This window comes from Streptomyces sp. NPDC048671, from assembly GCF_055587045.1.
Window position 1 is genome coordinate 106921 of the sequence record NZ_JBVJHB010000007.1, and the last position, 331390, is coordinate 438310.

At 71.2% G+C, this 331390-nt stretch carries 233 protein-coding genes, 1 tRNA gene, 2 pseudogenes and 1 riboswitch; of the genes and pseudogenes, 148 read left to right on the top strand and 88 right to left on the bottom strand.

All coding sequences use genetic code 11. From position 1 onward, the window contains the following. The 20 genes from ACZ6S6_RS15795 to ACZ6S6_RS15890 form a co-directional block, all read left to right on the top strand. On the top strand, positions 1 to 2766 hold a 2766-nt coding region (locus ACZ6S6_RS15795), incomplete at its 5' end, for an SDR family NAD(P)-dependent oxidoreductase (RefSeq protein ID WP_469705990.1). 110 nt (positions 2767 to 2876) lie between these two features. Further along, positions 2877 to 10379, top strand: coding sequence for a beta-ketoacyl synthase N-terminal-like domain-containing protein (locus ACZ6S6_RS15800; RefSeq protein ID WP_469705991.1), 7503 nt, complete (start codon positions 2877 to 2879; stop codon positions 10377 to 10379). Between the two features lie 269 nt (positions 10380 to 10648). Then, positions 10649 to 12271, top strand: a complete 1623-nt coding sequence (locus ACZ6S6_RS15805) for a PfaD family polyunsaturated fatty acid/polyketide biosynthesis protein (RefSeq protein WP_469705992.1) — start codon at positions 10649 to 10651, stop codon at positions 12269 to 12271. Further along, the gene (locus ACZ6S6_RS15810) at positions 12268 to 14166 is read left to right on the top strand and encodes an acyl-CoA dehydrogenase family protein (RefSeq protein ID WP_469705993.1); all 1899 of its coding nucleotides are present in this window, start codon (positions 12268 to 12270) and stop codon (positions 14164 to 14166) included. Before ACZ6S6_RS15805 ends, ACZ6S6_RS15810 begins: the two co-directional genes overlap by 4 nt. After that, positions 14163 to 15920, top strand: a complete 1758-nt coding sequence (locus ACZ6S6_RS15815) for an acyl-CoA dehydrogenase (RefSeq protein WP_469705994.1) — start codon at positions 14163 to 14165, stop codon at positions 15918 to 15920. The genes ACZ6S6_RS15810 and ACZ6S6_RS15815 overlap by 4 nt, the downstream gene beginning before the upstream one ends. A 22-nt stretch (positions 15921 to 15942) precedes the next feature. After that, positions 15943 to 16713 carry a 4'-phosphopantetheinyl transferase family protein gene (locus tag ACZ6S6_RS15820; protein ID WP_362960775.1) on the top strand — a complete coding sequence of 257 codons (771 nt, stop codon included), beginning with the start codon at positions 15943 to 15945 and terminating at the stop codon, positions 16711 to 16713. 162 nt (positions 16714 to 16875) lie between these two features. After that, a complete protein-coding gene (locus ACZ6S6_RS15825) occupies positions 16876 to 17556 on the top strand; it encodes an RNA polymerase sigma factor (protein WP_362960772.1) in 681 nt (226 codons plus the stop codon). A 5-nt stretch (positions 17557 to 17561) separates the two neighbouring features. After that, entirely contained in the window at positions 17562 to 17972 is a 411-nt protein-coding gene (locus tag ACZ6S6_RS15830; protein WP_362960769.1) for a phosphopantetheine-binding protein, read from the top strand. Then, the gene (locus ACZ6S6_RS15835) at positions 17965 to 18393 is read left to right on the top strand and encodes a hypothetical protein (protein WP_362960766.1); all 429 of its coding nucleotides are present in this window, start codon (positions 17965 to 17967) and stop codon (positions 18391 to 18393) included. The genes ACZ6S6_RS15830 and ACZ6S6_RS15835 overlap by 8 nt, the downstream gene beginning before the upstream one ends. Beyond that, the gene (locus ACZ6S6_RS15840) at positions 18390 to 19802 is read left to right on the top strand and encodes an aldehyde dehydrogenase family protein (RefSeq protein WP_469705995.1); all 1413 of its coding nucleotides are present in this window, start codon (positions 18390 to 18392) and stop codon (positions 19800 to 19802) included. Before ACZ6S6_RS15835 ends, ACZ6S6_RS15840 begins: the two co-directional genes overlap by 4 nt. Before the next feature lie 14 nt (positions 19803 to 19816). After that, on the top strand, positions 19817 to 20281 hold the full coding sequence (locus ACZ6S6_RS15845) for a DUF4188 domain-containing protein (RefSeq protein WP_362960760.1): 465 nt from the start codon (positions 19817 to 19819) through the stop codon (positions 20279 to 20281). A gap of 16 nt (positions 20282 to 20297) precedes the next feature. Continuing rightward, positions 20298 to 22004 (top strand): acetyl-CoA carboxylase carboxyltransferase subunit alpha, encoded by a 1707-nt coding sequence (locus ACZ6S6_RS15850; protein ID WP_363067548.1) that lies wholly within the window; start codon positions 20298 to 20300, stop codon positions 22002 to 22004. Next, complete coding sequence (locus ACZ6S6_RS15855) at positions 21994 to 22497, top strand: acetyl-CoA carboxylase biotin carboxyl carrier protein (RefSeq protein ID WP_362960755.1); 504 nt, start codon at positions 21994 to 21996, stop codon at positions 22495 to 22497. Before ACZ6S6_RS15850 ends, ACZ6S6_RS15855 begins: the two co-directional genes overlap by 11 nt. 40 nt (positions 22498 to 22537) lie before the next feature. Then, positions 22538 to 23902 carry an acetyl-CoA carboxylase biotin carboxylase subunit gene (accC, locus tag ACZ6S6_RS15860; RefSeq protein WP_362960752.1) on the top strand — a complete coding sequence of 455 codons (1365 nt, stop codon included), beginning with the start codon at positions 22538 to 22540 and terminating at the stop codon, positions 23900 to 23902. Between the two features lie 26 nt (positions 23903 to 23928). Further along, entirely contained in the window at positions 23929 to 24918 is a 990-nt protein-coding gene (locus ACZ6S6_RS15865; protein ID WP_362960749.1) for a LuxR C-terminal-related transcriptional regulator, read from the top strand. Between the two features lie 111 nt (positions 24919 to 25029). Then, complete coding sequence (locus ACZ6S6_RS15870; RefSeq protein WP_362960746.1) at positions 25030 to 25203, top strand: hypothetical protein; 174 nt, start codon at positions 25030 to 25032, stop codon at positions 25201 to 25203. Further along, entirely contained in the window at positions 25200 to 26132 is a 933-nt protein-coding gene (locus ACZ6S6_RS15875) for a transporter substrate-binding domain-containing protein (RefSeq protein ID WP_469705996.1), read from the top strand. The genes ACZ6S6_RS15870 and ACZ6S6_RS15875 overlap by 4 nt, the downstream gene beginning before the upstream one ends. A 255-nt stretch (positions 26133 to 26387) precedes the next feature. Further along, positions 26388 to 27446, top strand: a complete 1059-nt coding sequence (locus ACZ6S6_RS15880) for an aspartate-semialdehyde dehydrogenase (protein ID WP_362960740.1) — start codon at positions 26388 to 26390, stop codon at positions 27444 to 27446. After that, positions 27443 to 28567, top strand: a complete 1125-nt coding sequence (locus ACZ6S6_RS15885; protein WP_362960737.1) for an amino acid kinase family protein — start codon at positions 27443 to 27445, stop codon at positions 28565 to 28567. The genes ACZ6S6_RS15880 and ACZ6S6_RS15885 overlap by 4 nt, the downstream gene beginning before the upstream one ends. Positions 28568 to 28571: 4 nt before the next feature. Further along, positions 28572 to 29603: a Fe(II)-2OG oxygenase family protein gene (locus ACZ6S6_RS15890; RefSeq protein WP_469705997.1), complete on the top strand. Its 1032-nt coding sequence runs from the start codon at positions 28572 to 28574 to the stop codon at positions 29601 to 29603. A 136-nt stretch (positions 29604 to 29739) separates the two neighbouring features. On the opposite strand, the gene ACZ6S6_RS15895 is transcribed toward ACZ6S6_RS15890, so the two are convergent. After that, positions 29740 to 29934: a hypothetical protein gene (locus tag ACZ6S6_RS15895; protein WP_469705998.1), complete on the bottom strand. Its 195-nt coding sequence runs from the start codon at positions 29932 to 29934 to the stop codon at positions 29740 to 29742. A 187-nt stretch (positions 29935 to 30121) separates the two neighbouring features. Here ACZ6S6_RS15895 and ACZ6S6_RS15900 point away from each other — a divergent pair, with 187 nt between their 5' ends. Together ACZ6S6_RS15900 and ACZ6S6_RS15905 are read left to right on the top strand one after the other, a co-directional pair. Continuing rightward, entirely contained in the window at positions 30122 to 31135 is a 1014-nt protein-coding gene (locus tag ACZ6S6_RS15900) for a helix-turn-helix transcriptional regulator (RefSeq protein ID WP_469705999.1), read from the top strand. 109 nt (positions 31136 to 31244) lie between these two features. Next, positions 31245 to 32150: a LysR family transcriptional regulator gene (locus ACZ6S6_RS15905; protein ID WP_362960726.1), complete on the top strand. Its 906-nt coding sequence runs from the start codon at positions 31245 to 31247 to the stop codon at positions 32148 to 32150. Between the two features lie 13 nt (positions 32151 to 32163). Here ACZ6S6_RS15905 and ACZ6S6_RS15910 read toward each other — a convergent pair whose 3' ends face one another. Genes ACZ6S6_RS15910 through ACZ6S6_RS15925 form a run of 4 tightly spaced genes read right to left on the bottom strand, consistent with a single transcriptional unit; the run spans position 32164 to position 33907 of the window. Further along, on the bottom strand, positions 32164 to 32784 hold the full coding sequence (locus ACZ6S6_RS15910) for a dihydrofolate reductase family protein (RefSeq protein WP_469706000.1): 621 nt from the start codon (positions 32782 to 32784) through the stop codon (positions 32164 to 32166). Beyond that, on the bottom strand, positions 32784 to 33290 hold the full coding sequence (locus ACZ6S6_RS15915; RefSeq protein WP_469706001.1) for an SRPBCC family protein: 507 nt from the start codon (positions 33288 to 33290) through the stop codon (positions 32784 to 32786). Before ACZ6S6_RS15915 ends, ACZ6S6_RS15910 begins: the two co-directional genes overlap by 1 nt. Positions 33291 to 33293: 3 nt before the next feature. Continuing rightward, positions 33294 to 33635 carry an ArsR/SmtB family transcription factor gene (locus ACZ6S6_RS15920; RefSeq protein WP_363067520.1) on the bottom strand — a complete coding sequence of 114 codons (342 nt, stop codon included), beginning with the start codon at positions 33633 to 33635 and terminating at the stop codon, positions 33294 to 33296. A gap of 8 nt (positions 33636 to 33643) precedes the next feature. Beyond that, positions 33644 to 33907, bottom strand: coding sequence for a hypothetical protein (locus ACZ6S6_RS15925; protein WP_469706002.1), 264 nt, complete (start codon positions 33905 to 33907; stop codon positions 33644 to 33646). Positions 33908 to 33984: 77 nt separating this feature from the next. Between ACZ6S6_RS15925 and ACZ6S6_RS15930 the strand changes: the two genes are divergently transcribed. Next, on the top strand, positions 33985 to 34719 hold the full coding sequence (locus ACZ6S6_RS15930; protein ID WP_469706003.1) for a hypothetical protein: 735 nt from the start codon (positions 33985 to 33987) through the stop codon (positions 34717 to 34719). A 74-nt stretch (positions 34720 to 34793) separates the two neighbouring features. On the opposite strand, the gene ACZ6S6_RS15935 is transcribed toward ACZ6S6_RS15930, so the two are convergent. After that, positions 34794 to 35207 carry a hypothetical protein gene (locus ACZ6S6_RS15935; protein ID WP_469706004.1) on the bottom strand — a complete coding sequence of 138 codons (414 nt, stop codon included), beginning with the start codon at positions 35205 to 35207 and terminating at the stop codon, positions 34794 to 34796. Positions 35208 to 35223: 16 nt separating this feature from the next. Continuing rightward, on the bottom strand, positions 35224 to 42633 hold the full coding sequence (locus ACZ6S6_RS15940) for a polymorphic toxin type 27 domain-containing protein (protein ID WP_469706005.1): 7410 nt from the start codon (positions 42631 to 42633) through the stop codon (positions 35224 to 35226). Positions 42634 to 43125: 492 nt separating this feature from the next. Here ACZ6S6_RS15940 and ACZ6S6_RS15945 point away from each other — a divergent pair, with 492 nt between their 5' ends. After that, positions 43126 to 43980: an SDR family oxidoreductase gene (locus ACZ6S6_RS15945; protein ID WP_469706006.1), complete on the top strand. Its 855-nt coding sequence runs from the start codon at positions 43126 to 43128 to the stop codon at positions 43978 to 43980. A 69-nt stretch (positions 43981 to 44049) separates the two neighbouring features. Here the strand turns inward: ACZ6S6_RS15945 and ACZ6S6_RS15950 are convergent, their stop codons facing one another. The 6 genes from ACZ6S6_RS15950 to ACZ6S6_RS15975 all read right to left on the bottom strand — a co-directional run bounded on the left by ACZ6S6_RS15950 (position 44050) and on the right by ACZ6S6_RS15975 (position 47408). Beyond that, on the bottom strand, positions 44050 to 44274 hold the full coding sequence (locus tag ACZ6S6_RS15950; RefSeq protein ID WP_362963106.1) for a DUF397 domain-containing protein: 225 nt from the start codon (positions 44272 to 44274) through the stop codon (positions 44050 to 44052). Positions 44275 to 44307: 33 nt separating this feature from the next. Then, a complete protein-coding gene (locus tag ACZ6S6_RS15955; RefSeq protein ID WP_469706007.1) occupies positions 44308 to 44436 on the bottom strand; it encodes a DUF397 domain-containing protein in 129 nt (42 codons plus the stop codon). Positions 44437 to 44636: 200 nt separating this feature from the next. Continuing rightward, positions 44637 to 45776, bottom strand: a complete 1140-nt coding sequence (locus ACZ6S6_RS15960) for a serine hydrolase domain-containing protein (RefSeq protein ID WP_469706008.1) — start codon at positions 45774 to 45776, stop codon at positions 44637 to 44639. Positions 45777 to 45860: 84 nt separating this feature from the next. Continuing rightward, positions 45861 to 46802: an HAAS signaling domain-containing protein gene (locus ACZ6S6_RS15965; protein ID WP_469706093.1), complete on the bottom strand. Its 942-nt coding sequence runs from the start codon at positions 46800 to 46802 to the stop codon at positions 45861 to 45863. 2 nt (positions 46803 to 46804) lie between these two features. Further along, positions 46805 to 47143 (bottom strand): PadR family transcriptional regulator, encoded by a 339-nt coding sequence (locus ACZ6S6_RS15970; RefSeq protein ID WP_469706009.1) that lies wholly within the window; start codon positions 47141 to 47143, stop codon positions 46805 to 46807. A gap of 193 nt (positions 47144 to 47336) precedes the next feature. Beyond that, a tRNA-Arg gene (locus tag ACZ6S6_RS15975) sits at positions 47337 to 47408 on the bottom strand. A 228-nt stretch (positions 47409 to 47636) separates the two neighbouring features. Here ACZ6S6_RS15975 and ACZ6S6_RS15980 point away from each other — a divergent pair. The 25 genes from ACZ6S6_RS15980 to ACZ6S6_RS16100 all read left to right on the top strand — a co-directional run bounded on the left by ACZ6S6_RS15980 (position 47637) and on the right by ACZ6S6_RS16100 (position 73803). Beyond that, the gene (locus ACZ6S6_RS15980; RefSeq protein WP_362963116.1) at positions 47637 to 48050 is read left to right on the top strand and encodes a response regulator; all 414 of its coding nucleotides are present in this window, start codon (positions 47637 to 47639) and stop codon (positions 48048 to 48050) included. Positions 48051 to 48105: 55 nt separating this feature from the next. Continuing rightward, positions 48106 to 49200: an ArgS-related anticodon-binding protein NrtL gene (nrtL, locus tag ACZ6S6_RS15985; protein WP_469706010.1), complete on the top strand. Its 1095-nt coding sequence runs from the start codon at positions 48106 to 48108 to the stop codon at positions 49198 to 49200. Between the two features lie 26 nt (positions 49201 to 49226). Next, on the top strand, positions 49227 to 50618 hold the full coding sequence (gene lysA, locus ACZ6S6_RS15990) for a diaminopimelate decarboxylase (protein WP_362963120.1): 1392 nt from the start codon (positions 49227 to 49229) through the stop codon (positions 50616 to 50618). A 125-nt stretch (positions 50619 to 50743) separates the two neighbouring features. Next, positions 50744 to 52099 carry a homoserine dehydrogenase gene (locus ACZ6S6_RS15995; RefSeq protein ID WP_362963122.1) on the top strand — a complete coding sequence of 452 codons (1356 nt, stop codon included), beginning with the start codon at positions 50744 to 50746 and terminating at the stop codon, positions 52097 to 52099. Positions 52100 to 52105: 6 nt separating this feature from the next. Continuing rightward, positions 52106 to 53176 carry a threonine synthase gene (thrC, locus tag ACZ6S6_RS16000; protein WP_362963124.1) on the top strand — a complete coding sequence of 357 codons (1071 nt, stop codon included), beginning with the start codon at positions 52106 to 52108 and terminating at the stop codon, positions 53174 to 53176. Between the two features lie 401 nt (positions 53177 to 53577). Then, positions 53578 to 54495, top strand: coding sequence for a homoserine kinase (gene thrB, locus ACZ6S6_RS16005; RefSeq protein WP_469706011.1), 918 nt, complete (start codon positions 53578 to 53580; stop codon positions 54493 to 54495). Positions 54496 to 54885: 390 nt separating this feature from the next. Further along, the gene (gene rho, locus ACZ6S6_RS16010; RefSeq protein ID WP_469706012.1) at positions 54886 to 56970 is read left to right on the top strand and encodes a transcription termination factor Rho; all 2085 of its coding nucleotides are present in this window, start codon (positions 54886 to 54888) and stop codon (positions 56968 to 56970) included. Positions 56971 to 57339: 369 nt separating this feature from the next. Continuing rightward, positions 57340 to 58440 carry an LCP family protein gene (locus tag ACZ6S6_RS16015; protein WP_469706013.1) on the top strand — a complete coding sequence of 367 codons (1101 nt, stop codon included), beginning with the start codon at positions 57340 to 57342 and terminating at the stop codon, positions 58438 to 58440. 143 nt (positions 58441 to 58583) lie between these two features. Then, entirely contained in the window at positions 58584 to 58808 is a 225-nt protein-coding gene (gene rpmE / locus ACZ6S6_RS16020; RefSeq protein ID WP_362963132.1) for a 50S ribosomal protein L31, read from the top strand. A 156-nt stretch (positions 58809 to 58964) separates the two neighbouring features. Next, entirely contained in the window at positions 58965 to 60041 is a 1077-nt protein-coding gene (gene prfA, locus ACZ6S6_RS16025) for a peptide chain release factor 1 (RefSeq protein WP_362963134.1), read from the top strand. 43 nt (positions 60042 to 60084) lie between these two features. Beyond that, entirely contained in the window at positions 60085 to 60930 is an 846-nt protein-coding gene (prmC, locus tag ACZ6S6_RS16030; protein ID WP_073736887.1) for a peptide chain release factor N(5)-glutamine methyltransferase, read from the top strand. 79 nt (positions 60931 to 61009) lie between these two features. After that, positions 61010 to 61657, top strand: coding sequence for an L-threonylcarbamoyladenylate synthase (locus ACZ6S6_RS16035; protein WP_123461670.1), 648 nt, complete (start codon positions 61010 to 61012; stop codon positions 61655 to 61657). Then, complete coding sequence (locus ACZ6S6_RS16040) at positions 61654 to 62295, top strand: arsenate reductase/protein-tyrosine-phosphatase family protein (RefSeq protein WP_073736886.1); 642 nt, start codon at positions 61654 to 61656, stop codon at positions 62293 to 62295. The genes ACZ6S6_RS16035 and ACZ6S6_RS16040 overlap by 4 nt, the downstream gene beginning before the upstream one ends. A 113-nt stretch (positions 62296 to 62408) precedes the next feature. Beyond that, positions 62409 to 63662, top strand: coding sequence for a serine hydroxymethyltransferase (locus ACZ6S6_RS16045; protein ID WP_469706014.1), 1254 nt, complete (start codon positions 62409 to 62411; stop codon positions 63660 to 63662). A gap of 145 nt (positions 63663 to 63807) precedes the next feature. After that, positions 63808 to 65196, top strand: a complete 1389-nt coding sequence (locus ACZ6S6_RS16050) for an MraY family glycosyltransferase (protein WP_469706015.1) — start codon at positions 63808 to 63810, stop codon at positions 65194 to 65196. Between the two features lie 261 nt (positions 65197 to 65457). Then, a complete protein-coding gene (locus ACZ6S6_RS16055; protein WP_469706016.1) occupies positions 65458 to 65895 on the top strand; it encodes a hypothetical protein in 438 nt (145 codons plus the stop codon). Between the two features lie 225 nt (positions 65896 to 66120). After that, positions 66121 to 66942: a F0F1 ATP synthase subunit A gene (gene atpB, locus ACZ6S6_RS16060; protein WP_469706017.1), complete on the top strand. Its 822-nt coding sequence runs from the start codon at positions 66121 to 66123 to the stop codon at positions 66940 to 66942. 68 nt (positions 66943 to 67010) lie between these two features. Further along, on the top strand, positions 67011 to 67262 hold the full coding sequence (atpE, locus tag ACZ6S6_RS16065) for an ATP synthase F0 subunit C (RefSeq protein ID WP_469706018.1): 252 nt from the start codon (positions 67011 to 67013) through the stop codon (positions 67260 to 67262). 37 nt (positions 67263 to 67299) lie between these two features. Then, positions 67300 to 67845, top strand: a complete 546-nt coding sequence (locus tag ACZ6S6_RS16070; protein WP_469706019.1) for a F0F1 ATP synthase subunit B — start codon at positions 67300 to 67302, stop codon at positions 67843 to 67845. Further along, positions 67842 to 68657, top strand: a complete 816-nt coding sequence (locus tag ACZ6S6_RS16075) for a F0F1 ATP synthase subunit delta (protein WP_362963150.1) — start codon at positions 67842 to 67844, stop codon at positions 68655 to 68657. The genes ACZ6S6_RS16070 and ACZ6S6_RS16075 overlap by 4 nt, the downstream gene beginning before the upstream one ends. A gap of 140 nt (positions 68658 to 68797) precedes the next feature. Next, positions 68798 to 70369 carry a F0F1 ATP synthase subunit alpha gene (gene atpA, locus ACZ6S6_RS16080; protein ID WP_362963152.1) on the top strand — a complete coding sequence of 524 codons (1572 nt, stop codon included), beginning with the start codon at positions 68798 to 68800 and terminating at the stop codon, positions 70367 to 70369. 3 nt (positions 70370 to 70372) lie between these two features. After that, positions 70373 to 71290, top strand: a complete 918-nt coding sequence (locus ACZ6S6_RS16085) for a F0F1 ATP synthase subunit gamma (RefSeq protein WP_362963154.1) — start codon at positions 70373 to 70375, stop codon at positions 71288 to 71290. Further along, positions 71290 to 72732: a F0F1 ATP synthase subunit beta gene (gene atpD, locus ACZ6S6_RS16090; protein WP_362963156.1), complete on the top strand. Its 1443-nt coding sequence runs from the start codon at positions 71290 to 71292 to the stop codon at positions 72730 to 72732. The genes ACZ6S6_RS16085 and atpD overlap by 1 nt, the downstream gene beginning before the upstream one ends. Before the next feature lie 109 nt (positions 72733 to 72841). Then, a complete protein-coding gene (locus ACZ6S6_RS16095; RefSeq protein ID WP_123461680.1) occupies positions 72842 to 73216 on the top strand; it encodes a F0F1 ATP synthase subunit epsilon in 375 nt (124 codons plus the stop codon). Positions 73217 to 73350: 134 nt separating this feature from the next. Beyond that, positions 73351 to 73803 (top strand): DUF2550 domain-containing protein, encoded by a 453-nt coding sequence (locus ACZ6S6_RS16100; RefSeq protein WP_362963158.1) that lies wholly within the window; start codon positions 73351 to 73353, stop codon positions 73801 to 73803. Between the two features lie 159 nt (positions 73804 to 73962). Here the strand turns inward: ACZ6S6_RS16100 and ACZ6S6_RS16105 are convergent, their stop codons facing one another. The 3 genes from ACZ6S6_RS16105 to ACZ6S6_RS16115 all read right to left on the bottom strand — a co-directional run bounded on the left by ACZ6S6_RS16105 (position 73963) and on the right by ACZ6S6_RS16115 (position 77868). Next, the gene (locus ACZ6S6_RS16105) at positions 73963 to 75849 is read right to left on the bottom strand and encodes a glycosyl hydrolase family 18 protein (protein WP_469706020.1); all 1887 of its coding nucleotides are present in this window, start codon (positions 75847 to 75849) and stop codon (positions 73963 to 73965) included. A gap of 178 nt (positions 75850 to 76027) precedes the next feature. Next, on the bottom strand, positions 76028 to 76675 hold the full coding sequence (locus tag ACZ6S6_RS16110; protein WP_362963162.1) for a response regulator transcription factor: 648 nt from the start codon (positions 76673 to 76675) through the stop codon (positions 76028 to 76030). Then, positions 76672 to 77868 carry a sensor histidine kinase gene (locus ACZ6S6_RS16115; protein ID WP_469706021.1) on the bottom strand — a complete coding sequence of 399 codons (1197 nt, stop codon included), beginning with the start codon at positions 77866 to 77868 and terminating at the stop codon, positions 76672 to 76674. Before ACZ6S6_RS16115 ends, ACZ6S6_RS16110 begins: the two co-directional genes overlap by 4 nt. Before the next feature lie 152 nt (positions 77869 to 78020). Here ACZ6S6_RS16115 and ACZ6S6_RS16120 point away from each other — a divergent pair, with 152 nt between their 5' ends. Beyond that, positions 78021 to 78569, top strand: a complete 549-nt coding sequence (locus ACZ6S6_RS16120; protein WP_362963166.1) for a hypothetical protein — start codon at positions 78021 to 78023, stop codon at positions 78567 to 78569. Between the two features lie 112 nt (positions 78570 to 78681). Here the strand turns inward: ACZ6S6_RS16120 and ACZ6S6_RS16125 are convergent, their stop codons facing one another. Next, positions 78682 to 79254, bottom strand: a complete 573-nt coding sequence (locus tag ACZ6S6_RS16125) for a cob(I)yrinic acid a,c-diamide adenosyltransferase (protein ID WP_362963169.1) — start codon at positions 79252 to 79254, stop codon at positions 78682 to 78684. A 13-nt stretch (positions 79255 to 79267) separates the two neighbouring features. Further along, positions 79268 to 79498: pseudogene (locus ACZ6S6_RS16130) on the bottom strand (ABC transporter permease); the annotation flags it as partial. Positions 79499 to 79521: 23 nt separating this feature from the next. Here ACZ6S6_RS16130 and ACZ6S6_RS16135 point away from each other — a divergent pair. From ACZ6S6_RS16135 to ACZ6S6_RS16150, 4 genes are all read left to right on the top strand, one after another. Next, entirely contained in the window at positions 79522 to 80127 is a 606-nt protein-coding gene (locus ACZ6S6_RS16135; protein ID WP_362963228.1) for a TetR/AcrR family transcriptional regulator, read from the top strand. A gap of 129 nt (positions 80128 to 80256) precedes the next feature. Next, a complete protein-coding gene (locus tag ACZ6S6_RS16140) occupies positions 80257 to 81105 on the top strand; it encodes a 3-hydroxyacyl-CoA dehydrogenase family protein (protein ID WP_362963230.1) in 849 nt (282 codons plus the stop codon). A gap of 237 nt (positions 81106 to 81342) precedes the next feature. Then, positions 81343 to 81666: an STAS domain-containing protein gene (locus tag ACZ6S6_RS16145; protein ID WP_362963171.1), complete on the top strand. Its 324-nt coding sequence runs from the start codon at positions 81343 to 81345 to the stop codon at positions 81664 to 81666. Between the two features lie 241 nt (positions 81667 to 81907). Next, on the top strand, positions 81908 to 84382 hold the full coding sequence (locus tag ACZ6S6_RS16150; protein WP_469706022.1) for an ATP-binding protein: 2475 nt from the start codon (positions 81908 to 81910) through the stop codon (positions 84380 to 84382). Between the two features lie 137 nt (positions 84383 to 84519). On the opposite strand, the gene nucS is transcribed toward ACZ6S6_RS16150, so the two are convergent. Next, on the bottom strand, positions 84520 to 85191 hold the full coding sequence (nucS, locus tag ACZ6S6_RS16155) for an endonuclease NucS (protein ID WP_219574249.1): 672 nt from the start codon (positions 85189 to 85191) through the stop codon (positions 84520 to 84522). A 263-nt stretch (positions 85192 to 85454) separates the two neighbouring features. Between nucS and ACZ6S6_RS16160 the strand changes: the two genes are divergently transcribed. Beyond that, positions 85455 to 85847: an SCO5389 family protein gene (locus ACZ6S6_RS16160; RefSeq protein ID WP_123461692.1), complete on the top strand. Its 393-nt coding sequence runs from the start codon at positions 85455 to 85457 to the stop codon at positions 85845 to 85847. A gap of 90 nt (positions 85848 to 85937) precedes the next feature. On the opposite strand, the gene ACZ6S6_RS16165 is transcribed toward ACZ6S6_RS16160, so the two are convergent. Further along, positions 85938 to 86981, bottom strand: coding sequence for an LLM class flavin-dependent oxidoreductase (locus tag ACZ6S6_RS16165; RefSeq protein WP_362963175.1), 1044 nt, complete (start codon positions 86979 to 86981; stop codon positions 85938 to 85940). 211 nt (positions 86982 to 87192) lie between these two features. Here ACZ6S6_RS16165 and ACZ6S6_RS16170 point away from each other — a divergent pair, with 211 nt between their 5' ends. Further along, positions 87193 to 87522 (top strand): ATP/GTP-binding protein, encoded by a 330-nt coding sequence (locus ACZ6S6_RS16170; protein ID WP_362963177.1) that lies wholly within the window; start codon positions 87193 to 87195, stop codon positions 87520 to 87522. Between the two features lie 34 nt (positions 87523 to 87556). On the opposite strand, the gene ACZ6S6_RS16175 is transcribed toward ACZ6S6_RS16170, so the two are convergent. From ACZ6S6_RS16175 to mce, 7 genes are all read right to left on the bottom strand, one after another. Then, positions 87557 to 88432: an ABC transporter permease gene (locus tag ACZ6S6_RS16175; protein WP_362963179.1), complete on the bottom strand. Its 876-nt coding sequence runs from the start codon at positions 88430 to 88432 to the stop codon at positions 87557 to 87559. Continuing rightward, positions 88429 to 89661 carry an ATP-binding cassette domain-containing protein gene (locus tag ACZ6S6_RS16180; RefSeq protein ID WP_362963181.1) on the bottom strand — a complete coding sequence of 411 codons (1233 nt, stop codon included), beginning with the start codon at positions 89659 to 89661 and terminating at the stop codon, positions 88429 to 88431. The genes ACZ6S6_RS16175 and ACZ6S6_RS16180 overlap by 4 nt, the downstream gene beginning before the upstream one ends. A gap of 205 nt (positions 89662 to 89866) precedes the next feature. After that, a complete protein-coding gene (locus ACZ6S6_RS16185) occupies positions 89867 to 90646 on the bottom strand; it encodes an ABC transporter permease (RefSeq protein WP_362963183.1) in 780 nt (259 codons plus the stop codon). Between the two features lie 4 nt (positions 90647 to 90650). Beyond that, positions 90651 to 91700 carry an ABC transporter ATP-binding protein gene (locus ACZ6S6_RS16190; protein ID WP_469706023.1) on the bottom strand — a complete coding sequence of 350 codons (1050 nt, stop codon included), beginning with the start codon at positions 91698 to 91700 and terminating at the stop codon, positions 90651 to 90653. Between the two features lie 120 nt (positions 91701 to 91820). Next, entirely contained in the window at positions 91821 to 92759 is a 939-nt protein-coding gene (locus ACZ6S6_RS16195) for a coiled-coil domain-containing protein (RefSeq protein WP_362963186.1), read from the bottom strand. A gap of 189 nt (positions 92760 to 92948) precedes the next feature. After that, positions 92949 to 96731 (bottom strand): polarized growth protein Scy, encoded by a 3783-nt coding sequence (gene scy, locus ACZ6S6_RS16200; protein WP_362963188.1) that lies wholly within the window; start codon positions 96729 to 96731, stop codon positions 92949 to 92951. Between the two features lie 205 nt (positions 96732 to 96936). Beyond that, positions 96937 to 97365: a methylmalonyl-CoA epimerase gene (gene mce / locus ACZ6S6_RS16205; protein WP_362963190.1), complete on the bottom strand. Its 429-nt coding sequence runs from the start codon at positions 97363 to 97365 to the stop codon at positions 96937 to 96939. 134 nt (positions 97366 to 97499) lie between these two features. Here mce and ACZ6S6_RS16210 point away from each other — a divergent pair, with 134 nt between their 5' ends. Together ACZ6S6_RS16210 and meaB are read left to right on the top strand one after the other, a co-directional pair. After that, a complete protein-coding gene (locus ACZ6S6_RS16210) occupies positions 97500 to 98702 on the top strand; it encodes an acetyl-CoA C-acetyltransferase (protein WP_362963192.1) in 1203 nt (400 codons plus the stop codon). A 65-nt stretch (positions 98703 to 98767) separates the two neighbouring features. Continuing rightward, positions 98768 to 99727, top strand: coding sequence for a methylmalonyl Co-A mutase-associated GTPase MeaB (gene meaB, locus ACZ6S6_RS16215; RefSeq protein WP_123461703.1), 960 nt, complete (start codon positions 98768 to 98770; stop codon positions 99725 to 99727). 57 nt (positions 99728 to 99784) lie between these two features. Here the strand turns inward: meaB and ACZ6S6_RS16220 are convergent, their stop codons facing one another. Then, on the bottom strand, positions 99785 to 100390 hold the full coding sequence (locus tag ACZ6S6_RS16220) for a PepSY domain-containing protein (protein WP_469706024.1): 606 nt from the start codon (positions 100388 to 100390) through the stop codon (positions 99785 to 99787). 119 nt (positions 100391 to 100509) lie between these two features. Between ACZ6S6_RS16220 and ACZ6S6_RS16225 the strand changes: the two genes are divergently transcribed. Together ACZ6S6_RS16225 and ACZ6S6_RS16230 are read left to right on the top strand one after the other, a co-directional pair. After that, complete coding sequence (locus tag ACZ6S6_RS16225) at positions 100510 to 101169, top strand: response regulator transcription factor (RefSeq protein ID WP_469706025.1); 660 nt, start codon at positions 100510 to 100512, stop codon at positions 101167 to 101169. Beyond that, positions 101166 to 102611: a sensor histidine kinase gene (locus ACZ6S6_RS16230; protein ID WP_362963200.1), complete on the top strand. Its 1446-nt coding sequence runs from the start codon at positions 101166 to 101168 to the stop codon at positions 102609 to 102611. The genes ACZ6S6_RS16225 and ACZ6S6_RS16230 overlap by 4 nt, the downstream gene beginning before the upstream one ends. Positions 102612 to 102639: 28 nt before the next feature. Here ACZ6S6_RS16230 and ACZ6S6_RS16235 read toward each other — a convergent pair whose 3' ends face one another. The 4 genes from ACZ6S6_RS16235 to ACZ6S6_RS16250 all read right to left on the bottom strand — a co-directional run bounded on the left by ACZ6S6_RS16235 (position 102640) and on the right by ACZ6S6_RS16250 (position 105267). Beyond that, complete coding sequence (locus tag ACZ6S6_RS16235; RefSeq protein WP_362963202.1) at positions 102640 to 103110, bottom strand: MarR family winged helix-turn-helix transcriptional regulator; 471 nt, start codon at positions 103108 to 103110, stop codon at positions 102640 to 102642. 113 nt (positions 103111 to 103223) lie between these two features. Then, on the bottom strand, positions 103224 to 103988 hold the full coding sequence (locus ACZ6S6_RS16240; RefSeq protein ID WP_362963204.1) for an AIM24 family protein: 765 nt from the start codon (positions 103986 to 103988) through the stop codon (positions 103224 to 103226). Beyond that, on the bottom strand, positions 103985 to 104635 hold the full coding sequence (locus ACZ6S6_RS16245) for an AIM24 family protein (RefSeq protein ID WP_362963206.1): 651 nt from the start codon (positions 104633 to 104635) through the stop codon (positions 103985 to 103987). The genes ACZ6S6_RS16240 and ACZ6S6_RS16245 overlap by 4 nt, the downstream gene beginning before the upstream one ends. Beyond that, positions 104635 to 105267 (bottom strand): AIM24 family protein, encoded by a 633-nt coding sequence (locus tag ACZ6S6_RS16250; RefSeq protein WP_362963232.1) that lies wholly within the window; start codon positions 105265 to 105267, stop codon positions 104635 to 104637. Before ACZ6S6_RS16250 ends, ACZ6S6_RS16245 begins: the two co-directional genes overlap by 1 nt. Positions 105268 to 105445: 178 nt before the next feature. Here ACZ6S6_RS16250 and ACZ6S6_RS16255 point away from each other — a divergent pair, with 178 nt between their 5' ends. Then, on the top strand, positions 105446 to 105796 hold the full coding sequence (locus ACZ6S6_RS16255) for a DUF3817 domain-containing protein (RefSeq protein WP_362963208.1): 351 nt from the start codon (positions 105446 to 105448) through the stop codon (positions 105794 to 105796). Further along, the gene (locus tag ACZ6S6_RS16260) at positions 105793 to 106086 is read left to right on the top strand and encodes an MTH1187 family thiamine-binding protein (protein WP_362963210.1); all 294 of its coding nucleotides are present in this window, start codon (positions 105793 to 105795) and stop codon (positions 106084 to 106086) included. Before ACZ6S6_RS16255 ends, ACZ6S6_RS16260 begins: the two co-directional genes overlap by 4 nt. A gap of 82 nt (positions 106087 to 106168) precedes the next feature. Here ACZ6S6_RS16260 and ACZ6S6_RS16265 read toward each other — a convergent pair whose 3' ends face one another. After that, a complete protein-coding gene (locus ACZ6S6_RS16265; protein ID WP_362963212.1) occupies positions 106169 to 107167 on the bottom strand; it encodes an ArsR/SmtB family transcription factor in 999 nt (332 codons plus the stop codon). Between the two features lie 73 nt (positions 107168 to 107240). Between ACZ6S6_RS16265 and ACZ6S6_RS16270 the strand changes: the two genes are divergently transcribed. The 5 genes from ACZ6S6_RS16270 to ACZ6S6_RS16290 all read left to right on the top strand — a co-directional run bounded on the left by ACZ6S6_RS16270 (position 107241) and on the right by ACZ6S6_RS16290 (position 112642). Beyond that, positions 107241 to 108776: an MFS transporter gene (locus tag ACZ6S6_RS16270; RefSeq protein ID WP_469706026.1), complete on the top strand. Its 1536-nt coding sequence runs from the start codon at positions 107241 to 107243 to the stop codon at positions 108774 to 108776. Between the two features lie 10 nt (positions 108777 to 108786). Next, entirely contained in the window at positions 108787 to 109296 is a 510-nt protein-coding gene (locus ACZ6S6_RS16275) for a MarR family winged helix-turn-helix transcriptional regulator (protein ID WP_362963216.1), read from the top strand. 65 nt (positions 109297 to 109361) lie between these two features. After that, the gene (locus tag ACZ6S6_RS16280; protein ID WP_469706027.1) at positions 109362 to 109694 is read left to right on the top strand and encodes a DUF3817 domain-containing protein; all 333 of its coding nucleotides are present in this window, start codon (positions 109362 to 109364) and stop codon (positions 109692 to 109694) included. A gap of 86 nt (positions 109695 to 109780) precedes the next feature. Beyond that, on the top strand, positions 109781 to 111481 hold the full coding sequence (locus tag ACZ6S6_RS16285) for an acyl-CoA mutase large subunit family protein (protein WP_362963220.1): 1701 nt from the start codon (positions 109781 to 109783) through the stop codon (positions 111479 to 111481). Positions 111482 to 111583: 102 nt separating this feature from the next. Continuing rightward, positions 111584 to 112642 (top strand): alpha/beta fold hydrolase, encoded by a 1059-nt coding sequence (locus ACZ6S6_RS16290; protein WP_469706028.1) that lies wholly within the window; start codon positions 111584 to 111586, stop codon positions 112640 to 112642. Between the two features lie 8 nt (positions 112643 to 112650). Here the strand turns inward: ACZ6S6_RS16290 and ACZ6S6_RS16295 are convergent, their stop codons facing one another. Continuing rightward, positions 112651 to 113283, bottom strand: a complete 633-nt coding sequence (locus tag ACZ6S6_RS16295) for a TetR/AcrR family transcriptional regulator (RefSeq protein ID WP_362963224.1) — start codon at positions 113281 to 113283, stop codon at positions 112651 to 112653. 317 nt (positions 113284 to 113600) lie between these two features. Between ACZ6S6_RS16295 and ACZ6S6_RS16300 the strand changes: the two genes are divergently transcribed. The 4 genes from ACZ6S6_RS16300 to ACZ6S6_RS16315 all read left to right on the top strand — a co-directional run bounded on the left by ACZ6S6_RS16300 (position 113601) and on the right by ACZ6S6_RS16315 (position 117833). Continuing rightward, a complete protein-coding gene (locus ACZ6S6_RS16300) occupies positions 113601 to 114581 on the top strand; it encodes a tetratricopeptide repeat protein (RefSeq protein ID WP_469706029.1) in 981 nt (326 codons plus the stop codon). 600 nt (positions 114582 to 115181) lie between these two features. After that, the gene (locus ACZ6S6_RS16305) at positions 115182 to 115838 is read left to right on the top strand and encodes a DUF6230 family protein (RefSeq protein ID WP_362964768.1); all 657 of its coding nucleotides are present in this window, start codon (positions 115182 to 115184) and stop codon (positions 115836 to 115838) included. Positions 115839 to 115930: 92 nt separating this feature from the next. Then, positions 115931 to 116521, top strand: coding sequence for a DUF6114 domain-containing protein (locus ACZ6S6_RS16310; protein WP_362964770.1), 591 nt, complete (start codon positions 115931 to 115933; stop codon positions 116519 to 116521). Next, entirely contained in the window at positions 116511 to 117833 is a 1323-nt protein-coding gene (locus ACZ6S6_RS16315) for a hypothetical protein (protein ID WP_469706030.1), read from the top strand. The genes ACZ6S6_RS16310 and ACZ6S6_RS16315 overlap by 11 nt, the downstream gene beginning before the upstream one ends. A gap of 111 nt (positions 117834 to 117944) precedes the next feature. Here ACZ6S6_RS16315 and pyk read toward each other — a convergent pair whose 3' ends face one another. The 3 genes from pyk to pta all read right to left on the bottom strand — a co-directional run bounded on the left by pyk (position 117945) and on the right by pta (position 122769). Further along, positions 117945 to 119375, bottom strand: coding sequence for a pyruvate kinase (pyk, locus tag ACZ6S6_RS16320; protein ID WP_362964774.1), 1431 nt, complete (start codon positions 119373 to 119375; stop codon positions 117945 to 117947). A gap of 74 nt (positions 119376 to 119449) precedes the next feature. After that, positions 119450 to 120691, bottom strand: a complete 1242-nt coding sequence (locus ACZ6S6_RS16325; RefSeq protein ID WP_469706031.1) for an acetate kinase — start codon at positions 120689 to 120691, stop codon at positions 119450 to 119452. Beyond that, entirely contained in the window at positions 120688 to 122769 is a 2082-nt protein-coding gene (pta, locus tag ACZ6S6_RS16330) for a phosphate acetyltransferase (protein WP_362964778.1), read from the bottom strand. The genes ACZ6S6_RS16325 and pta overlap by 4 nt, the downstream gene beginning before the upstream one ends. Before the next feature lie 259 nt (positions 122770 to 123028). Between pta and ACZ6S6_RS16335 the strand changes: the two genes are divergently transcribed. After that, on the top strand, positions 123029 to 124054 hold the full coding sequence (locus ACZ6S6_RS16335) for an ATP-dependent 6-phosphofructokinase (RefSeq protein ID WP_362964780.1): 1026 nt from the start codon (positions 123029 to 123031) through the stop codon (positions 124052 to 124054). A gap of 145 nt (positions 124055 to 124199) precedes the next feature. Here the strand turns inward: ACZ6S6_RS16335 and ACZ6S6_RS16340 are convergent, their stop codons facing one another. From ACZ6S6_RS16340 to ACZ6S6_RS16350, 3 genes are all read right to left on the bottom strand, one after another. After that, the gene (locus ACZ6S6_RS16340; protein WP_469706094.1) at positions 124200 to 124823 is read right to left on the bottom strand and encodes a helix-turn-helix domain-containing protein; all 624 of its coding nucleotides are present in this window, start codon (positions 124821 to 124823) and stop codon (positions 124200 to 124202) included. 196 nt (positions 124824 to 125019) lie between these two features. Then, complete coding sequence (locus ACZ6S6_RS16345; protein ID WP_362964833.1) at positions 125020 to 125694, bottom strand: response regulator; 675 nt, start codon at positions 125692 to 125694, stop codon at positions 125020 to 125022. Between the two features lie 5 nt (positions 125695 to 125699). Further along, entirely contained in the window at positions 125700 to 127430 is a 1731-nt protein-coding gene (locus tag ACZ6S6_RS16350; protein ID WP_362964782.1) for a sensor histidine kinase, read from the bottom strand. Positions 127431 to 127594: 164 nt separating this feature from the next. Here ACZ6S6_RS16350 and ACZ6S6_RS16355 point away from each other — a divergent pair, with 164 nt between their 5' ends. From ACZ6S6_RS16355 to ACZ6S6_RS16370, 4 genes are all read left to right on the top strand, one after another. Next, the gene (locus ACZ6S6_RS16355) at positions 127595 to 128959 is read left to right on the top strand and encodes a cation:dicarboxylate symporter family transporter (protein WP_362964784.1); all 1365 of its coding nucleotides are present in this window, start codon (positions 127595 to 127597) and stop codon (positions 128957 to 128959) included. A gap of 122 nt (positions 128960 to 129081) precedes the next feature. Beyond that, complete coding sequence (locus tag ACZ6S6_RS16360) at positions 129082 to 129498, top strand: MerR family transcriptional regulator (protein WP_362964786.1); 417 nt, start codon at positions 129082 to 129084, stop codon at positions 129496 to 129498. Next, positions 129495 to 129839: a thioredoxin gene (gene trxA, locus ACZ6S6_RS16365; protein WP_362964788.1), complete on the top strand. Its 345-nt coding sequence runs from the start codon at positions 129495 to 129497 to the stop codon at positions 129837 to 129839. Before ACZ6S6_RS16360 ends, trxA begins: the two co-directional genes overlap by 4 nt. Before the next feature lie 142 nt (positions 129840 to 129981). Next, the gene (locus tag ACZ6S6_RS16370) at positions 129982 to 131271 is read left to right on the top strand and encodes an HAD family hydrolase (protein WP_469706032.1); all 1290 of its coding nucleotides are present in this window, start codon (positions 129982 to 129984) and stop codon (positions 131269 to 131271) included. Between the two features lie 76 nt (positions 131272 to 131347). Here ACZ6S6_RS16370 and glgB read toward each other — a convergent pair whose 3' ends face one another. From glgB to ACZ6S6_RS16390, 4 genes are all read right to left on the bottom strand, one after another. Beyond that, on the bottom strand, positions 131348 to 133705 hold the full coding sequence (glgB, locus tag ACZ6S6_RS16375; RefSeq protein ID WP_469706095.1) for a 1,4-alpha-glucan branching enzyme: 2358 nt from the start codon (positions 133703 to 133705) through the stop codon (positions 131348 to 131350). A 253-nt stretch (positions 133706 to 133958) separates the two neighbouring features. Beyond that, the gene (locus ACZ6S6_RS16380; RefSeq protein ID WP_469706033.1) at positions 133959 to 135362 is read right to left on the bottom strand and encodes a maltokinase N-terminal cap-like domain-containing protein; all 1404 of its coding nucleotides are present in this window, start codon (positions 135360 to 135362) and stop codon (positions 133959 to 133961) included. A 252-nt stretch (positions 135363 to 135614) separates the two neighbouring features. Further along, positions 135615 to 137321 carry a maltose alpha-D-glucosyltransferase gene (treS, locus tag ACZ6S6_RS16385; protein ID WP_362964796.1) on the bottom strand — a complete coding sequence of 569 codons (1707 nt, stop codon included), beginning with the start codon at positions 137319 to 137321 and terminating at the stop codon, positions 135615 to 135617. Continuing rightward, positions 137318 to 139360 carry an alpha-1,4-glucan--maltose-1-phosphate maltosyltransferase gene (locus tag ACZ6S6_RS16390; protein WP_469706034.1) on the bottom strand — a complete coding sequence of 681 codons (2043 nt, stop codon included), beginning with the start codon at positions 139358 to 139360 and terminating at the stop codon, positions 137318 to 137320. The genes treS and ACZ6S6_RS16390 overlap by 4 nt, the downstream gene beginning before the upstream one ends. A gap of 783 nt (positions 139361 to 140143) precedes the next feature. On the opposite strand from ACZ6S6_RS16390, the gene glgP reads away from it, so the two are divergent. After that, complete coding sequence (gene glgP, locus ACZ6S6_RS16395) at positions 140144 to 142747, top strand: alpha-glucan family phosphorylase (RefSeq protein WP_469706035.1); 2604 nt, start codon at positions 140144 to 140146, stop codon at positions 142745 to 142747. Between the two features lie 379 nt (positions 142748 to 143126). Continuing rightward, positions 143127 to 144344, top strand: a complete 1218-nt coding sequence (locus ACZ6S6_RS16400) for an alginate lyase family protein (protein WP_469706036.1) — start codon at positions 143127 to 143129, stop codon at positions 144342 to 144344. Between the two features lie 81 nt (positions 144345 to 144425). Here ACZ6S6_RS16400 and ACZ6S6_RS16405 read toward each other — a convergent pair whose 3' ends face one another. Together ACZ6S6_RS16405 and ACZ6S6_RS16410 are read right to left on the bottom strand one after the other, a co-directional pair. After that, on the bottom strand, positions 144426 to 146471 hold the full coding sequence (locus tag ACZ6S6_RS16405) for a M4 family metallopeptidase (RefSeq protein ID WP_469706037.1): 2046 nt from the start codon (positions 146469 to 146471) through the stop codon (positions 144426 to 144428). Between the two features lie 163 nt (positions 146472 to 146634). Next, positions 146635 to 147429 carry a TetR/AcrR family transcriptional regulator C-terminal domain-containing protein gene (locus ACZ6S6_RS16410; protein WP_362964805.1) on the bottom strand — a complete coding sequence of 265 codons (795 nt, stop codon included), beginning with the start codon at positions 147427 to 147429 and terminating at the stop codon, positions 146635 to 146637. Positions 147430 to 147681: 252 nt separating this feature from the next. Here ACZ6S6_RS16410 and ACZ6S6_RS16415 point away from each other — a divergent pair. Together ACZ6S6_RS16415 and ACZ6S6_RS16420 are read left to right on the top strand one after the other, a co-directional pair. Continuing rightward, positions 147682 to 147867: pseudogene (locus tag ACZ6S6_RS16415) on the top strand (transcriptional regulator); the annotation flags it as partial. A 4-nt stretch (positions 147868 to 147871) separates the two neighbouring features. Beyond that, positions 147872 to 148342, top strand: coding sequence for an NUDIX domain-containing protein (locus tag ACZ6S6_RS16420; protein WP_469706038.1), 471 nt, complete (start codon positions 147872 to 147874; stop codon positions 148340 to 148342). Between the two features lie 332 nt (positions 148343 to 148674). Here the strand turns inward: ACZ6S6_RS16420 and ACZ6S6_RS16425 are convergent, their stop codons facing one another. From ACZ6S6_RS16425 to ACZ6S6_RS16440, 4 genes are all read right to left on the bottom strand, one after another. Continuing rightward, positions 148675 to 151248: a caspase family protein gene (locus ACZ6S6_RS16425; protein WP_469706039.1), complete on the bottom strand. Its 2574-nt coding sequence runs from the start codon at positions 151246 to 151248 to the stop codon at positions 148675 to 148677. Between the two features lie 8 nt (positions 151249 to 151256). After that, a complete protein-coding gene (locus ACZ6S6_RS16430) occupies positions 151257 to 151637 on the bottom strand; it encodes an effector-associated constant component EACC1 (RefSeq protein ID WP_362964811.1) in 381 nt (126 codons plus the stop codon). Between the two features lie 401 nt (positions 151638 to 152038). Then, complete coding sequence (locus tag ACZ6S6_RS16435) at positions 152039 to 153946, bottom strand: ABC transporter ATP-binding protein (protein WP_469706040.1); 1908 nt, start codon at positions 153944 to 153946, stop codon at positions 152039 to 152041. Beyond that, on the bottom strand, positions 153943 to 155829 hold the full coding sequence (locus ACZ6S6_RS16440; RefSeq protein ID WP_469706041.1) for an ABC transporter ATP-binding protein: 1887 nt from the start codon (positions 155827 to 155829) through the stop codon (positions 153943 to 153945). Before ACZ6S6_RS16440 ends, ACZ6S6_RS16435 begins: the two co-directional genes overlap by 4 nt. Positions 155830 to 156013: 184 nt before the next feature. Here ACZ6S6_RS16440 and ACZ6S6_RS16445 point away from each other — a divergent pair, with 184 nt between their 5' ends. The 4 genes from ACZ6S6_RS16445 (at position 156014) to ACZ6S6_RS16460 (ending at position 159887) form a co-directional block, all read left to right on the top strand. Beyond that, entirely contained in the window at positions 156014 to 157015 is a 1002-nt protein-coding gene (locus tag ACZ6S6_RS16445) for an ABC transporter ATP-binding protein (RefSeq protein WP_362964817.1), read from the top strand. Between the two features lies 1 nt (position 157016). After that, complete coding sequence (locus ACZ6S6_RS16450) at positions 157017 to 157805, top strand: ABC transporter permease (RefSeq protein WP_469706042.1); 789 nt, start codon at positions 157017 to 157019, stop codon at positions 157803 to 157805. 98 nt (positions 157806 to 157903) lie between these two features. Next, complete coding sequence (locus tag ACZ6S6_RS16455; RefSeq protein WP_469706043.1) at positions 157904 to 159193, top strand: sensor histidine kinase; 1290 nt, start codon at positions 157904 to 157906, stop codon at positions 159191 to 159193. A gap of 43 nt (positions 159194 to 159236) precedes the next feature. Further along, the gene (locus ACZ6S6_RS16460; protein ID WP_362964823.1) at positions 159237 to 159887 is read left to right on the top strand and encodes a response regulator transcription factor; all 651 of its coding nucleotides are present in this window, start codon (positions 159237 to 159239) and stop codon (positions 159885 to 159887) included. A gap of 10 nt (positions 159888 to 159897) precedes the next feature. Here ACZ6S6_RS16460 and glgX read toward each other — a convergent pair whose 3' ends face one another. Continuing rightward, complete coding sequence (glgX, locus tag ACZ6S6_RS16465) at positions 159898 to 162174, bottom strand: glycogen debranching protein GlgX (RefSeq protein ID WP_469706044.1); 2277 nt, start codon at positions 162172 to 162174, stop codon at positions 159898 to 159900. Positions 162175 to 162327: 153 nt separating this feature from the next. Between glgX and ACZ6S6_RS16470 the strand changes: the two genes are divergently transcribed. Both ACZ6S6_RS16470 and ACZ6S6_RS16475 read left to right on the top strand, forming a co-directional pair. Next, positions 162328 to 163560, top strand: a complete 1233-nt coding sequence (locus tag ACZ6S6_RS16470; RefSeq protein ID WP_362964827.1) for a L,D-transpeptidase — start codon at positions 162328 to 162330, stop codon at positions 163558 to 163560. A gap of 287 nt (positions 163561 to 163847) precedes the next feature. Next, on the top strand, positions 163848 to 165101 hold the full coding sequence (locus ACZ6S6_RS16475; protein ID WP_469706045.1) for a L,D-transpeptidase: 1254 nt from the start codon (positions 163848 to 163850) through the stop codon (positions 165099 to 165101). 164 nt (positions 165102 to 165265) lie between these two features. On the opposite strand, the gene ACZ6S6_RS16480 is transcribed toward ACZ6S6_RS16475, so the two are convergent. The 4 genes from ACZ6S6_RS16480 to ACZ6S6_RS16495 all read right to left on the bottom strand — a co-directional run bounded on the left by ACZ6S6_RS16480 (position 165266) and on the right by ACZ6S6_RS16495 (position 171115). After that, on the bottom strand, positions 165266 to 166408 hold the full coding sequence (locus ACZ6S6_RS16480) for a hypothetical protein (protein WP_469706046.1): 1143 nt from the start codon (positions 166406 to 166408) through the stop codon (positions 165266 to 165268). A 429-nt stretch (positions 166409 to 166837) separates the two neighbouring features. Next, on the bottom strand, positions 166838 to 167500 hold the full coding sequence (locus tag ACZ6S6_RS16485) for a 4'-phosphopantetheinyl transferase family protein (RefSeq protein ID WP_362966155.1): 663 nt from the start codon (positions 167498 to 167500) through the stop codon (positions 166838 to 166840). After that, positions 167497 to 168345: a metallophosphoesterase family protein gene (locus tag ACZ6S6_RS16490; protein ID WP_469706047.1), complete on the bottom strand. Its 849-nt coding sequence runs from the start codon at positions 168343 to 168345 to the stop codon at positions 167497 to 167499. The genes ACZ6S6_RS16485 and ACZ6S6_RS16490 overlap by 4 nt, the downstream gene beginning before the upstream one ends. Positions 168346 to 168406: 61 nt before the next feature. After that, complete coding sequence (locus ACZ6S6_RS16495) at positions 168407 to 171115, bottom strand: helix-turn-helix transcriptional regulator (RefSeq protein WP_469706048.1); 2709 nt, start codon at positions 171113 to 171115, stop codon at positions 168407 to 168409. Between the two features lie 267 nt (positions 171116 to 171382). Here ACZ6S6_RS16495 and ACZ6S6_RS16500 point away from each other — a divergent pair, with 267 nt between their 5' ends. Continuing rightward, positions 171383 to 172030 (top strand): TetR/AcrR family transcriptional regulator, encoded by a 648-nt coding sequence (locus ACZ6S6_RS16500; RefSeq protein WP_469706049.1) that lies wholly within the window; start codon positions 171383 to 171385, stop codon positions 172028 to 172030. A gap of 95 nt (positions 172031 to 172125) precedes the next feature. Here the strand turns inward: ACZ6S6_RS16500 and ACZ6S6_RS16505 are convergent, their stop codons facing one another. The 4 genes from ACZ6S6_RS16505 to ACZ6S6_RS16520 form a co-directional block, all read right to left on the bottom strand. Continuing rightward, entirely contained in the window at positions 172126 to 172395 is a 270-nt protein-coding gene (locus ACZ6S6_RS16505) for a PqqD family protein (protein ID WP_362966147.1), read from the bottom strand. 387 nt (positions 172396 to 172782) lie between these two features. Then, entirely contained in the window at positions 172783 to 173547 is a 765-nt protein-coding gene (locus tag ACZ6S6_RS16510) for a thioesterase II family protein (protein WP_469706050.1), read from the bottom strand. A gap of 19 nt (positions 173548 to 173566) precedes the next feature. Next, positions 173567 to 173800 carry an acyl-CoA carboxylase epsilon subunit gene (locus ACZ6S6_RS16515; protein WP_362966143.1) on the bottom strand — a complete coding sequence of 78 codons (234 nt, stop codon included), beginning with the start codon at positions 173798 to 173800 and terminating at the stop codon, positions 173567 to 173569. A gap of 100 nt (positions 173801 to 173900) precedes the next feature. After that, a complete protein-coding gene (locus ACZ6S6_RS16520) occupies positions 173901 to 175511 on the bottom strand; it encodes an acyl-CoA carboxylase subunit beta (RefSeq protein ID WP_469706051.1) in 1611 nt (536 codons plus the stop codon). Between the two features lie 503 nt (positions 175512 to 176014). On the opposite strand from ACZ6S6_RS16520, the gene ACZ6S6_RS16525 reads away from it, so the two are divergent. The 12 genes from ACZ6S6_RS16525 (at position 176015) to ACZ6S6_RS16580 (ending at position 208210) form a co-directional block, all read left to right on the top strand. Next, positions 176015 to 176881, top strand: a complete 867-nt coding sequence (locus tag ACZ6S6_RS16525; protein ID WP_469706096.1) for an ACP S-malonyltransferase — start codon at positions 176015 to 176017, stop codon at positions 176879 to 176881. Between the two features lie 116 nt (positions 176882 to 176997). Continuing rightward, entirely contained in the window at positions 176998 to 177861 is an 864-nt protein-coding gene (locus tag ACZ6S6_RS16530; RefSeq protein ID WP_469706052.1) for a sugar phosphate isomerase/epimerase family protein, read from the top strand. Positions 177862 to 177916: 55 nt separating this feature from the next. Continuing rightward, positions 177917 to 179146 (top strand): cytochrome P450, encoded by a 1230-nt coding sequence (locus ACZ6S6_RS16535; RefSeq protein ID WP_362966137.1) that lies wholly within the window; start codon positions 177917 to 177919, stop codon positions 179144 to 179146. Between the two features lie 11 nt (positions 179147 to 179157). Continuing rightward, positions 179158 to 179352 carry a ferredoxin gene (locus ACZ6S6_RS16540; protein ID WP_362966135.1) on the top strand — a complete coding sequence of 65 codons (195 nt, stop codon included), beginning with the start codon at positions 179158 to 179160 and terminating at the stop codon, positions 179350 to 179352. Between the two features lie 167 nt (positions 179353 to 179519). Next, the gene (locus ACZ6S6_RS16545) at positions 179520 to 181055 is read left to right on the top strand and encodes an AMP-binding protein (RefSeq protein ID WP_469706053.1); all 1536 of its coding nucleotides are present in this window, start codon (positions 179520 to 179522) and stop codon (positions 181053 to 181055) included. Next, on the top strand, positions 181052 to 182314 hold the full coding sequence (locus ACZ6S6_RS16550; protein ID WP_469706054.1) for a type III PLP-dependent enzyme domain-containing protein: 1263 nt from the start codon (positions 181052 to 181054) through the stop codon (positions 182312 to 182314). The genes ACZ6S6_RS16545 and ACZ6S6_RS16550 overlap by 4 nt, the downstream gene beginning before the upstream one ends. Then, entirely contained in the window at positions 182311 to 182811 is a 501-nt protein-coding gene (locus ACZ6S6_RS16555; RefSeq protein WP_362966129.1) for a cobalamin B12-binding domain-containing protein, read from the top strand. Before ACZ6S6_RS16550 ends, ACZ6S6_RS16555 begins: the two co-directional genes overlap by 4 nt. Further along, on the top strand, positions 182808 to 184178 hold the full coding sequence (locus ACZ6S6_RS16560) for a methylaspartate mutase (protein ID WP_362966128.1): 1371 nt from the start codon (positions 182808 to 182810) through the stop codon (positions 184176 to 184178). The genes ACZ6S6_RS16555 and ACZ6S6_RS16560 overlap by 4 nt, the downstream gene beginning before the upstream one ends. Positions 184179 to 184310: 132 nt before the next feature. Next, positions 184311 to 200699 (top strand): SDR family NAD(P)-dependent oxidoreductase, encoded by a 16389-nt coding sequence (locus ACZ6S6_RS16565; protein ID WP_469706055.1) that lies wholly within the window; start codon positions 184311 to 184313, stop codon positions 200697 to 200699. A gap of 4 nt (positions 200700 to 200703) precedes the next feature. Further along, a complete protein-coding gene (locus ACZ6S6_RS16570; RefSeq protein WP_469706097.1) occupies positions 200704 to 205959 on the top strand; it encodes a beta-ketoacyl synthase N-terminal-like domain-containing protein in 5256 nt (1751 codons plus the stop codon). Positions 205960 to 206034: 75 nt separating this feature from the next. Then, entirely contained in the window at positions 206035 to 207258 is a 1224-nt protein-coding gene (locus tag ACZ6S6_RS16575; RefSeq protein WP_362967504.1) for an NAD(P)/FAD-dependent oxidoreductase, read from the top strand. A 190-nt stretch (positions 207259 to 207448) separates the two neighbouring features. Then, complete coding sequence (locus ACZ6S6_RS16580; RefSeq protein WP_362967502.1) at positions 207449 to 208210, top strand: TetR/AcrR family transcriptional regulator; 762 nt, start codon at positions 207449 to 207451, stop codon at positions 208208 to 208210. Positions 208211 to 208353: 143 nt separating this feature from the next. On the opposite strand, the gene ACZ6S6_RS16585 is transcribed toward ACZ6S6_RS16580, so the two are convergent. From ACZ6S6_RS16585 to ACZ6S6_RS16600, 4 genes are all read right to left on the bottom strand, one after another. Next, positions 208354 to 209949: an MFS transporter gene (locus tag ACZ6S6_RS16585; protein WP_362967461.1), complete on the bottom strand. Its 1596-nt coding sequence runs from the start codon at positions 209947 to 209949 to the stop codon at positions 208354 to 208356. Positions 209950 to 210079: 130 nt separating this feature from the next. After that, on the bottom strand, positions 210080 to 211648 hold the full coding sequence (locus ACZ6S6_RS16590) for an AMP-binding protein (protein ID WP_469706056.1): 1569 nt from the start codon (positions 211646 to 211648) through the stop codon (positions 210080 to 210082). Further along, positions 211617 to 212570 (bottom strand): helix-turn-helix domain-containing protein, encoded by a 954-nt coding sequence (locus ACZ6S6_RS16595; RefSeq protein ID WP_362967465.1) that lies wholly within the window; start codon positions 212568 to 212570, stop codon positions 211617 to 211619. Before ACZ6S6_RS16595 ends, ACZ6S6_RS16590 begins: the two co-directional genes overlap by 32 nt. Before the next feature lie 27 nt (positions 212571 to 212597). After that, positions 212598 to 212834, bottom strand: coding sequence for an acyl carrier protein (locus ACZ6S6_RS16600; RefSeq protein WP_362967467.1), 237 nt, complete (start codon positions 212832 to 212834; stop codon positions 212598 to 212600). A 609-nt stretch (positions 212835 to 213443) separates the two neighbouring features. Here ACZ6S6_RS16600 and ACZ6S6_RS16605 point away from each other — a divergent pair. From ACZ6S6_RS16605 to ACZ6S6_RS16650, 10 genes are all read left to right on the top strand, one after another. Then, complete coding sequence (locus ACZ6S6_RS16605; protein WP_469706057.1) at positions 213444 to 224105, top strand: SDR family NAD(P)-dependent oxidoreductase; 10662 nt, start codon at positions 213444 to 213446, stop codon at positions 224103 to 224105. A gap of 103 nt (positions 224106 to 224208) precedes the next feature. Further along, positions 224209 to 229119: a type I polyketide synthase gene (locus ACZ6S6_RS16610; RefSeq protein WP_469706058.1), complete on the top strand. Its 4911-nt coding sequence runs from the start codon at positions 224209 to 224211 to the stop codon at positions 229117 to 229119. Positions 229120 to 229167: 48 nt separating this feature from the next. Then, positions 229168 to 240060, top strand: a complete 10893-nt coding sequence (locus ACZ6S6_RS16615) for a type I polyketide synthase (RefSeq protein ID WP_469706059.1) — start codon at positions 229168 to 229170, stop codon at positions 240058 to 240060. Further along, positions 240057 to 251411, top strand: coding sequence for a type I polyketide synthase (locus tag ACZ6S6_RS16620; protein ID WP_469706060.1), 11355 nt, complete (start codon positions 240057 to 240059; stop codon positions 251409 to 251411). Before ACZ6S6_RS16615 ends, ACZ6S6_RS16620 begins: the two co-directional genes overlap by 4 nt. 81 nt (positions 251412 to 251492) lie before the next feature. Next, positions 251493 to 252398, top strand: coding sequence for a proline iminopeptidase-family hydrolase (locus tag ACZ6S6_RS16625; protein WP_469706061.1), 906 nt, complete (start codon positions 251493 to 251495; stop codon positions 252396 to 252398). A 218-nt stretch (positions 252399 to 252616) separates the two neighbouring features. Further along, the gene (locus tag ACZ6S6_RS16630) at positions 252617 to 253066 is read left to right on the top strand and encodes a cold-shock protein (RefSeq protein ID WP_362962956.1); all 450 of its coding nucleotides are present in this window, start codon (positions 252617 to 252619) and stop codon (positions 253064 to 253066) included. 183 nt (positions 253067 to 253249) lie between these two features. After that, positions 253250 to 254017, top strand: coding sequence for an enoyl-CoA hydratase/isomerase family protein (locus ACZ6S6_RS16635; RefSeq protein ID WP_362962954.1), 768 nt, complete (start codon positions 253250 to 253252; stop codon positions 254015 to 254017). A 251-nt stretch (positions 254018 to 254268) separates the two neighbouring features. Further along, entirely contained in the window at positions 254269 to 254784 is a 516-nt protein-coding gene (locus tag ACZ6S6_RS16640) for an ATP-binding protein (protein ID WP_362962952.1), read from the top strand. Positions 254785 to 255195: 411 nt separating this feature from the next. After that, positions 255196 to 256002, top strand: coding sequence for a polysaccharide deacetylase family protein (locus tag ACZ6S6_RS16645; RefSeq protein WP_469706062.1), 807 nt, complete (start codon positions 255196 to 255198; stop codon positions 256000 to 256002). Continuing rightward, on the top strand, positions 256002 to 257192 hold the full coding sequence (locus tag ACZ6S6_RS16650) for a YncE family protein (protein ID WP_362962948.1): 1191 nt from the start codon (positions 256002 to 256004) through the stop codon (positions 257190 to 257192). Before ACZ6S6_RS16645 ends, ACZ6S6_RS16650 begins: the two co-directional genes overlap by 1 nt. An 82-nt stretch (positions 257193 to 257274) precedes the next feature. On the opposite strand, the gene ACZ6S6_RS16655 is transcribed toward ACZ6S6_RS16650, so the two are convergent. Next, positions 257275 to 257913, bottom strand: a complete 639-nt coding sequence (locus ACZ6S6_RS16655; RefSeq protein WP_469706063.1) for a GNAT family N-acetyltransferase — start codon at positions 257911 to 257913, stop codon at positions 257275 to 257277. A gap of 143 nt (positions 257914 to 258056) precedes the next feature. Between ACZ6S6_RS16655 and ACZ6S6_RS16660 the strand changes: the two genes are divergently transcribed. Next, positions 258057 to 258272, top strand: a complete 216-nt coding sequence (locus ACZ6S6_RS16660; protein WP_362962944.1) for an EF-hand domain-containing protein — start codon at positions 258057 to 258059, stop codon at positions 258270 to 258272. A 50-nt stretch (positions 258273 to 258322) separates the two neighbouring features. Here the strand turns inward: ACZ6S6_RS16660 and ACZ6S6_RS16665 are convergent, their stop codons facing one another. After that, on the bottom strand, positions 258323 to 258805 hold the full coding sequence (locus ACZ6S6_RS16665; RefSeq protein ID WP_469706064.1) for an STAS domain-containing protein: 483 nt from the start codon (positions 258803 to 258805) through the stop codon (positions 258323 to 258325). Positions 258806 to 259022: 217 nt separating this feature from the next. On the opposite strand from ACZ6S6_RS16665, the gene ACZ6S6_RS16670 reads away from it, so the two are divergent. Next, a complete protein-coding gene (locus tag ACZ6S6_RS16670; protein ID WP_469706065.1) occupies positions 259023 to 259988 on the top strand; it encodes a CopD family protein in 966 nt (321 codons plus the stop codon). A 64-nt stretch (positions 259989 to 260052) separates the two neighbouring features. Here ACZ6S6_RS16670 and ACZ6S6_RS16675 read toward each other — a convergent pair whose 3' ends face one another. The 9 genes from ACZ6S6_RS16675 to gcvT all read right to left on the bottom strand — a co-directional run bounded on the left by ACZ6S6_RS16675 (position 260053) and on the right by gcvT (position 271190). Beyond that, the gene (locus ACZ6S6_RS16675) at positions 260053 to 261552 is read right to left on the bottom strand and encodes a carboxylesterase/lipase family protein (RefSeq protein WP_362962938.1); all 1500 of its coding nucleotides are present in this window, start codon (positions 261550 to 261552) and stop codon (positions 260053 to 260055) included. A gap of 377 nt (positions 261553 to 261929) precedes the next feature. Continuing rightward, positions 261930 to 262940, bottom strand: coding sequence for a terpene synthase family protein (locus tag ACZ6S6_RS16680; protein ID WP_469706066.1), 1011 nt, complete (start codon positions 262938 to 262940; stop codon positions 261930 to 261932). 624 nt (positions 262941 to 263564) lie between these two features. Next, positions 263565 to 264551: an alpha/beta fold hydrolase gene (locus tag ACZ6S6_RS16685; RefSeq protein ID WP_469706067.1), complete on the bottom strand. Its 987-nt coding sequence runs from the start codon at positions 264549 to 264551 to the stop codon at positions 263565 to 263567. A 105-nt stretch (positions 264552 to 264656) separates the two neighbouring features. After that, a complete protein-coding gene (locus ACZ6S6_RS16690; RefSeq protein ID WP_362962933.1) occupies positions 264657 to 265001 on the bottom strand; it encodes a hypothetical protein in 345 nt (114 codons plus the stop codon). Between the two features lie 127 nt (positions 265002 to 265128). Further along, the gene (locus ACZ6S6_RS16695; protein WP_362962930.1) at positions 265129 to 266142 is read right to left on the bottom strand and encodes an NAD-dependent epimerase/dehydratase family protein; all 1014 of its coding nucleotides are present in this window, start codon (positions 266140 to 266142) and stop codon (positions 265129 to 265131) included. A gap of 602 nt (positions 266143 to 266744) precedes the next feature. Next, complete coding sequence (locus tag ACZ6S6_RS16700) at positions 266745 to 268127, bottom strand: L-serine ammonia-lyase (RefSeq protein ID WP_363076333.1); 1383 nt, start codon at positions 268125 to 268127, stop codon at positions 266745 to 266747. Between the two features lie 182 nt (positions 268128 to 268309). Further along, positions 268310 to 269566: a serine hydroxymethyltransferase gene (gene glyA, locus ACZ6S6_RS16705; RefSeq protein ID WP_469706068.1), complete on the bottom strand. Its 1257-nt coding sequence runs from the start codon at positions 269564 to 269566 to the stop codon at positions 268310 to 268312. A 19-nt stretch (positions 269567 to 269585) separates the two neighbouring features. Next, on the bottom strand, positions 269586 to 269963 hold the full coding sequence (gcvH, locus tag ACZ6S6_RS16710) for a glycine cleavage system protein GcvH (protein WP_362962924.1): 378 nt from the start codon (positions 269961 to 269963) through the stop codon (positions 269586 to 269588). A 111-nt stretch (positions 269964 to 270074) separates the two neighbouring features. Beyond that, positions 270075 to 271190: a glycine cleavage system aminomethyltransferase GcvT gene (gene gcvT, locus ACZ6S6_RS16715; RefSeq protein ID WP_362962922.1), complete on the bottom strand. Its 1116-nt coding sequence runs from the start codon at positions 271188 to 271190 to the stop codon at positions 270075 to 270077. A gap of 141 nt (positions 271191 to 271331) precedes the next feature. Beyond that, a riboswitch (glycine riboswitch) is annotated at positions 271332 to 271425 on the bottom strand. Between the two features lie 155 nt (positions 271426 to 271580). Here gcvT and ACZ6S6_RS16720 point away from each other — a divergent pair. From ACZ6S6_RS16720 to ACZ6S6_RS16770, 11 genes are all read left to right on the top strand, one after another. Continuing rightward, the gene (locus tag ACZ6S6_RS16720) at positions 271581 to 272270 is read left to right on the top strand and encodes an AAA family ATPase (protein WP_362962920.1); all 690 of its coding nucleotides are present in this window, start codon (positions 271581 to 271583) and stop codon (positions 272268 to 272270) included. Positions 272271 to 272359: 89 nt separating this feature from the next. Beyond that, a complete protein-coding gene (locus ACZ6S6_RS16725) occupies positions 272360 to 273130 on the top strand; it encodes an enhanced serine sensitivity protein SseB (protein WP_362962918.1) in 771 nt (256 codons plus the stop codon). A 167-nt stretch (positions 273131 to 273297) separates the two neighbouring features. Further along, complete coding sequence (locus tag ACZ6S6_RS16730; protein WP_362962916.1) at positions 273298 to 274104, top strand: enhanced serine sensitivity protein SseB C-terminal domain-containing protein; 807 nt, start codon at positions 273298 to 273300, stop codon at positions 274102 to 274104. A 435-nt stretch (positions 274105 to 274539) separates the two neighbouring features. After that, positions 274540 to 275538, top strand: coding sequence for an ABC transporter permease (locus ACZ6S6_RS16735; protein WP_362962914.1), 999 nt, complete (start codon positions 274540 to 274542; stop codon positions 275536 to 275538). 69 nt (positions 275539 to 275607) lie between these two features. After that, a complete protein-coding gene (locus tag ACZ6S6_RS16740; protein WP_469706069.1) occupies positions 275608 to 277371 on the top strand; it encodes an ABC transporter substrate-binding protein in 1764 nt (587 codons plus the stop codon). Positions 277372 to 277511: 140 nt separating this feature from the next. Then, a complete protein-coding gene (locus tag ACZ6S6_RS16745) occupies positions 277512 to 278525 on the top strand; it encodes an ABC transporter permease (RefSeq protein ID WP_362962910.1) in 1014 nt (337 codons plus the stop codon). Then, positions 278522 to 279610, top strand: a complete 1089-nt coding sequence (locus tag ACZ6S6_RS16750; RefSeq protein ID WP_469706070.1) for an ABC transporter ATP-binding protein — start codon at positions 278522 to 278524, stop codon at positions 279608 to 279610. The genes ACZ6S6_RS16745 and ACZ6S6_RS16750 overlap by 4 nt, the downstream gene beginning before the upstream one ends. A gap of 47 nt (positions 279611 to 279657) precedes the next feature. Further along, a complete protein-coding gene (locus tag ACZ6S6_RS16755; RefSeq protein ID WP_469706098.1) occupies positions 279658 to 280806 on the top strand; it encodes an ABC transporter ATP-binding protein in 1149 nt (382 codons plus the stop codon). 18 nt (positions 280807 to 280824) lie between these two features. Beyond that, positions 280825 to 281484 carry a trimeric intracellular cation channel family protein gene (locus ACZ6S6_RS16760; protein WP_469706071.1) on the top strand — a complete coding sequence of 220 codons (660 nt, stop codon included), beginning with the start codon at positions 280825 to 280827 and terminating at the stop codon, positions 281482 to 281484. A gap of 111 nt (positions 281485 to 281595) precedes the next feature. Continuing rightward, complete coding sequence (locus ACZ6S6_RS16765) at positions 281596 to 282462, top strand: thioesterase family protein (RefSeq protein WP_362962904.1); 867 nt, start codon at positions 281596 to 281598, stop codon at positions 282460 to 282462. 35 nt (positions 282463 to 282497) lie between these two features. Next, on the top strand, positions 282498 to 283490 hold the full coding sequence (locus ACZ6S6_RS16770; protein ID WP_469706072.1) for a helix-turn-helix transcriptional regulator: 993 nt from the start codon (positions 282498 to 282500) through the stop codon (positions 283488 to 283490). Here the strand turns inward: ACZ6S6_RS16770 and ACZ6S6_RS16775 are convergent. Further along, positions 283438 to 284301, bottom strand: a complete 864-nt coding sequence (locus ACZ6S6_RS16775; protein WP_362962900.1) for an alpha/beta fold hydrolase — start codon at positions 284299 to 284301, stop codon at positions 283438 to 283440. The genes ACZ6S6_RS16770 and ACZ6S6_RS16775 overlap by 53 nt on opposite strands. A gap of 211 nt (positions 284302 to 284512) precedes the next feature. Continuing rightward, positions 284513 to 285139, bottom strand: a complete 627-nt coding sequence (locus tag ACZ6S6_RS16780) for a TetR family transcriptional regulator (RefSeq protein WP_362962898.1) — start codon at positions 285137 to 285139, stop codon at positions 284513 to 284515. 116 nt (positions 285140 to 285255) lie between these two features. Between ACZ6S6_RS16780 and ACZ6S6_RS16785 the strand changes: the two genes are divergently transcribed. From ACZ6S6_RS16785 to ACZ6S6_RS16795, 3 genes are all read left to right on the top strand, one after another. Beyond that, a complete protein-coding gene (locus ACZ6S6_RS16785) occupies positions 285256 to 285417 on the top strand; it encodes a hypothetical protein (RefSeq protein WP_362962896.1) in 162 nt (53 codons plus the stop codon). Positions 285418 to 285479: 62 nt separating this feature from the next. Next, on the top strand, positions 285480 to 285803 hold the full coding sequence (locus ACZ6S6_RS16790) for a DUF4190 domain-containing protein (RefSeq protein ID WP_362962894.1): 324 nt from the start codon (positions 285480 to 285482) through the stop codon (positions 285801 to 285803). 142 nt (positions 285804 to 285945) lie between these two features. Next, positions 285946 to 287115, top strand: a complete 1170-nt coding sequence (locus ACZ6S6_RS16795; RefSeq protein WP_469706073.1) for a cysteine desulfurase family protein — start codon at positions 285946 to 285948, stop codon at positions 287113 to 287115. On the opposite strand, the gene ACZ6S6_RS16800 is transcribed toward ACZ6S6_RS16795, so the two are convergent. The 6 genes from ACZ6S6_RS16800 to lanL all read right to left on the bottom strand — a co-directional run bounded on the left by ACZ6S6_RS16800 (position 287108) and on the right by lanL (position 295894). Further along, the gene (locus tag ACZ6S6_RS16800) at positions 287108 to 288958 is read right to left on the bottom strand and encodes an ABC transporter ATP-binding protein (RefSeq protein ID WP_469706074.1); all 1851 of its coding nucleotides are present in this window, start codon (positions 288956 to 288958) and stop codon (positions 287108 to 287110) included. The genes ACZ6S6_RS16795 and ACZ6S6_RS16800 overlap by 8 nt on opposite strands. Next, the gene (locus tag ACZ6S6_RS16805) at positions 288955 to 290664 is read right to left on the bottom strand and encodes an ABC transporter ATP-binding protein (protein WP_469706075.1); all 1710 of its coding nucleotides are present in this window, start codon (positions 290662 to 290664) and stop codon (positions 288955 to 288957) included. The genes ACZ6S6_RS16800 and ACZ6S6_RS16805 overlap by 4 nt, the downstream gene beginning before the upstream one ends. Before the next feature lie 181 nt (positions 290665 to 290845). Then, positions 290846 to 290962 (bottom strand): ALQxL family class IV lanthipeptide, encoded by a 117-nt coding sequence (locus ACZ6S6_RS16810; RefSeq protein ID WP_362962886.1) that lies wholly within the window; start codon positions 290960 to 290962, stop codon positions 290846 to 290848. 75 nt (positions 290963 to 291037) lie between these two features. Next, positions 291038 to 291154, bottom strand: a complete 117-nt coding sequence (locus tag ACZ6S6_RS16815; protein ID WP_362962886.1) for an ALQxL family class IV lanthipeptide — start codon at positions 291152 to 291154, stop codon at positions 291038 to 291040. A gap of 55 nt (positions 291155 to 291209) precedes the next feature. After that, entirely contained in the window at positions 291210 to 293051 is a 1842-nt protein-coding gene (locus tag ACZ6S6_RS16820) for an alpha/beta hydrolase family protein (protein WP_469706076.1), read from the bottom strand. Next, positions 293048 to 295894 carry a class IV lanthionine synthetase LanL gene (gene lanL, locus ACZ6S6_RS16825; protein WP_469706077.1) on the bottom strand — a complete coding sequence of 949 codons (2847 nt, stop codon included), beginning with the start codon at positions 295892 to 295894 and terminating at the stop codon, positions 293048 to 293050. Before lanL ends, ACZ6S6_RS16820 begins: the two co-directional genes overlap by 4 nt. Positions 295895 to 296307: 413 nt before the next feature. On the opposite strand from lanL, the gene ACZ6S6_RS16830 reads away from it, so the two are divergent. Both ACZ6S6_RS16830 and ACZ6S6_RS16835 read left to right on the top strand, forming a co-directional pair. Continuing rightward, positions 296308 to 297417, top strand: coding sequence for a sensor histidine kinase (locus tag ACZ6S6_RS16830; RefSeq protein WP_469706078.1), 1110 nt, complete (start codon positions 296308 to 296310; stop codon positions 297415 to 297417). Beyond that, positions 297405 to 298067, top strand: a complete 663-nt coding sequence (locus tag ACZ6S6_RS16835) for a response regulator transcription factor (RefSeq protein ID WP_362962878.1) — start codon at positions 297405 to 297407, stop codon at positions 298065 to 298067. The genes ACZ6S6_RS16830 and ACZ6S6_RS16835 overlap by 13 nt, the downstream gene beginning before the upstream one ends. 60 nt (positions 298068 to 298127) lie before the next feature. Here ACZ6S6_RS16835 and ACZ6S6_RS16840 read toward each other — a convergent pair whose 3' ends face one another. Next, the gene (locus tag ACZ6S6_RS16840) at positions 298128 to 298796 is read right to left on the bottom strand and encodes an N-acetylmuramoyl-L-alanine amidase (RefSeq protein WP_469706079.1); all 669 of its coding nucleotides are present in this window, start codon (positions 298794 to 298796) and stop codon (positions 298128 to 298130) included. A gap of 61 nt (positions 298797 to 298857) precedes the next feature. On the opposite strand from ACZ6S6_RS16840, the gene mnmA reads away from it, so the two are divergent. Then, on the top strand, positions 298858 to 299988 hold the full coding sequence (gene mnmA / locus ACZ6S6_RS16845; protein ID WP_469706080.1) for a tRNA 2-thiouridine(34) synthase MnmA: 1131 nt from the start codon (positions 298858 to 298860) through the stop codon (positions 299986 to 299988). Positions 299989 to 300069: 81 nt separating this feature from the next. Here the strand turns inward: mnmA and ACZ6S6_RS16850 are convergent, their stop codons facing one another. Beyond that, the gene (locus ACZ6S6_RS16850; protein WP_469706081.1) at positions 300070 to 300870 is read right to left on the bottom strand and encodes an alpha/beta fold hydrolase; all 801 of its coding nucleotides are present in this window, start codon (positions 300868 to 300870) and stop codon (positions 300070 to 300072) included. A gap of 120 nt (positions 300871 to 300990) precedes the next feature. Then, on the bottom strand, positions 300991 to 301326 hold the full coding sequence (locus ACZ6S6_RS16855) for a DUF427 domain-containing protein (protein ID WP_362962870.1): 336 nt from the start codon (positions 301324 to 301326) through the stop codon (positions 300991 to 300993). Positions 301327 to 301403: 77 nt separating this feature from the next. Here ACZ6S6_RS16855 and ACZ6S6_RS16860 point away from each other — a divergent pair, with 77 nt between their 5' ends. The 15 genes from ACZ6S6_RS16860 to ACZ6S6_RS16930 all read left to right on the top strand — a co-directional run bounded on the left by ACZ6S6_RS16860 (position 301404) and on the right by ACZ6S6_RS16930 (position 321172). Beyond that, a complete protein-coding gene (locus ACZ6S6_RS16860; RefSeq protein WP_362962868.1) occupies positions 301404 to 301943 on the top strand; it encodes an LOG family protein in 540 nt (179 codons plus the stop codon). A 39-nt stretch (positions 301944 to 301982) separates the two neighbouring features. Continuing rightward, positions 301983 to 302672: an SDR family oxidoreductase gene (locus tag ACZ6S6_RS16865; protein ID WP_362962866.1), complete on the top strand. Its 690-nt coding sequence runs from the start codon at positions 301983 to 301985 to the stop codon at positions 302670 to 302672. Positions 302673 to 302706: 34 nt separating this feature from the next. After that, entirely contained in the window at positions 302707 to 303732 is a 1026-nt protein-coding gene (locus tag ACZ6S6_RS16870; protein WP_362962864.1) for a methionine synthase, read from the top strand. A gap of 30 nt (positions 303733 to 303762) precedes the next feature. Continuing rightward, the gene (gene ligA, locus ACZ6S6_RS16875; RefSeq protein ID WP_469706082.1) at positions 303763 to 306024 is read left to right on the top strand and encodes an NAD-dependent DNA ligase LigA; all 2262 of its coding nucleotides are present in this window, start codon (positions 303763 to 303765) and stop codon (positions 306022 to 306024) included. 247 nt (positions 306025 to 306271) lie between these two features. Further along, the gene (locus ACZ6S6_RS16880; RefSeq protein ID WP_469706083.1) at positions 306272 to 308440 is read left to right on the top strand and encodes a putative bifunctional diguanylate cyclase/phosphodiesterase; all 2169 of its coding nucleotides are present in this window, start codon (positions 306272 to 306274) and stop codon (positions 308438 to 308440) included. Positions 308441 to 308763: 323 nt separating this feature from the next. Next, a complete protein-coding gene (gatC, locus tag ACZ6S6_RS16885) occupies positions 308764 to 309060 on the top strand; it encodes an Asp-tRNA(Asn)/Glu-tRNA(Gln) amidotransferase subunit GatC (RefSeq protein ID WP_024492941.1) in 297 nt (98 codons plus the stop codon). 6 nt (positions 309061 to 309066) lie between these two features. Then, a complete protein-coding gene (gatA, locus tag ACZ6S6_RS16890) occupies positions 309067 to 310569 on the top strand; it encodes an Asp-tRNA(Asn)/Glu-tRNA(Gln) amidotransferase subunit GatA (protein ID WP_362962858.1) in 1503 nt (500 codons plus the stop codon). Further along, positions 310566 to 310808: a hypothetical protein gene (locus ACZ6S6_RS16895; RefSeq protein ID WP_079193645.1), complete on the top strand. Its 243-nt coding sequence runs from the start codon at positions 310566 to 310568 to the stop codon at positions 310806 to 310808. The genes gatA and ACZ6S6_RS16895 overlap by 4 nt, the downstream gene beginning before the upstream one ends. A 17-nt stretch (positions 310809 to 310825) precedes the next feature. Further along, a complete protein-coding gene (gene gatB / locus ACZ6S6_RS16900; protein ID WP_362962856.1) occupies positions 310826 to 312337 on the top strand; it encodes an Asp-tRNA(Asn)/Glu-tRNA(Gln) amidotransferase subunit GatB in 1512 nt (503 codons plus the stop codon). Positions 312338 to 312419: 82 nt separating this feature from the next. Continuing rightward, positions 312420 to 313679 (top strand): SLC13 family permease, encoded by a 1260-nt coding sequence (locus ACZ6S6_RS16905; protein ID WP_469706099.1) that lies wholly within the window; start codon positions 312420 to 312422, stop codon positions 313677 to 313679. Positions 313680 to 313918: 239 nt separating this feature from the next. After that, complete coding sequence (locus tag ACZ6S6_RS16910; RefSeq protein WP_469706084.1) at positions 313919 to 316144, top strand: MMPL family transporter; 2226 nt, start codon at positions 313919 to 313921, stop codon at positions 316142 to 316144. 43 nt (positions 316145 to 316187) lie between these two features. Further along, entirely contained in the window at positions 316188 to 316742 is a 555-nt protein-coding gene (locus tag ACZ6S6_RS16915; protein WP_469706085.1) for a GNAT family N-acetyltransferase, read from the top strand. Positions 316743 to 316813: 71 nt separating this feature from the next. After that, positions 316814 to 317494, top strand: coding sequence for a hypothetical protein (locus tag ACZ6S6_RS16920; protein WP_362962850.1), 681 nt, complete (start codon positions 316814 to 316816; stop codon positions 317492 to 317494). A gap of 272 nt (positions 317495 to 317766) precedes the next feature. Continuing rightward, positions 317767 to 317946 carry a hypothetical protein gene (locus ACZ6S6_RS16925; RefSeq protein WP_362962848.1) on the top strand — a complete coding sequence of 60 codons (180 nt, stop codon included), beginning with the start codon at positions 317767 to 317769 and terminating at the stop codon, positions 317944 to 317946. A gap of 58 nt (positions 317947 to 318004) precedes the next feature. Next, a complete protein-coding gene (locus ACZ6S6_RS16930) occupies positions 318005 to 321172 on the top strand; it encodes a helix-turn-helix transcriptional regulator (protein ID WP_469706100.1) in 3168 nt (1055 codons plus the stop codon). On the opposite strand, the gene ACZ6S6_RS16935 is transcribed toward ACZ6S6_RS16930, so the two are convergent. The 3 genes from ACZ6S6_RS16935 to ACZ6S6_RS16945 all read right to left on the bottom strand — a co-directional run bounded on the left by ACZ6S6_RS16935 (position 321169) and on the right by ACZ6S6_RS16945 (position 323899). Then, positions 321169 to 321435: a DUF6191 domain-containing protein gene (locus tag ACZ6S6_RS16935; protein WP_469706086.1), complete on the bottom strand. Its 267-nt coding sequence runs from the start codon at positions 321433 to 321435 to the stop codon at positions 321169 to 321171. The two genes, ACZ6S6_RS16930 and ACZ6S6_RS16935, sit on opposite strands and share 4 nt — an antisense overlap. A 31-nt stretch (positions 321436 to 321466) precedes the next feature. Continuing rightward, the gene (locus ACZ6S6_RS16940; RefSeq protein WP_469706101.1) at positions 321467 to 322645 is read right to left on the bottom strand and encodes a PQQ-dependent sugar dehydrogenase; all 1179 of its coding nucleotides are present in this window, start codon (positions 322643 to 322645) and stop codon (positions 321467 to 321469) included. A gap of 297 nt (positions 322646 to 322942) precedes the next feature. Beyond that, complete coding sequence (locus ACZ6S6_RS16945) at positions 322943 to 323899, bottom strand: aldo/keto reductase (protein WP_362962962.1); 957 nt, start codon at positions 323897 to 323899, stop codon at positions 322943 to 322945. Between the two features lie 132 nt (positions 323900 to 324031). Between ACZ6S6_RS16945 and ACZ6S6_RS16950 the strand changes: the two genes are divergently transcribed. From ACZ6S6_RS16950 to ilvC, 5 genes are all read left to right on the top strand, one after another. Further along, positions 324032 to 324994: a 2-hydroxyacid dehydrogenase gene (locus ACZ6S6_RS16950; RefSeq protein WP_469706087.1), complete on the top strand. Its 963-nt coding sequence runs from the start codon at positions 324032 to 324034 to the stop codon at positions 324992 to 324994. A 284-nt stretch (positions 324995 to 325278) separates the two neighbouring features. After that, positions 325279 to 328116, top strand: a complete 2838-nt coding sequence (locus tag ACZ6S6_RS16955) for an EAL domain-containing protein (RefSeq protein WP_362962842.1) — start codon at positions 325279 to 325281, stop codon at positions 328114 to 328116. Positions 328117 to 328333: 217 nt separating this feature from the next. Further along, positions 328334 to 330190: an acetolactate synthase large subunit gene (locus tag ACZ6S6_RS16960; RefSeq protein WP_469706088.1), complete on the top strand. Its 1857-nt coding sequence runs from the start codon at positions 328334 to 328336 to the stop codon at positions 330188 to 330190. 23 nt (positions 330191 to 330213) lie between these two features. After that, entirely contained in the window at positions 330214 to 330741 is a 528-nt protein-coding gene (ilvN, locus tag ACZ6S6_RS16965) for an acetolactate synthase small subunit (RefSeq protein WP_073738667.1), read from the top strand. Between the two features lie 98 nt (positions 330742 to 330839). Next, a partial coding sequence (gene ilvC / locus ACZ6S6_RS16970) for a ketol-acid reductoisomerase (RefSeq protein WP_469706089.1) occupies positions 330840 to 331390 on the top strand: 551 nt, incomplete at its 3' end.

The following is a 331390-nucleotide window of genomic DNA, read 5'->3' on the forward strand; positions in this document are numbered from 1 at the left end:
GTACTGGAAGCGCTCCTGGGTGTCGTGGCGGAGAAGACGGGATATCCGGCGGAGATGCTGGAGCCCGGCATGGACCTTGAGGCGGACCTTGGGATCGACTCGATCAAGCGGGTCCAGATCCTCGGTGCGTTGCAGGAGCGGTTCCCGGTGTCGGGTGATGTCGACCCGGAGCGGCTCGGTGAACTGCGCACGCTCGACGACGTCGCCGGCTTCCTGAGCGCTGCCGCCGCCCCCGTACCCGCCCCCGCTGCCTCCGCCGTGAGCGCACCCGTTCCCGCCGCTTCCCAGGCGCCCCTGGTGGTGGACTACCCGAGTGCTCCCGGTGTCGGGCGGACCTTCGCCTCCGTGCAGGAACTGCCCGCGCCGTACCGGGTCGTGGAGGCCTACGCGGACCACCGGACCGCGCTCGTCGTGGACGACGGGTCGGCGCTGGCCAGGCCGGTGATCGGCGCGCTGCGTGCCGACGGCTGGCGGGTCGAGGTCGTGGGGCTGCCCGGTGAGGTGGCGACCACGGAGGCCGCCGACTCGGTGCAGCAGCTGCGGACATGGGACACGGCCGAGCTGGCCCGTGCGGTGACCACCACGCGCATCGACCTGGTCGTGCAGCTGGTGGCCGCCACCGGACAGGAGTGGGCCGACGCGGCACAGCGGCTGGCGCACACCGTACTCGTGGCGAAGCAGACACAGCCCGCGCTGAAGGCGGCCGCCGCGGCCGGCAACCGAGCCGGCTTCGTGGCCCTGACCCAGCTCGACGGGGCCAACGGATACCGGGGGAGCGAGTCCGGGTCGGCGCTGCTGGGCGGGGTCTCCGGACTGGTGAAGACCCTGGGCATCGAGGTGCCGGAACTCTTCACCCGCACCGTCGACTTCGCACCGGGTCTGGACGACCGGACGGTCGCCGACCGCTTCCTGGGCGAGATCGGCGACCTGGCCACGGACCTCGCGGACGTCGCCCACGACGCCCGCGGGCGCCGCACGGTCGTCCCCTCGGCCGAGGCCCCCGCCGGGCACCTGGCCGTCGTACCCGAGATCGATGCCAGTGACCTGCTCGTGGTCACCGGCGGGGCCCGCGGCATCACGGCGGACTGCCTCCAGGCGCTGGTCGACGCACGGCCGGCGGGGCTGCTGCTCCTGGGCCGCAGCGAGGTGGCGCCGGAGCCCGAGTGGGCGGCCGGACTGGAAGGCGCCGGGCTCAAGGGCGCGATCGCCAAGCGGATCGCCGCCACCGGCGAGAAGCCCACCCCGCGCGGGGTCGAGGCGGTCTACCGGGAGGTGGCCGGCAGCCGGGAGATCACCGAGAACCTGCGGCGGCTGCGGGCGAGCGGCGCCACCGTCGAGTACGTGGTCGTCGACATCACCGACGCCGCCGCCGTACGGACCGCGCTGGCACCGTACGCGGGCCGGGTCACCGGAGTGGTGCACGGTGCCGGTGTGCTGGCCGACCGGCTGATCGTGGAGAAGACCGCGGAGGAGGTGCACCGCGTCCTGGGGACGAAGATCCTCGGCCTCGGCCATGTGCTGGACGCGCTGCGCGGCACCGCGAACCTGCGGCACCTGGTGTTCTTCTCGTCCGTCGCCGGCTTCTTCGGCAACCGGGGCCAGTCGGACTACGCGGTCGCCAACGAGGCGCTCAACCGGCTCGCCGTCCGGCTGAAGCACGAACTGCCCTCGGCACGGGTGACCTCGGTCAACTGGGGTGCCTGGGACGGCGGGATGGTCACCGACGACCTGCGCAGGATGTTCGCCTCGCGCGGTGTGGAGCTCGTCCCGGTACGGACCGGGGCCGGCATCTTCGCCGAGCAGTTCACCGCGGCGCGCGGCCACGACACGGTCATCGTCGCCGGTCCGCTGAAGCCGCTGTCCGCCCCGCCCGCCGCAGGACCGGGCACCCCGGTCTCGCTGCTCGCGGACCGCGATCTGGCGGAGCTGGCGGCGGACGCCCTGCTGAGCGACCACACGATCGACGGCAAGAAGGTGCTGCCCGCCACCGCCGCGCTCGGCGCCCTGATCGGTGCGGCCGAGACGGCGAGGGGGAAGACGGTCACCGAGGTGAGCGGCTTCCGGGTCTTCAAGGGAGTCGTCCTGGACGGAGAGGGCGAGGCCCCCTCGCGGCTGCGGCTGTTCCTGGAGCCGGGCCGGGACTCCCGGCCGGACACGGTGGACGTCCTGGCGTCCGCCGTGGACGGTGCCGGACAGAGCCGGCCCGCGTACGGCGCCAACCTGGTCACGAGCGACGCCGGAGCCGGCCTCGCGGACCGTACGGACCTGGCCGGGACCGCACGCGGGACGAGCGGCACGGACGCGGGACCGCTGTACCGCAACGGCACGCTCTTCCACGGACCGAGCCTGCGCGGCATCCGCCGCGTCCTGTCCTCGGACGCGCGGGGCCTGCTGCTGAGCGCCCGGCTCACCGACGGACGGCCGGCACGCGGCGCGTACCACGGAACGCTCCACAGCCCGGTGCTGGCCGATCTGCTGCTCCAGGCCGCGCTGGTCTGGGTCCGGCAGCACCGGAGCCGGGCGTGCCTGCCGATGGAGATCGCCCGGACCCGCTTCTTCGCCGAGATCCCCGACGACCAGGAGTTCCTGATCGCCGTGGAGAACATCGAGGAGGTCAGTACCGGCATCACCTGCTCGGTCACCGCACTCGACCGGGAGGGCCGTGTGCTCCAGGTCATGGACGGGGTGTCGGTGGTGGAGGACCCGCAGCTGGAGGGCAAGTTCGGGCAGCCCGTGCACGTCGCTGCCGGCACCGTCTCGGTCTGACACACCGGCCGGTGCTCCCTCTCCCCCCGCCCCTCACCGGGCGCCCGGCCGGGACGCCCCTCACCGGGCTCCCGACCGGCCCCATTCGGACAATCGGAGGCTGACCCCTCATGGGCAAGTACGCGATCGTCGGCCTGGCCTGCCTCTTCCCGGGCGCCGGGACCCCCGACGACTACTGGCGGAACCTGATCGGCGGCGTGGACTCACGCACCGACGGAGGCAGCCGGATCTTCGGGCACTCCCCACAGGCCAGGGAGACCGACCCCGAGGACAGGCACCGCATCTACTGCCTGCGGGGCGGATTCCTCGACGCGCACGACGCGCACGACGCGAGCTCCGCGTCCGCGGGTTCTCCGTCCGCGGAGACCGGCGGACCGTCCGCGGGGACCGCCGGGAGCGGCGGCCCAGGGGCCCTCCGTGAACCGAATGAATACCTTCTCCCGCCCGACTACCTGGCCGGTCTCGACCGCTCGTTCCACTGGGCGCTCGCAGTGGCCAGGGACGCTCTGGCCGACGCGGGCCAACCCCCCGCGGCCGCGGACGGCCGGAGCGGGCGGAGGACCGGGGTGGTGTTCGGGAACTATCCGTTCCCCACCCCGGCCTCCGGCCGGCTCGTGGGAGAACTGTGGGACACGGCGGTCGCCGAGGGGCTCGTGGACGCGGGCTTCCCGGACCGTGCCCGTACCGACGCGGGCTTCCCGGAAGGCGCAGGCCCCACCCCGCCGGCCGGCGGCGACAGCGCCGCCGGTCAGGGGGACGGCTCACCCGACGGCACGGCCGCCGCCCACAACCTGTGGGCGGGCGGCATGCCCGCCCAGGTGGTGGCCGCGGCGCTCGGTCTGGAGGGGCCGCGGCTCACCCTGGACGCGGCCTGCTCGTCCGCGCTGTACGCGCTCAAGCTGGCCTGCCTCCACCTGGAGACCGGCCGCGCCGACGTGATGCTCGCCGGAGGCGTCTGCGCCCCCGACCCCACCGTCGTCCACCTGTCCTTCTCCGATCTGCGGGCCTACCCGCAGGACGGGTTCAGCCAGCCCTTCGACGCCCGCTCCCGGGGCATCGTCACCGGCCAGGGCGCCGCCATGATCGCGGTGAAGCGGCTGGCCGACGCCGAGCGCGACGGCGACCGGGTGTACGCGGTCATCGACGCGGTCGCCCTGACCAACGACGGCCCCGGCAAGCACATGCTGGCGCCGAACGCCGCCGGCCAGCAGGCCGCGTACGAGCTGGCCTACCGCGACGCGGGCGTCGACCCGTCCGCGATCCAGTACCTGGAGTGCCACGCCACCGGCACCCCGCTCGGCGACAGCACCGAACTCGGCAGTGTGGAGGAGTTCTTCGGGCGCGGTCCGCTGCTGGGGTCGGTGAAGGCCAACCTAGGGCACCTGCTGACGGTGGCCGGCATGAGCAGCCTCATCAAGGTGGTCCTGTCGCTCGCGCACGGCACCATCCCTCCCACCATCGGCGTCGAGGAACCGCTGCCCGGCACGGTCGCCGACCGGGTCGTACGGGAACTGCGGCCCTGGCCCGAACCGGCAGCCGGAAACCCGCGCCGCGCCGGCGTATCGGCCTTCGGCTTCGGCGGTACGAACGCACACGTGGTGCTCTCGGCACCGGACGGCGCGCACTTCGGCACCACGGACGACAGCGCGAAGCCGCAGCCCCCGGCCGACCCCCCGCCCCCCACCGACCCGCCCGCGCTCGCCGTCATCGGCATGGGCGCCCACTTCGGCTCCTTCACCACCCTGGACGCCTTCGAACGCGCCGGATACGAAGGGCTCGACGCCGTACGCGAGCTGCCCGAGCAGCGGTGGCGCGGCTTCGAGACCGTCACCGGCGGGCCGCTCGACCGGGCCGGGCTCGCCAGGGACGGGGTGCCCCGGGCCGCGTACATCGAGGAGTTCGAGGTCGACGCGACCTCGTACCGCATTCCGCCCAAGGAACTGGACCACTTCAACCAGCAGCACCTGCTGATGATGCGGGTCGCCGAGGAGGCACTCCTCGACGCCGGGTACGCACGGCCCCGCCCCGGCCGCGGAGCCGGCGGGAGCCCGCGCCGGGTCGGCGTGGTCCTCGGCATGGAGATGGAACCCAGCGCGCACGGCCACGGCTCCCGGTACGAACTGGGCCGCAAGCTCACCGAGTGGTGCGCGAGCGCCGGTGTGCGGCCCTCGCCCGAGCAACTGGCCGCGCTCACCCGCGCCGCCCGCAACGGCATCCACGACTCCATCGAACCCAACGAGGTCCTCAGCTACATCGGCAACATCATGGCCAGCCGGGTCTCCTCGCTGTGGAACCTCAACGGCCCCTCCTTCACCCTCTCCTCCGACAGCGCGGTCGGCGTCGACGCCCTCGACGTCGCCCGGCTCCTGCTGATGGACCCCACGGTCGAGGCGGTCCTCGTCGGAGCCGTCGACCTGGCCGCCGGACCGGAGAGCACCCTCGCCCGCGAACTGCTGGAACCCGGCACCGTCACCGGCGGACTCCGCGTCCTCGGCGAGGGCGCCGGAGCGGTCGTCGTGACCCGCCCCGAATCGGTGCCGGCGGAACGGACCCTGTACGCCACGGTGTCGGCCCTCGCCGTCCGCCACTCGGCGGGCGTCGCCCCCGGTGTGGACGCGGAGCTGGTCACCGCCGCCGCCGAGGACGCGCTCACCGCCGCCGGGCTCACCCCCGGCGAGGTCGAACTCGTCGAGACGGGGGCGGCGGACCCCGCCACCCTCGAAGGACTCGCCCGCACCTGGACCGCCGACCGGTCCGGCGGGGAGCTGCGGACCGCCGTGTCCGGTGTCCACGGCTCCATCGGTGACAGCGGCTGCGCCTCGGCGCTCGCCTCCGTCATCCGGGCCGCCCTCTGCCTGCACCACGGCTACTTCCCGGCGGCGCCGGCGGGCGTCGACACCGAACGGCTCGGCGGCTCCGCGTTCTTCCTCGCCGCCGACTCCCGGCCCTGGCTGCGGGCCCGCCGCGACGGACGGCGGGCAGCATCCGTCAGCGTCACCGGTACGTCAGGCAGCCACGCGCACGTCGTCCTCACCGGCGGCCAGGTGCGCGGCGAGGTCGCCGAGACCGACTGGGCCAGGTCCGGCGGCGGACTCGTCGTCCCCGTCGGTGCGGACGACATCGCCGGGCTGCTGCGCCGGCTCGGTGAGCTGCGCACGGCCCTGGACGGCGACTGGGCGGTCCTCGCCGAGGACCGGCCCGCCCCCCTCAAGGCGGTGCTCGTCGCGGAGGACACCGAGGGCCTTGCCCGGCAGATCGACCAGGCGCTCAAGGACCTGCCCGGTGTGTGGGAGTCCGGCGGCGAGTGGCTCTCCCCGTCCGGCAGCTACTTCACCGCCCGGCCGCTGGGCGCCAAGGGGAAGGTGGCCCTGGTCTTCCCGGGGGCGTTCAACTCGTACCTGGGGCTCGGGCATTCGCTCTTCCGCTCGTTCCCCGGCCTGCTGCCGCGCTTCGAGGCCCAGGCCGAACTCCCCGCCGAACTGCTGCGCAGCGCCTCCCTGTACCCGCGCTCGCTCGCCCCGATGGGGCGCCGCGACCTGATGCGGCGGGAGGCCGAACTCGTCGAGGACATCCCGCTGATGCTGGCGGCCGGCACGAGTTACGCGCTGCTCTCGACGGACCTGGTGCGCGAGGTGCTCGGCATCGCGGTGGACGGCGCGTTCGGCTACAGCCTCGGTGAGAGCAGCATGCTCTTCGCCACCGGCGGCTGGATCAAGAGCGCGCGCGGCGACGAGAAGATCAGCGCCTCGCCGCTCTTCGACGACATGCTGCGCGGCCCCAAGCGGACCGTGCGCGAACTGTGGGGACTCGGCGACGAGGTGCCCGACAACGAGGTCTGGTCCACCCATGTGCTCCTCGCCCCGGCGGCGGACGTACGGGCTGTCGTCCAGCGCTTCGAACGGGTCTTCATCACGCACGTCAACACCCCGCTGGAGGTGGTCGTCGCCGGTGACCCGGTCCAGTGCAAGGAGGTCATCGCCGAACTGGCCTGCCGCAGCGCCCGCTCCCCGGCCAACCACGTCATGCACTGCTCCGTGGTCGACGGGGTGCTGACCGACCTCGCCGACCTCAACCGCTATCCGACGGGCGACGTCGGGGACCTGGTGCTCTACAGCAGCCGGCACTACGCACCGGTGACCGACTTCGACGCGGACACCGTCGCCGGGAACATCGCCGTGACACTGCGCGAGACGGTGGACTTCCCGAGGCTGGTGCGACGCGCCTACGAGGACGGCTTCCGCTGCTTCATCGAGGTCGGTCCGAGCAGTACGTGTGCGCGCTGGATCCACGAGACGCTCGGGGACGAGCCCCATCTCGCGGTCTCCGTCGACCGGCGGGGCGCCCGCGGCGCGACGGACATCGCCCGCCTTGTGGCCCGGCTCGCCTCCCACGGCGTCCCGGTCGACCTCGCCCCGTTCGCACCGCCCGCCGCGCCCTCGGGCACCCGGGGCACCCTGGGGCTGCGCACCTTCACCGTCGGCGGGGCCCCCGTCCCGCCGCTGGTCGCCAAGGGCGCGGCGGCCACGATCGCCGGACTGCCCGAAGCACCGGCCGACCCCGTCGCTGCCGTCACCGTGACGCCCGTCGCGACCGCGTCCGTCACCGCGACGCCCCTCGCGACCGAGACCGTCACCGCCACCGTGGCCGACCCCGTCACCGCCACCGCGACGGCCACCGTCACCACCACCGAGGTGCCCGTCGCCGCACTCGGCGCCTCCTTCGCCGCGGGCGCGTCGACCGCAGCCGCTCCCGCCGGATCCGGGCTGCCCCTGGCTCCCGCCACTCCCGCCCCCGCAACTGCAGGGGGCGCCGAAACCGCCACGGAATGGGACTCCGCGATGTCGATCCGCCCCGCCGCCCCACCGTCCGCATCAGCAATCGAGCTGGAGCGGGAGCCCATCACGATGGTCCCGGCCACCGCCGCGACCGCGCCGCCGGCCGCACCGTCGCAGGAGCCACCGCGCCCGGCCATCTTCGGAACGCCACTGCCCGCCCGCCCCGCCCGGACCGCCGAGGAGACGACCCTCACCCTGGTACGCGGACTCCGCAGCGAGATGCTGGAGGCCCACCAGGAGGTGCTGAACGCCCAGCAGGCCCTGCGCGAACAGCTCGCGGCGCTGCTGGCCGTCTCGACCCCGGCCGCGCCCGCCACGCCCGTCGCCGCCGCGCCGGCCACCCTCCCCGCCCCCGCCGCGCCCCGGCCCCCCAAGCCCGAAGGGGTCATCTGGGACGAGCACGACCTGCTGGAGTTCGCCACCGGAAAGATCGGCAACGTCTTCGGGGAGCGGTACGCCGAGATCGACGCCTTCCGCCGCCGGGTGCGGCTCCCCGCGCCCCCGTACCACTTCGCGACACGGGTCACCGCGCTGGAGGCCGAACCCGGGGAGTTCAGGCCCTCGTTCATCCGTACCGAGTACGACGTGCCGGTCGACGCCTGGTACGCCGTGGACGGACAGGTCCCGCCCGCCGTCACCATCGAGGCCGGACAGTGCGACCTGCTCCTGATCAGCTACCTCGGAGCGGACTTCACCAACCGCGGCGACCGCGTGTACCGCCTCCTCGACAGCAGCCTCAGCTTCGTCGGCGACCTTCCCCAGGTCGGCCAGACCCTGCGCTACGACATCTGGATCGACCAGTTCGTGCGGCAGGGCGACACGATGCTGTTCTTCTTCCACTACGACTGCTACGCCGACGGCGAGCTGATCCTCAAGCTGAACAACGCCTGCGCCGGGTTCTTCACCGACGAGGAGCTGGAGAGCTCCCTCGGCATCATCCAGGGCAAGGCCGTACCGCCCGCCAAGAACGCCGCCTTCTCCGGGTCCAGCTCATTCAAGCCGCTGGCGCCCACCGCCCGTACCTCACTCACCTCCCAGGACCTGGCGCTGCTCGCCGAGGGACGGCTCGACGAGGTCTTCGGCCCCGGCCACCGCAAGCCCGAGGGGACCAACAGCTCGCTCCGGCTGCCCACCGAACAACTGCGCATGGCCGACGAGGTGACCCTGCTCGACCGCAAGGGCGGTGCGCACGGCCTCGGACGGATCGAGGCGGTCAAGCACCTCGTGCCGGACGGCTGGTACTTCACCTCCCACTTCCCGGACGACCCGGTCCTGGCCGGCTCGCTGGTCGCGGAGGGCGCCGTACAGCTGCTGGAGACGTACGCGTTCTCCCTGGGCCTGCACCTGTCCCTGCCCGACGCCCGGTTCCAGCCCGTCCCCGGGCTGAAGACCGAGGTGAAGGTGCGCGGCCAGATCACTCCGGACACCGAGCGCATCGAATACCGGATCGACGTCACCGACCTGACCCTGCTGCCCCGTCCCGCGATCACCGCTGACGTGATCGTGCTGCGCGACGGCAAGCCGTCGATCAGCGTCACCGGACTCGGCATCCGGCTGGTGGAGAAGGCGGGCACGCCCTACCGCCCGGAGGCCGGCGGCAAGGTGCCGCACTTCCTGGGTCGGCTGAGCCCCGCCACCGGTGAGCGGGCCCTGCTCAGCGAGTTCCACATGGCGCACGCGGCCAAGGGCGACCTGGCCACCGCGATGGGACCGGAGTTCGAGGTCTACGCCGACAGCCGGGCCCCGTACATCCCCAACGGCGACTTCCTCTTCGTCGACCGGGTGATGGCGCTCGAAGGCACCCGCGGGGTGCTCAAGCGCGGGGCCGTCATGGTCACCGAGTACGACTCCCCGCAGGACGCCTGGTACTACGGCGACAACGGCTCGCCCTCCATGCCCAACTGCGTCTACATGGAGTCCAGCCTCCAGGCGGCCATCCTGCTCGGCTACTACCTGGGCGCCACGCTGCCCTTCCCCGAGGAGCAGTTCAGCATCCGCAACCTCGACGGCCGCGCCACCCTCGTCAAGGACATCGACCTGCGGGGCAAGACCATCCAGCACCGCTCGACGCTGCTCTCCAGCGACCAGATGCCCGGGTCGATCCTGCAGAACTACCGCTACGAACTCTCCGCCGACGGCGAGGTGTTCTACACCGGGGAATCGCTCTTCGGCTACTTCAACGCCAAGGCCCTGGAGAACCAGGTCGGCCTGGACAAGGGCAAGCACGTCCTGCCGTGGCTCGACCAGCAGCCGGCCAGGCCCGCCGGAATCCGCCGGGTCGAACTCGCCGCCCACCGGGCCGCCGAGGACGCACGCGGCGGACCCCGGCTGGCCGGCGGCCACCTCGACCTCGCCGAGTGGGTCGACATCCTGCCCGGCGGCGGCAAGCACGGCCAGGGCTATCTGCGGGGCCACCGCTCCATCGAGCCCGACGAGTGGTACTTCTCCTGCCACTTCCACCGCGACCCGGTGATGCCCGGCTCCCTGGGCGTCGAGGCCCTGCTCCAGGGGCTCCAGGTGTACGCGGTGGAGACGGGGCTCACCGACGGGCTCGTCAACCCCCGCTTCGCGATGCTCTCCGGCACCGAGACGACCTGGTCCTACCGCGGCCAGATCCTGCGCGAGGACCCCGACATGGAGTTCGACGTGCACGTCAAGGAGGTGCGCCGCACCCCGGGCCGGATCGTGCTGCTCGGCGACGCGAGCGTCTGGAAGTCCACCCTGCGGATCTACCAGCTGGGCGGCATCGGCATCGAGATCCACCACGACGGGCCCTGAGCCCGCCGGGTGGCCGCCGGCCTAGGGACTTTCGTTTGGATCAGGCTGGATCAGGGAGCGGGGTCCGGTGCCGTGCATCGCAAGGCGGAGGAGGGAGTCATGGCGACCGACGACAACGCCGCGAGGTGCGGTGCCGGACCCCGCGAGCCCAGCATGATCCAAACGAGAGGCCCTGGCGGCCACCCGACAGCCTCCGGTCCCCCGCCCGAGGAATCGAGATCCACCACGACCGGGCCCGAGGCCTCGTCCGACCCGACAGGAGACCCAGCATGACCAGCGACCACCAACGGCCCAGGTGGACCGGGACCGCGGCGCCCGCGGTCGGTGACACCGGGGTGCACGAAGCCCTGATGCGGCTCGGGGAACCCGTCTACATCGTGCGCGGGCCCTACGGGCTGGGCGCGGTGACCGGCGGCGCGGTCGTGGCCGGCGGCGAGCACGAGATCGTCGCCACCGCGCCCCCGCTCGGGCCCGAACGGCTCGGCAGCGCCGCGTTCCTGGCCGCGCACGGCCTGCGCCAGGCCTATATGAGCGGGGCCATGGCCAACGGCATCGCCTCCGCCGACATGGTCATCGCGATGGCGCGGGCCGGGCTGCTCGGCTCGTACGGCGCGGCCGGGCTCCTCCCGGAGGCCATCGAGAAGGCGCTGATCCGCTTCCGGGACGAGATCCCCGGACTTCCGTACGCCTGCAACCTCATCCACAGCCCCAGCGAGGAACGGCTGGAGCGCACGGCCGTCGACCTCTTCCTGAAGTACCGGGTGCCCTGTGTGGAGGCGTCCGCCTTCCTCACGCTCACCCCGCACATCGTGCGCTACCGGCTCGCCGGTCTCCGCGCCGGCGGCCCGCACGGTGTCGTCGCCGAGAACAAGGTCATCGCCAAGGTGTCCCGGCCCGAGCTGGCCGAGCTCTTCATGCGGCCGGCGCCCGAGGCGATGGTGCGTGCCCTGGTCGAGGAGGGCGCCGTCACCGAGGAGCAGGCCCGGCTCTCCAAGCTCGTCCCGGTCGCCGGCGACATCACCGTCGAGGCCGACTCCGGCGGGCACACCGACCGCCGTCCGCTGCCCGCGCTGCTGCCCGTCATCATGCGCCAGCGCGACGCGATCATGCAGGAGCACGGCTACCCGGAGCGCGTCCGGGTCGGCGCCGCGGGCGGTATCGGCTCGCCCGAGGCGGCGGCCGGCGCCTTCGCGATGGGCGCGGACTACATCGTCACCGGATCGGTCAACCAGTCCTGCCTGGAGGCGGGTACCTCGCCGCGGGTCAAGCAGATGCTCGCGCAGGCGGGCATCGCCGACTTCGAGATGGCGCCCGCCGCCGACATGTTCGAGATGGGCGTCGAGCTCCAGGTGCTCAAGCACGGCACGTTCTTCCCGATGCGGGCCAAGCAGCTGTACGAGCTCTACCGCGCCCACGACGGCATCGAGGAGATTCCGGCGGCCGTGCGCGAACGCGTCGAGAAGCAGATCTTCCGCCGCCCCCTGGACAGCGTCTGGGAGGAGACCGTCGAGTACTTCACGCGCCGCGACCCCGACCAGCTCGCCCGCGCCGCCGACCACCCCAAGCGGCGGGCCGCGCTGATCTTCCGCTGGTACCTCGGGATGGCGTCGCGCTGGGCGAAGACCGGCGAGGCGGACCGGGCCGTCGACTACCAGATCTGGTGCGGCCCCGCGATGGGCAGCTTCAACGCCTGGGTCCGCGGCACGTACCTGGCGGCGCCCGAGCACCGCCGGGTCGCGGACGTGGCACGGCAGATCATGACGGGCGCCGCCTTCCACCAGCGGCTCTCCGTGCTGCGCGGTGCGGGCGTCACCTTCCCGACGGGCCTCGGCACCCGTCCGTCCCCCGAGGACGCGGCGGCTGTCGGCCCGGTGGCGGGGGCACGCCCATGACCACCTCGCCACCGGCCGCCGGAGAAGGGCCGGCCCCCTCGCGCGCCGCCGCCGCCACGCACCGGCTGCGGGTGCTGCCCGGTGGCGGCGAGGGCGCGGTCCCCTACCCCCGTGCCGAACGGCTGGACGCCGCGCTGGGCGACCCGTGGCTGACGGACAACCCGCACGGGTTCGCCGCCGGCGTCGCACGGGACGCCGCCGATGAGTACCCGGCCGAGTCCGAGGCCCGGCTGCGCGCGGCCGGCCTCCACCTCGGCTACCTGCCCAGAGCGCTGGGCGGGACGCTCCACTCGCTGGAGGACACCCAGATCCTGGTCCGGGTCGCCGCCCGCCGCGACGTCAACGTCATGCCGGCCACGATGTTCAGCATCTCCGCCGTCATGACGGTGCTGGCCGCGGGCACGCCCGAACAGCACCGGACCATCGCCGGCTGGGTGCGCGACGGGCGCACCGTCGCGTTCGGGCTCTCGGAGGAGCAGGCAGGCAGCGACGTACTGGCCAACACCTGCCGCCTGGACGACGACCGCAGGCTCACCGGCACCAAGTGGCTGGTGGGCCGCGGCTCCAGCGCCGAGGCGGCGGTCGTCGTGGCCCGCACGGCGGAACGTGGGCCCGCGGCCTTCACCGCCGTGCTGCTCGGCCCCGAGGAGCTGGCGCACAGCGGTGTGCGGCGGCTGCCGCCGAGGCGGACGACCGGCATGCACGGCATGGACTTCGCGGACCTGGAGTTCACCGGCGTCCCGGTGCCCCCGAGCGCAGTCATCGGCACGGTCGGCAGCGGCCTCGCCGGGGCGATGCGGGCCCAGCAGGTGGTCCGGCTGATGAGCACCGCGGGCTGCCTGGCCACCGCCGACACGGCGCTGCGCACCGCCCTGCGCTTCGCCCGTACCCACCTCACCGGCGGGGTGCCGGTCGCGGACACCCCGTACGGCTCCCGCGAACTTTCCCTGGCGGCAACGGAGTTGTGCACCGCCGACCTCACCGCTCTCGTCGCCGCCCGCGCCATCCATGTGGCGCCCGGCGCGTTCGCGCTGGCCTCCTCCGTCGTCAAGCACGTCGCCACCCGGCTCACCGCCGCCTCCGCCGCCCGCTGCCGCGCCATGGCGGGGGCGCGGGCCGTCCTGCGTGAGGGCCCCGGAGCCGTTCTGGACAAGGCGGTCCGGGACAACGGGATGGTCGAGGTCATCGACACCAGCCTGCTCGGGAACCTCCGCGCCATCGCGATGCACCTGCCGTCCTACGCGGCCGCGTACGGCGACGGCACGCCCCCGGAGCCCGGCGGCCGCGAGTCCGCGGAACGCCGGCGCCGGCTCGACGCGGTCCTCGCCCTCGGTGACGACTCCTGCCTGCCACCGCTCGACCCGGCCGCGCTCGACCTCGGCGTACGGGCCAAGGACGACATCCTGCTGGGCTTCGCGGAGTACGCCGGGGAGATCGCCGCCGAGCTCGGCCGGCGGGGCGACCCGGCCGCCGCCGCCTCGGTGGCCGGGCTGCGGGCGGACCTGGCGGCCACCCTCGGCACCGCGGTGGAGGCGCAGCGGGACCGGGCACGCTCTGCGAAGGCGGCCCCCGACACCCTCGATCTCGCCGACCGCCTCTGCCTGCTGTACGCGGCCGGCACGGCGGCTCTGACCTGGTGGTTCCACCGCGACCTGCCCGGCCTCTACGGCGACCAGGACCGGGGCGGCACCGCCTGGCTCAACCCCGTGCTCACGCTGGCCCGTTCGCTGGCCGCCGGGCGCGACCCCCGCCGGGCGGGCCCGGACCTCGCACCCCTGGGCCGTCTGGTCACCGCGCTCGACACCGAGCGGCGGCTCTTCACCGCACTGCCGGTCCGGCTGTGCGACAGCTCCCCGAACGGGGAACCACGGCTTCCGGAGGATGACAGGACATGACTGATCTCCATGCGCTGATGGCCGATCTGGAACGCCACCTCGGTGATCCACACGACCCCGCCGGGCCCATGCCGTTCTCCCGTGTCCTCGAACTCGACGAACGCCAGGAGTACCCGCACGAGTTCGTCAACACGGTCGCCTGCTGGGGCCTGTACGACTGGATGGTGCCCGCCGCCCACGGCGGGAAGGCGGTCAACGTCGAGGACGGCTTCAACCTCTACCGGCTCGTCGCCCGGCGCGATCCGACCTCGGCCACCGCGATGGTCCTGGCCAGCATCAGCTACATGCCGGTGTGGATCGGCGGCACCCCGCGCCAGCGGCAGCACTTCGCGGATGTGATCAGGGGCGGCGGAAAGCTCGCCTGGGGCCTCTCCGAGCGGAACCACGGCAGCGACATCCTCGCCAACGAGACCACCGCCCGGCGCACCGAGGGCGGCTGGCTGCTCAACGGCGAGAAGTGGACCATCGGCAACGCCACCGTCGCGGACGCGGTGATGGTCTTCGCCCGCACCTCGGAGAAGGGCGGGCCCGGCGGCTACTCCATCTTCGCGGTGGAGAAGGCGGGCCTCCCGGCCGGACAGCTGGAGCACCTCCCGGACGAGCCGCTGCACGGTCTGCGGGGCCTGGACATGAGCGGTGTCAGGCTGCGCGACTGCTTCGTACCGGACTCCGCCCTCATCGGCGGCCGCGGCAAGGGCCTCGAAGTGTCCCTGAAGAGCGGTCAGCTGGTGCGGATCGCGATCTCCGGAATCGCGATGAGCTGTGTCGACACCGCCCTGCGCACCACACTGGACTTCGCCGTGGAGCGGAAGATCTTCGGCGGGCCGGTCTCCGAGATCCCGTACTCGCAGCGCCAGCTCGTGGAGAGCTACGCGGACCTGCTGATCGCCGACGCGCTGACCCTCGGTGCGGTACGGAGCCTCCAGCTGAGTCCGGACCAGGCCAGCGTCTGGTCGTCCGTGGTGAAGTACTTCATCCCCACCTTCCTCTCCCAGTCGATCGGCCGGCTCGCCGTCGTCCTGGGGGCCCGCCACTATCTGCGGTCCCACCCCCGGCACGGGATCTTCCAGAAGGTCATGCGGGACTTCGTGATCTCCGACTTCGCCGACGGCAACACCGTGGTGAACCTGAAGAACATCGCCCTGCAACTGGAACGGCTGCTCGCCAACGCCGTCGAGCAGGTCCCCGAGGTGGTGGCCGGCGCCACCGCCCGGACCGCGCCCCTCTTCGACCCGGCCCACCCCATGGAGCCGTACCGGCCGTCCGAGCAGCAGCTGTTCAGCCGGGGCGTGGACGACCCGGTGGTCGCGCTGCGCCCGGCGGTCGGTGAACTGCGCCTGGCGGCGGCCGCCGCCTCCGGGCCCGACGCGGCCCGGCTGGCCGGGGCGGCCGACGCGGCCGGGCTGATCGTCGGTGAACTGGACCGGCTCGCCGAGGAGCACCGCAAGCTCAGCGCCGAACTCGGCAAGGCCGTCGCCCAGTCGGCCGAGCTCTTCGACCTGGCCAAGCAGTACACGACGGTGTCCGCCGCGGCGGCTGTCGTCCACCTCTACCTCAACGGGCGGGACAGCATCGCCCCGGAACTGCGCTCCCCGGCCGTACTCCTGGTCTGCCTGGAGCGGCTGCTCAAGCAGTTCCGGCCCACCGAGCGGGCCGCGGGCCCCGCGGAGATCGCCGAGGTCGCGGACGCGATGCTGCACGCGCACCGCGAGGGCCGGCTCTTCTCCTTCCGCGCCTTCCCCGTGAACGGGTGAACCCACGATGGAGACAGCACCCATGGCCCCCGGGGGGCAGCATCCCGATCCGCTCGCGGACAGCGCCGAGGTATGGCTGCTCGCGGAGGAGGACGTGGAGCGGTTCGCCGCCGCGACGGGCGGCGCCGAACTCCTCACCGACGAAGAACGCGCCCGGCACGACCGGCTGCTGTTCCCGGCCGCCCGGCTCCGCTTCCTGGGCGCCAGGCTGCTGTCCCGCCAGGTCCTGTCGCTCTACACGGACGCGCCGCCCGGCTCCTGGCGGTTCCGCACCGGCAAGTACGGCCGGCCGCAGGTCGAGGGCGCCAGCTGGGGACTCGACTTCAACATCACCCACACCAACGGGCTGATCGCCGCCATCGTCGTACGCGGCCGGATCGCCGGAGTGGACGCGGAGGCCACCCCGGCCCGGCCCGAGGCGATGCAGTTCGCCCCCAAGGTCTTCACCCCGCTGGAGAACGAGGTGCTGAGCCGCAACCGGGAGGACCAGCGCGGCCACGCCTTCGCGGACTCCTGGGTGGCGAAGGAGGCCTACACCAAGGCCACCGGCATGGGCATGTGCCGCGGCTTCGACGCCTTCTCCGTGCACCGGCTGCGCGACGGCGGGCTCGCCGTCGTCGACGACGAGATCCCCGAACCCGAACGCCCGCTCTGGCAGGTCCATGTGCTCCAGGTGTGGGACCGGTTCGCACTCGGCGTGGCCATCCGCGGCAGCGAGGACGACGCCGGGCCACTGCCGGTACGGCTGCGCTCGGCCATGGCCGAACTCCTGCCGCCGGGGACACCGGCATGACCCCGCGCGCCCGGACCGGAGCCGGGTACGCGGGCGGTGGTGTCCACCTCCGGCCAGTCCGCTATCTGACACCCGGAGAACTTGCCCCCGGCAGTCGGGGAAGGGTTGCATGGAATGCACATCCGTCGAAAGACAGATCAATTCCACACGGAGGACTCCCAAATGGCCCTTAGAGGGAATGCGGAGATTCTGGCGGGGTGTGAACGCGGCGAACAGGCCGCCTGGGACGAGATGATCGACCGGTTCGGCAGGCTCATCTGGTCCGTTATTCGCGGATACCGGATGAACGAAGTGGATGCCGAGGACGTGCGGCAGCTCACCTGGTTCCGGCTCGTCCAGAACGTAAGCCGTATTCGTGATCCGGAAAGGGTCGGCGACTGGCTCGCGACCGTCGCCCGACGCGAGTCGATCAAGGTGGTCAGCCGCGGCAGGCGACTGGTGATGGTCGGGGACAGCGAGACCCTCGAAGGGCTGTCCGGACACCACGAGAGCCCCGAGCAGATCACCTTGCGGGCACACCGCAAGGAGGAGGTCCTGCGGGCCATCTCCACGCTGTCCGAGCAGTGCCGCGGCGTCCTGCTGCTGGCCCTGGAGGACCCGCCGGCCTCCTACGAGGAGATCTCCTCCTCGCTGTCCATGACCGTCGGCTCGGTCGGCCCGATCCGGACCCGCTGCCTGCGCAGGCTGCGCCGCGCGCTGGCCGCGGCCGAGGACGGCGAGTGGCTGCCGCCGACCGCCTGCGTCCGCTGCCCGGCGGAGCGCACGGGTGCGGAGGTGTCCGTTCCGCCGCGGCCCGCGGATCTGGTTGGCGAAGGCCACGAAGCCGCGGCCGGACAGGAGTGACGCACATGTCTGAATACGACGTCGAAGGAGTGGTGCGGTCCGTCATCGTGGAGGCGATGGGACTCGCCCCGGAGAAATACACCGAGGATCTCTCGTTCTCCGCCGATCTCGGCCTGGATTCGCTGGACCTGCTGGATGTCTTCTTCCGTATCGAATGCTGTGTACCACTCATCATCACGGTCGAGCGGTGCGGCCGCTATCTGCAGGGGGAGGTGCCCGACGCGGAATTCTGCGACGAGAACGGCGTCATCAGCCGGCGCGGTCTGGAAAGGCTGCACACCGTCATGCCGCAGCTCGACCCGGACATCTGGGCGGGCCGGCTCACCCTCCACCGGATGCTCGACCGGCTGACCGTCGGGAATCTGGTCGCGATGGTCGAGCACATGCTCGGCGAGGGGCGACCGGTCCATGCCTGACGGGGAGCGGACCGTGGTGCGGGTGGGCAGCTACGAGATGCGCGTCGAATCCTTCGAGCGGCTGGTGGCCTGGCACGGCACCGAGGCGCTGCGGCTGCCCGCCGGACGCGCCTCGGCCGTCGGCTGGACGCTGCGCCAGGCGGCGCTGCGGGCGCTGGCCGCACCGCCCGGGGTCGGCTGCCACTGGGGCGACATCGATGTACGGGGGCCGGACGACGGGCCCTACACGCTGCTCTTCAGGGGCGAGGTGGCCCGCTTCGCCGGGACGGTGCTGCACGGCGACGTCCAGGTGTCCGTCACCACCGGCCGGGGCCGGATCACCGCACACGCCGTACTGACCCGGGACGCGGCCCCCACCGCCCCGGCCGACCGCACCGAATCCGCCGCCGACGGCGCCGACGAAACAGAGGTACGCAGGTGAGCACAGCCACCGAAACCGCGCTGCTGACCAGCCGTGAGATCACCACGGGCGAGGAGCTGGGCACGGTCCCGCTCTCCGGCGCCGGCGCGGTCGCGGCCGCCGCCCGCCGTGCGGCCGCCGCCGCGACCGGCTGGGCCCGGCTGCCCGCGGCCGACCGGGCGGCGGTCCTCACCCGGGCCGCCGACCTGATGCGGGAACGCGCGCCGGAGATCCAGGAGCTGCTGGTCCGCGAGGGCGGCTCCATCCCCGGCAAGGCCTTCTTCGAAGTGGGCGCGGGCATCGCCGAACTGCGGCACGGCGCCGAGCTCGCCACCGACCCCGGGACCCCGCACGGCCCCGGCTCCGACCCCGGCCGCCAGGACGAGGTACGGCGGGTGCCGCTCGGTCTCGTCGGGGTCATCGTCCCCTGGAACTTCCCGCTGCTGCTCGCCATGCGTTCGGTCGCCCCGGCGCTGGGCCTCGGCAACGCGGTGCTGCTCAAGCCCGATCCGCACACCCCGCTCTCCGGCGGCCGGGTCATCGCGGAGGTGCTGGCCGCCGCCGGCCTCCCGCCGGGCGTACTGGAGGTGGTGTACGGGGACGCGGAGGCCGGACGGGCCCTCGTCGAGGCGCCCGACGTGGCGATGGTGTCGTTCACCGGCTCCACCGAGGTGGGCCGGGAGATCGGCGCACTGGCCGGGCGGCTGCTCAAGCGCGTCGTCCTCGAACTCGGCGGGCAGAACGCCTTCGTGGTGCTGCCCGACGCCGATGTCGAGCAGGCCGCGTCCGCCGGCTCCTGGGGCTCCTTCCTCCACCAGGGCCAGATCTGCATGGCGGCCCGCCGCCACCTCGTCCACCGGGACCGGGCCGAGGAGTACACCGAGACCCTCGCCCGGCACGCCGCCGCGCTGCGGATCGGTGACCCGTTCCGCGAGGACGCCCAGATCGGGCCGGTCATCAACCGCTCGCAGCTCGTCAGGATCGCCGCCGCGGTGGAGGGCGCCGTCGCCCAGGGCGCCCGGCTGGTCACCGGCGGACGGGCCGACGGCACGTACTTCCCGCCGACCGTACTGGCGGGCGTCACACCGCGGATGGACATCTTCCGCCGTGAGGTATTCGGCCCCGTCGCGACCGTCACCGAGTTCGCCGACGACGCCGAGGCCGTCGCGCTCGCCAACGCCTCCGACCACGGGCTGACCGCCGCCGTCTACACCTCCGACGCCGACCGCGGCCGGCACGTCGCCGGGCAACTGCGCTGCGGGGTCGTCCACGTCGGTGACCAGCCCGTCAACCACGACCCCAGGCTGCCCTTCGGCGGTGTCGGCGCCTCCGGCAACGGCTCCGGATTCGGCGGCCGTGCCGCACTGGACGCCTTCACCCGCTGGCACACCCTCACCGTCAGCAGCCCCGCCCGCAGCTACCCGTTCTGAGAGAGGAGAGCCCCGTGGCCAACAAGGTCGAGACCGTACCGCAGGTGGCGGATCCGCCGGAGGGAGCGGTGGTGTTCCTCATAGGCATGAGGATCAACAGCTTCTGGAAGGTGCACCGCTGGCTGCCCTCCTTCATCGCCATGTTCCCGATGCTCATGGAGCTCAACAAGAACAAGGAGCACGGATTCCTGGGCTCCCGCACCTGGATCAACCGCACCGTGATCGTGCTCCAGTACTGGCGCAGCATGGACGAGCTGATGACGTACTCCCGCACCATGGACGCGTCCCACCGCCCCGCCTGGGCCCGCTTCAACCGCCGCATAGGCAACAACGGAGCCGTCGGCATATACCACGAGGCGTACGTCGTCGACCCCGGCCGGATGCACACCGTCTACCGCAACATGCCGCCGTTCGGCATGGCCAAGGCCACCGCCGGCCGGCCGCAGCGGACGGCCACGCCCGTGGCGGACCACGAATAAGAGGGGAGAGGGACCCATGGCGCAACAACAAGGACCGGTGCGGGCCGGACAGGACGTCCAGTGGCGCAAGTGCGGGGCGTGCGGAGCCTTCGTCTACGGCAAACGGCTCGACCGCAACCGAAAAGTCTGCCCGGAATGTCAGTTCCACTTCCGGATACCCGCGCAGGTGCGCATCGACCAGCTCGCGGATCCCGGCAGCTTCGAGCCGCTGCCCGACGCGTACCGGCCGCGCGACCTGCTCTCCTTCACCGACAGCAAGCCCTACCCGGACCGGCTCCGCGACGCCCAGGCCAGGACCGGGCGCAACGACGCGCTCCTCTGCGGCCGGATGACGATCGAGGGCTGCCCCCTCGTGGTCGCCGTCCTCGACTTCACCTTCATGGGCGGCTCCATGGGCTCGGTCGTCGGTGAGGGCATCGCCGCCTCGGCCCGCCACGCGCTCGCCGAACGGCTCCCGCTGCTGCTGATCGCCGCCTCCGGTGGCGCCCGCATGCAGGAGGGCGCCCTGTCCCTGATGCAGATGGCCAAGACCTCGCAGTGGATCGCCGCCCTGCGCGAGGCGGCGCTGCCGGTGATCAACCTCAACACCGACCCCACCTTCGGCGGTGCCAGCGCGTCCTTCGCGATGCTGGGCGACGTCATCCTGGCCGAGCCCGGCAGCCTGATCGGCTTCGCCGGCCCCCAGGTCATCCGCAACACCATCCGGGAGGAGCTGCCGGCCGGCTTCCAGAGCGCCGAGTTCCTGCTGGAGCACGGCATGATCGACGCCGTCGTGCCCCGCGAGAACCAGCGCGAGTACCTGGCCCGGCTGCTGACCCTGCTCGGCCCCTCCGTGCCCGAACTGCCCGAGGGCACCGGGTCCGCCCCGCTCACCGAGCCGTTCCCGGCGGTCCGCACCACCCGCGAGACCGTGGCGCTGGCCCGTAATATCCAACGGCCCACCGTCCAGGAGTACATCGGCTTCGTCTTCGACGACTTCGTCAGCCTGCACGGCGACCGGGCCTTCGCCGACGACCGCGCGCTGACCGGCGGCATCGCCAGGATCGGCGGCCAGAGCGTCGTGGTCCTCGGCCACCAGAAGGGCCACGACACCACCGAGCTCGTCCGCAGCAACTTCGGCATGCCGAACCCCGAGGGCTACCGCAAGGCGCTGCGCCTGATGCGGCTGGCGGACCGGTTCGGCCTGCCCATCGTCGCGTTCATCGACACCCCCGGCGCCTTCCCCGGCATCGGCGCGGAGGAACGCGGCCAGAGCCTGGCCATCGCCGAGTGCATCCTCGAACTCTCCAGGGTGCGGGTGCCGGTGGTCTCCATCGTGACGGGCGAGGGCGGCAGCGGCGGGGCGCTCGCGCTCGGCGTCGCCAACTCGGTGCTGATGCTCCAGAACGCCTACTACTCGGTGATCAGTCCGGAGGGCTGCTCGACCATCCTCTTCGGCACCGCCGAACAGGCCGGCCGGGCCGCCGACGCCCTCCGGCTGACCGCGTCCGACCTGCTGCGCCTGGGTGTGGTGGACGCGATCGTGCCGGAGCCCGTGGACGGCGCGCACACCGCCCCGTACCCCACGGCGCTCAATGTCAGAACAGCCCTCGTACAGACCATGGCCCCGCTGCTCGAACTGGCGGGCGATCGGCTCGTCGAGATCCGCCGGGACAGGTTCGACCGCTTCGGAGACCCCGAACGGCAGCCGACAGTCGACTGGGAGAAGAGTGATGAGTACTGAGACCAGGCCCGCCACGGAGCCCATGTCCGTGGAGGAGCTGCGGGCACAGACCCGGCTGCTCGCGGACGAACTGCCCGGCACCCTGCGGCGGATCACGCTGCGGGCCGGCGGGATCAGCGTGGACGTCGAGTGGGAGAACGCCCCGGCCGCCCCCGTCGCCGCCCTGCCCGTCGCGGCCCTGCCCGTCGCCGCCCCGCCCGCCGCCCCGGCCACGCCCGACGCTCCGGCCGAGGACGCGCCGCCCGCCGGTCTGGTGACGGTCACCGCACCCCTGGTCGGCACCTTCTACCAGGCGTCCTCGCCCGGCTCGGAGCCGTTCGTGAAGGTCGGGGACATCGTCGAGTCCGGAGCCCAGCTGGCCATCATCGAGGCCATGAAGCTGCTCAACTCCATCACCGCCGAGGTCAGGGGACGGGTCCACGCGATCCACCCCCAGGACGGTGAGGTCGTCGAGTACGCCCAGCCGCTCTTCGATCTCGTTCCCGTCGACTGAGAGCGTGCGAGACACCGGACCCACACAGGAGGACCGAGACGTGTTCGACAAGGTACTCATCGCCAACCGCGGCGAGATCGCGCTGCGGATCATCCGGACCTGCCGCGACCTGGGAGTGCGTACGGTCGCGGTGTACTCCACCCCCGACGCGGACGCCCAGTTCGTCAAGGCGGCGGACGAGGCCGTGCACATCGGCCCCGGCGCACCCGCCCGGAGCTATCTGCACATCCCCAACATCATCGGCGCGGCCGTCAGGACCGGCGCCCAGGCCATCCACCCGGGCTACGGATTCCTCTCCGAGGACCCGTACTTCGCGGAGATCTGCGCCGACGACGGCATCACCTTCATCGGCCCGCCGCCGGACGTGATGGAGAACGTCGGAGACAAGGCCACCGCCCGCCGGCTGATGACGGAGGCCGGCCTGCCGCTGCTGCCCGGCACCGTCGAACCGGTCGACTCCGTGGAGGCGGCCGAGGCCGTCGCCGCCGAGATCGGCTACCCGGTGATCATCAAGGCCGCGGCGGGCGGGGGAGGCCGCGGCATCACCGTCGTACGCCGTCCGCAGGACCTGCGCGACGCCTACGTCTCCACCCGGGCGAGCGCCCAGGCCGTCTTCCGCAACAGCGCCGTCTACATGGAGCGCTATCTGGAGAAGACCCGGCACATCGAGATCCAGGTGGTCTGCGACGACTTCGGCGGCGCCGTCCACCTGGGCGAGCGCGACTGCTCCGTACAGCGGCGCCACCAGAAGCTCATCGAGGAGTCGCCCTCCGCCGCCGTCTCGCCCGAGCTGCGCGCCCGGCTCGGCGAAGCGGCACTGGCCGGAGCGCGCGCGGTGGGCTACCGGGGCGCGGGAACCGTGGAGTTCCTCCTGGAGACCGGCCCCGACGCGGCCGAGGACACGTTCTGGTTCATGGAGATGAACGCCCGCATCCAGGTGGAGCACCCGGTCACCGAACTCGTCACCGGGGTCGACCTGGTGAGCGAGCAGCTGCGGGTCGCCTCCGGCAGCCCGCTCTCCGTCAAACAGGAGGACATCGACATCCGCGGGCACGCCATCGAGTGCCGCATCAACGCCGAGGACCCGGCCCGCGGCTTCGCCCCCACCCCCGGAACGCTGGAGACCTACCGGGTCCCCGGCGGCCCCTGGGTCCGCGTCGACACCGACTACGTGCCCGGCGCCCGGGTCAGCCCCTACTACGACTCGATGATCGGCAAGCTCATCGTCTGGGGGCCGGACCGCGGCAGCTGCATCGAGCGTACCCAGCGGGCCCTGTCCGAGTTCGAGGTCTCCGGACCGGGCATGCACACCACGATTCCGATGCACCAGGAGATCCTCGGGCACCCCGAATTCATCAAGGGGGACGTGTCGACCGACTTCCTGGAGCGCTGCTTCGCGCTGTGAGCCGCGCACGACCACGAGGACCCGACGTGTCGGAAGACGAACTCAGACCCGAGGACATCGATGTGTACCGCCGGCTGCTGGAGGCGCCGGTCGCCGCCGACGAGGCGACCGGCGGGCCCGGACCGGGAACAGAGCTGTCCGCCGAGTCCGTCGACCGGCTGCTGGCGCACCGCCTGCTCCAGGAGGACGGCCCCCACCGGTACGAGGCGGTCTCGCCGAGCCTGGCCGCGGCCGAGCTCACCGCCTCCCTCCAGGTGCAGGTGCACCGGCTGATGCGGCGCATCGACACCGCCCGGCGCGACCTGCGCCCGCTCGGCCCGCTGTACGAGGAGCACCAGCGACGGCGGCTCGCCGACACCACCACGGAGCTGCTCACCGACGGCGAAGCCGTACGCGAGCGGCTCGCCGGCCTGTCGCTGCGCGTCCAGCACAGCGTGCTCACCGCACACCCGACCCTGGGCAGCGGGCCGACCCTGCGGGCCGCGATCGACCTGGACCGCGATCTGCTCGACCGCGGTGTCGTCTACCGGACCGTCGTGCCGCACACCGCGCGCCGCCAGCGGGAGGCACTCGCGCACGTGCGGCACCTGGGCGATATGGGCGCCCAGGTGCGTACCGCCGTGGTCATACCGGGGCGGATGATCCTGCTCGACAGCGCCTACGCGCTCGTGCCCGCCGGACAGGACGGCGGCGGCGCGCTGTTCCGCGACCCGGCCGTGGTGGGCTTCCTGGAATTGATATTCGAGCACATCTGGGACCACGCCAAGCCGGTCGACGGGGCGGGCTACGCCGCCGATGTGTTCGAGGACATCGAGCTGACCATCCTGCGCCACCTGGAGCGCGGCCGGTCCGACGAATTCATGTCCAGGCGGCTGGGCATCTCCACCCGCACGCTCCGCCGCTACCTCGCCGGCATCTGCGAGAAGCTCGACGTCGAGACCCGTTTCCAGCTGGGCATGGCGGCCGCCCGGCTGGACCTGTTCGGGGACGGCGACGATCCGGACAGTACGGGATAGACAATCCCGATTGCCGCGTTCGGCTATCTCCAACCGTTCACCCTGGACCACTCGGTGACGCGACACGGATGATTTCTACTGCCCCACACCACATTTCTACCGAGGAAATCCATGAATGGAATCGCCGCCGCCGGGAGGCGCGTCACCGTCTCCGGCGTACCCTCCGACGCGCACCCGTGGAACCTCGTCTCCCACCAGCTGCTCCTGGCGGGCCCCGGCCACCGGGTGCGGAACCCGGGCGGCCCGGCGCCCGGAACGGTGATCACGCCGGCCGGTGTCTCATGACCGCCGCGGCCCGCCCCACCCTGTCAGCCGTACGGTCCCGGGGGGCCGTACGCGCCGCCGTCTCCCAGGGCATCCGGGGGCTCTCCCTGCGCACCGCCGACGGCCGCTGGACCGGAATGGACGCCGACATCGCCCGCGCGGTGGCCGCCGCCGTGCTCCACGATCCCGAGGCGGTGGACTGGTGCCCGGTGCCCGCCACCGAACGCCTCGCCGTACTGGCCTCGGACGAGGCCGACCTGACGGTGTGCAACCTGAGCTGGACCATGGGCCGGGAGGCCGCCCACCCCGTGCTCTTCGCCGGAATCACCTGCTACGACGGCGAGGGCTTCCTCGTCCGCACCGCCGACCGCGTCGAGGACCCGGCGGATCTGGCGGGGCGGCGCCTGGCCGTCCACACCGGCAGCACCACCCCGGCCAACCTGGCGGCCTGGTACGGCGCCCGCGGCCTGGCCGTCGAACCGGCCGGCTTCGCGGACCCGGCCGAGGCCGTGGCCGCGTACACCGCCGGGGACTGCGCCGCGTACGTGCTGGACCGCACCGCGCTCGCCGGTATCCGGGCGGGACTGCCGGACCCGGAGGCACACCGCATCCTGCCGGCCTCGATCTCCCGCGAGCCCATGGCGGCCGCCGTCCGGGACTCCGATCCGCACTGGTTCCGGCTGGTGCGCTGGGTGCTCCAACTGCTGCTCGCCGCGGAACACCTGGAGGCGTCGGGATCGGACCGGCGGTCCGCGGCGGAACTGGCGGGGCCGCACGGCCCGTCCGCCGGGGTGGACGAGGGCTGGGCGGCCAGGGTGCTGGCAGCCGTCGGCACCTACGCGGACGTCTACGCACGCAATCTGGGCGCCGCCTCCGGCCTCGATGTGCCGCGCGGCCCCAACGAACTCTGGACCCGTGGCGGGCTCCACTACGCCGTCCCCCTGAACTGACCCGACACCGACAGAGGAAGGAGCCGCGAGGCACATGAGCACCGATGCCGTATCCACCACCCGCGGCCCCGGCCCCGGTCCGACGGGACGTGCGCCGATGACGCCGCCGCGCCCCGGCCGGCACCCGCCGGCCCGTCGGTGGAGACCGCCCCGCGTACCCGGCGGCGGACATGTCCGTCGCGTCCTGCCGAGGAACCGCCCGGCAGGACCGGTTCACGCACCCGCAACCGTGCCCCTCCGGATCGGAGAACCCTGATGACGCTCGTCACCGACCCCACCGCCCCACGCATCGCAGTCGTCGGTGCGACAGGAGCGGTGGGCAGCACCCTCATCGAACTGATCGAGGAGCGGGCGCTGGCCTACCGCGAGATCCACCTCGTCGCCTCGACCCGCAGCGCGGGCCGGCGGCTCGCGGTCGACGGCCGCTCGTACGCGGTCCAGGCCCTGGAGGAGTTCGACTTCGGCCGGGCCGACATCGCCTTCTTCTCGGCCGGCACCTCGGTCAGCCGGGAGTGGGCGGGAACGGCGGCCGCCCAGGGCGCCCTGGTGATCGACAACACCAACGCCTTCCGGATGGATCCCAAGACACCGCTCGTCGTACCGCAGGTCAACGGGCAGGTCCTGGAGGCCCGTCCGGTCGGCGGTCTGATCGCCAACCCCAACTGCTCGACCATTCCGCTGGTGCGGCTGCTCCAGACGGTCGAGCGCCGGTGGGGCATCCGGCAGGTGGTCACCAGCACCTACCAGTCCGCCTCCGGCAAGGGGCACCGCGGCATCGAGGAACTCCTCGAAGGCAGCGAGGTCGCGCTGCGCGACCCGGACGCCGAACTCCCGGAGGAAAGCTTCCGGCCCGCCCTCGCCTTCAACGTCGTCCCCTTCATCGACGAACTCCTGGACAGCGGATTCACCCTGGAGGAGCAGAAGATGCTCCAGGAGTCCCGCAAGATCCTCGGAATTCCGCATCTGGACCTGACCGCCACCTGTGTGCGCGTCCCGGTCGTCAACTGTCACGCCGAGTCCGTCTGGGTCGAGGCGGGTTCGCCGGTGGCCCGCGAGGAACTGATCACGCTGCTGAGCGCACTGCCCGAGGTCACCGTGCACGACGCGGAGGACCGGGCGGCCTTCCCCACCCCGCTCACCGCGGGCAACCCCGACCATGTGCACGTCGGCCGGGTCCGGGTGGCCCCGCACAATCCACGCGGCTTCTGGCTGTGGCTGGTCTCGGACAACCTCCGGGTGGGCGCCGCCCTGAACGCCGTCCAGATCGCCGAGTACGTCCTGCGGCAGGGCTTCATGTCAGGAGGCACCCGATGAAATCCCGGACGAGCGCGAACGCCCCGGTCGCCGTGCTGAAGTTCGGCGGCTCCACGTTCCGTTCCCCCGCCGCGTACGGGGACCTGGCGGCCGGCCTCGACGCCCGGATCCGGGCCGAGGGCCGCTCGCTGGTCGTCGTGGTCAGCGCGATGCAGGGGGAGACGGAGGGGCTGCGCGAGCGGCTGCACGCGGTCAATCCGCACCCCGAGGACCCCACCACGGCCGGCCTGCTCACCACCGCGGACCTGCTCAGCGCCCATCTGCTGGCCACCGCCCTGCACCGCACGGGCCGCAGCGCGACGGTGCTCGCGGGCCACCAGGTCGGACTGACCACCAACTCCTCCTTCCTCTGGGCCCGGGTCACCGGCACGGACCCCGCCCCGCTGCTCAAGGCCCTGGAGAGCCACGAGATCGTCGTGGTGCCCGGCGGCCAGGCGGCGGACGCCCAGGGGCGGCCGACCTGGCTGGGCAAGAACAGCTCGGACCTGTCCGCGCTCGCGGTCGCCGCCGCGGTCCGCAGCGACACCTGCGAGATCCACTCGGACGTCGACGGCATCTACACCTCCGATCCGCACCTGGTCACCGGGGCACGGCTGCTGCCGCACGTCTCGTACAACATGGCGGCCCTGATGTCCCTGCACGGTGCGCGGGTACTGCACCGCCGGGCCGTACAACTCGCCCTGCGCCACCGCATCGAGATCGTGCTGCGCTACAACAGGGCCCCGTACACGGTGGGCACCAGGATCGGCACCGGCGGCGACCAGATGTCCGCGGTGGTCTTCAACCAGCGCTCCGCGGTGCTGGGTTACGCCGATGACGCCCTGGCCGACGCCGCGCACCACGCCTTTCACCTGGCGGGGATCGGCACGGTGCGCCAGAACGGCGGGCCACGGGTCGCGGTGGTCGGCGGCTATGTGGACCTGGAGGCCGTCCAGCGCGCGTACGGCGTCGAGCCGGGCCGCTACCTGGGGGTGCCGGTCGCCGAGGTGCGGGGCAGCAAGGTCACCGCACACCTCGCGGAGAGCGGCGAGGACGCGCTGCACCTGGCGCAACGGCTCCATGACTGGATGGACTTCCCGACCGCCGCCCGCGGACCCGAGCCCCGACTCGTAGGAGTGTGACCCAGTGACCACCGAAATCCTGCGGGCCGTGGACCGGGACGCGGCGCCGACCTTCGCGGAGCTGGTACTGCCCGACATGGTGCGCGACGCGATCGGCGCCGCACTGTCGGTGCTGCCGGACCCGGCCGCCGATATCGACCGGTCCATGACCCGGTACCACCGGATCTTCGCGGGACTGCCCCTCGAACCGCTCCAGCGGATACTGGACTTCGGCCGGCACATCGACACCCCGGGGGCCACCCTCGTGCGCAATCTCCCGGTCGAGGGGAACCTGCCGCTCACTCCGGTGGACGGCGGGCCCGCCCGTGACAAGCGGGGATTCGTCGCCGAGGGCGTTCTGCTGGGTCTGGCCGGGCTGCTGGGTGAGCCCATCGGCGTCCTCACCGAGAAGGACGGCCGGCTCGTCCACGACGTCGTCCCGGTGCCCGGCGGCGAGCGGACCCAGACCAACCAGGGATCAGCGGTCTTCCTCAACTTCCACAGCGACATCACCTACGACTCCACCGGGCGCTACGACCTCGCCAACCCGGACTTCCTGGTGCTCAACTGCCTGCGTGGCGACCGCTCGGGAGCGGCCGCCACGCATTACGCGGATGCCCGCGACATCTGCGGGCAGCTGACGGACGGCGCGCTGGAGACGCTGCGCAGTCCGCTCTTCCGGCTCAACGCGCCGGGAAGCTATACCCGTAGTGCCGCGGGCGCAGGACAGGTGCTGTCCGATCCCGTGCCGGTCATCAGTGGTGCGGCGGATTACCCGGAGATCGCGATTTCGGCCAACGGCGTACACCCGCTCACACGGGGGGCCGCGACGGCGTTCGGGGAGCTACAGGACGTGTGCCGGGCGACGGCGCACACCGTGTGCCTCGAACCCGGCCAGGCGCTCCTGATCAACAACCGCAAAGGGGTGCACGCACGCTCGGAGTTCGTGGCCCGGCACGACGGCCGGGATCGCTGGCTGCAACGCGCCTACGTGCGCAGGAGCCTGTGGAACATACGCTACCGGGTGACCCCCGGAGACCGCCGTGTCCACTACTGAAGCGGAGAGCGGAGACAGTGATTCCGCTCTTTTCACGGCCAGTGCAGGGTGTCGGAAACCGCGTTCTGAGCACCGGTCAGGACCGCGGGACGATTTGATGTCATGATGTGCCCTTCTGGGGTATACGCGAATGAGATCAAGAGATTTCTCTGTTGAACGATGAACCGGGGTGGGCCGGCACGGTGTCCCATTTGTCATCGGCCACCGTGTTTATCTGTACGGTTTCGTGGCCGGAACCGACCGCCGCCAAGGCCATGGCGGAGGACAGAACTCCGAAGGCCAGAGTGGTTGCCGCGATGTTCCGGACAAGTGAATGACGGGTGTTCATCATTGCGTATCCCCCTGCGCTGCTTGGCTGATGTATTTTCTGGCCGCAAGAGAACCGTGCCATTTATGGAGATCCACTTCGAGTGCCCGGAACTGTCCTAGGATGGACCGGCAGCTAGTGGACAGGCGGACGGACCGAATGCGGCGGGGGAGGGTCAGTGGGGGAGCGGTTACTGCTGGACGGAGTGGCCGTGGACGCCTACGCGTGGGCGCTGCGCGTGGGGGTCTTCGACGACAAGGAGATCGCGGCCGGTCTGGAGATCGATGCCGAGCTGGTCGCGCAGGCCCGTGAAACCCTGCAAGAGCTGCGACTTCTCGGCCCGACGGGGTCCGGGACCACGATGGTGCCGCTCAATCCCGACGTGGCCGAGGCCGAGCTCGTCACGCCGCTGGAGGTGTCGATCGCCCAGCGAAGACAGCGGATCGCCGGTATCCACCGGCAGTTGAGGGTCCTGGCGGAGGTCTACCGCACCCACGAGAGGGCGGCCACGGACGATCTGCCGCCGATCCGGGTGCTGGACGACTTCGAAGAGGTACGCCGCGAGATCGACCTCGCACGCCGCCGCTGCACCGAGGAGCGGATCAGCCTCCAGCCGGGCGGCGGCCGCAGCGCCGAAATGCTGGAACAGGACCTGATGCAGACGCTGGAGATGCGCCGGCGCGGCATCCGTATCCGCACGCTCTACCAGCACACCGCCCGGTCCAGCCTGGCCACGCGCACCTATGTGCGGCAGATCTGCCAGGAGGGCGCGGAGGTCCGCACCGCCGAGGAACTCGCCGAGCGCCTCATCATCTACGACCGCAAACTGGCGTTCATACCCAAGGAGCGGACGGGAAAAGAACCCCCCGGTGCGGCCATTGTCTCCGACCCCACGCTCGTCGCGTACCTGTGCCGCTCATTCGAGTCCGTATGGCAGGGAAGTCAGCCCTTCGACGTGGGGCGGACCATTGAATACCAACAGGTCGCCGAGGATCTTCGGATGTCAATTCTCCGCCTCATGGCCATCGGGGTGAAGGACGAAGTGATCGCCCGGCGCCTGGGTATGGCCACACGAACCTGCCGCCGTCATATTTCCGCAATCATGGAAGAAATTGGCGCGACCAGTCGTTTCCAGGCCGGTCTCCTGATCGGCCGTCAGGGATTGATCCCCGACGATCAGGCGGATCTTCCCGCATTCGCCGGCATCGACGTGTCCGAATCATGACGACCGCTGTCCTGGATCAGACACCCCCATGTCCTGGCCTCTGTCTGCCCGGCTTGATTTCCTGGGAAAGCAGTATTGAGTACGGCGTCAGCCGAACCCAGGAGGGGCTATGGACATCCGACAGTTGGTCACGTTCCACAAGGTGGCGACGCTGCTCAGCTTCACTAGGGCCGCATCCGAACTGAAGTACGCGCAGTCCAGCGTCACCGCTCAGATCAAGTCCCTGGAGCTGTCGCTCGGAGTGGATCTCTTCGACCGCCTCGGAGGCCGTATACAGCTCACCGAGGCCGGCCAGCGACTCCTGCCGTACGCCGAGCAGATGGTCACCCTGGCCGGGGAGGCACGCGGCGCGACGCGGGCGTCGGAGGAGCCCTCCGGCGTCCTCACGGTCGGCTCGATGGAGAGCATCACCTCCTACCGGATGCCCCCGCTGCTGGAGTTCTTCCACCACCGCTACCCCTCCCTCCAGATCGTCCTGCGCCCCAGCCTGTGCGCCGAGACCTGCCACGCACTGCGCCAGGGCATGTTCGACATGGGCTTCCTGATGGAGGCCGAGACCCAGCACCCCGGCGTCCAGACGGAGGTGCTCGGCTCGGAACCCCTCACCGTGGTCGCCGCCCCGGACCACCCCCTGACCCGGGCCGAGAAGATCACCACCGACGTCCTGCGCCAGACCCAGGTCATCTCCGCCGAGGCGGGCTGCGCCTACCGGGAACTGTTCGAGGCCGAGCTCAACGACGGCACGGGGGAGCCGCTGCCCTTCCTGGAGTTCGGCACGACCGAGTCCATCAAGCGTGGCGTCGCCGCGGGCCTGGGCGTCAGCCTGCTCCCGGCAGCCACCGTGGCGGACGCCCTGGAGGCGGGCACACTGGTCAGCCTCCCCTGGAGCATCCCGTTCGAGGTGCACACCCAGATCGCGTGGCGGCGCGGCAAGAACCTCTCACGCGAGATGCGGGTCTTCGTCGACCAGACGATCCGCTTCCTCGCGGAGGAGTACGCGGGCGCGGCCGCCTGAGACAGCCGCCGGCCTACCGAGGGCGCACGGTGTAACTGAGATGCGTCGTCCTAGGCGAAGGCTCCGCACGGACCAGGTCAAGCGCCACGCGGCTCGCGTCGACGCCCTCGAACAGGCGGACTCCGGAGCCGAACAGCACGGGCGAGAGCGCGATCGTGAACTCGTCGATCAGGCCGGCGTTCACGTACTGCAGGATCGTCGCGCCGCCGCCCGCGACGCGGACGTCCCGGTCGCCGGCGGCCTCGCGGGCCTGATCGAGCGCGGACTCGATGCCGTCGTTGACGAAGCGGAAGGTGGTCCCGCCCTGCCGCACCCAGGGGTCACGCTTCTCGTGCGTCACGACGAACACCGGCGCGTGGAACGGTGGATCCTCGGGCCACGCGTGCTCGCCGGCCTCGAACATGCGCTTGCCCATCACGCTTGCGCCGGTGCGCTCGAACGTCTCCCGCACGATGTCGTTGTCGCGCCCTTCCTCGCCACCCTCCCCGAGCTTCAGGTTCTCCCGGAAGAACCGCTGCGGGAACACCCACTGCTGCAGTTCCATCCACTGCCGCCCCATCAGTTCTTCGGGGGACGCGGGCGCGATGAACCCGTCGAGCGACATCGACACACTGAAGAACACCTTGCCGGCCATCAGTCCTCAACTCCCTTCCGGGCGATCTCCGCGACGTAGGCAGCCAGGTTGCCGAGGGTCTGCTGACCGCCCTCGATCGCGCCGTGCTTCTTGATCGCCTCATCGCGCAGCTCCTTGGTGGGGAACACCGTGAGCATCTCGATCCGGGTCGTCTCCCCGTCGGGCGCGAACGTGAGGACCGACTCGAACGCGTTCGGGTCGCCGCGGTACTCGCCATGGAGCATCGCGATCCGCTCCGGCGGGACGATCTCGGTCCAGGTGATCCACTCGCTGTAGTCGGTGCCGTCCGGCCCGTGCATCACGAACTCCCACACCCCGCCCGCGCGGAACTCGAAGGCCCGCGTGGTGGTGGTGAACCCCTCCGGCCCCCACCAGCGCGACAGGTGCCGCACCTCGGTGAACGCCTTGAACACCAGTTCTCGTGGGGCGTCGATGTCCCGGGAGATCACGATCTCGCGGTCGGCCGTCGCGGACCGCGCCGGCGCTTCTCGTCCAGTCGGATTCATCAGCTACTCCTGTTGCCCGTCCTGCTTGAGTTCCTGCACGTACGCGTCCAGCCGGTCGAAGCTCTCGTTCCAGAACTGTTCGAACCCGCCGGTCCACTCATGAACCGCTCGCAGCCCGCGTGCGTCCAGGTCGTACAGGCGCTGCTTGCCCGCCTTGCGGTCCCGCACCAGCCCTACTTCGCGGAGCACCCGCAGGTGCTTGGACGCACCGGGCTGCGTCATTCCCAGCTCCTCGGCGACCTCCGTCACCGGCCGTTCGCCTGCCCGCAGCAGCGCCAGTATGTTCCGGCGCTGCGGCTCGGCTATGGCGTTGAAGACGTCTGACGTCGTCGCTGCTCGTGCCATGGCAGCAATCATATGCCCATATCGGAATGTGTTTCAAGGGCCGCCCGCGAGCAGGGATCGCCGGTGCGTGCGCCTTCGCTCTCGCGACCCAGTCCGACGGTGCCCAGCACCAGCCCGGTGCTGCGCCTCAGTCCCGGTGACGCGCGCAGCGGCCCCGGTTCGGCCGGCCTGTCGGCCAGGTAGGCGTCGAACGCCTCCGCGACCTGATCGTCGATCTCGTCCCGCGTCCGGGCATCCAGAGCGCCGCGTGAACGCCGCCGCGGTGTAGTCAAAACGTGACAGGAAGACGGCTTTTCCCTCGGTAAGATCTTTTCTCCGATACTTACTCCGTGGAAATGTCAGGAATAAAATGAGATTGCGAAGGATCCTGCCGGCCGTCGCCGTACTTCCGGCCCTCCTGGTGATATCCGCGTGCAGCAGCGATGCGGACGGGTCCGACGCCAAGAAGGCCGCGCCCAGCGCGAAGGGATCGCAGAGCGCTGAGGAGAAGGAATCCGCAGAGGCGGAGCGGGTCGGCGCCCTCGACACCAAGCACCTCGAAAAGGTGGCCCTCACGGGAACGGTCAAAGGGATCAACGCCAAGAAGGTGGCCAAGGCGGAGGTCGAGGCCGGACGCGGGATGAAGGCGGACAACAAGGCCTGTCAGCCCCTCGCCAGCCTCATCGGCGGCTTTACGCACATCCCTGCCGTGAGCGAGGTGCACCGGTCCCTCCAGCCGGTCAAGGCGACCAACGCGACCGTGGGTTCGATGTGGCTCGCCTCGCACTCCGAGAAGAACGCCACCCAGGTGATGAAGGACCTCCGCGCCGCGGTTACCGCGTGCCCCAAGGGATTCAATACGCTGGGCCTCAAGTACGGAAAGGTCGAGAAGCTTCCCGCGACCAAGCTCGGTGACGAGAGCGTCGATTACCGGATCACCAGTGACATCGGTAAGCAGAAGGTGCCGATGGCGTACACGGTCGTGCGTAGCGATGGTGTTGTCGCCGTGTTCTACGGCGTGAATATGCTCGATATGAAGAAGGCGTCGATTTCGACGAGCTTTATCCAGGCGCAGCTCGACCGGATCGCCGGACAGACGGACTGACGCAGCCGGCCCGCGCGGACGGGGAATTCATCCCCGTCCGCGCGGGCCGTGGCCAGGAGCCGCTGACGAGACGGTCAGCCGATCTGCCCCCATTCCGCCGGGAAGTCCGGCGGCCAGGGCTGACGCGGGTCGTACAACGACTGCCGCTCACCCATCGCCTCGTACTCCGCCTCCCGCCAGGACGGCTTGCCGCTGACGACGAAGCTGCCGCCGTCCCGCTCCAGCATCCAGGTGTAGTAGGCGTCCTCCGCCGGAATGCCGTGCCGTTCGCTGAGTACGCCGAACTCGGACGCGGTCGCCCGCCGGATGTGGAGCCCGTTCTCGTAGTGGGGCTTGAGGAACATCAGTTCCACATGCCCGAAATAGACCTCGATCACCGTCGTGCTCCGGTTCACCAGTGTGGCCTCACTGGTCAGAAAGAGCTGCCGGTGCGAGGGGACGAACCCGCTGACTCTGAAGAGCCGCCCCTCCCGGACGAAATCCGTCATGACCGCCATCTCCTCATCACTCGGGCACCGGCTCTCCGTTGGGGTACTTGAAGCGCTGCGGGGTGACGCGCACGACCTTGCCCTCATCGTTGGTCATGTGCCACTCGATGGACGACCAGGTGCGTTGCTCCAGCCGGACAGCCGTACGGAGTTTGATCATCTCCCACGCGGTTCCGTAGCCGGATGACCGGATGACCGCCCAGTCGTTGGCCGCGATCGTCTCCCCTCGTTCGAGAAGCAGAGCCAGCGCCTCGTCGGCGTTCTTGGCGCCACTGACACCGTCCAGGGACACCGAGATCTTCACCTTGGGGTTGGACACCGCTCTCTCCACGCCCACCGTCCACAAGGGACGGATCCCCATCCCCAGGCCTCCCGACAGCTCGTCGGCGTATGCCTTGCCGTTGAACGTGTGCCCGCCGATCAGCTTGACCAGTTCGTCCGAGCCGGGGTTGACCCCGAGGACGACGTGATCGCCGTCCTTCACCAGGTCGCGGAGGAAGTTCTCGGCACAGTCGTTGACGCCGCCGGAGCCGGCCGCCGCGACGGAGAGCGCCGCGACCTTGAATGTCGCGGTGCCCAGCTTCTCGCACGCCTCGGAGAGCTTCCGGACGATACGGCTGATGATGCCCTGGGCGGCGGCCTCGGTCAGGCCGATGGAACGGAGCGCCAGCCAGGCGTCGGTGAACCCGATGCCTGTCTTGAGCGCGGCGTCCATCGCCGTCAGCGCGGTTTTGGCGGTCTTGAAGATCGCGCCCGCGACGAACCAGCTGGCCGCCCAGGCACAGTCGCCCCAGCTGCCGCCCGACACACCCGGAGTGATCAGCTTGGCGCAGCCGATGAAGTCGCCGAGCAGGACGTCGATGGGATCGATGCCCGAGTTGAACTCGACCATGGACAGCGTGTACGACATCCGCTTGGTCTGGGCCTTCGAGACCTCGGGACCGAGATAGACCGTGTCCGCGTCCGGGCAACTGCCCGAGTAGGACTCCGGCGAGGCCAGACACATGAACAGGTCGACGTGCGACTTGTACGTGACGTCGGCCGTGATCGTGCAATCCCCGATATGGATGATCGGGTTGCAGTTGTCCTTGACGACGTTCTTGGGTTCGCCGATGTACTCGATGTGGTCGAGGACCGCCCACACCCCGCCGATCCCGGTGGTGACACCCTGCGTGATCTGCTCGCTGTTGCCGCCCTTCTCCGTGCGGTCCGCGGCCTCCTGGGCCTCGTTCGCCGCGTCCCACGCGCCTTCGGCGGCCTTCTCCGCCGCCGTCGCGTCGGTCTCCGCCCGGGTGGCGGTGTCGCGGGCACTGGCCGCGTCGTCCTCGGCCTTGGTGGCCGCGGTACGGGCCGAAGCGGCGTCGTGCTCCGCCTCGGTGGCCGCGTTGTCCGCCGCGGCCGCGTCCACCTGAGCGTCGTTCGACGCCGTCCAGGCCTTCCCCACGTCCGCGCCCGCCGACTGCGCGTAGCCGTCGGCGCGGTTCGCCGAGGCCTCGGCGAGCTTCGCGTCGGCCGCGGCCTGGGTGGCCGAGGCCTGGGCCCGCTGGTACGCCTTGGCGGCGCGGGCCGCGTCGGACGCCGCTGCCGCGGACGCCTGCGCCGCGAGCTTCATGTCCGCCGCGGCCTGGGCGGCGAGGGCCTTCGCCTCCGCGGAGAACCCCTCGGCCAGGTCGGCCGTAGCGGTGGCCGCGGCCGCCTGCTGCTGCGCGACCGTCAGGGACTGCTGGCCGAGGAGCGTCGCGAACGCGGCCGAGCTGTCGGTCTCCTGGTACGGGCCGCCGAGCGTGATCGCCTCGTTCGCCGGCTTGTTCACCGCTGCCGCGGAGTCCCGCGCCGCGAGTGACGACTGCACGGCCGCGAACGCCTTGCCGGCGGTGGTCGCCGCCCAGGTCGCTGTCTGGAGCGCCTCACCGCGAGCGGCGGTCGCCTCCTCCTTCGCTGTCTTGGCCGCGGCGGAAGCCTTCTCCGACTCCTCCCTGGCGCCCTTGGCGTCGAGCGCCGCCGCCTCGGAGGCGTCGATGGCCTCGGCCGCTGCGGCGTGGGCCGCCGCGGCGGAACCGGCCGCCACCAGGTAGGACGCCCAGGTGGCGTCGGACGCCGCCTTGGCGCGCGATGCCGCGCCCTGTGCCTTGGTGGCGGCCTCGCGGGCGCTGGTGGCAGCGGCCGTGGCCGCGTTCGCCGACGTGCGTGCGTTGGTGGCCGCCGTCGTCGCGGTGTTGGCGGCGCTACGGGCGTCGGTCGCGGCGGCACGGGCCGCCTCCGCGGCGTCCGTACCGTCCACAGCGGCGGCGTGGGCCTCCAGTGCCGCCGCCTTCGCCTTCAGCGAGTCCCGCCGCTGCTCGGCCTCAAGGGCCCTGTCACGGGCGGCGACCGCATCGCGCTCCGCCTGTTCGGCGTCACCCCTGCGGTCCGAAGCCGTGACTCCGGACGCCTCCGCCGACGCACGGGCGTCGGCGGCGATCCGGCCCTGCGCGACCGCGTCCGCCTCATGACCGGCAGCCTTGTCCCGCTCGCTCTCCGCGGTGGCCCGGTAGGCCGCTGCGTTGGCGCGCTCCAGTTCGGCCACGGCACGCGTCCGCTGGGCTTCGGCCGCGGCCTTGCGGGCGTCCTCCTCCTCCGCCAGAGCGGTTTCCTTGGCCTTCTTGGCCGTGGCGGCGTTCGTCGCGGCCGAGGCCGCGTAGGCGTCGGCGCTGTCCGCCGCGGCCTTCGCCTGGGAGGCGGCCTCCTGCGCGGCGATGCGGCGGAACTCGGTGTTCACCGCGTGCGCCTCGGTCTGCGCCAGGGCGAGCAGCGCCTCGGACGTCGACACGGTCGCGTTCGCCGCGTTCAGAGCCGTCTCCGTCGCCTTCGCTGCGGCCGTGGCGGCCGCGCCGGAGGCGCGGGCGACCTGGACCGACTGCTGGGCGTAGAGCAGCCCGCGGCCGCGCGGCACCTCGGCGGCGTCCGCGATCGTCCAGGCCTGCTGCTGGGCGGTCACCGCGCGCTGTGCGGCGGTCTTGGCGGCGGTGGCCTGCTGCTGGGAGGTGGTGACGAGCGCCTGAACCTTGCCCCGGGCCTTCGCGAGGTCCGTCTTCGCCTGGTCGAAGAGGGCCTGCTTCGGCTTGAGGATGTCGTCCGGGTCGTTCTCCAGCTGGTCGTGCCAGTACTTCTGCCAGCGTAGGATCTGGTCGGCGAACCACGCCTGGCCGATGGCCTCGACCATGTTGTCCGCGGCGGACCGGGTCGCGGCGGCGGCGTCGGCCTCCGCCTGCATGATGACCGCGCGCGGGGCCGCCTGGCCGGCGTACTCCGCGTCCCACTCGGCCGAGGCCTGCGAGACGACCTCGCTCAGGGAGTTGCGCGGGTCGACCGGGTCCTGGTGGTTGCACGAGGCCCAGGCCTGCTTGAGGTTCTCGACCTCGATGCGGTACTCGACGGAGCCTTCGGTGACCTTCTTCTCGAGGAAGCCGCCGTGCCGCAGGTAGGTGGCGATGTCGGCGGAGGTCGTACCGCCGGAGAACCGGGTGTCGCTGACGTTGGAAGACCGCAGCATGACGTCGGCCTCGGCGTCGTACCAGCTGTCCTTGCCCCGGTTCTGCTCGGTGATCTCCCGGGCCTTCGCCACCGCCTCGTCGCCGGCGTTGGTGTGGTCGTCCCAGCCCAGACGGTGGGACAGCTCGGCCTGGGAGGCCAGGGTGAACCCGAGGATGTCCGCGCCGAACTCCGGCGCGTGCAGGGTGATCCCGTCGTCGAACGAGCTCATCGCGTACGGCCGGTTGGCGTCCTCCAGGAGGGCCTCGCGGGCGGCCATGGCGTCCCTGAAGGCGTAGCCGGCCTGCTCGTCCTGGTCCCGGGCCTGCCCCAGGGGCATGAACCCGATCCAGCCGACGTCACCGATGACTGCGCCCAGCTGCTCGTTCGTGCCGGTCAGGCCCTCGATGGCCTTGGCCTTCATCTTGGCGCCGCCCGCGTGCAGGGCGACTCCGGCGAGGCACTGGTTGAGGCGCGGGGTGGAGCGGACGTCACTGATGACGGCGGTGAGCTCGGTGAGCCGGCGCAGGGCGTTGTCGGCGTCGACGAAGATCTTCCGGACACCTTCGGAGACCTTCTCGACCGCCTGGGCGAGCGCGGGCACCAGGCCCACGATCGCGGCGGAGGAGGCGATGTCGACGAGGTCCCAGAGGCAGTCCTCGACGTTGTAGTCGGCCAGACACTCCTTCACCTCGGCCGCGTCGAGCTGTTCGAAGAGGATCTGTCCGCCGTTGGCCGTGGCCCAGGCCACGAGGTCCACCGAGACGGCCTTCAGGCCATCGCGGTAGTCGTCGACACAGGTCTGGCCGCACGCGTCGAGAAGGATCTTCTCCTCGCGCTCGCCCAGGGCCGGCCAGTTGGAGGCGCCCCCCTTGATCGGCGTGACGCCCTCGGCGAGCGCGTCCTGGTGCGCGGCCTCGTTCTTCTCGCGCTGTTCCTGCTCGGCCTGCTTCGCCGCGTTCTCGGCGGCGGTGCTGTCGCCCTGTGCGTCGGACGCCCTGTCCTCGGCGTCCTTGGCGTCCTTCTCCGCCTGAGTCGCCTTGTCCTGGGCCCCCTTGGCGGCTTCCCCGGCCCGGCCGGCCTTCTCGTTCGCCTCGGCGACGTGCCGCTCGGCGTCGGTCGCCTCGCGGTCCGCCTCGGCGGCGGTGTCGCTCGCGTCGTTCGCGAGGAGAAGGGCACTGGCCGCGTCGGTACCCGCCTGCTCGGAGTAACCGGCCGCGTCGGTGGAAGCGCTCTCGGCACCCTTGCGGGCGGCTGCCGCTTCGGCGGCGGACGCCTGGGCGCGGGTCACGGCCCCGACGGCACGCACCGAATCGCTCGCGGCGCGTGCGGCGGCCTCGGCGGCGAGCTTGGCGTCGCCCGTGGCCTGCGTGGCAGCCTGCTGCGCGGACTCGGACGCCGCTGCCGCCTCGGTGGCCTTGGCCTCGGCCGCCGCCGCCTGCTGCTCGGCGATCGTCTTCGACGACTGCCCGACGAGTACGGCGAACGCGGCCGAACTGTCCGTCACCCGGTAGGGGGTTCCCACCGCGACGGCCTCATTGGAGGCGGCGATCGCCTCCTTCGCGCTGTCGCGCGCGGCGAGCGCCGCCTGCCCGGCCGCGTAGGCGCGGCCGACCGCGGTAGCGGCCGACTTCACCGCCGCGGTCGCGCCGGCCCCGGCGGCCACGGACTCCTGCTCGGCCTTCTTGGCCAGTTTCGTGGCGTTCCCCGACGCCGTGGCGGCGTTGTCCGCGCGCAGCGCCGCGTCCTGCGACGCGTCCAGCGCCACGGCGGCGGCGGCGTACGCCGAAGAGGCCGCGTCGAGGGATGTGCGGTAGGCCGACCACGCCTTGACCGCGTTGGCCTCGGCACGCTTGGCGGCGCCCTCCGCCGTGGTCGCGGCGGTCCGCGCGCCGACGGCGGCGGTGGTCGCCTCGTCCGCCGCGGTCTGCGCGACGGTGGCGGCCTGGGCCGCCTGGCTCGCCGCCGTACGGGCGGCGGTGGCCGCGGCCCGGGTTTCGGCGGAGGCCGCGGTGCCCTCGGCGGCGGTGGCCGCGGCTTCGAGTGCGGCGGCGCGGGCCGCGACGGCCTGCTTCGCCTGTAGCGCGGCGACGGCCTTCTCGCGCGCGGTCTGCGCGGCCTTCGCCTTCTCGGTGGCGAGCTTGCGCTTCGCCGTCGCGTCGGTGGTCGCGGTCTCGGCTGCCGTATCGGCGCTACTGGCAGTGGTCTGCTGGGTCGCCGCCCGCTGCTCGGCCTCCTGCGCCTTGGCCCGTTCGGTGGCGGCGCTCGCGCGGGAGGCGGCCGCGTTGGCCTTCTCCGCCTGCGCCTTGGCCCGCTCGGAAGCGGCGGTGGCAGCGGCGGTCTCGGCCTTGTCGCGCTTCTGCTCCGCAGTCGTGCGGGCGTCCTTCGCCGTCTTCGCGTCGTCGGCGGCGGCCCCGGCGTTGGACTCGGCGCTGTCGGCGGCGGCCTTCGCCTGGGCGGCGGCCTCCTCGGCGGCGACGCGGCGGAACTCGGTGCTGATGGCGTGCGAGTCGGTCTGTGCCTTGGCGAGCAGGGCATCAGCGTCGGCGATCGTCGCGTTGGCGGCGGAGAGTGCGGTCTCGGTCGCCTTCGCGGCGGCCGTGGCGGCGGCCGCCGAGGCGCGGGCCACCTGGACCGACTGCTGGGCGTACATCAGGCCACGGCCGCGCGGCAGGTGGGCGGTGTCCGCGACGGCCCAGGCCTCCTGCTGCGCGGTCGCGGCCTTCTGCGCGGCCGTAGCGCCCTTGCCGGCCTGCTCCTTGGCCGAGACGACCAGGGAGGCCACCTTGGTACGGGCAGCGTTCAGGTCGGCCGTGGCCTTGTCGTAGAACGCCTGGTCGGGCTTGTCGAAGATCGTGTCGGGATCGTTGGCGAGCTCGTCCTGCCAGTACTTGCGCCAGCTCAGGATCTGCTCGACGATCCAGGCCTGGCGGATGGCCTCGACCATGTCATTGGTCGCGGCCTGGGTCGCCGCGGCGGCGTCGGCCTCCGCCTGGATGATCGTGGCGCGCTGGGGGGCCTGCCCCGCGTACTCCGACTCCCACTCGACCATCGCGGTCATGACCGGGGCGTTGAGCACGCGCCGGGGGTCGAGAGGGTTCTGGTAGTCGCAGGCCGCCCAGGCCTGGTTGAGGTCCTCGACCTCGACGCGGTACTCGGCCGAGTCCTCGGCCGGTGACTCGGTCGCGTATCCGCCACGCTGCAGGTAGGAGGCGATGTCGCTGGAGGTGGTACCGCCCGAATACTTGTATCCGACGTCCCGCAGCATCACGTCCGCCGCGGCGTCGTGCCAGCTGTCCTTGCCCCGGTTCTCTTCGGTGATCACGCGGGCGCGGGCGATCGCCTCGTCGCTGGCCTCGCTGTGGCCGTCCCACCCGAGCGGGGAGACGAGCTGGACCTGGTTGATCGCGGTGAAGTAGTTCACGTCCGCGCCGAAGGCCGGCGCGTGCCACTCCATGTCATCGCTGGCCCAGGCGGATTCGACGTAGGGCTTGTTGGCCTCGTCGAGCTCTTCGGTACGCCGGTCACTGGCGTCCCGGTAGGCGTTGCCGTCGTCCTGGTCGGCGATTCCGGCCATGCCCAGGGGGCCGTAGCCGATCCAGCCGATGTCGCCGATGGCCTCGCTGAGCTGCTCGTTGGTGCCGGTCAGGGCCTCGATGGCCTTGGCCTTCATCTGAGGTCCGCCGACGTGCAGCGCCACACCGGCGAGACAGCGGTCGCGACGGGGGTCCTCACCGATGCTGTTGCGGATGAGCCCGGTGTCCTCGTCGGGTGCCGGGGCGGCCAGTGCCGGAGGAGCCTGGAACAGGCCGGCGAGCACGGCCGCGGCGGTGACGAGCGCCGTCGCACTGGTGGCTCTGGCCAGTGTGGAGCGTATGCGACGCCGGCGTCTGCCGACGTCTCTGAGCATTGACATGTCTGCCTTGCAATCTCTCGACCGTTCGGCAGCACCTCAGCATGAGCATGACAGGCGACCCGCTGTCCGGGTCGGACTCCCCGCGGCGCGACAACTGCCGGCGTGCCCGCCTGTCCCCACACGTCGACGCTGCCGCTTGCTCCGTGAGCGTGCCATGGACGGGCCTTTACGTGAAGGTTGAATGATCTTCACTAACCGGGCACAGGATTCAGTAGTGGGCAAAGTGATCCACTTGTTGATCATCTTGTTACCCGGCGCAACCGGCCCGTCTCCCACTGCGGACAGAATTGCCCCGTCTGCCCTGAGATGCGCAAGTGCTCCCCGGCGTCGCGTATATGACGAGACGTCACGCTGCCCTCGCGTCCGGTGGCCGGATGCCGCAGGCGTTCATCATCCGTGGTCCTCGGTAAGCGAGGAGTTGAAGCAGCTCTACCTCACGAACACCGGGGTGACCGTCTTCGCCGTGGGGTCCACGGGGCTACGTTTACGGACATGACGATTCTGGTCGTTGGCGGTTCCGGCTTCCTGGGCTCCGAGCTGGTCCGGCAGGCGAGAGCGGCGGGGCACACGACCGTCGCGACGTATGCGACCAAGCCGGGCACCGCCTCCCCGAGCGCGTGGTGCCCCCTCGATCTGCGGGACGCGGGAAGTCTGGACGCCACGCTGGCCGAGGTGAACCCGCGCGTCGTCATCAACGCATCGAGCGGCCGTGCCGACTGGGCGGTTACGGCAGAGGGCCCGCTCCAGCTCGCGACAGTCGCCGCGAAGCGCGGGATCCGCATGGTTCACGTGTCCACCGACGCGGTGTTTTCCGGTACCGGCCGGATCCACTACGACGAGTCCTGTCTCCCGGACCCCGTCACCCCGTACGGCGCAGCCAAGGCCGCGGCCGAGACCGGGGTCCTTGCGGTACATCCGAAGGCCGTCGTCGCCCGCACATCGCTGATCATCGGTCACGGCCGCTCCGTGCACGAGCGCCTGGTGCACCGGCTCGCCGCCGGTACCGTCGCCGGCGCCTTGTTCACCGACGACATCCGCTGCCCGGTCCATGTCTCGGACCTGGCGGCCGCGCTGTTGGAACTGGCGTCGAGTGGCGCAGCAGGCGTCCACCATCTCGCAGGACCTCATGCCCTGAGCCGCCACGAACTCGGCGTCCTCATCGCCGAGCGCGACGGTCTCGACGCGTCCCGTCTGCCTGCGGCCCTGCGAGCCGACAGCGCCGTTCCCGGACCCCTCGACGTCCGCCTCGACAGCGAGGTGACCCAGCGGCGACTGCGCACCACACTGCGCGGTGCTCGACAGTTCCTGAAGCCCGCCGATCAGGCGCCTTCGGCCGCGCCGGTCTGACTCCTGAGAGGTTTGGCGTGCTTTGGCGCCCGCTGTTCGTGCTGGCGCCGTTGGCGAGAGTTCCCGTGCCTAGAGGTTGTCGAAGTCTCCGGCGGTCATGCCCGACTTGAAGGCGCGCCACTCGCCGGGGGTGAAGCACAGGTGCGGGCCGGAAGGGTTCTTCGAGTCGCGGACGGCCACGCCACCGCCGGGGAGGGAGGCCGGCTCGAAGCACTCGCCGTTGTTTGCGGTGAAGCTGCTCTTCTGCCAGGGGAGTGTGGACGGGTCGATCGAGTAGAGGTCTGCCTTCTCCATGACCTCAGTCTTCCTGGTTTCGGATGCCGGTAATCAGTCCAAGTGGCCGATGAACTCGTGCCAGGCGTCAGGGCTGAAGGTAATTACGGGGCCGGCGGGACGCTCGCTGTCGCGGGCGGGGGCGAGGTGGGGGATGCCGTCGGCGACTTCGAGACGCGGCACTTCAGCGGTGCCGTTGCTTCCAGCGGACAGTGCCGTTGCCGCAGGCCGAGGGAATGGCACTGGCCACCCGGAACCGCTGGATTCCGCGGTACGACGTGCGGGTCATACCGGCCCGACCTGCCCGACCCGCACGCCCGCAGAACCGCACGACCGCCCACCGCTCGCTCGGCTGCCCGCTGCCGCTCACCTCGACCGGGTACTCAGCCGCTCGCGATGCCGAGCGCCGCGCGGATCTCCCCTGCCAGCCGCCCGTCCAGACCGTGCACGGTCATCCGGTTCTTGACCAGCGCGAAGGAGAACCGGTGCGCGGGGTCGGCGAAGGCCGTGCTGCCGCCCGAGCCGCTGTGGCCGAAGCCGCCCGCCGGGCGTATCGGCTTCGCTCCGCTGTCCCCGATCACGAAGCCCGCGCCCATCGCGGAGGTGGTGCCCATCATCCTGTCCACCCCGCTGATCCGCTCCGTGGTCGCCTCCTTCAATGTCGCCGCCGACAGCAGCCGTACGCCCTCCAGCTCACCGCCGCAGGCCAGCACCGCGTACAGGAGGGCGGCCCCGCGCGCGGTCATGATCCCGTTGGCCGGCAGAGCCGTACGCCGGAAGTCCGCACGGTTGCCCAACTCGGCCACCGGCAGCACCCCGTGGGGAACGCAGTCGAAGAACGGGGCGCCGGGAGGCATCCGCTCCAGCCGTGCCGCCCAGCCGCCGTCGTAACAGGTGGCCACCCGGGACGCCGCGTGCTCAGGGACGTGGAACAGCAGCTCGTCACCTATCCCGAGCGGACCGGCCAGCTCTTCGCGCAGTAGCTGGTCGCAGGTCCGGCCGGTGGCGCGGTGCAGGATCTCGGCCAGCAGCACCCCGTAGGTCCAGGCGTGGTAGCCGAACGCGCTGCCGGGCTCCCACTGCGGCCGCTGCCCGGCCGTCCAGTCGGCCATGGCCGGCAGGTCGAGCAGCCGCTCCGGGGTCAGGTCCGCCGGCAGCCGGGCCAGGCCGGCCATGTGGCCGAGGACCTGCCCCAGGGTGATCCGCTCCTTCCCCGCCGCGCCGAACCGCGGCCAGTAGCGCGCCACGGGGGCGTCGTACGCCAGTACCCCCTGGTCCACCAGGACCGCGACCAGGGCCGCCGCCACGCCCTTGCCGGTCGACCAGGCCGGCACCAGGGTGTCCGGCCCCATCGGCCGCCCCTCGGCGACATCGGCCGCCCCCGCCCACGCGTCGACCACCAACTCGCCGTCGTGCCAGGCCGCCACCTGCACCCCGGTCTCGACGCCCGATCCCGTCAACTCCGCCAGGACCTCTTCGACGCGCCGCTGCGCCGGATTGTCCGGCACCGTGCTGGTGTGCACAGTCCCTCCCCTTCCGCCCCGGGGGCCGCGAGCAGGCCGCCCGTCGGCTTCAACGCGGTTCCGGCCGGAACCGTTCCGGAGGAACTACGCCTCGCGGAGCCGCCTCACCACCTCGCGCACGCCGCCCGCCAGGACCACCAGGACCACCACGGTGTAGAAGGCGTCCGGGGCCTGCCAGCCGCCGTTGACGTCGGACAGGAAGGCCGGGTTGAAGAACTCCCGCCGGTACAGGATCCAGGCCATCGGCAGTGTGAACGCCGCCTGGGCGGCGATGTTCCAGAGCGCGAGCGAGCGCGTCGGCGCTCGCAGGGCCCGGATCGCGTCGAGTGTCACGAGTGCGGCGAGGCCGGCCAGGATCGGCCAGATCCAGCCCGACCACAGGCCCGGTTCGAGCACGTCCAGGTGTATGCCGCCGTCCGTCCGGTACGGCTGCGCGGTGTGCTGCCAGACGATCAGGGCGATCAGCAGCCCGTGCCACGCCATCCCGGCACCGGCCGTGACGCCGCGCTTCTTCTGTGCGCGGCGGTCGGGCAGGTCGTCGGGCGTCCACGCCCCGCCGGCCGCGGCGGACCGCTTGCCGGGCCGCTCGACCAGGACGAACACCACGGTGAGCCAGGCGGCCATCGGGACGCCGATGGAGAACACCGCCCCGGCGGCCCCGCCGATCACCTCCGCGGCCCCCCGGCCGTCCAGGACGTCGAGCGCCGCGCTGACGGCGACGACCACGGGCAGCACGGAAAGCAGCAGGGCCGCGAGGAGCCGTATGTACGTCGGGTAGAACCCGGGCCCGATCAGTGCGAGCGGCCGGCCCGCGTACTGGGCGGCGAGCCGGACCGGGTCGCCCATCTCGGTGAGCACCTCGCGCTCGGCGGCCCCTGAGCCGGCAGGACCGCGGGCCTCGACGGTGTCAGCGATCGTCGCGCGCAACTCGTCGGCCACGTCGCCGCGCCGGTCGGCCGGGATGTGCCGGACGACCTCCGCCACGTATCGGTCGGTCAGCGTGCCGGTGTCGGACGCTTGGAACATACTCAACGTTCCCCCTTCGTCAGTCGTGATATCGCGGCGTCCAGGGTCTGCCACTCGCGCAGCAGCCCGGTGCGGACCCGGGCGCCCTCGGGGCTGATCCGATAGAACTTGCGCGGCCTGGACTGGCCGGTGTTCCACTCGCTGATGAGCAGCCCCTGCTTCTCCAGGCGGCGCAGCAGCGGGTAGAGGGTGTTGCCGTCGACGGCGATGCCGGCGTCGCCGAGCGTCTCCAGGAGTGCGTAGCCGTACTGCGGCTCCTCCAGCAGCGCCAGACAGGCCAGGACGACCGTGCCGCGGCGTAGCTCCTGGGCCTGGCTGAGGATCAGTTCTTCGGTGCCCACGCGTGGCACGGTACTGTGCGTCGCACACTAATGTCGGTCATCGGGGAAACCCGGCTGCCGGCGGGGACGGCCCGCGTCACTGCGGAACGTGAAGTGCGACGGACCCTGCCGCATAGCCCCAAGCGGGCATGAAAAAGACCCTCTGTTCAACGTTTCCGCTGATCAGAGGGTCTATTCGGCACCTTCTGCAAGGTGCCCCCGGCAGGATTCGAACCTGCGCTCCCGGCTCCGGAGGCCGATGCTCTATCCCCTGAGCTACGGGGGCGTATCGCTGTGCTGCTCTGCGACGGGTGAAACACTACCAGCTTCCGCCCGGTGCCCGTGAACAGGTATTTTCGCGCCCCCGTCGAGCGCCCCCCGGCCCTGCCGGGCAGGTCGCACACACATCCGGCCAACCTTCGCCGCCATCCGTCCGGGGACGGAAGTGGGCAAAACCCGGACGCAGCCCCTCCGCCCCGCCTACTCTCGAAGGGTGTCAGGGGCTTGCGGCCGCGTGCTTGTTGTCGACGACAACAAGGTCATCCGGCAGTTGATCAGGGTCAATCTCGAGCTGGAGGGCTTCGAGGTCGTGACCGCGGCCGATGGTGTCGAGTGTCTGGATCTGGTGCATCGGGTCAGTCCCGATGTGATCACGCTCGATGTCGTCATGCCCCGGCTGGACGGTCTGCAGACGGCCACCAGACTGCGCTCCGATCCGAGGACCCGGCATCTGCCCGTGGCGATCGTCAGCGCCTGCACGCCGTACGAGGTGGACAACGGGGTCGCGGCGGGAGTCGACGCCTTCCTCGCCAAGCCCTTCGAGCCGAGCGAGCTGGTGCGGGTCGTACGGCAGTTGATGGAGCGCGGCCGGCCGCCGGTACTCGACGGCAGACAGGGTGCCGGGCGGGCGGAGAGCGCCGCCGGTTGACCGGATGGCGAAACCGGTTCGCGAAAGGCCCCCCTCCCTCCCATACGCTTGTGCCGTGACCCCCGCCGATCTCTCCACGACCGTGCTGCGCGCCGTGCGCCGCGCGGTCGACGAGGACGCCTTGCGCGCGCCCGTGCCCGCGCGCGTGCGAGTGGAGAGGACCCGGCCGGGCGGACGCGGTGACTACGCCAGCGCCGTCGCCCTCCAGCTCGCCGGACCCGCCGCGCGGCCCGCGCGCGAGGTGGCCGAGATCCTGCGGGAGCGAATGGCCGGTGCGCCCGGGATCGGGCGGGTCGAGATCACCGGACCCGGCTTCCTGAACTTCACGCTCGACGCCTCCGCCGACGCCGACGCGCACCGCGCGCTCCTGCGCCGCGTGCGGGAGCAGGGGCTGCGCTACGGACACGGCGACGCGCTCGCCGGGGCACCGCTGCAATTCAGCCACGCCCGCGAGGTCCGGGCCGCGGTCACCGCCGACGCGGTGCGCCGGCTCGTACGCGCGCAGGGCGCGCCCGTACGCATCAGCTGCGACGGGGCAGACGAGGCATCCGACCCGGACTGGGCACGGCTGGGCATCACCGCCGACGCCCACGGACGGCCCCCCACGCCGCTGACGGCGATACGGCCGGTCCCGGCGGGCGCCACCGCCCGCGAACTGCTCGGCCGGCTCGGGCCCGACGCCACCCGCTGGGGACTGCTCCGGCCCGCAGGTCACGACCGCGCCCGGCTCGGCGACGACCTCCTCGTCCAGGGCGAGGGCAACCCCCTGTTCCTGGTGCGCTACGCCCACTCCCGCACCCACGCGCTCAGCCGCGGCGCGGAGCGGCTCGGATTCACCGCCGCGCGGGACGAGGTTTCGGCGGAGGCCTTCGAGGAGCCCGCGGCGTCCGCGCTGCTCGCCGTCATCGCCGACCACCCCGCGGTCCTCGCCGCCGCCGCGCACCACCGCGCACCCGACCGGCTCGCCCGCCACCTCGAAGCGGTCGCGCACGCGTTCCTCGACTTCCACGACGCCGCGTCGCCGCTCCCCGCCGGGGACGAGAAACCCTCGGCCGCCCACCGCACCCGGCTCGCCCTTGCCGAAGCCGCCGGGACGGTGCTGGCAGGCGGCCTGTCCCTGCTCGGCATCAGCGCGCCCCCTTACCTCTGAGAGACCCGAGAGAGCAGAGCAACACGATGAGCCGATCCGCACACCCCGCCGGCCCCCGGCACGCCGACGTCATGACCGAGGGCCACTACTCCGCCCCGGCCGAGGACCTCAACGTCCTCGACGAGAAGGTCTGGTCCCGCACCGTCACCCGGGACGAACACGGCGCACTGACCGTCGGCGGGATCGAAGTCGCCCGGCTGGCCGAGGAATTCGGCACCCCGGCCTACTTCCTCGACGAAGCCGACTTCCGGGCCCGCTGCCGCGCCTGGTCCGACGCCTTCGGCCCCGGCGCCGACGTCTTCTACGCCGGCAAGGCCTTTCTCTCCCGCGCGATCGTGCGCTGGCTCCAGGAGGAGGGGCTCAACCTCGACGTCTGCTCCGGCGGCGAGCTGACCACCGCACTGGACGCCGGGATGCCCGCCGAGCGCATCGCCTTCCACGGCAACAACAAGACGGTCGACGAGATCGAGCGGGCCGTCACGGCGGGCGTCGGGCGGATCGTGCTCGACTCCTTCCAGGAGATCGTCCGGGTCGCGCACATCGCGCAGCGGCTCGGCCGGCGCCAGCCCGTGCAGATCCGGGTGACCGTGGGCGTCGAGGCGCACACCCACGAGTTCATCGCCACCGCGCACGAGGACCAGAAGTTCGGCATCGCGCTGGCCGGCGGACAGGCCGCCGAGGCCGTCCGGCGGGCGCTGACCCTCGACGGGCTCGAACTGATCGGCATCCACTCGCACATCGGCTCGCAGATCTTCGACATGGCCGGCTTCGAGGTCTCCGCCCGGCGCGTGGTGCAGCTCCTGGCCGAGGTGCGCGACGAGCACGGCGTCGAGCTGCCCGAGATCGACCTCGGCGGCGGCCTCGGCATCGCGTACACCTCCGAGGACGACCCGCGCGAGCCGTACGAGATCGCCAAGGCGCTCGGCGACATCGTGACTCGTGAGTGCGAGTCCGCCGGGCTCGCCACCCCGCGCATCTCCGTGGAGCCGGGCCGCGCCATCGTCGGACCGACCGCCTTCACCCTGTACGAGGTCGGCACCATCAAGCCCCTGGAGGGGCTGCGCACCTACGTCAGCGTCGACGGCGGCATGTCGGACAACATCCGCACCGCGCTGTACGACGCCGAGTACAGCGTCGCGCTCGTCTCGCGCGCCTCCGACGCCGAGCCGATGCTCGTCCGGGTCGTCGGAAAGCACTGCGAGAGCGGCGACATCGTGGTCAAGGACGCCTTCCTGCCCTCCGACCTGGCCCCCGGCGACCTGATCGCGGTCCCCGCCACCGGCGCGTACTGCCGTTCCATGGCGAGCAACTACAACCACGCCCTGCGCCCGCCCGTCGTCGCGGTGCGCGACGGGCGGGCGCGGGTCATCGTCCGGCGCGAGACGGAGGAAGATCTCCTGCGTCTCGATGTCGGCTGATGCCGTATTTCCCGGGGTACACCCCCGGTCCCCCGTAAACATCTCAGGATCCGGACGGGTGGCAGGAACGCCCGTCCGGTGAGTGAGACTGGTCCATACATCAGATGTAAAGGAAACGAGGTCGGATGATGCGTACGCGTCCGCTGAAGGTGGCGCTGCTGGGCTGTGGAGTGGTCGGCTCAGAGGTGGCCCGCATCATGACGACGCACGCCGACGACCTCGCCGCGCGCATCGGCGCGCCGGTGGAGCTCGCCGGTGTCGCCGTGCGCCGGCCCTCCAAGGTGCGTGAGGGCATCGACCCCGCACTGATCACCACCGACGCGACCGCCCTGGTCAAGCGGGGTGACATCGACGTCGTCATCGAGGTCATCGGTGGCATCGAGCCCGCCCGCACGCTCATCACCACCGCCTTCGAGCACGGCGCGAGCGTCGTCTCCGCCAACAAGGCGCTGCTCGCCGAGGACGGCGCAGCCCTGCACGCCGCCGCCGAGCAGCACGGCCGGGACCTCTACTACGAGGCCGCCGTGGCCGGCGCCATCCCGCTCGTCCGCCCGCTGCGCGAGTCCCTCGCCGGCGACAAGGTCAACCGGGTCCTGGGCATCGTCAACGGCACCACGAACTTCATCCTCGACAAGATGGACACGAGTGGCGCCGGGTACTCCGAGGCGCTCGACGAGGCCACCGCCCTCGGCTACGCCGAGGCCGACCCGACCGCCGACGTCGAGGGATTCGACGCCGCCGCCAAGGCCGCGATCCTCGCCGGAATCGCCTTCCACACCCGGGTGCGCATCGGTGACGTGCACCGCGAGGGCATCACCGAGGTCACCGCCGCCGACATCGCCTCCGCCCGCCGCATGGGCTGCACCGTCAAGCTCCTCGCCATCTGCGAGCGCGCCGCCGACGGGCGGTCCGTCACGGCCCGCGTGCATCCCGCGATGATCCCGCTCAGCCACCCGCTGGCCTCGGTCCGCGAGGCGTACAACGCGGTGTTCGTCGAGGCCGAGGCCGCCGGGCAGCTGATGTTCTACGGCCCCGGCGCCGGTGGCGCGCCGACCGCGTCCGCGGTCCTCGGCGACCTCGTCGCGGTCTGCCGCAACAAGCTCAACGAGGCCCCCGGCCCCGGCGAGTCCGCGTACACGCGCCTGCCGGTCAGCCCGATGGGCGACGTCGTCACGCGGTACCACATCAGTCTCGACGTGGCCGACAAGCCTGGCGTTCTCGCCCAGGTCGCGACGGTCTTCGCCGAACAGGGCGTATCCATCGACACGGTCCGCCAGAAAGGCCGAAATTCAGGCAGCGTCGACGAAGTCGGTATCGAGCAGGGTGGCGGCGGGCGACGGGTGGGCAAGAGCGGCGAGGCTTCGCTCGTCGTCGTCACCCACCGCGCGCCCGACGCCGCCCTCTCCGGGACCGTCGAGGCGCTGCGCAAGCTCGACACCGTACGCGGTGTCGCCAGCATCATGCGTGTTGAAGGGGAGTAAGGACCCATGACCACCAAGGGCACCCACCAGTGGCGCGGCATCATCGAGGAGTACCGGGACCGTCTCCCGGTCACGAGCACGACTCAGGTCGTCACGCTCCGTGAGGGCGGCACGCCGCTCGTCCCCGCTCAGGTCCTCTCCGAGCGCACGGGCTGCGAGGTGCACCTCAAGGTCGAGGGCGCCAACCCCACCGGGTCCTTCAAGGACCGCGGAATGACCATGGCGATCACCCGGGCCAAGGAGGAGGGTGCGCAGGCCGTCATCTGCGCCTCCACCGGCAACACCTCCGCCTCCGCCGCCGCCTACGCGGTCCGCGCCGGAATGGTCTGCGCCGTCCTCGTGCCGCAGGGCAAGATCGCGCTCGGCAAGATGGGCCAGGCGCTCGTGCACGGCGCCAAGATCCTCCAGGTCGACGGCAACTTCGACGACTGCCTGACGCTGGCCCGCTCGCTCTCGGACAACTACCCGGTGGCGCTGGTCAATTCGGTCAACCCGGTCCGTATCGAGGGCCAGAAGACCGCGGCCTTCGAGATCGTCGACGCGCTCGGCGACGCCCCGGACATCCACGTCCTCCCGGTCGGCAACGCGGGCAACATCACCGCGTACTGGAAGGGCTACACGGAGTACGCCTTGGACGGCCTGGCCACGCACAAGCCGCGGATGTGGGGCTTCCAGGCCTCCGGCTCCGCGCCCATCGTGCGCGGCGAGATCGTCAAGGACCCGTCGACCATCGCCACCGCCATCCGGATCGGCAACCCGGCCTCCTGGCAGTTCGCGCTCGACGCGCGGGACGAGTCGGGCGGCTTCATCGACGAGGTGACGGACCGGCAGATCCTTTCCGCCTACCGGCTGTTGGCCTCCCAGGAGGGCGTCTTCGTGGAGCCCGCCTCGGCCGCGTCGGTCGCCGGCCTGCTCAAGGCCGCCGAAGAGGGCAGGGTCGACCGGGGCCAGCGGATCGTCTGCACGGTCACCGGCAACGGCCTGAAGGACCCGGACTGGGCCGTCGCCGGCGCCCCCCAGCCGGTCACGGTCCCGGTCGACGCGGTCGCCGCCGCCGAGAAGCTGGGCCTCGCGTAGTACCCGCCGCCGCGCCGCACGGCGGCGCGGCGGCGGCGGATTCGTCGGGAAAGACGGCTCAACGGCCCTTTTCGGGACGGAGAGCGCACCGGCAGCCTGCGACACGCATCGTGCGCCTCCTGTGCGCCCTATGTCGCCACAGAACCTTCCTTCGATAAGCTGTACCCAAACCCACCCCGCCGCATATGCCCGGGGTGCGCAGGCCGTTGCGGCCGTCGGTCCCATCCCGGACTGACGTAATACCCGCCGCCGCAATCGCCCTGACGAATCCCCGAAAACCCCGCAGACCCCGAAGAAGTCCGGAAGAAGCCCAGAAGAACCCGAAGAGCCGCATAGAGACCCCAAATATCTCGCGGTACTTCGAAATTCCCCGCCGCCTCACAAGGAGAGTCGTCAGAGCGATGGCCGGTCCCGCCTTCCGAGCCGCCGCCGTACGGGTGCGCGTCCCCGCAACCAGCGCCAACCTCGGTCCGGGCTTCGACGCCCTCGGCCTGTCGCTGGGGCTGTACGACGACGTCGTCGTCCGCGTCGCCGACGCCGGACTGCACATCGACATCGCCGGTGAGGGTGCGGACACGCTGCCCCGCGACGAGAACCACCTGCTCGTACGGTCCCTGCGCACCGCCTTCGACCTGCTCGGCGGACAGCCCCGCGGCCTGGAGATCGTCTGCGCCAACCGCATCCCGCACGGACGCGGCCTCGGCTCGTCCTCCGCCGCCATCTGCGCGGGCATCGTCGCCGCCCGTGCCGTGACGACCGGCGGTGACGGCCGGCTCGACGACGCGGCCCTGCTGGAGCTCGCCACCGAGATCGAGGGGCACCCGGACAACGTCGCGGCCTGTCTCCTCGGCGGGTTCACGCTCGCCTGGATGGACGGCGGATCGGCCCGCGCCATCAGGATGGACCCCGCGGATTCCATCGTTCCGGTGGTTTTCGTCCCCAGCAACCCGGTGCTCACCGAGACCGCCCGCGGACTGCTGCCGCGTTCCGTCCCGCATGTCGACGCCGCCTTCAACGCGGGCCGTGCCGCCCTCCTCGTCGAGGCCCTGACCAGGCGCCCCGAGCTGCTGCTCACCGCCACCGAGGACCGGCTGCACCAGGAATACCGCTCCCCGGCGATGCCGCAGAGCGTGGAACTCGTGAACCGACTGCGCGCGGACGGCGTCCCCGCGGTCATCTCCGGTGCCGGGCCGACCGTGCTGGCACTGGCCGAGGACGGTGCGGCCGACAAGGTCGCACAGCTGGCGGGCGAGGGTTGGGCGGCCAACCGGCTGACTCTCGACGCCCAGGGTGCGAGTGTGCTGCCGCTCGCCCCGTAGCCGAGAAGTGATTGCCGGTGCGTGAGAGGGGGAATGTAGTTGGAGCCGGTAGTGTTAACCTCAAGTCTGCAATCGACGTCTATGAGGCGCGTTGCTTCGTGTCCCTTTCCGGGACCACCATTTCTTCCGGGAGCCTCCCCAACTGCCTGAGCAGCCTGCCTGAGCAGTTTCGAGCACGCTCCGGAACCGGCACGACACCCTCTCGCTCGTCCAGGAGTGGGCCGAGCAGGGGGATGCTCGCGCCGGGCCCATGCACACGTTCATCTCTCCGCCGTACCTACCCGGCGGACCACCGCCCCGGCACGGTCCGCACAACCAAAGACCGCAGTCGGACAGCACAACCGGTCGCCGAGCCAGAAGGCCGACGTCCGCTCCAGGGAAGGACCCTTCGTGAGCGACACCACCGATCTGATGGGCGAGACTGCCGACAAGAGCGTCGACAGCGCCGCGCCCGCCGAAGGTGCTGCCACTGGCACCACCGCACGGCGCCGCCGCTCCGGCACCGGCCTTGACGGCATGGTCCTGGCCGAGCTGCAGCAGGTCGCGTCCGGCCTCGGCATCAAGGGCACTGCGCGGATGCGCAAGAGCCAGCTGATCGAGGTCATCAAGGAGGCCCAGGCCGGCGGCTCCTCCGCGCCCAAGGCCAAGGCCGCCGCCGCGGCCCCCGCCGAAGAGGCCGAGACCAAGCCGAAGCGCCGGGCCACCTCCAAGGCGCGCACCGGCGCAGGGGACGAGACCCCGGCCGCCGCTCCCGCCGACAAGGCCGCGGACCAGCAGCAGATCGACATCCCCGGCCAGCCGGCCAGCGACGAGCAGCCCGCGGGCGAACGCCGCCGCCGCCGCGCGACCGCTCAGGCGGGCAGCCCGGAGACCAAGACGGAGCCCAAGACGGAGACCAAGGCGCAGGCCAAGGACCGCACGCAGGACGAGCCGAAGCGCGAGGCGCCCGTCGAGGACCGCTCCGAGCCCAAGGCCGAGGCCGCCGCGGACAACGCCGAGGGCCGCCGGGGCGACCGCCAGGACCGTGGCCAGCGCGGCGAGCGTGGTGACCGTGGTGACCGCGGTGACCGTCGTGAGCGCCAGCGCGACCGCCGGGGCAAGGGCGGCGACGAGCAGGGCGGTGGCCAGGGCGGCCAGCGTCAGCAGCGCCAGAGCCAGGGCCAGGGGCAGAACCAGGGCCAGGGCCAGGGTCAGAACCAGGGTCAGCAGGGCGGCGGCGGACCGCAGGACGACTTCGACGACGAGAGCGGCCGGCGCGGCCGGCGCGGCCGTTACCGCGACCGCCGTGGCCGCCGTGGCCGCGACGACTTCGCGAGTGACGCACCGCCGGTCACCGACGACGACGTCCTGATCCCCGTCGCGGGCATCCTGGACATCCTCGACAACTACGCGTTCATCCGGACCTCCGGCTACCTGCCGGGCCCGAACGACGTGTACGTGTCGCTCGCCCAGGTCCGCAAGAGCGGCCTGCGCAAGGGTGACCACGTCACCGGTGCGGTGCGCCAGCCCAAGGACGGCGAGCGCCGTGAGAAGTTCAACGCGCTGGTCCGCCTCGACACGGTCAACGGCATGGAGTCCGGCCGCGGCCGGCCCGAGTTCCAGAAGCTGACGCCGCTGTACCCGCAGGACCGGCTCCGTCTGGAGACCGACTCCAACATCCTGACCACCCGGATCATCGACATGGTCGCCCCCATCGGCAAGGGCCAGCGAGGCCTGATCGTGGCCCCGCCGAAGACCGGTAAGACCATGATCCTCCAGGCGATCGCCAACGCGATCACGGTCAACAGCCCCGAGTGCCACCTGATGGTCGTCCTGGTCGACGAGCGTCCGGAAGAGGTCACCGACATGCAGCGGTCGGTGAAGGGCGAGGTCATCTCCTCGACCTTCGACCGTCCCGCCGAGGACCACACCACCGTCGCCGAGCTGGCCATCGAGCGCGCCAAGCGTCTCGTCGAGCTGGGTCACGACGTGGTCGTCCTGCTGGACTCGATCACCCGCCTGGGCCGCGCGTACAACCTCGCGGCCCCCGCCTCCGGACGCATCCTGTCCGGTGGTGTCGACTCGACCGCGCTGTACCCGCCGAAGCGCTTCTTCGGTGCCGCGCGGAACATCGAGGACGGCGGCTCGCTGACCATCCTGGCCACCGCGCTGGTCGAGACCGGCTCGCGCATGGACGAGGTGATCTTCGAGGAGTTCAAGGGCACCGGCAACATGGAGCTCAAGCTCGACCGCAAGCTCTCCGACAAGCGCATCTTCCCGGCGGTGGACGTCGACGCGTCCAGCACCCGTAAGGAAGAAATCCTGCTCGGCAGCGACGAGTTGGCGATTGTCTGGAAGCTGCGCCGGGTGCTCCACGCGCTGGACCAGCAGCAGGCGATCGAGCTCCTCCTGGACCGGATGAAGAAGACCCAGTCCAACGCGGAGTTCCTGCTCCAGATCCAGAAGACGACGCCGGCTCCGGGCAATAACGACTAGTCGCAGCCGCTCGGCAGCCGTACCCAGGGCCGCCCCCGCCACTTCGGTGCCGGGGGCGGCCCTGTGCCGTACGCCGGTGCGGGACAGGGCCGCCCCCGGCCTTCGCCGTCCGAGACCTTCGCCACACGGCCACCGGGCGTCGCGCTTGCCCCGCATTGCCTGTATCGGGCAAGAAACCGCAGGTGAGCGCCGGGTCACCGGCTGTTCCCGCACTCCGCGAGGCCGCTCTGCGCTTACCCGGAGGCCACAGTGCCCTGTGCAACCCTTCTTGTCGCCGTGGCGTCGTACCCAAGAGCGACAAAGCGGCACACGGAGACCCGCACACCGAGCAGGGGGTAGCCGGGCGCAGCCGAGGGAACGAGGAGACGGATGACCGGGCGGAGCGGGAGCGACAGCCGAATACGGGCCACCGGCAAACGCCGGAGGAAGCCGTCCCGCCGCCGCAGGGCGACCGTCATAGCCGCGTGGAGCCTGGCCGGCCTGGTCGTCGTGGGCGCAGGAGGGCTCGGGTACGCCTACTTCCAGCTCGACGGCAACCTCAAGGCCGTCGACATCAACAACGCCCTCGGCAAGAACCGCCCCCAGAACGTCGACAACGGCTCCGAGGACATCCTCGTCCTGGGTTCCGACTCCCGCTCCGGTGCGAACCAGCAGTACGGCGCCGACGAGGGCGGCGCCCGTTCGGACACCGCGATGGTCGTCCACGTCAACAAGGGCCACAAGACGGCGAGCGTCGTCTCCATCCCCCGCGACACCCTCGTGACCCGGCCCGACTGCGAGAGCGACGAGGGCGGCGCGGACGTCCCGGGCCAACAGCGCGCGATGTTCAACACCGCGTACGAGGTCGGGGGACCGGCCTGCGCGGTCAAGACCGTCGAGTCGATGTCCGGGATCCGGATGGACCACTACGTCGAAGTCGACTTCACCGGCTTCAAGAAGCTGATCGACAAGCTCGGCGGGGTCGAGATCACCACCAAGCAGGCGATCAACGACTCCAAGAGCCATCTGAACCTGGAGCCGGGCACCCACACCCTGAACGGTGAGCAGTCGCTCGGCCTGGTCCGCACCCGCAAGAGCGTCGGTGACGGCAGCGACCTGGGCCGCATCCAGCTCCAGCAGGCCTTCATCAAGGCGCTGATGGTGCAGGCGAAGAGCGTCGGCGTCCTCGACGGAACCAAGCTGTACGGCCTCGCGGACACGGCGACCAAGGCCATCACGACCGACTCCGACCTGGGCTCGGTCAAGAAGCTCGCGGGCTTCGCCAACGGCCTCAAGGGGCTGGGCGCCGACGACGTCCACATGGTGACCCTGCCCGTCGAGTACGACCCGGCCGACCCGAACCGCGTCATACCGCAGGAGAAGGCCGGACAGCAGGTCTGGACGGCGCTCCTGCACGACCGGCCGATCCCCGCCTCGGCCACCGAGAAGTCGGCGGGCGACAAGGGTGACGCGGGCGACATCGTGCAGTGACCGGGAGTGCCCGGGAATAGTTCCGGGCCGACCCCGGTTTTGGGAGATACGGCCGGTCCTGGCAGACTGGTACGTCGGCCCCGGTTCACGCACGCGCAATCCGCGCGTACGACCCGGCGCCCTCCCGAAACTAGGAGTCACCCTTGAAGCGCGAGATCCACCCCGAGTACGTCGAGACCCAGGTCAGCTGCACCTGTGGCGCGTCGTTCACCACCCGGTCCACCCTGGACAGCGGCGCCATCCGTGCGGACGTCTGCTCCGAGTGCCACCCGTTCTACACGGGCAAGCAGAAGATCCTCGACACCGGTGGCCGTGTGGCCCGCTTCGAGGCCCGCTTCGGCAAGGCCGCCGGCTCCGCCAGCAAGTAGCGAGCCAACAGCGCCGGTTCTCGGCGCCCTCTTCCCGGGGGCGCCGAGACCGGCGTTTTTTCCGGCCGGGACACGGCATCCCCGCATCCCGCCCGGCAGGCACCCCGCCGGCCGGCAGTACGCAGTACGTCGAGCGAAGAAACCAGGAGCCCGAAGATGTTCGAGGCGGTCGAGGAACTGATCGGCGAACAGTCCGATCTTGAGAAGAAGCTCGCGGACCCGTCGGTCCACGCCGACCAGGCCAACGCGCGCAAGCTCAACAAGCGCTACGCCGAGCTGACCCCGATCGTCGCCACGTACCGCTCCTGGAAGCAGACCGGCGACGACATCGAGACGGCCCGCGAGTTCGCCGCCTCCGACCCCGACTTCGCCGCCGAGGTCAAGGACCTGGAGAAGGAGCGCGAGGAGCTCACCGAGAAGCTCCGCCTCCTGCTCGTACCCCGTGACCCCAGTGACGACAAGGACGTGCTCCTTGAGATCAAGGCGGGCGCGGGCGGCGACGAGTCCGCCCTGTTCGCCGGGGACCTGCTGCGCATGTACCTGCGCTACGCCGAGCGGGTCGGCTGGAAGACCGAGATCATCGACTCCACCGAGTCCGAGCTCGGCGGCTACAAGGACGTCCAGGTCGCCGTGAAGACCAAGGGCGGCAACGGGGCCACCGAACCCGGCCAGGGCGTCTGGGCCCGGATGAAGTACGAGGGCGGCGTGCACCGTGTGCAGCGGGTGCCCTCCACCGAGTCCCAGGGTCGCATCCACACCTCCGCCGCCGGTGTGCTGGTCACGCCCGAGGCGGAGGAGGTCGACGTCGAGATCCACGCCAACGACCTGCGGGTCGACGTCTACCGCTCGTCAGGACCCGGCGGCCAGTCCGTCAACACCACGGACTCCGCCGTCCGCATCACGCACCTGCCCACCGGCGTCGTGGCCTCCTGCCAGAACGAGAAGAGCCAGCTCCAGAACAAGGAGCAGGCCATGCGCATCCTGCGCTCCAGGCTCCTCGCCGCCGCCCAGGAGGCCGCCGAGCAGGAAGCCTCGGACGTACGGCGAAGCCAGGTGCGTACGGTCGACCGTTCCGAGAAGATCCGTACCTACAACTTCCCGGAAAACCGCATCTCGGACCACCGCGTCGGCTTCAAGGCGTACAACTTGGACCAGGTGCTCGACGGTGAACTGGGCGCCGTGATCCAGGCATGTGTCGACGCCGACTCCGCCGCCAAGCTCGCCGCCGCGTAAGCTCCCCACCCGCACCGCTCGTGAACCTGTACGGAGAACCGCGATGAACCTGCTGCTCGCCGAGGTGGCCCAGGCCACCCAGCGGCTGGCCGACGCCGGTGTGCCTTCGCCGAGATTCGACGCGGAGGAACTCGCCGCGTTCGTGCACGGCGTCAAGCGGGGCGAGCTGCACAACGTGCCGGACACCGACTTCGACGCCCGCTACTGGGAGACCATCGCCCGGCGCGAGGCCCGCGAACCGCTCCAGCACATCACCGGACGCGCCTTCTTCCGCTATCTGGAGCTCCAGGTGGGACCCGGTGTCTTCGTGCCCCGCCCGGAGACCGAATCGGTCGTCGGCTGGGCGATAGACGCCGTCCGCGCGATGGACGTGGTCGAGCCGCTGATCGTCGACCTGTGCACGGGATCGGGCGCCATCGCCCTCGCCATGGCCCAAGAGGTGCCGCGCTCGCGCGTGCACGCCGTGGAGCTGTCCGAGGACGCCCTCAAATGGACCAGGAAGAACGCCGAGGACTCCAGGGTCACCGTGCACCGCGGAGACGCCCTGACGGCCCTTCCCGAGCTCGACGGACAGGTCGACCTGGTCATCTCCAACCCGCCGTACATCCCGCTCACCGAATGGGAGTACGTGGCTCCGGAGGCCCGCGACCACGATCCCCAGATGGCGCTCTTCTCCGGTGAGGACGGCCTCGACACCATCCGCGGCATCGAGCGCACCGCGCACCGCCTGCTGCGCCCCGGCGGCCTCGTCGTCATCGAGCACGCCGACACCCAGGGCGGCCAGGTGCCGTGGATCTTCACCGAGGAGCGGGGCTGGGCCGACGCGGCCGACCACCCCGACCTGAACAACCGCCCCCGGTTCGCCACGGCCCGCAAGGCGATGCCGTGACCGGCGGCCACCACCGGCCCGACCCGTACCAGCCCTACCCGTACCAGCCCTACCCGAACATGCTTGAGGAGGCCGGCTGATGGCACGGCGATACGACTGCAACGACGCGACGGACCGCACGACGGGTCTGCGCGAGGCCGCGTCCGCCGTCCGCCGCGGCGAACTGGTCGTGCTGCCCACCGACACGGTGTACGGGATCGGTGCGGACGCCTTCAGTTCCGAGGGCGTCGCCGACCTGCTGGACGCCAAGGGCCGCGGTCGCAACATGCCGACGCCCGTCCTGATCGGTTCCCCGAACACCCTGCACGGCCTGGTCACCGACTTCTCCGAGCAGGCGTGGGAGCTCGTCGACGCCTTCTGGCCCGGCGCACTCACGCTCGTCGCCAAGCACCAGCCGTCCCTCCAGTGGGACCTCGGTGACACCCGCGGCACCGTCGCCATCCGGATGCCGCTGCACCCGGTCGCCATCGAACTGCTCACGGAGGTCGGCCCGATGGCCGTCTCCAGCGCCAACCTCACCGGGCACCCCTCGCCCGAGGACTGCGACGCCGCCCAGGAGATGCTCGGTGACTCCGTCTCCGTCTACCTCGACGGCGGTCCGACGCCGGGCATCGTCCCGTCCTCGATCGTCGACGTCACCGGCAAGGTGCCGGTCCTGCTGCGCGCCGGCGCGCTCTCCGCGGAGGAGCTGCGCAAGGTGGTACCCGACCTCGAGGTGGCCAATTGACCGCCCCTGAGGGGCGTGGCATAGCGGGGCAGACCGACACTTTCCGCATCCTCCACGTCAGCACCGGCAATGTCTGCCGCTCACCGATCACCGAGCGGCTGACCCGCCATGCCCTCGTGGACCGCCTCGGTGACCCGCTCCAGGGCGGCCTGATCGTGGAGAGCGCCGGCACCTGGGGGCACGAGGGCGCCCCGATGGAGGCCAACGCCGAGGTGGTCCTCGCCGACTTCGGGGCCGACGCCACCGGGTTCGTCGGCCGTGAGCTGCTGGACGAGCACGTGATCCGCGCCGACCTGGTGCTCACCGCCACCCGCGACCACCGGGCCCAGGTGATCTCGATGGGTCACTCGGCCGGTCTGCGGACCTTCACGCTCAAAGAGTTCACCCGGCTGGTCCGGGCGATAGACCACGCGACGCTGCCCGACGCGAAGGACGAGGGAGTCGTCGAGCGCGCCCGCGCGCTGGTGCGCGCCGCCGCCGCGCTGCGCGGCTGGCTGCTGGCCCCGACCGCCGAGGCCGACGAGGTGTACGACCCGTACGGCGCCCCGATCACGTTCTTCCGGTCCATCGGCGACGAGATCAACCAGGCCCTGGAGCCGGTCGTCACCGCGCTGACCGGCGTATCGACTCCGCGCTGAGCGGCGCGGGGTCCGGACGGGTGCACCGCGGGCCGTGACAGCGGGCAGCGGGCCCGCCGCGGGCCTACATTGGAGCTGACGCCAGCGCACTCCTCTCAGGCCCGGAGCCCCCGATGCCGGTCACCGCCTCCGCCGCACCCCCGGCCACTCTGCCGCAGGACTTCGGCGCCCTGCTCCGGGAGGACCCGGAGATCGCCGATGTGCTGCTGGGGGAGGTGCGCCGGCAGTCCGGCACACTCCAGCTGACCGCCGCCGAGAACTTCACCTCGCCCGCGGTCCTGGCCGCCCTCGGCTCGCCGCTCGCCAACAAGTACGCCGAGGGCTACCCCGGCAAGCGGCACCACGGCGGCTGCGAACAGGCGGACGCCGCCGAACGCATCGCCGTCCGCCGGGCCACCGCGCTCTTCGGCGCCGAGCACGCCAACGTCCAGCCGCACTCCGGCTCCTCGGCCGTCCTCGCGGCGTACGCGGCCCTGCTGAAGCCCGGTGACACGGTCCTCGCGATGGGCCTCCCGTACGGCGGACACCTCACCCATGGCTCACCCGCCAACTTCTCCGGCCGCTGGTTCGACTTCGTCGGCTACGGGGTGGACTCCGAGAGCGGACTGATCGACTACCACCAGGTCCGCGCCCTGGCCCGCACCCACCGCCCCAAGGCGATCGTCAGCGGCTCCATCTCCTACCCGCGCCACCCGGACCACGAGCGCTTCCGCGAGATCGCCGACGAGGTGGGCGCGTACCTCATCGCCGACGCCGCGCACCCGATGGGACTGATCGCCGGGGGAGCGGCGCCGAGCCCCGTTCCGTACGCGGACGTCGTCTGCGCCACCACGCACAAGGTGCTGCGCGGGCCGCGCGGCGGGATGATCCTGTGCGGCGCGGAGCTGGCGGAGCGGATCGACCGCGCGGTCTTCCCCTTCACCCAGGGCGGCGCCCAGATGCACACGGTGGCCGCGAAGGCCGTCGCGTTCCACGAGGCGGCGACCCCGGCCTTCGCCGCGTACGCCCACCGTGTGGTGTCCCACGCCCGGGTGCTGGCCGCCGGCCTGGAGGCCGAGGGCTTCGACGTCACCACCGGCGGCACGGACACCCACCTGATCGTCGCGGACCCGGCCCCGCTCGGCGTGGACGGCCACACCGCCCGCGCCCGGCTGGCGGCCGCCGGCCTGGTGCTGGACACCTGCGCGCTTCCGTACGGGGACGCCCGCGGCGTCAGGCTGGGCACCGCGGCCGTCACCACCCAGGGCATGGGGGACGCCGCCATGGCACGGATCGCGGCGCTGTTCGGTGCGGCGGTGCGCGAGGAGGGCGACGTCCTGGCGGAGGTGCGGGAACTGGCGGCGAAATTTCCGCCGTACCCCGGGTGACACGGGTCCTATGTCCTGAATGAGGGTGGCCCGTGCAACCATCACGGGTACCTCCGTGTCCTCAACCCCGAGGCCGGCGTAGTCGGCCCGACCGGCGCGTGTTCCGGTCGGGCTAAGGTGTGGGCTGAGATGGCCGGCGATATTTGTGGGGCAGCCCGTGCGTGATTACCTGCTGACGCTCTGTGTCACGGCGGCGGTGACGTATCTGCTCACCGGCCCGGTGCGGAAGTTCGCCATCGCGGTCGGGGCGATGCCCGCGATCCGTGCGCGTGACGTCCACCGGGAACCGACACCGAGGCTCGGCGGCATCGCCATGTTCGGCGGGCTGTGCGCCGGTCTGATCGTCGCCGATCACCTGGCCAACCTCGACGGCGTCTTCGACCTCTCCAGCGAACCGCGGGCGCTGCTCTCCGGGGCCGCGCTGATCTGGCTGATCGGCGTCCTGGACGACAAGTTCGAGATCGACGCCCTGATCAAGCTGGGCGGTCAGATGATCGCCGCGGCGGTCATGGTCCTCCAGGGCCTGACGATCCTGTGGCTGCCGATCCCGGGCGTCGGCACCGTCGCCCTCACTCAGTGGCAGGGCACGCTGCTCACGGTCGCCCTGGTCGTCATCACGATCAACGCGGTGAACTTCGTCGACGGCCTGGACGGCCTGGCGGCCGGCATGGTCCTCATCGCGTCGGCCGCGTTCTTCCTCTACACCTACCGGCTCTGGTACGGACACACGATCGAGGCGGCCGCCCCCGCGACGCTCTTCACGGTGATCCTGATGGGCATGTGCCTCGGCTTCCTGCCGCACAACATGCACCCGGCCCGGATCTTCATGGGGGACTCCGGCTCGATGCTGATCGGCCTCGTCCTGGCCGCCGGCGCGATCTCGGTGACCGGCCAGGTCGACCCGGACACCATGAAGATCTTCGAGGGCAGTGAGCGCCAGGCGACCCACGCGATGCTGCCGGTCTTCATCCCGCTGCTGCTGCCGCTCACCATCATCGCGATCCCGGCGGCCGACCTGGTGCTGGCGATCGTGCGGCGCACCTGGAACGGCCAGTCGCCGTTCGCCGCCGACCGCGGCCACCTGCACCACCGGCTGCTGGAGATCGGCCACTCGCACAGCCGGTCGGTGCTGATCATGTACTTCTGGTCGGCCCTGATCGCCTTCGGCGCGGTCGGCTACTCCGTGCACTCGGCCTCGATGTGGATCGTCCTGGTGATCGTGGGCCTGAGCGCGCTCGGCCTGATCCTGCTCCTGATGCCCCGCTTCACTCCGCGTGCCCCGCTGTGGGCGCAGCGCATCGTGCCGCCCCGCTACCGCCGGCGGCGGCGCCACGAAGAGGGGCCCGGGGCGGCGTCCGCGGAGGGGCTGGAGGGCGAACAGGGGGCGCTGGACGCCCAGATGGGGCCGGAGGGGCAGGAGCCCGCTGAGCGGGCCCCGGTCGCCGCAGGAGTCTCGGGCGTCAACGGGGCGACCGCCATCGGCCCCCGTTCGCGATTTTCGGACCGGCGCGAGGCCGATTCGACCCGTCACTGATTCGGGCATCAAGGGGCAATACCAGACAAGATGTTGGCCTGCCTTGCTCACGCGCGTCAAGTAACTCTCACGTGTGACGGCGACCACACTTTCTTGGTAAAGACCTCATCAAATAGTTTGTGATACCGTTCACGAACCCGGTGACAGAGCCGAAGGACCTGAGTAGCACGGTCCCTTGGCCTCGAGGCATCGACTCGGACCGGGCCTACGCTCGTCCATGACGACACACTGCCGAACCCCCCAGCAAGCGGAGCTGCCGCCATGCCGTCCAACGACGTCCGGACTCTCCTCCAGACCGCCGTCCCCACCGCTGTCGCCGGCGCAGTCGCCGCCGCGATCAGCGGTGGCGTCGCCGGTGGCAAGGGAGCCCTGGGCGCGATCGTTGCGACGATCGTGGTCATCCTCTTCATGGGGATCGGGCTGATGGTCCTGGAACGGACCGCCCGGTCCATGCCTCATCTGTTCCAGGCGATGGGTCTCGCCCTGTACACGGCGCAGCTGCTGCTGCTGTTCATCTTCGTAGCCGTGTTCAAGAACACCTCGCTGTTCAACCCGAAGGCCTTCGCGATCACCTTGGTCGTGACGACACTCGTGTGGATCGGCGCACAGGCGCGTGCGCACATGAAGGCCAAGATCCTTTACGTGGAACCCGAGTCCGGCAAGGGTGACAAGCCCGAGAAGCCGGGGTCCTCGACGTGAAGGGTAGGGGCGGAATAAGCGCGGGTTCAGGACCCTGCTATCGTCCGGTTCCAACTGCGGCACTGCGGGCGCGGGCATGTGAGCTGACGCCTGCACGATCGCGAGGCTCATTGCCTGACTGCCGCTCACACATCCGAAACACCAGTCCAGTGCCGAACCGCGGCTGCGCGCCGCGCCGACACATCGAGGTTGCCGTACCTATGCGCCACGCTGAAGGAGCCCGCGGTGAGTGCTGACCCGACACAGGTGCTCGCCTTCGAGTCCGATTGCCACATCTTCGACGGTTGTGGTTTTCCGGCACCCGGCCTGCACTCGTTCCTGTTCGAACCCCTCTGGGGTGACGCGGACAGCAACTTGTACTTCAACAAGACGATGCTGCTGGCCCTGCTCGGCTCGGTCATCATCGTTGGCTTCTTCTGGGCCGCCTTCCGCAAGCCGAAGTTGGTGCCCGGCAAGCTTCAGATGGTGGCCGAGGCCGGATACGACTTCATCCGCCGCGGCATCGTCTACGAGACGATCGGCAAGCGCGACGGCGAGAAGTACGTCCCGCTGATGGTCTCCCTGTTCTTCGTCATCTGGATGATGAACCTCTGGTCCATCATTCCGGTTGCCCAGTTCCCCGTGACGGCGATCATCTCGTATCCGGCGGCTCTCGCCGGGATCGTCTACGTCCTGTGGGTCGGCCTGACCTTCAAGAAGCACGGCTTCGTCGGAGCCTTCAAGAACTTCTCCGGCTACGACAAGAGCCTCGGCGGGGTCCTCCCGCTCTCGATGACCATCGAGTTCTTCTCGAACCTGCTGGTCCGGCCGTTCACCCACGCGGTCCGACTGTTCGCCAACATGTTCGCGGGCCACACGCTCCTGCTGCTCTTCACGATCGCCAGCTGGTACCTGCTCAACGGCATCGGATTCGCCTACGCAGGTGTGTCGTTCGTGATGGTCATCGTGATGACCGCCTTCGAACTCTTCATCCAGGCTGTCCAGGCCTACGTGTTCGTGCTGCTGGCCTGCAGCTACATCCAGGGCGCTCTCGCCAAGGGGCACTGAGCACCTCACCTCCTGAAGCACCCGGTGGCCAACCCCCACCGGACATTGAAAGAGAAGGAAGAACCGGCATGTCCGCTCTCCAGACCCTCGCCGCCGGCGTCGAAATCAAGGGCAACCTCGGCTCGATCGGTTACGGCCTCGCCGCGATCGGCCCCGGCGTCGGCATCGGCATCATCTTCGGTAACGGCACCCAGGCGCTCGCCCGTCAGCCCGAGGCTGCCGGTCTCATCCGCGCCAACCAGATTCTCGGCTTCGCCTTCTGTGAGGCGCTCGCCCTGATCGGTCTGGTCATGCCGTTCGTCTACCCGACCTCCTCCTGACCGGTCGCGAACAGCCCATTCGACGGAAGGCACTGACGTGAACCCCCTGGTTCAGCTCGCGGCGGAGGATGCGGAAAACCCGCTCATCCCGCCGATCCCTGAGCTCGTCATTGGCCTCATCGCTTTCGTCATCGTTTTCGGCTTCCTCGCCAAGAAGCTCCTCCCGAACATCAACAAGGTTCTGGTAGAGCGTCGCGAGGCCATCGAAGGCGGTATCGAAAAGGCCGATGCGGCCCAGACCGAGGCCCAGAGCGTTCTTGAGCAGTACAAGGCTCAGCTCGCCGAGGCCCGCCACGAAGCCGCTCGTATGCGCCAGGAGGCGCAGGAGCAGGGCGCCGTGATCCTGCAGGAAATGCGGGCGGAAGGCCAGCGGCAGCGCGAGGAGATCGTCGCTGCCGGCCACGCCCAGATCGAGGCCGACCGCAAGGCCGCGGCGTCCGCGCTGCGCCAGGACGTGGGCAAGCTCGCCACCGACCTGGCCGGCAAGCTCGTCGGCGAGTCCCTTGAGGACCACGCCCGGCAGAGCGGCACCGTCGACCGTTTCCTCGACGAGCTCGAGGCGAAGGCCGAGGCCGTCCGATGAACGGCGCGAGCCGCGAGGCACTGGCTGCCGCACGCGAGCGTCTCGACGCACTGACCGACAGCACGTCGGTCGATGCGGCGAAGCTCGCCGAGGACCTGGCCGGAGTCACGGCGCTGCTGCACCGCGAGGTGTCGCTGCGCCGGGTCCTGACCGACCCGGCCCAGGCCGGCGAGGCCAGGGCCGAGCTGGCCGGACGACTGCTGCGCGGCCAGGTGGGCGGCGAAGCCGTCGATCTGGTCTCCGGCATGGTCCGCTCGCGCTGGTCGCGGTCGCGTGACCTGGTCGACTCGATCGAGGAACTGGCGAACACCGCGGACCTCACCGCCGCCCAGCGCGGCGGAGACCTCGACGACGTCGAGGACGAGATGTTCCGGTTCGGCCGGATCGTCGCCTCCGACCCGGAGCTGCGCGCCGCGCTCACCAGCCGGACCGCGCCCCCCGCCGCCAAGGGCGAGCTGCTGCGCAGCCTGCTCGGCGGAAAGGCGCGGCCCGTCACCGAGCGCCTCATCGTGCGGCTTGTCACCCAGCCCCGGGGACGTAGCCTGGAAGAGGGACTGGACTCCCTGTCCAAGCTCGCCGCGGAGCGCCGTGACCGCATGGTCGCGATCGTCACCTCGGCAGTGCCGCTGAGCGATCGGCAGAAGCAGCGCCTCGGCGCCGCCCTGGCGAAGATCTACGGCCGGCAGATGCACCTGAACCTCGACGTGGACCCCGAGGTCCTCGGCGGAGTCACGGTGCGGGTCGGTGACGAGATCGTCAACGGCACCATCGCGGAGCGCCTCGACGAGGCGACCCGGCGGATGGCCGGCTGACCCAGCCAGGCGCAGTAACAGAGACAGAGCAAGACCAGCGGCCCGGTTGGGCCGTGCAGAAATTGCAGAAGATTCCTGGGGGTCGGCCCCCAGACCCCCTTAAGAAACTTCGGGCCCAACAAGGAGAGCAGGGAACCCAGATGGCGGAGCTCACGATCCGGCCGGAGGAGATCCGGGATGCGCTGGAGAACTTTGTCCAGTCGTACAAGCCGGACGCGGCCTCGCGCGAGGAGGTCGGTACGGTCAGCGTTGCCGGCGACGGCATCGCGAAGGTGGAGGGCCTGCCCTCCGCCATGGCGAACGAGCTGCTGAAGTTCGAGGACGGCACCCTCGGTCTCGCCCTCAACCTCGAGGAGCGCGAGATCGGTGCGATCGTCCTCGGCGAGTTCAGCGGAATCGAGGAGGGCCAGCCGGTGCAGCGCACCGGTGAGGTGCTCTCCGTCGGCGTCGGCGAGGGCTACCTCGGCCGCGTCGTCGACCCGCTCGGCACCCCGATCGACGGTCTCGGCGAGATCGCGACCGACGGCCGGCGCGCCCTCGAGCTGCAGGCCCCTGGCGTCATGGTCCGCAAGTCGGTGCACGAGCCGATGCAGACCGGCTACAAGGCCGTCGACGCCATGGTGCCGATCGGCCGCGGCCAGCGTCAGCTGATCATCGGTGACCGTCAGACGGGTAAGACCGCGCTGGCTGTCGACACGATCATCAACCAGCGTGACAACTGGCGCTCGGGCGACGTGAACAAGCAGGTGCGCTGCATCTACGTCGCCATCGGTCAGAAGGGCTCCACCATCGCCTCCGTGCGCGGTGCCCTCGAAGAGGCCGGCGCGCTTGAGTACACGACCATCGTCGCCGCCCCGGCGTCCGACCCGGCCGGCTTCAAGTACCTGGCGCCGTACACCGGTTCGGCCATCGGCCAGCACTGGATGTACCAGGGCAAGCACGTCCTGATCATCTTCGACGACCTTTCGAAGCAGGCCGACGCGTACCGCGCCGTATCGCTTCTGCTGCGCCGTCCGCCGGGCCGCGAGGCCTACCCGGGCGACGTCTTCTACCTCCACTCGCGTCTGCTGGAGCGCTGCGCCAAGCTCTCCGACGAGATGGGTGCCGGTTCGATGACGGGCCTCCCGATCGTCGAGACCAAGGCGAACGACGTGTCGGCGTTCATCCCGACCAACGTCATCTCCATCACCGACGGCCAGTGCTTCCTGGAGTCCGACCTGTTCAACGCCGGCCAGCGTCCGGCTCTGAACGTCGGTATCTCGGTCTCGCGAGTCGGTGGCTCCGCCCAGCACAAGGCCATGCGGCAGGTCTCCGGCCGGCTCCGCGTGGACCTCGCCCAGTACCGCGAGCTGGAGGCGTTCGCCGCCTTCGGTTCCGACCTGGACGCGGCCTCGAAGGCCTCGCTGGAGCGCGGTAAGCGCATGGTCGAGCTGCTGAAGCAGCCGCAGTACGCCCCGTTCCCGGTCGAGGAGCAGGTCGTCTCGGTCTGGGCCGGCACCACGGGCAGGATGGACGACGTCCCGGTCGAGGACATCCGCCGCTTCGAGGGCGAGCTGCTGGAGTACCTGCGCCGTGAGCGCAAGGACCTCCTGACCAGCATCGCCGAGGGCGCCAAGATGTCCGACGACACGCTGCAGTCGATCGCCGACGCGATCGCCGCCTTCAAGCAGCAGTTCGAGACCTCGGACGGCAAGCTTCTGGGCGAGGGCTGATCGATGGGCGCTCAGCTTCGCGTTTACAAGCGCCGCATCCAAGCCGTCACCGCGACCAAGAAGATCACCAAGGCGATGGAGATGATCGCCGCCTCGCGCATCGTCAAGGCGCAGCGCAAGGTGTCGGCGTCGATGCCGTACGCGACCGAGCTCACCCGTGCGGTGACCGCGGTCGCGACCGGCTCCACCACCAAGCACCCGCTCACCACCGAGGCCGAGGCCCCGGCCCGGACCGCGGTTCTGCTCATCACGAGCGACCGCGGTCTGGCCGGCGGCTACTCCTCCAACGCCCTCAAGGCGGGGGAGCGGCTCCGGGAGCGGCTCGCGGCGGAGGGCAAGGAGGTCGACGTGTACATCGTCGGCCGTAAGGGTGTCGCTTACTACGGCTTCCGCGAGCGCAAGGTCGCGGAGTCCTGGACGGGCTTCACCGACAGCCCGGAGTACTCGGATGCCAAGAGGGTCGCCGCGCCGCTGATCGAGGCCATCCAGAAGGACACGGCCGAGGGCGGCGTCGACGAGCTGCACATCGTCTTCACCGAGTTCGTGTCGATGATGACGCAGAACGCGGTCGACGACCGGATGCTGCCGCTCTCGCTCGACAAGGCCGCGCAGGAGAGCACGGAGAAGGGCGAGATCCTTCCGCTGTTCGACTTCGAGCCGTCGGCGGAGGACGTCCTCGACGCCCTCCTGCCGCGCTACGTCGAGAGTCGTATCTACAACGCACTGCTGCAGGCAGCCGCTTCCGAGCACGCTGCCCGCCGCCGCGCGATGAAGTCGGCGACCGACAACGCCGGGGATCTCATCAAGAGCCTCTCCCGGCTTGCCAACGCGGCCCGCCAGGCCGAAATCACCCAGGAAATCAGCGAGATCGTCGGCGGTGCAGGTGCTCTGTCCGACGCGTCCGCGGGGAGTGACAAGTAATGACGACGACAGTTGAGACGGCCGCTGCCACGGGCCGCGTCGCCCGGGTCATCGGCCCGGTCGTCGACGTGGAGTTCCCCGTCGACGCCATGCCGGAGATCTACAACGCCCTGCATGTGGAGGTGGCGGACCCGGCCGAGGACGGTGCCCGCAAGACACTGACCCTCGAAGTCGCCCAGCACCTGGGTGACGGCGTGGTCCGTGCGATCTCGATGCAGCCCACCGACGGTCTGGTCCGCCAGGCCAAGGTGACCGACACCGGCGCGGGCATCCTGGTGCCGGTCGGCGACATCACCAAGGGCAAGGTGTTCAACACCCTTGGTCAGATCCTGAACGACCCGGACGCCGAGGCTCAGATCACCGAGCGCTGGCCGATCCACCGCAAGGCCCCGGCCTTCGACCAGCTCGAGTCCAAGACCGAGATGTTCGAGACCGGCCTGAAGGTCGTCGACCTGCTGACCCCGTACGTCAAGGGCGGCAAGATCGGTCTGTTCGGTGGTGCGGGCGTCGGCAAGACGGTCCTCATCCAGGAAATGATCATGCGTGTGGCGAAGCTGCACGACGGTGTGTCGGTGTTCGCCGGTGTCGGCGAGCGCACCCGTGAGGGCAACGACCTCATCGACGAGATGACCGAGTCGGGCGTCCTGGAGAAGACCGCGCTGGTCTTCGGCCAGATGGACGAGCCGCCGGGCACCCGTCTGCGGGTCGCACTGTCCGCCCTGACCATGGCGGAGTACTTCCGCGATGTGCAGAAGCAGGACGTGCTGCTCTTCATCGACAACATCTTCCGCTTCACGCAGGCCGGCTCCGAGGTCTCCACGCTGCTCGGCCGTATGCCGTCCGCGGTGGGTTACCAGCCGACGCTGGCCGACGAGATGGGTGTGCTCCAGGAGCGCATCACCTCGACGCGTGGTCACTCGATCACCTCGATGCAGGCGATCTACGTCCCCGCGGACGACCTGACCGACCCGGCCCCGGCCACCACGTTCGCCCACCTCGACGCGACGACGGTTCTCTCCCGTCCGATCTCCGAGAAGGGCATCTACCCGGCCGTGGACCCGCTGGACTCCACGTCCCGCATCCTGGACCCGCGCTACATCGCGCAGGACCACTACGACACGGCCAGCCGTGTCAAGGGGATCCTGCAGAAGTACAAGGACCTCCAGGACATCATCGCGATCCTCGGTATCGACGAGCTGGGCGAGGAGGACAAGCTCGTTGTCCACCGTGCCCGTCGCGTCGAGCGCTTCCTGTCGCAGAACACCCACGCCGCCAAGCAGTTCACCGGCCTGGACGGTTCCGACGTGCCGCTCGACGAGTCGATCGCCGCGTTCAACTCGATCTGCGACGGTGAGTACGACCACTTCCCCGAGCAGGCGTTCTTCATGTGCGGTGGCATCGAGGACCTCAAGGCCAACGCCAAGGAGCTCGGCGTCTCCTGAGCCTCCGGCTCACCGAGGGGGGCGGGTGCGTCCCGTCCCCCTCCCCACGCCCCGTAGAATTGACCCAACACCCGGCATGACCGCCGGGTGGTGACCCGAGGAGCCACCCTTGGCTGCTGAGCTGCACGTCGAGCTGGTCGCGGCGGACCGTAGTGTCTGGTCCGGCGAGGCCACCCTGGTCGTCGCGCGCACCACGTCCGGCGACATCGGCGTCATGCCCGGTCACCAGCCGCTTCTGGGTGTGCTGGAATCGGGCCCGGTGACGATCCGTACGAGCGATGGCTCCACTGTCATCGCCGCGGTGCACGGCGGTTTCATCTCGTTCGCCGACGACAAGCTCTCGCTGCTGGCGGAGATTGCCGAGCTGGCGGACGAGATCGATGTCCAGCGCGCCGAGCGTGCGCTGGAACGTGCGAAGTCGGACACGGACGGCGCCGCCGAGCGTCGCGCCGATGTGCGACTGCGTGCGGTGGCGGTGCACTAGCCACCCCGCGAAACGTCTTTACCCTCAGCCGCGGCCCGAGCTGGAGACCTCTCCAGACCGTGTCGCGGCTGAGGCGATGCAGGTGCAGGTGAAGTTCGGGCGGTATCCGTTTACTCGATGACGCGAGGAGGTCGGTGGAGGTGTTCCTCGCGCTGTGGGTGGGCGGGCTGGTCGTCGCACTGGTCCTGGTTGGTCTCTTCGTCTTCGGTCTGCGCCGGCGGCTGATTCAGCGCTCCGGCGGGACCTTCGACTGCAGCCTGCGCTGGAATGTGCCGGTGGAGCCCGATCTCTCGGGCAAGGGCTGGGTGTACGGGGTCGCCCGTTACCACGGGGATAAGGTCGACTGGTTCCGGGTCTTCAGCTACTCCCCGCGCCCGCGCCGGGTGCTGGAGCGGTCCTCGATCGAGGTGGTCGCCCGTCGGCTGCCCGAGGGCGAGGAGGAGCTCGCACTGCTCTCCGACGCCGTCGTGCTCGGCTGTCTCCACCGGGAGACCCGCCTGGAGCTGGCGATGAGCGAGGACGCCCTGACCGGGTTCCTCGCCTGGCTGGAGGCGGCACCGCCCGGCCAGCGAGTCAATGTGGCTTAAACAGGGGCCTCGCTGGAAGGGGGCACCTCCCGGACGAAGTCCGGGGGAGGGTGAACGTGGCCTGAGGCCCCGCACCACACAGACGAAAACCGGGGAGACAGGGGGCGGACCTGTCTCCCCGGTGCTTTCGGGGTTACGCGGGATGCGGTGCGGCGGTGACTACTTGAGGCCGCTGTTCATCGCGCTCACGAGTTCACCGTTGCTGGTGTCCCCGCTGAACTCCCAGAAGAACGCGCCTCCCAGGCCCTGGTTCTTCGCCCAGGCCATCTTGGACGAGATGGTGGCCGGGGTGTCGTAGCTCCACCAGTTGGTGCCGCAGTGCGCGTAGGCGGTGCCGGCGATGGTGCCGGTGGTGGGGCAGCTGTTCTTGAGGACCTTGTAGTCCTCGATGCCCGCCTCGTACGTGCCCGGGGCGGCGCCGGTGGCGGTGCCGCCGGGCGCGTCCTGGGTGACGCCGGTCCAGCCGCGGCCGTAGAAGCCGATGCCGAGCAGCAGCTTCGACGCGGGGACGCCCTGGGCCTTCAGCTTGGCGATGGCCTCGGAGGAGCTGAAGCCGGCCTTCGGGATGCCGGTGTACGGGGTGAGCGGGGAGTGCGGAGCCGTCGGGCCCTTCGCGTCCCAGGCGCCGAAGAAGTCGTACGTCATCACGTTGTACCAGTCCAGCGACTGCGCGGCGCCCGCGTAGTCGGCGACGTCGATCTTGCCGCCGTCGGAGCCGTCGGCCGTGATGGCGGCGGTCACCAGGTTGTTGCTGCCGAACTTGGTGCGCAGCGCGGACGTGATGGACTTCAGCGCGGCCGGGCCGCTGGTGTCACAGGTCAGACCGCAGGCGTTGGGGTACTCCCAGTCGACGTCGATGCCGTCGAAGACATCGGCCCAGCGGGGGTCCTCCACCAGGTCGTAGCAGGACTGGGCGAACGCGGCCGGGTTCTGCGCCGCCTGGCCGAAGCCGCCGGACCAGGTCCAGCCGCCGAAGGACCAGAGGACCTTGATGTTCGGGTACTTCGCCTTGAGCTTGCGCAGCTGGTTGAAGCTGCCGCGCAGGGGCTGGTCCCAGGTGTCGGCGACGCCGTCGACCGACTGGTCGGCGGTGTACGCCTTGTCGTAGTCGGCGTAGGAGTCACCGATGGTGCACTTGCCGCCGGTCACGTTGCCGAAGGCGTAGTTGATGTGGGTGATCTTCGCGGCCGAACCGGAGGTGTCCAGGTTCTTGACGTGGTAGTTCCGGCCGTAGACGCCCCACTCGGCGAAGTAGCCGAGGTTGACCTTGTCGCCGGTACCCGGGCCGCCGGGATCGGTGCCCCCGCCGCCGGTGGTGTGCACCTTGACCGCGCCGCTGGCCGGACCGGTCTGGTCGGCGGTGTCGCGGGCCTGCACGGTGTACGAGTAGTCGGTGCCGGCGGTGAGGCCGGTGTTGGTGTACGTGGTGCCGGTGACCGTGGCGACGACCGCGCCGTCCCGCAGGACGTCGTAGTTCTTGATGCCGTGGTCGTCGGTGGCCGCGCTCCAGCTCAGCTTCGCCGAGGTGTCGGTGATGGCGCTCGCGGTGGGGGTTCCGGGCGCGGAGGGGGCGTTGTCACCGGGGACGCTGCCGCCGTCGCAGGAGGCGCCGTTCAGCTTGCAGCCGGTGGCGGCCCCGGAGCCGGAGCCGGTGCCGTTGAAGCCGAAGGAGACGCTGGCGCCCGGTGCGACCGAGCCGTTCCAGCTGAGGTTCTTGGCGGTCCAGTGGTTCCCGGAGCTGGTGACGGCGGCGTCCCAGGCGGAACCGACGCCGGTACCGGAGGGGAAGTCCCACTCGATGGTCCAGGAGCTGAGGGCGGTGGTGCCGGTGTTCTTCACCGTCCACTGGCCCTCGAAGCCGCTGCCCCAGTCGGACTTCTTGAGGTACGTGGCGGTTGCCGAGGTCGCTGCTTCGGCCGGGGACGCCATGCCGACCATCGCGGCGAGCGGAAGGAGCAGTGCGGTGAGGCCCGCGACGGCTCTTGATCTGGTGGCTTTCCCGGCCCCGAATCTGAATCGGGTCCGGCGGGGGGTCTCAGTGCTCAACGGTGCTCCTCGGGTGAGGTCCGGACAAACGGGGGTGGTCCGTGAACTGCAACCCTGCGCCGCCCCGAGCCCGTCTTGTCATGGCGGGCTCACCGCAGTGTGTTCGGTGAGATTAGGAAGGTCTGGACCAATCGTCAAGAGGTCCAGACCAAAGATCGGAGCGCGATCTCCCCAAACCTCAGACGCCCAACTCCTGTGCCAGCACCGCCGCCTGTACCCGGCTGCGCAGACCGAGCTTCCCCAGCAGCCTGCTGACGTGCGTCTTCACCGTCGCCTCCGCCATCGACAGCCGCACCGCGACCTCGGCGTTCGACAGGCCCTCGCCCAGGCAGCCCAGCACTTCGCGTTCGCGCCGGGTGAGGGAGTCCAGCACCGCTCTGTCCGGAGCGTCCGGCGGTACGGGGACGGACCCGGCGAACTCCGCGATCAGCCGGCGCGTCACCGCCGGGGCGATCAGGCCCTCGCCGCGCGCCACCGTGCGCACCGCTTCGAGCAGGCCGTGCGCCTCGGTGTCCTTCAGCAGAAAGCCCGACGCCCCGGCCCGCAGCGCGCCGAAGACGTACTCGTCCAGGTCGAACGTCGTCAGCACCAGCACATCCGCCAGCCGCTCCGCGACCACCTGCTTCGTCGCCGACACCCCGTCAAGCCTGGGCATCTGCACATCCATCAGCACCAGGTCGGGGCGCAGCTCGCGGGCCAGCCGCACCGCCGCCTCCCCGTCGCCGGCCTCCCCGACGACCTCGATGTCCGGTGCGCTGCCCAGGATGAGCACCAGCCCCGCACGCACCGCCGACTGGTCCTCGGCCACCAGAACCCGGATGGTCATGCCCTCACGCTCCCGTCCCCGACGGGCAGTTCAGCCCGTACACGCCAGATCTTTCTCCCGCTCCCGGTGGACACCGGTCCCGCCTCGATCTCCCCGCCGAGCAGCGCCACCCGCTCCCGCATCCCGATCAGTCCGGCCCCCGAACCGGGCGCACGCGGTCCCGGCCGGTCCCCGAGGACGCTGGTGACCTCCACCGTCAGCCGCCGCCCCGACTGCCCCAGCCGGACCGTGACCGGGCCGGGCCCGGCATGCTTGAGCGCGTTCGTGAGGGACTCCTGGACGATGCGGTACGCGGCCAGCTCGACCGGCGCCGGCAGCGGACCGGGCTCGCCGCGGGAGTCCTCCAGCACGCACGTCAGCCCGCTGGACGCGGCGTTCGTGCGGTGCTGCTCGACCAGGGCGTCCAGCGAGCCGAGAGTCGGGGAGCTGCTGGGGCCGGGATCCGGTCCGTTCGTGCGTAACAGTCCGATCAGACGGCGCATTTCGGCCAGACCGTCGACGCTGTTCTCCCGGATGACTCCCAGGGCGTTCCGGGACGTCTCCGGGTTGTCGATGGAGAGCGCCGCGGTGGAGTGGATGGCGATCGCGGAGAGATGGTTGGCCACCATGTCGTGCAGCTCGCGCGCCATCCGGGCCCGTTCGACGGCCACCGCCTGCGCCCGGTCCATCTCGGCCAGCAGAGCCGTCTGATCGGCGCGCAGCCGCTCGGTCTCGGCGGCGTCGCGGTGGTTGCGCACACTGACCCCGGTGAGGGCGGGCACGAACGAGACCAGTCCGGTGATGATGCCGATGAGCAGCGCCTCGGCACTGCGGAACCAGGCCAGGAAGCCGATGGTGACCGTGACCGTGATCAGGAAGGTGGTCACCGGGATCCGCCGGGCGGCCGCCGGGGTGCCGTACAGCACGGCGGCGTACATGACGTCGGTGTACAGCAGTACGGTCGCCAGGTTCCCGGCCGTGAACTGGTCCATGATCAGCGCGAGGGTGCCGATGATCAGGGCGGTCTGCGGCGCGCTTCTGCGCAGCAGCGCCAGCACCGACATCACGGCGAGCGGGACCAGCTCGATCCCGGGGGCGTCGAGTGGCCGGCCGTTCTGCATGTGCAGACCGAGCAGCCACAGCACCAATCCGCCGAGCAGTCCGCTGACCGCGATGAGGACGTCGTCCCGGTGGGGGCGGGGATGAGAGAACACCCTCCCATCCAACACGGCGGGCCGTCGCCGGACGTCCGTACCGGGGGTGAGCCGCGACTACATCGAAGGATGCAGCGCCGGTTCGTCACTCCGGTCGACGATCGGGCGCGCCCCGGCGGGGACGCTGGAGGGGAGAGACAAGGAGCAGGACCGTGATCGTCACACTGATCGTTCTCTGCGAGATCGCCTTCTGGGTGCTGCTGGCCGGGGGACTCACGCTGCGGTACGTGGCGAAGAAGCCGCGGCTCGGTGGCGCGCTGCTGCTGTGCGAGCCGCTGCTGGAGGTGATCCTGCTGGTGGTGACGGCCGTGGACCTGAAGAACGGTGCCGCTCCGGACTGGAAGCACGGCCTCGCCGCCGTGTACATCGGCTTCACGGTGGGCCTGGGTCACTCCACGATCCGCTGGGTCGACGCCCGCGTCGCCCACCGCTTCGCCGGCGGCCCGCCACCGGTGAGGCCGCCGAAGTACGGGATGGCGCGGGCGGTGCACGAGTGGCGGGTGGCCGGGCGGTGGACGCTGGCCGCGGCGACGGCGCTGGCGCTGCTCCAGGGGGCGGTCTGGTACGTGGGGGGCGACGGGGACGTGGCGTCGCTGCGGTCCTGGCAGCAGACGATGCTGTTCGTGATCGGGATCAACCTGGTGATCGCGGCGAGCTACACGGTGTTCCCGAAGCGGGATCCGAAGCGGGACTCGGAGTAGGCGCGGGGCCCGCCCGGCTGAGATCTTGTCCTCAATCGCCGGACGGGCTGGGGGCGCCGGGCAGACTGGGGGGTGCCGGACGGGCTGGGGGGTGCCGGGCGGGCCTGTCCTTCTACCGCTCGCCGCCCGGTACCCACAGCACGTCGCCGAGTTTCTTGTTCGCCACCCGCGCGAGGATGAACAGCAGGTCGGAGAGCCGGTTGAGATACGTCGCCGTGGTGGCGTTCATCACCTCGCCGTGCACCTCGAACGCCGCCCAGGTGGACCGCTCCGCGCGCCGGACCACCGTGCACGCCTGGTGCAGCAGTGCCGCGCCCGGTGTGCCGCCCGGCAGGATGAAGCTGCGGAGCTTCTCCGTCTGCTCCAGGAAGTGGTCGCAGTCCGCCTCCAGCTTGTCGACGTAGGACTGCTCGACCCGCAGCGGCGGGTACTTCGGTTCCTCGACGACCGGCGTCGAGAGGTCCGCGCCCACGTCGAACAGGTCGTTCTGCACCCGGACGAGGACCTTCACGATGTCGTCGGTGAGCTGCCCGAGCGCGATCGCCGTCCCGATGACCGCGTTGGCCTCGTTGGTGTCGGCGTACGCGGAGATCCGCAGATCGGTCTTGGCGGTCCGGCTCATGTCGCCGAGGGCGGTGGTGCCCTGGTCGCCGGTGCGGGTGTAGATACGTGTCAGATTGACCATGCGGTCAGCCTAGTTACGCGCCCGCTCTGCGGAAGACACGTGTGCCCACTGTCACGGCGAGTGCCGCGAAGCCGAGGGCGACCAGCACGCCGTACAGCACGGAGGCGGTGGCATAGCGGCCGGTGTACCCGTCCCGGATCGCGTCCACCAGATAGCGGAGCGGCATGAAGTGGGAGAGGACGTTCAGCCAGCCCGGTGCGAGGGCCATCGGCAGCATCAGGCCCGACAGCAGCATCGACGGCATGGGTGGAACCTGGAGCGCACGGTCTGGCGGGCGTAGCGCCCGAAGATCAGCGCGGTGTCCTGCAGAAGCGCGGTTTCGACGAGGTGACGATCGCCGAGGTCGCCGAGGCGGCCGATGTCTCCGTCAACACGGTCTACAACTACTTCCAGGCCAAGGAGGATCTCTTCCTCGACCGGGCCAAGGGCAGCGTCGCGCGGCTGTCGCGTTTCGTGCGTGCCCGCGACCGGGGTGAGTCCGCCGCCGCGGCGGTGCTGCGCGAGCTGCGGGCGGAGGTGGAGGCGGTGTCGGCCCAGGTGGGCCTCATGGCCGGCTACGACCGCTTCATGAAGGTTGTGGAGAGCGCGGCCGGGCTCCGGGCCCGGCTGTGGCACATGCAGCAGCAGAGCCTGGTGCTCCTTGAGGAGACCCTGCGCGAGGAGACCGGAGCGCGCCCCGAGGACCTGACGCCGTCGCTCATGGCCGGGCAGATCAGCTGGGTGCACACCACGCTGCTGGCTCTCATCGGGCGCGAGATGGTGGCCGGCCGTTCGCCGGCCGAGGTCTCCCGTGAAGCCCTGTGCCTGCTCGACGACATGGAGGACCTGCTGAGCGAAAAGGTCCTCAACTACGCCCGGCGCGCCCCCGAATGACGCTCTCCGGTGTGATGTCCGTCATTTGAGACGTGACGCGCATCTCTTAGCGACCCCAGCGCCCCTCACGGGTACTAACCTCCGCCGGAGAGCATGGACGAGAACCGTATGGAAAGCAGGGGTGCCAACGTGGCCAGGAAGCTCGCCGTCATCGGAGCCGGACTCATGGGGTCCGGCATCGCGCAGGTGTCCGCCCAGGCGGGCTGGGACGTCGTGCTGCGCGATGTCACCGACGAGGCCCTGACCCGTGGCCGTGACGGCATCAAGGCTTCCTTCGACAGGTTCGTCGCCAAGGGCAAGCTCGCGGCGTCCGACGCCGAGTCCGCGCTCGCCCGCATCACCACGACCACCGATCTCGACGCGGTCGCCGACGCGGATGTCGTCGTCGAGGCGGTCTTCGAGAAGCTGGAGGTGAAGCACGAGATCTTCCGGGCCCTCGACAGGATCGTCCGGGACGACGCCGTGCTCGCCTCCAACACCTCCGCGATCCCGATCACCAAGATCGCGGCCGTGACGGAGCGCCCGGAGCGCGTCGTCGGTGTGCACTTCTTCTCGCCGGTCCCGATGATGCAGCTCTGCGAGCTCGTACGCGGCTACAAGACGAGCGACGAAACCCTCGCCACCGCGCGGGAGTTCGCCGAGTCGGTCGGCAAGACCTGCATCGTGGTCAACCGGGACGTGGCCGGCTTCGTCACCACCCGGCTGATCTCGGCGCTGGTCGTCGAGGCCGCCAAGCTGTACGAATCGGGCGTCGCCTCGGCCGAGGACATCGATATCGCGTGCAAGCTGGGATTCGGCCACGCCATGGGCCCGCTCGCGACCGCGGACCTGACCGGCGTCGACATCCTGCTGCACGCCACCGGCAACATCTACACCGAGTCCCAGGACGAGAAGTTCGCCGCTCCGGAGCTGATGCGCCGGATGGTCGATGCAGGTGACATCGGCCGCAAGAGCGGGCAGGGCTTTTACACCTACTGATCGTTCTTGGTCCTTCGTTGCCTGATCTGCCGTCAATCAGGCTCGGGGGCACCGGGGGTCGCCTCCCGGGACCATGGATCCGCACCGGATCCATGGCGGGCCTCAGTCACTCCACGGAGTGAATTCGGTATCGGTTCGCTTACAGACGGCAACTTCCCTGTCGCTGCCGCAGTCAGTTGGGGCAGAGGCAGTTTCAGACAGACGGACCTTGCCACGGAGCATTCCAGGGGAGCGCATATGCACATCAGGGGCGACCACGCCGAGCTGGTCGTCGGGGGCCGCCTCGACGTCCGAAGCGCGGCGGACGCCCGTACGGTCCTGCACTCGGCCCTCGACGACGGAGTCGGCGATCTGGTGCTGGACCTGACCGAGCTGGATTCATGGGATGCCACCGGACTCGGTGTCATCATGGGCGCGCACAGACGGGCCGGACGGGCCGGACGGCGGCTGGTGCTCCGCAGTGTGCCGCCGCAGATGCAACGCCTTCTGGTGGCTACCAGACTGCACCGCATCCTGGCCATCGAGGGCGGGATCGCGGCAGAATCGCTGCCGCGTGTCTGAGGCCCAGGGCGGCGGCGGACCCCCGTCCGCACCCCGCGGCCGAAGCCGCACAATCCTCACGAGACCGTGATCTGTCGGGCGGCACGGCACCCCGGATGTTCGTAGATACTGTGCGGAGGTTTAGGGTTCGGCCGTCTGCCGATTGACGGACCCACCTGGCTGACACCGGACCGGAAGCGACAGCTGGACGTGCGAGGCCGGGAGGGGCAACCGTGCTCGACGCGTCTTGGGGGCTTTGGCGATGGACCCGACACACCGGGGGCCGGATGAGTTCGGCCACGACAATAACGGCTCCGCGCAGGACGCCGGCCGACGGCGTCCCTCCCGCGATCCACTGACCCCTGATTTCGGTCAGCAAACACCGCAACAGGCACGTGTCGTCCCGCTGATATCGGGCGACCTCCTGCTCACGATCAACCCGGTCGACGGCAGCGAGGTCGAACCGTGCCGGCCGGGCGAGCGGCCCGCCGAACCGGTCCGGCGCACCCCCGCCGAGCGCGCCGACCGCGAACGGTCCGCCGCGCCCCCCGTGCCGCCCGGCCCGCCCGTCCTCCAGCTGCCCCTCCTGGAGCGCGACGACGAACGCGAGCGGCTGGTACGCCTGCTGGCCCGCGGACGCTCGGTACGGCTCACCGGACCGGCCGGATCCGGCCGAACCGCGCTCCTCGACGCCGTCGCCGCCGACTGCGCTCAGCTCGCACCGGACGGAGTCGTAAGGCTCAGCGGCCACAAGCGGACCGTCACCGACCTGCTGCACGGACTCTTCGACGCCGTCCACGACGCACCGCTGCACCGCCCGGACCGGGCACTGCTGCTGGCGAAGCTACGCGCCACCGGTGCCGTCGTCGTCCTGGACGACCTGGAGTTCGGCGGCGCCGCGCTGGACGAACTGCTCGACGCGACGCCCGAATGCGCCTTCCTGCTCGCCGCGACACCCGATGTCACCGCGCCCGGCCCCGACTCCCACCTCGAAGAGGTCTTCCTCGCCGGGCTGGACGGCGAGGCCTCGGTCGCACTGATGGAGCGGGTGGTCGAACGGCCGCTCACCGAGGAGGAGAACAACTGGGCGGGCGACCTCTGGTTCGAGTCCGAGGGCCTTCCGCTGCGCTTCGTCCAGGCGGGCGCCCTGCTGCGCCAGCGCGACCTGCTGCGGGCCGACCCCACGGCGTACGACGAGTACGGCTACCTCGACAGCCGGCCCGCCGAGGCGCCGCTGCCGGCCGAGGCACTCGAACTGCCGCTGCCCAGCCTCGGCGAGGGCGCGGCGCCCGCCGCACTGCTCGCCTCACGGCTCAGCGAGGCCGCGCGCGACACCCTGCGCTTCGCGGTCGCGCTGGGCGGCGAGGTGCCGCACCAGGCGCATCTGCCGGCGCTCGTGGGGGACACCCACGCCGATGCCGCGCTCGGTGAACTGGCGGCCTGCGGGCTGCTCTCCCCGGCCGGGCCCCGCTACCGGCTGGCCGCCGGTGTTCTCGCCCAGCTGGAGGCCGCCGGCTACGGGGACGACGCCACGGGCCGGGCCCGTACGGCGGCCCAGCACTACGCCTGGTGGGCCGGCCACCCCTCCGTCACCCCCGCACGGGCGGTCGCCGAGGCCGACGCGATCCTCGCGGCGATGACGCAGCTGGTGCCGGGGGACGGCGCCGGGCAGACCAGCGTCGCCGTGCTGCTGGCCCGCAGCGCCTCGCCCGCCTTCGCGGCCGGGCTGCACTGGAGCGCCTGGGAGAAGTCCCTGCGGATCGGCCAGGAGGCGGCCCGGATCGCCGGCGAGGTCGCCGAAGAGGCTTACTTCCACCACGAGTTGGGCGTACTCGCGCTCTGCACCGGCAATCCGGACCGGGCCAGGGCCGAGCTGGAGACCTCCATCAGCATGCGCGGGGCGCTGGCCGACAAGCCGGGTGCGGTGGCGGGGCGCCGGGCGCTCGCCCTGGTCGAGGACCTCTCCGGCGCGCAGACGGCGGGCGGCGTGCCCCTGAACGACGAGATACCGGCCGGCCGCTTCGAGGCGTCCTCGCCCGGCGGCCCGACGGCCGGCATACCGGTCACGATGCCGCGGTCGTACGCGGACGAGACCGCAGTCCTGCCCCGGCAGACCGCTGCGAAGGGCGCCGGGAGCGGCGCGGACGGCCGCTTCTCGGTACTGGGCGGTGCGCGGCGCAACCTGGTCGCCGCGGGTGCGGGCGTGCTGCTGGCGGGTGTGCTCGGCACGGTGGTGACGCTCGGCCTGACGTCGAACAGCGACGCGCAGGACGACCCCGCCGCCCCGACCGAGCAGTCGGTGAGCGAGGACGACGGCAGCGAGAACGAGCCGCCGGCCGACGAGACGACCGACGACGCGGTTCCGCCCGCTCCGGCGCCGAGCTCCACGTCGTCGACGCCCGGACCGACGGGGAGCACGGCCGCGCCGACCGGGAGCGGGAGCCCGTCCCCGGACACGAGCGCCCCGCAGGACACCCCGTCCCCTTCGGGGAAGCCGTCGAGCGAGGAGCCGAGTCCGTCGCACTCCACGTCCAAGTCGCCGAAGCCGACGAAGTCGGATCCGCCGCCGACGACCCCCTCGACGAGCCCTCCGCCGGCGAGTGAGACCCCGCCGCCCACGGAGAGCGAGACGGACGGGCCGGGGCTGCCCGACTCGTCGGACTCCGCGAGTGGGCCGTCGGGGGTGACGAGCGCGGACGCGTCCGCGGTGCCGTCGGAAAGCGCGTCGGTGGCCTGAGCGGGGGCGCGCCCCCCGCTTGGCGCCTTGTCCTCAATCGCCGGACGGGCTTGAAGTGCGCGCCCGTCCGGCGGGGTCCCGGAATCCGGGACGAGGGTTCCGTCCTCAATCGCCGGACGGGCTTGAGGTGGCCGGGGTCAGAACAGCCTGAGTTTGTCGTCCTCGATGCCGCGCATCGCGTTGTAGTCGAGGACCACGCAGCCGATCCCGCGGTCCGTCGCCAGCACGCGGGCCTGGGGCTTGATCTCCTGGGCGGCGAAGATGCCCTTCACCGGCGCGAGGTGCGGATCGCGGTTGAGCAGCTCCAGGTAGCGGGTCAGCTGTTCCACGCCGTCGATGTCGCCGCGTCGCTTGAGCTCGACGGCCACGGTCTGACCGTCGGCGTCGCGGCACAGGATGTCGACCGGGCCGATGGCGGTGAAGTACTCGCGGCGGATCAGGGTGTAGCCCTCGCCGAGGGTCTCGATCCGGTCAGCGAGCAGTTCCTGGAGGTGTGCCTCCACGCCGTCCTTGATCAGGCCGGGATCGACGCCCAGCTCGTGGGACGAGTCATGGAGGATCTCCTCCATCGTGATGATCAGTTTTTCGCCCGCCTTGTTCACCACGGTCCAGACGCCCGCGGTGTCGTCGGCGCCCTCCTTCAGGGTGCAGGGCGGCGACATCCAGTTGAGCGGTTTGTACGCCCGGTCGTCGGCGTGAATCGACACGCTCCCGTCCGCCTTCACCAGGATCAGACGGGGAGCGGAGGGCAGGTGGGCCGTGAGCCGGCCCGCGTAGTCCACGGAGCAGCGGGCGATGACGAGACGCATGGTGGGCCACGCTACTCGACGACGGGCGGTCGACGCGATTCACCCACCCGTCACTCCATCCCCGCCCCGACCTGACCGAATCTGTCTTGTCCGCCTTTGAACCCCTTCGTTATTGGCCGGTTGTGTTCCCAATCTCCTGGTGCGGCCCGGACTGCACCCTTACCGTGGATGCAGGAGGTCGCCGTCTGTGCACGCTGCGTCGCCGTCCTCCTTCCCTGCCCGTAAGGCCCCGGCCCTCCGTCGGGGTCGCGAGAGGAGAACCCATGTCGCTCGACGTCTCACCGGCGCTGTTGGAACAGGCCGAGCGAGGCGAGGTCGACGAAGCCGACTTCGTCGACTGCGTCCGGACCTCCCTGCCCTTCGCGTGGGAGATGATCAGCTCGCTGGTGGCTCAGCTGAAGGTCGACGGCGGCGAGTTCGCCGACAACCAGACGCCGCCGCCGGACGAGCAGGCACGTGGCCAGCTGCTGCGTGCGCTCGCGAGTGATGCCATCCGCGGCGCGCTGCAGCGGCACTTCGGGGTGCGTCTGGCATTCCAGAACTGCCACCGTGTCGCGGTGTTCCCGCTGGACGCCTCGGTCGACGACCGGCTGGCCCGCTTCACCTCGGTGAGGGGCCAGTTGCTCAACCAGTCGCCCGAACTACGGGACTGCTGAACACCTTTGCTGTCGCTCCGGGCCGCGGGAGGTGCCACTGGTCCGGGGCGGCAGCTCCCGTTCGTACGGCGGAACAGCGGTTCCGGCGCATCATTTCAGGAGCGGCAGCACCTCGGTGCCCAGGCGCGCTACGTTCTCCTCCGTGGCCACGAGATCTCCTGAGCCCTCGACCAGGAGCGCGAAGCGGGTGATACCCGTGCGCTCCGCCGTGGCCGCGAGCCGGTCCGCCGCGAGCCGGGGCGGGCCCACCGGGTGAATACCGCTCAGCATCTCCGTATAGCCGACCGGGTCGCGCATCACCCGGTGCCGGCCGTCGACCGTCACATGGGCGTCCAGCCCCTGCCGCAGCCAGCCGGGCATCGCCTTCACGAGCGTCTCGGTGGCATCCTCGGCGCGGTCCGCGATCTGGGCCACTCCCGCCGACACGTGCCCGGCCTGCCGCACACTCTCCGGCGAACGGCCGGCGGCCAGCGCGGCGGTCCGCCAGAGGCCGACCATCTCGGCCTTCTCCTCGTCCCCGCAGTGCATGCCGAGCAGCATCGGCAGGCCGTTCTCGGCCGCGAGCCGCACACTCTTCGGCGAGGTGCACGCGACGACCACCTCGGGACCGCCGGGGCTCTCGCCGCTCTCCCCGTCGAACAGCTCGTCGGCCCGGGGCACCACCGCCACCTCGGGGAAGTCGTAACGCTCCCCGCGGCCCGCCACGCGCGGTTCGCGCAGCCAGTCGAGCAACAGCCCCAGGGACTCCGGGAAGCCCCTCTCGTACGCCTCCAGGCCGCCGCCGAACACCTCCAGGTCGATCCAGGGGCCGCCCCGGCCGACGCCGAGGCTGAACCGGCCGCCGCTGGTGAGGTGGAGCAGCGCCGCCTGCTCGCCGAGCGCGACCGGATGCTGCGTCGGCAGCACGCTCACCGCCGTGCCCACCCGGATTCTGCGGGTGCGGCCGAGCAGCAGGGCGGCCAGCGTCACGGCGGACGGGCAGACCCCGTACGGCACGAAGTGGTGTTCAGCCAGCCAGACCGAGTCGAGGCCGGACTCCTCCGCGACCTCGGCGGACCGGATCGCGCGATGCAGCGCTTCCCCCGGCCCCTGCCCCGGAAACTGGGCTGCCAGTACAAACGTTCCCACACGCATCGCCTATTGCCTCCTTGCGGCCGACGCGGCTTTCCCCTAGTGGCAACAACGTCTGACACGTGCCAAAGGCACGGTCGGGGGTGAAGTTGTTGCGATTTTCCGGTAACCCGTCCCGCCCTGGGCCCGGTGGTGCGCGGTGCGGGACATCTGCCCCGGCCGAATGGCCCTACGCTGGTCGGGAACTGCCCAGCCCTGCCCCGTGAGGTGTCACGTGTCCCCGCGCCGCAACCGCCCCCGAGGCGGCGAGAGTCCCACCGAAAGCGCCGGCGCGGTGGGGGACCGGTACGGGGGTGGCGGCCGCGCGGAGGAGTGGCAGGGCGAGGACTGGTCCGTCCGCCCGGTGAGCGGCGCGAGCGCGGCGGGCAAGCGCTACCGGTGCCCCGGCTGCGACCAGGAGATCCCGTCCGGCGTCCCGCACCTGGTGGCCTGGCCCCAGTACGGCGGGATCGACGACCGCAGGCACTGGCACAAGGCGTGCTGGAACGCGAGGGACCGCCGCACCACACGGGTGCAGCGGTCCAGGAACGCGCCTCGGTACTGAACGCCCCCCCCGGCGGCGCCGGGGCGGCGGCCGGTCAGACGTCCCGGCGGCTCATCGCGAGATAGGCGCCGCCCATGGCCACGGCGGTCACCCCGAGCATGATCCACAGCGGTTCCCAGCCGGACGGCCCCGACTCGGTGACCGAGGCGTCGTAGAAGTTGCTGAGCTGGTTGGGGATCGAGTACTCCAGGAGCCACTCCTGGAGCTTCGCGAGCGACTCGGCGAACATGAAGATCGCCAGCACGAGCGGCAGCAGCACCACACCGATCATGACGGTGATCGCACCGGCCGAGTGCCGGATCAGCGCGCCGATCGCCAGCGAGAGCAGCCCCAGCGTCGCGATGTAGAGGCCGACGCCGACCGTGCTGCGCAGCCAGTCCGCGCCGCTGGGCGTATCGGCGTCCAGGATGGCCGCCTGGAGTACCGCGACGACCGAGGTCATCACCGTCGTCAGGACGAAGGTGAGGAGGAAGAAGACGATGGCCTTCGCGCCGAGCACCCGGCCGGGGCTGGGGCAGGCCGTCATCGTCGTACGGATCATCCCGGTGCCGTACTCCGAGGCGATCGTCATCACGCCGAGCGTGATCACACAGATCGAGCCGAGCAGTACGCCGAAGAAGCCGAGGCTGAGCACCGGGGTGGAGCCCAGGTCGGTGTCGGACGCGTCGACCGCGATCGCCGAGAGCAGACCGATGACGAGCAGCAGCACGACCAGGACGCCGAGCGTCCACATCGTGGAGCGCACCGAACGGATCTTGGTCCACTCGGAGGCGATCGCGTCGCCGAGGGTGGCCCGGCGCACCGGGATCGGCGAGGTGTAGAAGCCGGCCTGCGCGTTCCCCCGCGGTGCGGGCGGCTGCTGGTACGCCTGCGGCTGGTACGGCGTCGGCGGCGTGGACGGCGTTGTCATCGGGGGTCCTCGCTGGTGTCGCGCGCGGTCGGGTCCGCGGCAGTCGCGGCGGGCGCTGCCGGGGCGGGAGCGGTGGGGGCGGGAGCCGGGGGAGTGGCGGGGGCCGGGGCGGCGGGAGGCGCTACCGGGGCCGCGGCCGCCTGCCCGCCCGGTCCGGGGGCTGTCGCGTACGGGTTGTCCCCGGGCGGCGGCGGGGCGTACCAGCCCTGCTGCGGCACCTCCGGGACGGCCAGCGGGGGCGGCGCGTACCCGGGGTGCTGCTGCCCGTATCCGCCGTCCGGGAAGGGCTGCTGCAGTCCGGCCTTCTGGTCCGCCGTCGAGCGGTAGTCCACGGCGCCCTGCGTCATCCGCATGTACGCCTCCTCAAGCGAGGCCTGGTGCGGCGAGAGCTCCCACAGCCGTACGTCGCAGTCATGGGCCAGATCGCTGATCCGGGGCAGCTTCAGCCCGGTGATCCGCAGGGCGCCGTCCGGCTCCGACATGACCTGGCCGCCCGCCTCGATGAGGGTGGCGGTGAGCTTCTCCCGCTGCTCGGACCCGTTGTCCTGGACCCGGACCCGGGCGAAGTCGGCCGAGTTGGCCGAGATGAAGTCCGTGATGCTCATATCGGCCATCAGCTGGCCGCGGCCGATCACGATCAGATGGTCGGCGGTGAGTGCCATCTCACTCATCAGGTGGCTGGAGACGAAGACCGTGCGGCCCTCGGACGCCAGCATCTTCATCAGGTTGCGGACCCAGAGGATGCCCTCCGGGTCGAGCCCGTTGACCGGCTCGTCGAAGAGCAGCACCTGCGGGTCGCCCAGCAGCGCGGCCGCGATGCCCAGCCGCTGCCCCATGCCGAGCGAGAAGCCCCTGGACCGCTTCCGGGCGACGTCCTGGAGGCCGACGACACCGAGCACCTCATCGACCCGGGCGGCGGGGATGCCGGCGAGCTGGGCCAGCGAGAGCAGGTGGTTGCGGGCGCTGCGGCCGCCGTGCACCGCCTTGGCGTCCAGCAGCGCGCCCACCTGGCGCGGGGCGTTCGGCAGGCTGCGGTAGGCGTGGCCGCCGATCGTCACATGGCCGGCGGTCGGCCGGTCCAGGCCGAGCATCATCCGCATGGTCGTCGACTTGCCCGACCCGTTGGGACCGAGGAACCCGGTGACGGTGCCCGGCCGCACCTGGAAGGAAAGATTGTGCACGGCCGTCTTCGCGCCATAGCGCTTGGTCAGGCCGACTGCCTCGATCATGCTCCAGCCCCATCGACTTATCTGCTCTCGGGGCCCAGGCCGTCCGGCCGCACGCCCCCGTAAGAGTTAGGAGGATAACCAGGCCTTTACGGTTCCGGCCAAGTCGTTGCGGCGGCGCGCCCCCGGGTGAAGGCCGTGGACCGGGGTCCACGGCCCCCGGACGGCCCCCGGACGGCCCCCGGACGGCCCCCGGACGGGCCCCGGTTCAGGCGTCCCGCTTCTTGAGTACGAGGAAGCCGCCGATCACCGCGGCCGCCACCCAGGCGACCATGATCAGCAGCCCGGCCCACGGCCCGTAGGGAGCCGGACTGCTGTTCATCGCGTCGGGCACCACCTGCATGATCTTGGACCCGGCCTGGTCGGGGAAGTACCGGGCGACGCTCTTGGCGCCCGGTACGGCCGACAGGATCTGGGAGACCAGGAAGAAGAACGGCATCAGGATGCCGAGCGACAGCATCGAGCTGCGCAGCATCGCCGCCACCGCCATGGAGAAGACCGCGATGAGCCCCATGTAGATGCCGCCGCCGAAGACCGCCCGCAGCACGTTGTCCGCGCCGATGCCGGTGCTGTGGTCACCGAGCAGGGCCTGGCCGAGGAAGAAGGTGACGAAGCTGGTGGCGAGGCCGACCACCAGGGCCAGCACACCGGCCACCAGCATCTTGCTGAAGAGGAACGTGGCGCGCTGCGGCACGGCCGCCAGCGAGGTGCGGATCATGCCGGAGCTGTACTCCGTACCGACCACCAGCACACCGAAGACCACCATCGCCAGCTGACCGAGGATCATCCCGGAGAAGCTGACGTAGGTGGGGTCGAACGTGGCCCGCTCCGCGTCGGAGAGGCTGTTGAACTGGGAGTTCATCACGGCGCAGAGCGCTGCGCCCATCGCGACGGTGACGACGAACGCGGAGATCAGCGTCCAGGTGGTCGAGGAGACCGTACGGATCTTGGTCCATTCGGAGGTCAGGACCGCGGGTACCGATGCCATCGCGTCACGCCCCCTTGCCGGTGCCGGACCCGCCGGGGGCCCCGGGAGTGCCGTCGGGAGTGCCGTCGGGAGGGCCGGGATCGGCGCCGGGCGGCTGCCCCCACTGGTCGCCCCAGTGCGGTCCCACCGGCGGCGGCTCGGGTCCCCGCTCGGAGTGCGCGTGGTACTCCACGGAGTCCGCCGTCATCTGCATGAAGGCGTCCTCCAGCGAGGCCCGCTGGGAACTCAGCTCGTGCAGCACGATGGTGTGCCGGGCGGCGAGCTCGCCCAGGTCCTCGGTGGTGGCGCCGTCGATCTCCAGCGTGCCGTTGCCCGACTCGACCGCGATGATGCCCTCCGCGTGCAGTACGTCGCGCAGCCGCTCCTGCTGCGGCGAGCGCAGCCGTACGTAACTGCGGGAGTTCTGGTGGATGAAGTCGGCCATCGAGGTGTCGGCCAGCAGCCTGCCCTGGCCGATCACGATCAAGTGATCCGCGGTGAGCGCCATTTCGCTCATCAGGTGCGAGGAGACGAAGATCGTCCGGCCCTCCGATGCGAGCGCCTTCATCAGATTCCGGATCCAGTGGATTCCCTCGGGGTCCAGACCGTTGACGGGTTCGTCGAACATCAGGATCTCGGGATCACCGAGCAGTGCCGAGGCGATGCCCAGCCGTTGCCCCATGCCGAGGGAGAAACCCTTGGACTTCTTGTTCGCCACCGCGGTCAGACCGACGGTGTCCAGGACCTCCGCCACCCGGCTCCGCGGGATCCGGTTGCTCTGCGCGAGACAGAGCAGGTTGTTGTACGCGCTGCGACCGCCGTGCATCGACTTGGCGTCGAGCAGCGCGCCGATGTACTTCAGCGGTTCTTCCAGCTCGTGGTAGTGCTTGCCGTCGATGCGTACCGATCCGCTGGTGGGGTTGTCGAGATCGAGCATCATCCGCATCGTGGTGGACTTGCCCGCCCCGTTGGGTCCCAGAAAACCCGTCACCATCCCCGGCCTGATCCGGCACGACAACTGGTCGACGGCAACCTTGCTGCCGAAACGCTTGGTGAGGCCATCGAGCTCGATCATGCGTTCACGCTAGAACGGCCGCGCGCCCGGCGCCACCACAAGGGCGGAACCGGGCGCGTCGGTGTCGGACCGGCCGGTGCGTCGGGGGACCACCGGTCGTTACCGTGTTGTTCCCTGGCGTCAGCGGGTCTGCTGGGCCGGGACGCCGCGGGAGGCGGGCTCCTCGTCGGCGGGGGTGCCGGCGGCGGCCACGGCGGCGCCGGTCAGCGTCGCCAGCATCTCGCGGACGTTGGTCAGCTGCGCGTTGATCGAGTCGCGGCGGTTGGTGAGTGCCGCGAGCTCGCGCTCAGACTCGCTGCGGATCCGGTCGGCCTTCGCGTTGGCGTCCGCCACGATGTCCTCGGACTGGCGCTGCGCGGTCTCCACCGTCTGACGGGCCCGGCGCTCGGCGTCCGTACGGAGCTTCTCGGCCTCCAGGCGGAGCTGCTCGGCGCGGTGCTCGATCTCGGCCAGACGCTTCTCGGCCTTGGCCTGACGGGACGCGAGGTCGCGCTCCGACTGGTCGCGGCGCTTGGCGAGGTTCGTCTCGAAGTCCGCGGCGGCCTGGGCGGCCTTGGCGCGGGTCTCCTCGAAGAGGGCGTCGGCCTCCTCGCGCTTCTGGGCGGCGTCCTTCTGGGCGTCCGTGCGAAGCGTGGTGGCCTCGCCCTTGGCCTTGTCGACGATGCGGACGCCGTCTTCCTCGGCCTTGGACTTGCGCTCGGCGGCGAACGCCTCGGCGTCGTTGCGCACCTGCTGGGCTGCGGACTCGGCCAGCTCGCGGTGCTGCTCGGCGGCGCGACGGGCCTCTTCTCGCAGGTCCTTCGCCTCCTCCTCGGCGAGGCGGAGAATCTTCTCCACACGCGCGCCGAGACCGGCGTACGACGGCTCCGCGTCGCTCACCTGGGCCTGGGCGTTCTGCGTTTCGAGGTGCAGTTCCTCGATGCGCTTTTCCAGAGACGTGATGCGGGCGAGAGCACTATCACGGTCGGCGACGAGCTTGGTAATGCGGTCATCCACCTGACCGCGGTCGTAACCACGCCGCACGAGCTCGAAGCCGAAGGGGGAGGAAGGGTCACTCATGGGTTTCCTGTCGAAGTAAGACCGGTGAGGTGATAGGGGGAATCCTAGGGGCCCGGACGGCGTGTCATCGAGCAGATGCCCGTTTGATCTGGAGAATGACACCCCTTTTGAGTGGCTAACCCCCGCAACCCTTGCCACTCGGGGGGCTGAATGTCGTTGCGGGACCGCGGGAGCCCCCGCGGACGGGACCTACCCATCGGACGGCTTGCCACTCGAACGAGTACCTGCCGCGGCCCCGGCCTTGACGCTTTCGGCGCCCTTACCGCCCGCCGCGGGGGTCTCGAACGACTCCAACGCCTCCAGTACGTCCTGGACTCGGGAGATCTCCGTGTTGATGTCCGCCCGCCGGCGCACCAGGACATCGAGTTCCCGCCGGCCCTCGTCCACCGTCCGCTTGGCCTCGGACTCGGCGTCGGAGCGCAGCTTCTCGGCCTCGCGCACCAGGCTGGCCTTCTTCTGCTCGGCCTCCTTCAGCAGCGACTCGGCCCGCTTCACGGCGGCGATCCGGACCTTGCTCGCCTCCGAACCGGCGTCGGACAGAAGCTCCTTGGCCTTCGCCGCGGCCTCCTCGCGCTGCTCGGTCGCCGCCCTCATCAGGTTGTCGACGCGCTCGCCGGCCGTCTTCATCTGCTCGGAGGTCTCGCGCCGGGCACGGTCGTGCAGCTCCTCGATCTCGCCCTCCAGGCGGGTCCTGAGCTCCTCGGCCCGCTCCCGGATGGCGGTGGCGTCCCGCCGCGCGCCGACCAGCAGTTCGTCCGCGTCAGTCCGGGCCCGCTCGACCAGGGAGTTGCCCTCGACCGTCGCGTCGGAGGTGATCCGGACGGCCTCGTTCCGGGCCGCCCCGACCATCGTGTCGGCCTGCTCCTCGGCCTCGGTGGCGGCGCGCAGCGCCTCCTCCTGAGCCTTGTTGATCAGCTGGTCGGCCTGCTCCGCGGCGTCGGCCCGGCGCTTCGAGGCCGATTCGCGCGCCTCGTCGAGCAGCCGGTCCGCCTCCTGGCGGGCCTCGGCACGCATCTGTTCGGCCGCGGCCTCGGCATCGCTCCGCAGCCGCTCCGACTCCTCGCGGGTCCGGGCCGCGTGCTCCTGCGCGGAACCGACGGTCGCCGCCGCCTCCGCCCGCAGCCGCTCCGCCTCGCCCGCCGCCTCGTCACCGGTCCGCGCCGCCTGCTGCGCGGCCTCCGTCACGAGGCGTTCGCTTTCGGCGGTCGCCTCGGACATCAGACGGTCGGCCTGGACCGCCGCCTCCGACCGCATCCGGTTGGCGTCCTCGCGGGCCTCGGCACGGCTGCGCGAGGCGTCCTGCTCGGCGGAGGCCAGGGCGTCGGACGCGTCGGTACGCATCCGCTGGCTGTACTCCGCGGTGTCGGCCCGCAGCTTCTCCGACTCCGCGATCGCGTCGGAGACCGTCCGCTCGGCCATCGCCTTCGCGGCCTCGGTCTCCTCCTTCGCGACGGAGCGGATCCGGGCCGCGTCCTCGCCGGCCCGCTCCCGCTCGGCGTAGGCGTCGGCGCGGACCCGGTCCGCCTCGCCCTGCGCCTCGGACTTCGTCCGCTCCGCGACATGCTCGGCGGTGGAGCGCAGCCCGGCGATCTCCGCCTCGGCCTGCTCCTGAAGCCCGCTGACCGCGTCCCGTACCTGCTGGGCGGTCTGCTCGGCCGCGGAGACCATCTCGGTCGCCCGGCTGTCCGCCTCCTCGACCAGACGCTGCGCCTCGGCCTGCGCCTCCTCGACCCGCTTGCGGGCGGAGGCGAGGAGCTCCTCGCTCTGCTCGCGGGCCCGCTCGCGCTCCTGGTCCGCCTCGGCACGTGCCGCGTCGAGGGTCTCCTGCGCCTCGCGGCGGCGCCGGTTCGCCTCCTCCTGGGCGGCGGCCAGCGCCTCGGCGGCCTCCGTGCCCACCCGCTCGGCGGCGGCCGCGGCCTCCGACCGCACCCGGTCGGCGCTCTCCTGCGCCTCGGTCTTCAGCCGCTCCGCCTCGGCGGCCGCCTCGGAGCGCAGCCGTACGGCGACGCTCTCGCCCTCCGCACGGGACTGCGAGGCATCGGCCGCCGCCTCGTCGCGCAGCCGCTGGGCCTCGGCCTCGGCCTGCTCCTGGAGGGTGCGCAGCCGCTCGGCGGCCTCGGTGCGCAGCCGCTCGGACTCCTCGTTCGTCTCGCGCCGGACGCGCTCCGCGTCGGTGCGCGCCTCGCCGAGCGTCTGCTCGGCCGCGGTGACCCTGGTCTCGGCCTCGGTGTGCAGCCGGGTCAGCTCGTCGGCCGCCTCGGCCTGCCGCGCCGCTACCGCGCGCTCGGTCTCCTCGCGCAGCTCCGCCGCCGCCTGCTCGGCCGCCGACGTCGTCGACTCCGCCTGCTCCTCGGACTCGGTGCGCAGCGTCTCGGCCTCGGCGCGGGCCCGCTCCAGGGCCTCTTCGGCCTGCTTGCGCAGCGTGCCGGCCCGCTCGGTGGCCTCGGTGCGGACCCGTTCGCTCTCGGTGCCCGCGGCGCCGCGCAGCTCCTCCGCGTCGGCCTTCGCCTTGGACAGCAGCTCCTCGGCGGTCTTCGCGCCCTCCTCGATCTGCTGGACGGCCTCCCGGCGGGCCTCGCCGCGGATCCGCTCGCCCTCGGCGACCGCCTCGGAGCGCAGCTGCTCGGCCTCGCCGCGCAGCCTGCGGGCCTCCTCCTGGAGCTCGACCGTCTTGGCCCGGTACTCCTTGGTGTCGTCCTTGGCCGCGCCCTTGAGCTGGTCGGCCTGCTCGGCGGCCTCGCCGCGCAGCCGGTCCGCCTCGGCCTCCGCCTCGTGGCGGATCCGGTCGGCCTCCTCGCCCGCTGCCCGGGTGGTCGACTTCGCGTCGTCCGACGCCTTGGTCAGCACCTCCTCGGCGGCACGGGCCGCCTTGGCGAGCTGGGCCGCGGCGTCCTCGGCGGCGGCGGTGCGCGCGGCGTCGGCCGCCTCGGAACGGAGCCGGTCCGCCTCGGCGCGGGCGTCGGCGAGCGACTGCTCGGCCTCCGCCTTCAGCGATTCGGCGTCCTTGGTGGCCTCGCCGACCAGCCGGGCGATCTCCGACTTGGCGGTACGGGTGCGCTGCTCGTTCTGCGACTCGGCGCCGGCCAGCCGCTTGACCGCGGCCTCCTTCGCCTCGGACAGGACCTTCTCGGCCTCCACGCGGGCCTCGCGCAGCTGCGTCTCGGCCTCCTGCATGCGCTGCTCGGCGGTCCGGTTCAGCTCGGCGGTCTGCTGCCTGGTCTGCTCGGTCTCGGCCGTCGTCGAGGTACGCAGCTGCTCGGCGTGAGCGGTGGCCTCCTGCGCCTGGCTGGACGCGGCGTTCAGCATCCGCTCGGCGTCCTTGCGGGCCCGCAGCAGCATCGACTCGGCCTCGGACCGGGCGGACTCCGCCTCGGAACCGAGCCGCTGGCGCGTCTCGTCCGCCAGCCGGCCGGCCTCGGCGCGTGCGGCGGTCAGCGCCTGCTCGGCCTCGGCCCGTGACTCCTCCAGCAGCCGGCGGGCCTGGGACTCGGTCCTGGCCCGCAACTGCTCGGCCCACGCGACGTTCTCGTTGACATGGGACTCGACGGTCTGGCGGCGCTCCGCCAGCTCCTGGTCGAGCCGCTGGCGCCGCTGCACGGCCTCGTTGTGCAGCTCGGCCTGGAGCCGGGCCTGATGCTCCGCGTGCTCCTGAAGGATCCGCTGCGTCTGCGCACGGGCGTCGCGCAGTTCGCGTTCGGCGTCGTTGCGCAGCTGCTCGGCCTGGACCTGGGCGTTACGGAGCAACTGCTCCGCCTGGTAGCCGATGTCCGCGCTGTCGTAGGCGGGACGGGTCGCCAGACTGCGGCGGGCCTCGTGCAGCTTGGCACGCAAGACCTCGACCTGGTAACCGAGGTCCTCGGCGTGCTGGACGGCCTTCTCCCGGTCGGTCTTCAGCCGGTCCATCTCGGCTTCGAACCGCGAGAGATGGTCGTCTTCAGCTCGGTGGCTCTCCTGGCGTTCGTAGCCCCGCACTGCGCGGTCCCATCCTTCCCCGAGCTCTCAACGTGGTTCGAACAGGGGAGACCCCAACCCTGGTCGCAAACTCCGAACGAGTACCGTTCGCCGGCGAACGGTCCCCCCGGGGAATGGTGACAGATCAACGGCTGAGGACGCGGCGCGGCCCCGACCCGGCCCCGGCCCGGAACAGCCCACTCTACCGGGCCGGGTATGCCTCAGGTCAGTGCTCCGTCCGGGACGTGACGAGTTCGGTGAGGACGCCGTGGCAGTCCTTGGGGTGCAGGAAGGTGATCCGCGACCCCATCGAACCCGTCCTGGGCTCCTCGTACAGCACCCTGACACCCTTCTCCCGGATGTCCGCGGCGTCCGCGTCCACGTCTGCCGTACCGAAGGCGATGTGGTGCACGCCCTCCCCGTTCTTGGCCAGCCACTTCCCGACGGCGGAGTCCTCACGGGTCGGTTCCAGCAGCTGGAGGTAGGAGGCGCCGCCGTCCGACGTCTCGTTGATCTTGAGCATGGCCTCGCGTACGCCCTGCTCCTCGTTGATCTCGGAGTGGAAGACCTCGAACCCGTAGGTCGAGCGGTAGAACTCGACGGTGGCGTCGAGGTCGAAACAGGCGATCCCGATGTGGTCGATTCGCGTCAGCATGGGAACAGTGCAGCGCTCCGCGGTTGGTTACGCAACGTGCGCGCGATCACACCCGCTGCCGGATGACGGGCTGGGTACCGCTCAGTACATTCAAGTAAACCCTCGTTCACTTCTAATCCAAGGGGCTGCGCCTCATGTCAGGAACGACCGGTACGACTTCTGTGATCGTCGCGGGCGCCCGTACGCCCATGGGCCGCCTCCTCGGCTCGCTGAAGAGCTTCTCCGGGGCCGACCTCGGAGGCTTCGCCATCAAGGCGGCGCTGGAGCGGGCCGGCATCGGCGGCGACCAGGTCGAGTACGTGATCATGGGCCAGGTGCTGCAGGCCGGGGCAGGGCAGATCCCGGCACGGCAGGCCGCGGTCAAGGCGGGCATCCCGATGAACGTCCCGGCGCTCACCGTCAACAAGGTGTGCCTCTCCGGGCTCGACGCCATCGCGCTGGCCGACCAGCTGATCCGTGCGGGTGAGTTCGAGATCGTCGTGGCCGGCGGCCAGGAGTCCATGACGAACGCCCCGCACCTGCTCCCGAAGTCGCGCGAGGGCCACAAGTACGGCGCGATCGAGATGCTCGACTCCATGGCGTACGACGGCCTGACCGACGCCTACGAGAACATCCCGATGGGTGAGTCGACCGAGAAGCACAACACCCGCCTCGGCCTGGACCGCGCCGCCCAGGACGAGATCGGCGCCCAGTCCCACCAGCGGGCCGCCGCCGCCCAGAAGAACGGGCTCTTCGAGGCCGAGATCACCCCGGTCGAGATCCCGCAGCGCAAGGGCGACCCGGTCCTCTTCTCCAAGGACGAGGGCATCCGCCCCGAGACGACCGCCGAGTCGCTCGGCAGGCTGCGCCCCGCCTTCGCCAAGGACGGCACGATCACCGCGGGCACCTCCTCGCAGATCTCCGACGGCGCCGCCGCGGTCGTCGTCATGAGCAAGGCCAGGGCCGAGGCGCTGGGCCTGGACTGGATCGCCGAGATCGGCGCCCACGGCAATGTGGCCGGCCCGGACAACTCGCTCCAGTCCCAGCCGTCCAACGCGATCCGGCACGCCCTCAAGAAGGAGGGCATCGGCGTCGGGGACCTCGACCTCATCGAGATCAACGAGGCGTTCGCGGCCGTCGCCGTCCAGTCGATGAAGGACCTCGGCGTGACCTCTGACAAGGTCAACGTCAACGGCGGCGCCATCGCGCTCGGCCACCCCATCGGGATGTCCGGCGCCCGGGTGGTGCTCCACCTGGCGCTGGAGCTGAAGCGGCGCGGCGGCGGCACCGGAGCGGCGGCGCTGTGCGGCGGCGGCGGTCAGGGCGACGCGCTGATCCTCCGCGTTCCGGGCAAGTAGCAGGTAGCACGTAGCAAGTAGCACGTAGTACGCGGAACAGGCAGCGAGCGAGGAGACGAGCGGTGATGGTGGACGTCCCCACCCTGGTGGAGCAGGCCCGCGAGGGCAGGCCGCGGGCCGTGGCCCGGCTCATCTCCCTGGTGGAGGGGGCGTCGCCGCAGCTGCGCGAGGTGATGGCGGCCCTGGCGCCGCTGGCCGGCAACGCCTACGTCGTCGGCCTGACCGGGTCGCCCGGTGTCGGCAAGTCGACATCGACATCGGCGCTCGTCTCCGCGTACCGGAGGCAGGGCAAGCGGGTCGCCGTGCTCGCCGTCGACCCGTCGTCGCCGTTCTCCGGCGGCGCGCTCCTCGGTGACCGGGTCCGGATGTCGGACCACGCGTCCGACCCGGGCGTCTACATCCGCTCCATGGCCACCCGCGGACATCTGGGCGGCCTCGCCTGGTCGGCCCCGCAGGCGATCCGGGTGCTGGACGCGGCGGGCTGCGACGTGATCCTGGTGGAGACCGTGGGCGTCGGCCAGTCGGAGGTGGAGATCGCCTCCCAGGCCGACACCTCCGTCGTCCTCCTCGCCCCCGGCATGGGCGACGGCATCCAGGCGGCCAAGGCCGGAATCCTGGAGATCGGTGACGTGTACGTGGTCAACAAGGCCGACCGGGACGGTGCGGACGCCACCGCCCGCGAGCTCAACCACATGCTGGGCCTCGGGGCGTCCCGTGGCCCCGGCGACTGGCGGCCGCCGATCGTGAAGACGGTCGCGGCCCGTGGCGAGGGCATCGACGAGGTCGTCGAGGCGCTGGAGAAGCACCGGGCGTGGATGGAGGAGCACGGGGTGCTCGCCGAGCGGCGCGCGTCCCGCGCCGCCCACGAGGTCGAGACGATCGCGGTCACCCGCCTGCGTGAACGCATCGGCGACCTGCACGGCGACCGCCGCCTCGGCGCTCTCGCGGAGCGCATCGTGGCGGGCCGGCTCGACCCGTACACGGCGGCCGACGAACTGGTGGCGGGGCTGACCGGGGAGGCCTGAGCGGCTCTCCCCCGCCCGCCCGGCGACCTCCGAGGAGTGACCCCGGCGGCGGCTTCCTCAGTCGTCGTCGCCGTCGTCCCCGTCGTCGTCCCCGTGGCCGTCGTCCGACCGGTCCACCGTGACCTTCGCCGTCTTCGCGTCCACGTCGAGCTCGTGCTTCTTGCCGTCCTTGCCCCGGACGTCGACCTCCCAGTGCACCGCCCGGCCGCTGCGGCCGTCGTGGTCCTCCAGCTCGATGGAGGTCACCGTGCCCGGCGCCGAGCGGAGCGCGGCGCCGACCGCCTCGTCGAGCGTGACGGCGGTCTTGCGGGGCGCGTGCCGGTCGCCGTCGTCGTCGTTGTCGACATGCTCGCCGAGCACCTTGCCGTTGCCCGGGTCCACCGTCACGTCGTGCCAGGACTTGTCGGAGCCGTACACGTCCAGCTCCCAGACGAGCCGGCCGTCCTCGTTGTCGAGCTCGGCCTCGGTCACCGTGCCCGGAACGGCCCCGTCGGCGGCCCTGACCGCGTCGCCGACCGCGATGCGGGCCGAGCCGTTGCTCGCGGTGCTGCTGCTGCCCGCCGGGCCGTGGCTGTCGCCGCCCGCGAGGGCGACGGCCGTGGCGGTCCCGCCACCGACGAGTACGGCCGCGGTGACGGTTGCGATGACGATCTTTCGCTTCATGAGGGGTCCTCCCCGATCGGATGGTCCGTTGCGACGCGGCCCACACTGCCGGGGTGATGCTGAACGCAGCCTGAAGCCACCTGAAGCCGTCTTCAGCTTCGGTTTGGGAGGCTGAGCACATGCGCCTGTTGATCGTGGAGGACGAGAAGCGGCTGGCGATCTCCCTGGCCAGGGGGCTCACCGCCGAGGGATTCGCCGTGGATGTCGTGCACGACGGGCTCGAAGGACTGCACCGGGCCTCCGAGGGCGCGTACGACCTCGTGGTCCTCGACATCATGCTGCCGGGGATGAACGGCTACCGGGTCTGCGCCGCGCTGCGCGCCGCCGGCCACGAGGTGCCCATCCTGATGCTGACGGCGAAGGACGGGGAGTACGACGAGGCGGAGGGCCTCGACACCGGCGCGGACGACTATCTGACCAAGCCGTTCAGCTACGTGGTGCTGGTGGCCCGGGTCCGCGCGCTGCTGCGCCGGCGCGGCGGTTCCGCCTCGCCGGTGGTCACCGTCGGCTCCCTGCGGATGGACACCGCCGCCCGCCGGGTGCATCTCGGTGAGGACGAGATCGTCCTCACCACCAAGGAGTTCGCCGTGCTCGAACAGCTCGCGCTGCGCGCCGGGCAGGTGGTCAGCAAGGCGGAGATCCTGGAGCACGTCTGGGACTTCGCCTACGACGGCGACCCGAACATCGTCGAGGTGTACGTGAGCACGCTGCGCCGCAAGCTCGGCGCGGCCGCCATCCGTACGGTGCGCGGCGCCGGCTACCGGCTGGAGACGCCGTGAGATCGGTACGGGCCAGGGCGGCGCTCGGTGCCACGGTGGTGGTCGCCCTCGCGGTCGTCGCCGCCGGGCTCGGCGTCCTGCTGGTCCTGCGCGCCAACCTCACCGACCAGGCGGGCCTCCAGGCCGAGGTGGCGGCCCGCGAGACCGCCGGGCAGCTGGCCCTCGACGTTCCGTACACCAAGCTGGAGATGGGCGACGAGGAGGAACATCCGGTCCAGGTGACCGACGAGGACGGGCGGGTGGTCGCCGTCTCCGAGGACCTGGACGCGATCTCCGGCACCGGCACGGACCGGGTCACCCCGCAGCCCTCGCCCACCGCCCCGGAGAAGGGCGACGACGACGGGGACCGCGACGACGACGATGACGACGGCGCGAGCGCCGACCCCGGACGCGGCGAGGTCTCCACCGACGAACCGCACTTCAGCAACGGCACCGCCACCGTCGACGGCGACCGCGCCGAATACCGGTTCGCCTCCGTCGAGGCGACGAACTCCGCCGGACTGACCCTGACCGTCCACGCCGGTGCCCCGCTCGCCGCGGAGCAGCGGGCCGTCGCGAGTGTGCGCGGTGCGATGCTGGCCGGGCTGCCCGTCGTGCTGCTCGTCGTCGCCGGGGTGACCTGGCTGGTGACCCGGCGGGCGCTCCGTCCGGTCGAGGGCATCCGGCGCGAGATGGCGGCGATCACCGCGTCCGAGGATCTGAGCAGGCGGGTGCCGGAGCCCGCTTCGCGCGACGAGATCGCCCGGCTGGCCCGTACCACCAACGAGACGCTGACCGCCCTGGAGGCCTCCGTCGACCGTCAGCGGCGGTTCGTCGCGGACGCCTCGCACGAACTGCGCTCCCCGATCGCCTCGCTCCGCACCCAGTTGGAGGTGGGCGCCGCGCACCCGGAGCTGCTGGACGTGGCGGGCGCGGTCGCCGACACCGTACGGCTCCAGACGCTGGCCGCCGATCTGCTGCTGCTGGCCCGGCTGGACGCGGGGGAGCGGCACGGGAACACGCGGCTGGACCTCGGCGCACTGGTGCGGGAGGAAGTCTCGCAGCGCATCGGCGACCGGATCCCGGTGACGGTGTCCGTGCCGGAACCCGGCGGGCTGGAAGTGACCGGTTCACGTGGGCAGCTGGCCCGGGTGATCGGCAATCTGCTGGACAACGCCGAGCGGCACGCGGAGAGTTCGGTGGCCGTCGAGGTGCGCGCGGAACGCGGCGGGGTGGCCGTGGCGGTCACGGACGACGGGGCCGGGGTGCCGGCGGCGGAGCGCGAGCGGATCTTCGAGCGCTTCGTGCGCCTGGACGACGCCCGCGCCCGCGACGACGGCGGGGCCGGTCTGGGCCTCGCCATCGCCCGTGATGTGGCCGGCCGGCACGGGGGCCGGCTGACCGTGGCCGGTGCGGGGGAGCGCGGCGCCCGGTTCGAGCTGTGGCTGCCCGGCTCTCGCTGAGCGCCGCCCCCGGTGGTCCGGATCCCTGTCAGACGCGGCGTGCGCGCAGATGGTCGGCGACCGGGGCGAGGGCCGCGTGCAACTGCTCCAGCGCCTCCGGGGTCAGCAGATCCATGAAGTGCTTGCGCACCGATGCCACATGGTGCGGTGCCACCTTCCGCATCATCTCCGCGCCGGCCTCGGTGAGGACCGCGTACAGCCCGCGCCGGTCGGACTCGCAGTTCTCCCGGCGGACCAGGCCCGCGCCCTCCATGCGGGTGATCTGGTGCGAGAGCCTGCTCTTGGACTGCAGAGTGGCGGTGGCGAGGTCACTCATCCGCAGGCGCTGCTCCTCGGCCTCCGAGAGGTTGACGAGAATCTCGTAGTCGTTATTGGTCAGGCCGAACGGCTGGAGATCTTTCTCCAGCTGGTGCATCAGCAGCCTGCTGACGTCCAGATGGGTGCGCCAGGCGCACTGCTCCGCGTTGCTCAGCCAGCGAGTGGCCGTCTCGGTCTCCATATATGGATTCTACCTAAGAAGTTGAAATCCGGACGAAGTCAGTTGATGTGACGCCCGGCACGCGCTTACGAGCCGGGTGCGGACGTTCGGCGTCACACTGCGCAGAGTACCGTTCACAACCCGAAGTGCCGCTGGAGGTCCCCCTGGCGGCCGGGGGTGCGGGGGGTGGACCCAGGTTGACCGCCACCGCCCGGAACCCCCGCCTGCCGCGGTGTCGCCCCCGTCGGCTGCTCGGCCATCAGCACCTCGGTGGACTGGAGCAGCACCGTACCCGCGCCCACGAACTCGAACTGGTGCTCCTCGCCCGAGGCGCCCCCGATCCCGGTGAACGCGCGCAGCCCGCCCAGTACGCCCGTCATGTAGCCGTGGTCGTAGTGGTGGCACGGCGAGGGGCAGTCCGCCCAGCCCACCAGCGCCTGCGGGTCGACCCGCAGCGGCGGCTCCATGAAGACCACCGGACCGTTGGAAGCCGCGACGAACTTCCCGGTGCCGATCAGCGTCAGGAACCCCGGCACGATCGACTGCTTCAGCGCCAGGGTCGGCTGGTAGGCAAGCAGATTGCCGGAGCGGATCGTGAGGTTCCCGTCCTCCAGGTCGTAGGAGTTCACATCGAAGGCCCGGTCCGCGAGCAGCATCTTCCCGCTGCCCTCGGCCACCACCCAGTCGCTCGCGTGCAGCGGCGAGTGGAAGCTCGTACGCACCAGCCGCTCGAAGCGGCCGTGCCCGATGCCGTTGAACTCGATCCGCCCGTAGTAGGCGATCATCTTGCCCTTCTGCAGGAACCACTGGCTCCCCTTGAGCTCCACGCAGAAGGTGTACGAGTTGACGTTGTCGTCCGACGGCAGCGTCATCGGATCGAAGACCACGGGCGTGCTCACAGCTTCTCCTCCGACGCCTGGACGTACACCGCACCACTGCCGCTGAGCTCCAGCTGGAACGCCTCGCCGGAGCCGCGCCCCACCATCTCGCGCCAGCCGAGCGCGGTGGAGAGCTTGTTGCGCACGTCGCCGTGGTGGGCGACGTACGCCTGCGGATCCACATGCACCTCGCGGCCCGGCGTGATCGGCAGCTCGATCACCCCGCCGTGCGCCATCACCGCCACCGCGCCGTGCCCCTTGAGCGTCGTGGTGAACAGGCCCTGCCCGCTCACCTGGCCGCGCACCATGCCCATCACACCGCCCTGCGAGCCCATGAACATCGTGCCCTGCTGGAGCGCGCCGTCGAAGGCGAGCAGCCGGTCGGCCTCCACGTAGAGGGTGTCCCCGGCGAGGTTGATCACCTGGATGTGGTGGCCGCCGTGACCGAACATCACCGTGCCGCTTCCCTCGACGGTCATCAGCGGGGTCGCCTCGTTCGCCATCCGGCGGCCGATCATCGACATCACCCCGCCCTGGCCGCCCTGGATGTTCGGGGTGAACGACACCTCGCCGCGGTAGGCCAGCATCGCGCCGCGCTGGCTGAACATCTTCTGGCCGGGCAGCACCGTCGCCTCGACCATCTTCGAGTTGATCTCACGGAACGGCATCAGACATCGCCCCCGATCGTGTTCCGCTCGCTGGGCTGGACGTAGACGAGCCCCTCGCCCTCGAAGCGGATCTGGAAGGACTCGCCCGATCCCTCGCCGATCAGCGTCCGGAAGTTCACCCCGGACTGGAGGTGCTGCTGGAGGTTGCCCTGGTGAGCGATGTAGGCCCCAGGGTCGACGAAGAGCGGGTACTGGGCGGAGACCCGCAGCACCACGGCCGAGCCGTCCGACATGATCGCCGCCTGGCCGCTCCCCTCCACGGTGGTGGTGAACAGGCCGTTGCCCGACGCGCCGCCGCGCAGCCCGGTGAAGGTGGTGCCGGTGCGCAGAGCGGCGTCGGTGCAGAGCAGATTGCTCGCCTCGACGTACAGCTTCTCGCCGCGCAGCGAGACGAGGCTGATCTCGCTCGCCCGGTCGGCGAAGAAGCAGGTGCCCTCCCCCTTCACCTCCATCACGGCCATCTGCTCGCCGGTCAGCCGGCGGGTCACCATGCCGCGCAGGCCCTCACCGCCGCCGGTCATCTTCTTGAACGCCATCCGGCCGTCGTACGCGACCATCGAACCGTTCTTCGCCTTGACGGCGTCGCCGGTCAGGTCGACGGCGAGCGTCTTGCTGCCTTGGAGTCGGAACATTGCCACGGTGCGACGGTAGCCGCCGGAAAAGGAGCCCGTCCGGCGATTGGAGGACAAGAAGTGCCTGAAAGGCGCGAAACGCCCCCCGCCACTCCGTCCGGCCGGGACCGGTGCCACAATGGTGGCGCTTGTGCCTGCGTTCACAAGCCCTCGCCGTCCTCCCACCGAAGGTGCCCACGTGGACATCAAGACCGCTACCGCCCTGCACCGGCTGCGCCTCATCTCGATTCCCGAGGCGCTCTCGTTCCCGGCGCTGATCCTCTTCGGCTCGGTGCTGAGCCGGATCTCGGACATCGACTTCCTGATGATGCCGCTCGGCATGCTGCACGGCGTGCTCTTCGTGATCTACGTCGTGGCGCTGCTGGATGTCTGGTCCAAGACCAAGTGGCCGTTCAAGCGCGTCGCGTTCTTCTTCCTGCTCTGCGTGCTGCCGTTCGGCGGGCTGTACGGCGACAAGGTGCTGAAGCGCTACGAGGCCGACGGCCTCATCGCCGCCCGCGCCCGCCGGGAAGGCACGGTCAGCGCATGATCGTCGCCTTCTCCGTCAGCCCGCTGGGTGTCGGCGAGGACGTCGGCGAGTACGTCGCCGACGCCGTACGGGTCGTCCGCGAGTCCGGGCTGCCCAACCGCACGGACGCCATGTTCACCTCCGTCGAGGGGGAGTGGGACGAGGTCATGGACGTCGTCAAGCGCGCCGTCGAAGCCGTCGAGGCGCGGGCCGGACGGGTCTCCCTCGTCCTGAAGGCCGACATCCGCCCCGGTGTGACCGACGGTCTCACCTCCAAGGTCGAGACGGTCGAGCGCTACCTGGCCGGCTGACGCCGGGCACTCCTGGGCGAGCGGCGGGTTGGGTAACCTGCCGCCGCTCCGGGCCCGGTCCCGTGACCCCTGGCCGCTCCCGTCATCGGGCCGGCTGGTCCTGGGGCACCGCCAGGGCGATCCCGAGCGGCGTCCGCTCGTACAGCACCTGGTGGCCGTATCTGCGCGACGTCAGCAGCCCCGCGGCCCGCAGCACCGACAGATGCTCCGACACGGAGGACGGCGCGAGGCCGAGCCGGTGGGCGAGCGCGCCCGTGCCCGCCGGCTCGTCCAGCGCGCACAGCACGTCGGCGCGGGCCCGGCCGAGCAGCCGCGCGAGCACCTGCGGAGTGCTGTCACCCGGCTCCGTCCAGAGTCCGCCGATGCCGCGTGCCGGATAGATGACCGCGGGCAGCCAGGGCGCCTCGAACCCGCCGACCACGTTCGGCCAGGCGAAGACGCTGGGCATCAGCACGAGGCCCTGCCCGCCGAGCACGCGGGAGTGCCGGCCGGCCGTGCGCGAGATGGTGAGCGTCGACTCCGACCAGCTCAGCTGCCCGCTCAGCTCACCCAGCAGCCGCTCGAAGCCGACCGCGGCGAGCCGCCGCGAGTGATACGCCACATCCGCCTCCAGCAGGGCCCGCAGCCGCGGCCAGTGCGGCTCGATCAGCACCCGCCAGGCCTGCTCCAGCAGATCGGCCAGCTCCCGCACGGTCCGCGCGGGATCGGCCAGCAGCGCCTGACCGGCGGGGGAGTCCAGCGCTCCGGGCCGGTCGGACAGCGCCCAGGCCATGTCCTCCCGGGCCAGCTGGGGATCGACCGCCCGCACCCCCGCGATCTCCTCCTCGAACGAGGCGAGCGGCCCCAGCGGCGGCGGGCAGAAGAAGTCCGGGCTGTGACCGCGCTCGTTCATCAGCAGCCACAGCGGCCCGAGATCGAGCCCGGCGGCCGCGTGCCGGATCCGGCGCAGCCACGGCAGGTGGTAGCCCTGCCGCTCCGGCGCGGCCAGCACCCGCACGGCGGCCTGGGTCTCCCCGAGCGGGGAGAGCGCGAACCGGCAGCGGAGCAGATCGCTCTCCTCGAAATGCAGATGGAACGGCATACGCGGGCCTCGGAAGATTCGGTGTGGACCGAAAGTCTACGGAGCGGGTACCGCTCTCCCGCAGGCTGCGCCCATGCCGAGAGACAACGATCCCCTGGCGGGCGGACCCCGCGACGCGCCGGACACACCCCGCGAACGGCCGCTCCCGCACCGGGCCCGGCCGCCCGTCCCGCGCCCCGCGAGCCCCACCCGCACCGGAGCGGCCCCTCTCCCGGCACCGCACCCGGAGCGCGCCGGTCCCCCTGACCCGAGCGGACCGCCCGCGCTCCGGGCCACCGCCCCCACGGCCGCCGCGCCCCCGCCCGCGGCCACCGCCCCGCCGGCTCCCGCACCCCCGTCCCCGCCCGCCGGGGAACCGTCCCGCGGCTACCGTGCCGTCTTCGCCGTCCGTGAGTTCCGGGCCGTCTTCGCCGCGCATCTGCTCTCGCTGCTCGGCGTCGTGGTCAGCGAGCTGGCGCTCACCGTCCTCGTGTACGACCTCACCGGCTCGCCGCTGCTCAGCGCCCTCACCTTCGCGCTCGGCATGCTGCCGTACCTCGTCGGCGGCACCCTCTTCAGCGGGATCGCCGACCGCTACCCCGCCCGCCGGGTCCTGGTCACCTGCGACCTGATCTGCGCGGGCTGCGTCGCCGTGATGGTGCTGCCGGGCACCCCCGTCGCGGGACTGCTCGTGCTGCGCTGCCTGGTGGCCGCGGTGTCGCCGGTCTTCACCGGCACGAGGATGGCCGCGCTCGCCGACATCCTCGGCGAGGACGACCTGTACGTACTGGGCCGCTCGCTCCTGCGGATCGTCTCGCAGAGCGCGCTGCTCGCGGGCTTCGGCGTGGGCGGGCTGCTGCTGGCGGTGGTCTCGCCGCGCGGCGCGATCACGATCACCGTCGTCACCTTCCTGTGCTCGGCCGCCCTCCTGCGCCTCGGCACCCGGGACCGGCCCGCCCGGACCGGCGGCGGTCAGGGCGGCACGCTGCTCGGGGAGTCGCTCTCCGGGGCCCGCCTCGTCCTCGGCGACCGCCGGATCCGCGCGCTGCTGCTGCTCTTCTGGCTGCCCCCGGTGTTCGTCGTCGCCCCGGAGGCGCTGGCCGCCCCGTACGCCGAGGAGATCGGCGCGGGCACCGTCGCGCTCGGGCTGCTGATGTGCGCGATGCCGGCCGGCCAGATCGCCGCCGAGCTGTACGTGGGCGCGGTGCTGAGCCCGCGCGTCCGCTCCCGGCTCGTGCTGCCGGTCGCGGCGGTGGGGCTGCTGCCCTTCCTGCTGTACGGGGTCAGCCCCGGCATCGTGCCGATCGCCGCCGCCCTGGTGCTGGCCGGTGCGGGCTCGGCGTACATCATCGGGCTCGACCAGTGGTTCGTCGAAGCGGTCCCGGACGAGCTGCGCGGCCGGGCGATGACCCTGCTCACCGCCGGACTGATGACGCTCCAGGGCGTGGGCATGGCCCTCGCGGGCCTGGCCGCCGAGTTCTTCCCGGTGCACCAGGTGGTCGCCGGGTCCGGAGTCCTGGGCACCCTGTGCCTGCTGCTGCTCGTGGCGGAGGTCCGCAGAACCGCACCCACTCACCGTATTCGGACCGAAGTTCGAGACGGGGAGGACCAGCATGTGACCAATGGGTAAGGTCGATGCCGTGCCCAAGCCGCTCAGTCTCCCCTTCGATCCCATCGCCCGCGCCGACGAACTCTGGCAGCAGCGCTGGGGTCCGGTGCCCTCCATGGGTGCGATCACCTCGATCATGCGTGCGCAGCAGATCCTGCTCGCGGAGGTCGACGCGGTGGTCAAACCGTACGGGCTGACCTTCGCCCGCTACGAGGCGCTGGTCCTGCTCACCTTCTCCAAGGCCGGTGAGCTGCCGATGTCCAAGATCGGCGAGCGGCTGATGGTCCACCCCACCTCCGTCACGAACACCGTGGACCGGCTGGTGCGCTCCGGCCTGGTCGACAAGCGCCCCAACCCGAACGACGGCCGCGGCACGCTCGCCTCCATCACGGACAAGGGCCGTGAGGTCGTCGAGGCGGCCACCGGGGACCTGGTCGCGATGGAGTTCGGGCTCGGGACGTACGACGCCGAGGAGTGCGGCGAGATCTTCGCGCTGCTGCGGCCGCTGCGCATCGCGGCCCAGGACTTCGAGGAGATCTGAGAGACGGGGTTCCGGGCCCCGGCCCGCTGCAAGATCGCCCCGGGTGTCCGGCTAGGCTCGACGGCATGAAACGCAGCGTGCTGACCCGGTACCGGGTGATGGCTTACGTCACCGCCGTCATGTTGCTGGTGCTCTGCACCTGCATGATCTTCAAGTACGGCTTCGACACCGGCGAGGGCCTGACGCTCGTCGTCTCGCAGATCCACGGCGTGCTCTACATCATCTACCTGATCTTCGCCTTCGACCTCGGCTCCAAGGCGAAGTGGCCGATGGGCAAGCTGCTCTGGGTGCTGATCGCCGGCACGATCCCGACGGCCGCGTTCTTCGTCGAGCGCAAGGTCGTCCGCGAGGTCGAGCCGCTGCTCACGGACGCCGTCCCGGTCCCCGCGAAGGCCTGAGCGAAGTCCGGTCCGGACCGCCCCGTGCAAAGCACCGGGCGGTTTGCCATCGACATTTACTAGGACGTCCTAGTAAATTTGTACGTATGAACGCTGATGCGATCGAGGAAGGCCGCCAACGCTGGCAGGCTCGTTACGACAAGGCCCGCAAGCGTGACGCGGACTTCACCACGCTCTCCGGAGACCCGGTCGAGCCCGCGTACGGCCCCCGCCCCGGGGACGCGTACGAGGGCTTCGAGCGGATCGGCTGGCCCGGCGAGTACCCCTTCACGCGCGGGCTCCACCCGACCGGCTACCGCGGCCGCACCTGGACGATCCGCCAGTTCGCCGGCTTCGGCAACGCCGAGCAGACCAACGAGCGCTACAAGATGATCCTGGCCGCGGGCGGCGGCGGGCTGAGCGTCGCCTTCGACATGCCGACCCTGATGGGGCGCGACTCGGACGACCCCCGCGCGCTCGGTGAGGTCGGCCACTGCGGTGTGGCCATCGACTCCGCCGCCGACATGGAGGTCCTCTTCGGGGACATCCCGCTCGGTGACGTCACGACGTCGATGACGATCAGCGGCCCCGCCGTGCCCGTCTTCTGCATGTACCTGGTCGCCGCCGAGCGCCAGGGCGTCGACCCGGCCGTACTCAACGGCACGCTCCAGACGGACATCTTCAAGGAGTACATCGCGCAGAAGGAGTGGCTCTTCCAGCCCGAGCCCCATCTGCGTCTCATCGGCGACCTGATGGAGCACTGCGCCCGCGACATCCCCGCCTACAAGCCGATCTCCGTCTCCGGCTACCACATCCGCGAGGCCGGAGCGACGGCCGCGCAGGAGCTGGCGTACACCCTCGCCGACGGCTTCGGCTACGTGGAGCTCGGCCTCTCCCGCGGGATGGACGTCGACACCTTCGCGCCCGGCCTCTCCTTCTTCTTCGACGCGCACCTCGACTTCTTCGAGGAGATCGCCAAGTTCCGCGCGGCCCGGCGGATCTGGGCCCGCTGGATGAAGGAGACGTACGGCGCGAAGACCGACAAGGCGCAGTGGCTCCGCTTCCACACCCAGACCGCCGGTGTCTCGCTCACCGCGCAGCAGCCGTACAACAACGTCGTACGGACCGCGGTCGAGGCCCTGTCCGCCGTCCTCGGCGGCACCAACTCCCTGCACACCAACGCCCTCGACGAGACCCTCGCGCTCCCCTCCGAGCAGGCCGCCGAGATCGCCCTGCGCACCCAGCAGGTGCTGATGGAGGAGACCGGCGTCGCCAATGTGGCCGACCCGCTGGGCGGTTCCTGGTACGTGGAGCAGCTCACCGACCGGATCGAGGCGGACGCCGAGAAGATCTTCGAGCAGATCAGGGAGCGCGGCACCCGGGCCCACCCGGACGGGCAGCACCCGATCGGCCCGATGACCTCCGGCATCCTGCGTGGCATCGAGGACGGCTGGTTCACCGGCGAGATCGCCGAATCCGCCTTCCGCTACCAGCAGTCGCTGGAGAAGGGCGACAAGCGGGTCGTCGGCGTCAACGTCCACCACGGCTCGGTGACCGGGGACCTGGAGATCCTGCGGGTCAGCCACGAGGTCGAGCGCGACCAGGTCAGCGAGCTCGCCGGCCGCAAGGGCGCCCGCGACGACGCCCGGGTGGGTGCCGCGCTGGACGCGATGCTGGCCGCCGCCCGCGACGGCTCCAACATGATCGCCCCGATGCTCGACGCCGTACGGGCCGAGGCGACCCTCGGTGAGATCTGCGGGGTACTGCGCGAGGAATGGGGCACCTACACGGAGCCGCCCGGCTTCTGACAGACAGTTGGTAGTTACAGGTGTCACCTCCAGGGGTCCGGGTAGGCGCAGCCGCGATACTCGTAACGCCTCTGGAGGAACACAGTGAGACTGTCCGGGAGAATGACAGCGGCCGCGGGCGCCGCACTCGCCGTACTCGGAACGCTGCTGGTCAGCGGTTCGACGGCGGTCAGCGCCGCACCGGCACCGAAGCCGAGGGTGCAGGACACCTTCGACTCGCTCGGCCCGGACGTGAAGGCCGCGAAGCTGTCCACCGGCCGGACCGCGCACTACATCGACGAGGGGCGCCGCGGCGGTACCCCGGTCCTCTACATCGGCGGCACCGGAACCAGCGCGCGCGCCGCGCACATGACGGACTTCTTCCGCTCCACCCGGGAGTCCTTCGGCCTCCGGCTGATCTCCGTGGAGCGCAACGGCTTCGGAGACACGGAGTACGACCCCTCCCTCGGCAAGGCCGACTTCGCGAAGGACGCCCTGGAGGTCCTGGACCGGCTCGGCGTCAAGAAGGTCTCGGTGATCGCGATCTCCGGCGGCGGACCGTACGCCGCCGAGCTGGCCGCCCGCGCCCCCGGCCGGGTCAAGGCCCTCCATCTGGCCGCCGCGCTCCCGCCGTACGGCGAGAAGGCCGCGTACTGCGGCCTGAGCGACGACGCCCTGGCCGACGCGGTCAAGGACTCGATCGCCGACCCGCGCTCCTGGTGGGCGTTCCCCGACGACAGTGCCGTCAAGTCCATCCCGGGCTTCGCCGACACCGCGTACGAGGAGGGCGCCCGCACGTACAACCAGCGCGGCCAGAAGTCCGATCCGGCCCCGCAGGTGCACGAGCAGCGGCTCTACTGCGAGCGCCCCGGCCCCGACCTGTCGAAGCTGAAGGCACCCGTCTACCTGTACGGCGGCGACAAGGACACCACCGTGCCGCCGGCCAGCCTCGCCACCTGGCGCAAGGTGCTGCCGGTCACCCCGGTGGTCCGTACGTACGCCGACTCCGGCCATGACGTCCAGTACCGCCACTGGGACCAGATCCTGGTGGACCTGGCCGGACAGGGCGACCGCACCGTCGTCTGCCACAACGACCGCACCAAGCTGATGGCGCCGAAGCGGGCGGACCGGCTGGTCTCCGCGGACAAGGCCACGCTGGGCAGCTGCGCCTGGCAGAAGTAGCCCGAGGGCTACTGTTCCGCGGCGGCCGCGCCCAGCCCCGCCAGGAGCAGCAGGGTGAAGCGCCGGGCCCAGTCGGCATCGACGGGCTCGGCGCTCACCAGCACCCGGTGCACCACCGCGCCGGCGATCACGTCGAAGACCAGATCCGCCGTCAGGGCCGCCGTGACCTCGTCCTGCTCCTCCGGCAACTCGCCCCGGTCCTGCGCCCGTTGACGTCCCCGCAGCACCAGCCGCTTCTGCCGGTCCACGATCGAGTCGCGGATCCGGGTCCGCAGCGCCTCGTCGCGGGTCGACTCCGCGACCACCGCCATCAGCGCGGTCTGGGTCTCCGGCCGCTCCAGCAGCGCGGCGAACTGGAGCACCACCGCCTGCACATCGGCGGACAGGCTGCCCAGATCCGGCAGCTCCAGCTCGTCGAAGAGAACCGCGACCGCGTCCACGACCAGCTCGTTCTTGCCCGCCCAGCGCCGGTACAGCGTCGTCTTGGCGACCCCGGCCCGCGTCGCCACATCGCCCATCGTCAGCTTCGACCAGCCGAGATCGACCAGCGATGCTCTGGTCGCCTCAAGGATCGCCTCATCGGCCGCGGCATTGCGCGGACGTCCCCTTCGTGAGGGTTTGGGGTGGCTGTGGCTCAGCATGACGCGACCATACCCGTCAGTAGCTAGTACCGACCGGTCCCGTTCGCCGTGAGACAGATCACCGGGCAGTCCTGTTCAGCAAGGGTGGTGGCCAGTTACGCTACGGGTCGTAGCGTAAGAACAACGGTCCGGCCGTTGTGGCGCCACGGGCGAACGACAGCCACAGGCACCGGGTGGGGACCGGGTGCCGAACCGGGTCTTTCAGGGGCCCTCGGACCGTGTCTGTCCGTACACCTCGCACACCGGCGGGGGGCGCGGACGGGCGCGGTTCACACATTGCTTTCCGGATCGGTGCGCCAAGGGGGGAGGATGTACGTATGCAGCCTAGGAACATGTCCATGAGCGGCGTCGTCGACCTCGCCGCGGTGAAGGCGGCCGGTGAGGCCAAGGTGAAGGCGGAGCAGGCCCGTGCCGAGTCCGCCCGTCAGGGTGGCCCCGCCGCCGTACCCGTTTCCTCCCTCGTGTTCGACGTCGATGAGGCGGGCTTCGAGAGCGACGTCCTGCAGCGCTCGGCCGAAGTCCCCGTCGTCATCGACTTCTGGGCCGAGTGGTGCGAGCCATGCAAGCAGTTGGGGCCGCTCCTGGAGCGGCTGGCCCATGAGTACAGCGGCCGCTTCGTGCTGGCCAAGGTCGATGTCGACGCCAACCAGATGCTGATGCAGCAGTTCGGGATCCAGGGCATCCCTGCGGTCTTCGCGGTCGTCGCCGGCCAGGCGCTCCCGCTCTTCCAGGGCGCGGCCCCCGAATCCCAGATCCGCCAGACCCTGGATCAGCTGATCCAGGTCGGCGAGGAGCGGTTCGGACTCACCGGCATCGTGGTCGACCAGGACGCGGCGGCTCCCGACGCGGCCGCGCAGGAGCCCGCACCGGTGCCCGCCGGCCCGTACGACGCCCTGCTGGAGGCGGCCGCGCAGGCGCTGGACGCCAGTGACTTCGCGGGCGCCGTCCAGGCGTACAAGAACGTCCTCTCGGACGAGCCCGCCAACAGCGAGGCCAAGCTCGGCCTGGCCCAGGCGGAACTCCTGGCCCGGGTCCAGAAGACGGACCCGCAGCAGGTCCGCCAGGACGCCGCCGAGAACCCGGCCGATGTGCCGGCCCAGCTCGCCGCGGCAGACTTGGATCTGGTGGGCGGTCATGTTGAGGACGCGTTCGGGCGCCTCGTCGAGACGGTCCGCCGGACGTTCGGTGACGACCGCGACCGGGTACGGGTGCGGCTGCTGGAGCTGTTCGAGGTGATCGGCCCCGATGATCCCCGCGTGGGCGCCGCGCGTACCGCCCTCGCGCGCGTCTTGTTCTGATCTGACAATACGGCCGCGACTCCTTCCGGGAGTCGCGGCCGTTTTCGCGTCGGGACGATAAGAGAAGCCCGCGCTTTACCAAATCTTGATAAAAGCACGGGCTGTTACTCCGAGTAAATCACCCACTGGGATCTGTCCGATTTCGCGCGCCAATGCCGTGGTTCGTCTGCGGGTCCTGGGCAACCCTGTGTGGCCGGTCGGTGCCGCCCGGTCGTAGGCGGGTTATCGCGCCGTTACCAGTGAGTAACGAGCCCCCTTGTGTCACGGCCGCGAATGGACCACGATCGGCCACGCTCGGTCCAATAACGCCAGTCCGGCTGCCAGTCGGTGCGGCGGCTCCGTTGGGTCCCCACCGGGTGGGCCGGCGGCAAGTGGTGCCGGCTCCGGACAGGGGGGTTCCTGCTGATTCGCAGGGCCTGTCCGAAGAGGTTGCGCGAACGCGTGGCCAGTGGTTGTCGCTCGGGGGTGATCGCCGGTGATTCGGGCACGGTTCACGTCCCCGTTCGCGGGCGCTCTCCTTTCCGAGGACGTAGCACTTCTCCCATCCCAGGTCGGGCAGGATGCCAGACCGGAGATGTACGTCCGAGAAGGAGGAAAAGTATGAGTTCCCAGGTTCGCGGTGGCACGAGATGGAAGCGTTTCGCTGTCGTCATGGTGCCGAGCGTCATAGCCACCGCCGCGGTGGGTGTGGGTCTGGCACAGGGCGCGCTCGCCGCGTCGTTCAGCGTGTCCGGGCAGGAGTTCAAGGTCAGCGCGAAGAAGCTCGAAGGCTCCGACTTCGTGCAGTACGGCAACGTGGCCACCGAAGCCGGCGCCGACCCCAAGGTCGAGGGCAAGGGACACGCCGTGGCCGTGTCGGGCTTCAGCGAGGCCTACATCACGAACATGTGCCAGTCCGTCGCCACGCCCAACCTGCCGTTCGGCCTCGGCACCATCACCATGAGGCTGGAGGCGGGTGGCGGGGGCAAGCGTGTCTACGCCAAGGACCTCTACCTCGATGTGTCGGAGCTTGACGCCGACGCCAAGTTCAAGAACATCGACATCGGTGTGGCCGCGGGTTCGCTGCCACGCACGGACAAGGGCACGGGCATCCAGCCTGGCACCAAGGCCGACCCCAACGGGTTCTCCCAGCGCGCCGAGAAGGCCGTGCTGACCGACGTCAAGCAGAAGGCGTGGGCCACGACGGCCGGCACCTTCAACCTCAGCGGTCTGAAGCTGCGCCTGCACAAGGGCACCGACATGGAGTGCTACCACTAGGCACCCGCCAGGGTGGCCGGGGGACGCACCGCCTTCCGGCCACCCACCCTTCTCTTTCTCACGGCAGTACCGGTTCCAGGGAGCTGTTTTCCATGAGCCCCGAATCCCAAGGGCAGAACGAGCACTACCTCAGCGTCTTCCGGCGGATGTTCCGCACCTGGCGGGGTAACCGGCCGTTCTGGGCGGGTCTGTTCACCATGTTGGGCGGAGTACCCATCGCGTACTTCCCGTACGCGAACATGCACCTCGGCAACGTGACGCTGGCCATGTCCACCACCGCGGGCGCCGGGTCGCTCATCATCGGAGTCCTGCTCATCACGCTGGGCCTGACGATGTGGTTCCACAGCATCGTCAGGGTGTTCGCGGGCGTCGCGGCGATCCTCCTCGCGCTGATCTCGATCCCCGTCGCCAACATCGGCGGCTTCCTGATCGGCTTCCTGCTCGCCATGCTCGGTGGCGCGCTCTCCCTCTCCTGGGCTCCTGGTGAGCCGGGGACGGAAGAGGCCGCGCCCGCGGCGGGAGTTCCCGCCGAAGCGGCACCGGAGGGCCTCTCGTTCACGAAGGACGAGCAGACCCCCGCACCTTCCGGGGGCGAGCTCTACGGGAGCGCCGTTCCCCAGCAGGAGGCGGCGCAGTACGACACGACAGTCGAGGTCGACGGCGGGAGCCATCGTGCGGGGTGACGACAATCAGGCGGACGCCGCGGGCGAGAGCGGGCCCCAGGAGCGAAGAGGGCCCCGCCACGCCGCCCCCAGGAAGTCCCTGCTGACGAAGCTCCACATGCCCGCGGGCAAGAAGGCGTTCGCGCTCGCCGCGATGCCGACCGCGGTGTTCGTCGGCATGGGGCTCACCCCGAAGCTGGCGATGGCCGACGACAGTGCGGACATCCCCTTCGCGCCGGGCCCCTGCGTGACCCGTTCCGACGAGCCGAGCGAGTCGCCGTCGCCCTCCGCGTCGGAGACGAAGTCGCCGTCCCCGTCCGCCACCGCGAGCGGCAAGGCCACGCCGGACAAGAGCGACGGGGCCACCCCGAAGCCCTCGGCCACCCCGTCGGCGAGCGCTTCGGGCGACAAGGCGGCCGGCACAGCGGGCGACAACGCGGCCGACTCGGCGAAGAAGAGCACCGACGCCCCGGCCGCGAAGCCGAGCGCGACCCCTTCGCCCACCAAGTCGAAGAACCCGCTCGACCCGCTGGGACTGGGCGACGCCCTCAAGGACCTCTTCGACGGACCGGACAAGGAGACGGCCAGTCCGTCCCCGAGCGCCACCACCGCGTCCCCGAAGCCGTCCGCGAGCGCCGGCGACAAGGCGACGACGGGCAAGACCGACAAGCCCGTCGACAAGGCCACGGACGCGGCGAAGGACACGGTCGACAAGACCGCCGACGCCATCCGCGAGGCGGCCGGCAAGGCGGGCAAGCCGGTCGAGGAGCTGGACAAGGACGTCAAGGGACTCGACCCCAAGAAGGACGAGGACATCCCGGACGGCGCCAAGCCCTCCTTCCCGTGCCCGACCGCCGACCCGGAGGCACTGGCCGCGGCCGGTCTGGAGCAGGGCATTCCCCGGGTCCCGAACGACCCGTGGATCCTGGAGAGTTCGCTGCTCACCCTGAGCGGGCTCGACTACAAGGGCATCGTGGAGGTGGAGAAGGGCGACGGCAGCACGAAGAAGGTGCTGAAGTTCACCGCCTCCTCCGTCGACATCAAGGACCTCCACCAGCTGACGGTCGGCCCGCAGTCGGACGTCACCGGTCATGTGAAGGCGCGGAAGGGTTCGACCTCCACCATCCGCGACGGCACGGTGACGATGTACACGGAGGAGCTGAAGGGCAACCTCTTCGGCCTCATCCCGATCACGTTCAGCCCGCAGACCCCGCCCCCGCTGAACGTGCCGTTCGCCTTCTTCACCAAGGTGAAGGTGACGCAGGCAGGTCAGTTCGGCGGCACGCTGACGGTGCCGGGACTGCAGAACTACTTCACGGGCAGCGACAGCTAGGGTCTTTCGTTATGCGTGCGGCGTGAGGCCCGCCCAACCGCCGAGGGCGGTGCCCCGGTTCAATTCGAACCGGGGCACCGCCCTCGTGTCGTGTACGGGACCGCCGTGCGGTCAGTCGCGGCCCTGGCCGCCCACGTGGTGCACGCGCACCATGTTGGTCGTGCCGGGGACGCCGGGGGGCGAGCCGGCCGTGATGACCATCGTGTCGCCGGCGTTGTAGCCGCTCAGCTTCAGCAGCTCCGCGTCGACCAGGTCCACCATCGCGTCCGTGTTGTCCACGTGCGGGACCACATGGGCCTCGACGCCCCAGCTGAGGGCCAGCTGGTTGCGGGTGGACTCGTCCGTGGTGAAGGCCAGGATCGGCTGGGCCGCGCGGTAGCGGGAGAGACGGCGGGCGGTGTCGCCGGACTGGGTGAACGCGACCAGGGCCGCACCGTCCAGGAAGTCCGCGATCTCGCAGGCCGCGCGGGCCACCGAACCACCCTGGGTGCGGGGCTTCTTGCCCGGCACCAGCGGCTGGAGGCCCTTGGAGAGCAGCTCCTCCTCGGCGGCGACGACGATCTTCGACATCGTCTTGACCGTCTCGATCGGGTACGCGCCCACGGAGGACTCCGCGGAGAGCATGACCGCGTCCGCGCCGTCCAGGATCGCGTTGGCGACGTCGGACGCCTCGGCGCGGGTCGGACGGGAGTTGGTGATCATCGACTCCATCATCTGGGTCGCCACGATCACCGGCTTGGCGTTCCGGCGGCAGAGCTCCACCAGGCGCTTCTGCACCATCGGGACCTTCTCCAGCGGATACTCGACGGCGAGGTCGCCACGGGCGACCATCACACCGTCGAACGCCATGACGACGCCCTCCATGTTCTCGACGGCCTGCGGCTTCTCGACCTTGGCGATGACGGGGACCCGGCGGCCCTCCTCGTCCATGATCTTGTGGACGTCCTTGACGTCACCGGCGTCCCGGACGAAGGAGAGCGCGACCAGGTCGCAGCCCATCTTCAGGGCGAAGCGGAGGTCGTCGATGTCCTTCTCGGACAGGGCGGGGACGTTGACCGCCGCACCCGGCAGGTTGATCCCCTTGTGGTCGGAGATCACCCCGCCCTCGATGACGATGGTGTGGACCCGGGGGCCGTCCACGGAGACGACCTTCAGCTCGACGTTGCCGTCGTTGATCAGGATCGGGTCGCCCTTGGCGACGTCTCCGGGCAGGCCCTTGTAGGTGGTGCCGCAGATCGACTTGTCCCCGGGGACGTCCTCGGAGGTGATGACGAACTCGTCCCCCCGGACCAGTTCGACAGGGCCCTCGGCGAACTTCGCCAGGCGGATCTTCGGGCCCTGGAGGTCGGCGAGTACGCCGACCGCCCGGCCGGTCTCGGCGGCGGCCTCGCGGACCCGGTCGTAACGACCCTGGTGCTCCGCGTGGGAACCGTGACTGAAGTTGAATCGGGCCACGCTCATGCCGGCCTCGATCAGAGCGACGAGCTGCTCATGGGAGTCGACGGCGGGACCGAGGGTGCAGACGATTTTGGAACGGCGCATGAGGCGGATCCTATCGGTTTGTTTAGCTGCGGAATATTCCGGCTGGTGGAAGATACAAAGGGGCGCGGGGGTGCTCAGTTGTCGACCAGCGCGAAGGTCTGGTCCGCGATCTCCAGCTCCTCGTCCGTCGGCACCACGGCGACCGCGACCCGTGCGTAATCCGGCGAGATCAGCCGCGGTGCGCCGGACCGTACGGCGTTGAGATCCGCGTCCACCACCAGGCCGAGCTCCTCCAGACCGGCGATCGCAGCCTCCCGTACCGGTGCCGAGTTCTCGCCGACCCCCGCCGTGAACACCACGGCGTCCACCCGCCCGAGGACCGCCGAATAGGCGCCGATGTACTTCTTCAGCCGGTGGACGTAGATGTCGAAGGCGAGTGCGGCACGTTCGTCGCCCTCGTCGATCCGGCGCCGGATCTCCCGCATGTCGTTGTCGCCGCAGAGGCCGACCAGACCACTTTTCTTGTTGAGCAGTTCGTCGATCTCGTCCGCCGACATCCCCGCCACCCGCTTGAGGTGGAAGGTGACGGCCGGATCGATGTCTCCCGAGCGTGTACCCATGACCAGCCCCTCCAAGGGGGTCAGTCCCATCGACGTCTCCACGCACCGGCCGGCCGCCACCGCGGAGGCCGAGGCGCCGTTGCCCAGGTGGAGCACGATGACGTTGACGTCCTCGGGGGCGTGGCCCAGCAGCTCGGCCGTCTTGCGCGAGACGTACGCGTGCGAGGTGCCGTGGAATCCGTAGCGCCTGATCCGGTGCGCGTCGGCGGTCTCCACGTCGATCGCGTACCGGGCCGCGTACTCCGGCATCGTCGTGTGGAACGCGGTGTCGAAGACCGCCACCTGCGGCAGGTCGGGGCGCAGCGCCTGGGCGGTGCGGATGCCGGTGATGTTCGCCGGGTTGTGCAGCGGCGCCACCGGGACCAGGCGCTCGATCTCCGTCAGCACCTCGTCGGTGATCACGGTCGGCTCGGTGAACCGCAGCCCGCCGTGCACCACCCGGTGGCCGATCGCCGCCAGCTCGGGGGAGTCCAGGCCGAGCCCGTCGGCGGCCAGCTCCTCGGCGGCCGCCCTGAGCGCCGCGTCGTGGTCGGCGATCCGGCCCGCGCGCTCCCGGCTCTCGCCACCGCCGCCGGTCAGCGGGGTGTGGGCGAGCCGGGAGGTCTCCTCGCCGATCCGCTCGACCAGACCGGACGCGAGCCGGGAGTGGTCGCGCATGTCCAGGAGCTGGTACTTCAGGGAGGAGGAGCCGGAGTTGAGGACGAGCACCCGGCTCGCCCCCTCGGCTGTCTCGGCACCTTCGGTCGGGGTGGTCATGCGGGTCGCTCCTCGCCCTGTGCCTGGATCGCCGTGATCGCCACGGTGTTGACGATGTCCTGCACCAGCGCGCCCCGGGACAGGTCGTTGACGGGCTTGCGCAGCCCCTGGAGAACCGGGCCGACGGCCACCGCTCCCGCCGAGCGCTGCACGGCCTTGTACGTGTTGTTGCCGGTGTTCAGGTCCGGGAAGATCAGGACCGTCGCCTGGCCCGCCACCTCGGAGCCGGGCAGCTTCGTCGCCGCGACGCTCGGCTCCACCGCCGCGTCGTACTGGATCGGGCCCTCGATCATCAGGTCCGGGTGGCTCGCGCGCACCCGGTCCGTCGCCTCGCGGACCTTGTCGACATCGGCTCCCGTGCCCGAGGTCCCCGTCGAGTACGAGAGCATCGCGATCCGGGGCTCCACGCCGAAGCGGGCGGCGGTCACCGCGGACTGCACGGCGATGTCCGCGAGCTGCTCCGCGTCCGGGTCCGGGTTGACCGCGCAGTCCCCGTACACCAGGACCTTGTCCGCGAGGCACATGAAGAAGACCGAGGAGACGATCGAGGCGTCGGGTTTGGTCTTGATGATCTCGAACGCGGGGCGGATCGTCGCCGCCGTGGAGTGCACGGCCCCGGAGACCATGCCGTCCGCGAACCCCTCCTGGACCATCAGGGTGCCGAAGTAGTTGACGTCCGAGACGACGTCGTACGCGAGCTCGACCGTCACCCCTCGGTGGGCGCGCAACTGCGCGTACCGCTCCGCGAAGGTCTGGCGCAGCTCGGAGGTCTGCGGGTCGATGAGCTGGGTGCCGGCCAGATCGATGCCGAGGTCGGCGGCCTTCTTACGGATGATGTCGGGGTCGCCGAGCAGCGTGAGGTCGCAGACGTCGCGGCGCAGCAGTACGTCGGCCGCGCGCAGCACCCGTTCCTCGGTGCCCTCCGGCAGTACCACCCGGCGCCGGTCCGCGCGGGCCTGCTCCAGCAGTTCGTGCTCGAACATCATCGGCGTGACCCGGCCGCTGCGGGCGACCGAGATCCGGTCGAGGAGCGCGCCCGTGTCGACATGGCGCTCGAAGAGTCCCAGCGCGGTCTCGGCCTTGCGCGGCGTCGCCGCGTTCAGCTTGCCCTCCAGGGCGAAGAGTTTCCCGGCGGTGGGGAAGGAACCGTCGACCACCGCGACGACCGGGGTGCCCGGTGCGAGCCGTGCGGCCAGCTTGAGTATCTCCTCGCCGGGCCGCTCGTTCAGCGTCAGCAGCAGGCCCGCGATGGGCGGGGTGCCCGCGCTGTGCGCGGCGAGCGAGCCGACGACCAGGTCCGAGCGGTCCCCGGGGGTCACCACCATGCAGCCCGGCGTCAGCGCCTTCAGCAGGTTCGGCAGCATCGCGCCGCCGAACACGAAGTCCAGCACGTCCCTGGCGAGACCCGCGTCGTCGCCGAGCAGCACCGTCCCGTCCAGCGCCGCGGTGATCTGGGCGACCGTCGGCGCCGAGAGGGCCGGATCGTCGGGCAGCACCGAGCAGGGGACGGGCAGCGTGGCCGAGAGCCGGTCCGCGATGGCCTCGCGGTCCGCGGAGGCCACCCGGTTCACCACCATCGCGACGACATCGCAGCCCAGACCGGCGTACGCGCGGTAGGCGTTGCGCGTCTCGGCCCGCACGGACTCCGCGTTCTGGTCCTGGCCGCCGACCACCGCGATCACCGAGGCGCCGAACTCGTTGGCGAGGCGGGCGTTGAGGGCCAGCTCGTCGGGGAGCTGGGTGGCGGCGAAGTCGGTGCCGAGCACGAGGACCACCTCGTACTTCTGGGCCACCCGGTGGAAGCGGTCGACGAGCCGGGAGACCAGTTCGTCGGTCCCCTGCTCCGCCTGGATCGCGGAGGCCTCGTGGTAGTCGAGGCCGTAGACCGTCCCCGGGTCCTGGGAGAGCCGGTAGCGGGCCCGCAGCAGCTCGAACAGCCGGTCGGGGTCGTCGTGGACCAGCGGGCGGAACACCCCGACCCGGTCCACCTGACGCGTCAGGAGCTCCATGACTCCCAGATCGACGACCTGGCGGCCGTCTCCCCGGTCGATCCCCGTCACGTACACGCTGCGCGTCACGCGTGCTCTCCCGTCCTTGCCTGGCAGATTTGGGTGGTATCGCCTGTTTGACGATACCTGCGGGGGCCGAGGGGCCGCCCGCCGGGCGAAAGCCCCTCTCCGAGGCCGCCGGCGCCGCCGCCGCGAGCGGCCGGCGGCCCCCGGAGCAGGCCGAGAGCGCGAGGTACGTACCAGGCATGGGACAATCACCGTGGCTCACGGTACGGGGGATTCTGTAGTTACCGGCGGACAGGCCCTAGCGAGCAGGAGATAAAGCACGATGCGCATCGGAGTTCTCACCGCAGGCGGCGACTGCCCAGGCCTGAACGCAGTGATCCGCTCGGTCGTGCACCGTGCCGTGGTGGGGCACGGCGACGAGGTCATCGGGTTCGAGGACGGGTTCAAGGGCCTCCTCGACGGTCACTTCCGCCCCCTCGACCTCAACGCGGTCAGCGGCATCCTCGCCCGCGGCGGAACGATCCTCGGCTCCGCCCGGCTGGAGCGTGACCGGCTGCGCGAGGCGGCCGAGAACTGCGCCGAGCTGAGCCGCCGTTACGGCATGGACGCGCTGATCCCGATCGGCGGCGAGGGCACCCTCACCGCCGCCCGGATGCTCTCGGACGCCGGGATGCCCGTGGTCGGCGTACCGAAGACCATCGACAACGACATCTCGGCCACCGACCGCACCTTCGGCTTCGACACGGCGGTCGGCGTCGCCACCGAGGCGATAGACCGGCTGAAGACCACCGCCGAGTCCCACCAGCGCGTCATGGTCGTCGAGGTGATGGGCCGCCACGCGGGCTGGATCGCGCTGGAGTCCGGAATGGCCGGCGGGGCCCACGGCATCTGCCTGCCCGAGCGGAAGTTCCAGGTCGAGGACCTGGTCAAGATGGTCGAGGAACGCTTCGCACGCGGCAAGAAGTTCGCGGTCATCTGCGTCGCCGAGGGCGCGCACCCGGCCGAGGGCTCGATGCCGTACGCCAAGGGCGCGATCGACCAGTTCGGCCACGAGCGCTTCCAGGGCATCGGCAACCGCCTGGCCGTCGAGCTGGAGACCAGGCTCGGCAAGGAGGCCCGGCCGGTCATCCTCGGCCATGTGCAGCGCGGCGGCACGCCGACCGCGTACGACCGGGTGCTCGCCACCCGCTTCGGCTGGCACGCGGTGGAGGCGGCGCACCGGGGTGACTTCGGGCGGATGACGGCCCTGCGCGGCAACGACATCGAGATGGTGCCGCTCGCCGACGCGGTGACCCAGCTCAAGCGCGTCCCGCTGGACCGGATGCACGAGGCCGAGTCGGTCTTCTGACCGGGCCGGCCGGCCCCGGCGAGCTTCATTGAGCAACGGCAGCAACGGCAGCAACGGCGAGCGGGGCCGTGACCGTCCACCCTGGACGGTCACGGCCCCGCTCATCGTCGTGCGGCGGACCCTGCGGCGGACCCTGCGGCGGGTCTCACTCCTCGGCGGTCTGCCAGAACCGGTCCACGATCCCCGCCAGGAACGCCCGGCCCGCGTCGCCCGTCGCACTCTCCCGCTCGCCACCGGTGCTGCCCCAGCTCAGCGTGGACACCATCACCGCCTGGTACTCGGAGTGCAGCTGTTCCAGTACGCCCTGGAGCACCTTCCGGTCCACCGGCACCACCTTCGAGACCGGCCGCACATACGCCTGCCAGCGCGTCGTCACGGCGCTGCGCAGCAGCTCGGCCAGCTCCTCGTCCCGTCCGGCCGCCGTCACGAAGCCGGCGGCCGTCAGCCCCAGCGCCTCGGTGAGCGCCGCGGACTGGCGCTCGTTGCCCCGCCACCGTCCGGACTCCTCCATGCGCAGATACGCGGACGTGGCCATCCCCAGCAGCCCCGCCAGCTCGTCCGGCGCGAGGTCCCGGGCGACCCGGTGCTCGCGCAGGGTCCGGGCGGCGGTCAGGAGTTCACCGGGGGCGCACCACAGCACCCCCGCGAGCGCCGTGAGTTCGTACTCGGTCGGCAGAGCGAGTCCACGCTCCCAAGCGGCTACGGTCTCGGCGCTGATCCGGAGTCCGTACTGGGCGCCGAGGCCGTAGGCGACATGACCGGGAGCCATTCCCAGGGCCTCGCGCAGTCTGCGCGCGGCGGGGGCATTGAAAGGCGGGGTGGGGTGCACGGCCCTACCGTAGGAGGTCAGAGGCGGTATGACTACGGTGTGTTCTGCCGAGGCCACGGCTCGTAGGAAGCTCCTAGGGCGAAATCCGGGCGGTCGGGCACCCCTGCGGGGGCCCAGGGACGGCCCGGGAGCCCGCTCAGCGGGCCTCGGCCACCCACCGGTAATGCAGTTCCGGGCGTCCTATCTGTCCGTACTGTGGACTGCGCACAGTCCGCCCCGTGGTCACCAGATGTTCCAGGTAGCGGCGCGCGGTGATGCGGGAGATCCCCAGCTCCACGCCCGTGGCGGCCGCCGTCACCCCGTCCGGGGCCGAGCGCAGCACCCGGGTCACCGCCTCCAGCGTCGGACCGCTCAGGCCCTTGGGCAGCCGGGCGGGCTGCGGGGAGCGCAGGGTGGCGAGCGCGCGGTCGACCTCGTCCTGTCCGCTGGCCTCGCCGGCCGCCGCCCGGAACTCCGCGTAGCGGACCAGCCGGTCGCGCAGGGTGGCGAAGGTGAACGGCTTCAGCACGTACTGGACGACGCCGAGCGACACCCCTTCCCGGACCACGGCCAGATCGCGCGCCGAGGTCACGGCGATCACATCGGCGGCATGACCGGCCGCCCGCAGCGAGCGCAGCAGGTGCAGACCGTGCCCGTCCGGCAGGTACAGGTCCAGGAGCAGCAGATCGACCGGCGTGCGCTCCAGCGCCCGCACCGCCTCGGCGCGCGAGTGCGCGACCGCGGCCACCTCGAATCCCGCGACCCGGTCCACGTAGAGCCGGTGGGCGGCGGCGGCGACCGGATCGTCCTCGACGACCAGCACCCTGATCACCGGGTTCATGTGGCCCTGCCCTTCCGTGCGCCGCTGCCCTCGGGCAGCGGCAGCCGTACGGTGAACTCCGCGCCGCCGTCCGGCCCCCGCTCCAGCGTGACCACGCCGCCGTTGCGGTGCGCGGCCTGCTGTACGAGCGCCAGGCCGATCCCGCGGCCGGCGCCGTGCGTCGACCAGCCGCGCCGGAACACCTCCGCGGCATCGGCCGGGTCGACGCCGGTCCCGTTGTCGGCGACCCGCAGCAGGAGTTCGCCGTCCCCGGCGAGTGCGGTGACGGTGACCCGGGCGCGTGCGGGGCGGTGCGGCGACGGGCCGCGCTGGGCGGGGACGGAGCCGTCCCCCGAGCCGTCCACCGGGGCGTCTCCCGGACCGTCCACCGAGTCGTCCACGGCACCGGGCGGGCCCGCCACCGCCTCCGACGCCGCGTCCACCGCGTTGTCGATCAGATTGCCGAGGACGGTGACCAGATCGCGCTGCGGCAGCGACGCGGGCAGGACCCCGTCGTCGATCAGGCTGTCGTCCGCCAGCACCAGCTCCACCCCCCGCTCGTTCGCCTGCGCCGCCTTGCCCAGCAGCAGGGCCGCCAGCACCGGTTCGGCGACCGCGCCGACGACGCGGTCGGTCAGGGCCTGCGCCAGTTCCAGCTCCGCCGTGGCGAAGCCGACGGCCTCCTCGGCCCGGTCCAGCTCGATCAGCGACACCACCGTGTGCAGCCGGTTCGCCGCCTCGTGGGCCTGCGAGCGCAGCGCCTGCGTGAAGCCGCGCTCCGAGTCCAGTTCGCCGGACAGCGCCTGGAGTTCCGTGTGATCGCGCAAGGTGACGACCGTGCCGCGCCGCTCGCCGCCCACCACCGGGCGGGTGTTGACCACGATCACCCGGTCCGCCGTCAGATGCACCTCGTCGACCCGCTCCTCGGAGGCGAGCAGCGCCCCGGTCAGGGGCGCCGGCAGATCGAGTTCGGCGACCAGGCGCCCGACCGTACCCGGCGCAAGGCCCAGCAGCTCCCGGCCCGCGTCGTTGATCAGGGCGATCCTGCGCTGCCCGTCGAGCATCAGGAGCCCCTCGCGTACCGCGTGCAGCGCGGCCTCGTGGTAGTCGTGCAGCCGGCTCAGCTCTGCGGCGTTCATCCCGTGGGTGTGCCGCCGCAGCCGGGCGTTGATCACATAGGTGCCGATGCCGCCGAGCGCCAGTGCACCCCCCGCCGCGAGCCCGAGCGCGCCCAGTTGCGCCCGCACCTGGGAGGAGACCCGCTCGACCGTGATGCCCGCACTGACCAGGCCGACGATCCGGCCGCCGTCCCGGACCGGCGTGACGACCCGGATCGAGGGGCCGAGCGTGCCGGTGTACGTCTCCGAGAACGTCTCGCCGCGCAGGGCCTGCGCCGTGTGCCCGAGGAAGGTCTCGCCGATCCGGTCGGTGTCCGGGTGCGTCCAGCGGACCCGGTGCGGGTCCATGATCGTGACGAAGGCGATCCCGGTGTCCCGGCGGGCCGCATCCGCGTACGGCTGGAGGACGGCCGACGGGTCCGGGGTGCGGATCGCCTCCCGTACCGACGGTGAATCGGCCACCGACAGGGCCACCGCCCTGGCCTGCCGGGTCGCCGTCTCCCGGGCCTGTGCGCTGCCGGACGCGTACGAGAAGAAGGCGCACCCCGCCACGACGGCCGCCACCAGCACCACCTGCATGGCGAAGAGCTGTCCGGCGAGACTGCGCGGACGGGGGCGGAGAAAGCGCATAGCCACAGTCTGCCTGGCCGAAAACCCAAGAGGGGCCGGCCACTGGGGGCCGGCCCCTCTTGTGAACGAAATGCACGTAACGGTGACCGGGGTCACAGGGACCGGAATAGTCGCCGGGGCCCCCAGGGACGGGGGAGGGACAAGGACGAGCCGAGGAGACCCCCGTGGGAGTGGCCGCCGCCAAGCGGGACCGTACGAAGTATCTGTATATCGCCGTGATCGTGGCGGTGGGGCTCGGCATCCTCGTGGGCCTCGTGGCCCCGGATGCCGCCGTTGAGCTCAAGCCGATCGGAACCGGCTTCGTCAATCTCATCAAGATGATGATCTCGCCGATCATCTTCTGCACGATCGTGCTGGGGGTCGGCTCCGTACGAAAGGCCGCCAAGGTCGGCGCCGTCGGCGGTCTGGCCCTCGGCTATTTCCTGGTGATGTCGACCGTCGCCCTGGCCATCGGCCTGGTCGTCGGCAACATCCTGGAGCCCGGCTCCAGCCTCCACATCACCGAGGCGACCCGCGCCGCGGGTGCGGCGCAGGCGGGGGACAGCGAGTCCACCGCGGACTTCCTGCTCGGCATCATCCCCGACACCATGGTGTCGTCCTTCACCTCGGGCCAGGTCCTCCAGACCCTGCTCATCGCCCTGCTCTCGGGCTTCGCGCTCCAGGCCCTGGGGTCGGCCGGCGAGCCGGTCCTGCGCGGCATCGGCCACATCCAGCGCCTCGTCTTCCGTGTCCTCGCCATGATCATGTGGCTGGCCCCGGTCGGTGCGTTCGGCGCCATGGCCGCGGTGGTCGGCGAGACCGGCGTGGACGCGCTGAAGTCCCTCGCGGTCATCATGGTCGGCTTCTACATCACCTGCGGGCTCTTCGTGTTCCTGATCCTGGGCACGATCCTGCGCCTGGTGGCCGGGCTCAACATCCTCTCCCTGCTGAAGTATCTCGCCCGGGAGTTCCTGCTCATCCTCTCCACCTCCTCGTCCGAGTCGGCCCTGCCGCGGCTGATCGCGAAGATGGAGCACCTGGGTGTCAGCAAGCCCGTCGTCGGCATCACCGTGCCGACCGGCTACTCGTTCAACCTGGACGGCACCGCGATCTACCTCACGATGTCGTCGCTCTTCATCGCCAACGCGACGGGTGACCCGCTGAGCATCAGCGAGCAGATCTCGCTGCTGGTCTTCATGGTGATCGCCTCCAAGGGCGCGGCGGGCGTCACCGGCGCCGGACTGGCCACTCTCGCGGGAGGCCTCCAGTCGCACCGCCCCGAGCTGGTGGACGGTGTCGGTCTGATCGTCGGCATCGACCGCTTCATGAGCGAGGCCCGCGCCCTGACGAACTTCGCGGGCAACGCCGTCGCCACGGTGCTCGTCGGCACCTGGACCAAGGAGATCGACCGGGAGCGGGTGGACCAGGTCCTCTCCGGAGCGCTGCCGTTCGACGAGGCGATGCTCGCGGACGAGGGCCCCGCCGATGAGCCGCACGTCCCCGAGGCCAGGGACGGCGGCGAGGAGCAGCCCTCGCTCGCGAAGGTGTAAACACCCCCATGCACGCCGGGCCGGTACGGAGCTTCCGTACCGGCCCGGCGTGTGTCCGCGCACTCGCCCCCGAGCCCCGTCACCCTTGCCTTGACGTCGGCGTCAAGGCTTACGGTCGTTCCATGCGAATCGGGGAGCTGGCCGAGCGGGCCGGAACGACGACGCGGACGCTGCGCTACTACGAGTCGCGCGGGCTGCTGCCGACGCGGCGGGCGGAGAACGGGTACCGCACGTACGACGAGGCTGATCTGCGGCTGCTCCAGCAGATCCGGACCCTCCAGGACTTCGGGTTCGACCTGGAGGAGACCCGGCCCTTCGTCGAGTGTCTGCGGGCCGGCCATCCGGCCGGTGACTCCTGCCCGGCCTCGCTGGCCGTCTACCGGCGCAAGCTCGGCGAGCTGGACGCGCTCATCGGCCAGCTCCAGTCGGTCCGCACGGAGGTGGGCGCCCAGCTGGCCCGCGCCGAACTGGAGGCTTCCGCCGAGCTGCCCGGCGGCCCCGAACCACGATGTGAACTGAACTGGGAGGACGACACATGATCCAGGTGGAAGGCGTGGCCGAGGTCACCGACGAGACCTTCGACGCGGAGGTACTGGGGGCGGGGCTCCCCGTCCTCGTCGAGTTCACCGCCGACTGGTGCGGACCGTGCCGCCAGCTCGCCCCCGTGCTGGGAGCGATCGCGGCCGAGGAGAGCGAGCGCGTCAAGATCGTCCAGATCGATGTCGACCGGAACCCCGGGATCACCTCCCGGTACGCGGTGCTGTCGATGCCGACCCTAATGGTGTTCCGGTCGGGCGAGCCGGTGAAGTCGATGGTCGGCGCCCGGCCGAAGCGCCGGCTGCTCCAGGAGCTGGAGGACGTGCTGCCGGCAGCACACTGAGGTGCGCGAAGCCGATGGCGGCGGACGCGGGCGGGCGGCCGAACACCGCGAAGGGCAGGGGAGGAACGCCCCTCGGCCCGCGTCCACGCAGTGGAGCGCGCCCCCTCAACATCGCGGAAACATTGATGTACGGTCCACTCGCATGCGCACCCGACTTGTACTCGCGTGGACCTCAGCCGTGACCGCCGCATTAGCGGTCGCGGCCGCAGCCGGCCCCGTGGCCGCCGCCCCGGCCGATCGCATGTCCGTGACGCCGACGGCCCGCTGCCCCCAACTCTCCGGCCAACTCACCTGGTACGGCCACAACCGCGCCCAGCTGCAGCGCGTGATCGACGAGCGCGGCACCTGCCACGGCAGGGGCGGACCACGCCCGGTCGCGGCGTTCGACTGGGACAACACCATCACCAAGAACGACGTCACCGACGCCACCATCAGCTGGTCCCTGCGGCACGACAAGATCCTCCGGCCCGCCCGCTGGAAGGACACCAGCAAATGGCTGACGGACACCGCGGACAAGGCACTCACCAAGGCCTGCGGCACCGACGTCAGGGTGGGAGCGCCCCTGCCCACCTCCACCCGTGCCCGCTGCGCCGACGAGATCCTCCAGATCCGTGAGGACGGCACCACGATGAGCGGCGAGGCCGCCTTCGCGGGGGAGTGGAACCACCGGCGTACCGTTCCGCAGTACGCGTGGGTGCCCCAGCTGTTCGCCGGACACACCGTCCCCGAACTGCGCGCGTACACGGAGGCCGCCCGCACGGAGGCCCTCGCCGCGCCCGTCGGTGCGACCCGCACCGTCGGCACCCACGTCCTTCCGGCCTACGTCCGGTACTACGAACAGCAACGCGACCTCGTCCGTACGCTCCAGAAGGCCGGGTTCGACGTCTGGATCGTCTCGGCGGGTTCCGAGCCGGTCACCGAGGTCTGGTCGCGCGGCATCGGAATCGACCGCGCGCACACCGTCGCCATCCGCTCCGTACTCGACCACAAGGGCCGCATCACGACCAGGAACGAGGGCTGCGGCGGGGTGGGCGTCACTGAGGGCGAGGCCATCCCGTACATCGACGGCAAGCGTTGCTGGATCAACCAGGAGATCTACGGGATCAAGGGCCGGGCCGCCTGGAGCCGGCAGGCCCCGGACCGGCGGATCACGCTCGGCGGCGGTGACGCCGACACCGATGTGACGTTCGTCGGTGATGCCACGGGCGCGCACCTCGTGCTCAACCGCAACAAGAACGAGGTGATGTGCCGCGCCTACGACAACGCCGACGGCCGCTGGGTCGTGAACCCCATGTTCATCGAGCCGCTGCCCCGCAGGACCACGCCCTACCCCTGCGCGACCGCCGCCTACACCGAGCCCGAGGGCGGCTTCGGCCCCGTGCTGCGTGGCGACGGCAGCGTCGTACCCGACCAGCAGGACACGGTGTACTGACGCGAGGACCGGCACGGGAAGACGCCGCGGCGGCCCCGGGAAACGACCCGGGGCCGCCGGCGGCGTCGACGCCCCGTCAGGCGGGCCGCAGCCACACCGTCGCGAGCGGCGGGAGCGTCAGCGTCATACTCGTCTCCCGGCCGTGCGCCGCCACCGCCTCCGGCTTCAGGGGCTCCTCGTTGCGCACGTCGCCGCCCCCGTACCGCGCCGCGTCCGTGTTCAGGACCTCCGTCCAGGCCGCCGGGCCGTCCGGCACCCCGACGCGGTATTCGTGCCGGACCACCGGCGAGAAGTTGCAGACGGACAGCAGCGGTGAGCCGTCCGCGTCGAAGCGCAGGAAGGCGAAGACGTTGTCCTCGGCCGCGTCACCCGCGACCCATTCGAACCCCTCCGGGACCGTGTCGCGCTGCCAGAGCGCCGGCGTCGCCCCGTACACCGCGTTCAGATCGCTCACCAGGGTCCGTACGCCCCGGTGGTCGCTCTCCGCCGCGTACGACGGATCGAGCAGCCACCAGTCCGGGCCGTGGCCCTCCGACCACTCCGCCCCCTGAGCGAACTCCTGCCCCATGAAGAGGAGTTGCTTGCCCGGGTGGGACCACATGAAGCCGAGGTAGGCGCGGTGGTTGGCGCGCTGCTGCCACCAGTCGCCGGGCATCTTGCTGACCAGCGACCGCTTGCCGTGCACGACCTCGTCGTGCGAGATCGGCAGCACGTAGTTCTCGCTGTACGCGTACACCATCGAGAAGGTCATCTCGTTGTGGTGGTACTTGCGGTGCACCGGCTCCTTGGACACGTACTCCAGCGAGTCGTGCATCCAGCCCATGTTCCACTTCAGCCCGAAGCCGAGCCCGCCGAAACCGCCGGGGCCGACATGGTGGGTGGCGCGGGTGACGCCGTCCCAGGCAGTGGACTCCTCGGCGATGGTGACGACGCCGGGGTTGCGCCGGTAGACGGTGGCGTTCATCTCCTGGAGGAAGGCGACGGCGTCCGGGTTCTCCCGGCCGCCGTGCTCGTTCGGGGACCAGTCGCCCTCCTCGCGCGAGTAGTCGAGGTAGAGCATCGAGGCGACGGCGTCCACCCTCAGCCCGTCGATGTGGAACTCCTCGCACCAGTAAGTGGCGTTGGCGACCAGGAAGTTGCGCACCTCGGTGCGGCCGAAGTCGAATTCGAGGGTGCCCCAGTCCGGATGCGCCGCCCGCTGCGGGTCCGAGGGTTCGTACAGCGGCCGGCCGTCGAACTCGGCGAGCGCCCACTCGTCGCGCGGGAAGTGCGCGGGCACCCAGTCGACGATGACGCCGATCCCGGCCCGGTGCAGCGCGTCGACCAGGAAGCGGAAGTCGTCCGGTGTGCCCATCCGGGAGGTCGGGGCGTAGAAACCGGTGACCTGGTAGCCCCAGGAGCCGCCGAAGGGGTGCTCGGAGACCGGCATCAGCTCCACATGCGTGAACCCCAGATCGCGTACGTACGCGGGGAGTTGCTCGGAGAGCTGACGGTAGGTGAGGCCGGGCCGCCAGGACGGCAGGTGCACCTCGTACACGGACAGCGGCGCCTCGTGCACCGGGACGTCCCCGCGACGGGCCATCCACTCCTGGTCCTGCCAGACGTGGTGCGCGGCCGTCACGACCGAGGCGTTGGAGGGCGGGACCTCGGCATGGCGGGCCATCGGGTCGGCGCGCAGCGTGTGCGTGCCGTCCGGGCGGCAGATGTCGAACTTGTAGAGCGCGCCCTCCCCGATCGCGGGCAGGAACAGCTCCCACACCCCGGTGGAACCGAGCGAACGCATCGGGAAGCCGGTGCCGTCCCAGTAGTTGAAGTCACCCGAGACGCGTACCCCGCGGGCGTTGGGGGCCCAGACGGTGAACCGGGTGCCGGTGACGCCCTGGTGCTCCATCGGCTGGGCACCCAGCGCGGTCCACAGCTCCTCGTGCCGGCCCTCGCCGATCAGATGCAGATCGAGATCGCCGAGCGCGGGCAGGAAGCGGTACGGGTCCTGGACCTCGATCTCGTTGTCCTCGTAGGCCACCAGGAGCTGGTACTCGGGGACCGCCCGCATCGGCAGGAGCCCGGAGAAGAAGCCGTCGCCGTCCTCGTGCAGCTGGGCCCGGAGCCCCTTGGCCAGCACGGTCACGGACCGGGCGAAGGGGCGCAGCACCCGGAACGTCACCCCGCCGCGGATCTGGTGCGCGCCGAGCAGGCCGTGCGGGGCGTGGTGCTCACCGGCCAGCAGCCGGGCCCGGTCCCCGTCGTCCAGGGCGCGGGCCGGGCGGACCCCCTGACCGCCGCCGGCGCGGCGGGGACGCGGCGGTGCCGCCGCCCGCTTCGCCCGCTTGACGGGAGCGGGTGCGGGAGCGGAGGCGGCTGCGGGCGTGGGGGCGAGTGCGGTGACCGGGGTCGCGTCCGGCGTCGGCGTCGGCGTAGGCATCGGCATCGGCATCGGCGTGGTGACCGGCTCGGGGAGCGGGGCGCTCGCCTCCACCGGTGCGAGGGTCCCGGTCGCCGGGCCTGCGGCGGTGGCGTCCGCGTGCTCGGCGGACAGCGGGGCCTCGGGGGTGGTCGGAGCGGGATCGGGCGCTTTGCGGGACGGCTTGCGGGCGGTCACAGGGACAGCCTCCTCGGGGGTGTGGGTGGGGGCGGGAGGGGTGGGGCGCCGGGGACCGCGCGCGGTACGGGGTGCGCGGCGGCGGGTGTCAGCCGGTGGCGGCGGCCAGGCGGTGGATGGCGGCCATCGGGACCGGAAGCCAGTCGGGCCGGTGCCGTGCCTCGTACAGCACCTCGTACACCGCCTTGTCGGTCTCGTGGGCCCGCAGCAGCTCCGGTTCGCCGCGGGGGTCGATGCCCGCGGCCTCGGCGTAGCCGTCGCAGTAGGCGGACCGGCAGCGCGCCGCCCAGTCGGCGTTCCAGGGCCGGTGGGAGCGGGCCGCGTAGTCGAAGGAGCGGAGCATCCCGGCGACGTCGCGCACCGGTGGCTGCGGGCCGCGGCGCTCCGTGAGCGGGCGGGCCGGTTCGCCCTCGAAGTCGATCAGCGACCAGAAGCCGTCGGCCCCGCGCAGGGTCTGGCCGAGATGGAGATCGCCGTGCACCCGCTGGGCGGCCCGGCTCCGCCCCCGGTGGCCCAGCGCCGTCACGGCGTCGAAGGCGGCGCGCAGCCCGGGGACGTACGGCACCAGTTCCGGCACCGCGTGGGCGGCCGCCTCCAGCCGCCGCACCATGCCGGCGGCCTGCTCGTCCGTCTCGCCGAGGGGCGGCACGGGGGTGGGCAGCGCCGCGGCGAGCGCGGTGTGCACCTCGGCGGTGGCCCGTCCCAGCGCGCGGGCCTCGGGTCCGAAGTCGTGGCCCGCCGCGAGTGCCCGCAGCGCGAGCTGCCAGCCGTCCTGCGCATCGTGCAGGAACGGCTGGAGCACCCCGAGCGTGAGGTGCTCCGGCACGGTGGACTCGAACCAGGCGACGGGGGCCGGCACGCGCCCGCACCCCTCGCGGGCGAGCGCGAGAGGCAGTTCCAGATCGGGGTTGGTGCCCGGGAACACCCGGCGGAAGATCTTGAGGATGTAGGCGTTGCCGTAGACGAGGGAGGAGTTGGACTGCTCGGTGTCCAGCACCCGGGGCGCGAGCCCGGCGGGGACGGTGGCCGCGCCCCGGCCGAACCGCAGGACGCCGAGTCCGCCGGGGGTGCGCAGCCGCTCCAGCAGCAGGGCGGTGAGGCGCGGGTCGTGCAGTGCGTCGTAGACGGTCAGGCCGGCCAGCGGACCGTCCTTCACATGGCCGATGAGGGCGGGTGCCAGCCGGGTCGGCAGCGTGGGCCGTACGCCGAGCAGCAACTGGTAGCAGTCGATGGGGGGCTGGGCGGGCATGGTGGGCTGGTGGACCCGGACCAGCAGGTGCAGGAGTCCGGGGCCGGCGCCGGCGGCGGTGCCGCCGGACCTCTCCACCGGCAGCATCTCGGTCGCCGACACGAGCGAGAAGGCCGTGACCGGCCGTCCCTTGCCCGCGAACCACCGCTGCCGGGGCAGCCATTCATGGAGCAGCGGTCCGAGAGACGGGAGCAGGGCTGTGCTGTTCGCCAGGGTGACCTGAGCGGATGCAGCCTCCGACATGGCATCGCGTCCTTTCCCCGGGCACACCACAGGATGCGAAGAGTGTCCCGGATTGCGGCTTTGGCTGTCCGGCTGTGCGGGACGTGTCGGGTCAGGATGGTCCGTACGGACTCGACTCGAAGGGAACGAAACGCCAGGAGGATCCATGAAGGGTCCTGAAGCGTTCGATATGGGGGGAGAGTGCCCCGTGCGGAGCGGCGGAAACCGCCCCGCACGAGAGCCTCTCCAGCGGCCTGTGCAACCGGTCCCCGGTCAGCTCGGCGGTGCGTCCTTGCGGAGGCGGAACCAGTAGAAGCCGTGTCCCGCGAGCGTCAGCAGGTAGGGCCACTGACCGATGGCGGGGAAGCGCACCCCGCCGATCAGCTCCACCGGATGACGCCCGTTGAAGGACCGCAGATCGAGCTCCGTGGGCTGCGCGAACCGGGAGAAGTTGTGCACGCACAGCACGAGGTCGTCCCCGTGCTCACGGGTGAAGGCGAGCACCGCGGGGTTGGACGAGGGCAGTTCGGTGTACGAGCCGAGGCCGAACGCCGGGTTCTGCTTGCGGATCTCGATCATCCGGCGCGTCCAGTGCAGCAGCGAGGACGGCGACGCCATCGCCGCCTCGACGTTGGTGACCTGGTAGCCGTAGACGGGGTCCATGATCGTGGGGAGGAAGAGCCGTCCCGGATCGCTGGAGGAGAATCCCGCGTTCCGGTCGGGCGTCCACTGCATCGGGGTGCGTACGGCGTCCCGGTCGCCCAGCCAGATGTTGTCGCCCATCCCGATCTCGTCCCCGTAGTAGAGGATCGGGGAGCCGGGCAGCGACAGCAGCAGGGCGGTGAACAGTTCGATCTGGTTGCGGTCGTTGTCCAGCAGGGGGGCCAGGCGCCGCCTGATCCCGATGTTGGCCCGCATCCGCGGATCCTTGGCGTACTCCGCGTACATGTAGTCGCGCTCTTCGTCCGTGACCATTTCGAGTGTCAGCTCGTCGTGGTTGCGCAGGAAGATGCCCCACTGGCAGCCGGACGGGATCGCCGGTGTCTTGGCCAGGATTTCGGAGACCGGGTAGCGGCTCTCGCGGCGTACGGCCATGAAGATCCGCGGCATCACGGGGAAGTGGAACGCCATGTGGCACTCGTCGCCGCCCGCCTGGTAGTCGCCGAAGTAGTCGACGACGTCCTCGGGCCACTGGTTGGCCTCGGCGAGCAGCACGGTGTCCGGGTAGTTGGCGTCGATCTCCTTGCGGACCCGCTTGAGGAAGCCGTGGGTCTCCGGGAGGTTCTCGCAGTTGGTGCCCTCGCGCTGGTAGAGGTACGGCACGGCGTCGACCCGGAAGCCGTCGATGCCGAGGTCCAGCCAGAAGCGCAGGGCGGAGACGATCTCCTCCTGCACCGCCGGGTTCTCGTAGTTGAGGTCGGGCTGGTGCGAGAAGAACCGGTGCCAGTAGTACTGCTTGCGCACCGGGTCGAAGGTCCAGTTGGACGTCTCGGTGTCGACGAAGATGATCCGGGCGTCCTGGAACTGCTTGTCGTCGTCGGCCCAGACGTAGTAGTCGCCGTACGGCCCCTCGGGGTCGGTGCGGGACTGCTGGAACCAGTCGTGCTGGTCGCTGGTGTGATTCATGACGAAGTCGATGATCACGCGCATCCCGCGCTGGTGCGCGGCGTCGACGAACTCGACGAAGTCGGCGAGGTCGCCGAACTCGGGCAGCACGGCGGTGTAGTCGGAGACGTCGTAACCACCGTCGCGCAGCGGCGACTTGAAGAACGGCGGCAGCCAGAGGCAGTCGACGCCCAGCCACTGGAGGTAGTCCAGTTTGGCGGTGATCCCCTTGAGATCTCCGATGCCGTCGCCGTTGGAGTCCTGGAAGGAACGGACGAGGACCTCGTAGAAGACGGCACGCTTGAACCAGTCGGGATCGCGGTCCTTGGCCGGGGTGTCCTCGAACGTGTCGTGGACGGGCTCATTGACGATCATGGTGTGGGTGACCCTCCGGTCGGCGGGGACGGTCGCAGGACGGCGATGTGCGCGGGCGTCACGCCCGGCTCAAGGCGCACATAGAAGGTCCTGCCCCAGTGATAGGAAGTGCCGGTGAGCTCGTCGCGCACCGGCACGCTCTCGTGCCGGTCGAGGCCGAGTCGCGGCATGTCCAACGAGACGGTCGCCTCCTGGGTGTGGTGCGGGTCGAGGTTGACGACCATCAGAACGATGTTCGAACCGGAGCGCTTGCTGTACACGATCAGGGCGTCGTTGTCGGACGAGTGGAAGTGCACGTCACGCAGCTGTTGCAGCGCCGGGTGGCGGCGCCTGATCCGGTTGAGCGTGGTGATGAGCGGGGCCAGCGACCGGCCCTCGCGCTCGGCGGCTTCCCAGTCCCTGGGCCGGATCTCGTACTTCTCCGAGTCGAGGTACTCCTCACTGCCGCTGCGGATCGGGGTGTTCTCGCAGAGCTCGTACCCCGCGTACACCCCCCAGGTGGGGGAGAGCGTCGCCGCGAGCACCGCCCGTGCCTCGAAGGCGGGCCTGCCGCCGTCCTGGAGATGTCCGGGGAGGATGTCGGGGGTGTTCACGAAGAAATTCGGCCTCATGCAGGAGGCCGTCTCACCGGACAGTTCGCTCACGTACTCGGTGATTTCCCGCCGGCTGTTGCGCCAGGTGAAGTAGGTGTACGACTGCTGGAATCCGATGGTGGCGAGTGCGTGCATCATCGCGGGACGGGTGAATGCCTCGGCCAGGAAGATCACATCGGGATCGGTGCCGTTGATGTCGGCGATGACCTTCTCCCAGAAGATCACCGGCTTGGTGTGCGGATTGTCGACGCGGAAGATCCGTACCCCGTGATCCATCCAGAACCGGAGAATGCGCACGGTCTCCGTGACGATTCCGCCCAGATCCTTGTCGAAAGCGATCGGGTAGATGTCCTGGTATTTCTTGGGAGGATTCTCCGCGTAGGCGATACTGCCGTCCGCCCGGTGGTGGAACCACTCGGGGTGTTCCGTGACCCACGGGTGATCGGGGGAGCACTGGAGGGCGAAATCCAGTGCGATCTCCATGCGCAGATTTCGCGCGGTCCCGACGAAATGGTCGAAGTCGTCGAGGGTGCCGAGATCGGGGTGGACGGCATCGTGGCCGCCCTCGGCCGAGCCGATCGCCCACGGCACCCCCACATCGTGCGCGGCGGGGGAGAGCGAGTTGTTCGGGCCCTTGCGGTGGGTGGTCCCGATGGGGTGGACGGGTGGCAGGTAGACCACGTCGAAGCCCATCGCCGCGACCGCCGGCAGCCGCTCGGCCGCCGTGCGGAAGGTGCCGCTGACGATCCGGGGCGGCTGCGCGGCGGCCGCCCGCGCCTTGGCCGAGCGGCCCTTGCGCGGCGCCTTCACCGGTTCGGTCCTGGCGCCCTCGGACCGGGGGAACAGCTCGTACCAGGAACCGAACAGGGCACGCCGGCGCTCGACGACGAGCGGGAGCGGGCGCGAGGCGGTGACCAGCTCACGCAGGGGATGCCCGGCCAGCGCCTCCTCCGCCTCGGGGGTGAGCGCGGCGGCCAGCCGGGCGGCGGCCGGGCGGGACGCGTCGCGCAGGGCGTCGACCGCGGACAGCACCGCCTCGCGGCCGTCCCGCTTGGGCACGCCCTCGGCGGCCCGCTCGTACAGCTGCGCGCCCTCCGCGAGGACGAGTGCGGTGTCGATCCCCGCCGGGATCTTGATCCGGGCGGTGTGCCGCCAGGTGGCCACCGGATCGCTCCAGCCCTCGACCGCGTACGTCCAGCTCCCCTCCGCGTCCGGCGTCACATCGGCGCCCCAGCGGTCGGTGCCCGGAGCGAGCTCGCGCATCGGAGTCCAGGGGCCGGGGCGCCCGCTCGGGTCGAGCAGGACGACGTTGGCCGCGACCGCGTCATGGCCCTCGCGGAAGACGGTCGCGGTGATCTGGAAGGTCTCACCGGAAACCGCCTTGGCGGGCCTTCTTCCGCAATCGACGAGGGGGCGGACGTCGAGGACGGGAATGCGACCGATCATGAAATCACCTGGGGACTGGAGCTCGGACTCAACAGGGCGCGCTGCGGCTGCGGAGGGCTGAACACGCGCGCCGCGATGGTGGGGTTCCGTCCTTTCTAGCTGCTCCGTTGACGACTGGTGGGGTGTGGGCATGGCCGCTCCTGTCCGCGTTCACTCGAATGGCACTCGAATGGGTGGGGTGAGGGTGTGGTGCACGGGTGTGGACCGAATGCGCGCGGGCCGTACCGATCGCATACGAACCGCGGGCGGATCGCCGCCGAACGGCGGATTAACCGGCTGCTGGTCCGGGACGGATTGCCTTGAACTTTCATCCGAACGCATTCGTTCCGGGTACCGGAGAAGCCTTCCCACGGATGCCGGTAGGCCAATCCGGTGGTTTGTTAACTACTCGGGCGTATCTGTGACGGTCCGAATACGCCGGGCTCCGCCGCGCGTGCGCGGGGTTGCGGAAAGCCGGCGCACGCGGGGACGGCGGACGCCACTGGGAAGCCTTCCCTGTGGGGCGAAGGCCCACAAGGCCGTACGAGGGGAGGGAATCGGCCATAACGCCTGTGACGGATGCGCCTGGAGCCGCGTCCAGTGCCCGGCGGTGCTCAGGAGCGCGGAGCGGAACCGGGAGCGCGGGGCGGAAGGGGCGGTCGGCCCGCCCGGGGTCGCACGCCGCCGGACGGCCGTGCGCCGTGGTTGCCGAGTGCCGCGCACGGCTAACGTCGAGGGTGACGGAGCGGCGCACACCGTGGTGCGTCCCCTCGGATCCGGACGTCCCCTGTAAAGGTGGAATACGTGAAGGCCATTCGTCGATTCACCGTGCGTCCCGTCCTCCCCGATCCCCTTCAACCCCTCAGCGATCTCGCCCGCAACCTGCGCTGGTCCTGGCACACCGAGACCCGTGAGCTCTTCCGGTCCGTCGACCCGGTGGCCGGCCCGGCGGCGGACGGCGATCCCGTGCGCCTGCTCGGTGCCGTCTCCGCCGGGCGGCTCGCCGAGCTCGCCCATGACGAAGCGTTCCTGCACCGGCTGACCGAGGTGTCCGCCGGCCTCCGGGACTACCTTCAGGGCCCCAGGTGGTACCAGGAACAAGTGGCGCAGGGCGTCGAGCTGCCCACCGCCATCGCCTACTTCTCGCCCGAGTTCGGGGTGACCGCGGCCCTGCCCCAGTACTCCGGCGGGCTCGGCATCCTCGCCGGGGACCATCTCAAGGCCGCCAGCGACCTGGGCGTCCCCCTGGTCGGAGTCGGCCTGCTCTACCGCCACGGCTACTTCCGCCAGAGCCTCTCCAGGGACGGCTGGCAGCAGGAGCACTATCCCGTCCTCGACCCCAACGAACTGCCGCTCACCCTGCTGCGGGAAGCCGACGGGACCCCGAGCGAGGTGGTTCTCGCGCTCCCCGGCGGCCGCTCGCTGCACGCCCACATCTGGCAGGCCCAGGTGGGCCGGGTGCCGCTCCTCATGCTCGACTCCGACGTCGAGGGCAACGCCCCCGGCGAACGCGAGGTCACCGACCGGCTGTACGGCGGCGGCAGCGAGCACCGGCTGCTCCAGGAAATACTGCTGGGCATCGGCGGCGTGCGCGCCGTGCGGACCTACTGCCGGCTCACCGGCCACCCGGCACCCGAGGTGTTCCACACCAACGAGGGCCACGCCGGATTCCTGGGCCTCGAACGCATCCGGGAGCTCTCCGGCAGCGGCCTGGACTTCGGCGCCGCGGTGGAGTCCGTACGGGCCGGCACCGTCTTCACCACCCACACCCCGGTGCCGGCGGGGATCGACCGGTTCGACCGCGAACTCGTCGCCCGTCACTTCGGTGACGACGGAGAACTGCCGGGGGTCTCCGCCGAACGCATCCTGCACCTGGGCACCGAGACGTACGACGGCGGCGATCCCGGCGTCTTCAACATGGCCGTGATGGGCCTGCGGCTCGCCCAGCGGGCCAACGGGGTCTCCACCCTGCACGGGGCGGTCAGCCGGGAGATGTTCGCCGGGCTCTGGCCGGGCTTCGACGCCCCGGAGGTGCCGATCACCTCCGTGACCAACGGGGTCCACGCGCCCACCTGGGTCGCCCCCGAGATCTACCGGCTGCGCACCGAGTCCGGGGGCACCCCCGGACGGTGGGACTCCGCCGCCGCCATCCCCGACCGGCAGCTCTGGGACCTGCGGCGGACGCTGCGCGAACAACTGGTGACCGAGGTGCGGCAGCGGCTGCACGCCTCCTGGCGCACCCGCGGCGCGGAGCCCGCCGAACTCGGCTGGATCGACGGCGTCCTGGACCCCGACGTACTGACGATCGGCTTCGCCCGCCGCGTCCCCTCGTACAAGCGGCTCACGCTGATGCTGCGCGACCGCGACCGGCTGCGGAGGCTGCTCCTCCACCCGGAGCGCCCGATCCAGATCGTCGTGGCGGGCAAGGCGCATCCGGCCGACGACAGCGGGAAACGGCTGGTCCAGGAGCTGGTCCGGTTCGCCGACGACCCCCGGGTGCGCCACCGCATCGTCTTCCTGCCCGACTACGGGATGGCGATGGCCCAGAAGCTCTACCCGGGCTGCGATGTCTGGCTGAACAACCCGCTGCGCCCGCTGGAGGCGTGCGGTACGAGCGGGATGAAGGCCGCCCTCAACGGCTGCCTCAACCTCTCCGTTCTCGACGGCTGGTGGGACGAGTGGTTCGAGCCGGACTTCGGCTGGGCGATCCCGACGGCCGACGGCTCCGCCATGGACGAGGACCGGCGTGACGATCTGGAGGCCAACGCCCTCTACGAGCTGATCGAGGACCGGGTCGCGCCCCGCTTCTACGACCACGGGGGCGAGGGGTTCCCGGAGCGCTGGATCGAGATGGTCCGCCGCACGCTGGGCACCCTCGGCCCCAAGGTCCTCGCGGGGCGCATGGTCCGTGAGTACGTGGAGCGGCTGTACGCCCCCGCGGCACTCGCCCAGCGCTCCTTGGACGCCACCGCGGCGCGGGAGCTCGCCGGCTGGAAGGCCAGGGTCCGGGCGGCCTGGCCACGGGTGGCGGTCGACCATGTCGAGGCGGTGACGCCCACCGAGGCGGGCAGCTCGGCGGAGCTGGGCTCGACGCTGGCGCTGCGGGTCCGGATCAGCCTCGGGGTACTGGAGCCGGACGATGTGGAGGTGCAGGCGGTGGCCGGCCGGGTGGACGCCGCCGACGCCATCACGGACGCCCAGGTCTTCCCGCTGAAGCCGGCCGGGGGTCAGGACCTGGAGGGCCGCTGGCTGTACGACGGCCCGCTGGCCCTCGACCGGACGGGCCCCTACGGGTACACCGTGCGGGTGCTGCCGGCCCATCCGCTGCTGGCCGGCGGAGCCGAACTCGGCCTGGTGGCACAGCCGACGGAGGGAACGGGCGAGGGTGCGGGCCTGCTGATGCGCTGACGTCCCGTTCTCCCGCTCCCGCTCGGGGCCCGGCACCGTTCCACCGGTGCCGGGTCCTTCGTCTTCTGAACGCATGCGCTTGACGTGTCCATGCGATGCATTTAAGTTCCTCACTCATCGCAGGGTTCACAACCCGGCCCATCGTTCACGTGAGTGAACTCCGTTGGTTTCGGGTCTAGGGCCTGTATTGGGTTGTCACGTGGAGGAAGGAGCGGGGCTGGGTGCGTGCGATCGCAAGGCGCCGGAGCGCCCTTGTAGCGGAGCTACCAGGGCGTTTCGGCAACGCTGCGAGCGTGCGTGCCCAGCCCCGCGACGCCGCGGGACAACCCAATACAGGCCCTAGTTACCGGACCTCCTCCGCACCGGAAGGCACCCCCACATGCGCACCGGAACCATCGGGCGCGGCCTCGGCCTCGCCACCGCCCTCGCGGCACTGATCACCGGCTTCTCCATGGCCCCGGCCTCGGCCGGCCGGGGCGCCCCGGACCCGGCCCCGGCGGTGGCCGCCGCCCCCGCCGCCTTCACCCACCCCGGCGTTCTCGTCAGCCGCCCCCAACTGGACTTCGTACGCACCAAGGTGCAGGCCGGCGCCCAGCCCTGGAAGGGCGCGTACGACCAGATGATGGCGAGCAAGTACGCCTCGCTCACCCGGACCGCCAAACCCCGGGCCGTCGTGGAGTGCGGCTCGTACTCCGACCCCAACAACGGCTGCACCGACGAGCGCGAGGACGCGATAGCCGCCTACACGCTCTCGCTGGCCTGGTACATCACCCAGGACAGCCGCTACGCCGCCAAGGCCGTCGAGATCATGGACGCATGGTCGGCCGTCATCAAGGACCACACCAACAGCAACGCCCCGCTCCAGACCGGCTGGGCCGGCTCCTCCTGGCCGCGCGCCGCCGAGATCATCAAGTACACCTACAGCGGCTGGCCGAACGCCGGCCGGTTCGCCACCATGCTGCGCGACGTCTACCTGCCCAAGGTCATCAACGGCTCGAACAGCAACGGGAACTGGGAGCTGAGCATGACCGAGGCCGCGATCGGCATCTCGGTCTTCCTGGAGGACCGCACCTCCTACGACAAGGCGGTCACCAAGTTCCGCGGACGGGTGCCCGCGTACATCTATCTGACCTCGGACGGCGCGCTGCCGAAGACGGCGCCCGGCAGCGGGCTCGACACCCGCGACAAGATCGTCAAGTACTGGCAGGGCCAGTCGACCTTCATGGACGGGCTCTCGCAGGAGACCTGCCGCGACCTCACCCACACCGGCTACGGCCTCTCCGCCATCTCGCACATCGCCGAGACCAGCCGGATCCAGGGGCAGGACCTCTACCCGGAGATCGCCGACCGGCTGCGCCACGCGCTGGGGCTGCACGCCAAGTACCAGCTGGGGGAGGCCGTTCCGTCGTCGCTCTGCGGCGGATCGCTCAAGGACAACCTCGGCCCGGTCACCGAGGTCGGGTTCAACGCGCTGCACAACCGGATGGGCATCGCGATGACCAACACCCAGACCCTCACCGAGCGGCGCAGGCCCGCCGGGACCGACAACCTGTTCGTCGCCTGGGAGACGCTGACCCACGCGGACAACCCCGCCTGAGCGCGGAACCGCCCGGGAGGAGTGGGTACTCCTCCCGGGCGGGATACCGCGTCAGCCGCGGTGCGTGCCGTGCGGCCGGGTTCAGAAGGTGAGCTTGAAGCTGTTGATCTTTCCGGTGTCGCCCGAGTAGACGTCCTGGACCTTCAGCTTCCAGGTACCGTTCGCCGCCACCGAGGAGGCGTTGACGGTGTACGTCGTCCTGACGTCGTCCGCGTAGTCACTGCTGGAGGAGTTCTTCAGCCGGTAGGTGGTGCCGTTCGGGGCGACCAGGTCGATGACCAGGTCACCGCGGTAGGTGTGGGTGATGTCCACGCCGACCTTGAGGGCACTGGGGGCGTTGCCGGTACGGCCGGTGACGTTGACCGAGCTGGTGACTGCCGAGCCGTGGTCCGGGATGGCCGTGGCGGTGGCGTTCTCGAAGACCGTGCCGCCGGGGTCGGTGCCGCCGCCGGGGCGCGAGCCGACGTTGATGCCGGCCCAGGCGTTGGCCACGGCCGTGTACTCGGCGCTGGTCGTGCCGTACAGCTCACCGGCCGCGGCGAGCGTGCCCGTGCGGGCGCCCGCGTAGTTCGTGGTGGAGTTGAACTTGGTGGTGAGCGCCTTGAACCAGATCAGCTCGGCCTTGGCGCGGCCGATGCCGGTCACCGGCAGGCCGTCGGAGGTCGGGGAGTCGTACGAGACGCCGTTGATGGTCTTGGCGCCGCTGCCCTCCGAGAGCAGGTAGAAGAAGTGGTTGGCCGGGCCCGACGAGTAGTGGACGTCGATGTTCCCGAGGCCCGAGTACCAGGCGTCCTTGGAGATGCCGTCCCTGCTCGGCTTGTCCTGGTAGCGCAGCGGGGTGCCGTCGCCGTTGATGTCGATCTTCTCGCCGATGAGGTAGTCGCCCTTGTCGGTGGCGTTGTTGGCGTAGAACTCGACGGCGGTCGCGAAGATGTCGCTGGTCGCCTCGTTGAGGCCGCCGGACTCACCGCTGTAGTTCAGGCCCGCGGTGTTCGAGGTGACGCCGTGCGTCATCTCGTGCGCGGCCACGTCCAGCGCGGTCAGCGGGGACGCGTTGCCGCTGCCGTCGCCGTACGTCATGCAGAAGCAGCTGTCGTCCCAGAAGGCGTTGACGTAGCTGTTGCCGTAGTGGACGCGTGAGTACGCCCCGACGCCGTCACCCCGGATGCCCGTGCGGCCGTGGACGTTCTTGTAGTAGTCCCACGTCTCGGCCGCACCGTAGTGCGCGTCGGCCGCCGCGGTCTCGGCGTTCTGGGGGGTGCCGTCACCCCAGACGTCGTCCGAGCCGGAGAACAGGGTGCCCGTGCCGGACGAACCGTGGTTCAGGTTGTACGTCTTGTGGTTGCCGCGGCCGGTGTCGGTCAGCGTGTACGAGGGGGCGGTGCCGAGGGTCACCTGCCCGCTGTACTCGGTGTTGCCGGTGCCCTTCTCGATGGCCTGCCACTCGTAGAGCTTCGCACCGGTGGTCGCGTCCGTGACGACGTGCAGCGCGTTCGGGGTGCCGTCCTCCTGGAGCCCGCCGACCACGGTCTCGTAGGCGAGCTGCGGTGTGCCGCTCGCCATCCAGACGACCTTGCGGGGCGCCTTCTCGGCGACGGTCTTGTCCGAGCCGTCGGCCTTGGCCGCACCGAGCGCCTGCTTCTCGGCCGCAGCCGGGGCTACCGCCGCGGCCGTGTCCACGGCCTTCAGCTGGGCGGTGGTGGCCTTGGAGGCCTTGGTGACGCTCTTGGTCGCGCCGGCCTTCGACTGCTGGACGACCAGGTCGCCGCCGAGGACCGGGAGTCCGCTGAAGGTGCGCTCGTAACGCGTGTGCGTGGTGCCGTCGTTGTCCTGGATGACGTCCCGGACGACGAGCTTCTCCTGCGAGCCGAGACCGAGGTCCTTGGCGGTGGCCGCCTTGCTCGCGTTCGCGTCGCGGATCAGCTCCGCACGCTGGGAGGGGGAGAGCTGCCTGGGCAGCGCACCGTGATCGGCACCTGCGGATGCAGCGGCGGTGGCGGCGGCGGCGCTGGACGCGCCGGCCGGTGTCGCGGTGGCCGTGCCGGTCTGGACTCCGGCGGCCAGAAGGGCTGCTGCGGCTATCAGAGCGCCGGTCGCGGTGGCACGACGGCTGGGCGTGGATCTCACGCGGACTCCTTCTGCAAGGGGGGTACCGGCGGCTGGGTGAGCCGTCCGGGCAGAGCAGGCAGTGCGCAGAACGGGATGAACAGTGCCAGCAGAAGGGTGTTGCTGTCAGGGTCGCGTCAAGAAGATGGCCGGAATTCGTCCGTTGCCGTAATAGTCGTGTTCGTTAAGCGGACGTTTCGCCGATCATCACCGCGATGCCGTCCAGCGTCCTCCCCAGCCCGAAATCGAAGAGGACGTCGAGGTCGAGCTCGAAGTCGTCGTGTTCGAAAAGAGCGCGCAGAACCTGGAAGTGACCACCTGTCGAGACGGCTTCGAACTGTGGCTCGTTCCGCGCCATCCACTCCTCGTCGGACAGCCCGGTGTCCTGCCGCGCCTGCGCCTCCAGATCGGCGGCCTGGGCCAGTCCCTGCACATAGGCGAAGAGGGTGAGGTGGGTGTGGAGCATGGCGTGCGGGGACAGCCCGGTGCCCTTCAGGGCGCGCAGCACCCACTCCGTGTACCGCATCGCGTGCGGGGACGCCGTGGGCCGGGTGAAGGAGGCCATCGCCTGTGCCATCCATGGGTGACGCCCGTACACCGCGCGCAGCCAGCGGGCGGCGGGCTCAAGACCGGTTCGCCAGTGCTGCGGCACGGGACCCGGCGGACGTTCCCCGAGCGCCTCCTCCGACATCAGCCGCACCAATTCGGCCTTGCCCGGGACATGGCGGTACAGCGCCGTGGTGGACGTGGCCAGGATGGTCGCGACCCGGCGCATCGACACGGCGGGCAGGCCCTCGGCGTCGGCCAGTTCGACCGCGGTACGCACGATCCGCTCGCGGCTCAGCGCCGGCCCGTCCCCGGTGACCGCGAGGCGCCCGGTGCGGTCCGCGACCACGGTGCCGACGCCCGGCACGGCCCGCACCAGCCCCTCCGAGCGCAGCACGGACAGCGCCTTCGTGGGGTGTCGCCATGGCGACACCCCACTCCCGGACGACGGCGCGGGTGGACGGCACCCGCTCACCCGGGGCGAGTTCACGTGAGTCGATTCGCCGGCGCAGCGGACGCACCCGACGCGGCCCGGGAGACCCTGGGCGGCGCGGTGGCCGTGGCCCGGCAACTCCCGCCGCACGACCGGGACGCCTTGCTCTCCGACGCGTTCAGTGCCTTCACGCACGGCCTGGACGCGGCCGTGTCGGGGGTGGCCGCGACGATGGCGGTGGCGGCGCTGGTCTCGGTCCACAACAGCTTGTACCGGGCTGATGATCAGGTGTTGGCCAATAATGCCCACCTCTGGGGTGTGAACGCGTACGGTCCGCCCGTGTGGCACCTTCGCCGCCACGACTCCGGCGGCCTGTTCGACACCTACGCGGACAGTTTCGACGCGGTGTGGGAGACAGCGCGCCCCCTGGAGGCATGACCCGATGGCCCGGACCGAGTACTACGACGATCCTCACGCGCCCGCGTCGAACAGCCTGGTGGTGGCCGCATCGGCGGTGGTCACCGACAGCGCGGGCCGCATCCTGTTGCAACGGCGCACCGACAACGGCCTGTGGGCGCTGCCCGGCGGAGGGATGGGCCTGGGCGACTCGCTGCCCGGCACGGCCGTCCGCGAGGTCAAGGAGGAGACCGGCCTCGACGTGGAGATCACGGGACTGGTCGGCACGTACACGGACCCCCGGCATGTCATCGAGTACAGCGACGGCGAGGTCAGACGACAGTTCAACGTCTGCTTCACGGCCCGCATCACGGGCGGGGAGCTCTGCTTGTCCGACGAGAGCACGGAACTGCGGTTCGTGGCACCGGCGGACCTCGACGCGCTGTCCATGCACCACACCCAACGCCTGCGCCTCCAGCACTTCTTGGAGCACCGCTCCGCGCCTTATCCCGGCTGACCACGCATATGGACAGCCTCCTCCCCGGGTGCCGCGCATCCGGGGCACCGGCGGGTGTCCCGGGAGTCAAGAGCGGCCCGCCTCCTGGGCAAGGCCGTGCACCTGATGGAGCGGGACGCGAGGCGCGGGGTGATGTCCGGATCGGAGGGCCGGTCCGGCGTGCAGGGAGCGCGACTTCGTGAGCACTGCTCCTTACGGAAGCATCGATTCCGCGTCTGATGAGCAGCGCTCATAAGCGGGGTGGCATGCCGCATTTCTGCCGGCCGACAGCTGCCACCGTGTGTCCTGCGGGCGTCATCGCCCGCCGTGCAAGGCCCAACTCCCGGCCGACGTCAGGGACGGTCCTCCGAGGGCTCGTGGCGCACCTCTGTGTTGTCACCCGATGAGATCGATGGCGCTTGCTGTCGGCTCCGGAATCGATTTTGGGCGAACCTACGCAGGGCGGCATCGACACGCTCCGTTGAAGCAGACAGGACGCTCGCCTTAGTGCCCAGCGACATTACCCGTAGCTCTGCACCTGAACGTCCCACCCAAAACTTCCATGTGGCGCGATGGCGAGGTACGGCGTCTTCAAGGAGCCACACTACCAACTCGGGATCGCTCGCCCGTTTAGCATCCGATCTACCGATCGCATGGACATCATGCCAGGGAATCACCAGCTCGCGCTTGCTGATCCGCAGGGTGAGAGCATGCGGATCGACGATTAGTGAAAAGCGGTCCCGAACCAAGGAAGCAATAAGAGCGACGCTGATGTAAAAGGTGTAGGCGCCTATGTAGGACAGTGCACCTTTCGTAGCCGTCGGGAGAGGATCCATTACAAGGCCGAATAGGAAGTTGATCGCTATGAGTGTTGCTGATACGGCCAATATGGTGCGCAGGCCCGGAATGCTTCCCTGGAAGTGCGCACATTCACTGTCGTCCTGTACAACGCCGTGCTCAGGACGTATACCAGGGTCCCATGAGTCGCCGCCGAAGCGCAGCAGGGCTGCTTCCACAGCGGGGCGCCGGGCGCCAAGAGAGATCAAGTCGCATACAAGGATGCCGCCGAGGCGGGAAGCGGCCCAAGGTGGCATTCCTGGCATACGAGGATGGGAGCCCAAAAGATCCGGCTCATTGAGCGGCCGAATAAACAGCGCACCGTTCGCGGCCTTGCCGCGCCGCCACGAAGCGACGCCTATCCGCTCGATCTGTGACCACTCCCACCGTCGGGTCAGCCCCTTGCGGGTGTGCGTGACTCCTTTGGCGTCGATGGTCAGGGTGCTCGGGTAGCGGAGGTGCGCTGCTGGTACGAGGTTGGGCAGCAGCAAGAGCGCCGTCCACAGGGCCAAAGGGAGGAAACGCAGACCGTAGTGCCACGGAGAAATCTTTAGGAGCACCGTCGTGAGTGGGGTTAAGGCTAGTGCAGTCAAAGCAACGCAGAGTAGTGTCAGTCGCCACCGTTTCGTGCTGAGGTGCAGCCCGGTGAATCTCTCTGGGGCCAGCACAGGGGCTGCGTAACCGGGGCGTATGGCGTCAGGCGATTTGGACCAGGCAGGTCCGCCGAACCGCTTGATCGCCTGGTCCACGTGTGCTGGTACGCAGTCCAGACGGCCAAGGTCGGCGACAAACCGTTCACCCCCGGGGCGGGAGCGCCACGTATGCCGGGAGAACCGGGGGATCCGCTCCGGAGTCTCAGAGCGCAGTTGAAGCGCGAGGAGGAAGCGGCCTCGTCTGCTGAAGGGCATGGGTACCCATGCCACGCGGGAGTCAATGATCCGGTGCCACGGATAGTGGGCGGACGGCCCAGGGGCGTCGCGCAACCCTTTCGGCCCTCGAATCACGGTGATCTGGTCCGGGGAGATGCGCAGTTCATACGGTGCGACTAGGCGCCGGTAGCCCACCCAGACAATCGCCCCGGCCGCCAGAAGTGTCCAAGACGCCACGGTCTCGGGGACCCGGGCCATCGCGAGATCAATTTGGGGTTGATCTTCTTGCCAGAAGGCCCTGAACAGCATGCCGGGGTCGCCGACAACGCACCCCCAGAGCAGTGGGAGGGCCAGGATGAGAGCCACTACTAGGAGAGACATGGCGCAACCCCCAGAGCGCTTCGTGAAGACAACGGGATCGCCTATCGATCCGTCTTCCGGCGGCTGCGGCTCGGGTGCTAACAGCTCATCCTGACTCTCCAACGCCTCATCGGCGGGGCGGTATTGCGCGTTGCGAATCAAGGAGAGTGATCCGGCGTCGTTCAGCTCGCTCTTCTGCGGCTCCGGTTGCCTTTGTGCCACTAGGTTGTTATGGGCCTGGCGGTAGACGGCGTTCACGTTCAGCAGCTCGGGACCACCCGCTACGCCCTGCCGCATGACTCGCAGCAACTCGCCGGTGAAGACCGTGTTGCGTGCGCCCGGAGCGAATCGTGCTCTCCGGTTGGGTTGCGCTGCGGCCATCAGAAAGGCGCCATCGATAGCGGCGTCTTCAGCCAGTTCGCTACCGCTGCTCAGCGTGGCAAGGCCCGCGTAGCAGCAGTCGAGCACCACGATCTTGCGGAGGGCGTCTGCGTCCCGCACAGCTCTGCGGAGGTGCTCGAACTCCAGCCCGGTGTACGCATGCCCTTCCTGGGTCATTGGGAGCGCCAGGTACAGATCACCGGACGCTTCGTCCCGCAACCCGTGCCCGGAGAAGTACACCAGCAAAGTGTCCTTTGCATGGGCGGCGGCTTCCCGAACAGCATCTATGACCTGGACGTGACTTGCAGGTTCGGGGAGCACAATGCAGTGTTCCTCGGGCAGGTTCCACGAGGAATGACTGGTAAGAACCGCCTTCAGGTCGGTCAGATTGCCCGTGACAGAAGCAATGGGAGCGAGTACGTCGTAGCGACTGACCCCGATGAGGATGGCACGGCTAGTGGCAGGCTTGGGCAGAGTCACCGCGTCAACTAGATGCTGTGGTCTTCGGTCGACCCGGAACCAGGCTCGGGAGTCGGCTGATCGGTAAACAGGGCAACAATCCGTCGCACCTCCTCTTGGTTGCAGTCTGTCAATGTGATCTCCATCGCACCGCGCTGCACCGTGACTCGAGGCGGGCGCGAACGAGACTGCTTCCAGGCGGCAACAGATACGGCGAACGACGCCGCAGACCAAGCGTTGCCTGTGACCAGCTGCACGATGTCCAGCACGGTCCCCATGTCCCCGGGTTCAGCGTCTGGACCAGCCAGCGAAATCTCTGCCGTACGCCGCAACTCCGGCTCGTCGCGCAGCCAGCGGTACAGCGAACGCAACTCGGCGTCAGAGCCGTCTACATGAATGTCAACACGCATGGGTCCCCCTAGAGCACGTACCGCTCATCGTGGCACTCTCCGGATCCCGGGGCGGGTAAACGCCCGAACCATTTGCCGCTGGCTGGCGCGTCTGCAGGTTGGCGCCGTCGACCCTGGGCTGAGCAAGGTGTTCAGGTGCGGTTCGCGCCCGAGGTCGCTCTGCGTTGGTCCGCTCCGATCCACCCTCACCGGGAACTGGAATCTGCGGCAGGAGGTGAAGCAGTCGCTGGGCTCATCGATCAGTTGCTCTGCGGTGGCCGTGGTCCAGGGCGCCCTGCGACGGCACCAATGCCGACTGACGACTACGGAACGTAATTGCTGTTCATGATTCCGCGGGAATGCTCGATCGGTGTTCATGGTCACGCGGAATCACGAAACTGCGGAACCTGCACCGCGGCAGCTCAGACCAGGCTCTCCCGCCAGACGCGGTGCAGGCCCGCGAACCGGCCCGTGCCGCCGATGAGTTCGGCCGGGGCGCCGTCCTCCACGATGCGGCCGTGCTCCATCACCAGGACCCGGTCCGCGATCTCCACGGTCGACAGCCGGTGGGCGATCACCACCGCGGTGCGGCCGTGCAGCACGGTGTCCATCGCGCGCTGGACCGCCCGCTCGCCCGGGATGTCGAGGGAGCTGGTCGCCTCGTCGAGGATCAGCACCGCCGGGTTCGCCAGCAGGGCGCGGGCGAAGGCGACCAGCTGGCGCTGGCCGGCCGAGATCCGGCCGCCCCTCTTGCGTACGTCGGTGTCGTAGCCGTCGGGCAGACCGCTGATGAAATCGTGGGCGCCGATCGCCTTCGCGGCCCGCTCGATCTCCTCGCGGCTCGCGTCCGGGCTGCCGATCGCGATGTTCTCGGCGACGGTCCCCGAGAACAGGAAGGCCTCCTGGGTCACCATCACCACCCCGCGCCGCAGTTCGGGGACGGCGAGATCCCGCAGATCGGTGCCGTCCAGCAGCACCCGGCCGTCGGTCGGGTCGTAGAAGCGGGCCAGCAGCTTGGCGAGCGTCGACTTGCCGGCGCCCGTCGAACCGACCACGGCCATCGTCTGGCCGGCCGGAACGGTCAGATCGAAGCGGGGCAGCACCTCACCACCCGTGCGGTAGGCGAAGCTCACCGCGTCGAAGACCACCTCGCGGCCCGGCAGCTCGCCCGTGAGCGGCGGCAGCTCCCGCGGCTCCAGGGCCTCCGGGACCGTCGGGGTCTGGGCCAGCAGACCCGCGATCTTCTCCAGCGACGCCGCCGCCGACTGATAGGAGTTGAGGAACATGCTGAGCCGGTCGATCGGGTCGTAGAGCCGCCGCAGATACAGCACCACCGCGGCCAGCACCCCGAGGGCGAGGGTGTCCGAGGCGACGCGGTAGGCGCCCCACAGCACGATTGCGGCCACCGCGGTGTTGGCGATCAGCCGGGACCCGGCGACGTAACGCGCGTTCTCGATCATCGCGTCGCCGTTCGTGCGCCGGTGCTCGTGGTTCAGCTTCCGGAAGGCCGCGTCGTTGACCGCCTCCCGGCGGAACGCCTGGACGGGGCGGATGCCGTTCATCGTCTCCGCGAACTTCACGATGACCGCGGCGATCGCCGTCGACCGGGCGGCGAAGATGGCTCCGGCCCGGCGCTGGTACTGCCGTACCAGCAGATACAGCGGGGCGAAGGAGAGCACGGCGACGGCGCCCGTCGCGAAGTCCAGCCAGAGCAGCACCAGGGAGATGGAGACGAAGGAGAGGACGACCCCGATCAGCTCCTGCAACCCCTCGCTGAGCAGCTCCCGCAGCGACTCCACATCGGTGGTGGAGCGGGAGATCAGCCGGCCCGAGGTGTACCGCTCGTGGAAGTCCACGCTCAGGGCCTGGGCATGACGGAAGATCCGGCCGCGCAGATCGAGCAGGGCGTCCTGGTTGACCCCCGCCGAGGCCCGGATGAAGGCGTACTGCATGGCTCCCGCGCCGACGGAGCACAGGGCGTAGCCGACGCCCACGGCGATCAGCGGCCCGTAGTCCTTGTCCCGGAACGCGGGCACCCCGCTGTCGATGGCGTACGCGACGAGCAGCGGACCTGCCTGCACCGCTATCTGCTGGACCAGCAGGAACAGCGCGGCCACCACGACCCGGCCGCGGTGCGGGCGCAGCAGCGAGACGAGCAGATCGCGCGTCGCGCGACGGGGAGTGGGCAGGTCGTCGCGGTCGAAGGAGTCCCGGGGTGCAGGGGTGTGCGCCGGGTCCTGGGGGCCGGGGCCCGGCGCGGTCTTCTCGTCGCCGCCGTCCCCGCCGTCGCCGCCCGGTTCCGTGGGTCGCCCCGTCGTGGTGCTGGTCATCGGCTGCTGCCCTCCTCGGCAGGGGCGTTCGCGCCCAGGGTGTCGTCGGTCGGTCCGGGGCCTTCGGGGTATGCGTCCTCGCCGGCCGGGCTTTCCGCGCCGGACATCAGCCAGGCGTACTCGGCGTTGCCGCGCAGCAGTTCCTGGTGGGTGCCGACCGCGCTGATCCGGCCCTCCGACAGGAGCGCCACCCGGTCCGCGAGCATCACGGTGGACGGCCGGTGGGCCACCACCACCGCCGTGGTGTCCCGCAGCACGCTGCGCAGCGCGGCCTCGACCAGCGTCTCGGTGTGCACGTCCAGCGCGGAGAGCGGGTCGTCGAGCACCAGGAAGCGCGGCCGGCCGACGACGGCGCGGGCCAGCGCGAGACGCTGCCGCTGACCGCCGGAGAGGCTCAGCCCCTGTTCGCCGACCTGGGTGTCGATCCCGTGCGGCAGGTCGTGGACGAAGTCGGCCTGCGCGACCGAGAGGGCGCGCCGCAACTCGTCCTCGTCGGCGCCCTCGGCGCCCATCAGCACGTTCTCCCCGACGCTCGCGGAGAAGAGCGTCGGCTCCTCGAACGCCACGGACACCAGCTCCCGCAGCCGCTCGCGCGGCATCGCGGTGATGTCCTCGCCGTCCAGGGTGATCCGCCCCGAAGTGGCCTCGTGCAGCCGGGGAACGAGCGCGGTGAGCGTGGTCTTGCCACAGCCCGTGGCCCCGACCAGGGCCATCGTCTCGCCGGGACGGATCCGCAGATCGATCCGGGCCAGCACGGGAGCGGAGCCCTCCGCCGCGTCCGGGTAGCGGAACCGGACCCCCTCGAAGACCATGCCGCCTGTCCCGGAGGCGGCCTCGGCGGATCCACCGGACGGGCTCCCGGCCGCCGGCCGGTCCGTCGCCGTCTCCTCCTCCTCGGCCACGTCCATCACCTCGAAGAACCGCTCGGTCGCCGTCGCCGACTCCTGGCTGATCGCCAGCAGGAAGCCGATCGACTCGACCGGCCAGCGCAGCGCCAGCGCCGTGGAGAGGAAGGCGACCAGGGTGCCCGCGGACAGTCCGCCGTCCGCGACCTCGATCGTGCCGAGCACCAGCGCCGCCCCGATGGCGAGTTCGGGGATCGTCGTGATGAGGGCCCAGATGCCCGCGAGCAGCCGCGCCTTGTCCAGCTCCGTGGTCCGCAGCCGCTGCGCGAGGGCGCGGAACGCGAGGGCCTGGCTGCGGTGCCGGCCGAAGCCCTTGACGATTCGGATGCCGAGCACGCTCTCCTCGACCACCGTCGTCAGATCGCCGACCTGGTCCTGGGCCCTGCGTGCCACCAGCGAGTACTTCGCCTCGAAGACCGAGCAGAGGATCATCAGCGGCACGACGGGGACGAGGAGCACCAGGCCGAGCGTCCACTCCTGGCCGAGCAGGATCACGAAACCGACCACGATCGTGGTGGAGTTGACCACCAGATAGGTCAGCGGGAAGGCCAGGAACATCCGCACCAGCATCAGGTCGGTCGTGCCCCGCGACAGCAACTGGCCCGACGGCCAGCGGTCGTGGAAGGCGACCGGCAGGCGTTGCAGATGCCGGTAGAGGGCGGCCCGCATCGATGCCTCGACGGCGGCCAGCGGGCGCGCCACCATCCAGCGCCGGAGGCCGAAGAGAAACGCCTCCGCTATCCCCAGCAGCAGCAGATACAGCGCCCCGAGCCAGACGCCGCCGGGGTCCCGGCCGGCCACCGGGCCGTCGACCATCCACTTCAGCACCAGCGGGATCATCAGGCCGAGGCACGAGGCGACGACCGCGATCACGACCGCGCCGGACAGCCGCGCCCGTACCGGCTTCACGTACGGCCACAGCCGCATCAGGGAGCGTGCGACGGACCGGTCCTTGGGCTCTGCATGTTCTTCGGGCATCAGGGGCGAGCCTACGGTTCACCACTGACATCGCTCATCTGCTTTTCCCGTCCGGAACCGGCCTGGCGCGCCGGTACCCGACGGGGCGTACGGCGGTCGCAGCCGGCATCAGCCGATCGGCTGATGCCGGTTCGAGCGCGATGGCGGATACCGCGTGCGGGCCGGGGCCTGGATGCTCGTGGACATGGCAATCATCGAAGTGGACGGGGTGCACAAGGCCTACGCCGGACGCCCCGCGGTCGACGGGGTGAGCTTCTCCGTCGACGAGGGGGAGATCTTCGGGATTCTCGGTCCCAACGGTGCGGGCAAGACCACCACCGTCGAATGCGTCGAGGGACTGCGGGTCCCCGACTCCGGTACGGTGCGGGTCGCCGGGCTCGACCCCGTAGCCGACCACGACCGGGTGACGCTGCTGCTCGGCGCCCAGCTCCAGGAGAGCGAACTCCAGCCCAAGATCACGGTGGGCGAGGCGCTCGACCTGTACAGCGCGTTCTACCCGGACCCCGCCGACTGGCGGCCGCTCGCCGAACGCCTGGGCCTGCACACCAAGCTCACCACCCGGTTCGGCCGGCTCTCCGGCGGTCAGAAGCAGCGGCTGTCCATCGCGCTCGCGCTCGTCGGCAACCCCCGGGTCGTGGTCCTGGACGAGCTGACCACCGGGCTCGACCCGCGCGCCCGGCGCGACACCTGGCAACTGATCGAGGAGATACGGGCGAGCGGCGTCACGGTCCTGCTCGTCACGCACTTCATGGAGGAGGCCCAACGGCTCTGCGACCGGATCGCGGTGATCGACAAGGGCAGGGTCGTCGCCCTCGACACCCCGTCCGGGCTGATCGCCGAGGCCGGCAGCTCCACGGTCATCTCCTTCACGCCCTCGCGGCCGCTCGACGACGCCGAACTGGCGCGGCTGCCCGGTGCGGCCTCGTGCGAGAGCCGCAACGGCCGCATCGTCATCAACGGCACCGACGAGACCGTCAACGCCGTGATCTCGCTGCTGGCCAGGCTCCGGATCACCGCGCACCGGCTGCGCGTCGCCGAGGCCACCCTGGACGACGCGTTCCTCGACCTCACCGAACACCGGGGAGACCTCACCGAACACCCCGGAGACCTAGCCGAACACCCGGAAGACCTCACCGAGCACCCCGGACCCGCCGAGCGGCACGGACTCACAGAACGGGCAGTCTGAGATGGCCACAGCGAACACCGGCACCGGCCACGTGCCGCGCACCGCCCCGACAGGCGCCTCCCTCGCGGTCCTCAGGTCAGAGACCAGGCTCTTCCTGCGCGAACCCGGCAGCCTGTTCTGGATCCTCGTCTTCCCGACCGTGCTGACGACGATCCTGGGACTGATCCCGTCCTTCCGGGAGCACGACGACGGACTCGGCGGCCGGCGCGTCATCGACCTGTACGTCCCCGTGGCGGTGCTGCTCGCCATGATCATGGCCGGGCTCCAGGCCATGCCGCCCGTACTGACCGGCTACCGCGAGCGCGGCATCCTGCGCCGCATGTCCACAACCCCCGTGCGGCCCTCCGCCCTCCTCGGTGCGCAGATCGTCCTGCACGGCGCCGCGGCACTCGGCTCCGCCCTGCTGGTGATGGCGGTGGGCCGGATCGCCTTCGGGGTGCGGCTGCCCGGACAGCCCTTCGGCTATCTGCTGGCGCTGCTGCTCGCCGTGGCCTGTGTGCTGGCGCTGGGCGCGCTGGTCTGCGCGGTCTCCCGCACCACCAGGATCTCGTCCGCCCTCGGCTCGGTCGTCTTCTTCGTGATGATGTTCACCGCGGGCGTCTGGGTGCCGGTGCAGGCCATGCCCGGCACCGTCCGCCGTATCGTCCAGGCCACCCCGTTCGGCGCGGCCTCCCAGGCGCTGGACCGGGCGGCCTCCGGAGACTGGCCGAGCTGGGCGTACCTCGGTGTGGTCGCGCTGTGGACGGTACTGGCGGCGGGGGTCGCGATCCGCAACTTCCGGTGGGAGTAGGCGATCCGGGGGAGAGAGACTTCGGGCATGAGTGCGGGGGAGCGCTCGGCCATGGGAACGGGGGGACTTCCGCCACGCGTGCGGGGGACACTTCAGTCATGAGCGCGGGGGAGCGAGCGGCCGTGATCCGGGTGGCGACGGCCGAGCAGTGGTGGGAGCGGTTCTTCCGGTACGGACCGTACGGACTGCTCGGCCTGGCCACCGCGGTCTCGGCCGTGACCGGCGAGCTCATCATGTCCCGGGCGGACATGTACACGGTCGCGGTCCTCGTTCCGGTGGCGCTCGTCCTCCAGCTCTGGCGGGGCCGCGACCCCTCCGGGCCGGGGTCACGGGCGGCGCTGTTCTACTTCGTCGCCCGCACGCTTCTCGCCTCCGCGCTGACCTGGTGCAACCCGTTCTTCTCCATGTTCGCCGTGCTCGGCTACTTCGACGCGGGCCGGCTGCTTCCGCGACGGGCCATGCGGGCCGGGATGCTGGCCACCGCCGTCATCATGGCGGGTTCGCAGTCCGGCAGCGGCCTGCCGCCGGTCAGCCTCATGAACTGGATCACCTTCGCCATCCTCCTCACCCTGCACGGCACCCTCACCATGGTCTTCGCGCAGATCAGCAACCGGGAGGCCGATCAGGCCCGTACCCAGGTCGACACCATCACCGAACTGGAGTCCGCCAACGCCCGGCTCGAACAGGCCATGGCGGAGAACGCCGGACTGCACGCCCAACTCCTCGTCCAGGCCCGCGAGGCCGGCGTGGCCGACGAGCGCAGGCGGATGGCCGCCGAGATCCACGACACCATCGCCCAGGGGCTGACCGGCATCATCGCCCAGCTCCAGGCCGTGACGTCCGCGGCCGCCACCGATCCGGAGCTGGCCGGGGAACACCTGGTCCGGGCCACCGCCCTCGCCCGGCACAGCCTGGGCGAGGCACGCCGCTCGGTGCACAATCTGCTGCCGGCCGCGCTGGAGCACGACGACCTCCCTGGCGCACTCAAGAAGACGGTCACCACCTGGTCGGAACGGACCGGCGTCCGCGCCGAGTTCACCGTCACCGGCACGGCCGAGCCGCTGCACGACGAGGTCGGCGCCACCCTCCTCCGGATCGCCGAGGAGGCGCTCGCCAACGCCGGCCGCCATGCCGCCGCGTCCCGGGCCGGCGTCACCCTGTCCTACATGGGCGACGAGATCACCCTCGACGTGCGGGACGACGGCCGCGGCTTCGACCCCGCCGCGCTGCCGCCGTACCGGGGCGCCGGCGGATTCGGGCTCGGCGGCATGCGGGCCCGCGCCGAACGCATCGCGGGCACGGTCGAGGTGGAGACAGGGCCCGGCCTCGGCACCGCGGTCTGCGCCCGGGTCCCGCTGGTGCGCCAGGACCGAGAGGCTGTCGGGTGACCTCCGGGACGGCGCCGCCGCGGGCACAGTACGGTGGGCCGCTATGGCTGAGGAACCCGCACGCGTCATCACGCTGATCGTCGTCGACGACCACCCCGTCGTACGGAACGGGCTGCGGGGGATGTTCGACTCGGCGGCGGAGTTCCGGGTGCTCGGCGAGGCGGCGGACGGTGTCGAGGGCGTCGAGATGGCCTTCCGGCTCGATCCCGACGTCGTCCTGATGGACCTCCGGATGCCCGGCGGCGGCGGAGTCGCGGCGATCACCGAACTGACCCGGCGCGGCGCCCGTTCCAGGGTCCTGGTCCTCACCACGTACGACACCGACTCCGACACCCTGCCCGCGATCGAGGCCGGTGCGACCGGATACCTGCTCAAGGACGCCCCGCGCGAGGACCTGTTCACCGCGGTGCGCGCCGCCGCCGACGGCCGGACCGTACTGTCGCCCGCCATCGCCTCCCGCCTCGTCTCACGGGTGCGCGCACCCGCCAGGACCGGCGGCGAGACGCTCTCCGCGCGTGAGCGCGAAGTGCTCGCACTCGTCGCCAAGGGGAACTCGAACCGGGAGATCGCCGCCGTGCTGTTCATCAGCGAGGCCACGGTGAAGACCCATCTCGCCCATGCCTTCGCCAAGCTGGGTGCCAAGGACCGCGCGGCCGCCGTCGCCGTGGCCTACGACCGCGGCATCCTGGGCTGAGCGGCCGGGCTCACTCCCGTACCCGCAGCAGCAGCACCGATCTCGCGGGCACCGTGAGGCCCGTGCCGCCCCGGTGGACCGTGCCCGGTGCGGTGGACTGGTCCTCCCGTGCGGTGTCCAGGACCAGTTCGTACGCCTGCGCCCACGGAGGTCCCGGCAGCCGGAAGTCCGCCGGGCGGTCACCGGCGTGCAGCACGGCCAGGAAGCTCTCGTCGGTCACCGGCTCGCCCCGGGCGTCCCGGCCCGGGATATCGCGGCCGGAGAGGTAGAGCCCGACCGTCGCGGCCGGCGCGTACCAGTCCTCCTCCGTCATCTCGGCCCCCTGCCGGGTGAACCACGCCAGGTCCCGCAGCCCGTCCGGGGCCTGCGCCCGGCCGGAGAAGAACGCCCGGCGGCGCAGCACCGGATGGGTGTGGCGCAGGGTCAGCACCCGGGCCGTCAGCTCGGTCAGCTCCCGCCACCGCGGCTGTTCGAGGAGTGACCAGTCCAGCCAGCCGACCTCGTTGTCCTGGCAGTACGCGTTGTTGTTGCCGCCCTGGGTGCGGCCCATCTCGTCGCCCGCGACGAGCATCGGCACCCCGGTCGACAGCAGCAGGGTGGTGAGCAGGTTGCGCAGCTGGCGGCGGCGCAGCGCGTTGACGCCGGCGTCGTCGGTCTCGCCCTCGGCGCCGCAGTTCCAGGACCGGTTGTCGCCGGTGCCGTCGCGGTTGCCCTCGCCGTTGGCCTCGTTGTGCTTCTGCTCGTAGCTCACCAGGTCGCGCAGGGTGAAGCCGTCGTGCGCGGTGATGAAGTTGACCGAGGCGTACGGGCGGCGGCCGCCCCACGCGTACAGATCGCTCGATCCGGTCAGCCGGTAGCCGAGATCGCGTACGTCGGGCAGCGCGCCGCGCCAGAAGTCCCGTACGGCGTCCCGGTAGCGGTCGTTCCACTCCGTCCACAGGGGCGGGAAGGCGCCGACCTGGTAGCCGCCGCTGCCGACGTCCCACGGCTCCGCGATCAGTTTCACCCGGCGCAGTACCGGGTCCTGGGCGATCACCGCGAGGAACGGGGAGAGCATGTCGACGTCGTGCATCGAGCGGGCGAGCGCCGCGGCCAGGTCGAAGCGGAAGCCGTCGACGCCCATCTCGGTGACCCAGTACCGCAGGGAGTCGGTGATCAGCCGCAGGACGTTCGGCTGCACCACGTGCAGGGTGTTTCCGCACCCGGTGTAGTCCGCGTATCTGCGGGCGTCCGACTGGAGCCGGTAGTAGCCGCGGTTGTCGATGCCGCGCAGGGACAGCGTCGGGCCGAGCTCGCCCGCCTCCGCCGTGTGGTTGTAGACCACGTCGAGGATCACCTCGATCCCGGCGTCGTGCATCGCGCGGACCATCCGCTTGAACTCGCCGACCTGCTGGCCCGCGGTGCCGCTCGCCGAGTAGCCGGCGTGCGGGGCGAAGTAGCCGATCGAGTTGTAGCCCCAGTAGTTGTGCAGCCCGCGCCGGAGCAGATGGTCCTCGTGGGCGAACTGATGCACCGGCAGCAGCTCCACGGCCGTCACCCCGAGGCGCTTGAGATGGCCGATGGCCGCGGGGTGCGCGAGTCCGGCGTAGGTGCCCCGCAGCTCCTCGGGGATGCCCGGGTGGAGCTTGGTGAAGCCGCGGACGTGCAGTTCGTAGATGACGGAGTCGGCCCAGGGGGTCTTGGGCCGCCGGTCCTCGGCCCAGTCGTCGTCATCATGGACCACCACGCCCTTGGGGACGTACGGGGCCGAGTCCCGGTCGTCGCGCACGGTGTCGGCGATCTGCTGCTGGGGCCAGTCCCTCACATGGCCGTACACCTCGGCCGGAAGGGTGAAGGAACCGTCCACCGCACGGGCGTACGGGTCGAGGAGCAGCTTCGCCGCGTTCCAGCGGGCGCCCGTCCACGGGTCCCAGCGGCCGTGCACCCGGTAGCCGTAGCGCTGACCGGCCCCCGCGCCGGGCACGAAACCGTGCCAGATCTCGTGGGTCAGCTCGGTGAGCGGCAGCCGGGTCTCGGTGCCGTCCGCCTCGAAGAGGCACAGCTCCACGGCCTCGGCCCCGCCCGCCCAGAGCGCGAAGTTGGTGCCCGCGACCCCGTCGGGCCCCACCCGGAAGCGGGCTCCGAGCGGCATCGGCGTACCGGGCCACACGGCGGGCGGCCGCTGTCCGGGCCCGACGGCGGAGACCTGTCCGGGGCCGGCCGGAGCGGTGGCCGGCCGTTCCCCCGCCTGTCCGGACGGTCCCGGAAACGTCCTCGGCACTGCCTCCTGCTCGGCTGCGCTCGACACCTGCTCGCCTCCCGCGGCTCGTGGGGGACCCGCACCGAAAGGGAGCGCGCGGCGTCCCGGCCGCGGCTCCCCGAGTGTGGTCTCCCCTCTGTTCTGCCCACGAGTGGGCCCGCGCTCACGTTTCCCCCGAGCGGCCCCGGTCGTTGGGGGGACGTGAACCACGTAGCGAAGAAGGCATGCGCGAGCCAGGTCACCGTGCTGACACGGCCGGGACTGCTCGCCGTACTGGCCCTACTGGCCGTTCTGACCGGCTGTTCGGGCGCGGGCTCGATCATCGGCGGGAAGTCCCGGTCGCCGCAGGAGGCGATCCGGATCACCCCGCAGGACAGGGCCGAAGGTGTGAAACCTGACAGCAAGGTCGAGGTGAAGGTCCCGGACGGGCGGCTGGAGAGCGTCAAGGTGACCCGGATCGAGGACGCGCGGGAGCAGGAGGTGAGGGGCCTGATCGCGAAGGACGGCCTCTCGTGGACGCCGCAGGGAGCGGCGGGCCGGCTCGGGCTCGCCGCCAAGTACAGCGTCGACGCGGTGGCCCTGGACGGCGCGGGGCACCGCTCGGCCCGCCACACCACCTTCACCACGGTGGTGCCCGAACACCGCTTCATCGGCTACTTCAAACCGGAGAACCGGTCGACGGTCGGCACCGGCATGATCGTCTCCTTCGAGTTCAACCGTCCGATCACCCACCGGGCGGCCGTGCAGCGGGCCATCCGGGTGACCAGTGATCCGCCGGCCGAGGTGGCCGGGCACTGGTTCGGCGCCGACCGGCTGGACTTCCGCCCGGCCGCCTACTGGGAGCCGGGCACCGAGGTCACCGTCGAGGTGGCGCTGCGCGATGTGGAGGGGGCGCCGCAGGTGTACGGCACCCAGCACAAGACCGTCAGGTTCACGGTGGGCCGGGAGCAGGTCTCCCGGGTGGACTCGGCCGCGCACACCATGGAGGTGCGCCGGGACGGGCAGCTCGTCTCCACGGTCCCGATCACGGCGGGCTCCCCGACGACGACCACGTACAACGGCAAGATGGTGGTCAGCGAGATGCACGAGGTGACCCGGATGGACGGGCGGACCGTCGGCTTCGGCGGCGAGTACGACATCAAGGACGTACCGCACGCCATCCGGCTCACCGAGTCCGGCACCTTCCTGCACGGCAACTACTGGTCCGACGACGACATCTTCGGCTCGACCAACGTCAGCCACGGCTGCATCGGGCTCCGCGACGAGCAGGGCGGCAGCGGGTCCACCCCGGCGGGCTGGTTCTTCGACCGGACGCTCATCGGGGACGTCGTCGAGGTCGTCAACTCCAAGGACAAGAAGGTCGCCCCGGACAACGGGCTGAGCGGCTGGAATCTGAACTGGACCCAGTGGAAGGCGGGTTCCGCCGTGCGCTGACCCGCCTCGGCTCTCCCCCGCACATCTCGGCTCCGCCCCGGAGCCGTCCGGACGGCGCGGCCGGTGCGGCCGCGCCGTCCGTCGCGTCCGCCCACAGCGCCGGTACCGCCCGCGACCAGGCGAATGCCTGAACGAGTTGGGACGGAACGGTGACACTCCGGGGGAGATCTGTCCGCAGCCGGTGTGATTATCTTTCGCTGAGCGCGCATATGCAGCGCGCGGGGGCGGGAGCCCACGAGCTCCCAGGGCCTTGGCGGGGCCAGGCCGTGCGAGGGGAGACGACCACATTGAACGGGCAGCCGATATCGGGAACATCGGCCGGAGCGAACAGCGGGCGGCGTGGACGTGGGGCCACCGGGCTGCTGGCTCTGGTGCTGGGCGCACTGTTGCTGCTGGTGACGGCGTGCGGCGGTGAGGACACCGCGGGCGGGAGCAAGGGCGGCGGCAAGGGCGGGGCGAAGACCGACGACACCAGCGCCTCCCAGGCGGTGGTGAAGGTCGCCCCGAAGGACGGTGCCGACTCCGTCGCCACCAGCGGGGCGCTGAAGATCTCGGCCGAACAGGGCAAGCTCTCCACCGTCAAGGTCTCCGACGCCAAGGGCGCCGAGGTCGAGGGGAAGATCGCGGCGGACGGCGCGAGCTGGGAGCCGGAACGGCATCTGGCCTCCGCGACCAAGTACAAGGTCCACGCGGTGGCGAAGGACGCGAAGGGCCGTGAGTCGGCGAAGGACACCACCTTCACCACGCTGGTCCCGCAGAACACCTTCATCGGGCAGTACACCCCGGAGGACGGTTCCACGGTCGGCGTCGGCATGCCCGTCTCGATCCAGTTCACCCGTGGCATCACCGACCCGGAGGCCGTCGAGAAGGCCGTGAAGGTGACGGCCGAGCCGGCCGTCGAGATCGAGGGCCACTGGTTCGGCAACGACCGCCTGGACTTCCGGCCGGAGGACTACTGGGCCGCGGGCACCAAGGTGACCGTGAAGCTCGACCTCGACGGTGTCGAGGGACGCCCGGGGGTCTACGGCAAGCAGACCAAGACGGTGTCGTTCACCATCGGCCGCCGGCAGATCAGCACCGTGGACGCGAACTCGCACCGGATGAAGGTCGTCCGCGACGGCAAGCAGGTCAAGGACATCGCGATCTCCGCGGGCGCCCCGGCCACCACCACGTACAACGGCCGGATGGTCATCAGCGAGAAGCTCCGGGTGACCCGGATGAACGGTGACACCGTCGGCTTCGGCGGTGAGTACGACATCAAGGACGTGCCGCACGCGATGCGGCTGTCCACGTCGGGCACCTTCATCCACGGCAACTACTGGGGCGGTTCGGGTGTCTTCGGCTCCTCCAACACCAGCCACGGCTGCGTCGGCATGATGGACGCCCGCGGCGGCGGTGACCCGGGCACCCCGGCGGCCTGGTTCTTCAACAACTCGCTCATCGGCGACGTCGTGGTCGTGAAGAACTCCCACGACAAGACGATCCAGCCGGACAACGGCCTCAACGGCTGGAACATGGACTGGTCGGAGTGGATCAAGTAGCCCTGAGCGCCGTCAAGCAGCGCTGACCGCCGCCTGAGTGACGTCGGCTCCCGGGACCACACGGTGGTCCCGGGAGCCGACGTCGTCGTGGGCGAGTGGTGCGGGGCGGTGTGGAACGGTACTTTTTCCGCACGTATTCGGTACGTACGTAACGGTCCGGTTCGTTACATGGGTGATGTTCCGGGCGGGTATGTCGAATGCGGGGGCCCTTCCGCGGCCTCGGGATTACCCGGCCGGCCGGGCTTTTTCCCCGGCGCGGCTGTCGGGTTCGGCGGAAAGGGTTCGTCGACCAGGCCCGCCCGGGTCAGATGAACACCCGCCTGAAAGCGGCTGAGAGCTCCCTGTTCATCCATTATTTCCGCGATATGGCGACGGCATGTGCGGACCGATATGCCGAGCCGGCGTGCCACCATTTCGTCCTTGTGGCCCATTGCCAGAAGGCGCACTATCGATTTCTTGAGGTCATCGATTGTGTGTGTGGTGCTCTTCGTGTCGGGAATGAGCGGGCTTGCCGTGTTCCAGAGGTTCTCGAAAGCGGCGCAGGCGAACGCGACCACGGCCGGGTCCCGCACCGCGGCCGCCGATGTCACGCCGGCCCCCCGGGGGGAGCCCGGGGAGTGGGGCAGGACGACCGTCTCGCGGTCGAAGGCGACGAGCGGATCGATCAGTTCGGCGCTGGTCCTGACCTCGGCCCCGTGCTGGGTGAGCTCCCGCACCAGGGACCGGGTGACCAGGTCGCCGCGGATGGCGTGCTGGTAGATCAGCCGGGCCCGGACCCCGCGGGCCAGCAGGTCCAGGGTGATGTTCCGGGCGGCCGGGAAGGCCTGGCAGGGGCGGGCGCCACTGGGCAGGACGAGGAGGAGTTCCTCCCGGCAGCGGGCGCTCATCTCGTCGATCAGCGCGTGGAAGGCCGCGGCGTCGGCGGGGTCGCACGTCGGGGGAGGGGCGGCGGAGGGCGGAGCCTCCTGGTCCGGCCGGTTCTCCGCGCCGTCACGGGCGCCGTCCGTGTGACGTTCATGCAGCTGACGCTCGCGCAGTTGCGCTCCGAGCGCCCGTGCCAGCATCGCCCCCGCCTCCTCCGCGTCCACCGGGGCGATGAGTTCGCCCGCGGCGGCAGCCGACCGGATCAGGCCCAGGAGGCGCAGTACCCGCTCCGCGCCGATCGACTGCTCAGGACTCAGGCTCAGACCCGCGGCGACGTCCTCGCGCTCGAACCGGCCCTCGTCCTCGGTGAACCGGTGCGTCGACGCGCCGCGGTCCTGCGGTGTGAACTCCCCGAGCGAGTGGGGCCCTCTGGCTGCCGGCATTCGCTGCTCCCCCCTTGTGCCCGCAGGTCGGTGGGCTTCAACTCTAGGGTATCTGGATTTCGTGAAGGCAAATGGAGTGTGAATTCATTCACGAATGATCCAAAGGTATAACCGTGCAGTGGAGAGGGGAGACGCGGGAAGTTCCGGAAAGTTGTTGGGAAACAAAACAACGGCGTTCGGGGAGCTGACCCGGTGGTGCCGGGTCAGGATGGATTCCCCTCACGCCGAATTGTCTGCAAGGACAATCGGAGCGAGCCTGTTCGATCATGAGCGTAACCGAGGGGGTTGCACATTCAACAGTATTTACTCAATCAATGCATTTCGTTTACTGTCCCTTTACTTGTGTTCAAGTTGTGGCCACGTTTGGGTTCACCGTATGGGGGAAGGGGTTAGTTGAATGTTTTCTCTTTTTCTGTCGTGCGGTTCATCTCACGCGGGCAGCGCGATCGCGGTCACGACGAAACCGCGCCCCACCGTCCAGCGCCCGGAGAACGTGCCGTGCCGCCGCCCGGCCACCTCGGGCCCCGGCACCAGCAGCCGCGCCGAGAAGGTACCCGCCGGGTCGAAGTCGAGCTCCGCCTCCGTGAAGTCGAGCTCGCGCCGGGTCAGCGGGTACCAGGTCTTGAACACCGACTCCTTGGCGCTGAACAGCAACCGGTCCCCGTGCACCTCCGGGCGCTGCCGGGAGAGTTCGGCGAGCCCGGCTCGCTCGCGGGGCAGGGAGACGACCTCCAGCACACCGTCGGGCAGCGGCCCGTTCGGTTCCGCGTCGATGCCCAGTGACACGGTGGCCTCGGTACGGGCGACCGCCGCCGCGCGGAAACCGGCGCAGTGGGTCATGCTGCCGGTCACCCCGTCCGGCCAGCTGACCGCGCCCCGCTTTCCGGGCAGCAGGGGGGCCGGTGGCAGCCCGAGCTGCTCCATGGCGCGCCGCGCGCACAGCCGTACGGTGGTGAACTCGGCGCGGCGGCGCGCCACCGCGCGAGCGATCGCCGCCGTCTCCGCCGGGAAGAGCGCGCAGCCCTCCCGGGGTGACAGGTCACCGAACACGCTCACGGCGGCCACGTCCGGCGGGAGTATGGCGCCGATCATGCCGTGGGCCCCGACGCGGGCTGGGGCAGGATCTGGCGCAGCGGGGAACGGGGCGGCCGGGACCGCCACTCCCGTGGGTACCCGATCGACACCTCCTCGAAGCGGACCCCGTCGTACCAGGTGACCCGGGGGATGTGGAGGTGGCCGTAGACGGCGGCGACCGCCCGGAAGCGCCGGTGCCAGTCGGCGGTCAGCTCGGTGCCGCACCACTGGGCGAACTCGGGGAAGCGCAGGACCCGCGTCGGCTCCCGTACCAGCGGATAGTGGTTGACCAGGACCGTGCCGTACCGGGGGTCGACGGCCGCGAGCCGCTCCTCCGTGAGGGTGACCCGGGCCCGGCACCAGGCGTCCCGCGACGGGTACGGGTCGGGGTGGAGCATGAACTCGTCGGTGCACACCACCCCCGATTCGTGGGCCACGCGCAGGGATTCCTCCTTGGTACGGGTCCCGGGGGCGCGGAAGGAGTAGTCGTACAGGACGAACAGGGGGGCGATCGTGACGGGTGCCTCACCGCCGTACCAGACGGGGTACGGGTCCTCGGGGGTCAGCACGCCGAGGCCCCGGCACAGTTCGACCAGCGCGTCGTAGCGGGCGGTGCCCCGCAGGGTGACGGAGTCGGCGGGGTGGGTCCACAACTCGTGGTTGCCGGGGGCCCAGATGACCTGGGCGAAGCGCTCCGCGAGGAGTTTCAGCGCCCAGGCGATGTCCTCGAACTTCTCGCCGACGTCCCCCGCGACGAGCAGCCAGTCGTCCTCGGACTCCGGCCGGAGGGATTCCGTGATGCGCCGGTTCTCCTCATGGGCGACGTGCTGGTCGCTGAGTGCGAGCAGCTTTCCGTGGGTCACCGGGACCAGTCCTTCCAAGCCGTGCTGATGTCGCGGTCCACAGCGAACCCGGCAGGTCTGATCAGACGGCTTCGGCGGTGGAGACCGCGAGATGGAGGTCCACCGGCAGATCCTGCCGGCGGGTGATGTTGAGTTTGCGGTAGACGCGGGTGAGGTGCTGTTCGACGGTGCTGACGGTGATGTGCAGTTTCAGGGAGATCTCGCGGTTGGTGTAGCCGCTCGCCGCGAGGGTGGCCACCCGGCGCTCGGAGTCGCTCAACTTGGTGTCGAGATCGGAACGGTACTCCTCCGGGGCGCCGCGTCGGTGCATTGCGTCCTGCGGACCGAGTTCCGGGCAGATCTCCTCGCACAGCGACTCGGCACCGCACTCCCTGGCCAGGTTCCAGGCCCGGCGGATCACCGCGTCCGCCCGTGCGGGCTCGGCGACCGCCCGCAGGGAACGGCCCAGCGCGGCGAGCGAACGGGCCAGTTCCACCCGGTCGCCGGAGCGGCTCAGCTCGTCGACCGACTGGTTCAGCAGGGCGAGTTGCTGGCGAGGATCCGAGGTCACCGCGCGTAGACGAAGACTGATACCGCGTACCCACGGCCTGCGCGCGTCCGGATCGGCGAACTGCTGCTCCACGAGCGCCTTGGCCCGCTGCGTCTCACCGAGCCGGAACAGCGCGTCGGCCGCGTCGGTGCGCCAGGGCAGCATCGCCGGCCGGTCCACGCCCCAGCTCTTGGCGAGCCGGCCCGCTTCCAGGAAGTCGCCGAGCGCGGCATGGAGTTGATGCGTCGCCATGAGGTAGAGACCGCGGGCCCGCAGGTAGGAGAGGCCGTGGGTGCTCTTGAACAGGGTGTCCGCGACGGGCTGGTGGAGCTGCCGGGCGACCGCCGCATGGTCCCCCATCAGCGTGCGCGCCCGGATCAGGGTGGCCGTCGGGCTGCCGATGAACGCGCTGCTGCTCTGCTCGGGCAGGCAGTCCAGCGCCCGGCGCGCGTACTCCTCGGCGGCGTGCAGATCGCTCAGGCGCAGCAGTACCGCCGCGAGCACGGAGGAGAACAGGGCCTGCCAGGCGGGGGCCTTCTGCCGCTCGGCCTCGGCGATCAGCTCGCGGCAGCAGACGGCGGCCCGTTCGGGCTGACCGAAGTATGCGAGGGAGCGCAGCGCGCGCATGACCGGTTCCAGCGTCTCGTCGGTGAGGACGGTCGTGCGCAGGAAGCGTTCGGCGGCCGTGGTCTCGGCGCTGTTCTCGGCGTCGGCCGCGGGTCTTCCCCCGCCGGGTTCTCTCGGGTCCTCGATCCGGACGCCGGAAGTGCCCGGCCCCTCGGCCGGACGGGGGCCGTATCCGTTCCCCGTGCGGGCCCCGGCGCCGCTCGCCGCGGTATCGCTGAGAATCATGGACATCACCTCGGCCGCCTCGGCGATCCGGCCCTGGGAGGTGAGGAGTTCCGCCAGCGGCGCCAGACGCTCCGCGGCCAGCCGGCCGGACCGGAGCACCGCGAGCGGGGCGGACAGGTGCTTCTCCGCCCGTCCCGGATTGACCCGCCAGGTGACGGCCGCGAGCCGGGTTTTGATGTCGGCCCGCTGCTGCTCGTCGCGGCTCAGTTCGTGGGCGAGTTCGAGCGCCTTGGTGGCACGGGCGGGGTCGCCGTGGGCCAGCAGGTCCTCGGTGGCCTCCCGCAGCACGTCCACGGCCCAGGTGACGGCGGTGAGCGATCCGCCCAGCTGGGCGGCGGCGAGCAGATGACCGGCGACCCGGGTGACGGATTCGCTCTCCAGGTGCAGGAGTTCGGCGGTACGCAGGTGCAGGCCCGCCAGCACGTCGGCCGGCACCTGGTCCAGGATCGCGGTCTCGGTGTGCGGGTGCGGGAAGCGGTGACCGTTGAGAATGCCGGAGGTGGACAGCGAGGCGACCGACTGCGCGGCGGCGAAGGCCGGGACGCCCAGGAGCCGGCCGGCCCGCTCCGGTGTGTAGGCGTCGCCCAGCACGGCGAGCGCCGCGCCCAGGTCCAGCATGTGCGGTCCGCTGTGCCGCAGGCAGGTCAGGACGGCCTGCCCGAACAGCCCGCCCTGCTCGGGGCGGAAGGCGCCGGTGCCGGTCGGGGCCGAGCGGTACTCCTCCAGGAGCGCGCGCAGCAGCAGCGGGTTGCCCCCGCTGATCGCGTGCAGCTCGCCCGAGAGCCCCTCGCGCGGTGTGGGGCCGCGGGAGCCGGCCGCGACGCGCCGGCTTCCCTCGGGGCTCAGCCGCCGCAGCTGGATGCGCCGCACGTTGCGGCTGCGCAGCAGCTCCGTGCAGAAGGCGGCGTCCTGGCCCTCCTGGTAGAAGGGTGTCGTGAGGACCAGCAGGATCCTGGCGGAGCGGCAGTGCCGGACGAGGTGCTGGAGATAGCGCAGGGACGCGCTGTCCGCGTGGTGCGCGTCGTCCACGGAGATGACGACCGGGGTGCCGGCGCTCAGCCGCTCCAGCGCCGCCTGGAACTCCCGCATCGCGCTGACCTGCGGCTGGCCGTCCGATGCCATGGACGCCTCGGGCAGCGCACCGGCCGGGGCGTCCCCGGTCAGCTGTCGCATCAGGCCGAGCGGCAGCGCCCGTTCACTCGGTGAGCAGTACGCCCGCAGGGCCAGCTCGGCGCCCGTGTCGGTCCATTCGGCGAGGGTGTCGATGAGTTCACTCTTGCCGCATCCGGCGGCTCCCTCGACGAGGACGATGCGGGTCGCGCCGTTCCGGCACTCATCGAGTGCGGTGCGCAGCGCCTGGACTTCCGGCTCTCTTTCGGCAAATTCCACTCTGTCCCCCGAACGCCACGCTGCAGATTGACTTGTTCCGGCATTGGGAAAATGCCTCAAAGGAACATGTGTGGCGTATCTGGAACGCGTGTGCGTACGCCACACGCCTCAGAGTGTGGCGCACGCTCGGCGCATCCTCTAGTGGCCACAAGCTGCACGCGCGGCGGGGCGGCGTTGCCATCGATGGTCACGGTCCAACGCTTGTCAGTTCCGCAGGAGTTCGGTCGGTCTAAGATGCCCCGACGACTTCAAGGCAAGGGTGGTGCTGTGGGTCACCGTGAAGATCTTCTGGAAGGCGCTAAGCGCTGTCTCCTGGAGAAGGGGTTCGCCCGTACGAGCGCGCGGGACATCGTGGCGGCGTCCGGAACCGCTCTGGCGTCCATCGGCTACCACTACGGTTCAAAGGACGCCCTGCTGGTGCAGGCGTACGTCCAGGCGATGCAGGAGTGGGCGGACGAGTTCGGGCCGGGCACCGCGATCGGGGCCGACCTCGAATCCGCATCGTCGACGATCGAGCGCTTCGAGATGGTCTGGAACCGCATCGTCGAGATCTTTCCGGAGCGCAAACCGCTGTGGGCGCTGAGCGTGGAGGTCGCCGTGCACGCGGAGAACCAGCCCCAGATGCGCGAGGGGCTCTCCAGGGCGCAGCCGTTCGGCTGGCCGGCGCTGGTGGCGCTCTTCCACGGCGTGGACGAGAGCGAGGTCGACGAGCAGATGGCGGTCACCCTCGGCCGGTTCTACGCCGCGTTGCTCAACGGGGTGATGTCGCTGTGGCTGTTCTCGCCGGAGACCGCGCCCTCCGGGCGTGACCTGGCCGAGGCGATGCGGGCCATTCTGGTGCTGCACCAGGGTGCCGCCGGTACGGGCCCGGTCGCCGGTACGGGCCCGGCCGCCGGTACGGGCCCGGTCGCCTGAACGGGGCCTGCCGCGGCTGCCCGAAAGGGGCGTGAGCGGGGTTCGACGGGCGATCGGGTGCCGGGGAGGGGGCGGGTGCCGCGGCCGCCTCCTCCTCAGAGCTCGTCGCGGACCAGGCCGGCGTCGCGCAGCTCGCTCACCCAGATGTCCATGTCGGTACGGGTGTTCTCCGGGTCCGTGCACCACAGCTCGGCCAGCATCTCGGCCGCCGGGCCGAGTTGGCCGTTGTGCTGGCGCAGCGCGATCCACATGGCGGCGGCGACGGGGCTGCACCGGTAACTGGGGCCGTCCGTCGTGGTGAGGAATTCGAGGCACCCGTCCTCGGTGACGCGTGAGGTGACGCCGTGCTCTGGTCGTACCGGCACTCTGGCCTCCGTAGTCGATAGCCGGTCGGTGACGGCCAACCATGGGAAGGAGGCGTGACCGTGTACGCGGGGCGGGATGGGGATGTGTGTCAGGCCGGTGCGTTCACGGGCGCCGACCGGGACTGCCTCGCACATCGGCTCCTGAGGGCAGACTGCCCGATGCCGCGATAGACGCTAGTCTAGTACGGTCGTCTAGATTCTGGTGAGGGAAGCGCAACTCTGTCCGGATTACATTGGACGGGGCATGAAACACACATGCCCCGGAGATGACTCCGGGGCATGCGGCAGGGGGCTTCCCGAGATCGACGCCGGTCCGGGCCGCCCCACACAGGTCCTAGACGCGGGTGACCGGGCGAGCGGGCCGGACGGCCCGCCGCACCCGGCGGTTCACGGTCCCACCGCGGTCACGCCCATGCGCGCGCGGATCAGGTCGAGGACCGCGGCCACGTGGGAGTCCAGGAAGAAGTGGCCGCCGGGGAACACCTTCAGCTCGAACGACGCCGTGGTGTGCTCGCGCCAGGACGCCGCCTCGTCGGTGGTCACCTGCGGATCGTCGTCACCCACGAGCGCCACGACGTCCAGGCCGAGCGGCGGCCCCGGCCGGTAGCGGTAGGTCTCCGCGGCCTTGTAGTCGCTGCGGATCGCCGGGAGGATCATCCGCAGGATCTCGGGATCGGCCAGCACCGCGGAATCCGTCCCGCTCAGCTGGGTGATGTCCGCGATGAGGCGGTCGTCGTCCGCCAGGTGCACGGTCTCCTCGCGCACCCGGGAGGGCGCCCGGCGGCCGGAGGCGAAGAGCACGCCCGGCGGTGTCCCCGCGGCCTCCAGCCTGCGGGCCACCTCGAACGCGAGTGTGGCCCCCATGCTGTGGCCGAACAGGATCAGGGGTACGTCACCCCAGGGGCGCAGCTCCTCCACGACGAGGCCGGCCAGCTCCTCGATGTCCTCGACGCAGGGCTCGTTCCTGCGGTCCTGGCGGCCCGGATACTGGATCGCGAGCACGTCGACCGCCGGGGACAGCGCCCGCGACACCGGGAAGTAGTACGTGGCCGATCCGCCCGCGTGCGGGAAGCAGACCAGGCGGGCGCGCGCCTCGGGCGCCGGATGGAATCGCCGGATCCAGGGTCCGGTCTCCCGGGAGTCGTCCGTCATCAGTGCTCCACATCCTTACTCATCGTGCCGCCCAGCTTCCTGGCGGCCGGTAGTGAAGCGGCGCGCTCCACCGGGGTGCGGCGCCGGAACGGGTGTCCGGACCGGCCGCCGGGGCGCGGCGCAGGCTCAGCAGCGCGGCGGTCACCGCGGCGATCTCCTCGCGGGACGGCGAGCCGCCGAGGAAACGCAGCGCCGGTCCGGTGCGGTCCGGGCCCGCGGTCCGGGCCGCCGGGGCATGGGCGGGAGCAGTCATGGGGTGGGTCACTCCTCACAGGTCGCAGTTCACATGTCGTCACAGTTCACATGTCGTCGCAGGTCGCAGGTCGCAGGTCGCAGGTCGCAGTTCACAGGTCTCAGGTCGGGGGGTTGCCGTGCTTGCGGGCCGGGACCGGCGCGTCCTTGGTCCGCAGCATCGCGAGGGAACTCACCAGCACCGCACGGGTCTCGGCCGGATCGATCACATCGTCGACCAGACCGCGCTCCGCCGCGTAATAGGGGTGCATCAGCTCCTGCTGGTACTCCTTGATCCGCTGCTCACGGGCTGCCGCGGGATCGGGCGCGGCGGCGATCTCCCGGCGGAAGACGATGTTCGCCGCACCCTCCGCGCCCATCACGGCGATCTCGTTGGTCGGCCACGCGAAGGACAGGTCGGCCCCGATGGACCGCGAGTCCATCACGATGTACGCACCGCCGTACGCCTTGCGCAGGATGACCTGGACGCGGGGGACGGTCGCGTCGCAGTAGGCGTAGAGCAGCTTCGCACCGTGCCGGATGATGCCCTGGTGCTCCTGGTCGGTGCCCGGCAGGAAGCCCGGTACGTCGACCAGTGTGACCAGGGGGATGCTGAACGCGTCGCAGGTCTGGACGAACCGCGCCGCCTTCTCCGAGGCGTGGATGTCCAGCACCCCGGCCTGCGAGGCGGGCTGGTTCGCCACGATGCCGACCGTATGGCCGTCCAGCCGGGCCAGCGCGCAGATGATGTTGGTGGCCCACTGCGCGTGGACCTCGAAGAAGTCCTCGTCGTCGACGATCTCCCGGATCACCGCGCGCATGTCGTACGACTGGTTGGCGTGGTGCGGCACCAGGGTCAGCAGGCTCTCGCACCGCCGGTCCGCCGGGTCGTCGGTCGGTGCCTCGGGCGGCAGTTCGCGGTTGTTCGCGGGCAGCAGGGAGAGCAGGTGCCTGACCTCCTCCAGGCACTCCGCCTCGTCGTCGTACACGAAGCCCGCCGCGCCGGAGACCGTCGCGTGCACCTCCGCGCCGCCGAGCTGTTCGTGTGTCACCCGCTCGTTGGTGACGGCCTGGACCACGTCCGGGCCGGTGATGTACATCTGCGAGATGTCCCGCACCATGAAGACGAAATCGGTGAGCGCCGGCGAGTAGGTCGCGCCGCCCGCGCACGGCCCGAGGATCACACTGATCTGGGGAATCACCCCGGACGCCCGCACATTGCGGCGGAAGATCCCGCCGTACCCGGCGAGCGCCGTCACACCCTCCTGGATCCGGGCCCCGGCCCCGTCGCTCAGACCCACCAGCGGAGCCCCGGACGACAGCGCCAGATCCATCACCTTGTGGATCTTCTGCGCGTGCGCCTCGCCCAGCGAGCCGCCGAAGACCCTGAAGTCATGCGCGTACGCGAACACCGTACGGCCGTGCACCTGGCCCCACCCGGTGATCACCCCGTCCCCGCTGGGCCGCCGGTGCTCCAGGCCGAAGCCCGTGGACCGGTGCCGCCGCAACGGCTCCACCTCGCGGAACGTGCCCGGGTCGAAGAGCAGCTCCAACCGCTCCGGAGCGGTCAGCTTGCCCCGGGCGTGCTGCTGTTCGGTGGAGCGCGGACCCAGTCCCTCACGCGCCGCGCTCTTCAGCTCCGCCGCCTGAGCCACCAGCGAGCGCAGATCCGGCCGGGGCGCCGGGGAGCTGTCGCCCACACTGTCCGACGGGGCGTCCTGAATCACTGTCATGGTCCCACCCATCCATGGCTCGACGGTGCGCGGCGGTTTCCTCCACCGGCGCCGGAATCCGGATAACCGTCCCTCATTGAAGACCCGGCGCGGCCCCGTGCCCTCCCCTAAGTTGTCCGGCACCCCCCTACGACGGGTCCGCGAGGCCTGGGCCGTGTCCGCGACCCGCCCCGTCCGGTCCTGACGCCCGACCCTTAGGGGCTCTACGGGGGACCGCCGAGTGGAACCGAAGTCCCTTTACGCCGACCGGGCCGCAGGGCGCCGAGCCCCCACCAGCACGCGGCGTCAACGGAATTGGGACCCGAAACCTTAGGGGTTTTGGCGGCGGCGGGCAGACCTCAGCCTGGGTCCCGACCGGTTCGGAATCGAAGCGCCCGACGGGCTGATCGCGCCGGGACGACGTGCTGAAGGGCAGGAACACCATGAGAGACGACTTCCGCACCGGCGCTGCGCTGGTCTTCCCCGGCATGAGCCCCACGCGCTTCCAGGACTCGGCCAAATTCATGCTGATCAACCCGGTGGCCCGCCGGCTGGTCGCCGACGCCGACGACGCGCTCGGTTACTCACTCGTCGACCGCTACCGCGAGGCCGAGGGCGACTACAGCGAATACGCGCAGGTCGCCTTCCTCGTCAACTGCCTGGCCCTCGCGGCCTGGGCGCACGACCGCTTCGACCCGGAACCCGCGCTCTGCGTCGGACCCAGCTTCGGCGGAAAGACCGCGGCCGCCCACACCGGCGTCCTCGACTTCGCCGACGCGGTCCGCCTGACCGCCGGCTGGGCCAGGCTCCTGGAGTCCTGGTTCGCCGAGAACCACCAGGACGTCGTCACCCACTCCTTCACCCGAGTCCCGCTCCCGGAACTCGACCGGGTGCTCGCCGAACTCGACGAGCGCGGCGAGTGGTACGAGATCTCCTGCCACGTCGACGAGGACTTCCACATGGTGTCGCTGCGCGCGCCCGTACTCGACTGGCTGGGCAAGCGGCTGCGTTCGGTGGGCGGCCTGCCGCTGTACACGATGCGCCCGCCCATGCACGCGAGCGTCTTCGCGCCGCTGCGCGAGCGGGCCGAGAGGGAACTGTTCGCCCCGCTGACCTTCCACGATCCCCGCGTCCCGATCGTCGCCGACCAGGACGGCACCCTGCTGACCACCGGTGACCAGGTCCGCACCATGCTGCTGGACGGCTTCGTCCGCCCGGTCCGCTGGCCCGTCGTCGTCGACTCCCTGCGCCGCCACGGCGTCGGCAGGCTGTACGTCGCGGGACCGGACAGCCTTTTCGGCCGGGTACCCGTCACCACCAGGAGCTTCGACGTCGTCGCCGTGGACCCCAGGACGGCGCTCCGGCCCGTCCGCCGGAGCCTCGCCGCCTGAGCGCGGCCCGGTCGCCCCGGACCCAACGCACCTCCGGTGGGACGCGCCCAGGCCGGCGCCGCGTCCCTGCCACCGGAACCAGGACCGGCCGCGGACTTCCGAGCGAGAGGTACACCATGACTCTTCTGACCAGGACCGACCTGGGATTCGCCTATCTGCAGCTGACCGGGTCGGCCTGGCAGGAGCCGGTGCGGTACACGCTGGAGGAGCGGCTGGCGGCGCTGGCCGAGAACAACTGCGTCTCGATGGGCATGAGCATCGAGGAGCTGGAGACGTTCCTCGCCGAGTACTCGGCGGACAAGCTGCGCGGACTGCTCTCCGAGTACGCGATCCGGCTGCACGAGCTGGAGGTCCACTTCGGCTGGAACGCCGGACCGGAGGAGAGCGCCGCCGCCCTGGAGACGGAGACCCGCTTCTTCGACCTGGCCGAGATCGCCGGCATCCCCTCCGTCAAGACCTGTGCCGTCTACCCGCCCGGTGTGGAGATGCCCCCCACCGAGGTGCTCGCCGAACGCTTCGGCGCGATGTGCGACCGGGCCGCCGCGCGCGGAGTGAACGTCTCCCTCGAAGCGATGGCCGTGATGCCCGGCTTCACCTACCAGGTCGCCTCCGACATCATCGCCGCCGCCGACCGGCCCAACGCCGGTCTGCTCGTCGACATGTGGCACCTCTTCCGCGACCCGACGGGCACCGGCTCGATCGACCAGCTCACGGGCGCGCAGATCGCGGGCGTCGAGTTCGGGGACGCCCCGCGCACCCCGTCCCCCGACGTCATGAACGAAGTCCTCAGCGGCCGCATGCTGCCAGGCGAGGGCGACTTCGACATCACCGGGCTGCTGCGCAAGCTGGACGCCAAGGGTGTCGACGTCACCCCGGCGGCGGAGGTCCTCTCCGCCGACCTGCGCGCCCTGCCGCTCAGCGAGAACATCGCCCGCACCGCCGCCGCCGTGCGCGCCTCTCTGGAGAAGGCCCGTGGCTGAGCCGGCCGTGGCCGCCCCGCACCCACCGAGCGCAGAGACCTCTGGAGAAGGAACCATGTCCGATCTCGTCGACGCATGCCCGCACGCCCAGCCCCGCCCCTTCCCCCTGGAACGCACCGGCTGCCCCCTGGACCCCGCACCGGAGTACGCGGTCCTGCGGGAGAACGAGCCGGTCTCCCGGGTCAAGCTCAAGTTCAACGGCCGTGAGGCCTGGCTCCTCACCCGGTACGAGGACGTCCGGCAGATGCTGGTCGACCCGCGGTTCAGCGCCAACATGGCCGACCCCGGCTACCCGCTCCAGTTCCACTTCCCCATGGAACTGCTCGGCAAGGTCAAGCCCGCCCTGCTGCACATGGACCCGCCGGAGCACACCGCGCACCGCATGATGCTGATGCCGGAGCTCAGCGTGAAGCGCGTCGAGGCGATGCGGCCGCGCACCCAGGAGATCGTCGACGAGTGCGTCGACGCGATGCTGGCGCAGGGCGGCCCGGTGGACCTGGTGTCCATGCTGTCGATGCCCGTGCCGTCCATCGGCATGTGCGAGCTGACCGGTGTTCCGCACGAGTCGCGCGACCTGTTCCACCGCTGGGTCACCCTCCTCGTCACCCAGGGCAGCGCCGAGGAGCACGCCTCGGCCAACGCCGAGGTCGAGGTGCTCCTCTACGAGCTCATCGCCGAGCGGCAGAAGAACCCCGGCGACGACCTGATCAGCAGTCTGCTCCAGCGCAACGGGGAGAAGAACGAGCTGGAACCGTCCGACATCAGCGCCCTGGTACGGGCCATGATCGCGGCCGGCCACGAGAGCACCGTCAACGGCATCACCATCGGCGCTCTCGTCCTCCTCCAGCACCCCGAGCAGGCCGACTGGCTGCGCGCGCACCCCGAACTGTCGGGGCAGGCCGTCGACGAGCTGTCGCGCTACTCCAGCATCTCCGACCACGGCACCGTCCGCGTCGCGCTGGAGGACGCCGAGATCGGCGGCCAGCTGATCCGCAAGGGCGAGGGCGTCATCTGCTCGCTCTCCGCCTCCAACCACGACCCGGCCGTCTTCAAGGACCCCAACACCCTTGACCTGAGCCGCCGCGAGGCACGCCACAACGTCGCGTTCGGCTTCGGACGCCACCAGTGCGCGGGCCAGATGCTCGTCCGCATGCAGCTGGAGGTCGTCTTCACGACCCTGCTGCGGCGCATCCCCGGACTGCGTCTCGACGCGGCCCTGGACGAACTGCCCTTCAAGGCCAACGCCCTCATCGACGGCGTCCACGAGCTTCCGGTGACCTGGTAAAGGAGTTTCCCATGCGTGTGATCGTCGACAAAGAGCGCTGTGTCGCGGCCGGTTCGTGCGTGATCACCTCGCCCGCGGTCTTCGACCAGGACGAGGAGGACGGCAAGGTCGTCCTGCTGATCGAGACGCCGGACGAGAAACTCCGCGACGAAGTCCTGGAGTCCGTCAACGTCTGCCCGGTCGCGGCGCTGAGCGTCGCCGACTAGGACAGCCCCCAGGTACGGGGCACAGCCCCCGAAACCGGGGCACGGAACCCCACCCCCCCGCTTAGGTTCCGTGCCCCGCCCCCCCCACGCCCCCCGAAGAGCCCGGCCCCCGTCGCGCGACGACGCCGGCCCGCTCGCCACCCACACCCGAAAGCGACGTTGGAACCGTGGAGAATCCGAACACCACTTACGCGCCGACGGCGCACGGGAACGGCGGGACGGTCCATTCCCTCCTCGACGACGCGACCGCCGACACCCCCGACGGGCGGTGCCTGCACGACTCCGCCGGCGAGGTGACGTACCGGCGGATGGCCGAACTCAGCCACGGCTTCGCCGCCTGGCTCACCGAACGGGGCGCGGCCCGCGGTGACCGGCTGCTGGTCCAGCTCCCCAGCCGGCGGGAACTGGTGGCCATGGTCTACGGGGCCTCGCGCCTCGGAGTGATCCTGGTGCCGCTCAACCCCGCGATGAAGGAGTACCACCTCCGGTCCGTCATCGAGGACGCCGAACCCACCCTGATCATCGGGGACGGCCCCACCACCGAGGTACTCGGCCGGGCCGCCGGCCTCCCCGTGCACGACCTCGCGACGATCTGGCCCCACGTCGAGGAGGCCGCCGGCCGCCCGGCGCCGCCGCCCCTGGACATCGCCGCCGACGACACCGCGTTCCTCGTCTACACCTCCGGCTCCACCGCCGCGCCCAAGGCGGTCGTGTGCCCGCACGCGCAGGTCGTCTTCGCCTCCCGCGCCATCCAGGAAGTGCTGGGCTACCGGCCGGACGACGTCGTCTTCTGCCGCTTCCCGATCTCCTGGGACTACGGCCTGTACAAGGTGCTGCTCGCCTGCCTGGGACGCTCCCGACTGGTCCTGGACGGCGGCGAGTCCGACCTCGTACTGCTGCGGCGGATGCGGGAGACCGGTGCGACCGTGGTGCCCATCGTCCCCTCGCTGGCCACGATGATCGGCACCCTCGCCCGGCGCGACACCCAGGACCCGCCCCCGGTGCGGATGTTCACCAACACCGGCGCCGCACTGCCCGCCCACGCCGTCACCGCCCTGCGCGAGGCGTTCCCCGGCGTACAGGTGGTCCGCCAGTTCGGCCAGACCGAGTGCAAGCGCGTCTCCATCATGCCGCCGGACCAGGAACACGACCGCCCCCAGTCCGTGGGCCTGCCCCTGCCCGGCACCACCGTCCTCATCCTCGACGCCGAGGGCCGGCCCCTCCCGGCAGGCGAGAGCGGCGAGATCGTCGCCGTCGGCCCGCACGTCATGCCCGGCTACTGGCGCCGCCCCGAACTCTCGGCGCGCACCTTCCGCCGCGACCCCGCCACCGGGGCGCTGCGGCTGCACACCGGCGACTACGGCCGGCTCGACGAGGACGGCTACCTCTACTTCGAGGGCCGCCGCGACGACATGTTCAAGCGCAAGGGCATCCGGATGAGCACGGTGGAGATCGAGGCCGCCGCCATGGACATCCCCGGCGTGCGGACCGCCACGGCGCTGCCGCCCACCGACACCCGGGACCTGGTCATCTTCGCCGAGACGGAACTGCCCCCGCACACCGTTCTGAAGGAACTCGCCGAGCGTCTGGAGTCGGCCAAGGTGCCCGCCCAGTGCCGGGTCCTGGACGAACTGCCGCTGAGCCTGCACGGGAAGAACGCCCGGCAGCTGCTGACCGAGATGATCGACGGGGAAGGGCGATGAGCCGCTACCAGGCACTGGCCGAACGCTTCGGCACACCGCTGTACGTGTACGACCTCGACGAGATCGAGGCGGCCCGGCAACAGCTGTCCGACGCACTGCCCGAGGAGTTCACCCTCTTCTACGCTCTCAAGGCCAACCCCCACCCGGGGCTGGTCCGGGCCCTGCGCGAGGGCGAGGGCCGCCACTGCCGGCCCGAGATCAGCTCCACCGGCGAGCTGGAGTCCGCCCTCGCCGCCGGCTTCCGCGGCGAGGACTGCCTCTACACCGGCCCCGGCAAGACCGCGGGAGAACTGGACGAGGCGATCCGCCTGGGCGTCCGCGTCTTCTCCACCGACTCGGTCTCCGACGTCCGCCATGTCGCCGACGCCGCCCTGGCGAACGGGGTGAGTGCCGACTGCCTGCTGCGCGTGAACAGCGCGACCGCCAGTGCCACCAGCAGCATCCGGATGACCGGCACCCCCTCGCAGTTCGGCTTCGACAGCGAGACCCTGGCCGACGTCGTCCCCGAGCTGCGGACGGTCGAGGGCGTCCGCATCACCGGGATGCACTTCTTCCCGCTGAGCAACGCCAAGGACGAGGAGAGCCTCGTCGGCGAGTTCCGCCACACCATCGAACTGGCCGCCCGCCTCCAGCAGGAACTGGACCTCCCCCTGCGCTTCCTCGACATCGGCGGCGGCTTCACCGTGCCCTACGCCGTGCCCGGCGGCCGGGGTACGTACCCCAAGCTGCGCGGCGAACTCGCGGCCGCGCTGGACACCCACTTCCCGCGCTGGCGGACCGAGGGCCCCGAGATCGCCTGCGAGTCGGGCCGCTACCTGGTCGGCGCGAGCGGCACGCTGGTCGCCTCGGTCAGCAACGTCAAGGTCAGCCGCGGCCGCAAGTTCGTCATCCTCGACGCGGGCATCAACACCTTCGGCGGCATGTCGGGCCTGGGCAGGCTGCTGCCCGTCGCCGTCGGCACCGAATCCGGGGAGTGCGTCGAATCCGCCAGCCTGGTGGGCCCGCTGTGCACGCCCGGCGACATCCTCGGCCGCGAGATCGACCTGCCCGCGCTCGCCCCCGGCGACCTGGTGACGATCCCCAACGCAGGGGCGTACGGGCCGACCGCCAGCCTGCTGATGTTCCTGGGCCGCCCGGCCCCCACCGAGGTGGTCGTACGGGGTGACACGGTGCTGTCCGTCTCCCGGATCGAGCACAGCCGCTCCTACGCGACCGTGGACGAACCGTCCGCGGACACCGTGGCGGGAGAGACCGCATGAGCGCCGGCCTCACGCACGGCGCCACGAGCGCCGTGAGCGCGGCGGGCGACCGGCGCGGCACCGTGATCGTCACCACCGTGGCCTCCGACTCCCACACCTGGAACCTCGTCTTCCTCCAGCTGCTCATCGAGGAGCTGGGATACGAGGTGATCAACCTGGGACCGTGTGTCCCGGACCAGGTACTCGTCGACGCCTGCCGGGAGACCGCCCCCGAGCTGGTGGTGATCAGCAGTGTCAACGGGCACGGCCACCAGGACGGCCTGCGCGTCATCGACGCCCTGCGCACCTGCGGTGAACTGGCCTCGACCCCGGTGGTCATCGGCGGCAAACTCGGCGTCGCCGGGCAGCAGAGCGACGCGGCGATCGGTGAGCTGATCTGCGCCGGTTTCGACGCCGTCTTCGACGACGCCTCCACCACCACCAGGGAGTTCAGCCGGTTCGTCGGCGCGCTGCCCACCGCCCCCCGCGCCCTGGAACGTACCGAGGTCGTGGCGTGAGACCGGGCGCGCGCCCGCTCCGGCGGACGACCGAGGGGGCGCGCCCGGTGGACTTCGGAGCCTTCGTCCGGGCCAGGAGCCGCGCCGGCGAACTGGTGGTGCAGCCCCGGATGGGGTTCAGTGACCCCGCCACCATGCGCGCCGGACTGGCCGCGACCCGCGCCGCCGACGCCGCGACGGTCGGCACCATCACCCTCGACAGCTATACCAGGGTCGGCGAACTGGCCTCCGTGGAGAGCGCGTTGCGGGCCGGGGCCGATCTCAACGGCTACCCCATCGTCAGCTACGACCGGGCCGTGACCGGGCAGGTTCTCGCGGGCATCAGGGACGAGGCGTTCCCGGTCCAGGTCCGGCACGGATCGGCCGTCCCCGAGGACATCTTCGCCGCGCTGCGCCGGACCCTGATCAACGCCACCGAGGGCGGCCCCGTCTCCTACTGCCTCCCCTACGGACGGACTCCGCTGGACGAGTCCGTACGGAACTGGGGCCGCTGCACCGAGGATTTCGCACAACTGCGGGAATCGGGCGTGGAACCGCATCTGGAGACGTTCGGCGGCTGCATGCTCGGGCAATTGTGCCCACCCAGTCAGCTGGTGGCGATCAGTGTGCTCGAAGCGCTTTTCTTCTGCGCGCACGGAATACGCAGTGTGTCGCTCAGCTATGCCCAGCAGACCCACCCGGGACAGGACCGGGAAGCGGTCGCGGCTCTGCGGCGGCTCTGCGCCGAATTGCTCCCGACGCCCAACTGGCACGTGGTCATCTACGCCTACATGGGCGTGTACCCGACCACGGACGAAGGCGCCTATCTGCTGCTCGACGAAGCGACGCGCCTCGCCGTCGACTCGGGTTCGGAACGGCTCATCGTGAAGACGGTGGCGGAGTCCCGCCGCATCCCGACCGTCGCGGAGAACGTCGCCGCGCTGGAGTCCGCGGCCCGCACCGCCAGGGCGGCGCCGTCCGGCGACCCGGCCCCCACCGAGGCCGACTCGCAGACATACCTGGAGGCCAGAGCCCTGGTCGAGGGCGTACTCGAACTGGCCCCGGACATCGGCCACGCACTCGTACTCGCCTTCAGACAGGGCGCTCTGGACATCCCGTACTGCCTGCACCCGGACAATCACGGCCGGGCCCGCAGCTACATCGACGGCGACGGCCGGCTGCGGTGGGCCGGCATCGGGCGGCTGCCGCTGGCCGGGCTCGTCGGCCGGGCCCGCGGCCGGGAGGTCACCTCGGCGGGACTGATCGCCGACCTCTCCTACGTACAAAGGGCATTCGACCGGACGGCGATGGAGTCCGGTGACTTCCGGGACCGCGAAGGTGCGGACATCGCACCGGCCGGACACCGGGCACTCTCCCGCGACGAATAGCGGGCGGGATCTCAGGTCTTAGGGGGGCTCTAGGGGCTGTGCGCGGCCTTTCGCCTTCATAGCGTGACCCGCAGTGGTGCGGTTCCTTGGTGAATTCCGTCCGGCGACGGGCGACAATTGTGTGGAGTGCAGATGACTGAGTCGGAAAACTTCGTCTCTGGCACCGACGGTGTGCCGGACGGGGGCACGGTGCAGCAGTCCGCACTCGTGCGTGAGCTGGAATCCCTCCCCACCTCGGAGCAGACCCGGGTGCTGCTCGACCTGGTGCGGGAGAGCACCGAGGCCGTACTGCGGCAGACCCGGCCGGACGCCGCGCAGACCGTGGACCCGGCCCGCGCCTTCCGCGAGCTGGGGCTCGACTCCGTGGCGCTGGTGGCGCTGCACGCCCGGCTGGCCGCGGCCACCGGCCTCGCACTGCCCCCTACCGTCGCCTTCGACCACCCCTCACCGGCCGCGCTCGCCGCACATCTGCGCACCGGGGCCCTGGGCCTGCCCGACCTGCCCGACCCGGTCGTCGCACCCGGCATCGCCACCGACGACCCGATCGCCGTCGTCGGCATCGGCTGCCGCTACCCCGGCGACGTGTCGTCCCCCGAGGACCTGTGGCAGCTCGTCGCCGACGGCACCCACATCCGCGACGACTTCCCCACCGACCGGGGCTGGGACCTCGACCGGCTCTTCGACGACGACCCCACGACCCCCGGCACCACCTACGCCCGGCACGGCGGATTCCTGTCCGGCGCGGCCGAGTTCGACGCGGACTTCTTCTCCATCAGCCCCCGTGAAGCCCTCGCCATGGACCCGCAGCAGCGCCTCGTGCTGGAGACCGTGTGGGAGGCCGTGGAGCGGGCCGGGATCGACGCGCGGACCCTGCGCTCCAGCCGGACCGGCGTCTTCGTCGCCGCCGAGCCGCAGGAGTACGCGATGCGCCTGCACGAGGCGCCGGACGGCCTGGACGGATACCTGCTCAGCGGCAACGCCCCCAGCGTGGTCTCCGGCCGGGTCGCCTACACGCTCGGCCTGGAAGGACCCGCGCTGACCGTCGACACCGCCTGCTCGGGCTCGCTGGTCGGCCTCCACCTCGCCGTCCAGTCCCTGCGGCGCGGCGAGTGCACCCTCGCGCTGGCGGGCGGCGTCGCCGTCATGGGCAGCCCCGGTGTGTTCACCGCGTTCAGCCGGCAGCGCGGACTCGCCGCCGACGGCACGGTCAAGGCGTTCGCCGCCGCCGCCGACGGCACGGCGTTCGCCGAGGGCGCCGGAGTGTTCGTCCTGGAACGCCTCTCCGACGCACGCGCCAACAACCACCCGGTCCTCGCCGTCCTGCGCGGCACGGCCATCAACCAGGACGGCGCGTCCAACGGCCTGACCGCGCCCAGCGGCCGCGCCCAGCGCCAGGTCATCCGCCAGGCACTCGCGGACGCCGGCCTCACCGCCGGCGAGGTCGACGCCGTCGAGGCGCACGGCACCGGCACCACACTCGGCGACCCCATCGAGGCCCAGGCACTGATCGCCACCTACGGGCAGGAACGCACCGGGGCGCCGGTCTGGCTCGGCTCGGTGAAGTCCAACATCGGACACACCCAGGCGGCCGCAGGCTCGGCCGGACTGATCAAGATGATCATGGCGATGCGTCATGGCGTGCTGCCCGCGACCCTGCACGTGGACGCCCCCTCGCCCAACGTCGACTGGTCGGCGGGGGAGGTCCGGCTGCTGACCGACCCCGTGCCGTGGGCGCCCGGCGACCGCCCCCGCCGGGCCGCCGTCTCCTCCTTCGGCGTCAGCGGCACCAACGCCCACATCGTCATCGAGGAGCCGCCGGCCGAGACCGCGCAGAGCGCCGCCGCCGAGGGCGACGGCACCGACGCCGCCGACGGACGCCCCCTGCCCGCGACGCTCTCCGCCCGGACCGAGGCCGCCCTGCGCGACCAGGCCCGGCGCCTGCTGGCGCACGTCGAGAACGCACCCGACGCCCGCCCCCTCGACCTCGCCCACTCCCTGGCGACCACCCGTGCCGCGCTGCCCCACCGCGCCGTGGTGCTCGCCGGCGACCGGGCGGGCCTCCTCGACGGGCTGCGCGCCGTGGCCGACGGCCGTGACGCCCCCGGCGTCCTCACCTCGGTCACCGGTGGCGGCACCGCGTTCCTCTTCACCGGCCAGGGCAGCCAGCGCCTCGCCATGGGACGCCTGCTGTACGACGCCCACCCGGCCTACGCCAAGGCCCTCGACAACGCCATCGGCTACCTCGACCTCCAGCTCGACCGCTCCCTGTGGGACGTCCTGTTCGCCGACGAGGACACCCCGGAAGCGGCCCTCCTGGACCGTACCGAGTACGCGCAGGCGGCCCTCTTCGCCGTAGAGGTCGCCCTGTTCCGGCTCCTGGAGTCCTGGGGTGTCCGCCCCGACTACGTGGCCGGGCACTCCATCGGCGAGCTGACCGCCGCCCACGTCGCCGGTGTGCTCACCCTCGACGACGCCGCCACCCTCGTCGCGGCACGCGGCCGGCTGATGCAGGCCCTGCCCGAGGACGGCGCCATGATCGCCGTGGAGGCCGCCGAGGAGACGGTCGAACCGCTCCTCGCACACTGCCGCGACACGGTGAGCATCGCCGCCGTCAACGGCCCCCGTTCCGTAGTCCTGTCCGGGGACGAGACGACGGTCACCGCCGTCGCCGCCCGGCTGGAGGCCGCAGGCCACCGCACCAAGCGGCTCCGGGTCAGCCACGCGTTCCACTCACCGCTGATGGCCCCCATGCTCGACGACTTCCGGCAGATCGCCCGGATCCTCAGCTACGCCGCACCGAAGCTCCCCGTCGTCTCCGCCCTCACCGGCCGGCTCGCCACCGCCGCGGAACTCACCGACCCCGAGTACTGGGTACGGCACATCTGCGCCCCCGTACGCTTCCACGACACCGTCGCCTCCCTCACGGACCGGGGCGTCGCCACCTTCCTCGAACTGGGACCCGACCCGGTGCTCTGCGCCATGGGCCGCGAGAGCGCCGGCCCGGCAGCGGTGTTCGCCCCGCTCATGCGGCGCGGGCACGACGAGCCGTACCAGCTGCTGAGCGCCCTGGCCGTCGCCCACACCCGCGGCACCCCCATCGACTGGCACGCCTTCTTCGCCGGCGCCGGCGCCCACCGCGTCGAGCTGCCCACCTACGCCTTCCAGCGCGAACGGTTCTGGCTCAGCGCCCCCGACACCGCCCAGGACGCGACGGCGCTCGGCCAGATGGCCGCCGGCCACCCCCTGCTGGGCGCGGTGGTCGGCCTCGCGGACACCGGGGGCGCCGTCCTCACCGGACGGGTCTCGCTGCGCTCGCACCCCTGGCTCGCCGACCACGTGATCGACGGCCATGTCCTGCTGCCCGGCACCGCGTTCGTCGACCTCGCGGTCCGGGCCGGCGAACAGACCGGCTGCGAACGCCTCGACGAACTGGTCATGGCGGCCCCGCTGATCCTGCCCGGCACCGGCGGCGTCGCCCTCCAGATCGTCGTCGACGCCCCGGACGCCACCGGCCGCCGCCCCGTCGCCTTCTACTCACGCGACGAGGACGCCCCCGCCGACGCCCCGTGGACCCGGCACGCCACCGGCCGCCTGGCCCCCCGCGGCCCGGCCGGGCCGGAGACCGCGGACTTCGCTTCGGGCACCTGGCCGCCGCCCGGTGCCGAACCCCTCGACATCACCGGCCTCTACGCAGACCTGGCCACGCAGGGCTACGGATACGGCCCCGCCTTCCACGGACTGCGAGCCGTCTGGAAGGCCGCCGGGGGCGAGGTGTTCGCCGAGGTACGGCTGCCGGAGACCGCCGGCGACCCGGCCTCCGCCTACGGCCTGCACCCCGCACTGCTCGACGCCGTCCTGCACGCCACCGACTTCGCCGCGGCGGACGGCACCGACAGCCAGGACGGCCGCATCCTGCTGCCCTTCGCCTGGACCGGCGTCACCCTCCACGCGGCGGGTGCGACCACCCTGCGGGTACGCGTCACCGCCACCGGCACCGACGAGGTCGCCCTCGAACTGGCCGACGCCACCGGAGCCCCGGTCGCCTCCGTCGACTCCTTCCTCGTCCGCCCCCTCGCAACCGGCGGACTGGCCGCCACAGCACACCCCGACGCGCTCCACCACGTCCGGTGGACCCCCCTGCCCGACACCGCCCCCACCGCGTCGGCCCCGGCCCCCGGCGCCGTCCACCACTGCCCCGCCCCCGCCGGACCCGACGTCGCCGCCGACGTCCGCACCGTCCTCGGCACCACGCTCACGGCCGTACGGGACTGGCTCGCCGACGAGCGCTCCGCCACCGCACGCCTGACCGTGCTCACCCGGGGCGCGGTCGCCGCCACCCCCGGCGAACAGGCCGCACTCGCCCAGGCACCCGTCTGGGGCCTGGTGCGCTCGGCCCAGGCCGAACACCCCGGCCGCTTCCTCCTGCTCGACACCGACGGCTCACTCGGCACCGACGAACTGCTGCGCCTCACCGCCGACTCAGACGAACCCGAAATCGCCCTGCGCGACGGCCGGCTGCACGCCCCCCGGCTGACCCGCACCACCCAGGCACCGAACCCCGACACCGCCCCCTGGCGCACCGAAGGCACCGTCCTGATCACCGGCGGGACCGGCGGCGTCGGCGCCACGCTCGCCCGGCACCTGGTCACCACGCACGGCGTACGCGCACTGCTGCTCACCGGCCGCCGGGGCGCGGACGCCCCCGGCGCCGAGGAGCTGCGCTCCGAGCTGACCGCACTCGGCGCCGAGGTCACGATCACCGCCTGCGACGCCGCCGACCGCGACGCACTGGCCGCAGCCCTGGCCGCCGTACCGGACCGGCTGCCGCTCAGCGCGGTCGTGCACGCGGCCGGGGTGCTCGACGACGCACTCGTCGACTCCCTCGACGACACCCGCCTGGACACCGTCCTGCGGCCCAAGGCCGACGGAGCCTGGAACCTCCACGAGCTCACCCGCGACAGCGACCTCTCCGCGTTCGTCCTGTTCTCCTCCACCGCCACCCTCCTGGACGGTGCGGGACAGGGCAACTACGCCGCCGCCAACGTCTTCCTCGACGCCCTGGCCACCCACCGCGCCGCCCTCGGCCTCCCCGCGACCTCCCTGGCCTGGGGGCTGTGGACCGGCACCGGCGGCATGGGCGGCACCCTCGACGAGGCCGCCCTGCGGCGCATCGAACGCCTCGGCCTCCAGCCCCTGACCGTCGCGGAGAACCTCGCCCTCCTGGACCGCGCGATCAGCACCGAGGCGCACCCGGCCGTCGTTCCCGTACGGCTGAACCTGCGCACGCTCAACGCCCGCGCCGACGAGGCCCCCGCCCTCCTGCGGGCCCTGGTCCGTCCGCCGCGCCGCGCCGTGGGCGGCGGCGGGGTCAGCGTCGAGCAGTCCCTCGCGCGCAGCCTGAGCGGCCTGACCCGCTCGGAGCGCGGCGAGGCCCTCCTCGACCTGGTCCGTACCCAGGTGGCCGCCGTCCTCGGCCACGAGGGACCCGAACGCGTCGTCACCACGAGGGCGTTCAACGAGATGGGCTTCGACTCCCTCGCGGCCGTCGAACTCCGCAACCGCCTCGGCTCCGCCACCGGCCTGCCGCTCACGGCCACCCTCGTCTTCGACTACCCCTCGCCCGCCGCCCTCGCCGACCACCTGGCCTCCCGGCTCGGCGGTGACGCGGAACAGCGGACCGGGCGGAACACCCCGACCGCCACCGCCACCTCCGACGACGACCCCATCGCCATCGTCTCCATGGCCTGCCGCTACCCCGGCGGCGTGACCTCGCCCGAGGAGCTGTGGCGGCTCGTCGAGGAAGGGCGCGACGTCGTCTCGGCGTTCCCCACCGACCGCGGCTGGGCCACCGACATCCACGACACCGAGCCCGGCACACCGGGCAAGAGCCTCACCGACCAGGGCGGATTCCTCCACGAGGCGGCCGACTTCGACGCCGAGTTCTTCGGCATCAGCCCCCGCGAGGCCCAGGCCATGGACCCCCAGCAGCGGCTGCTGCTGGAGATCGCCTGGGAGACCGTCGAGCGCGCGGGCATCGACCCGCACGCCCTGCGCGGCAGCGACACCGGCGTGTTCGCCGGTGTGATGTACCACGACTGGGGGCTGCGGCTCGGCCCGCTGCCCGAGCACGTGGCCGGCTACCACGGCAACGGCAGCCTCGCCAGCGTGGTGTCCGGCCGGGTCGCCTACACCCTCGGCATCGAGGGCCCCGCCGTCACCGTCGACACCGCCTGCTCCTCCTCCCTGGTCGCCCTGCACTGGGCCGCCCAGGCCCTGCGCCGGGGCGACTGCGCCCTCGCCCTCGCGGGCGGCGTCACCGTCATGTCCACCCCCGACACCTTCGTCGACATGAGCCGGCAGCGCGGCCTGGCCGCCGACGGACGGTGCAAGTCCTTCGGCAGTGGTGCGGACGGCACCGGCTGGGGCGAGGGCGTCGGCATGCTCCTGCTGGAGCGGCTCTCCGACGCCGAACGCAACGGCCACCGCGTCCTCGGCATCGTCCGGGGCTCCGCCGTCAACTCCGACGGTGCGTCCAACGGACTCACCGCACCCAACGGACCGGCCCAACAGCGGGTCATCCGACGCGCGTTGGACGTCGCGGGCCTCACCCCCGCCGACGTCGACGCCGTCGAGGGCCACGGCACCGGCACCGTCCTGGGCGACCCGATCGAGGCCCAGGCACTGCTGGAGACCTACGGCCAGGAGCGCCCGGCGGACGGCAGCCCGCTGCTGCTCGGTTCCATCAAGTCCAACATGGGCCACACCCAGGCGGCGGCCGGAGTGGCGGGCATCATCAAGATGGTGCAGGCGATGCGCCACGGCACCCTGCCCGCGACCCTGCACGCCGACGAGCCCTCACCTCAGGTGGACTGGGACTCCGGCGCCGTCGCGCTGCTGACCGGCCCCACCGCCTGGCCCGCCCACGACCGCCCGCGCCGCGCCGGGGTGTCGTCGTTCGGCATCAGCGGCACCAACGCCCACGTGATCATCGAGGAGCCGCCCGCCACCACACCGCAGGACGCGCCCGAACCGGCCGGTTCCACGTCCGCCCCGATCGCCTGGCCGCTCTCGGCGCGGACCCCGGAGGCGCTGAGCGCCCAGGCGACGCGCCTGCTCAGCCACCTCGCGACCGTCCCCGACGACGCACTCGCCGCGACGGGCCACGCCCTCGCGACGACCCGCGCCGCCCTGGACCACCGCGCCGTCGCGCTCGGAGCCGGCCGCACGGAACTCACCGCAGCCCTGGAGGCGTTGGCCTCCGGCACGGGACCCGTACGGGACACGGTCAGCGAGGGCAAGGCCGCCTTCCTGTTCACGGGTCAGGGTGCGCAGCGGCTGGGGATGGGCCGGGAGCTGTACGAGGCCTTCCCGGTGTTCGCGGAGGCGTTCGACGCGGTGCTGGTGGAGTTGGATGCCCGGTTGGGGCGTTCGTTGCGTGAGGTGGTGTGGGGTGAGGACGCCGGCCTGTTGAACGGGACGATGTTCGCCCAGGCCGGGTTGTTCGCCGTGGAGACGGCGTTGTTCCGGTTGGTGGAGTCGTGGGGCGTGCGTCCGGACTTCCTGGTCGGCCACTCGGTGGGCGAGATCGCGGCCGCGCACGTCTCGGGTGCGTTGTCGCTGGCGGATGCGGCTGAACTCGTCGTCGCGCGTGGTCGGTTGATGCAGGCGCTTCCCGCCGGCGGGTCGATGGTGGCGGTGGAGGCGACGGAGGCCGAGGTGCTTCCACTGCTGAACGGTGAGGTGGGGATCGCGGCCGTCAACGGGCCCAACTCCGTGGTCGTTTCGGGTACGGAGGACGCGGTTCGCGGGCTGGTCGCGGCGTTCGAGGAGCAGGGCCGCCGGACTAGTGCACTGCGCGTCTCGCACGCCTTCCATTCGCCGTTGATGGAACCGATGCTGGCGGAGTTCGGGGCGGTGGTGGCCGGGCTGTCGTTCGGTGCCGCGTCGATCCCTGTCGTGTCGGGTGTGTCCGGGGATCTGGCGGAGGACTGGGGTTCGGCCGCGTACTGGGTGCGGCACGTGCGGGAAGCGGTGCGGTTCGCGGACGCGGTCCGGTTCCTGGAGGACCGCGGCGTCACCTCGTACATTGAGATCGGCCCCGACGCCGTGCTCAGCGGCATGGGCCAGAACTGTGTCCAGGACCAGGACGGGGCGGCGTTCGTCCCGTCGCTGCGCCGGAACCGGCCCGAGGCCCGCGAACTCCTGGCCGCCGTCGGCCGTGCCCACACCCGTGGCGTCACCGTCGACTGGGACACCCTCTTCGGCCTCCGCGGCATCGGACAGGGCCCGGACCTGCCCACCTACGCCTTCCAGCACGAGCGCTACTGGCTCGACCTGGCCACCGCCCCCGGCGATTTGGACGCGGTCGGCCTCGAAGCGGTCACCCACCCCCTGCTGAGCGCCGCCGTGGCGACACCCGACGACGGCGGGGTCGTCCTCACCGGACGGCTCGCCACCGCCACCCAGCCCTGGCTCGCGGACCACGGTGTACTCGGCAGCGTGCTGCTTCCCGGCACCGGATTCGTCGAACTCGCGATCCGGGCGGGCGACCACGTCGGCTGCGGCCGGATCGAGGAACTCCTCCTCGAAGCACCCCTGACCCTGCCCGCCAGGGGAGGCGTCGCGCTGCGCGTCGTCGTCGGCACACCGGACGCATCCGGCGCCTGCTCGGTCAGCATCCACTCGCGCGGCTCCACCGACCCCGACGCCCCGTGGACCAGGCACGCCCACGGCACCCTGACCCGCGAAGCGCCCGCCCCCGCCTTCGACCTGGTCCAGTGGCCGCCGGCCGGCGCCACCCCGGTCGACGTCGAGTCCGCCTACGAGCGGCTGCGCGAGCGCGGCTACGCCTACGGCCCCGCCTTCCAGGGCCTGCGCGCGGCCTGGCGGCGCGGCGACGACGTGTTCGCCGAGGTCGCCCTCGACGGTCCCGCCCGCGCCGAGGCGCCCGCCTTCGGACTGCACCCCGCACTCCTCGACGCGGCCATGCACGCCGATCTGCTGACGGACCCGGCCGCCGACGCGGCCACCCTGCTGCCCTTCTCGTGGAACGGCGTCACCCTGCACGCCGCCGGAACCCCCTCGCTGCGCGTCCACATCCAGCGGCTGCGCGGCGACGAGGTGTCCGCCATCATGGTCGCCGACGAGAGCGGCGCACCGGTCGCCACCGTGGAGTCACTCGTCTCCCGGCCGGTCTCGCCGGAGCAGATCGCGGCGGCCTCGGGCGGCGCACTGTCCGCCTCCCTCCACCGGATCGGCTGGCAGCGCACGGAACCGGCCACCGCGACGGCCGACGCCACCGCCGATACCGACGCCACCCCCGCGTACACCGTTCTGCACTGCCCGGCGTCGCCCGAGGGCGGGTACGTCCCCGACGCCGTGCGCGACCTCGCCCACCGGGTGCTCGACGAGATACGCGACCGGCTCGCGGACCCCGAGGCGGCCGACCGCCCCCTCGTCGTGGTCACCCGGCGCGCCGTGCCCGTACGGCCCGGCGAGGACGTGGACCCGGTGCAGGCCCCCGTATGGGGTCTGGTGCGTGCCGCGCAGGCCGAGAACCCCGGCAGGTTCCACCTGCTCGACGTGGACGGCCCGTCCGAGCCGACCGACGCCGAGCTCTCCGCCGCCGTCGCGTCCGCCGAACCCGAATCCGCCCTGCGCGACCATGAGTTGTGGGTGCCCCGGCTCGGCCGGGCCACCGCACCCGAGCCCGCCCGGCCCGCCCCGTGGGACACCGGGGGCACGGTGCTGATCACCGGAGGCACCAGCGGCCTCGGCGCACTCGTCGCCCGTCACCTGGTCACCGAACACGGCGTACGTCACCTCCTCCTGGCCGGCCGGCGCGGCAAGGACGCACCGGGTGCGCAGGCGCTCGCCGCCGAACTCACCGGCCTCGGCGCCCACGTCACGATCGCCGCCTGCGATGTGGCCGACCGCGACGCGCTGGCCGCGCTGCTCGCCGGGATCGACGCGGAACACCCGCTGCGCGCCGTCGTGCACGCGGCGGCGGTCGCCGACGGCGGACTGGTCGGCAGCCTCACGCCCGAGCGGTTCGACGCCGTCCTGCGCCCCAAGGCCGACGGCGCCTGGAACCTGCACGAACTGACCAGGGAGACCGACCTCACCGCGTTCGTCATGTTCTCCTCCGCCGGCGGCCTCGTCCTCGCCGCCGGCCAGGCCGACTACGCGGCGGCCAACGTGTTCCTGGACGCGCTCGCCACCCACCGCGCGGCGGCCGGACTGCCCGCGACCTCGGTCGCGTTCGGCATGTGGGAGGTCAGCACCGGCCTCGGCGGCGACCTCACCGAAGCCGACCTGGACCGGATGCGGCGGCTCGGCCTGCCCGCCCTCCCCGCCGACCGGGGCCTCGCGCTCCTCGACGCCGCCGTCGTCGCCGGGGACGCCGTCGTCGTCCCCCTCACCATCGACCCGGCGGCGCTCGCCGCCCGCAGCGACGAACTGCCCGCCCTGCTCCGCGGCCGGGTCCGTGCCCCCGCCCGCCGCACCGTCAAGGCGGCCGCCACCGGCTCCGCACTGGAACGCCGGCTGTCCGGTGCGACCCCCGACGAGCGGGCCCGCATCCTGCTCGACACCGTCCGCACCCAGGTCGCCGCCGTCCTCGGCCAGCCGAACCCCGAGGCGGTCGGACCCGACACGGCCTTCCGCGACCAGGGATTCGACTCCCTCGCCGCCGTGGAACTGCGCAACCTGCTGGTCGGCGCCACCGGGCTGCGACTGCCCGCGACGCTGGTCTTCGACTACCCCAACTCCCGTGCCGTGGCCGGTCATCTCGACACCCTGCTCACCGGCACGACCACCGCCGCTCCCGCCGCAGCCCCGCTCGCGGCCGTCGACGACGACCCGATCGCCGTGGTGGCCATCAGCTGCCGCTTCCCCGGAGGCGTCCGCTCGCCCGAGGACCTGTGGGACCTCGTCGCGGACGGCGTCGACGCCATCGGTGACTTCCCCGCCGACCGCGGCTGGGACGCCGACGCCCTCTACGACCCCGAACCGGGACTCCCCGGCCGCACCTACGTCCGCGAGGGCGGATTCCTCTACGACGCGGCCGAGTTCGACCCCGAGTTCTTCGGCATCATGCCGCGCGAGGCCCTCGCGATGGACCCGCAGCAACGCCTGCTGCTCCAGTCCGCGTGGGAGACCTTCGAGCGCGCCGGAATCGACCCGGAGACGCTGCGCGGCAGCCAGACCGGTGTGTACGCCGGTGTGATGTACCACGAGTACGGCAGCCGGGTCACCGACGTCCCCGACGACCTGGCCGGCTACCTCGGCAACGGCAGCGCGGGCAGCATCGCCTCCGGCCGCGTCGCCTACGCGCTGGGCCTCGAAGGCCCCGCCGTCACCGTCGACACCGCCTGCTCCTCCTCCCTGGTCAGCCTCCACATGGCCTGCCAGGCGCTGCGCACCGGCGAGATCGACCTCGCCCTGGCGGGCGGTGTCACCGTCATGCCGACCCCGGAGATCTTCGTCGACTTCAGCCGGCAGCGCGGTCTCGCCTCCGACGGACGCTCCAAGGCGTTCGCGGGCGCGGCCGACGGCACGAGCTGGGCCGAGGGCGTCGGCCTCCTGCTGGTCGAGCGGCTCTCCGACGCCCGCCGCAACGGACACCCCGTCCTCGCGGTCGTCCGGGGCAGCGCCATCAACCAGGACGGCGCCTCCAACGGCCTGACCGCCCCCAACGGCCCCTCCCAGCAGCGCGTCATCCGCAAGGCCCTGTCGGCCGCCGGACTCACCCCGGCCGAGGTGGACGCGGTGGAGGGACACGGCACCGGCACCCGGCTGGGCGACCCGATCGAGGCGCAGGCCCTGCTCGCCACGTACGGCCGGGACCGCCCCGCCGACCGCCCGCTGTGGCTCGGCTCGGTCAAGTCCAACATCGGGCACGCCCAGGCAGCCGCCGGGGTCAGCGGAGTCATCAAGATGGTGATGGCCCTGCGCAACGGCGTGCTGCCCCGGACCCTGCACGTCGACGAGCCGTCACCACAGGTGGACTGGGAGGCCGGCGGCGTACGGCTGCTGACCGAGCCGGTCACCTGGGCGGCGCGGGAGCGGCCCCGGCGGGCCGGGGTCTCCTCCTTCGGGCTCAGCGGCACCAACGCCCACGTCATCATCGAGGAAGCGCCCCGGCACGGCGCCGCCGCCGAACCGCAGCCCCTGTCGCTTCCCGCCGAACTCCTTCCGCCGTCCGCCGTACCGCTGCCCGTCGTACCGCTTGCGCTGTCCGCGCGGAGCGCCACGGCGCTCACCGCGCAGGCGGGGCGCCTCCTTGCCCACATGGAGGCGCACCCCGACGAGCTGCTGGTGGACATCGGCCATTCGTTGGCCACGACGCGTGGTGTGCTGGATCACCGTGCGGTGGTGATGTCCGGGGACCGTGACGCGGCGCTGCGCGCGCTGTCCGATCTGGCGGCCGGCCGGGAGAACGCGGACGTGGTCACGCCCACCGGTTCCACGGCGGAGGGCCTGACGGCCTTCCTGTTCACGGGGCAGGGTGCGCAGCGGCTGGGCATGGGCCGCGAACTGTACGGCGCGTTCCCGGTGTTCGCGGAGGCCTTCGACGCGGTGGTGGGGGAGCTGGACGCCCGGCTGGGGCGTTCGCTGCGCGAGGTGGTCTGGGGTGAGGACGCCGACCTGCTGAACGGGACGATGTTCGCCCAGGCCGGCCTGTTCGCCGTCGAGACGGCCCTGTACCGCCTGGTGGAGTCCTGGGGCGCGCGGGCCGACGTGCTGGCCGGGCACTCGATCGGTGAGATCACGGCGGCGCACATCGCGGGCGTGCTGTCACTGCCGGACGCGGCCGAACTGGTGGTGGCACGCGGCAGGTTGATGCAGGCCCTGCCGGCCGGCGGAGTGATGGTGGCGGTCGCCGCGTCGGAGGCGGAGGTACTTCCGCTGCTCAGCGACGAGGTGGGACTGGCCGCCTTGAACGGCCCGTCGGCCGTCGTGATCTCGGGGGCGGAGGCAGCGACGCTCGCCGTCGCGGAGCACTTCGCCGCGTCCGGGCGCCGGACCAAGCGGCTGAGCGTGTCGCACGCCTTCCACTCGCCGCTCATGGAACCCATGCTCGACGCGTTCCGGAAGGTCGCCGAGACACTCACGTACACCGCTCCCTCGATGCGCGTCGTGTCCCACGTGACCGGAACCGAAGCGACCGCCGAGCAGCTGACCTCGCCCGAGTACTGGGTCCGCCATGTGCGCGAGGCCGTCCGGTTCGCCGACGGCATCGCCCATCTCTCCGGCCAGGGCGTCACCCGCTTCGTGGAACTCGGCCCCGACGCGGTGCTCACCGCACTCACCGAGGCCACCGCACACCACACACCCGACACCCTCACCGTGCCCGTCCTGCGCAAGGGCCGGCCCGAGGTCGCCACCCTGCTCACCGCCCTCGCCCGGCTGCACGCCGCCGGGCCCGTCGTCCGCTGGGCCGACGTCCTCGAAGGCCGCGGCGGCCGCACGGTCGAGCTGCCCACGTACGCCTTCGACCGGACCACGTACTGGCTCGACGCCCCCGCCCCCGCCCCCGTCGGCGGCGACGTGACCGGCCTCGGCCAGACCGCCGCCGCGCACCCGCTGCTCAGCGCCGTCGTCGCCTCCCCGGAGGCCGGCGGCGTGGTGCTCACCGGGCGCCTCTCCGTCCGCACCCACCCCTGGCTCGCCGACCACGACGTCCTCGGGACCGTGCTGCTGCCCGGCACCGGCTACATCGAACTCGCCATCCGGGCCGGAGAGGAAGTCGGCTGCGAGGTGGTGGAGGAACTCACCATCGAGGCGCTGATGCCGCTCCCGCCGCACGGCGGACTCGCCGTCCAGGTCGTCGTCGACGCACCCGACGCGGGCGGGCGCTGCTCACTCGCCGTCTTCTCCCGCGCCGACGACGCCCCGGCCGGTGCACCCTGGAGCAAGCACGCCAGCGGTGTGCTCGCCCCGGGAACCGCACAGGCACCGCCCGCCGGCGCGTTCGCCCCCGCCCCGGCCGACTGGCCGCCCACGGGTGCGACCGAGGTCGACATCTCCGGTGTGTACGACTACCTCACCGGCCAGGGCTACGGCTACGGCCCCATGTTCCGGGGCCTGCGCGGCATCTGGTCCAGGGGCGCCGAGACCTTCGCGGAGGTGTCCCTGCCGGAGGACTCCCTCGACGTCGGGAAGGACTTCCGCCTCCACCCGTCCATCCTCGACGCGGCGCTCAGCGCGACCGACTTCATGGACGGCCGCCGCCCCCAGGACGTCGGCGGCACCCAGCTGCCGTTCGCCTGGTCCGGCGTCACCCTGCACGCCGCCGGCTCCTCCCGGCTGCGGGTCCGCATCACCGCCGTCGAATCCCACCGGTCACAGGGGTCGGACGCGGTACGCCTCGAACTCACCGACCCCGCCGGCACCCCGGTCGCCACCATCGACTCCCTCGTGGTCCGCCCCGTCACCGCGGCCAAGGTCAACGCGGCCGCCGCCGCGGGCGGCGGTGAGCACGAGGCCGTGTTCCACCTGGTCACCCAGCAACTGCCCCTCGGCGCCGCCGTCGCCGCGGCCACGGACCGCTGGGCGGTGCTCGGCACCGCCCCCGAGGGCACCTCTCCTGCCGGCCCCGGCACCGGCTACCCGGACCTCGCCGCCCTCGGCGCCGCCCTGACCGGCGGCGCCCCGGTACCCGACGTCGTCGTCCTGCCCGTACCGCCCGCCCCGGACCACGACGACATCCCGGCGGCCGTCCGCTCCGTGACCGGACACCTGCTCGCCACATTGCAGGCCTGGCTCGCGGACGAGCGGTACGCCCACTCCCGCCTCATGGTGGTCACCCGCGACGCCCTCCCCGTCGAGGAGAGCGACGCCGCCGCCGTGGACCTCGTCCAGGCACCGGTATGGGGCCTGCTGCGCTCCGCCCAGGAGGAGTACCCCGGCCGGTTCGTCCTCGTCGACTCCGATGGCACGGACCCGGCCCGCGAGTCGCTGCCCGCAGTGGCCGCGTCCGGTGAACCCGAGGCGATCCTGCGCGGCGCGGAGGTACGGGTGCCCCGACTGGCCCGGGTGGCAGCGGCAGCACCCACCACGCCCCTGCCCTGGGACGCGGAGGGGACCGTACTGATCACCGGAGGAACCAGCGGCCTCGGCGCCGTCGTCGCCCGCCACCTGGTGGAACAGCACGGCGTACGCCACCTCCTGCTCGCCGGACGACGCGGCCAGGACGCACCCGGCGCCACCGCACTCCGCGACGCACTGACCGGACTCGGCGCCACCGTCACCCTCGCGGCCTGCGACACGTCCGACCGTACGGCCGTGGACGCACTGCTGACCGCGATCCCGGCCGCGCACCCGCTGACGGCGGTGGTCCACGCGGCCGCCGTCATGGACAACGCGCTGCTCGCCGCCCTCACCCCCGCACAGATCGACACGGTGATGCGCCCCAAGGTGGACGCGGCCTGGAACCTCCACGAGGCGACACGCGGCCTCGACCTGAAGGCGTTCATCCTCTTCTCCTCCTGCGCCGGACTGGTCGTCGGCATCGGCCAGGGCAACTACGCCGCCGCCAACCGCTTCCTGGACGCCCTCTCCGCCCACCGCCGCGCCGCCGGACTACCGGGTACGGCACTGGCGTTCGGCCTCTGGGAGACCAAGACCGGACTCGGGGGCGGAGTCACCCATGCCGACCTGCGGCGCATGCGCACCATGGGGATGCCGGCCCTGCCGACCGCCGAAGGGCTCGCCCTGCTCGACGAGGCCCTGGGACTCGACCAGGCGGTGCTCGTGCCGATCCGGGTGGAGCGCGACCAGCACGCCACCGCCGAACCGCCGCACCTGCTGAAGGACGTGCTCGGCGCGCCGGAACGGCCCGCCGCCCGCAAGGAGGTACGAGCTCCCGCCGTCACCGCGGCGGCCGCCGCCCCTGCCACCGAACAGAGCCTGGAACAGCGGCTGTCGGGCATGAAGGCGGCCGAACGCAAGCGCACCGTGCTGGACGTCGTGCGCGAGCAGGTCGCCGGAGTCAGCCACAGCGTCCCGGCCACCATCGACGTCTCCAAGGGCTTCACCGAGCTCGGCCTCGACTCGCTCGCCGCGATCGACCTCCGCAACCGGCTCCAGAAGGCCACCGGCCTCCGGCTCCCGGCAACACTCATGTTCGACTACCCCAGCCCGATGGTGCTGGCCGACTTCCTCCTCGACGAACTCCCGCCGGGCATCGACGAGAACACGCCGGACGCGCAGTCCGCCGGAGCCGGAGCCGCATCCGCATCCGCATCCGCATCCGCATCCGCATCCGCACTCGCACAGAACGGATCGGGGACCGCGGAGGCCGACGCCGCCATCCGGCAGACCCTCGCGGACATCCCGGTCGACGCGCTCCGGGAGTCCGGCCTGCTGGACGCGCTGCTGAAGCTCGCCCCCCGACCCGCGACACCCGCACCGGCCCCCGCACAGGCCGGCGAAGCGATCAGGACCATGGACGTCGACGACCTGGTGCGCGCCGCGCTCGCGTCCGCCGACCCGACCCGGAACCCGAGCGAGGGCTGAGGACATCATGGAAACATCTGTAGAGCAGCTGGTGGCCGCCCTCCGCGCGACCATGGTCGAGAACGAACGCCTCCGCTCGGCCAACGACCGACTCACCGACGACGCCGGCGAGCCGATCGCGATTGTCGGGATGGCGTGTCGTTATCCGGGTGGGGTGGGTTCTCCGGATGAGTTGTGGGATTTGGTGGTGGAGGGTCGGGACGGTGTGTCGGGGTTTCCGGTGGATCGTGGGTGGGATGTGGAGGGGCTTTACGATCCGGAGCCGGGGAAGCCGAATCGTACGGTGACGCGTGAGGGTGGTTTCCTGTATGACGCGGCTGATTTTGATGCCGGGGTGTTCGGGATTTCGCCGCGTGAGGCGTTGGGGATGGATCCGCAGCAGCGGTTGCTGTTGGAGGCGTCCTGGGAGGCGGTGGAGAGTGCGGGGATCGATCCCCTCTCCCTGAAGGGCAGCCGCACCGGCGTCTTCGCCGGCGTCATGTACCACGACTACGGCCCCGGAACGAGCGACGGCAGCCTCGTCACCGGCCGCATAGCCTTCACCCTCGGCCTCGAAGGCCCCGCCGTCACCATCGACACCGCATGCTCGTCATCGCTCGTCGCCCTCCACTGGGCAGGACAGGCACTGCGCCGGGGCGACTGCTCGATGGCGCTGGTCGGTGGCGTGACGGTGATGACGACGCCGGACATGTTCCTCTACTTCAGCCACCAGCGGGGCATGGCGAAGGACGGCCGCTGCAAGTCCTTCGCAGCCGACGCGGACGGTACCGGCTGCTCGGAGGGCGTAGGCGTCCTCATGGTCGAACGCCTCTCGGACGCCCAGCGCAACGGACACCCCGTACTCGCGGTGATCCCGGGAAGCGCCATCAACCAGGACGGCGCGTCGAGCGGGATGACCACCCCCAACGGCCCCTCGCAGCAACGGGTGATCCGCGCGGCACTGGAGAACGCCGGCCTCTCGACCAACGACGTGGACCTGGTGGAGGCGCACGGCACGGGCACCCGGCTGGGAGACCCGATCGAGGCGCAGGCGCTGCTCGCGACGTATGGGAAGGGGCGCCCGGAGGGCGATCCGCTCTGGCTGGGCTCGTTGAAGTCGAACCTGGGCCACACCCAGGCTGCCGCCGGTGTGGGCGGCGTGATCAAGGCGGTGCAGGCGATCCGGCACGGCGTGCTGCCGAAGTCCCTCCACTCGCAGACCCGCTCGCCGCACGTGGACTGGGATGCCGGTGCGGTGGAGTTGCTGACGGAGTCGCGGGTGTGGCCGGAGCGGGATCGGCCGAGGCGGGTGGGTGTGTCGTCGTTCGGGCTGAGTGGGACGAACGCGCATGTGATTGTGGAGCAGGCTCCGGTGGTGGAGGAGCCGGAGATCGCCAGGTCTGCCGAACTGCCGGTGGTGCCGGTGGTGTTGTCGGCCCGGAGTGAGACGGGACTGTCGGGGCAGGCCGCGAAGCTGCTGGCCCGGGTGGCGGAGTCCTCTTCTTCGCTGGTGGATGTGGGTTTTTCGTCGGTGGTGTCGCGTGCGGTGCTGGAGCATCGTGCGGTGGTGGCGGCGTCGGACCGTGAGGAGCTGGTGCGGGGTCTGACCGCTCTTGTTGAGGGCGGGGTGTCGGCTTCGGTGGTGAGTGGGTCGGTGCGTCCGGCTGGTGCTACGGCCTTCCTGTTCACGGGTCAGGGTGCGCAGCGGCTCGGGATGGGTCGGGAGCTGTATGAGGCGTTTCCGGTGTTCGCGGGGGCCTTTGACGCGGTGCTGGTGGAGTTGGATGCTCGGTTGGGTGTGAGTCTGCGTGAGGTGGTGTGGGGTGAGGACGTCGGCCTGTTGAACGGGACGATGTTCGCCCAGGCCGGGTTGTTTGCCGTGGAGACCGCTCTGTTCCGGTTGGTGGAGTCGTGGGGCGTGCATCCGGACTTCCTGGTCGGCCACTCGGTCGGTGAGATCGCGGCCGCGCACGTCTCGGGCGCGTTGTCGCTGGGCGATGCGGCTGAACTCGTCGTTGCGCGTGGTCGGTTGATGCAGGAGCTCCCCGCTGGTGGGTCGATGGTGGCGGTGGAGGCGACGGAGGCCGAGGTGCTTCCGCTGCTGAGCGATGAGGTGGGGATCGCGGCCGTCAACGGGCCTCGTTCCGTGGTGGTTTCGGGTGTGGAGTCGGCGGTTGCTGATCTGGCGGGGAAGTTCGCCGGTCAGGGCCGTAGGACGAGTGTGCTGCGGGTGTCTCACGCTTTCCATTCGCCTTTGATGGAGCCGATGTTGGCGGAGTTCGGGGCGGTGGTGGCCGGGCTGTCGTTCGGTGCCGCGTCGATTCCGGTGGTGTCGGGTGTGTCGGGGGATCTGGCGGAGGACTGGGGCTCGGCGGAGTACTGGGTGCGGCATGTGCGGGAGGCGGTGCGGTTCGCGGACGCGGTGTCGTTCGTTGCTGCGCGGGGTGTGACGTCCTACGTCGAGCTGGGTCCGGATGGTGTGCTGAGTGGGATGGCGCAGCAGTCGGTGGATGCGGAGTCGGCTCTGTTTGTCTCGTTGGTGCGTAAGGGGCGTCCCGAGGTGGCTGCGGCTGTTGCGGCGCTGGGGCAGTTGCATGTGGCCGGCGTCTCGGTGGACTGGTCCCGGTTCTTTGAGGGTTCGGGTGCGCGTCGCGTCGATCTGCCGACGTATGCGTTCCAGCGTGAGCGGTTCTGGTTGGAGTGTGTGGGTGGTGGTGATGCTGGTGGTCTGGGTCAGGTGGTGGTTGATCATCCGGTGTTGGGTGCGGCGGTGGCGTTGCCGGATTCTGGTGGTGTGGTGTTGACGGGGCGGTTGTCGGTGGAGGGCATGGGGTGGTTGGCGGATCATGAGGTGTTGGGATCCGTGCTGTTGCCGGGGGCTGCGTTTGTGGAGTTGGTGGTGCGGGCTGCTGATGAGGTGGGTTGTGAGGTGGTGGAGGAGTTGACGTTGCGTGCGCCGTTGGTTCTTCCGGAGCGTGGCGGGGTGGCGTTGCAGGTGGTGGTGGGTGGTCCGGACGAGGTGGGGTGTCGTTCGGTGCGGGTGCATTCGCGTCGTGAGAGCGATGGTGCGGGTGCGGGTTGGGTGTTGCACGCGGACGGTGTGCTGGGTGCGGGTGAGGGTGAGTTGGTGCCGGCCTTCGACCTCACCGAATGGCCCCCGCCGGGCGCGGCCGCCGTACGGACGGACGATGCCTACGAACTGCTCCACCAGCAGGGTTACGTCTACGGCCCCGTCTTCCGGGGGCTCAAGGCCGTGTGGCGGCGCGGGGACGATGTCTTCGCCGAGGTCGAGCTGCCCGAGCAGGCACACGGGGACGCCGAACGGTTCGGTCTTCACCCCGCCCTGCTCGACGCGGCCATGCATGCTCTGGGAGTCGGTGAGGGCGTCACGGGCGATGAGCCGACCGAGCTTCCCTTCTCCTGGACGGACGTTTCCCTGCACGCCGCCGGTGCCCGCTCGCTGCGGGTTCGGCTGTCGCCCCAGGGCGTCAACAGCCTCTCGCTGAGCCTGGCGGACCAGGACGGTGCCCCTGTGGCCACGGTCGGCGGACTCATGTTCCGTCCGGTGTCGGTGGAGCAGTTGGGTGGGTCGGGTGTGGGTGGTGGGTTGCATGAGGTGGTGTGGCGGCCGTTGGTGTCGGCTGGTGTGGTGGATGGTGCTGGGGTGTCGGGTGCGGTGGTGTTTGAGGTTCCGTCGGTAGGTGCGGGCGTGGGTGTGGGTGTGGATCCGGTGGTGGGTGTGCGGTCGGTGTTGGGTGGGGTGCTGGACAGGGTGAAGGGGTGGTTGGCTGATGAGGGTGCTGAGGGTGCTGAGGGTGCTGTGGGTGGTCCGTTGGTGGTGGTGACGCGTGGTGGTGTGTCGGTGGGTGTGGGGGATGGTGTGGATGTGTGTGTGGCGCCGGTGTGGGGGTTGGTGCGGGCGGCGCAGGCGGAGAACCCTGGCCGGATCGTGCTGGTCGATGTGGATGCTTCGGGTGGAGTGTTCGCAGATGTTGCGGGTGTGGTGCTGGGCTCCGGTGAGCCGGAGGTTGCGGTGCGTGGCGGTGAGGTGTTGGTCCCGCGTCTGGTCGAGGTGCCGGCGGGTGCGGGTGATGGTGCGGGTGTGGCTGTGGGTGATGGTGTGGTGTTGGTGACGGGTGGGACTGGTGGTTTGGGTGGTTTGGTGGCGCGGCATTTGGTGGAGGTGTATGGGGTGCGGCGTTTGGTGTTGGCGGGGCGTCGGGGGTTGGAGGCTCCTGGGGCCGGGGTGTTGGTGGGGGAGTTGGTGGGGTTGGGGGCTGAGGTGTCTGTGGTGGCGTGTGATGTGTCGGATCGTGGTGCGGTGGTGGGGTTGGTTGAGGGTGTGGGTGCTGGGTTGGTGGGTGTGGTGCATGCGGCTGGTGCGGGTGATAACGGGTTGGTCGGGTCGATGGATGGGGCCCGGTTGGACCGGGTGTTGGGTGCGAAGGCTGATGGGGCTTGGTATTTGCATGAGTTGACGCGGGATCGTGGGCTGGCGTTCTTCGTGATGTTCTCGTCGGCGGGTGGTTCGGTGCTGGCGGCCGGTCAGGCGAATTACGCGGCGGCGAATGTGTTCCTCGACGCGTTGGCGGTGCACCGCCGCACGGAGGGTCTCCCGGCCACCTCACTCGCCTACGGCCTCTGGGACGTCGCCACCGGCCTGACCGAGGCCATCGACGACGACGCCCGACTCATGGCGGCACGCGGCCTGCCCGCCCTCGCCCCGGCCGACGCGCTCCGCCTGTTCGACGCCGGCCTGCGCTCCGGCCGGGCGGCGCTGGTGCCGCTCGCCATCGACGTACCGACCCTGAAGGCGCACCCCGGCGCACTGCACGCCCTCCTGCGGGACATGGTCCCCGCCGAGGCCGGCGCCCCCGTGGTCCGCACCCGCACGAAGGGTGCCGGCCCCGCCGCACTGATCGCCCGGCTCACCGGGCTGGGCACCGAGGACCGCGAACGGGCCCTGCTGGACCTGGTACGCGGCCACGCCGCCGCCGTCCTGGGGCACTCGGGCGCCGAAGCGGTCCCGGCCGAACGCGGATTCCTCGACATCGGATTCGACTCGCTGACGGCTCTGGAACTCAGGAACCGCCTGGGCGAGGTGACCGGCTGCCGGCTGGCGCCGACCCTGATCTTCGACTATCCCTCGGCCGCCGAGCTCGCCACGCACCTGCGGCAGACGCTCTTCGGCGAGGACACGCCCGCAGATGACCTCAGCGCGGCCACCGCGGACGAGCTGTTCGACCTGCTCGACGGCGACATTCTCGGCGGCGAAGCGTAACTCCCCTCCCGGCAGGCCTTGCGGGGGATGGCACAAGGGGTTCATATGAGCACCGACCGGAGACGAGGAGCGAGTGTGCTGAACCGGATAGTCGTCGTGGGTGCGGCGGCGGCAGGACTGACCGCGGTGGAGACGCTGCGCGCCAAGGGCTACGAGGGCGGGGTGACGCTCGTCGGCGACGAGGTCCATCCGCCCTACGACCGGCCGCCCCTCTCCAAGGAGTTGCTGAGCGAGGGGTGGGAACCCCCGAGCACCTGGCTGCGCAAGGAGGACGTGCTGGCCGCCGTCGATGCCGACCTGCGCCTCGGCTGCCGGGCCACCGGGCTGGACCGGGCGGCCAGGACCGTCACCCTCGCCACCGGCGAGCGACTGCCCTACGACGCGGCGATCATCGCGACCGGGCTTCGGCCGCGCAGGCTGCCGTACGGGGACGGCCTCCGGGGCGTCCACGTCCTGCGTTCACTGGACGACGCAGTCCGGCTGCGCGAGGCGCTCGCGGCGGGCCCGAGGGTGGCGGTGATCGGGGCAGGATTCCTCGGGGCGGAGATCGCCGCGACGGCGCGCGGGGCCGGGCTCGACGTGACGCTGATCGACACGAACGCCCAGCCTCTTGAACGCCAGGTCGGTGCCGGGATCGGCGAGCTCGTGGCCGGTATGCACCGCGAGCACGGGGTGCGGCTCGTTCTCGGCGCAGACGTCGTGGGGATGGCCCATGACGGCGGCAGCGTTCGCGGGGTCCAGTTGGCGGACGGCACCACCGTCGACGCCGACCTGGTCGTCGTCGCGATCGGCTCGGTGCCCGCCGTGGACTGGCTCGCCGGTTCCGGGCTGGCCCTGGGGGACGGGGTCCTGTGTGATGCCCACTGCCGGGCCGCCCCCGGCGTGTGGGCGGCGGGGGACGTCGCCAACTGGCCCCACCCGATGGTGGCCGGGGCCCGGGTCAGGCTCGAACAGCGGACCAACGCCGCCCAGCAGGCCATGGCGGTCGTCTCCAACCTGCTGGCCGGCGACGCGGGCGGGCAGCCGTACGCGCCCGTGCCGTTCGGCTGGACCCATCAGTTCGGGGAGAAGATCCAGACGATCGGCTGGTGCCCCCCGGACGCACGGACGGAGATCATCAGCGGGTCCACCGCGGACCGGGAGTTCGTCGCCGCGTACCACAGGGACGGAGTCCTCGTCGGCGGGCTGGGCTGGAACAGCGCGCGCGGCCTGCGGCAGTGCCGGCTCATGCTCGGCCGGCCGTCGACGGAACTGGCCGCCACGGTGAAGGCGCCGGCCCCCGCGGCGACATCCGTCTGACGGCTGAACCATTCGATCCAGGGGGCGGCGCACGAGTCCGGCCCTTCCCTCACTCTCACCGAGAGCGGTGTCGTACCGTCTCCCCACCTCGGTGTCATACCGGCTCCGCGTACCGCGGACCCGAGGCGTATACGATGCTCTATGCGTGCGTGATACGCATGGGAAGGCTTCCGATGAAGGCAGGCACGAGATGACTACTGGCGAGGGAAAGAGCACGGAAGGCGTCGGCCTGCCGAACAGCATCGCGGTGCTCTGGGAACTGCGGAACAGGGAGCAGCGCATCGCGCGGACCGGCCTGAGCGTCGAGCGCATCGTGTCGGCAGCGATCGAGTCGGCGGACGCCGACGGCCTGGCCGGGCTCTCCATGTCCCGGGTCGCCAAGAGCCTCGACTTCGGCACCATGTCGCTTTATCGCCACGTGTCGAGCAAGGACGAGCTGCGGCAGCTGATGCTGGACATGGCCTACGGCACCCCGCCCCGCATCGAAACGGCGGAGGGGGACTGGCGGGACGGCCTGGAGCAGTGGGCCCGCGCCTTCCAGGAGGTCTTCCGCCGCCACCCCTGGATGCTCCAGATCTCGGTCAGCGGACCGCCCCTGGAGCCGGGTCAGCTCAGCTGGCTGGAGTGCGGCCTGCGCACCCTGGGCGGCACCGCCCTGCGGCCGGACGAGAAGCTCTCCGTGATGATGCTGATGATCGGCTACGTGCGCAACATCGTGCAGATGTCGCTCGGCGTCGTCACCGAGGGCATCAGCGAGGAAGACCTGATGGCCAACTACGGCCGCGCGCTGGCCAAGTACGCCGACTCCGCGTCGTTCCCCGCCCTCGCCGAACTGCTGGAGGCCGGGGCGTTCGAGGAGCCCGACGACGACTTCACCTTCGGGCTCCAGCGGGTCCTGGACGGGGTCGAGGTGCTGGTCCGTATCCGCAACGGCGAGAAGCCGCTCACCTGACGGCCCCGTCGGCCGGTCCCGACACGGGACCGGCCGGCGGGGCCGCGGTAGCGGCCGGCCGTACGGCCATGCGGAAGGGGGCTGGTTCCCCACCCGACCGGGTGGGGAACCAGCCCCCTTCCGCTTCCTCGGCGCCCGGCGCCTCAGCTCGCGGCGGGCTCCATACGTCCCGCAGCGGGGACGGTCGCCGGTGCGTCCAGGTCGAGCGGATCGATCGGCTCGCCCGTCTCGATCGGCACCCTGCGCAGGAGTACGGCGACGATCAGGGCCACCACGACCATGGCGGCGGCTCCGGAGAGCGCGGCCACCTGGAGGCCGTGGGTGAAGGCCTCGCGGCTGGCGGCGAGCAGTTCGGAACCGATCGCGGCCGGCTGCTGGGCGGCGACGGTGGCGGCACCGCCGATGGTGTTGCGTGCCGCGCCCAGCGCCTCGCCGCCGAGGCCGGCCGGGTTCACCGCGTTCATGTCATGCCGATAGATGGCGGAACCGATGCTGCCGATGACCGCGAAGCCGAACGCGCTGCCGAACTCGGTGAACGTCTCCGAGGTGGCCGTGGACGATCCGGCGTGCTCCTTCGGCGCGGAGGTGACGACGATCTCCGCCGTGAGCGTCTTCGAGGCCGTCATGCCGGCCGCCATCAGCCCCACGCCCACCAGCAGGACGGCGACGTTCGACTCCACCGTGAGGCGGCTCAGTACGCCGAAGCCGACGGCCATCACCAGCATCCCGCTGGAGACCAGGTACACCGGCTTGACCTTGCGGGACAGGGCCGACACGACGCCGACCGCGATCCCGATCGCCGGCATCACGGCCATGGACCACAGGGCCGCCCGGAAGGGCGTCATGCCCAGCACCATCTGGAGGAACTGGTTGGTGAGGATGCTGACACCCATGAACGAGAACATCACCATCAGGTTGGTGATGATCGCGCCGGTGAAGCCGCCGTAGCGGAACAGCGAGATGTCGATGAGCGGGTGCGACGTCATGCGCTGGCGCTGCACGAACGCGATGAGCAGTACGAGGCCGACGGCGGCCCAGATCGCGGGATCGCGGGACCAGCCGTCCACGGCCAGCTCCTTGAGGCCGTAGATGAACGGCATGATGCCCGCGACGGAGAGGAACGCGCCGAGCACGTCCAGCTTGCCGCGCGAGGAGTCGCGCCGCTCCGGCAGCAGGATCGGGGCCAGGATCAGCACCAGCACCATCACCGGGGTGTTGATCATGAAGACCGAGCCCCACCAGAAGTTGTTCAGCAGCAGGCCGCCCACGACCGGGCCGATGGCCGCACCGGTGGCGAGGGTGCCGCTCCAGGCGGCGATGGCCGACTTGCGCTGCTTCGAATCGTGGAACATGTTGCGGATCAGGGCCAGCGAGGTCGGCGTCAGTGTCGCCGCGCCGAGTCCGAGCAGGGCGCGCGAGCCGATGAGCATCTCGGGGCTGTCGGCCGTCGCGGCGAGCGCGGACGCGACGCCGAAGACCAGGGCGCCGATGATGAGGAGCTTCCGCCGTCCGAAGCGGTCACCCACCCAGCCCATCGTGATCAGCGCGGCGGCCAGCACGAAGCTGTAGATGTCCATGATCCACAGCAGCTGGGTGGCGCTCGGCTTCAGCGACTCGCTGATGGGCGTGATCGCGAAGCCGAGTACCGAGATGTCAATGGCGATCAGCAGGGTGACCAGGACGATCACCACGAGGCCGAGCCATTCCTTGAGCCCCGCCCGGGGCTTGATTTCTGTCATGGCAAACGTCCATGCCTTCCTGCGTCATGACCCTGAGTACGTAACACGCTGAGCGTATCAGGTACGCGTAGGCGTGTCGCGTACCCAACGATGGCGGGCCGAGGCTCCCGAGCCCCGCCCCACAGCGGTTTCAGTGCGTTCGGCCGAGCAGTTCCCGCGCCCGGCGCAGCAGCGCCCGGCGGTCGATCTTCCGGTTGGTGTTGAGCGGAAATTCCGCGATGTGGAAGAAGTGCTGGGGCAGTACGGCCCTGGGGAGCGTGCGGCTCAGCTCGCGGGCCAGGACGACGGGTGGCACACGCTCCCCGGTGTGGAAAGCGGCCAGCGTGATGCCCTGCTCGGAGGGCATCGGCACCGCGACGCCGTCCTCCACCCCCGGGCACCGGCGCAGCGCCTCGTCGATCTCCGCCAGTTCGACCCGTACGCCACGCACCTGAACCTGCTGGTCCAGCCGGCCGAGGTAGAGCAACTGCCCCTCCTCGCCCAGCCGGATCCGGTCGCCCGTCCGGTAGTAGCGCACCCCGTCCCGGTCGAGGAACCGGCCCGCGTCATCGGCCGGGTCCAGATACCCGGCGGTGAGCTGAGGTCCCGCGATACACAACTCGCCCTCCGACGCGTCCGGTTCGCCGTCGGCGCCGAGCAGCATCCACGCGTGCCCCGCGTGCACCGGCCCGATCGGGACGACACCCGCGACCGCGATCCGCGGCGACGACTCACGCGACCAGCGGTGCCGGGTGATGGTGATGGTCAGCTCGGTGGGCCCGTAGAGGTTCTCGACGGCCGACCCCGGAGCCGCGTGCTGCCAGTCCGTCACGTCCTGGCAGGTCACCGCCTCGCCCGCGAAGAAACTCCAGCGCAGCGAGGGCAGGGCGCCGCCGGTGAGCCGGCCGGTGCGCCGGATCAGGCTGATCACGCTGGGGGTGGAGAACCAGACGGTGATGCCCTGTTCGGCGACGAAACCGGGGAGGTCCCGGTAGGCGCCCGCCGGAACGGGCACCAGCGCGGCGCCGGCGCCCCACGCGCAGAACAGGTCGAACATCGCGCAGTCGAAGTTCAGGTCGAAGTTCTGCGAGAACACATCGTGCGGACCGAAGTCGTACCGCGCGTCGAGCAGCCCGAAGTAGTGGGCGCCGTTGGCGTGCGTGACCGGCACGCCCTTCGGCCGGCCCGTGGAACCCGAGGTGAAGAGCACATAGGCGGTGTCACCGGGTGCGACCGGCCGGGGGTGCGCCAGGCGCGCCGCCGGATCCGGGACGATCCTCCCCTCGGCACCGTCCGCGACCGCCCCCTCCGCGGTCGCCCCGTCCAGCAGGGCGGGAAGCCCCACGCCCTCCGCCCGCAGCTTCTCCAGCACCGTGGCCGCCTCGGCGTCCACGATCAGCGCCTGCACCCCCGCCGCTTCGAGCATCTGGAGGGTGCGGAGCACAGGGAAGGAAGGCTGCAACGGAACCATCGGCACCCCGGTGAACAGGCAGGCCAGGATGCCCGTGTAGGCGTCGATGCCCTTGCCCGCGAGCACCCCCACCGCGGCCGGACGCTCCGGCAGCGCGGCCAGCAGCGAGCCCGCCCAGGTCAGCGCCCGGTCATACAGCTCCCGGTACGTCAGCGTGGCATCGCCGACGCGGATCGCCACCCCTTGCGGGGACCGCGCGAGCCCGCGCAGGAAACGGTCATAGAGGGCGTGGGCCGATGTCTGGTCCATGAGTGTTCCCCGGGTGACGGTGGACGGATGAGGTGGAGCGGTGCTCGATGCCCGCGAGGACACGCGCCGGCCGGCCGGCCGCCGGGGCGGACTCGGGCACACCGGGGCGCGGCGCCGGGCCCGCGATCCGCAGGAGGACCTCGGTGAGGTCGGCCCAGGAGCGGCCGGCCGGCGCGTGGTGCAGGGCGACCCGGGGATTCCTCGCGAGCCACTCCCGTACGTCACGGGAACGCGCCGCACCCTTCCCGTCCAGCAGCACGTGCAGCCTCGGGTAGGGATGGGCCTGGGTGACCGCGTCCAGGAGATTCAGGAAGGTGGCCGGCGCGGAGGCCCTCTCCGCCCCCGGACGGGCGCGGTCGAGCAGCGGGGGCCGGAGCCGTTCCTCGGGCCGGTGCCCCGTCCGGCCGTCCGCCCGCAGGACCACGGCGTTCCACGGCGACACGCGGCAGACACCGACGACACCGCGATGGGCACCGGGCGGCAGGGGCGGCACGGCGGGCAGCTGGAAGGACTCGGGACGGTGCGGCTGCACCCCCCACCTCCGCCACACCCGCGAAACCGTGGAGTGGGCGATCCCCAACTCGCCGGCGAGCAGCCGCGACGACCAGTACGGCGCCCGCAACCGGGCCGGCGGCAGACCGCCGTCGCAGAGCGTGGCGACGAGCACCGCCACCTCGTCCACCGTCGCGGGACGCCCCGGCCGGGGCAGATCGCCCAGTGCCGCGATGCCCGACTCGGCATACCGCGAACGCCACTTGAGAACGGTCGGACGGGACACCCGCAGCAGGGCGGCGACCTCCGTGTTCGAGGCACCCCCCGCGGCGAGCAGCACGATCCGCGCCCGCCGTACGAGCCCGGCCGGCGCGGTCGACATACGGGTCAGCGCTTCCAGCCGGGCCCGGTCGCCCTCGTACAGCCGCAAGGCCGGGACGCTATGCATGTCCGGCACTCAGCGCAGACGTTGCAGCGAGTTCCAGAGAACCGCCGGGGTCTCGAATATCTCCAGGGAGAGCGCCTCGTCGCGGAAATGCACCTCGTACGCGGATTCGAGGCCCGCGAGCAGCTCGATCATCCCCAGTGAGTCGAGACCGAAATCGCGCAGTTTCATGTCCTCGGTGATCGGCTCGTCCGGCGGAAGAAAGGACAACTGCTTCCGAAGGAGAATGTCGAACTGCTCATCCCACATGATGACTCCGGTTTCAGACGCGAAGGGGTGGATGGTTGTTCCGGGCTCGCCGGACCCCACCGGTACCGCAGCACGAAACCGCCTGCGGACAACGACGGATGGACGGAGACCGAAGGACAGAGACCGAAGGGACCGCCCGAGCACCGGCCGTACGGAAACGAATGGACGGGACCGGAACGGAGCCGGGAGAACAGCCGGCCGCCCACGTGCCCGGCAAGCTGGGGTACCGGCCCCCGACGCTAGCCCCGGCGGGCCCGAACCAGTACCCCTACCCGCCCCTATGAAGGCGCCGCACCGAGGACGTCCGCGCCGGTGGGCCCGGCGCCGGCCGACCGTGGACATACCCTCCGCCGCAGGTGGGACCGGCCGGGCGGCACCCCCGCCCGACGTGCGCAGCCCACCGGGGCGATCCGCGACCCCAGCCCGGCTCTGGGGTGGCCGGGGTGGGGCAGGGGGCCGGATTGTGGGGACCCCGGACACGACTAAGGGGTGGGCAAACAGGCCCGCCGACACGTAATTTTCGAGCGGTCCCACTCTTCTCTCTCTGCATTCCGCCATCTGCGCGGGTCCGCGGTCCGCTGAACGTCATGACACAGGAGGGCATGCTCGGTGAGTAACGAGGAAAAACTTCTCGAGTATCTGCGCCGGGCGACAGCCGACTTGCGTGACATGCGCAAGAGGCTCGCTGCCGCGGAACGCAAGTCCAGCGGCGAGCCGATCGCGATTGTCGGGATGGCGTGTCGTTATCCGGGTGGGGTGGGTTCTCCGGATGAGTTGTGGGATTTGGTGGTGGAGGGTCGGGACGGTGTGTCGGGGTTTCCGGTGGATCGTGGGTGGGATGTGGAGGGGCTTTACGATCCGGAGCCGGGGAAGCCGAATCGTACGGTGACGCGTGAGGGTGGTTTCCTGTATGACGCGGCTGATTTTGATGCCGGGGTGTTCGGGATTTCGCCGCGTGAGGCGTTGGGGATGGATCCGCAGCAGCGGTTGCTGTTGGAGGCGTCCTGGGAGGCGGTGGAGAGTGCGGGGATCGATCCCCTCTCCCTGAAGGGCAGCCGGACCGGCGTCTTCGCCGGCCTGATGTACCACGACTACGCACAGGGCACCGAGGCCTCCGCGACGACCGGCGGCAGCCTGGTCTCGGGCCGCGTCTCCTACACCCTCGGCCTCGAAGGACCGTCGGTCACGGTGGACACCGCGTGCTCGTCGTCACTGGTGGCCCTGCACCTGGGCGCCCAGGCGCTGCGGTCCGACGAGTGCTCGATGGCGCTGGTCGGTGGCGTGACGGTGATGACGACGCCGGACATGTTCCTCTACTTCAGCCACCAGCGGGGCCTGGCGAAGGACGGCCGCTGCAAGTCCTTCGCCGCCGACGCGGACGGCACCGGCTGCTCGGAGGGCGTAGGCGTCCTCATGCTGGAACGCCTCTCGGACGCCCAGCGCAACGGACACCCCGTACTGGCCGTGGTCCGGGGAAGCGCCATCAACCAGGACGGCGCCTCCAGCAGCATGACGGCTCCGAACGGACCGTCACAGCAACGGGTGATCCGCGCCGCGCTGGAAGGCGCGGGGCTGACCACCACGGACGTGGACCTGGTGGAGGCACACGGCACCGGCACTCGGCTGGGTGACCCGATCGAGGCGCAGGCGTTGCTCGCGACGTATGGGCAGGGGCGGGTCGAGGGTGATCCGCTGTGGCTGGGCTCGTTGAAGTCGAACCTGGGCCACACCCAGGCCGCCGCCGGTGTGGGTGGTGTGATCAAGGCGGTGCAGGCGATTCGGCATGGTGTGTTGCCGAGGACGTTGCATGTGGATGCGCCGACGCCGCAGGTGGATTGGGCTGCGGGTGCGGTGGAGTTGTTGACGGAGTCGCGGGCGTGGCCGGAGCGGGATCGCCCGAGGCGCGCTGGTGTGTCGTCGTTCGGGCTGAGTGGGACGAACGCGCATGTGATTGTGGAGCAGGCTCCGGTGGTGGAGGAGCCGGAGATCGCCAGGTCTGCTGAACTGCCGGTGGTTCCGGTGGTGTTGTCGGCGCGGAGTGAAGCGGGGCTGTCGGGGCAGGCCGGGAAGCTGCTGGAGCGTATGGACGCTTCCGCTTCCTTGTTGGATGTGGGTTTCTCGTCGGTGGTGTCGCGTGCGGTGCTGGAGCATCGTGCGGTGGTGGCGGCGTCGGACCGTGAGGAGCTGGTGCGGGGCCTGACGGCTCTGGCTGAGGGCGGGGTGTCGGCTTCGGTGGTGAGTGGGTCGGTGCGTCCGGCTGGTGCTACGGCCTTCCTGTTCACGGGTCAGGGTGCGCAGCGGCTGGGGATGGGCCGGGAGCTGTATGAGGCGTTTCCGGTGTTCGCGGAGGCGTTCGACGCGGTGCTGGTGGAGTTGGATGCCCGGTTGGGTGTGAGTCTGCGTGAGGTGGTGTGGGGCGAGGACGCCGACCTGTTGAACGGGACGATGTTCGCCCAGGCCGGCCTGTTCGCGGTCGAGACCGCTCTGTTCCGCCTGGTGCAGTCCTGGGGCGTACGTCCGGACTTCCTGGTGGGTCACTCGGTGGGCGAGATCGCGGCCGCACACGTCTCGGGTGCCCTGTCGCTGGCGGATGCGGCTGAACTCGTCGTGGCGCGTGGTCGGTTGATGCAGGCGCTTCCCGCCGGCGGGTCGATGGTGGCGGTGGAGGCGACGGAGGCCGAGGTGCTTCCACTGCTGAGCGATGAGGTGGGGATCGCGGCCGTCAACGGGCCTCGCTCCGTGGTGGTTTCGGGTGTGGAGGGTGCGGTTGCTGATCTGGCGGGGAAGTTCGCCGGTCAGGGCCGCAGGACGAGTGTGCTGCGGGTGTCTCACGCTTTCCATTCGCCGTTGATGGAGCCGATGTTGGCGGAGTTCGGGGCGGTGGTGGCCGGACTGTCGTTCGGTGCCGCGTCGATCCCTGTCGTGTCGGGTGTGTCGGGGGATCTGGCCGAGGACTGGGGCTCGGCGGACTACTGGGTGCGGCACGTCCGGGAGGCGGTGCGGTTCGCGGACGCGGTGTCGTTCGTCGCTGCGCAAGGCGTCACGTCCTACATCGAACTGGGCCCGGACGGTGTGCTGAGCGGGATGGCGCAGCAGTCGGCGGACGCGGAGTCGGCGCTCTTCGTCTCGTTGGTGCGCAAGGGCCGTCCCGAGGCGGCTACGGCTGTCGCGGCGCTGGGTCAGTTGCATGTGGCCGGCGTCTCCGTGGACTGGTCCCGGTACTTCGAGGGCTCGGGGGCTCGTCGCGTCGATCTGCCGACGTATGCCTTCCAGCGCGAGCGGTACTGGATGGAGGCGGAACTCGGGGGCAACGACCCCGGCTCGTTCGGCCTGGGCACGACCGATCACCCACTCCTGGGCGCGGCCGTCACTCTTCCCGGCACGGACGGGCCCGTGCTCACAGGCCGGCTCTCCCTCGACAGCCAGCCGTGGCTTGCCGACCACCGCATGGGCACGTCCGTACTGTTCCCCGGCGCGGGCCTGGTCGAACTGGCGCTCTGCGCCGGCGCGCAGGTCGGCTGCGACATGCTCGACGAGCTGACCCTCCAGGCGCCCCTGATACTGCCTCCCCGCGGCGGCGTCCAGGTCCGGGTCCGGGTAGGGGCCGACGACGGTACCGGCTCCAGGACCGTCACCGTGCACGCGCGGGACGAGGACGACGAAGCGGGCGACGCACCGTGGACCCTGCACGCCGACGGTGTACTGCTCCCGGACGCGCCGGCCCCCGTCCTCGACGCCACCAGCTGGCCTCCCGAGGGCGCGTCCCCGGTGGAACTGGGCGACGTGTACGCCGAGTTGGCCGGGCAGAGCTACGGCTACGGGCCCGCGTTCCAAGGGCTCGACGCGGCCTGGCGGCGCGACGGCGAGATCTTCGCCGAGGTGGCCCTGCCGGAGGGGGCGGCCTCCGACGCCGCGCAGTACGGTCTGCACCCCGCCCTGCTCGACGCCGCGCTGCACGCCTCGCTCCTCGACGGGGCCGACGCGACGCCCGGCGACGAGGGAACGGCGCGGCTCCCCTTCGCGTGGAGCGGCGTTCGCCTCCACGCCACGGGCGCGGCCCGGCTCCGGGTGAGGATCGCGCCGTCAGGACCCGACAGCATCACCGTGGACGGAGCGGACACGGACGGGCGCCCCGTGTTCTCCGTGGGCGCCCTCGTCACCCGGCCGGTGGCCGTCGCGGCGACGGCGGGGGCGACGCAGCGCGGTTCCCTGTACGCCGTGCGATGGACGCCGCTCACGCAGGCTCCCGCCCCCGTCGCACCCGCCTCCGCCGCCCTGAAATGGGACGACCGGAACAACGGCTCCCTGCCCGAGGCCGCCGTCCTCGTCTGGGAATGTCCGCCGCCCGTCGGTGACGTGGTGTCCGGGGCCCACGAACTGGCTGCCCGCGCCCTCGGAGTCGTACAGGAGTGGCTGACGGACGAGCGGTTCGCGGCCAGCCGGCTGCTCGTGGTCACCCGCGGCGCGGTCGCCGTGCCGGGCGAGACGCTCACGCATCCGGCGGCGGCGGCCGTCGCCGGTCTGGTGCGGTCCGCGCAGACAGAGAACCCCGGGCGAATCCTGCTCACCGACATCAACACCGTCACCGACTCCGATGTACCTGTGGACGTTGCCGCGGTCGCCGCCTCCGGCGAACCCGAGGTCGCGGTCCGGGAAAGCGGCATGTGGGCGCCCCGGCTGGTCCGCGTGGAGCGCCCCCTCCCGGCCGATGTCCCGTCGCGCTCCCCGTTCGGTGGCGACGACACGACCGTGCTGGTCACCGGCGGTACGGGCACCCTCGGCGCCCTCGTCGCACGTCACCTCGTCACCGTGCACGGCGTCCGGCGTCTGGTGCTCACCGGCCGCCGCGGGCCCGACGCGCCGGGAGCCGCCGAGCTGCGTTCCGAGCTGGCGGGCCTCGGCGCCGAGGTCACCGTCGCCGCGTGCGACCTCGCCGACCGGGAGGCCGTCCGGGCCCTGCTGAGCGCGCACCGGCCGACCGCGGTCGTCCACTGCGCGGGGGTCCTGGACGATGCCACCCTCGGCTCGCTCACCACCGACAGGCTGGCCCGCGTGCTGAGGCCGAAGATCGACGCGGCGTGGAACCTGCACGAACTGACGGCCGATCTGGACCTGTCCGCGTTCGTCCTCTTCTCGTCCGTGGCAGGGGTCCTCGGCAACCCGGGGCAGGCCAACTACGCGGCCGGCAACGCCTTCCTGGACGCCCTCGCCGCCCTGCGGCAGGGACTCGGCCTGTCCGGGCAGTCACTCGCGTGGGGTCTGTGGGCCGACGGCGACGGCATGGCGAGCGCGCTGGACGCCACCGATCTGCGGCGTATGAGCCGCTCCGGCGTGGAACCCCTCGCCCCGGTCCACGCCCTGGCACTGCTGGACGAGGCCGGGCAGTCGGACGAGGCACTGCTCGTCCCGGTCCGGCTCGACCTCAGGACCCTGCGCGCGGCCGAGCCGCCTTCGCCGATCCTGTCCGGCCTGGTACGCCGAAAGGCACGCGCGGCCTCCGGCGCACCCGCCCAGCAGCCCCGGTCCGGCCTCGCTGCCCTGTCGCCGAAGGAGCGGTCGCGGTCCCTGCTCGACCTCGTACGGGCCCAGGTGGCCTCCGTACTCGGTCACGGGTCGGCGGCCGACGTGGAACCCGACCGGGCCTTCACCGAGATCGGGTTCGACTCCCTGACCGCGATGGAACTGCGCAACCGGCTGGCCTCCGAGACCGGTCTGCGGCTGCCCGCCACCCTGGTCTTCGACCACCCCAACGCCCGCGCGGTCGCCGGGCAGCTGGACACTCTGCTCGCCGGCGACAACAGCGCCACCGCCACCGCCGCAGCCAACGGAGCCGCCGCCGCAGGGCCGTCCGCCGACGCCGACCCCGTGGTCATCGTCTCCATGGCCTGCCGCTATCCCGGCGGGGTGCGCTCGCCCGATGACCTGTGGCGGCTCGTCGACGACGGTGTCGACGCCATCACCGAGTTCCCCGGCAACCGGGGCTGGGACCTGGACCGGCTCTACGACCCCGAGTCCACCCGGCCCGGCACCTGCTACGTACGCCACGGTGGATTCCTGCACGACGCCGCCGACTTCGACCCCGGCTTCTTCGGGATCAGCCCGAACGACGCGCTGACCACCGACCCGCAGCACCGGCTGCTGCTGGAGGTGGCGTGGGAGGCGATGGAGCGGGCGACGATCGATCCGCTGTCGCTCAAGGGCACCACGACCGGCGTCTTCACCGGCACGATGTACCACGACTACGCGGGCAACAGCGCCGCCGGATCGCTGGGCCCCGGCCGGGTCTCGTACACCTTCGGTCTCGAAGGGCCCTCGTTGGCCGTCGACACCGCGTGCTCGTCGTCCCTGGTCGCACTGCACCTGGCAGCCCAGGCCGTGCGGTCGGGCGAATGCGGGCTGGCCCTGGTCGGCGGTGTGACCGTCATGTCGACCCCTGAGACGTTCATCGAGTTCGCCCGGCAGCGCGGGCTCTCCCGCGACGGCCGGTGCCGTTCCTTCTCGGCGGCCGCTGACGGCGCCGCCTGGTCCGAGGGCGCGGGCATGCTCGTCATCGAACGGCTCTCCGACGCCCGCCGCAACGGGCACCCGGTCCTGGCCGTCCTGCGCGGCAGCGCCGTCAACCAGGACGGTGCCAGCAACGGGCTCATGGCCCCCAACGGCCCGTCCCAGCAGCGCGTCATCCGGCAGGCCCTCGCGAACGCGGGCCTCGCGAGCGCCGATGTGGACGCCGTCGAGGCCCACGGCACCGGGACCACCCTGGGCGACCCCATCGAGGCGCAGGCCCTGCTCGCCACCTACGGCCAGGACCGGGCCGAGGGCAGGCCGCTGTACCTCGGCTCGATCAAGTCGAACATCGGGCACGCCCAGGCCGCCGCCGGCATCGCCGGGGTGATCAAGATGGTCGAGGCGATGCGGCACGGCGTCCTGCCGAGCTCGCTCCACCTGGACGAGCCCTCGCCCCGGGTCGACTGGGAGACGGGCGACGTCACCCTGCTGACGGCGCCGCGCCCGTGGCCCGAACTGGACCGGCCGCGCCGCGCCGGAATCTCGTCGTTCGGTATCAGCGGCACCAACGCCCACGTCATCATCGAAGCGCCGGAGGCCGCTCCCGGCGTCACTGACACCACCACCACCGCTGCTACCGCCACCACCACCGTGCCGTGGCTGCTGTCGGCCCGCGGATCCGATGGCGTGGCCCGCCAGGCCGGGCGGCTGCTGGCCCATCTGGAGTCCCGGCCGGGCGTGAGCACCCTGGACGTGGCCCACTCCCTGGCCACCACCCGGACATCCCTGGAACAGCGCGCCGCGCTCCTGGTCACCGACCGGGCCCAGGCCCTGCGTGACCTGGCCGTGCTCGCGGACGGCGGCTCCACCGCCTCGCTCGTGGTCGCGCAGGACACCGGCCGCCCCGCCGGCGGGCCGACCGCCTTCCTCTTCTCCGGCCAGGGCGCCCAGCGCCTCGGCATGGGCGAGCGGCTCCACCGCACCCACCCCGTCTTCGCGCAGGCCTTCGACGAGGCCGTCGCCGCGCTCGACCGCCACCTCGACCGGCCGCTCGCCGCCGTCATCCGCGAGGACGAGGCCGCGCTGAACCGCACCGGGTACACGCAGGCCGCACTGTTCGCCTTCGAGGTGGCCCAGTTCCGGCTGCTGGAGTCCTGGGGCGTCCACCCGGACTTCCTCGCCGGCCACTCCATCGGGGAACTGGTCGCCGCCCATGTCTGCGGGGCCCTGTCGCTCCCGGACGCCGCCCGGCTGGTCGCCGCGCGCGGCCTGCTGATGCAGGCGCTGCCGGAGGGCGGGGCGATGGCCGCGCTGCGGGCGAGCGAGGACGAGGTGGCACCGCTCCTCACCGGCGAGGCCGCCGTCGCAGCCGTCAACGGCCCCGAATCCGTCGTCGTGTCGGGCACCGCGGCCGCCGTGCGGGCCGTGACGGACCACTTCGCCGCGCTCGGCCGCTCGGCCAAGCCGCTGAAGGTGTCGCACGCCTTCCACTCGCCGCTGATGGAACCCATGCTGGCCGACTTCGCCCGCGCGGCCGCCGGGATGACGGTGACCGAACCGTCCGTCCCGCTCGTCTCCACCCTGACCGGAGACGTCGTGACGGCCGCCGAGCTCGCCGACCCTGCCCACTGGGTCAGGCACGTACGGGAAGCCGTACGGTTCGCCGACGCCGTCCGCACCCTGGACGAGGCAGGTGTCACCACGTACCTGGAGATCGGCCCGGACGCGGCGCTGTCCGCCCTCGGCCCCGCCTGTCTGCCCGAGACGACCGCCGCCGCGTTCCTGCCGCTCTCCCGCCGCGACCGCGACGAGGCGGCGGAACTGGTGGCAGCCCTGGCGCACGCCCATGTCCGTCATGTCCCGGTCGCCTGGGCGGAGTTCTTCGCCGGCAGCGGGGCGAGCCGCGTCGAGCTGCCGACGTACGCGTTCCGCCGTGAGCCGTTCTGGGCGCTGCCCGAACGCACCGGCGGCGACCTCACCGCCGCCGGACTCGGCGCGACGGAGCACCCGCTGCTCGGCGCGTTCGTGGCCCTCCCCGACGGCGGCGCCCTCCTGACCGGCCGGCTGAACCGTGCCGAACCGCCCTGGCTCGACGACCACGATCTGCTGGGGACACCCGTCCTGCCCGCCGCCGCCTTCGCGGACCTCGCCCTGAGCGCGGGAACGGAGACTGGCTGCCCCCGACTGGACGAGCTGACCGTGATGGCGCAACTGCCGCTGCCGGCCGGTCCCGGCGCCGCACTGCGGGTCACCGTCGGAGCACCCTCGGACGACGGCCGCCGTACGGTCGACATCCACTCCAGGGCCCAGGGCGCGGGGCCGGGGGACGACGACGCGGCCTGGGTCCGGCACGCACGGGGCATCCTCGCGCAGCCCACCGCCGAACCGGTCGCGGGAACGACCGCCTGGCCGCCGGCCGGGGCCGCCCCGGTGGACCCGGACGCCCTCTACGACCGGCTGTTCGCGGCCGGCCACGGTCACGGCGAGGCCTTCCGTACCCTCAACGCCGCCTGGCGGCGCGGGGACGAGCTCTTCGCGGAGGCCGTACTCGACGAGAACACCGCCCGCGAGCAGTGCGCGCTGCACCCGGCCCTGCTCGACGCCGCCGTCCAGCTGGCCCGCTTCGGGGCGCTGCGCGACGGAACGGAGCCGGCCGGCGGCGCGCCACTGAGCCCCGCGAACTGGACGGGCGTCCAGGTGCACCGCACCGGCGCCACCGAACTGCGGATACGGGTCAGGCCGACCGGCCCGGACCGTGCGTCGTTCGACCTCGCGGACGGCGAGGGGCGGCCCGTACTGACGGCCACCGACGTCACCTGGAAGCCGGTCACCCCGGCCGAACTGACCACCGGCGCACCCGTGGGCGCGCTCTACCGGCTGGAATGGGCGCCCGCGCCCGTCGACATCGCCGACCTCGGATCCAGGACCGCCGTGCTCGCCGCAGCCGGACCCCTCGACGACCCGCGCACCGGCCTCCCCTTCCCGGCCTTCGACCCGCGCGACCCCGGGGACGGGCCCGCCCCCGACTTCGTCCTGCTGCCGCTGTCCCTGCCGCTGCCCGTCGACGGCGGCGAGGTGCCGGAGGCCGTACGGGCCCACAGCGCCGAAGTCCTCCATCACATGAGGGAGTTCCTCCGCCACACGCCCGACGCGGGGACGACCAGGCTGGCCGTCGTCACCCGCCACGCCGTCGAGGCGGGGGACGAGGCACCGGACGTCCGGCACGCGGCCGTGTGGGGCCTCGTCCGGGCGGCACAGAGCGAGCACCCCGGCCGGTTCGTCCTCGCCGACGTGGACGGGCTGGACGCCTCCGCGACCGCGCTGCCGGACGCGCTGGCCACCGGCGCCGACGAACTCGCCGTCCGGGGCGGGACCGTACTCGTCCCGAAGCTGGTCCCGGCGCCGCCGGGCAGCGACGTGAGTACCCTCCCGCCTGGCGGCACGGTGCTCGTCACCGGCGGGCTCTCCGCGACGGGCGCCGCACTGGTCCGCCACCTCGTCACCGCGCACGGGGCCGGCCGCGTGATCGTCGCCGCTGGCGCCACCGCACCGGGGGAGACGGACGCGCTCACGGACGGCACCGCTGCCCAACTCGTCGTCAGCGACTGCGACCCCGCCGACCGCGACGCGCTCGCCGCCCTCCTGGCGGGCCTCCCCGACAGCCGGCCGCTCACCGCGGTCGTCCACACGGGCGCCGCCGGGCAGAGCGCACCGATCGGCGAACGCACCCCGCACCTCCTCGACGAAGCACTGCGCCACCACGCCGACACCGCCTGGAACCTGCACGAACTCACCGCCGGCCACGAGCTGTCGGCCTTCGTCCTGCTCACCTCGACCCACGGCCTCGTCCACGGAGCCGGGGCGGCCCACCACGCCGCCACACACACCTTCCTCGACGCCCTCGCCCGGCACCGGCACACCCTCGGCCTCCCCGCCACGGCCGTCGCGCTCGCCCCGGCGGACGCCACCGGCGGCCCCTCGGACGAGCACGGCGCACAGTCGGGCGTCGCGCCACGGGATTCCGGCACCGGGCTCCTGCCGCTGACCGTCGAGCGCACGACCGCGCTCCTCGACGAGGCGCTGCGCACCCGGACCGCCTCCCTGCTCGCCCTCCATCCCGACCAGGGCGCCCTGCGCTCCCCGGCGGGCCACCTGCCACCCGTACTCGACACGCTGGCCCGCACCCCGGGCCGCCCCGCGACCCGTCCGGGCACCGGCCTCTCCGCCGCCGCCGACCTGCACCGACGCCTCGCCGGGCGGGGCGAGGACGAACGCGGCCGCATCCTGCTGGAACTGGTCCGCTCACACGTCGCGACCCTGCTCGGCCACCCCACCCCCGAGGCGGTCGGCGCCGACCGGGCCTTCCAGGACCTCGGCTTCGACTCACTGGCCGCAGTCGAACTGCGCCGCCGGCTCGGCAGCGCCACCGGCCTCAGCCTCCCCGCCAGCCTCGTCTTCGACCACCCGGACTCCCGCGCCGTCGCGGCACACCTCACCGGACTGATCGGCGACGGATCCGACGAACAGGACGGAGCGAAGGCCCTGTTGGGGATGGTCGACCAGCTCGACGCGCTCCTCACCGCCGCACACCCCGAGGCCGGGGACCGCCCCCGTATCGCCTCCCGGCTGGAAGCCCTGCTGCGCCACTGGCAGGACACCCACGGCGACGACAGCGGCCGCACCGGGCAGAGGGACGACGACGCACTCGACTCGGTCACCGACGACGAGCTGTTCGACGTGCTGGACCAGGAGATCGGACTCCTCTAGTACGCCCACCGAGGGGCTCTCGCCCCGTCGCACACACCGCCGGTCACGGCACCGGTTCCGCCCGGCACGGCTGACACCCGCACCGAGATTGGTTGAGGAACAGATGGCAACCCAGGACAAGCTCCGCGACTACCTCCAGCGGGCCACGGCCGACCTGCGGCAGGTCAAGCGCCGTCTGCGGGAGGCCGAGGCCAAGGAGCACGAGCCGATGGCGATCGTCGGCATGAGCTGCCGCTACCCGGGCGGCGTGACCTCCCCCGACCAGCTGTGGGAACTCGTCGCCGAGGGCCGCGACGGCATCACGTCCTTTCCCGTCAACCGCGGCTGGGACGTGGACGGGCTGTACGACCCCGAACCCGCCACCCCCGGACACACGTACGCCCGCGAGGGCGGCTTCCTCCACGAGGCCGACCGGTTCGACGCCGACTTCTTCAGGATGAGCCCCAAGGACGCCCGCGAGACCGACCCCCAGCAGCGCCTGCTGCTGGAGACGTCATGGGAGGCGCTGGAACACGCCGGAGTGGACCCGCTCTCCCTGAAAGGCTCCCTCACCGGCGTGTTCGCCGGCGTCGTCTACCACGACTACGCCACCGACGGCGGCACCGGCGGCCTGGCCAGCGTCGCCTCCGGACGCATCTCCTACACCCTCGGACTCCAGGGCCCGGCCGTCACCGTCGACACGGCCTGCTCGTCCTCCCTCGTCGCCCTCGACTGGGCGGTCAAGTCGCTGCGCACCGGCGAGTGCGACCTCGCCCTGGTCGGCGGCGTCACCGTGATGGCCACCCCCACCTCCTTCGTCGGCTTCAGCCAGGAACGCGGCCTCGCCCCGGACGGCCGCTGCAAGTCCTTCGCGGCGGCCGCCGACGGCACCGGCTGGGGCGAGGGCGTCGGCATGCTCGTCGTCGAACGGCTCAGCGAAGCCCGGCGCAACGGACACCGGGTGCTCGCCGTGGTCCGGGGCAGTGCGGTCAACTCGGACGGGGCCAGCAACGGCCTCACCGCGCCCAACGGCCCGGCGCAGCAGCGGCTCATCCACCAGGCACTCGCAGCCGCCCAGCTCACCGCCGACCAGGTCGACGCGGTCGAGGCCCACGGCACGGGCACCGTCCTCGGCGACCCGATCGAGGCACAGGCCCTGCTCGCCACCTACGGCCGGGACCGCCCCGCCGACCGGCCGCTGTACCTGGGCTCGATCAAGTCGAACATCGGGCACGCCCAGGCGGCCGCCGGTGTCGGCGGAATCATCAAGATGGTGCAGGCCATGCGCCACGGCATCCTGCCCCGCACCCTCCACGTGGACGCCCCGACGCCCAAGGCCGACTGGTCCACCGGCAACATCTCCCTGCTCACCGAAGCCATCGCCTGGCCCGACCACGGACACCCCCGCCGCGCCGCCGTCTCCGCCTTCGGGCTCAGCGGCACCAACGCCCACGTCATCATCGAGGAGGCACCGGCGGCCGAGGAGGACGAAGCGGCGGCCCCGCCCACCGTGACGTCCTCGCTGCTCCCGCTGCCGCTCTCCGCCAGGACCCCCGACGCCCTGCGCGACCAGGCGAGCCGCCTGCTGGACCATGTGGAGGCGCACCCGGACCAGTCGTTGGCGGACGTCGGCTACTCGCTGGCCACGACACGTGCCGGGCTTGACCACCGTGCGGTGGTGGTGTCCGGCGACCGTGACGCGGCCGTGCGCGCGCTGTCCGATCTGGCGGCGGGCCGGGAATGCGCGGATGCGGTCACGTCGGCCGGCGCCGCCACTGACGGCCTGACTGCGTTCCTGTTCACGGGACAGGGTGCGCAGCGGCTGGGCATGGGCCGCGAACTGTACGAGGCGTTCCCGGTGTTCGCGGAGGCGTTCGACGCGGTGGTGGGGGAGTTGGACGCCCGGCTGGGGCGTTCGCTGCGTGAGGTGGTGTGGGGTGAGGACGCCGAGCTGCTGAACGGGACGATGTTCGCCCAGGCCGGCCTGTTCGCGGTCGAGACCGCTCTCTTCCGCCTGGTGCAGTCCTGGGGCGTACGTCCGGACTTCCTGGTCGGCCACTCGATCGGTGAGATCACGGCCGCGCACGTCTCGGGCGTGCTGTCGGTGGCGGACGCGGCCGAACTCGTGGTGGCGCGTGGCCGGTTGATGCAGGCGCTGCCGGCGGGCGGGGTGATGGTGGCGGTGGCCGCGTCGGAGGACGAGGTGCTTCCGTTGCTGAGCCAGGGCGAGGGCGAGGGCGAGGGCCAGGGCCAGGGCGAGGGCGGAGGCGGAGGCGCGGGTGTGGCGCTGGCGGCGGTCAACGGACCGTCGGCCGTGGTGGTGTCGGGGACGGAGAAGGAGACCCTTGCCGTCGCGGAGCACTTCACCGCGCTGGGGCGGCGGACGAAGCGGCTGAGCGTCTCGCACGCCTTCCACTCGCCCCTCATGGAGCCCATGCTCGACGCCTTCCGGGAAGTCGCCGCCCGGATGACGTATCACGCACCCCGGCTGCCCGTCGTCTCCAACGTGACGGGACGGCTCGCCGGGCCCGACGAACTGACCTCGCCCGACTACTGGGTCCGCCACGTCCGTCAGGCGGTCCGGTTCCGCGACGGCATCCGCACCCTGCACGCCGAAGGGGTCCGCGTCCTCATCGAGATCGGCCCGGACGCGGCACTCACCCCCATGGCGGCCGACTGCCTGGCGCCCGACGACGACACCCTCTGCGTCCCCGTCCTGCGCCGCGCCCGCGCCGAGGAACGCACCCTGGTCACCGCCGTGGCCCACGCCCACGCGCACGGCACCGCCGTCGACTGGAACGCCTTCTTCGCGGGCCGCGGCGCCCACCGCGTCACCCTCCCCACCTACCCCTTCCAGCGCCGCAGCCACTGGCTGGAGCGCCCCGAGGACCGGGCCGGCACGGACGGGGCCGCCGACCCCGCCGGAACCGCGTTCTGGGAGGCCGTCGACCGGCAGGACGTCGCCGCCCTCGCGGACCGGCTCTCGGTCACCGAGACCGCACTCGGCGAGATCCTGCCCGCGATGGCCCGCTGGCGCCGCCTCCACCAGGAGAGCGCCGCCCTCGACAGCCTCCGCTACCGCGTCGTCTGGCAGCCCGCCACCACGCAGGCCGCCCCCGCCACCGCGCTCGACGCCCCCTGGCTCGTCGCCGTCGCCGAAGGACACGCCGACACCCCCGCGGTCAACGCGATCCTGGCCGCACTCATCGAACGCGGCGCCTCCCCGCACGTCGTCGAGGCGGTCCCCGGACAGAGCCGCGCCGACCTCGCCGCCCGGCTCACCGCACAGCCCGCCGCCGGCGTCCTGTCCCTGCTCGCCCTCGACGGCCGCCCCGAACCCGCCCACCCCCACCTCACCCGGGGACTCACGGCCACCGTCGCCCTCGTGCAGGCCCTCGCCGGCATTCCGGACGCCCTCAGGCTCTGGTGCGCCACCCAGTCGGCCGTCGCCACCTCCAGCTCCACCGAGCTGACCGCCCCGGAACAGAGCCAGCTCTGGGGCCTCGGAGGCGGCCTCGCCCTCGACCACCCCGACACCTGGGGCGGCACCGTGGACCTGCCCGCCGAGCCGGGCCCCGCCGACCTCCACCGCCTCTGCGACGTCCTCTCGGGCGCCACCGGCGAGGACGCGGTGGCCCTGCGCGCCGACGGCATCCTCGCCCGCCGCCTGGTCCGCGCCCCCCTGGGCGACCGTGCCCCGAGCCGGGCCCGCCCGTCCCACGGCACCGCGCTGATCACCGGCGGCACCGGCGGCCTCGGCGCCCACGTCGCCCGTATGCTCGCCGCCGACGGCGTCCCGCACCTGCTGCTCCTCAGCCGGCACGGCGACGCGGCCGCCGGTGCCCGCGAACTCGCCGCCGAACTGGAGGAGAACGGGACCAGGGTGACCCTCGCCGCCTGCGACGTCACCGACCGCGCCGCACTGGCCCGGGTCCTCGACGCCGTACCCGCGGAACTGCCCCTGACCACCGTCGTGCACGCCGCCGGCGCCATGCAGCGCATGGCACCGCTCACCGAACTGACCGAGGACGAGTTCGCGGCCGTCGGCCACGCCAAGGTCACCGGCGCCCAGCACCTCGACGACCTCCTCGGCGACCAGCCCCTCGACGCCTTCGTGCTCTTCTCCTCAGGCGCCGCGGTCTGGGGCAGCGCCGGGCAGGCCGCCTACGCCGCCGCCAACGCCCACCTCGACGCCCTCGCGCACAGCCGCCGGGCCCGCGGACTCACCGCCACCTCCGTGGCCTGGAGCTCCTGGCAGGGCGGCATGGTCGACGCCGAACTCAGCGCCGTGATGGAACGCATCGGCGCCCCCGCCATGGACCCCCAACTCGCCATCGGCGCACTGCGGCAGGCCCTGGAGCACGACGAGAGCCACCTCGTCGTCGCCGAGTTCGACTGGTCCCGCTTCGCCCCCACGTACACGCTCGCCCGCCCCCGCCCCCTGCTCGACGCCCTCGACGACGTGACGCAGATCCTCTCCGCCGAGCCGGACTCCGCGTCCTCGGACGCGGACAGCCTGATGACCCGGCTCGCCGGGCTCTCCGCCGCCGAACGCGGCCGGGCGCTGCTCGACCTCGTACGCACCCGCGTCGCGACCCTGCTCGGCTACGACGCCGCCTCCCAGCTCGACCCGCAACGCGCCTTCGAGGACCTCGGCTTCGACTCCGTCGCCGCCGTGGAACTGCGCCAGGCCCTGACCGCGGCCACCGGCACCCGACTGCCCGCGACGCTGATCTTCGACTACGCCACCCCCACGGCGCTCGCCGAGCACCTGCACACCCGGCTCTTCCCCGACAGCGACGACACCGCGACGCCGATCCTCGCGGAGGTCGACCGGTTCGAGGAACTGATCGGCGCGCTCGGCATCGAGGAGATCCGCAGCAGCCGCATCACCTCACGGCTGCAGACCCTCCTCGACACACTGACCACCCTCCAGAGCGGCGAAACGGGGGTGGCCGGAGTGCGGGACACGCTCGACGAGGCCTCCGCCGACGACGTCCTCGCCTTCATCGACCAGGAACTCGGCCTCGCCTGACAAGGGCACGCTGCCGGCATCTGACCCAAAGGACTCGGTGAGACCGATATGGCCAACGACGAGAAGATCCTCGACTACCTCAAAAAGGTGACCGCAGACCTGCACCGCACCCGGCGCCGCCTCCAGGACGCCGAGGCCGCCGCGCAGGAACCCATCGCCGTCGTGGCCATGGGCTGCCGCTACCCCGGCGGAGTGACCACCCCCGAGGACCTGTGGCAACTGGTCGCCGAGGGCCGCGACGCCGTAACGGGCATGCCGGACGACCGGGGCTGGGACCTCGACCAGCTCATGGGCGACGACGCCTCGCAGCCGGGCACCAGCTACGTCCACCAGGGCGGATTCCTCCAGGGCGCGGGCGACTTCGACGCCGGGTTCTTCGGCCTCAGCCCCATGGAGGCGGAGGCCACCGACCCGCAGCAGCGCCTCACCCTCGAAGTCGCCTGGGAGGCCTTCGAACGGGCCGGAATCGACCCGGAGACCCTGCGCGGCGGCCGCGTCGGCGTCTACATGGGATCCGGCATCCAGGACTACGGCGACTTCCCCGAAGGCGTACCCGAGGCCGTCGAGGCCTACATGTCCACCGCACGGGCCGCCTCCGTCATCTCCGGCCGCATCTCCTACACCCTCGGCCTCGAAGGCCCGTCCTTCACCGTGGACACCGCCTGCTCGTCGTCGCTGGTCGCCCTGCACCTCGCCGCGCAGGCCCTGCGCCAGGACGAGTGCAGCCTCGCACTGGCCGGCGGAGTCATGGTCATGTCCACAGCTGCGCCCTTCGTCGCCTTCAGCAAGCAGCGCGGTCTCGCGCCCGACGGGCGGTGCAAGGCGTTCTCCGACGCCGCCGACGGCACCGGCTGGTCGGAGGGCGCGGGCATCGTCCTGCTGGAGCGCCTCTCCGACGCCCGCCGCAACGGACACCCCGTGCTCGCCGTCGTACGCGGCTCTGCCATCAACTCCGACGGCGCATCCAACGGCCTCACCGCGCCCAGCGGCCCGTCCCAGCAACGCGTCATCCGCCAGGCCCTCGCCAACGCACGCGTACCCGGCGCCCACGTCGACGTCGTCGAGGCCCACGGCACCGGTACCACCCTCGGCGACCCGATCGAGGCGCAGGCCCTGCTCGCCACGTACGGCCAGGACCGCACCGCCGAGGAGCCGCTGCGGCTGGGCTCGCTCAAGGCCAACATCGGCCACGCCCAGGCGGCGGCGGGCGTCGGCGGCATCATCAAGATGGTGATGGCCCTGCGCAACGGCCTGCTCCCCAGGACCCTGCACGTCGAACAGCCCTCCACCCACGTCGACTGGACCGCCGGCCACGTCAGCCTGCTCACCGAGGCCGAACCCTGGGCGCAGAACGGCCACCCGCGTACCGCAGGCGTCTCGGCGTTCGGGCTCAGCGGCACCAACGTCCACGTGATCCTCCAGGAGGCCCCGGCGCCGGAACCCGCCGCCGAACCCGCCACCACGGGCCGCGACAGCGCGACAGGCGCGACCACCGGGACAGGTGCGACCATCGGGACCGGCGACGGGAAGAGCGAGCAGCCGGTCGAAGGACAGCCGGCCACGGACAGCCGGACGGCGCCTTTCACCACGTCCGCCGCCACGCCCTTCACCGCGCCCGTCGCCCCGTTCCTCGTCTCGGGACGCAGCGCCGCGGGCCTGCGCGCCCAGGCGGCGCGACTGGCCTCCTTCGTACGGGACGGATCCGGAGCCGCCGCCCGGCCCCAGGACATCGGCCACGCCCTGGTCGCCACCCGCACCGCGTTCGAGCACCGTGCCGTCGTCCTCGACACCGGGACCCTCCCGGCCGCCGCCGCCGCCGCCGCCGCCGCCGACGCCGACGCCGACGACGACCGCGAGCCCACCCCTGCGTCCACTCCTCTGCTCACCGGCCTGGACGCACTCGCGGAGGGCGCCAAGGCGCCGCACGTGATCCGCGGCACCGCCACCGGCCCCGCCCAGGTCGCCTTCGTCTTCCCCGGCCAGGGCTCCCAGTGGGACGGCATGGCCGTCGAACTCCTCGAATCCTCACCGGTGTTCGCCGAGCGGATGCGCGAATGCGCCGAAGCGCTGGCCCCCTTCACCGACTGGGACCTCCTCGACGTCGTCCACCAGCGCCCGGGAGCGCCCACCTTCGACGAGGTCGACGTCGTCCAGCCGGTCCTGTGGGCCGTCATGGTCTCCCTCGCGGCCCTCTGGCGCGCGTGCGGTGTCGAGCCCGCCGCCGTCGTCGGCCACTCCCAGGGAGAGATCGCGGCCGCCTGCGTCGCCGGTGCCCTCTCGCTGGAGGACGGCGCCCGCGTCGTCGCGCTCCGCAGCCGGATCATCCGCCAGGACCTCGCCGGACGCGGCGGCATGATGTCGGTCGCGCTGTCCTCCGCGCAGGCCGAATCGGCGATGAGCGGCTGGGGCGACAGGCTTCAGATCGCCGTGGTCAACAGCCCCTCCTCCACCGTCGTGTGCGGCGAGAAGGAAGCCCTCGACGAGCTGTACACCCACCTGGAGACACAGGGCGTACAGGCCCGCCGCATCCCGGTGGACTACGCCTCGCACTCGGTGTTCGTCGAGGAGATACGCGACCGCCTGCTGGCGGACATCGCGGAGGTCACCCCCCGCCCGTCCACCACGACCTTCTACTCCACGGTGACCGGCGGCCCACTCGACACCACCGCACTCGACGCCGGCTACTGGTACGAGAACCTGCGCCGCACCGTGCGCTTCGAGGACACCACCCGGGCCATGCTCGACGACGGGTTCACCCTCTTCGTCGAGGCCAGCCCCCACCCGGGCCTCTTCATCGCCCTCGGCGAGACCGTCGCCGCCGGCTCGGCCACCGCCACCGCCGTCGGCTCGCTGCGCCGGCACAGCGGCGGACCGGACCGCTTCGCCACATCGCTGGCCGAGGCCTACGTGCACGGCGCCCCGGTCGACTGGAGCCTCTTCTTCCCCGAGACCGCCGCGCCCGCCAACCGCGTGGAGCTGCCCACGTACGCCTTCCAACGCGAGCGCTACTGGGTCACCGCGCCCACCGGCGCCGGCGACGTGCTGACCGCCGGCCTCGAACCGGCCGGCCACCCGCTGCTCGGCGCACGGGTCTCCGCTCCGGACACGGACGCGCTCAGCCTGACGGGCCGCCTGTCCCTCGGCACCCACCCGTGGCTCGGCGACCACCGCGTGGGCGACTCCGCGTTCTTCCCCGGCACCGGACAGGTGGAACTCGTCGGCTACGCCGGTGACCAGGTCGGCTGCCCGGTGATCGACGAACTGACGCTGGAGGCACCGCTGATCGTCCCCGAGCGGGGTGGTGTCGCCGTACGTGTCACGGTCGGCACCGCGGCCTCGGACGGCCGGCGCCCGGTGACCGTGTACGCCCGTACGGACGACGGCGACCAGCCGTGGACCCGGCACGCGACCGGCGTCCTCGCGCCCGGCACCGCGACCTCGGGCGCGGGAACGCCCGACGTCGAGGACGCGGCATGGAGCGCCGGACAGTGGCCCCCGGCCGGTGCGGAGCCGGTGGACCTGGACGGCTTCTACGACGCAATGGAGCAGGAGGGCCTCCGCTACGGCCCCGTCTTCCGCGGCCTGAACGCGGCCTGGCGCACCGACGGCGACATCTACGCCGAGGTCGCCCTCCCCACCGGAACACCCGCGACGGACTTCCGGCTCCACCCGGCGCTGCTCGATGCGGCGTTGCACGGGGTGGCGTTGTCGGGTGCGGTGGGTGGGGGTGCCGCGTTGCCGTTCGCGTGGTCGGGTGTGTCGTTGGGTGTGGTGGGTGCGTCGGTGGTGCGGGTTCGGGTGTCGGTGCTGGGTGAGGGCCGGGTGTCGGTGGTGTTGGCCGATGCGGGTGGTGCGGGTGTGGTGGCGTCGGTGGAGTCGTTGGTGCTGCGTTCGGTGGTCGGTGAGCGGCGTGCGGTGGCGGAGTCGGGTGTGTGGGGGGCGTTGTTCGGGGTGGAGTGGCCGGAGGTGGCGTTGCCGGACGGGGACGCGGTCGAGGGTGTAGGTGTCGGCCACTGGAGCGATCTGAAGAGCTCGTCGGGTGTGGTGCCGGATGTGGTGGTGTTCGATTCGCTGCGCGCCCGTGGGGTGGGGGTTGGTTCTGCGGGTGGTGTGCGGGATGCGGTGTGTGAGGTGTTGGGGGTGGTGCAGGAGTGGCTGGGTGATGAGCGGTTTGCCGACGCACGGTTGGTGGTGCGGACGGTGGGTGCCATCGCGTTGCCGGGCGAAGAGCTGACGGATGTGGCCGGTGCTGCTGTGTGGGGGCTGGTGCGGTCGGCGCAGTCGGAGAATCCGGGGCGGGTGGTGCTGCTGGACGGCGAGTTGGATGGTGTGGGTGGTCTGACAGGTGTGGCGCGGGTGGTGGCGCTGGGTGAGTCGCAGGTGGTGGTGCGGGAGGGCCGTGCGCACGTGGGCCGGCTGGTGCGTGCGGTGGCGCCGTCCGATGAGGGCGTGGGCGGCGTGGAGTTCGGTTCGGTGGGGACGGTGCTGCTGACAGGCGGAACCGGGACGCTGGGCCGGGTGTTCGCGCGTCATTTGGTGGTGGAGCGTGGGGTGCGGCGGTTGGTGTTGACGAGTCGTCGTGGTGGTCTGGCTGAGGGTGTGGGTGAGTTGGTTGAGGAGTTGGCGGGGTGGGGTGCTGAGGTGGTGGTGGAGGCGTGTGATGTGGCTGATCGGCAGGCGTTGGCGGGGGTGTTGGGGGCGATTCCGGTGGATCGTCCGTTGGTGGGGGTGGTGCATCTGGCGGGGGTGCTGGATGACGGGGTGATCGGTTCGTTGACGGCGGAGCGGGTGGGGGCGGTGTTGCGTCCGAAGGTGGATGCGGCGTTGAACCTGCATGAGCTGACGCGCGGTATGAACCTCGCCGCCTTCGTCCTCTTCTCGTCCGTGGCCGGCACCTTCGGCAACGCGGGGCAGGGCAACTACGCCGCGGCCAACGCGTTCCTGGACGCGCTGGCCACGTACCGCAGGGCCGAAGGGCTCCCCGCACAGTCCCTCGCCTGGGGCTTCTGGGACGAGGCCAGCGGCATGACCGGCAAGCTGTCCGGTGCTGAACGCTCCCGTATTTCCTCCGTCGGCGGCGTCTTCCCGATCTCCTCGGAACGAGGAGTCGCCCTCTTCGACGCCGCACTGCGGATGGACAAGCCGGTGGCGGTTCCGGTGCAGCTCGACCTCGCCGCCGTACGGGCCCAGGGGGACAGCAGCCGCGAACTCTTCCGCACGCTGGTCCCGGTCGTCACCCGGCGCAGGGCCACGGGCCACGCCGTGGCGAACGGCCTTCAGCAGCGGTTCGCGCGGCTCGCCGAGTCCGAGCGAGAAGGAGCGATGCTGGAGGTCGTCCTCGAACAGGTCGCCTCCGTCCTCGGATACAGCTCCCTCCAGGCCATCGAACCGGAGAAGGCGTTCAAGGACCTCGGCTTCGACTCCTTGCGGGCGGTGGAGTTCCGTAACGCGCTGGCCGAAGCCACCGCGCTCCGTCTCCCCGCAACCGTCGTCTTCGACTACCCCACCCCCGTGGCCCTGGCCCGCCACCTGCTGAGCGAGGTGGCCGGCGCCGACGCCCCCGCGACAGCCGCCCTCACGGCGGTGAGCCCGAACTCCGCCGCGCACACGGACGACCCGATCGTCATCGTGGGCATGGCCTGCCGCTACCCGGGCAACGTGGGCTCACCCGAGGATCTCTGGCAGGCCGTGGCCGAGGGCGCCGACCTCATATCCGACTTCCCGTCCGACCGGGGCTGGGACCTGCGGAAGATCTACGACCCGGAAGGCATCCGGCCGGACACCAGCTACGTCGCCCGTGGCGGGTTCCTCGACGACGCCCCCGGATTCGACCCGGCGTTCTTCGGGATCAGCCCGAACGAGGCCCTGATCATGGACCCGCAGCAGCGGCTGCTGCTGGAGACGTCCTGGGAGGCGTTCGAGCGGGCCGGCATCGACCCGCTCTCCCTCAAGGAGAGCCGGACCGGTGTATTCGCCGGGATGATGTACCACGACTACGCCCACAACGCGAGCACGGGCGGCATCGCCTCCGGCCGGATCTCCTACGTACTCGGCCTCGAAGGCCCGTCGATGACGGTGGACACGGCGTGCTCGTCGTCGCTGGTCGCACTGCATCTCGCGATCCAGGCGCTGCGTTCCGGAGAGTGCTCCCTCGCGCTGGCGGGCGGCGTGGCCGTCATGTCGGAGCCAGAGGTCTTCGTCGAGTTCAGCCGTCAGCGTGGGTTGGCGAAGGATGGTCGGTGCAAGTCGTTCGCGGGTGCCGCGGACGGTGCCGCGTGGTCCGAGGGTGTCGGGGTTCTGCTGGTCGAGCGTCTCTCGGACGCCCGGCGGCTCGGGCATGACGTCCTGGCCGTGGTGCGGGGCAGCGCGGTGAATCAGGACGGTGCGAGTAATGGGCTGACGGCTCCGAATGGTCCGTCGCAGCAGCGGGTGATTCGTGCGGCGTTGGCTGATGCGCAGATTTCGTCGGATCAGGTGGATCTGGTGGAGGCGCACGGGACGGGGACTCGGTTGGGTGATCCGATCGAGGCGCAGGCGTTGCTTGCGACGTATGGGCAGGGGCGGGTCGAGGGTGATCCGTTGTGGTTGGGGTCGTTGAAGTCGAATCTTGGTCATGCGCAGGCGGCTGCGGGTGTGGGTGGTGTGATCAAGGCGGTGCAGGCGATTCGGCATGGTGTGTTGCCGAGGACGTTGCATGTGGATGTGCCGACGCCGCAGGTGGATTGGGCTGCGGGTGCGGTGGAGTTGTTGACGGAGTCGCGGGTGTGGCCGGAGCGGGATCGTCCGCGTCGGGTGGGTGTGTCGTCGTTCGGGCTGAGTGGGACGAACGCGCATGTGATTGTGGAGCAGGCTCCGGTGGTGGAGGAGCCGGAGATCGCCAGGTCTGCTGAACTGCCGGTGGTTCCGGTGGTGCTGTCGGCGCGGAGTGAGAGCGGCCTGTCGGCGCAGGCGGGGAAGCTGCTGGGGCAGATCGATGCTTCCTCGTCGGTGTTGGATGTGGGCTATTCGTCGGTGGTCTCGCGTGCGCTGCTGGAGCATCGTGCGGTGGTGGCGGCTGCGGACCGTGACGAGCTGGTACGGGGCCTGGGGGCACTCGCTGAGGGTGGAGTGGCAGCGTCGGTGGTGCGGGGGTCGGCGCGTCCGGCTGGCAAGGTCGCGTTCTTGTTCACGGGTCAGGGTGCGCAGCGGTTGGGGATGGGTCGGGAGCTGTATGAGGCGTTTCCGGTGTTCGCGGAGGCGTTTGACGCGGTGGTGGGGGAGTTGGATGCCCGGTTGGGTGTGAGTCTGCGTGAGGTGGTGTGGGGTGAGGACGCCGAGCTGCTGAACGGGACGATGTTCGCCCAGGCCGGCCTGTTCGCGGTCGAGACGGCTGTGTTCCGGTTGGTGGAGTCGTGGGGGGTGCGTCCGGACTTCCTGGTGGGTCACTCCGTCGGGGAGATCGCGGCTGCGCATGTGGCGGGAGTGCTGTCGCTTGCCGATGCGGCTGAACTGGTGGTGGCGCGTGGTCGGTTGATGCAGGCGTTGCCGGCTGGTGGGTCGATGGTGGCGGTGGAGGCGACGGAGGCCGAGGTGCTTCCGCTGCTGAGCGATGAGGTGGGGATCGCGGCGGTCAACGGGCCTCGCTCCGTGGTGGTTTCGGGTGTGGAGTCGGCGGTTGCTGATCTGGCGGGGAAGTTCGCCGGTCAGGGGCGTAGGACGAGTGTGCTGCGGGTGTCTCACGCTTTCCATTCGCCGTTGATGGAGCCGATGTTGGCGGAGTTCGGGGCGGTGGTGGCCGGACTGTCGTTCGGTGCCGCGTCGATCCCTGTCGTATCGGGTGTGTCGGGGGATCTGGCGGAGGACTGGGGCTCGGCCGCGTACTGGGTGCGGCACGTCCGGGAAGCGGTGCGGTTCGCGGACGCGGTGTCGTTCGTCGCTGCGCAAGGCGTCACGTCCTACATCGAACTGGGCCCGGACGGCGTCCTGAGCGGGATGGCGCAGCAGTCGGTGGACGCGGAGACGGCTGTCTTCGTCCCCCTGGTGCGTAAGGGGCGTCCCGAGGTGTCCACGGCTGTCACGGCGCTGGGCCAGTTGCATGTGGCGGGCACTCCGGTGGACTGGTCCCGGTTCTTCGAGGGCTCGGGAGCCCGCCGCGTCGACCTGCCGACCTACGCCTTCCAGCACCAGAATTACTGGATCGTCGGCGAGCAGCGTGGTGCCGACCTCGAATCGATCGGGCAGGAATCCGCCGGCCACCCCCTTCTGAGCGCGGTCGTGACCTCGCCCGACACGGACAGTGTGATTCTGACCGGTCGCCTGTCCACCGGGGCCCAGCTCTGGCTGGCCGACCACGCGGTCGGTGACGCTGCCCTCTTCCCTGGCACGGGTTTCGTGGAGCTGGCACTGAGAGCAGCAGACGAGGTCGGGTACGCCGGGCTCGAAGAGCTGACCCTGGAAGCGCCCCTGGTGCTCCCGGAGCATGGTGGCGTCGCCCTCCAGGTCGTCGTCGGTTCCCCGGACGACTCCGGCCGGCGACCGGTGACCGTTCACTCGCGAGGCGAGGCGACGGACCTGCCGTGGGTGCGCCACGCCACCGGTTCGCTGATCGCCGTCGCTGCCGCGCCCGACGCCGAGGACGTGGCGTGGAGTGCGGGGCAGTGGCCGCCGGCCGGTGCGGAGCCGGTCGATCTGGACGGGTTCTACGCCGGCATGGCGGAAGCGGGTCTGCGCTACGGGCCGGCCTTCCGCGGACTGGGCGAAGCCTGGCGGACCGAGGACCACATCTTTGCCGAGGTGGGTCTCCCCGAAGGCACCGAGACCGGAACCTACGCCCTGCACCCCGCGCTGTTCGACGCGGCGCTGCATGGGGTGGCGTTGTCGGGTGCGGTGGATGAGGGGGCCGCGCTGCCGTTCGCGTGGTCCGGTGTGTCGTTGGGCGTGGTGGGTGCGTCGGTGGTGCGGGTTCGGGTCTCCGTGCTGGGTGAGGGCCGGGTGTCGGTGGTGCTGGCCGATGCGAGCGGTGGTGTGGTGGCGTCGGTGGGTTCGCTCGTGCTGCGCTCGGTGGGCGGCGCCCGGCGCGCGGCGGCCGAGTCCGGTGCTTGGGGGTCTCTGTTCGGGGTGGGGTGGCCCGAAGTGGCGCTGCCCGGCGCTGACGAGGCGGATGGCGTGGCCGTGGGCCACTGGAGCGATCTGAAGAGCCCCTCGGGTGTGGTGCCGGATGTGGTGGTGTTCGATTCGCTGCGCGCCGGTGGGGTGGGGGTTGGTTCTGCGGGTGGTGTGCGGGATGCGGTGTGTGAGGTGTTGGGGGTGGTGCAGGAGTGGCTGGGTGATGAGCGGTTTGCCGACGCACGGTTGGTGGTGCGGACGGTGGGTGCCATCGCGTTGCCGGGCGAAGAGCTGACGGATGTGGCCGGTGCTGCTGTGTGGGGGCTGGTGCGGTCGGCGCAGTCGGAGAATCCGGGACGTGTGGTGCTGCTGGACGGCGAGCCGGACGACCTCGCTGAGGTGGCACGGCTGGTGGCCCTCGACGAGTCGCAGGTGGTGGTACGCGAGGGCCGTGCGCACGTGGGCCGGCTGGAACGCGCCGTGTCTTCCGCCGCTGACAGGTCCGGCGTGGAGTTCGATTCCGCGGGGACGGTGTTGTTGACGGGTGGTACGGGGACGCTGGGCCGGGTGTTCGCGCGTCATTTGGTGGTGGAGCGTGGGGTGCGGCGGTTGGTGTTGACGAGTCGTCGTGGTGGTGCGGTTGAGGGTGTGGGTGAGTTGGTTGAGGAGTTGGCGGGGTGGGGTGCTGAGGTGGTGGTGGAGGCGTGTGATGTGGCTGATCGGGGGGCGTTGGCTGGGGTGTTGGGGGCGATTCCGGTGGATCGTCCGTTGGTGGGGGTGGTGCATCTGGCGGGGGTGCTGGATGACGGGGTGATCGGTTCGTTGACGGCGGAGCGGGTGGGGGCGGTGTTGCGTCCGAAGGTGGATGCGGCGTTGAACCTGCATGAGCTGACGCGCGGTATGAACCTCGCCGCCTTCGTCCTCTTCTCCTCGGCTGCCGGAGTACTCGGCAACCCAGGCCAGGGCAACTACGCCGCCGCCAACGCGTTCCTGGACGCGCTGGCCACGTACCGCAGGGCCGAAGGGCTCCCCGCACAGTCCCTCGCCTGGGGCCCCTGGGCGGACGGCGGCATGGTGGACGGCCTGCAGAGCGCCGACTCCCAGCGGATGCGCCGGACCGGTATCGAACCGCTCTCCGGCGAGGAAGGAACCGCTCTCTTCGACGCGGCCGAGACCTCCGGTGGGCCCGCGCTCGTCACCATGCGGGTCGACCTCACCGGGGCGGGGGCCCCGGAGCCGGACGACCTGCCCGACCTGTTCCGAGGACTGGTACGGCCCAGTGCCCACCGGCCCACCGACGCGTCGGCATCCGGTGCTGCGGCGTTCCGCCGGCGGATGACCTCGCTGACCGACGACGAACGCGCGGAGCAGGTGCTCGACCTCGTACGCGCCCACGCGGCCGCCATTCTCGGGTACGCGGGTCCCTCGGCCATCGAGCCGGACCGGGCGTTCAAGGAGCTCGGGTTCGATTCGCTGGCGGCGGTGGAGTTCCGCAATGGCCTGGCCCAGGCCACCGGACTCCGCCCCTCGGCCACGCTGGTCTTCGACTATCCGAACTCCCGCGCACTCGCCCAGCACCTGGCGGAGGAACTGCGCCCCGACTCTCCCACGGACGCCGAGGCCGTCGGGGAGGAGCGGGTCCGACGCATCCTGCAAGGAATTCCCCTGAGCCGGCTCAGGGACGCGGGACTGATGGAAGTCCTCTTCGAGCTCGCCGGTGCTTACGACGAGCCGGCGAACGAGGCCGAGGGTACGGACGAGCCCTCCGCCGACTCCATCGACTCGATGGATGCCGAGAGCCTGATCAGCATGGCGCTCGACGGATCCGGCCTTGACGACGCGACACAGGGAATGTGAGAGCCCCGATGAGTAATTCTGACGAGAAGCTGGTCGCCGCACTGCGGGCGTCGCTCAAGGAGAACGACCGACTGCGGGCCCACAACCGAAAGCTGTCCTCCGCGGCCCACGAGCCCATCGCCATCGTCGCGATGAGCTGCCGCTTTCCGGGCGGCGTCGAATCACCGGAGGCCCTGTGGCAGCTGGTGAACGACGGTGTGGACGCCATATCCGAGTTCCCGGAGAACCGCGGCTGGGACCTCGGTGCCCTCTACGATCCGGACGGCGAGCGACAGAACACCAGCTACGTCAACCAGGGCGGGTTCCTCCACACCGCAGACACGTTCGACCCGGCGTTCTTCGGGATCAGCCCGAACGAGGCCCTGATCATGGACCCGCAGCAGCGGCTGCTGCTGGAGACGTCCTGGGAGGCGTTCGAGCGGGCCGGCATCGACCCCACCACGTTGAAGGGCAGCAAAACCGGCGTATTCGCCGGAATGATGTACCACGACTACGCCCACTCCAGCGCCACGGGTTCCATCGCCTCGGGCCGGGTGTCGTACGTCTTCGGCTTCGAGGGCCCGTCGATGACGCTGGACACGGCGTGCTCGTCGTCGCTGGTCGCGATGCACCTGGCGGCCCAGGCGCTGCGTTCGGGCGAGTGCTCCATGGCACTGGCCGGAGGCGTGGCGCTCATGTCGACGCCTGAGGTCTTCGTCGAGTTCAGCAGACAGGGCGGCCTCTCCAAGGACGGCCGCTGCAAGTCGTTCGCGGGCTCCACCGACGGCACGAGCTGGTCGGAGGGGGCCGGCGTTTTGCTCCTGGAGAAGCTCTCCGACGCCCGCAGCAACGGACACCCGGTCCTGGCCGTCCTGCGCGGCAGCGCCGTCAACCAGGACGGTGCGAGTAATGGGCTGACGGCTCCGAATGGTCCGTCGCAGCAGCGGGTGATTCGTGCGGCGTTGGCTGATGCGCAGATTTCGTCGGATCAGGTGGATCTGGTGGAGGCGCACGGGACGGGGACTCGGTTGGGTGATCCGATCGAGGCGCAGGCGTTGCTTGCGACGTATGGGCAGGGGCGGGTCGAGGGTGATCCGTTGTGGTTGGGGTCGTTGAAGTCGAATCTTGGTCATGCGCAGGCGGCTGCGGGTGTGGGTGGTGTGATCAAGGCGGTGCAGGCGATTCGGCATGGTGTGTTGCCGAGGACGTTGCATGTGGATATGCCGACGCCGCAGGTGGATTGGGCCGCGGGTGCGGTGGAGTTGTTGACGGAGTCGCGGGTGTGGCCGGAGCGGGATCGGCCGAGGCGTGTTGGTGTGTCGTCGTTCGGGCTGAGTGGGACGAACGCGCATGTGATTGTGGAGCAGGCTCCGGTGGTGGAGGAGCCGGAGATCGCCAGGGCGGTTGAACTGCCGGTGGTTCCGGTGGTGTTGTCGGCCCGGAGTGAGACGGGACTGTCGGGGCAGGCAGGGAAGTTGCTGGGGCGTATGGATGCTTCCGCTTCCTTGTTGGATGTGGGTTTTTCGTCGGTGGTGTCGCGTGCGGTGCTGGAGCATCGTGCGGTGGTGGCGGCGTCGGACCGTGAGGAGTTGGTGCGGGGTCTGACGGCTCTGGTTGAGGGCGAGTCGTCGGCTTCGGTGGCGCGGGGGTCGGTGCGTCCGACGGGCAAGGTCGCGTTCCTGTTCACGGGTCAGGGTGCGCAGCGGTTGGGGATGGGCCGGGAGCTGTATGAGGCGTTTCCGGTGTTCGCGGATGCGTTCGACGCGGTGGTGGGGGAGTTGGATGCCCGGTTGGGGCGTTCGTTGCGTGAGGTGGTGTGGGGTGAGGATGCCGGTCTGTTGAACGGGACGATGTTCGCCCAGGCCGGCCTGTTCGCGGTCGAGACCGCTCTGTTCCGCTTGGTGGAGTCGTGGGGGGTGCGTCCGGACTTCCTGGTGGGTCATTCGGTGGGCGAGATCGCGGCGGCGCATGTCTCGGGTGCGTTGTCGTTGGGTGATGCGGCTGAACTGGTGGTGGCACGTGGTCGGTTGATGCAGGCGTTGCCGGCCGATGGGTCGATGGTGGCGGTGGAGGCGACGGAGGCCGAGGTGCTTCCGCTGCTGAACGGCGAGGTGGGGATCGCGGCCGTCAATGGTCCGCGTTCCGTGGTGGTTTCGGGTGTGGAGGGTGCGGTTGCTGATCTGGCGGGGAAGTTCGCCGGTCAGGGGCGCAGGACGAGTGTGCTGCGGGTGTCTCACGCGTTCCATTCGCCGTTGATGGAGCCGATGTTGGCGGAGTTCGGGGCGGTGGTGGCCGGGCTGTCGTTCGGTGCCGCGTCGATTCCGGTGGTGTCGGGTGTGTCGGGGGATCTGGCGGAGGACTGGGGTTCGGCGGAGTACTGGGTGCGGCACGTCCGGGAGGCGGTGCGGTTCGCGGACGCGGTGTCGTTCGTCGCTGCGCAAGGCGTCACGTCCTACGTCGAGGTGGGTCCGGATGGTGTGCTGAGCGGGATGGCGCAGCAGTCGGTGGACGCGGAGTCGGCGCTCTTCGTTTCGTTGGCGCGTAAGGGGCGTCCCGAGGCGGTCACGGCTGTCGCGGCGTTGGGGCAGTTGCATGTGGACGGCGTCTCGGTGGACTGGTCCCGGTTCTTCGAGGGTTCGGGGGCTCGTCGCGTCGATCTGCCGACGTATGCCTTCCAGCGCGAGCGGTACTGGATGGAGGCGGAGCTCGGGGGCAACGACCCCGGCTCGTTCGGCCTGGGCACGACCGATCACCCACTCCTCGGCGCGGCCGTCGCGCTGGCGGAGGCCGATGAGCTGGTGCTCACCGGAAGGCTCTCTCTGGCCACCCAGACCTGGATCGCCGATCACGGCGTGCTGGGCAGCGTTCTCCTGCCCGGCACAGCCTTTGTCGAACTGGCCGTCAGAGCCGGTGACGAGGTTGGCTGCGACCTCCTCGAAGAGCTGACGTTGCAGGCGCCACTCGTGGTCCCCGAAGAGGGCGGTGTCGCGATTCAGGTAGCGATCGGAGCAGCCGATCCGACGGGGCGACGCTCGGTCAGCGTGCACTCACGAGGCGAGGGCGCCGACCACGCGCCTTGGACGCGCCATGCGGAAGGCACCCTTGCCGTGGGTGCGGAGACCCCCGCCTCGGGCCTGGCTGTCTGGCCGCCGAAGGGCGCTACGGCGATCGACGTCGAAGGAGCCTACGACCTCCTTAACGAGCGTGGCTACGGTTACGGACCGGTGTTCCAGGGGCTCAAGGCCGCCTGGACCTCCGGGGAGGAGCTGTACGCGGAGGTCGCACTCCCCGACTCGGCGCACGACGACGCCCAGCGCTTCGGCCTGCACCCCGCTCTGCTCGACGCAGCCATGCACGTGGCGCTCATTGACGACGGTTCGGGGACCGACGAGTCGACCGTTCTGCCCTTCGCCTGGACCAACGTCGCTCTGCACGCGGCAGGGGCCTCGGCTCTCCGCGTCCGGATCGCCCCGGCCGGGCAGGACAGTGTGTCGGTCCTGGTGTCGGACGAAGCGGGTCAACCAGTGCTCAGCGTAGGCGCGTTGGTGTCCCGTCCGGTGTCGGTGGAGCAGTTGGGTGGGTCGGGTGTGGGTGGTGGGTTGCATGAGGTGGTGTGGCGGCCGTTGACGTCGGCTGGTGTGGCGGACGGTGCTGAGGTGTCGGGTGCGGTGGTGTTTGAGGTTCCGTCGGTAGGTGCGGGCGTGGGTGTGGGTGTGGATCCGGTGGTGGGTGTGCGGTCGGTGTTGGGTGGGGTGCTTGAGCGGGTGAAGGGGTGGTTGGCTGATGAGGGTGCTGGGGGTGCTGTGGGTGGTCCGTTGGTGGTGGTGACGCGTGGTGGTGTGTCGGTGGGTGTGGGGGATGGTGTGGATGTGTGTGTGGCGCCGGTGTGGGGGTTGGTGCGGGCGGCGCAGGCGGAGAATCCGGGCCGGATTGTGCTGGTGGATGTGGATGGCGATGCGGGTGCTTCGGGTGGGGTGTTCGCGGATGTTGCGGGTGTGGTGCTGGGTTCGGGTGAGCCGGAGGTTGCGGTGCGTGGTGGTGAGGTGTTGGTCCCGCGTCTGGTCGAGGTGCCGGCGGGCGGGGGCGAGGGCACGGGTGTGGCTGTGGGTGATGGTGTGGTGTTGGTGACGGGTGGGACGGGTGGTTTGGGTGGTTTGGTGGCGCGGCATTTGGTGGAGGTGTATGGGGTGCGGCGTTTGGTGTTGGCGGGGCGTCGGGGGTTGGAGGCTCCTGGGGTTGGTGTGTTGGTGGGGGAGTTGGAGGGGTTGGGTGCTGAGGTGTCTGTGGTGGCGTGTGATGTGTCGGATCGTGGTGCGGTGGTGGGGTTGGTTGAGGGTGTGGGTGCTGGGTTGGTGGGTGTGGTGCATGCGGCTGGTGCGGGTGATAACGGGTTGGTCGGTTCGATGGATGGGGTTCGGTTGGACCGGGTGTTGGGTGCGAAGGCTGATGGGGCTTGGTATTTGCATGAGTTGACGCGGGATCGTGGGCTGGCGTTCTTCGTGATGTTTTCGTCGGCGGGTGGTTCGGTGCTGGCGGCGGGTCAGGCGAATTACGCGGCGGCGAATGTGTTCCTGGACGCGTTGGCGGTGCATCGCCGGGCGGAGGGGTTGCCGGCTACCTCACTTGCTTATGGGCTGTGGGCGGGTGCGGGGATGGGTGAGTGGCTGGGTGAGGCGGATTTGGAGCGGATGAGGCGTCAGGGGTTGCCTGCGTTGAAGCCGGAGCAGGGTCTCGCGTTGTTCGACGCCGGTCTCGCTTCGGGCCGGGCCGCCCTGGTTCCCCTGCCGATCGACGTCACCGCACTCCGTACCCGTACCGACACCATCCCCGCACTCCTGCGCGACCTCGTCCCCACCACCAGGCGACCCGCCGCACGCGCTGTGGCCGGCGCCGGCGCCGGGGCCGGAGGCGGGCAGGAACTGGTGCGCAGTCTGGCCGGTCTCGCCGCCGACGAACGAGCACGCAAGGTGCTGGAGATGGTCCGTGGCCGTGTGGCCAAGGTGCTGGGCCATGCGTCGGCCCAGGCAATCGAGGCGGACCGGCCCTTCCAGGAGCTCGGCTTCGACTCGCTCAGCGCGGTGGAGCTCCGTAACGAACTGAACCTGACGACCGGGCTCCGGCTCCCCGCGACGCTGGTCTTCGACTATCCGACCTCACGGGCTGTGGCGGCGTACATCGACGGCGAACTCGACGGAAGCGAGGTGCGGGAGGCGGAGCGGCCGAGCAGCAGCCCCGCCGTGCGCGACCTGGACGACGAGCCGATCGTCATCGTGGGCATGGCCTGCCGCTACCCGGGCGGAGTGACCTCGCCCGAGGACCTGTGGGATCTGGTCGACGCCGGCCGCGACGCGGTGTCGGGGTTCCCGCTCGACCGGGGCTGGGACATCGAGGGCGTGTACGACCCCGAGCCGGGAGTGCCGGGCAAGACCTACGCGAACGAGGGCGGTTTCCTCTATGACGCGGGAGACTTCGATCCGGCGTTCTTCGGCATCAGCCCGAACGAGGCCCTGATCATGGATCCCCAGCAGCGCCTGCTGCTGGAGGCGTCGTGGGAAGCCCTCGAACGTGCGGCCATCGATCCCCGCTCCCTGAAGGGGACCAGGACGGGAGTCTTCGCCGGCCTGATGTATCACGACTACGGCCAGGGAACAGAGGCCGCCGCGACCACGGGCGGCAGCCTGGTGTCCGGCCGCATCTCCTACACGTTGGGCCTTGAGGGGCCTTCCCTCACGATTGACACGGCGTGTTCGTCGTCGCTGGTGGCGTTGCACCTGGCGGCCCAGGCTCTGCGTTCGGGCGAGTGCTCCATGGCGCTGGCCGGCGGTGTGGCCGTGATGTCGACCCCGGACATGTTCGTCGAGTTCAGCCGTCAGCGTGGGTTGGCGAAGGATGGTCGGTGCAAGTCGTTCGCGGGTGCCGCGGACGGTGCCGCGTGGTCCGAGGGTGTCGGCGTTCTGCTGGTCGAGCGTCTCTCGGACGCCCGGCGGCTCGGGCACGACGTCCTGGCCGTGGTGCGGGGCAGTGCCGTGAATCAGGACGGTGCGAGTAACGGGCTGACGGCTCCGAACGGCCCATCGCAGCAGCGGGTGATCCGCGCCGCGCTGGAGAACGCCGGGCTGTCGTCTGCCGATGTTGATCTGGTGGAGGCGCACGGCACCGGGACCCGGCTGGGAGACCCGATCGAGGCGCAGGCGCTGCTCGCCACGTATGGGCAGGGGCGCCCGGAGGGCGATCCGCTCTGGCTGGGCTCGTTGAAGTCGAACCTGGGTCATGCGCAGGCGGCTGCGGGTGTGGGTGGTGTGATCAAGGCGGTGCAGGCGATTCGGCATGGTGTGTTGCCGAGGACGTTGCATGTGGATGTGCCGACGCCGCAGGTGGATTGGGCTGTGGGTGCGGTGGAGTTGTTGACGGAGTCGCGGGTGTGGCCGGAGCGGGATCGTCCGCGTCGGGTTGGTGTGTCGTCGTTCGGGCTGAGTGGGACGAACGTGCATGTGATTGTGGAGCAGGCTCCGGTGGTGGAGGCTCCGGCGACGGTTTCCTCGGTTGAGGTGCCGGTGGTGCCGGTGGTGTTGTCGGCGCGGAATGGGGCGGGGCTGTCGGGGCAGGCCGCGAAGCTGCTGGCCCGGGTGGCGGAGTCCTCTTCTTCGCTGGTGGATGTGGGTTTTTCGTCGGTGGTGTCGCGTGCGGTGCTTGAGCATCGTGCGGTGGTGGCGGCGTCGGACCGTGAGGAGCTGGTGCGGGGTCTGACCGCTCTTGTTGAGGGCGGGGTGTCGGCTTCGGTGGTTAGTGGGTCGGTGCGTCCGGCTGGTGCTACGGCCTTCTTGTTTACGGGTCAGGGTGCGCAGCGGCTCGGGATGGGCCGGGAGCTGTACGAGGCGTTTCCGGTGTTCGCGGAGGCGTTTGACGCGGTGCTGGTGGAGTTGGATGCCCGGTTGGGTGTGAGTCTGCGTGAGGTGGTGTGGGGTGAGGACGCCGACCTGTTGAACGGGACGATGTTCGCCCAGGCCGGCCTGTTCGCGGTGGAGACTGCTCTGTTCCGGCTGGTGGGGTCCTGGGGCGTGCGTCCGGACTTCCTGGTGGGTCATTCGGTGGGCGAGATCGCTGCCGCGCACGTCTCGGGTGTGTTGTCGCTGGCGGATGCGGCTGAACTGGTGGTGGCGCGTGGTCGGTTGATGCAGACGCTTCCCGCTGGTGGGTCGATGGTGGCGGTGGAGGCGACGGAGGCCGAGGTGCTTCCACTGCTGAACGACGGAGTCGCGCTGGCTGCGGTGAACGGGCCGCGTGCGGTGGTCGTTTCGGGTACGGAGGACGCGGTTCGCGGGCTGGTCGCGACGTTCGAGGAGCAGGGGCGCCGGACGAGTGTGCTGCGGGTGTCTCACGCTTTCCATTCGCCGTTGATGGAGCCGATGTTGGCGGAGTTCGGGGCGGTGGTGGCCGGACTGTCGTTTACTGCCCCATCCGTTCCGGTGGTGTCGAACGTGACGGGCGAGGTGTCGCAGGAGGTCGCGACGCCGGCGTACTGGGTCCGGCATGTGCGGGAGGCCGTGCGGTTCGCGGACGCGGTCCGGTTCCTGGAGGACCAGGGCGTCACGTCCTACGTCGAGCTGGGTCCGGATGGCGTGCTGAGTGGGATGGCGCAGCAGTCGGTGGATGTGGAGTCGGCTCTGTTTGTTTCGTTGGTGCGTAAGGGGCGTCCCGAGGCGGTCACGGCTGTCGCGGCGTTGGGTCAGTTGCATGTGGCGGGTGTTTCGGTGGACTGGTCCCGGTTCTTTGAGGGTTCGGGTGCGCGTCGTGTTGATCTGCCGACGTATGCGTTCCAGCGTGAGCGGTTCTGGTTGGAGTGTGTGGGTGGTGGTGATGCTGGTGGTCTGGGTCAGGTGGTGGTTGACCATCCGGTGTTGGGTGCGGCGGTGGCGTTGCCGGATTCAGGCGGTGTGGTGTTGACGGGGCGGTTGTCGGTGGAGGGCATGGGGTGGTTGGCGGATCACGAGGTGCTGGGATCCGTGCTGTTGCCGGGGGCTGCGTTTGTGGAGTTGGTGGTGCGGGCTGCTGATGAGGTGGGTTGTGAGGTGGTGGAGGAGTTGACGTTGCGTGCGCCGTTGGTTCTTCCGGAGCGTGGCGGGGTGGCGTTGCAGGTGGTGCTGGGTGGTCCGGACGAGGTCGGGTGTCGTTCGGTACGGGTGCATTCGCGTCGTGAGAGCGATGGCGCGGGTACGGGTTGGGCGCTGCACGCGGACGGTGTGCTGGGTGCGGGTGCGGGTGCGGGTGCGGGTGCGGGTGAGTCGGTGCCGGCCTTCGACCTCACCGAATGGCCCCCGCCGGGCGCGAACCGGGTGGAGGTCGCCGACATGTACGACCTCCTGGCCGAGCGTGGCTACGGATACGGCCCTGTCTTCCAGGGGCTCAAGGCGGCCTGGATCGACGGGGAGGAGATCTTCGCCGAGGTCGAACTCGACGACTCCGTACACGCGGATGCCCAGCGGTTCGGATTGCACCCCGCGCTTCTCGACTCCACCATGCACGCTCTCGGACTCCGAGCGGCCGAACTCGAATCCGGCCCGGCGGGGGACGACCGTCCCGCGCTCCCCTTCTTCTGGGAGGGCGTCCGCCTGTTCGCGTCAGGTCCGACCGCGCTGCGCGTGCGCCTCACGGGGGCCGGCGACGACACCGTATCCATGGCGATGGCTGACGCCGCCGGAGCACCAGTCCTCTCGGTCGACGGACTGACGCTCCGTCCGGTGTCGGTGGAGCAGTTGGGTGGGTCGGGTGTGGGTGGTGGGTTGCATGAGGTGGTGTGGCGGCCGTTGGTGTCGGCTGGTGTGGTGGATGGTGCTGGGGTGGCGGGTGCGGTGGTGTTTGAGGTTCCGTCGGTGGGTGTGGGTGTGGGTGTGGATCCGGTGGTGGGTGTGCGGTCGGTGTTGGGTGGGGTGCTGGACAGGGTGAAGGGGTGGTTGGCTGATGAGGGTGCTGAGGGTGCTGAGGGTGCTGTGGGTGGTCCGTTGGTGGTGGTGACGCGTGGTGGTGTGTCGGTGGGTGTGGGGGATGGTGTGGATGTGTGTGTGGCGCCGGTGTGGGGGTTGGTGCGGGCGGCGCAGGCGGAGAATCCGGGCCGGATTGTGCTGGTGGATGTGGATGCTTCGGGTGGGGTGTTCGCAGATGTTGCGGGTGTGGTGCTGGGCTCCGGTGAGCCGGAGGTTGCGGTGCGCGGTGGTGAGGTGCTGGTCCCGCGCCTGGTGGAAGTACCGGCGGACGGGGGCGAGGGCACGGGTGTGGCTGTGGGGGATGGTGTGGTGTTGGTGACGGGTGGGACGGGTGGTTTGGGTGGTTTGGTGGCGCGGCATTTGGTGGAGGCGCATGGGGTGCGGCGTTTGGTGTTGGCGGGGCGTCGGGGACTGGAGGCTCCTGGGGTTGGTGTGTTGGTGGGGGAGTTGGAGGGGTTGGGTGCTGAGGTGTCTGTGGTGGCGTGTGATGTGTCGGATCGTGGTGCGGTGGTGGGGTTGGTTGAGGGTATGGGTGCTGGGTTGGTGGGTGTGGTGCATGCGGCTGGTGCGGGTGATAACGGGTTGGTCGGTTCGATGGATGGGGCTCGGTTGGACCGGGTGTTGGGTGCGAAGGCTGATGGGGCTTGGTATTTGCATGAGTTGACGCGGGATCGTGGGCTGGCGTTCTTCGTGATGTTTTCGTCGGCGGGTGGTTCGGTGCTGGCGGCCGGTCAGGCGAACTATGCGGCGGCGAATGTGTTCCTGGACGCGTTGGCGGTGCATCGCCGGGCGGAGGGGTTGCCGGCTACCTCACTCGCTTACGGGCTGTGGGCGGGTGCGGGGATGGGTGAGTGGCTGGGTGAGGCGGATTTGGAGCGGATGAGGCGTCAGGGGTTGCCGGCGTTGAAGCCGGAGCAGGGTCTCGCGTTGTTCGACGCCGGTCTCGCTTCGGGGCGGGCCGCCCTGGTTCCCCTGCCGATCGACGTCACCGCACTCCGTACCCGTACCGACACCATCCCCGCACTCCTGCGCGACCTCGTCCCCACCACCAGGCGGCGCAGTGCGGTGTCCAGGACGGACGCGACGTCCCTGCGGCAACGATTCGCGCAGGCCGATCCGGCAGGGCAGGAGGCCCTCCTCAGGACGCTCGTCATGGATCGGGCGGCCGCACTCCTCGGCCACAGCAGCGCGGACGCCCTCGACGCCGAACGGGACTTCCTGGAGGCAGGGTTCGACTCGCTGAGCGCGATGGAACTCCGTAACGTCCTGATGAAGGACACCGGACTGCGGCTGCCTCCGATGGTGGTCTTCGACAGCAAGAGCCCGGCCGAGCTCGCCCGGATCCTGCGTACGGATCTCCTGGAGTCAGCGCCCCTCACGGCCGACGAGGCGGGGCCAGGCGGAGCAGGAGCCGCCGAGGGATCCGAGGGACCGGACGGGACGGAGCGCGCTTCCGCGTCCGGCGGGGCCGAGGCACCCTCGGTCGGCAGGGCGCCGGAGACACTCCGTGACCTGTTCCACTCCGCCGTCGTCTCCGGCCGCGCGGACAAGGGCTTCGCGCTCCTCCAGGCGGCCGCCGACGTCCGGCCCGGCTTCGCCTCGGTGGACGAGATCGACCGGCTGCCCACCGCGGTCCGGCTCGCGGACGCCTCCGAGGGGCCGCACCTCATCTGCCTCAGCACGCCGATGGCCACCGGGGGCGTCCACCAGCACGCACGTCTGGTGTCCCACTTCGGAGGCAGGCACAAGATCTCCGCACTGCCCGTCCCGGGCTTCCTCGCGGGCGAGAGCCTGCCCACGTCGTCCGACGCGGCCGTCCAGGCACTCGCCCGGAGCGTGCTGGACGCGGCTGACGGCCAACCGTTCGTCCTGCTCGGCTACTCGTCCGGAGGCACCCTCGCCTACGCCACCGCCGGACACCTGGAACGGGAATGCGGGGTACGCCCGGCGGGCGTCATCCTGCTGGACACGTTCAAGGTGCACGACGGCGGGAGCGACGGCGTCCCCCTCGACGGCCTCGCACTCGGCATGTTCGACAAGGAAGCGGTGTTCGGCCGGTTCGACAGCAGCAGGCTCTCCGCGATGGGCCGCTGGGTGGAACTGGTACCGCAGCTTCCGCTCACCCCGGTCGAGGCCCCGGTGCTCTTCGTGCAGTGCACCCAGTCCTTCGTGCCGGACGGGGATGACACGTCCCCCGACCTGGTCAGCGGCCGTGCCGAGCCCTGGGAGGCCGGCCACACCCTGCGAACCGTGCGCGCCAACCACTTCACCCTCGTGGAGGACCGCGCCGAGGAGACGGCGCACGTCATCGACGAGTGGCTGGCATCGGACGAGTGGCCGAAGACGCCGGGCCCGGTCAGCCCGAGCGGCCGGAGAGGCCGCGGCGACTGAGCACAAGACCCAAGACCAAGACCAAGACCCACAGCTCCCATCCGCAAACAGCGTGAGCGAAGCGAAGCGAGGCGAAGTGACGTGACTGTGGCACCCAGTACGAAGGGGACCCTGCCGTTCGGCGAGTACGAGACGTGGTACCGGGTGACGGGCGACCTCCGCTCCGACCGGCCCACCCTCGTCGTCGTGCACGGCGGCCCGGGATCGACCCACGACTATCTGCAGAACCTCTCCGACCTGGCCGACGACGGCTGGTCCGTCGTGCACTACGACCAGATCGGGAACGGCGGCTCGACGCATCTGCCCGACCGGGGAGCGGACTTCTGGACCGTGGACCTGTTCGCCGCCGAACTCGACAACCTGCTGACGGGCCTCGGGATCGCCGACAACTACGTACTGTTCGGCCAGTCCTGGGGCGGCATGCTCATCACGCACCACGCCGCGGCACGTCCGTCAGGCCTGCGCGGTCTGGTCATCGCCAACTCGCCCGCCTCCTATCCGCTCTGGCTCCAGGAGGCCAAGGTCCTGCGCGACCAGCTCCCGCCCGGCGTCAACGACACGCTGCTCCGGCACGAGGCCGCCGGAACCACCGAGACGGACGAGTACCACGGGGCCATGCGCACGTTCTACGAGCGCCACGTCTGCCGTCTCGAACCCTGGCCCCGTGACTACCTGGCCTCGTTCTACGAGGTGTACAACGACCCCACCGTCTACTACGCGATGAACGGCCCCAGCGAGTTCCACGTGAACGGCACGCTGCGCGACTGGTCGGTCATCGACCTCTGCCCGGACGTCGACGTGCCCACCCTGCTGATCTCCGGGCGCCATGACGAAGCCACACCCGCGACGGTGCAACCGTTCCAGGACCTCATTCCGGGAGCGCGCTGGGAGATATTCGAGGAGTCCAGCCACCTGCCGCATCTTGAGGAACCGGAACACTTCCGCCAGGTAATGAAGGTGTTCCTCCAGGAGATCGCCCCCGGCTGACCCCTGGGCGTCGCCGGCCGGCCGCGTCGGCGGGACGGCGACTCGTTGCATAGAGTGCTGACGATGTGTGAATGTGTGGCCGCAAGGCGATGACAACTGGGACAGTAGTGGTCAGGTAGTCGCAAGGCGTGTTCGGAGTGGAGCGCAAGTCCGGGCCGCCTGTCGTGGCGGGGTACCCCCGGGCACGGGTCCGGGGTTTCGTTGAGAGGGCGGTTGTGATGGTCACCGGTCGTGTGGTGCGGTTCGACGGCGTGAAGGGCTATGGATTCATCGCCCCCGATCATGGAGGCGAGGACGTCTTCCTGCATGTCAACGACCTTCGTATTCCCGAGGCCTCTCTCAGGCCCGGTCTTATGGTCGAGTTCGAGATCGAGCAGGGCGACCGGGGTCTGAAGGCGTCCTCGGTGCAGCTCGCCCCCGGCAGCGGCGGCGGTACCGGGTCCACGTCGGCTCCGGCGTCCGCGTTCTCGGGGCGTCCCGAGTCCCCGAGCAGGCAGGTCGCGGACGGCGACGACGTGTTGTGCGATGTCCTCAACTCGGAGGAGTACGTACGGGACGTCACGGAGGTGCTGCTGGAATCGGCACCCGGTCTCACCGCGGCGCACATCCTTCAGGTACGCCAAGGGATGCTGCAGTTCGCCAAGAAGCACGGCTGGGTCGAGGGCTGAGCCGGTTGCGCGGCCGGCGCTGTCGCCCGCCCCATCCCGGGGAGCGCGGACAGCGCCGGGCGTGTCGCCCGCCGTCCGCAGTCCGCCGCCCGCCGCTCGTCGTCCGCCGTCCGTCGGCTGTGACGAACGGCACCGGCCCGCGGCCTGTCCGGTGCCGTGTTAGCGCCGGTTAACCTGCCTCTCATGACCGTATCCCTCGAAGTAAGCGGCGGCGTCGGCACGATCCGGCTGGACCGTCCGCCGATGAACGCACTGGACATCGCCATCCAGGACCGGCTGCGCGAGCTGGCCGAGGAGGCCTCCGGGCGCGACGACGTGCGCGCCGTGGTGCTCTACGGCGGTGAGAAGGTGTTCGCGGCGGGCGCGGACATCAAGGAGATGCAGGCGATGGACCACCCGACGATGGTCGTTCGGTCCAAGGCCCTGCAAGAGTCCTTCACCGCGGTGGCCAGGATCCCCAAGCCCGTCGTCGCGGCCGTCACCGGCTACGCGCTCGGCGGCGGCTGCGAACTGGCCCTCTGCGCCGACTTCCGGATCGCCGGCGACAACGCCAAGCTGGGGCAGCCGGAGATCATGCTCGGCCTGATCCCGGGCGCGGGCGGCACCCAGCGGCTCGCCCGTCTGGTGGGCCCGGCCAAGGCCAAGGACCTGATCTTCACCGGCCGCCACGTGAAGGCCGACGAGGCTCTCGCCATGGGCCTGGTGGACCGGGTGGTGCCCGCCGCCGAGGTGTACGAGCACGCGCACGCCTGGGCCGCCAGGCTGGCGAAGGGCCCGGCCCTCGCGCTGCGTGCCGCCAAGGAGGCCGTCGACGCCGGGCTGGAGACGGACATCGACACCGGCCTCACGATCGAGCGAACCTGGTTCGCCGGACTCTTCGCCACGGAGGACCGGGAGCGCGGTATGCGCAGCTTTGTGGAGGAAGGACCGGGCAAGGCCAAATTCCTCTGACCGAACGCCAGTTGGGAACAGATCGCGGCGCGTTCATCCGTGCGGGCGGATTAGCTGAGCCTTAAGACAACCTTAAGGCTCAGCGCTCCGCCCGTGTCGGCAAACCCATTCGGGCGCGGTGTTCGCGCAGGTCGGCGGGGGTGTGAACGAGGGCATTCTGCCACTGGCATATGCCAAGAGCTCTCTGTGGAATTGCTGATTCCGGGTTGGGGATTCCCTCGGAACGGCCACAGGGGGCCCGCCTTGCAGCCATGATGGTGTCCATGGCGGGCCTGGAGGGTGTGGAGCAGCCGCGACAGCGCAGCAGCGCGACAGCGGCACGGAGGATTCCGGCCGTCGAGGACGAACAGGCGTTCAAGGCGCTGGAGTTGTTCGGGAATCCGACGGAGGACGAAGTCCGGCTGCCCTCCCGTCCGGAGTCCGCGGCCACCGCGCGCCGGCTCACTTCCTGTGTGGTGCTGCGCCAGTGGGGGCTCTCCCCGCAGACCGGCGAGTACGCCGTTCTGCTCGTGTCCGAACTCGTCGGCAACGCGGTGCGGCACACCGGCGCCAGGGTCTTCGGTCTGCGGATGCTGCGCCGTCGCGGCTGGATCAGGATCGAGGTGCGTGACCCCTCGCGCGGACTGCCGTGCCTCATGCCCGTCCAGGTGATGGACATCAGCGGGCGGGGCCTCTTCCTCGTCGACAAGCTCTCCGACCGGTGGGGCGTGGATCTGCTGCCGCGCGGCAAGATCACCTGGTTCGAGATGCGGATCTCCGACCGCTGACGGCCCCTGGGTCATCGGCTCGGAGGGCTCCGGACGCACAGAAGCCCCCGGGTCCGCCGTGATGCGGCGCTGCGGGGGCTGCTGTGTGGGGGCCGTGAAATGGGGGGTGTGTTCACGGCCGCTTATGACGACCCGGCCCGGGTCAGTGCGGGTCGTGTCACCGACTATGGCAGACGGGCGACTCCATCGCCAAAGCCGCAAAATGCTCATCCAGTGATGAATCCGGGCAATCTCGCAATGAATCATAGGTGTGCTGGGTCACCTGCCTGGAAATCCATGAACGCCGACCAGTCATCGCGAGTGATTCATTGATCACCAAGGGGCCGGGTGGCGCGCATCCGTGTGACCTGCGAAAGCCGCGACAAGGGTCAACTGTCATTTTTCCGACATCTCGCACTTAATGTTCTGCACATGAACGACTCCGGCACACCGGTGCACCGCCGCAGCGCCCTGCGCGCAGGAGCTGGGGCCGCGCTCGCCGCGGCCCTCGCCACCGGTTGCGGGGACCGCGACACCGCCGGGACCTCGGCGAAGACCCTCACCCACCCGGCACCGAAGAAGCCGGCCGCCACCGCCGGAGCGCCCGCCCCCGCGCCCGCCCCGCGCCACTTCCCCGGGCAGCCGGTGCAGATCGGCCACGGCCCCCGCGACCGGGCGCGCGTCGCCCTCACCTTCCACGGCCAGGGCGACCCCGCCATCGCCCGGACCGTGCTGGCCGAGGCCGAACGGGCCCGCGCGCAGGTCACCGTCCTGGCCGTCGGCAGCTGGCTCGACGAGCACCCCGAGATGGCCCGCCGGATCCTCGACGGCGGCCACGACCTCGGCAACCACACCCAGCGCCACATCGACATCTCCTCGATGGGCGAGGCCCAGGCGTACGCGGAGATCACCGGCTGCGCCCAGCGGCTGCGCCGGCTCACCGGCTCCATCGGCACCTGGTTCCGGCCCTCGCGCACCCAGTACGCCACCCCGCTCGTCCAGCGGCTCGCCGTCCGCGCGGGGTATCCGCACGTCCTCTCGTACGACGTGGACTCCCTCGACTTCACCTCGCCCGGCGCCGCGGCCGTCACCCGCAAGGTTGCCGGGGAGATCCGTAACGGATCGGTGGTGAGCATGCACTTCGGCTACGCGGACACGGTCGCCGCGCTGCCCCTCCTTCTCACCGAACTCGACCGCCGCGGACTGCGTGCGGTGACGACCACGGAGCTGTTGACCTGATGCTTCCCTCCACCACGCGCACCGCGGCCCTGCTCGGGGGCGTCCTGCTCGCCGTACTCACCGGTTGCGGCACCCCCGCCGGAAAGGGGGCGTCGGACGCGGCCAGCGAGGCGGCCGCGCCACCCGCCAGACCCAAGCACATCACCCCGCCGGCGCCGCCCGGACTGGCCGGGATGCCGCCGGTGCTCGATCCGGCGAACGTGTACGCGGCCGACGCCGCGGGGAAGCTGTCGCCGACCGTCAAGGGCTTCCCGTCCCGGGTGTACGTACCCAACACCAACTCCAACACCGTGACGGTGATCGACCCCGCCACGTACAAGGTCATCAAGACCATCCCGGTCGGCCGCCAGCCGCAGCACGTCGTCCCGTCCTGGGACCTGAAGACCCTCTGGGTCAACAACGACCTCGGCAACAGCCTCACCGCGATCGACCCGGCGACCGGGAAGACGGGGAAGACGGTCGACGTCTCCGATCCGTACAACCTCTACTTCACCCCGAACGGCAAGTACGCCATCGTGATGGCGTCGATGGACCGTCAACTGGTCTTCCGCGACGCGCACACCATGAAGACGGCCAAGGCCCTCCCGGTCAGCTGCGCGGGCGTGAACCACGCAGACTTCTCGGCGGACGGCCGGTACTTCATCGTCTCCTGCGAGTTCTCCGGCGAACTCCTCAAGGTCGACACGGAGAAGATGAAGGTGGTGGGCCAGCAGAAACTGCCGTTCAAGGGCGCCATGCCGCAGGACGTGAAGCTGTCGCCCGACGGAAGCACGTTCTACATCGCGGACATGATGGCGAACGGCATGTGGGTGCTGGACGGAAAGAAGTTCACCACCCCGAAGCTGCTGCCGACCGGCAAGGGCTGCCACGGGCTCTACGTCAGCCGCGACGCCAAGCAGATGTACATCTCCAACCGCGGCGAGGGCTCCGTCTCCGTCTTCGACTTCGCACAGCGGAAGCTGGCGAAGAAGTGGCATCTGCCGGGCGGCGGCAGCCCCGACATGGGCGGGGTCTCCGCGGACGGCAAGGTTCTCTGGCTGACCGGGCGTTACAACTCCGAGGTGTACGCGATCGACACCACCAGCGGCAAGCAGCTCGCCCGGATCCCGGTGGGCAGCGGACCGCACGGCCTCGCCGTCTACCCGCAGCCGGGGCGCTACTCGCTCGGCCACACCGGCGTCTTCCGGTAGGAGGCCGCCCGCCTGCGTCTTCCGGTGGAAGGCAGCCTGTCGGCGTCCACCGGCAGAAGGCCGCGCCCGCCGGTGGCTCACCTCACCCCTCGATCAGCAGCGCCTCCGAGCCCACCGGCCGGTAGCCCGCCGCCTGGAACGTCCGCACACTGCGGGCGTTCCCCGGCGACTGCTGCGCCCACACCACCGTGTCGGGCACCAGATGCCGGGCCGCCCGCGCCAGCCGTTCGCCGAGCCGCTGCCCGCGCGCCTCCTCGGCCACCTCGATCGCGGTCTCCCAGCGCCCCGCGACACCGCGCCCGAGGATCAGCACACCGCCCTCAGTTCCCCAGACCCGCACCTCGTCACGGAACCTCATCGCCCGTGCCACCCGGGGGTGTTCGGGGTCCCGGATCTCCCGCAGCTCCACCTCCGGCGCGCCCGGCAGCGCGGGCGCGACCGTGAGCAGATCGATCGTGTTCATGTGCCGTCCGGTCCGGGCCAGCAGCGCGCCCAGGAAGTGCGGATTCATCGTCGCGGCGAGCGCGTCGCCCGGGGCGGCGGCCAGGGCGTCCCGCACCCACCGCGGGTCCTCGTCCGTGAACACCACCGAGTGCGCGGTGAACGCCAGCACCCCGGCATCCCGTACGTTCGGCTGCCGCACCACAGTCGTGGCCCCGTCCGGCGGCGGAAACCGCCCCCGCGCCGCGGCTGCCAGGATCCCCGCCAGTGCGTCGGTCATCGCGCCGTACTCTCCCCGCTCCGGGCCACCGTCCGCCGGGCGGCGGACGGACCTCCATGATCGACGACCGGCCGCCGCGATCGCCATCCGTCGCGCCCGTTAATCTGACCTTCGTCATACAGGCATTACGAAGGGGCGGAACAGTGGCGGACATCGAGTCGGCGCGCAAGGCGTTCGAGCGGTTCGACCTGAACGGCGACGGGCTCATATCGGCTGCCGAGTACACGAGCGTCATGGCTCAGCTGGGGGACCCCTATGTCACCGAGCCGGTCGCGCAGGCCGTGATCAACTCCCACGACGCGAACGGTGACGGGCTCCTCACCTTCGACGAGTTCTGGGCCGCGCAGAACAAGGGCTGACGGCCGAGGACCCCCGGCCGGCGGGCCGGGGGGCCACGGACCCGCCCCGATCACGAGCCGAACGGGACGGGCGAGACGGGCGGGCCGTCCGGGACGGACAGGTCGGACGGGACAGGCAGGTCGGACGGGACGGACAGGTCGGCGGACCCGTCCGAGTCGAAGGCCTCGTCCGGCGTCGCCACCGGGCGGAACACGTCGTGCAGCCGGCCCGCCCGCAGCAGTCGCAGGATCCTCGGGCAGTCGCAGACGAGCCAGAACCGCCCGTTCCGGTCCAGCGCCCGACGCCGGGCCCGGCACAGCAGCGTCAGCCCCGAGCAGTCGAGGAAACTCACCCCGGTCAGGTCCACCACCACATGCGGTGACCCGTCCGACGTGGCGACGTCCAGGGCCGGTGCGATGAGGGCCGCGGTCGCGATATCGATTTCGTCGCGCAGCGCCACCACCGTCCGGCCGTTCCTGCGGTACACGCGACCGCACGGCTCGGGCAGGGGGACCGGCGCGGGGGATGCCGTGGGGGACAGCCTCTCGGTCATGATGCCTCTCCTCGCAGCGCCGAATCCGCGGAGGCACCCGGGCCTGGGTGGCTGTCAGTGAGGTGACAGTCGGTGAACCTAACCCGAGGCTCGCGTCGGGTGGGGATGCAGAAACGTTCGAGCCTGCCGTAATGCGTCCTTCCGGGTGAATGTTCGATGGTGCCGTGGACGCCGGAAGGCTATTTGTGTGGTTGTCGTTCAGGAAAGGGGGTGGGCGGTGCTCCGCTCACGTGTGCCCGCACCCGCCCGCCGCGGGTCCGCGGCAGCCGTACTCGTCACGGCGGGGGCCTGCCTCCTGGCCTTGGCAGCCGCTCTGCTGGGCGTCACCGCCGTCGCCCGCGGCACCGGTGAACTGCGCATACCCGGCGCCGGAACCGCCACCCTGCTGCGTACGGTCCTCTTCGGCGCGCTCGCCGTTCACCTCGGCGGCCTCGCCGCCACCGCACTGGCCCGCTCCCTGCCCGGCCGGCCGGAGACCGCCCCACGCAGCTGGGCGGCGGCGGCCTCGGTCGCCGGGGCGCTGGCAGCGGCCGGACAGATCGTCAGGCTCGCCCGGGTCAGCGATCTCGGCCTCGTCGAGACCTACGGGACCCGCGAGGGCGGGCTGCTGCTGCTCACCGCCAACGGCTTCGCCCTCGCCGCGTGCTGCGCGGCGAGCAGACGCCCGGCACTGGCCGCCGCCCCGCTCGCGCTCGTCATCGGCGCGGAGGCGTTGCGCGCCCACCCCGAGGCGTACAGCCCGGCGGTGGGCGCCGCGCTCACCGTCGTCCACCTGACCGCCGCGTCGCTCTGGTGCGGCGGGCTGCTCCACGTGCTGCGCACCATGCGGCTGTGGCGGCGGACCGGGCCCGGCGCCGCCCGCGCGCTGCTCGGCCGCTACGCCCGGCTCGCCGGGTGGCTGTACGCGGCCCTGGCGGTGACCGGTACGTTCAGCGCCCTGCGCCGGCTGCCGCTGGACACCGTGCTCACCTCGGCGTACGGGCGCACCCTGCTGGTCAAGCTGGTGCTGATGGCCGTGGTGAGCGCGCTGGCGCTCGGCGCGCGCCGGGGGCTGGCGTCGGACCCGGACCCGGCGGTCGCCCGGCGCCGGGCGCGCCGCGAACTGGCCGCGCTGGCAGCGGTCGTCCTGGTGTCGGCGGTCCTGACCGTCGTACCCGACCCGCACTGGCTCAGCACCCGCTGAGACGTGGCCGGACGCACCCCGTGCCCGGCACTCCGCACCCCATGCCCCGCGCCCCGCATGCCGCTCAGCGCTTGTCGCGGTACGGCGGCCAGCCGCGCAGCTCGTCGTCGCGCGGGGCGCGCACCGTCGCGGGGGCGCCGGGGCCGAAGAGCATCACCGGACGCGACGCGTCCCAACCGGGCCAGCCCGGATCGCCGGAGACGGCGAACCGTACCCACGCCGCGTGCATCGCATCGGCCAGCTCCTGCGGGGCGTCCTCGCCCGCGAGCACCACCGCGTCCGGCCGGTCCAGGTTGTCGAAGACGAAGCCGATCTCCAGCCCGTGGCAGGAGCCGAGCCGCTGTACGGGGGACGGCCAGCCGAACTCGTAGAGGTGCGTGCCGCCGGCGGCTCCGCTGCGGGCGTCGGCCAGCCGGTTCAGCGGTACGCGCAGCAGCAGGTCGGTGGCGAGGGCGCCGAGCAGTTCGCCCGGGGTGGCGCCGGGGCGGTTCGCGCGGTAGATACGGGCCGTGGCGCCCGGCACCCTGAACTTCAGCAGGGCCAGCCGGAGTCTCGTACGGGAGAGCCGTTCGGTGAGCCCGCTGGGAACGAACCAGAGCCGGTACTCCTCGGTGTTGGAACCCATCAGCAGATCGATGCCGGAAGCGGCGCCGTCCCGCAGCGCCTCGGCCGGCTCGCGGGGCAGCAGATCGCCGTCCACCACGATCTGGAAGGAGTTCCCGCCGGTCAGCGGGGAGCCGCCGCTCGTCACCGAGGTCTGCGCCGCCAGGAGCGCGGCGGGGTCCACGCCGGCCAGGGCCCGTGCCGTCGCGGCCACCCCGAGCCGTTTCGCGATCAGTTCGGTGGTGCGGCGGCCCTTGTCCACGGGGAGCGCGGCCGGGGCCCCGCTCTGCAGCACCGCGCGCCGGAACAGGCCGCGGGTCCGTGGCGCGGCGAGCAGCGCGCCGATGCTGATGGCGCCCGCCGACTCCCCGCACACCGTCACCAGGTCCGGATCGCCGCCGAACGCCGCGATGTTGTCCCGCACCCAGCCGAGCGCCGCGAGCTGGTCGAGGAGCCCGCGGTTGGCGGGCGCGTCCGGGAACACCCCGAACCCCTCGATGCCGAGCCGGTAGTTGAGCGACACGAGCACCACACCGTCGCGGGCGAAGGCGGCCCCGTCGTACAGCGGGAGGGCGGACGAGCCGTGCAGTAGCGAGCCGCCGTGGATCCAGACGAGGACGGGCAGCCCGGTGCGGGCGGGCGACGGCGTCCACACATTGAGGTTGAGGCAGCCGTCGCCGGGCACCTCGGGATCGGGCAGTAGCCGGTCCAGCGGCGGGGCGTAGGGACGCTTGGGCGCGGTCGGGCCGAGGACCACTGCCTCCCGTACGCCCTCCCAGGGTTCCGGCGGCGCCGGGGCCCGGAACCGGTGGGCGCCCACCGGCGGGGCCGCGTACGGGATGCCGCGGAAGACTGCGACGCCCGGTTCGTGTGTGCCGCGGACGGTGCCGTGGGCCGTGTCGGCGTGCGGAGCGGTCCGGTCGGCGCCGGACGCGGATATCGGAGGAGGTACGGCAGCCATGAGATGCCTCCAGCCCTTCTGCGGTACGGCCGGCGAGTTCGGTTCATCGGACTGCCGCCTGCCATCGGGCGTACCTACCAGCAGATCACGGCAGGGGACGGCCGACCATTCGTGAGGGGTCCTGTGCGGTCCCGTGCGGCCGCGAAAGGGCTGAAAGGAGCTGAAAGAGGCTGAAAGGGGCCGGAAGTGGCTGCTTTGGCCGGTACGCGTTTCCGGCCGCGGGCGGGCGGGCCGGTGCCGGTCGAGCCACCGGGACGACGAATGTCCGGAAAACGCCGTCGAGTGCCCGTGTTCCGGTGCCGTGGGCCGCCGCGGCGGGGCCCGGCAGGGGCGTCGGCCCCCGCCGCGGGCCCCGCCGGGCGTCCGTCAGACGTCCGTCAGGTGGCGAAGTTCGGGGACAGGGAGTCCTGTTCGTCGATCTCCACGAGGTCGGGGCGGGTGTAGCGCTCCGCCCGCGCGTGGTAGTCGAAATCCCCTCGGACGAGCCCCCGGTAATCCCGCACACAGCGCTCCAGAGCGACTCGCGCGGGGCCCTCGATTCCCGCCGCCTCCATCTCCTCGACGAGTTCCTTCTCCGCTCTCTGCACGCGCTCGACAATGCGCGCCAGCAGGATTCCGGCCTCGTCCGCCGCCTCCTGGACCGTGCCCCCGCGATCCCGTTGGATCAGCCGGACGGTATTGTGCTCATAACCGAGAAGCGCCTCCTTCTCGAAGGAGCAGATATCGTTGCAGAGGCCTGAGTGGTCGGTCACCGAATTGCGCAGTGCGATATAGGCGGGAAGGTTTCGGGCGGATTCCGGAAGATCTATTCCGGCCGTGATCTCATGCAGATCGAGGAATGGCTGCATGGCCACCGAATCGCGGCGGTGCTTCACGAAATCGGCCGTGCTCGGCACATGGCCCGCAGCCCGGTCTACGGCCTCGGCGTAGTACGTCCACAGCCAGGCGGCCGTGTCCCTGCGGAACTGCCGCACCCAGTGCGACGGCCGGTCCGTGCAGGTCCGGACCAATAGTTCGTCGAGGGCAAGCTCCATGGGGCCGACCGGTGTCCGGGCGCCGTCGAGCACGTCCACCAGATGCGCGATGGCGGATTCACACAGCCCGGGGTCGCGGCCGGCCGGACCGTCGTCGAACTCGTCATCGACGAGGAAGGCCCAGAAAAGCCACTGGCAGAACAGGTCGAGGTGCTTCTGTGACGCCTCGGGAAATATCAGGGATATCCAGAGTTCGGGGCGGGTCCGGATCATCTTCTTGTGGGCCACCGGAGAGAGGACGAGATTTCTGGTCTCGGCCCATTCCCAGGCGGCCTGCCTGGTCTTCTCGACTCCTGGATTACATCCCGCGCTCTCGAACGGCATGTGGAATTCTGGAAGCGCAATCTTGCTCATGGGTGCACCTCGTCCAGACGATATGAACAGGGAAGGGGGATGCGCGGAACGAATCGCGCACGCACGGCCGGAGCGGCGAGCGGTGAACACGGCCCTGTCGATCGGCGCTTCGACACGGCCGCGTTCTCGGGGACAGCTGCCCGCACCGGCCCGACGAAAGGGCGGTGACCGTGAACGGGCTACGGCGGACCGCCCCGCAGCAGCGGATCAGCGGCGGCGGGGCGGTTGGTCGGTACGAGGGGGTCGCGACGCCGTCCGTGAAACGGCGCGGCTGGGCCGGACGGCCGGATCCCGTCGGGTGTGCGCCACGGGAGGGGCGGCTGTCATCGCTGTCCTCTTTCCTCCGCCGGGGCCTGGGCATCGGAGCCGGGCCCATGGGGCTCATGGCAGCGGACCGCCTGACGTGCACGGCGATTCCGTCACCACTCGTCACGACCAGTGAACTCCCAGTATGCGGGGGAAGGGAGCCGCGTGTGACTGAAAATGTGTGTTCGACAGGAACGGCTGCTCGGTTATGAGTAGTTGGAGCACTCCTGTGCCGGCCGAGTGGCGGACGGCGGGGGTGGGCCTGGCCGATTCGGCGCACAGATCCGCCCCGCCGGCCCCTCTCACCGTAGGGCCGGTTCAGGCGGCCAGCGAGGCGAGCCAGCCCGTCAGGATCCGGTTGACCTCCTCGGGGCGCTCCTGCTGGATCCAGTGGCCGCAGCCGTCCAGGATCTGCGCGGAGACCAGGCCGGGCAGCGTCGTGGGATACGCCGCGATGGCATCGGCCAGCCAGGTGGTGGAGGCGTCCAGGGACCCGCCGAGGAAGAGGGACGGCTGAGTGACGGGTGCGCCGTCGAAGTCCGCGAGATCCTCCCAGTCCCGGTCCATGTTCCGGTAGCGGTTGAGTGCCCCGCTCATTCCGGTCCGCTCGAACTCGCCCGCGTAGAAGTCGAGTCCGTCCTCACCGAGCCAGCCGGGCCGCCGGTCGGGGAACCGCTCGCGCAGTGTCCCGCCGGACCCGGCGAAGTGCGGGTCCGGGGCGTCGGACGCGGGCATGGTGTCGGCGGAGAACGCCGCGTAGAAGCCCGCGAGCCAGCCGCGGACGTCCGGCTCGATCTCGGCCTCGGCCCGGCCGGGCTCCTGGAACCGGGCGACGTAGAACTCCTCGTCCCCGCCCATCCCCGCGAAGACCTCGCTGGGGCGCGGACCGCCGCGCGGGGCGTACGGAACGCTCAGGAGCCCCACTGCGCGGAAGACATCGGGCCTGACCAGCGCGGAGTTCGCCGCGATCGTCGCGCCCCAGTCGTGGCCGACGACCACGGCACTTCGCTCCCCGAGCGCGTGCACCACGGCGGCGTTGTCCTCGACCAGTTCGAGCATCCGGTACGCCGAGACGTCCGAGGGCCGGGAGGACCGTCCGTATCCCCGGACATCGATGGCGACCGCCCGGTATCCGGCAGCGGCCAGCGCGGGCAGCTGGTGGCGCCAGGAGTACCAGGACTCCGGGAATCCGTGCAGCAGCAGCACCAGGGGCCCGGTGCCCTGCTCCACCAGGTGGATACGGCCGGCGGGAGAGGCCACCGTGCGGTGCGTGGGTTCCGGGGACTGGGCGGGCTGATGCGACATGGGTCCTCCGCGGTTCTCGGTCTGCGCCGGTCACGGTCGGGTGCTTTCGGCCGACCGCGCTCCGGACCCGTACCGCCCGGAAGCGGCCGGCGGCCCGGAACACGATCATGCGCCGGACGGCCGGCCGGCCGCGAGCGCTGTTGCCGCCTCGGCAAACTGACAGGCGGCACTCACCGGATGACCGGTGTCGTTCGAGAGTCGGTTCCAGTGAAAGGTCACGTGGTAGCTGAGCACCTGTCGCAGTCCGCGGTCGAGCGTTCCGTCCTGGACGGCGTGACCGAGTTTCTGCCCCGCGTCGCGGAAGGCGGTGGCCCACTCGGCGACGGGCTCCAGCGGTCCGCCGGGGCGCAGTAGGACGTTGCTGTCGGCGAAGAAGCAAGGGCCGGATTTCCCGGGCGCGGGCGTCGAGGCTGTCGGCCGGGACATCGTTGATGGCCGAGCGGTGTTCATCCGTGATGACGCGATGCCAGACAACTCCCTGCTCGTACCACTCCAGTTTGGCCGCGCGCATCATGAGCGTGCAGAGAAGGACGGACAGCTCCCTTCGCCGTACGAAGTCCCTGCCCTGGGCGCCTGATCAGAGGGAGGCGAGTACGGCGGCCTCCTTCGCCGGGTCGATTCCGTGCTCGGCCCCCCGGGGGTGGGGCACGGGTCGGCCCTTGTCGCGCAGCCAGGCCCACGTGTCGGCGATCGTTTCCGCCAGAGTTCGGCACCGCAGCCCCGCGGCCGAGGCCCGGCTCGCGTCCACCGACCACACGCCCTCATGGGTGCGCCACAACGGGATCTCGGTCCACTGCTTCACGCCGTGGGTTGTGAGCACCTCGGGGTCCACCCATACCGGGTCTCCTGTTCCGCCTGTGACGTTCAGGCAGGTCTCCAGGAACCTCGTGAAGGTGATGCCGTCAGGGTGTGCGACGTTGTAGCTTCCGGCCCCGTTCTCTTCCGCCTGGTCGAGTGCGAATGCGGCCACATCACGAACGTCGACAGGCTGAATGGTCCGTGAACCAGGTGAGGGGGCCAGGATCCGGCCGCCTCGCCCGGCGCGGTGCAGCCACCAGGGCAGGCGTCCCACGTACTCTCCGGGGCCGAGGATGACGCCGGGGCGCAGGAACACCGTGCGGTCAGCGAACGACTCCTCGACGGCCCGTTCTCCGCCTGCCTTCTGAAAGCCGTAGGCCGTAGGGCTGCCTCCCTCACCGGTGTAGCCGTAGCTGCCGTCCGCGTCAGCGGGGCACTCCAGCAGCGGGGAGCGCTCGGTAAGGGGGAGGTGAGGCCAGTCCTGGTAGACGGAAACGGTGGACACGTGTACCCAACGGGCCGCGACGTTCTTCAGCGCCGAAGCGGCCAACTGCACGTCGCGGGGAGCCAGATCCGAACTCGATGTGTCGATGACCGCATCCCACGGGCCCTGTGCGGCAAGCCGACGAACATCAGCGGCCACTGTCCGGTCTCCGTGCAGAGGCCGGACGCCGGGCACGTCGGTTCCGGAACGGCCACGGTTGAAGGTGCTCACCTCCCATCCCCGGCTGATCGCATCCGCGGTGACGTGTCTGCCGAGGAACCAGGTGCCGCCCATCACTAGAAGTCTCATAGCTGGATCCTGCCGTACACGAAGGCCTGTCCCGCCGCGGATAGGCGAGCCCTGTGTCATATGACCAGTCTGGTGCGACGTGGGGCCTTGCGCCACAACGGTCCGCGGGTAGGAAATGGTCGGGCGGCGTGTACCTCGCGGCACGGCGACGTGTACTGCTGCGGGGACGTCGTCGATCAGCTCATGCAGGGGGCCAGGACGGACTCGCCGCACACGACACGGCCGGGAGCCCGCGCGCACACGGCCAGGAGATCCGCGTGCGCGGTCTCCGGGGCGTCTGCCCGCCGGTACACCCCTCGGGACAGCTCGTCTGTCCCGCCTTCCGCGACCAAGCGCGCCAGATCGCGGGGGATAGTCGGGCCTGACGCGCCTGCGCCGTCGTGAACGTGTCGTGAACGTGGGGGCGAGACCGGCCAGCCGCTGCTCCAGGCAGGAGCTCTCCGCAGTGCTCATGCATCAAATCGCACCCCTCTGGCGTGCTCAGGGGGTCGATTTGATACATCCTGGCGACGGCCGGCGGGCCGGGCGGATCCGAACGGTGATCGAAGGGAAGGGCCTGACAGCGCTGAAAGATGGAAACACGCTGGTCAGGGCCCATCTGCCTAGCACTCGATGATGTTCACCGCGAGCCCGCCCCGCGCCGTCTCCTTGTATTTGACGCTCATGTCGGCGCCGGTCTCCTTCATGGTCTTGATGACCTTGTCGAGGGAGACCTTGTGGCTGCCGTCGCCGCGCAGCGCCATCTTCGCAGCCGTGACGGCCTTCACCGCCGCCATGCCGTTGCGCTCGATGCACGGGATCTGGACGAGGCCGCCGACCGGGTCGCAGGTCAGGCCCAGATTGTGCTCCATGCCGATCTCGGCGGCGTTCTCGACCTGCTCGGGGGTGCCGCCCAGCACCTCGGCGAGGGCGCCCGCGGCCATGGAGCAGGCGGAGCCCACCTCGCCCTGGCAGCCGACCTCGGCGCCGGAGATGGAGGCGTTCTCCTTGAACAGCATGCCGATGGCTCCGGCGGCCAGGAGGAAGCGGACGATGCTGTCGTCCTTCTCCGCCTCGGTGGCGCCGCCGGCCGCGAAGTTCACGTAGTAGTGCAGCACCGCCGGGATGATGCCGGCCGCGCCGTTGGTCGGGGCGGTGACGACGCGGCCGCCCGCGGCGTTCTCCTCGTTGACCGCCATCGCGTAGAGGGTGATCCACTCCATCGCGTGGGTCTGCGGGTCGCCCTCGGCGCGCAGCTGGCGGGCGGTGTTCGCGGCGCGGCGGCGGACCTTGAGGCCGCCGGGCAGGATGCCCTCGCGGGACATGCCGCGGGACACGCACGCCTGCATGGAGCGCCAGATGTCCAGCAGGCCCGAGCGGATCTCGTCCTCGGTGCGCCAGGCCCGCTCGTTCTCCAGCATCAGGGAGGAGATCGACAGACCGGTGTCACCGGCGAGCCGCAGCAGTTCGTCGCCGGTGCGGAACGGGTTCTTCAGCACGGTGTCGTCGAGGACGATCCGGTCCTCGCCCACCGCGTCCTCGTCGACCACGAAGCCGCCGCCGACCGAGTAGTACGTCTTCTCCAGGAGCGGGGCGCCGTCGCGGTCGTACGCGAAGACCGTCATGCCGTTCGCGTGGTACGGCAGGGCCTTGCGGCGGTGCAGGATCAGCTGCTCCTCGGCGTCGAAGGCGATGTCGTGCATGCCTAGGAGGTTGAGCCGGCCGGTGGAGCGGATCTCGGCGACCCGGTCGTCGGCCGTTTCGACGTCGACGGTACGGGGGGACTCGCCCTCCAGGCCGAGCAGGACGGCCTTGGGGGTGCCGTGGCCGTGGCCGGTGGCGCCGAGCGAGCCGAACAGCTCGGCGCGTATCGAGGCGGTGTGGGCGAGCAGGCCCTCGTTCTTCAGCCGGCGCGCGAACATACGGGCCGCGCGCATCGGGCCGACCGTATGGGAGCTGGACGGGCCGATGCCGATCGAGAACAGGTCGAAGACCGAGATGGCCACGGGTGACTCCTCAAAAGCGCTGGTAGACGCCGTTGTCTGCCGGGTGGTGCGGTACGGGCCGGGTCGGCCCGGAGAGCGGGGGACAAGGGATGGGGCACCGCGCTCACTGTTCAGTGTGCGTGGTGCCCCGCCCCAACGTGCAAATGCGCAGGTCCGGACTACAGACCGGACTGCAGACCGGACTACAGACCGGGGTACAGCGGGAACTTCTCGGCGAGCGCGACGACGCGGGCCTTCAGGTCGTCCGCGTCGTAGGACGGCTTGAGGGCGGCGGCGATGATCTCCGCGACCTCGGTGAAGTCCTCCGCCTGGAAACCGCGGGTGGCCAGGGCCGGGGTGCCGATCCGCAGACCCGAGGTGACCATCGGCGGCCGCGGGTCGTTCGGGATGGCGTTCCGGTTGACCGTGATGCCCAGCTCGTGGAGCCGGTCCTCGGCCTGCTGGCCGTCCAGCTCGGAGTTGCGCAGGTCCACCAGGACCAGGTGCACGTCCGTGCCGCCGGACAGGACGGAGACGCCGACCTCGGTGACGTCCGGCTGCACCAGACGCTCGGCGAGGATGCGGGCGCCGTCCAGGGTGCGCTGCTGGCGCTCCTTGAACTCCTCGGTCGCCGCGACCTTGAACGAGACCGCCTTGGCCGCGATCACGTGCTCCAGCGGGCCGCCCTGCTGACCCGGGAAGACCGCCGAGTTGATCTTCTTGGCGAGCTCCTGCGTCGACAGGATGACGCCACCGCGCGGACCGCCGAGGGTCTTGTGCGTGGTGGTGGTGACGACATGGGCGTGCGGCACCGGGCTGGGGTGCAGACCCGCGGCGACCAGGCCGGCGAAGTGCGCCATGTCGACCATCAGGTACGCGCCGACCTCGTCCGCGATCCGGCGGAAGGCGGCGAAGTCCAGCTGACGCGGGTACGCGGACCAGCCGGCCACGATCAGCTTCGGCTTGGACTCCTTGGCGAGGCGCTCGACCTCGGCCATGTCCACGAGGCCGGACTCGTCCACGTGGTACGGGACCACGTTGTAGAGCTTGCCCGAGAAGTTGATCTTCATGCCGTGGGTCAGGTGACCGCCGTGGGCCAGGTTCAGGCCCATGATCGTGTCGCCCGGCTTCAGCAGCGCGAACATCGCGGCGGCGTTGGCCTGCGCGCCGGAGTGCGGCTGCACGTTCGCGGCCTCGGCCCCGAACAGCGCCTTGACGCGGTCGATGGCGATCTGCTCGATCACATCGACGTGCTCGCAGCCGCCGTAGTAGCGGCGGCCGGGGTAGCCCTCGGCGTACTTGTTGGTCAGGACGGTGCCCTGGGCCTCCATGACCGCGACCGGAGCGAAGTTCTCCGAGGCGATCATTTCGAGGGTGGACTGCTGACGGTGGAGCTCGGCGTCGACAGCGGCGGCGACGTCCGGGTCCAGCTCGTGGAGGGAGGAGTTGAGAAGCGACATCAGGTGGTCCCTAGGGGTCTCAGTTGCCGGAGAACGCGGTGTACTCGTCGGCGGAGAGCAGATCCTCCGGCTCGTCCGTGACGCGTACCTTGAACAGCCAGCCGCCTTCGAACGGTGCGGAGTTCACCAGCGAGGGGTCGTCCACCACGTCCTGGTTCGCGGCCGTGATCTCGCCGGTCACCGGCGAGTACAGGTCGCTGACCGACTTGGTCGACTCCAGCTCACCGCAGGTCTCGCCCGCGGTCACCGTGTCACCGACCTCGGGGAGCTGGGCGTAGACGACGTCACCGAGCGCGTTGGCCGCGTACTCCGTGATGCCGATCGTGGCCACACCGTCCTCGACGGCCGACAGCCACTCGTGCTCCTTGCTGTACCGCAGCTGCTGGGGGTTGCTCATGACCTGAATTCTCCTGTACGCGGGGGAGTGCTGATGAACGATGGTCTTACGGTGTGAGACAGGACTGCGTCACGTGTGCGGGGCGGTGTCGCGCCCACGGCCTGCTTCCGGCTACTTCCGGCGCTTGTAGAACGGCAGCGCCACGACCTCGTACGGCTCGTTGCTGCCCCGGATGTCCACCGCGACGCCCTCGGTGCCGGGCGTGGCGTGCCCGGCGTCGACGTACGCCATGGCGATCGGCTTGCCGAGGGTGGGGGACGGGGCACCGGAGGTGACCTCGCCGATGACCTGGCCGCCGGCGACGACGGGGAATCCGGCGCGCGGGACCCGGCGGCCCTCGGCGACCAGGCCGACGAGCTTGCGGGGCGGGGTGGTCCCGGCGCGCTCGGCGGCGGCCTCCAGGGCCTTGCGGCCGACGAAGTCGCCCTCCTTCTCGAACTTCACGACCCGGCCGAACCCGGCGTCGAACGGGGTCAGCCCGGCGGTCAGCTCGTGCCCGTACAGCGGCATGCCCGCCTCCAGGCGCAGCGTGTCGCGGCAGGAGAGCCCGCAGGGGATCAGGCCGCGGGAGGCGCCGGCCTCGGTCAGCGCCCGCCACAGCTGCTCGGCGTGCCCGGGGGCGACGAACAGCTCGAAGCCGTCCTCGCCGGTGTAGCCGGTACGGGCGATCAGCGCGGGGACCCCGGCGACCGTGCCGGGCAGTCCGGCGTAGTACTTCAGCCCGTCCAGATCGGCGTCGGTGACGGCGGCCAGGATGGCGGGGGACTCGGGGCCCTGGACGGCCAGCAGCGCGTACGCGTCGTGGTCGTCGCGCACCTCGGCGTCGAAACCCTCGCCGCGGGCGGTCAGCGCGTCCAGCACGATCTGGGCGTTGCCGGCGTTGGCGACCACCATGTACTCGGTCTCCGCCAGCCGGTACACGATCAGGTCGTCCAGGATGCCGCCGTCCTCGGCGCAGATCATTGTGTAGCGGGCCCGGCCCACCGACACGGTGCCGATGTTGCCGACCAGCGCGAAGTTCAGCAGATCCACGGCGGCCGGGCCGGTGACGGTGATCTCGCCCATGTGGGAGAGGTCGAAGAGGCCGGCCTTCGTGCGCACGGCGATGTGCTCGTCGCGCTCACTGGCGTACCGCAGGGGCATGTCCCAGCCCGCGAAGTCGGTCATCGTGGCGCCCAGCGACCGGTGCAGGGCATCGAGGGTGGTGAGACGGGGGGCGGTGCTCATGGATATGGCTCCCAGGGCATGACGACGAGGACGATCCCTCCCCATCTGTCATCGGAACCTGAGAGGTTCGCCGAGAGGCCCCGGAGGGGTTCGGCTTGCACCTTGGGTGGAGCCGCTGGGCGACTCGCTTTTCAGATCTGCCTCATCCACGCGGTACGGGGCCTGAGAGATTCAAGGGAGGATCTTGCTCCTTCGGCGCCCGGCCCAAAAGCCGGAACTCTCCCGCGCGGATTCGAGCGGCCTTTATGCAGTTGGCCGGGTCATCATCGCACGCATCGCCGGACAGTGGGGCGTCGGTACCCCACCGGATCCGGCGGGTCGCACGCTTGTGTCGCATTACCTTTTCTTTACACTTCTTGGCAGGTGTGGGTCGGCCGACAGGGGATGGCGATGACGTTGCAGCGGTACGCGACGACCGCGGGGGTCGCACACGGGGCACTGCCCGCACAGCCGGGTGCGCCGGCCCGGGAGACGCGGGGCCCGCACGGACCTGTCGTACGGGATCTGCGGGGCCGGTCCGGGCGCGGCCCGCGCGCCCTGCATTTCGTGGCGGGTGACGTCGTGGTGGTCTCCGGGCTGCCGGGCAGCGGCAAATCGACCCTGATCAGGCGGGCGGTGTCCGCCCGCGTCATCGACTCCCAGGACACCAGGGACCGCTGGGCCGCTCTGCTGCCGCGCTTAGTCCCGTACGCCCTCTACCGCCCGGTCGTCCGCGTCGCCCACTACTGGGGACTGTGGCAGGTGCTGCGCTCCGGGGTCTCCGTCGTCGTCCACGACTGCGGCACCCAGGCCTGGGTGCGCGGCTGGCTGGCGCGCGACGCCCGGCGGCGCGGCAGCGTCCTGCACCTCGTCCTGCTCGACGTCACCCCGCAGACAGCGCGGGCGGGCCAGCTGGAGCGGGGGCGCGGCGTCTCCGGGTACGCGTTCGCCCGGCACCGCAGGGCCCTGCGCAGGCTGCTGCGGGACACCGAGACGGGCACACTGCCGCTCGGCTGCGTCTCGGCGGTGCTCCTGGACCGCGAGGCGGCGGCGCTGCTGACGCGGATCACCTTCGCGGCCGCCCGGAGCGAGGACCGGTAGTACGCCGTCCGATGCCCCGTCCGATGCCCGGACACCCGGTGCGCGGCGCTAACCTCTTGCTGCACGGCACGGGGCAAGAGGGGGAAGCAGTGGACATTCCGGCACACGGTCACACCGTCCCGCAGGGCGGATGGCCGGCCAATGAGCTCGAAGAAGTACTGGGCGCCTCGCTCGGCAACCCGGAAGCGGGCGGCCGGCTCGTGGAGGTGCTCGGCCGCAGCCATGTCTGGGTGCCCCTGCCCAACGGCGGCGGACCGGACGCCACCGATCTGGACCTGCCGACACTGGAGATCGACGGCGCAGCGTACGTCCCCGTGTTCAGCTCCGAGCAGCAGTTCCTCGGCTGCGTCGGCACCCGCATGTCCTTCACCGTGGCGCCCGCCGTCGAGTTCGCCCGCGGGCTGCCCCCGCAGCTCGGCATCGCGGTGAACCCGGGCGGTGCGGTCGGCATGCCCCTTCCGCCGCCCGCCGTCGCCGAACTCTGCCGGGCCGGGCGCAGCCTGCTCGACGGACCGGCCAGCGGCGGCCGGGTCCGGCTCTATGAGCCGGACTGGAAGGAGGAGCCCGTCGACTTCCTCGCCGCCGCCGCCGGTGAGTTCGAGGAGAGCGGTGTCGTGCTCAGCGCCCGCAGGGCCCTGGCCAGCATCGAGGGCGGCGACCCCGTCCTCTTCGTCGGCGTCGAGTTCTCGACCTGGGACGGTGCCGGGCGCAACGCCCCCATGGACGCGCTCGGCCGCGCGCTCGGCCGCGTCGAGCTGCCGTGGCCGGTCAACCTGGTGCTGCTCGACGTGGCGCAGGACCCGGTCGCCGACTGGATGCGGGCGAGGATCCGGCCGTTCTATCAGCGCGCCGGCGAGTAGCGCCGCCCGTCGGTCCGCGCGCGGACGGCTGCGGCCCATGGCGTCAAGTCGGTGTCAGGACCGGCGCCTAAGCTGGTTTGATGGCTGGTGCCTCGGCACCGCGCCGTACCCGCGTGCCCCGGGAGCGGCAGGCCGACACAGTGGATCGAAGAGGGGCGGGACCCAGGGTGAGTGCGTCAGGCACCGCGGCGGCCGGGAAGGTCGAGCACATGCTGCGCCAAGTGACACCCGGGCGCTACGACGCGTACGAGGCCTTGCTCCAGGCCCTGGCGGCCGACCGGATCTGGATGCTGCTCTGGCACGGCCGGGCCGGTTCGCCCGACGCCCAGTACGGCAACATGGAGATCGACGGCCTCGGCTACGCCCCCTGCGTCACCTCCGCCCAGGAGCTCGCCGCCAGCGGCTGGAACCGCGCCCATGAGGTGGTGGGCGGCCGTGACATCGCCCGCGCCCTCTTCCCCGACCGCTGGGGCATCTGGCTGAACCCGCACGCCCCGGGCGGCGGCGTGGGCGTTCCCTGGCTCGACCTGCGCCGGATCGCCACCGGCCTCGACCGGATGCCCGCCGGTCCGCTGCGGATCAGCGACCCCGCCGTCGAGACCCCGCAGTTCTACGCCCAGCTGACGCAGAACGCCCACCACACCCCGGCGATCCGCTCGCTGCGCCGCGCCTGGGTGCAGCCCGCGCTCGGTGTCCCGTACCTCGCCATCGGCCTCGATCTGTACGACACCAGCCAGCCGTCCGTCGACGCGGTGCGCGCGATGATGCAGCAGTCGATCGGCACGGTCCCGGAGGGGCTGCCGGTCTCCACCGTCGCCATGTCCGACGAGTACGACCCGGTCGCGATGTGGCTGCGGGGCAACTCCCGTCCGTTCTACGACCGCGAGTCGCACGCCCCGGCCGGCCGCAGTGGCGTCGTCGCTCCCGGTTACGGCTACCCGCAGGCGCCCGGTCCGGCCCCGCACGCCTACTAGGCCCACCGGGTCCGCTCACCCGAGCGGACAAAGGGCCCCCGGGCGGACAAGGCGACCGCCACGGTCACCCAAATAGCCACCCAATAACGCCTGTTGGGCGTCATGTCCGTTCTGGTGGATTAGCGGCCGAGTGGTCCGCTCACTCGATCAAGCTGTCCGGATAACGGAAGCTCACTGACCGCATCACGTTTGAGCAAACATTCCCCGTCAGGTCTGGCGGGTGATCGCAATCGCGTTGAAGACTCCCGGCTAGTGGGGATCGTCGCTCCTTTGTACGAGGTTGCCCCGGCGGACATTCCGTGGACGCTTCAGACGCTTCAGACGTATCTCAGTACCAAGACATCAACCGCATGAGCGTGCGCGGCTGATGCGCGCCAGGCCGTTACCGCGGCGAGCAAGGGCCGGCCACCGCCGGCGGGAGGGGTCAAAGGCACTGTGACCGCACCGATCGAGACCACCGGATCGGCTGCCGAGGCTCAGCCGGAGGCAGTACTCACGGGAGTCAAGCAGAGCCAGATCGAGGGCCGTTCGCTCGGACAGATCGCCTGGACGCGCTTCAAGCGCGACAAGGTGGCCGTTGTCGGCGGCATCGTTGTCATCCTGCTGATCCTGCTCGCCGTCCTCTCCAAGCCGATCCAGGCCGTCTTCGGTCTGGACCCCAACGCCTTCCACCAGGAACTCATCGACCCCGCGCTGCTCGCCCCCAAGGGCGACTGGGGCGGCATGAGCTGGAGCCACCCGCTCGGCGTCGAACCGCAGTACGGGCGCGACATCATGACCCGGGTCATCGAGGGCTCCTGGGTCTCCCTCGTCGTCGCCGTCGGCGCCACCCTGCTCTCCGTGGTGATCGGCGTCTTCTTCGGTGTGGTCTCGGGCTTCTACGGCGGCTGGGTGGACACGATCATCAGCCGCATGATGGACACCTTCCTGGCCTTCCCGCTGCTGCTGTTCGCGATCTCCATCTCGGCGGCACTCCAGGACGGCGCCTTCGGCCTGACGGGTCTGCCGCTGCGGATCGCGGTACTGATCTTCGTGATCGGCTTCTTCAGCTGGCCGTACATGGGACGTATCGTCCGGGCCCAGACGATGAGCCTGCGCAACCGCGAATTCGTCGAAGCGGCCCGGTCGCTGGGCGCCCGGGGACCCTTCATTCTCTTCCGGGAGCTGCTGCCGAACCTGGTGGCACCCGTTCTGGTCTACTCCACGCTGCTGATCCCCTCGAACATCCTCTTCGAGGCCGGTCTCAGCTACCTCGGGGTCGGTATCGCCCCGCCGCAGGCCTCCTGGGGCGGGATGCTCACCAACGCGATCGACTTCTACCAGAACGACCCGATGTACATGATCGTGCCGGGCGTGGCCATCTTCGTCACGGTCCTGGCGTTCAACCTGCTGGGAGACGGGCTGCGCGATGCACTCGACCCCCGCAGCAAGTAGTGCCCGGGTCCTCGTCACAACGACGTGCGACATGCCATGGCAACCATCGATTGAGGGGAATTTCCTCAGGTGAAGACCAGAAAAACGACAGCGGTGGTTGCCACGGCTGTGGTCCTGATGCTGGGCGCCTCCGCGTGCAACGGCTCCAAGGACGACAACAGCGGCGGCGGCGACAAGGGCGGCTCCGGTGCCACTGACGCCGCGCTGACCTCGATCGTCAACAAGTCGGACAAGAAGGGCGGGACGCTCAAACTCGAACTGTCCGACGAGCCCGACTCCCTCGACCCCGGCAACACGTACTACGGGTGGGTGCAGAACTTCTCCCGCCTGTACGGCCGTTCGCTCACCTCGTTCAAGCCGGCCGCGGGCAAGGACGGCCTGGAGGTCGTCCCGGACCTCGCCGAGGGCCTCGGCAAGGCGAGCGCGGACGCGAAGACCTGGACGTACAAGATCAAGAAGGGGCTCAAGTACGAAGACGGCTCCGTGATCACCTCGAAGGACGTCAAGTACGCCGTCGAGCGCTCCAACTTCGCGCCGGAGGCCATGTCCAACGGCCCGACGTACTTCAAGTCCCACCTCATCGGCGGCGACAAGTACAAGGGTCCGTACAAGGACAAGAACCCGGACGGCATCGCCTCCATCGAGACGCCGGACGACAACACGATCATCTTCAAGCTGAAGGACGCCTTCGCGGACTTCGACTACCTGGCGACCTTCACGCAGACGGCCCCCGTGCCGGCCGCGAAGGACACCGGCGCCGACTACGTGAAGCACATCATGTCCTCGGGCCCGTACAAGTTCGAGTCCTACGAGGAGGGCCGCAGCGCGACCCTCGTGCGCAACCCGAACTGGGACCCGAAGACCGACTCGCTGCGCCCGGCCCTGCCGGACAAGGTGACGATCCGGTTCAAGGTCAAGCAGGAGACGGTCGACAACAACCTCCTCGCCGACAACATCACCGCTGACGCCGCCGGTACCGGCGTCGCCCCGGCGACCCAGCCGAAGGTGCTGACCAAGGCCGACCTGAAGAAGCAGACCGACAACCCGTACGCGGGCGCCACCTCGTACATCGGTCTCAACGTCAACGTGAAGCCGTTCGACAACATCCACTGCCGCAAGGCCGTGCAGTGGGGCATCGACAAGGCGTCGGTCCAGGCCGCCCAGGGCGGCGACCCCAAGGGTGACGTCGCGACGACGCTGCTGCCGCCGACGGTCAACGGCTACTCGAAGTTCGACCTGTACGAGACCGCCGGCTACAAGGGCGACGAGGCCAAGGCCAAGGACGAGCTGAAGCAGTGCGGCAAGCCGAAGGGCTTCGACACCAAGATCTCGGCCCGCTCCGACCGCCCCGCCGAGATGTCCATGGTCACCGCGGTGCAGGCCTCGCTCAAGAAGATCGGCGTCAACGCCGAGATCAAGAGCTTCCCGACCGGTAAGTACTTCTCGAACTTCGCGGGCAACCCGAGCTACGTGCACGCGAACAAGCTCGGCATGATCATGAGCGCCTGGGGTGCCGACTGGCCGACCGGCTTCGGCTTCCTGGACCAGATCATCAACGGCGCGTCCATCAAGCCGTCCGGTGGCAACAACGTTCAGGAACTGAACGACCCGAAGATCAACAAGCTGCTCAACGAGGGCATCGCCAACACCGACACCGCCGCCCGTGAGAAGGCGTGGGGCGACGTCGACAAGGCCGTGGCCGAAGGCGCTACCGCAGTGCCGCTGATCTACCGCAAGAACCTGCTGCTCCGGCCGAAGTCCGCGACGAACGTCACGGTCACCCAGGCCTACCTCGGCATCTACGACTACGTGCTGATGGGTTCCGCCAAGTAGGAACGGCCCCGCTCCCCGGGCCGCGCACGCGGCCCGGGGAGCGGGCCCCCGGGCCCAGAATTGTCCCGAAAGGCAGGTGAAGGCACGGTGTCCGACCGGACGGGTTCCCCCCGGCAGACAGTTACCGGCGCCGGATAGCTGTGGCTGCGTACATAATTCGACGCGTCTTCGGCGCGGTGCTGCTGCTGTTGATCGTCAGCGCAGTCACCTTCGCGATCTTCTTCCTCGTCCCCCGTATCGCCGGGCAGACGATGGACCAACTGGCAGCCCAGTACGTGGGCAAGGACGCCAATCCGCAGTCCATCCTCGCGGTCAAGCAGAATCTCGGCCTCGACCAGCCGCTCTACATCCAGTACTGGCACTTCATCAAGCAGCTCTTCGTCGGCGCCGACTTCCAGTTCGGCCCCGAGGCCACGCACTGTGGCGTGCCGTGCTTCGGCTACTCGTTCAAGCGACACGTCGAGGTGTGGCCCGAGCTGACCGCACGCATTCCGGTCACGTTCTCCCTGGCGATCGGCGCCGCGGTGATCTGGCTGATCAGCGGTGTGGCGATCGGTGTCGTCTCCGCGCTCAAGCGGGGTTCGGTCCTCGACCGCTTCTTCATGGCCATCGCGCTCGCCGGTGTCTCCCTGCCGATCTTCTTCACCGGAATGCTCGCGCTCGGTGTGTTCACCGTGCAATGGCCGGTCTGGGAAGGCGGCGTCAACTATGTGCCGTTCACGGACAATCCGCTGGACTGGGCGTGGAACCTGCTGATCCCGTGGTGTTCGCTGGCCTTCCTCTACTCCGCGCTCTACGCCCGCATCACCAGAGCCGGGATGCTGGAGACGATGGGCGAGGACTACATCCGAACGGCCCGCGCCAAGGGCCTGCGGGAGAGCCAGGTCATCGGCAAGCACGGTCTGCGCGCCGCGCTCACCCCCATCGTCACCATCTTCGGCATGGACTTCGGCCTGCTGGTCGGCGGCGCCGTCATCACCGAGACCGTGTTCTCCTTCCCCGGACTCGGCCAGTTCGCCATCAAGAGCGTGCAGGAGAGCGACCTGCCCATCGTGATGGGCGTGACGCTCGTCGCGGCCTTCTTCATCGTCATCTGTAATCTGCTGGTGGACCTGGTGTACGCCGCCATCGACCCCAGGGTGAGGTACTCGTGACCGAGCTTTCCAAGGCACAGACCGCGGCGGCCGGCGAGCCCGCCGCGCGCGTCGGCGGCGACGAGCCATTCCTCTCCGTACGGGACCTGCGCATCCACTTCAAGACCGACGACGGGCTGGTCAAGTCCGTCGACGGCGTCAGCTTCGACGTGAAGCCCGGACAGACCCTCGGCATCGTGGGCGAGTCCGGCTCCGGGAAGTCCGTCACCTCGCTCGGCGTGATGGGCCTGCACCGCACGGCCCCCAACGCCCGTATCTCGGGCGAGGTCTGGCTGGACGGCGAGGAGCTGATCGGCGCCTCCGACGCCCGGGTGCGCGAGCTGCGCGGCCGCAAGATGGCCATGATCTTCCAGGACCCGCTCTCCGCGATGCACCCGTACTTCAAGGTCGGCGCGCAGATCGTGGAGGCCTACCGGATCCACAACAAGGTCAACAGGAAGACCGCCCGCACCCGGGCCATCGAGATGCTCGACCGGGTCGGCATCCCCGAGCCGCACAAGCGGGTCGACGCCTACGCGCACGAGTTCTCCGGCGGAATGCGCCAGCGCGCCATGATCGCGATGGCGCTGGTCAACAACCCGGAACTGCTCATCGCGGACGAGCCGACCACCGCCCTGGACGTCACCGTCCAGGCGCAGATCCTGGACCTGATCCGGGACCTGCAGAAGGAGTTCGGCTCCGCCGTCATCATGATCACGCACGACCTCGGGGTCGTCGCCGAGATGGCCGACGAACTCCTGGTGATGTACGGCGGCCGGTGCATCGAGCGCGGACCGGCGGAGAAGGTCTTCTACGAGGCCCAGCACCCGTACACCTGGGGCCTGCTCACCTCGATGCCGCGCATCGACCGCGAGCAGACCGAGCGGCTGATCCCCGTCAAGGGCCAGCCGCCGTCGCTGATCAACGTGCCCACCGGCTGCGCCTTCAACCCGCGCTGCCCGTACGCGGACATCCCCAAGGACGACCTCACCCGCACGACGCGTCCCGAGCTGCAGCAGGTCGGCGACGGGCACTACTCCGCCTGCCACATGTCGCCGGAGGAGCGGACCCGGATCTGGACCGAAGAGATTGCGCCGAAGCTGTGAGCGAGGCGAGTGATGTGAGCGACGTGAGCGAGAAGAAGGATCCCCCGGTGCCGGAGAAGGACGTGACGATCCCGGAGCAGGCCACCGCCTCGCGCGAGCCGCTGCTCAGGGTCGAGGGCCTGGCCAAGCACTTCCCGATCCGCAAGGGACTGCTCGGCCGGCAGAGCGCCGCGGTCAAGGCCGTCGACGGCATCGACTTCGAGGTGTACCCGGGGGAGACCCTGGGCGTCGTCGGCGAGTCCGGCTGCGGCAAGTCGACGATGGGCCGGCTGATCACCCGGCTGATCGAACCGAGCGCCGGCAAGGTCGAGTTCGACGGCCGCGACATCACGCATCTGTCCATGGGCAAGATGCGGCCGATGCGGCGCGACATCCAGATGATCTTCCAGGACCCGTACTCCTCGCTGAACCCGCGGCACACGATCGGCACGATCGTCAGCGCGCCGTTCAGGCTCCAGGGCGTCGAGCCCGAGGGCGGTCTCAAGAACCACGTCCAGGAACTGCTCCAGCTGGTCGGGCTCAGCCCCGAGCACTACAACCGCTACCCGCACGAGTTCTCCGGCGGCCAGCGCCAGCGCATCGGCATCGCCCGCGCGCTCGCCCTGCGCCCCAAGCTCGTGGTGGCCGACGAACCGGTCTCCGCGCTGGACGTGTCGATCCAGGCGCAGGTGGTCAACCTGCTCGACGACCTCCAGGAAGAGCTCGGGCTCACGTACGTGATCATCGCGCACGACCTCTCGGTCATCCGCCATGTCTCGGACCGGATCGCGGTCATGTACCTGGGCAAGATCGTCGAGCTGGCGGACCGCAAGTCGCTGTACTCGGCGCCCATGCACCCGTACACCAAGGCCCTGATGTCCGCGGTGCCGGTGCCGGACCCCCGGCGGCGCGGGGTGAAGAGCGAGCGCATCCTGCTCACGGGCGATGTGCCCTCGCCGATCTCGCCGCCCAGCGGCTGCCGGTTCCACACCCGGTGCTGGAAGGCGACGGAGATCTGCAAGACGCAGGAACCGCCGCTGGTCGCGCTGAAGACCGGCCACCAGGTCGCCTGCCACCACCCGGAGAACGCACCGGACCAGGCGCCGGCCGCGGCCCGGGAAGCGGTCGAGCTGGTCACGGTGACGAAGCCGGAAAGCCCCGCCGAGGGTGATGCGGTCACCCCCTCCGAGGCCGTGGAGGAAAACCCCAAGGAGTAGTACCGGCACAATTGCCCGGTGCTCAACGAACTGTTCACGCCCTCCGTCCAACACGCGCTCGACATCGTCGGGATCTTCGTCTTCGCGATCTCCGGCGCTCTGCTCGCCGTACGCAAGAACTTCGATGTCTTCGGCATCGCGGTACTCGCCGAGGTCACCGCGCTGGGCGGAGGGCTGTTCCGTGACGTGATGATCGGGGCGGTGCCGCCGGCCGCCTTCACGGATCTCGGCTACTTCACCACCCCGCTGCTCGCCGCAGGTCTGGTCTTCTTCCTGCATCCGCACGTCGAGCGCATCCAGGTCGGCGTCAACGTCTTCGACGCGGCCGGGCTCGGGCTCTTCTGCGTCACCGGGACGGTCAAGGCGTACGACTACGGCCTCGGCCTGACCGCGTCGGCGGCGCTCGGGCTGGCCACCGCGGTCGGCGGCGGTGTGCTGCGGGACGTACTCGCCAACGAGGTGCCCTCACTGCTGCGCTGGGACCGCGACCTGTACGCGGTGCCCGCGATCGTCGGGGCCGCGATCATCGTGCTCTGCATCCGCTTCGACGCGCTCAACGCCTTCACCAGCGGGGCCGCGGTGATCACGGCGTTCGTGCTGCGGCTGCTGGCGCTGCGCTACCACTGGCGGGCGCCGCGCGCCTACAACCGGCGCTCGGCGACGGCGGAGGAGGGGTAGCGCCGGCCCTTACCGTCTGACCGAGCCATTTCACCGAGCCGTCTCACCAAGCCGTCTCACCGAGCGAGAAAAGCTACCGCTCAGTAATGGGATCGGTGTACCGTGCGTCGCATGGCACAGGCAGCAACGCAGGCGGCAGAGACCGCGCAGGCGACCATCGGCGACAGCGAGTTCGACCGGGACACCGCCGTCACCCTTCGCGAAGAAGGCGTCTACGACGCCGAGCTCTCCGCCGGCTGGACGATCATCCACGCCGTCAACGGCGGCTACCTGCTCGCGATGCTCGGCCGCGCGCTCGGCCAGGCGCTCCCGCACCAGGACCCCTTCTCGGTCTCCGCGCACTACCTCACCGCGTCCGTCCCGGGCCCCGCGGTGATCCGCACCCAGGTCGTCCGGACCGGGCGCACCCTCTCCACCGGCGAGGCCTCCCTCTTCCAGTACGCGGACGATGGCACCGAGGTCGAGCGCATCCGGGTCCTCGCCACCTACGGCGACCTGGACGGCCTGACCGACGACATCCGTACGTCGGCGGAGCCGCCCGCCATCCCGCCCCGCGAAAACTGCCTGGGTCCGGGCGACGGCCCGGCCCCGATCCCCGGCAGCTCCGCCATCACCGAGCGGCTCGACATCAGGCTCGACCCGGCGACGATCGGCTGGGCCGTCGGGCAGCCGTCCGGCAAGGGCGAGATGCGCGGCTGGTTCGGGCTCGCGGACGGCCGCGACGCCGACCCGCTCTCGCTGCTGCTCACCGTCGACGCCCTGCCGCCGACCTCGTTCGAGCTGGGGCTCAAGGGCTGGACCCCGACCATCGAACTCACCACCCACATCCGCTGCCGCCCGGCCCCCGGACCGCTCCGCGTCTCCATCACCACCCGCAACCTCGCGGGCGGCTTCCTGGAGGAGGACGCGGACGTCTGGGACAGCGCGGACCGGCTGGTCGCCCAGTCCCGCCAGCTCGCCAGGGCGCCGCGCAGCTGACCCCGCGCAGGCCGGAACCGGGGGATGCTGGTGCGGTGAAGTCCGACCGGTTGCTCTCGATCCTGCTGCTGCTCCAGACCCGCGGCCCGGTCCCCGCGCCCGAGCTCGCCGAGCGCCTCGACGTCTCCGTGCGCACCATCTACCGGGACGTCGAGGCGCTCTCCGCCTCCGGCGTCCCCGTCTACGCGGAACGCGGCAGGCACGGCGGGATCGCCCTGCTGCCCGGGTTCCGCACCGATGTCACCGGGCTGACCGCCGACGAGGCGCGCGCCCTGTTCGTACTGGCGGCGGACGGCGCCCACGCGGCGCTCGGGCTCGACACGGCCATCGGCTCCGCGCTGCGCAAGGTGATGGCGGCGCTGCCCGCCCCGCACCGGCCCGCCGCCGAGCTGACCAGCCGCCGGATCCTCGTCGACCCGGTGCGCTGGATGAGCGGCCCGCGCGCCGCCGTCGACATCGCCGAGCTGCACGACGCCGTGTTCACCGACCGGCGGCTGCGGCTGCACTACCGGCACAGCGGTACGCGGACCGAGCGCGCCTACACCGTCGATCCGTACGGCCTGGTGGTGAAGGCGGGCGTCTGGTACCTGGTCGCCGACCGCGACGGCGAGCCCCGGCTCTTCCGCGCGGACCGGGTGCGGCGGGCCGTCCTCACCGTGGAAGCGGTGGTGCGCAGGCCGGGGGCGGAGCTGGCGCAGGTGTGGGAGCTGCTGCGCCGCCAGGTCGAGGAACGGCAGGGCGGGGTGATCCTGCGGGTCCGGGTGCACCGCTCGCGGCTGGACCTCTTCCTGCGGCTGAACGCGGGGGTGCTCACCGGGGAGCCGCGGCCCGAGGAGCGGGACGGCGAGTGGCTACGGGCCGAACTGGCCGTGGAATCGGTGGAGTGGGCGCGCTCCCTGCTCTCCTTCGGCCCGAACGTCGAGGTCCTCGCACCGCCCGCGGCGCGCTCCGTGGTCGCCGCGCACGCGGCCGCGGTCATGGCGCTGTACGGGGATCCGGAGCCGGGGGAGTCCGCAGGAAGCGGGTGAGCGCCGCGGTCAGCTCGGCCGGGGCGTCCTCCTGCACGAGGTGGCCGGCGCCCTCGATGAGCCGCAGTTCGGAACCCGGTACGAGCGACGCCAGTTCATGGCCGCGGCCGACCGGGATCCAGGTGTCCTCGGTGCCCCAGCAGATCAGCACCGGCAGCTCGATCTCCCCGTAGCGGTGCTGGATCTCGTCGGTGAACCGCTGGTCGTTCTGGCTGATCTGCCGGTAGAAGGCGGGCTGCCCGGCCTCGGTGCACCACGGCGCGACGAGCCGGTCCAGGACCGCCGGACGCAGACCGGGGTGGCTGGCGGAGCTCACGTACTCCCGTACCAGCGCCCGGTGCAGCTCGGGCGGCAACTGCCCGAAGACCTCCGGGTGTCCGCCGAGCAGCCGGTAGGCGGGCGAGCCCCAGGGGGCCAACGCCACCGGGTCGGCCAGGGCGAGTCTGCGGTAGCGGGCGCCGTGCAGCAGGTGGGCGCGCAGGGCGACGCAGCCGCCGAAGTCATGGGCGGCCACGGCGGGTTCGGACAGTTCCCAGTGGCCGAGGAGCTCGGTGAGCACTCGGGCCTGGGAGCCGAGCGACACGTCCTGGCCCTCGAACTGGGCGGAGGCGCCGTATCCGGGCAGGTCCCAGACGAACACCCGGTGGTCCTGGGCCAGCGCCCGTGCCACTCCGCGCCAGACGTACGAGGAGAAGGGCGTGCCGTGCACCAGGACGACGGGCGGTGCGCCGGCTGGCCCCAGGGCGGCCCAGCGGACCTCCCCGGCGGAGCTGTGGAACGTACGGTCCAGGACCCAGTCGTCGGCGTTCATGGGCGCCAGCCTAGGGTCTTTCGTTTGGATCAGGCTGGATCAGGGAGCGGGGTCCGGTGCCGTGCATCGCAAGGCGGAGGAGGGAGTCATGGCGGAGTCATGGCGACCGACGACAACGCCGCGAGGTGCGGTGCCGGCCCCCGCGAGCCCAGCATGATCCAAACGAAAGACCCTAGGGGCCGCCCACGCTCCCTGGCGGGGGCGTCCGGGGTCAGGAGGCGTCGTCCAGCCAGTGCCGCCGGCCGAGTGTGACCAGTCGCAGCCGGCGCCGGGCGACCTCGGCCACCGTCCGCCCGCCGTCCGGGCCCGCGTCCAGCATCGCCGACGCGGTGATCACCATGTGGTCCACGTAGAGGCCGCCCAGCATCAGCAGATCCTCCTCGCTCCAGCCCCGCGACTCCGGTTCTCCGGCGAGCGCCGCCGCCACCTCCCGGGCGAACAGCCGGAGCTGGGCGGAGATGGCCTCGCGGACCGGGCCGACCCCGCCGTGCTGCTCACGGGCGATGAACCGGAAGTGGGCGGGCTGCTCGCGGACATGGCGCGTTATCAGGCCGACGCCGCGGTCCAGCCGGACCTCGCTGTCGCCGGTCTCGGCGAGGATCGCGCCGATCATTCCGTGCAGGCTGCCCAGCGTCTGCTCGACGAGGGCCACCCCGAGCCCGGCGATGTCGTCGAAGTGCCGGTAGAAGGCCGTGGGCGCGACACCGGCGGCGCGGGTCACCTCGCGCAGTCCCAGGCTGCTCAGGCTCTGGTGCTCCAGCAGTGCGAGAGCGGCGTCCAGCAGCGCCTGACGCGTCTTCAGCTTCTGGGTCTGGCGGATGCCGGCGGTGTGACTCATGCCATTCAGTAAACAACTGTTCTCCGGGACGGGGAAGGGGTGCCGGGTCTAGACTGACAAGTCAGTGAACACTCGTACTCTCAATTCTCGTACTCTCAATTATGGAAAGGCCGGCCATGATCGTCCTTGTCGTCGCCCTGCTCCTGCTGGGGATCGTGCTGGGAGCGGTGGCGCAGATCCCGCTCCCGCTGACCCTCGTCCTCGGCGCCCTGATCGGCTGCTGGCTGCTGGTCTTCGCCGTGCGCGAGCGGACGGGCACACAGCGCCGGTCCCGGTGACGGATGCCGCCCTCCGCCGTCCGGTCACCCCCACCGCATCCATCCACGAAGGAGTCCGCACCATGACACTCACCACACTCACCCGCCGCTCCGGAACGACGGACGCCCCCGCTCCGAGCGCCCCCGCCGCCCCCGGCGCCGTCCGGTCCACGCGGGACGCCGACGCCCTCGCCGTCGCCTCGTTCGTACTCGGTCTCGTCGGTCTGCTGGTGCTGAACATCCTGCTGGGTCCGGCGGCCATCGTCCTGGCGGTCATCGCCCTGGCCCGCTCCACCGCCCGCCGCGGCCGCGCCCTGCTGGGACTCGCACTCGGCATCGCCGACCTGGTGGTCCTGGCCTTCCTCGTCACCGGAAACGGCGTCGTCGCCTGGAACTTCGGCGGCTGACAGAGCGCGATTCCCGCCGCTCCCCCCACCGGATCGGGCTCCGGACCGGGGCGGGTGAGACGCGCCTTCCGCGGTGCGCGGGCACCGGGACGCCATGCGCCCGCCGTACGCCCCGCCGCAGGCTCGTAGAATCGAGCCCACCATGGCTTACCTCGACCACGCCGCGACCACGCCGATGCTTCCGGAAGCGATCGCGGCGATGACCGCCCAGCTCGCCGTCACCGGCAACGCGTCCTCCCTGCACGCCGCCGGGCGCCGGGCCCGCCGTACCGTCGAGGAGTCCAGAGAGACCCTCGCCGACGCCCTCGGCGCCCGCCCCAGCGAGGTGGTCCTCACCTCCGGCGGCACCGAATCGGACAACCTCGCGGTGAAGGGTCTGTACTGGGCCCGCCGCGACGCCGACCCCCGCCGCACCCGGGTGCTGGCCAGTCCGGTCGAGCACCACGCGGTGCTCGACGCCGTGGACTGGCTCGCCGAGCACGAGGGCGCGACCGTCGAGTACCTCCCCGTCGACCGGTACGGGCGCGTCCACCCGGACGTGCTGCGCGAGGCGCTGGTCCGTAACCCCGACGACGTCGCGATCATCACCGTGATGTGGGCCAACAACGAGATCGGCACCGTCATGCCGGTCCGGGAACTGGCCTCCGTCGCCCGTGAGTTCGACGTGCCCATGCACGCCGACGCGGTGCAGGCCTTCGGGCAGCTGGAAGTCGACTTCGCCCGCTCCGGACTGGCCGCGATGACCGTCAGCGCGCACAAGATCGGCGGCCCGTTCGGCGTCGGCGCGCTGCTGCTCGGCCGCGAGTACACCCCCGTACCCGTGCTGCACGGCGGCGGTCAGGAGCGCCATGTGCGCTCGGGCACCCTCGACGTGCCCGGCGTCGCGGCGTTCGCCGTCGCGGGACGGCTCGCCGCCGACGGGCGCGAGGACTTCGCCCGCGAGATCGGCGGCCTCCGCGACGCACTGGTCGCGGCCGTGATGGCACAGGTCCCGGACGCCCTCCTCGGCGGCGACCCGGCCCCCGGCGGCCGGCTCCCGGCGAACGCGCACTTCACCTTCCCCGGCTGCGAGGGCGACTCGCTCCTGCTGCTGCTGGACGCCCAGGGCATCGAGTGCTCGACCGGCTCCGCCTGCACGGCCGGCATCGCCCAGCCCAGTCACGTCCTGCTCGCCACCGGTACCGACCCGGACCTGGCGCGCGGCACCCTGCGCTTCTCGCTCGGCCACACCACGACCAAGCAGGACATCGACGACGTGGTGCGGGCGATCGGCCCGGCGGTGGAGCGGGCACGCACGGCGGGGCTCAGCTGACCTCGCGTCCGTGCCGGGCCCCGACCGTCAGGGACTCGGCCGCTTTGGCGTCCGGCGCCGATCCGCCGGACAGCCAGTGGCCGACCAGGTCGGCGTAGAGGGCGGACGACCGCAGGAGCTCCTCGTGGGTTCCGGTCGTGGTGCTCGCCCCGTCCATCACCAGGATCCGCCGGGCACGCAGGGCCGAGCTGATGCGGTGCGCCACGATGACGAGTGTCGTGCCCCGGGCCACGAACGCCTCCTCCGCCTTCGCCTCCGCCGTGGGGTCGAGATGGCACCCGGCCTCGTCGAGCACCACGATCGAGGCCGGAGAGGCGTAGGCGCGTGCCAGGGCGATCAACTGCTTCTCGCCGGAGGACAGTTCAGGGCCGTTCAGGCCCACGGGACCGTCCAGGCCGCCCAGGCGCCCGGCCAGTTCCGTGGCGCCGACCGCATCCAGCGCGGCCGCCAGCCGGCCGTCGGTGGCCGCCGGGCACAGATACCGCAGGTTGTCGCGGAGCGTACCGGTGAACACGTACGCCTCCTGGGGTATCAGCACGACCTCGCGGCGAAGCCACCGCGTATCGGCCTCGTGCACGGGTACCCCGCCGATGCACAGCCGGCCGCTGCCCGGACCGGCCAGCCCCGCGATCAGGAGGGTCAGGGTCGACTTGCCGACACCACTGGGTCCCACGACCACCAGATGCGTGCCCGCGGGGACATCGAGGGACAGTTCGCTGATCACGGGGACGGCATGAGGGCCGTAGGCGTACGTCAGCCGGTCCGCCGTGAGGTCCGCCGACGCCGGGGTACGGCCGGACGGGCGATCGGCGGGGCCGATCGCCGTGGCGGTCTCCGCCAGCCGGCGCAGTACCGTGTCCAGCTCCACACCCCAGGAGCCGAGCACGGCCACCAGCGAGCGCAGTGCGGGAGCGATTCCGCTGAGCAGGTAGCTCGCCGCGCCCAGGAGTTCGCCCACGGTCAGGGTGCCGCTCCGGAGCAGCCGGGGGGCGGTGAGCAGCAGCGCGAGCATCGGCAGCTGGCAACCCACCGAGACCAGCAGCGTGTTGCCCGCCGACGTCCGTTCGGTGGCGCGGGTCGCCATCTGGTGCTCGGTGATCCGTGCCGTGACGGAGGCCGCCGCACGGTCGCGCGCACCGCATGCCAGCACGTCGCGGATCCCGTCGAACGTCTCGCCCGCGGCCGCGGCCAGGCGCTCCTCGGCCAGGAGCTCGGTACGCTGCCGCAGGGCGAGCTTCCGCAGCCGCGGTACGCACAGGACGAGCGTGAGCAGGACCGGCGGAAAGGCGATCGCCGCCACCGGGGCGGACAGTGCCGCGAGCCCGATGAAGGCCATGGCCAGCGAGATCCCGAACTGCCGTGCCGACCGCAGCAGCGCGGAGACCAGGGAGCGCGCGGATTCGACCTGGCCGGTCATGCGTGACACCCCGGCACCCGCACCGCCTCCGGCCCCGCGGACGGCCCGGTCGATGGAACCGGCGACCACGGTGGTGACCAGCTCGTCCCGCAGGGGTTCGACGAGCCGGCCCAGATGCAGGGTGAGGGTGCGTGTCACAGCTGCCCGGATCACCATCGTGACACCCAGCAGGCCCAGCCAGCCGAGGCCCGTCGCCGGTCGTCCCGCGAGGAACCCGCGGTCCAGGGCGGTGGCGACGAGGAGGCCGGAGAGCAGTGCCGGCAGCGCTTCGAGCAGGGACCAGGCCGCCACCGCGGTGGCCGTGGACCGGTGCCGCACCAGGTATCCGCCGAGCATCCGCCAGCCGGGAGCGGCGGGCGGGGCGGGCGTGGTGGCCCCGGCGTCCGTGCCGGGAGCGGCAGGCGGGGCTTGCGGGGTACGGGTCACGAGTCCTCCTCCACGGGTCGGGCGGTCGCGCCGAACAGTTCCCGGTAACCGGGCAGCGCCCACAGCTCCCGGTGCGGGCCCATGGCGCGGACCCGTCCGCCGTCCAGCCACGCCACCAGGTCGGCACGGGCCGCCGTGGACACCCGGTGTGCGATCACGATGCGGGTCCGGTCGGACCAGGCGGCGGCGAGCGCCGCGTCGACCTGGGCCTCCGTCGCCGTGTCCAGGCTGGACGTGGCATCGTCCAGGACCACGACCGCGGGATCATGGACCAGTGCGCGAGCCAGCCCCAGCCGCTGCACCTCGCCACCCGACAGGGGCGCCCCGGACAGGGGCGTGTCGTATCCCGCCGGCAGCCGGCGTATGAAGTCGTCGGCGCGCGCGGCCCGCGCGGCGGCGGTCACCTCGCTGTCGGACGCGGTGGGACGGGCGAAGGCGATCATGCCGCGTACCGTCTCGCCGAGCAGTGCGGGGCGCTCGAACGCGTAACCGACCGCGGAACGCAGCGCGTCCGGGGTGAACCGGGTCACCGGAACGCCGTCGATGAGTACGTCGCCCTCGTCCGGGTCCCGCAGTCGCCCGACCAGCGCGGCCAGTGTGCTCTTGCCGGAGCCGGACCTGCCGACCACGGCCAGTGCCGTGCCCGCGGTGATGCCGAGATCGACCGAGTCCAGGACGGTCCGGTCGCCCGACCGGACGGTGACGCCCCGGAAGTCCACCGTCCGGCTGTGGGAACCGGGGCCTGAGAAGCCGGTTCCGGCGGTGGCCACCGACTGATCGGTGACCGCGATGACCCGACGGGCCCCCGCGGTCGCCATGCCGAGGGTGAAGAGAGCGTCGAGCTGGTCGAGCATGGCCATCGCGACAGCGGTGTAACCGACGACCGCTGTCAGCTGCCCTGCGGTGATGTCACCGCCGACCAGCGCGTAGCCCCCGACGCTCAGGATCAGTACCTCCACCGCGGGGAGCAGCAGCCCGACCTGCCAGCCTGTGTCGCGCTGAAGCCGCCACAGGCGGAGCCCGGTGGCGGACAGGCCGGGGAGCGGCGCGAGTACCCGGGACGTCTCGCGGTCGGTGGTGCCTGCGGCGCCGATGGTCCGGGCGCCACCGATCGCTTCGAGCAGCAGGGCGGAGATCCTTCCCTGCGCCTCCTGGTAGCGGGTGAAGAGTTCGGAGCTGCGGTGCATGAACAGGCGGGCCATCAGGACCACCGGGGGCACCCCGAGCAGGAAGGCCGCCCCGAGCCGCCAGTCGATGATCCACAGGGCGACCAGACCGCCGAGCGAGGTCAGGACGGACGCCGAGGCGGTCACCACGGTCAGTCCGGCCCGTCCGGCCTGCGCGCAGTTGCCCGACAGCCGGCTGGTGAGGTCCCCCGAGGGGAATCGCTGCCCGCCCGGTAGGCCGGCGTCGAGAGCGGAGCCGGCCAGATTCCGGCGCAGCGCGGCGACGGCGTCCGCGCCGTAGACCCCTCCGGCCAGTGTCTGCACGGCGGAGGCCGGCACCAGGACGGCCACCACCAGGGCGAACCAGTACACGGGCGCGGCGGCGACCCTGCCGTCGATGACCGAGTCGAGCGCGGCTGCCAGCACTCCGGGAAGCGCCAGTGTGCCGGCGGCGCCGGTGACGGCCGCGGCGCTCGCGGCCACGAACCAGCCGCGGGAGTACGACGTGGCGTCGATCAGCAGCCGTTGGGGGGACGTCATGGTTTCCTCCGCGAGGGTGGCACCGGTGGGACGGCCGACGGCCCCACGGACGGACGGCCGTCCCACCGGCCCACCGGTCCTGGCCCGCCGCCGCCGGACGGGGGCGCTGTGGGGACCGGTTCGTGCCGTCCTCGCCGGGCCGGGCCCCGGGGGCGTGCGGGGCACGCCCCCGGGATGGTCGCTACTGCTGGACCAGGCTGGTCCAGGAACAGGTCCAGGTGCAGGTCGCGGCACACTGGCTGAGCTCGGCGGTCTCTTCGCCGTCCAGGGTCTGGAGCTCGTTGACGTCGATGGTCATGGCGTGTCCTTTCGTCGGTGGTACTGGGGCGCCGGCCGGTCCGGCTCCCCCCGGGGGTCTCACGTGTGCCTTCGCCTACTGCTGGACCAGGCTGGTCCAGGAACAGGTCCAGGTGCAGGTCGCGGCGCACTGGCTGAGCTCGGCGGTCTCTTCGCCGTCCAGGGTCTGGAGCTCGTTGACGTCGATCGTCATGGTGATTCACCTCCAGTCACGGGTTCGTCGTCGCACACCGCCGGGTCCGGCGGTGTCACACGGCCGCGTGAGCGGCCATGAGGTCAGGGGTGGGCGGTGGGGCGGTGGTGTCCCCGGAGACCAGGAACGCCACCAGCCGCCCGGCGAGTTCGGCGCCACCGGCTTCTTCCAGTGGACTGTGTCCCGACCCCGCCACCTCCAGGAAGTCGAAGTCGGTGTGCTCGCGCCTGCCCACGTCGATGAGTCGCTGTCGCAGCAGCCGGGACTGCTCCACCGGCACCGTGAGGTCGTTGGCGCCGTGGACGAAGAGCAGCGGTGTACGGATGCGGCCGGCCAGCTCCCAGACGTCCCGCGCGCCCAACTCGTCGTCGGGCGGGGTGCCGTGGCCGTGCCGGTCGATCAGGGCCCGGGTGGGCGCCTCCGCCTGCGCGTACAGGCGTGCCGCGGACAGGAAGGGGGCGACCACCGCGCACCGTGACCAGGCCGATGGGTCGGCGCTCACGGCCAGCAGGGCGAGGAAGGCCCCGTAGCTGACACCGTGGAGCGCGGGGGGTTCCGCCCCGGCGCCCCGGTGTGCGGTCAGCGTGCGGACCAGGCTGCGTATGTCGGCCAGATCGGGGACGCCCCACGCGCCGTGAATGGCGGCGGAGTGCGCGCGGCCGTACCCCGTACTGCCCCGCTGGTTGGGCGCCACCACTGCGGCCCCCGCCTCGATCAGGCGGTGCAGGGTGGGCTGGAAGCGCAGCTCCCAGGCGGCTTCGGGGCCGCCGTGCAGGGCGACCACGACAGTCGCACTGGTCCGCCAGTCACCCAGGCAGACCGCCTCCAGGTCTCCGTCGGGGGTGTCGAACCGCTCGGTGCCGGCACCGGAGGCTGCCGGGAGGACCGCGCCGGTCGTCGCGGCGGCGGGAGGGGTCGTCACGACGACCGGCGCGGCGCCGGTTGCCCCGCCGGTGGGACCGGTCGGCACGGTGACGATGCCGGTGGGGTGGGCGGGGTGCGAGTAGACCACTCGTAGCCCCTTCTCGCCCCAGCCGGCCACGGGATGGAGCGCACCGGACGGCAGGCCGGTCCGGCTCCACCGGTCCTCGGCCACGTCATAGAGGACCAGGTCCGCCTTGGCCCCCTTGGTGACCCGCAGGGCCACCCGTTCACCGGACGGATCCGCCGCCAGGGGCAGCACGGCCCCGTCCAGGGAGTCGAATCCGGCTGGGAAACACACATCCGCGGGATCACCGGCCGACGCACGGCCGATGCGCAGGGTCCCTCCGCGATCACTGGCGACCAGGAGCAGCCCGGAGCCCGGTGCGGACAGCAGGAGCCGGTGGACGCGTGCCCCGGCCGGGGCCGGCATCGGGGACCAGGTCGCGTCGGCGAGGTCCACAATGACGGGCCGGCACCCGCCGTCCCGGCTGAGGTCGGCCGCGTAGCGGAGCCCGGTGGTGTCCAGGGGGAAGAAGCCGGCTGTCCGGCCGGGCAGGGACACGGGCCGGACCAGCCGCAGTGGTGTGTCCCGGACCTGCCATACCCGGGTGTGGCCGCGCGCCTCCGCCTCGACGGCCAGTGCGAGGGTGCCCGTCGGCCCGCCGGGGACCAGCCGCAGCCCCCGCGCCTGGACCGTGACCGACTGCGTCCGGCCGGCGTCGGCCGGTTCGCACAGGACGAGTTGGTGACTGCCGATGCCGTTGCGCAGGAGGAGGAGCCGGCCGTCGTCGGTCGGCAGCGGCTGGGTGGACGTGGACTCGGCCGTGGCCGTCTCCCGGTGGCACACCCCGGCTTCGCCGTCGAGGTCCCACCACTGCGCGACGAACCCGCCGTCCGCGACGTCCGCCAGGCAGGCCGCGTGGCGCGCCCGTGCGGAGAAGCGGAAGCTGATCCGGTTGCGCGGCCGGTTCACGACGCACCGGCCATGGCGGGGGCGGAACGCTCACCGGGGGCGGGCAGCGAGAGCGAGTCCGGCATCCACAGCCGGCTGCCGCCGTCCCGCAGCCGCAACAGCATGCCGATGGCTCCGGCGAGCCCCGTGCCGTACCCGATGGAGATCCCTTCCAGCGTTTCGTCGGGAACCACCAGCAGTCCGTCCCGGACGGCGGCGCGGGTATGGACGCACGCGGCGAGTTCCGTGGCCCAGCGCAGGTAGCGCGGTTCGTCGAGGGCCGCCGCCATGTCCAGGAGGAATTCCGCGTTCCCGGAAAGCCCGTGGCAGGCGGCGGGGGAGGCCTGCCACATCGTGGCGCGCACGGTGGCCGCACCGAGTTCGGCGAGATCCCGGTGGCGCGCCTGCCCGGTGGCCTGCCACAGGCGGATCAGGAAGGTGCCCACACCGGAGGCACCGGTGCACCAGTGCGGGGTCCGGGACGCGTCCGAGAGCTTGGCGTCGGCAGGCCACCAGGCCTGTCCGTTCTCCACCTGGGCGGCCTCGACCAGCGTGTCGCCCGCCGTGTGCGCCATCCGCACGAAGTCCTCGCGACCGGTGGCCCGGCCCGCCGCCAGCAGGAAGGCGCCGATCCCCGCCACACCGTGGGCGAACCCGAAGTGGCGAGCGCCGGCGAGCTGGGAGTCGAAGGTGGCGGGTATCGGCCAGATGACACCGCCGGGGCCGTTCTCCGCCGCGGCCAGGAGCGTCTCGCCGCAGGCGACGGCCCGGTCCCGGAACGCGGTCTGCCCGGTGGTCCGCCAGAAGTGCAGCTGGGCCATGCCCGCACCGGCCGCTCCATGGCAGATGTCACGGTTGGGCCAGTCGACCGGGACGTCCAGGGCCAGGCGGATCGCGGTCTCCGTCACGGCGTCGTCGCCGAGGAGCCGTGCCGCGTCCAGCAGCGCCCACGCCGTACCCGACCGGCCGAAGTGCAGCCCCGGCAGGGTCACGCCGTCGGCTGTGCGCCCGGCCCCCGGATCGGACAGCCGCTCCCGGATCCACTCCGTCACCTCGGCGACACCGTCGCGGAGTCCGGCGCCGGATCCCGCCGCGGCGGCGCCCCGGGTCATGACCGCGAGGGCCCCGGCAGCTCCGTACTGCACGTTCAGCGGGTCGGTGCTCGCCCCGAATCCGCTCAGCGGCCACAGATGCCCCTCCCGGCCCGTCCCCCGGGTGCGGAGCATGTGGGTGAGGCCGTCGGATATCAGCCGGTCCCGCTGTGACGCCCCGATCCGTAAATCCGGTGAGCCGGCGCAATCGGTCCGTCCGCTCCTGGCCGCCGGGGCGGCGCCGGCCGTCCGGAGCTCCGTCAGGAAGTCCCGTACCCGGGTGAGTTCCCACCGGAGCGCGGGATCGGCGGCGCACAGCGCCAGAACCGCCGGGAGCAGCGGCGCGGCCCATGGGCGGTCCGCCACCGCCAGGACGGCCAGTGCCCGGACGCGCTCGTCGGCCGGTCGCGGGTCCGGGGCGTCCGCCGCGAGGAGCGGATCCACTCCGGTCGCCAGATGCAGGAGGACGGCGCCGAGGCTGTACAGGTCCCCTTCGTACTCCGGGGTGGTGAACGCGCGCCCGGTCAGGGAGGTGAGCTCCGGTCCGGCGTATCCCGGGGTGTAGCCGCGACGGGTCGGTACCCCCTGCGGTGCCAGGAGTTCGACGTCGATCAGCCTCACCCGCCCGTCGGGGGTGACCATGAGGTTGTTGGGGGACAGATCACGCAGTACGTGGCCGGTCCCGTGGACCCCGGCCACCACATCGAGGATCTGGTGTGCCAGATGCAGGAACTCGGCCATTCCGGGGCACGGATTCCCGGACACCCACTTGCGCAGGGTCTGCCCCGTCACCTGTTCCTGCACCAGGAACAGGTTCCCGCCCTGGGCGAACGTCTCGACCGCCCGGGGGGTGAATCCGAGGGGCGCCAGCAGGTCCAGCATCCCGGCCTCGTACCGGAGGGTGTCCTGGAGGTCGGTGCCGTCGATCCGGACACCGACGTGGGGCCGGGCTTCCTTGATCACCACGTCCTGCCGGGTGTCCCGGTCCGTCGCGTAGTACACGCCGCCCTTGTAGGCGTGCCGGATGGCCTTGCTGACGGTGTAACGGCCGTTGAGCAGGACCACGGTCCTCTTCGCCGGTGTGGCGGGCTTCGCCGTGGTGGTCGCCGGTACGGGCGTCCTCGTGGGAGCGGCGGGCGGCTCCGGCACGGAGAGCGGGAAGGGCTCCGGTGCCCAGGCGGGAGTGGTGACCCACGCCTTGCGCCGGTCCTCCTCCAGGCCGCCGTCCGGGTGCCTCAGCCTGACCTCCACGCTGCCGTCGTTCGTCATGGTCCGCACACCGTTGAACACGCCGTAGCGGTAGTGCACGAGACTGTCGGGTCGGTAGCGCCGGTCGGAGAGGATGCCAGGCCCCCGCAGGCCGTCCGTGGCTTCGTGCAGTCTCCGTGCGAGCCGATGGAAATGGTCCGGTCCGTCCGGGTACACGGTGATGAACTTGCCGCCGCTCCCGCGGTCCGCCTGCGGGCCCGTCAGTTCCGTGACCCGTTCGACGGTGCCCGCGAACTTGAAGGAGGCCCGCTCCCCGATCAGCACCTCGCTCGCCACGGCGAGGACCAGCGCCGCCGACAGCGGCGTGGCGGAGAGGTGCAGCTTCCAGCCCTGCTCGTCCGACTCGTGCCCGTCCGGGCGGACCGAGCACCAGAAGGCACCGGCCCGCACGGTCCAGTCCTTCGCGTCGGCCCGGTGCAGGACGCCCTCGACGATCCCGGGCAGCAGGGTGGTATCCGACACGAAATACGTGGGGGCGCCGCTCGTCACACCGTCATCGGCCACGGAGATTCCTTCCGGAGTACGGCGCCGTCGCACGCCGGCGGACTCCGGCGGGCATGGCGGGGGAGCTGGAGAAGAACTGACTGGAGGGGAACGGGGGACCGATCGTGTGCGGGCACGGTGAGCCGTTGTGATCGCGTCGTGGGAACCCGCCCGGGGGACGATCGGGTCCGGTACGCCGTTCACGAGACCGACCGCCCTGATGGAGGCGGCAACTTCCGCTCGGCGCGCGTCGGTTGATGAGGAAACGTACTTCCTGGGCAATGTGTGGCGACAATGCGCCAGTCGTGCATATCGTGTGCGCGAAGATCCCCCCCGATCTCCATGTGTGACGGTATAGGCGCGTCTCGTGCCGGTGTACCACCCGTTCAGGGGGCTTGCGGACAGCGGTCGGGAAGGCATGCGGGACGATGAAAATGGTGCTCCACCGTGCGCAGACCTCCATGGTTCTGGCGACCGCGCTCTATCGCGGAAGCCATCTCGTGGCAGGGATCTCCGCCGTTCTCCAGCACCAGCGGCACCGCCCGGTGCAGTGGGTGATGCTGGGCGCCGCCCTGACGTGCAGCGCCGTGGTGTTCGCCGATACCAGGCGACGCGGCTGCCCGGCTCCCTGGGCCGTGTGGCTGGACGTCCTCGTCACCGGGTCCTTATTACCCTTCGTCGCGTACACGTGGGGCGGGGCGCGGGCACCGGAGTCGATCGCGTGGGTCATGCTGCTGGGCGGTTCGTCGGCCGCGCTCGCGACGGTCGGCCTGCGCCGGCGTGCGGCCGCGACCGCCATCGTGCTTCTGGTGGTGACGCATGCGAGCGGCTACATCGCGGTCGCCGCCGATACGGCGGTCATCGGAGCACATCTGAACGCACTGGTCTTCTCCGCGCTGATCTCCAGAGTGCTCTGGTGGTACCTGCGCAGACAGGGCACGTTGCTCGGCGCGGCCAACGACCGCGCACTGGCCGCCGAGGCGCAGCGGGCGCGGTACGCGGAACGCATCAAACACCACCGGGCCCTGCACGACACGGTGCTGGCGACCCTGACGGCGATCGCGGGCGGTGTCGACGCCGGAACGAACGAGGTACGGCGCCGCTGCGCCCGCGAGGCCGCGTACCTGAGGCGACTGGTCGAGCAGACCGGCGACCAGGAAGCCGGTTCGGAGATATTCACCGCCCTTGAGGAGTCCGTACGGTCCGCGGAATCCCTTGGTCTCAAGGTGACTGCCAGGTACCACGAACTGCCCTCGGTGCCCGCGGACATAGCCCGCGCCATGGCGGACGCGGTCACGGAGGCGCTGAACAACGTCCGGCGGCACGCCGGGACCGGGCACGCGTACATGACCGTCACCGGCGACTCCGGCCGGCTGACCGTCGCCGTGGTCGACCAGGGACACGGACTCGTCCCCGGCCGGGCCGCCCCGGGATTCGGGCTCACCCGCTCGGTGCACGGGCGGATGCGCGAGATCGGCGGCCACTGCACGGTGGACGGTGCTCCCGGCGAGGGTGTCAGTGTGGAGCTCCGATGGCCGCGGTGATCACGGTGGCGGTGGTCGACGACGACCGCATGCTGCTCGACGGGATCCGCTCGTGGCTCGGGAACGTGCCCGGCCTGCGGCTCGTGGGCTGCGCCGGCACGGTGAGCGGACTGCTCGAGGAGTGGCAGGAGCCGGCGGATGTCGTCCTGCTGGACCTGATGCTGCGCGACGGCAGCCGGCCCGCCGAGAACATCCGCCGGATCCGTGGGTCCGGCAGCCGGGTCCTGATGATCAGCGTGGTGGCCGACCGCGACCGGATCATCGCCGCCATGGCGGACGGGGCCGATGGCTATCTCACCAAGGACCACGACCTGTCCGTCCTCGTCGCCGCGATCGAGGAGATCGCGGCGGGCCGCACCGCGCACTCCCCGGAGCTCGCGTTCGCCTGGGCCTACAGCCCGGACCGGCCCCGGCTCTCACCGAAGGAACGGGAAGTGCTCGTCGGGTACGCCTCGGGCCTCACGCTGAAAGCGACCGCCCGGCGGGCCGGTATCAGCCCGAACACCGCGAAGTACTACCTCGACCGCGTCAAGGACAAGTACCAGCAGGTGGGCCGGCCGACGTACACCAAGATCGACCTGTCGCTCCGGGTACGGGAGGACGGCTGGTTCCTCCCGGGCATCCGCTCCGGTGCGCCACCGCAGCGCTGAAAGCGCGGCCCCGGTGACGGTGCCGGGGCCGGCCCCGCTACCGCCGGCGCTCCGGCACCGTCACCGGGCGCGGTCCGCCGCCCGGACCAGCTTCATGTACCTGTCCCAGTCCCAGTGCCTGCCCGGGTCCGTGTGATCGGCGCCCGGCACCTCCACGTGCCCGATGATGTGCTTGCGGTCCACCGGTATCCCGTACCGCCCGCATATCGCCGCGGTCAGCCGGGCGGACGCCCCGTACATCGCCGCCGTGAAGTCCTGCGGGCGGTCCACGAAGCCCTCGTGCTCGATGCCGACACTGCGTTCGTTGTACGAGCGGTTCCCCGCGTGGAACGCCACGTCCAGCTCGCGGATCATCTGCGCCACATGACCGTCCTTGCGCACCACGTAGTGCGCCGCCGCACCGTGCCCAGGGTCCTGGAAGACCTTGACCGCGCTCTGGAAACTGCCCTGGGTGACATGGATGACGACCCGGTCGATGCCGTAGTCGTCGGGGCGGTCCGCGCGCCGCCAGTTCGACGGGGACGCCGCCGTCCACTTGGCCCGCGCGTAGTCCACCGCGCCCGGTGTACGGGGCTTCTCCACTCCCGGCAGCCGCCACCAGGCATGTTTCAGCCGGTCCCGGGCAAGCGCCGCCGTGCCGACCGCGGTGACGGCACCGCCGATCAGCACCGAACGCCGGCTGATGCCGGCGCCGGATCCGTCGGCGCCCGTCGTGCCCTTGGTCCCCATGTGAGCGACAACGCATATCCATGAGCATTCCGTTCCCGGTGCCCCGTACCCTGGTGGAGCTATGACTCAGACTTCCCAGCGCCCCCTCCGTGTCCTCGCCGCCATGTCGGGCGGTGTCGACTCCGCAGTCGCCGCGGCCCGCGCCGCCGAGGCGGGACACGACGTGACCGGTGTGCACCTCGCCCTCTCCGCGAACCCGCAGTCCTTCCGGACCGGAGCCCGAGGCTGTTGCACGATCGAGGACTCCCGTGACGCCCGCCGCGCCGCGGACGTCATCGGTATCCCCTTCTACGTCTGGGACCTGGCGGAACGCTTCCGCGAGGACGTCGTGGAGGACTTCGTCGCGGAGTACGAGGCCGGCCGCACCCCCAACCCGTGCCTGCGCTGCAACGAGAAGATCAAGTTCGCGGCACTGCTCGACAAGGCCCTCGCCCTGGGCTTCGACGCGGTCTGCACCGGTCACTACGCCACCGTGGTCCTCGCCGCCGACGGCACCCGTGAGCTGCACCGCGCCTCCGACATGGCCAAGGACCAGAGCTATGTGCTGGGCGTCCTGGACGAGCGTCAGCTCGCCCACGCCATGTTCCCGCTCGGCGACACCCTCACCACCAAGGACGAGATCCGCGCCGAGGCCGAGCGCCGGGGCCTGGCCGTCGCCAAGAAGCCCGACAGCCACGACATCTGCTTCATCGCCGACGGCGACACCCAGGGCTTCCTCGCGGACCGCCTCGGCGGCACGGCGGAGGGCGACATCCTCGACGAGGCCGGTACCAAGCTCGGCACCCACGAGGGCGCCTTCGGCTTCACCATCGGCCAGCGCAAGGGCCTGCGCATCGGCCACCCCGCGGCCGACGGCAAGCCGCGCTACGTCCTGGACATCTCCCCGGTGAACAACACGGTCACCGTCGGCCCCGTCGAGGCCCTGGACGTGACCGCGCTGACCGCGATCAAGCCCCGCTGGTGCGGGACCCCGCCGGCCGGCACGGGCACGTACACCGCCCAGCTGCGCGCCCACGGCGGTGAGACCGAGGTGACGGCCGAACTGCTCGACGGCACCCTCAGCGTCTCCTTCACCGAGCCGGTACGGGGCGTGGCCCCGGGCCAGGCGGTCGTGCTGTACGACGGGACGCGCGTGGTCGGCTCCGCGACGATCGCGACGACGGTGCGCCGCGAGACGGCCGCCGCGGGCTGATCCGCCCCACCGTTCGAACCCCGCGCGGCAACGCCCGACCCCTGTACGGGCGTGGCCGCGCGGAGTGCTTTCAGGCCCCCCTCAGGACGCCTGGCCCACGTACACGTTCCGGGTGAAGAACTCCGCCAGCACCGGAGCGATCACCTGCGGCGCCAGCTCCAGGGTCTGGCCCGTCAGCGTGCGGTGGCGGCCCCGGGGGAGGGCGTCCGCCAGCAGCCGGGTCGCCGCCCGTGCGCGGGCCGGGCTGAAACCGCCGCTGAGCACCAGGGTCCGCGCCCGGACGGAGGCGAACCGCTCGGCCGGCACCGAGCCGTCACCGAGCAGCGCGTCGTCGTACGCCAGGGTGTGCGCCACGGACACCAGGCTCCGCCACAGCGGCGCACTCCGCATCCTGGCGATCAGATCGGCCGGGACGCCCGTCACGGACAGGAACAGCTCCACCGCCCCGTCCCGGTCCCCGGCGGACAGCAGCCGGTGCAGCCGGGCCGTGCAGCCCGCCTTGAACCGCAGACCGGCGGCGCCGGGGGTGTACGGCGGCTCGTGCACCGCGAGCAGGTCCACGGGGAGCCCGGCGGCCTGCGCCTCCAGGGCGAGCGCGCCGCCGGTCCCGACGCCGAACACCGAGGGGCGGCCGCCCACTGCCCCGGCGACCGCGCTCAGGTCCTCGGTCTCGCGCTCCACCGCGTACGGCGCGCTGTCACCGCTGCCGCCCCGGCCGCGCCTGTCGTACGTGACGACCTGGAAGCGCGGCGCCAGCAGACGGGCCAGCGGAGCCTCGGTCGCGGCCGTGCCCAGTGCCCCGCCCACCAGGATCACCGGCGGTCCTTCACCCAGGCACCAGTACGCGATCAGGGTGCCGTCGCGGGAGAGAGTCTTGTCCATGTGAAGGTGGACTGCGGGGCGCCCACAAACTCATCGCCGGACGCGAAGAAGTTTTGAGATCTCTCTTCTCCGCAGCTCAGGGCGGTGTGTGACGGCCGGTCAACCGGTGCCGGACGGCGGTCAGGACGCGACGGCCTCGGTGTCGTAGAAGCAGAAGTGGTCCTTGATCGCGGCGACTTCCTCCTTCGGCTCCGGGTACGCCCAGACCAGATCCGCCGCGTCCGGCAGCGACCAGTAGGAGGCGTCCCCCTTGAACGGGCAGTGGGTGCGGGTGTCCGACGCCGTCAGCAGCTCGGTCCTGACATCCTCGGGAGGCAGGTAGTACCGGACCGGACAGCCGGTCTCGCGCAGCACGAGCGGGCGCCGGCTCTCGGCGAGCAGCACGCCCTCGCGGACCACACGCACATGCTCGGTGCCGGGCTCGACGGTGATGAGATGTCCTCGGGTGGCAGTCATGTCTTTCTCAGCGGCGCGGCCCGCCCGTTTCTTCCCCGGCGGCACGGCCGTCAGTGACGGGTTCTACCGTGGACGCCATGAAGATCTGCGTATTCCTCTCCGCCGCCGACCTCGACGAGCGCTACACCCGGCCCGCCCGCGAATTCGCCGAACTGCTCGGCCGGGGCGGGCACACCCTGGTCTGGGGCGGCTCGGAGAGCGGGCTGATGAAGGTCGTGGCCGACGGGGTGCAGGAGTCCGGCGGGAAGCTGGTCGGGGTGTCGGTGGACTTCCTGGCCGCGAAGGCGCGTACCAACGCCGACGAGATGGTGATCGCCCGCGATCTCGCCGAGCGCAAGGCGCTCCTCCTGGAGAAGGCCGACGCCGTCGTGATCATGGTGGGCGGCACCGGCACGCTCGACGAGGCCACCGAGATCCTGGAGCTCAAGAAGCACGGCAAGCACACCAAGCCGGTCGTGCTGCTCAACACGGCGGGCTTCTACGACGGCCTGCGCCAGCAGTTCCAGCGCATGGAGGACGAGGGCTTCCTGCCGCTCCCGCTGACCGACCTGGTGTTCTTCGCGAAGGACGGGGTGGGCGCCCTCGCCTACCTGGAGGAGTGGTCCGGCCTGCGGTGATGTGCCGGCGCCGGGGTGGACGGGTGCGACGATGGGGGCATGTCCACTCACCTCATCACCGGCGCCGGTTCCGGCATCGGCGCAGCAGTCGCCCGCCGTCTCACCGAGCGCGGGGACGATCTCGTACTCCTTGCCCGTGACGCGGGCCGCGCCAAGGAGCTCGCCGCGCTGCACCCCGGCGCCCGCACGATCGTCGGAGACCTCTCCAACCCGGACCGGCTCTCCTGGGCCTTCGCCCAGCAGCCGATGCCGGAGCGCCTCGACTCGCTGATGCACATCGCGGGCGTCGTCGAGCTCGGCCGGGTCGGCGAGCTCACGCCCAAGGCCTGGCACACCCAGCTCAACGCCAACCTCGTGGCCCCGGCCGAGCTGACCCGGCTCTTCCTGCCGCAACTGCGCGTCGCCCAGGGACACGTCCTCTTCGTCAACTCCGGCGCCGGACTCGCCGCCCACGCCGAGTGGGGCGCCTACGCGGCGAGCAAGCACGGGCTGAAGGCACTGGCCGACTCGCTGCGCCACGAGGAGCACGGCGACGGGGTCCGGGTGACCTCCGTCTACCCCGGGCGCACCGCGAGCCCCATGCAGGCCAAGGTCCACCAGCAGGAGGGCAAGGAGTACGACCCCGAGCGGTGGATCGACCCGGAGTCGGTGGCCACCACGATCCTGATGGCGATCGACCTGCCGCGCGACGCCGAGGTCAACGACCTCACGGTCCGCCCCGGCCGCTGACGGCACGGGCGGCGAACCGCCGTAGGCTTCCCGCGTGAGCGAGAAGAGCAAGTTCAGCGGGTGCCCGGCCACCGGAATCGGTTCGATGCCCGGAGGGGACGCACGGGAGGCGGCGAAGACCGTCACCGGCTCCTTCGGGGACGGCCAGGGCGTGCCGTACCTGGCGGAACTGCCCGCGCGCGGACCGGGCGCGGACATGATCGGGCGGACCATCGGGCTGCTCGTCGAAATGTACGGACACGTCGAGCCGAGCGGCTGGCGGATCAGCGACCGGCCGGGGCGCGACACCCGCCGGGCCCGCTCCTGGCTCGGCGAGGACCTCGACGCGCTGGAGGAGTTCACCCAGGGCTACGAGGGCCCGCTCAAGGTGCAGGCCGTCGGGCCCTGGACGCTGGCCGCCGCGCTGGAGCGCCGGGGCGGCGAGGCGGTGCTCGGTGACCCGGGCGCCTGCCGCGACCTGGCGGCCTCGCTGGCGGAGGGCCTGCGCGACCACCTCGCCGAGGTACGGCGGCGGATGCCCGGCGCCCGGGTGATCCTCCAGCTCGACGAACCGTCCCTCACCGGGGTCCTCCTGGGGCGGGTCAGGACGGCGAGCACCTACCGCACCTACCGGGCGGTCGATCGCCAGCTCGTCGAGTCCACCCTGCGCGAGGTGCTGGGCGCGGCGGGCGAGGGCGCCTCGGTCGTCCACACCTGTGCGCCCGAGGTGCCGTTCGCGCTGCTGCGCCGGGCCGGGGCGGACGGCATCTCGTTCGACTTCTCCCTACTCACCGAGCGTGAGGAGGAGGCGATCGGGGAAGCCGTCGAGGGCGGGACCCAGTTGTTCCTCGGGGTGGTGCCGGGTACCGACCCGGCCTCGGGCGGATTGTCGGACCCGGGCGGTAGCGTCATGGGTGTCAGGACGCTGTGGCGCAGGCTGGGGCTGAATCCGGGGACTCTGACCGAGTCCGTGGTCATCACGCCCTCGTGCGGGCTCGCGGGTGCGTCGCCCGCGTACGCACGGGCCGCGCTCGCCCACTGCGGCCGGGCCGCGAGATCGCTCGCAGACAACCCTGAGTAACGGGGCACTGGGTAACGGGAGGACGGGACGATGGCCGGCGAAGAGCAGACGGCAGTGCCAGCGGAGGCACGGACCGCGGTGCCAGCGGAGGCACGGGAGCGGCACGCGCTCCTCGCCGAGCAGATCGAGGAGCACCGCTTCCGCTATTACGTGAACGACCAGCCGGTCGTCAGCGACGCCGAGTTCGACCGGCTGATGCGTGAGCTGGAGGGCCTGGAGGACACGTATCCGCAGCTGCGCACGCCCGACTCGCCGTCGCAGAAGGTCGCGGGGCCCTACCGGACGGAATTCACCTCCGTCGAGCACCGCGAGCGGATGCTGTCCCTGGACAACGCCTTCGACGACGAGGAACTGGCCACCTGGGGCGAGCGGGTCGCCCGGGACGTCGGCGCGACCGGCTACCACTTCCTGTGCGAGCTCAAGATCGACGGCCTCGCGGTCAACCTCACCTATGAGAACGGCCTGCTGACCAGGGCGGCCACCCGCGGCGACGGCCGCACCGGCGAGGACATCACGCCCAACGTCCGGACGATCGCGGAGATCCCGCACCGGCTGAAGGGCGACCGCATCCCGGCACTCGTCGAGATCCGCGGCGAGGTCTTCTTCCCGATGGACGGATTCGAGGCGCTCAACGCCCGGCTGGTCGAGGCGGACGACAAGCCCTTCGCCAACCCGCGCAACGCGGCGGCCGGTTCACTGCGCCAGAAGGACCCCAAGGTCACCGCCGGCCGGCCGCTGCACATGGTGGTGCACGGCATCGGGGCCCGTGAGGGCTTCGACATCGACTGCCTCTCGCACGCCTACGAGCTGCTGCACGCATGGGGTCTGCCCACCGCCAAGTACAACAAGGTGGTGGACTCCCTGGACGGGGTACGGGAGTTCATCGCCCACTTCGGCGAGAACCGGCACTCGGTGGAGCACGAGATCGACGGCGTCGTCGTCAAGCTCGACGAGATCCCTCTCCAGGGCAGGCTCGGCTCGACCTCACGCGCACCGCGCTGGGCGATCGCCTGGAAGTACGCGCCGGAGGAGGTCAACACCAAGCTGGTCAACATCCGGGTCGGCGTCGGCCGCACCGGCCGCGTCACCCCGTACGCCCAGGTGGAGCCCGTCGAAGTCGCCGGTTCCGAGGTCGAGTTCGCCACCCTGCACAACCAGAACGTGGTCCGGGCGAAGGGCGTCCTGATCGGCGACACGGTGGTGCTCCGCAAGGCCGGCGATGTGATTCCGGAGATCCTCGGCCCGGTCGTCGACCTCAGGGACGGCACCGAGCAGGCGTTCGTCATGCCCACCGAGTGCCCCGAGTGCGGGACGGAGCTGCGGCCCATGAAGGAGGCCGACATCGACGTCCGCTGCCCCAACGCCCGCTCCTGCCCCGCACAACTGCGTGAGCGCGTCGCCTATCTGGCGGGCCGCAAGTGCCTGGACATCGACCACTTCGGCTATGTCGCGGCCGCCGCCCTGACCCGTCCGCTGGAGCCCGCCGACCCGCCGCTGCGCGACGAGGGCGACCTGTTCGGGCTGACCGTCGACCAGCTGCTGCCCATCCGGGCCTATGTCCTCGACATGGACAGCGGACTGCCCAAGCGGGATCCGAAGACCGGGGAGGAGAAGACCGCGCTGGTCTTCGCCAACCAGCAGGGCGAACCGAAGAAGAACGCCGTCGCGATGCTGGACGCCATCGCCGAGGCGAAGGAAGCGCCGCTGGCCCGGATCCTCACCGGGCTCTCGATCCGCCATGTCGGTCCCGTCGCCGCGCAGGAGCTGGCCCGTCAGTTCCGGTCCGTCGACCGGATCGACGAGGCCACCGAGCAGGAGCTGTCCGACGCCGACGGGGTCGGACCGATCATCGCGGCCTCGGTCAAGGCGTGGTTCGCCGAGGACTGGCACCGGGAGATCCTGCGCAAGTGGCGGGAGGCCGGGGTCCGGATGGAGGACGAGGGGGCCGGTGAGGAGGAGGGGCCGAGGCCGCTCGAAGGGCTCACCGTCGTCGTCACCGGCACGCTGGCCTCGCACACCAGGGATGGCGCGAAAGAAGCCCTCCAGAGCCGCGGGGCGAAGGTGACGGGTTCCGTTTCGAAGAAGACCTCCTTCGTGGTGGTCGGCGACAACCCCGGCTCGAAGTACGACAAGGCCATGCAGCTGAAGGTGCCCGTGCTGAACGAGGACGGCTTCGCCGTGCTGCTCGCGGACGGGCCCGACGCGGCGCGCGAGGCGGCGGTGCCGGCCGAGGCGGAGACGGAGACCGAGACGGAGGCCGAAGAGGGGGCCGGGGAGGCGGCCGGGGAGTAGAACCGGCCCAGGGGCGGGGAATCGTGGGTGTGTACGCCCCGGATTCACCCGGTCGGCGCATAGCAGACGCTGACGGGGGGTCGGTTCGCATTCGGGCAAGAGATGTAGACCGCTGCCCCTGGAAGCCCTCTGCGGCCTACTGTTGAGGGATGCGCCCGCGGCGCCCGGCCACCGGATGTGCCGGGCGTGGTGGCAGCGAACGGAACCATCAGGTGACATCGGCACCGCCGGCTGTGAGAGGGACGGAATGAAACCGACCGAGAACGCCGCACCGGTGTCGCGGCTGCAGGGTTTCGCCGGACTCACGCCCAAGGTGGGCGCTGTCGTCGTGGCCCTCGCCACCGTCCAGCTCGCGACCGGCTTCTACCGGACCGTGAGCGGTGGACACGCGCTCTTCCCGGACGGCAGGGCCGGCTGGTCGCTCGCCGTGCTCACCGGGATCGTCGTCGGTCATCTGGTGGCGCTCGGCCGCGACCGCTGGTGGGGCGGCACCGGTTCCGGGGCCGCCCTCACGCTCGCCGTGCTGCTGCTCTACGGCTGGGTGCCCGCCGGCCTGGTCAGCCTGGTCGTGGTCGTACTCGTCGGGATGGCGCGCAGGCACCGCTGGTGGCAGGGGCTGCTGCACGGGGCGGTGGACATCCTGGGAGTGGGCGCGGCGGCGCTGGTCATGGCCGCGTTCGGCGAGGTGCAGACCGTCGAGTCGCCCTGGCAGCCACTCGACTGGGGTATCGACGTCGTCCCGGAAGTCCTCCTCGCCGCCTCCACCTATCTGCTCGTCACCCGGGTGCTGCTCTGGTACGCCCGGCCCCAGGGCGGCGGGCTGCCGACCGTCGCCCGCACCGCACTGCTGCGGCAGGGCCTCGTCGCCGTCGCCCTGCTCGGCATCGCACCGCTGATCTGCGTCGTCGCCATGGCCATGCCGGTACTGCTGCCGCTCTTCGCGGTCCCGCTGATCGCGCTCGACTCCACGCTCTGGATCGCCCGCGCCAGGGCCGAGGAGCAGCTGCGGGACCCGCTGACCGGACTGCCGAACCGCCAGTGGCTGCTGGAACGGACCTGGACGGCCCTGGAGGAGGCCGAGAGCGTCGGCACCCGGGCCGGCCTGGTCCTGATCGACCTCGACCGCTTCCGGGCGGTCAACGACACCCTGGGCCATCTGGCGGGTGACCGGCTGCTGCTCCAGATAGCGGAACGCCTGCGCCTCGCCCTGCCGCGCGGGGCGGAGGCGGCCAGGCTCGGCGGCGACGAGTTCGCCGTCCTGCTGCCGGCCGCGGACTCCGCCACCAGCGCCCAGCGGATCGCCCGCCACCTGGTCGCCGAACTCTCCTCCCCGCTCGACCTCGACGGGCTCACCCTGGTGCTGGAGGCCAGCGCGGGCGTCGCCGTCTACCCCGACCACGCGCTGGACGCCGAGGGTCTGCTGCGCCGCGCGGACGTGGCGATGTACCAGGCCAAGCGCGACCGCACGGGCGTCGAGGTGTACGAGTCGAAGCGCGACAGCAACACCCCGGACCGGCTCGGGCTCCTCGGTGATCTGCGGCGCGCGCTGGACGCCGGCGAGGTCGAGCTCCACTACCAGCCGAAGGTCCGCTTCGACGGACAGGTGGCCGGTCTCGAAGCCCTGGTCCGCTGGGTGCACCCGGAGCGGGGGCGGGTCCCTCCGGACGAGTTCATCGCCATCGCCGAGTCGTCCGGGCTGATGCCGCACCTCACCGAGTACGTACTGGAGACGGCGCTCGCCCAGGTCGCGAGATGGCGGGCGCAGGGGCTGTTCGTCCCGGTAGCGGTCAACGTCTCCCCGCGCGACGTGCACACCCCGGGGTTCGCGGGCGGCGTCGCGGCCCGGCTGGCCCGGCACGGCGTTCCGGCCGGTGCCCTCCAGCTGGAGATAACGGAACACGTACTGCTAGAGGACCCGCAGCGGGCCGCGGACACACTGGCCGGGCTCACCGGGCACGGGGTGAAGATGTCCCTGGACGACTTCGGCACGGGGTACTCCTCCCTCGTCCATCTGCGGCGGCTGCCGGTCAGCGAGCTCAAGATCGACCGGTCCTTCGTGGCCCGGCTCGCCATCGACCACGAGGACGCGGAGATCGTCCGCTGCACGATCGACCTGGCGCACTCGCTCGGCCTGCTGGTCGTCGCCGAGGGCGTCGAGGACGACGAGACCTGGGAGCGCCTGCGGGACCTGCGCTGCGACGCGGTCCAGGGCTGGCTGGTGGCCGCCGCGATGCCGCCCCAGGAGACGACCGCGTGGCTGCGGGCGCGGGGCGAGCACGGGTGGCGGCGGCCGGCGGAGCTGGCGGCGGCCGCCGCCGCGGCGGCAGCGGCGGCGGGTGTGACCACCGCGGCGGCGCCCGAGCTGGAGCAGCGCCCCTCCGGGCGGACCGTCGACTCGCGGCCCGCGACGTCGTAGGCGGGGCGCGGGCGTGGGCCTGCGGTGAGGCGCCCGGAGGCGCCCGGTTGCCGCTTCGCTGAGCAGGTGTTCCACGGGTGGCCGTGGCTGGTACGGAGGACCCCATAGGATTGGGGGTCGGCGGCACATTTCCACCTGCCGCGCGACGTCTGGCACGCACGCTCGCCGTGTCGCCGAAGCGCCCACGTGGCTCCGCCACGAGAGCGCTCCGGCGCCTTGCGATCGCACGCACCGGACGCCGCGCGGCCCGTCCTTCGGACGGACGGCGGAAATGTGCCACCGGCCCCGGCCAGAACCACACACCAACCCCTGAGGATCGCTGCATGCCTGGCATCACGCGCGAGGAGGTCGCCCACCTCGCCCGGCTGGCGCGTCTGGAGCTGAAGGGCGAAGAGCTCGATCACTTCGCCGGTCAGCTCGACGACATCATCGGCGCGGTCGCCCGCGTCTCCGAGGTCGCCGACCAAGACGTACCGCCGACCTCCCATCCGCTGCCGCTGACCAACGTCATGCGGACGGACGAGGTCCGTCCCTCGCTCACCCCCGCGCAGGCGCTCTCCGGCGCCCCGGCCCAGGAGCAGCAGCGTTTCAAGGTGCCGCAGATCCTGGGGGAGGACTAAAAAGCCATGACGGACATCAGCACCATCATCAAGCTCACCGCCGCCGAGACCGCCGCGAGGATCGCCTCCGGTGAGCTCACGGCCGTCGAGGTCACCGAGGCCCACCTGGCCCGGATCGAGGCCGTGGACGAGAAGGTCCACGCCTTCCTGCACGTCGACCGCGAGGGCGCGCTCGCGCAGGCCCGCGCCGTCGACGCGAAGAGGGCCGCGGGCGAGAAGCTCGGCCCGCTGGCCGGCGTCCCGCTCGCGCTCAAGGACATCTTCACCACGCAGGACATGCCGACCACCGTCGGCTCGAAGATCCTCGAAGGCTGGGTCCCGCCATACGACGCGACCGTCACCAAGCGGCTCAAGGCCGCCGACATCGTCATCCTCGGCAAGACCAACATGGACGAGTTCGCCATGGGGTCCTCCACCGAGAACAGCGCCTACGGCCCGACCGGCAACCCGTGGGACCTCACCCGTGTCCCGGGCGGTTCCGGCGGCGGCTCCTCGGCCGCGCTCGCCTCGTTCGAGGCCCCGCTCGCCATCGGCACGGACACCGGCGGCTCGATCCGCCAGCCCGCCGCCGTCACCGGCACCGTCGGCGTCAAGCCCACCTACGGCGGCGTCTCCCGCTACGGCATGGTGGCCTTCTCGTCCTCCCTCGACCAGGGCGGCCCCTGCGCCCGTACGGTCCTGGACGCGGCGCTGCTGCACGAGGCCATCGCCGGACACGACCCGCTCGACTCCACCTCCATCGACGCCCCGGTCCCGCCGGTCGTCGAGGCCGCGCGCAACGGCTCGGTGAAGGGCATGCGCGTCGGAGTCGTCAAGCAGTTCTCCGGCGAGGGCTACCAGGCCGGTGTCGTCCAGCGCTTCAACGAGTCGGTCGAGCTGCTGAAGTCGCTCGGCGCCACCGTCGTCGAGCTGGACTGCCCGTCCTTCGACCTCGGCCTTTCGGCGTACTACCTCATCGCGCCGTCCGAGTGCTCTTCGAACCTCGCCCGCTTCGACGCCATGCGCTACGGCCTGCGGGTCGGCGACGACGGCACGAAGTCCGCCGAGGAGGTCACCGCGCTCACCCGCGAGGCCGGCTTCGGCGACGAGGTCAAGCGCCGCATCATCCTCGGCACGTACGCGCTGAGCTCCGGCTACTACGACGCCTACTACGGCTCGGCGCAGAAGGTCCGCACCCTGATCACGCGGGACTTCGAGAAGGCCTTCGAGCAGGTGGACGTCATCGTCTCCCCGACGACACCCACCACCGCCTTCCCGATCGGCGAACGCGCCGACGACCCGATGGCGATGTACCTCGCGGACCTGTGCACCATTCCGACCAACCTGGCCGGCAACGCAGCCATGTCGCTGCCCTGCGGCCTGGCGCCGGAGGACGGACTGCCGGTCGGGCTGCAGATCATCGCTCCCGCCATGAAGGACGACCGGCTGTACAGGGTCGGAGCCGCCGTCGAGGCCGCGTTCGTGGAAAAGTGGGGGCACCCGCTGCTCGAGGAGGCTCCGTCGCTATGAGTGCCATGGCAAAGAAGGCCACGAACTTCAAGAAGTCGAAGACCGGGCTGTACGTATCGCTCGGCAGCACCGCGTTCGGCGCGATCAGTGTTGCCAAGCAGATCAGGCTCGCGCGCAACGACAACGACACACTGCGCCTCATCGACGCGACCGTGTCCGCCGCCGCCATCGTCACCGGCCTCGCGATCCTCTATCGCGAACTGAAGCGTCTCGGCGACGATGACGTCCTGCTGGGCTGAGAGGGAAAGTTTTCACCGTGACTGCTGTCATTGACCTGGAGTCGTACGAGGACGCCCTCGCGACGTACGACCCCGTCATGGGCCTCGAAGTCCATGTCGAGCTGGGCACCAAGACCAAGATGTTCTGCGGCTGCTCCACCGAGCTCAAGCAGGACGCCAACTCCCAGACCTGCCCGGTCTGCCTCGGGCTGCCCGGCGCGCTGCCGGTCGTCAACGAGATCGGCGTCGAGTCCGCCATCAAGATCGGTCTCGCGCTGAACTGCGAGATCGCCGAGTGGTGCCGCTTCGCCCGGAAGAACTACTTCTATCCGGACATGCCGAAGAACTTCCAGACCTCCCAGTACGACGAGCCGATCGCCTTCGACGGCTATCTGGACGTCCAGCTGGAGGACGGCGAGATCTTCCGGGTGCAGATCGAGCGCGCCCACATGGAGGAGGACACCGGCAAGTCGACGCACGTCGGCGGCGCCACCGGCCGTATCCACGGCGCGTCCCACTCCCTGCTCGACTACAACCGCGCGGGCATCCCGCTCATCGAGATCGTCACCAAGCCGATCGAGGGAGCGGGCGCACGGGCCCCCGAGGTCGCCAAGGCGTACGTCGCCGAGCTGCGCGAGCTCATCAAGGCGCTCGGCGTCTCCGAGGCCCGGATGGAGATGGGCCAGATGCGCTGCGACGTGAACCTGTCGCTGCGCCCGCACGGCCGCGAGGCGTTCGGCACCCGTTCCGAGACGAAGAACGTGAACTCCCTGCGTTCCGTCGAGCGGGCCGCCCGCTTCGAGATCCAGCGCCACGCCGCGGTGCTGAACTCGGGCGGCACGATCGTGCAGGAGACCCGGCACTTCCACGAGGAGGACGGCTCCACCACGGCCGGCCGCATCAAGGACAACGCCGAGGACTACCGCTACTTCCCGGAGCCCGACCTGGTACCGGTCGCCCCGGCCCGCGCCTGGGTCGAGGAGCTGCGGGGCGGTCTCCCCGAGCTGCCGCGGCTGCGCCGCGCACGGCTCAAGGAGGACTGGGGCGTCTCCGAGCACGACATGCAGTCCATCCTCAACGCGGGCGCGGTCGACCTGATCGTCGCCACGACCGAGGTGGGCGCACCCTCGGACCAGGCCCGCAAGTGGTGGATGGGCGAGCTGGCCCGTAACGCCAACGAGACCGGCCGCGGTCTCGACGAGCTGCCCGTCACCCCGGTGCAGGTCGCCCGGGTGGCCGAGCTCGTCGCCTCGGGCGACCTCAACGACAAGCTGGCCCGCCAGGTGCTGGAGGGCGTCCTCGCGGGCGAGGGCGACCCGGACACCGTCGTCGAGAAGCGCGGCCTGAAGGTCGTCTCCGACGAGGGCGCGCTGTCCACGGCGGTCGACGAGGCCATCGCGGGCAACGCCGCCATCGCGGACAAGATCCGCGGCGGCAAGGTCGCCGCCGCCGGCGCGCTCGTCGGCGCCGTCATGAAGGCCACCCGCGGCCAGGCGGACGCGGCCCGGGTGCGTGAACTGATCCTGGAGAAGCTCGGCGTCGAGGGCTGAGCCCGTCCCCGTACGTCCTCGAAGGGGCGGTGCATCCGGTACCACCGGGCGCACCGCCCCTTTCACCGCTCCGGAGAGCCCACTGAACGCAGTCACCGCCGAGATCGTCTCCGTCGCCCTCCTGCTGGGGGTGCTGGCGTTCGCCGTCGTACGCCCCCGGGGACTGCCGGAGGCGACCGTCGCCGTGCCCGCCGCGGTGCTGGTCATCGTGGTGGGCGCGGTTTCCTGGCCCCAGGCCCGGTCCCAGGTGGACAGCCTGCTGCCGGTCGTCGGCTTCCTCGCCGCGATCCTGGTACTGGCGCGGCTCTGCGCCGACGAAGGGCTGTTCAGGGCGGCCGGTGACCTGGTCGCCCGCGCCTGCGGCGGGCGGACCGGCCCGCTGCTCGGGGGCGTCTTCGCCGTCGCGTCGGTGATCACGGCGGTGCTCAGTCTGGACGCCACCGTGGTCCTGCTGACGCCCGTCGTCCTCGCGACCGCGGCCCGCGTCGGGGCCCGCCCCCGCCCGTACGTGTACGCCTGCGCGCACCTCGCCAACTCCGCGTCGCTCCTGCTTCCCGTCTCCAATCTGACCAACCTGCTGGCGTTCACGGCCAGCGGTCTCTCCTTCACCCGCTTCGCCGCCCTGATGACGCTGCCCTGGCTGGCGGCGATCGCCGTCGAGTACGTGGTCTTCCGCCGGTTCTTCGCGGCCGACCTGGCGGCGGGGGCGTACCCGCCGAAGCCGGCGGACGACCGGCCCGTCCTCCCCGTCTTCACCCTGGTCGTCCTGGTGCTGACCCTGTGCGGATTCGCCGTGACCTCGTTCGCGGGCGCGGAGCCGCTGTGGGCGGCGCTGGCGGGCGCCGCCGTGCTGGCCGTGCGGGCGCTGGCGAGACGGGAGACCACCGTGAAGGGGCTGGTGCACTCCGCGAACGTGCCGTTCTGCCTGTTCGTGCTGGCCCTGGGCGTCGTCGTCAAGGCGGTCGTCGACCACGGTCTGGGTACCGGTATCGCCCGGCTCCTGCCGGGCGGGTCCTCGTTGCCCGCGCTGCTGGCGGTGGCCGCGGTGGCGGCGGTGCTCGCCAACCTGATCAACAACCTGCCGGCGATCCTCGCCCTCCTCCCGGTCGTCGCGGCGGCCGGGCCGGGGCCGCTGCTGGCCGCGCTGATCGGGGTGAACCTCGGGCCGAACCTCACGTACGTCGGCTCGCTCGCCACCCTGCTGTGGCGTCGCATCCTGCACACGCACGACCAGGCGCCGGAGCTCGGCCACTTCACCCGGCTCGGGCTGCTGACCGTACCGGCGACGCTGGCGGTGTCGACGGTCGCGCTCTGGGGGGCGCTGCGGGTGATCGGGGTCTGACGCCTGCGCCGGCGGGCGTCGGACCGCGGGCGTTCGTGCCCGTCACGCGCGGTCCGCGAGCCCGCCGGACGGCCGCGGAGATGTCTCCCATATGCGGATCCGACGCCTGTGAGTATGACCACGAATCGGGCAAATGATCACAGTTCGCTGTCAGAGTGACGGTCTCAAGGTCATGCGTTTCCTGCGTGCGGTTCTCCCGAGCCGCCGGAGAGACCACGAACCCGCAGGGAGCTCGTCCCTTGGCTGCTATCGCCCGCTGGTGCATCGCCCACCGTCTCGTCGCCGTCCTCATCTGGCTGCTCGCCCTCGGCGGCACGGCCGCGGGTGCGGTGTTCGCGGGCAGTTCCTACACGAACGACTACGAGGCGCCCGGCACCGAATCCGGCCACGCCGCCGCCCTGTTGAAGAGCGGCTTCACGAACCTCGGCGGGGACACCGACACCATCGTCTGGCACACCGACGACTCCACCGTGCGGGCGGCCGACGTCGAGCAGAAGATGACCCGGACCCTGCACGCGGTCGAACGGCTGCCTGGTGTCGGCGACGTCAGCGGCCCCTACACCCAGGCGGGCGCCGCACAGATCAGCGCGGACGGGCGCACGGCCTACGCCACGGTCACCTTCGACGGGCAGGCCGACGACGTACCGGTGGCGCAGGCCGAGGCGGTCGTCAGCACCGCGAAGGCCGCCTCGGGCGAACACCTCCGGGTCGAGCTGGGCGGCTCGGCCGTCGCCCTCACCGAGGCGCCCGCCGTACACCTCAGCGAGGCCATCGGGGTCGCCGTCGCGGCCGTCGTGCTCTTCATCGCCTTCGGCTCGCTCGCCGCCAGCATGCTGCCCATCGCCACCGCTCTCGTCTCGGTCGGCACCGCGTACGCGGGCATCGTGCTGCTCGGGCACGTGATGACCGTCGCCGACTTCGCACCCATGCTCGGGATGCTCGTCGGGCTCGGGGTCGGCATCGACTACGCCCTCTTCATCGTCACCCGGCACCGCAGAGGGCTCCGGCGCGGCATGACCGTCCCCGAGGCGGCGCAGCACGCGGTCGCCACGACCGGGCGGGCCGTCGTCTTCGCCGGGGCCACCGTCTGCATCGCGCTGCTGGGCATGCTGATCCTGCGGCTGAGCTTCCTCAACGGGGTCGCCGTCGCCGCCTCGCTCACCGTCGTACTGACCGTGGCGGCCGCCGTGACGCTGCTGCCGGCCCTGCTGTCCCTCATCGGCATGCGGGCGCTGAGCAGGCGCGAGCGCAGACGGCTCGCCGAGCACGGCCCGCAGCCGGACCTGCCCACCGGTTTCGCCGCGCGCTGGTCCGCCTTCGTGGAGCGGCACCCCAAGCTGCTCGGCGGGATCGCGGTGGTGGTGATGCTCGTCCTCGCGCTCCCCACCTTCTCGCTCCACCTGGGCAGCTCCGACCAGGGCAACAACGCGAAGTCCTCGACCACCCGGCAGGCGTACGACCTGCTGGCGGACGGATTCGGTCCCGGCGTCAACGGACCGCTGACCATCGCCGCACAGCTCGACGGCGCGGACGACCGGCTGGCGATGGACGCGCTGCCCGCCACGCTGCGCGCCACCGACGGAGTCGCGTCGGCCGACCCGGTCACGTACAACTCCAGCGGCGACACCGCGTTCGTCACCGTCGTCCCGGACTCGGCGCCGCAGTCCCAGCAGACCAGCGAGCTCGTCGACCGGCTGCGTACGGACGTCCTGCCGAAGGCGGCCGACAACACCTCGCTCCAGACCCATGTGGGCGGCGTGACGGCCAGCTACGACGACTTCGGACAGATCATCATCGGGAAACTCCCGCTCTTCATCGGTGTCGTCATAGGGCTCGGCTGCCTGCTCCTGCTGATGGCCTTCCGGTCGGTCGGCATCCCGCTGAAGGCGGCGGTGATGAACGTGGCGGCGGTCGCCTCCTCGTTCGGCGTGGTCGTCGCGATCTTCCAGTGGGGGTGGGGGAGCGAGCTGCTGGGGCTGGGCAGCTCGGGCCCCATCGAACCCTTCCTGCCGGTCATCATGGTGTCCGTGCTCTTCGGCCTCTCCATGGACTACCAGGTGTTCCTGGTCGGCCGGATGTACGAGGAGTGGCTGGAGACCGGTGACAACCGGCGGGCGGTCCGGGTCGGCCTCGCCGAGACCAGCCGGGTGATCAACTCGGCCGCGGTGATCATGATCTCGGTCTTCCTCGCGTTCGTGCTCAGCGGCGACCGGGTCATCGCGATGTTCGGGATCGCGCTCGCCGCGGCCGTCGCACTGGACGCCTTCGTCCTGCGCACACTGCTGGTCCCGGCCCTGATGCATCTGCTGGGCGGGGCGAACTGGTGGATGCCGGGCTGGCTGGACCGCAGGCTGCCGCGTCTCAGCATCGAGCCTCCCGATTGCCGGGCGCCCCATGCGAAGATCCCGGGGGCGGCCGCGAGCCCGGACGACGAAGCCGTACCGGCCGCGCGGCGCGTCCGCTGACCCGGCGCGGAACCGCGCCGGGCGAGTTACGAGGAGGGGCACGATGTTCGCGGTACCGCTGGGGGACGACGGGGCGGAGCTGCGGCCGCTGGAGATCTGGCAGGCGCGGGAGTTCCTCGACCACATGGACCGGGCGCGGGATCTCGTCGACCCGTGGATCCCGTTCGCCTCCTTCGCCACCGACCTGGAATCGGCGCGGGACCTGCTGCGCCGGTACGCGGAGAAGCAGGCGGCCGACACCGGCCGGCTCTACGGGATCTGGCTGAACGGCACGCTGGTCGGCGGGGTCCTCTTCCGGATCTTCGACACGGAGTCCGGGAACTGCGAGGTCGGCTGCTGGCTGGAGCCCGCGGCCCAGGGGCACGGCCTGGTGACCAGGGCGGCGACCCGGCTGATCGACTGGGCGGTCCTGGAGCGCGGTATGCACCGGGTCGAGTGGGACGCGTCCGCCGCGAACACCCGGAGCATCGCCGTGGCCGAGCGGCTCGGGATGAAGCGGGACGGCGTGCTGCGCCAGAACTACCTGTACCGAGGTGTGAGACACGACTCGGAGATATGGTCCGTGCTGGCCCCGGAATGGCGGGCCCGGCAGGGCTGAGCCGGGGGACGGGAGCGGGGAGCCGCCGGGCGTTAAGAAGGTTCTCATCCGGGGCACCTAGCGTGCGGGAAATGAACCCCACCACTCCCACTACTCCCACAGCTCCCGTCGCCGAGGGCGACGGAGAGAAGACGACGGCGGAGAAGGCCGTCACCGACACCGCCGGGGCCAAGGACACGGCGGAGCGACCCGAGACGGCGGGGCGGCCCGACGAGGCACGCACGGAGTCCGCGGAGCCCACGGACCGTGACACGGACGGGGACGCGGACGCGGGTCCGGACGCGGCGGAGCAGGACTTCGGCCTCGACCTCGACGACGACGGGTCCGACAAGGAGTCCGCCGGCCTCGGCACCGCAGCCGCGGCCGTCGTCTCCGCCGGCCTCGGCATCGTCTCGCTCACCGGGGCCTGGAGCGGCCGGGTCGCCGCCGAGCGCGAGACCCTCATCGGGCAGATCAAGACGTCGTCCGGCGGCTCCGCGGCGCAGCAGATCTCCGAGATCTACGGCGACGCCTGGCACGCCACCGCCCTGGTCAACGGCCTCTTCGGGCTCGTCGCCCTGCTGGTCGGAATCTACGTCCTGGTCCGCCCCGCCTTCGGCGCCCCGTCCGCGCACCCGCAGGCCGGCTGGGTCCGCGCGGTGGCCATGGGCGGCATCGCGCTCGGTGTGATCGGTGTGCTGATCTCCGTCGGCATGTACTTCGACCTCATCGTCGCCCTGCCCACGGCGGCCGCCGCGACCGCGGGAAGCTGACCGGCCGGGGTACTCCCCTCCCGCTGCTTCTCGCCGCCCGTACGGCGGGCTTCTCGCCCCCCGTACGGCGCCTTCCGGCGCGGCCTAAGGCATCCGCGGGGGTGACCGCGGCCCTTGTGCGGCGGCGTGGGCAGCCGCCTAAGGCACCGGCCCGTCAGAGATGCGGAACTCGCCCGATGCGGCGGCACCCCCTGGGGGACGAAAGTGGAGGCACGGCAGACGAACTGCCGCCACCGAGGCCCAACGGGCCCTCGTCACCAAGGGGGAATCGCATGTTCACGCTGGAGTTCCAGAAGATCAGGCAGGCCGAAATGATCCGCCGCGCCGACAACGAGCGGCTCATCCGGGCAGCACGTCGCGCCGACCGGGCCGCCCGCAGCTCGGCACGTAAGGAGCGCGAGAGGACGGTGAGCGCGGACAGGGAACGGGAACGGTTCGCGCACGCCGCGTAAGGGCCGAAAGACGATGCCTGTCCAGCTTCCCGGCTCCGAGCTGTCGGACCCGTATGCGATGCTCGGCTCCGTGGAGACCAGGTCAGTCAGTCCGGTGTTCGTCGGCCGCGCAGGTGAACTCACCTCGCTCACCGACGCGCTCGCCCGTGCCACCGCCGAAGGAGCCGGCCCGGCCGGCTGCGCCTGCGGAGAGCCGCAGGCGCTGCTCGTCGGTGGGGAGGCGGGTGTCGGCAAGACCCGCCTGGTCGAGGAGTTCCTCGCGGTGGCGGCCCGCCGCGGGGCCGTCGTCGCCGTGGGCGGCTGCGTGGAGATCGGCGCGGACGGCCTGCCGTACGCCCCCTTCTCCGCGGCCCTGCGCGCCCTGCGCCGCACCCTCCCCGACGAGATGGCCGCGGCCTGCGCCGGGCAGGAGGGCGAACTGGCCCGGCTGCTTCCCGAACTCGGTGAGCCGGGCCGGGACTCGGCCGACGAGCACGGCACCGCCCGGCTCTTCGAGCTCACCGGCAGGCTGCTGGAGCGCATCTCGGGGGAACGCGCGGTCGTCCTCGTCCTGGAGGACCTGCACTGGTCCGACGCCTCCACCCGGCACCTCCTCGGCTACCTGTTCCGTACGCTGCGCACCGGCCGCCTCGTCGTGGTCGGCACCTACCGGTCCGACGACATCCACCGCCGCCACCCGCTGCGCCCGCTCCTGGCCGAACTGGACCGGCTCCGGACCGTCCGCCGCATCGAACTCGCCCGCTTCAACCGGGCCGAGGTCCGCCGTCAGCTCGCCGGCATCCTCGCGGACACTCCCGAACCGGCGCTGGTGGACGAGATATTCGAGCGCTCCGACGGCAACGCCTTCTTCGTCGAGGAGCTCGCCTGCAGCCTGGAGTGCGGCGACGGGGCCGGGGTCCCCGACTCACTGCGCGACCTCCTCCTCGTCAGGGTCGAAACACTCAGCGACGACGCCCAGCGGGTCGCCCGGGTGGTGGCCGAAGGCGGCTCCGCGGTCGAGTACGAACTGCTGGCCGCCGTCGCCGGCCTCGCCGAGGACGACCTCATCGAAGCGCTGCGGGGAGCGGTCGGCGCCAATCTGCTGCTCACCACTCCGGAGGGCAACGGCTACCGCTTCCGGCACTCGCTGGTCCGCGAGGCCGTCAGCGACGACCTGCTGCCGGGCGAACGCTCCCGCCTCAACCGCCGTTACGCCGAGGCCCTGGAGGCCGACCCCACCCTCGTCCGCGACGGGGAGCGCGCCACCCGGCTGGCCAGCTACTGGTACGGCGCGCACGATGCCGCAAAGGCCCTGCCCGCCGTACTGAAGGCCTCGGTCGAAGCACGCCACCGCAACGCCTTCTCCGAGCAACTGCGGCTCCTGGAGCGGGCGATGGAGCTGTGGGACGACGCTCCCGAAGCGATACGCGGCACTCTGCGCCCCATCGACTACGCCGAGGTCTACCCGGCCTGCGGCCGCGACAGCGCCAACCCCCTCAGCTACCTCGACCTGATGGCCGAGGCCACCGTCGCCGCCCGCTTCGGCAACGATCGCGAACGGGCCCTCGCCATCTGCAAGAAGGCCCTGCGCATCCTGGAGAGCGAGGACGACGCGCTGCGGGCCGCCTGGTTCTGGGTCCAGCGCTCCCATCTGATCCAGGACCTCACCCGGGGCGACGGCTGGGACGAGCTGGCCACCGCCGAGGAGCTGGTCCGGGGACTGCCCCCCTCGGCCGTCCACGCGGAGGTGCTGATGAGCGTGGCCGGCTGGGGCGCCCTGCACCGCCCCGGTGCCCAGACCCTCGCCGCCGCCGACCGGGCCGTGGAGTACGCCCGGCTGGTCGGCGACGAGTACATCGAGCTGCACGCACGCCTCACCCGGGGCTGGCTGACCGCCGATGCCGGAGACATCGACGACGGCATCGCCGAGATGTACGCCGTCCGCGACCGGGCCGACGAGCTGTGCCTCATCGGCGTCATGGGCCGGGCCGGCATCAATCTCCCCTCCACCCTCGAAGCCATGGGCCGTTCCCTGGAAGCCGTGGCCGCCGCCGATCACGGGATCGAGATCTGCCACAGCCACGGCATCGCCGACACGGAGGCCTGGGTCCGCACCAACCAGGCGATGTCCCTGTTCTCGCTCGGCCACTGGGACGAGGCCCTGGCCACCACCGAGGCCGCTGCCCGCACGGCGCTGTCCCGCAAGCCCCAGGGCCTGGTCGCCGCCCGCCGCACCGAAGTGGCGCTGGCGCGCGGAGACTTCGCCGAGGCCGAACGGCAACTCGCGCTGAACAAGCGGAGCTTCGGCTCCCGCGACCCGCAGCCCCAGTACGTCATCAACGCCGTGCGCCACACCGTCACCCTCGCCGTCCAGCAGGGCCGCTTCTCCGAGGCCCGGACGGCGTTCGAGGCCCAGGCGGAGGTCGGCTTCCCGACCGGCACCCAGCGCTACGCCCTGCCTCTGCTGCACGTCGTCGCGGCGGCCGAGGCCGACGCCCGCGGTCTGCCCGCCACCGAGCCGGGCCGGCCGGCGAATCTCGCCCTGATCCGTGCGCACCTCAAGCGGCTGCCGATGGTCGTCCCCGTATGGGCTGCCTACGGTCTGCTCGTCGATGCCGAGCTGGCTCGTGCCGAAGGCCTCGACACCCCTGATCACTGGTCCCGCGCGGCACAGGCCTTCACCCCGCTGCACCGGCCGTACGAACTGGCCCAGATCCGCCACCGCTGGGCCGAGGCCCTGCTCGTGGCCTCCGGCGACCGGCCCACGGCCACCGCCCTGCTGCGCGAGGCGCACGGCACCGCCCTGCGTCTCGGCGCCCGCCCGCTGGCCGAGACCATCGAGCTGCTGGCCGGCCGCGCCCGCATCACCCTCACCGCCCCCGACGCGCCCCACGGTCCCGGCGCGGGCTCGGGCCTGAGTGACGAGATCCTGGTGGCCGTCACCGTCCCGGACAGCGACAGCGCCACCGCCGAGCAGACCGGGCGGGACCACTCCGACGAGCAGCTCCGGGCCACGGCTGCCGCCGCTGTGGAGTCCTTCGGGCTGACCCGGCGCGAACAGGACGTGCACCGGCTCGTCGCCGACGGCCACACCAACCGCAAGATCGCCGAGGAGCTCTACATCTCGCCCAAGACCGCGAGCGTGCACGTCTCCAACATCCTGGCCAAGCTCGGGGTGGCGAGCCGGGGCGAGGCCGCCGCGCTCGCCCACCGGCTGCGTCTCTACCGCACGCCGACAGGTTCCTAGGGTCTGTCGTTTCGATCCGGGCCCCCGGCGTCCGCACCGCCGATGTCCCCGTCCCCGGCGTCCCCGTCCTCGGCGTCCCCGTCTTCGGGGTCTTCGTCTCCGGCGTCCGGCCGGCGGACCACCACCTTGCCCGAGGTGAGGTCTATCGGGCCGCGCGCCGGGTCGCCGATGCCGAGATCCACCCGGCTCAGCTCCAGCCTCCGCTGTTCCTCGGCAGCGTGCTTGCGGCCCGGTGCGAAGAGTTCCTCGAAGAAGTTGAACACGGGCCGCGCACCCTTCCGCCTGCTGTAGCCGCTACCGCACCTCAAGCACCAGGATCTTGTCGTCTCCCGGCTTCGGGGTGCCACGGGTGTCCGTCTCGCTCGTGACGAGATAGAGCTTGTTGCCTCCGGCCGCGAGCACGGTGCGCAGGCGGCCGTACTTCCCCTTCAGGAACGACTGCGGGGCCGCCAGAGGTTCCTTGTCCGCCGTACCGGACAGCGGAATCCGCCAGAGCCGCTCACCGCGCAGACCGGCCATCCAGATGGAACCCTTGGCGAAAGCGATGCCGCTCGGTGACGCCTCGGACGTCTTCCACTGTGCCACGGGATCACGGAACCCCGCCTTGCCCGCCTTGCCCTCGACGTCCGGCCAGCCGTAGTTTCCACCCGGCACGATCAGGTTCAGCTCGTCCCAGGTGTCCTGGCCGAATTCCGACGCCCACAGCCGCTTGTGGTTGTCCCAGGCGAGCCCCTGCACATTGCGGTGACCGTACGAATACACCACGGAGTCGGCCTGTGGATTGCCGTGCAGCGGCTCGCCGTCCGGCGTCATCCGCAGGATCTTGCCGGCCAGCGACTTCTTGTCCTGCGCGAAGCCGTGATCCCCCGTCTCGCCCGTCCCCGCGTACAGCATGTGGTCCGGGCCGAAGGCGATGCGCCCGCCGTTGTGGATGGAGCCCTTCGGGATGCCGCGCAGAATCGTGTCGGGAGCGCCCAGCATCCGGCCGGGTGCCGTGCCCTTCTCGTCGTAGAGCATGCGCGCGATGCGGTTGTCCGAGGCGGTGGTGAAGTACGCGTACACCAGATGGTCCGTGCCGAAGGTGGGGGAGACGGCGATCCCCAGCAGCCCGCCCTCCCCGGCGGGAGCCACTCCGGGCACGGCGCCCAGCAGCGTCTTCTTCCCGCTCTTCGCGTCGACCCTGGTGATCGTCCCCTTGTCGCGCGAGGAGACCAGCAGGTCACCGTCCGGCAGGGCCGCGAGGCCCCACGGCGAGTCCAGCCCCTCCGTGAGGGTCGACACCACCTTCACCGAGCCCTTCGCGGGCGGCAGCTCGGCCGCGGGGCGCGAGGCGGACGGGGAGGCCGCCGGGCTCGACGTGGCCGTCGAGGACCCGGCCGGTGATCTCGCTCCCTGGCCCACGGTGCTCTCCGCCCCCTCCTGCGAGGAGCACCCCGCGGCGAGCAGCAGGGCGCCGACCGCCAGCACGGCCACCGCGCCGCGCCGCACTCCCGCCCCCGGCTGCCGCCGCGCAACGCGACCACTCCCGTGACACGTCATGTGACGCCCCACCGGGTCCTGCCCAGATCCGAACACCGCACTGATCCCTTCGACGGCCGCCTGTCTACTGTTCTTACACCGCCGCCCGACGCGAGGTTCCCGATGACAGCCGACTTTTTCGATCAGGGGCCGGCGATACGGGTCAGCGATGCGGGTCAGCGGTGAGCGGCCGGCGGCCGGCCGTCCCCGGTCCGCCCGCCGGCCCCGCCCCGCCCCGCCCACCGCCCGTGCTCAGTCCCACGACTCCCGCGCCGGCGGCAGCCGGTCGATCTCCGTCAGGTCCTGCGCCGTCAGTGTCAGACCGGCCGCCCCCGCGTTCTCCACCGCCCAGCGCTCCCGCTTGGTCCCGGGCACCGGAACCACCTGCGGCCCCTGCCGCAGCACCCAGGCCAGCGCCACCTGCGCGGGCGTCGCCCCGTGCCGTTCGGCGACCCGGCGCAGCCCCACCACCACCGGCTGGTTCGCCGCCATCATCTCGGCGGTGAACCGCGGATGCCTGGCCCGCAGATCCTCCGGCTCGAAGCCCTGCCCCGGAGTGAGCGTCCCCGTCAGATAGCCGTTGCCCAGCGGCATCGCCGCCAGGAACCCCACACCCCGCGCCGCACACCACGGAAGCAGCGATTCCAGCGCCTGGGGCGACCACACCGAGAGCTCCGCCTGCACGGCGCTCACGGGAAACACCTGCTGCACCCGTTCCAGTTGCCGGATCGTTCCGTCATGCAGCCGCGCACCCGGCCGGCGCGAGGCCCGCGCCCCGATCGCACAGAGCCCGAGCGCGCGCACCTTCCCCGCGGCCACCAGCTCCGCCATCGCGCCCCAGGTCTCCTCGACAGGCACCTCGGGATCGGCCCGGTGCAGTTGGTACAGATCGATCACATCGGTCTGCAGCCGTCGCAGCGAGGCGTCGCACGCCCGCCGCACGTAGCCGGGACGGCCATTGGCCACGATGTGCTGATCGCCCACCAGCAGCCCGCACTTGGTGGAGACGAAGGCCTCCGAACGGCGCCCCTTCAACGCCCGCCCCAGCAGCAGTTCGTTGGTGAACGGGCCGTACATGTCCGCCGTGTCGAGCAATTGGACGCCCGCGTCGAGCGCCGCGTGCACCGCGCGCAAGGCATCGTCGCCACGCTGCTGCGAGGCGCCGTACGCCCAGCTCATCGGCATGCAGCCGAGACCGACCGCGCCCACGGCGAGCGCCGCCGCGCCGAGACTCCTGCGCTCCAATTCCCCGAACCCTCCCTCGGCCCCGCCGGCACGGGATCACTCCGGACCCACAAACTAACCTCTGCTCCCCGCGCGCCTTCGCATAGCCTCCTGACCATGACTTCCACCACGAATTCCACCGCGGCCCCCGAGGTGTGGCTGCCGATTCCGGCCGACGGTATCGACGGACTCCCCGAGGGTCTCAACTACCGATTCTGGGACGGCGGGCAGGACTACCCGGCCGACCCCGCGGACTGTGCCTTCTATGTCGTTCCGTACATGAAGGGACCGGAGGTCGCGATCCGTCCGCTCGCCGGGATGAGCGCGGTGCGGGTCGTGCAGACCCTCTCGGCGGGCATCGACCACGTCGAGCCCGGTCTCGGCCTGCTGCCCGCCGGTGTGCGGCTGTGCAACGCCAAGGGGGTCCACGAGGCGTCCACCGCCGAGCTGACCCTCGCCCTGATCCTCGCCTCCCTGCGCGGCCTCCCCGGCTTCGTGCGCGGCCAGGACAACGAGGAGTGGCTGTCCGGGTTCTACCCGGCGCTCGCCGACAAGTCCGTGCTGATCGTCGGGTACGGATCGATCGGCTCCGCCATAGAGGACCGGCTCGCGCCCTTCGAGTGCGCGCGGGTGGCGCGCGTCGCACGCTCTGCGCGGACAACCGCACGCGGTCCCGTACATACGCTCGACGACCTGCCCGCACTGTTGCCCGAAGCCGACATCGTGATTCTGTCCACCCCGCTGAACCCCTCCACACAAGGGCTGGTGGGCGCGGACTTCCTCGCGGCGATGCCGGACGGGGCGCTGCTGGTGAATGTCGCCCGTGGCGGTGTCGTCGACACCAAGGCCCTGTTGTCCGAACTCGAGTCCGGCCGGCTGCACGCCGCACTCGACGTCACCGACCCGGAACCACTCCCTTCCGGCCATCCCCTCTGGCATGCTCCGAACGTCCTGATCACTCCGCATGTGGGCGGCAGCACTTCGGCGTTCCTGCCGCGCGCCAAGCGTCTGATCGCCGGACAGCTCAGCCGCTTCGCCGCGGGGGAACCGGTCCACAACGTCGTGCGTACCACCGGCTGAACACGCTGCGAGCACGTTCTGAAGCGCTCGGTGCCGACAAGTCCCCAGGTCGTCACGGAGAGTAGAGGAACTATGTCCCTCTGTGACGAGTCTGGTGTATCGTCCCGAAAGGGAGGCTGCGCCGTGGAAGGGACGGCGTCGGGGAGGAAGCCACACGCGAGGGGGCGACGGGCGATGTACGGCCGATGGGCGAACGATCCGAAACGGCGGGGCGGCCGAAGGCGGTCGACGATGCGTCCGGTGCGCCGGCGCCGCGGCCGTGCGGAGACCTCGGGGGCACCCCGGTGAGCGCGCCGTCGAGCACCCGCGGAGCGCTCCTGACCAGACAACCGGCTGTCGGGAGGACGCCCGCGCTGCTCCCGCAGCTCCTCCTCGGCCTCGCCTGCGCCGGATACGCGGTGGGTGCGGGCGTCGGCTGGGGCTCGGCGCAGCTGGCGCTCTTCATGGGCGACTTCGGCCTCAGTACCGCCGCCCTGGCCGCCGCCGTTTCCTGCTTCCTCTTCGCCCGCGCGGCGGACAACCGGTTCCGGCCGGCCTGGCTGCTGTTCTCGCTCTCCTCGCTCATGGCGGCCGGGGGCAACGCGGTCTGGGGCTGGTACGAGTTCGTGCGCGGGCTCCCGGTGCCCAGCCCCTCCCTCGCCGACCTCTTCTACCTCTGCTTCGCGCCGCCCGCGATCGTCGGGCTGCTCGTCCTCGCCAGGCGCCCCGTCACCCGGGCCGGCTGGGTCTGCCTGGCACTCGACTCCTGGCTGATCGGCGGATCGCTGCTCACGCTCTCCTGGAGCCTCGCCCTCGCCCATACGGCACATCTGGCGGACGTCGAAGGCGCCAGCGTGGCGCAGGCGGCGCTCTCGCTGGCCTACCCGCTGCTCGACATCGTGCTGGTCTCCATGGTGCTCGCGCTGCACTTCCGGCGGTCCAGCGTCAACCGCGCCGCGGTCAACACCGCCATCGCCGCCCTCGCCCTGACCGTCCTGTGCGATGCCCTGTTCACCTCGCCGCTGCTGCGCCAGACGTACCATTCCGGCCAGTTGCTCGACGCGGGCTGGTTCGCCGGTTCGCTGCTCCTCGCTTACGCCCCCTGGGGGGCCGGCCGCGAGGAGGGCGACGCTGTCCAGCAGCGGCCCGCGCCACGTACCACCAGCCGCCCCATCGCCGGTTCGCTGGCCGCGCTGACGCCGTATCTCGCCGCCGCCGTCTGCACCTTGGGCATCCTCTACAACGTGATCGAGGGCCGCCGGGTGGACCGTGTCGTGGTCTTCACCGGATGCGCGGTGGTGCTCGCGCTGGTCGTCCGGCAGGGCATCATGCTCGTCGACAACATCGCACTCACCCAGGAACTGGCCCAGAAGGAGAACCACTTCCGCTCCCTGGTGCAGGGCTCCAGCGATGTCATCATGATCGCCGCCCCGACCGGCATACTCCGCTACGTGAGCCCCGCCGCCTCCGGTGTCTACGGGCGCGAGGCGGACGACCTCATCGGCGCGGAGCTCGCCTCGATCATCCACCCCGACGACCTGGGCGGGGTGGTGCACGAGGTGCGCCGCTTCCTCGCCGCTCCGCCGGCCGACGAACCCACCACCCGTATCGAGTGCCGCTTCAGGTCCGGCAGCGGCGAATGGCTGAACGTCGAGTCCACCGTCAACCGCCACCAGGGCGGGCTGATCCTCAACAGCCGCGACGTCACCGAACGGGTCCGGCTGCAGGCCCAGTTGCAGCACAACGCGGAGCACGACCCGCTCACCGACCTGCCCAACCGCGCACTGTTCACCGACCGCGTCCGCCAGACCCTCAGCGGCCGCCGGGCCGGTGACGCGGGCACCGCCGTGCTCTTCATCGACCTGGACGGCTTCAAGGCCGCCAACGACCGGCTCGGCCACCAGGCGGGCGACGAGCTCCTCATCCAGGCCGCCCGCCGCCTCCAGGACTCCGTACGGGCCGGGGACACCGCCGCCCGGCTCGGCGGTGACGAGTTCGCCGCCCTCATCGTCGGAGACGGCAGCCGCGAGCAGACCGCCCGCGAGTACCAGGTCCACGAGATCGCCGACCGGCTGCGCCTCACCCTCTCCCAGCCCTACCGGATCGGCGCCGGCGAGGTCCGGGTCACCGCCTCCATCGGGGTCGCCTTCGCCGAGCCCGCCATCACCCCCAACGACCTCATGCGCAACGCGGACCTCGCCATGTACCGCGCCAAGGCGGGCGGCAAGGACCGCGTCGAGCTGTACGCCCCGCAGATGCAGGCCGAGGTGGTACGCCGCTCCGAGCTCGCGGCCCGGCTGCGCACCGCCCTGCGCGACGGCGAGTTCGCGCTGCTCCACCAGCCCGTGGTGCATCTGACCAGCGGTACGGTCGCCGCCGTCGCGGCACAGGCCCGCTGGCGCTCCGCCCAGGGCATCCTGTTCACCCCCGCCGAGTTCCTCCGCGTCGCCGAGGACAGCGACCGCACCGCCGAGCTGGGCCGCTGGCTCCTCGAAGAGGCCGTCGAGCAGGCCGCCGACCGGGCCAGGGCCGGACACCAGGTCTCCGTCGCCGTCCGGCTCTCCGCCCGCCGGCTGCTCGACAAGGGGATGCCGTTCGGCTCCGTCGAGGCGCTGCTCACCCGCTACGGGCTGCCGTCGGGGGCACTGATGATCGAGGTCTCCGACAGCGACCCGAGGGTCTCCTTCGACGAACTCGAACAGCGGCTGGTGGCTCTGCGCCGGCTCGGCGTGCGCATCGCGCTCGACGGCTTCGGCAGCGGCTACGCCGCGATCAACGCCCTGCGCCGGCTCCCCATCGACGTACTGAAACTGGACCGCGGTCTGGTCGAGGGTGTCGTCGAGTCCGCCCGGCTGCACAAGATCACCAGCGGGCTGCTGCGGATCGCGTGCGACCTCGGCATGCAGTCCGTGGCCGACGGCGTCGACGTACCGGAACAGGTCCTCGCCCTGCGCGCCATGGGCTGCACGCACGGGCAGGGCATGGCCTTCTCCGGGCCGTTGGACGAGTACCGGCTGCGCCGCGCCCTGGTCCGCGGCGAGTTCCCGGTGCCCGGCAGCCCGGCCGCTCAGCCGGTCCTGGCGGGCGGCTCGATCCCGCTCCTCACCGGCTCACATACTGAGACGCCCATCCCACCCACTTGACACGTCGAGTGCCTCGGAGAGAGGGTCAATGCCATGCGCACCCGAATTCTCGTACTTGGAAAGCGCGTCGGCTGAAGCAGAGTCCCTCGATGACACTCTGCAGACCGCACCGGCGCGCTCCCCTCGCTTGCCTCACGGCACGAGGGGTTTTTTGTTGCACCGGTACTACGCAAAACGTCGTAAAACACTCGCAAAAACCCTCAGCTTCGAGAAGAGAATGCCGATGACCGAGCAGGCCACCGGGGCCCACCATCCCCAGCCGCGCGCCCGTAACGGCGGATCGTCGTCCGCCACCGTTGAGCACCTCACGGGCGCGCAGTCCCTCATCCGTTCTCTCGAGGAAGTCGGGGCCGACACCGTATTCGGACTCCCCGGCGGCTGCATCCTGCCGGCGTACGACCCGCTGATGGACTCCACCCGAGTCCGCCACATCCTGGTCCGCCACGAGCAGGGCGCGGGTCACGCGGCCACCGGCTACGCACAGGCCACCGGCAAGGTCGGTGTCTGCATGGTCACCTCCGGGCCGGGCGCCACCAACCTGGTCACCCCGATCGCCGACGCGGCCATGGACTCCGTGCCCATGGTCGCGATCACCGGCCAGGTGGCCTCGGCCGCCATCGGTACGGACGCCTTCCAGGAAGCCGACATCTGCGGTATCACGATGCCGATCACCAAGCACAACTTCCTGGTCACCCGCGCCGAGGACATCGCGCACACGATCGCGGAGGCCTTCCACATCGCCTCCACCGGCCGTCCGGGCCCCGTCCTCGTCGACATCGCCAAGGACGCCCTCCAGACGAAGACCGCCTTCAGCTGGCCGCCGGTGATGGACCTGCCCGGCTACCGTCCGGTCACCAAGCCGCACGCCAAGCAGATCCGCGAGGCCGCCAAGCTCATCACCCAGGCCAAGCGCCCGGTGCTGTACGTGGGCGGCGGCGTCATGAAGGCCGGAGCCACCGCCGAACTGAAGGTTCTGGCCGAGCTCACCGGAGCGCCCGTCACCACCACGCTGATGGCGCTCGGCTCGTTCCCCGACAGCCACCCGCTGCACGTGGGAATGCCCGGCATGCACGGTGCGGTCACCGCCGTCACCGCGCTGCAGAAGGCCGACCTGATCGTCGCGCTCGGCGCCCGGTTCGACGACCGGGTCACCGGCAAGCTGGACAGCTTCGCCCCGTACGCCAAGATCGTGCACGCCGACATCGACCCGGCGGAGATCGGCAAGAACCGCGACGCCGACGTGCCGATCGTCGGGGACGCCCGCGAGGTCATCGCCGACCTCGTCCAGGCAGTCCAGGCCGAGCACACCGAGGGCCACACCGGCGACTACACCGCCTGGTGGAAGGACCTCAACCGCTGGCGCGAGACCTACCCGGTCGGCTACGACCTGCCGGAGGACGGCAGCCTCTCGCCGCAGCAGGTCATCCAGCGGATCGGCCAACTCGCCCCCGAGGGAACCGTCTTCGCGGCGGGCGTCGGCCAGCACCAGATGTGGGCCTCGCACTTCATCCAGTACGAGCAGCCCGCCACCTGGCTGAACTCCGGCGGCGCCGGGACGATGGGGTACGCGGTGCCGGCGGCGATGGGTGCCAAGGCCGGGATGCCGGACCGTACGGTCTGGGCGATCGACGGTGACGGCTGCTTCCAGATGACCAATCAGGAGCTCACCACCTGCGCGCTCAACAACATCCCGATCAAGGTCGCGATCATCAACAACGGCGCGCTCGGGATGGTCCGCCAGTGGCAGACCCTCTTCTACAACCAGCGGTACTCCAACACCGTGCTGCACTCCGGCGCCGACACGGACGGCGTCCCGGCGAAGGGCACCCGGGTGCCCGACTTCGTCAAGCTGTCCGAGGCCATGGGCTGTTACGCGATCCGCTGCGAGGACCCGGCCGACCTGGACAAGGTCATCGCCGAGGCCAACGCGATCAACGACCGCCCGGTCGTCATCGACTTCATCGTCCACGAGGACGCCATGGTGTGGCCGATGGTCGCCGCCGGCACCTCCAACGACGAGGTCATGGCAGCCCGCGGTGTCCGCCCCGACTTCGGCGACAACGAAGAAGACTGAGAGACAGAGAGAGACAGACCTCCATGTCCACCAAGCACACGCTCTCCGTCCTGGTCGAGAACAAGCCCGGTGTCCTCGCCCGGATCACCGCCCTGTTCTCCCGCCGCGGCTTCAACATCGACTCGCTCGCGGTCGGAACCACCGAACATCCCGACATCTCCCGCATCACCATTGTGGTCAATGTCGAGGGCCTGCCCCTGGAGCAGGTGACCAAGCAGCTCAACAAGCTGGTCAACGTCCTGAAGATCGTCGAACTCGAGCCCGCCGCTGCGATCCAGCGAGAGCTCGTCCTGGTGAAGGTCCGCGCCGACAGCGAGACCCGTTCCCAGATCGTCGAGATCGTCCAGCTGTTCCGCGCCAAGACCGTGGACGTCTCCCCGGAGGCCGTCACGATCGAGGCGACCGGCGGCGCCGACAAGCTGGAGGCGATGCTCAAGATGCTGGAGCAGTACGGCATCAAGGAGCTCGTCCAGTCCGGCACCATCGCCATAGGACGTGGCGCGCGCTCGATCACCGACCGGTCACTGCGCGCCCTCGACCGCACGGCGTAGCCGCCGCCTCGCCGCTCGTATGGCGAGACCCGAAAACGTAACTGACGCACCCCGCCGTACGGTGGGACGCAACACCTGCACACCAAGGAGAAGACCCAGTGGCCGAGCTGTTCTACGACGACGATGCCGACCTGTCCATCATCCAGGGCCGCAAGGTCGCGGTCCTTGGTTACGGCAGCCAGGGCCACGCCCACGCGCTGTCGCTGCGCGACTCGGGTGTCGACGTCCGTGTCGGTCTGCACGAGGGTTCGAAGTCCAGGGCGAAGGCCGAGGAGCAGGGCCTGCGTGTGGTCACTCCGGCCGAGGCGTCCGCCGAGGCCGACGTCATCATGATCCTGGTTCCGGACCCGATCCAGGCCCAGGTCTACGAGGAGTCCGTCAAGGACAACCTCAAGGACGGCGACGCGCTGTTCTTCGGCCACGGCCTGAACATCCGCTTCGACTTCATCAAGCCGCCGGCCAATGTCGACGTCTGCATGGTCGCCCCGAAGGGCCCGGGTCACCTGGTCCGGCGTCAGTACGAGGAGGGCCGCGGCGTTCCGTGCATCGTGGCCGTCGAGCAGGACGCCACGGGCAAGGGCCTGGAGCTGGCGCTGTCGTACGCCAAGGGCATCGGCGGCACGCGGGCGGGCGTCATCAAGACGACGTT

Coding starts and splice junctions, on each gene's coding strand:
- ACZ6S6_RS16340 (WP_469706094.1), bottom strand. CDS start 124,823: ATGGCTCCCGGTCATGTCGCCTACGGCCTCGGCGCCCAGTACGGACTC.
- ACZ6S6_RS16015 (WP_469706013.1), top strand. CDS start 57,340: ATGACCGGGCGGAGCGGGAGCGACAGCCGAATACGGGCCACCGGCAAA.
- ACZ6S6_RS16350 (WP_362964782.1), bottom strand. CDS start 127,430: ATGCGCTTTCTCCGCCCCCGTCCGCGCAGTCTCGCCGGACAGCTCTTC.
- ACZ6S6_RS16930 (WP_469706100.1), top strand. CDS start 318,005: ATGCTCGGCTCCGTGGAGACCAGGTCAGTCAGTCCGGTGTTCGTCGGC.
- nucS (WP_219574249.1), bottom strand. CDS start 85,191: ATGCGTCTCGTCATCGCCCGCTGCTCCGTGGACTACGCGGGCCGGCTC.
- ACZ6S6_RS16685 (WP_469706067.1), bottom strand. CDS start 264,551: ATGTCGCATCAGCCCGCCCAGTCCCCGGAACCCACGCACCGCACGGTG.
- atpD (WP_362963156.1), top strand. CDS start 71,290: ATGACGACGACAGTTGAGACGGCCGCTGCCACGGGCCGCGTCGCCCGG.
- ACZ6S6_RS16390 (WP_469706034.1), bottom strand. CDS start 139,360: ATGATCGGTCGCATTCCCGTCCTCGACGTCCGCCCCCTCGTCGATTGC.
- gcvT (WP_362962922.1), bottom strand. CDS start 271,190: ATGAGCACCGCCCCCCGTCTCACCACCCTCGATGCCCTGCACCGGTCG.
- ACZ6S6_RS16850 (WP_469706081.1), bottom strand. CDS start 300,870: ATGGACAAGACTCTCTCCCGCGACGGCACCCTGATCGCGTACTGGTGC.
- ACZ6S6_RS16045 (WP_469706014.1), top strand. CDS start 62,409: ATGCCGGTCACCGCCTCCGCCGCACCCCCGGCCACTCTGCCGCAGGAC.
- gatC (WP_024492941.1), top strand. CDS start 308,764: ATGCCTGGCATCACGCGCGAGGAGGTCGCCCACCTCGCCCGGCTGGCG.
- ACZ6S6_RS16185 (WP_362963183.1), bottom strand. CDS start 90,646: ATGGCATCGGTACCCGCGGTCCTGACCTCCGAATGGACCAAGATCCGT.
- ACZ6S6_RS15965 (WP_469706093.1), bottom strand. CDS start 46,802: ATGTTCCAAGCGTCCGACACCGGCACGCTGACCGACCGATACGTGGCG.
- ACZ6S6_RS16145 (WP_362963171.1), top strand. CDS start 81,343: ATGCACATCAGGGGCGACCACGCCGAGCTGGTCGTCGGGGGCCGCCTC.
- ACZ6S6_RS15805 (WP_469705992.1), top strand. CDS start 10,649: ATGACCAGCGACCACCAACGGCCCAGGTGGACCGGGACCGCGGCGCCC.
- ACZ6S6_RS15850 (WP_363067548.1), top strand. CDS start 20,298: ATGGCGCAACAACAAGGACCGGTGCGGGCCGGACAGGACGTCCAGTGG.
- trxA (WP_362964788.1), top strand. CDS start 129,495: ATGATCCAGGTGGAAGGCGTGGCCGAGGTCACCGACGAGACCTTCGAC.
- ACZ6S6_RS16290 (WP_469706028.1), top strand. CDS start 111,584: ATGACAGCGGCCGCGGGCGCCGCACTCGCCGTACTCGGAACGCTGCTG.
- ACZ6S6_RS16295 (WP_362963224.1), bottom strand. CDS start 113,283: ATGCTGAGCCACAGCCACCCCAAACCCTCACGAAGGGGACGTCCGCGC.
- ACZ6S6_RS16550 (WP_469706054.1), top strand. CDS start 181,052: ATGAGCCGCTACCAGGCACTGGCCGAACGCTTCGGCACACCGCTGTAC.
- ACZ6S6_RS16225 (WP_469706025.1), top strand. CDS start 100,510: ATGCGCCTGTTGATCGTGGAGGACGAGAAGCGGCTGGCGATCTCCCTG.
- ACZ6S6_RS15870 (WP_362960746.1), top strand. CDS start 25,030: ATGAATGGAATCGCCGCCGCCGGGAGGCGCGTCACCGTCTCCGGCGTA.
- ACZ6S6_RS16450 (WP_469706042.1), top strand. CDS start 157,017: ATGGCCACAGCGAACACCGGCACCGGCCACGTGCCGCGCACCGCCCCG.
- ACZ6S6_RS16270 (WP_469706026.1), top strand. CDS start 107,241: ATGCCGAGAGACAACGATCCCCTGGCGGGCGGACCCCGCGACGCGCCG.
- glgB (WP_469706095.1), bottom strand. CDS start 133,705: ATGCCGATGCCGATGCCTACGCCGACGCCGACGCCGGACGCGACCCCG.
- ACZ6S6_RS16335 (WP_362964780.1), top strand. CDS start 123,029: ATGCGCATCGGAGTTCTCACCGCAGGCGGCGACTGCCCAGGCCTGAAC.
- ACZ6S6_RS16675 (WP_362962938.1), bottom strand. CDS start 261,552: ATGGCTGCCGTACCTCCTCCGATATCCGCGTCCGGCGCCGACCGGACC.
- ACZ6S6_RS16360 (WP_362964786.1), top strand. CDS start 129,082: ATGCGAATCGGGGAGCTGGCCGAGCGGGCCGGAACGACGACGCGGACG.
- ACZ6S6_RS16720 (WP_362962920.1), top strand. CDS start 271,581: ATGACGTTGCAGCGGTACGCGACGACCGCGGGGGTCGCACACGGGGCA.
- ACZ6S6_RS16665 (WP_469706064.1), bottom strand. CDS start 258,805: ATGACCGAGAGGCTGTCCCCCACGGCATCCCCCGCGCCGGTCCCCCTG.
- ACZ6S6_RS16250 (WP_362963232.1), bottom strand. CDS start 105,267: ATGTTCCGACTCCAAGGCAGCAAGACGCTCGCCGTCGACCTGACCGGC.
- ACZ6S6_RS16835 (WP_362962878.1), top strand. CDS start 297,405: ATGGCCGCGGTGATCACGGTGGCGGTGGTCGACGACGACCGCATGCTG.
- ACZ6S6_RS15920 (WP_363067520.1), bottom strand. CDS start 33,635: ATGGCACGAGCAGCGACGACGTCAGACGTCTTCAACGCCATAGCCGAG.
- ACZ6S6_RS16640 (WP_362962952.1), top strand. CDS start 254,269: ATGATGGTGTCCATGGCGGGCCTGGAGGGTGTGGAGCAGCCGCGACAG.
- ACZ6S6_RS15915 (WP_469706001.1), bottom strand. CDS start 33,290: ATGAATCCGACTGGACGAGAAGCGCCGGCGCGGTCCGCGACGGCCGAC.
- ACZ6S6_RS16525 (WP_469706096.1), top strand. CDS start 176,015: ATGCTGATCAACCCGGTGGCCCGCCGGCTGGTCGCCGACGCCGACGAC.
- ACZ6S6_RS16690 (WP_362962933.1), bottom strand. CDS start 265,001: ATGAACACCGCTCGGCCATCAACGATGTCCCGGCCGACAGCCTCGACG.
- ACZ6S6_RS16035 (WP_123461670.1), top strand. CDS start 61,010: ATGGCACGGCGATACGACTGCAACGACGCGACGGACCGCACGACGGGT.
- ACZ6S6_RS16635 (WP_362962954.1), top strand. CDS start 253,250: ATGACCGTATCCCTCGAAGTAAGCGGCGGCGTCGGCACGATCCGGCTG.
- ACZ6S6_RS16285 (WP_362963220.1), top strand. CDS start 109,781: ATGAACGCTGATGCGATCGAGGAAGGCCGCCAACGCTGGCAGGCTCGT.
- ACZ6S6_RS16915 (WP_469706085.1), top strand. CDS start 316,188: ATGTTCGCGGTACCGCTGGGGGACGACGGGGCGGAGCTGCGGCCGCTG.
- atpA (WP_362963152.1), top strand. CDS start 68,798: ATGGCGGAGCTCACGATCCGGCCGGAGGAGATCCGGGATGCGCTGGAG.
- pyk (WP_362964774.1), bottom strand. CDS start 119,375: ATGCGCCGTTCCAAAATCGTCTGCACCCTCGGTCCCGCCGTCGACTCC.
- ACZ6S6_RS16855 (WP_362962870.1), bottom strand. CDS start 301,326: ATGACTGCCACCCGAGGACATCTCATCACCGTCGAGCCCGGCACCGAG.
- ACZ6S6_RS15885 (WP_362960737.1), top strand. CDS start 27,443: ATGAAATCCCGGACGAGCGCGAACGCCCCGGTCGCCGTGCTGAAGTTC.
- thrC (WP_362963124.1), top strand. CDS start 52,106: ATGACCACCAAGGGCACCCACCAGTGGCGCGGCATCATCGAGGAGTAC.
- mnmA (WP_469706080.1), top strand. CDS start 298,858: ATGACTCAGACTTCCCAGCGCCCCCTCCGTGTCCTCGCCGCCATGTCG.
- ACZ6S6_RS16220 (WP_469706024.1), bottom strand. CDS start 100,390: ATGAAGCGAAAGATCGTCATCGCAACCGTCACCGCGGCCGTACTCGTC.
- ACZ6S6_RS16630 (WP_362962956.1), top strand. CDS start 252,617: ATGGTCACCGGTCGTGTGGTGCGGTTCGACGGCGTGAAGGGCTATGGA.
- ACZ6S6_RS16075 (WP_362963150.1), top strand. CDS start 67,842: ATGAACGGCGCGAGCCGCGAGGCACTGGCTGCCGCACGCGAGCGTCTC.
- ACZ6S6_RS16810 (WP_362962886.1), bottom strand. CDS start 290,962: ATGACCATCGACGTCAACGAGCTCCAGACCCTGGACGGCGAAGAGACC.
- ACZ6S6_RS16865 (WP_362962866.1), top strand. CDS start 301,983: ATGTCCACTCACCTCATCACCGGCGCCGGTTCCGGCATCGGCGCAGCA.
- ACZ6S6_RS16860 (WP_362962868.1), top strand. CDS start 301,404: ATGAAGATCTGCGTATTCCTCTCCGCCGCCGACCTCGACGAGCGCTAC.
- ACZ6S6_RS15905 (WP_362960726.1), top strand. CDS start 31,245: ATGGACATCCGACAGTTGGTCACGTTCCACAAGGTGGCGACGCTGCTC.
- ACZ6S6_RS16440 (WP_469706041.1), bottom strand. CDS start 155,829: ATGCCCGAAGAACATGCAGAGCCCAAGGACCGGTCCGTCGCACGCTCC.
- ACZ6S6_RS16645 (WP_469706062.1), top strand. CDS start 255,196: ATGAACGACTCCGGCACACCGGTGCACCGCCGCAGCGCCCTGCGCGCA.
- ACZ6S6_RS16590 (WP_469706056.1), bottom strand. CDS start 211,648: ATGGACCAGACATCGGCCCACGCCCTCTATGACCGTTTCCTGCGCGGG.
- ACZ6S6_RS16280 (WP_469706027.1), top strand. CDS start 109,362: ATGAAACGCAGCGTGCTGACCCGGTACCGGGTGATGGCTTACGTCACC.
- treS (WP_362964796.1), bottom strand. CDS start 137,321: ATGATCGTCAATGAGCCCGTCCACGACACGTTCGAGGACACCCCGGCC.
- ACZ6S6_RS16310 (WP_362964770.1), top strand. CDS start 115,931: ATGAGCCCCGAATCCCAAGGGCAGAACGAGCACTACCTCAGCGTCTTC.
- ACZ6S6_RS16920 (WP_362962850.1), top strand. CDS start 316,814: ATGAACCCCACCACTCCCACTACTCCCACAGCTCCCGTCGCCGAGGGC.
- ACZ6S6_RS16565 (WP_469706055.1), top strand. CDS start 184,311: ATGACTGAGTCGGAAAACTTCGTCTCTGGCACCGACGGTGTGCCGGAC.
- ACZ6S6_RS16650 (WP_362962948.1), top strand. CDS start 256,002: ATGCTTCCCTCCACCACGCGCACCGCGGCCCTGCTCGGGGGCGTCCTG.
- ACZ6S6_RS16435 (WP_469706040.1), bottom strand. CDS start 153,946: ATGACCAGCACCACGACGGGGCGACCCACGGAACCGGGCGGCGACGGC.
- ACZ6S6_RS16195 (WP_362963186.1), bottom strand. CDS start 92,759: ATGAGTGACCCTTCCTCCCCCTTCGGCTTCGAGCTCGTGCGGCGTGGT.
- ACZ6S6_RS16165 (WP_362963175.1), bottom strand. CDS start 86,981: ATGCGTGTGGGAACGTTTGTACTGGCAGCCCAGTTTCCGGGGCAGGGG.
- ACZ6S6_RS15945 (WP_469706006.1), top strand. CDS start 43,126: ATGACGATTCTGGTCGTTGGCGGTTCCGGCTTCCTGGGCTCCGAGCTG.
- ACZ6S6_RS16580 (WP_362967502.1), top strand. CDS start 207,449: ATGACTACTGGCGAGGGAAAGAGCACGGAAGGCGTCGGCCTGCCGAAC.
- ACZ6S6_RS16680 (WP_469706066.1), bottom strand. CDS start 262,940: ATGAGCAAGATTGCGCTTCCAGAATTCCACATGCCGTTCGAGAGCGCG.
- ACZ6S6_RS16585 (WP_362967461.1), bottom strand. CDS start 209,949: ATGACAGAAATCAAGCCCCGGGCGGGGCTCAAGGAATGGCTCGGCCTC.
- ACZ6S6_RS15950 (WP_362963106.1), bottom strand. CDS start 44,274: ATGGAGAAGGCAGACCTCTACTCGATCGACCCGTCCACACTCCCCTGG.
- ACZ6S6_RS16160 (WP_123461692.1), top strand. CDS start 85,455: ATGTCGCTCGACGTCTCACCGGCGCTGTTGGAACAGGCCGAGCGAGGC.
- ACZ6S6_RS16400 (WP_469706036.1), top strand. CDS start 143,127: ATGCGCACCGGAACCATCGGGCGCGGCCTCGGCCTCGCCACCGCCCTC.
- ilvN (WP_073738667.1), top strand. CDS start 330,214: ATGTCCACCAAGCACACGCTCTCCGTCCTGGTCGAGAACAAGCCCGGT.
- ACZ6S6_RS16210 (WP_362963192.1), top strand. CDS start 97,500: ATGTCAGGAACGACCGGTACGACTTCTGTGATCGTCGCGGGCGCCCGT.
- ACZ6S6_RS16785 (WP_362962896.1), top strand. CDS start 285,256: ATGATCGTCCTTGTCGTCGCCCTGCTCCTGCTGGGGATCGTGCTGGGA.
- ACZ6S6_RS16190 (WP_469706023.1), bottom strand. CDS start 91,700: ATGATCGAGCTCGATGGCCTCACCAAGCGTTTCGGCAGCAAGGTTGCC.
- ligA (WP_469706082.1), top strand. CDS start 303,763: ATGGCCGGCGAAGAGCAGACGGCAGTGCCAGCGGAGGCACGGACCGCG.
- ACZ6S6_RS16055 (WP_469706016.1), top strand. CDS start 65,458: ATGCCGTCCAACGACGTCCGGACTCTCCTCCAGACCGCCGTCCCCACC.
- ACZ6S6_RS15895 (WP_469705998.1), bottom strand. CDS start 29,934: ATGATGAACACCCGTCATTCACTTGTCCGGAACATCGCGGCAACCACT.
- ACZ6S6_RS16615 (WP_469706059.1), top strand. CDS start 229,168: ATGGCCAACGACGAGAAGATCCTCGACTACCTCAAAAAGGTGACCGCA.
- ACZ6S6_RS16880 (WP_469706083.1), top strand. CDS start 306,272: ATGAAACCGACCGAGAACGCCGCACCGGTGTCGCGGCTGCAGGGTTTC.
- ACZ6S6_RS15995 (WP_362963122.1), top strand. CDS start 50,744: ATGATGCGTACGCGTCCGCTGAAGGTGGCGCTGCTGGGCTGTGGAGTG.
- ACZ6S6_RS16950 (WP_469706087.1), top strand. CDS start 324,032: ATGACTTCCACCACGAATTCCACCGCGGCCCCCGAGGTGTGGCTGCCG.
- ACZ6S6_RS16780 (WP_362962898.1), bottom strand. CDS start 285,139: ATGAGTCACACCGCCGGCATCCGCCAGACCCAGAAGCTGAAGACGCGT.
- ACZ6S6_RS16895 (WP_079193645.1), top strand. CDS start 310,566: ATGAGTGCCATGGCAAAGAAGGCCACGAACTTCAAGAAGTCGAAGACC.
- ACZ6S6_RS15875 (WP_469705996.1), top strand. CDS start 25,200: ATGACCGCCGCGGCCCGCCCCACCCTGTCAGCCGTACGGTCCCGGGGG.
- lysA (WP_362963120.1), top strand. CDS start 49,227: ATGAGCCGATCCGCACACCCCGCCGGCCCCCGGCACGCCGACGTCATG.
- ACZ6S6_RS16430 (WP_362964811.1), bottom strand. CDS start 151,637: ATGCGTGTTGACATTCATGTAGACGGCTCTGACGCCGAGTTGCGTTCG.
- ACZ6S6_RS16420 (WP_469706038.1), top strand. CDS start 147,872: ATGGCCCGGACCGAGTACTACGACGATCCTCACGCGCCCGCGTCGAAC.
- ACZ6S6_RS16245 (WP_362963206.1), bottom strand. CDS start 104,635: ATGCCGTTCCGTGAGATCAACTCGAAGATGGTCGAGGCGACGGTGCTG.
- gcvH (WP_362962924.1), bottom strand. CDS start 269,963: ATGAGCAACCCCCAGCAGCTGCGGTACAGCAAGGAGCACGAGTGGCTG.
- ACZ6S6_RS16840 (WP_469706079.1), bottom strand. CDS start 298,796: ATGGGGACCAAGGGCACGACGGGCGCCGACGGATCCGGCGCCGGCATC.
- ACZ6S6_RS16530 (WP_469706052.1), top strand. CDS start 176,998: ATGACTCTTCTGACCAGGACCGACCTGGGATTCGCCTATCTGCAGCTG.
- thrB (WP_469706011.1), top strand. CDS start 53,578: ATGGCCGGTCCCGCCTTCCGAGCCGCCGCCGTACGGGTGCGCGTCCCC.
- ACZ6S6_RS16085 (WP_362963154.1), top strand. CDS start 70,373: ATGGGCGCTCAGCTTCGCGTTTACAAGCGCCGCATCCAAGCCGTCACC.
- meaB (WP_123461703.1), top strand. CDS start 98,768: ATGGTGGACGTCCCCACCCTGGTGGAGCAGGCCCGCGAGGGCAGGCCG.
- ACZ6S6_RS16510 (WP_469706050.1), bottom strand. CDS start 173,547: ATGACGGACGACTCCCGGGAGACCGGACCCTGGATCCGGCGATTCCAT.
- ACZ6S6_RS16540 (WP_362966135.1), top strand. CDS start 179,158: ATGCGTGTGATCGTCGACAAAGAGCGCTGTGTCGCGGCCGGTTCGTGC.
- ACZ6S6_RS15800 (WP_469705991.1), top strand. CDS start 2,877: ATGGGCAAGTACGCGATCGTCGGCCTGGCCTGCCTCTTCCCGGGCGCC.
- ACZ6S6_RS16235 (WP_362963202.1), bottom strand. CDS start 103,110: ATGGAGACCGAGACGGCCACTCGCTGGCTGAGCAACGCGGAGCAGTGC.
- ACZ6S6_RS16555 (WP_362966129.1), top strand. CDS start 182,311: ATGAGCGCCGGCCTCACGCACGGCGCCACGAGCGCCGTGAGCGCGGCG.
- ACZ6S6_RS15930 (WP_469706003.1), top strand. CDS start 33,985: ATGAGATTGCGAAGGATCCTGCCGGCCGTCGCCGTACTTCCGGCCCTC.
- prmC (WP_073736887.1), top strand. CDS start 60,085: ATGAACCTGCTGCTCGCCGAGGTGGCCCAGGCCACCCAGCGGCTGGCC.
- ACZ6S6_RS15825 (WP_362960772.1), top strand. CDS start 16,876: ATGGCCCTTAGAGGGAATGCGGAGATTCTGGCGGGGTGTGAACGCGGC.
- ACZ6S6_RS16305 (WP_362964768.1), top strand. CDS start 115,182: ATGAGTTCCCAGGTTCGCGGTGGCACGAGATGGAAGCGTTTCGCTGTC.
- ACZ6S6_RS16535 (WP_362966137.1), top strand. CDS start 177,917: ATGTCCGATCTCGTCGACGCATGCCCGCACGCCCAGCCCCGCCCCTTC.
- ACZ6S6_RS16380 (WP_469706033.1), bottom strand. CDS start 135,362: ATGTCGGAGGCTGCATCCGCTCAGGTCACCCTGGCGAACAGCACAGCC.
- ACZ6S6_RS16655 (WP_469706063.1), bottom strand. CDS start 257,913: ATGACCGACGCACTGGCGGGGATCCTGGCAGCCGCGGCGCGGGGGCGG.
- ACZ6S6_RS16960 (WP_469706088.1), top strand. CDS start 328,334: ATGCCGATGACCGAGCAGGCCACCGGGGCCCACCATCCCCAGCCGCGC.
- atpE (WP_469706018.1), top strand. CDS start 67,011: ATGTCCGCTCTCCAGACCCTCGCCGCCGGCGTCGAAATCAAGGGCAAC.
- ACZ6S6_RS16600 (WP_362967467.1), bottom strand. CDS start 212,834: ATGTGGGATGAGCAGTTCGACATTCTCCTTCGGAAGCAGTTGTCCTTT.
- ACZ6S6_RS16300 (WP_469706029.1), top strand. CDS start 113,601: ATGCAGCCTAGGAACATGTCCATGAGCGGCGTCGTCGACCTCGCCGCG.
- ACZ6S6_RS16515 (WP_362966143.1), bottom strand. CDS start 173,800: ATGACTGCTCCCGCCCATGCCCCGGCGGCCCGGACCGCGGGCCCGGAC.
- ACZ6S6_RS16775 (WP_362962900.1), bottom strand. CDS start 284,301: ATGAACGCCGACGACTGGGTCCTGGACCGTACGTTCCACAGCTCCGCC.
- ACZ6S6_RS16765 (WP_362962904.1), top strand. CDS start 281,596: ATGGCACAGGCAGCAACGCAGGCGGCAGAGACCGCGCAGGCGACCATC.
- ACZ6S6_RS16695 (WP_362962930.1), bottom strand. CDS start 266,142: ATGAGACTTCTAGTGATGGGCGGCACCTGGTTCCTCGGCAGACACGTC.
- ACZ6S6_RS15815 (WP_469705994.1), top strand. CDS start 14,163: ATGACTGATCTCCATGCGCTGATGGCCGATCTGGAACGCCACCTCGGT.
- ACZ6S6_RS15820 (WP_362960775.1), top strand. CDS start 15,943: ATGGCCCCCGGGGGGCAGCATCCCGATCCGCTCGCGGACAGCGCCGAG.
- gatA (WP_362962858.1), top strand. CDS start 309,067: ATGACGGACATCAGCACCATCATCAAGCTCACCGCCGCCGAGACCGCC.
- ACZ6S6_RS16125 (WP_362963169.1), bottom strand. CDS start 79,254: ATGGTCAATCTGACACGTATCTACACCCGCACCGGCGACCAGGGCACC.
- mce (WP_362963190.1), bottom strand. CDS start 97,365: ATGCTGACGCGAATCGACCACATCGGGATCGCCTGTTTCGACCTCGAC.
- ACZ6S6_RS16815 (WP_362962886.1), bottom strand. CDS start 291,154: ATGACGATCGACGTCAACGAGCTCCAGACCCTGGACGGCGAAGAGACC.
- ACZ6S6_RS15810 (WP_469705993.1), top strand. CDS start 12,268: ATGACCACCTCGCCACCGGCCGCCGGAGAAGGGCCGGCCCCCTCGCGC.
- ACZ6S6_RS16520 (WP_469706051.1), bottom strand. CDS start 175,511: ATGACAGTGATTCAGGACGCCCCGTCGGACAGTGTGGGCGACAGCTCC.
- ACZ6S6_RS16485 (WP_362966155.1), bottom strand. CDS start 167,500: ATGATCGGCGCCATACTCCCGCCGGACGTGGCCGCCGTGAGCGTGTTC.
- ACZ6S6_RS16925 (WP_362962848.1), top strand. CDS start 317,767: ATGTTCACGCTGGAGTTCCAGAAGATCAGGCAGGCCGAAATGATCCGC.
- ACZ6S6_RS15940 (WP_469706005.1), bottom strand. CDS start 42,633: ATGTCAATGCTCAGAGACGTCGGCAGACGCCGGCGTCGCATACGCTCC.
- glyA (WP_469706068.1), bottom strand. CDS start 269,566: ATGTCGCTTCTCAACTCCTCCCTCCACGAGCTGGACCCGGACGTCGCC.
- ACZ6S6_RS15835 (WP_362960766.1), top strand. CDS start 17,965: ATGCCTGACGGGGAGCGGACCGTGGTGCGGGTGGGCAGCTACGAGATG.
- prfA (WP_362963134.1), top strand. CDS start 58,965: ATGTTCGAGGCGGTCGAGGAACTGATCGGCGAACAGTCCGATCTTGAG.
- ACZ6S6_RS16260 (WP_362963210.1), top strand. CDS start 105,793: ATGATCGTCGCCTTCTCCGTCAGCCCGCTGGGTGTCGGCGAGGACGTC.
- ACZ6S6_RS16610 (WP_469706058.1), top strand. CDS start 224,209: ATGGCAACCCAGGACAAGCTCCGCGACTACCTCCAGCGGGCCACGGCC.
- ACZ6S6_RS15910 (WP_469706000.1), bottom strand. CDS start 32,784: ATGGCCGGCAAGGTGTTCTTCAGTGTGTCGATGTCGCTCGACGGGTTC.
- ACZ6S6_RS15830 (WP_362960769.1), top strand. CDS start 17,562: ATGTCTGAATACGACGTCGAAGGAGTGGTGCGGTCCGTCATCGTGGAG.
- ACZ6S6_RS16795 (WP_469706073.1), top strand. CDS start 285,946: ATGGCTTACCTCGACCACGCCGCGACCACGCCGATGCTTCCGGAAGCG.
- ACZ6S6_RS16150 (WP_469706022.1), top strand. CDS start 81,908: ATGGACCCGACACACCGGGGGCCGGATGAGTTCGGCCACGACAATAAC.
- ACZ6S6_RS16110 (WP_362963162.1), bottom strand. CDS start 76,675: ATGACCATCCGGGTTCTGGTGGCCGAGGACCAGTCGGCGGTGCGTGCG.
- ACZ6S6_RS16460 (WP_362964823.1), top strand. CDS start 159,237: ATGGCTGAGGAACCCGCACGCGTCATCACGCTGATCGTCGTCGACGAC.
- ACZ6S6_RS16790 (WP_362962894.1), top strand. CDS start 285,480: ATGACACTCACCACACTCACCCGCCGCTCCGGAACGACGGACGCCCCC.
- ACZ6S6_RS16480 (WP_469706046.1), bottom strand. CDS start 166,408: ATGCCGGCAGCCAGAGGGCCCCACTCGCTCGGGGAGTTCACACCGCAG.
- ACZ6S6_RS15935 (WP_469706004.1), bottom strand. CDS start 35,207: ATGACGGATTTCGTCCGGGAGGGGCGGCTCTTCAGAGTCAGCGGGTTC.
- ACZ6S6_RS15880 (WP_362960740.1), top strand. CDS start 26,388: ATGACGCTCGTCACCGACCCCACCGCCCCACGCATCGCAGTCGTCGGT.
- ACZ6S6_RS16180 (WP_362963181.1), bottom strand. CDS start 89,661: ATGATCGAGGCAGTCGGCCTGACCAAGCGCTATGGCGCGAAGACGGCC.
- ACZ6S6_RS16445 (WP_362964817.1), top strand. CDS start 156,014: ATGGCAATCATCGAAGTGGACGGGGTGCACAAGGCCTACGCCGGACGC.
- ACZ6S6_RS15855 (WP_362960755.1), top strand. CDS start 21,994: ATGAGTACTGAGACCAGGCCCGCCACGGAGCCCATGTCCGTGGAGGAG.
- ACZ6S6_RS16805 (WP_469706075.1), bottom strand. CDS start 290,664: ATGACGTCCCCCCAACGGCTGCTGATCGACGCCACGTCGTACTCCCGC.
- ACZ6S6_RS16265 (WP_362963212.1), bottom strand. CDS start 107,167: ATGCCGTTCCATCTGCATTTCGAGGAGAGCGATCTGCTCCGCTGCCGG.
- ACZ6S6_RS16325 (WP_469706031.1), bottom strand. CDS start 120,691: ATGACCACCCCGACCGAAGGTGCCGAGACAGCCGAGGGGGCGAGCCGG.
- ACZ6S6_RS16175 (WP_362963179.1), bottom strand. CDS start 88,432: ATGACAACGCCGTCCACGCCGCCGACGCCGTACCAGCCGCAGGCGTAC.
- ACZ6S6_RS16830 (WP_469706078.1), top strand. CDS start 296,308: ATGGTGCTCCACCGTGCGCAGACCTCCATGGTTCTGGCGACCGCGCTC.
- ACZ6S6_RS16455 (WP_469706043.1), top strand. CDS start 157,904: ATGAGCGCGGGGGAGCGAGCGGCCGTGATCCGGGTGGCGACGGCCGAG.
- ACZ6S6_RS16370 (WP_469706032.1), top strand. CDS start 129,982: ATGCGCACCCGACTTGTACTCGCGTGGACCTCAGCCGTGACCGCCGCA.